We start from the raw sequence: 409,676 nt of genomic DNA, 5'->3' as shown, positions 1-409,676 counted from the left end.
CTACATAGTTGCCCTTTTGGTATTAATGGGGCGTTACAATGGTGTGGTTGCTTACCCAAGTAACTATGCCTCTGTATACGGTTCCTGTTCGTCAGTACCGAGTTTTGTAGTCTCGCTTTCTTCAGATATGACCTCGCGGTTACCACCCTTGCGACTTACTAATGCTTCCAGACGTTACTCCAGCGCATGAGGGACTTGCACCCTCTAAATTAATATCTTACTTTGCAGTAAGGTAAAGATGCCCATACTGGGCACACACACCGTGTACAAGCAATTGCTTAGGTCTGTGACCGTTTGGAAAATCCTGCGGATTTCCCACAGTCACATTTTATTTGGTTTGGTTCGTTCCATCCGTCGCAACTGCTCGTACACATAAACGTTGGAAGCACGAAAATTGGTATCGACTAATTTTCGTGCTTTTTTTATATTACCATTTTATTTAAACCGCCATGTATTCATCTTCAATCTTTTATATATTTGGCATGTGATTTGAATTCCTTTAACTTTAACCACTTAAATACCAGATTTATGAAAGCAAAACTACTTTTCACAACATTGATTTTACTTGTCGTTTCCTGTAGCGGTAAAAAGCAGATCGAGAAAGCGCTTCATTCTGGAAATTATGATTTGGCTATTGAAGATGCCTTAAGAAGACTAGAAAACAATAAAAATAAAGACCGAAAACAAGATTATGTGGTCATGCTGAAAAACGCTTTTGAAAAGGCCGTGGAGCGTGATCTAAATACGATTAAACATCTGAGAAAAGATGGTAACCCAGAACATTATAAATCTATCTATGAGATTTATCTCAACTTGAATGCGCGGCAGGAAATTGTTAAACCCGTATTGCCATTACAAATTGGTAATAAGCAACTGCACTTGGACTTTAAAGATTATTCCCATGTCATTACCCAATCCCGCAATGAAGTTTCTGCTTATATGTATGATACTGGCTTGTCACTTATAAAGTCACATAACAAACAAGACATCAAAGAAGCCTATAGTACCTTTCAATATATTGATCGTATTAACCCGAAATATAAAGACGTTCGAAATTTAATGCAAGAGGCCCATAATCTCGGATCTGATTATGTTATTGTGACTATTGAAAACCAAACCGACCAAATCATTCCAAAACGTTTGGAAGACGATCTGTTAAACTTTGACACCTATGGATTGAATCAGTTTTGGACTGTTTACCATGCCAATCCTGATGATAGAATCGACTATGATTATGCCATGTCTTTACAATTGAAACGCATTAATATTTCACCAGAACGGTTTAACGAAAAGCAGTTGCTTAGAGAGCGGCAAATTGTAGATGGATGGAAATATCAAAAAGACAGCAAAGGAAACGTGGTAAAGGACAGCTTGGGAAATGACATTAAGATTGACAATGTCATCAATGTAAGAGCACGATTTTTTGAATATCACCAATTGAAATCTACTCAGGTTCTTGCAGATGTCGTCTACGTCGATTTAAAAAACAACCAAACTTTGGATGTATTTCCCATCAACAGCGAATTCGTATTTGAAAACATCTACGCTACCGTAAAAGGTGATGAGCGCGCTCTAACCGTCCAGGACCGAGACTTATTGCGCAATAGACGTATCCATTTTCCTACGAATGCTGATATGGTTTATGATACCGGCGAAGACCTAAAACTAAAGCTAAAACAGATTATCAGTTCGTATAAAATGCGGAACTAAAAATAAAAAACTCCCAGAAGAAACTGGGAGTTTTTTGTGTTCAAAAGTATTTCCAATAATGTACTTCTAAAATTCTAAAGCCCTCTTATAGCGCTTAAAAGCTCGTCAATTCTTTCGGAGCTCAGAATGTATTTTTTAGAGGTCGTGGTAATTCTCACCATATGGTTTCTGTCTTTAACGAAACTAACAGTATCATCCATCGTATTTCCGATAAAACCAAACACACCTTTGCTCCCATAAGTCATCGTTAAGTTGGAATAGGCCAATTTATCAACCTTTACAATATCTGATTTTGGAATATATATCTGACCTATATTTTTCTTTAAAACAACGCCATCCTTTTCAACGATTATTTTGTCTAGAGAGTTGGCGTAAAAGTAAACTAAGGCACCGATGATAATTGCTCCCAAAATAAGACTGCCAATCAATCCGTATTTCTTATCGATAACCACCAAACTGAGTGACACAAAAGCTAATGCCATCACGACGCCAATCGTAACAACTTTTACTAACGTAGAGCTTTTGCTTTGGAAGATGTTCATGACTTTATTTTTAAAACGTATTTCATCTAAATATAAGGTATTATATAAACTTTTCTAAATCCATATTATTAATTCCACTATGACTTTCATGAGCCACCACTACCCCATTCTTAACCACCACTAATTGTGGCGATTGGTGCATCACCTGAAATCTTTCAGCAATCGCATTTGAAATCGGTCTATAGGCCAACAGATCCAAATAATAAAGATCGGCATCATTTTTAGAAAGTTGATAGTCTCTCTTAAGTTGACTAATAACCATTCTACTAACCCCACAGCGTGTAGAGTGTTTAAAAATAAATTGTGGCTTAGTTTTGGATTTTTCGACAATGGCATCCAATTGTTCCATAGCATTTAAATCAATCCAAGGTGTATCCTTCTCTTGAGTAGGTTTATCTGATCCAGTAGCTGAGCTTGACGAAGCACCAAAAAGTTTATTAAATAGTCCCATGTGAGTGTTGTATATTAGTTATTGTTATTCTTATTATTTATTCGTTGTTTACTAAATCAAATTCTTCAATCAACAATTGTTAATCGTTAATCTCAATCTTTAGTTTCCAGTGCGTTAAAGTTTTTCTAAATAGCCTTCTACTTCCCTAAATTCTGAATAACTTTATAGAACAGTCGAACACGATCCACATATCTTACAGACTGACGAAACGTCACGCTATTCTTGGTGTTAAGCGACATTTTGTCGTACCTTATAGCTTGGTAAGGTAATTGAAATACACAATGAAAACAACTACGAATTTAACAAAAACTCCAGCAAATTAAGGAGTCGAGAACATAAATATTAACGTACAAAATAAGATACCCGCTTTTACGGGCCAGATATTATGAACTTTAACAATTATACCATAAAATCACAAGAGGCCATTCAGCAGGCACAACAGCTCGCTCAAAGTCATGGCCATCAACAAATAGAAAATGAGCATATTTTTAAAGCCATTTCTGAAGTTGACGAAAATGTATTGCCATTCCTTCTTAAAAAACTGAATGTCAATATGAACCTATTAGAACAAACCTTAGACCGACAACTAGAAAGTTTCCCTAAGGTAACCGGTGGCGACATTATGCTCTCCAGAGAAGCTAACAAAACCTTGAATGAAGCGGCCATCATCGCAAAAAAGATGAAGGATGACTACGTTTCCATTGAACATTTACTTTTGGCCGTTTTTAAATCGGATAGTAAAATAGCGCAAATGCTCAAAGACCAAGGCGTTACTGAGAAAGCACTGACTGCCGGTATTGAAGAATTACGCCAGGGCGATCGTGTCACTTCGCAAAGTCAAGAAGACACTTATAATTCCTTGAACAAATACGCCAAAAACCTCAACCAAATGGCCAAAGACGGCAAGTTGGATCCGGTGATTGGACGTGATGAGGAAATTAGAAGAATCCTCCAAATTCTCTCGCGCCGTACCAAAAATAATCCGATTCTTGTTGGAGAGCCAGGTACTGGTAAAACGGCCATTGCTGAAGGTTTGGCACATCGTATTATAGATGGCGACGTTCCTGAGAACCTAAAAGACAAACAGGTTTTCGCTTTAGATATGGGAGCGCTCATTGCAGGTGCGAAATATAAAGGGGAATTTGAAGAACGCTTAAAAGCCGTCATTAAAGAAGTCACTTCAAGTGAAGGCGATATCGTTTTGTTCATTGACGAAATCCATACGCTTGTTGGTGCCGGTGGCGGACAAGGTGCCATGGATGCCGCCAACATTTTAAAACCAGCTTTGGCAAGAGGTGAGCTGCGAGCCATTGGAGCTACTACACTTGATGAATATCAAAAGTATTTTGAGAAAGACAAAGCCTTGGAACGTCGTTTCCAAAAAGTGATGGTGGACGAACCGGATACTGAAAGTGCGATTTCCATTCTCCGAGGCATTAAGGAAAAATATGAAACCCATCATAAAGTACGAATTAAAGACGAAGCTATTATTGGAGCGGTAGAGTTATCAGAACGTTATATCACCAACAGGTTTCTACCGGACAAAGCCATTGACCTTATGGACGAGGCAGCTTCTAAATTGCGCATGGAAATCAACTCCAAACCAGAAGAGCTGGATGTATTGGATAGAAAAGTGATGCAATTGGAAATTGAAATCGAAGCCATTAAGCGCGAAAAAGATGAAAGTAAATTACAGAATTTGCGTTCTGAACTTGCGAACATTAAAGAAGAGCGCAATGAAATGAATGCGAAATGGATGAGCGAAAAAGAAGTTGTTGACAATATTCAAATCGCTAAATCTGATATTGAAAATTTCAAATTGGAAGCAGAACGCGCAGAACGTGAAGGTGATTATGGCAAAGTAGCTGAAATCCGTTATGGAAAAATCAAGGAAGCACAAGAACAACTTGAGAAACTTCAGAAGGAATTACAAGAAAACCAGTCTGGAAGCTCTCTGATCAAAGAAGAAGTAACTTATGAAGATATCGCTGAAGTTGTAGCCAAATGGACAGGAATTCCAGTGACCAAAATGCTGCAGAGTGATAGAGAAAAACTTTTAAAACTGGAAGATCAATTGCACAAACGTGTGGTTGGACAGGATGAAGCCATCATTGCAGTGAGTGATGCCGTGAGACGAAGTCGCGCAGGATTACAAAATCCACAAAAACCGATTGGCACCTTCCTGTTTTTAGGAACAACTGGTGTTGGAAAAACCGAATTGGCAAAGGCTTTAGCAGAATACCTTTTTGACGATGAAGCTGCCATGACGCGAATTGATATGAGCGAATACCAAGAACGTCATAGCGTCAGCAGATTGATTGGTGCACCTCCAGGGTACGTAGGTTATGATGAAGGTGGCCAATTAACCGAAGCCGTGAGAAGAAAACCGTATTCAGTGGTGTTGCTCGATGAAATAGAGAAAGCGCATCCTGATACGTTCAATATTTTATTACAGGTTTTGGATGAAGGTCACTTGACAGATAATAAAGGCCGACTTGCAGATTTTAAAAACACGATCATCATCATGACTTCCAATATGGGAAGTGACATCATCCAACAGCGTTTTGAAGCGACAAAAGATATCGAAACTGCCGTTGAATCAGCAAAAATCGAAGTCTTAGGCTTATTAAAACAAAATGTACGTCCGGAGTTTTTAAATAGGATTGACGACATCATTATGTTTACACCGTTATCAAGAGAAAACATTATTGAAATAGTAGGATTACAATTGAAGGGCTTAACAAAAATGCTGGATAAACAAGGTATTACTTTTGATGCCACAGATGAGGCTACGGCATATTTAGCAGAGAAAGGTTACAATCCTGAGTATGGTGCTAGACCTGTAAAACGTGTCATACAAAAAGAAGTATTGAATGAATTGAGTAAAGAATTACTCGCAGGCAGGATTACTGCAGACAGTATCGTCCTGTTAGATTCATTCAACAATAAACTGGTCTTTAGAAACCAAGAGCAATTGGTGGACGAAGTTCAGAAATAGTAAACGTTGGCATGTTGAATGTCGGCGTTTGAAAGTCCGAGAGGATTTTTCATAATAATTGGTTGGTTAGGAACAGCACAAATCTTGAAAAAGAGGAGTGCTGTTTTTTTTCGATTGAGTCAAAGCAAATGCCATCTAAGTTGTAACTTAACAATTATAAGTAAAACGCAAACGAATGGGTATTATAAAGTATTACAATTTTGAAGATAGCGAAGTGTTTATTTTTGATGAATTCATTATCAACCAAGTTAAAGAAGCTGTAGTTATTGAACCTCATCACAATGATATTTTCAATGAGGTAGTACAAGAACATTTTAGCGGGAAAAGCATGGTGTATATTTCGAATAGGGTAAAATCCTATTCGGTAAACCCATTAATTTATCCCGAAGCCGAAAAAATTCCAAATTTGATTGCCATTGGCATCATCCCAAAAACTGCACTCATGCGAAGAAATGCCGAATATGAGCAGAAATTTTTTCATAAGCCTTATGAGATTTTTGATAATTTAAGGGATGCCATCGTCTGGGTACATAAGATAATGTCTGACACTAAAAACAATTCTGATTCAATGAAGGAAATTCCGGATAGTAACCTTCGTAAATTTTAAAGAACTAAACCATCTCATTAAATTTCGAATCTGAATGTTAAACATAATGTAAATGTAAGCCAAATATCAATTTATCGTAGTCTTTTTGCACTGTCGAAACGTAACTATAATTGGCGTAAGCTTAATTTAAAGATGTCAAAAACCTATTAATCTCAGACAAAGCCGATTAATGATTATGAACATTTTAATTCATAACCGTTCGTCTAATAAACACCAAAACACTTTAAAGGAATCACCGTTTATCGTATTTTTACAACACTTAACCCTACATAAGAATTATGACCATCAATCAATATATAGACCACACGCTATTAAAACCAAGTACAACTGAGAGGCAAATTATCGATTTATGCAACGAGGCAAAGAAATATGAATTCTATGCGGTTTGTGTGAATAGTTCTTACGTTGCCTTGGCCAAACAACTGCTTGCAAAGACAGCCGTAAAAATCGTCACCGTTGTTGGGTTCCCTTTGGGCGCTATGGCTACAGAGGCTAAAGTTTTTGAGGCTAAAAACGCCATTAACGATGGTGCAGATGAAATTGATATGGTTATCAACATAGGATTCCTCAGAAGTAAGAACTATGTTGCTGTGTTTAAGGACATTTCAGACGTTAAGACGGCCATTGGTAAAATCCCACTTAAAGTAATTCTTGAAATTAGTGAACTTTCCAAAAATGAAATCGTCAAAATCTGCGAAATCTGTTTAGACGCCAAGGTTGATTATATAAAAACATCGACTGGATTCTCTAAAAGCGGCGCTACTCTGACCGCGGTGAAGATTATTAAAAAGATTGTTAGAGATCAGGCAAAAATAAAAGCTTCTGGAGGCATAAAAGATCTTGAAACGGCCCTTAAATATATTGATGCAGGCGCAGACAGAATTGGAACTTCATCTGGAGTTGCAATGATGACTGATAAAATGGCGACACCTTAAGATTAATTTTTATCTTTAGGGATTAAACTAATCCCATGAGCGTACATATAGAAGCTAAAAAAGGAGAAATTGCAGAAACCATTCTTCTCCCTGGAGATCCATTAAGAGCGAAATGGATTGCCAACACATTTTTTGAAAACCCGAAACGTTTTAATAATGTCAGAGGTATGCTTGGTTATACCGGCACCTATCAAGGCAAACCCATCTCTACAATGGGCACGGGAATGGGCGTACCCAGTATTTCAATTTATGCCCATGAATTGATTACGGAATATGATGTCAAAAATCTTATTAGAGTAGGAAGTGCTGGTTCTTATCAAAAGGATGTTAAGTTGAGAGATATTGTTTTGGCCATGGCTGCCTCCTCCACTTCCGGTATTAATGAGTTGCGTTTTGGAGGTGCGGATTATGCACCCACGGCAGATTTTGGTCTGTTTCAAAAAGCAGTCGAAGTTGCAAAAGCTAAAAATATCCCCATAAAAGCAGGAAACGTTTTGACCAGTGATGAGTTTTATGCCGATGATTTTGAGTCCTTCAGAAAATGGTCTAAATTCAGGATTCTTTGTGTTGAAATGGAAACTGCCGGGCTTTACACTGTGGCCGCCAAGCACAATGTGAATGCGTTAAGCCTCTTAACGATATCAGATTCATTGGTTACTGGAGAACGCACTACCTCAGCGGAAAGAGAAACAACGTTTAAGGAGATGATTGAAATCGCTCTGGAATTGGCTTAATATTCACCTAAACAATCAGACTATGATACGTTATCTCATCATCATTTGTATCACTCTTTTTTCAATTAGCGCTTTTGCTCAAGAAGATAAACTTTCTGAAACCACTACGTATTATTTTATTCGTCATGCCGAGAAAGATCGTAGTAATCCTTCAGAAAAAGATGCTAGCTTAACAATAGAAGGTCAACAAAGAGCACAAAACTGGAGCATCATTTTTCAACATGTTCCTTTTGATGCCGTATATTCTACAGACTTTAACAGAACCAAAGAAACAGGTCAACCCACTGCTGCCATTAATCGTTTGGAGATCATAACTTATAATGTAAGTGCTGCCTATGATGACGCTTTTAAGAAAGCCACCAGAGGTAAAACGGTTTTAGTTGTAGGACATAGCAATACCATTCCAGATTTTGTGAATGCCGTGATTGGACAGGAAAAATACAATGATATTGAAGACTCCAATAATGGCAATCTTTATATTGTAACCATTAGCAACGGCGTTACATCAGACCTCCTGCTCACCATCAATTAAGCAGGTTCACCTCAAAATTCTTAAGCTCTATTTTTGAAAGCAACTGCAATTTATCCGCTATAAACAAATCATCTAAATTCTCAAGATTCACATCAGATGTGGTAGGTTTATAGTTGTTATAATCTGCAAAACGCAATCCGCTGCTCATTCTTATATTATAAGCTTCCCTAAATCGAAACCCCATACCACCATCTAATTCCTTAAATGAATAGGCCAAATAATCTACCGAAAACGAATCTTTAGCTATCCAATAAATAAATTCATCTTCAAAATCTTCACCGCCGCCATCTTCAGAAAAGGTGATTTTAATTTTATGATAGTCTTTGCCCTTGATTTCTTTTGAACCTAAATAGATTTTATGCACCGCCTTCCCATCCAATCCATAAGGCAATACAGAAAAATAATGCACCGAATTAACCGAATTACTGTATAAGGAAGTGAGTGAATCTGACAAGTGTACTTTTTCTTCATCCCTGAGACGTTCAAATCCAGAATTGCTCAAAACATCTTTGATTTCAGAAAGTGAATCTTTAAAATGGCGCTCCAATTGGAATCTACCATGATTGCGGATGGCTCTGTAATGCATATCACGGAAATCAAAATTAATGTCGGAGCGGTCAAATAAATCTCCTCCAGCAACTTCTATGGATTCTTTAATAATATCTTCCGCAGACTCCGTTTTACTTATTTGACTTTCTTTCTCCTTACAATTGAAAAACGATAACAATACGACCAAGATCAAAACATTCCGTAACATAATTCTATTTTAAAATGAATGGGTAAATTTAAAGATTACGGATGTGTCTGCCTCAAAAGTTATCTTAAATGTTTTACCTTTGGCTTCCTATGCAGAAACACATCAACATAAAAAACAGAAAAGCACGTTTTCAATACGAAATATTGGATAAATATGTGGCTGGTATTGTTCTTTCGGGTACAGAAATAAAATCCATTAGAAACAGTAAGGCATCTATTGCCGAAAGTTTTTGTGAATTCAATGCTAAAGGTGAACTCTTTGTCATCAACATGAACATTGAGGAATATGCATTTGGCAACTACAACAACCACAGACCCAAAGCCGAACGAAAACTTCTCCTAAACAAAAGAGAACTAAAGAAACTTCAAAAAGACGTTCAAATTAAGGGCTATTCTATTGTTCCATTACGTTTGTTTATTAATGATAGAGGCTTTGCAAAAATGGAAATTGCCTTAGGGAAAGGTAAAAAACTCTATGATAAGCGCGACACCATTAGAGACCGCGACAACAAGAGAAACCTAGATCGGATCAAGAAAATATACAGTTAAAAACATCTTTAGAGGGTTTTCGAAAATTTCAAAAGTCAAGCATCGAATTCCGCTATCATATAGCGAAAAAAATAATCTATTATTTAAGATTGTTATAACAATCATAAGCGGTTTTTATAGCTAAGTTTGAAACGTTCATAGGCAACCATTTAAATCAAGATCCTCAGGGGTATTCCACGAAGTTTGAATAAGGAAGTGGCTTTTCGATCGAGGTAATACTCGAGGTATTAAAACCCACTGGTGGGATTAAATGCGCCTATGGAAATAGAACCCAAACTTTATGACTAAAAATTTACTCGCTTTCTTAATTGTAATGATCAGCGTACAAGCCTTTTCTCAAATAAAAGGACGGATTACAGATCAAAAAAACGCAGCACTTCCTTTCGTTAACATTTATGTAGAAAATACATTTACCGGAACTACCAGTAATGATGAGGGTTACTACGAACTTAGTCTGAACAAACCTGCTACTTACACCATTGTATTTCAGTTTTTAGGTTATAAGACTGTGAAGAAAGAAATCGAGATCAAACAATTTCCATATACTTTAGATGCTACTCTTGCTGAAGAACAAATTTCATTGAACGAAGTGGTGATCAATGCTGATGAAAATCCTGCTGATATCATCATGCGAAAAGCCATTGCTTCAAGAAAAGTAAATTTAGAAAAAATCAATGCCTTTAAAGCCAATTTCTATTCCCGCGGTTTGATCCGGATAAAAAATGCTCCGGAAAAATTCTTTGGTCAGGAAATGGACGATTTTATGGTGGGATTGGATTCCACGAGAAGTGGCATTTTGTATCTGTCCGAAACCATTTCTGAGATTGAATACATGCGCCCAGATAAATTAAAGGAAAAAATTATCGCTTCAAAAGTGAGCGGTGATAATAACGGTTTTAGTTTTAATAGCGCAAGTGATGTTGATTTCAATTTTTATAATAACACGATTGAACTCGGCAATCAGATCATTTCTCCACTTGCCGATTATGCCTTTAATTACTATAGATTTAAATTGGAAGGTGTGTTTTATGACGACAAAGGCAATCTCATCAACAAAATCAAAGTCATTCCGAGACGTGAAAACGATAGGATATTTTCTGGAAGTATCTATATTGTCGATAATCAGTGGACAATTTATGCTTTAGAATTGGGCATTACCGGAATTCAGGCACAAATCCCACCAGCGGAAGTCATTACGATCAAGCAAAATTTCTCCTATTCCGACACCGATCAAATCTGGGTCATGATTTCCCAAGGCATTGAATTTAGTTATTCTCTTTTCGGATTTAAAGGCGATGGTCGCTATACTGCTGTCTATAGCAATTATGATTTCACCTCAGAAGTATCTAAAAAATCCTTTGGCAAGGAAATTTTATCATTTGGCAATGAAGCCAATAAAAAAGATTCCACCTACTGGAAAAGTTTTAGACCAGTTCCTTTAACAGATGAAGAAATAAGCGATTATTTACTAAAAGATAGCATTCAAACCCTTAGGGAATCAAAACCTTATTTAGACTCCATTGATGCCAAAAACAATACCTTTAAAATCCAAAACATTCTCTTTGGATACAGTCACAGGAATTCTTTTGAAGATTGGTCTGTAGGTTATAGCTCTCCACTCTCCGACTTTCAATTCAATACCGTTCAGGGTTACAATTCAAAATTGAGCTTTTATTATCGAAACAATCTGGATAAATACCGACGGTATTTCTCAGCGAACGCCTCTTTACAATATGGAATTTCTGATGATCGCTTAAGAGGAACAGCTTCATTTAGATATAAATTCAATAATATCAAATCGCCATTTTTGGCAGTTTCTGGAGGCGTTGAAACGCAACAGTTTAATGATGCTCAGCCTATTTCGCCATTGGTCAACTCCGTAAGTTCCTTGTTTTTCGAAAACAATTTCATGAAAATCTATGATAAAAGTTTCGCTCAAATAGGTTACTCACAAGAAATAGCGAATGGCATTACTATTTATAGCGACTTAGCTTACGAACGGCGAAAAGCCCTGATCAACACTACAGATCAAGTGTTTTTTAATGATGAGGACGATAGTTACTCAAGTAACGATCCGTTAAATCCAGATGTTTATGGCATTCCTGCTTTTGATACGCACCAACTATTAAAGTTCAATCTCAATGCACGTTTCAATTTTGGACAGGAATATATGAGTTATCCAGATAGCAAGATCAATATCCCAAACAGCAAATATCCTACCTTGTATTTTGGTTATGAAAAAGGATTTGCAGCCTCGGAAAAACACTATAATTTTGATCAGCTTAAAGCCCGATTGACCCATAGTTTCAACGTAGGCAACAAAGGCGATTTTAAATACAACCTTAAGGCTGGCACATTTTTTAATGCCGATGCAATTGGGTTTATGGATTATTACCATCCCAACGGCAACCAAACACATGTTGGCACCTCAAGCACTTACCTTAATGTGTTCAACAATTTACCGTATTATGAACTGAGCACAAACACTTCGTATCTCGAAATGCATGTGGAACATGATTTTAAAGGATTGCTCTTAAGTCGAGTGCCATTATTGAACAAGCTTAATTATAATTTAGTGATTGGTGCCCATGCTTTTGCTACCGAAAACATCAAGCCTTATCAGGAATATTCCATTGGGATTGACAATATAGGCTTTAAGAAATTTAGATTCTTACGTGTGGACTATGTGCGATCCTATCAAAATGGCTATCAAGGCGACGCGGTGATTTTTGGATTAAAGTTTTTGAATATTATCGAATAATATCTAAACAAACTGAGGTTGATTAGTTTTTATCCTCTAAAAGTGGCACAAATCTAAATTCGCCGTACTCATGTTTTTCAAAATCTTTTGGCCCATTTCTGATGAACAAGGTCATGGTTTGCACCTGATCTCCAACCGGAATTACCAATCGGCCTCCAATTTTAAGCTGACTCATCAAGGGTTTAGGAACAAATGGTGCCCCAGCCGTGACAATAATACTATCAAAAGGCGCTTCTTCTTTTAGACCTTTGTATCCATCACCAAAAATGAGTTTTTTAGGACGATAGCCGAGTTTTGGAAGAAACTTACTCGTGATTTTAAAAAGTTCCAATTGGCGCTCAATACTGTAAACTTTTGCACCCAATTCGCATAAAACAGCGGTTTGATAGCCACTTCCCGTGCCAATTTCAAGTACGTTATCTCCAGGTTTGATCTGCATCAGTTCCGTTTGGAAAGCTACAGTGTAAGGTTGCGAAATGGTTTGGTCCGCCGCAATTGGAAATGCTTTATCCTGATACGCATGATCCAGAAAGCTGGAATCCATAAATAAATGTCTCGGAATTTTACCGATGGCCTTAAGCACTTTTTCATCAGTAATTCCTTTATCCTTTATAATGTCAACAAGTTGCTGTCGCAAGCCCTTATGTTTAAATGTATCTTTCAAAGCGGTGGTAAGTTTGCAGGCTAAACTACTTCAAAAAACAGCAAAACACAAATCAAAAATTCCAAATTCCAAATTATTGAAAATTTATCCGGGTCAAATTAAAACTGCCTGCTGCTGCACCGTATATTGTTTTAAATTCCTTGTAAAAGGTCATGTACTATTAATTTTGATAGTTTATTGGTGTCTCGATTCACGTCGCTAACTTCTAACTTCCAGCTTCATACTTCAGGCTTTTTTCTCTTTCCATTTTCCTTTTTTCTGCCTTAAAAAAAAGCTATTTTTGTATAAAACGTATCGTCTATGTTAAAAGCAGGAGTTCTTGGTGCCGGTCATCTAGGAAAGATTCACTTACGCCTTCTTAAGCAATCTGAAAAATTCGACCTAATAGGATTTTATGATGCTGATGAAGCCAATGCAAAAAAAATTGAAGCCGAATTTGATTATAAATATTTTGATACTATTGAAGGTCTTATCAATGCTGTTGATGTGGTTTCTATCGTAACGCCTACCTTGTCCCATTATGAATGTGCAAGACTGGCGATTTCTAAGGGCAAGCACATTTTTATAGAAAAACCGATCACCAATACGGTTGAAGAGGCAGAAACTATAAGGGCTTTGGTAGCACAAAACAATGTGAAAGGCCAAGTGGGCCATGTAGAACGTTTCAATCCTGCGTTTAAGGCAGTCAGAGACCAAATACACAAACCCATGTTTATTGAAAGCCATAGATTGGCAGAATTCAATCCGCGAGGCACCGATGTTCCTGTGGTTTTGGATTTGATGATCCATGATATTGACATCATTTTGAGCGTGGTCAATTCTAAAGTCAAAAATATTTCGGCAAGTGGTGTTTCCGTTATTAGTGAAACGCCGGATATTGCCAATGCCCGAATTGAATTTGTAAATGGTTGTGTAGCTAATTTAACCGCCAGCAGAATTTCCTTGAAAAACATGCGTAAAACGCGGTTCTTCCAAAAAGACGCCTACATCTCGGTTGATTTTTTGGAGAAAAAATGCGAAGTGGTCAAGATGAAAGATGCGCCATTAAGTCCCGGAGATTTTGATATGATCCTTCAAAATGCCGAAGGTGTGAAGAAACAAATTTATTTTGACAATCCTGAAGTGTCCAATAATAACGCCATTTTGGACGAATTGGAATCTTTTGCAGATGCCATCAATAATAATACAAAACCAATTGTCACGCTTCACGATGGTACTGAAGCTTTGCGTGTAGCAACAATGATTATTGATCAGTTTTGATTCCTTAAGCTGTCTTCCATTAGACGCTGGAAACACGTGATTCAACATATTACATACCTACTATCTTCTGAAGACCAGTCGCATTAAGACGTTTCGGAAGTGATATAAAACAGTTTAACTAAACAAGAATAAGATGTCCTCCATGGAGGTCATACAAAAAGCATTTCAATGAAAAATATAGCCGTAATTGGAGCAGGAACCATGGGAAATGGCATTGCCCATACCTTTGCTCAGAGTGATTTTAAAGTCCGATTAATTGATATCAGTGAAGATTCACTAAAAAAAGGAGTGGATACCATCACCAAAAACCTGGATCGGATGGTGGCCAAAGAACATATTACCGAGGATCAAAAACAGCAAACCTTGAGTAATATTTCCACATTTACAGATATGGTTGAAGGTGTCAAAACCGCCAATTTAGTTGTAGAAGCCGCTACAGAAAATAGCGACTTAAAACTCAAAATATTTAAGCAATTGGACGACCTCTGTTCCAAAGACACTATTTTAGCGACCAACACGTCCTCTATTTCCATCACGCAAATTGCGGCCGCCACGTCGCGACCAAAACAAGTGATTGGGATGCATTTTATGAATCCCGTTCCTATAATGAAGTTGGTGGAAATCATTCGTGGCTATAATACCAGTGACGAGGTGACCAAAACCATCATGACCCTTTCTAAAACCTTAGGAAAAGATCCGGTTGAAGTGAATGATTATCCAGGATTCGTGGCCAACAGAATTTTGATGCCAATGCTCAATGAATCTATTGAAACGCTTTACAATGGTGTTGCAGGTGTTAAAGAAATCGATACCGTAATGAAACTCGGGATGGCGCATCCTATGGGTCCGTTGCAATTAGCCGATTTTATTGGATTGGACGTTTGTCTTTCTATATTAAATGTGATGTATGACGGATTTAAAAATCCAAAATACGCGCCGTGCCCATTATTGGTAAATATGGTGAGAGCCGGAAAACTTGGCATCAAATCAGGTGAAGGGTTTTATGATTATTCTGAAAACAGAAAAGCAGAGAAGGTAGCGGAGCAGTTTTTGTAGTCTGCAGTAGGAGAGTTGAGTGTTCAGTGTTCAGTGTTCAGTAAGTGAAAAAATACAAATAATGAGATTTCAAGACTTATTTGCTTATCGTAAATCATTTGATTTGGCAATGAAAATTTACCATCTTTCGAAAGGATTCCCAAAGGAAGAGACTTACTCATTAACTGATCAAGTAAGACGTTCTTCCAGAAGTGTTTCTGTAAATATTGCTGAAGCTTATAGAAAAAGAAGATACCCAAATCATTTTATAAGTAAACTTACCGATAGTGATACTGAAAATTCTGAAACCCAAACGTGGTTGGAATTTGCATTGGCATGCGAATATATTTCCCAAACTGATTTCAACATGCTAACAGATGAATCCGTCGAAGTCGGCAAACTTATTAACTATATGATCCAAAATCCTGACAAATTTGGTTCAAAATAACCATCAACTGTTTACTGTTCACTGACCACTGAACACTTGATTAGACTGAATGCTAAAAAACATGGCCAACATTATCCCATTCAAAGCTGTAAGACCAACACGAGACAAAGTGAGCTTGGTGGCGGCACGTTCCTATCAAAGTTATACTTTGGAACAACGTGAATCGCGGTTAAGGGATAATCCGTTTTCGTTTTTGCACATTGTCAATCCTGGTTATAAATATGACAAACAAATTTCTGGGGACGCACGTTATCATCTCGTTAGAAATAGATATTTAGAATTTAAAGAAGATGCCATCTTTGTTCAGGATGATAAACCTTGTTATTATGTCTATCAAATTACCGATAGAGATCAGCAAGTCTTTAATGGTATTATTGCCGCTGCAAGTGCTGAAGATTATGAAAAAGACATCATTAAGAAACACGAAGATACCATCGAATATAAGGAAGTCATCTTTAAAGATTATTTAAAAACCGTAGGTTTTAATGCTGAACCAGTGCTCCTGACCTACCCCGATAATGAAATCATCGCAAAAATTATTGAACAGGTTCAAAAAGATCGCGCTGAGTTTGAATTTACAACAACCTATAGAGACACTCATTTGTTGTGGAAAGTTGAAAATGATGAGCAATTGAAAAAAATTGAGCATGAGTTTCAACAGATGGAAACTATTTATATTGCCGATGGGCATCACCGATCGGCATCTTCTTACTTGCTTTATAAAGATTTAAAAGCGAATAATCAAGAGCATAATGGACACGAATCCTATAACTTTTTCATGAGTTATCTCATTCCTGAGTCCGATTTGCGAATCCATGAGTTCAACCGTGTTATTAAAGATTTGAACGGTTTGACCAAAGAAGAATTTTTAATCCAATTAGATATGGTCTATCGGATTGAAAACAGAGGACAAACCCCATACAAGCCAATAAAAACGCATCAATATAGTATGTATTTGGACGGTGACTTTTATTCGCTTCACCTACGAAAAACAGGTTATGAGATAGAGACATCTTTAGACAGCTTGGATACACAAATTTTGTATAAAACTATTTTAGAACCTATTTTAGGGATTCATGATTTAAGAAATGATGAAAGAATCGGCTATATAAATGGTAAAAAAGACATCATTTCTATGAAAAGCGCGATAGATGAAGGCAATTATAGGGTTGGATTTGGGATGGTTCCTGTCTCCATTGAAGAGATGAAAACAATTGCTGATGATGGGCTTAAAATGCCTCCAAAGAGCACCTTCATTGAGCCTAAACTGAGGAGTGGGGTTACTATTTATGAATTTTAAAACATAACTTATTTGTTGTTCAATAGATTACTATAACAACAAATATAAAAAATCAATTATAATGAATATACAAGAAAATCTTAATCATATAAAATCGACATTGCCAGAACACGTTACTTTGGTAGCGGTTACAAAAACAAAATCTGTTGATGAAATCATGGAAGCCTACAATGCCGGACACCGCATTTTTGGAGAAAACAAAATCCAGGAGATGGTTGAAAAAGAAGTGCAAATGCCAAAAGATATTGAATGGCATATGATAGGAAATGTCCAAAGAAACAAGGTGAAACATATGGCTCATTTTGTTAGTCTTATCCATGGGGTCGATAGTCTTAGATTATTACGAGAGATTGACAAGCAGGCGAAAATAAACGAGAGGACCATCAATTGTTTACTTCAGATAAAGATTGCTGAAGAAGATTCCAAATTTGGAATGAGCTCAAAAGAGGCTCAAGAAATTCTGCAATCCTCAGAAATTTCAGAACTTAAGAATGTTTGTATTGTTGGAGTTATGGGAATGGCTACATTTACCGACGATCAAAAACAAATCGAACAAGAGTTCAAGAAACTGAAGTCTACTTTTGATGAACTCAAAGCACTGAACATTGAAAACTGCAAACTTCAAACGATAAGCATGGGCATGAGTGGCGATTATGAAATGGCAATTGACTGCGGAAGTACAATGATTAGAGTTGGAAGCCGTATTTTTGGCGAACGAAATTATTAGTTTTCAGTCACAGAAAACTTAACAACACACCTTAATAACACGAATTATTTACGCAATATTAGACATAGAGACCACTGGGGGCAAATTCAATGAAGAAGGAATCACTGAAATAGCCATCTACAAATTTGATGGGCATACCGTCGTTGATCAATTCATCAGTCTCGTCAATCCAGAACGTGAAATTCAGCCTTTTGTAGTCAACTTAACCGGCATTAACAGCAACATGCTGCGTACAGCTCCCAAATTTTATGAGGTTGCAAAACGCATTGTAGAAATTACTGAAGATTGCATTATCGTTGCACATAACGCCGAATTTGATTACCGTATTTTACGCACAGAGTTTAGCCGATTGGGCTTTGAATTCAAGCGTAGAACTTTGTGCACCGTCGAATTGGCCCAAGAAATTATGCCAGAACAGGAATCTTATAGCTTGGGTAAACTCACAAGAGCTCTTGGTATTCCCGTAGCTGATAGACATCGTGCTTCAGGAGATGCCCTTGCCACAGTAAAACTGTTTAAAATGTTACTGGCTAAAGATCTCAATAAGCATATTATCCAAGATGCAGTTAAAGCAGAGCCCAAATATCAAATGGCGACAAATCTCAAATCGATTATTAATGGTTTACCATCTTCCACTGGTGTCTTTTATTTTCATGATACTTACGGTAAAATCATTTATATAGGCAAAAGCAAGAATATCAGAAATAGGGTCAATCAACATTTTACAAGTACCAATCCCAAATCTAAAAAAATGCAAAAACAAGTAGCTGCGGTCACCTATGAAGCTACCGGTAATGAATTAGTGGCTTTACTCAAGGAAAGTGCTGAAATAAAACTGAACAAACCCTCTTTCAATAGAGCTATGAGAAGATCCACTTTTACCCATGCACTTTACAGTTTTATAGATGAAAATGGATATATCAACTTAAAAATAGACAGTATAGATGGTCGTAAAACTGCGATTACTACCTTCTCAAATTACCAAAGTGGCAAACAATTTATGTTTAAGGCTATTGAGAATTATAAGCTTTGTCCAAAATTGGTTGGCTTGGACACTGCCAAAACCAGCTGTTTTAAATATCACATTAATGAATGTAAAGGCGCTTGTATAAAAGAAGAAAGTCCCACCGACTACAATCTTCGAATTCAAGAACTCATAGCCAAAAACAGTTATAAAAATAAAGACCTTCTAATTATCGACAAAGGAAGGGCACTTGAAGAACGCAGTGTATTGCTCATAGAAGATGGTACTTTTAAAGGCTTGGGCTACTACGATCTCAACTTTCAAATTACCAATAAAAAAGTTTTGGAATCTATTATTACACCAATGGAAGACAACAAGGATACCCAGCATATCATTCAAAGTTATCTTAGAAAAAACAAGCAGATCAAGATAGTTGAACTTAATAAATGAGCTGTGAATGACAAGTTGGCACTTCACGTAAATTCATTAGTTGCATTGAATAAAAAACAACCAATCTTTTAGTACTTTTGAACTTATGTACGATAAACATCCCAATACCAGTTGGAAAGCCAAGCTTCATAGAATTATTTATGAAGCCGATACCCCACAAGGGAAGCTATTTGATGTCATTCTTCTTATCGCCATTATTACAAGTATTGTTTTTGTCATGCTTGAGAGTATTAAAAGTTTTGATGCTCGCTATCACAACTTCTTGAATATTGCTGAATGGGTCATTACTATTGTTTTTACTATTGAATATGTTTTAAGGATCATCTCTGTAAAAAAGCCATTTAAATACATCTTTAGCTTCTATGGCATTGTTGATTTTTTATCCACAATTCCAAAATACATCTCTTTAATATTTTTTGGTACACAAGTGTTTATTGCCCTTCGTGCGCTTCGACTTTTAAGGGTTTTCCGAATATTAAAACTGGCCAGATATCTTGGAGCCTCCAATATGTTGGCAAATTCATTAAAGGCAAGTAGAGCAAAAATTTTGGTGTTTTTATTTGCAGTTTTTATTGTAAGCATCATTTTTGGAACCTTAATGTACCTTGTTGAAGGAGAAGCCAGTGGTTTTACAAGTATTCCTGTAAGCGTTTATTGGTGTATTGTAACCTTGACCACGGTTGGATTTGGTGATATTACTCCAGTGACACCTTTAGGACAATTTATAGCCTCCTTTATTATGATTTTGGGTTATGGTATTATTGCTGTACCTACAGGAATAGTTTCTGCCGAGTATGTCTATCAGAATAGAGATAGGCTTTCAGGAACTCCAACCCATCCGGCTATTGATTTAAATACAGAAGCATGTCCCAACTGTTCTATAGAACGCCATAAGGACAACGCTAAATACTGTTATAATTGTGGGCATTCATTGAGTGATTATTCATAGTTATCCCATATAATAAATACAAATTTGCCTTGAATCAAAATTATCTCATAAGTATTGTTGGACCAACAGCGATTGGCAAAACGGCCTTAAGCATCGCCATTGCCCAACATTTTAAGACTGAGATCATATCTGCAGATTCAAGACAGTTTTATAAAGAAATGCAAATTGGTACTGCTGCTCCTACAAAAGAAGAACTCAGTGCAGCCACACATCATTTCATCCATCACAAATCGGTTTTAGAAGATTATAATGTTGGTGCTTTTGAAAAAGATGCACTTCAAACTTTAGATAAACTTTTTAGGAATCACAACGTCATAGTTATGGTTGGTGGGTCAGGGCTTTATATTGATGCCATTACAAGAGGAATGGATGATTTCCCAAAGGTAGATCCTTCAATCAGAAAGACGCTCAATGAAACACTTGCCAGTGACGGTTTGGAGCATTTGCAAAGCCAGCTTAAAGCTTTAGATCCACAAGCATTTGAGACCATGGCTATAGAAAACCCGCATCGGGTGATAAGAGCTTTGGAAATATGTATTGGAAGTGGTAAGCCCTACTCCTCTTTTTTAAATAAACCTAAGGTCAAAAGAAATTTTAAGACCATAACTATAGGCTTGACAGCCGAAAGAGCTACTATTTATGAGCGCATCAATACACGGGTGGATAATATGATGGACGTAGGTTTACTGGAGGAAGTAAAATCACTTCAGCATCTACAACACTTAAATGCACTGAATACAGTGGGATACAGCGAATTGTTTAAGTTCTTCAATGGTGAATGGTCTCTTGACTTTGCAATATCTGAAATCAAGAAAAACTCAAGAAGATATGCCAAAAGACAGATCACCTGGTTCAGAAAAAAAGAAGATATCATTTGGTTTGATTATTTGACACCCGTACATCAGGTCCTTGAATACATTGAAAACGTCATGCGTTAACAATCTCATAATCAATACTGAAAATTTAAAAAAGTTAAAATAAAAAATTAAAAGCCCTATTTATCAATTAATTAATTCTACCTTTGCGGCTTAAATAACATTAATAATTATTATGAATAAAGGTACCGTAAAATTCTTCAATGACGCCAAAGGTTTTGGTTTCATCACTGAAGACGACAACAACAAAGAACATTTTGTACACATTTCTGGATTGATCGACGAAGTTCGTGAAGGTGATGCTGTAGAATTTGATTTAACAGAAGGAAAAAAAGGTTTGAACGCTGTAAACGTAAGAGTTATATAATTATCGTTTCAATTTTTTAAAACAAAAGCCCATCTTAACGACGGGCTTTTTTGTATTTAATAGGTAACGTAATTCAAGAATTAGTCATTCTGATTGACTACCAATCTAAATCCTTCACCATGAATGTTTAAAATTTCAACGGTATCATCAGGTCTTAAATATTTTCTCAATTTGGCAATATAGACGTCCATACTTCTTGATGTAAAATAGTTGTCATCTCTCCATATTTTAGTCAATGCCAATTCACGTGGCATTAAATCATTTTCATGTAAAGCCAATAAGCGCAACAGTTCATTCTCTTTCGGAGATAGTTTAACTGAAGGTTCATCTTTAAACTTCAAGAATCTCAACTTAGAATTCAAATCAAAATTTCCGATCTTAAATTCAAATTGCTTGCTGTCTGCAACGGTATCAGTTGCCTTACGTTGTATAATGGCCTTAATCTTCATCAATAGGACTTCACTATCAAATGGCTTGTTCAAATAGTCATCTGCACCTACTTTATAACCTTTAAGCACGTCTTCCTTCATTGCTTTTGCTGTGAGGAAAATAATCGGCACATCGGTGTTTTTCTCTCTAATTTCCTTGGCTAGGGTAAATCCATCCTTGTAGGGCATCATCACATCCAAAATACAAAGGTCAAAATCGTCCTTTTTAAATTTCTCAAAGCCTTCCATTCCATTTTTAGCATGAACAACGTCATAATCGTTCATGTTAAGGTAATCTTTCAGGACGGTTCCAAAATTTGGATCGTCTTCTACTAATAAAATCTTTTTGTTCTGTTCTTCCATAATCTATGATATTAATGGTAGTTTAATTATAAAAGTGCTACCTTTTCCTTTTTCACTTTCAACCGATACATGTCCATGGTGGTCTTCAACCATTCGTTTTACATAGGCTAAACCTAAACCATGACCTTTAACGTTGTGCACATTTCCTGTGTGCTCTCTATAAAACTTTTCAAATACTTTCTTTTGAACCTGTTTTGTCATTCCATTACCGTGATCGGCAATCTTTAATATAATACTATTTCCTACATTTTCTGTAGTGACATCAATTCTTGGAGCGTCGTCAGAATACTTGATGGCATTGTCAAGAATATTCACCAAAACATTAGTTAAGTGGGTATCATTTGCCAATACTGAAGATTTTTCAGCGTTCAAATGAGTTTTAACATAACCCTGTCTATCTTCTACTATCAATTCAACATGCATAACGGCATCTTCAATTAAGTCGTGAAGCTTCACTCTATCCTTACTAATATTAAGCTCGTTTCTTTCCAGTTTAGATATTCGCAACACGTTTTCAACCTGAGCATGCATGCGTTTGTTTTCATCCTTTATCATCTTCAAATAACGCGCTGTCTTTTCCTTATCATTAATCATTTTAGGATTTCTCATCGCATCCAAAGCCAAATTAATAGTGGCGATGGGTGTTTTGAACTCGTGGGTCATATTGTTTATGAAATCCGTTTTAATCTGTGATATCTGCCGCTGCCTTATAATTTGATAGATAGCGTTTGTATACGCTAAGATAATGATGATTGTAAACACTATGGACAACACCGTCATGGTTATAATTGATGACCATAAAAACTTTTGACGTTCTGGAAAATTAACATACAAATTGAAATTGCTTTCATTGTTATTATCCAAAAACATCGGGATACCATAAGTGTTTGACGGATCTAATTCAAAATTATCAGATTGCACTTTCGTAGCCAAATCCTTATCATAAATCGCAAATTCGAAATCAATCTCAATACCATTTTCATTAAATTGATTGGTCAAAAAAGTAGAGATATCTGCAGCAGATGCCCTTTTGTAAATCGGGTAGTTTTTAAATAAATCCCGATAGGCCGTTTCAAATATTTTTTTTCCGAGATCATCCATTTCATTATACTGCATCACCGTTCTTTCCGGAGTGATATGGACTTTATTATCTAAAGTACTCTCTTTAAATACTCTGATTTCCTTTTGATTGGTAACGCGACTAATGTTCAAACTGTCTAAACCTCCAATGTCAAAGAACAACGATGGCACTTTAAAACTCTCTTCAAGTATTCCGTTTTGATATATCGTAGTTTCATTGGAAATATCATCATAGCTATACAAGAGAATTCCTTTAATATTAGTAGTATCAGGATTTTTGCCACTACTTAACATTTCCTGAAACTTATTTCTATACAGCTTAAACTCCCTATCTTCTATAAGATTACGAACATTACTCAAAGAACGTTTGACGTTCAGTGTAAACTGCTTCTTTTCGTTAGTTAGGCTGTTATCAATAAAATATATTTGTACGAAAATTATTCCTATGAGCGATAAACTCATCAGAACAACCAACAAAATGAATAGCTTTTTGCCCATCAGTCAAATTTAACATTTTAACATTTAGAAGTAACTTGCTTTAACCTTACCTTAACAAAATAAAAAGACTATTTTTTGTCAATAGTTTTCAGCAATTGTTGATGAATTTTCAGCACTTGGACCTTAGTTTGCTCCAAATCATGATTAATAATCACAAAATCTGATTGTTTTGCTTTTTCATCATCGGAGAGTTGGTTATTGACAATGGCCAACACCTTGGCTTCAGTCGTGTTGTCTCTATTGATGACTCGTGCAATACGTTGGTCCAAATCTGCCACCACGGTTATAATAAGATCGTATTGTGAGGCCATATTATTCTCAAAAATAATGGCGGCTTCCTTTAATACATAAACGGCGGTTTGCTTTTCTTTCCAACGCAGAAAATCGGCACCAACTTTTGGATGTACAATGGCATTCATTTGTTTCAGAAGATTGGCGTTTTCGAAAATCTTAGAAGCCAAGAAAGGACGGTTCAATTCGTTGTCCTTATACGCTTCCTCTCCAAACAAGTGAATGAGTTTTCTTCTGATTATTTTAGAGGTATTCATCAACACTTTAGCTCTGTCATCCGCAATGTACAAAGGTACACCCAACTCCTGAAACATTTTCGCCACAGTGGTTTTACCGCTCCCAATCCCTCCTGTTAATCCTACAATTTTCATAAGCTATTGTGTCAAAATAAATTCAACTTTATGCTGCTTTAATCGCGCACTTTTAACAATGTCAGGCACTTTCACCAGTTTAGGAATCAAAAATGATTTTTCTGTATTATCAATATCCCTATAATTGCATTCCACCCTAAAATCAGAAGGTCGCACCAGTTTGTAATTGTTAAGGCTAACATTATAGGCTACTGGAATCGTTTTTGGAAAGTAATTAATATTAGTATCGGCCGGCAGATTGATTATCGTTACGGCCACATTAAACGTGCCTTCGGTAAACTTCTCTACGTGTCCTTTGATTGTTACACTCTTATTGGACATTTTTATATGTTTAAAAGCCTCCTCCATTTCAATATCCAATGATTTTTCAATATTAGAATTGATGTTTTTCAATTCTGTTTTTTTTGTGGTGACGTAATCTATTCCAGAAATCAATTTTTCTGAACCGATGATCCTAATAGAATCTGGAATTACTTTAAGTTTAGAGGACATATCATAACCAGAACTATATTCTATAGAAACATCTGTTCTAACCGGGACTTTTTTTATGGCCAATGTTTGGTAAGGAAAACGTAGGGTATCTGGTTGGATAGAAATAATATCAACAGAATTTTTAAAGGTTGAACTGATTACAGGAGCATTCTGCTGTGCATTCCAGATATAGGTTTTGTTTTTCAGAACCACGTCGGTTTCAAAATCAATTTGCAATTTCGGTTTGTAAAAATAATATTTGAGCAAGTTAAATCCATAGGCATTGACGGCGACATTCACTTTTTTGGTGCTGTCAATATCAACATGGTGCTGTTCTGGCACATTTTTATAGACGATTTCAAAAGATATGGTTTCAGTATAGCTCTTTGAAAGCTTGGTCAATGCCAAAAACAAAAATGAAAGCAAAAAGAACATACTGAAAACTTTTAGTTTCCCGCTCTTTAATGATTTAGAAAGTTTCGATTTTAGCTTATTGAACATGTTTGAAAAATAATTTTGGGAATTTTTTCTCAGGATTCTGTTTTAAAAACTTGATGGCAAGTGTCGATTTGATAAACCCGTAACCATAACCAAAAAACTGAACACCTATGGCGATGACAGCAAGAAAAGCAATGATTAAATTTCCTGATCCGATCAAGGCCATTAAAAATGCCACTAAGAAATAAATCATATAAATGTACAACAACCATTTTACCTGAAACAAAAACAGTATAATACTTAACACAAAACCCATAGAAAACAGGGTGGGCAGCCAATAAACAATTCGTTCAGATTGGGGATGCCAAAAGTTTAAAATGGGTCTTACCATTCCAAATTTATGGACTTGTTGATAAAATTTTGTCCAAGAAATCCGTCGTTTATGGTACACGTAAGCTTCTTTTATCAGTTTACTCTTAAAACCTAAATTGAGGAGACGCAATGAAAGATCTGGGTCTTCACCTGGATGAATGGTACCAAATCCACCGGAGGCTTCAAAAGCTTTTTTTGACAATCCCATATTAAAACTTCTGGGCTGAAAATTCTCCGAGTCCTTCCCTCCTCTTATTCCACCTGTTGTAATAAAGGAAGTCATGGCAAAGTTGATTGCCTTCTGAAGGTTTGAAAAAGATGCATGCGCCGCATCTGGGCCGCCAAAACAGTCTGTATAATGGTCAGCTAAACTTTTGCTGACTACTTGCAAATAATTTTCTGGCAACAACACATCAGAATCCAGAATGATGAAATAATTTCCCTTGGCACGAGCCATCCCATAATTTCTAGAATCCCCAGGACCCGAATTTTCCTTAAAATAATAGGAGATGTTTAATTGTTGGCCAAATTGCTCGATAACCTTTTCAGATGAAATTGACGAACCATCTTCAATAATACAGATGGAATAGTCGAAATTACCTTCAAGCTTCGTAAAGCTTTCCAAAAGCTCCCGAACCTCCTCTGGTCGGTTATAAACAGGTATTATAAATGAAAGATGCAATGGCTTCATAAAGAACAAAGGTAACGAATCAAAATACAAAAGCCACCGATTGGTGGCCTTTGAAACTATGGATAAAGTTATTTATTTTTTAAAAAAACTATTCTCTAATGAATGCCTCCATAACTTCGTTACTCACGCCCATATTACTAAATCCTCCATCATTAAAGAGGTTTTGAAGCGTCACGCGTTTAGTAAGGTCACTAAATAAAGTCACCGTATAATTAGCGCAATCCAATGCGGTGGCATTTCCTAAAGGTGACATTTTATCGGCATAGGCAATAAAGCCATCAAAGCCTTTAACCCCTTGACCAGCGGTTGTAGGTGTAGGCGATTGTGAAATGGTATTGACCCTTACTTTTTTATCCTTTCCGAAGAAATAACCAAAACTACGGGCAATACTTTCCAAATAAGCTTTGTTATCAGCCATGTCATTATAATCAGGAAACACGCGCTGTGCAGCCATATACGTTAAAGCAACAATACTTCCCCATTCATTCATGGCATCTGCTTTGTAGAGCGTTTGCATCACTTTATGGAAAGACATTGCAGAAACATCTGTTCCTTTCTGGGTCCAATCATAATTTTGGTCCGTATAATGCTTGCCTTTTCTGACATTGATAGACATCCCGATGGAATGGAGTACAAAATCCAATTTTCCTCCTAAAATTTCTACAGATTTAGCAACTAGGTTTTCTAAATCCTCAATAGAAGTTGCATCCGCAGGAATGATCTGAGAACCTGTTTTTTTGGCCAATTCATCAATTTGTCCCATTCTCATTGCTATGGGCGCATTGGTCAATACAAATGTACCACCTTCTTCGTGAACGCGTTCTGCCGTTTTCCAAGCAATTGAATTTGCATCCAAAGCTCCAAAAATAATTCCTCGTTTTCCTTTTAATAAGTTGTATGCCATGTTTTTATTTGTTTTTTGTTTTAGTGCTACTCCATTTAAAACTCAAAGTTAATAAAACTTTGAACTTATTGCTTCGTTTTAATTTCAAAATCTAATGATCAAAGAGCTTTCATCTCTAAGTATTCATAAAACCCAAGACTTTCCATAGAACTTCAAGAGGCTTTTTCAGAAGACAGTTCTAAAAGCTTCCAGAAAGAAAAATGATTCTAATTCAGCAACTGTTTTGCATGCTCTATTGCAGAACTGGACATATTGACTCCACCTAACATTTGCGCTATCTCAACAATACGCTCATCCTGATTCAAACGTTTTAATTGTGTTTGGGTCACGTCATCCACATCTTTTTTAAAGACTTTAAAATGGGTGTCGCCCTTAGCGGCAATTTGCGGTAAATGTGTAATGGTAAACACCTGCATGGTCTTGCTCATTTGCTGCATAATAGCGGCCATTTTATTGGAAATTTCACCAGAAACACCTGTATCAATCTCATCAAACATAATGGTTGGCAGTTGTGTGTAATTGGTCAGGATGGATTTTATTGCCAACATAATGCGAGAAAGCTCTCCTCCGGATGCTGCTTTTTTAAGTTCATTGAATTGACCACCTTTATTGGCGGAAAACAAGAACTTCAAATCATCTTTGCCGTTATTTAAAAAGGTATCGGATGGCATCAATTCTACGTTAAATCGTGCATTTGGCATTCCTAAGATTGCTAAAAGTGTTTCCAATTGTTTGGTCAATCCTGGAATTGATTTTGTTCTGTTTTTACTGATTTTTAAAGCAAGAACATTGAGTTCTTTTTCAATAATGGCTAATTCCGTTTCTTTTTGAGCAATAACACTATCTAAATTTTCTGTAATCGAAACTTTCTCACTCAATTCTTCCCTTATCTGAATCAATTCAGCAATATCAGAGGCAGTGTGCTTTTGCATCAAGTTATATAAGACTTGTAGTTTTAGGTTAACGGCATTCAATCGGTTTGGATCGGCTTCCAACGATTCCTGAAGATCTTCTATAACAGCGAACACATCATCTAGTTCTATCAAACTGCTCGTGATCCTTTCAAAAACCGATTTATAATTTGCGGAAAAATCAGCCAATTTAGACAGTTGGTTTTTGGCTTCTGTCAAATGCAACATCACACCTATTTCTTGACTGCTAAACAATTCATGGGACGTAGCAAGTCGTTCACTTATTTCTTCAATATTATTAAGCGTTTCGTATTCTTCCTCAAGTGATTCCATTTCGCCATCAATCAAGTTGGCTTCTTTTAATTCCTTTAAAAGAAATAAATTATAATCGAGTTCTTTAGCGGCTTCAATTTTTTGGTTCTGAAGTTTCTTAAATTCTGATTTCAGCGATTTAAATTTGTTTAATTGAAGCGTATAGTCCTGAAGTAAATTGATGTTTTCCGCCAAGGCATCAATAACCTGAAACTGGAAATCATCATTTGTTAATTGTAGGGTTTGGTGCTGCGAATGAATATCCAAAAGTCGTTCGCCCAAGGCTTGCAAACTATCCAAATTGACTGGCGTGTCATTTATAAATGCTCTCGATTTTCCAGAAGGTAGAATTTCTCTTCGGATAATGGTTTGAGGCTCATAATCCAAATCTTCTTCTTTAAAAAGTCCTTTTAGATTATAATTGGCAATGTCAAAAGTGGCCTCAATGATGCACTTTTCTGAAGGGTTTTTTACGCTGCTCAGGTCGGCTCTTTTACCAAGAATAAGAGAGAGTCCTCCCAACAAAATGGATTTCCCAGCACCTGTTTCTCCTGTAATGATCGTCAATCCATTACTAAAGTTAACCTGTAGGCTATCGATTAATGCATAATTCTTTATGGAAAGTGTGGTGAGCATTTTTTTGGATATATGGTATAAGTTTCAAGATTTAAAATTTAAACATGGTGCTTCAAGCTCCGTGCTTCAAACTTCAAACTTATTTTTTAAAAATTAATCTCACGCCATTTGGAGGCATAGGTAGGCGCAACCCTGTTAAGAATATCTTTGATTTCTGTGATATTCATTTTGGGACCATCACTAAAGACATCTAGGATTTCATCAGATTTTGCGTCAAAGAAAACGCGCATTAAAAAGGAATTCGGCCTTCTGTTGTTCATGGTTCTCAAATCTTCAAAAACCTTTGCAATAGCTTCCTTGCCCTGTTTCTCGTTATTTGCCATAACATCTAAGCCATCTCGGTGGTAGTGGTACATGACGGTTCTAAACTCTTTGAATGTTTGAGACAGGATGTTGTCTATTAAAACAAAACGTGATTGTTGTCCATCTTCCAACTTCCACCCCTTAAAATTACCTTGCTGGGAATAATTGGTGATGGTCTGTGCTTGTTGGAAATAAGGATCGCCGCTATCCAACTCAAAAGTGTCTGCGTCCAATCCTAAAATCATGAACACATGATAGGCTAAAACAGAGACCAAATTGGATTCAAATTGGTTAGGGTTATAAACTAAATTCTCAAACTCAAGATATCTAAAGGTGAAGTGTTTGTCATTAAAATTATATACAGGTGTGCTGTATGTGGAATTAAACACAGGTCTTGAAGACTGCACCTGAATGGTAGCTTGAAACACATCACTATTATAGTTACTGACATTAATAACCATGCTGCAATCAATGCGTTCCTGAGGCTTGTAACTTTTATTGGTCCATTGCGTGTTATTAACGAATTCGTTAAGCTGTCGCTCTAAGGTCTTAAAAACTTGTACATTTTCTTGACCAGTTTGTTGCGCATTCACCACCAAATTACAATTCAGCTCTTGAGAAAACCCTACCGTAGTAGTAAAGGATATAAGAAATATGAGAATATATTTACGCATGGATCTGTTTTATAATTTGGTTCATTAAATCGACGGCCACTTCTTCTTTTGACTTTAAATCATGCTGTATGATGTCTTGTCTTTCAGTTATAAAAGTAACTTTATTAGTCGAACCTCCAAAACCAGCACCTTTGTCTTTTAACGAATTTAATACAATTAAATTTAAATTCTTCGCTTTTAATTTTCCTTTTGCATTTTCCAATTCGTTGTTGGTTTCCAATGCAAAACCTACCAAAAATTGGTTTTTCTTAATCTTTCCAAGAGAGGCCAAAATATCTTTTGTTTTCTCAAGTTCAATAGTCAATGTGGTGTCCTTCTTTTTTATTTTAGTGTCTGAAACATTTTTTGGTTTATAATCGGCAACTGCAGCCGAAAGAATGGCAATATCCACGGTGTCAAAATAAGTGTGGACGGCGTCATACATTTGTGATGCGCTTACAACATTGATCACTTTTATAAGGCCATTTGATACTGTTTGATGTGTTGGTCCAGAAATTAAAATGACCTCAGCACCAAGATTGGCCGCTGCATTGGCAATTTCAAAACCCATTTTTCCGCTGGAATGATTCCCTATAAAACGTACAGGATCAATTGCCTCATAGGTTGGTCCTGCTGTAATAACAATTTTCTTTCCATATAATGGCAACTGACCTAAGACATCTTTCTCAATAAAAGTGACAATATCTTCTGGTTCTGCCATTCTACCCTCACCTACCAATCCACTTGCCAATTCACCACTTGTTGCAGGAATCATGATATTACCAAAGCCCTTCAAAATATTAAAAGAACTCAAAGTGCTTTGATGTTTGTACATATCCAAGTCCATTGCCGGGGCAAAATAAACAGGACATTTTGCTGAGAGATAAGTGGCCATCAACAAATTATCGCAAACACCATTGGCCATTTTTGCCATAGTATTTGCTGTTGCGGGCGCGATAATAAAAAGATCAGCCCATAACCCAAGCTCTACGTGATTGTTCCAAACAGCATTCTCCTGCATGTTGGTAGGCACAGTCTCATCGTCATTAAAAAATGAAGAATGAACAGGGTTTTTAGATAAGGTGGAAAGGGTTAAAGGTGTAATGAAGTCTTTAGAAGCAGGCGTCATCACGACCTTTACGTGAGCGCCTGCCTTTATAAATAACCTAACAAGGTTTGCTGTTTTATAAGCAGCAATACCAGCAGTAATGCCTACAAGTATGTTTTTGCCGCTTAAAATTGACATATTAATTATGCTTCTTTGATATCGTCTTCAGTATTTCTGAAATAAATTTTATCATCTAACCATTCCTGAACTGCAAGTGCATGCGGCTTTGGCAATCTTTCATAAAACTTAGATACTTCAATTTGCTCTTTGTTTTCAAAGATTTCTTCAAGACTGTCATTATAGGTCGCAAATTCTTCAAGCTTATCAACAAGCTCTCTACGGATGTCCGTATTGATTTGTTCAGCTCTTCTTGAAATAACAGAAATAGCCTCGTAGATATTTCCTGTTGGCTCATCAATCTCATTACGGTCGTAAGTGATAGTACTTACAGGAGCATCAGTCTTTTTTAAATTCATCATTTCTATTTAATTAACTTTTTATACTATAGTGTTGAACTGCAGTTTGCAATTCGGTATTCATTTTTGCTGCCTCAGAGCCAAATTGAGACTCTGGATAGGCTTTGTAAAATGAATTGTAAAATTTAATAGCGGTATTTAAACGGTCTTCACGTTTATATTCCACACTATTGATACCTAATTTATAGGCCGAATTAAATCTGTAATACATCGCCTCTTCCCTAAGGGTCGTCCCTGGATAATCCAAAAGGAAATTATCAAAGGCTTTAATTGACGCTTCGTAATCTTCAGATTCAAAGTTCGCTATTTTGTTATAAAGCTTAGCTATTTCAAAAGCTTTACGTTCCAATTTATAATCCAACTCCTGAATCAACTTATTTGCTTGGGGCAGATACTCTGAATCTGGAAATTTATTGATAAAGATCTGGAGTTTTTCAATAGCTGTTACCGTTTCCTTTTGCTCCTTGCTGTATACTGGCGACAACATATAAAAACTTTTAGCACCTAAAAACAGTGCCTCTTCAGCTTTTTCGCTTTTCGGATACTGGCTTTCAAAACGTTCAAATTGATAGCCCGCCAAGTAGTAATCCTTCATCATATAAAATGAATTGGAATACATGTACATCAACTTTTCTGCTTGTGGCTTCCCTCTGTACTGCGGAGCAATCTGTGCAAACAATTTGTTGGCCTTGCTGTATTTACCAGCATCATAAAGTTCTGTACCCAATTTGAATTTTGTAGCAATGTCTTCAGATTTTAATGCCTTTTGATATTCGCTACAAGAAGACAGTACTAAAGTGAGCAATAAAGTATAACAAATGTTTTTCATCCAAGAATTGTTCTTCTTTGTATTGTTTAGTTGTAATGCCTGATTAAATATGGTCATAGATTAAGGTAATGTTTTAATGGCACTTCGACATTTTTAAACAGAATGCAAAAATACACATTTATAACGTATTATAAAATAAAAATTTCAAGCTAAAATAAGTGTTGAATTTAGGCTACGAAGACGTTTAAGTAATATTTAACGTTTATTTTTTATTTGAGAAGTGCCACAGTTTTTTTAATTTTATCTTTCAATCCTTCTGATGCTACAACTAACGGTAGTCTCACTGTATCTTGCGCCAAACCAAGGGCTTCAAAAACGGCCTTAATTCCTGCTGGATTGTTTTCTTCAAAAATTTGCCCGGTGACGTCCATTAGTTTAAAATGAAGTTTATAAGCCTCCTTAGCTTTGCCTTCCAGTCCAAGACGGATCATATTGGAAAAATCTTTAGGCAAGGCTTGCCCCAATACAGAAATAACTCCAGCTCCACCTGCCAAAACCACACCTAAAGCCAAATCATCATCCCCTGAAATGATTAAAAAATCGTCAGGTTTATTTTTTAGCAACAGTAAATATTGTGCAACATTGTTTCCTGCTTCCTTTATGGCAATGATATTCTCAAAATCATGGGCGAGCCTCAAAGTAGTGGCAGGCAACATATTTGATGACGTCCTTCCTGGCACATTATAAAGTATGATCGGTTTTGGAGACGCCTCTGAAATAGCTTTAAAATGTTGATATATCCCTTCTTGAGTCGGTTTTGTATAATAAGGAGAAACTGAAAGAATAGCATCTATTTCCGCCAGGTCCGTAGTTTTGATCTCTTCAATAATCTCAGCGGTATTATTACCTCCAATACCCAAAACCAATGGCAATCTACCATCATTTGCTTTCTTTATGGTAGCAATGACTTCCTTCTTCTCCTGTTTTGTTAGGGTCACACTTTCTGCAGTGGTTCCACAAATAACCAAATACTCTGTGCCGTTGTCAATATTGTAATTGACAATGTTTGCAAGAGCATTATGATCAATACTCAAATCAGTTTTGAACGGAGTGATCAGCGCCACACCTGTTCCAAGGAATTTTGTCATTATATTTTGTTTAATATGGTTAAATACTTTTTAAGTTCAATTTTAAACACCTCGAAATCCTTAATTCCGACGTCCAATATAAAATCAAACAAGCGATCATCAATGCCTGATAATCCTATTTTAAAATTGGCCTTAGAGAGTGCGGTGGCCATTTTCAATTCTAAAGCATCTGTTTTATAAAATCCTAAAAGGGCGTCAAATTCAGTATCTAAAAACGTTTTGAGCTCTGCGTGTTTTATGCTTCCTTTCCAGCCAAAATCCTTTTTACTGAAATAGTTACCCCACAAGCGCTCCGTTTTTTTCTCATCTTCAACAAAGACAACAATCTTGATTTTGGGCAATTGAAGGCCCAATTCCTGGAAAAAACTCTTAAAGACTTCAGCATCAGAAAATTCGGTTGCATCAATGATAACGCCAATAGATTCTATCTTTTTAGTGCTTATTGCAGCGTTTTTAGAACTTAACAGCTTGTTGAGGAATTTTTGATTGGATTTTACCTTAAATGCCTTTAAAATCATTTACTTTTGTTTTGGCAAAGGTACTAAACGCAATACATTTATCTATTAACATCTTAGAAGTTATTCAATGAATTTTAAAAATCTTTTTCTGGTTTTAGGGCTGCTTTTGGGCATGTCTTGTAAAACGCCAACGGATGTTTTCAAAATTGAAGGGAAAAATATAAACATCAATGACAGTCTACAGCCTGTAGCAAGCATTGAAGATTTCGTTAAGCCTTACAGAGAAAATATTAATAAGGATTTGGACAGTGTTTTGGGCTATTCAGTAGATACCTATTCCAAATCCGACGGCAATCTAAATACGGCCATCGGCAATTTAATGGCAGACGTGATTTATGACGAAGCCGACCCTATTTTTTTCAAAAGAACTGGAGAACATATCGACTTTGTTCTTATAAATCATGGCGGGATCAGGTCCATAATTTCCAAAGGTCCAATTTCTAAAAGAACGGCGTTTGAATTAATGCCATTTGAAAACTCTATCGTTGTTTCAAAATTACCAGGAGCCAACGTCAAAGAGCTTTTAGATTACTTAGCGAAAGCCAAACGTGCCCATCCCATTTCTAAATTAAAAATAGTTCTGGACAAAGATGGCCAGGTGGTTGAAAGTTCGGTAAATCAAATCCCAATAGATTTTAATAAAACCTATTATATTGCCACAAACGATTATCTTATTAATGGTGGAGATGGGATGGACTTTTTTAAAGGAAGCGAAGAGGTGATCGTGTTGGATTATAAAATAAGAAATGCCCTTATCGATCATTTTATGAAAACGGATATCATCAACCCTGTGGCTGACGACCGATTCATTCAGTTAAAGGATTAATATTTTTTGAAGTTATCAAACGAGCATGCTAAAGATTTTATCACCCAGAGGAATTATTATTGGCGAAAAGCATGCCTGTACTGAGCCAAGTCGAAGTATGACTTTTGAAAACCAATAAACATTAACACATGAAAAGAAGAGAATTCATTCAACAAACAACAGCTGCCTCAGCATTGGTGGGACTGGGAGGATTTGGTCTGCAATCATTTTCCAGCAGTCTAAAAAAGATATCCATTTTACATACCAATGACGTCCACAGTCATATTGATCCTTTTGGTCCTCAAGACGGTAGAAATCCAAATCAAGGAGGTGTTGCCAGAAGAGCCAGCTTAATTGAAGGCATTAGAGCAAATAACCCAAATACATTATTATTGGATGCAGGTGATATTTTCCAAGGCACACCCTATTTCAATTATTACGGAGGTGAACTGGAGTTCAAACTCATGAGTATGTTAAAATACGATGCTGCAACACTTGGAAACCATGATTTCGACAATGGTCTTGAAGGTTTATATGCTCAATTGCCCCATGCTAAATTTGATTTCATCAGTGCCAACTATGATTTTTCAAACACCATCATCGATACGCATACCAAACCCTATAAAGTATTTGTAAAAAATGGGATTAAAATCGGCGTTTTTGGTCTGGGGATCGAGCTTGCCGGATTGGTGGATAAAAACATGTATAAAGAAACTGTGTATCTTAATCCTGTTGAGATTGCACAGGACATGTCACGAATATTAAAGGAAAATGAAAAATGCGATCTCATTATCTGTCTATCACATTTAGGTTACAACTATCGGAATAACCCCGAAAGACCAAGTGATCTTTCATTGGCCGCAGCTACAAAGAATATTGATTTGATAATTGGAGGCCATACACATACATTCCTTAAAAAACCCACGATTGTAAAAAACAGTATCGACCAAAATGTATTGGTCAACCAGGTGGGCTGCTTTGGGATTAACCTTGGGAAAATTGACTTCTATTTTGATAGTGCCAAAAACAAATCGTCTGAAGGTGTTTCTATTTTAGTTTAAGATTGAACAGACATTTGATTAGACCGAGAAATTGATTTGAAAACCTTTCTTCCATTAGTATTCGTTTCAGCTTGCTGATGGTTAAAAACATATATGCAAGCCAAAATTAGCCCGAGACTTTGAAATATCCTTTGAACAGCCTCAAACAACCAAAACTGGATATATGATGTGGTAATGAAACCTAATACATCAGAAAAAACAAAGCAACAGACCACTATTAAGAATATGATGGACTGCGCTGTCTCCTTGCTCAAATAAATAGCGAAAGCCAAAAATGCCATAACCAATAACGCAACGCCTTTACTTACCATCAAGGTTAATATAACATTGTCTTGAAAGCTGTCCTTTAATCCTGTAAAAAGGAGATAGAGTAGATATGTGCTTATAAAAAAAACAACCGCCAAATACCAAGACACAAAGCGCTCTAGTTTCACGTCTTTTAACTTTCCTAACAACACAAAAATCATTAACAAATAAGCGCCCGTAAAACAAGATTCCGATAATTTTGAGGAGAGACCAAGATGACCGACGGCATTAAATAGGATTCCAAAAAAATAGAGCATAAAAATGACGGAAAATATATTTGCCATTATTTTTTGCCTATAAAAATAAACCGTTAGCACTATTGGAACGATAGTTAACGCCGTGGTTTTGGTTACCACAGATAGTCCATAATAAGAGCAAAGCAAGTTGAGCGAAACAATTAGAACCAATAATAAAGTTGTTGCCCAATTTGGGGACAAGGCATGCCATCTTTCCATGATAGATTAGTATAAGTAGGTAGGGCAAATATAATAAAAAAATTGACTTTAATCCTTAATTTTACGCGCTTCATCGATTATTCCGTTAAATTTCATCGTCGCAACATGAATATCTATTTAAAAAAGCGATTACAATCTTAAACACGACAACTATTTCTATTTTATTTATTGAACATAGAACATGCCTCAGGAAGATTTAATTTTATCAAAAGTTTAGACTGTACCGATTTCTATAATTAGAATTTGGAGGATTGTCATGGGTAGCACTGCTGTTAGGAGAATTTCAGACCTCTTATCATTTAGATTCCTGAGAAATGAGGTACACTCAGCAAACAAATATTGAGGTAATTTGAGAGGTCCGTCAGAATCAATAATCGACACTAATGCCAACCTCAAAGAGGCTTGTTATAATTTTAAATTCTGTAGCAAACAAAACCATCCTCATTATGTAAATCAGGGTTAGGCCAATAAATCTTGATATAAAGATTCCTCTTGGGGTTCATAAGAAAGTCGTGATTGCAAATAGAAAAACACAAAGGCAAGAACAAGAAAGAGAGAACAAAACACATTCAGTAAGTTAATATTTGACACGTAAAAATATGCCAACTGGATCACCTCTGAAAAAAAGATACATATGGATCCAATCAATAGATTGATGGATTTTTTATCATCCTTATGGATGTAATTGATGAGTGCTACCGTCAATAAAATCATAATGACAGAGTTATAAACAAGTTCCACGAAATACTCAAAATAGTTTAATCGATCCATTGCTGTATTTGTAACCACAATAACGCAAAACACGTCAAGTATGATTAAAATAATGAGGTGGAATGGAAATTTTCTCACAATCTCAACTAATTTCATTGAGGCGAAAATCAGTAAAGTCAAGAATAGGTAAGCTAAAATGTACAAGGAATTAACAATATAGTACAGATAGTCAACACTATTGTTTGGTACTATAGGAACCAACCACCCAATAAAATTTAAAATTTCTGCAATGGCAAATGTGATCAAAAACAAAAAAAAGAGGACCTGCTTATTTTTAACTCTCACATAATAAAGCACTGTTAAAAGTATCAACAACAAAGCTCTTACTCCAGCCGCTTCAACCTCCATTCCAAAAATCTGAAAGCCCATAAACACTACTGAAAGAGCAATCAATACGCCGATTAAACTTTTCTGCATACTTAATTTAATAAATTAATAATAAGACAAATATAATCAATAAGAGCAATTAAACGAATAAAAATGCATTTAATCGATGAAATTAACTAATCTGTAAGAATTCTACTCCAAAAACCCTTTAAACTCATATTCGGAAATAATTGGAACCTGTAACTGTTCTGCTTTAATTCTTTTACTTGGTCCCATATTATCTCCAGCAATAATATAACTTGTTTTCTTAGATATCGAACCTGAAACCTTTCCGCCATTATCTTCAATCAGTTTTTTAAGTTCATCTCTTGAAACGGATTCGAATACACCAGAGACCACAAAAATCTGCCCCTCTAGTATATTGGTTTGATTGGCTAGTGTTTCAGCACAAATCTCCAACTGTACTCCAAAGTTTTTCAACCGCTCCACTATTTTTCGATTCTGTTCTGAATTAAAGAAAGCGACCACGCTTTCGGCAATTCGCGTTCCTATTTCATCAACAGTTACTAAATCCGTAGTTGTAGCTAAAGCTAAGTTATCGATACTTTTATAATGTGTAGCCAACTTTTTTGCTACGGTCTCACCAACAAATCTGATGCCAAGCGCAAACAGAACACGTTCAAAAGGCACATTTTTAGAATCCTGAATGCCCTTTATTAAATTGTCTGTACTTTTTTCTGCCATGCGTTCCAAATGAATCACTTCTACCTTTTTAAGTGCATACAAATCAGAATAATCCTGAATCAGGTTTTCCTTTACCAATAAAGCCACGGTTTCGCCACCTAAACCTTCAATATCCATCGCCTTTCTAGAGATGAAATGTTGGATGCGACCTATAATTTGTGGTTGACAGCCATTATAATTCGGACAGTAATGTTGCGCCTCACCTTCATTTCTGACGAGTTCCGTTCCACATTCCGGGCAGAGTTCAATATAGTGTGTGGGTTGAGAGTCCACAGGTCGTTTGGTCAAATCTACCGCAATGATTTTTGGAATGATCTCACCACCTTTTTCAACAAAAACGGTATCCCCCTCTCGAATATCCAGTTTTTCTATTTGATCTGCATTGTGCAAAGAAGCACGCTTAACGGTCGTTCCGGCCAACTCCACAGGCTCTAAATTTGCCACTGGAGTAATGGCTCCGGTACGCCCCACCTGATAGGTTATTTCATTCAACCGAGTAGAAACCTGCTCTGCCTTAAACTTATAAGCAATTGCCCAACGCGGCGATTTTGAAGTATAACCTAATTCTTCCTGCTGATGCAAATCGTTTATCTTAACCACAACACCGTCGGTTTCATAGGGCAAATCATGTCTATGGATATTCCAATAATCAACAAACTCCAACACTTCTGTAGTGGAATTTGCCAAGGTTGCTGCTTTAGGCACCTTAAATCCCCAAGCACGTGCCTTCTCCAAACTTTCAAACTGGGTGCTTAAGTTTAAATTATTCCCAGTGATATTGTAAAGCAAACATTCCAAAGGCCGTTTTGCAACTTCAGCACTGTCCTGAAGCTTTAAACTACCGGATGCTGTATTTCTCGGGTTTCGATAGGGTTCCTCCCCTATTTCAATGCGTTCTTCATTCATTTTATTAAACCCCTCAAAAGGCAGCACAATTTCTCCTCTGATATCAAATCTTGGCGGATAATCGCCTTTTAATCGCAATGGCACGGATCGTATGGTTTTGATATTGGCGGTTACATCATCACCTTGAACGCCATCACCTCGCGTTATGGCCTTCAACAAGGTTCCATTTTCATAGGTTAAACTTATGGACGCGCCATCATATTTTAACTCGCAAACAAATTGTACCTCTCCGTCAATCATTTTTTTGACACGAGCTTCCCAATCCAACAGATCTTCTTTAGAATAGGAGTTGTCCAAAGAATACATGCGATGATCATGCACCACCGTTTCAAAGTTTTTGGTAATTGCACCGCCTACACGTTTAGTTGGGGAATGCTCATCGGCAAATTCCGGATGTGCATCTTCCAACGCTTGCAATTCTTTCAAGCGGACGTCAAAATCATAATCAGTAATTGTGGGTTGATCAAGAACGTAATAATTGTAGTTGTGTTGATTAAGTTCGTCACGAAGCTTTATAATTTGTTGTTGAATATCCATTGGGTGTATTGAGAGGTAAATTGTCTTTTTTCCTTTATCTTTAAGGCCTCTAATATACTAAAATGCCAATCAAGAAAATAACCGCACTTATAGTTTTTATCACATTCTTATACAATTGTGATTCTCCCAAGACTGAACATCCAAAGCCTCAAATCCTTCCAATGCCTGCTCATTTGGAAAGCACTAAAGGGGAATTTATTCTGGACAATTCAGTCGGGATGTCGTATGATGACACTTTCAAGGTTTCGGCCACTTTTTTAAAGGAATTTGTTGAAAACGGCAGTTCAATTCAGTTACAACAAAACAATAGCATAAGCTTTATTCAGGATGACACCATTTTAAATGATGAGGGCTATCAATTGACCATCTCACCAAAACAGATTGAAATCAGGGCAAAGACCGATCACGGTGCTTTTTATGCAGTACAGTCTTTACGGCAACTGCTCCCCACAGATTTTGAAAATGGCACATTTTATCAAGAGAAAATTTCCATTCCATGTGTAACGATTAAGGATTCACCACAATTTAAACATAGAGGTATGCATTTGGATGTGGGCCGCCATTTCTTTTCGGTGGACTTCATCAAAAAATATATTGACGCCTTGGCCATGCTCAAGATGAACACGTTTCACTGGCATCTAACCGAAGATCAAGGTTGGCGGATTGAGATCAAAAAATATCCAAAATTACAAGAGATTGCCGCTTTTAGAGATCAAACCCTTATTGGCAGTTACAATGCCGACCCACAACAATTCGATGGCAAACGCTATGGTGGATTCTATACGCAGGAAGAAATTAAAGACGTTGTGGCCTATGCCCAAAACCGTCATGTCACCATTATTCCTGAAATAGAAATGCCAGGTCATGCACAAGCCGCTATTTCTGCGTACCCAGAATTGGGCTGTACCGGCGAACAGATTAAAGTAGCTGAAACTTGGGGTGTTTTTGACCACATCTTCTGCTCCAAAGATGAAACCTTTGAGTTTTTAGAAAATGTTTTGGATGAAGTCTTAGAACTTTTTCCTAGTAAATATTTCCATATTGGAGGTGACGAGGCGCCCAAAACACATTGGGAAAAATGCCCTAATTGTCAACAGCGCATTAAAGAGGAAGGTTTAAAAGACGAACATGAGCTTCAGAATTATTTTATCACAAGAATAGAAAAATATCTGAATAGTAAAGGCCGACAGATTATTGGTTGGGATGAAATTTTGGAAGGCGGTTTGGCACCAAACGCGACGGTCATGTCATGGCGTGGCACACAAGGCGCAATTGAAGCTGCAAAACAGCACCATAATGTGATCATGACGCCAACTTCGCATTGCTATTTTGATTACAAACAATCCGATAACGAAGATGAACCATTAGCCAATAGCGGTGGGTTTTTACCTTTGGAAAAAGTATACAGTTTTAATCCAATTCCGGAAGAGCTTACTGAAGAGGAATCTAAATATGTTTTAGGCGGACAAGGGAATATTTGGACAGAATACATCCCCAATGAAAAGCAATTGGAATATATGGCTTTCCCAAGAATCCTCGCCATGAGCGAAGTTCTTTGGTCACCAACCGATAAGAAAAACTATCCCGATTTTGTGGCGCGCGTAGACAACTTCCATCAACGCTTAGATGCTTTGGATATTAATTATGCCAACCATTTATACGAAGTGGATGGTGGCGCAGCTACTGATGGCTACGAATTGAAATCGATTTTAAAGAACAAAACCATCCGTTACACAACAGACGGCACCAAGCCTAGTGGAACGTCGGAAGTTTATTCAGGAGTCATTCCAATCAACAAGGATCTTGTCATAAAAGCGGCCATTTTCAATGCTGATAAAAAACAGGGCGCAACATTTACACAGCCTATCACCTATCATAAAGCACTGGGAAAAACAATCAGTGTCAATGTTCAGCCCAGTAAAACCTATTCAGGAAGTGGCATTGAAGGATTGATCAACGGAATTTCAGGTAGCGATACACGAGTAAACGATAAAGAATGGTTGGGTTTTGATGGCGAAGATTTGGAAATTACGATAGATTTAGGTGAAGAAATGGAGATCAGTTCAATTGAAACACGGTTTTATGAAGCACCGTGGATGTGGATTTATGCTCCAAAAATGATAGCCTATGGAATTAAACAAAACAGTCTTGATTCTGAAGCTGAAATCCCAGAGAGCAGTGACACTCATGCAATAGTGAAAATCAATCTAAACGAAACCACACGTTATATTTACTTAAGAATTCCCAATTCTGGATTAATTCCTAAAGGCAAACAAGGTGCAGGGAATAAGCCTTGGACATTTATTGACGAAATAATAATTAATTAACACCTATCCAGACCTGACGACTTTCAAAAACCTGTCAGATCTTAAAAAAGCAAACGTTGTTTTAAAGAAGTATATATGATATTAGAAATATGCGCATCCAATTACCAATCAGCAATCAATGCCCAAAACGCTGGCGCCCATCGGATAGAATTGTGTTCAGAATTGGCGGTCGGTGGCATTACGCCTTCTTATGGTTTGATAAAACAGGTCATGGAAAATTTGAGCATTCCGGTTTTTGTGCTCATTAGACCTAGGAGTGGCAATTTCACCTATTCTGAAGCGGATTTTGAAATTATGAAACAGGACATTCAAATTTGTAAAGAATTAGGCTGCGACGGCATTGTTTCGGGCGTTTTAAATTTAGATAATACCGTTGATGTTGAACGTACAAAGGAATTGATAGAACTCTCAAAACCTTTACCTTTTACCTTTCATCGTGCTTTTGATCGCACACCAAATCCCTTTGACGCCTTAAAAGTATTGATGGAACTTAAAGTGGATCGTATCCTTACCTCGGGCCAAGCAAGCTCTGCAGAAAAAGGAATATTGATTTTGAACCAATTAAATAAATTGGCGGATGGCCTGCTTACGATTCTTCCGGGATCTGGAATCAACCCTAAAAACATTTTAATCTTTAAGGGCGCTGGATTCAACGAAGCCCATTGCTCTGCAGTATTATCACCAGAAGTTAAAGCCTCAACCACTATCCCGATGAACACCCCTAGTTTTTTGAATGAAGGTCAAGAAATGGCATCCAACATAGAAGTTATTGTGGCTATGCTAAAGCTTATCAAAAATTAATGGGTTATGTTTCATCATCTCTTCCAAAAATAAATAGTCAAGAAATTTTATTTGCAGCAACCATTCGGGCATTACCAAAAATGTCCTTTTTGAGCTCAACATCTCTATAATCGAAATTTTCAAGTAATTGAACCATTTCAGCTCCTAAATATTGGTTGATTTCAAAAAAAAGTTGCCCATTCCTTTTGAGATGTGCTGTTGAAAACTCGGCTATCTTTTTATAGAAAATAAGCGGATCATCATCGGTTACAAATAATGCCAAGGATGGCTCATGTCGCAAAACATTATCGCTCATTTGGGATTTCTCCAAGGTTCTAACATACGGCGGATTGGATACAATGATGTCGAATTCCAAATTTTCAAATTCCGAATTCCAATTAAGAATATCTAATTCCATGAACTCCACATCTACCTTGTTAAGTTTCGCATTGGTTTTGGCTACCGTTAAAGCTTTTCCACTTATATCTACAGCAAAAACTGTGGCATGAGGTCTGTTTTTCGCTAAGGAAATTGCAATACAACCTGTTCCCGTTCCAATATCAAGAATGGTAAAGTTTTCCATTTTGGATGCTGAAGAATCTAAGACCCACTGTACCAATTCTTCTGTTTCTGGTCTTGGTATCAACGTACTTTCAGTAACCTTAAATGGCAATCCGTAAAACTCCGTCGATCCGATAATATATTGAATCGGTTCTTGATTCTTAAGCCGGGTGATGGCATTTTCAAACTTTTCAGTTTTCTTCCCTGAAATAGGCGCATACAGATTCATGCTCACTTCTACAGGTTTCATTTTCAAAAAACATTCGGACAATAAATTAAAAAAAGATCGAATTTCCGTTTCTGGATACTCCTCTTTCAGTGCGCTATAAAAGTGTTCTCGTAGTGTTTTTAAAAGCATTATAATGATTTTAGCATCCAAACATTACAAGAATAATGTCCCGTATCACCCATTGGTCCTTCCAAAGGTTCAAATCCAGTTCTGGAATAAAGTTTTGTGGCATCTTTCATATAAGGCAAGGTCTCGAGATAGCATTTTTCATAACCAAATGATTTGGCTTTTTTCAAACAAATTTCCATCATCTTAGCTCCGAGCCCCTTTCCTCTCGCCTCTGGTAAAAAATACATTTTTTGCAACTCACATATGCTGCCCTCAAAATTTTCTAATTGGGCTATTCCCGCGCCACCAATAATCTTCCCTTGATCTTCAACTACAAAATAAGTTGCATTATCCTTATCATAAGTAGCGGTCATTTCATCAAGAGCTTTGTCAGCATAGGCAGTCCCAACTTTTGGCACCCCCATTTCCACCAACACCGCACGAATTACTTGTGCTACTTGGGCATCATCTTCAATTTTAATTTCTCTAATAAGGATAGCGGCTTTGCTCACGATATTATGTTATTTTTGTCTCGATAATTATCGGGATGAATATACATGAAAAATATATAAAACGTTGCATTGAAATCGGCAAAAATGGGCTTGGCACTACAGCACCAAACCCCATGGTTGGATGTGTCATTGTCCATGACCAAACAATTATTGGCGAGGGCTTTACTAGTCCGTACGGTGGCGCTCATGCCGAAGTGAATGCCATAAATAGCGTAAAAAACCAGGATTTACTGCCAAAATCAACGCTTTATGTAACTTTAGAACCCTGTTCACATTTTGGAAAAACACCACCTTGTGCCGATGCCATAATCAATTATAAAATCCCAAAGGTCATTATCGGGACTATTGATACACACAGTAACGTTGCGGGGAAGGGTATTGAAAGACTAAAAGCTTCAGGATGTGAAGTTATTGTAGGTGTTTTGGAAGATGAAGTAAAAGAGCATCACAAGCGCTTTTTTACATTCCACAATAAAAAACGACCGTATATCATATTAAAATGGGCAGAAACCGCCGATGGTTTTATTGCCCCTTCCACAAGGAATGAACAAAAGCCAGTATGGATTACTAATGAACTTTCACGACAATTAGTGCATAAATGGCGCGCGGAGGAACAGGCTATTTTAGTAGGAACCAATACGGTAATTGAAGACAATCCGAGTTTGACAACCAGGGATTGGAACGGCAAGAACCCGATACGCATTGTTTTAGATAAAAATTCACGCCTCCCTAAAAATTTTACTGTTTTTGATGGCAAAGTAAAAACAATTATGATAAGTGAGAAGGACGTAGCGGGGAGCACAGATACTCAGGATGACAATTTTGAATATCCCCACCTATCCGCTAATCTCGAATTTCTGAATTGGGATTTAAAAGATAAAATCGCCCAACAAATTTGCACAATTCTTTTTAACCAAAATATCAATTCTGTCATTATTGAAGGCGGACGCCAAACGCTTCAAACGTTTATAGATGAAGGTCTTTGGGATGAAGCCCGTGTTTTTAAAGGCACTATTAACTTTACCACTGGCACAAAAGCACCTCACTTTTCAGGAAGGTTACTTTCTGAAGAAAAAATCATAAATGATACCTTAAAACTTTATACACATGATTAAAAATATAATATTCGATTTTGGAGATGTTTTTATAAATCTAGATAAAAAAGGCGCCATGGACAATGTGCTCAATCTATTCGAAATGAATGAGCTATCGGATGAAATACATGCCATAAACATCCTTTATGAACAAGGACTTATGAGTACTGATGAATTTTTGGAATTCTATTTGGATAATTTTCCGGATCACGACAGAGACGCGCTTTTAGATTCCTGGAATTATATCTTAAGGGATTTCCCCTTGCACAGATTGGAGTTTTTAGAAGAGTTGGCGGCGGACAAAAAGTATAAACTTATTTTGTTGAGCAATACAAACGAGCTACATATCAATTGGGTCAAAGAAAATGTGAATTTCTACGAAGAATTTAAAGCTCAGTTTGATGCGTTCTATCTATCTCATGAAATTCAGTTAAGAAAGCCCAACGCAAATATCTATGAATTTGTTTTAAAAGAAAACAATATAAAAGCCGAGGAGACCTTATTTATTGATGATACTGAAGAAAACATTGTTTCTGCCTCCAAATTAGGGATCCATACCTGGCATATCAATCCAGAAACTGATGACATCACTTCATTGATGTCAACCAAAAGTGATCTATTTTGATTTACCTTGTTCTCAGTATAACTGCGTCATTATTCATTTTTGTCGTATTCAAACTATTGGAGAAATTTAAGGTCAATACCTTTCAGGCGATTGTAGTCAATTATATTGTTGCTTTTAGCTTTGGCGCGTGGAATGTTAAAGAATCGGTTTCTGTCAATATTCTACTTAATTCTGAATGGTTTTTAGGCAGTGTACTTATTGGCGCCATGTTTATCGGTCTTTTCACTATGATGGCTTGGACCGCGCAAAAAAATGGGCTTTCCGTGGCTGCTGTCGCCTCAAAGATGAGTGTCATCATTCCTATCATTTTTGGTATCATTGTATTCCGTGATAGTCTTGGATATCAAAAAATCATCGGTATAGTTTTAGCCTTAATTGCGGTGTATTTGGTTTCGGCAAAGTCAAAAACCACTGTGAATTTCAAGAAAAACCTTATGCTACCCTTATTGCTTTTCTTGGGTTCAGGACTCAGTGACACCTATATCAATTATTTACAGCATACGTCCGTTTCTGAAGATGGTATACCTTTGTTTTCTGCATGTGTTTTTGGATTTGCAGGAATAATCGGCATGATCATTTTAGGTGGCAAAGCATTACGGAATCAGTTGCAGCTGGATCCAAAAAGTATTTCTGCAGGTACCGTCTTAGGTCTTGCAAATTATGCTTCACTCTATTATATCATTAAAGCACTACAATCTCCAAATATGGAAAGCTCCACGTTCTTCACCATAAATAACGTAGCCATAGTGATGATTTCCACCATCATTGGTCTTTATTTCTTTAAGGAGCATTTAACCAAAAGAAATTGGACAGGAATTGGGATGGCGCTTATTGCCATATATTTAGTAACTTTTGCATGACATGACAGAAAAAGACACTTACAAAACCATAACGAAACCCTCTGCTGAAGTCTTATTTAAAGAAAAAAATAGTAAATTTTTCGGCTACGTATTCCCAGTGAAAACAGAAGAGGATGTCAAAATTCATCTTGAAAATTTAAAAAAACAACACCATTCTGCCAGGCATTGGTGTTACGCCTATCAACTTGGAATTCTGGAAAATCAATTCCAATTTAGGGTCAATGATGATGGAGAACCAAACAATAGTGCAGGAATGCCTATTTATGGACAAATTCAATCCTTTGAGGTTACTAATGTATTGATTGTCGTGGTGAGATATTTTGGAGGGGTGAAATTGGGTGTTGGCGGACTAATAACCGCCTACAAAACAACCGCACAAATGGCATTGGAGCATTCAAAAATTGTCACAAAAACCATAAACCAGGAAATAGAACTCAAATTTGAGTACAAAGACATGAACAAAGTGATGCGTGTTATCAAAGAAAAAAACCTGAAAATAGTTCGTCAAATTTTAGAATTGACCTGCACCATCATTATTTCTGTCCGATTAAAAAACTTAAATAGTGTTTTAGAAGCTTTCGAGCCCATTTTCGGAGTAGAATTGAAAATTTTGAACGATTAATTCCGCAGTTTGTCTAAAAGATATTCTGGACATTTTGTAGGTCTATTCTTATTTACATCCATAAATACCAAAACGGTATTTCCCAGAGTCAAAATTTCCCCCGATTCGTTAGTGATTTCATAGTCAAATTCAATGCTTGCAGAAGGCAATTTTACCAACTGAGTCTTTACTTTAATGAGGTCATCGTAACGCGCTGGCTTTTTGTATTTTACACTCAAGCTTACTACGGGCAACATGAGACCTTCCTCCTCCATACTTTTATAGGAAATCCCAAAATTCCTCAACCACTCTACCCTTCCAACCTCGAAGTATTGGGCATAGTTTCCGTAATAGACAATCCCCATTTGATCGGTTTCGGCATAACGCACTCTAAGTTGGATTTCGTGGCAATATAAAGGATTTGACATCTTTGTTTGGTTTATTTTTTGTATTTTCATCGCGGATTAAACATGGGGATTTAATTCTGAATATTCAATAGCATTTGATTTTTTTTTTCAGAAATTTGTTCACATATTTGTCTCAGAATTTATTCAAGAGAATACACCAATTTCTCTTTTTTTTGCTAATCTGACTAACAACAAAAAATTAACTTATTACAATGGAAGTAACTGCGCAATCGGTTTGGAAAAATTGTCTATCTTTTATAAAAGACAACATCCAACCCCAAGCATATAAAACTTGGTTTGAACCTATTACAGCAGTAAAGCTTACTGACAATGCTCTTAGCATACAAGTGCCTAGTAAATTCTTTTACGAATGGCTTGAAGAGCATTATGTAAAAATCCTAAAAGTAGCCTTAAATAAAGAGCTTGGAGACCGGGCAAAATTAGTATATGTCATAAAGATGGAAAACACTTATGGCAATAAACAACCTTTTACTGAAAAAATACCAAGTTCCAATAGAAGTGCAGTAAGATCTCAGGATGTTGATATCCCGTTAAAGAATAAAAATCCGGAATTAAAAAACCCATTTATCATTCCTGGGATCAGAAATGTAAAAATCGAGTCGCAACTCAATCCAAATTACAATTTTGAAAATTTCCTTGAAGGAGATTCCAATCGCTTGGCAAGAAATGCAGGATTGGCAGTTGCGAATAAACCAGGAGGAACATCTTTTAACCCCTTACTTATTTTTGGTGGCGTTGGTCTTGGTAAAACCCATTTATCGCACGCCATTGGTATTGATATCAAAGATAAATATCCTGAAAAAACAGTGCTTTATATTTCTGCTGAAAAATTCACGCAGCAGTACATAGATTCCGTCAAAAAGAACAACAGGAATGATTTCATCCACTTCTATCAAATCATTGATGTTTTGATTATTGATGACGTTCAATTCTTATCAGGCAAAACAGGAACACAAGATGTGTTTTTCCATATTTTCAACCACTTACACCAAAATGGAAAGCAAGTTATTTTAACAAGTGATAAAGCACCAGTAGATATGCAGGATATTGAGCAGCGCTTGTTATCCCGATTCAAATGGGGACTTTCTGCTGAATTGCAAAGCCCTGATTTTGAAACACGTGTGTCAATTTTAAAGAACAAACTATATCGTGATGGTGTGGAAATGCCTGATGATATTATTGAATATGTTGCGAAGCATATTAAAACCAACGTCAGAGAACTTGAAGGCGCCATTATCTCTTTAATAGCCCAATCTTCTTTCAACAAAAAAGAGATAACCATTAGCCTAGCTAAGGAAATTGTTGAAAAGTTTGTCAAAAACACCAAACGTGAGGTTTCCATCGATTATATTCAAAAAGTCGTTTCAGATTACTTCCAAATGGATGTTGACACGCTACAATCCAAAACAAGAAAACGACATATTGTACAAGCGAGACAATTAGCGATGTTTTTTGCGAAGAAATATACCAAAGCATCATTGGCGAGCATTGGTTCACAAATTGGCAAACGCGACCACGCCACTGTACTCCATGCTTGTAAAACTGTTGACAACCTCTCTTCTACTGACAAACAATTCAGAAAGTACGTTGAGGACATTGCCAAGAAATTAGCCCTTTAAAATACTCTTTTAATAAGAAACTTATAAGTTCTGAGCTAAATATCGGAATGAAAGCGGTTTAATCGACATAATTATTATCCTCTGTTTATGAGGATAAATAAAATACAAAGTAAAATGACTAGAATTTTAATGGTTTGTTTGGGAAATATCTGCAGATCACCATTAGCGCATGGCATTCTTGAATCAAAACTGCCTGCTGACAAATTTCAAGTGGATTCTGCGGGGACTGGAGATTATCATATAGGTAAAGCTCCTGATCATCGATCCATTGCCACTGCGAAAGCTAAAGGTCTAGATATTTCCGATCAAAAATGCAGACAGTTTGAAATTTCAGATTTCGATAATTTCGATATTATTTACGTCATGGATCAATCCAACTATGAAAATGTTGTGAAACTGGCAAGAGATACAGAAGATATTGCCAAGGTAAAACTTATTTTACAGGATTCTCAATCTTCCAATAAAAAGGAAGTTCCGGATCCTTACTGGGGCAGCACACAAGACTTCGAAGATGTTTACACTTTATTAGACGAGGCTTGCGAAAAAATTGCTCTCGATTTAAGTAGGTGACTTTTTCATAAGGCTTATCTGTTTTCGTGAATTTAATAGCAATTTCTATGTTTCCAATCAGACGCGAGTGTATTTTGGAGATTTTCAATTTTATCTGATATACAACAACTCGAAAATCCGTTATAAACTAATGAAAAATCACTTTGGAAAACTCTACTTAATTCCTACTGATTTAGGTGATGAACCTGTTTGGGACGTTTTGCCTATTTCAATAAAAAAAGTAATAGACTTCACAGACGACTATATTGTTGAAAATGAAAAATCTGCAAGGCGCTTTATTAAAAAAACTCATCCCGAAAAATCGCAACCCTCCCTACAGCTGAAAATTCTAAATAAGTTCACTGAAGCATCCGAAAAATTATCATTTTTAAACGCTTGTAAAGAAGGGAAACCAATGGGATTACTGTCGGAGGCGGGATGTCCTGCTATTGCAGATCCAGGTTCGGACATCGTGAAATTGGCTCATGAAAACAACATCCAAGTGGTCCCTATGGTTGGCCCATCATCCATTATTATGGCATTAATGGGCTCTGGCATGAACGGACAAAGTTTTGCGTTTAATGGTTATTTACCCATCGATAAAAACGATCGAAAAACCGAATTGAAGCGCTTGGAAAAGCTATCTAATGACCATAACCAAACTCAATTATTTATCGAAACACCCTACCGAAACAATAAATTGTTGGAAGATTTGATTGTAACCCTGCATCCGCAGACTAGGCTCTGTGTGGCTTGCGACCTCACCTTACCTTCAGAGTACATAAAAACCTATAGCATTAACGATTGGAAGCACATAAAAGTAGACCTGCACAAACGTCCGGCCATTTTCATCATTCACAAGGATTGATTACAAATTGGCTTTTGCTTTTAGGTTTGGTTTTATGAAAGATGTGTCGTATCCTGAAAATTGTTTCATATAATACGAAATGGACGTACCATAAGCATCAGAAAGATTATATCCACCGCGGCTTCTTAAAAATTTCTTTACATTACCCGGACCCGCCAGATGAGCAGCTGCAAGGATACCTGATTCGGTAATCGTAGTGCCATGTATTTCCATACCTACAAAACGCGCAATATCTTTCCTTAAAATCCACTTATTGCGTTCAGAATTGGCTAAAAATGCCTTTTCTTGTAATTCCGGTGTATATAAGAAATATTCAGGATTATAAACGCCAAGTAACTTTAATGTTTCGGCTCCAAATTGATACTTACCTAAATATCCCAGATCATTGACCGTAAAATAATTCCCTCGCGATTCTTTAAAAGCCAATGCTTCTTTAAAACCTAAGTAGGACTTTCCTAAATAAGGAAAAAACCTGTTGTATGTGGTGTGCTGGGCTGTTTCTCCAAAAGTGGTAGAAAGCGCGATATCCTCCGAAACTGTGTAATTTAACTCTAATCCTTCAGTCGAAAAATTGGTCATATCTACAGTCGTTTTTGGAAAAAGCGTCGTGATTAAAATGACACAAATTGCAAAAGGGATAACAAAATAATTAGTGATCTTTTTTAACATAATTCCTAATCTTTGTAAAAGCCTTTTATGTTTTTAGCAGACTTAAATTTCAGCGTGCAAAGGTATGACTTTTTATTAAACCCTCAAAATTAATCGATTAAGGTCTCTAAAAGTAGATGCCGTGGAGCTTTATGCTATTTTTATCGGTAAACTCCAAAGCAGGAAAAGGCACCTTAATTACGTTCAAAACATCAAAAACGGATCTCAAAATATGTGATTTTGTTTCTATTCTTGATAAATCTACGTCTAAACTCAAATAGAACTGCCGTTTCCTGTTTTTGTTAGCAACAAAGTTGTTAACAGGTTCATTATAAGCAAACACCATGCCGTCTGCGCTATAGCCTACGGCAAGATTCAACCATTTAGGAATATGATCGCTATTAAAGAAGGAATTGACATTAAAACTTAACCAATAAGTCTGTCCGTTATAATCCTTCAGAACCTCTTCTAAAAATCCGTTGCCCAACTTTTCAGGACTTATTTGAGCATATTTAGTTTGATGGAAAGAAAACTTTAAAGTCATTCGCTGTTCCTGCCAAAGCAGTTCTTGACCAATATAAATACCGGTACCAACACCATTTGCCATGATATCTCCCCAAGAAAAACCCCATTCCTTACTAAAACCATCAAAAACTTCAACAGCGGTTAAAAATGTAAAGCCTAACGTGGAACCATAGATCAATTGTTCTTTTTTACTGGCACCACTCCAATTTAAAACGCTTGCTCCTAACCTACCCAATTGGTACGACGAAAAAACGTGACCCATTTTATCCATCTGTAGCCACTCATCATTGTCGTTTATGGTGTGAAAATTTGATCGTTCATAATCAGCATACCACAATTGATCTAGCGCCAGTATAGTCAATCCTCCAACAGCCACTTCTGAGATATATACAGCAGTTCTTCTATGTGTATTGAGTGTATCACTTGGTGTTAGAAACCTATCAAGTTTGGATTGGGAAAAAGAAGTCGTCGTAAGAAGTAAAATTAAAATAAATTTTAATCTTGGCATGATTTACCGGTTTACCCCTTGCTGATTAATCCAACGTATATATTCTTGCCTGTTGGCATTGTGCTGTGACAAGGTCTTAGCGAACTTGTGATAACCGAAATTTTTGACATCTGCTACAAAATATAAATAATCATGCTTTTCATAATTGAGAACAGCATCTATTGAACTGATATCTGGCATTGTGATTAACCCAGGTGGTAATCCCGAATATTTATAGGTGTTATAAGGAGAGTCAATTTCCAAATCTTTATAAAGCACACGTTTGATGATCTGGTCAAAATTTCCAGAAGTGAGCTTAATGGCATATATAACTGTTGGATCTGCCTGCAATGGCATTCCAATCTTTAAGCGATTCATATAAACGCCAGCAACTCTTTTACGTTCATCCACTTTAGCAGTTTCCTTTTGCACAATGGACGCCATAGTCATGACTTTGTCTGGAGTTAAATTGAGAGCTTTAACCTTCGCCATGCGCTCATCATTCCAAAAGCGGTTGTACTCCGTAAGCATCCGGTCTCTAAACTGTTCAGCAGAGGTATTCCAGAAAAACTGATAACTATTCGGGATATACATCCCCAAAGCTGTTTTGGACGAAAAGTCATTTGCCTTTAAAAAATCTGGTGAGGACATGACGGTATACAATTCTAGACTGTCAGCTTCAATTTGTGTCGAAACCCGACCCGCCAAACGCTTCAAGGATTCTTGATTGTTAAATGAAAGTTTCACTTGGATATTATTACTCCTGATAGAATTAATAATATCATTGTTATTCATCCCTTTCTTAATAGCGTATTTACCCGCTTTGATATTGGTTGTGTATTTTTTACGTTCTGCGAGAGCATCAAATTTGCCCATGTCTTTCAATAAAGGTTCCAATTCAGCCCTAACATCTTGATACGTAGCGTTGGTAGGGATATATACATGCGCAACATCATTATTAAATACTGTATTGGAAACAAACATGGTTTGATAAATCGTGTAAGCTATGAAGGCTGCTACTATTAAACCGATGAGTACAATGGCAACGAGAATTTTTTTTATATACATTAGGAATTGATAAGTTGGAGTAAATATTCGTTTTTATATGTTTTATTTTTGTAAACCCAGTCTTTTTTGAGACCCACTTTTTCAAAGCCTTGATTAGTAAATAATTTAAGACTGGCATCGTTGTCTTCTGAAATATTACAATAAAGTTGATGGAGGTTAAGATGTGTAAAGCTGTATTTAATCAATAACTGAAGGGCTTCCTTACCATAACCTTGCTGCCTATCCTCATGTTGATGAACTAAAATCCCAACCCCTGCACGGCTGTTTTTAAAATCAAAATCAAACAAATCGATCATTCCCAACGGTTTATTTTCATAGTTTGAAATAATCAAACGCAACTGTTTAGCCTCGAATATATCTTGATAGGAATTAGCTAAATACTGTTTTAATATATACTGTGAATATGGTGTTTGGGTATGGCTCAATTCCCATAGATTTTCATCATTCTCGATGCTACTCAAGAAACTTAAATCCTCAGGTTCCAAGGCACGTAAATAGATGTGTTTTCCTTTTAATGTTTCCATTATATCTCTCCTTTAAAAACCTGAACTGCAGGTCCAATCAACCAAATATTTTTATACCCTTGACCTTCTTTTTCGAAAGACACCTGTAGCGTTCCACCTTCAACATTTAAGGTTATTAGTTTTTTTTCTGTCTCTCCAATATAGTTCATTGCTAATGCAACTGCAGTCACTCCGGTTCCACAGGACAAAGTTTCATCTTCAACACCACGCTCATAGGTTCTTACTGAAAACAACTCGTCAGAAATCTTAGAAACAAAATTCACATTACTTCCAACTTTATTGTATGGCGCACCATATCTTATTGTAGAACCAACTTTTTTTATATCAAGCTGCGTCAAATCAGTTTCCATTTGTACATGATGTGGCGATCCCGTATTTAAAAACACGTGAGATTCAAATTTTTCCAAATATTTGACATCCTGCATTTGAAGTTTTACAGTATCGGTTTCTATCTGAGCATGATGTAAACCATCAATAGCTTCAAAGCTTGTGCTGTTATCAATAATCTCAAGAAACTTTGCAAAGGCTACAATACATCTTCCACCATTGCCACACATAGAGCTTTCATTTCCATCAGAATTAAAATACACCATTTTAAAATCTAATGTATCGTGGTTTTCCAATAGGATAAATCCGTCAGCTCCTATGCCAAAACGTCGGTCACACAAGAATTTAATGCGTTTGGTATCGTTTTTGTCGAAGGATAGGTCACGATTGTCAATCATCACAAAGTCATTACCTGTACCTTGATATTTATAGAATGTCTGCTTCATAGGTTTGGCAAATATAAGAAATCCTGACGGTTTATTGTGGTGTTAAACGAGCGTTAAAGTTCGCGTTAAAAACCGTTAAAAGACTATGTTAAATGTAATAAAAAACTATTTTTAATTGTTATGCATTAATATTTTAAACGATTAATTTCATAATTCTCAAATAAACTATATTTAAAATGAAAAAGATTTTAACCCTGATTTTAGTTTCTGCTTTGGGAGGAGTCATGACACTTTCTGCCTATAAGATTTTTATAGAAAAAGATGGCGAAATTCAGATGACCACAAGTACCGATTCCACTTTATCCTATTTTCCCACAAGCAATAAAGCAGTGGCCTCTTACGGCACCTTAAATGCACCCGATTTCACGGAGGCTGCAGCTAATGCGGTACATACCGTAGTGCACGTAAAAAACACAACCATCAGTAGAGCTCCAATGACCCTTCAGGATTTGTTCATGGGTCGAAATACCGAACGCGCCCAAATTGGGACCGGGAGTGGAGTTATCATTTCACCTGACGGTTATATTATTACCAACAACCACGTTATTACTGGTGCTCAGCAGATTTCCATAGCTTTGAACAACAACAGAATTTATACTGCAGAACTTATTGGCACCGATGAAAAAACAGACATTGCCTTACTGAAGATCGATTCAGATCAAGAATTGCCTTTTGCAACTTTTGGTGATTCTGATCAGGCAAAAGTTGGTGAGTGGGTTTTGGCAGTGGGCAATCCTTTTAATTTAACTTCTACGGTTACCGCCGGTATAATTAGTGCTAAATCCAGAGACTTATCAGGAGTAAATGCCCAATCGTTTATCCAAACCGATGCTGCCGTTAATCCTGGAAATTCAGGTGGTGCACTTGTCAATACTCGTGGTGAACTCATTGGTATTAACACAGCCATCTCCTCCCAAACGGGCTCTTATATTGGATATTCTTTTGCTGTACCTAGCAACATTGCCAGAAAAGTTGTTGAAGATATCATGGAGTTTGGTAATGTGCAAAACGGCATTTTGGGTGTTAGAGGGGGCGAACTAAACAGTAAATCAGCCGAAACCTTTGAAGTCAATACTACTCAAGGTTTTTACGTAAGTGATGTTGAAGAGCGTTCAGGTGCAGAAAAAGCTGGTATTAGAAAAGGTGATATCATCAAGAAAATTGATAATATAACGATTTCAAAATTCTCTGATTTAAGTGGTTATTTAAGCACCAAACGTCCAGATGACGTAGTCAATTTGACTTTGATCAGAAGCGGTTCTGAAAAAGTAATCCCAGTAACCCTATCTAAAAGTGAAATTTCGACGGTTGACTTTTTAGATATGCAATTGAGAAACATTCCAAGTAATCTCAAAAAAAGTGCAAATATCACTAATGGTGTGGTCGTCGTTAAGAATGACAATTATGCCCTTTACAAAAGGCTAGGTATCAATAGAGGCTATATCATTACAGAAATTAATGATCAAAAAATTAACGACGTGGATGACATCATTAAATTAAAACAAAAATATGGCGATGATCTTGAGAAAAATTTAAAGAAGTTATCAATCATTAATAGTTCAGGACAAAAAGAGAGTTTTATTTTTAAATAATAGAGCGCATTTTAACGCATTCATAACCCTATAGTATTAATCTTTACTGTAGGGTTTTTTATTTCTTTAAATGTTTACGAAAACGATTGAAATATATTACTTTTGCAGTCCGAAAGATCGGAAAAAAAAACACAACATCAACGTATCTTCATAACCTGCGGATACATAAAAATTTCAAAAAAATGAGTTTGAACGGAACTTATGAAAACGAATTGGCTTTTCAAGCAGATAGACGAAAAGCAACAGTTGAATTTATTAAAATAGTCAGCGATCTATGGTATGACAAATCCATTGAGCTTGTACTTTTTAGAAATGAATTAATTGACAGAAATGTCAGCGACATCTTGAATCTGCATGAATATGCAGGTGAATTTGTTGAAAAACCAATTTCTATTTTTGATTCTGTTGAAATCGCCCAAGCGATCAAAACCTTAGATGTGCCTCCTGCAAAATTGGATATTGGGAAATTGACTTTTGAATACCATTTAGAAGATCAAAAATATTCCAATGCGACGGCATTTGTTGTTGACAAACTTAAAGGTGCAAGAAAAAACGAATCGATAATGCCCAAAGATGTTGTTCTTTATGGCTTTGGACGGATTGGTCGATTATTGGCTAGGGAATTAATGGCGAAAACCGGTAAAGGCAGTCAAATGCGATTGAGAGCCATAGTTACTCGTGGGAAAATTGATCAGGTTGTTTTAGAAAAAAGAGCCTCCTTGCTTCGGAATGATTCTGTGCACGGCGATTTTTCCGGAACTGTAATTACAGATCTAAAAAACAGCGCCCTTATCATTAATGGTACAACGGTTAATGTCATTTCTGCCAATGCACCAGAAGATATTGATTATACCCAATACGGTATTAAAGACGCCTTGGTAATTGACAATACAGGTGCTTTTAGAGATCAAGAAGCTTTAAACAGACATCTAAAATCAAAAGGGGTTAGCAAAGTATTATTGACTGCACCAGGAAAAGGCATTCCAAATATTGTACATGGTGTCAACCATTTGGATTACGATCCGGATAAAGTTGATATTTTTTCAGCGGCTTCCTGTACCACTAATGCCATTACACCCGTATTAAAAGTTATTGAAGATACGTTGGGCGTAAAATATGGTCATATAGAAACCATCCATTCCTACACAAATGATCAGAATTTAGTTGATAATTTCCATAGCAAATACCGTCGTGGTCGTGCAGCAGCATTGAATATGGTAATCACAGAAACTGGTGCAGGCAGTGCAGTTTCCAAAGCGCTACCATCATTGGCAGGAAAATTGACTTCTAACGCCATCCGTGTTCCTGTGCCAAACGGTTCATTGGCAATATTGAATTTAGAACTTGAAAAACCTACAACTCTGGATGGAATTCATACCATTATCAAAAAATATGCTTTGGAAGGCAACCTTGTGGAGCAGATAAAGTTTGAATTGAGTGATGAACTTGTATCTAGTGATATTGTGGGCTGTTCCGCACCTGCAATTTATGATAGTAAAGCAACCATCGTAAGGGATGGTGGCAAAAACATCATTTTATATATTTGGTATGACAATGAATATGGATACAGCCATCAAGTCATAAGATTGGCTAAATATATTTCAAAGGTGAGACGTTTTACATATTATTAGTCGAGCAAAACATCTAAAATAAAACTTCAACCGTATATCAAATAGCCTCCTTAATGTGAGGCTATTTGTTTTAAATATTAGCATACATCTACATATTTTTTTATCTTGTCCAAAATTTAACCTCATCAGAAAAATCAAACCAATGCATTCTTTAAAAACTCTAACCCTTACCCTTGTCGCTTGTCTGTTTTTTGTAGTCTCCAACGCTCAAAAAACTACCACCACGGAGGAAGAGGATACTTTATCGCTCACTGAAGGCACGATAGACAACCAGTTTGAATATGTCATTCAAAAATCTTACAATTATCAAGAGTATAAAAATGTAAAAAAGACTTGGTTGTATCAATTAAAGGCACACACCTTAGATTCCTTGAAAGCACTTCAAAACGATTTGAAAACCACCCAAAGTACGGTGGACAGTTTGGCTCAAGAAATTGTAACCCTTAAAAGTAACCTTTCTGAAACCGAATCTACTTTAGCAGACACAAATGAAGAGAAGGACAATATGGCTCTGTTTGGGTTGCAAATGAGCAAAGACAATTATAACGTATTGATGTGGAGCATCATTGGTGCCCTTTTCTTCCTGTTATTAATATTCATTTATAAATTCAGAAACAGTAATTCTGTGACAAGATTAGCAAAAAAATCGTTGGTCGAAACTGAAGAGGAATTTGAAGAACATAGACGTACAGCACTCGAACGCGAACAAAAAGTAAGGCGACAACTGCAGGACGAAATCAACAAACAAAAAACACTAAAGTAAAAGCTTGAAAATCTGTAAGAAATCTTACAGATTTTTGATTAAGGGACATCAGATGTTTTCTTATTTGATTGTTAAATATAAGCTCATTCATCCCATCTAAAAATTATTGCAGATTTCTTCAGACTATGAAGACTGTGCTCTGCCAACTGAAGCCTGAAAAAACATGCGCATAGATATCATTACCGTTTTACCTGAGTTACTTAAAAGTCCTTTCGAAGCCTCTATTTTAAAACGTGCCATCGAAGCAGGTTTGGTCGAAGTCCATTTCCATAATTTAAGAGACTACACAACTGATCGTTATAAATCAATAGATGACACACAATTTGGTGGCGGTGCAGGTATGGTCATGATGATTGAACCCATTGATAAGTGCATCTCTAAATTGAAGGAGGAGCGTGATTATGATGAAGTCATCTATATGACACCTGACGGCAACACATTAAATCAAAGCATAGCGAACACACTTTCTTTAAAAGAGAATATTATAATTCTTTGCGGACATTACAAAGGCGTTGATCAACGTGTTAGAGACCTATTGATAACCAAAGAGATTTCTATTGGCGATTATGTCCTTTCAGGAGGCGAATTGGGAGCTGCAGTGTTGTGTGATGCTATCATACGACTTATTCCAGGCGTGTTAGGCAATGAAACTTCGGCTTTGACAGATTCCTTTCAAGATAATTTATTGGCACCACCTATTTACACAAAACCAAGAGAATATAAAGGCATGAAGGTGCCTGAAGTTCTATTTTCTGGGCATTTCGCGAATATAGAAAAGTGGCGCGAAGACAAAGCATACGAGCATACTTTGAAAAGAAGACCGGATTTGCTGGAGGAATAGAGTTCCCGCCAGCGCAAATGCTATTGACGGACAGGCAGGCAGTGTTCCCGCCTACGCAAATGCTACGGACGGGCAGGCAGTGTTCAATGTTCAGTGTTCAGTGTTCAGTGTTCAGTGTTCAGTGTTCAAGTTAAATTTTATCAATTGGACAAGGAATTAATTCCAAAAAACTTATCACTTATTACTATCCAACAATTATAGAATCTGGAATTCTCTATTGGTGTAAATTTTCGATTAAATCCCTCAACAAAAACTTGTGTATTCGTGGCAACTTTATCATGCCATCACATCTTCGTGCTTCAAGCTTCCTGCTTCAAACCCTAAAAAACTTTCGTGCTCCCGATAACTCCCCACTTACCCTCTACCCTCTACCCAGTCCAAAAAAATATTTACGTATTCGTGGCAAAACTTTTCAATCTAATGTATCTTCGTATTTCAAGGCACGCGCTTCAAACTTCAAACTCTTTAAAAATGAAAATATATACAAAAACAGGCGATAAAGGAACCACCGCGCTATTTGGCGGCACCAGAGTCCCAAAACATCACATCCGCATTGACAGTTACGGAACGGTGGATGAACTAAATTCGCATATTGGCTTAATCAGAGATCAAAAAATCGATCAACATTCCAAAGAAATCTTAATGATCATTCAAGATCGATTGTTCACCATTGGTTCTACTTTAGCTACGGACCCTGCAAAGGCGACACTTAAAAGTGGAAAAGCCCGATTAAACATTCCAAAAATCTCATCGGCCGATATCCAACGTTTGGAAGACGAAATAGATCTTATGAATACAACCTTACCTGAAATGACACACTTCGTGTTGCCAGGCGGACATCAAACCGTGTCATTCTGTCACATAGCCCGCTGCGTGTGCCGTAGAGCCGAACGTTTGGCCTCTGCACTTAATGACTTAGAGCCTTTCCAACCAGAAGCTTTAATGTACTTAAACCGTTTATCTGACTATCTATTTGTATTGGCACGAAAGTTGTCTCATGACTTACAAGCCGAAGAAATCCAATGGATTCCGCAAAAAGAATCCTAAAGAATTAGGCTTTTACATCTTTTTTGATTATATATTTAAAGTCGAGAAATCTTGTAAGAATTATACGTTCTTTTAATTAATGACTAAATAATTCATTTTTTACTTGATTATATCAACAAAAAAATTATTTTTGCAAAAATTTAAAACGAATAACAAATGTATTGGACATTAGAACTAGCATCTTATTTAAGTGATGCGCCTTGGCCTGCTACCAAAGACGAATTAATTGATTATGCGATCCGTACTGGTGCGCCCTTAGAAGTTGTAGAGAATTTACAAGCAATTGAAGATGAAGGAGACTCTTATGATTCAATTGAAGAAATATGGTCAGATTATCCAACCGATGAGGACTACCTCTGGAACGAGGACGAATATTAAATAAATCAAAAAGAATAGTTAAAAAGTCTCATCAAGAGACTTTTTTTGTGCGTTATTTTTTAATAAACTTAGCACAAACCGTATCTTTGTGAGCCTTAACAAGCAAACACATCGTACAAATAATTTATATTATCATAAAACGCACACTGAGCTTGTCGAAGTGTAGCTTAAACAAAAACACCTTATGAGTTTTTTAGATTCAATATTGAAGGTCTTTGTTGGCGACAAATCCAAACAGGATGTCAAAGCCATCATTCCTATTGTAGATCAGATCAAAACCTATGAAAAGGCTTTGGAAGCTTTGTCACACGACGAATTAAGGGCAAAAACGGAATTTTTTAAATCTAAGATCGCTGAAGCGCGTCAGCCATTTAACGATAAGATCGAAAAACTTCAAAAAGATGCTGAAGCCACAGAAGACATTGACGAACGTGAAGATATCTACCAAGAGATCGATCGCATCAAAGACGACATCTATAAGGCTACAGAAGAAGTGTTGAACACTATTTTGCCTGAAGCCTTTGGCGTCATTAAAGAAACTGCGAAGCGCTTTGTTCATAACACCTCCATCACCGTAACAGCAAGTACTTTTGATCGCGAAATTTCGGGAATCAAGGACTACGTCACCTTAGAACATGAAAAAGCAATTTGGGCAAACTCTTGGGATGCTGCCGGAAAACCAATTACTTGGGACATGATCCACTATGACGTCCAACTTATTGGCGGTGTGGCACTGCATCAAGGTAAAATTGCAGAGATGCAAACTGGTGAAGGTAAAACCCTTGTAGCCTCGCTTCCAATGTACTTAAATGCACTTACTGGAAACGGTGTGCACTTAGTTACGGTCAACGATTATTTGGCAAAACGTGACAGTGCGTGGATGGCGCCATTGTTTGAGTTTCATGGGATGAGCGTCGATTGTATTGACTACCATCAACCCAATTCTGCAGCGCGTAAAAAAGCGTATAATGCCGATATTACCTACGGAACCAATAACGAATTTGGTTTTGACTATCTGCGTGATAATATGGCACATTCGCCTGATGATCTAGTGCAACGCCCTCACCACTATGCTATTGTGGATGAGGTGGATTCCGTTTTAGTGGATGACGCCCGTACGCCATTGATTATTTCCGGACCAATTCCGCAAGGAGAACGTCATGAATTTAACGAATTAAAACCCAAAGTTGATGCCATCGCAGCTGCGCAACGTCATTATCTAACTGGGGTTTTGGCAGAAGCCAAGAAATTAATTGCTGAAGGCAATACCAAAGAAGGTGGCTTTAAATTGTTACGTGTGTATAGAGGAATTCCTAAAAACAAAGCCTTAATCAAATTTTTAAGTGAAGAAGGCATCAAGCAATTATTGCAAAAAACAGAGAATCATTATATGCAGGACAATAACCGCGAAATGCCTAAAGTTGATGCGGAACTGTACTATGTAATTGATGAGAAAAATAATCAGGTAGAATTATCTGATAAAGGTGTAGAATTTCTTTCAGGTGAAGATGATCCCAATTTCTTCGTCATGCCAGAAATCGGAATGGAGATTTCTAAAATCGAATCACAAAATCTTTCCAAAGAAAAAGAGGCGGAAGCTAAAGAAGAACTCTTCAGGGATTTTGGTATCAAATCAGAACGTATCCACACTTTAAGCCAACTATTAAAGGCTTATGCCTTATTTGAAAAAGACATTCAATATGTTGTTATTGACAATAAAGTAATGATTGTTGATGAACAAACCGGTCGTATTATGGATGGTCGTCGTTATAGCGACGGTTTGCACCAAGCCATTGAAGCTAAAGAGAATGTGAAAATTGAAGCGGCCACCCAAACCTTTGCTACGGTAACCCTACAGAATTACTTTAGAATGTACCGTAAGCTATCTGGTATGACTGGTACTGCTTTGACTGAAGCTGGTGAGTTCTGGGAAATTTACAAACTGGATGTTATTGAAATTCCAACCAACAGACCTATAGCTCGTGATGATCGTGATGATTTAGTTTATAAAACCAAACGTGAGAAGTACAATGCTGTTATTGACGAAGTGACTAAATTATCGGAAGCAGGTCGCCCTGTTCTGATTGGAACGACCAGTGTTGAAATCAGTGAGTTATTAGGCAAAATGTTAACCTTAAGAAAAGTACCTCACAACGTTTTGAACGCGAAGCTCCATAAGAAAGAAGCCGATATTGTTGCTGAGGCAGGACAACCGGGTCAAGTGACCATTGCTACCAATATGGCTGGTCGTGGTACGGATATTAAGTTGAGTGAAGATGTTAAAAAAGCAGGCGGATTGGCCATTGTGGGCACAGAACGTCATGATTCGCGTCGTGTGGACAGACAGTTGCGTGGTCGTGCAGGACGTCAAGGAGACCCAGGAAGCTCACAGTTTTATGCGTCTTTGGAAGATAATTTAATGCGACTTTTTGGTAGTGAGCGTATTGCTAAAATGATGGATAGAATGGGACTAAAGGAAGGTGAAGTAATTCAGCATTCCATGATCTCTAAATCCATTGAACGTGCACAGAAAAAAGTGGAAGAAAACAACTTTGGGGTACGTAAGCGTTTACTGGAATATGATGACGTTATGAACGCCCAACGTGAAGTGATCTACAAACGTCGTCGTCATGCTCTACATGGCGAACGTTTACGAGTGGATTTGGCAAATATGATATATGATACTTCAGAAATCATTTCTCAAACCAATAAAGCCGCTAACGACTTTAAGAATTTCGAATTTGAACTGATCCGTTACTTTTCTATGAGTTCGCCGATTACAGAGGTAGAATTCGGAAAAATGACCGATATCGAAATTGCAGGTAAAATTTATAAGGCAGCATTCAGCCATTATAAAGATAAAATGCAAAAGAATGCTGATTTGGCGTTTCCTGTCATCAAAAATGTTTACGAAACACAACGCGATAAATTTAAACGTATCGTCGTGCCGTTTACAGATGGGGTAAAGAGTTTACAAGTAGTTACAGATCTTGAAAAAGCTTATGAAACTCATGGAAAGCAGCTCATCAATGATTTTGAAAAGAACATTACATTGGCTATCCTCGATGATGCATGGAAAACCCATTTACGCAAGATGGACGAATTGAAACAATCGGTTCAATTGGCTGTCCATGAGCAGAAAGATCCGTTATTGATCTATAAATTTGAAGCTTTTGAATTGTTTAAGGTAATGATTGACCAAGTGAACAAAGATGTGATCTCCTTCTTGTTTAAAGGTGAGCTACCATCAGAAACTACTGATGCTATTCAGGAAGCACGTCAAACACGTTCCAAAGAAAAACTAGAAACCAATAAGGAGGAAATCCCAAATTTGGACGAACGCTCTTCCCAAAGCAGGGCTGCTGGTAACACACAACGTCATGAGGTGGTGGAAACTATTGTACGCGACAAACCAAAAATTGGGCGTAATACACAAGTGACCATCAAGCACGTAATGAGTGGTGAGAACAAAACCTTAAAATATAAACAAGCCGAACCTTTATTAATAAAAGGAGACTGGGTGTTGACTGAAGAATAATTAAATTCCTGCGAATTTAGGAATGTTTAAAAAAATCCTGATATCATTAAGATGTCAGGATTTTTGTTATTACAATCAGTGAGTTTTATAGATGTTTTTCTTTGAGTTTTGTTGAAAATATATAGATTAAAAGAACAAAATGTTCTACAAAAAGTAAAGAGAGCTGCAACACTATTCATAGTATTTCAAATCTTTTGCAAAACACGATTCTATTTTAAATTACAAAAAGTTGAAGGTCGGCAAATTTTCAATCTGGTTCTTCAAACTCTGTTGTTAAATAGGTGTATAAGGCCATACTAAATATCCCAATCGAACCAGCCACTGCACCTACTATCATAGCAACTGGAAAGTTATTATAATAACGTAGTATTAAAAAAGCTGGTATTACGACACTTACAAATCCAACTAAAAAACCAAAATTCCATGACTTTATGTTTTTGGGAACGATGCCCAAATCACAGTTAGAACATAGCGTGACATGATTTGTTTTAAACTTAAAGACTTCCATAAAAGGAACTTTTGTTTTGCACTTGGGGCATGAAAATTTATTTTCCACTTATTCCTACTGTTAGATTTTTATTTTTTTAAAAATACATATAAATAAAACATCAAAAACTTTAAAAGGGAATGCCAATATTTTTTTATAAATTCTTAAACTCCTTATAATTAGATGCTATCGTTTGGTGGGTTAGCTTGCAATAAACACGATAAACACAGAGATCAATTATATAAATTATTATTTCTAAATATTACACAATAAACATCCCATATAACACCACATTATGATTACCCTACAAAATCATTCTCCTATAAATCGAGTATTTCTAACCATTCTATTTTCAATTCAAATTTTCTCCTTACTTTTCAATAAATTTCAACTTTGAAAACCCCAAAAACCGGAATTAAAAAATCTAAAAAGCAAGTATGGCTTAAAAGAATTTTTATAAGCCTCATGGTCATTATGTTATTGCCCATAGGTCTTTTCACCATTGGTTGGCTCAATAGAGATAGTGTCATTGACGTACTCCAAGAGTGGTATGCTGAGAATACCTCAGGCACATTGACCATAGGTAAGGTCAATGCACGTTTTTTGAGCGGTTTCCCAAATGTTGTTTTTACTCTTAAAGACATCAAACACACTAATACAGATTCTATTTCTGATCAGGTATCGAGCCTTCAAATCGAGGAAGCAAAGTTGGTGATAGGCGCCGGAAAGTTATTAAAGGGCCAGATCGTCTTTAAAAATATTGCCATCAAAAATGCCGAATTCCATTCTGAAGTCATATCAACCAAACCTTTAATATATCACCAGCAACTCAAGAAAGAAAAACAACAGAACCGAATAAAAGGCTTTAACCTACCAGATTGGGTGAACTCTACGGGTGCAAAGGTTTTATTGGAAAATGTTAAATACATTACCAAGGACACTGTTTTAAACAAATATTTCAACCTTCACATTCATAACATAAAGGGAGCATTTAAAGGCGATCACAGCCTGTTAGTTGGAAACTTAGATATGAATATCACCGTCAACAACTTGGGGTTCAATACCAATAAAGGCAGTTTCTTCAACGGAGCGATTGTACAAGGCGCCTACAAATTTAGCGTAGATTTGGAAAATGACCTGATAGAAATTCCTGAATTTCCGCTCAAAATTGATGATCAGACCTTTCAATTAAGTGCAGATTTTAATCTTTCTGAAATCACCGAATACCGATTTGCATTGCAAAATCCTCATACCGATTTTAAAGCTCTTAAAGGATTACTGACGGATAGCATTTCAACCAAACTCAAAAGTTATGAGATTCGAAGGCCGCTTAAAACCAATATTAGGCTCTTGGGAAAGTTCGCTTATGGCAATAACCCTGATATTTATGCTGATTTTTCTACCACAGATAATGAGGTGACAGTTGTTGATAAATTTCATTTTAAGAACACCTCCTTTAGTGGGAACTTGACCAATGATCTTTATAAAACTGATAGTTTAAAAATAGAAAGAAAGTCGGCAAAAGATTTTAAAATAACTTTTGACACCTTAGTTGCAAAACTTGAGACGATTCACGTTGACATCTACAACTCTTATTTCCAAAGCACACCTGAAGCCCATAACTTTATAGATGCGAATGTGCGATTAAATGGTAATAATGAAGACTTGGCAGCGATTATTGAAACTGATAATTTTGACTTTATAGGCGGTAAGTTTCGTCTAGATGCACACTTTTCTGGAGACATTCAAAATCCGTATGAATTCCTAAATAAGGCTTCAGGCTTGTTTCACTTAAATGACACTCAAGTAATCCTTAAGAAAAACGGACTCCAATTACCAATACAATCCATTACAGTATCATTAGAAAGGGAAAACTCCGTTTTAAGAGAACTGACCATTAATTTACCTAATGGTGAGGATCTTGTATTTCAGGGAAACCTAAAAAACATAGCCGGAATTTTGTCCAAGACACCAACAGTGCCTACCACAAGTCAAATTTCATTGAACTCCAAAAACCTAAACGTCAATGACGTAATTGGCATGGCGAAAAAATTTGTCCCAAAGTCCAGTGCAGCTGTGGATGATAGAAGGAATCTGCATGAAACCCTTGAGGCCATCTACAGTCAATTCCATCCACAATTTAGGATCAATATAGGATCTTTAACTTATAATGATGTCGTGATAAACGAATTAAAATCGAATATGGAACTCATCAATTCTGAAACTATTTTGCTAAAGAATTTTAATTTCAAATATGATGAAGCCATAACCAATTTAAAAGGCAATGTCAGGGTTCATGGACCACAAAGTCAATTAAAAGATGCCATTTACATCAATGCGGAGGCTAGTTCAAATGGTCCGATTTCGGTTTTTAAGGAGTTGTTCAATATTGAGCTTTTTAGGATAGACTCTGGCGATTTTAGGTTCAATGGCCACGTTACGGGTAATGTCAAAGCGCTCAGTGAACTCATGGATAATGCCCGAGGTGATTTGACCTTAACCAACACTAGGCTCCACTATGAACCTGCAAAAATGGATATCACCATTGATTCCTTATCCCTATTTGTTGATAATTCTGATATACTGCTCAAGGAATTCAATTTACAGATTGATGAGCGCCATTCCATAAATTTGGATGGACGGATTAATCAATTCCCCGTTTTTCTGTTGAACAATAAAGAAGGTCCCGCTTCCATATCCATGAACCTTGATGCTCCATATATTAATGGTGACGAGTTGTTGAAAACCATAAATTCTTTTAAAAATGAAGACAAATCAGAGGTCCATAGAAGCAAAAAAGATTTGCACAGCCTATTTAAAGACCTTAATAGATTTAATCCGCAGATCCAAATAGCCGTGGATTCTTTAAAATATAATGGTTTGATTACTCAGAACATCAATGCCCAAGTGTTTTTTGAAAATGATTCCATTCTTAAATTAAACCATTTGGATTTACACTTTAAAGAGACGGTAGCTTATGCTCATGGTGAAATCAATGCACATTCAAGTCACGTAGAGTCACTTAAGGACTACCCATTTGATCTTGATTTTTCGGTTGAAGTGAAAGGGAAATCTGAGAATTTAAATGATTATCTAAAGACCACCAATTTTGTATTCAAATCAGGCGATTTTGAATTTGTCGGAAACTACAAAGCCGAATCGAAGGATTTAACGCTGTTGAATGCTGAGGGTTTTGGCGATTTAAAAATTTCCGGCACCACGGTAGAGTTCAAAGCTGCTGGGCTTCAAATTCCCATTGATAGTTTGCATGTTGAAATAAACAATGATGTGGCCAAGCTTAAAACACTAGACCTCAAATTGCCCGGAAAAAGTCAGGTCTTTTTCTCGGGGAGCATCGATAATTTTTCGGAATTCATCAATGGTCCCCAAGATTTAAACCAACACAGTTCTGATTTTTCTGTGTATTCACCCTATTTCGACAGTTCTGATATTCAGGAATTTATAAAGTCTACAAAATCAAATTCTGACCAATCCCATGTCCAACCTTTCGATTTCAAAAAGTGGCAGGAAACCCTGATGAAGATCAACGGATCCTTCTACCCTACTATAGCCATCGAAATTGACACTTTAAAACACGACAAATTTAATGTCACCAATTTTGAATCGGAATTGTTATTTGTTGACGACAATTTTCATATTGAAGACATGCAGTTTCAAAGTTTTGGTGGCACTATCGCACTGGATCTCGAATTAGGGATTGCAGATGTTGCGCAAACTCCTGTAAATTTGGAAATGAGCGTTGAAGACATTGACCTCAACGCATTTTTGAATAGTGTCAATTACTTTGATAATGTCGATTTAAAACAGGCCGACAGCATTCGTGGTCAACTAAACTACACTATAAAAGCTCAGGGCATTGTGGATGAAAGAGGTAAAATGAATATGGATTCCTTAAATGGAACTGTACATTTTGAACTTGAAGATTTAACGCTTTATAATTACAGTCTCATAATGGACAATGTGCCGTTGATGAGAGCAGAACGTTTCAAAAACCTAAGATTCCAACCTATTGTTCAAACTTTCGAAATAAGAGATGGTGAGATTATCATCCCGAGAACGGAAATCCAATCGTCCGCCCTTCATTTATTTGCTGAAGGCCGATTGAAACTGAAGGAGCATATGAATATCTGGATATCGGTACCTTGGAAAAACCTTAAAAACAATGATGGGCTATCATTACCCGAAAAAACAAGCTACAAAAATGCCGGGGCGAAGTTCTTTTTACAATTAGTACAAGATCAAAACAGTAAAAAGGCGCGAAAACAAAAGTTAAAAGTCAAATTCAAACTAGGAAATAGAAAACTTAAAAAGATGAGAAAGCGCATGAATCAGCATTAAGAATACCACTCTTAAACCAATCCTCTTTTTTTATTTTATGGCCAAGTTATAGTCCCGTTTTATCCCAACCAAAAGGATCACATAAATCCATCTGCGAAAGTTTAATTCGGGTTTCCTTTGGCTCTTGTCCATAAAAAATGGGATCTACAGAACGGAATACGAACCATCAGCAAATCACATATATAATTGACCCATAAAAAAATCAACAAATGTGATTTAAGGAATAAAATCTGTCTGAAATTGAGCATTTCCAAATAATAAATCAAATTTAGAATCATTCTAAAATATTGAGTCTGCAAAATAAAATCACCACTGGGTTTCATTTGATAACAATTATTTCGGAACTTAGGTACTCGGGCTTAAACAGTTAAATCATATGACCAAAAACATAGCTCATTCCATTTTCGTTTTTGACAGGCATTTTCAATTTAGATTCTATTAAAACTGGACTTTACATGACAAATGTCAGTTATAGTGAGCATCAATTAGGCTATTTTTAACATACAATTCACATTAGTATGAAGTTTAATTTTAAAATACTTCCAGAAAAAGGGTCCTCGTGGCGCACTTTTGCAATTTTTGCAATTGCTGTTGTAATGGGCATGGGTTTTTTCCTCATGCGTGAAGCCGAAGTGGTCTCCTACCTATCAGATAATCCGCAAGCCTGTGTCAACTGTCACGTCATGACGCCAGTTTATAACAGTTGGATGCACAGTTCTCACAGAGAATGGGTGTCTTGTAATGGCTGCCACGTGCCACAGGACAATATTTTCAACTCTTATTATTTTAAGGCTAAAGATGGATTATACCACTCGGCAGTTTTTACTGCGAGAATGGAGCCTGATGTCATCACGATGCGAGAAGCCTCAGAAGAAGTTGTCCAAAACAATTGTATCAGATGCCACATTCAACAAGTAACTGAAGTTAAATATGATGGCTGGCTCGATAATCATAGAGAAAACCGCACTGAAAGAGCCTGTTGGTCATGTCACCAAGAAGTGCCACATGGTCGTATCCACGGACTATCGACAGTAAAATATAATATCGCCCCATTACCGACGGATCAAGATGAAATGGTGATTCCGGAATGGTTGGCAAAAGAAATGGAAGCTCAATAAACCACAACAATTATGAAAAATAAAGTTCTCTTCATCGTCACAATTATAGTCGTCTTTTTGTTAGGACTACTTGCATCAAGCATTATTAATAGGAAAAGTGAGGCCAAATATAAGTACGTGCCCAGTGTGGTTATTGGCGAGAATGAGCCAAGAAATGAGGAATGGGGCAAAAACTATCCACGAGAGTATCAGTCTTATCTGCAAACGGCGGATACGACATTTCGTTCTTACCAAGGTGGATCGGCAACTGTTGATATGCTAGAAGAAGATCCTAGAATGGTTTTGCTTTGGGCGGGATATGCGTTCTCAAAAGATTACAATCAAGGCCGTGGTCACTATTATGCTATAGATGACCTTCATAACAGCTTGCGGTCTGGAGCACCTGAAAATAAAGAAGATGGTCCAATGCCAGCGACGTGCTGGGCATGTAAAGGCCCTGATGTACCACGATTGATGGACGAGCATGGCGTAGGTGAGTTCTATGCTGGAACTTGGGCAGAAAACGTATCGGAAGTAGTCAACCCAATCGGTTGTGCGGACTGCCACGACCCTAACAATATGAAATTGCGTATTACAAGACCTGCGTTGGTTGAAGCTTTTCAAGCAATGGGTAAAGATATCAACAAGGCAACGCACCAAGAAATGCGCTCCTTGGTATGTGCACAATGTCACGTGGAATATTATTTCAACAAAAACAAACCAGGTCATGAAGGTACCAGTTACCTTACTTTCCCATGGGAAAACGGATTTTCGGTTGAGGATATGGAAAAATATTACGACGATATTGGATTTTCAGATTGGACACACGCTATCAGTAAAGCGCCAATGCTTAAAGCACAACATCCAGATTATGAGATTTTCCTTACCGGAGTTCATGCCGATCGTGGGGTATCATGTGCCGACTGTCATATGCCGTACAAAAGTGAAGGCGGACAAAAATTTACTGACCACCATTTACAATCGCCTTTAAACAATGTGGCCAACTCATGTCAAGTATGTCATAGAGAAGAAACCGCTAAGCTTATTGCCAACGTATACGACAGACAACAAAAAGCTAATGAAAACAGAATTAAATTAGAAGATGTTTTGGTAAAAGCACATATTGAAGCAGGAAAAGCTTGGGAACTCGGTGCTACAGATGCGCAGATGAAAGATATTCTTATGAGTATTCGTCACGCACAATGGCGTTGGGATTATACTGCTGCTTCTCATGGAGCCTCCTTCCACTCTCCTGTAGAAATAGGACGTGTATTGGGTAGTGGCCTTGCTGAAGCACAAGAAGCACGAGTGATGCTCGTTCGTCTTTTGGCTGATTTAGGCCATAATGAACCTGTGGCAATGCCTGATATTTCAACGAAAGCAAAAGCACAAAAATATATCGGACTTGATATGGATCAACTAAGAAAGGATAAAGAGAGTTTTAAAGCCAATACTTTACCAAAATGGTTGGAAGAGGCAAAAGCCCGCGAAGCTAAAATGGGTTCAAAGAAAGTAGTAAGCGCCACCAAATAAACATCCAAAATCGGATTAAAACATTCTATTAAAGGCTTTTTTAAAGCCAGAATACTCTCTATGAAATTAATTTATCGTTTCTTTTCGTCTTCCGTTTTAGCCTTAGTTTTACTTTTAATTTTTGCGGTTGCCATGGCAGCCGCAACTTTTATTGAAAATGATTTTGGCACGGATACCGCCTGGATTAAAATCTATGATGCGTTGTGGTTTGAGTTAGTGATGGTGGGTTTAGCACTATGTTTTCTTGCCAATACTTTTAAATACAATTTATGGCGAAAGGAGAAATGGGCCATACTTCTTTTTCATCTCTCATTCATCATCATCATTATTGGTGCAGGAATTACACGATATGATTCCTACGGCGGTATCATGCGCATTAGGGAAGGCCAAAGTTCAAACATGATCATTTCAGATAAAAACTATTTGCAAGTTCATATTTCCAACGGCAACAAAACAAGACATCTTGAAAAGAAGAAAGAATTTTCTCCTCTAAATGACAACAATTTCTCAATCAAAACCGACATCGAAGATGTTCCCATTGAAATATCATTAAAAGAGTTTGTGGCAGATGCCTTACCTGAAATTGTTGATGGTTCAGAAAACGGAACACCTTTGCTTCAAATGGTAGTGACTTCTGGAAACGGAAGAGAAACTCTTTTTTTAAATAAAGGAGAAGTAGAAATTATTGGTCCAGAAAAACACAAAGTAGGTTTTGAAGCCCAAGAAGAGGGAATTATTAATATTACTGAAGAAAACGGCGATTTTAAGATTTGGGCGCCGCATCAACTCGATTTCTTTATCATGGCCGACCAAAAAGCGGGCGTCATCAAAGGAGATTCCCTACAGTCTATGTCGCTTAGAACCTTATACAGATATGGTGATCTCTCTTTTGTTCCTCTTTCCTATCATGAAAAAGCGAGTATTGAATTGATTAGCACTTCTGAAAAGCCTAAGGATAACGACCCGACTAAAGATGATGCCGTGGTCTTAAATGTGAAGGTTGGAGATAAAACCGAAGAAGTTATGCTGCTTTATAGAAAAGGCTTTTTGCCGACCACTCACGAAACGAGCATTGGAGACATTTCATTAGCTTTATCGTATGGTGCGATGCCGATTGAAATTCCGTTTTCAGTAAAGTTGAACGAATTTCAATTGGAACGTTACCCAGGCTCGGAAAGTCCATCATCATACGCCAGTGAAGTCATGGTCATAGATGGCGATACCAAAATACCATTCCGAATCTATATGAATAATGTGTTGGATTATGGCGGCTATAGATTTTACCAGGCCAGTTATGATACGGATGAAAAAGGAACCTTATTGGCGGTCAATCATGATGTTTTGGGTACGGCAACAACCTATATTGGATATTTTCTATTGATGATTGGGATGTTCTTTACGCTCTTCGGAAAAAGTACCCGTTTCACTATTATTAGTAAAAAGCTAAAGAAAATCAAACAAAACACTACGATTCTTCTGATTGCGTTATTCAGCTCTGTGATCACATTCGCCCAAGCACCTATGCAAAAGGATTCCATACCTTCTGTAACGGAATTGGTGAAAGCTCAAGAAATTGATAAACAGCATTCAGATTTCTTCGGACGTATTTTGGTTCAGGATGTCGATGGACGGATCAAACCCATTAATACTTTAGCTTCAGAGTTTCTACGTAAAATCTATGGTAAAACCACGTTTACCTATAAAACAATAGATGACAAAATAAGTTTGGATGCCAATCAGGTGTTTTTAGCGATGCATGTTTCTCCTGGAGCATGGCAGAAAATTCCAGTCATTAAAATCGAAGCCATAAAAGGAGGCGATTTTTTCAAACCCCTTAAAATTACGGAAGACGGCTATATCTCCTTTGACCATTTGATCAATCCTGAGGGCGATTATGTCCTGTCAAAAATGGCAGAAGAGGCACATGCGAAAAAACCTGCGGAGCAAAACGAGTTTGATAAGGAAGTCATTAAAGTTGATGAGCGATTTAATATTCTATTCAATATTTTCTCTGGTAATTATTTAAATATCTTCCCAAACAGTTTAGATGAAACGCATAAGTGGTTTAGTTATACCCACCATTTTAATGACTTCCCCGCAGAAGATGGAGTGTTTGTTCAAAATATCACAAGGACGTATTTTAACGATATCGCAGCCCATAATTGGGTAGGTGCTACCGATAAACTATCCTATATAGACACCTATCAAACCACCTTGGCAAAGGACATCATCCCATCAGAAGAACGCATTGAAGCCGAATTGTGGTACAACCAAATGAATCTTAATTTTTGGCTGTTCCAAACCTTTTTCACAATTGGTTTGATCATGCTGGTCTTGGCACTTTCTAGGATATTCGTACAGAAGCGATTTATAAATATCCTTTGGAATATTCTCATATTAATTTCATTGATCAGTTTCTTGATTTTTACCGGAAACATACTCCTACGTTGGTATATTGCACAACATCCGCCGTGGAGTAACGGTTATGAAATGATGGTTTTTGTAGCTTGGGTACTGATGCTCTGCGGATTAATGACGTTTAGAAAATCTGATTTTTCACTGCCATTGGCGACGTTATTTACGGGATCCCTCCTATTTGTAAGCTACCTCGATTGGCTAAATCCGGAGATCACCAATTTAATGCCGGTATTGAAATCGTCGTTTTGGCTCAAGGTGCACGTTGCCACCATTGTCAGTAGTTATGCGCCATTGGCATTATCAGCCGTATTAGGTTTTATGGCCTTAATATTAATGATTATAAGGACGAAAAGCAGTGCCTACAAAATTGATATCCGCATCAAAGAACTCACGTATATTAACGAGATTTCCATGACCATAGGCTTGTTTGTATTGACCATAGGCACTTTTTTAGGAGGTGTTTGGGCGAACGAATCTTGGGGACGTTATTGGGCGTGGGATCCAAAAGAAACTTGGGCATTGATTTCAATCATCATATATGCCATAGTATTGCACTTACGTTTGGTACCCGCACTTAAAAGTCGATTTACCTTGAACGTGGCCAGTGTATTTGCTTTCGGTTCCATTATTATGACGTCTTTTGGCGTGAACTACTATTTAACCGGATTGCATAGTTATGCAGCGGGAGATCCTATTCCGGTTCCGAAGTTTATTTATATACTAACGGCGGTTGTTATTGTTGTGGCCATCATCGCTTATATAAGAGTGCGAAAGCCTAAAAAGAAAGTTGGTTAATGTTTTTATAATTACATCAAAAAACCTCTCAGATTTTAAAAATCTGAGAGGTTTCTTTTTTACTATAAATTATCTTCTAAATATCTTCTGAAGAAATTATCTGTATGCCCAGATATTCCATCTTCTTTTTTAGCTCTTTAAATTTCTCAGGATCCAATGGCTGAGAAGCGTCTTCTATAAAAAAACAAGCAAACCCTTCTTTAAAAGCATCGTACGTAGAAAAGTAAACACAAATATCTGCTGCAAGTCCGCATAGAAAAAGTTGGGACACGCCTTTCTCTTTTAAATATCCTGCCAATCCTGTCGATTTTAAATGGTCGTTGTCATAAAAGGCACTATAACTGTCAATGTCCTTATCTGTTCCTTTTCTGAAAATAGCCTCCCATTTTTTAGTGTCAAGATCCTGATGAAATTTTGCACCTTCAGTTCCTTGCACGCAGTGATCTGGCCATAATGTTTGTGGTTTCCCATGAAGTTCGATTTCTTCAAAATGAGATTTTCCTGAATGATTAGACGCAAAACTTACATGATCTTGTGGATGCCAATCTTGTGCAGCGACGACCAAATCAAATTTATGTTGAATACTATTGATCACCGGGACTATTTTATCGCCATCAGGAACTGCAAGCGATCCGCCAGGCATAAAATCGTTCTGAACATCAATTATAAGAAGTGTTTTCATGTATCTGTAATTATAATCTTTTTCGTAAAGTTAATTAAACATTGTATTTTCTACAACCTGAAGCCGTGTAACAATGTGGGCAAACCTGATATAAGCACGTTTGTTATGGATACGAATGACATAAATAAGCAATTGGTTATGACAACTATTTTCACATAAACTGAAAATATTGATCAGTGATAATTAGAACAATCCGTGTCTTAAAATTTATGCTTGAGGACTAACTTATCGCGCTCTTTCTTAAGCTCAGTACTCAAACCTATTTTGTAAATATGCGGATTCTGAAAACGTTTATATTCTTCTGGTAGTTTTTCCAATCGGGATTTTGAATACTCTGCAATTTCACTAACCGTTCGTGCTGGCATGACTTTTTTACCATTTTTCATGACCTGTTGTAGCAATGGTTCATGCTCGAACCGGGTCAATTCTAAACTTTTATTAGAATCAAATGAATGCTCCATTCGTTCTACGTTTTCCTCGTTAAAAACCGCAACGGCATCTGCGCCATAGAACATGCCGTTTTTATCCAACATTCTGTACACTTGTTTTTTGTACGGAAGTGACACCTTAATAATATTTTCAGAAAGCTTGATGCGTGGTTCGCCATTGTATTCAGACAACTTATAAACCCCCTCTATGGCTGCATCTGGTTTTCCGGTGACCAAGTTCGTCCCCACACCAAAAATGTCAATAGGCGCACCTTGGTCTTTCAAACTTTTTATGACAAATTCATCCAATTGGTTCGAGGCTACAATTTTGACATATCCTAAATTGGCATCGTCCAACATTTTACGTGCTTTTTTAGCTAAATAGGCTAAATCCCCACTATCCAATCTAACACCCAACAACTGCTCTCCATTATCTTCCATTTCCTTGGCAACTGTAATGGCATTTGGCAATCCACTTCTAAGTGTGTTATAGGTATCTATGAGGAGTACACAGTTTTTTGGTCTTATTTTTGCAAAATCCCGAAATGCCTGTAATTCGTCCTCATAACTTTGTATAAATGAATGCGCCATAGTTCCGGAAGAAGGAATATCATAATCTTCAGCTGCTTTTACGTTGCTCGTGCTGTCGAATCCTCCAATTATTGCTGCTCGCGAGGCATAATAACCACCGGTTGCATGAGCACGACGCAATCCCATATCCAATAGCGTTTCTGATTTTGCACTATGTCGGATTCGGCTGGCTTTCGTAGCAATTAAGGTCTGGAAGTTTAAAAGATTCAACAACAGCGTTTCTATAATTTGCGCCTCAATAATATTGGCTTCAACCTGTAGAATAGGTCGATTTGGAAAAACAACATCACCTTCCATGCTTGAAAAGATATTCCCTCGAAATCTAAAATCCTTTAAATAATCCAAAAAACTCCTTTCGAATCCATGTTGCTCCAAATAGGTCACATCAGAAGATGAGAATTTTAAATTTTCAAGAATATTCAAAACATCCTCCAATCCTGCAAAAATTGAATACCCGCCATTAAAAGGATTGTTTCTAAAATAATAGTCATAGACCGCCCGTCCGTCCGGTTTGGTTCGGAAATAGACTTGGGACATGGTCAGTTGATAGAGATCAGTATAAGACGCTGTAATGTTCATGAAAGTTTGATTTTAATTGAGAAATTATATGCTGCTAAGCTATTTGAAAAAATGATTAAAGTATTAATAAAATTCTACAAAAAACAAAGGGAACAAGTTATGATAACGTTGTTCCCTTTGCAAATCATATTTCTTCTTTTGGCATTATCCCTTTGAAGTTATACGGGTTTATTCTCAGCTATTTTTAATGATTTAAGCACCCCGATATGATTGTTATATAAAGATACAAAAAAAATAGACATGATTAAATGTTAGATTAAAATTTAACAAAAATTTTTAATTCTAGTCTTTGGCCATAAGATTGACCAAGAAAAAAAGATTTTATAACATACATAATGCTTAATTATTCACACTTTTCAAGTAATGTACAAGTGCCAATCGGATATCAGATTGAGGATGATCACTGGAGGTTTCAATGGGATACAATTTGACGATTCCAGGATTGTCTTCTTTCAAAAAATCTAAATTAGACTCCATACCCGTCAACAAGAACCCCAACATAGCCACCCTATATACTTTGCTGTTATCAATTGTATCTTCTCCAATCACCCATTTATCATTCATCTTCATTACGGTTGAGTTCCGCAATAAATAACCTCCAATTCCTTTATTACTTTCTCCTACATCCAGAATCTTACTTAGAAAACTTCCCGTCATATCAACCTCTCTTATTTCGCCACCAAAAGGCATCGCTCGTAAGATATCATATTGAGAGACTGGTGCATGTAAAATATCATCAACTCGAATTGCTCCTGCATTTACAAGTACGACATCAGATAAAGGAGCAGCAGCGTGTACGCCACGCACCACAAGTTCCGTTAAATTGCTGGGCTGCGACCTGATGACAGTTTCTCTGCCTTCAAGCGGTTCGCTTTTGGCTATAACAATATCCTCAGCATCAAATCCTAAGGAATTGTAATTTTCATTGGCAATCTTTACCCATTTTTCAACAACTGTATTCGTATGATTATCAAGCGCTATGTTTTCATTAAGATATTCTAATTTAGGAAATACTTTTAAGGTGCCATTCTTCTTATCCAACCTCAAAGTGTTGACATATGCTGTTTTCGCATTGGCGTGAGCTTTGGTAATATACACATCACCAACTTTTTCAAACTGCATGTCATGCTCATGCCCTCCCATAATTAAACCTAAGGTTGGGATCTCCTGCGCAAGTTTAATATCATCCTTAATATCCAAATGCGTCAAAGCAATCACGATATCCACTGAGTCTTTTATTTCAGCATATAATCTTTTAGCGGTTGTTATAGGATCGGTATAATGCACATAGGGCACTTTATTAAAAGGCAGCGTAATTCCGATAATTCCAATTTTCGCTTTGGTTCCATCGGCATCGGTGACATTTAAAATGTAAGTTTCTGGAAAAGGCGTGGTTGAATTCATAGTGAAGGGCTGGATGGTAGATCCGCTTTTATGAAATGTATTTGAAGCCACCCAAGTAAATTCTGATTCGTCAATTCGCGACTGGAGCTCAGCTTCTTTAATATCAAATTCATGATTACCAAAAACGACGAAGTCCATCTCGGCAGCATTTAAGGCTTCTATCATTTGTTTACCTCGTATGCTTTTCCCTTCATATTTCAGACTATTATAAATAGAAGGACTCACAAAATCTCCTCCCATAACTAGAAATGTATTTGTATTTTTCTCTTTTTCCTGCTTCTTCAAACTTGCAACACGTGCGATTCCTCCTTCTTTTCCACCTCCAAGAGGTGCTATTTCATAAACATCATTGACTTGTACAAAAACAATTTCAATTTTCCCATCATCCTTAATTGAGGTGTTTTTTTGAGATACAGAACAGGAACTTCCAAACAATAAAACTGTGAGCGACAGAAGCGTAAGTGTTTTTTTCATAATGAGAGAGATTTCATGCAAAATAGGCATTTCCAATCCGAATAAAAACTTTACTTGTTCTAAAAGTGCTTAGCCTCAAGCTCCAACGGAAAAATTCCAGGTTCCTAAACTATAGAAATGAGTTCGAATCTGTCAATCCTACTAAAATCTAGACATTATTAGAAGCGTATTGATTTTGTCAAAAAATTATAAAAAAAAAGGGGAACACGATTAAATTAACCTTGTTCCCCTTGTAAATTATATGTCTATCTTCCTACTGAGCAGGTTCAAGAATTCTTTTCGACTTTCTATAGGTATAATTAGGATAAATGTTACGCTTAGCAAAACGATTGACCTTATCGCTATTGATCATTTTAATGTAGACTTGTTTTGTCACACCAAAATACTCATAAGTTGATCCATCTAAAAAAGTGATTTCCATCAATAAACCTTTGTGCATATAATCTGCGATTCCCGAATTGGTAATCGTTTCCTTATACTCATCTAAATTTGATGCAATGGTTTCTGGTGCAATACTCACTAAAAAATGGTAGCCATCAATAATTCTTCGGCTTTGCACTTCAGCTTCTTCCTGTAGGGCATCACCGTTTTGGAATTTGTCAGGGTGCCATTCCTTCACTAAATCCCGGTAACTCTTTTTTAAAGTCTTTAATTCAACTTCGTTTTCCACTCCAAAGAGTTTCTTGTATTCATTTATGCGCTTCATTTCAAAATTTTATTTGAGGGCGCAAAAGTACGAGTAAATATGACACAAATTACTATCCTATAACATTTTAGTTAGATTATAAATTTTAAATAAAAAGTTCTGCCATCTTTTTAACTGCAATTTAACCTTACCCTTTCCTTGTTTCTTGAAACCATGATCCAGTATAAGACCTGAGTAATGAGCGAAAAACTTTTAGAATTGTTTAACACTTTCAAAATAATATATGAGCTACCGAGCGTTTATCTTATATAACCTATAAATTTTAAAACAATGAATGTATTAAAAAAAATGAAATTTGGAGTTGTCGCACTCGCCCTGGCAACTGTTTTTACTGCCTGTTCATCAGATGATGATGCGACAATAGCACCCAATCAAGGCAATTTGAAAATAGCGGCTAGCGCAACCTATAACATGGCGGTTAATAGAGGTACAGATAATGTGAACCTCTCTAAGTTTCTAGTAAACTTCAAAGAAATTGAACTGGAAATTGAAGAAGGTTTTTACGATAGTGATGACGATATCGAACTAAAAGGTCCTTTTGAAATCGATTTGTTATCTGGAAACAGTATTCAATTGGTGGATATTGAAATTCCAAACGGCGTTTATGAGGAAATCGAATTTGAATTTGACAAAAGTGAAAATTCAAACTCTCCCTTATTTGGAAAAAGCATGGAATTGACCGGAGAAATCAACGGCCAAGCTTTCGTTTTTTGGCATGATTTTGAAGACGAAATTGAAATTGATTACGAAGATTCAAATCAAAAATTGGTCATCGACAATAACACCAAAGAGGTCGTTATTAACTTTGATCTTAGTGCCGTATTAGCCATGGTAGACCTTTCTACCGCTACAGATGGTGATGGTGACGGAATGATTACCATTAGTCCTAATGACATGGATGGTAATAATGATTTGGCAGAAGCGCTTAAACAAGCTCTTAAGGTTCAAATTGAATTGATGGATGATTTAGATTAAATTTTTTAATTACACTATAATTATAACTGCCCGGAAAGTTTCGCAAAGCTACTTTTCGGGCAGTTTTTTTGTTGATATAGTGAAGTTTTAGGCTTTATAACCGCATCGAGATTTATGGATATTTCCGCATAAATAGTTTAAAAAATATAAGGTCGAAACTATTTTAGCATCCTTTTTTAAAAAACAATACCAACTTTCCATAAAACAACGTTAAGTACTTTAAGGAGCAATCTTTTATAATTATATTTAACCCAAGTTTCAAATCAATGATCCATTTTTTATGAACAAGTTTTTAAAACGCCTCTTGATTATCCTTGCTATGGTAGCAGTGGGCTTATTTTTATATTCCTATTTTGTTGAAGATATTTTCTCAAAACGAGTCAGTCCAAAAGATGTCGTGAAATTTGAGTTAAATGACACAAAACTGGAAGTGCTTTACAACCGACCTTATAAAAAAGGACGGGAAGTTTTTGGTGCTTTGGTGCCTTATGATAAAGTGTGGCGTACGGGAGCTAACGAGGCTACTACATTTACGACCAATAAAACGTTAATAATTGACGGTATTTCAGTACCTAAAGGCATTTACACCCTCTGGACCGTTCCTAATGACAGCCTTTGGAAAGTCTATTTTAATACCCAACAATATGAGTGGGGAGTTGACGATCAAATGCGACCAATGCGTGAACCAAAATATGATCTTTTGGAAGTAGATGTTCCTGTCATTAACTTAGATAGTACCGTGGAACAGTTCACCATCGCTTTTGACAATACCGTGGATATTTTAAAAATGACCATGGCATGGGATCAAACCAAAATTGAAGTTCCTATGGAAATCAGTAAAGAACAAACACAATAGGCTAAATCTCAAATAATTTGACCGAAAAAGGCAAAACTTCAGCACTACAAGAAAATGAAGGTGTTTCTGAACCTGAAACGACCAACAAAAGTGCTATCGCTGCCATTAAAAACAAACGTCAGCAACAACCTTCTGCAGATGAGCTGGTCAAAGGCATATTAGCCAAAGACAGGACAGCACTTAGCAGAGCCATTACTTTGGTGGAAAGCACCAATCCGCAACATTTAAAGAAGGCCAATGACATCATCCAGCAATGCCTGCCTTATGCCAATGCATCTATCAGGATTGGTATAACCGGCGTTCCCGGGGTTGGTAAAAGTACTTTTATTGAAACTTTTGGAATGTATTTGACTTCCAAAGGAAAACAGATTGCTGTTTTAGCGGTAGATCCGAGCAGTACTTTGAGCCGCGGTTCCATTTTAGGTGATAAAACACGGATGGAAGATTTGGTCAAAAACGACAATGCTTTTATCCGTCCTTCTCCTTCTGGCAGCTCGCTTGGTGGCGTGGCTCGGAAAAGTCGGGAAACCATTATTTTATGTGAAGCTGCCGGTTTTGACACCATCCTGATTGAAACCGTGGGTGTTGGGCAAAGTGAAACGGCAGTCCACAGTATGGTCGATTTCTTTTTACTTTTGAAATTGGCAGGTGCCGGAGACGAATTGCAGGGCATTAAACGTGGCATTATGGAAATGGCTGACGCCATTGTGATCAATAAAGCCGATGGCGATAATCTTAAAAACGCCAAAATTGCCAAGGTGGAATTTAACCGAGCGCTACACCTCTACCCACCCAAAGATTCGGGATGGCAACCCAAAGTGCTGCTTGCTAGTGCACTTGAAAACACAGGAATCCCAGAAGTTTGGCAACTGATTGAAGCGTATTTAGATTTAACTAAAGAAAACCACTTTTTCGATTATTCCCGGAATGAGCAAAACAAATTCTGGCTGCTCCAAACCATTGAAGACCGGTTGAAAACCGACTTTTACAATAATCCTTCCATCAAAATAGAATTGAAACATCAATTGGAACGCATTGAAAATGGCGAAACCACACCATTCGCCGCCGCAGAACTCTTATTGGGATTAAAATAAATCTTGTTTTAAATGCATCAGTTTGTTTACTGTTTTTGCTTTTTCGCCACGAAATGACGAATATTTAACGTATTTCTCTGTGTGACTCTATTTTTTCTCCGTGAATCTCTGTGTAATCAGTCGGCAGCCTGCCCGTACCGATAAGGCACGTTCGGTGCGGGTCTTCATTTTGCAGTCATCAGTCATCAGTCAATGTATAAGTTTCAACTTATTAACCGCAAGAATCGCAATTGATCCATTTCATCTTCATTCAACTTCAGCATCAACTTCAATTTCAATTTCAATTCCCCACGTTAAATTCTTTATAAATTTCTAGACAGAACATTTAATTCTATTGAAAAGCATTAACTTTTCAACAACTAATTAAAATTCGAGTCGCACTATGAAATTATTTACTAAAATTAAGTCCATCATTAACTTGATGAAAGAAGTTGACTTTGAAGATCTAGGCAGAATTTCAGAAAAGATAGATTTACCCAAAATCATGAAAACAGTAGGCGAGCTTGATGATAAACAGCTGGATGGGCTCATGAAAATGCTCACCGAGAAAAGCAAAAAAGGACAACATCAACTGCCTCCTATTGATGGCGATTTTTATGATCTCGATTTAAAATTGACGCAAGAGCAGCGCGCCATCCAAATGAAAGTACGCAATTTCATGCAGGATGAAGTAGAACCTATTGCTAATGACTATTGGAAAAAAGCACAATTCCCAATGGAAATCATTCCCAAATTGGCAGCACTTAATATTTGTGGGGTCGCTTATAAAGGTTACGGTTGCCCTGATTTACCATTCATTATGGAAGGTATCATTGCCGAAGAGTTGGCACGCGTAGATGTTTCGGTCTCTACCTTTTTTGGTGTCCATAGCGGACTTGCCATGGGCTCAATTTATCTCTGCGGAAGCGAAGAACAAAAAGAAGAATGGCTTCCAAAAATGCAAAAGATGGAATTGATAGGTGCTTTTGGCCTAACCGAACCTAATGTTGGAAGTGCCGTGGCAGGCGGAATGGAAACCACGTGTAAACTGGAAGGGGAAGAATGGATTTTGAATGGTCAAAAAAAGTGGATCGGCAATGCCACATTTGCCGATGTGACCATTATTTGGGCAAGAGAAGAAACGAGCAACAAAGTAAAAGGGTTTTTAGTCAGAAAAGACACCCCAGGTTTCACCACGGAGAAAATGGAAGACAAAATGGCCTTGAGAACCGTACAGAATGCCATCATCACTCTAGAAAATTGTAGAATCGCTGAAAAAGACCGACTCCAAAATGCCAATTCGTTCCGAGACACTGCCAAAGTGTTGCGGATGACGCGAGCGGGTGTGGCGTGGCAAGCCGTAGGTTGCGCAAGGGGTGCTTATGAAAACGCACTCAAATACACCAAAAAACGGGAACAGTTTGGAAAACCTATTGCTTCATTTCAATTGGTTCAAAATCATTTGGTGGAAATGCTATCCAATCTAACGGCAATGAAGACCATGGTTTATAGACTCTCCGAGTTGCAGGATCAAGGTCTGCTCACAGATGAACACGCGTCTTTGGCAAAAGTGTTTTGCTCTTTGAGAACACGAGATGTGGTCAGTCAGGCACGTGAGGTCATGGGTGGTAACGGCATTTTGTTGGAGTACAATGTAGCGCGGTTTGTGGCCGATGCTGAAGCCATATATTCTTATGAAGGTACCAAGGAAATCAATACATTAATTGTGGGAAGGGCCATAACTGGGTATAGTGCATTTGTATAATCGCTATTTCGATCACTAGGTCCTATTTTATCTTATCGTATTAGTATCTGAGATCAAGAAACTCTGCAAATAAGGTTTCGCATTAATTGGTGATGGTTTATGTGGAAAGATTTATAACCTCAATTCCCTAAAATTTTGATAATTTATGTCTGTAAATTGATATCTTTCAACCGCTTTTCAGACTTTTGCGCCAAACTTCATAGTTCTACACATTTGGTTGCAAAATAGCGTTATCAGTATCTAAAAAAAAGGAATAGTATTTGAAACATATACACTTCATAGTGAATCCTGTATCCGGTTCAGGGAACCAACTGATCAATAAAAAGTTTTTAAATAAATTTTTTGATGAAGCAGACTATGTGGTCACGATAAAAAATTCCGATTATAAAAAACACGCTAAAACTTTAACCAAATTATCCATTGCCGAAGGCGCACATATCATTGTCGCCTGTGGCGGAGACGGTACTATTAACGAAGTAGCTTCATGCTTGGTCAACACCAATATTCCATTGGGCATCATCCCGTTGGGCTCTGGGAATGGCCTAGCTTCCAATTTGAAAATTCCAAAACGTGTGGAGCATGCCATAGCCCTCATCAAAACGGCACCAGTTAAGAAAATTGATGTAGGCTGTATCAACGAGCATTATTTTTTCAGCAATACAGGCATCGGTATCGACGCGCAAGTGATCAGGCATTACGAAAATTCCAACGAAAGAAAATTAATTAGTTATTTAAAATCGTCGCTGAAAGCTCTGAAGAACATAAAATATAAGAATAAAATTACGGTTGAAGTTAACGGGGAAACGATCCAAACCTATCCTTTTCTGGTATTTATTTCCAATTCCAATGAAATGGGCTATAAAATCAGTTTGACCCCAACAGCGTCATTGCAGGATGGACTTTTGGATGTTCTTATTGTTTCAAAAATGTCTAGGCTGAAATCATTATACTTCGGATTCTTGATCTTACTTAAAAAACCTCATTTGATAAAGGAAGCTAAGTATTATCAATCAAAGGAAATTCGGATCCGCCAGGAAAATAAAAGCGTGTATGAAAGTCAAATTGATGGCGAATTTTTCAATATAGCTAGTGATGCCATCACTATTTCACTTTTAGAAAAATCGCTCCATGTTATTTACTGATCCTTATAATTGGCGTTGAATTTATGTATTGCATAGATATTGAGCTTGTAAAACACTATTCCCGTCAAAAGGCCAAACAGCATCCCCAACAATACATCTAGAGGATAATGTACCCCAATATAAATACGACTATAGCCCATTAAAAACGCCCAAAAGATCAGGACATAGATCAGGTATTTGAATTGTTTTTTTAAGGTAAGACCCATAAAGATTGCTGCTGCCATGGTATTGGAAGCGTGCCCAGAAAAGAATCCGTATTGACCGCCACAATGTGATTTCACCAGTCGCATACTGTCCACCAACTCTGCCAAATGACAAGGTCTCAATCTGTGCAATCCATTTTTGAAAAGATTGGTCACTTGGTCTGTCACCAAGATCATTAAAGCAACAACTAAAAGTGTAATCAGAACGGCTTTTAAGCGCATTTGCCTGGATATCAAATACAACAGCAGGGCATATAGCGGAATCCAATTGAATTTAGACGTATAAGCCAACCAAAACGGATCCCAGGACTTTGTCCCAAGACTGTTTAAAAAGATAAAAACATCCGTATCTAACTGTAGAATTTGATCAATCATTAGGCATTGTATCTTTCAATTTCACGATCGTAAAAATCTGTAGCCTGTTGGATCAAATTTTCAGTTTCTGAAGAGATTTCCTTTTCGTCATGCTCATCAAATTCTTCCATCCACTCCACTTCATCATCTTCCAAATTTAAAATAAATCTTGGAAAGTCAGTATGTATGATATAAATGGCATCTGGAAAATCTGTGTTATCGCCGAGTATGAATTTTGGTAGTTCCATTTTTGAGTTATGAGTTATGAGTACTTAAAGCGCACTAAAGTTATGTAATAAAATAGGTTCTATAAGGGTTATAAGTATTTGAAGTGCCTAAAGTTACAAGTTGTGTAATGCCTAGAGCTGATGTTGCGTTGTTAAGATAATTATCTTTAAAGTGAAATTTTATTAGAATACAAAAGTATCGAATTTTAATTAGTATATGGCTTATAATTTGCTGGCAATTAAAGTGAAAATAGCCAAACTAATTGTTGTTTTATTTTTAAAATCTCTTGGACTTCTTGATCTATTCGCTTCTCTATAATTGGCACCAATACTTGTTCCTGATTTAGTGGGTTGGTTTCTTACAACATAACCTTCTCTGTTGACGATGGTAAGCCATAAGACAAGTTTATAATACCAATTGCAAATTGAACTGTCCGTTTTTCTAAGATAGCTGTAAATTCCTTTTTAGTCATTGTAAAATTAACTTTAAAGTTTCACTACTTCAAACTTGAAACTTTTATACTCCAAATTGCAGGAGCTCTATACTTTAGCTACTTTCCAACTTTAGACACTTTGAACTCTAGGCACCTCCAGCTTTATCAATTTCTTCGTCAAATAATTAAATCTAATAAATAGCATAATTGCAGCGCAAGTCAAACCGGCTATAAGTCCGAGCCATATTCCGACACTTCCATAAGCATCCTCTTTGCCTAAATAAAAGCTAATTGGAAATCCGATGATCCAATAAGATATGAACGTAATAATTGTAGGTATTTTAACATCCTGTAAACCTCTAAGCGCACCAAGAGCTACGACTTGTAAACTATCGCTTATCTGAAACACGGCAGAGACCAAGAGCAATGTGGAAGCAATGGCGACAACTTCTCGTGTATCAATAGCGTTAATCGGATCATCCAAATCCACATAAATGGTTGGTAGTACCTGGTGTAAAAGCACAAGTGTAAAAGCAAAAATAACGGCCAAGACGACACCTAACAAAAAAATAGATATGGCTATGCGACGCAATTCCGTGAAATTTCGAAGTCCTTTTTGATTGCCCACCCTAATCATGGCAGCAACACTTAAACCTGTGGCCACCATAAAAGTCATTGATGACAGATTCAAAGCGATTTGATTTGCTGCTTGCGGGTTTTGACCCAAGGTACCACTGAGCCATATGGCGGAGGTAAAAATACCAACTTCAAAAAACATTTGCATGGCACTTGGAAATCCAATATTAATGACCTTTTTAAGCATTGGCGACTCCAAAACAAAAATCTTAATATTGGTGACATAGGCTTTCGATTTATCCCGAGCTTTTAGAACCCACCATAAGAAAAAGACCATAACAACCCTTGATATCAAGGTTCCAATAGCTGCGCCCACAATACCCATCTCAGGAAATCCAAACTTTCCGAAAATCAAAAGATAGTTGAGCACCACATTGATGAGGTTAGCTAAAATTGTGGCGTACATTGGATATTTTGTAAGCGAAAGGCCATCACTAAATTGCTTAAAAGCCTGAAATACAATTAACGGAATTAATGAAAATGCCACCAAATCCAAATATGGAATTGCCAGTACCACCACCTCTTCCGGCTGATCCATAATATACATTAGGGGCTTGGCTAATAAAAGAAGGACGAACAAAACAATGCCCAAAGCAGTACATAAAAACAAACCGTGCTTTAGCGCCGATTTCCCTTTGGCAAAATTATTTTCAGTATCTGCCTCTGCAACCAAAGGCGTAATGGCTGTTGAAAATCCAATCCCTATAGACATGGCAATAAAAACAAAACTATTGCCCAAAGACACTGCGGCAAGTTCTGCAGCACCCAACTGACCCACCATAATGTTGTCTACAAGACTCACGAAGGTATGACCTAGCATGCCCAACATGACTGGTGCAGCCAAGTTTAAGTTGTACTTAAATTCTTTGGTATATTGAGATAAAATCACACTTAAATTTTAAAGGTGCAAAGGTAGATGGATTGACCTTCTTTACGACTCATTTTCTGCTTTTATTTCAACTGAAACACATCAACCAATTGATAGTTATCAACTTGCATTGCAACTTTGTTAATAAGTTGTTTCTATATAATTGCACAAAATCATGATATCGGTTATTTTTACAGATATCATGTGATGATTTATCATTTAGTTATCATTCATGACAAACAATATAGAACAGGAAAAGTTTTAGCTATTATTTTAGAGGGATTTAAAGATAGTATTGTTAAAACATTTCAATCACAAAGGGGAATTTCTTCCCCTTTGTGTTTATATACTATTAAACAATTTAGTTGTGTAGCATTTCTTAAAGTCTTATCAAGCTCAAATTTAATATATTAAGAAAATAATGATCTTGGAGAAATTTAGAAGTGGTTAGAAGAACATTTTCACCTGTTGCTTCGCTATTTCATATTCTGAAAGCATGTCTTCAACAATTTTTCCAACCGGTTTAATATCGTGAATCAATCCTGAAATCTGGCCAATTTCCAATTCGCCTTCTTCCAAATCGCCTTCAAACATCCCACGCTTTGCTCTTGCTCTGCCCAATAAACCTTTAAGATCCTCAACCGATGGAGATGTTTTGTACAATTCCACAATATCATTATAGAACTTGTTTTTGATCAACCGAACAGGTGCCAATTCTTTTAAAGTCAAATGCGTATCACCTTCTTGGGCGTTAATTACAACCTCTTTAAAAGCTTGGTGTGCGGAACTTTCTTCACTTGCAACAAATCTGCTGCCCACCTGAACGCCATCAGCACCCAAAACCATAACTGCCAACATGCCTTGTCCGGTTGCAATGCCACCTGCGGCAATCAGTGGAATGTTCAAGGCTTCTCTAACCATTGGAATTAAAGTTAGGGTCGTGCTTTCTTCCCGTCCGTTATGACCTCCTGCTTCAAAACCTTCCGCAACAATGGCATCAACACCAGCCTCTTGGGCTTTCAACGCAAATTTCACACTGCTCACCACATGAACCACGGTGACGCCGCGTTCTTTTAACCACGACGTCCAGGTTTTAGGATTTCCTGCGGAAGTAAAAACAATCTTCACTTCTTCTTCTACAATAATATTCATGATCTCTTCAATATTCGGATAGAGCATGGGCACATTCACCCCGAAAGGTTTATCTGTAGCTTTTTTACATTTTTGAATATGTTCACGTAAGACATCCGGATACATGGATCCTGCACCAATCAGGCCAAGGATTCCTGAATTACTGGACGCTGAAGCCAGTTTCCATCCGCTGTTCCAAATCATTCCTGCTTGTATGATCGGGTATTTTATTTTAAAAAGTTCGGTGATTTTATTCGACATTAAGATTTTATAAATTTAGAATTGACAGTTTGATTATTTGAAATGACACTAAGTATATATAAGCCTGAATTTAAATGCGATACATCTAAGCTGAAGTGGGTATTGGAATAATTCTGCTCCATAACCAATTTACCTAGAACATCATAAATCTTTAGTATTCTTCCTTCATGACTTGCCGGCATCTGAATATAAAGCTGATTTGAAACAGGATTCGGATATACTTTAAATCCTTGGACATCATTTTCCAGTAATGAAAGTCCATGAGAAAGGGCCAGTTGGAAATTTGGGATGCCATAGCCTAAAAAATAATCGGGAGCCGTGTATTGTGATGCAGACAATCTCATATATTGCTTGATCTGTTCTGCATTAGCATTCGGTAGCGCTTGCCATAAACAAGCAAGACCACCTGCCAAAATGGGCGCACTAAAAGACGTGCCATTATTAGCTACTATGGCATCCATTTCATCAATAACGATAGATCCTAATCCTTGTGCGACAACATCTGGTTTTTGGGTGGTTTGAGAAGCATCGCCTCTTGAACTAAATACGGCATATAAACCGTCAGCATTCACGGCACCAACGGTGACCACACCAGGAGCATCTGCTGGAGCAGTGACAATTCCCCATGAATTATTACCAGAATTTCCTGCCGAATTAACTACTAAAATTCCTTTTTCGGAAGCAATATTGGCGCCTCTACTGATGAAAGTGGTCGTCCCATTCATATCGGATCGCGAATAATTATAATTAGCATTATCAAACGTGTTATAACCTAACGAAGAATTTATAATATGAACGCCCAAGCTATCCGAACGTTCAGCAGCTTCTACCCAGTAACTTTCCTCAACAGGGTTTTCAATTGCCGCGTCTTCGGTACGAAACAAATAATAGGACGCATCTGGTGCCGTACCAACAAATTGATTTTCAATGTACCCAGCCATGGTGCTCAAGACTTTGGTTCCGTGCGAACTTGCCGTATACTCATCAATTGCTGAAGTTCTATTTACAAAATCATAGCCACCCAACAAACCGTTGTTTGCTCTTAATTTATTGAACGACGTCATTGTATTCACATTGGGAAAACCAGCATCAATAACTGCTATAATAATGCCTGCTCCTGTATAGTTTTCAATGTGAAGTTCGTCAACATGAATCATATTGACTTGGTTCTGGGCAGTTCCGTAATTAAAATCTTCCAAACCCGCCTCAATAGCAAACTTGTCGTTTCGAACGGTTGATCGAGATAAGACGGCTAAGTTTTTATCTGCAAACTGAATTCTGCATACAAATTCCAAATCAAAAAGCGCAGTGATAACATCTACCTCACCTCGAACGTGAACCGCATTCATCCACTTTGATTTTGCCAAAACGCTAATGCCATTAGCTGCTTTTAAAAGAGAAATATAAGATTCATTGACCGGCACATCTCTGGAATCCACAGGGATCTTATGGAGATTTTTTCTTGTGATGGCTTGTTGAGAAAGAATAGTGATTGGATTTTGAATGGAAGTTTCCACATTGTTCTTATCTGCAAAATATACCCACGCATCCTGTTGTGCAAAGGCAACATGAGAAAAGCATAGAGCTAAATACAGGAAAACAGTTACTTTCATCAGCAATAATTCAATGAAATTATTACTGCAATTTAAGAAATAACTCCCGAACCAACTAATTCGTCATTAAGGTACCACGCCACGAATTGGCCTTCGGTGATGGCTGATTGGAAGTTTTCAAAAACGACGTAAAGTCCGCTGTCCACTTGATGTAAGGTTACATTTTGAAGCGGTTGACGGTATCTGATTCGCGCTTTGACCTCCATAGTTTCATCCAACGCCAAGGTTAAATCTTCACGAATCCAATGCACTTCATCATTAGAAACAAACAAGGCTTTTTTAAGAAGTCCTGGATGTTCTTTGCCTTGACCTGTATAAATGACGTTTTCTTCAACATCGGTCTCAATTACAAAAAGAGGCTCAACAGTGCCACCTACAGCAAGTCCTTTACGCTGACCTTTTGTAAAATAATGTGCACCTTGATGTTTACCGACCACTTTTCCGTCCGTAATATGGTATTCTATTTTTCGTGTCAAATAAGCCAATTGATCTTCTTCAGTAGTAAACTCAGGTTCTAATTGGTGGTATATATTTTGCTCGGACGGAATTTCTACAATTACCCCTTCTTTAGGCTGTAATTTTTGCTGTAAAAATTCTGGAAGTCTCACTTTTCCAATAAAACAGAGACCTTGAGAGTCTTTTTTATCGGCAGTCACCAAATTCTGCTCTGTTGCAATTTTACGAACTTCAGGCTTTGTCAATTCGCCAATAGGGAATAATGCCTTTGATAGTTGCGCTTGTGATAATTGGCACAAAAAATAAGACTGATCTTTATTAGTATCGACTCCAGCAAGCAATTGATAGATCTCCTTTCCATCTTTGTCAATAGTTCCTTTACGACAATAATGTCCGGTAGCTACAAAATCAGCACCCAAATCGAGCGCAATTTTCATAAACACATCAAACTTGATCTCACGATTGCAAAGCACATCTGGATTTGGCGTTCTACCTTTCTGGTATTCGTCAAACATATAATCGACGATACGTTCTTTATATTGTTCGCTTAAATCGACTGTTTGAAACGGAATTCCCAATTTATCGGCCACCAACATGGCGTCGTTACTATCGTCCAACCAAGGGCATTCGTCAGAAATAGTCACAGAATCATCATGCCAGTTTTTCATAAACAAGCCAATAACTTCATAACCTTGCTCTTTTAACAAATACGCGGCAACGCTTGAATCAACACCTCCTGAAAGTCCTACGATTACTCTTTTCATTTTGCAAAATTACAAAGTTTATTGCAGAAAAAGTATTATGGCGAAGAAAATGAAATTGCCCGCCTAAATGACGGAGTCGGGCAGGAAGTTGGAAACCTGACGGATGACAGGTGACTGAAGACAAAGATTTGCGGAGACAAATTGAGTTTCACAGAGATACTAAACCTGCCATTACATTTACCGAGGTGGAAATACTTAAGACTGAGAACCCGCCCCAAACATGCCTTATTGCTACCGGCAGGCTGAAAACTGTCAACTAAATCCTACTGTTTCATCGGGTTTTTACTATACACTGTAAAGTCCTTTTCTTCCGTTATTACACCATTCTCATAAAACTTCCAAATACCGTGTTTTTGGTCGTCTCTATATGCGCCTTCCGCGAGCATTTTACCGTCTGAATCATAGTATTTGGACATGCCGTGAAGAATATCGTCTTTATAGGTAAATTCCTTTATGAGCACACCTTTTTCTGAAAACACTTTAGAAATACCTTCTATTTTGCCATTGGTATAATAAGATTGTTCGGCCATTTGACCATTAGGATAATAAACGAACTTTTCACCTTCAAGTTGTCCTTTATCATTATAATGTTCAACGGTCATGATGGCGTTTGTTTTATTATGATAGTACACCCATTTGCCAACAAAGAGCTTGTTGGTCATACGCCCTTCACTTATCAACTTTCCTTTAGAGGAATAGAATTTCACCAGAATATCATCACTATTAGGAATAAATTCGCGTGTTGCGCTTAGAACACTCTTAGCATTATCCAACTTATAGAATTTAAACAGTCCCACTTCCTTACCATGTTGAAAAGTACCTTCATACCGTGGTTGATCTGTCTGATCAAAATTTACCTTCCAAAACCCATGGCGTTCCCCGTCCTTATCAAATTGGTTGATAGCGTTCTGTGCGATCGCTCCTGTTAAAAATACTGTTAAAAATAAAATAAAAAATATACTTTGTTTAATCATTTTGTATTTTTGTTAAACAAAACTAACAAGCGGTTAGTTTAATGTCGAACAAATAAACTCAAAAAAATGAAGATTATTTCAAAAACTCTCAAAATTCTACCATTGTTACTATTGGTTGTCGGATTTCAATCCTGTAGTAGTGATGATGACAACAACATTGAACCTCAACCAATGAACATTGTAGAAACAGCGTTGGCTACCCCAGACCTCAGTAGTTTGGTGGCTGCGCTTAAAGCGGCTGATGGTAACTTGGTAAGCGTATTGAACGGCCAAGGGCCATTTACGGTCTTGGCGCCAACAAATGCAGCTTTTCAAAAATTCTTAACGGATAATGGATTCGCAAAATTAAGCGATGTGCCAACGGATGTACTTTCTGCAATTTTATTAAATCACGTCATTGCAGGAAATGTAAAATCTACGGATTTGGTGGATGCTGGTTCAGGCTATTCAAACACAAGTGCAACAGGTCCAGGCGGGAAAAATTTAAGTCTGTATTTTAATACTACTGATGGTGTAAAATTCAACGGGATTTCAAAAGTGACCGCTGCAGATATTTCTGCGACTAACGGAACTATTCATGTTGTAGATGCTGTTATCGGATTACCAACCGTAGTAGATTTCGCATTGGCAAATCCAGCCCTATCAAGTTTAGTAGCTGCTTTACAGGCTGCCGATTCTCAAACTGATTCTCCAAACTTGATTCCTACTTTGTCAGGAAACGGTCCATTTACGGTGTTTGCACCAACAAATGATGCTTTTGCTTCGTTATTGAACGAACTTGATCCAACAGGGAACACAGCACTAGGTGATGTAGATAAAGCGACGGTTGAAGCTATTCTAAAATATCATGTTGTAGGTGGAAATGTCACTTCAGATAAAATTCCATCTGGCGTTGTTGGAACCTTAGGAGGTGATGTTACCATAAGTGCAACTGCGCTTACCATTACTGATCCAAACGGACGCGTGAGCAATATTATTCCAGCATTGGTAGATATCCAAGCTGCAAACGGAGTGGTTCACGCCATTGACAAAGTAATCTTACCACAATTGGGACAATAGTATCAGTTTTAATTAATCCTTAATTACCTTGTTGATTAATAGCAAAAATGCCTCTGAAATTTTCAAAGGCATTTTTTATTTGGAATGGAAACAGTTTAACGTTTTCCTTGTTTTTTCTGCTCTTCGGCTTGTTCCATCATTTCTTTCATCTTCTTTTGGAACTTGCTTTCTTTTTTAGGTTTTGCCTTATTCACCTGAATTTGTGCATGGATCTTTTCTTCATCCAAAATGAAATTCTTGATGACCAACATAATACCAATACTAATTAAATTCGAAATGAAATAATACAAACTCAATCCAGAAGCATAGTTATTAAAGAAGAACAACATCATGATTGGCGAAAAGTAAATCATATACTTCATCATTTTCGCCATATCTGGCATTCCTTCTTGAGTTGGCTGCGACGCCATTTGCTGTCCTGTTGTCATTTTCATATAGAAGAAAATTGCAATAGAAGCCAAGATTGGAAATAAACTCACGTGATCGCCATAAAACGGAATCTTGAATGGTAAATCTGCAATCGTATCATAAGACGATAAATCATCAGCCCATAGGAAACTCTTCTGGCGGATATCAAACGCCGACGGGAAAAATTGGAACAGGGCATAGAACACGGGCAACTGAATCAATGCCGGCAAACAACCACTCAGCGGACTGGCGCCTGCTTTAGACTGTAATGCCATGGTTTCTTGTTGAATTTTAAGCTTATTGTCTTTATATTTTTCACGAATAGCATCCAACTCTGGCTTAATGATTTTAAGCTTCGCCTGAGAGAGAAATTGTTTGTACTGCACAAATGATAAACATATTTTGATCAAAATGGTCATCACTACAATAGCAATTCCATGAGACATATAAGACCCTAAGAAACCAAACAAAGGAATAAATAAGTAACGGTTGATCCATCCAAAGATACCCCAGCCCAATGGCAGAATTTCATCTAAATTTCTCTTGTAACCATTTAAGATTTTATAATCACTTGGACCGTAGTATAGATCCATGCTCTTATTAATCTCTCCACCTTCAAGTGCCAGTGGTAATTTTGTGCTGAACGCTTTAGTGAAAATCGTATCTATATCTTCATCCTGAACTAAATTTCTTGATGTAAAAAATCCGTTCTTAAAAGGCTGATTGGCTAAAAGAATGGACGTGAAAAAATGCTGTTTGTTGGCAACCCAAGTGACATCTTTAGCGTCATCTTCCTTAAAATCACCCTGTCCTAAATAGTCATCTTTACCTCCCCCATATTCAAAAACAAGCTCAGTATATCTGTTTTCATAAGAGATACTTTTAGCATAACGGTACGTTTTGACGTTCCAATCTAGATTGACTTCTTGTGAACTATTGATAACGTCATTTAAACCTTGCGAACGCACGTTGAACCCAAACATATAATCGTCCGGTTTCAGCTCATAACGGTATTCCAAGAACTTGCTTTCTGAAACTTTAAGCTTCATGGAAACCACTGTATTCTCACCATTTTTGGTTATGGTTGGCTCAAAATAAAGATCTTTGGTATTTAGATTTCTGTTATCAGTAGTAGAGAAAGAAATATTAAAAAGCGCGTTATTATCTTTAATAAGATAGATAGGCATTGAGTCATGGGAAACAAACTCTTTAAGTCTTACTTCTGATAAATAACCACCCTTGTTGCTGAACTTTAATTCTAACAAGTCTGTTTCCACCAAAGTTTCGTGGTCTGTAGCAGATGGTAATGTAGATGCATAGGCAAAAGCGCCCAATTTGTTTTTTAACGCTTCAAGTTTTGTGGAATCTAAAGCCGTTTTGTTGGTATAATCATCAGCAGTGGAAACGAAAGTGTCTTTTTTAACTGTTGCTTTTTTCTCCGCTTCTACTTGGGCCTGTTTTGCTTGTTCTTGTGCTGCAACTTCTTCAGGAGTTGGTTGGTTCTGCCATAGCATGAACAATAATATTCCGAAAATAAGAACGAATCCTATAATAGAATTGAGATCAAATTTTTTTTCTTCCATTTATGTGATGTTCAGACCTGACATGTTCGAATAACTTTTAGGTCTTTTTTAAGTTGGTAATTAATTCTGTTTTTGACAAGATTGGTTAACACAAAAATGCAACCAAATTTAGTTTTGTGTCATACTGACACGATTTTTATCCTTTTTAAAATTTACTGCAGCTTTTACAAAGGCCACAAATAACGGATGTGGATTGGCCACGGTACTTTTATATTCGGGATGAAATTGTACGCCTACAAACCAATTGTGCGACGGAATTTCAACAATTTCAACCAAACCAGTGTCAGGATTGAGACCAGTAGCTTTCATTCCAGCGTCTTCAATTTGCTTTTTATAAGCATTATTAAATTCATAACGGTGACGGTGACGCTCAAAAATATCAGTCGTTTGATACACATCGTGAGCAATGCTTCCTTCTTCTATCTGACAAGCCCAAGCTCCAAGTCGCATCGTTCCGCCTTTGTCTGTGACATCTTTCTGCGATGCCATTAAATCGATAACAGGATCAGATGTATGCGCATTCATTTCAGTAGAATTCGCGTTTTTCAAGCCCAATACATTCCGGGCATATTCTATAACTGCCATTTGCATGCCTAGACAAATTCCCAAAAACGGAATATTATTTTCTCTGACATACTTCACTGCCTCAATCTTTCCGTCCACACCGCGCTCTCCAAACCCTGGAGCTACCAAAACACCGTCCAAATGTGCGAGTTCTTCCGCTGCATTTTCTATAGTTAAATGTTCAGAATGGATAGGTACGACATTTACTTTTACTTCATTTTCAGCACCGGCGTGAATAAACGATTCTAAAATAGATTTGTATGAATCTTGTAGTTCAACATACTTCCCAATCAAACCAATAGTTACTTCACTCTTTGGGTTTTTTAGTCGTTTTAAGAATTGATTCCATTGCGTCAAATCTGGCGCATCACTTTGTAGGTCCAGCTTTTTAAGTACTATTTTATCCAAGCCCTGCTCCAACATTAAATTGGGAACGTCATATATAGTAGAGGCATCAATCGACTGAATGACTGCTTCTTCACGAACATTACAAAACAACGCCAATTTACGACGAAGTTCTAATGGTAATTCATGCTCTGTACGACACACCAAAATATCTGCCATGACCCCACTTTCCATCAAGGTTTTGACACTGTGTTGGGTGGGTTTAGTTTTCAATTCGCCAGCTGCGGACAGATATGGTATCAGTGTTAAATGGATCACGATAGCATTGTGCTCTCCCAAATCCCATTTTAATTGACGCACCGCTTCAATATAAGGCAAGGATTCAATATCGCCAACCGTTCCTCCTATTTCTGTAATGACAATATCATAATCGCCAGATTTTCCAAGAAGTTGAACTCTGTTTTTGATTTCATCGGTAATATGTGGAATAACCTGAACGGTTTTACCCAAAAATTCGCCGCGACGTTCCTTTTCAATAACACTTTGATAGATACGGCCGGTGGTAACGTTATTGGATTGACTTGTAGGCACATTCAAGAAACGCTCATAATGCCCCAAATCCAAATCGGTTTCTGCACCATCATCAGTAACGTAGCATTCCCCGTGTTCATAAGGATTCATGGTACCTGGATCGACGTTAATATAAGGATCTAATTTTTGGATCGTGGTTCTGTAACCTTGAGCCTGAAGTAATTTTGCCAAAGAAGCTGCAATAATGCCTTTCCCTAAAGAAGACGTTACACCCCCTGTGACGAATATGTATTTTGTAGTAGTTGTCATGTTGCGCTGTTAAACGCAGGCAAATTTACAAAATTTAAATAGTTATTAGAGCATCTAATTTTAGTTATTTATCAGGGCGGACAATCGCCAGAAACACCTCATAAAACATTCATGATCAACGAGCTGAAAGAGCTGACGTGTTTTTTTAAAATAATAAATACCGGCGGGCAGACCCCAGAGTACGGAATGGAAAAGTATTTTTAACATTCCGAAGCAAGTTTTGAGACACCTTACTGTCAGCAAATCAAAACTTAGATCCCGCTAAATCAAATGTGAGGGACGGATGAGTTCAAACAACAAAACCTAATGCGCTACGCTTTTGGGTTTGGGGTTTCAGATCCCGCCCAAAAGCGGGATTAGTTCAAACAAAAAAACCCAATGCGCTGCGCTTTTGGGTTTGGGGTTTCACTAAAAAAAACCTGCTTCAAGGTCAAAACTGATGAAGCAGGTGATTCTTTTAATTACAATTCTATTAATCTATTTTTTTATCATCTTGCTTAATTTCAAAATTATCAAAATCGCCGCCGTTCACAACAGTCCAATTTTCGAAATTCTTAAAATACTTCTTAATGACTTTGTTGACATCTTCAACGGTTAGCTTCTCTACTTGTTTTTCAACATTTTTTTGGAACATCATATCTCTGTCCAAATAGAGATTGGTGCTGATCACTCTTGCCAATTCATTATCCTTAGCTCGGGACACATTTTGTTCCTGCACCCAACCACTAACAGCGTTTTTAAGTTCTTCTTCAGTAATGCCTTCAGCGATATAGCGCGCAATTTCTTCTTTAAAACCTTGTTGAACCTTGGCTGCATTTTCTGGTGCATAAATGGCATAAATATACATGGACGAATTTTTATCATCTTTATTATTATCCACACCAACATTACCACCTGCACCATAACTCACGCCATCCTTTTGACGTAATCGGCCTGCAATACGAGAATTTAAAAAGCCACCACCAAAAATTTCTCCTGCCACTTGTAGCGCAGCATAATCATCGTCATATTCACTACCTTCAAAAGATAAAACACCTAAAGTAAATGCGTTTTTCTTGTCTGGGGTTATGATTTTTTCATTTGCAGATGTGCTGTTTTGAAACTTATTACTGATTTCTGTATAAGGTTTATCAGATTTAAAGTCGGCAAAGGATGTATCAAAATATGTCTTTACTGCTTCTTCATCCATATTACCAATAGCCACAATAGATGCACTATCATTGACGCCATAAAAGTCTTTATAATACGTATTTAAATCGGCCACATTCACTGCATTTATAGCGGCAATTTCTTCGTCCAAAGTCATACTGTATAAAGGATGACCCTTTTTATAACGGTTATTCAACAACCCGATTTGTCGTGAAACAACAGACTGTGGCTCCGATTTACTTTCTTCAAGGCTGGCCAGATCCTGAGTTTTTAGTTTCTCTAACTCTGTGGCATCAAATGCGGGATTCTTCAGCATGTCTGTCATCAAGGCCAATGTTTCCATTAAATTCTCCTCAGTACTGTTGACAGATGCCGTAACACGACCGTTGGAACCATTAAAATATACTGAAGATTTTAAAGCACTCAGCTTATCCTCAATATCTTGTCTGGATTTTGTTTTAGTGCCTTTGTTCAACATTCTCGCTGTATATCTAGCGGCCAGCCCTTTATTCATCAGCTGATCTACATTTCCAGTGCGTAAATTGAAGGTTAAATTCACCGTTTTACCACGGTTGTCTTTTTTGATCAATCCATATTCAATACTGCTATTTGGCAATTTTCCTGACTGCAAGGTGTTTTGAATATTTTCATAAGACACATCAAAAGCCTCTCCGGCGTCCATGGCTTCCCTGCCCTTATAATTAGCAACTAATTCTTCAACATTTTCTGTATGCGGAATACCAACCCGTACCGGATTTTTTGTTGGGACAAAATTTCCAACCGTTCTATTTGTAGGAATAAAGTATTTCTTGATGGCTGCGTTGACTTTATCAACCGTCATTTCTTCAATACGATCTCTAAAGATGAATGCCAATCGCCAATCTCCTGCACCAATAAATTCGCTCATATAAGTTCCCAAATAAGACGAATTTCTAAAAATTTGATCCATCCGCTTTAGCATGTTTGCCTTCGCACGATTTAATTCGGCTTCCGTAATCGGATGATCGGCCAATTTATCTAAAGTGGTTAATAAAACTGTTTCAGCTTCAGCCAAAGATTTATCCGAAGGCACATCCACATTCATATATAAAAAGGAAGGCTCTTTTGTAAATGGTGTAAAAGACCAAATACCAGATGCCATTTGAGTATCCACCAAGGCTTTATACAATCTGCCGGAAGGCTCATCAGTCAAAACTTGTTCAGCAATGGCCAGTGCAGCAGCATCTTCATGCGACCCTGCAGGCACGTGATAAAGTGCAGATACAATTTGCAAATCGCCTACCCTATTTATAGTCACGCGTTTTTCGCCATCCTGTTCAGGCTCAATGGTTGGAATATCTTTTAATTCAACCGCTGGATTTTTAAGAGGACCGAATTTTTTTTCAATCAATGCCAATGTTTTTTCGGTATCAAACTTTCCAGTCACCATTAAAATAGCATTATCTGGTCGGTAGTATTTTTTGTAAAAAGCTTGAAGGCGCTCAATTGGAACACGTTCAATATCAGATTTGTTTCCAATTGTAGATTGTCCGTAATTATGCCATAAGTAAGCCGCACTGGTAACTTCCTGCATCAGCACTCGTGATGGCGAATTCTCACCACTTTCAAACTCATTACGCACTACGGAAAACTCCGATTCCAAATCTTTTTCAGCGATATAGGAATTGACCATTCTGTCCGATTCCAAATCTAAGGCCCAGTCTAGATTTTCATCTGTGGCGTTAAAAGTTTCGAAGTAATTGGTACGGTCATACCAAGTGGTTCCGTTTGGTCTTGCACCACGGGCAGATAATTCTTCTGGAATATTGGGATGGTTTGGCGTGCCTTTAAAAACCATATGCTCGAGTAAGTGAGCCATGCCTTTTTCGCCATAACCCTCATGACGGGAGCCCACCATATAAGTGATATTGACGGTTATGGTTTGTGCGGAATTGTCAGGAAACAATAGCACTTTTAAGCCGTTGTCCAAACTGTATTCCGTAATGCCTTCTACACTCGCTACTTTTTTGATTTGTGCATTCGCAATGAGGGATAGCGAAAGACACAGCAGCATTGTCATGGCAATTCTGAATAAATGGGAATTTTTTCTCATAGTTTATGGATAATTGATTTCCCTTAAAGATATAAAAAAAATGCATGTCGGTTTTATCAAAGTAAAAAATCTATGGCATTCACTAAAAAATCAATGCTTTAAAACGCTCCATGTTCCATAGCTAGAGCTTCTATGTTTTAAGAATAATTTGACTTTTGAAAAGCACAATCGTAACATATTATCCGTATTTTTAAATTCACATAAAAAATAATATAGAATGGTTTATACACAAAAAATGCTCAGAGATGACGCTTTAAAGGGAAAAACAATAGTAGTCACTGGTGGCGGTAGCGGACTGGGCAAAGCAATGTCCAAGTATTTTTTAGAATTGGGCGCCAATGTTGCGATTACCTCCCGCAATCTTGATAGGTTAAAAACTACAGCTGAAGAACTTGAAAAGGAAACCAACGGCACGTGTTTACCATTGCAATGTGACGTCCGTAATTATGACGAGGTTGAAGCCATGTTGAAAGGCGCAGTCGATAAATTCGGCAAAGTAGATGTTTTGCTAAATAATGCGGCCGGTAATTTCATCTCTCCTACTGAACGTCTCTCTGCCAATGCTTTTGATACGATTATTGATATTGTTTTAAAAGGCACTAAAAACTGCACCTTGGCGTTTGGAAAACATTGGATAGACACCAAGCAAACCAACACGTCTGTGCTCAATATTGTGACTACTTACGCTTGGACAGGTTCCGCCTATGTGGTGCCGAGTGCTACTGCCAAAGCGGGTGTATTGGCCATGACCCGCAGTCTTGCGGTGGAATGGGCAAAATACGGGATGCGCTTCAACGCCATTGCTCCTGGACCGTTCCCTACAAAAGGTGCATGGGATAGGCTTTTGCCTGGCGATTTAAAAGACAAGTTTGATATGGCTAAAAAAGTGCCTTTAAACCGTGTGGGTGACCATCAGGAATTAGCAAATCTCGCCGCCTACTTAGTATCTGATTTTTCAGCCTATGTCAACGGCGAAGTGATCACCATTGATGGTGGCGAATGGCTCAAAGGTGCAGGGCAGTTTAATTTATTGGAAGCTATTCCTGAAGAAATGTGGGATCAGCTGGAAGCGATGATACGGGCAAAAAAAGGTAAAAATTAAAGAAAACATACGACTTTCAATATCCGATAAAGATCATTGATAACGAAGATATACTTACCAAATAAAAAGAATTAGTTGTCATTCAGGTAGATGTCCATCTTAAAGCGTTGAACACAAAGCTCAATAATTTTTTAAGTTTTTTAAGGGCGTCCCTTTTAAAACCAATGGTGCTTTGTTAACAAGTAAGATTTTTTAAACTCACAAATAATTGTATTTTTACGCTCACAAAAATCAGATCATTTAATGGGTAAAATCATTGCAATAGCCAATCAAAAAGGAGGTGTTGGTAAAACAACAACATCAGTAAATTTAGCTGCTTCCTTGGGCGCTTTAGAGAAAAAAGTATTATTGATAGATGCCGATCCGCAAGCCAATGCATCATCAGGCTTGGGCATTGATGTAGATAGCGTAGAAGTTGGTTCGTATCAACTCATTGAGCATTCTGCAATAGCAGAAGACTGCATCATTCCTACAAGTGCACCGCATGTTGATATCATCCCGGCTCATATTGATTTGGTCGCTATTGAAATTGAATTGGTTGATAAGGAAGAGCGTGAATACATGCTCAAAAAAGCCATTCACCATCTAAAAGACCAGTACGATTATATTTTAATCGACTGCGCACCTTCTTTGGGACTTTTGACGTTGAATGCGCTAACCGCTGCAGATTCGGTCATCATTCCGATACAATGTGAGTATTTTGCATTGGAAGGTTTGGGTAAATTGTTGAACACCATTAAAAGTGTGCAACGTATCCACAACCCCAATTTAGATATCGAAGGCATGTTATTGACCATGTATGACGCACGTTTACGCTTGTCAAACCAAGTTGTTGAAGAAGTGCAGAAGCATTTTAGTGATATGGTTTTTGATACGATTATTCAACGTAACGTACGTTTAGGAGAAGCTCCAAGTTTTGGAGAGAGCATCATCAATTATGATGTGAGCAGTAAAGGCGCTACCAATTATTTAAGTTTAGCGAAGGAAATTATTAAAAAGAACGGTTAATGGCGAAGGCAACACAAAAACAAGCTTTAGGAAGAGGATTATCAGCACTTTTAAAAGATCCAACAAACGATATCAAATCCGTTCAGGATAAAAATGCCGATAAAGTCATTGGTAATATCGTAGAGTTGGAATTGGAGGCCATTGAAATCAATCCGTTTCAGCCACGAACTAATTTCAACGAAGAAACGCTTAGAGAATTAGCATCATCCATCAGGGAACTTGGCGTTATTCAACCCATTACCGTTAGAAAGCTTGATTTTAACAAATACCAATTGGTTTCTGGAGAGCGTCGTTTTAGAGCTTCCAAACTTATTGGATTGCCAACCATTCCTGCATATATCAGAATTGCCAATGACCAAGAATCCTTGGAAATGGCCTTGGTTGAAAACATTCAGCGTCAAGATTTAGACCCTATTGAAATTGCTTTGTCCTACCAACGTTTGATTGACGAAATTCAATTGACACAAGAACAAATGAGCGAGCGTGTAGGGAAAAAACGTTCTACCATAGCCAACTATCTTCGACTTTTGAAGTTGGATCCTATTATCCAAACCGGCATGCGTGACGGATTTATTTCTATGGGACATGGTCGTGCCATTATCAATATTGAGGACCAATCCGAACAACTTGATATTTACGAAAAAATACTTTCCAATAAATTATCCGTTAGGGACACGGAAGCTTTGGTGAAGAATTATCATAATAAAAGCGAAACAAAAGTTTCTGAAAAACCAGAATTACCATCCTTTGTTAAAAATGGGGTAAAAGAGTTTTCAGAATACTTTGGCCACAAAATCGACGTTAAAGTGAGTAAGAACGGAAAAGGAACCATAAGTATTCCTTTCCATTCTGAAGAGGATTTTAACCGTATCAAAAAACTTGTTCAAAGTGCCAAATAATCGCCTTTATACATCTCTTTTCATTTTATTTTTTGCTTCTTTCTTCGGATTTTCGCAAACTCCTGCAGATAGCATTCCGAAAGACATTTCTAAAGACCTTCCTAAAGAAGTTGTGATTGACAGCTTGGTAAGAGAACCCATGAATATTTTAGCCCCTTCCCGGGCGGCATTCTACTCGGCTGTTCTACCAGGGTTGGGACAAGCGTATAACAAAAAGTATTGGAAAATACCCATTGTTTATGCGGCTCTTGGTACCGGTATTTATTTCTATTTAGACAATGATAAAACCTATGATCGCTATCGTGATGCTTACAAAAGCAGGTTGGCTGGCCATACGGATGATGAGTTTTATGGCGAAGGCACAACGCCTCGTGTTACCAATGACGGATTGATTCGTGCACAGAACACCTTACGACGAAATAAAGAATTGGCCTTGCTCATTACCTTTGGACTCTACGCACTCAACATTATAGACGCCAATGTCGATGCGCATTTGCTTCAATATAACTTAGATGAAAATTTGGCTTTAAAGCCTCATTTTAAATATAACGAACAGGAAAATTCCACTAATTTGGGAGTGACCTTGAATTTTAAATTTTAATCATGAAACGAGCATGCTAAAGATTTTTACACCCAAGGAAATGATTAATAGCCGACAGCATGCCAGTGCTCAGCCAAGACGAAGTAGGTCCGTTAAAAAATAAATACAAACACATGAAAATAGGTCTTTTAGGTTATGGCAAGATGGGAAAAACCATTGAACAGATTGCCCTGCATCGGCAACATGACATCACCTTAAAAGTTGAAAAAGACACCGATAGCTATGCTCTCGAAAATATAGATGTCGCCATAGATTTCAGTACACCTGACGCTGCCGTAGCTAATATTACAAAGTGTTTTAATCACAATATTCCCGTTATTTCTGGAACCACAGGTTGGCTGGATCATTATGATGACGTTGTCGCCTTATGTAAAGAAAAAAATGGCACCTTTCTTTATGCTTCCAATTTTAGTTTAGGCGTCAATATCTTTTTTGAGTTGAACAAAACACTATCAAAACTCATGAAAAATCTTCCAGAATACGACATCAGCATGGAAGAGATACATCATACTGAAAAGCTGGATGCACCAAGCGGCACAGCCATTACTTTGGCAGAGGAGATTCTTAAAAACTCAAAATACGGCTCTTGGACACTTGATGCCGCAAAACTAAATGATTTACATATTCACTCCAAACGCATTGACAAAGTTCCGGGAACCCATCAAGTGGTCTATAACTCATCTGTAGATACCATAGAAATTAAACATACCGCCCATAACCGCGACGGATTTGCGCTTGGCGCCGTCATCGCCGCCGAATGGATTGTTGGAAAAAAGGGCGTATTCTCAATGAAGGATGTGTTAAACATTGGTTAACTTATTGACAGTTTTTTAATTACGATTTATCATTTACAATATATTTGTTGAACGGGCTTTAAAATCTAACCATTAAACCCCTAATTTTTACACTAATAACTACGATCAGATGACATTTACAGAATGGTTTATTTTCTTTTTCGTGATACAGGTTGCACACGGACTTGGCACATGGAAATTATACATAAAAGCAGGCAGACAAGCTTGGGAGGCTTTGGTTCCGGTTTATAATGCCGTGGTTTTAATGAAAATCATCAATAGACCTTGGTGGTGGACAATCTTACTGTTCGTTCCTATTGTCAATTTGATCATGTTTCCTGTAGTTTGGGTGGAAACGGCCAGAAGTTTTGGAAAAAATACTACTACAGATACCGTTTTAGCGCTGATAACTTTAGGTTTTTACAATTATTACCTGAATTATGTCGCAGATGTTACTCATGTTAAAGACCGTAGTTTACATCCAAAATCGGCCGCCGGAGATTGGATCAGTTCTATTTTATTCGCCATTGTTGCGGCAACAATTGTCCATACGTATTTCATCCAACCATTTACCATTCCTACGTCCTCTTTGGAAAAAACATTGTTGGTGGGCGACTTTCTATTTGTGAGCAAATTCCATTATGGGGCGAGACTTCCAATGACCACTGTGGCAGCACCTATGGTACACGACACGATCCCATTTCTAAACGTCAAGTCTTATCTTTCAAAACCTGAACTGCCTTATATGAGGCTTCCCGGGTTTCAAAAGATCAAACGTAATGATATTGTTGTTTTCAACTGGCCGGTGGATACCATGTTAGACATGCGCCATACCGATAAATTCTACTATAAACCTATCGATAAAAAAACCAACTACGTGAAGCGTAGTGTAGGTATACCTGGCGACACACTTTCCATAAAAGATGGTTATGTATACATTAATGGCAAACAAAATGTTTTGAATGATCGTGCCAGAATCCAGTTTTCGTACGATGTGACCTTTAAAGGCCAAATCTCTTCAAATGCACAGGTTTATGAAATCTTGAAACGTTTTGACATGACCGATGGTTTAGGTTATGATCAAGAATCTGAAACATGGATCATTCCTGCAGCGACTGAAGAAGCAGTGGCCAGAGCAAAAAATCATCCCAATATTGCCTCCATAGAAATTAGAAAAGACGTTATGGGCAATCGTGATTCTGGTATTTTCCCTATGAATCCTGCCTATGACTGGAATAATGATTTTTTCGGTCCTTTATATATCCCTGAAAAAGGAAAAACCATCACGTTAACTGCTGAAAATCTTCCGTTGTACAAACGCGTCATCAGCGTTTATGAAGGTCGTGAGCTCTCTGTAAATGGTAATCAAATCAGTATTGATGGCCAGATTACCAACCAATACACCTTTTCACAGGATTATTATTGGATGATGGGAGACAACCGCCACAACTCACAAGACTCCAGAGTTTGGGGCTTTGTACCTTTTGATCACGTTGTAGGGAAACCTGTTTTGGTTTGGATGAGCTGGGATGGAAAAAGTCCGCGATGGGAACGCTTTTTCACTACCGTTGGTGGCAATGGAAAATTAGTCTCTTACTTTATTCCGTTCCTTGTCCTCTTAGGCCTTATTTTCGGATTTAATACGTGGCGCAAAAGAAAAGCTAATAAATAGTAGCTTTCTATTATGGACATTCTACTTCACCCTACCTATTTCCCCAGCATTGCACAATGTGTTGCCATGGTTCAGGCTAAAAAGGTAATTTTTGAAGTCTGCGATAATTATCAGAAGCAAACCTATAGAAACCGTATGACGATCTATGGTGCACATGGTAAAATTCCGCTGACCGTTCCTGTGGTCTATTCGCAAAAAAACAGACAGCTTTATAAAGACATTGTCATATCAAATGATGAAAAATGGCAGGATCTACATTGGAAATCGATTCAATCTGCATATAGTAGCTCTCCGTTTTTTGAATTTTACGAACATGATCTGATCCATCTTTTCACTGAAGAAGCCACGCATTTGATGGAATTTAACTTCAATTGTCTAGATGCCATTTTGGAATGTCTTCAACACGAACTAAAGTTTGAAAAGACCACTGAATTTGAGTTGAATCCTACAAAAAAGAAAGATTACCGGTATTTAGCCGACCACAGAAAAGAAACCGAACAACCACTCAAGCCCTACGTTCAGGTATTTGATGACAAACACGGATTTATTTCAAATTTGAGTATTCTCGATTTGATTTTTAACGAAGGTCCGAATGCCTTATTGTATCTTGAGAAACAACAATTACCTGTATAATGCTACAATCCTTTATACATTACGGAATTCATTTTGGTTTGCCCTTAGTGGTGGCTTTTTTGTTTTTTAGATCCAACTGGAAAATGGCTTATTTGATCATGATTGCCACCATGCTCATCGACTTAGATCATCTCTTGGCAACTCCGCTTTTCGATCCTGAACGCTGTAGTGTTAACTTCCATCCACTTCACACCTATTATGCGATGGTTGTATATGTTGGATTTTTGTTTTTTAAGAAAACTAGAATTTTAGGTATCGGATTGGTCATCCATATCATTGCAGATGCAACGGATTGCTGGATGATGACGGTATGAGATTGACGATTGACGATTAACGATTAACGATTAACGATTAACGATTAACGAAAAATAAAAAAAAGCTAGATTACAAGGCTACACAAAGAAATATCTACATATTTGGACATATTCATAACTCTGAACTCATAACTCGAAACCTTATTGCCAACTAAGACTGAAGACTACTAACCACCTATTTGCTTCACTTTCACCTTACTCATAATCGGAAAGTGGTCTGAAAGTTTGATATCAAAAGTTCTAAATCCGTTGATTTCAAAATGATCATCCACCAATATAAAATCGATTCGCACCGGAAAGAACTTAAAATCGAAAGTCCGTCCAAAACCATTTCCAGCTTCTACGAAAGCATCTTTCAGCTCGTTACCTTTTATTTCCTTATATACATAAGAATAGGCTGTATTGTTGAAATCGCCACAAACAATCGTTTTATAAGGCGATTTCGCTTTATGGTTTAAAAAAAGATCCGCTTGAGCTTGTTGCAGCCTAAAAGTACTACCAACACGTCTAAATAGGTTTTCAGCAGCTTCATTTTTCAAGGGGTCGGTATTTGCATCTACTTTTAAGGATTGTAGATGTACATTATAGATCCTAATCGTGTCCTTTCCCTTTACAATATCCGCAAAAATGGCATTGTTATAAGTATTTGGGAATTCGATGGAACCTCTATTGATAATTGGAAACTTAGAAAATATGGCTTGACCGTTTTTAATCTTTTTACCTCCAACAGCTTCAAATCTATAGTATCCTTTTAACACCAACGTCTTATCAGGTCGATATTCCTGCATGCTAATGATGTCCGGTTTTTTATCATCTATAAATTGACTGATTTCTTTGGTCGCGTCAATATCAGGAATCCACTTAAAAACATTGAACAAGCGGACATTGTAGTTCATGACGGCAATATTATCCTCATCCTCCACTTGTTTTGACGCCGATATCTTATACAAAGACGCCACATGATTAAAACCTATCAGAAGGACTATTAAGGATAATAGCAGCTGCTTTTTGACCTTTAAAAGCCAATAGATTACAAATAGGAGATTAACGATAATTAAAAAAGGAACCGTGAGGCTTAATACGGACAGAAAAGCAAAACGTTTGGGCTCCATGTACGGTAAGATATAAGCCAGCAAAAGTGTTGTTGCGGCAATTGAATTGAAGAAAAACAAAAGCTTATCAAAAAGATTTAGTTTTTTCATGGTAATTAATCTTTAGCTTTAAATAAAAAAGCTTTTTCTTCTTCCGTCAGACTTTCATAACCACTTTTACTGATCTTATCTAAAATGAGATCGATTTGCTTTTGCTTACTAAACTCTTTAAACTCCGATTTATTATGACCTGCAACCGTACCAGATTTTCTTTTATGAACTGTTTTTAAAGGCGATTTCTTTCCTCCTTTAAAAAGATTGGAAACATAGTCCATCAGTTTCTCGAACCCTTTCCCTATATCATTCCCTTTGATCAATTGCTTGGCATAAAAATACCCCAAAGCGACACCTCCCAAATGGGCAATATTGCCACCTTGGTTTGACCCAAAAAGACCAATGACGTCAAAAATCACCAGTGCAACACCTAGATGCCATAATTTTATATTGAAAGCAATCATTCGTACCTGAGTATTCGGCATGTAGGCACATAAAAAAATCAATAATGCCCTAACGCCTGCAGACGCGCCTACTAAAGCTCCAGCTGGTTTCAGAAAATTTTGCGGAAACACATTATAGGCAAAAAGAAAAAAGAGTCCGCCCATAATAATGCCTAAGAAATAAATATTCAAAGTGAGCTTAGGACTGAATAGATTGAGCATCATTTGCGAAACAAAGTACAGCACCATCATATTGAACAGGATATGCAAAAATCCGTAATGGGTAAAGCCATAGGTGATAATGCTCCAAGGTTTCAAGATAAAATCACCAGCATCCTTTGGCAATTCCAGCCAGGACAAACTTCCGCCCATCTTTACAATTATTGAAAGCAGCAGCCCAACTAAAAAGACCACCACATTTATGATGATTATCTTTTCAAGCACATTGAGGGTTCTCAACTTCTCCTGAAGATCTTGATTTAATGTTTTCATCTATCCCAACGGTTTTTATTGAACTGTGTTCTTTTCCAATACCACATGATCAAAAAGCCTGTGAGTGCCCCTCCAACGTGTGCCATATAAGCCGTATTGCTCGGGCTGAAAAATGACTGTCCAGAAATAGCAGAAATAACATCTAATAGGATAATGCCTGGAATAAAGTACTTCGCCTTGATAGGAATAGGTAAAAATATCAACATTAATTTAGCCTCAGGATTCATCATCCCAAATGCTGCCAAAACGCCCATGATACAACCGGATGCTCCAACCATACTTGCGCTGGCGGCCACATTCATTTCAAACAATGCACTGAACGTTTGGTTAGTGAGCACATTAGGATTGACATTATACTCCGCAAATAAGGGCATTAATTGATTCTGAAATAGCTGTCCCTTGATATATCCACCTTCTACCGCATTTATATTGGCGATTTTATGAACCAGGTCTGAACTTAAATTGAGATCTGCAATATGCTGATACGCATTGTAATACTCAAAATAGTTATAACCTAATTGAAATAAAACAGCGCCCAACCCTGCCGATATGTAAACAAACAAGAATTTTTTGGAACCTAATTGTTGCTCTACGGCAACACCAAACATCCAAAGCGCAAACATATTAAACAAAAGATGCATCGTATTGCCATGCATAAACATGTGCGTGATGATTTGCCAAATTTTAAAGGAATCGTTTACAGGAAAATGTAGTGAAAACCAATTGTAAAATATGCCATTTTGTATGGTAAGCGTCCCAATAAACATCAGTACATTGATGATGAGTAAATGCTTTACCGTATCTGTAATTCCTCTCATTCTTTTTAAATCTTTTCTTTAATTAAAATTACATAAATTTTCTGTCAACCTCATCAATCGACAATGTAATAAATGTGGCTCTATTGGTTGGTGAAACAGATGGTTCTTTACAAGCAAATAGGCTGTTCACCAAATGCTCTTGTTCTAAGTTTGATAGGGATTGCCCAGTTTTTATTGCTAAACTCTTCGCCATGGATTTTGCCAATAGGTCTGTGGCACTAAAATGACTGTCTGGTACTTCCTGCTCTACATCGCTAATAAGTTGCTCCAAAATCATAGAAACCTCAGTATCGGGTACATTTATGGGAAGCCCGGTAATTTCAACCTGATCCTCATCAATAGTAGAAAATACAAAACCTGTAGCTTCCAAATCGTCTTTCAATTGCTTTAAAATCGTCAATTCTGAACCTGTAAAATGTAATTGCAATGGAAACAACAATTGTTGGCTCACCGCTTCCTTGACCGTCATGCTTTTCAACAATCCTTCATATAAAATCCGTTGGTGCGCCCTATTTTGATCGATCATCAACATGCCAGATTTTATGGTGCTGATGATGTATTTATTTTGAAATTGATAGGTGCTTTGCGTGGTTTCAATTTGTGATTTGTCGTCAAACAAAGACGATTTTTCAGGTTCACTTTCAAATTCTACCTGACTAAAATCTTGAGTATCACGCGTGCCTTTTGACTCCAACCCAACGTACAAACTATCCCAATTATTTGGGGTTTGCTTTCTAAAGGCGGTGACTTGCTTGCCGGCGATGCGCTCTTCCCGAAACGGATTGTAATTTCTATCTACTTCAACGGTTGGTGTTGAAGCGCCTTTATCTTTGTAATTATAAGGCGTATCCAGATTGGTATCATATTCAAAATCTAAAACAGGCGCAATGTTGAATTGACCTAAACTATGTTTTACCGACGATCTCAAAATAGCATACAGCGTATGTTCATCATCAAATTTGATTTCGGTTTTTGTGGGATGGATATTGATATCAATCGATTTTGGATCGACCGTTAGATTTAAAAAATATATGGGATGATTTCCGTCTTTGATCAAGCCTTCAAACGCAGCGTTGATGGCATGATTGAGATAAGGACTTTTGATAAAACGATTATTAACAAAAAAGAACTGTTCTGTCCGACTCTTTTTTGCGAATTGCGGTTTGCCCACAAATCCTGAAATGGTCAAGACTTCAGTGGTTTCCTCAACAGGAACGAGTTTCTCATTAGTTTTCGTTCCGAAAATATTGACCACCCGTTGACGGTAATTACTTTCGTGCAAATTGAAAAGCTCGCTGCCATTATGGTACATAGCAAAAGCAACATTAGGATGTGCCAAAGCCACACGATGGAATTCATCAATAATATGGCGCAATTCGACCGTATTCGATTTTAAAAAATTCCGACGTGCAGGAATATTAAAAAATAAATGCTTCACGGCAATAGAGGTACCGGTTGGCGTGACCGTTATATCTTGAGTTTTGATTTCACTTCCTTCGATATTAATGAGCGTTCCAAGTTCATCTTCATCCTGTTTTGATCTCAATTCTACATGCGCAATAGCGGCAATACTCGCCAAAGCCTCACCTCTAAATCCTTTAGTGTTCAAACTGAACAAATCATCCGCAGAACGAATTTTGGAAGTGGCGTGACGTTCAAAGCTCAAACGTGCATCTGTTGCACTCATGCCTTTCCCATTATCAATCACTTGAACCAAGGTCTTGCCAGCATCCTTAATAATCAACTTGATCATAGTGGCATCAGCATCAATGGCGTTTTCCATCAATTCCTTGACCACAGAAGCGGGACGTTGCACGACCTCTCCTGCCGCAATTTGATTAGCAACATGATCTGGTAAAAGTTGAATGATATCTGACATTAGCCCTTTGGAAAGAATATTGACAAATCGAAGCCTATGATCAAAAGAAAAATGAATACTAAAATTCCAATGATTATAAGAGTTCGTTTTTTGACCGAAGCGTCAGGTGAATTTTTATAATCATCCCATGCGTTTTCGAATTTACCTTTTAGACCAACTTTTCCAACCGTTTTTCTGTGCTCTTCAAATTTATGCTTGATCTCAAAAGGGTTCTCCTCACCTTTATAGTACCGTGGGGTGTAGCTAAATTTTTTGTTTTGACGTGTTTTAAAGATGCTCATAATTTCTAAATTTCGTAGTTACTTAAAACATACCAAATAACAATTACCATACCTAAAAAAATCAGGAGCATAGGTAATGTCCGCGCTTTTTTCTTGCGCTGTGTTTTTTGACGCCATTTAGGATCTAATTCATTTGAATTGTCCTTATGATGCTCTTTGAGATGTCTTGGCGTGTAACTGAAACGTTTAGGTTGACGCTGATTAAATAAATTCACTGTTGAACGCTTTGCCTTTGTGAACTTCAAATGTACTCAAAATACGAGGAAAAACGATGCTTTTACTGCTAAAAATTGTTAAGAAAGGAGTGCGAAGCGTGAAGCGCGAAGTTGGAAGTTGGGATGACGGATGACGGGTGAGTATTCAGTTAAAGCCTAATGACTTTCCATTGTCGACAGTTTTTTAACAAATTCTCACAGAGCACGAGAGAAGGCAAAGAATTGGGTCGAAAAAAACCCATGATCCTAAGAGCTATCGAGCCAACGTCAAAAAACAAAGCAATTCACACGCTTTTCAAGACAACCTACTAAACTTTGAATACTGAAAACTGCTTACTGAAGACTGTCCTTAAGCCTGACGCAACGCCGCCATCTTGATCGCTACTACAGCAGCTTCAACACCTTTGTTGCCGTGTTTACCACCTGATCTGTCAATGGACTGTTGCATATTATTGTCGGTGAGCACACAAAAAATGACCGGCGTGTCATGCAACACATTTAAATCTTTGATTCCAAGTGAAACGGCTTCACATACAAAATCGAAATGTTTGGTTTCGCCTTGAATCACGCAACCTATGGCAATCACCGCATCAACCTTTTGGTCTTGCATCTTTTTGCTGCCATAGATCAACTCATAACTTCCAGGAACATGCCAACTGATGATGTTTTCTGCCAAGACCCCATGTCCAACCAAAGTGTCAAGAGCGCCTTTATGAAGATTATCAGTGATATTATTGTTCCATTCTGAAACAACAATCCCAAATCGAAAGTCTTTCGCATTTGGGATTGTGTTTTTATCGTAATCAGATAAATTTTGCTTTTTTGCTGTCATTGTTTTACAAACTTGCTTGTGCTTTTCCTATAAAGACATCAATATTGCCAGCCTCACTAGAGTTTGGATAGCTTTCTTTTATGGTTGTAAAGTGATCAAGTGCTTTTTTGGTTTTACCTAAATTCAGCGCCACGTTGCCTGCTTTAAATAAAAACATTGGCGTAGTGTAATCGTTTTTGTTCATGTTAGCCGCTTTTTCATAATAATTCAAAGCATCTTCAGGCTGATTCAATTGAACAAATGCATCTCCAATCCTTCCGTTGGCAATAGGTCCCAACATTTTATCTTTACTTGAAAACTTACCCAGATACTTAACCGAGTTTGTGTAATCATTTAAACTATAATAAGCCATTCCAGCATAATAGTTAGCTAAATTAGCTGCTGGTGTCCCACTATATTCATTGATAATGTCCAACATTCCATATTTTCCTTCACCTCCATTTAGAGATAAGGTATATAATGAATCTTTAGCTGCTGCGCCATTAAGTGCTTGTTCAAAATATTGTTGTGCTTTGAACATTTCGTTCATGGCCTCACTAGCCTTAGGTTCTGCTACAAATTTATTGTATGCCAAAAACCCTAAAACAACAACTACAATAGCTGCAACCGCACCAATAATATAATTTTGGTTTTTTACTGCCCATTCTTCAGTTCTTGAAGCGGACTCATCTAAAGTATTAAATACCTCAGCCGTTGTTGAGTTTTCTTCTAAAGCGTCTTGTTTCTCAGCCTTCGTTTTCGGTTTGTAACCTCTTTTCTTATAAGTTGCCATATCGTCATAATTAATGCGCCGCAAAATTAAAATTTTTATTGGTATATAAAAGGTATATTATTTGTTATTTTTCAATAATTTGCACTTCCATTCGCAATGTTGACAAACAATCTTTTTTAAAAGCGAATTTTTACATGATTTTAAACTCACTTTCCTTACTCAATTACAAGAATTTTGACAGTCAGAACTTTACCTTTGACCATAAGATCAATTGCTTTGTAGGCGCCAATGGCATTGGAAAGACCAACGTTCTTGATGCAATTTATCATCTGTCTTTCGGGAAAAGTTACTTCAATCCGATAGCGTCGCAAAACATTAAACACGGGGAGGATTTTTTTGTAGTGGAAGGCGTTTTTGAGAAAGATAATCGTGAAGAAAAGATTCTAGTTTCATTAAAAAAGTCGCAAAAAAAGATGATTAAGCGAAATTCTAAGGCTTATGAGCGATTTAGCGACCATATTGGCTTCATCCCTTTGGTCATTATTTCTCCAGCCGATAGAGATTTGATTATAGAAGGCAGCGAAACCAGACGAAAATTTATTGATAGCGTAATTTCGCAAAGCGATAAAAATTACCTCAACCAACTTATTAATTACAATAAAATTTTACAACAGCGAAATGCGCTATTGAAATACTTTGCGCTGAATAATACGTTTAACGCACAAACCTTGGATGTTTATAACGAACAGCTGCATACTTATGGCTCAGAAATATTTACCATCAGAAAAGCGTTCTTGGAAACCTTTATCCCTATTTTTAAAACGCGATACAACGCGATCAGTAATCACCAAGAACCCGTTCACCTAAGTTATAAAAGTGATTTGTTTGAAAACGATTTGAATTCGCTTTTAAAAATCAACATCAATAAGGACAAAGCGCTTCAATATACCTCGGTTGGGATTCATAAAGACGATTTAAGTTTTGAGATTGACGACTTCCCCATTAAAAGATTCGGTAGTCAGGGACAGCAAAAATCGTTCTTGATTGCCTTAAAATTGGCGCAATTTGATTTTATCAAACAGAAAAGCGGAGTTTCTCCTATTTTGCTTTTGGACGATATTTTTGATAAATTAGATGAAAATCGCGTGGCACAAATCATTGGACTGGTGAATAACGAGAATTTCGGACAACTTTTTATAAGCGATACGCATGCCGATCGTACCGAAGCGATCATAAAACAGGTACATCAATCTTATAAGATATTTAAACTGAAATAAAAAACTCCAATATTTAAAATACCCTGTCTGCCGACAGGCAGGCAAATTCCAACAGCGTTCAATATTTTTGGAATTTGATCCTTGAATTTTGGACATTGAAAACTCAACATCCTTATGAAAAAATATACAATTTTAATTTTTAGCCTTGTTTTATTAAGTTGTTCCAAAGATCCAAATTCTTTAATCAAACATTTAAACGGCTATTGGGAAATTGATGAAGTCATCATGGCAGATGGCTCTAAACGTGAATACACCTATAACGATACCGTAGACTTCCTCAGCATTTCCGACAGTTTAACTGGATATAGAAAAAAAATGAAACCAAGTTTTAACGGGACTTACACAACTTCCGACGACTCTGAGAGCCTAATTCTAAAAATAGAAAATGATAGTCTACATATCTATTACACAACCCCTTTTGCCAACTGGAAGGAAACGGTTTTAGATGCTACAGATGAAAAATTATTAATTATAAATGATCAAAAGATAAAGTATCTTTATAAGCGCTTCGAGCCAATAACCGTTGAAAAATCAAATTCAAAATAACAAATTCCCTGTCTGCCGACAGGCAGGCAAAAAAACTGAGTTCCAAAGAGCAATTAACAAATTCCAAAATGGCAAGACGTAACAAAGACAATCTATCGATCAGTGACCTTTTAAAAGAATTTGTTGACACCAACAGACTCCAACCAGGTTTGGACAAAGTGAACGTCAAGGACGCTTGGGCGCAAATGATGGGAAATGGCGTCAACAATTACACCACCGCCATTCAATTGGAACGCGACACACTTTATGTACAACTCAGTTCCAGTGTATTACGAGAAGAACTTAGTTATGGCAACCAAAAAATCATTAAAATGCTGAATGAAGCTTTAGGCAAAGAGGTAATAAAAAAATTGGTGCTCCGCTAAAACAGACATATTTCATTTATTCCAAATAAACTTATTTCTCCATTAGGTTTGTATTGACACAATAATTCTTATTTTCAAAGCCCTAACTAAATTATTTTTATGAAATATTTTAAGCTTCCGCTTACATTAGTGCTCACGTTAGTGGTTTTTTTTGGTCTAAATAGCAAATTTGGCAGCACGCCGCCTATGGGAAAATTCTTAAGTCCCAATGAAGGATTTTGGCAAAACGAATTGGACGAAAATCTTAGCTCCACAATGCATATTGATGGTTTAACGAATGAAGTCACCGTTCATTATGACGAACATTTAATTCCGCATGTCTTTGCACAAAACAACACCGACCTCTATCGGGCACAGGGTTATTTGACCGCGAAACATCGTTTGTGGCAATTGGAATTCCAAACCTTTGCCGCTGGTGGACGCTTAGCAGAAATACTTGGAGAGCAAGCCTTAGACTATGACCGTCAGGAACGCCGACGCGGGATGGTTTTTGGCGCAGAAAACGCTCTCGAAAAAATGCAGGAAGATCCTGAAACCCTTAGCTATATTGAAGCCTACCGTGATGGCGTAAATAGCTATATCAATCAATTAGAGCCCAAAGACTATCCAGTAGAATATAAATTATTGGATTATGCCCCTGAGCCATGGACCATTGATAAAACAGCGCTTTTACTGATGTATATGACCAAAATGCTGGCAGGAAGGGAAGCGGATCTGGAACATACCAATGCATTAGCAAAATTTGGAAAAGAACGCTACGATCTTTTATTCCCAGACTTCTTTGATGTTAATGATCCCGTAATCTCCAAAGAAACCGATTGGAGTTTCATAAATGTAAAAATGCCAGAAACCCCTGAACAGGATAGGTCTTTAGATTCCATTTCCATCACGGAAACATTAGACAAGCCGCACCCGCAAAACGGTAGTAATAACTGGGCGGTTTCTGGAAGAAAATCCTATTCTGGCCATCCCATTCTAGCCAACGATCCTCATTTAGGCTTAAACCTGCCTTCCATCTGGTTTGTAATGCAATTGGCAACCCCAGAACACAACAGCTATGGTGCCACACTCCCTGGAGCCTTGGGCATCATCTCTGGCTATAATAATCATATTTCTTGGGGCGAGACCAATGCGACCCGTGATGTTATTGATTGGTATAAAATTGAATTCAAGGATGACACCAGAAAAGAATACAAACATGACGATCAATGGAAAAAGACCACACAGCGTATTGAAGAAATCAAAATCCGAAATAGAGAAACCCTTTACGACACCATCATATACACACACCATGGTCCTGTCTCCTACGACCACAGCTTCAAAGGTGACAATGCCAAAGCAGGTTATGCCATGCAATGGGTTGGACATATTGGCGGAAACAACCAGCGTACGTTTTTAAAACTTAACGAAGGAAAGAACTATGACGATTACCTCGACGCGCTAAAAAATTATACGGCACCTGCCCAAAACTTTGTATTTGCTTCTATCCAAGGTGATATCGCGCTCTGGATCCAAGGTCAATTCCCAAACAAATGGAAAGGACAAGGTAAATTCTTATTGGATGGCAGCAACCCAAAACACGATTGGCAGAGTTTTATTCCTCAGAAATTCAATGCACATTCAAAAAACCCAGAGCGCGGATTTGTAAGTTCGGCAAATCAGCACCCCGTAGATCCCTCCTACCCTTTTTACGTTTATAACGATGGTTATGAAACCTACAGAAACCGGGTGATCAATGATTTTTTCAGAGCAAAGGACAAGTTTAATATTCAGGATTTCAAAAACCTACAGAACAACAACTACAATTTAAAAGCGTCAGAATTGTTGCCCTATATCTTTACCAATATGGACACATCGACCTTAACTGCAGAAGAAACAGACATTTTAAACACCATTAAATCCTGGGATTTCTATAGTGAAATTGATCAACTTGCACCAAGTATTTGGGAAAGTTGGTGGACAAAATTATACAAGATCGTATGGGATGAATTCGATGCCGATAGCCGCGCGTTGGAGAAGCCATTTACGTATCAAACCATTTATATGCTTAAAAACCATCCGCAAGACGAATTGATGGATATCCTAAGCACCTCTGAAAAAGAGACTTCCAATGATCTATTCTTGATTACTTTTAAAGAAACGGCAAAAGAGCTTACGGAATGGAAGGCAGAACACGGCGACTATAATTGGGGAGCTTACAAAGCCACTTATGTTGGTCATTTACTGCAAGCTTTACCAGCATTTTCACGATTTGATCTGCCCATTGGTGGCGATTATAACACCGTTAATGCCGCTTCAAAAAACCATGGACCTTCATGGCGGATGATTGTGGAAATGACCACGCCCCCAACCGGCTATGGCATTTATCCTGGTGGACAGTCAGGAAATCCAGGCAGTAAATATTATGACAATTTTATCGATCGATGGGCCAAAGGCGATTATATGAACCTCTTGTTTATGCAAGATCAAGAGGATACCAAAGATATTATCGCAAGTCAAATCCTAACTCCAAAACAATGAAAAAGAATCTTATCAACTTTATAGTTACCTTAATCATTGCCATTATTCTATCACAATATTTACCATGGTGGCACGTGATGGTGGCAGGATTTGTGTCAGCCTTATTCTTTAGTTTAGATCGTGCTGCTGTATTTTTTATTCCGTTTTTAGCGGTCTTTCTATTTTGGACGGTCTATGCGCTATGGTTGAGCAATGCGAACGATTTTATTTTAGCCGAAAAAATCGCCGTGTTATTGCCTTTGGGAGGCAATTGGGCTGTATTGCTTTTAGTTACAGGATGCATTGGCGGCATTGCGGCAGGAGTTTCAGCCATATTGGGAAAACAATGTAGGATGTTGGTGAAACGATAAACCTTTATCTGCCAGATATAAAAACGATGTTCCTATGAAAAAGCTTATTTTATTAATTGTTCTGGTTCCGTTTTTCGCATTTAACAATCAAAGTAACTCCAAAGACTTTGTTGGCAAATGGATTGGAGGGGATAAAAATGGTGTTGGCGCGGTTATTTTTGACAAAGAAGGATACGCCGCATTTGAAATTGGCGAACAGACCATCGGCGGAAAAGACTTTGTGATGAATGACAAAAGAGGTCAAATGACCTACAGCATTAATATGGATACAGAGCCCATCCAGATTGATTTCACACTTACAAAACTTGATTCAAGAGAGCAAAAAATATTATTGGCCATTGCCGAATTTATAGATGCAGATGCCATCAATTTCGCCGTTTCTTTTGATGATGTCAGACCAGCGTCTTTTAATGATGATGCAATAATCCTAACTCGTGTTAAGCCATATCGTCCGAAAAAATAAGGAACTGAAGATTTTCAAGGATCCATATTGTATTTATTTACAATTACTTACCGTCTATCCAATTCATTTCAGAGGATCTGGACACTAAATTCGTAAGAACTTTAGACGCTTGCCTCATCAAATTTAGCAGTTGTACACTATTATCTTGACATTCATAAAAAAAACATGCCTCAAAAAGCATTTTGTATTCTTTTTGGCACTATCTTTGAACCATTATATACAATTAATTTAATATTTTATTACAATGAGTAAAGGAACAGTAAAATTTTTCAACGATGCTAAAGGCTTCGGTTTTATCGTAGAAGAAGGAAACAACAAAGAACATTTTGTTCACATTTCAGGATTAATCGACGAAATTCGTGAAGGCGATGAAGTTGAATTCGATCTTACAGAAGGAAAAAAAGGATTAAACGCAGTTAACGTAAAAGTTATCTAATATATAAGCTTTTTTAAATGATAAAGCCCCGCAACATCAGTTGCGGGGCTTTTTGCTTTTAAATGTGTAACAAAAAAAGACTTGAAACACATCGCTTCAAGCCTTCTTTATTTAATAAGTTCTAGATTTCTTAAAACATTTCTCTTCCAGCAAAATGGAATGCGCTTTCAATAGCAGCATTTTCATCACTGTCACTTCCATGTACGGCATTTTCGCCAATAGAAGCAGCATACAATTTACGGATGGTGCCTTCCGCCGCATCAGCAGGGTTTGTTGCGCCAATCAGGGTTCTGAAATCTTCAACAGCATTGTCTTTTTCTAAAACAGCAGCCACAATTGGTCCGCGTGTCATATATTCTACCAACTCGCCATAAAAAGGTCTTTCGCTATGTATGGCATAAAATGCCTTTGCATCAGCAGTAGTCATGTGTGTTAATTTTAAAGCCACAACTTTAAAGCCTGAAGCACTTATCTTATCTAAGATTGCGCCAATATGTCCTTTCTCGACTGCATCTGGCTTAAGCATTGTAAACGTTCTGTTAGTTACCATATTTATAATTTAATTAATTCTGATTATTATTGATTTTTAGTATTTAGCCTTGTTAAATCTAAGCCCTTACTGTAATTGTCTTTTTATAAAGCACTTATAAATTTCGTGCAAAAGTACGGCATTTATCACTAAAACCATAATATGAAACTTAAAAAATTGTATCTTCGCACGCTATGACAGAACACGATATCAAAGAAATTAAGGCCTTATTAATTGCGCCAAAACACATCGTCATTGTGCCACATAAAAACCCAGATGGAGACGCCATGGGTTCCACCTTGGGATTATACCACTATCTTACTAAGAACAATCATACAGCAACGGTTATCGCTCCAAATGATTATCCGGACTTTTTGAAATGGCTCCCAGGTCAAGACAAGGTCATCATTTACGAATCTGATAGAACCAAGGCAGAAAGCCTTATAGAAAGTGCAGACCTAATATTTACCTTAGATTTTAACGCACTTCATCGCGCTGGAGAAATGGAAACGCCTTTGGACAATTCAAAAGCTATAAAAATCATGATTGACCATCATCAACAACCTGACATTTATGCCAAATATATGTTTAGTGATGTATCCATGAGTTCTACTTGCGAAATGGTGTATCGTTTTATAGACATGCTTGAGGATACGGATGCCATTGATAGTCAAATTGCGACCTGTCTTTATGCGGGTATTTTGACAGATACAGGGTCGTTTAGGTTTCCGTCGTCAACCAGCACAACGCATTTGGTAGCTGCTGATTTGATTGATAAGGGCGCAGACCATTCTGAAATATATAATTCCATTTACGATACGAATAGTTACGAACGTCTCCAATTGTTAGGCGTCGCCCTCAAAAATCTCAAGATCATTCCTGAATATAGAACAGCATATATTACCCTTTCTCAAGAAGAATTGAATGCTGCTAATTTCAGAAAAGGAGATACAGAAGGTTTTGTAAACTACGGCCTATCCATCAAAAACATTATTTTTGCAGCGATATTTATTGAGCATAAACAGGAAGGTATCATCAAGATTTCCTTGCGAAGCGAAGGTGATTTTTCCGTCAACGAATTCTCTCGACAAAATTTCAGCGGGGGTGGACACACCAACGCAGCAGGTGGTAAAAGCGACCTCAGTTTAAATGATACAGTTGAAAAATTTATTAGTATATTACCACGCTATAAAAACACCCTAAATTCATGACAAGAGCCATTCTTTTCATTCTCGTCTTAGCCCTTGGCGTCAGTAGCTGCAAGTCTCCTGAAGCTAGAAGGCCAATTTCACAAAAATCGGGTTCCTTCATAAAAACATCAGCAGAACGCAATAAAAAGTTGAATGCTGAAGAGTCTGCCCAGATTATAAACATCATCAAAAAAGACACTTCAAAAACCTATATCGCTTCAGAAAGTGGATTTTGGTACTACTATAATACAAAAGTTGAGAAAGACACCATCACCCCTACCTTTGGTGATATTGTCAATTTTGATTACGATGTCAAAGACTTCAATGGCAATGATATTTATTCTGATAATGAAATCCATCCGCGTGATTATGCCATGGATCAGGAAGAAATATTTACAGGACTGAGAGAAGGTTTAAAACTGATGAAACCGGGTGAAACCGTCACCTTTTTATTTCCATCTCAAAAAGCTTATGGTTACTATGGTGACAAAAACAAAATTGGCACCAACACTCCAGTCATCTGCGAAGTGACCGTAAATTCAATTATTCAAAACCAAAACGATTAAAACTATGCGATTGATTAAAAAGGCCATGGGCCTCGTATTATTAATGCTTCTTGTATCGGCAACGGCATGCAAGGACAAATATCCAGATTTAGAAGATGGATTGTACACTGAAATTATCACCAATAAAGGAACGATGGTCCTCCGTTTGGAATACCAGAAAGCTCCTGTAACAGTGGCAAATTTCATTTCTTTGGCCGAAGGCACAAACACGCTTGTGGACAGCGCCTACATTGGTAAAAAATTCTACAACGGATTGATTTTTCACAGAATTATTGACGAGTTTATGATTCAAGGTGGAGATCCTACTGGAACTGGAAGTGGCAGCCCAGGATACAAATTCAACAATGAAATTTCTGAAGATCTTTTGCATGATAAAGTAGGTACTTTATCTATGGCAAATTCTGGCCCTAACACTAATGGAAGTCAATTTTTCATCACTGAAAATGCGACACCTAACTTAGATGGTGGCTACAATGTTTTCGGATATTTGGTAGTAGGAGAAGATGTGTTGCACACTCTAGCCAGTGTTGAAACTTCAAAGCCTGGTGACAAACCTATAGAGGATGTGATCATGGAAGAAGTCAACATTATCAGAAAAGGCAAGGATGCTAAAAACTTTAATGCACCGGTCGTTTTCAAAGATCATTTTGCTGATGCAGAAAAAGCCGAAAAAGAGCGTTTTGCGAAAGAGGAAGAAGCACAGAAAATAAGAGCTGAAAAAAGTGCTGCTGCGGCAGCCGACATGAAACCTGCATTTGAAACTTACGAAGGCAAATCGAAAACATTAGCTTCTGGTTTAAAAATGTTCAACATTACGAAAGGGACTGGTCCTAAACCAAAAGCGGGCAATACGGTTATGCTTTATTATCAAGGTTACTTTACCGATGGAGGTCTTTTTGATAGTAATGTAAAGTCGGTTGAAGAGAATTATGGTGTGTATAACCCGGAAAAAGACCAAAGGCAGATGTACAACCCAATGCCAATGCCAATCAGTCCTGAAGCACAAATGATTCCTGGTTTTAAAGAAGCAGTAAATCACATGCAAGTTGGTGACAAATCGTTCTTCTACTTACCATCACATTTGGCTTATGGCGAACGTGGTTTTAGAATGATTCCGCCTAATACAGATTTGATTTTCATCATTGAAATGGTAGAAATTCAAGAATAAAATCTTAAAGTTTCAATCCATACCATTTGGAAAACCAAAAAGCAGCGTTGAAAATTTTCATCGCTGCTTTCTTAATTTCATACTTATCAAGTATATATATTTAACCTAGTACTTCGTGCTTAGACTATTATTTTACTTCATAATACTTTCGAATCGAAGAAAAACACCAACCCTCATACCTAATGCCTAATGCCTAATGCCTAATGCCTAATGCAAATTCTATTTCTTCGGAATATTCTTCAAAATCTCCAAAACAAATTTCCAATATTTCTGTGTTGATGAAATTTGTGCACGTTCATCTGGAGAATGCGCTCCCTTAATATTAGGACCAAAACTAATCATATCCATCTCTGGATAATTTTTTCCCAAAATACCACATTCCAATCCTGCATGACAAGCCGCCACATGAGCTTCTTTGCCATTTAATTCTTTATACAGCTGTGATAATACCTTTAAGATTGCCGAATCCATATTGGGTTTCCATCCAGGATAATCACCGTCAAAGTTCACCTCACATCCCGTTAGCTCAAAGGTAGCACGCAGCATATTGGTCAAATCCCACTTTGAACTTTCCACGGATGAACGTGTCAAGCACATAATCTTGATGTCGCCATCTTTCACAATCACTCGTGCAATATTATTTGAGGTTTCAACCAAGTCTGGAATATCAGGACTCATTCTGTAAACCCCATTACAAGCGGCATAAAGCGCTCTTGTCAAACCTTCCTGAACGCCTAAGTCCATCATCAATTCTGGAGTTTCAGTTTTGCTGATCTCTATCGTCAGATTAGGCTCCAAAGTTTTAAATTCGGTTTTGATATCGTCAATAACCTCCTCCATTTCAGTTTCAAATGCTGCCGCATTCATCGTATCTACAGCTACAATGGCATTACTTTCTCTGGGAATGGCATTGCGAAGACTTCCCCCATCAATTTCAGAAATACGCAATCCGAAGTTTTCAAATCCGTCAAAAAGCAAACGGTTCATCAGCTTATTGGCATTGCCAAATCCTTTATGGATATCCATCCCTGAATGGCCACCTTGTAATCCTTTTACGGTGATTTTATACCCTGTTTTAAACTCAGGAGTTTCCTCTTCCTTATAGGTTCTTGTGGCTGTCACATCAATGCCTCCTGCACATCCAACACCAATTTCATCATCTTCTTCAGTATCGAGATTCAAAAGGATATCGCCTTGCAATAATCCGCCTTCCAATCCCATTGCGCCCGTCATTCCTGTTTCTTCATCAATCGTAAACAAAGCTTCAAGAGCCGGATGTGGAATGTCAGAACTTTCTAAAATCGCCATAATTGTAGCAACTCCCAGTCCATTATCTGCACCAAGCGTTGTGCCCTTTGCCCTAACCCAATCGCCATCTATATACATCTCGATGCCCTGGGTATCAAAATCAAATTGTGTATCATTATTCTTCTGGTGCACCATATCCAAATGCGATTGCATCACCACCGTTTTACGGTCTTCCATTCCCGCAGTTGCCGGTTTTTTGATGATGACGTTTCCCACCTTGTCTTCAAAAGTTTCCAATCCCAATTTCTGTCCGAAATCTTTCATAAAAGCAATAACACGTTCTTCTTTTTTTGAAGGTCGTGGTACGGCATTTAAATCGGCAAACTTATTCCAAAGTACTTTAGGCTCTAATTGTCTTATATCTTTATTCATATGTAGCTATTTATTATTTTTTATGGGTCATATCTAATTCGCAAATTTCTATTCGTGTTTGTCGACGAATTTTGATCATGCTCATTTCATACGCCCATTTTTCGTTGTTGTACAAAGGTAGGGATTCATAGATGTTTTATAAAACTATTTTCTATTTTTGAGGCATGCGCAAACACATTAAACTTATTGTTGCCCTATCACTGATCTTACAGATTTTGCTCATAAAAGTTTTAGCAAATTTTCCAGATTTTGTTGAAAACTATTACAGCAACGGGATTTACAAATGGATTTCAAAAGCGATGCATTTTGTTTTTGGATGGATTCCGTTTTCGGTTGGTGACATGCTCTATACCATTGCAGGTATTTATATCATCCGATGGTTTTTCAAAAATAGAAAACGAGTGCGAACGGATACCAAAAATTATGTTTTGGATATCTTATCGGCAGTTTCTGTTGGCTACTTTGCTTTTCATATCCTTTGGGCTTTTAATTATTATAGACTCCCCTTGCACCAATCGTTAAAAATTGATAACGATTATTCCACCGCAGAATTAGTAAAATTCACCGAAGATCTCATTCTAAAAACAAACCTCATCCATGGTATTATTGAAAAGAATGACACCACCATGGTTGTGATGCCATATACCAAACGCGAACTTATTAAATTGGCGCCAAAAGGCTATGACCAACTCGCCAAAGAATATCCAAATCTGGCGTATTGGCCAAGCAGTTTGAAGCGTTCTATATACAGTTTGCCTTTAACCTATATGGGATTTAGTGGTTATTTGAATCCGTTTACCAATGAAGCGCAAATTGATGGCCTTATCCCCACCTATAAATATCCTACGACTACAAGTCATGAAATAGCACATCAATTGGGTTATGCCGCAGAAAACGAAGCCAATTTTATCGGTGCCATGGCAGCTATGAAACATGAGAATATTTACTTTAATTATTCGGGATATTCCTTTGCCCTAAGACATTGCTTAAATGATCTTTATTTGAGAGACCCCAATAAATATGAAGAACTTATTGTGAAAGTCCATATTGGGGTTTTAAAAAATTATGAGGAGATGCGCCTGTTTTGGCGATCCTATGAAAATGTTTCCGAAATTTTCTTCAAAAAGACCTACAGCGGATTTTTAATGGCCAACAATCAAAAAGGGGGAATTGAGAGTTATAGTTATGTGGTAGCACTTTTAGTCAACTACTTTGAAGAGAACCCGCTTTAAACTGTTAAAACTATCTTAATAACCCACTAAAATCTCCTAATTTTTTATCTTTAGAACTCAATTTCTAACTAATCCCAACCTTATGATTAAAACAGTTTTGACCTTCATGACGTTTGTGTGCAGCTTTTCTATGCTTGCACAGGACTATTTCCCTAAAAACGACGGTGTTGCAACGAAAAACACCAATTACACTGCTATTACAAATGCCAAAATCTATGTAACTCCCACTCAAGTTATTGAAAAGGGTACCTTGCTCATTAAAGATGGTAAAGTGGTAGCGTCAGGAACTTCGGTAAGCATCCCGAAAAACTCGACGCAAATAGATGCCTCTGGAAAAAGCATCTATCCTTCTTTTATTGATATGTATTCTGATTTTGGAGTTGAAAAACCAAAACGCCCAGCAGGCGGCAGAAGTTCTCAATACGATGCTTCACGATCAGGTTACTACTGGAATGATCATATCATGCCAGAAAACAATGCCATTGACCAATTTAAATACGATTCCAAAAAAGCTGAAGATTTAATCAAAGCGGGTTTTGGAGTGGTCAACACACATATTCAAGACGGGATCGTTCGCGGCACTGGAACATTGGTGGCCTTAAATTCAAACGACGATAATGCGATGCGGATTCTGGATGCGAAATCGGCGCAGTACCTTTCTTTCAGCAAGAGTGTCAAATCCAATCAGGCTTATCCGTCTTCAATTATGGGGAGTATGGCCTTATTGCGACAGTTATATTATGATGCCGATTGGTATGCCAAGGGCAATATCACCACAAAAGACCTTTCCATTGAAGCCTTAAACAACAACAAATCCTTGGTTCAAATCTTTGAGGCAGGCAGCAGAGCCAACAATCTACGTGCTGATAAAGTAGGCGATCTTTTCAACATCCAATATGTTATTGTGGGTGGTGGCGATGAATATGAGCGTATGGACGAGATCAAGGCCATGAACGCACCAATGATCATCCCTATCAATTTCCCTGATGCCTATGATGTTGAAAATGCATTTCTTGCTTCTACCCTTTCAGTCCATGACATGAGAGCTTGGAACCAAAAACCGACCAATCCAAAATTATTGGCGGAAAACAACATCACATTTGCATTCACAACGCACGATTTAAAATCGGCTAAAGAATTCAAATCAAATCTATTGAAAGCTATTGAAGCGGGACTTTCCAAAGAAAAAGCTTTAGAGGCTTTAACTACTATTCCAGCACAATTATTAGGAAAATCAGACAAAATAGGCTCTTTGAGAAATGGTAATTACGCTAATTTCCTGATCACTTCAGGCGATATTTTTGACAAGAAAACGACGCTTTATGAAAACTGGGTTCAAGGCTATAAGAACACCATTGAAAACAGCGGTATTGTTGATATTACCGGAAAATATGAATTTACGCTTGCTGGCGAAGCTTACGAAATGACCCTTTCGGGAGAATTGAGCAAAATGAAAGCAGAAATCACTGCCAATGACAAAAAACGCGGCTCCAAAATAGCTTACGCTGATGATTGGGTAAATCTTACTTTTACCACGCAGGATAGTACAAAACAAGAATTTGTTAGGGTTATTGCCAATGTAGATGCCAATAAAAATCTGACTGGAAGAGCCATTTTACCAACCGGGGCTGAAATGGGCTTCTACGCAAAACATTCAGAATCCAAAAAAGATGCGACTTCGAAAAAAGAGGATTCTGATGAGGACAAAAAAGATGCAGTGGCGACTGTATCTCCAATCACTTTCCCTAATAATGGCTACGGATTTGAAACATTGCCTAAGACTGAAACCTTATTGTTTACAAATGCCACCGTTTGGACCAACGAAAAAGACGGTATTTTAGAAAACACCGATGTCCTCATTAAAAATGGGAAGATTGCAAAAATCGGCAAGAATTTAACTGAGCGTGGCGCAACATCGATTGATGCCACTGGCAAACATTTGACGGCGGGTATTATTGATGAGCATTCACATATTGCTGCGGCGTCCATAAATGAAGGTGGGCAAAACTCATCGGCAGAAGTGACTATTGAAGACGTCCTTGATGACACCGATATCAACCTCTACAGAAATTTAGCTGGTGGTGTCACCTCCATTCAAATTCTTCACGGTTCGGCAAACCCAATTGGGGGCCGTTCTGCCATCATCAAACCAAAATGGGGACATGCAGCCAAAGATTTGATCATTAGCAACAGCCCAAAGTATATAAAATTCGCTTTAGGCGAAAACGTTAAACAATCCAATTGGAGCGGTGGTAGATTCCCACAGACCAGAATGGGTGTTGAGCAAGTGTATGTCGATTATTTTACACGAGCGAAAGAATATGAAGCACTTAAAAAAAGTGGCAAACCATACCGCAAGGATATCGAAATGGAAACACTTGTCGAAATCTTGAATGGCGAACGTTTTATCAGTTGCCACTCTTATGTACAAAGTGAAATCAATATGTTTATGAAAGTTGCAGACCAATTCAACTTCAGAATCAATACGTTCACACATATTTTAGAAGGTTATAAAGTAGCCGATAAAATGCTTGAGCACGGTGTAGGTGGTTCAACATTTGCCGATTGGTGGTCCTATAAATACGAGGTTAATGATGCCATTCCTTACAATGCTGCGATTATGCATGATGTAGGCATCACCGTAGCCATTAATAGTGATGATGGTGAAATGAGCCGTCGACTAAACCAAGAAGCCGCAAAAACTGTTAAGTACGGTGGCGTTAGTGAAGAAGAAGCTTGGAAGTTTGTCACGTTAAATCCTGCAAAATTGTTACATATTGATGATCGCGTAGGCAGTATCAAGGTTGGTAAAGATGCCGATGTGGTACTTTGGACCGACCATCCTTTGTCTATTTACGCTAAAGCTGAAAAAACGCTTATTGAAGGTGTCACTTATTTCGATTTAAAGCGTGATGAAATGATGAGAGCACAAATCAAACAAGAAAGAAATGAACTGATCAATGACATGTTACAGGCCAAAAACAAAGGTTTGAAGACACAGCCAATTAAAAAGAAAGAAAAGGAGATGTTCCACTGTGACTCTGAATAATTCAGAGTTCAGAGGTTTAAGATGAAAATTAAAGGTTTGAGCATTCGTGCCAAAATAAAAATTATAAAATGAAAATAAGTTTCATATGAAAAAAATAACATACATACTCATAGCAATTTTGTGCACCTCCTTTGGATTTGCACAACAAACACCAGCATCAAAGCAATCCCAACCGATAGCTATTACCGGTGCAACCGCACATTTAGGCAATGGGCAGGTCATTGAAAACAGCCTCATCATTTTTAAAGATGGGAAATTAACCACAGTGTCCAATGCGTCACAAACAGATCTTTCTGGGATGGAAGTCATCAAAGCTGATGGAAAACACGTTTATCCTGGATTTATCGTGCCGTCTTCTACTTTGGGTCTGACGGAGATTGATGCCGTAAAGGCCACTGTTGATGAAAGCGAGATTGGAGAAATGAATCCCCATATCAGAAGTATCATTGCTTATAACGCCGAATCAAAAGTGATCGAATCCATGCGCCCAAATGGGGTGTTGATGGGACAGATTGCTCCACAAGGCGGTCGTATTTCCGGAACGTCATCCGTTGTGCAATTTGATGCTTGGAACTGGGAAGATGCTACCGTTAAAGTGAACGATGGCATTTATTTGAATTGGCCAAGTAGCTTTACTCGTGGCAGATGGTGGTTAGGAGAAGATCCAGGATTGAAGAGCAACGATAAATATAAAGAACAAGTGGATGATGTCACCGCATTTTTTAATGAGACCAAAGCTTATGCGGCTGGAGAAAAAACTACGACCAATTTACCTTATGCAGCCACCCAAGGTTTATTTGATGGCTCAAAAAAGTTATATATCAATGTTGATGACGAAAAAGGGATCACAGACGCCATTCATTTTGCTAAAAACAACAAGGTGCAACATCTGGTCATTGTTGGTGGCAGTGAATCTTATAAAGTAGCCGATTTGTTAAAACAACACAACATTCCGGTCATTTTACAACGTATCCACTCACTTCCATCCAAAGAAGATGATGATTATGATTTACCGTATAAATTAGCAACCTTATTGGTAAACAAAGGCGTTTTGGTGGCTTTAAATGCCAACGGATCCATGGAGCGTATGAGTTCTAGAAATTTGCCATTTTATGCAGGAACTACGGTTGCACATGGTTTGGATAAAGAAGAAGCATTAAAACTCATTACCTCAAACACTGCCAAAATATTAGGTATCGATAAAGATTACGGCACTTTGGAAGAAGGTAAAAGCGCCACATTATTTATTAGCGAAGGAGATGCATTGGACATGCGCACCAATCAATTGACCCATGCGTTTATTGATGGTCGTTTGATAAGTTTGGAAACGCACCAAACAGAGTTGTACCATCGTTATGATAACAAGTATAAAGCTGAGAAGAAATAATGGAGTTAGAAGCTGGAAGCGCGAAGTTTGAAGTTAGCGCTTTCATTTAAAAAAGTTTTTCTATATTTTAAAAAATCTGTCATTCTTGACTTAAAGAGAGTGACAGATTTTTTTTATAATATATTGTGAATGATAACAGCGACTTGTGCTGAGCGAAGTCGAAGTAAGCGGTCTTAATTCAATTTACTGAATCATCTCAGCACCTTCCGGTCTACCATAGACTCTTGAATCCATCACAACCGTTGTTAACATCGGGCTTACAAATTTAATTTCACTTTTCACAGTAGTTGGTTTGTTGTTCTCCACGTTATACCACACCATAGTTTCAGGTAGTATTAGTCCTTCAACCTCTTGCCAATTACTGTATTTAATAAATTTAAAGTCTTTACTTTTTTCATCTTTACCAAAAGTCACGGTATAAGCTAACCACGCCATTTGATTGGTTTCTGGATCATAGTACATGACGTATTCATCATCTGGAGACTGGCCCACGCCACTTTCGTACGAAATTTGGATGCCCGGATAGGTTTTACCTTCAAAATCTAAAGGTTCAGCATCAGCATACATAATGCCATCATCGGCCAAGACAAACGGCATGGCATAAAAATAAAACATCAAGTTGTAGTAAAACTTCGGATCCCCTTCATATTTAGTGTTGTCTCTATTCTTCATCCAAAGCACTTCACCATCAAAACCAATCGTATGTTTTGGCATTTCTATCAACGCATAACGATCTTTTAAATCGGTGGTTGTAATTTCATAACCGCCAGGTTTTTCAACGGAAAACTCTAAAGTGGCCATCTCATTCCAAGTGTCAAGTCCGCCGTGGGCATCAAAAACTTTGGTGATGTTTTCAGGATAGGCGCTTGTGGTCACATCGAGTTCTTCTTCAATATAAGGTTCGCTTTCAATTTTTGTTTCAGGAGTTTTGTCTTTACAAGAGATCATTAATGCGATAAGCATCAACAAATAAAAGGTGTTTTTCATAAGAATTTCATTTTCATTCCCTGTTCGATCTGTTGGTAAACCGAAACGAGGCAATGTTATTAGTGTTTAGAATTCCCTGTAAAATGGGAATCAGTTTAGTTAAATCGTCGACAAATTAAGGATTATAAAATTAGGTAAAAACAGAAAACGAAAGGGATTATAAAATTGTTGCTAAAAAACGCATTAAAAATAAACGCAAAAGAATCAAAATCAGTGCGTATTTATGGCATTGGTGCCTAAAAACCAAGTTTCTTGAGCCAGCACTTTCGTCATTCAATTTTTCTTGAATACGAGATTTGTTCTCTCATATTCAGTAAATTTGCGACAGCAAAATACTACTAATCTGTGAATAAAGAAATAACAAGCGTTCAAAACTCCTATATCAAAGAACTCTATCAGCTCAAGGAAAAATCAAGAGATCGTAAAAAATCGGGGTTGTTTTTAATTGAAGGTGCCCGCGAAATTGGTTTGGCCATTAAAGGCGGTTATCATATGGAAACCATTTTGTATTATCCTGAGCTATGTTCTGAAACTCAGCTCAACAGTCTAAGCACCCATCAACAGACTACCATACAGATCTCGAAGGAGGTCTATCAAAAACTGGCACACCGTGACACGACTGAAGGCGTCATTGCCGTGGCTAAAACGAAATCACATGATTTAAAAAACCTCGTATTTAAGTCGGAAAATCCATTGATTTTGGTGGCAGAAGCTCCTGAAAAACCAGGTAATATTGGTGCGATCCTAAGAACGGCAGATGCTGCCAATGTTGATGCGGTAATCATTGCCAACCCAAAAACCGATTTATACAATCCCAATATCATCAGAAGTAGTGTGGGCTGTATTTTCACCAATCAGATTGCTATGGGTTCCACTTCTGAAATTATCGCCTTCTTAAAAGAAAAGCAGATTTCAATTTATTGTGCTGCCTTACAAGCCTCTCAAATCTATACCACACAAGATTTCACCAAAGCAACCGCCATTGTCATGGGCACCGAAGCCACAGGTTTGAGTGACGAATGGCTGCAACAATCCACCCAGAACATTATCATCCCCATGCACGGCGAAATTGATAGTATGAACGTGTCCGTTGCTGCAGGAATCCTTATTTTTGAGGCCAAAAGACAGCGAAATTTCTCAGAAGAAATTTCGTAATAAAATAAAACACAAATTTCAAATTCCAACTTAACTTGACATTGGAATTTTAAAGATTGGAAATCAACCCATGAACGCTACACCCCTATTCTACATCATCATCGCCATCATTGTCATAGATTTTATAGTCGATAAAATTTTAGATGCCCTAAATGCCAAACATTATAACGATCCCATTCCTGAGAAGTTGACGGATGTGTATGATCAGGTGGAATATCAAAAATCGCAGGACTATAAAACCACCAACTATAAATTTGGGCTGATTACCTCTACATTCTCACTGGTATTGACCCTGGTCTTTTTAGGGTTGGACGGTTTTGAATTTGTCGATACTATCGCGCGAAGTTATAGTGATCATCCTATCATTATTGCATTGATCTTTTTTGGGATCATCATGTTGGGAAGTGATCTCATCAATACGCCTTTTTCCTATTATCAAACCTTTGTTATTGAGGAACGCTTTGGTTTCAACAAGACTACAAAAGCCACTTTTATAATGGATAAGTTTAAAGGTCTATTGATGATGGCCCTTATTGGCGGCGGTCTTTTAGCATTGATTGTTTGGTTTTACGACGTGACCGGCACCCACTTTTGGCTGTATGCCTGGGCACTTGTAGCGGTATTCAGTATTTTTACCAATATGTTCTATGCGCGACTTATCGTGCCAATATTCAACAAGCAAACGCCTTTGGAAGCAGGCGACTTAAGAGATAAGATTTCAGCATATGCCAATTCTGTAGGTTTTAATCTTGATAAAATATTTATCATTGACGGTTCCAAACGCAGTACCAAAGCCAATGCCTATTTCTCAGGATTTGGCAGTGAGAAACGTGTCACACTTTACGATACCTTGGTAAATGATTTGGAGGACGAAGAAATTGTTGCCGTTTTGGCACATGAGGTTGGACATTATAAAAAGAAACATATCATCTTTAATCTCATCGCGTCGTTACTACTTACAGGATTGACCTTATTTATTCTCTCCATTTTTATTTCGAATCCGCTGTTGTCCAATGCGCTAGGTGTGGACATCCCAAGTTTCCATGTGGGATTGATTGCTTTCGGATTGCTCTACTCACCTATTTCTGAATTGACCGGATTTGTGATGAACCATTTTTCCCGAAAATTCGAATACCAAGCAGATGATTATGCCAAAAACACCTACAAAAGCGAACCTTTAGTAAGCTCTTTAAAAAAGCTCTCAAAAAACAGCTTGAGCAACTTAACCCCGCATCCTGCTTATGTTTGGGTGCACTATTCCCATCCGACGCTTTTGGAACGAGTGAGGAATTTGAGGAAAAACTAAAGAGGCTACATCCAATTTTAATACCTCCTAATTCATTTATACAAAAAACGATAAGAATGTTGCTACATTCACCAATCCAATCCCATGAAATTGTATATTGAGATTTTAATATTAAATTACATTCTTTTAAAGAATAATCCATTATGAAAATTGTTTTCCTAGCAAGATATCTTCCTGCCGAAGGTTCTACCACACATATTTATTCTGTTGCTAAGAATCTAATAGAGAGAGGTAATGAGGTCTATATTTTAACCAGAGGTCCTGGAGATGATCTCAGCGCAATCAAGTTATTTGAAAAAGCAAAGAAAAGTGGCGTTCGTTTTGTTAAGCTTCCCTTTCCATTATACACGACAATTAATCTTGTCTCGAAGATTAAACAATTGTTCTTTTATATTTATGCAACTCCATTTACATTATATCAATTATTTAAAATTAAGCCTGATGTGATCCATTCACATTATGCAGTTACTACATATTTGGCTGCAATTTATAGATCTTTAACCGGAAAAAAATTCATTGTAACCCATCATATTACTGGAATTCCAAAACATTTTCTAAACAGAAAGGCTGATTATGCCATTGCCATAAGTCGAGAGTTACAAGATTTTTTAATCACTTCTTACAATTACGATCCGCGTCAGGTAAAATTGATTTTTAACGGGGTCAGACCGAGCGAGGATAACATGGAAGATAGTGATGTATCAACCCTTAAAAAACAGTATAACATCCCTTTGAATAAGATTGTCTTTGGTGTTGTAGGTTCAGTAAGCCATCGAAAAGGGGTGGATGTTATTGTCGAAGCCTTTAGTAAATGTAAACATTTGAATGTTCATTTAATTATTCTGGGTGATGGTGAGATTGAGTGGCTACATCAACTTATCAATGAAAACCAGATTAATGACTTGGTCACCTTAATTCCTTTTAGAGATCCAAAGGACATTTACAGGATGATGGACGTTTTAATTCTTGCTTCGCGAAGAGAAGGCTTTCCTTTGGTTCCGCTTGAAGCGATGATGATGAAAAAACCGGTTATCAGATCAAATATCCAAGGTGCGGAGGATCAAATTATTGTTGGAAAAAATGGATATCTTTTTGAATCTGAAAACCATTTGGACCTAGCTAAGGTGATTGAGAACATCGCCCTAAACCCTAAAGTGTTAAATGAATTGGGCGAAAACGCCTATCAACATGCTATCAATAATTTTTCGGAAGACACGATGATTGATGAGATGTTAGAACTTTATCAAAGAACACTCTAATTTAAGCCTTCTCACAACAAAGATTATTTTTGGCAGTTAAATGAATTCTAAATTACAAAAGCAAACTTTACTGCATTTGCTCATAATAATTTTCATTACTTCAAATACGAACAAAGATTAAAAAGGATGTTTTTTTAAAATTTTTCACTATTCATACATTACTATGAAAAAAATTGGATTTATAATTTACTTAATAATTATGACTTCTTGTTCATCCACAAAAAATATCGGAATTATTCAAAGAGATGGAAGTTCATTTGAGAAAGCAATTATCGTAAAAAGTGTTTCGGAGGAATATGATTATGTTCGAAAGGTTTGTGCGGATTGTCAATTGCTAGGACAATCTTTAGTTTTTGAAAAAAAGAAACCTTATGACATTCTCCAATTGACAAAATCGAACGGAGAAGATATTTCTTATTATTTTGACATTTCAAAATTTTTCGGAAAAGGATTTTAATAACATTGAACTGAACGAAATAAAAAAAGACACAATTACCGTGTAAAACAATTACTTAGTACTCGCCTACTTGGTTAAAACACATTATCATGACAAAATACCTATTAATTCTACTTATTGGATTAACATCTTTAGGATGCTCATCAGATGATGATTCATCAGAAAATAACCTTGTCATATACAATCAAACGTATTGTAGCGATCCATGGGAATCTATGGAAAACAATAGAGACTTAGTAGACCAAATAATAACTTACTTCGCGACAAAAAATATTGTTATATCGAATGTGACAATTGATGATAAAGGAACTCAACAAGTTTGTTTGGCATGTTTTTGTTTAACTGGCAAGAGAATTATCTTAGAAGTCAATAAAAATGATTTAGAGGCTATAAAAGAATACGGATTTCAAGAATATAAGTAAAATAGAAGCTATAAAACTTTGGAAGACGTAGCAGTAAATTTAAAATGGCTGGAACTTAAAAAACAAACTGAAAACAGTGAGCGTTTTGGTATAACCACTTTAAATTCACTAAAAAAAATACTTTATTTAGCGAAAAGGGAATGGAAAAATGGAGACAGACTTTGAGTTCATATATGAATACAAATCTTACGGAATAACAAAACGCACAACGAAACCTTAGTCTAGATCGTCACCCAGAATTTTTAAAAATGAAACCAGAATTTAAAACCGAAATAGTTAAGACCAAAGAATATAGTAAGGTGTTTCGCATTGTTGCTACCGTACTTTTTGTGCTCACAACAACTTATCTCTTTTTAATTGACAAAGAGAACCAAAACATATATTTAAAATATGCCACATTTTTAATATACTTAATTGGAATTTATTTTTTATTGGGTCAGTCTTTTATAAAACCAAAAACCATCGGAGTTTTTAAAATATCTGATAACGTCATCCACATTGAAAAAGATGGATTGAACAAAAACGTGCCACTAAATCAATTAGAAAACATCTATTTGAAATACACCGATTACGGAAGCTGGTCTTCCCATTCCATATACGGAAATAAGAATTACATCGCCATTACTGAAACATCTGGCGAAAAATACAATTTCGAAATTCTTATAAGAAATAGAGCGTCAAAAAATGATATGGAACGGATTCTAAATAGTCCCGTATTTCATGAGAAATTTGATTTTAGACAACTAAAGAACTCCCGAACGGAATTCAAAAATTCTTAAGAATTAATGAAACACTAAATTGCTTCTGTCATAATAAGAAATTGAATCGTCATGAAAAAAGAAGTTTTAATAGTTTTAGGCAGTCCAAATTCACCTTCCGGAAAACTAAGCGATATTTCCCTAAGCAGATTAAATTATTGTGTCAATCATTATCAGCCAGGTAATCTCATACTTTGCACGGGAGGATGGGGCGCACATTTTAACACTTCGGAACATGCACATGCCTCATTGGCACGACAGTATTTAATTGAAAACGGAATTCCAGAAGCCGTTTTCTTAGATTTTGCTTTGTCAGGAAACACCGTTGAAGATGCTGTTAAAGCCAAAGAAATCCTATCTGAATTAGAGAACATTAACTTGACAATTATTACTTCCGATTACCATGTCAATAGAGTAAAACTGATTTTCAATGAAATTTTAAAAACTTATTCGATGGATGTCATTGGTGTAGAAAGTACAATGGACAAAGATGTTATGATGCATTACAACAGCATGAAAAAAAGGCAATAAATGCGATTCTTGAGAATGGACTTTATTTTTAGTAAAGTTCAGTTTGGGAATAGCTTGAAATGAGTAGTGATATCCACTTAGTCATTGTTGGTGTTTTCCGCCAACAGTTTTTAAATATCTCTGGACTTCATTCTTTGAAAGCACTCGGCAAAGATGACTCAAGAAAATCTGAATATAATGTTATATTAGTATTCCGATAAATGAATTATCAAACATTTAAGCCTATGAAAATAACATTTAACGAAAATGAAAAGTCGATTGAAATAAAAGATGGATTAAAAAAACAGTTTTTATTATTGAAAATCTCACTGGTTTTTACGCTTGCCAATTCCGTTCTTTTTCCAGTATTTGTTTTGAATAAAAAGCAATTTGAATGGATGGGTTTTATTTGGATACTTCTTGGGCTTTTTATAATCGTCTTGATTACCTATCAATTATTGAAAAAAACAGCGTCTGAAAGTCTGAACTTATCGGATATAACTTCGCTAAACGAAAAACAATTTTTTGGCAGAAAAATGTTGCGTCTAAAACTTAAAAACGGGAAGTCGAGAGATTTGATAGGCATTAAAAGCCAAAAAGATATCTCAAAAATAAAAGATTTTTTTCACACTATTGGCATTCAAACCAATTGAATAGCTTATAATCCTACGAGTTTTCCAATAGTCTACAGAACTTAAAATTTTCGCCACTTGATGTTTTCTACCTAGCCACTGTTGGTGTTTTCCACCAACAGTTCTCAAATATTTCAGACAGACCAAATTCCACATAGTCTTTACAACATACATTCTCTAGAAAAAACCCAAAACCTTAAAATCTCAGAAGCTTCTATTTTATTGAAACCTCATCAACAAACACCCAAGCATCTCCATTCCGAATATGCCAATCTGGTAATTTACCTCTGTTTTTCGCTGTGATTTTTATGAAAGAAAGATTTTGTTTCTCAAAATCAGTTTCAATTCTTTTAATGATTGGGTTTCTGTCCTTAATCGTTTCCAAGATTTCATGGTAAACTGTTTGATAGTCCTTTCCTTCTTTTGAAATGGCAATAGTGATTTCGGTTGGCAACATCACAGACGTAGAAGCAAGATGTTGAAAAAAGTTCAATCCAATATAGGACAAGGTCGTGCTTTCTCCTAAATCAATGATCACCTCAAAATCCTTCTGAGGAAGTCCTTGCCAATTTGGATCGTCACCACGCGGATTTGCATATCTATTGTCAAATAAAGCTTGATCGCCACCACCACTGTAACTTTCATTATACGGATTGGTATAGGTTACTTTCGTTTTCTCTGTAAAACTTGTAGAGAACAGCTTTTTCAATGGAAATCCAATGGCCTCACCATTTCTAAATGTTTGTGCATATACATCGATGGGATCTGAATATTGGATGGGTTTAGAATAGAGCTCCGAAGTCGTTGACGGCGTAGAACCATCCAAAGTATACCGAATGTCATAGATGCCCAGTTCATTTTGTAGTTGGAGAACATGTTTTTTGTCGTTTTTATCAAACGTAACCTCATATTCCGGAGAAAGTGCGCTCCAGGAAAAGTTGTAGCCCAAGGCTTTAAGTCTATCAAAATGAACATCGATTTTTTTAATGAATTCTTGCTCATTTTTCTGGTCTGCATTTGTCCAAAGTGCTTCTGAAAGTGCAGAAAGTCTTGGCAACATCATATATTCAATGTGGCTTAATGATTTGATCTGTTCCGTCCAAAGATTGGCTTGGCCACCAAGGATATGATGCCTTTTATCTGCTGCAATATCTTCTGGAACGGGATTGAAATGGTATACCTTAAGCAGGTTATTGTAACCACCCCATGATGGTGGTTCAAACTCGCTCGTGCCTTGATTATAATCAAAATACAGCGGTGAGGCGGGCGACATGACCACATCATGGCCCGCGTTGGCAGCTTCAATTCCGCCTTCAAAACCTCTCCACGACATCACGGCAGCTCTTTCTGGCAAACCACCTTCTAAAATCTCATCCCAGCCAATCAGTTTACGGTTTTTGGAATGCACAAATTTCTCCATACGCTTTACAAAATAGCTTTGCAATTCTTCGCCATTTTGTAAATTCTCGTCACGCATTCGTTTTTGACACCTCTTACAATTCAACCAGGCCTCCTTCCCTACTTCATCACCACCAATATGCAGATATTGGTATGGAAACAATTCCACCACTTCGTTAATAATATTCTGTAAAAACTCAAAGGACCCATCATTTCCAGCACAGTAAACGCCTGTGTTTTCAGCGTCCTCGCAAATGAATTCAGGATAACATTGTAAGGCTGCTTCCGAATGTCCAGGCATTTCAATTTCAGGAATCACATCAATATAACGTTCGGCGGCGTAGGCCACAATTTCTTTGATATCATCTTTGGTATAAAAGCCGCCGTACACTTCTCCTTCACCGTCTTCATAAGTTGACTCAAAGTCTTCCCATGGTTTTTTATGTTCTTTTACTTTTCGCCAAGCGCCTTTCTTGGTCAATTCAGGATATTTATCAATTTGAATTCGCCAACCGATTCCATCCACCAAATGCCAATGAAGTTTGTTCATTTTATGCATGGCTAAAATGTCAATCACTTTTTTAACCGAATCCTTTTCCAAAAAATGTCGCGACACGTCCAGCATCATGCCTCTCCAGCCATACTCCGGACTATCTTCAATATCGACAAAATTAAGTACAGGATTTTTTATTATGGTTTTTGGTGTCAGTAACTGCTTCAAGGTCTGTATTCCATAAAACACTCCTTGGTAGGAATTGGCGTTGATTAACACGCCTTCCTTAGAAACTTCTAAGTGATACGCTTCTTTTTCCGAGTCTTTGTCATTCACTATAAATTGGATGGCATTTGCTTGTGATTTTGCCGTAATTTTTAGATCCAGATTAAAATTTTCATTCAAAAAAGAATTTAATTCTTTCGCAATCCATTGGCCTTCTTTTGAACTATCTACTACAATAGTCGTGTTTTCTGTAATTAAAAAACTTCCTTCTTGGTAGTTTATATAATTTGGTTGTGGAATGATGCCTGTTTTTTCTACAGTCTCCTTTTTACAGGAAAACGTGATCAATAAAACACAAAAAAAGAAGGGTCTAAAAAATCTCATAGTTTTGGAAGTGTTACTTTAAGAGCGACAAGATAATTTAATTTTATAACAGATCCGATCGTTTAGAAATCTTTCAAATGTTATCGTTCTCGATAAAACACGATTCTAATTTCTGTTTTCTTTAAAAGTTTCCAATAAGTTTTGTAACTTAAGCAGTCCAATTATAAAATTCAATTATGAAAAATTTATTTCTTTTATCCGTTCTAATCTGTTTCTCCTCATCGTTTGGCCAAACAAAGATTCCTTCCGCAGAAAGTCAAATCAAAACAGCGCTATATGCCTGTCCTGAAATGTATCAAGAAGGCGCGAAAATTTTAGGTTATAACCAAGAAGGCAAGCTCATTACCATACGTGAGGGCAACAACGGCTTGGTCTGCCTGGCCGACGACCCGAACAAAGATCGCATCAGTGTGTCTTGTTACAGTGATAAGTTGGAAGCATATATGGCCAGAGGTCGCGAATTTATTGCTGAAGGCAAAACTGAGGAAGAAAAGCGTGAAATGCGTAAAAAAGAAATCGATGCTGAAGCCTTGTTGATGCCAAAAGAGCCGGCTGCCGTTTATGTGGTAAATGCGAAGCAGGAAGATCACGATTTTGAAAGTGGGGAATTGAAAAACAGTAGAATTCGCTATGTATTATACAGACCTTATATGACCGCAGAAGAAACTGGTTTGCCTACCCAACCTGGATTACCAGGCATGCCATGGCTGATGGATGCCAATACGCACCGTTCGCACGTTATGATCACACCTGCAGCCGAAAACTAAAAGATCTACTTTCCTTTGAAATTTAAATATGGAATTTTGCTATATATCAGCGAAATACTAACTAATTTTAATGCTATAAATCTCAAATAATGAAGAATCTAATTTATCCTTTAAGTTTAATAGCCTTTGCTATCTGCCTCTTTTTAATCATTCAATATCCAGATTCTGGTAGAATGAATATGATTGCTGGCGCTCTTGCCACTATAGGATTCGTGCTGAATATTATAGGCTATGCTCTAGTAAAAAGAAGACAGATTGCAGTTTAAAAAATAGACTTCAGTTTAAATATTTGCCATTGTTGGTAATTCATTTCCGCAGTGGCAAAATATTTTTATACCCTATGGATTCGCAATAAAAGCATTAGTTGACGCTGTCGAACTTAATCATTCTGCTGATATTCAGGAACTGAATTTATAATAACCACATTTTAAATAGGCGCCTTCCTTAAAAGTAACGGGATGATCGCTGTCATGGTAGGTTTGATCTTGCATTACAAATTGATGTCCAGAAGCTCTAAGGGCACTTTCATTGATCTCGAAAAAATCTTCGGCCACTACGCGCGAAGAACACGAAGCCAATACCAAAATACCTTTAGCAGATACCAACTTGGCACCTAATCGCGCCAACTGGGCATACTTATGTTTTGCCGTAGCCACTTCCTTTTGGCTTTTTGCAAATGATGGCGGGTCAATGATCACCACATCATAGGTATATCCGTCTTCAATTAATTGTTCAAGAATCAAAAATGCATCGCCAGCCAAGGTGAAATGATTGTCCACAAAACCATTTAAAGCAGCATTTGAAGTTGCCAATTGCAAAGCTTGTTTACTAATATCAACACTGGTCACTTCTTTAGCCCCACCAGCCAATGCATGAACTGAAAATCCGCCAGCATAAGAAAAAACATCCAGAACCGTTTTATTCTTGGCTAAGACGCCAACTCTCTTTCGGTTTTCGCGATGGTCTAAAAAATAACCTGTTTTATGCCCTTTAATGACATTGGCGGTGAACAAAACACCGTGTTCTACTAATTCTACTTCTTCGTTTTCTAACGTTCCGTATAAAATCATGCCATCTTTTAAGTCAAAATGATTCTGTGATTGAAGATTTCGGCTAAGACGTAAAACCACAGTTTCACATCCCGAAACCTCAATTAATAACTCTAAAATGTCTTTTAAATATGGAAACCAAATGGCTGAATATAATTTCACAACCATCACCCCTGCATACACATCTGCAATGAATCCTGGGAATCCATCATTTTCCCCAAACAATAAGCGGTAACTATTGGTGTTTGTTTCCAACAATGGTTTTCTTAAAGCAAATGCTTCTGTAATCTTCTCTAAGAAAAATGACCTATCAATATTTTTACCGCTATAATAATGCAGCATTTTAATTTGAATTGGTGACTCCGGATCATACAAACCAACGCCGTACACATCATTGGATTTTTGTCTGAATAAAATAGCGATATCTCCTGCGTTTCCAGGTTTGTTGATCTTCTCAATATTTTTCGAGAATACCCACGGATGGGCAATTTGCATGACCAACTTTTCAGCTGCAGGATTTAATTTGACAGCTAATCGTTGTACTTGAATATTCGGAAGGTTGTAGTGAAACATATTTAAAGGAAAAACATACAAATTTAGCCTTATAAATACTATTTCCTTATGGACATGGATATTATTTTCTAAATTGTGCCACCAAAAAGACGCAAAAATTCTTCGGACTTTTATATCGCTATTCTTACGAGAGACAAAATTAACATCACGAAGTAAGTTTTATTCCACAGTGATATTTCAACCAAACATTTGATAAAAAACAATGAATTCCATCAATAAAATTTTTCTCGTCTTTATAATTCACCTAGCCTTCAGCAGTTGTCAAAACAAAATAAAATCAGGAGAAAAGGCAATAGAGATCGAAACTTCTGAATCAAAAGCACATAAGCAAAAACAAGACTCCATCAGTTATGAAACTCTTAGCAACGCTTATAATTATCATTTATACTCACAAGAGTATCAATTGCAACTTGATAAAGGGTTGGCAAAGGATTCTACAATTGCTTACTTATGGCAACAAAAAGCAATGCCATTATTTAAACAAGGTAAATATGAAGCAGGCATGATCTACATTGATAATGCTGTAAATTATGACCGACGACGCTATCAAGATTATAGAGCTTTTATTAAATGCATATTTGCCAAAACTTATAGAGAAGCCATTATCGATTTTGAAGACTATAAAAAACGTTATGGAGATAGCTATGTTATGGATCATACATATGACTTCCACATTGCACTTTCCTATTTACAACTTAACGAATTCAAGAAAGCAGAAGAAATATTTGAAAAAGACTATCAGAAACAGCTCGATGAACACGGCAAAGATTGGCTGCATCCTGTAGATTTATTTTATTATGGGATTAGCAAATACGAGCAAGGGAAATACCATGACGCCATAGCATTGTTTGATTTAGCACTTGGGATTTATAATAATTTTTCGGATGTTCAATACTACAAAGCCATTTGTTTAAGTAAAATTGGCAAAATTGAAGCCTCAGATGAATTACATGAATTAGCTGAAATCAATGGCAAAAAAGGCTATACTTTTAATGAGGACAATGTTATTTATGAAAGATATCCGTATCAAGTGAGATGGCGATAAAATGCTGAGCAACGAATCTTATATTCTTCGAAATAGTTGTAGTATTCCATCAACAGGAATTTAACACGGTCTGATTCTATTTCCTCTGAAGTAATTAGATGATCAATAGCCTAATGTTTTGCTTTATTCAGTGAACCATTAATACGGTAAGCTGATAGATTCTGGATCAACAAAATCCTGGGTATATGGGTTTTCAAGAAAACTCAATCGAGGTCTTTGAGGCGGAAGGATATGATCTTTTTCAATCCCGTAAACCTGCCAGTAATTGGAGAGCAATTGGGCATAGACATCTTCATCCCAAAACCCAAATTTCGGGGGTTTTGCCGTTTCGTCAATTTCTATCGTAATGCCATCATCTCCATTTTCAATTTTGTATTGAGGTGCATATTGTAAGATATAATCTGTGTAATGAAACCTCGCGTACAACTCTTCAAACTGAACCGGATGTAAAACGTGATCTTTCATCTTTTCAAGAACTTCTTTTTGATTCTCCTTGATGACCCCATTATCTTGTAGGCATGCAATGAATCCGAAACCATCTACTCCAAAAGAAAACATTAAATTAATAGTATCATCGCGATAGCTGAAAATATCGGCAGAATATTTAAGTGGAAAGACGACAATACTCCATGGTTTTTTTCCAATGAAAGTGATCGGTTCTATTATAGATTGGAGCATGAGATGAAATTCGCTGAACCGCTTTCTGAGCAACGGCGATAATTGGAACTCCTCACCTTTCTTTAGCAACACATCTCTTTCATAACACATTTCATAATATAAAAGGCCATAGACCATTCTGCCAGTCCATTGAAAAAGCAATTCTTGATCAAGGGTGGCCATTCCTTCATATCCTTTTTCATAAGCCGATTGAATTTTTAGGTCTAGGTCGTCAAAAGCTAATTTTACTTCTGGCGAACATGGCAAGACAAGATCTTCATAATGATAAGACTTGGCTTTATCCATCATCTCTACTCTTTCATCACCAAATTTAAAATGAGCCATCAGCCACTCAGGGAAAACGGTCATTTTCTCATTGGTCAAGACTCCAGAAAGAAAGCAGAAATGTTCGTCGAAAATCAAATCCTGAAAAGGATTATAAAGCATTTGGGACATAAATAGTCGGAAAATTAAGATTTTTAAAGTCTGGCAAAGTTAGCCATAAACTATCGTTTCTATAATAGATTTTCGGATGAAATTCTGTAAAAAGTAAAGCAGAAGCAAAAATTTGAAAAACTATATGCAAGATAAAAATGGTAAGTTTTGAAGGATTGATTAATTTTACATTAAATAAAAACGGAACTGATATGAGGAGCACTTCACTCTTCAAAACTCCTTTTTTTTAAACGAAACAAATTTCAAAAACACATGAGCTTTCACACCATAATTTCAGAATTTAGAACGAAGCTTGCGAGTCCAGAAACCCAGGCTAACATCACACCTACCGATATAGACCAGTTTTATAATAAACTGAACAACCTTAACTTTCTGTTCTTTAAAAAATACTACAGAAAATACATTGATAATCTCAATCGGTTGAAACCAGATCCAGAAGATAAAAATCCTGATTGGACGCTTTTGCAAGTCGCCATAGCAGAGAATGCATACAAGCCCACCAAGCCATTGGACATTTTTATACATCGTCTTAAGTATGATTATCCACTGACTTCAAAACCTTTTGTGGCATATCAAAAAAAGCAAAATCTAAAGAAACTTAATGCCCCGGTAAAAGCTGTTAAAGAAGAGACCAAGCCCAAAGCTGAAAAGGAATGGATACGGGTACCGATTCCGCGGCATCGACCAAGACCTAAAAATTAAATGCAAGGGTTTAGAATTCAGAAACCAACAGGAAGTTTACAAAATATTCACTTGAAAATATTTAGGTGGTTTTTTCACTAAGATATTTCCAATATCTTTTGGGGACGTGTTGAATATGAAGTTTGATGTTCTTTCTTGCTACTATATTGGTAGATTGAAAATAATTCTGCCATAGGGTTTGAAATTCCATTTCCGAAGGCGTGAAATACTCACTCGCAGTTTGGGTAGGATCAAAGTTTTCCGGCAAAGTCAAGTTCATCATTTCTACCTTCTCTAAATCATAATACAATCCATACTGACGTTTCAAATCATAAATAATCCATTTCTGGTCGGCATAGCGGCTTTTAAAATGTTTTGAAATCAAAGGCAAAACATCAAAATCAGGTTCTATGTTCGCGAAATAGATATCATCCTTAGTCAGCTTAAACCGGACAAAAGCTTCCATCCTATGCTTCTCCCTTCCCACACTTTTCGCGATTTGCGAAATTTTAAGAACCATTTCGTTCCCAAAATCTGAATCAAGTGGGATCCTGCTTTTGAACGCCTGCTGAATATAAGTTAACAATAGGGATTCTATTTGAGCTTGCTCACTCAAAAAAGCATAATACAATCGTAAACTTCCTCTTGCTGTCGAGTGACTTCTGATGCCCTTCCACACCCGATCGGCCTTTTCTAAATCCGTAATGATTTCTGTATTTATCCCAAACAAAGACTCTTGTACCTGATTTTTTCTTTGAAAAGAAACCTGCTTTAATTTCGATTCGTACACCTGAAAGACGCAGGTCAGAAATCCATCAAAAGTGCTATCATAAACAAGGGTATGCTCTTCTAAAATCAACATTTATTCAAATAGGTTCAATTGTGGACTTAAAATATTTTGATATTTACTTGTACTATTTTGTAAAATAATCGATTTCAGTTGAGGCCCTGTCAAATCTCGTCTTTCAAAATCTCTGGAATCACAAACTAAAAAGTATTTGGCTCTGTTTAAAGCAACTCCCATACGCTTAAGATGCTCCCAATTCAATTTTCTAAACTGTCGAGCTTGCACTATTTTATGAGCAGATTTCATCCCTAATCCAGGAATTCGGGCGAGCATCATCTTGTCTGCTTTATTCACATCTATAGGAAAGTGTTCCAAATTTCTTAAGGCCCAACCTAATTTCGGGTCCACATCCAAATCGAGATTTTGATGTTCATTATTTAAAATTTCATGGACTTCAAAGCCATAAAACCGCATGAGCCAATCGGTTTGATACAATCTGTTTTCACGTAACATGGGAACGTCTGTCCCAAGTTGTGGCAATCGTGAATCATAACTGATTGGAATGTAACCCGAATAGTAAACGCGCTTTAAATCGAACTTCTTATAAAAATAATTTGAAGTCCACATGATTTGCTGATCACTTTCACCACTGGCGCCAATGATCATTTGCGTACTTTGACCAGCAGGTGCATATTTGGGAGTACTCTTGATAATTTTCTTTTCTGCTTGATATTGTATGATTTCATTCTGAACTTTTCGCATCGGCTTCAAAAAGTCTTCTCGGTTTTTTTCTGGTGCCAACAACTTCAATCCCTCTTTTGTGGGTATTTCAATATTAACACTCAACCGATCAGCATATAATCCAGCCTCTTTCATCAATTCATCAGAAGCTCCAGGAATAGATTTCAGATGGATATAACCGTTGAAATTCTCTTCCAATCGCAATTTTTTTGCCACCGCAACTAGGCGTTCCATAGTATAATCCGCACTTTTAAAAATACCAGAACTTAAAAACAAACCCTCAATATAATTTCGACGATAAAAATTGATGGTTAAATCCACGACTTCCTGAACCTTAAAAGCCGCCCTTTTAATATCATTACTTTTGCGGGTCACACAATAGGCACAATCAAAAATACAATGATTGGTCAGCAAAATTTTCAATAAAGACACACAACGCCCATCTTCAGTATAGGAATGGCAAATACCCATACCCGTTGCATCCCCAATTCCTTTATTGTGGTTTTTCCGATTACTTCCACTTGAAGAACAGGAAACATCATATTTGGCGGCATCTGCTAAGATTTTTAATTTTTCTTGTGTTCTTTCGAAGGACATATATGAGATTTGGGACTGTTAGAATTGACATCAAAATTAGTTTTTTTTGACGTTATTCATTGTCCTTAAACCCTCAAAATCTAACTTAAAACCCTATATATTTATTCCTATACTGGCCATTATTCGATACTTAAAAAATCTTAATATCACCTTGTGCTGATTTTTTTAAATACTTTTTTAAGCTTACTTGGCTTTTATTCAGAATTAATTTGAATCGCTTAACTATTAATTATTTTTACAAGCTTATTCCTGAGTTAATGTTTTAAAATTAAGTTGGTCTGCAAAGCTCCATAGTTCATCTGCCTTGACATTACTCCCATCAAGTCTCACATAAAAACGATCTTCATAGACATATTGCAGAGTGGATGAATTATTGTAGTTTCCTTGCATTTCAAATACGTCTATATTGTTTCTCTTGTGGATTTTAGTGTATCCGCTTTCTGAATCTTCAGCAAAATTCATTTCAATTCTTTGGATAATACTGTTCTTGATTCTTAAATCCTGAGGACTCTGACCATTAGTAATTTCCAGGGTAATGTATTTGTCATATCCTCCTTTATATTGATAATTTGCGGTGACTTGATGCAATTCCTCACTTCCAAATTCTAAACTCGAAGGTTCTTTAACGTATTCTAAAATCTTAGCAGGAAGCCAATTATTTAATTCTTCGCCTGAGTAGGTTTTAAAATTTGTTGCATTGGTCGGTTTTTCTTTAGATTGATGTGACGCTATTATTTCAGTGGAATTTTCGGAACTGGTTTCTTTCAAATCCTTATCTTCTTTGCAAGAAATAAAAACTATGGCAATGGTAATAAGAAGTAGGTGTACACGATTTTTCATGACTATTTATTTTAAAGATTGATAATAGTACGGGCTGTTCTATGCCGCTTAAGTATTTTTAACAAATTTTAAGGTGGCTGTTTTGCCTGATTCATCTATTACAGAATTGATTGAATACATAGGCACGATTAAATATATAAGTCATATTTGTAACCGCAGCAGTATTCCAATTACCACGACATTTTTTAAAGTTTTTTATTGCTCAACCACTAACAACCTCACTTCACACTAAATGAGAATATCAATGGCTTAATTTCTCCTTTTACAGACCCAAAGCTCGGAACCATCTCTTGAATGGTTGCTTCAGCCTTAAAATCATTATAAACAGCTCAATGAATTTTAATACATTCAGACCATTACCTATGGTATAGTGCCAAAAGAATTTCGAATGTTAACATAATTCATAAAAAAAATTATGAAATTCTTAAGAAATGGCTTTCACTTTCTATAGATGCGGTCATAATGCACTGAAAAAGCTATAGTATTGGATTGTTTGCCAATCATTAATAATCGCATTAATTCAAAAAACAATAAGTTTTCATATCACACTACTTATCCTATCATTTTTCAAACTATTCATAGAAAATTCGGACAATTTCCCCTTAAAAAACATTGCTCATTTCTTTTCTTTGTATTACATTTAGTTTATGACAGAAGTTGATATAGAAAAGGAAAATGCTGCTATTGCAAAAGCCTACAAACAGTTGCTTAAAGTAAGTTACCAAACGCTTACCGTTGCTGACAAAAAATTGATAAGGCAAGCTTTTGATGTGGCTGTCGATGCTCATAAAAATCAACGCCGAAAATCAGGCGAAGCTTATATCTTTCACCCCATTGCAGTGGCGAAAATTGTAGCTCAGGAAATTGGACTTGATGCCACGTGTATTGCAGCGGCGCTATTACATGATGTTGTTGAGGATAATCCAGATTATACCCTCGCTGATATAGAAGAAAAATTCGGAAAAACCGTAGCGCGAATTGTGGACGGACTGACCAAAATCTCGTCGTTGAGCAAAGAAGCCGATGTTTCAACACAAGCAGAAAACTTCAGAAAAATGTTGTTGACGCTCAACGATGATGTACGGGTAATCATTATCAAAATTGCAGACCGACTCCACAATATGCAGACCATGGATTCCATGCGTTCAGACAAACAGGAAAAAATTGCATCGGAGACCTTATACATCTATGCACCGCTGGCACACCGGATTGGACTTTATAATATCAAAAGTGATCTTGAAGATTTAGGCCTAAAATATACCGAGCCTGAAGTTTATCATGAGATTCACAATAAAATCAAAGAAAGCAAGGAAGAGCAAGATGCCTATATCAAAGCGTTTACTAAAGTGATTGAAGATTCTTTGGATAAGGAAGGCTTGACTTATGATATTAAAGGGCGTCCAAAATCCATTTATTCCATCCGAAGAAAAATGCTCAAACAAGGTGTTTCTTTTGATGAAGTCTATGATAAATTTGCGGTAAGGATCATTTATAAATCCGATTTTGCCAATGAAAAGTTTCTCGCTTGGAAAATCTATTCCATCGTAACCGATCATTTTATTCCGAACCCTATCCGATTGCGGGATTGGATTTCTTCGCCTAAATCCACAGGATACGAAGCTTTACACATCACGGTGATGGGTCCAAAAGGTCGTTGGGTAGAAGTGCAGATAAGGAGTGAGCGCATGAATGAGATTGCCGAAAAAGGATACGCAGCACACTACAAATATAAAGAAGGCCATGCTGAAGATGCTTTGGACACTTGGATTGATAAGCTTCAGGAAGCTTTGGAAAGCAATGAAACCAATGCAGTCGATTTTGTAGAACAGTTTAAACTTAATTTATATTCCAAAGAAATTTATGTGTTTTCTCCAAAAGGCGATTTAAAATCTTTGCCTAAAGGGGCAACGCCACTTGATTTTGCGTTTAGCATCCATACCGAAATTGGCATGAAAACAAGAGGTGCCAAAGTCAATGGGAAATTGGTGCCGCTAAGTCATGAGTTGCAAAGTGGCGACCAAGTAGAAATACTGACTTCAGAAAACATAAAACCGAACAGCAACTGGCTGGATTATGCCACTACGGCCAGAGCTAGGAGCAAGATCAAATCCTCATTAAAGGATGAAAAGAAAGAAGCTGCGGTTGAGGGCAAGGAAATTTTAAGACGAAAATTAAAGCAACTCAAGATTACTCTAGATGAAAAATCCATCAATGAAATGGTGGTCTTCTTCAAACTGAAAACCAGTTTGGATTTATTTTACAGAGTGGGCATTGGCTCCATTGATAATCCTATGCTTAAAGACTTCGCTTCTTCGAGGAGCGGTGTCATTATGAGCTATATCAAAAGCAAGATCCGTAAACCAACGGTGATTCAAAACATTGATAAAGATGAAATCACTGCCAAATACGATAGCTTGGTCTTTGGTAAGGAAGAAGAAAAACTAGATTATAAACTTTCGGCCTGCTGTAATCCAATCCCTGGAGATGATGTCTTCGGATTCCTGACGATTAATGAAGGAATCAAAGTCCATAAAAAGAACTGTCCAAATGCGTTGAGTCTTCAATCCAACTACGCTTACAGAATCATGCAGGCCAAATGGATTGACTCTTCCCAACAGGAATTTGCAGCACAAATAACCTTGTCTGGAATTGACAATTTAGGCTTGGTAAATAACATCACTAAAGTCATTTCTTCCAATATGCACGTTAATATGAAAAGTATTAGTTTTCAAAGTGATGACGGTGTTTTTTCGGGCAAAATCAATGTGATTGTAAAGAATAATACAATGCTTAAAAAGCTCATGGAGAATCTAAAAAAAATTAACGGGATTGATAAGGTTATAAGAGTTTAAAAGGTGTAAATTTGCCCCCGAAGTTTCGGCATGAATTATGAGTCAAAATACAAAACATAGCAACCAAGAAATAGTTAAAAATGTGTTCACCACATTTCTGGAAGGCAAAGGGCACAGAAAAACACCTGAACGCTATGCCATACTACAAGAAATTTATGATAATGAAGAACATTTTGACATAGAATCGCTCTATATCAAAATGAAAAATAAAAATTATCGCGTGAGCCGTGCCACACTTTATAACACCATCGAATTGCTATTGGAATGCGCTTTGGTACGCAAGCATCAGTTTGGTCAAAATCAGGCACACTATGAAAAGTCCTATTTTGATAAGCAACATGATCATGTCATCTTAACGGACACTGGAGAAGTTTACGAGTTTTGCGATCCGAGAATCCAGTCCATCAAAAAAACGATTGAAGAGGTTTTTGATATCTCCATCACCAACCACTCACTATACTTTTACGGAACAAAAAACGAACCACCTAAAGAATCTTAAAAATGGCAGTAGACTTACTACTAGGATTACAATGGGGTGACGAAGGCAAAGGAAAAATTGTCGACGTACTCACCTCAAAATACAATATTATTGCGCGCTTTCAAGGAGGCCCAAATGCTGGGCACACTTTGGTTTTCAACGGCAAAAAGCACGTACTGCATACCATTCCATCAGGAATATTTCATGAAGATACTGTCAATTTAGTAGGCAACGGCGTTGTGATTGATCCGGTTATTTTCAACAAAGAGTTGGACAAATTGGAAGAGCAGAATGTGGACTATAGAAAATCTTTGTTGATTTCACGTAAGGCGCATATTATTTTACCAACACACCGTTTGCTTGATGCTGCAAGTGAAGCCTCCAAAGGCAAGGCCAAAATTGGTTCTACACTTAAAGGCATTGGTCCTACCTACATGGATAAAACCGGTAGAAACGGAATGCGCGTTGGCGACCTCGAATTGACTGACTGGAAAGATAAATATCGTGCTTTGGCCGATAAGCATCAAGCCATGATTGCATTTTACAATGTGGATGTACAATACAACTTACAGGAAATGGAGCAAGAATTTTTCAAATCCATCGAAGTATTGAAAAGTTTGACTTTTATAGATTCTGAAGAATACTTACACCAAGCCCAAAAGGAAGGGAAAACAATTTTAGCTGAAGGCGCACAGGGTTCATTATTGGACATCGATTTTGGCACCTATCCATTTGTAACCTCTTCCAACACAACCGCCGCCGGTGCATGCACAGGATTAGGCATTCCACCAAACCAAATTGGTGAGGTCTTTGGTATTTTTAAGGCCTATACAACCAGGGTAGGTTCAGGACCTTTCCCAACCGAATTATTTGATGAAATTGGCGAGACCATGGGTCGTGTGGGCAATGAGTTTGGTGCCACCACCGGGCGTTCACGTCGTTGTGGCTGGTTAGACCTTGTCGCCTTACGTTATGCTTGCCAAGTGAATGGGGTAACTAAATTGATTATGATGAAAGGTGATGTGCTATCAGGATTTGAAACCCTAAAAGTATGTACCGCCTATAATTACAAAGGTGACATTATTCACCATTTTCCATACAATATTGAAGCGGAAAATGTCACTCCAATCTATACTGACTTTAAGGGTTGGAACGAAGATTTGACTGGAATGACAGATGCTGCCGACATGCCACAGGCATTGTTGGAATATATTGAGTTTTTAGAAAAAGAACTTGAAATCCCGATTACCATCGTTTCTGTTGGACCAGACAGAAAACAGACAATTATACGATAAGTTTTAGACACATACCTGCCCGTACTTTCGGGCAGGTATCTCTAATTTTCACGAATCAACACGTTCTTGAACCAGTTAAAAGCCTGTCATATCTAGACCAGCACATTCTTGAAATTCGTGCCTTAAAATGACTTATTCGTAACATTCACGTGCCTAAATTTATGTTAACGCAAAATAATGCTTAAAATAAACAGTTACTTTTGAAAATCATTTGTCACACATTGAGAGCATTACACATCTTTACTGTTTTATTCTTAGTCTTAAGTTTTTCGGCCGTATCACAAACTGAAAAACTCAAAAAAATCCGTGTTGAGTATTCAGGCTTTGTCGATTCTGACAGCCTTCGAGGTCCCGGCGTTTCCGTTTTCACAAGAGATAACACCCAACAAGTCCACTTCACCCATGAAGGTATCAATCTGTGGTGTGACCAAGCTGTATATTACGAGAAGGAAGATTTTATTGAAGCCTACAGCAATGTCGTCATGAAACAAGGAGACACCATTACCATGAGTGCCAAGTATTCGGAATATAGTGGAAAAACCCAATTGGCATATGCTAGTGGCGATGTAGTACTGACAGAACCGCAATCGGTTTTGACTACAGACAAGCTGCATTTTGACCGAATCAAACAACAAGCATTCTATCAAACCAAAGGGAAAGTTGTTCGAGACACTTCAGGCACCATTACCAGCCAGATTGGTCGCTATTACATGGATAGCAAAAAATATCAATTCGTACAGGATGTTGTTTTGGTCAATCCACAATACACGTTAAACACAGAGCATCTCGACTTTTATACAGAAACAGGCCATGCCTATCTTTATGGTCCCACTACAATTGTTGGCGAATCCAATACCATTTATGCCGAACGTGGTTTTTATGACACCAATAATGACACAGGCTATTTCGTCAAAAACTCAAAGATTGATTATGAGAATCGTGTTTTTGAAGGCGATAGCATGTATTTTGACAGAAAAATTAGTTTTGCCTCTGCCACCAACAACATCACAGTCACGGATACCATCAACAACAGCGTGGCGCGCGGACACTATGCCGAAATATGGCGTGCCAAAGATTCCGTTTTTATTACCAAACGTGCCTTAGCCATTACCGTTCAGGAAAAAGATTCCATTTACATGCATAGTGACATTTTAATGGTGACGGGAAAACCAGAACATCGCATCACGAGAGCCTATTACAATGCCAAAATATTCAAAAGTGATTTAAGTGGAAAAGCAGATTCCATTCACGCCGATCATAAGTCTGGATTGACACAACTTATTAATTTGGCACGCTTCTCCTCTACTGAGGCCTTTACTGTTAAACGCAGACCCATTCTATGGAATTTAGGCAATCAGATGACTGGAGATACCATTCATCTTATTTCAAATCCCAAAACCGAGCAATTGGATTCGCTTTTGGTTTTTGAAAACGCTTTTTTGATCAGTAAGGACACGCTTGATGCCGGATATAATCAAATAAAGGGACAGCGGCTGATCGGGTTATTTAAGGACAACGACCTTTATAACGTGGATATCATAAAAAATGCCGAAGTGATCAACTATTCAAGAGATGACAATCAGGATTTAATCGGGATCAATAAATCAAAGTCCGGGAAAATCAATCTTAAAATTGAAGACGAATTTAAAATCATCACTTTGATTGATCAAGTAGATGGCGATATTTGGCCAGAATCGCAATTTCCAGAAAATGCAAGAAAGTTGCGAGGTTTTGATTGGCGTGAAGAAGAACGACCAAAAAGCGTCGAGGATCTATTTAAAGACGATCCACCTTTAGTCTTACCTGTAATTAAAGGTTTAGACGATTATATCCCCCAGGAAGAATTCTTTGATGACGCTTTATTACAACGCGTGGAAGATGCAAAACCAAAGGACGCCCAAAAAGATGACGAACAGAAAGCATCTCGCACCATTCCTAAGGAAGTTATTAAAAAAGCAGATTCATCAAAAGTAAACACCTTACAAAAACCCAGGAAAAAAGACAATTAAAATGACGAGCGATTTTTTAGAGTACCAAGCCCAGACAACACCACATCCTTTAGCCATGGAAGTTTCACATGCTGAAGGTTGTTATGTTTACGACACCAATAACAAAGCCTATCTTGATTTTGTTGCAGGCGTTTCGGCTTGCAGTTTAGGACATCGGCATCCAAAAGTGGTCAAAGCCATCAAAGATCAATTGGACAAATACATGCACGTTATGGTGTATGGCGAATATATTCAACAACCAGCGGTAGAACTCGCAAAGTTATTGGCGCAACATTTACCAAAATCCTTAGATTGCACCTACCTCGTCAATTCTGGAACTGAGGCTATTGAAGGCGCTCTAAAATTGGCACGACGAGCCACTGGGAGAAGTCAAATTATTGCGGCGCATCATGCTTACCACGGCAATACCATGGGTTCTATGAGCGTGATGGGTTACGAAGAACGCAAACAAGCCTTCAGACCTTTAATCCCAGACGTGGATTTTATCACTTTTAATAATAAAGAAGACCTAAATCAGATTACCCCAAAAACAGCCGCTGTAATCTTAGAGACCATTCAAGGTGGCGCAGGTTTTATTGAACCGAAAGACAACTATTTGACCAAAGTGAGGACCCGGTGCGACGAGGTGGGCGCCTTGCTGATCTTGGACGAAATACAACCAGGCATTGGACGTACTGGAAAACTATTTGGCTTTGAACATTACAATTGTATCCCTGACATTTTAGTCACAGGAAAAGGTCTTGGTGGTGGTATGCCAATTGGTGCGTTTACATCATCAAAAGCCATGATGCACACTTTGCAGGACCGTCCCAAATTAGGACATATCACAACTTTTGGTGGCCATCCGGTTATTGCCGCTGCTGCTTTGGCAACGGTAAAAGAAATTACGGAAAGCAATTTAATGGCAAAAGCCCTTGAAAAAGAGCAACTTTTCAGAAAGCATTTGGTGCATCCATTGATAACTGAAATTAGAGGCCGCGGATTAATGTTGGCTGCGATAACACCCTCTGCGGATATTGCAAATCAACTGATTTTGAAGGCGCAAAACAGAGGTTTAATTCTGTTTTGGCTGCTTTTTGAACCGAAAGCGATTCGCTTAACACCCCCTTTAACGATTACAAACGCTGAAATCATTGAGGGTTGTCAGGTAATCATCTCAATATTGGATGAAATTTCATTATAATTGTTTATGTTTGCAGGCATCATAACTTACTGTTAACCAACAAACAACCCAAACTAATGATGATGTCACGTTGGCAATGTTAACTAATTTGTTGAAAACATTCGCCTTAAAAATCCCTTTTCTCTGAGGATAGCGTTACATTTATTTGAACGAACAATACAAAGTGCTTATGGAGTTTAGTCAACATGACGACGACGATAATTATTCTCTGACCAAATTTGAATCTATGTTAAAAACAAACGATGTCTTGTTTTTTGATTCAAGTGAGTTTGAAAATATCATTCAATTCTATTTTGAGAATGGCCGAATTGCACTCGCAAAGAAAGCTGTCAAATTAGGATTGGAACAGCATCCGTCATCAATAACCCTAAGACTTTTTCAAGTCGAAATTTATATCCTGGAAGACAAACTGCCACAAGCAGAAAAACTTTTGGATGCACTCCATATTTTGGAGCCTTCCAACGAGGAAATCTATATTCAAAAAGCAAGTGTTTTATCGAAACGTGATGAACACCAAAAAGCTATCGATACCTTAAAAATCGCATTAAAGTTAATAGATACAGATGAAGACGAAGCAGATTTACACGCTCTGATTGGCATGGAATATCTGTTTATGGATCAATTTGAAAATGCCAAAACCTATTTCATCAAATGTTTGGAGTTGGATATGGAAGATTATTCCGCGCTCTATAATATCATTTATTGTTTCGAATTTTTAGATCTGCACGAAGAGGCCATCGATTTCCTAAACCGCTATTTGGATAAGAATCCATATTGTGAAGTGGCTTGGCATCAATTGGGAAAACAATATTCCACTTTAAAAGAGTATAAAAAGGCTCTAGCAGCATTCGAATTCGCCATTATTTCTGACGACACTTTTATTGGTGCCTATCTTGAAAAAGGAAAAGTCTTGGAAAAGATGAAAAAATACGACGAGGCCATAGAAAATTACAACATGACCTTAGCGCTTGATGAACCAACTTCCTTTGCCCTACTTAGGATTGGAAATTGCTACGAAAAACTGGACTCTGATGATTTAGCCGTTCAGTACTACTACAAAACTGTTCATGAAGATCCATTGTTGGACAAGGGTTGGATTGCCATTACCAGATTTTACAACAAAAAGAAAGACTACCATAAAGCGCTTTATTATATCAACAAAGCCATTAATATTGATGACGATAATGTCAAATATTGGAAACTCTACGCGCAAATTAATCATCGTTTGAATTTTATTGAAGAAGCAGAACGTGGTTACAAAAAAACCTTGGATCTCGGCAATTATGAATTGGACACTTGGCTTGCAAGGACTGATGTTCTCATTAAACTAGGGGAATATGAAGCGTCTGCACTCAACCTTATTCAGGCTGCAGAGTTCTATCCCGAAACCGCAGAGATTGAATACCGATTGGCAGGAATCTATTTCACACTTTTGGAAAATGAAAAAGCGCAATACCACCTCAAAAACGGATGGCTACTCAATCCGGATTTCTCGTTTATATTAGAGGAATTGTTCCCTCTGATTGCAAATCATCAAATGGTGCTCAATATTATTTCAAATTCCAAAAAAACCTCCAAGTAAAATTATATATCTTTACGTTTCCTATATGTAAAATTAAAGATGCAAAGACGCTTTTCAGATTACCTATTCATTTCACTTAAAGGAGTAGCAATGGGAGCAGCAGATGCTGTTCCAGGAGTCTCAGGCGGTACCATAGCCTTTATTTCCGGTATTTATGAAGAATTGATAACCACCATTAGTGGCGTTAATTTAAGCTTATTGACCACGCTTAGAAAGAATGGTTTCTCTGCATTTTGGAAACAGCTCAACGGGAATTTCTTAGTAGCCTTGCTCACAGGCATCCTCATTAGCTTTGTCTCTTTTATGCGACTTGCCAAATATCTGATTGAGCAACATCCTGTGCTTATTTGGTCCTTCTTTTTTGGACTCATCGTAGCCAGCATCTTCTTTGTAGGAAAACAGATTAAAACTTGGAATTTGGGCACCATTGTCGCACTCATTCTAGGAACCTTGGCAGCGTATTACATCACTACCTTGCCTTTAATGGCCAATAATGACAGTGCTCTGTTCTTGTTTTTTGCGGGAGCGATCGCCATCTGTGCCATGATTTTACCTGGAATTTCAGGTTCTTTTATCTTGGTTATTTTGGGAGCTTATAAAACTTTAAGTGATGCCCTACACGATTTCGATTTTAAACGAATTGCTATTTTCGCAATTGGAGCGCTAATCGGGCTTTTAAGTTTTAGTCGCGTTCTTAAATGGTTATTCAATCACTACAAAAACACTACTTTAGCGGTGCTGACCGGATTTATTTTCGGTTCCTTAAACAAAATATGGCCTTGGAAAGAGACTTTGACTGTCTTGGAAAAGTCGATGGGGCAGACAGTCCCGGTTTCTCAAATCACCGATTATGGCACCATTGAAGTCTATCAGAGACAGATCAACGACTTTGACACTTTCAAAATGGTCTCAGAAAAAAGTGTTTCGCCATTTCACTATTCTGAAATCAATAACACTATCGACCCGCAAATAGCGTTGGCCGCAGGACTTATGATCGTTGGATTTTTAACGATTTTCATCCTAGAAAAAATAGGCTCCAAAACTCGATAAATGCAAAGCACTAGAACCTTTAAAGATAGACTTTTTCTGGTTATTAAGGGCTTGGCCATGGGTGCTGCCAATAAAGTCCCTGGTGTTTCGGGAGGTGTTGTTGCCTTTGTGGCAGGATTTTATGAGGAGTTTATCTATTCTTTACAAAAAGTAAATAAAACCGCATTTAAGCTCTTATTCAACGGGAGGTATAAAAGCTTCTTTCATTATATAAATGGACGCTTTTTGGGCCTTCTTTTTTTGGGAATGGTGGTAAGCTATTTCAGCGTCTCAAAACTTCTGGATTATTTTCTGGTCCATTCTGAATTGTATGTCTGGAGTTTGTTCTTTGGCATGATCATCGGTTCCATTTACTATATCAACAAAGATTTTAACGACTGGAATTACCAAACCATACTTTCTCTTGTCATCGGTATTACATTGGGCATTGCCATAAGTTTTTTGGATCCTGCCAAAGAAAACGACAATCTATTCTTTGTGTTTTTCTGCGGTATCATTAGTGTTTCGGGCATGACCTTACCCGGGTTTTCGGGATCTTTTATCCTGATTCTACTCGGAAATTACGTCTTACTACTTGTCGATTCCGTCAACGCACTTTCCGATACTTTCTATGAGATTATTGTAGGTGATTTTAGTGTGTTCAAGAATCCTGAGAGAATTAGAATGCTCAAGGTGTTGGTCGTTTTTACTTTGGGCTCAGTTGTCGGATTGGTGACCTTTTCACACATGTTAAGCTATATTCTCAAACACTATAAAAGTATAACCATCGCCTCAATTATCGGTTTTATTGTTGGCTCTTTGGGAGTGGTTTGGCCTTGGAAAAAAACGATTTATAGAATGGCGGATAATGGCGGATTCATCTATGACTCAACGGGTAAGAAAGTTGTTTTAAATTATGAACGATTTATTCCTGATCTACATAGTGAAACCTATTTGGCAATTGTATATATTGTCGTTGGAATTGCCATTGTTTTAGGATTGGAATGGTATGGAAAAAAAACAAGAAAAGTAAATGTCTAAATTCGGACTCGTTGGTAAAAATATTGCCTATTCATTTTCAAAAGACCACTTTTCGGCTAAGTTTGACAATGAAGAACTGCCGTATTCATATGTGAATTTTGATATCGAAAATATTTCTCGGTTTCCTGAAATCTTAAAAGAGAACGATGATATTGTAGGCCTTAACGTTACAATTCCTTACAAAGAACAGGTAATCCCCTATTTGGATGGCCTCCATAAAACAGCCGCAGAAATTGGAGCTGTGAACACCATTAAATTTTATCCTTCTGGAAAAATAAAAGGATTCAACACGGATTACTACGGATTTATGAAATCCATCAAACCGCTCCTGAAACCACATCATACCCATGCATTAATCTTGGGCACTGGAGGCGCTTCAAAAGCCATTGCTTATGCGTTAAAAAAACTCAATCTCAGTTTTGATTATGTGTCCAGAAATGCCGATTCTAATGCTGAGTTTTTATATGCTAACCTAACGGAGGAAAACATCAAGAATCATCAAGTTATAATCAACTGTACGCCTATTGGCACGTATCCGAACGTGAATGAATGTCCGGATATTCCCTATGATGGCATTACGAAGGAGCATTTACTTTTCGATTTGATTTATAACCCAATTTTAACCAAGTTCTTGATGTGTGGAGAAATACAAGGCGCAACTGTGTGCAACGGCTCCAAGATGTTGGAATATCAAGCGGAAAAAGCCTGGGATATTTGGACCAAATAGGCAAAATCTCCTAAAATTGGCATTCTCTTTTGTAGTCTAAGGGGTTGTTAGTATATTTACTTCCGTACAATAGCACGAAATTTAATCATTATGACAATGTCAGAGAAAGATAACCTGCAAGATGCAGATGGAAACGATATTTTAAAAAAAGAGGCCATCACCCAGGAAGAAAGAGTTACTGAAGACCTAAACGCTCCAAACGAAGAGAGCACGGCGGCAGAAGCGACAGAAATTGCTGAAACATCAGCTTCCGTAGACGATGCCAACAGTTCTGAAGAAACAACTCCCGATACACCTGAAACTGAAGGTGTAGTGGATACTCCTATTTCATCTGGACCTGAATCCGAAATTGAAAAATCAATCTCAGATGAGGCTCCAGTTAAAAAGAAAGATACCTACGTGGAAGAGATTGAAGAGTCCAACGCTGAAGATGCAGAAGATGACAGCAATGTTGAACGCCACAATTTAGAGGACAAAGATTACCATTCGATGTCAATGGAACAATTGGCGGATGAATTTGAAAGTTTACTGAAAAACAAAAAAGTTCAGACCATAAAATCTCCCGTTGAAGAGATCAAAACTGAATTCAACTCGAAGTTCTCAGAAATTCTTGAGGAAAAGAAAGAAGATTTTTTAAGTGAAGGTGGTAACGAGATTGATTTCTTTTACTCCAGTCCGCTTAAAAAACGATTCAATTCGATTTATAACGATTATAGGACCAATCTCAATGCTTATTACAAAACTTTAGAGACGAATCTTAAATCGAACTTAGAAAAAAGATTACGTATTATTGAAGACATAAAAGGTCTTTTGAATGTTGAAGAAAACATCAATACCACGTACAAACACTTTAAGGATTTACAAGAGGAATGGCGTACTGCGGGTCCAATACCAAGAGACAAATACAATAATGCCTGGAATACCTACCACCATCATGTGGAGATTTTCTATGACTTCTTACATCTTAATCGCGATTTGCGCGATATGGATTTCAAGCACAATTTGGATCAAAAATTAAAAATTATCGATCGTGCTGAAGAATTGGCAAAGGATGACAATTCAAACAGAGCGTTTAGAGAACTGCAGGTACTTCACAAAATGTGGAAAGAAGATTTAGGACCTGTTGACAAAGAACACAGAGAAGCTATTTGGGAGCGTTTTAGTAACGCCACCAAAACTATTCACGACAAACGCCAAGCTTATTACGCCGATGTAGATAAGGCTCATGAAGCCAATCTTGAGAAAAAGCAGGCAATCATTGCCAAGATTGAAGAAGTGGCCAAAGACGACGTAAGTTCTCATCAAGCGTGGCAAAATAAGATTAAGGTAATTGAAGGCTTGCGCACGGAATTTTTCAACGCAGGCAAAGTTCCCATCAAAATGAATGAGGCCACTTGGGCAAAATTTAAAGGTGCCGTAAGAACATTCAATAAAAAGAAAAATACGTTTTATAAAAGCTTAAAGAAAGACCAGTACATCAACTTACAGAAAAAACTGGACTTGATCAAGATTGCCGAGGACAACAAAGACAATGATGACTTTGAAACCGTCACGCCACTGATGAAGAAAATCCAAAATGATTGGAAACATATTGGCCATGTGCCAAGAAAAGACAGTGATAAAATCTGGAAGCGTTTTAAAGCGGCCTGTAACCATTATTTTGATAAGGTCAATGCCGAGCGTAATGCTGCCGATAAAGAGCAATTGGATGCTTTTGAGAGCAAAACAAAACTACTTGATGAGTTGAAAGACTTAAAACTAAGTGGCGTTGCAGAACAAGATTTAGAGACCATCAAACAAAAAACTGAAGAGTGGAATGCCTTAGGTCAGGTACCTCAGAACAAGCGTTTTATTGAAGGAAAATTCAATAAATCGGTAGATGCCTTATTCAATAATTTAAAATTGGATAAATCTGAAGTTGAGATGATCAAGTTTGAAAACAAATTAGAGAGTCTGTCACAACCAGATGACACCAGGCTTTTGGACAATGAGCACCATTTTATCCGTAAAAAAATTGATGAAGTTAGAGGTGAACTCAACCAACTTGAAAACAACCTACAATTTTTCTCAAACATAGATGAGAGTAATCCTTTAGTGAAGGACGTGTTGAAAAACATTGAAAATCACAAAGAAAACTTAGCGGTTTGGGAGGAGAAATTTAAAAAGTTGAAAGAGTTGTATTAACTACCGCATTATTTCATAGTTATTAAAAGTCCGATTTTTCGATTTGAAAGGTTGGACTTTTTTAATGACTTATCGGCTTGTTCAACCTATTGATTAGATCTACGATTAAAAATTAATGTGTGTGTGTGTGTGTATTTTAAGATTTGGGGTTTCCAAAAAAACCAAACTAGTCTAAAAATCAAATCCTACCTGTGAAAACAGGTAGGATTTTGACCCCTAACTAAACTAAATTTTTAATCTTAACTAATACCGCTTAAAATATAATTAAGATTACCTACTTATGATTATGAAACTATTAAGATAAGTTTCAATATAATATATATACGTCGTAGTGCCGTATTTGGATTACGAGATTGAAAAAAGATTATACTTTTTTTGCTTCCTCCCAAAAAACATCCATCTCTGATAAGGACATTTCCGATAAAGACTTGTTGATTTCTCGGGACTTAGCTTCCAAATATTGAAATCTTTTGATGAATTTTTTATTTGTACGTTCCAGTGCATTTTCTGGATTTATTTTTAAAAACCTTGCATAATTAATAATGGAGAACAAAACATCGCCGAGTTCACTTTCCATGTTATCGGTATTTCCATTGGCAACTTCAATTTTCAATTCGTTGAGCTCCTCCTCTACTTTTTCATAAACCTGCTCTGGATGTTCCCAGTCAAATCCTACACCTGCAACTTTATCCTGAATGCGGTTAGCCTTTACCATAGCTGGTAAACTTTTTGGCACACCTTGTAACACGCTGATTTTACCTTTCTCTTTCAATTTAATCTGCTCCCAATTGCGTTTGACATCTTCTTCATTTTCAACTTTCACATCACCATAAATATGTGGATGACGTTCAATCAGCTTATCACAGATACTATGACACACATCTGCAATATCAAAACTATTGGTTTCACTGCCAATGCGCGAATAGAATACGATGTGCAATAACACATCGCCCAACTCTTTCTTGACCTCCTCCAAATCCTTTTCTAAAATGGCATCACCTAACTCATAGACCTCTTCAATAGTCAAGTGCCTGAGCGTTTCCATGGTCTGTTTTTTATCCCACGGGCATTGCTCACGCAATTCATCCATAATAGTTAAAAGTCGGTCAAAGGCTTGTAATTGTTCTTGTCTACGTGTCATAAAGATTATTTTTCATCAGAAATTCAAAATTACAAAATTGAAAAAGGTAATTGCAGTTATTGTGTAGAATCTTAAAGATCGAACTAAGTATACAGTCCCAACCTGCCGGCAGTAAGGGTATTAAGAAAGTTCATCATTAAAAAACGTTGCTAGAAGTTTTAAGAATTTCGCACCAAGTTCTATCCAAAAAAAATACCCACAATATTCAAATGACATTGTGGGTATATTAAATAAAGTAGCAAGTAATTATACTTAATACTGATATCTTAATTCCTACTAGGTTTTTCTAGCACTTGTGTTTTTTGTAGAACCACCTTTTTTGGAGGAGGATGCTTTTGGAGCTACGTTTCTTACAGCTGCAGGATTAGCAGATGTTTTAGAATGCGCTTCTTCCACTTTGGCTGCAGAGGACTTATCTTCCTCTTCTTGATCTAAAGCAGATAATAGATCATTCTTTTGCAAGGCATTATACCATTGGATCACTTTTTTGATGTCACTTGGATATACACGGTCTTCATCATAATCAGGCAACACTTCAAAGAAATACTCTTCGAGTTTATCTTTAGAATCCTTATGACTGACAGACGTTTGTTTGCCGTCTTCTTTATCACGCACCTTTTTCAAAACCTCACGCAATGGAACTTCTTCAGTAAGTGTGTACATCGCAATTTCACTTAAAACACTCACATTACTATGAATATTAACCGTTATACGCTTATTGTCAAGCAACGATTCTGCAACAAAACCGCTACGTGTTTGGGTTACAATTTTGTATAGCCCCGGTTTCCCTGAAATGGATAAAATCTTGTCTAAACTCATACTCTTTATATGCTTTTTATATTTTGAAGTTGACAAATATATACTTTTGCCTTTATGATATTATAAAATTAACGTTTCTTTTTCATGGATGGAAAACGCATCTTGTAATCGACGCTAATGTTCCCTTTTGAAATATTAATCAATCTGCTTTTAATAAGACGCTTTTTTAAGGTGGATAGCTTATCGGTAAATAAGATGCCATCTATATGGTCATATTCGTGCTGAATAACTCTGGCAACCAACCCTTCGAATTCCTCAACATGGGTTTTAAAATCTTCATCCTGATATTGGATTTTGATCTTTGGCTTTCTGAATACATCTTCTCGAACATCTGGAATACTCAAACAGCCTTCATTAAAAGCCCATTCGTCACCAGTTTCCTCAAGAACTTTAGCATTGATGAAGATACGTTTAAAATCCGATAATTGCACTTGCTCATCTTTTGTCAAATCTTCATCATCAGCAAAAGGAGTCGTATCTATTACAAATAAACGAATTGGTAGCCCAACTTGTGGCGCAGCCAATCCCACACCAAACGCGTCATACATGGTGTCGTACATATTTGCAATAAGTTCCTTGAGATTAGGATACTCTTCAGAAATGGGTTCACATTCCTTTCTCAGAACAGGATCGCCATAGGCAATAACGGGTAAAATCATTATTCTTTAAATTTACGACTGCAAAAATACAATTCTTATTATAATTTTAGAGGCTTAGAATAAAATTGTTAAAGCATATTTATTGATTGTACAAATAACTTTGAAGAATGATGGTCGCGCTAATTTCATCCACTAAGGCTTTATTTTTACGTTGCCCCTTTTTGAGTCCACTATCAATCATGGTTTGAACTGCCATTTTAGAAGTGAAACGTTCATCAACACGTTTAACGGGCATATCAGGAATGGATTTGGACAGTTTAGTCAAAAAAGATTGAATGGACTCTTCACTTTCAGAGACTTCGTTGTTCATTTGTTTGGGTTCGCCAACAAGAAATAATTCTACGTTTTCTTTGGAAATATAATCCTTCAAAAAAGGTAAAAGTTCTTTTGTGGCAACTGTGGTCAGTCCGGAAGCGATGATTTGAAGTTCATCGGTTACCGCAATACCAGTGCGCTTGGTTCCGTAATCTATTGCTAAAATTCTTGCCATACCTATTCCCACAAAAGTGGGAATCTCATTTTAAAATTAGTGATCGTACAAAGTTACGTCAATAAAATGGGCGTTGGACGGTTTTTGCGGGTATTTATGGGAGTTTATTTAACAGGGATGTGCAAAAAAACAAAGGTTTTAAAAAGGAAAGTAGGTGTCTTGTTCAAGAGATTTTTATCAATAAAAACTGTTACTCACAAGGTGCACAAAGGAGACACAAAGTCGCTCAAAGATTCTTTTCCATATACATTCGAGATAATTAATGGAATATATGTCAAAAAACAGAATCATCAGCGTTGCACAATAACCAATCTATAAAGTATAACAAAGAAACTTTCCAAAATGAATTATACGTTTATCTTTGTGTGAATTTAATTTTAGACATGAAACAACTTCAACAAAATATAGAAAACGCCTGGGAAAATCGTGAATTACTCACCGATAAAGTAACTATAGAAAGTATCAGAAGTGTCATTGATCTATTGGATGAAGGCACTTTAAGAGTTGCTGAACCTACAGTGGACGGATGGCAAGTAAACGAATGGGTTAAAAAAGCGGTAGTGCTTTATTTCCCTATTCAGAAAATGGAAACTTTTGAAGTGGGAATTTTTGAATATCATGATAAAATCCCTTTAAAACGTGGGTACGCAGATAAAGGTATTCGGATTGTTCCTAATGCCGTAGCGAGACATGGCGCCTATATTAGCAAAGGCACTATTTTGATGCCAAGTTATGTGAATATTGGTGCTTTCGTAGATGAAGGTACCATGGTCGACACTTGGGCAACCGTTGGCAGCTGCGCACAAATTGGTAAAAATGTCCATTTGTCAGGTGGCGTTGGTATTGGTGGTGTGTTGGAACCTTTGCAAGCCGCTCCTGTGATTATTGAAGACAATGCTTTTATCGGCAGTAGATGTATTGTGGTAGAGGGTGTCAGAGTTGAAAAAGAAGCCGTTTTGGGTGCGAATGTGTGCCTAACAGCTTCCACACGAATAATTGATGTTACAGGTGACAAACCTGTTGAAATGAAAGGTATTGTACCCGCACGTTCTGTGGTGATTCCGGGAAGTTATGCTAAGGAATTTCCAGCAGGAACCTATCATGTCCCTTGTGCCTTGATTATCGGAAAACGTAAAGAAAGCACCAATAAGAAAACGTCTTTAAATGATGCTTTGCGTGAGTATGATGTGGCTATATAATTGAAACATCATGAATATGCACGATCCGGTAATTATGATCGCGACTTAGTGCGCATTGCCTAATGTTTCAACGCCATATCACAAAAAAACCTATTTTTGCACCTCAACTACATTTTTATTAAATCCAACCGTTCTAATGAATAAACTTACTGCTATTATTCCCACAGGCAACGAAATCCATAATATAGAAGCCGTCATAGCTTCTGTGGGTTTTGCGGATGAAATTCTCGTGGTAGATAGCTTAAGTACTGATGGCACCTTTGAAAAGGCGCAAGAATTGGCGACAAAAGTCATAAGAAGGGAATACCAATATTCTGCATCTCAAAAAAATTGGGCCATTCCGCAGGCAAAGCATGAATGGATTTTATTAGTAGACGCAGATGAACGCGTGACTCCCGAATTAAAAGCAGAAATCTTAAAAATTTTAAGACAGCCTGATCCAAAAATAGTCGCCTATTGGATTGGAAGAATCAATAATTTCATGGGAGAACGTGTCAACTATAGTGGCTGGCGCAATGACAAGGTCATCCGACTTTTTAAACGTGATTTTTGCAAGTACGAAGACAAGTATGTGCATGCGGAAATTATAGCGAATGGCAACATTGGTACTTTAAAACATAAATTTCTTCATCACAGTTATACGACATTTGATAAATACGTCGAAAAGATGAACAGATACGCCACCTGGCAAGCTAAAGATTACGATCAAAAAACAGGACGTTTAACCCCTTATCATTTTGTACTGAAACCCTTTTGGGGATTTTTCAAACACTATATTATACAAAGTGGTTTTAGAGAGGGCGTTGTAGGTTTCACCATAGGATATATGCAAGGCTATGTAGTATTTATGCGATACGTCAAATTGTGGTTGTTGAGGAGAAACCGCTTATAGACCTAGGGATTAGGGATTCGGAAAAATGAAGAAAGAAAGTTAAAGCGATCCTTTAGAAATTCAATTTCAGTTTCAACTTCAATTTCAAATTCATCTTCCTGCCCATCCGGCGGGCAACGTCAGTTACAATATATTAGTTATGCAAAAAGAAATATCAAACGCTTTACAAGTTTTAAAAGAAGGCGGACTCATACTCTACCCTACAGATACAGTTTGGGGAATAGGCTGTGACGCCACAAATCCTGAAGCTGTCAAAAAGATATTCCAATTAAAAGGTCGTGAAGATAACAAAGCACTGATTTGTTTGGTAGCTGATGATCGGATGTTGAGCAAATACGTTAAGGAGATTCCGCAGGTCGCTTTTGATATTTTTGAGATTTCTGAAGAGCCGATCACTATTATTTATGATGATGCTCAAAATTTAGCCGAAAATTTAATTGCTGAAGATAAATCGATCGCCATTAGAATACCGAATGACGATTTCTGCTTTCAACTGCTCAGACGCTTTGGCAAACCCATTGTTTCAACCTCGGCAAATGCGAGCGGTGAAACCACTCCCAAATCATATAAAGAAATCACACCCCATATTTTAAAAGGTGTGGACTATGTCGTAAATTTGCATCGCGAAAAAATTTGTACCAAACCATCCTCAATTATTAAGTTGAGTGCAAATGGGAAGGTCAAGATCATTCGGTAATTAAACTCCAAAATTCAAATTCCAAATTCCAATAATTCATTTGGCATTTGGTACTTGAAATTTGAATATTATGAAAAATAAGGCTTTATTACATCCCATTTTCCAAATTATCTCCAAATCCGCAGAAGAATTAGGAATTGATGCTTACGTCATTGGTGGTTTTGTTCGGGATTATATCTTGAAGCGAGGACAGCATAAAGACATCGATATTGTTGCTATTGGTAGTGGCATCGCCCTTGCTAAACAAGTAGCGAAAAACATTCCAAACCAACCTAAAGTTCAAGTGTTCAAAACTTATGGCACTGCTATGTTGCGTTATGAGGATATTGAAGTCGAATTTGTGGGCGCACGCAAGGAGTCCTATTCGGAAGAAAGCAGAAATCCAATCGTCGAGAACGGCACTTTGGAAGACGATCAAAACAGACGTGATTTTACGATAAATGCTATGGCATTGGATTTAAGTGCTTCCAATTTTGGCGATTTACTTGATCCGTTCAATGGCATGAAGGATTTGGACGCTAAAATTATTAGAACACCTTTAGATCCTGATATTACCTATAGTGATGACCCATTGCGAATGATGCGTGCCATCCGTTTTGCAACCCAGCTCAACTTCACGATAGAGAATGCATCACTTGCAGCGATTTCTAAAAACAAAGACCGCATCAAAATCATCACAAAAGAACGGATTGTGGTAGAGCTTAATAAAATTTTAGAAAGTGATGTGCCTTCCATCGGATTTTTACTGTTGGAACAAACAGGTCTTTTGGAATATATCCTTCCAGAATTGATTGCATTGAAAGGCATTGATGAAAAAGAAGGACAACGCCACAAAGATAATTTTTATCACACTTTGGAAGTTGTAGATAATATCGCCAAGAACACCGATGACCTTTGGTTACGATGGGCAGCACTTTTGCACGATATTGGCAAAGCTCCGACTAAAAAATTCAGTAAAAAAGTTGGCTGGACTTTTCATGGCCACGAATTTGAAGGTTCAAAAATGGTGTACAGATTGTTCAAACGCTTGAAAATGCCACTGAACGAAAAAATGAAATTTGTCCAAAAACTGGTCTTCATGAGTTCCCGACCAATCGCTTTGGCGCAAGACGTCACTGATTCTGCCGTGAGACGTTTGGTTTTTGATGCAGGTGAATATGTGGACGATTTAATGGTGCTCTGCGAAGCGGACATCACCACAAAAAACCCCAGTAAGTTCAAAAAATATCACAATAATTTCAAACTTGTCAGAGACAAGATTGTTGAAGTTGAAGAGCGAGATCAAGTTCGGAATTTTCAACCACCAGTTTCCGGTGAGGAAATTATGGAAGCCTTTGGACTGAAACCTTCCAGAGAGATTGGAACGATAAAAGAAGCTATAAAAGAAGCCATTTTGGAAGGAAAGATCCCCAATGAACACAAAGCGGCTTATGCGCTGATGATTGAAGAAGGGAAACGTTTGGGACTAACGGAAGTAGGTAGAGGATAGTGGTCAGTGGTCAGTGGTCAGTGGTCAGTTAAATAAATTAAAATTCATGTTCAATTTCGAATTCATTTTCAATTTTAAATAAAAATGGCAAAACTAAAAGATAACAAAAACGTCATTTACTGGCTCCTTACAGGCTGTGCATTGCTTTTTATCATGGTTGTGATTGGTGGGATTACCAGATTAACAGATTCTGGTCTATCCATGTCCGATTATAAACTCATTACAGGTACGATTCCGCCTTTGAATGAAGTGGAATGGCAGGAAGCCTTCGAAGTTTATCAACAATACCCAGAGTTTCAAAAGCTCCATTCGCATTTTACATTATCAGATTTTAAAGGGATTTATTTTTGGGAATGGTTGCATCGCGTTATGGGACGATTGATCGGTCTCGTCTTTATAATTCCATTTATTTATTTTTTGGCCACCAAACAACTCACCTCAAATACCATTAAAAAATGCTTGGTCTTACTATCTCTTGGTTCATTTCAAGGTTTTTTAGGATGGTACATGGTAAAAAGCGGTTTGGTAGACATGCCAAATGTGAGCCATTATAGACTATCAGCTCATTTAACAACAGCGTTTCTTACATTTGCTGCAACACTTTGGGTGGCCTTAGATTTAAAGTACCCAAAAAAGAAACCTATCGATAAAAACTTCAGAAACCTCATTGGTATTGGATATATTATTTTGGCAATTCAGATTGTCTATGGAGGATTTGTAGCGGGATTAAAAGCGGGATTATTGCATAACCACTGGCCTTTTATGAATGAAGGCAAATTTATACACGAATCAGCCTATGCCATTGAACCGTTTTATCTCAACCTCATCGAAAATCCTAGTGGCATCCAATTCGTCCACCGCACCTTTGCTTATATTGTCGTGATCATTATCGGAATCATCTGGTATCGCGCCAAACAAATGACCTTAACATCTTTGCAATCCAAAAGTATCGATAGTTTGCTCATTCTTGTTGGTCTCCAATTTTTATTGGGTGTACTGACCATCATTTATGGCGTTCCACTATGGCTGGGCGTGGCACATCAAATTGGCGCTTTTTTCCTTTTATCTGCCATGACATTTGCTTTACATCGCTTCAGTAGATAGTAGAAAAAGTTCTACCTTTGCAGATTAAATTTTTACACATGGTTTACAGATTCAGAATTATTCTTGACAACGACACCGAGGATGATGTTTTTAGGGATTTAGAAATCCGCGAAACAGATACGCTAGAAGACTTACATAATAGTATCACGCAAGCTTTTGGCTTTGATGGTATTGAAATGGCTTCATTTTATTTAAGTGATGACGAATGGAATCAAGGTGAGGAAATCCCAATGTTTGATACTGGTGACGTGCAAGGAGAAGTAAGGCTTATGTCTGCAACAGATATCAATGCTGTGGTTTCTGAATCAAAAACCAGATTGATTTATGTATATGATTTTTTCAATATGTGGACTTTTTATGTGGAATTGGCAGAAATAATTGAGGAAGTTGAAGGTGCCGATTATCCAAATTTAATGTTTGTGCATGGTCAAATCCCTACGGAAGCACCCCAAAAAACCTTTGAAGCTGAAGATGAGTTTGATGATTATAATGAGTTTGACGACGATTTTGACGTTGACGATTATGACAGCTTGGATTTTGATGAGAATTGGAACTAAGCCGATCTATTTTTTATTAGAAGATTATCTGACTTATATTTTCAATACGATGTGATTTTGTGTCTTGGTTTTTAATGCTTAATTCTTGGTACTAAAAACTTACCTCCCTCACTTCAATTGCTTCATATTCACGTTTTCGTAGTTTCGTTGTACAAAATCTAAGGCATTCTTTACAATTTCGCCCATATTTTTGCTCCGCTTGAATTTTAAATCGCGGGTATACTCATAAATGGTCATTTTAAGAAGCTTGATATGTTCAGGTTTGGAAAGTGTATCCTCAATCATACAATCCAATAATTCCTTGATCCGCTCGTGATAACTAATCAGACGTTTGGCAATAATGGAGCGCTCTTCCAGCTTATATTGATCAATGGATTCTTTTTGGAACTTTTCCTGTACCAATTGTACCATAGCTAAATTCTCCTTGAAAAATTGCGGTCGGTAGACGTTGAACTTCCCTTCATAACTTTGCTGGTCAAAATCAATCGCCCTGATTTTATAGACAACGTGATCAAAATCATGCGTGGGCACAATCACATAATTATAAGAACGCATATCTCCCAAAAGCCTGATCATACACCGTTCATTGAACTTTACAAACTCTTTTGCTATCTGTGATTTTTCTGATGGCGTACAGTTAGGCAACATGTTTTTAATAAATTCATCTCCAGGAACTCCAGCAATATGTTCCTCAATCAAGGTGTCCTGAAAGACTAAAAAATTCAGGTTATATGGCGACAGCATATGCTCAAACTCTAATCCGTAGATTCTTGAAGCGTCCGCTTTTTTTACATAAAAATACGTGTAATTATCATTGAGAATATTCCTTACTTTAATTCGGAAAGGCTTAGAATTCCCAAACGTGCAATAATCAATCGCATCCACATTTAAAAAGGGTATGGTGCGCTCGTTTCCATCGGAATGCAAGATGGTATAAACCTTCTTCAAACTTAAATCTATTTCTTGGCGTTCAAATTCATTAAAATATACCCTAACCCAAAGGGTATCATTGTCATCTTTATCGTACAAAACGACCGAGCCCTGAAAGCGTAACAAATCATCATAAAAAATAGGCAACCTAATGTTTCTGTTGTATTCAGAAAGGTAGTTATGCAACTTTTCCGTTATGGGATAAGATGGCTTTCGTAAGTATATTTTAAGATCTTCCATAGTGGTAAACTTAACTCAAATGTAAAGTTAATATATTTACCGTTGTAACAAACTTATAGATCACTCGTCATACTTGTAGCTAATCAATCAGAAAATATCGTGGAAACTATTCTCACCATCAATAACCTCACTAAGAAATTTGGCTATCTCACTGCAGTGAAAGACCTATCCTTTACCATTAAAAAAGGAAATGTTTACGGGATTTTGGGTCCAAACGGAAGTGGCAAATCGACCACTTTAGGCATTGTCCTTAATGTGGTCAATAAAACTTCTGGCGATTTTAGTTGGTTTAATGGAGAAGTTTCAACTCACAATGCTTTAAAAAAGGTAGGTGCCATTATAGAAAATCCAAATTTCTATCCTTATATGACTGCGTATCAGAATTTGAAGTTGGTCTGTAAAATCAAAGGTGTAGATTATAGCAAAATTGATGAGAAACTTGGGATTGTTGGACTTTTAGAGCGAAAGGACAGTAAATTCAGTAACTATTCGCTAGGGATGAAACAACGACTGGCCATTGCCTCTGCGCTACTGAATGATCCTGAAATTCTAATTCTGGATGAACCTACCAACGGATTGGATCCACAGGGCATTCATCAAATCCGTACCTTAATCAAACAGATTGCGAGCGAAGGCACCACCATTTTGCTGGCATCACATCTTTTGGACGAAGTTGAAAAAGTGTGTTCGCATGTCGTTGTGCTACGGAAAGGTGAGAAATTGTATTCAGGCCGCGTGGATGAAATGATTTCTAGTAATGGATTTTTTGAACTAAAATCAGTTCAGCATGAAGCATTGGTTTCCTTGCTTCAAAATAATCCCGACTTTATAAGCGTAAAAGAAGAAGGCGAACTCATCACCGCTTTTCTAAAAAAACCAATGGACGCCTCAACATTCAATACCCTCATGTTTGAAAAAGGCATCACGCTTTCACATTTAGTTAAACGCAAGGAAAGTCTAGAAGAACAATTCCTGAAATTAACTAACAACATCTAATCAATCAAAACCAAACCTATGTTACGACTAGTCAATTTAGAACTACAAAAACTACTTTTAAATAGAGCAAGTAAAGTGCTGATATTTATCTCCTTTATTCTGCCTTTTACGGTTTTGATCCTTTCATCCATAAAAATTAATTTCTTTGGATTCTTTACTTTGGAATTGGGAGAACTTGGTATTTTCAACTTCCCGATCATTTGGCATATTACCACATTTTTCGCCTCCTATTTTAAACTGTTTTTTGCCATAGTGGTGGTGAGTATGATTGGCAATGAGTACAGCAACAAAACCATAAAACAAAACTTGATTGATGGTTTGAGCAAGAAAGAATTTATTCTATCTAAATTTTATACTATTGTTTTCTTTTCTTTTCTAGCGACCGTGCTCATTGGCGTGGGTTCATTTTTAATAGGGCTTTATTATTCAAGCTATACGGAAGCCTCAATTATCTTTAAAGAAACCGAGTTTCTATTGGCATACTTTTTAAAGCTTGTAGGCTTTTTTAGTTTGTGTCTGTTCTTTGGAATGTTGGTGAAACGCTCTGCATTTGCTTTGGCATTTCTCTTTATTCTCTACATTTTTGAATGGATAGTTTTTTGGATTGTAGCAGAGGCTTCAAATACAGATATGGCATGGAAAGTCAAGAATTTTTTACCATTGGAGTCCATGTACAAGTTGATCGATCAACCGTTTCAGCGCGTCCTCATGACCAAATATCCTGAAAAAATTGATATGGCCTATGATTATGCGGTACACTGGTATGAACTTGTTATCGTTTTGGGTTGGACGGCACTATTTGTGTTTTTATCGTATAGATTACTAAAACAGCGTGATTTATAATATATTTGAAATTATTGCCATCATTGATAAAACACTATTTTAGTGCAATGCTAAACACAGGTTATTCAGAAAAGAAAGTTTGACACCAATAGCTTTATTTTTTTTAGAATATTTGAATATCGTTTGTGATACTTATGTTATTTAGGAATGGACAATAAAAAAAGTTTGAAGATTTATGGCTTTCAGAAATCCTTGACTATAAATTTTTTAAAACGTTCCCTATTCTAAAGCTCTACAATTTTTGAAAACATTTACTAAAATTCTGTCTGTATTAAGTGTACTTTTTATCAATCATATTTCTTACGCACAAGAACCAACAGATTGTATTGACTCTGTAATTATCTGTGGAAACTCCACAGTTAATTTAAATGTTAACGGAGTTGGGGTTCAAGAACTAAACAATTCGAATACCTGTGGCAGCAGTGAACATAATAGTATTTGGCTACAAGTGACCTTAGTTACCGATGGCACTTTGGGATTTACACTACGACCAAACAGCAGCGCGATTCAAGAAGATTATGATTTTTTCGTTTTCGGTCCAAACGTACTTTGCAATAATATAGGACAAGCCATCCGATGCTCTACAACCAATCCAGCTTCGGCAGGATTGCCCAATAATTTAACGGGAATGAATGCCAGTTCAGTCGATACGTCGGAAGGCCCTGGTCCACACGGCGACAGTTTCGTTCGTTGGCTGGATGTTCAGGCTGGTGACACTTATTTCATAGTCATTGATAGACCAATCGGCAACAGTGGTTTTACTTTAGAATGGACTGGAACTGCTGAGTTTTCCCCGCCACCGGTCAGTCAAGAAAATGCATTAACCCCTCTGGATTTGGAGATGTGTGATACTGTAATACCTTATGAGGATGGTTTCACTAGCTTTAATCTTGAGGTCAATACACCAATAATAGCGGGCACACAAACTAATGTTTCCCTTAGTTATCACCTTACGGATAGTGATGCCAATATCGATATCAATCCGCTTTCGAGTCCTTACACTAACATCTCCAATCCGCAGGACATTTTTGTTAGGATTACGAACACTATTACTGGCTGTTTTGAGATTACCGATTTTTCTCTCTCTGTAAATTTAGGACCTGAATATGAACCACCTAGTCCTTTTTCACTTTGCGACTCTAATGGTGATGGCAACAACAATAATGGACACACTTTTTTCGATTTAAACTCCAAAAATAGTGAGATTTTGAAGGGTCAAGATCCATCTTCAATTAATATCAGCTATCACGAATCGAAAATTTCCGCCGAAATGGGAACTGCTGCTTTATCCAGCCCTTATTACAACCTCATTCCAAATAATCAGCAAATTTTTGTTAGAATCGAAGATGCACTGAGAACCAACTGCAGGACTATTTCAACTTTAAATCTTGTAGTCAATCCTCTGCCCGAAATCTTCGAGGCCACACTCGTACAATGCGATCTAGATGGCACTATAGATGGTTTTACTATTTTTAATTTGGAGCAGGCCAAAGAAGCTCTTACTGCTGGAAGTCTTAATAGAAGTCTTAGGTATTATCTTAACACTGACGATGCTGAAAATAACAACAACGAAATTAGCGGAAGTGCGTACAAGAATATTATGAATCCACAAGTCTTGTCGGTAAGAGTAACCGATGACTTAACTGGTTGTTACTCTATGACCAAATTGAATCTAGAGATCAGTACTACTACAGTAAACAATGCACAATTGGACGCTTGTGACAATGACAGTAGTGAAGATGGGCTTTATTCATTTAATCTTTCGGATGTAGATGGTACCGTTTTGAGCAGCTTGCCCCAAGGACTTGATTTGTTTTACTATGAAACCTATGAAGATGCACTTTTGGAAAACAATCCGCTACTGAATGAGTTCACGAATACAATTCCTTATTCACAAACAATTTATGCAAGGGTCGAGAAAAGTAATGCTTGTTATGGGATTAGTGAAGTTGAGCTGAGGGTATTTGAAATGCCAAACGTTGAATTGGAAGATGAGGCGATTTACTGTCTGAACAAATTCCCTGACAAAATCACCATCACTGGAGGAGTAATTAATGACCCTCCAAATAACTATACATACGCGTGGTCAACAGGTGAAAGCACTTCTGAAATTATGGTAGATAATCCAGGAAGTTATTCCGTTAGGATTTCCAACCCAAACGGCTGTTTTAAGGACAGAACGATTAAGGTCTTGGCTTCAAATATAGCTACAATAACCCAAATTGACATTACGGATGCAACACAAAACAATACAGTTAAGTTACTACTTAACGGCGAAGGAGACTATGAATATGCCCTTGATGACATTAATGGCCCTTATCAAAACAGTGCCACTTTTGAAAAGGTATTACCTGGTTTTCATTCTGTTTTTGTTAGAGATATCAATGGCTGCGGTATTACCGTAGAAAACATTTCAGTCATTGGATTCCCAAAATATTTCACGCCAAACAACGATGGCATCAATGACCGTTGGCAAGTATCTGGGATCGATGCCCAGTTCCAATCCAAGAGTACCATTTATATATTTGATCGAATGGGCAAATTACTCAACGAACTTCATCCTTTAAGCAATGGATGGGACGGAAACTTTCTTGGAAAACCAATGCCTACAAATGATTATTGGTTTTCAGTCACGTTGCAAGACGGCAGGGTTTTTAATGGTCATTTTAGCTTAAAGCGTTAATCGATGGCAGCTTAAATTAATTTTGATTCAACTTAAGAGCCGATAAAAATCATTTAACATATCCTGTGTAAAACAACTGGTAAAAACCCCTTTGGATTACCGTTAAACTTTTCACATTCCAAGAATCTCAGTTGCCAAATATTTGAAATGGCTAACGAAAATAGTGGAAACGTATTTCTTTCTTTTGTCTCTCACGTTTTTGCATTATTAAGAGTGACACCCTAAGATTTAATGAATAATATCGCTCCACCACGGTCGCCTAGCACTTCTTCATGTAAATTTTTAGTCATAGTTCTGCACATACAGACACGAAAGTTAATGTTTTATGCAATTCATCGTATATTTTTGCATTTTGTCTAATAATTGAATACTTTTGACTCAATGAAAGTGATGCAGAAGAACTCATCCCCTTAACTGAGTTTTTTTGAATAATCCTTAACCTACGAAGAATGAGAGCGTTCCAAATATCCCTCCTTGCTTTTGCATGCATTTTGTGTAACCAAGCATTCGGTCAACAAATATCCGTAAATAGCAAAGCCACCCCACAACAACTTATTGAAAATCATTTAATTCGTGGTTGTGTAGAGATTTCTGAGGTTGGCTCACCAGTCAACGGCTCCATTAACGGCTTTTCAAGTTATGGGTATTTTGAACGCGGCAATTCAAATTTTCCCTTTGAAAATGGCATTATCCTCTCCACAGGAAACGCCAATTCAGCAGGCAATAAATTGATTGAAAAGACTTTAAATGATGGCGATGAAAAATGGCTCTCAGATCCAGATCTAGAAAAAGCCTTAGGTATTTCCAATACTTTGAATGCTACCGTAATAGAATTCAATTTTTCATCCTTATCTAATCAAATCCAATTTAATTACCTCTTGGCCTCCGAAGAATATTATGGAAATTATCCCTGTGACTATTCCGATGGTTTTGCATTTTTAATAAAACGCGCTGGAACAAATGATCCTTATCAAAATATTGCGATCATTCCTGAAACCGATATTCCTGTAAACACCAATACTATCCACAATCAAATAGTTGGTTTTTGTCCTGCTTCAAATGAAGAGTATTTTGATGGTTACGGCATTGGAGACACCAATTATGATGGTCGAACGAAAGTCATGACGGCTACCGCAATTACAGTTCCCAACGTGGTTTATCACATTAAATTGATTATAGCAGATCAGACCGATTCAAATTATGATTCCGCTGTTTTTATTGAAGGAAATAGCTTTGCTGCAGTGGTTGATTTGGGAGAGGACATTACTACTTGCGCAGATCGTATGACCCTAGATGGTAATATTGACAATCCTGAAGGTGTGTATTCATGGTTTCTGAATGATGTGCTTTTACCTAGCGAAACACAATCTACTTTAACAGCCTATGAGTCGGGGACTTATACCGTAAAAATAGACATTCCATTAGGGGATGGCACTTGCACGATCGATGATAGCGTCGCCCTTGTTTTGAGCTCCACCCAAACGGCCTCAGATATCTCTGATTTTGCCATTTGTGATGACCTCACGGCAAGTGGCATTGGAGTATTTGACCTTAGCACTAAAAATAATGAGATTTTAAAGGCAGTTCCGAAATCGGAATATAGGATATCTTATCACTATACCAATAATGACGCCGTTGACAACAACAATGCCATTTCAGAGCCTGTAACCAACACTATTAATTCTCAACCTATCTTTGTAAGAATTGAAGATACAGTTAATGGCTGCATGGCCTATTCGTCATTTAACTTGGTGGTTCATCCACTTCCTAATATTGTCACCCCAACAGACCTGATTGCTTGTGATGACGTGATCCAAAATGGGTTGTCATCTATCTACCTTAATGAAAAAGATGACGAAATAACAAATGGACAGCCGAATTTAAAAGTAGAGTATTACCATACACAATCAGACGCAGATGAAGGTATTGACCCCATTGCATCTCCGTATACCAATCAATCTAGAAGAGAAACTATTTTTGTACGAGTATCTGATTTAGAGACAAAATGTGTCATCACTACAACTCTAAATATCATTGTTCTTGACAAACCGTTTTTAAATACCGGAAATCATTTTCTTGATGCTTGTGATCCAGAGCATGATGGGTTTTCACAATTTAATCTCACTGATATTACGCCAGATATTTTAAACGGATTGACAGGAGTTTCAATTACGTTTCACGAGATTTATGATGAAGCTCTGACCGGAACCAATCCAATTCCAGATCCTGTTGCATATACCAACACCACAAAAAACTTTCAAACAATATACATTAGAGTGGTCGATGATGAATCAGGCTGTGCTTCGGTGACCTCATTTGAAATCCACGCGAACCTGCTATTGACTGGAACAAACATTAAAGACTTCTCAATATGCGACGTTAAGGATGGAGAAATCCCTTCATTTGATTTGAACAACATTGCGGAAGTGATTATAAATGACCTTCCAGATGTGACGATTATATTCTACGAAACCTTTGAAGACCAAACCAATCAAACTAATGCGTTAAACCCTGCATTTCCTTACTTACCAACATCATTTCCGAAAACGCTTTATATCACTTTAAAAAGCAGTCAATGTACTGAAACTTCAGAAATACAATTGCTGCTGAATCCTTTTATAGATTTCCCGTCCATAGAGTCAGTGACTTATTGTGACACGGATCAAGATGGGATTACAGACATTGATCTGAGTTCATTCTCAGGTGCCGTTGCGAATGGAGAAGACGGCTATATTGTACGTTATTATGAAACTCAAGATGATGCCGATAAAAACATTAATGTGCTTCCTAATTTTTATACAAACACGTCAAACCCATTAAGACTTTACACGCGAACCACGTCTCGGGCTACAGGATGTTCAGATATTAAGAGTTTTAAAATCACAGTGCTCCCTGCACCAGAAACCCATACTCCAGAAGATATTATCATTTGTGATGATGACCAGGACGGTTTTACAATTATTGATTTAAGTACAACTATCAATGAATTGGTAGCAGAAAAAAACAACAGGAGTTTCTCCTTCCATGAATCATTTGAGGATGCAGAACACAACACTGAAGCAATATCGAACATCACCAATTACAGGGCCAGTACACAAACTTTATACGCCCGTGTAGAGAATCAATTAACAGGTTGCCATTCGATAGAACCGATTAAAATAATCGTCAACACGTTACCCGTCTTTACCGCTATTAGTGATTTCATCTATTGTGAAAATTCTAGTGATGGATTTGGAGAGTTTATATTTAAAACTAAGGATTCTGAAATTTTGAATGGACAGAACGGGAAGGTCACTTCCTATTATTTAAACCAAAATGATGCCGAAAATAGAACGAATGCAATAAACAAGACGAAAGTCTACAAGAATATTAGTAATCCGCAAAGGATTTTTGTAAGAGTGGAAAACACAACGGACATGAGTTGTTATGGAACGTCATCCTTCAATATAGAAGTGGGTACAAGCCCAGACTTCAATGTAGCTTCAGATTGGTTTGTCTGTGATGATATCTCAAATGATTCCATTGAGATATTTGATCTATCAGAAAAGATTACGGAAATCTCAGCAGGAATTAATGATAATTTGCATATCACCTTTTACACAAGTTACGCCAATGCCCAAAATACAGTGAATCCTATCAATACGAAATATGCAAACACAAAAAATCCGCAGAAAATTTATGCACGTATTGAAAACGGAAGTATTTGCGCATCAATTACCGACTTTAGCTTGGGAGTGATAAAAGCTCCTGATGCGAATCCGTCAAAACCAATAATTCAATGTGATACTGACTATGATGGCCAAATGACATTCAATTTAAAGCAATCTGAAATTGATATTTTGGAGGTGCGTCAGAACAATCTCGTGGTTGCCTATTATGAAACCCAAGACGATTTGGAAGCAGAAATCAACCCTATTGTAAGACCGGAATCTTACAAGAACATTTCAAACCAGCAAACGGTTTATGTACGACTTACCAATACCATTTCAGGATGTTATTTATCAATTCCGTTGGATTTAATTGTTAATCTGCCACCAAAGTTTAATCCTATTGAAACGATTTCAATTTGTGATAATGCAGCGCATGAATACGATTTATCTGAAGTTGACGATCTTCTTGTCGGGAATACTCCAAATATAAATATTACTTATCATAAAAATAAGAAAGATGCCTTGGATGCTGCTAATGCCCTGGATAAAAACTATCGCCATAAATATGCGGTAGAAAAAATCCATGTCAGAATAGAGAATATCCTTACCCAGTGTTTCACTACCCATCAGTTCACCATGAAAGTCGACCCATTACCTATTGCACATACCGCTTCAGATCTCGAACACTGTGATGATGACTTTGATGGATTATACTTGTTCGACCTTTCTCAACAGACTGCTACGATTCTCGGAGATCAGGATCCTGACACGTTTAGAGTTTCATATTACGAAACGGGAGAAGCGGCGCATGCGGGTTCAAATGCGCTGAGTACATTTTATGCTGCATCTGATGTACAAACCATTTATGTAAGAATTGAAAATAATGCAACAGGATGTTACAGTACTACAAACTTTCAAACTTATGTGCACCGCAGACCGATAGTAGAAATTCCGGACCAAGTCATCTGTTTGGACCGAGGGCCATTGCTGGTAAGCGCGAACACCAATATGGCAGATGACGTTTATTTGTGGTCCACCAATGAAACAACCCCAGAAATAGAAATAACTGAGATAGGTGTTTATTGGGTGAAAGTGTCTACTATTTTTGGTTGTGAAACAACTCAAGTTTTTAACGTTATAGAGTCGGAAGCCGCGACGATTGAATTTACGGAAACTATCGATTTCTCTGATCCCAATAATATTACAGTGACCATAAGAGGAATTGGAAATTATCTCTATGTTTTAAATGATAAAGAACCTCAAGAATCAAATGTGTTTGAGAACGTCCCTATCGGTCTTAATGTTGTTAAAATTATTGATTTGAACGGGTGTTCCGACGTAAAGAAAGAGGTCGTGGTTATTGACACGCCAAAGTTCATGACGCCAAATGATGATGGTTATTTTGATACTTGGCATATCACGGGTGTAGAAACCCTCCCCGGAACCGTTATTTACATCTACGATCGGTATGGCAAACAATTGGCTTATTTAACTTCCTCTTCAAAAGGTTGGGATGGAACTTACAATGGTCATAAAATGCCTTCCTCAGACTATTGGTTTGTTGCTGACGTAAAAAAAGACAATCTTAACTTTCAATTTAAAGGCCACTTTACTTTAAAACGTTAAATCAAAAAAGCTGTAATTTTAAAAATAGTATTTCAACTATAAAATGTTCATCTTATCATTAAAAACCCTCAATATCGAGGGTTTTTTTGGTACTTTTAATATTCGCAATTGATTGTTAACCATAACATTGTCAATCTATATCTATTTTAAGTGTCCAGTTAATGCTAAAGAAATCTTTTCTAACGACCATTGTTTTGATTGCATGCTGTTATATGCTCTCCGCCCAACAGATTGCTACAACCCATACGATGTCATTAGAAGGCTTAATACAAAACACATTAGGCCAGGGCTGTGTTGAGATTTCAAATATTTCATCTACCGTTAATGGATCTGTAAATAATTTGTCAAGTTTTGGGCGTTTTACTAAAGAAAAATCAAGTTTCCCGTTTCAAAACGGACTCATTCTAACGACTGGAAATGTGCTTTCTGCAGGAAATGCATTAAACACAAATAATGTCAGTGAAGGAAACACATCTTGGGGCACCGATCCTCACCTGGAGGCAGCATTGGGCATTACCAGAACCATGAACGCAACGTCCATAGAATTTGATTTCATCTCTGCAGCCAATCAAATTGCGTTCAATTATCTTCTGGCTTCAGAAGAATACTTAGGCGCCAATCCATGTATTTATTCTGACGGGTTTGCATTTCTAATTAAGGAAGCAGGCTCTCCAAATCCTTATACCAATATTGCCATAATTCCCGGCACTTCCACACCTGTAAACACCACAACCATACGTCCAGAGATTGTCGGACAATGTCCAGCTGAAAACCCATCGTATTTTCATGGATATAATGATGGAGACACAAATTATAATGGAAGAACGACAGTACTGACGGCAACGGCAACTATAAAACCAAATGTCGCCTATCACATTAAATTAGTTATTGCAGATCAAAAAGATCAATATTACGATTCTGCTGTTTTTATAGAAGGCAATAGTTTTAACGCCACAGTTAACTTGGGACCAGATATTGCCACTTGCGCGACTACAACCACTTTAAACGGCAGTATCGACAATCCCTTAGCAACTTATAAATGGTTTAAAAACGGTGCGTTGATAGCCGGGGCAACGAAAGCGACACTCAACGTCGATGAATCGGGAAGTTATAAGGTTCTTGTGAGTGTTAAACTCAATAATAAGACTTGCGACATTGAAGATACCATTGTCATTACTTTAAATACACAAAAAACCTTAGCTAACATTACGGATTATAAGTTGTGTGATGACCTTTCTAATAATGGCGTGGAAATTTTTGATCTAGCCTCAAAGAACAAGGACGTATTAAAATCGCTGCCGCCATCCAATTATAACATCTCTTATCATTCTACTGCTGTTGCAGCACAATCTGGAAGCAATCCCCTTTCCAATTCTTATCAAAACGTCGAAAACCCTCAAGAGCTATTCATCAGAATTGAAGATATAGATAATGGCTGCCTTACATTTTCTGGAGTCCGTTTAATTGTTAACCCGCTTACTCAAATCTTAGCTCCGGATCCTTTGATAGTTTGCAACACAGATGGTACTTCTGACGGTATTACTGAGATCGATCTTAGACAGATGGATTCTCAGCTCACAAACAATGACCCTAATCTTTATGTGAGTTACCATCTTAATGCAAGCGATGCCAATTCAGGAGATAATCCTTTAGCGTCTCCTTTTACAAATAGCAATCAAGCCCATACATTTTTCATAAGAATTTATAATGGAAAAACGGGATGTTTCAGCACGACATCATTGGATGTTTCAGTTTTTAATACGCCCAATGTGAACATTGAAAAACCATATATTAATGCCTGTGAAGATGGAAGCATTGGATTTGAAACCTTTGACTTAGCAAGTTTAATAGCTGATCTTCTGGATGGTATGACAGGTATTACAGAGAACTTCTATGAATCTGAGGACGATGCTGAAGCAGGAACCAATCCCATAGCCAACACCTCCAATTATCAAAATATAGAGCCCAATTTTCAAATTGTTTATTTAAAAGTCATAGACCGTATTACTGGCTGCTTCACTATATTTCCCATAGAATTACATACCAATATTACACATACAGGATTTATACTCGCCGATTTTAATGGTTGTGACGATCCCTCGCTGGACGGGATTGTGGATTTTGATTTACTCTCAGTAGAATCTCAACTTCTTAATGGTTATGAAGGTTTTGAGGTTTTTTTCTACGAAACTAAAACGGATCAAGAAAATGGCACTAATGCCATAAACAAGGAGATCCTTTACACGGTAGACTCCACTATTTTGAATCCTCATATTCTCTACGCAAAACTTTCTAACGATGATTGCAGTTACCTAGAAACCATCGGACTGAGAGTTAATCCGCCAGTAATAATACCGAATCTTGATCCTGTCCCCTATTGTGACACAGATCAGGATGGCATCGCCAATATCTTACTAGAAACCTTTGATGCTTACGTAAGCCAAGGTATAAATGGCGCTAATGTTGGATATTTTGAAACAGAAGAAGACGCTTTAAACAACGAAAACACTCTCGATTTACATATTTATAATGAAAGCAGTACACTGACAATTTATGCACGTGTGACCAACTCTATAACGACATGTTATGACATCACCCCTTTAACTATACAAATTGAATTACCTCCCGTTATTATCGGGGATGCTGAGATTGTAATATGTGATGATGATCTAGATGGTTACCATCTTGTCGATCTTGAAAGCAAAATTCCTGAGCTAGTTGCCGACACTAAAGGACTGACAATTTCATTTCATCCTGATTATAATTTGGCACTTAGTGGCGACGATCCCATTCTCAATCCAGAAAATTTCAATAGTCCTACACAATATATTGCTGTCCGCGTTGAAGATAATATAACAGGGTGCTTCAGCATTGGCAACCTTAATGTTTATATCAATACGCTACCTCAATTTATCCCTATCTCTAACTTCGAAAACTGTGAAGCAGCCGGTAATCCTATTGCCGATTTTTATTTTTATGAGAAAGATGAAGAAATATTAAATGGACAGACCGGAAAAGATGTGTTCTATTTTAGAACTCTTGAAGATGCAGAAAATCGAGTTAATATCATTGATAAATTCGCTCCTTATCCAAATATTTCAAGCCCACAAACTGTTTACGTTAGAGTTGAAGCCACAACAGATTCTGGATGTTACGGAACGTCTTCCTTTGTTTTGGAAGTTGGCTCGCTTCCGCCATTCAATGCTCCAGAAGATGAATTTATCTGTGATGATCTAAGTAACGACGGAATAGTCACTTTTGATTTAAACGAAAAAAAATCAGAAATATCAAAAGATATCAACGAACCGATAGCTATTACCTTTTATACCTCGGTTGATGATGCCAATGGCTCTACTAATCCTATCAGCGATTTAACAAACTATACGAACAGCGTTAATCCGCAACCCATTTTTGCACGTATTGAAAATGGCACCTATTGCTATTCACTTACTAAATTCTCTATAAACGTGGTTCAATTACCAGCGGTAACCACCCCATCTGATTTAATTGATTGTGATACGGACTCCGATGGTTCTATTATTTTTGATTTATCGGTGGTTGAAATTGAAGTTTTGGATATACGACAGGACAATATCATGATTACCTATCATGAATCTTTAGAAGGCGCAGAAGCAGATAGTCAGATTATTTCAAATCCTGAAACCTACAAAAACACTTCAAATCCGCAGACCGTATATATTAAAATCAACAATACTGTCTCTAACTGCTATGTCAATTTGCCCATCAATTTAAAAGTCAATCTACCTCCTGCCATTAATGATTTCAAAACTCATCGCATTTGTTCAAATTCTGATAATAGCTTTGATCTCAACATTATAAATGATGTCATAACACCAGAACCAAATATTAGTGTTTCCTATTATTCATCCCAAAGTGATGCCACATACAACGTATCTGCTTTAAACACAGAATATAACTACACCACAACAAACGATCGTATTTATGCACGATTGGAAAACTCAAAAACAGAGTGCATCTCCTTTTACGATTTCCATCTGGTCGTACTCCCTTTACCTTTGGCAAATACACCAGATGATTTGGAGGCTTGTGATGATGATTTTGATGGCCTTGTTGCTTTTGACCTTTCGGAAAAAAACCCAATGATACTTGGCGGTCAAAATCCAACAAACTATGCCGTGAGTTACCATCAAACCCAAAACACGGCAAACTCAGGCTCAAATCCGTTAGAAAACCGATATGCAGCTACGGATGGGCAAATTATTTACGCAAGGGTCACCAATATCGCTACAGGCTGTTTTAGTACCACTCAATTTTCAGCCATTGTTCATCCCAGACCCATTATGACCATTACTGATCAAGTGCTTTGTATTGATGATTTGCCATTGGTTGTCAATGCCGACACCACTAATCCTACAGATACGTATTTATGGTCCACTGGTGAGACAACTCCTGAAATCGAAATTACAACCACAGGTGCTTATACTATAATAGTGACGAGCAGTTTTGGATGTCAGACAGTTCAAGAATTTCAGGTCACTCCATCTGAATCTGCAACCATTGATGCCACAGAAACCGTTGATTTTTCAGACCCAAACAATATCACCATCACCATTAGCGGGATTGGAAACTATCTTTATATTTTAGATGATGGTCCACCTCAGCAATCCAATATATTTGAAAGAGTTACATTGGGCTACCATAACATTACCATTATCGATTTGAACGGATGTGCCAAAACCACAAAAGAAGTCGTCGTGATTGATGCCCCAAAATTTGTAACACCAAACAATGACGGCTATTTTGACACGTGGCATATTAGCGGTATCGAAACCTTACCAGGAAGTGTGATTAATATTTTTGACAGATATGGTAAACTACTCACCACTTTGGCTTCAAGTTCCCAAGGATGGGATGGCACCTATAATGGACATATCATGCCCTCATCAGATTATTGGTTCGTTGGAAAAATCAAAAAAAATGACAATACATTTGAAGTGAAAGGACATTTTGCTTTGAAGCTTTAATATTAAGAAGAACCGATTTAAGGAATTTTTGGCGGAAATTTTTACTGGCAAACGATTATAGATTTGAAGTCACACTTACTGATGCTACAGTGGTATAATTTCAATTGACAATTAAATCCAAAAAAGACTTTGTTATTTATAACAAAGATTAATAAATATACTATAATTACTTAATTTCCAATAGATCAATTTCATATCATGCGAATCTGTTTCGTGAAATGCTACAATTAACACACACTGTATTTTAAATTATCGAGTGTACCAATCCACATCAGCCTAAACTATAATCCATGAAAAAACGTCCATGAAAAATTTCTCATGGACGTTCCTATTCTTTTAAATGATTCTTTTTAAATCATCAAATAACTTTAGTAAAATGCGTTATAACTAAATTTCTGACCACCCACCGAAGCACTCGCCATAAGTCCAGCTTTTGGAAGCGCAAAGGTAGCAACACCCTCATTATATTGGGTAGCTACCGCAACTCCAGACTCTACGGCAACCGCAGTGGCTTCTGCTGAAAACTTGAAGTTTCCTTCTTTAAATCGAGCTAAATCGACCGCAGTCTCAAAAAATATGACTTCAATGATGGCCTGACCTCCTGCTTGAAGACCAATATTTAATTGTTTTAAATCTGCCATTCCAACGGCAACACCATTTTCATAAACCACTCCATTTCCAGAAGCACCGCCTACTATAAATCCGCCTTTTCCAACATTTGGAAATAAAACGTATCCAGCGGCCTTTTCAAAATATTTGGTAAGACCAGCATCCGCTTTAATAAGCGCCTTTTTCGCATCCTTAGCATCAGATATTATTTTTTTATCTTTTTTGGTTTGTGAAAAAGCGCTGAAAGCTATCAGCATACAAATAACGAAAGTAAATTGTTTCAAATTTTTCATGAGTTCTAATAATTATGGATTAAGTAATCTTGACTTTTATTATCAATAGTTCATTGAGAAGAACCATCTCAATTAAGGTTTAGCAAAAATACCCTAAAAATAATTTTAAATTTAATCCTAACGCAGTATTTATTAACTCGAATACACTATAACTCAATACTAAAGGACGGAGATATCTAAATAAGAATATCAGTTATTCTTCAATAAACTTTGGTTAAATTTGTAATATGAAATTCAAGATCAAATCGGAATTCAAACCTACTGGAGATCAGCCTCAAGCAATAAAACTACTTTCCAAGGGGATTGAAAACCATGAAAAATATCAAACCTTATTAGGAGTAACAGGTTCTGGTAAGACTTTTACCGTGGCCAACGTCATTGAAGAAGTGCAACGCCCAACCTTAGTTTTGGCGCACAACAAAACCTTGGCGGCACAACTATACTCTGAGTTCAAACAGTTTTTTCCGGAAAACGCAGTGGAATACTTTGTGTCCTACTATGATTATTACCAACCGGAAGCTTATATCCCTGTTTCTGGGGTGTATATAGAAAAAGATCTCTCCATCAATGAAGAAATCGAAAAGATGCGATTGAGCACCACCTCTTCCCTACTGTCGGGCAGACGTGATGTAATTGTAGTAGCGTCCGTCTCCTGTTTATACGGAATTGGGAATCCTGTGGAATTTCAAAAAAACGTCATCACGCTTAAAAGAGACCAAGTCATTTCCAGAACAAAACTACTTCATCAATTGGTCCAAAGTCTATATTCAAGGACGGAAGCCGATTTCAATCATGGAAATTTCAGAATAAAAGGCGATACTGTCGATATTTTTCCTGGATATGCCGATTATGGTGTACGTGTCCATTTTTTTGGTGATGAAATTGAAGAAATAGAAGCCTTCAACATTCAAAATAATAAAGTCATCGAATTGTATGACCAGATCAACATCTATCCAGCAAATATGTTCGTAACGTCTCCTGAAGTACTTCAAGGTGCCATTAAGGAGATTCAGGATGATTTGGTCAAACAACATGATTATTTTAAGGAAATCGGTAAACATTTAGAAGCAAAACGCTTAAAAGAACGCACCGAATTTGATCTTGAAATGATTCGAGAATTAGGCTACTGTTCTGGAATTGAAAATTATTCACGCTATCTGGACGGACGTTTGCCTGGTACACGCCCGTTCTGTTTGTTAGACTATTTTCCAGAGGATTATTTGATGGTCATTGATGAAAGTCACGTGACAATCTCTCAAGTACATGCCATGTATGGCGGCGATAGAAGCCGAAAAGAAAATTTGGTAGAATATGGTTTTAGACTTCCGGCAGCTATGGACAACAGACCTTTAAAGTTTGAAGAGTTTGAAGCCATGCAAAACCAAGTCATCTATGTAAGTGCTACTCCCGCCGATTATGAATTGCAAAAAAGTGATGGGGTCTTTGTAGAACAATTGATACGTCCGACAGGTTTATTGGATCCGATTATTGAGGTGCGCCCAAGTTTGAACCAAATTGACGACCTGATTGACGAAATCCATCAACGTGTAGAAAAAGACGAACGTATCTTGGTGACGACCTTAACCAAACGCATGGCTGAGGAATTAACGAAATATCTGGACAGAATCCAGATTAGAGTGCGTTATATACATAGCGATGTGGATACCTTGGAGCGGGTAGAAATTATGCAAGATTTACGTAAAGGTTTGTTTGATGTTTTGGTGGGTGTTAACTTATTACGTGAAGGATTGGATTTACCAGAAGTATCTTTGGTTGCCATTTTAGATGCCGACAAAGAAGGTTTTTTAAGGTCCAATCGTTCCTTAACGCAAACAGTGGGTAGAGCTGCGAGACATTTAAATGGAAAAGCGATTATGTATGCCGACCGAATCACCAATAGCATGCAGAAAACAATTGACGACACTGATTATAGACGGGAAAAGCAAATCGCCTATAATACCAAACATGGCATTACACCAACCGCACTTAACAAAAGCTTGGATAATGTATTGGCGAGAAACTCTGTAAGCACCTATAGTTATGAATTGGAGGCGATAAGAGCAGCAGAACCAGAAAGTGAGTACTTAACAAAAGATCAGCTTGAAAAAAGAATTCGAGAAACGCGAAAACTGATGGAACAAGCTGCCAAAGCTCTCGATTTTATTATAGCCGCACAATTAAGAGATGATATTAAAGCGTATCAAGGTAAATTGGAGAAGTTGAAGGTGTGAATGAGTTGTGAGTTGTGAGTTGTGAGTTGTGAGTTGTGAGTTGTGAGTTGTGAGTTGTGAGTTGTGAGTTGTGAGTTGTGGAAAATTAAAATATTCTGCGAACATCCGCAAAATCTGTTGTAAAATTTGAATAAAACTTCCTTCCACGATCTGATAGATGTCTACTGATAACTGTTTGCTGAATACTGCCGACTGAACACTGCTGAATGAACACTAATTATACTGTACTTTAAAAATATCGATTAGAAAATCTGGTGGAACGATCTTATTTGGGAAACTTTCCATTAAATCCAGAACGCGATTTATGGATTCATGGCTCAGCCCCATTCGCAATCCGAAATTATGCAATTTCACGAGTTCCTTGGTTGTAATGGTCTGACCAAGGTTCATCAACAATACCAATCTATGAAATTGGACTATACGTTCGCTATGCGATTTTAAATGCACATAATTCACCGGAAATTCAAACAAATAATTAAAGTCTTCTTTCGATATCTCCAATTGTTTGGCCACACCCAGGAGGAATTTATATTCTATGGTCTTTATGGAAGCATCAGTTTGGGCAAAAGCAATCATTTCTGAAAGGAGGCTTAGTTTTTCTACACGATTTATCATAACAGAGGAATCTTATTATTTCTTTTATAAAGTTAAAGAAAATTGAATTTTGATAATCGTTGATTATTAGTAGCTTATCGAAAAATAAACTGTAATTCATCGTATTATTCTTACTTTCATACATTTTAGACCATCAATCATTTGATTATCAATAAATTATAAAAACTTTGCATTTCATCGGTTTTATGCAAATCAAATTTCGGTTTCGATGAACTGCAATCGTCAATTATTTATAAATTTGTCATCTAAAGTTCAATACCTGCAGCAATGAAACTCATTCATGTTCTATCTCTATTCATTCTTGCATTTAGTGGTCTTGGTCATGCCCAAAGTACCGCATCTGCGCAGGTGTCGACATTTAAAATAGACGCACCACAATTGCATGGCGAAAAAAAGATTTGGATCTATCTTCCTAAAGCCTATTCCTATTCAGATAAAGAGTATTCTGTAATTTATATGCACGATGCACAAAATCTCTTTGATGCGGAAACCTCTTATGTTGGTGAATGGTATGTGGATGAGTATCTTGATTCCATTTCAGATGCCAAATCCATTATTATAGGAATAGAACATGGCAATGAACATCGCATGGATGAATTAACACCATTTCCCAATGATAAATATGGAGGAGGAAAAGCTGAGGCATACCTCGATTTTATCATAAATACGCTTAAACCACAGATTGACACCACTTATCGCACATTAAAAGATGCTAAGCACACTACTATTTTTGGTTCTTCATTGGGAGGTCTGCTCTCTTTTTATGCCCTTATAAAATATCCTGATACTTTTGGAAACGCTGGTATATTTTCGCCATCATTCTGGTTCAGTAATCGTATTTTTGACTTTATATCTGAAACTGATATTTCTCCCAATTCAAGGTTTTATTTTTTGGCAGGTTCAGAAGAAAGTGAAGAGATGGTACTGGATCAAGAGAAAATGGTAGAACTCTTGCTAATAAAAGGAGTTCCTAAAGAGCATATTAAAAACATGATAATAGAAGGTGGACGCCATAATGAAGTATTGTGGCAGCATAATTTTCCAGAAGCCTACCAATGGTTGATTGAGAATTAAGAATTAAGAATTAAGAATTAAGAATTAAGAATTAAGAATTAAGAAAACTAAAAGTTCTGGCTTTATCATAAGAAATAAACAGAGACAACTTCTCGTTAATATATTAACAAAAAAACAAAATTAATAATGACTAACAACGATATTTTCAAAAAATTAAGAGTAGCCCTCCAACTAAGAGACGACGAAATTGTAAAAATACTAGAGCTTGTAGATTTCAGAATCTCAAGAAGTGAATTGGGTGCATTCTTTAGAAAAGAAGACCATCCTAATTATATGGAATGTGGCGATCAAGTGTTGCGTAATTTCCTAAATGGTCTGGTCATCCATTTGCGTGGACCGAAGCCTGTAAAAGGTGAAAAAGGAAAGTCTAAAAAAGAAGATTAAGGTAAAAACAATTAAAGCCCAGCCCACGAGGAGTTAAAAAGGAGTGTTTTTCACATTCCTTACCAAGCCTCAAAGGATCTGTTGCCGGAAGGTTAAACTTCAGATTCTGGTATCCAAATAACTTTCTGGACAACGAATAAAATCGCTTTAAGGTTTTGGGTATAGATCATGATCCAGACCAAAAGCAGGATTAGTTCAACCATCAAAACCCAATGCCGCTTCGCTTTGGAGTTTCGCCTGCCTGTCGGCAGACAGGGGTTCAGATCCCGCTAAAAAGCGGGATTAGTTCAACCAGCATATTCCAATGCGCCTTCGGCTTTTGGAATATGGGTTCAGATCCCGCTAAAAAGCGGGATTAGTTCAACCAGCATATCCCAATGTGCCTTCGGCTTTTGGGATATGGGTCCAGATCCCGCTAAAAAGCGGGATTAGTTCAACCAGCATATCCCAATGCGCCTTCGGCTTTTGGAATATGGGTCCAGATCCCGCTAAAAAGCGGGATTAGTTCAACCAGCATATCCCAATGCGCCTTCGGCTTTTGGAATATGGGTTTCACTAAAAAGACCTGACAAGTTTTTGAAAAACTTGTCAGGTCTGAAATTATATAAAAGAGTATCCTTTAGTTAGCTAAAACCGCCTGTACTTTATCAGCAGCTTCCTGGAATTCAGTTGCACTTAAAACGTCCAATCCTGAATCATCAAGCAATTTCTTAGCGATATCAGCATTTGTTCCTTGTAAACGCACAATAATTGGCACAGTGATATTTCCCATATTTCTGTAAGCATCAATCACACCTTGTGCTACTCTGTCACAACGTACAATGCCTCCAAAAATATTGATCAAGATTGCTTTTACACCTGGATCTTTTAGGATAATTCTGAATGCAGCCTCAACACGAGCGGCATCTGCGGTACCACCAACATCCAAGAAATTTGCTGGCTCTCCACCTGCTTGCTTGATCAAGTCCATAGTTGCCATGGCCAGACCAGCACCATTAACCATACAGCCAACGTTACCATCTAAGTCTACATAATTTAGACCCAAAGCACCAGCTTCTACTTCAATGGCATTTTCTTCACGTAAATCACGCAAATCCAAATAATCCTTATGTCTGTATAACGCGTTGTCATCAATAGTAACCTTTGCATCAACAGCAATAATTTTATCGTCACTTGTTTTCAATACTGGATTGATTTCAAATAAAGACGCATCAGATTTATCGTATGCCGTATAAAGATTGGTAATAAATTTGGTCATTTCCTTAAAGGCATTGCCTTCCAAACCAAGATTAAAAGCCACGCGTCTTGCTTGAAATGGTAAAATACCTACAGCAGGATCAATTTCTTCAGTAAAGATCAAATGAGGTGTTTCTTCAGCAACGGTTTCAATGTCCATACCTCCTTCAGTAGAATACATGATCATGTTACGTCCGGTACCTCTATTCAACAAAACTGAAACATAAAATTCTTTAGTCTCACTTGCTCCTGGATAGTACACATCTTCAGCGATCAAAACTTGATGCACCTTTTTCCCTTCTGCGGAAGTTTGAGGTGTTATCAATTGCATTCCGATGATCTTTCCGGAAATCTCTTCAACTTCCTTTAGGCTTTTGGCCAATTTAACACCACCACCTTTACCACGTCCACCTGCATGAACTTGTGCTTTGATCACATACCAGCTAGTTCCGGTTTCAGCGGTCAATTGTTTTGCTGCAGCAACAGCTTCATTGGCGTTTTTTGCGACAATACCACGTTGGATACGTACTCCAAAACTGCTTAAAATATCTTTTCCTTGATACTCGTGTAAATTCATCTTTAAATGTTTATTTTGTCAGTTCCTCAATCCAAATAAATATCGTGAGGAATATTTTAAAATTGCCTTTAATTTCTATAGAATATCTGAGAAATTAATGGTCACAAAAGTAATCAACATAAATCTTTTAACCAATAAATTTGACCATTGTTTGTAACACTTGAATTCATTCTATAAAAAGTTGAGTCACTTTAGGGGTTTTCCTTAGTTTGAATAAAAAAAAGATTTAGCTTTACCGCGATTTAAAATTAAAAATTAAAATGGAACAAAAAACTTTACTACAGATTGCAAAAGACTTTGATAGTCCAGTTTATGTCTACGATACAGAAAAAATAGCGACGCAATACAAACGCTTAACATCTGCTTTTAATAAGGTTAAAAAGTTAAAAATAAAATATGCGGTTAAGGCATTATCAAATATTTCTATCCTAAGATTCTTAAAAACATTAGGCTCTGGTTTGGATACAGTATCCATTCAGGAAGTTCAATTAGGCTTGAAAGCTGGATTTTCTCCAGACCAAATCATCTACACACCCAACGGCGTTTCTCTTGAAGAAATTGAAATGGCGGCGAAACTTGGTGTTCAGATCAATATTGACAACCTGTCCATCTTGGAACAATTTGGAACTCGATATCCAAAAACACCTGTTTGCATCAGAATCAATCCGCACGTAATGGCCGGTGGCAACACCAATATTTCCGTTGGACATATTGATAGTAAATTTGGGATTTCCATCCATCAAATTCCGCATCTGTTGCGCATTATTGAAAACACAAAAATGAACATCAATGGCATCCATATGCACACAGGCAGTGACATTCTGGATATTGATGTCTTCCTTTATGCCAGCGAAATCTTATTTGACACCGCAATGAATTTCAAAGATTTAGAATTCATCGATTTTGGATCTGGGTTTAAAGTGCCTTATAAAGAAGGGGATATAGAAACCAATATTGAAGAATTGGGACAAAAACTTACCGACCGCTTCAACAGTTTCTGTAAAAAATATGGAAGGGAATTAACCTTGACATTTGAGCCTGGAAAATTCTTGGTGAGTGAGGCTGGCGTTTTTCTAACAAAAGTGAACGTTGTCAAACAGACCACCTCTACCGTCTTTGCGCAAGTGGATTCTGGATTCAATCATTTGATAAGACCAATGTTCTACGGATCTAAACACGATATTATTAATATTTCAAATCCCAACGGCCGCGAGCGATTCTACTCGGTAGTAGGTTATATTTGTGAAACGGACACTTTCGCCAACAACATACGTATTAACGAAATTAGTGAAGGTGATATCCTTTGTTTTAAGAATGCAGGTGCCTATTGTTTTAGCATGGCCAGTAACTATAACTCCCGATACAAACCTGCTGAAGTATTATGGCACAATAAAAAAGCACATTTGATTAGAAAACGTGAAACTTTTGATGACATCCTTAAAAATCAAGTTGAAATTGATTTGAGTTAATATTTCTTCTATCTGCGATTTATTTTTCCGACGGAATAGCAGAAACTTGCTGTATATTTAAATTGAAGAGCACCTTTGTTATGGACCACCATATAAACTACTCACGATGAACCGAATACCTGCCAAATTAATCCGTCAAATCTTTGTAATCCTTCTCATTTTATTCATGGGAAGCTTGATTTTTCGGGAGATGTTGCCTTACCTTACTGGCGTCTTAGGAGCCATAACCATTTATATCCTTTTCAAAAAGTGGATGGTTTATTTGGTCAAAATCAAAAAATGGAACGCTTCCTTGGCCGCCTCCCTCATTATGTTTTTATCTTTTGTTGGCATCCTACTTCCTCTTGCAGGTATTATTTGGATGTTGAGCAATAAAATAGGCAGGGCAGCCAATAATAGTGAGCAGGTGGTAACAGCTTTTAAAGAGCAATTGAGTAGTGTTGAACATTATTTGGGGTTTGATATTGCATCAAAAATTGATACAGCTGCCATAACCGGATGGGTATCTACTAATTTGCAGAACGTGGTAGGCGGTACTTTCAATGCCTTTATTGCCATTGGACTCATGTATTTCATGTTGTATTATATGTTGACCAACCGAAAGGCGTTGCGTGAATCGCTCACGGAATATATTCCTTTGGATAAGGATAATCTAAAAGAAATAGGTGGCGAAGTCCAAGCTATGGTGCGTTCCAACGCTATCGGGATTCCATTAGTTGCTTTAGCACAAGGTATTATCGCTCTTATTGGCTTTCTGATTTTTGGCATTAGTGAACCTTTTTTCTGGTTCGTGATTGTCACCATAGGTTCCATGATTCCTTTTGTAGGAACTTTAGTGGGTATTTTACCTGTATTTTTAATTAGTCTTTCGTCTGGAGACACCTTCCAGGCATGGGGTATCTTAATCTATGGTTTTGTTGTAGTGGGTACCACAGACAATATTATACGTCTTTATGTTCTCAAAAAACTGGATGACGTCCATCCTCTTATCACTCTAATTGGTGTTATTGTTGGCGTTCCTATTTTTGGTTTCATCGGCTTGATTTTTGGACCTTTATTGATCAGTCTTTTCATGGCTTTAGTGAGTATTTATAGGAGAGAATACGGAGAACAGGAAACGGAAACAGATGCCGAACGGCTATAACCGATCACCTGAGCATTAATACGTTGTTGTTTTTAATATCCCACAACAAAGCAGAATTGGTTCAGTATTAAGACGATAATGCACTTTGCTTTTAGATTTGGATCCCTAACAAAATTCGTGATGGACAATTCACAATGGATTTTAATTATGCACTTTACATCGCTCCCGCCATTTGTGGTTGGTAAAAACTAGAGCTTGTGATCATAAGATTTTCTAATCAATTCAGCCTTACTGTTTATTTCTAAAGTTTTATAGATATTCTTTATATGGCTTCTAACGGTATCAAGTGATATAAATAAATCATCCGCTATCATTTTATAACTTTTTCCATCAACAATTCCTGTCACGATTTCTTTTTGACGAGAGGTCAACAGTTCACTTTTAGTGTTTTTTGGGGCATAATGATTGGCTATTTTTCTTGCGATTGATGGTGACATATAAGAACCTCCATCAAAAACAATCTCCACAGCTTCCTGAATTTTTTTCAAAGTTGTTTTTTTTGATAAATAGGAACAAGCGCCCGCACATAAAGCTTTAAAAATACTATCAGTATCTTCAAACGTTGTCAGCATAATGACATCTACATGTGGCAATTCTTGCTTTATTAATGGAATACCTTCAATGCCCGACATCCCCAATAAATTAATATCTAATAATATGATGTCAGGTTTCTTTTTCAAGCTCTGCAAGTCCTTAAGAAAAGACTCAATAGAAGCTGCCACCAATACACATTGCGTATGGGAAATAACGTCAAAAAAAGCACATAGGCTCTCTTGCACTAAGGCATCATCTTCTATAATAGCTAGCTTAATGTCCTTCATAATTCCATGCAGTTCTTTATTATCGTAAAGTAGTCATATTAAGATGCGTGCACAATCACATTATGATGTGGTATTACAAATGAAATGGTAGATGCAAATGAACCCCAAAGCCTTTGACTTTCTCAAAATGAATCTTGCCCTTTAATTTTCGTGCTCTCATGACCATATTAGCTAATCCAAATCCTGTCGATTTATAATTCTTTTTGAAGCTGCCATTATCCTTAATTATAATATCACAGCCTCTGGTTTGGCTAGAAATGCTAATTGCGACGTGGCTTGCGTCAGAATGTCTTAAAATATTGGTAATAGCCTCCTTGTAGATCATAAAAACATTCTGCTTTGTTTGCGCCACCAGTTTTCTATTGAGGTGCTTCACGCCTGCACTGTCAATTTGGAATGAAATATTTTTTGGCAACAGCACCTCTTCAGCCAATTCTTGCATACGTTCTATCAAATCTTTAACGGTTTCTCGTCGACTATCAATACTCCAAACCAAATCCCGCATTTGAGAAATGGCATTTCTACTGATGCTCGCAATCTTTTGGAGTTTAAATCTATCTGCTTCGCTGGCATTCATTTCCATTAACTCCGTTTGCATGGCCAACCCTGAAAGCAGGGAGCCAACATCATCATGCAAATCACTTGATATTTTAGTACGAAGTCGTTCCATAATTAGTGCTTGTTCAAATCGATATCTAAAAATCGCATACATAAATCCAATTATTGCCAACATAACAAGGAAAATAAACCACCACTTTTTATAGAATATTTGTCGTACCTCTATTGGAATCGATAATATGGTGGCGCTTTCGTTGCCACGGGAATCTTTGCCTTTTATCTTTAACACGTAACTTCCTGCTGGCAATTGATTGTAACCTAAAGACGCCACGTTACCTCGATAAAACCAATGGTTCTCAAAACCTTCTAATTTGGTGCTATAGGTGTTTTTCAGATTTTGGAAGTAACTTGGCATCGTCCAATCAATTTGAAAATACTGAACATATGGCGACACGTCAAATTCTGTAAATGCGGTTTGAATATAATCCGTCTTGAAACTTAAATTTTCTTTACTATTATAACCTGAAATACTTAATAGATGTAATTTTGGTGGTTCTGTATTTTTTAATATTTCATTGGGTTTAAATTCGTTGACCCCATTCATTCCTCCAAAATAAAAGTTGCCTCTACTATCTTTAAAAAACGACGAATAATTAAACTCAAAATGCGTCAGACCATCTTCGGTATAAAAATTCTGAAATATTTCAGACTTTTTATCAAAATGAGATAAGCCATTATACGTACTTATCCACAAGCTGTTATTCTCATCAGTTAAAATGCCCACAATATTTTTATCTGGCAACCCTTGAGTTTTGTTATAAATTTTTACACTTTTTCCATCTGCAGAAATGTGATTTAAACCTCCTCCATAAGTTCCTACCCAAAGGCTACCATTAGGTTCTTCTTCAATAACGAGAATAAAGTTTCTTGAGATATATGGCGCAGACGTTGTGTTGTATGTTTTTTCAATACGTCCGCTAAAATGCACTTTTAATAAGCCATCATTTTGTGTTCCTATCCAAAAAACACTATCAGTTTTGCTTTCTTTGAAATATCTAAAATCGGCAATATCGGTTTTCACCTCATCTTCTTTGAAAACCAAATGACTCTTTTCAGTCTTTGGATCAAATAACACCAATCGTGTCAAGCTTTGACCAAACAACAACTTTCCATTCTTGAGTTTTATCAGCGGATTTTCGCCTTTATAAGTTATTAAGGGTTTAAACTCATCATAACTTTTTGTCGTACCATCTTTTAAATTTATTTTCAATAAGCTCTCACCTATGGTAAATACATTTTGCTTTGCGGCGTCTAAAGCATAAAAATTGGCTATGTATTTTAAACCAATTAGAGACAGGCTATCCAATTGGATGTTTAGTGAATCAACATGACCGCCGATCGTTCTATAATAAAGCTGATTTTTGTTTTCGGATCTCGCATATATAGTTCCATTGGCATCTTCAAAAATACCGCGCATGGTGTTTCCCCAGCCGTCATTGTTTGATTTAAACAGCGGCTTAAACAATTCTTCTCCAATTCTGATTTTAAATAGTCCATTATCGGTCGCAACCCAAAGTAATTTATTGGCACCTAGGAAGATATCATTGATTTTCGTGTAATCAAATCGCGATTGTAATTGGGCTGTAAAGTCTGTGAATTCGCCATCATAATTCAAGCGATACAATTCTTTATTACCTGCAAACCACAGGTGTTCTTGATGATCATTAATGGCATAATAAAATTGATTTTTATTCTTAAAAAACAATTTTGAAGATAGGTCTGTTTCATTAAAACTATAGATACCACGTTCTTTCTGTGGAAAATAATAATGCGTGCCATCATCATCGTAAAAAGATACCGTAAAATTCAATTCATCACCGTGCCAAGTATAAGAAGACAATTTAAAGGTCTTCAATAAGTGACCATCCGCATCAAATTTCAAACTTTCAAAGGGCGAACTCCATAAAACATTCCCTTTGCCATCACCAGTCAATCTACAGAAGGCATATTTATTTCTGGGAATTGACGCCTTTATTTCAAATACTCCGTCAACTAATTTTTGAAGGTATTGTTTCGCATTTCCATTGTTAACAGTCAAAAAATCATCTGTAATGATCCAGATACTACCATCTATATTCTTCAGTAGGCGCAATACTTTGCCTTTAATATTATGTGAAGCGCCATAAGCAGTTACCTTATCAGTAGACAACTGCATCTTAAACAGTTTATCATTCGCCATATACCAGAGTTCGTTGGTTTTACCATCATAAACCAATTCTCCTGTAATCAATTCCTCTTCTATATAATATGGGTTGCTCTTATCCGCATTGTAGACCTTAAAATTATAGCCATCATAACGTACCAACCCAAGGTCTGTACCAAACCACATGGTTTTATTGATGTCTTGTGCAATGGAAGTTACATCTCTAAATATCAAGCCTTCCTCAGTAGTTAGAACATCTATTTGTGAAGGATTCTGTGCAATTAACACATTATTTACAGAGAGCAAATAAATAAGAGTAACAAAAGCTATTTTCTTAAAGAGAGGGTTCAAAGCTTTTAAAGTGGCGGGAATAATTAAACCACAAACAAATATACTAAAAAAACAAGAAAAAAACCACATTAATATGTGATTGACAACAGATTAAGAAAAATATACCTTAGTAATCTATTAATCTATAAGCTATAAAAAATCATGAAAACATTAACAAAACTAGCCATTGTAATTTTACTATGTATAGGACAAATTGCTTTCGCACAAGACAAAAGTTACAAAGAAGTGGTAGTAGAAAACCCTACTGCAGAACAGGACATTCAAGTGGTTTCGTCGTATTTAGATGCCATATTAAACAACAAAATGGATGTTTTGGAGAATTTATTGGCAGTTGACTATGTAGGTTCTGGACCTAGCCATGGCGACAAAGAATCAAAAAGAGAGCAGATTTCAAACTGGAAAGCCAATCACCAAAAACGTACCAATCAAACAAACGAATATGTGTATAATACTTTTAGAGTATTATCTGGAGATTTGAAAGGAGATTGGGTGTCCGTCTGGGGTACCTATTCGTTTACAGAAAACGGTAAGAATTTTGTTTTGCCTTATCAAATTACAGCCAATGTTATAGATGATAATAAAATACAAAAATCAATGATTTATTATGACAATCTCGCGATGCTTATGGCTATGGACTATACGTTATCACCACCTAAATAAAGTTAATTAGCTATCTATCAGAGTCCAAAATAACCTATTTGAAAGCGGGATTTCCATAACTGAATTCCCGCTTTTTGTATGAAGCATATTTAGAAAATTCAAAAAAACCACATGAACATGTGATTGACATTAAAAATAATGTGAAGTATTTTAGGAGTAATAAAAAATGATCGCAATAAATCGCACTTTTTCAGTTAAGCTAATCCACTTCCTCTAGAATCTAATTTGGCTTATAATAATTGATAGCATCTAAAGAACAGAATTCAAACCATCATAGCATTTGAAATTTGTACTAATCAATATAATTATTATGAAAAACAGAACGCATACAATTAATTTCAGACTGACCCAAAGCCATCTACTCGCGCTATTATCAAAAGGTTCTATTCTTCTCAAAAGTTTTGTGGTTACTATAGTTAACCGCAATCTGAAAAAATCCACCGCCCCAAACTCGTATTCATTTACATTTTTATAATGCCTTTTTAAATTGCCTTTGGGGCATCAGAGATGGATTATTCTGTCCTCAATCAAATCAACTGATGCTATAAAACGAATAAAAATATAATTAAAAAAGAGACCACCGATATTTCTAGAAAAAAAAACATCAGAATTTAGAACCGCTTGAACATTCAGAATATCTGGATATCTGGGAACTAAAACAAATGCCATTAAGTTGATTCGAATGGAAATGAAAAAATTAAAAACAACAATGCCCTACTAACCCGTTTGTCTATAGCGAACACAAAATTCAAAAAATTATGAAAAAAACAGTCCTTGTGGTAATGATGCTGTCAGCATTTATTAACTACGCCCAAAAAAAGAATGGAACCGTTTATATTGAACATCCTGCCATAGATGTTGTACACGATTTTATAAAAGCCTCGGTTGGCGGAGACCGATCGAAAATGGCGAGTTACTTAACTGATGATTTTAAAGCTTATAACGGTACATCCAACAACCCAAATGACAAGGGCATGGACAAAGAAGCATTTCTTGTCAATCAAATGGTGTATTACAACCAATTGGATTATTATGCCATAGAAGATTTTCCAGGATCTTATGCGGATGCCATTGAATACAAAAAAGATAACCCAGATGGCGAGGTTTGGGTACAAACTTGGAGTTTACTAAAAGGTGTACAAAAAAATACAGGCGTAAAAATTGATGCGGGAGCCCATAGACTATACACGCTCACCAAAGACAATAAGATCAAAATGATCATTGGCTACGGAAATGGAAGGGTCATTGATGAAATACAATCCAGTTTTACCGATAGAACCAACGGTACCATCTACAACCATCACGAAAACATCAATACCATTCGGAAAATGATGTATGCTCTGGAAAACGCCGATTTGGAAAAAATGTACGGTTTTTATGACGAAAATGCTCGCTTCTTGGATTCAAGTTCTCCTACTTTTGAAGGTATTTCCATAGCTGAACAAAAAGAAATCGATAAAAAGATTTTAGAACAATATGAAATTACCAGCATTGATGTGGTAGGCTATCCGGACTACTTACACTATGAAATGGGAGATGCCCGAGTAGTCCAGTCTTGGTGGAACATCAACCTCATCCGTAAATCCGATAAAAAAGCAATAATCCTGCCCATTCATTATATAAATGACTTCAATAAAGAAGGAAAAATAATTTCGGAAACGGCCTATTATAATCCGAAGCTATTGGAATAGAGACTTATGCCTATCGAAATAAACTTTAAAATCTTAAAGCTGAGGATCTCGGGGTATTAAAACCCATTAGTGGAAATAAAACAATCGAATTCTAATCAGTTCGTCAATGGCGAACACAAATAATAACATTATGAAATTTTTGAATAAAAAATACCGTTTGTCCCGACTTTTCGGGAAACACCAAAACAAGACTGTTTGGGCGGTGAGTAAAAACTTAATCTTTATCATGCTTTTAGTGCCATTTTTGACACTATCACAAAACAGCACAGAATACGGAGTTTTCGAAAATGCAATATTAACGCCCAACCCCGCTCAGGTCACACAGTTTGAAAAAGGCATTGCGGCACACAACAAAAAATACCACGTTAATGGACCTTATGGCGTACGTGTTTATTGGATTAACAACGGACCAAAAACTGGAAGTTATGTTTGGGTTATGGGTCCCTTTCCTTGGAGCTCTTTAGATAATAGACCTGCCCAAAAAGAAGGCCACGATGCCGATTGGAATACTAATGTTGCGCAGTACACAACCTCCGAAAGTGGCACCCAGAGCTACTGGCGTTTTCAGGCTGAACTGTCGAGATTCCCAAAAAATTTCACCATTAAAAACATGGAAGTAGATTACTGGGATGTTAAGCGAGGCAAAATGGCTGAAGCCAAAAAATTAGTTGAAAAAGTGCATAAAGTATATGTTGACAAAAGTCCCGATGAGACCTATGGTATTTATACCAATGAATTTCCAAGCACCAAGGAAGGGCGCGATTTGACGATAATTTCATTCTTTGATAAATCAGCTTGGTTAGGTGAGGATCATGGCTTTGTCACCAAATACGAAACCGTTTATGGAAAAGACAGTTGGGGGCAATTTTTAAAAGATTGGATGGCAGTTACCGACGGTGGTGAAACTGAATTGTGGATTTTCCTTCCTGAGCTTAGTGGCATAAGTGGCGCAGTTGATGTTGAAACACGCAACTAATTGTTGAATTTCTAAAATGTCAAGCCTATTCAAATGCAGTCAAGAGCTTTAAGTTTTTAGTAACAGATTGGGTTCAATTCCACTTTTTCGATAGACTTTAATATTTAACTAAAAACAAAAATCATGAAATCGGAACACACACAATGGAGTAAGGAAGAACTGAAAGTTTACATCCTTTTATGTTGTGTAACGGGGGATCAGGGTGAAACAAATGAAGAAATCGATTTAATTAAATCCAAAACCGACCCAGAGACATTTGACCGCTTGTACAATGAATTTTGTGGAGACAACGTGGATACGAGCTTTAAAAAAATTGACGATGTCATCGGGAAACATCCCTTCTTTCCATATGTCTCTCCATATGAGATTTCAGAAATCAAAAAGGTAGTTATAAAACTTTTTAATTCCGATAATAAATTTGAAATCAAAGAACGGAATCTGCGTAAAGTGTTTGATAATATGTTGTATTAAAATTATGCTAACTCACTATGTAAAGAAACAATTATATGGAAACTAAAGCGCTTCAACCAACCCCAGCAGCAATCCTTCAAATGGGCACAGGATTTTGGACCTCAAAAGTCCTTTTAACCGCCGTACAATTTGAATTATTCACACAGTTGGTAAAACAACCGAATCAGACTGCCAAGGACATCAAATCAAAATTGGACTTGAAATGCACCGACAGAAATACCTACGATTTTTTGGATTGTCTGTCAGCATTGGGATTTCTAAATCGCGAAGGGCTTTTGGAAACCTCTCGTTATTCAAATACCATAGATACCGGTGTTTTTCTTGACAAAGCCAAATTATCTTATATACGCGGACTCCTTGAAATGCAGAATGAACAAGGCTGGAATGTATGGGCAAAACTTGATCAAGGTTTAAAAACCGGATTGATTCAACATGACGTAAAAAATAATGGTTAAAACATTTTCGATTTAATAAATAATCATCCCGAAATGTTCAAAAAATTCGTAGATGGCATGACAGGAGTCCAGATGGGTAACTTTATTTCCCTGGCACAACAATTTGATTTTTTAAACTACAAAACATTGGTTGATGCTGGTGGTTCTATTGGTGTGCTGTCTGTGATGGTCGCCAAAAACAACCCTCACATGAGCTGCACCACCTTCGATCTACCTGCGTTGGAATCTATGGCCACGGAAACCATACAAAAATTTAAAATGGCAGATCACGTAAAAGTGATGAATGGTGATTTTTTAAAGATGGATTGCCAAAAGCAGACATCGTTACCATGGGAAATGTATTGCACGAATCAAGTATTGGCAACCTTGCGCTATGACGGCAAATTCAAAAACGGAAAAGCTTACAATGCCCAAGTGGCGCACTTATGGACCTTGAAAGACGGAAAAGTGGTGGTGTTCCAACAATATTTGGATACCAAGAAATTGGCTGATGCGGAGAAGAGATAAAATGAAAATGGGTAAGCTGAAAACCGAGAAGAGTAGGCATCATAAATAAAAAAAATCATGACACAAACAATCGTAACCAGACACAAAGTAGGCAATATTGGCACATGGCTCAAGGGTCACCAAGACAGACTTGATGCATTTGCACCTGCAATATCTAACCTTAAAACATTTCAAGATACTGACAATCCAAATTCTGTGGTAATGCTAATTGAAGTTACGGATATGGAAAAATTTAAAGCGATTTTGAATGATCCGTCTCTAAAAGCATTGAAAGACAAGCACACGGTTTTAGAAACAATAACGGTATCCATGCCAATAGAAGTAAAATGATTGGTTTTACCAGTAATAACGTTCAACTGAAGTGAAGAATATACACGCACATTTAAAATTTTAATTGTTGCTTGAACATATTATGCAAAAAATGAACAATGGGTAAATTGGAATGCTACCAATGATGAAGATTGGTATACATCGGTTGAGCAGGATTTTGGGTTGAACGCGAGGTAGACACTAAGAAAATGGTAATAATCGATGGAACATTCCATTATCAGATCAAGAATCTTGGGGTTGCTTTACTTTGGGTGGAGACAACTTAGAGCATAAAGGAGTAACACCGGAAATTTACGTGAAAGAGGACTTTAAAGATCGACTCATAGGCAAACAACCGCAATTGGACAAAGCCATCGCCGAAATTCTAAAGGATTTAAAATAAAAATGCAGTAATAGAAATGGGCAATATTCATCTGAAGGCAAATAATAGCTTGAAAAGCACTTCATTTTTCTTCAGATGATATGTTATTGTGTACTATCAAGTGTTTCTATTCATCTTAATAAGCAAAACTCCGATTTAATGCATTCATAGCAATGTTGCCAAATTTTACCACTAATATCTTGAAACTACTTAGAGTACTCCTACGCTAATTCTAAAAACAGTTTCAATATTCGCACTATCGTATAGGCAGACGTATTTGTGAAGGATATTGCTTTGAATGATGCACCATATTTTCCGCCACAACGCTTTCAGTTTCGTCGTAATTGTTTCCTCCTGTGTTCAGATTACGTGCAAAACGTGGAAAATTACTGCTAGAAACCTCGATTCTGATACGATGTCCTTTTTTAAAATAGTTACTTGTAGACATTGGCGTTAAATCTACTTTATAAACTTTCCCTTCTTCCATGAACACTTCTTTATCGTAACCTTCTCTATAACGCACTCGCTGAATGGTTTCATCTAGATTATAGGCCGTACCGTCAGGATAGACATCGATCAGCTTAATGGTGAAATCCGTATCTTTTGCATCAGAAGAAACATAGAGGGTGGACTCAATAAATCCAGATACCTCTACCCCTTCAGTAAGCACATCCGTGGTATAAACAAGTATATCTTGACGTTCTTCCATCTTTTGTTGATCGAATGCACCGCCTTCCACGGCATTCCCGGTGCAACATACATTGCCACCCAAAGAACTAACAGGGTTCATCGGATCATAAACAAAAGAATCTGGATTGTCTTTGGTAGCTTTCTTTTTAGTTAAAGTACCATTTCCATTAAGGGTGTTGGCTTTTCCGTTACTATTTAGGTAATAAGTCGTCATTTTAGTGTCTGCTGGTGGCCATTCCCCTGCCGATTTCCACTCGTTGCTGCCCATAGTATAATATTGTACTCGAGGGGTCTTTTCCTTGAAATCATTGGACTCTCCTTTCAGCAAAAGATCAAACCAAGCATAAATCTGTTCTTCATAATTTAAACGCGCATCGCCTACACTACGCTGGCCGACTATTGTGTTCTCGGTGACACGTGTAAATGCGCAATGCAAGGTAGGCGCAATCACCATGTATTGATTATCTCGAATTTCAGGGTCTTTTGTATTGTTGCGAACATGGTTGAACAACGCCAAATTTGGTGTGATAGAAACATCGTACCAGGAAGCAAACCAAAAACTAGGCGCACCAATTTCCATGGTATCATGATAAAGTCCACCTTCGTACCATGCTGGATCATTAGGTTTCCGTACGACCATTTTATCAAAAATTTCCTGTTTACCGTGTATGTTCTTAACGATATCCTTTATAGGTAAATGTGCAAGGGCTTTAGCCATATCTATTGGCGGATTTTTTGGGGACAGATCATAGAACCTTGAAATTCTGATTAAATCTTCCTGGGTGGCACCTTCAGGAATTCTTGGTTTAAATTTATCATGCTCTACCCCATACAGCCAAGCGAAGAACAATAGCTGCTCTGCCCCTCCTCTGTACCAATTGCCCTGCTCCTTAATGTTACCTACGGTTCCAATTCCTGCGCCAAAACCTTGTGGCACCATGGCCGCATGTGACGGATGGTCAAGAGCAGAGACAGCCATTTGCCACTCAGCAGTAGAGGAACAGCCAATCGTACCAATTTTACCGTTAGACCACGATTGATCTGACATCCATGAAAATGCATCATAGCCATCGGTGAGCGGCAATCCCAAAATATCCCATTCGCCTTCAGAAAAATAACGTCCTCGCTCATTTTGCACTACAAAAGCATAACCTCGTTTGACTGCTTCATAGGCTTGCTGGGCCGTTCGGGTCTGTTGCACACCATCAACCCAGGTATTAAAATTATAAGGAGTTCGCGAAAAGATGATAGGTACCTTTTCTGTGGTTTTAGGCCGGTAAATATCAGTAGCTAGACGAATTCCGTCTCGCATGGGCATCATGACTTTTTGTTCGACAATGGCAATTTCATCAAGTTTTTCAAAAATATCCTTTTGTTCCTGCCCATAGAATATCTGAACTGCGAAAAAAAAGAAGATAAAAAAGGGAATGCGAGAAAGTTTCATAAGAGGAGTTTTATTAAATGGTCTTTTATTACAAGACACTAATTTAGAGAAAATTAATTTAAATCTTATAAGTAATGCACTTTGAAAAAACCAACCAGAACAAAATTAAACTTGACTAATGGCTAATAAAAAGCCCGACGAGTTATCATCGGGCTTGTGTGGTATTTTTAGAATCCAAATTAGTTCATCGCCAATTCCTTGATTCTTATAATATGCTAAAGATTAATAGGTTTCCGGCAATGGAATTGGCATGGTATTAAATATCTGATCTCCAGCTCTATCTATTGGTAATGTATTGGATAGTCCATAACGTCTTAAATCGAACATTCTATGGTTTTCAGACCAAAGTGAATACCTTCTTTGTTTTAGCATCTCTGCAGTTAATGCATCTGCCGTTTTCGCACCCGAATAATTAGGCAAGTTGGCCGAATTTCTAATGACGTTTAAGGCATCTTCTGCATCCTGTAAATTAGTCGCCAAAATACTTGCTTCGGCATAAACCAAAATTAATTCCTCATTCCTAAGAAAATCTATAGGACTAGTAGCAGATTCGTATAAACGTGTTTCATGGGTGCCGTTTAGACCATCTTGGGAAGCTGGGTTTAATCTTGGCGCCGACTTCTGTGCCACTCTTGAGTCTCCAGCCTCTGCATCTGCAATCCAAGAATCATGGACGATAATCTGATCCCCATTAAGGTTAGGGACCTTAAACACCGTGTTGGCTTGATCACCACCACCTAAGCCAAAAATATGCTTTGGTCCTATCTTTAAATTTCCTGACATATCCATGTAGGAATCGGATAAAGCGGTCAATGCCGCGTTTCCATCACCGGCATAAACCGCAGCCACGCCAGCCCATGCTCTGTTAAACTCAGAAAAGGTAGAGGGCTCCTGAAATCCAATAAAACCGTTACTCAATGTAAATGCAAAACTGTTTCCGGCATTGGACAGGTGCTGTTGGCCTTCATCTAAAAGAGCTCGGACCTTCGCCATGCCCTCATTAAATTCCACTATTGGTCCCAAATTTTCAGGATCGGCAACGTCCAAACGCGCCTTTCCGTAAGATTTAAGTATTTGTATCAACTCCTCTGCCATCATCGTCTTAGCAAATCCAAGATAACCGTTTTTTTCAGTTTCATTTACGGCATCTGTGTTGGCAAGAGCCTCGATTAAAAGGTTTATGTTCTTGATACATCGGTAATTTCCGTTCCAAGACCCTACACTGTAAAAGGAGTTGTTATCTAATGGAATGCCAGCTTTCCCCAAAAGGTCTCCCGTATTACGAGGTTCCGCATTAAAAAGATATAGTTCCCTTGCCATGACACCATTGGCCGTAGCCTCATTTCCTATGCCATTTCGGGATGTAGATTCAATCCCTACCACAAGCTCGTTCAATTGGCCTTTGGAAGCGTTTTTTAAGACCCCATCCACACTTGGCCCGTTTGGATCTACGACTTCATCAAAAGTACAAGAAACCATAAGCGAGAATAGTGGGATTATGAAGGTCATAATCGCTAAAGTTTTTATATTATTTTTCATATTACTATTTTTTTAAAAATTAACGTTTAGGCTAAAGAAAAATTGTCGAGAACTAGGGTATGAACCTACTTCTATCCCGGTTGAAAGTCCAGTACCACCGTTTACGGAAACCTCCGGATCGTAGCCACTGTAATCGCTAATGGTGAAAAGGTTTTTTCCTGATACCCCAAACCTTACACCTTCCACGGCGTTGCCAAACACACTATTGACTGTATTTCTAGTTAAAGCATAGTGGATAGAAGCCTCTCTTAATCTGAAATAACCTGCAGGCTCCACAAATCGCACGGCATTTGCAGGCATGAGAAGTCGCGCCTTGCCTTCTTCGGTTTCTAGGTCAGGAGTGACCAAACCTAAATCAGAAAGAAAGGTCGTAAGGTTAAGGTTGTTCCCTCCCTTTTTCCAGTTAAAAAGAAAAGACACATCAAATTGTTTGTAGATCGTAAAATTATTGCTGAAGCCCATTTGAAAATCAGGCTCTACATCGCCAACTTTGGTTGGTTTTGTTCCTGTACCATCTAGGTTTAAATTACCGACCAACTGGGTAGCAGATTGACCCTCCTGAATATAAAATGTTCCAAGACCAAGACCAAATCCAGCGCCAGGTTGCGCAAATGCTGGCACTGCCAATCGCGTTATCTCAGAACGGTTCTTATACCATTGTATGGACGTGTTCCATTTGAAATTTTCATTATCAAACACAAAAGCCCTTAAAGCCAATTCCACCCCAGTATTTTTAAGGTCTCCAAGGTTAGTCGTTTCTTGGGTAAAACCAGAAGAGGAAGGTAATGCTCTTGTCAATATTAAGTCTTTTACTTTCTTATCATAATAGGTCGCTTCAAAGGAGAGCTTATTGTCAAAAATTCCGAGATCAAACCCAAACTCCAATTCACTGGCAGTTTCAGGTTTCACGAAAGGGTCTCCCTTGCTTCCTACTACAGATTGTCCTATATCAATACCTATAATACTGGCACCCAAACTGGTAAATGTAGATCCAAAGCTGGCAGGACTCCCTGTCTCTCCATAAGCGGCCCTTAACTTTAACTGAGAAATAGACTCTATGCTCCAAAAGTCGAAATTTGCCATATTTATCGCCAAAGATGCTTTTGGAAATCCGTGGAATTCATTAGGGTCGCCATTTCTGGAGGATTTATCCATACGATATCCTAAAGTAGCGATAATCTGATCTTTATAGTTTCCTTCTATTTGTCCAAAATATCCAAAATCCTTTTCTTCTGAGCGAAATTGATCAATAACTTGGTTTACTGATTGGTCAACACTTGTTTGGCCAGCAGCTAAAAGAGAACCACGGCTATTTACAAGATTTGATTTTTGATAGAGGTAAGCCACCCCCAATTGAGTGGTAAGGTCTAAAGCACCGTTCATTGCTTCTTTATTCCAAACACCGATAATTTGTGTATTCAATTGCGTAAAGTTGTTTTTCCCTACAGCTATAAAACCTCCAGGTCCTGGTCGAACTTGTGCTTGATGAGTTTCCGGTACATATACATAAGTCTGGTTCGCTAAATAATCCAAACCACCACTGGTCACAATTTTAACTCTATCGGTGTCGGTTCTCAACAAATTAGTATTTAGAGTCATCCCCTGTACAAGACGATCGTTCGTATCATCATTTAAGGCATGGTCTCTCACAAATATAGAGTTCCCTGCAGCATTGGGATTATCAGGATAATTACCATTTTCATCCGGGAATAGGTTGATCCATGGTCTCGTGTATGCCAAGGTGTACCCATAACTTAGGCCACCCTCATTTTCGTTTCCGGTGAAACTTCTACTGGAATTACTTCTGGTATAGCTCGTAGATGACGTAAAATCAAAAACATTAGAGATGCGATGGTCAATATTGGTTCGCAATGAGAAACGATCAAAGCCGGTATTTTTTATAATACCTTCTTCGTCTCTATAAGAACCTCCAACGTAAAATTTAGTTTTATCGTTACCACCTGTAGCACTTAAACGGGTTTCGGTTATAAAACCTGTATTACCATAAATAATATCCTCAAAATCGTAAAGCTCTCCATTTGCCGCCATTGTAGCCTCAAATAAAGCTCTCTCTCCAGGACCATCTACAGGACCAAAAGCACTCTCGACCGATTCAGCCGTCCAAGGTCTCACCCCTAAACGTTTTGCAATTTTATTCGTGCCCAAATCTTGACTAAAACTAATCTTGGTCTTGCCTGATTTACCGCGTTTGGTAGTAATTAAAACCACTCCGGCATTACCACGCTGCCCATATATCGCGGCAGCAGAAGATCCTTTTAATACTTCTATATTTTGGATGTCATTAGGGTCTAAATCTGCCAAACGGTTACTTGAGTTCTCCTCATTTCCACGGTTTGCACCAGATGCAAAACGAAGCCCAGAAGGGATTTCCACATTATTATAATAGACACCATCCACGATGATGAGCGGCTGGTTGTTTCCGTTAATAGAAGAAATTCCACGTAACCTTAAGGCAAAGCCTCCGCCCGGTGCTCCTGAAGTCGCCGTAATGTTGACGCCCGGAATTTTCCCGTACAAGGCGCCATCCACCGTAGATTGACTGGTAGTTCCTACTAATTCCTGCGCGGATACAGTAGATACGGCATTTGCAAGATTCTGACGTTTTACGGAACTGGCTAATCCTGTTACGACCACTTCGTCAAGTCCGGTTGCAGACTCTTCCATAGTGACACTTAAAACTGTAGGTTCGGTCAATTTGACTTCTGACGTGGCATATCCTAAAGAGGAAAATACCAAAGTTGAAGGAAATGAAGGCACCAAGAGTTCAAAATCACCATCAATATCGGTTATGGCACCAGTGGCGGTCCCTTTAACAATAACATTGACACCAGGAAGGGGTAGTCCAGACGACCCTTCCGTAACTTTACCTGTTACAGTTCCCTGAGCCGCTATCAGCAATGGAACTGTTAAAAAAATCAAGAAAAGAACGCTTTTCCAAAAAGTTTGTTTCATTTTCATATAATTAGTGTTAAGTTTTGAGCGTTCAAGATAATCAAGTTTTCAAATTTTAAGTTAACTTTAACGAAATAATTTTCCCGAAAAATAAAATTAGACCGATTGATTACTAATAATTCATACCTTTTAAAAGCTGTCTTTTAAATTCGAATATATCATGAACTAACCACAATTAAATGGAACATAACGGACCTGTTCAGTCTCTCACAGGTTGACAACATGAATTTCTGGTTTTCCTTCTTTTTATCAGAGGAACGCTGTCCTTTTTGAAGCTCGTAGTCAAAAACAATACGGAAATCATCGACAGAACAAAAAAAATCAATAGTTTTAACTTTGATCATCAGGCGAAGATCTTTTATATACTGGGTTTGAAAACTTGAAATTTCTAAATACTCAAATTTCTCTATTTTAAACAATTGTGCATCATGCGTCTAACTAAGATTATAATTACACCCTCCGTTTAAGTCCTTCAAATAAGTGTACAAAACAGATAAACTTTCAAAGAAATTAAAACCAATTAATTATGAAAACCACTCTTTACCTTTTATTCATTTCCGCAGCCTTACTCTTAAGCTGCGGCGAAAACCAACAAAACGTAAAAACTGAAACGGATAGCAAATCCAGTTATTTCGATTATTCCAAGAGCGATGATCAAAAAACAGGCGGTATCAAAATGATTCCTATCACAACTCCAAAAGGCACGTTTAATGTCTGGACGAAACGAATGGGTAATAATCCTAAAATGAAAGTATTGCTTCTTCATGGAGGTCCAGGAGGTACACACGAATTATTTGAGAATTTTGATGGTTATCTTCCCAAAGAAGAAATTGAATACATTTATTACGACCAATTGGATAGTTATTACAGCGACAAACCAAACGATTCCACATTATGGACCATTGAACATGCTGTAGAGCAAGTGGAACAAGTTAGAAAAGCCCTAAATCTTGATAAAGATAATTTTTACTTATTTGGACAGTCGTGGGGCGGTCTTCTGGGAATGGAATATGCACTCAAACATCAGGATCATTTAAAAGGACTTATTGTTGCGAATATGATGGCCAGTATTCCCGAATATGAAAAATACGCCGCAGAGGTATTAGGACCGCAATTACCACCCGAAATCCATAAAGAAATTAAAGATATGGAAGCCAAGGAAGATTTTAGCAATCCGCGATATTCAGAACTTGTGACCCAACATTATTACATCAAACACGTATTGCATTTACCTTTAGATGAATGGCCAGAATTCATAAATCGCTCCTTTTCCCATATGAACCCTAATATTTATATTTATATGCAAGGCTACAGTGAATTTGGCGTTACCGGTGATGCTACTCTAAAAGGTTGGGATATTTCTGATCGATTAAACGAACTAAAAGTCCCTACTTTGATGATTGGTGGTAAGCATGATACTATGGATCCAAAATATATGGAATGGATGAGTACTCAGGTACAAAACGGAAGAAGTTTGACCACGAATGGTGCGCATTTGACGCAATATGATGATGCTGACAACTTTTTTAATGGATTGATAGGATTTATAAAAGATGTGAATGACGGTAGTTTTCCAGAGAAATAAAACATGTTCAAAGAGAATCTTGCACGGTTTGGACTCAGTGCCATAGGTTTTGTCTACATCCTCATTGGTACCTTAACAGCCATGCCCACCCTCAATTGGGGTGGGCAAAAAACCGGTACAAAAGGAGCCATTGCTTATCTGGCCGACCAGCCGTTTGGCAAAATTCTTCTAGCTACAATGGCCATAGGGTTGTTTAGTTATACTTTTTGGAGGATGTATCAAACGTTTTATGATACCCGAAACTTAGGCTCAGATTTTAAAGCACTTTTTACGCGAGCTGGCTACTTTACCGGAGGTCTGTTTTATGGGGGATTAGGATTTGTAGCCGTGAAATTGCTCTTTGGTGGCGGCTATGATGATCAACAAAAACTCATAATTAGTGCTTTAAATTCACAATACGGAAGTGTATTTGCTATTATATTTGGATTGGTTCTGGCAGGGAAAGCCCTCTTTGAGATTTATTTTGTGGTCTCGAATAAATTTAAGAAGAATGTACAATCTTCAGAAATGCCACCAAAAGCTAAAGCTACCTTATTGAAATTTGGTGTTATTGGACATTCAGCTCGAGCTCTTGTATTTGGCGTCATGTCATTTTTAACCATAAGAACAGGAGTGACATTTCGAAATAAAGAAATGAGCACCTTAACGGATGCTTTTCAATTCTTGAACAATGAATTCGGTGACGTGGTTCTTGGTCTTGTCGCTCTTGGGTTTTTATCTTTCGGACTTTTTATGTTCGTAAAAGCTAAATATTTGTATATCAACATGCACTAAAACCATCTCTTCTATTCTCTTCATATTAGCGTTTTAAATTAGTAATCCGATCAATCTTTAACTGTCTTTGGCCATAAAACCACTCATAAATGCAGTGCCAGAATTTAAGTTATCTTTTCAATCAACTTGAAATTCATGCACAATATCATCCAAAGTGTTTAATTGGCCATCCGCTCCCAATGAAATCAAAATATAACTTTCTCCTGAGGAATGGCGTTCATAAAAAATTTCCCGACCCCAATAATCCTTATGGACATTTTTAAGCAAGGGATTCTTTCTAACAATAACTTCTAAGTCCTGAGGATAATAGCCTGATGTGGATTTTTCATGCTTTAAGAGCGATGCCACTTCTGTTAGCCTTTTGAGAGTTTGTTTTTCAGGATTTCCAAATAAAAAAGCAGAAAATCGTACCAAATAAAAAGTGAGTACCACTATTATTCCTACCATTGCAATCTTCTGAAACCGGTAAAACCATCTTTTTTTTGGTGATCTGTATTTCAGTTCATATTTGCGTTGCCTTCGTCTTTTAAGCCAAAATTTAAAATCCTCAAATATCAGTAGCAATTCTGCCAACAAACCAGCAATAGATTCCATGATTTATTTCTAAGCCTTGGTTATTTAGTTCCAGTTCCGTAGGTGTCAAACAAATACACCAAAGACGCCATGGTTGCAGCTCCCAACTCCAATTCTCTTTTGTTAACGGCTGAAAAAACATCTGTAGCTGCATGGTGATAGTCAAAATAACGTTGAGAATCCGGTTTTAAACCCGCTAAAACAATGGTATCAGATTTTAGCGGACCAATATCAGCGCCACTGCCGCCTTTTTCAAAATAATGGATCAAATAAGGTTTAAACAAGTCTTGCCAAGCCAATACCTTATTGAATACCTCATCACTACAATCAAATGAAAATCCTCGTGGTGTAAAGCCGCCTGAATCACTTTCCAAAGCGAAAATGTGATTTTCTTTTTTGGACTTTGCTATTTCAGCATATTTTTTTCCACCTCTGAGTCCGTTTTCTTCATTCATAAATAAAACGACCCTAATACTGCGTTTCGGTGTAATTCCACTTTCTTTTAACAGTCGGAGCACGTCCATAGATTGTACAACGCCAGCACCATCATCGTGGGAACCATCGCCCAAATCCCAGGAATCCAAATGCCCTCCAACAACAATATACTCATCTGGAAATTCTGATCCTGTAATTTGACCAATGACATTATAGGACTCCACATCTGCCAATTGCTTACAGTTTTGTTTAAAGAAGAAATTAATGCTCGGATCCAATGCCAACATCGTACTTAACAACTCCGCGTGATTGGTGCTTATTGCCGCAGATGGGATCCGTTGGGATACTGGTAAATCACCATAAGTCATGCTGCCTGTATGTGGAAAATCATCCAAACGTAAGTTTAACGAGCGAACAATAACGCCAACAGCACCCAATTTTCCAGCTTCCATAGCACCTGCGTAACGCTGGTCTGCACAACCCCCGTAAGCTTCAAAGGTATCAATCAAATCTGCCTGCATGGCACGGTTAAAGAATACGATCTTTCCTTTTACCTTATCTGGACTTAAGGCCTTCAACTCATCTATACCTTGAACTTCCACTACATGTGCACGTACGCCTCCGTCAGGCGTTTCGACTGATCCACCCAGGGCGCAAATATTGACATGGGTAGTCATTCCCGGCAAGGTTTCGATATAGGCAAACTCAGGTAAACCTCTAATCCATTTTGGCACCATAACCGGTTGCAGCCATACTTTGTCCAAACCTAATTTTTCTAATTCTTCTTTGGTATATGCCACGGCACGTTCTGCACCTAACGATCCCGAAAGTCGCGCGCCAATTTTATTGGACAAATGATCCAACCATTCATAACTTTTTCCATTGGTCAGAGAATTACTGTAGATTTTTTTGATGTTTTCAGCATCGGTTTGCGCCGAAATAGTAATGGATAGTGAAATACTTAATATTAAAAGAAGTTGCTTCATTAGGAATGGTATGATGGATTTGAAGTACTAAATATACTATTTTAGGGGAGAAATTGAGCAGATAGGACTATCGAAAGAGATATATAGATTCAAACCTACAAGGTTTTGGAAACCTTGCAGGTTAGTTTTGGAAACTTATTGATTGGTTGGAAAAGGCTTCTCACTAAAATAGTAGAGCTATTCTTTTTCCAATTGTTTTTTATACAAATCGATATTAGCTTTTATATCATCATCCAATTCAGGTTCCTTAATATCTGTATAGGTTTTTAAAGTATCATATAAAACCCGTGCTACTAAATATCTTGACGTTTTTTTGTCATCACAAGGAATAACGTACCAAGGCGCATGAGGTTTCGAGGTTTTATTTAGAAGGTCCTCATAACACGTCATATACTCATCCCAAAGTTTACGCTCATCCAAATCGCCAGGAGAAAATTTCCAGTTTTTATCCTCACGCTCCAAACGTCTCAGCAATCGGTTTTTTTGTTCTTTTTTAGAGATGTTTAAGAAGAATTTAAAAACTACGGTACCATTATCGGCGATGTGTTTCTCAAAATTATTAATGTCTTCAAAGCGTCGTTCCCAAAAAGCATCGTCAATATCCGCAACCGTGTCAATTCCTGGAATATTTTCATTTAAGATATAAGATGGGTGAACTTTGGTCACTAGGACGTTTTCATAATGGGTACGATTGAAAATACCAAACTTACCTCGTGCAGGAAGTGCAATATAATGGCGCCATAAATAGTCGTGTTTTAATTCTAAACTAGTTGGTGTTTTAAAACTATGAACGACCACCCCACGCGAATTAAAATCTTTAAAAACCTCACGGATCAAGCTGTCTTTTCCAGCAGTGTCCATCCCTTGCAAACACACCAAAACAGCATATTTGCCATGGGCGTACATTTTGTCCTGTATTTTACCAAGACCTTTTCGAACGTCCTTCAGATTATCTTTTAGGTCGCTTTTAGAAGCATCAAGGTTGTATTCCGTTTTTAAATCCTCCAACTTTATGGGACCTGAGACTTTAAAGTCTTCAATAGTGATGTTTTCCATAGTATAAATTGCGCTTTTTATCCGAACAGTAGTTTCATTATTCGGATCTAGTAAATATAATATATTATTTAGAAGCGAACAGTTTGACATCACTTTCACTCACTTCCTTTTCCCCAAGAATGATCAAACGCTCCACCACGTTGCGCAGCTCTCTAATATTTCCGGTCCAGTCATATTCCTGTAATTGTTTGATGGCTTTTGAAGAAAATGATTTTGGCGCCGTACCATTTTGTTCGGCTATTTTACTTGCAAAATGCTCTATTAATAACGGAATGTCTTCCCTTCTATCATTTAAAGGTGGTACTTGAATTAAAATAACTGCTAACCTATGGTATAAATCCTCCCTAAATCTCCCCTCTTCAATTTCTCTGTTCAGATTTTTATTTGTTGCTGCAATGACACGTACATCCACCTTTATATCCTTATCACTTCCTACACGTTGCACCTTGCTCTCCTGTAAAGCTCTCAACACCTTTGCTTGTGCTGAAAGACTCATATCGCCAATCTCATCAAGGAAAATAGTCCCACCATTGGCAGCTTCAAATCGGCCTGCCCGATCACGTACAGCACTTGTAAAAGCACCTTTAACGTGACCAAATAATTCACTTTCTATCAATTCAGATGGGATGGCTGCACAATTGACTTCTATTAGCGGTCCACTGGAACGCTCGCTCTTTTCATGAAGCCAGTGTGCCACAAGCTCTTTCCCTGTACCGTTTGGTCCTGTAATCAAAACTCTGGCATCGGTAGCTGCCACCTTTTCGATCAAGTCTTTTATGTGGGAAATGGCTTTGCTTTCGCCAATCATTTCATAATTTTTGCTCACTTTTTTCTTGAGCATTTTATTTTCCACCACCAACTCCTTACGATCTAAGGCAATTCTGACCGTATTGAGCAATCTGTTCAAATCTGGTGGTTTTGAGATATAATCGAAAGCACCTAAACGCATGGTATTTACAGCGGTATCAATATCACCATGACCAGAAATCATAACAATCGTAGTTTCTGGTTTAATTTTCTTGACAGCTTCCAAAACTTCCACTCCGTCCATTTTTGGCATTTTGATATCGCAAAGCACCAAGTCATAATCCTCTTTTTTTATTTTTTCCAAACCAATCAGGCCATCCGCTGCTTCGTCGACTTGATAGGTATCATTTTCTTCAGAAAGGATTTTCACTAAAACCCTTCTAATGCTTGCTTCGTCTTCTATGACTAATATTTTTGCCATGCTTAATGTTTAATTTTATTGTTGTACGAAAATAGAAACTATTATCGTGAACATGAGTATAAATATGTTTTCTATTTTTTTACCAAATCTATATCCGTTGTGAATACTTTAGGCAGCATAACCCTATGCAAAAGACGTTCCGTAAATTTTGTTATCAAACCTAAATCGTAAATTGGTTTTTGACAATCCAAACTAAAAAGGACGATGGGAATGAAAATTTTCGTGAAATTTCAAACTAAAGATATATGGTGTATGCGCTAACAAGATACAAATAATCAGCTCATATCAACTTTGAAATCGGAGTTAGATGCCAAACATAACCACGGATAAAACCGTCATACCAATCGTTTTTTTTAAGCCATTACAAATGGATAATTACTCGTTCATCGATTTAAATATATCAGACATAATATCCAAACACAAAGTCTGAACTCAAGATAATTAATACTTTAACCATTTAAACAGTTCTTTATAAGTAGGCTTTTTACCGTACATTAAAATACCTACCCTATAAATTTTGGCGGCAAACCACACGGTAAATATGAAGGTACACACCAATATTGCAAACGATAAAAGTTGTTGCCATATTGGGACTCCAAACGGAATTCTCATCAGCATAACTACTGGTGATGTTAATGGGATAAATGAAAATATTGTTGAAACAGTTCCGTGAGGATCTTCTATAACCGTAAACACACCTACATAAACAGCCAAAACGAGTGGCATAATAATAGGCATCATAAACTGCTGAGTATCTGTCTCATTGTCTACCGCGGCACCAATTGCAGCATAGAAAGAACTATATAAAAGATAGCCACCAATAAAGAAAAATAAGAACGCCACACATAAATTAAGGATTGGCAAATTGACAAATCCAGTAATTAAATCTTGGGCAATATTTTGAGCTTCGGAAGAAGCCATGGCCTGATTGATCATATCCTGCTGTGGCGATTGGATTTGCATCAAATCAATACCGAAAATTGCAGAAACCAAAAACAATAGCACGCTTCCAAGAATAAGCCAGATTAAGAATTGGGTGATGCCAGCCAATGAGGTTCCTATGATTTTACCTAACATCAATTGAATTGGTTTTACAGAAGAAATAATAACCTCAATAATTCGGCTTGTTTTTTCCTCAATCACACTCCGCATGATCATATTGCCATAAATGATAATGAACATAAACAGCAGATATCCCGCAGCGCCTCCAAAAGCGAGCTTTAAATAACTGTCAATTTTAGACGTTTTTTCGCCACCAAAAGTTTCCTGAGCAATATTAACCGTAGTTTTGGAAGCACGTATTTGGGCAATATCAACACCGTCATTTTGCAATTTAATATCAGACAAGCGTTTTTCAATCTTTCGCTCTAAATTGGAAATTATCGATACGGAAGGGGATTCATCTGAATAGAAATTCACAGATTCAACCAGGTTAAGTGTATCAGAACTTTTCTTGACATACAATAATCCAAAATCCTTTTTGGCTTTTACCAACTCCTTAGCGGTTTCAAATCCTGTATCGCTTATGAGTGTATATGTAGTGTTTTCAGTGTTCTCAAAAACTTCTCCCACAACTCCTGTTTCATCCAAAATTGAAATGGTACGTTTCTTATCATTATTGATCTGAGATAGATAAGCCACAACGGCCACGAGGGCAATCATGATCATGGGACTTAAAAACGTCATGACAATGAACGATTTATTCCGAACTTTATTCAAATACTCTCTTTTGATGATGAGCGGTAAATGGTTCATTTTTAGTTATTTTTTACAGTTTGAATAAAAATGTCATTGGCACTAGGAATCACTTCTACAAAGTGATGAATCTCTGCTTTTGAAGTTAAAAAGCTCAACAAATCATTGGAAGATGTATCTTCAGGCAGTTTGATATTTAATTTGATATCATCATTCAAGTTTTTGAAAGTTGCCGGAAAAACTTCAAATTTCTCCTTAATTATTCGGGTTACCTCTTCAGGATTATCAGACTGCATACCAACTTCAAAGGTGTTGGTTTTGAATTGACGTTTGACATCCGTCAATTTCCCATCCAAAACTTTGTTGGATTTGTGAATCAACGCTATATGGTCGCACAACTCTTCCACCGATTCCATACGATGGGTTGAAAAAATAACCGTTGCACCTTCATCTCTCAACTGTAATATTTCATCTTTAATGAGCGAAGCATTGATAGGGTCAAATCCAGAAAAAGGCTCGTCAAAAATCAAAAGTTTCGGTCGGTGAATTACCGTAACAATGAACTGAATTTTTTGCGCCTGTCCTTTACTGAGTTCTTGTATTTTCTTGTTCCACCAATCGCCTATTTCCAATTTCTCAAACCAGTACTTAAGACGCTCTCTCGCTTCTTGTTTTGACAAGCCTTTTAACTGTGCCAAATAGAGAACCTGCTCTCCTACTTTCATGGATTTATAAAGACCTCGTTCTTCTGGTAAATAACCAATATCACGGATGTTCATGGGCATTAAAGGCAATCCGTCCAAAAGCACCTCGCCAGAATCTGGCATGGTAATTTGATTGATAATACGAATGAGTGTGGTCTTACCTGCTCCATTTGGACCCAGAAGTCCAAAGATACTTCCTTTGGGAACTGAGATGGAGACTTCATTTAGTGCTTTAAAATCTCCAAAACTCTTGGAAACCGAATTAGCAACTAATAAGTTGTTCATAAAATAGCGATTGAATAGTTGAGTGTAAACAGGTGTAAATATATTAAATGTTAGCTTTTAGGATTGCTTTTATACTTTTATTTTATCTGAAAATTAGTAATATTCCTAGAATTTCAGAAAACAGAATGTCCTAAAAAACAAAACCCACCCTTAATAAATTAAGGATGGGAAAAAATTGCTATGAAAAAGAAAAATATCACTAAATTGAATTAGTGATATTCAAATATAGTAAATTTTCTCAATTTACCTATGGGTTATGAAAACATATCTTTAACTTTCTCAAAGAATGATTTATCCGAACTTTCAGGTTTTGGTTCAAAATGTTCGTCATTTCTCACGCTTTCAAAAAACTCTTTCTGTTCTTTATTCAGGGTTTTTGGGGTCCAAACATTGATATGCACCAATAAGTCACCTTTTCCATAACCATTGATACTTGGGATTCCCTTACCTCTCAATCTCAAAATCTTACCTGACTGTACGCCAGATTCAATCTTGATGCGTACTTTTCCTGTAACCGTATCAATTTCTTGACTGGTACCCAAAACAGCATCTGGCAAACTCACGTATAAATCATAATGTAAATTATCACCGTCGCGCTTTAAAGTGCTGTGTTCTTCCTCCTGAATGGCCACCAATAAATCTCCAGGAACCCCGTTGCCAGGCGCATCATTTCCTTTTCCAGAAACTTTCAACTGCATGCCATCAACCACACCTGCCGGAATTTTAACGGATACAGTTTCTTCTTTAAGGATCAAGCCTTGAGCATCAGCATCAGATGATTTTTTATCGATCATCTCTCCTGCACCACCACATGTAGGACATGGAGAAGATGTTTGCATACGGCCTAAAATTGTATTGGTAATTCGCATGACTTGTCCAGAGCCATTACAACTTGAACATGTTTTGTAAGTTGTACCTTCAGCCTGAACTTTACGTTTTACCTTAAGTTTTTTCTCAACACCATTGGCTATTTCTTCTAAAGTCAAGGTGATTCTAATTCTCAGATTGCTCCCTTTAACGCGTCTTTGTTGGCCGCCAAAACCGCCACCAAAACCAGAAAAACCACCACCAAAAATATCTCCAAATTGGCTAAAGATGTCATCCATATTCATGCCACCACCATTAAAGCCGCCACCGCCACCCTGGAATGCCTGATGGCCAAATTGGTCATAACGTGCTTTCTTTTCAGGATTGCTCAATACTTCATAAGCCTCAGCTGCTTTCTTGAACTTATCTTCTGCTGTCTTATCGTCCGGATTTTTATCTGGATGAAATTTTATGGCCTTCTTGCGATATGCTTTTTTAATTTCATTCGCCGTTGCACTTTTGTCAATTTTTAGTATGTCGTAATAATCTTCCTTCATGGTATGCTATTTCTAATCAATTCCTATCCTAAATCCTTACTCGCTTGTTTAAAATCCTGTAATTACTTTAGGAAAACGAATCACTTTATCACCCAACTTGTAGCCTTTTTCAATAACATCTACAATTTTTCCTTTTAAATCATCTGAAGGCGCTGGGATTTGAGTTATGGCTTCATGGTTATCTGCACTGAAAACATCACCTATTTGAACATCAATTTCTTCAAGACCCTTACTGTTTAGTGTGCTCTTGAACTTATTACGAATAAGCTCTACACCTGTCAATAGCTCATTATCTTGATCTTGAGTTTTAGAAATTTCATGGATCGCTCTGTCAAAATCGTCCATAACTGGCAAAAGTGACTGAATTACCTCCTGACCAGCAGTTCTAAACAATTCCATGCGTTCTTTTGTAGTCCGTTTTTTATAATTTTCAAACTCTGCAAATAGTCTTAAAAATTTATCTTTTTCTTTGCCCAATTCCTCTTTCAATTGGTCCTCAATACTAACTTCCTCAGTCTGAGTAGCCTCATTTATAGCCTCTTCGACATTGTTTTCAATGTCTTCAATTTTATCTTTTTTGCCCATATTCTTGAACTTCATTTTTTATCTTCATTTTTCAATTGGCAAAAGTACTGCCATTATTCAAAAAATGTCAAAATGTCACAATATATTTTCTATTACTCGCCACCTTGGAACGCTTAGCAATTGAAATGCTGACATTCTTAATATTTATCGATGGATACTTGAATGGATCTATTTTCTTAATTTATCATGGTTGAATCACATTTCACTGTAAAATATAAGGTAATGGTTTATGGTGTCTTTGGACTGTCTACCCTATTATCTTTTATGCTGTTTTTCATATCGTCGCCAGACATCGTAGAACCCGAACCTTGGAATAATCTCCATTCCATCCTTATTTTCTTATGTGCAGCAGTAAGCCTAGGTATCGGATGTCTTCTCCTTTTTAAAATGGAAACAATACGTATAAAATCTGAGTGTATTATCTTTCAGAAACATGTGTACGCTTCCAACATAAAGGAAGTGCCGTTTAAGAATTATGATTATTACAAAACGATTTACGAAGAGTCTGAAAATGGAGAATTTGAAGCCGTTTGGCTAATTAAGGACGAAAAAATGGCCAAGTCCTTTTCTTCATTTCAATACTCGAATTTCAAGGAATTGAAGGAAGCGTTAAATTTAAAGAATAGAGGGCAATTGCACTTATCGCCCATGAAGCAATTCTTGTGTAAGTGTGGCGCAAAGATTTAGATTTTCGCACGACGACTTTAATTTACTTGACATATCATGACAGTTGACAAAGATATGAGAGGAATTAAATGCTCTTACAACTGTTATTTCAGAATAGCCTCCAGAGCCGGTTGAACGTTGGAATAGGTAAAGTCAAAACCAGAATCTTCAATTTTTTTCGAACTTACCCGTTGACTTTCAAAAAGCAGAATATACATTTTACCAAGCACCAGTTCCATGAGAAACTTAGGGATGTTTGGCAGAAAAAGAGGTTTGTTAAGTGTTTTTGCGATCGCTTTTGTAAGCTCTGTATTGGTAACAGGATTTGGCGAAACACCGTTGTAAACACCTTCCAATTCATTCTGAATAATATGGACGAAAATTCTGGATAAATCATAAACATGAATCCATGATTGCCATTGTTCTCCGGAGCCAAAAGCTGATCCCAATCCAAATTTAATAGGCTTTGCCATTTGAGGTAAAGCACCTTCACTGTCATCCAACACCAAACCAATCCTAACTTTAGAAACTAGCAATCCCAATTCGGTAAACTCATCAACGGCTTTCTCCCAGGCTGAAACCACCTCGCCCAAAAAAGTTGGAGATTGTTTAGAACAGGATTCGTCATAATATTTGGTAAGAGAATCTGGATAAAAACCAATGGCGCTAGCTGAAAGAATCTGTTTGACATGGTGGTTCTCTATTTTTGAAAGCGCATTTTTCAAACACTGCAGTGATTGCACCCTACTTTCAAGAATGGTTTTTTTATAGCTTTCGGTCCAACGTTTCGCGATGACTGCGCCTGCCAAATTAATAATGGCATCTACATCTTCAAAACAGTTGCTGTCTATGATATTTTTATTGGGATCCCAATAAAACCCTTTATAATTGTCTTTAGTTTTTATTTTTTCTTTGGAAGTTGTCAAATAATGAACCGAAATATCCTGCTCATGACATCGTTTTACAATTTCCTTCCCTATTAAACCTGTTGCTCCCGTAATTAATACCTTCATCTATTTCCTCTGCTTTTTATAAAGTTAACCAATGAAAAACTTATTGTTTATCACTTTAACACAAGGTTTAACAGAATTAACAAATAATCGAATTTTTTAACGTTCAGAAATAGGTATATTTTTCTTAAAAGACGTGATTGGCTTGCATCTGTATGATAAGTGCCTTTTCCAAAAACACTAAGAGCCTTTTCTGCAAAAGAGTACATTTAGCTCGTACCTCGCTGAATGTCAAATGCCCTTTCTGCAAAAGGCGCATTTAGCTCGCAAACTCGCTGAATTCTAAAAACCTTTTCTGGCTCTTAACATTTCTCTTTTTCCGGGAGGACCTGGTAGCTTTTCAACATTAAAACCAACCGCTTGCATGGCTCGACGAACACTTCCTTTTGCGGCATAGGTCACCAAAACCCCATTTGTTTTTAAAGCAGCAAACATGATTTCAAAAATAGATTCCGTCCAAAGTTCCGGTTGTACCCGAGCTCCGAATGCATCAAAATAAATGAGATCGAATTGCTCTTTATCAGTGATATCCTTAAATAATTTTTGTTGCTTCTGAAGTGTATAATACGATGTTAGCCGTTGGTCTATTTCCCAAGGAATATGATGCATCTCTTCAAAAAGCGATGTTTTTTCAGGAACATGAAGCTCTTCTGCATAATTTAAATCGGCCATTTCATCTGCTGAAATCGGAAATGCCTCTACACCTGTATAATGTATGTCTATATTATGCTCGTCTGCCTGCAACAAGGTCAAAAACGCATTAAGACCTGTGCCAAAGCCTATTTCTAAAACTGACATCTTTTGACTTCCGTCATTTGAAGAATTTAACCGATCAAAGCAAAAAAGCAAACCATGCTTGATATACACGTGGTTTGCTTCTTGTATGGCACCATGAATTGAATGGTACTGTTCATTCCATTCTTCAATTTGGATGGTCTTAGAACCATCGGCCGTTGTAATTATTTTGCGTTGCAATTGTTATTCGCCTTTCAACAACACACCATCAGCCTCAAAAGAAAAGGTTACTTTAGGCTCAGTGATTGCTGCAATTTCCTCGGCAGATTTGCCTGCATCTTCAGCATAATGTTGCAATTCGTCAACTGGAACTTCATTTACATAAGCCTTTCCGTTAATCACAATTTCCTTTCCTGCAATATCTTTCGGCATAAAAAACCCATAATCTTTAAATTTCACCATGATTTGATTGCCGTCTTCGAGATTAACTTTCATCCAACAGCCTTTAGACTGACAAACCTCATCTACTTTACCAATCATTTTGGCGTTTATGGTATCACCAACATGCATCGATTTATAAGCTTCAGCCATATCTGATGCCGATTTTGCGGCATCGGCTGTTATCTCTTCACCGATTGATGTATAGACAACGGCTTCTTTTTCTACGTCCTGGATTTCTGTTTTTTTATCTTCGGTTTTACAGGCGATAATGGTTAACGCAATTCCAAAAACGATAAGAATTTTCTTCATAATTTGTTGATTTTCTATGAAATTAATAGTACAAATATAAGTTTTTTTTAAAACAAATATTTGATTTTTTATACTGCAAGAAATGACTAAATTTGCAGCATCAAAAAAAATATGATGACAAAACACACTTCACACGAAATCGATATCGTAAAATCAGATACTACTAAAATTGACGCTGTTGATTTTGACAATTTAATATTTGGTAGAACTTTTACTGACCACATGTTTATCTGTGACTATGAAAACGATGAATGGCAAACGCCAAAAATAATCCCTTATCAACCAATGACCATGGATCCGTCTGCACGGGTATTCCATTATGGGCAGGCAGTTTTTGAAGGCATGAAAGCCTATAAGGATGACGATGGCAAAGTATGGCTTTTTAGACCAGAAGATAATTTTAACCGAATTAACAAATCGGCAGCTCGTTTGGCTATGCCTGAATTTCCTAAAGACTACTTTATGGAGGGCTTGACCACCTTGTTGAAAATGGACAGTGCTTGGGTAAAACCTGGAAAAGGAAACTCCCTATATATCAGACCATTTATCATTGCTACAGATCCTGCAATCTCAGCTTCTCCTTCAAGCAATTACCGATTTATGATTATCTGCGCTCCGGCAAAAGCTTATTACACTGGTAAAATTCGCGTGTTGATTGCTGAAGAATATAGTAGATCTGCCAACGGAGGTGTAGGTTTTGCTAAAGCAGCCGGAAACTATGCCGCACAATTCTATCCTACAAGTTTGGCTCAAAAGAAAGGTTTCCAACAAGTTATTTGGACAGATGCCGATACCCACGAAAGATTGGAGGAAGCAGGAACCATGAACGTATTCTTTAGAATAAATGACACTTTAATCACCGCGCCTTTAAGTGATCGTATTTTAGATGGTGTTACCAGAAGAAGTATCATTCAACTCGCAGAAGATAACGGAATCGAGGTACAGGTAAGACCTATCACCGTGACCGAAATAAAGGAAGCCTCAAAAAACGGTTCCCTAAAAGAAATTTTTGGCGCAGGAACGGCAGTTGTAATCAGTCCTATCTCAGCATTCGAACATGCAGAAGAGCTTTTTGAATTGCCAACTATTGAAAACTCTTACGCTGACACTTTAAAAGACAAGATGCTTAACATTCAACATAACTTGGATGCCGATAAGCATGGATGGAGATATAAGGTTTAGTCCTCAGTAGGCAATCTTCTATTTTCAAAAATAATTTTCAAACAAAAACTCCAAATCCAATTAATAACCTATTGGAATTTGGAGTTTTTTATTTGGTGTTTTTGTCTTTTGGTCTTTTTTTTATGAATCAAGAATTTTTTCAATATTTGGCTGAAAATAATTGGGTCCTTTTAGCACTTTTCCATCTTCACGATAGATAGGTTCGCCATCGGCTCCCAACTTACTCATATTACTTCTTTGGATTTCATCAAAAATCTCTTCGATCTTATGCTGAAAACCATGTTCTATGATGGTTCCGCACAAAATATAGAGCATGTCTCCTAAGGCATCCCCTACCTCCACGAGGTCATTGTCATTCGCAGCCTCTAGATACTCTTCATTTTCCTCCCGCATCAATTTATATCTAAGCATGTTTTTCTCCATTCCTAAATCGGCTTTTGGGGTTTCCCGATGTCCGATTTTAAATGCCGTATGAAACGCTTTTACTGCATCCAGTTTTTTCTTCATAACAATAAGATTTAATAATGTTGTCTATTTTAAGTGCTGAGCAATCAGGAATGGTCACAAACTCGAAAATAAGCCATGATATTGAAGATCAACTTGCCATTTTCAGCAGAAGCTTGTTCAGATTCTAAAAGGTTTGGTTAATTTCGCATAAAAATAGCGATATGTTTACAAATGGTCAATTGATTTTCGGGATTTTATTTGCAATTGTCTTTGCCATAATCTTGATTTACACCTATCGTAAAGATTTAAAACTTCACAGAAAGCACTACAAAGGAAGTATTTGGATCCTCATAGCATTTATTGGTTTTATATTAATGATCATGGCCGTAAAGTACATGTTTACTTAATTTTCATTTTTTTATGATGACATTTTAAAAATGTCGCGATGTCATCTAAAATAACATCATGAATATCCTTATCTCACTAATTGTACTGCTTGTAATTAACTTTCTGTTGCTAATCTTTAGCATCAATAAAAAGAGCAAGCAGGACATTTAAAATATCCTGCTTGTTCCTTTATATTATAACGCTATAAAATTAGTTTTCTCCTTTCAAAAAACTATGTGTTTTACTATACTCCAGCATTTGGCTTGGAAAGGATTCTGGTTGGGTCACTTTTATTGAAGTAATCTCACCATTGTCATCCATATCTGGCACCAAAACAGGATTTACAAATCCGCTGTAAGGTGCATCTGGAAATTGTGCATTTCTTTCTAAAATTTCTTTGTGTAACGGTTGATCTACCTTAACCCCGTAAGTTTCTACCAAAGCTTCAACCGCTTTATAATCACCTTCAGATTTGATACGTTGGGTTTCACGAAGTAATTGTCCGAAAAGATCATGAAGTTTTTCATAATCGTTGATATTATAATAGGTTTTCCCATCACGAGTCACTTTTTCGATGACATTATCTTTTTTACCTTTATCAAAAACCCACGCACTCACCCATTGTCTATTTCTCATATGAGCTTGTTCAACATTATCGCCCAAATTCAATCGGATCAACTGGGTCATTAATCCGTTGCGGATATAGCTATTATATGCGGCCATCCCCACTTTTTTCCAATCATCTACCAAACCAAGCTCTTGTAATTTTGGATTGTACAGATAATAAAGACCCACTAAATCAGCACGACCTTCTTCTAAGGTTGACGCATAATTTTTAAGTGTTTCTTTGGTTTCACCTACGCCAGGATTCAATTGTCCTGAAGCATGACCAACCACTTCATGTAAAGCAGTATGCAATTTACTAGCAACTTGTCCATATTCCTGCTCCAATTGCAACTCTTCTTCGTCATTGACAAACTCCTGTAATCTGCCTGCGCTCCCTGCATTATTATAAGCTTCGATAATATTTCCAAGAGAAACCGATTTACTTCCTACCGCGGCTCTAATCCAATTGGCATTTGGTAAATTCACTCCAATTGGTGTGCTTGGAGAAGCATCTCCAGCTTCACCAGCTACGTTAACCACTTTATAAGTGACACCAACCACATTTTTCTTTTTATGTTCATCCATTAATGGAGAATTGTCTTCAAACCATTGGGCGTTATCAGACAATACTTTCATTTTCTGTGACATATCAAAATCATTGATTTGGACGATGCTCTCATAAGAACCTCTATACCCAATTGGATCGTTGTAAACTTCAATAAAACCATTGATATAATCTACGTTTCCAGCAGTGGCTGCAGTCCATGCAACATTATAATCATCCCAGGTTTGCAAATCTCCGGTTTTATAGTATTGGATTAGAAGACCCAAAGCGTCACCTTGTTCTTGATTTTCAGCTACACCTTGAGCCAATTCCAACCATTTCACAATTTCATCAATAGCGGAGCCGTATAAGCCACCAGATTTATATACCAATTCTTTTAATTCGCCGTTTTCCTTTACCAATTTAGAATTCAACCCAAAAGACAAGGGTTTATCTGGATTAGGCGATTTTTTATTCTTGTAGAATTGAACCACATCGGCAGTGGTCACATTTGGTCCATAGAAATTAACAGCAGATTTCGCTACATTGTCCGCGCCTTTGGCTTGATTGATTTTCTTCGAATCCTGGGAATTAAAAATCACATCAAAAGCCTCGCCTTCCAATTGCGTATTGGTGGCTGTCAATAAAGATTTCAAATAGTCCTGTGAAAATTCTGCTTTTAGTTTATCATTGGAATAATGGTGATGAATACCATTGCTAAACCAAACACGTTTTAAATACGTTTCAAAAGCTTTCCAGTCCTCAGAAGATGTGTCGCCGGCATAATTGCTATAGACATTTTCCAATGCTTTCCTGATTTTGAGGTTGTGACGGTAGTTTTGATCCCACATAATGTCGCGCCCCGCTAATCCGGCTTGGGTTAAATAATAGACTAATTTTTGTTCTTTTAAAGTGAGATTCTCCCATCCAGGAATTTGGTAGCGAAGAATTTTAACGTCGGCAAATTGCTCAACGGTATAATCAAACGCCTTAACATCTTTTTCTGCTTCAACAGCAACTGCTGTCGAATTTTTGTCTGTTTTTGATTCGTTTTTACAGGAGAAAGTTAAGCTCATTACTAATGCAATCCCCAATATCGATTTTAAATTCATTTCTTGATTTTTAAATTTTAATACTACAAATGTAATATTTATTAAGATACTATAAAATTGTCTATCTTTGATAAACTCTACAAAATCACCCAATGAAATTTCTAAAATACCTCTTATTTCTACTGTTAATTGCTTTTATCGGAATGGCTATTTATGTTGCTGTTCAGCCCAATGATTTTGAAGTAACGGAAAGTACCACTATAAACGCTCCAAAAGCGGTGGTTTACGATATTGTTTCAGACACCACTGATGTGGATTGGTCTTCCTTTTGGAAACTATCAGAAACCATGCAAAATGGGGAATCCACTGCTAGCGACTCCATAGTCCAGATCTTTACAAGTAAACGCATCAAAAAATCAGAATTAAAATGGACTTTTGTGTCCAATGAGGATGGCTCAACTACTGTCACAAGAACGCTTGATGCAGATAAATTAGCATTCCTGACCAAGGCTAAATTCGCATTGTTTGGTGACAACGAAGAGGAACTCTCACAGCAATTTAAAACAGATCTAGAAGGTATCGATAAAAAGGTGGCAAAAAGCATGGCCACCTATTCCATAAATATTGATGGCATTACAGAATATGGTGGAGGATTTTACATGTATAAAACTATTTCTTCCACAGGCAGCAACAAAAGTACTGCCATGAAAAAACAGTTTGAAGACATCACGATATTTATGAATGCCCATAATATCACTGCCAGCGGGATGCCTTTTACAATTTACATTGAAAGGAGCCCAGACAATGGTAATGTTATCATGACTAACGCCATTCCAGTAAGCGACATGGTCATTTGTGCAGAGGATGGCAATGTCCTTAGCGGTTTTATGGAGCGCACCAAAGCAGTTAAAGTGACTCTTAAAGGCAACTATTCCAATCTTAAAGAAGCTTGGGCAACTGCCAACAAATATCTTCAAGATCAGAATCTGGAAGCTTCAGAGATGAGTCCTTTTGAGGTTTATAAGAATGATCCTACCAACCTTCCAAACCCTGCACATTGGGTTACTGAAATCTACATTCCTATTAAAGAAATCACCGAAGCCTTGTGAAACAATTCCTGTTAGTTTTTATTGGAGGTGGATTTGGTAGTGTCTTGAGATTTATTATCGGAAAGTACCTCAATAGCCCTGCAACTGGTATTCCTTACGGTACGTTTGCTGCTAACATTTTAGGAAGTTTATTGATTGGTATCATTTTAGGTTTGGCATTAAAGAACAACACCTTATCCCAAAATCAAATTTTATTTCTTGCCACAGGTTTTTGTGGTGGCTTTACAACCTTTTCGACCTTTGCTTATGAGAATCACGTCTTTTTAAAATCGGGCGATTTCATGAGCTTTGCAATCTATACTATAGCGAGTTTTGTGGTTGGTTTTTTAGCTGTTTTCTTAGGAATGTATTTGGTAAAAAGTTGAGATTGGTTATTTCGCAGAGATTCACAGAGATGGCACGGAGGTTCACGGAGGTTTTTTAATGATGAATTAGTTACTCATATTAAAAATCTCCCGCAGATAGCGCAGATGTACGCAGAAACTACTATAGAAAACTCACACATAAAACAGCCGTCAAACTGAAGACTGCTTACTGAAGACTGAATCCATTTAGGTTATTGAGTTTTCATCTGTTTTCTTTGGAATGCATGTCGTGAAAAGTTGAGATTGGATGTTTCGTAGAGATTCATAGAGATGGCACGGAGATTCACGGAGGTATTTTAAAGATGAATTAGTTACTCATGTTAAAAATCTCCCGCAGATAGCGCAGATGCCCGCAGAAACTTCTATAGAAAACTCACACATAAATCAGCCGTCAAACTGAAGACTGCTGACTGAAGAACTGAATCCCTTTAAGTTATTAAGTTTTCATCTGATTTCTTTGGAATGCATGTCGTGGAAAGTTGAGATTGGTTGTTTCGTAGAGATTCATAGAGATGGCACGGAGATTCACGGAGGTATTTTAAAGATGAATTAGTTACTCATGTTAAAAATTTCCCGCAGATAGCGCAGATGTACGCAGAAACTACTATAGAAAACTCACACATAAATCAGCCGTCAAACCGAATACTGCTTACTGAAGACTGAAGATCTGAATCCATTTACGTTATTGAGTTTTCATCTATTTTCTTTGGAATGCATGTCGTGAAAAGTTGAGATTGGTTGTTTCGCAGAGATTCACAGAGATGGCACGGAGGTTTTTTTTAAGATGAATTAAGTTACTCATGTTAAAAATCTCCCACAGATAGCACAGATGCGCGCAGAAACTACTACAGAAAACTCACACATAAATCAGCCGTCAAACTGAATACTGCTGACTGAAGAACTGAATCCCTTTAAGTTATTAAGTTTTCATCAGTTTTCTTTGGAATGCATGTCGTGAAAAGTTTAGGCTAGTTATTTCGCAGAGATTCATAGAGATGGCACGGAGGTTCACGGAGGTTTTTTAAAAGACAGATTAGTTACTCAAGATCATAATCTACCGCAAATCTCGCAGATGTGCGCAGAAACTACTACAGAAAACTCACACATAAAACAGCTGTCAAACTGAAGACTGCTGACTGAAGCCTGAACACTACCCACTCACCCCCCTCCTTACGGCTCAAACGACTTAACTCCCGCCTTAACCTCAACATCAACATAGTTTTCACGAGGTACGATCGGACATGAGTATGCCTCGTTGTAGGCGCAATAAGGATTATATGCCGTATTGAAATCGATAGTTATGACATCGCCATCGGGAATACGCAAGTCGATGTAACGACCACCTCCATATGTTTCATCGCCATTGGTGTCATCTAAAAAGGGCAAGAACAAATAGTCTTCAAAACCATCTTCATTCATCAAATCCTGATCTTGGTAAACGCTTAAGGTGTGCGTTTCATCTTTTAAATCAAAAGAGATTTCGCCATATTTAATATATGTCAGAAGCCTATCCGTTGTGGTTTTCATTTGGAAAGGCTTTTCATCGTCAGATTTCGTAAAAGTAGCCTGAACAACATAAAGCGAGTCAACTTTAAAAAAATCCAAGGCATTAAAGGCTCTCCTGTCTTTCTTTTTTAAAGGCGATTTTGAAGCATCTTTAAACTCTGCATTCAGGTTTCTCTGAAATTCGGTTTCGCCTTGAATAGGCTGTTTATCCGTGGCACAGCTCCATAAGAAAAGGAATCCCAACAAAAATGAGTATAACGTTTTCATAAAAAAGTAATTGATTTACAAACATACAATTTAAACTTAATGAGCATCGTTTATTTCGACGATTCCGTATTTTTACAAATAAGAGGTTGATGTTTCAGAATTCCAACAATTAGAAATCATGAAAACAAATAAACAACACTCAAAAACCTCAAAAAACAAACGTAAATAAATGACAAGCACATATAAAGTATTAATTATTGGCGCAGGTCCCATTGGTATTGCCTGTGCATTGGAATGCAAAAAAAGAAATTGGGACTATGTAGTTATTGAAAAAGGTGCTCTGACCAATTCTTTGTTCAACTATCCAAAAAACATGACCTTTTTTTCAACTTCTGAAAAGCTTGAAATTGATGAGATCCCATTTATTAGCAACAATCCAAAACCCAATAGAGACGAAGCACTTGAATATTATAGACGTGTGGCTACGGCCAACGCATTGAACATTCATTTATATGAAGAAGTAATGACCGTTAAGAAATTGGAAGAGCATTTTGTGGTCACTTCCTCCAAAACAGAATATCGCGTCGAAAAAGTGATAATTGCATCTGGGTTTTATGATATTCCAACATTACTAAAGGTTCCAGGAGAAGATTTACCAAAAGTCACCCATTATTATGATGAAGCACATCCTTATGCCATGCAGAATGTGGTTGTAGTTGGGGCAAGCAATTCATCCGTAGATGCAGCCCTTGAGATATGGCGAAAAGGTGGCCATGTAACCATGGTCATCAGAGGTTCTGAAATTGGAGAGCGTGTTAAATATTGGGTAAAACCAGATATTATCAATCGAATTAAAGAAGGAAGCATAAAGGCTTACTACAATTCACAGGTCGTTAAAATTGAAGAAAAGGAAATAACCATTAATACGCCAGATGGTGAAATCACATTTCCTAATGATTTTGTTGTGGCACTAACGGGCTACATGCCTAATTTCAAATTCTTAATCGATTCAGGCATCAAACTATCCAACGATAGTGCCCGCTTACCCCAATATAATCCAGACACCATGGAAACTAATATAATAGGATTATATTTAGCTGGGGTTATTTGTGGAGGCATGGAAACCCATAAATGGTTTATTGAAAACTCTAGGATTCATGCCAAAATGATTGCTGAACATATCGAAAGCACAAACATTAAAAAAGATTAACGCATGGAACAGTGGGAAAAACTGCCTGTATTCCAAAAGGCACGCGAAATCATGGACCTTGTAGGCTCCATTATCGAGTCCGTTGAAAAAACCGATATTGAATTTGGTGACCCTATTGAGGTCGAAATGATGCAACACAATCTCAAATACATGGGCATGAACGCCTCCATCATTCCTGCTAAAATAGCTGGTGCGTCGTCTGAAGATATGCTCTACGACATTAGAATGGAAAATGCCACTATTATTAGAAAAGCAGCAATGGAGTTGATAACTGATGCGAGGGGCTTACAGATGCATGGATATCCTGATACTGAATATTTAGATATCTTAAGAAATGAGGTAGAAGAATTCAGGGTATTATTTGCTGAATGGGTTAAAACCTTTGATTGCTGGAACTATATTATTGACCGATGGGGACTTTTTAATCCTCCAGGAGTTAACTATGACGACGTGGATCCTGACGACGATATTCCTTTCAATTTTGATGATTTCGACGGATTTGACGACCTTTAAATAACAGATAAAAGCTTATTTAAAATTAAGGAACGTGTCTGTCAAATCTTACGTCAATGGATTAATTGATTGGTCGCACTTCATTGTATTTTATCACATGAGATAAAACAATCTGCGTTTTAGTTTCACCATAAACAATGAGCTGGTCAATAAAACTTTCTAAATGTTTCTGGTTCTTAAGCACCACTTCCATAACAATGTTTTCATTACCTGTTATTCTGTAGCAATTCAAAACCTCATCATAAGTTTTTACTTTTTCCAAAAACGGTTTCAGCATGCCCATAAAAGCCCTTAAGGTAATTATCGCCTTTAACTGATAACCGGCTTCAAAGGGAGAAACAAAGGCATGATAGCCCTGAATAATTCCGGCATCTTCCATCTTTCTAATACGTTCAGAGACTGCAGGAGAACTTATTCCCACCTGTCTTCCAATTTCAGCGTTAGACTGACGTGCTCCGTTTTGTAAACACTTCAGAATCTTCCAATTAAGCGAATCTATACTCATTTAAAGAAAATTAACTATAAAACTTTAATTATTAAAGCAAATATAGTGTTTTACTTTAAAATCAATTATAATACCAGTGAATTTGTCACTAAATTTGATAAAAAGCTTTTAACAAACATGTCGTACCCAATTCCATCTCACCTACCCGAAATGCCGCTTTATAAAAAGGCGATAGAAATCATTATTCTATCCAGAAGTATTTCCACATATTTGAATCAAGACTTAGCATACTTAAAACCAGACGGTTCTGAAGATACAGATATTTATTTTTCTGGTGATATTGTACAACAATCCACGTCTTTGGCTCCTGAAATTGTCAATGCAGAAATGGAACGTCATTCTGATAAAAAATACAAGCATATTGCCTCTTTGGAACGTTTGACCAATTTACTCTATAAAAATTGCAAACGATTAGAAAAAAGCCATAGTAATGGTAGGGAATATCTTCCTATATTAAGAAGAGAGTTAAGGAAATTTAGAAGATTGCAACACACTTGGATGATGACTTTGTAATATTTTAAATTCCAAACAAAACAAATTCCAAATTCCGAGTTTTCGATATACAGGCCACATTCCAATAAGAATCTTCAAGAAAAAAATAAAATTGCTTAATTGCAGATTTTACAGTTTTCCTTTTCTTGCAATTCGCCCACCAAATACCCATTATCGTTGATCTTAAAATTACAACATTCCACAAAACCTTGTGCAACGAGTTTTCTTGCACGCTGAATCTGCGATTTCACCGTTGGCAAGGGCAGGTCCAATTGCTCAGAAATTTGAGCCTGTTTCAAACCTTGTATATCTGCTAAAATTAACGGATCTCTATATTTTTTTGGTAATGATTTGATGATGCCATGCAAACAATCCTCTCTGGTATGATTAGAATTGGTGTGCTCTTCAATAATATCATTATCTTCAATTGGATAACTAAGGTTATTTTGTCTAAAATAATCCACGACCGTATAACGGGCAATCGAGAATACCCATGGTTTTAATTTACGATCATCTTTTAAAGTATCCAATTTTACGTGGACTTTGATAAACGTCTCTTGAAGCAAATCATCAGCTATAACGCCATCTTTCACCTTACTTAAAATAAAATGTTTAATGTCTTGCGCGTATAAATCCCAAACGGTTTTCGTTTTCATAAAAGCTCATTAAAAAAGAGTCCACTTTAGTATAAAATTACTAAAAACAGACTCCTATTATTAACATTTTAAACTAAGCTTAACAGTTGCAATTCTGACAGGTACAATTTTCACAGGTACATGCCGCGCAGTTTCCCATATGACAACTGTCACAATTACATGTGCATTCTTTATTATTCATGATCTATATATTTTAAGGTTCATCTAATAGACGTGAAAAGAGGGATAAAGATGCATTTTTTGATACTTTTTTATAAGCTTTGATCAATAGTTGAGCAAAACCCATTTTTAAATTGGATTTTACCTAAAATAATATCGCAACTGGAATTTTTTAAACATTCAAATAGAAACGATCCTAATGCCATTTGTCAGGATTTGCATCGATATGATTCAAAATGTTTTGAATAGATTTCTTTTGTCTAATAATATGGACATGTAATGACCTTTTCCAGACGAAATCTGCAAAACCAGCGCGATGGATCATTTTTGAAGATGTTGTTTTAAAAGCCCCGATTAAACTTGACAAAAATTTTATTCTAACCGAAAAATTGGTGGATGGATTTATTTATATCCCATTGGATTCTTTTAAGACCAAATTATCATACAGATTATTGAATATAAAAGACCTCACAGGTTTTAAAAACCTGTGAGGTCTGAATAAAATTATCTTAAAAAATTTAATTAAAAAAACTAATCAAAACCATTCCAACCCTCTATCTGGCTTTCTGCCAAATGATATTTTTCCGATTTGATAGTGTAGATCAACCATTCAAAATAGTTTTTGGATTGTCTAGTAAACTTGTAACGAAGTGTAGTTTCCATAGTTGAATCATTTTATAGGTTATACTTAAATAGGTAAATAGCGACTCTACAAAACTAGTCCTGAAAAATGATAACAGCACAATTTGGTAAGACATATTAGTTGTTTTACAAATTTAACTACCTAATAAGCACAGACTTACAAAAAAAGACGATGAATGGTGAAGACTATAATCAAAAAATCCTGAACGTTTTATGTTCAGGATGATTTTATTTGATTAAGAAATGTGAAAAAAAACGAATGTCTTAAATCCTTTAACCCTAAAACGGGATAAGCCCTTCAGCTACGCTCAGGGTAAACTTTTCACACACGTTTTCCGAAAAGGAAAATGTGGTTCAACAAGTCTCAGATTGACATTAAAAGATCCCGCTAAAAAGCGGGATAAGCCCTTCGGCTACGCTCAGGGTAAACTTTTCACACAAGTTTTCCGAAAAGGAAAATATGGTTCAGCAAGTATCAGCTAAGCATCAAAAAATCCCGCTAAAAAGCGGGATAAGCCCTTCGGCTACGCTCAGGGTAAACTTTTCACACACGTTTTCCGAAAAGGAAAACTTGGTTCAGCAAGTATCAGCTAAGCATCAAAAGATCCCGCCAAAAGCGGGATAAGCCCTTCGGCTGAGCTCAGGGTAAACTTTTCACACAAGTTTTCCGAAAAGGAAAACTTGGTTCGCTGCTTACATATTTCGTCTGTACTGCCCGCCTACTTCAAATAAGGCTTCGGTGATTTGACCCAATGAACTTACTTTACATACTTCCATCAAAGCCTCAAAAATATTCTCGTTATGAATGGCTTTGTGCTGTAAGTCTTTTAATAAGTCTTCAATATCATTTCCTTTGTGAAGATTTTCAAGTGTTTGGATTTGAAATTGCTTTTCTTCTTCCGTTGCTCTAATAACTTCCTTTGGAATAATCGTTGGTGATCCTTGACTGCTTAAAAAAGTATTCACACCAATGATCGGAAATTCGCCATTGTGTTTTAAAGTTTCGTAATACAAGCTTTCTTCCTGAATCTTACTGCGTTGGTACATGGTTTCCATAGCCCCTAGAACACCTCCTCTTTCGGTAATACGATCAAATTCCAACAACACTGCTTCTTCTACCAAATCGGTCAATTCTTCGATGATGAACGAGCCTTGGATCGGGTTTTCGTTCTTAGCCAGTCCTAATTCCTTATTGATAATCAATTGAATGGCCATGGCGCGTCTCACGGATTCTTCGGTAGGTGTCGTAATGGCTTCGTCATAGGCATTTGTGTGCAGCGAATTACAATTATCATATATCGCATACAATGCCTGAAGTGTGGTTCTTATATCATTAAAATCAATCTCCTGCGCGTGCAAACTACGCCCGGAAGTTTGAATGTGATATTTCAACATTTGTGCTCTCGGATCGGCGCCATATTTGTTTTTCATCGCCTTAGCCCAAATCTTACGGGCCACACGACCAATCACTGCATATTCAGGATCGATACCGTTGGAGAAAAAGAAGGATAAGTTTGGACCAAATTTATTGATGTCCATCCCTCGGCTTAAATAATACTCCACGTAAGTAAATCCGTTGGATAAAGTCAATGCCAATTGCGTAATAGGATTGGCTCCCGCTTCGGCAATATGATATCCTGAAATAGATACAGAATAGAAGTTGCGCACATTGTTCTCAATGAAATATTCCTGCACATCACCCATCAATCGCAATGCAAATTCTGTTGAAAAAATACAGGTATTCTGTGCTTGATCTTCTTTTAAGATATCGGCTTGAACAGTACCACGTACTTGGGCAATTGTTTTGGTTTTGATATCTTGGTAAACATCATTCGGCAATACCTGATCGCCTGTAACACCTAAAAGCATCAATCCCAATCCGTTATTACTCTCTGGCAATTCGCCTTTATAACTTGGGCGTTCCACACCTTTGTCTTTATAGATTTTGGCAATTTTGGCCTCCACTTCCTTTTCAAGTCCGTTTTCCTTGATGTACAACTCACATTGCTGATCAATGGCAGCATTCATAAAAAAGCCCAACAACATTGGCGCAGGGCCGTTGATGGTCATACTTACAGAGGTCATAGGATGCGACAGGTTAAAACCGGAATAAAGTTTTTTGGCATCATCCAAGCAACAGATGCTCACCCCGGCATTTCCAATCTTACCATAAATATCAGGTCGATGATCGGGATCATTTCCGTAAAGTGTAACGCTATCAAATGCAGTTGACAAACGTTTTGCCGGTAATCCCATGCTCACATAATGAAAGCGACGATTCGTCCGTTCAGGACCGCCTTCGCCTGCAAACATACGCGCCGGATCTTCACCTGTTCTTTTAAAAGGATACAGTCCTGAAGTAAAAGGAAATTCGCCCGGTACATTCTCCTGCAGTATCCATTTTAAAATATCACCCCAAGCTTGGTATTTCGGAAGGGCAACTTTAGGAATCTGTAAATGTGAAAGAGATTCTGTATGTGTTTCAATCTTTATTTCCTTTCCTCTAACTTTAAACGAATAGATAGGGTTTTTGTAGGTATTGACTTTTTCATCCCAACCGGTGATGACTTCCCAATTGTAGGGATCAAGATTCAATTTGACACGATCAAACTCGCCCACCAACAGTTTTATGAAATCCTTGTTTTCGTCATCGGTTGGAATGATCGATTTACTATCTATGCCAGCTTTGTCCAATTCTGGGGTTTGCCCAACAACCGATTCGAGTGTTTTATAAATCCCATAAAGCTTTTGTGCCACTTCAACTTGTTCAGTGGCCGTTTTATCATAAGCGCGATTACTTTCTGCTATTTCAGAGAGGTAGCGTGTTCTTGCCGGAGGAATCACAAAAATCTTTTCGCTCATTTCATCAGAAATCGTAAAAGTCGATTTTAAATCGGCTTTTGTTATTTCAACAATTTTATCCATGATTGCCTTATACAGCGTATTCATTCCTGGATCATTAAATTGCGAAGCAATCGTTCCAAAAACCGGCAAATCCTTTTGATCTACATCCCATAAGAGATGGTTACGTACGTATTGCTTTTTCACATCGCGCAACGCATCCAAAGAACCACGTTTATCAAATTTGTTGATGGCCACCAAATCGGCAAAATCGAGCATGTCAATCTTTTCCAATTGGGTTGCGGCACCAAATTCTGGCGTCATAACGTATAAGGACACATCAGAATGCTCAATGATTTCCGTATCCGACTGGCCTATTCCCGATGTTTCGATAATGATTAAATCATATTCTGCGGCTTTTAAAACTTGAATCGCTTCATTGACATATTTAGAAAGTGCAAGATTGGATTGACGTGTTGCCAAACTACGCATATACACGCGAGGGTTGTTGATGGCGTTCATTCGGATACGGTCTCCAAGTAAAGCCCCGCCAGTTTTTCGTTTTGAAGGATCAACAGAGACCAAAGCCACTGTTTTCTCCGGAAAATCAATTAAAAACCGACGTACCAATTCATCCACCAAAGAAGATTTTCCCGCACCTCCAGTTCCGGTAATCCCAAGAACTGGTGTTTTGGAAGTTTTATTTTTAACGTGAATCTTATCTAAAACAGCTTCTGCAACTTCAGGATAGTTTTCCGCTGAAGAGATGATTCTTGCAATAGCTTTTGGATTCTTTTTCTTTAAATCATTTAATTCAACATCCAGCACATCCCCAATAGCATAATCAGAAGTTTCCACCAAATCATTGATCATCCCTTGCAAACCCATTTCTCTACCGTCATCTGGGGCATAAATTCTAGTAATGCCATAAGCCATCAATTCCTTGATTTCTGATGGAAGAATGACACCGCCGCCACCACCAAAAATTTTGATATGTTCCGCCCCTTTTTCCTTTAACAGGTCATACATGTATTTGAAATACTCATTATGTCCACCTTGATAGGAGGTTATTGCAATGGCATTGACATCTTCTTGAATGGCCGTATTGACCACTTCCTCCACACTTCTATCATGGCCTAAATGAATGACCTCAACGCCTGTAGATTGGATGATGCGTCGCATAATATTGATAGCGGCATCATGGCCATCAAAAAGAGAAGCGGCGGTTACTATTCTAACTTTATGTTTTGGTTTGTATGGTGGTGCTTGTATCATTGTTAAAAATTGAATTTATACGTCCTGCAAATTTACAGATTTTATAAAAGAAGTCACCCAATATTGTGAATAGTTTAGATTTACATGCGCGCTTACTGACAAAGCGGAAAACTTGGTTTTTATTTCAAAAACTTGCCCGAACATTTATTATCTAAACTATTTGATATATTTTTGAACTCACTAAAATTAATTATATATGAAAAAGTCATTCGTTGTTTTACTTACGTTGTTTACACTATATTCCTGTGCAGAGTTACAGAGCGTTGTTGATTCTTTGCCACAAGGCGGAGGTGTGCTTAGCAATACTGATATTGCAGCTGGTCTAAGACAAGCTCTGGATTTAGGTATTGATAAACAAGTGACCAAACTGACCAAAACCGATGGTTTTTATGGAAATGACCTTGTTAAAATCCTTTTACCGGCTGAATTACAAAAAGTAGACAAAGGGTTGCGTGATATTGGCCTTGGAAGTCTTGCTGATGAAGGCTTAAAAGTGCTCAACAGAGCTGCGGAAGATGCCGTAAAGGAAGCCACACCAATTTTCGTGAATGCAGTTAAGGACATTACTTTTGCCGATGCACGAAATATTCTTTTGGGAACGGATGATGCTGCGACGCAATATCTTAACAATAAGACCCACACATCTTTATATGCAAAATTCCATCCTGTAATCAATAATTCGTTTTCAAAAGTTGGGGCAGATCAAATTTGGCAAAACCTGATCAACAGATATAATGCCATTCCCTTTACCAGCAATGTCAATCCGGATTTGACCGATTACGTCACCGAACAAGCCCTAAAAGGAGTGTTTACGATGATTGCGGTTGAAGAAAAAGAAATCAGAAATAAAGTAGGCGCAAGAAGCACAGATCTTTTAAGACGGGTTTTTGCACTACAAGACTCAAAATAATTTCAAAAAGACATAAAGCATGTGATTTGAACATGATTGATATGATCAAAAGTCGATGGGAATTATCCATCGACTTTTTTTATGAATATTTTTAAAAATTTAACTTGTTCGTTAAGTGTATTTTAGATATATTTAACTTTCAAACTGTGGTAGTCATGAAAACTTCATTGGAAATTAAATCGCACCAACTCAAACTACAAAAACGGTATAAGCAACTTATTGAACAAGCCTACAACGTTCGTCAAACGGATCATGCCTTAAGTGATATCTCAGAGTATAAAGCCATAAAGCTTTTACACAAACTGAATCGTTTGAAATATTTAAACAGAGAGCCCATAAAAAGGCTGAATTAAATATTATAAAAATTTTAACTTTATCTGCACGTCCTTAGCGACTTATCACTCGTATTTATAGATTAAGATCATATCCTAATAACCTATGAATACACATAATTGCAAAGTTGGAAAAGTTAAGTTTGGCCTCAACGAAGTCTTGAACTTAAAAGAAGTAGAAAAAAACTACATTAAATTTACTGAAGAAGCCTATAATCTGTTACAATCAGACGCCAGTTTGAGTGACTTTTTATACCATGAAGCTTCCAAATTGAGAAAGATCATCCTCAACTTAAAGAATTCTGAGACCACTGATGTTGATGCAGCGTTTTAAAATAATCAAACGCTTTCAATAATCGCGATCCATACCAGGAAAACATTTCACCATCCACCACAAGAATAGTGGCGTTTGGAAAGAATGGTTTGATGTGTTGGATGTGCTTTCCTTTGAATGGGAATGGCTCGCTTGAGAGCAGGACAAGTTCTGAGTTTTCCGGAAGTGTTGCGTCGAGTACAACTTCTGGATACCGACTGAACTGTACATAATAATTCTCAAACCCATTTAGGCGCAATAATTCGTCTATAAAATTATGTCTTGCCGCGACCATCCACGGTTCTTTCCAAATAAAATAAGCGGCCGTTCTTTTTGGTTTATCTTTGATAAAATCCTCAAACTCAAATTTCTTTTTAGAGATCTCTTTTATAATTTCAATAGCGGCATCTTTCTTTAAGAACAGGTGTCCATATAATTCGATTAATTCGAGGGTATCTTCTATTGTATAAATGTCACTGATATGTACAGTGGCTATTTTTTCCAATTCCTGAATCATCTCTTTAGTGTTTTCTTCTTTATTGCACAGGATAATATCAGGTTTCAAGTCTTTTATTTTATTAAAATGGACATGTTTTGTACCACCAACAACGACTTTTTCTTCTTTTAAATGAATTGGGTGCACACAGAATTTGGTAATTCCTACAATTGAAGATTCCAATCCTAAATCTACCAACAGTTCGGTTTGTGAAGGAACCAAGGAGATGATCCGCTTAGGAGTTTGATCTAATACGATATGTCTATGGAGTTGATCTTTCATTTGTTCCTCGCAGAGGCGCTAAGACGCCAAGTAAAGTTCGGTTTAAAACCTAACATATTATTGAGTTCTTAGGTGCTTCAGAACCAGAAGCTTAAAACATTAATACACGTCTAAAATAGTGGCCATTTCCTGCTGTAATTCCCTTGCTTTTTCGGCAGAAACTTCAGCAAAATCCTTTCCGTTTGATGCATAGATAATTCCTCTTGATGAGTTGATCAAAAGCCCCACTGAGTTGTTCATTCCATATTTGCAAACATCTTGAAGATTACCACCTTGCGCCCCAACACCTGGAACCAACAAAAAACTGTTTGGTATGATACTGCGGATATCGGCTAAATATTCCGCTTTTGTGGCTCCAACAACATACATAAGGTTTTCGGAATTCTTCCAGGTTTTTGAAGTTTCCAGAACGTGCTTATACACTTCTTTGCCATCGATTGTTTTTGTTTGAAAATCAAAAGCTCCTTCATTGGAAGTCAAGGCCAAAAGAATGGTATGTTTTTCCTTAAACTCCAAAAATGGCTCAACAGAATCCTTTCCCATATATGGGGCAACGGTAACACTGTCAAAGCCTAAGTCTTCAAAAAACGCTTTCGCATACATGCTGCTGGTATTTCCAATATCGCCGCGTTTGGCATCGGCAATAGTGAAAATTTCAGGATGTTTTTGATTGAGATATTGAATCGTTCTTTCCAGAGATTTCCAGCCCTTTAATCCATAAGCTTCATAAAACGCCGTATTGGGTTTGTAAGCCACACATAACTGGTGCGTGGCGTCAATGATAGCTTTGTTAAATGCAAAAATAGGATCTTCTTCTTTGAGAAGGTGTTCTGGGATTTTGCTCAAATCGACATCTAATCCAATACATAGAAAAGATTTCTTTAGTCTGATTTGCTCAATAAGTTGTGGTGTTGTCATACCATAAAAAAGCCTCAAAATGAGGCTTGTTATTAAATTACGTCTGTATTTGATTTTAACTTCTGGGTGTTTTCTGCCAATTGCAGCTCATCAATGATCCGCTGAATATCACCATTGACAATATTCCCGAGATCATAAAGTGTCAACCCAATTCTATGGTCTGTGACGCGTCCTTGCGAATAATTATAGGTTCTAATTTTCGCACTTCTATCACCCGAACTTACCATAGAGCCACGCTTTTCAGCATCTGCGGCATTTTTCTTCGCCAACTCCATTTCATAGATACGTGAACGCAGTACTTTAAATGCCTTCTCCTTATTCTTGTGCTGCGATTTCTGATCCTGACACTGTGCCACTAATCCGGTTGGAATGTGGGTTAAACGTACAGCTGAATAGGTCGTGTTTACCGATTGACCTCCTGGACCTGAAGAACAGAAAAAATCAATTCTCACATCTTTCGGATTAATCTCTACATCAAATTCTTCAGCTTCCGGAAAAACCATTACCGTTGCAGCACTCGTATGGACACGTCCTTGGGTTTCTGTTTGAGGCACGCGTTGCACACGGTGTACTCCGGCTTCAAACTTCATTGTTCCGTAGACATCTTCACCGGAAATTGCAAATTGAATTTCCTTGAAACCTCCGTTTGTGCCTTCGCTATAATCTACCACATCTACTTTCCATCCTCTGCTCTCACAATATTTACTGTACATTCTAAACAAATCGCCCGCAAAAATACTTGCCTCATCTCCACCTGTGCCGGCACGAAGTTCCATAACTGCATTTTTGACATCCTCAGGATCCTGCGGAATCAACATCATGCGGATTTCATCTTCCAGTTTTGGTATCCCGTCTTTCGCTTCGTCATATTGCATCTTGGCCATTTCCACCATTTCTGGATCACTGCCATCATTTAAAATCTCTTCGGCTTCGGCCAAATTGTTAGTCAATTCTAAATACTCCTCGCGCTTATTCATCAACTTGCGCAAGTCCTTATATTCTTTATTGAGTTCAATATAACGCTTTTGATCTGTCATGATATTTGGTTGGATAATTAAATCGCTAACCTCATCAAAGCGTTGTTTTACTATTTGTAACTTGTCTAACATAAATGGTTTAATTGTGATGCAAAAGTACAATAATTTCTTAATTGTGAATTGGGAATTTTCATTATAGCCGAAAGAAATGCCACCAGAGAGGAATGATTTGCTCCTATAAAAAAAAACGGACTTGAAATATTTTTAAAAAATAAGTTCTTGAAAAATTCGTTTACTATTTATGACACACCGCTTAGGAGCCATATTATTGTTTTACAAACCCTTCTTTTTATGGTCCATGGCCATCAATGTTTTGATTGTTATTTTCAACCCTTACATCTTACCAAGCATCATCACCAAACTACTGCTCACGTTTTTTGTTTGGTTTTTGGTACGCGAAACCAACATTAAACGCAAATTGATATTTTATAAGAATTTAGGAATATCCACTTGGCGATTATTTTCAACTCTATTTGTGATTGATGTGGCAATAACTATCAGCTTTCTAATGTTAATGAAAGCGTTTATATGACAATTGAATTGGATAGCGTTGAATTGAATTTTAACAAACGACGCATCTTGTATGGCATCTATTTAAAAGCCGAAACCAATCAGGTTGTGGGTCTTCTAGGGAGAAATGGATCGGGTAAGAGCTGCTTGCTACAAATATTATTTGGTTCGTTAAAACCAAAGTACAAATTAATAAAACTCAATGGAAAGCCAGTTACCGCACCCATTATACCTATCAAAAAGAGCATCTTATCTCCCTCAGCATGACTTTACTCCTGATGGTTTAAAGATTAAAACTTTATTCCAGCTCATGAAGTTGAGCTGGGACACCTTTCTATGCCATTTTGAAAGTTTCCGGTCTTATCAGAACATCGCAATATCTAAATTGTCTGGTGGCGAACGACGGATTATTGAAACTTATGTCATTTTAAAAAGCGAAAGCCCAATCATTTTATTGGATGAACCTTTTTCCAATATTTCACCTCTACATATTGAAAAAATCAAACAACTTATAGAAATTGAGAAGGCAGGTAAAATCATCATCGTCACAGATCATTATTACCTGGATATCATAGATATTAGTGACACTCTTTATCTTTTGAATAATGGCTGCACAAAAAAAATCGAAAAACTGGAAGAACTCGAAGATTACAAATATCTTAATCTCTAAAATTTATAATCAAGAACTTCAGGGCAAGTCCACGAGGTATGAATAACAAAATACGTTTTCGATAGACGCGAGTCTCGGCGTATTAAAACCCACTGGTGGGAATAAAAAAAGGAGGCTATCAACCTCCTTTTTCCAATTCAAATTTTATCCACATTTTGAAGACCCACAATCCTTGCAGGTCAAACAACCTTCTTGGTAGATGAGATTTTCAGATTTACAGCTGCTGCACGATTGGCCCTTTGCCTGAGTTCCATCTTCCACATAGCGTTTCAAGGCTCTCGCCACACCGTTTTTCCATGTGTTGATAGACTCGGTATCCAATTGCAAACTATTGATTAAATCCACAACTTTATCAATGGGCATCCCGTGACGTAACGTACTTGAAATCATTTTGGCATAGTTCCAATATTCTGGATCAAATTTATGTGAAAGGCCTTCAATGGTCGTTTTATAACCTCTCATGTTCTGGTATTGGAAATCATAGCGAGACGTGCCGTCTTCGTTTCTGTTTTTGATGATAAACCCTTTATTTGCCCAACGCGGAATTAAAATTCCGTCTTCATCATCAGCAAGTCCAGTGAAAATCTCATAAGGCTTACCATCTATTAAACCGATAAAGGCAATCCACTTTTCTTTGTTGTTTTGGAATCTGACCACATCAGCTTCCAAAGTTTGTGGACGCTTAGTTGGAAACGTCGTCAAGGTTTCTTGCGCCTCTTCTTTCTTTTCTTCATTTGAGATCAACACCCCAGAACGTGAGCCATCGCGATAAACAGTAACGCCTTTACAACCCTTCTCCCAAGCTTCCATGTAAAGTTGCCCTACCAACTCCTCAGTGGCGTCATTAGGCAAGTTGATGGTAACACTGATAGAATGATCCACCCATTTTTGAACCGCACCTTGCATAGAAACTTTGCTCATCCAATCTACATCATTGGACGTGGCTTTATAATATGGCGATTTTTTGATCAGGACATCCAATTCCTTTTGATCATAATTTTTACTGATATCGTAACCGTTCACCTCCATCCATTGTCGGAATCTATGGTGAAAAACCACATATTCTTCCCAAGAATCACCAACCTCATCAACAAAATCCACACGAGCCTCTTTGTCATTAGGGTTAACCTTGCGGCGTCTTTTATAGACTGGCATGAACACAGGCTCAATACCGGAAGAGGTTTGCGTCATCAAACTTGTAGTACCTGTTGGAGCAATAGTCAATAGCGCAATATTACGACGGCCAAATTCGCTCATGTCATAATATAATTTTTCATCGGCTTCTTTTAATCGTTGAATGAATGGGTTGTTCTTTTCCCGCTCCATATCAAAAAATGCAAAAGCACCGCGCTCTTTAGCTAAATCAACCGATGCACGATAAGCCGCCAACGCTAAAGTTTTATGAACTTCTACTGAAAACTTATTTCCTTTTTTGCTGCCATATTGAATTCCTAAAGCAGCCAGCATATCGCCTTCTGCTGTAATTCCGACACCGGTTCTTCTTCCTTCTTTTGCTTTAGTCCTAATATTGACCCATAAATTCCGCTCAGTAGCTTTGACTTCATCTTCTTCAGGATCTGCATCAATTTTCTGTAAAATGACATCTATTTTTTCCAATTCCAAATCGATGATATCATCCATAATACGTTGCGCTGCAGCAACATGTTTTTTGAAAAGTTCAAAATTGAATTTTGCTTCTGTTGTAAAAGGTTGCTCTACGTATGAAAATAAATTGATGGCCAACAAGCGACAGGAATCATAAGGACATAATGGAATTTCACCACATGGATTGGTAGACACTGTTTTATATCCTAAATCAGCATAACAATCTGGAAGGGATTCATTAATGATGGTATCCCAGAATAAAATTCCAGGTTCAGCCGATTTCCAAGCGTTATGGACAATTTTCTTCCAAATAGCATTCGCTTCAATGGTTTTTGAAAATTTAGGATTATCACTAAAAATTGGATATTTCTGAACGTACTTGCTGTTAGATTTCACAGCGTTCATAAATTCGTCATCGATTCTTACAGAAACGTTGGCGCCCGTAACTTTACCTTGCTCGAGTTTGGCGTCAATAAAATCTTCAGCATCCGGGTGATTGATGGAAACTGACAACATTAAGGCACCTCTACGACCATCTTGCGCCACTTCTCTTGTAGAATTGGAATAACGCTCCATAAATGGAACTATACCTGTGGAGGTCAAAGCCGAGTTTTTTACAGGAGAACTCTTTGGACGAATATGCGACAAATCATGTCCTACCCCACCACGACGTTTCATTAATTGAACCTGCTCCTGGTCAATTTTCATAATCCCTCCATACGAATCGGAGTCGCCAGAATTACCAATTACGAAACAGTTGGAAAGTGAGGCAATCTGAAATGGGTTACCAATTCCTGCCATCGGACTGCCTTGGGGGACAATGTATTTGAAATCTTTGATGATATCAAAAATCTCTTGTTCTGACATTGGGTTTTGATATTTTGACTCAACGCGTGCAATTTCTTTTGCAATCCGGTTGTGCATATCATTTGGTGTCAATTCATAAATGTGACCTTCTGAATCTTTAAGGGCATATTTATTTAACCAAACTCTTGCGGCCAAATCATCGCCTTTAAAATAGTCTAAAGCAGCATTAAAAGCTTCTTCTTGTGTGTAGGTCGGGGTTGGGGAGGTAAGCGTGTCAACTTTCATGGATTAATATACTTTTATCAATTAAAGAAATGTTTTATAAAAGTATAAAGAAACGAAAAATAATCAACTTAGTCTAAGATCGAAATCATGAAGTTTACAAACAAATGACATCAACTCATTGTCAATCAATGTGTCAGATATTTATCAACATAATAAAGTTAACAAATATTTTAAATATGTGTAGGTTCTTGAAATTTAGAAATTAATAGTCACACCGATGCCCAAGAGTTGCTTCCATTGCACTTTTGCACCCCGCTCAACATACTCTCCATCTATTCCAGTAGGTGTAGAAATTTTAATATCATCATCATATTTCAAATGGGAACTTAAAGAGGCTCTTACAAACTGGTTGACCTTAAAATCAAAAGCAACCAACCAGTCCACATCCACATTTCCAAAATTCTCAAGATAATCCGTATACAAATTGAGCTTGGTAGAAATTTTAATATTTTCAAACATTTCAGTCTCAAAAAAATGGGACACTAAAATACCAACTTCATTTCTTATTCTTTGTCCAGATCGGATCAAGTTTCCATCTAGATCATAAACCGCTGGCTCAACCCCAAAAGCCCCTTTATTGGCCAAGGCCTCATCTAAGACAAATGTGGTTTTTACCGTTAAAGGTGAAAAATAAAATGAAAACTTTTCAAAATCCTTACCGTACTCAGCACCAGCACCAATAAACATATAACCAGGAGCCATAAACTTAGAGATGGGCGTTTCTTTATTAGGGTAATTATAGCCATTGGTAAACTGCGACTTAAAATTAAGATGTCCTGAAAAGAACCAGTTGGTCAAGGAATCTTTTCTGTAGCCCATTTTAGAGTCGATCTCAAGAATATCTTCAGTTTTTCTTAAGGTCTGAGCTTCTTGTTTATTCACCCCGTAGCGAATCTTACCGCTATTTTTCCAAAAAAAGTTTTGGCGATCATAATTTAAGGATGAATTCAATCCCAAGAGTCCGGAAATAGAATTACTCCCCCCTGAACTCCAGTTGACAAAGGTCACTTCACTAATATCAAGACTGACTCGGTTTTTTTGAATCCATTTTGGCTTCTCTATAGCAGCAACTGAATCTTTATTTGTTGTTTGACCGTTTAAAAATTGACATAGCAACACTATGCTCAAAAACACAATAGTTCTCATTAAGTAGGGATTAATGGTTTAGACCAGTTTTAATAATTAAATTCTCCAAATTCACTTTTAATGGTCAACTGCTTTTTAGCGGCATTTTCCACCCTACCCACTATTTGTGCTTCTACGTTAAACGATCTTGATATTGAAATCAGATCTTCAGCGATTGAAGAAGACACATATAGTTCCATACGGTGGCCGCAGTTGAACACTTGATACATTTCCTTCCAACTGGTGTTGGATTGCTCCTGAATCAACTTAAACAACGGAGGAATTGGAAATAAATTATCTTTTATGACATGAAGGTCATTTATAAAATGAAGAATCTTAGTTTGGGCACCACCACTGCAATGCACCATCCCATGAATATCTTCTGAATTGTATTTTGATAACATCTTTTTGATGATTGGCGCATAGGTGCGGGTTGGCGACAGCACCAATTTTCCTGCATCCAAAGGAGAACCTTCCACGGCATCAGTTAATTTAACATTTCCCGAATACACTAAATGCTCAGGTACAGCCGCGTCAAAGCTTTCTGGGAATTTCTCCGCCAAATATTTATGAAACACATCATGACGTGCAGAAGTAAGTCCATTACTGCCCATCCCGCCGTTATACTCGCTTTCATAGCTTGCTTGTCCTGAAGAGGACAAACCAACAATAACATCACCAGCCTGAATGTTAGCGTTATCGATCACATCAGAACGCTTCATGCGTGCCGTAACCGTAGAGTCCACAATGATGGTACGCACTAAATCACCTACATCAGCAGTTTCACCTCCGGTAGAATGAATAGTGACTCCAAAAGATTTCAATTCTGCGATCAATTCTTCTGAACCATTTATAATGGCAGAAATCACCTCACCCGGAATTAAATTTTTATTCCTACCAATGGTAGAAGACAACATAATATTATCTGAAGCACCAACACAAAGCAAATCGTCAATATTCATGATCAATGCATCTTGCGCAATGCCTTTCCAAACTGAAATATCACCAGTCTCCTTCCAATACATATAGGCCAATGAGGATTTTGTACCTGCACCATCAGCATGCATGATCAAACAGTAATCTTCATCATTGGTGAGATAATCTGGAACAATCTTACAAAACGCCTGTGGGAACAGACCTTTATCTATGTTTTTAATGGCATTGTGCACATCCTCCTTAGAAGCGGAGACGCCTCTTTGAGCATACCGTTTACTGATATCTTGACTCATAATATAAATTGGAAACGCAAAAATAAGGATTGTATCTTAGTTTTCCTTGATAATCGGATTTGAATTCATAATAGAAGGTGAACCTTTCAAAATCTTATCTTTTTTATCGCGGCCACCAAAGTACATATTGACGCCGACCAAAATACGCCAATAGGCATCATCAGACGCTCCATAAATTCTGCCATCAAGTGTATCACTCAAAACGTAATTGTAGTCTGCCAGCATCCTTAAACCCATTCCTGGAGCCACGATAATTTCAAATCCTGCACCTCCCTGAAATTTGGCTGCGGTCTGGGTAAAATAATTAGAGGCATTTAAACCACCACCGGCAAACATAAATGGGGAAAAATTTTTATACGGAAATATGAGATATTCCAGGTTGACATCAAAAGACATAAAACCCTCGTTATAGATATCCTTAAATGCGAGATTGAATTTGTTATAGGTCAAACCAATATTGACATGTGGAGAAAGACTTCTTTTATAACCCACACGGAAGGCTAGTTCAAACATTGGATCGGGAAGATCGCCATTGATATTTGACGTTCCAATGGCCGCCTCAATAACATTGGTCCCTCTATAGTCAAAGAATAAAGATTTCCTATCCAAATTTTTACTCTCCTCTTGCTTTTCGTTTTGTGCAAGCGACTTAAAACTGAAGAGCGTCAGAATTACTAGTGTTATGGTCTTTAAAAAACAAGAATAAGTTTTCATAAATTTTTAATTTGAGTCAAAACTTGAAACCATTGATTTTAGTGTAAATCGATATACACTTTAATGACTTGTAACAAATTTTATTTAATGCTGCAGAGGGTCAAATCTGACTGATTTTAAGATAAAAAAAAGGACAGCTAATTCAAAAAGAATTAGTTGTCCTTTGCTGTTTTTACTATATGATTGAATAATGGGTTTTTCTTAATAAAAACTCAAATTAATATTTAAATTGAGCGTTCTTTTGAAATCCATCATGAACAATAACTACAGTATCTTTTTTCATAACCGGAGCATCATCATTCGAATCACCTTGAGAAAACAAATAGGTCGCAAATGCCAAAGCCGCAAGGCTGAGTATAAGTTTTTTCATTTTAATAATTATTGATTAATAGCACTACAAAGATAGGTAACGAAGAGGCTGAAAACGAGCTTTAAAGCATCTATTTTTAACGATAATCAATAATTTCGACTAGTTGCATTTTATCAAGATGAAATGCATTTTTTCAAGCGGTAATATACGTAGTGATACGTATTAAAAAGCATGTTTGAAGCTTCAATAACAAAAAAACCTCTTTAATTAGAGGTTTTTATATTATTAAATTATGAGTTAAAATTAATTTGTAAACAACAACTCACGGTATTTGGTCATTGGCCATAATTCATCATCCACCAACAATTCCAATTTATCACAATGGTAACGAATGCTATCAAACAAAGGTTTTACTTTAAAGCAATAATCGTTCGCTCTAATTTCAAAATCTTCGATAAGATTTGCCGTTCTTCTCTCATCGGTCATTCTGGTCACATCAGAGTTAATTGAAGAAATATGTCCTGAAATATCTTCGATCAGATTCAACTGTTCTTGGGCGAATTTTTTAAAGTCTTTTCCGTAAATCTCCTTCAGGCCTTTTACGTTTTTAATCAATCTATTTTGATATTGGACGGCCACTGGCACAATATGATTACGCGCGATATCACCAAGCACTCGACCTTCAATTTGAATGCGCAAAATATAATCTTCCATTTCAATCTCATAACGCGACTCAGACTCAATTCTGTTCATGACGCCCATGTCCTCAAAAAGCTTGATTGCCTTTTCGGAAACCTTCGCTTTTAATGCTTCAGGAGTCGTTCTATGATTGCTAAGACCTCGCTTTGCGGCCTCTTCTTGCCAAGCTTCACCATATCCATTTCCTTCAAATAGAATGTTTTTAGATTTTTTAATATAATCTCTCAAGACGTTGAAAATGGCATCGTCCTTTTTCATTTCTTTTTTCTTGATCAATTTATCTACCTCTAGCTTAAAATCGCGCAATTGTTTGGCGACAATCGTATTTAGAACCGTCATCGGATTGGCGCAGTTAGCAGTGGATCCCACGGCTCTGAACTCAAACTTATTTCCTGTAAAGGCAAAAGGAGATGTCCTGTTCCGATCGGTATTGTCCAATAAGACATCCGGAATTTTCCCTACGACATTCAATTTCAATTCTGTTTTTTCCTCTGGAGACAACTTACCATTGGTAACATTCTCCAATTCATTTAAGACTCCCGTCAATTGCTCCCCGATAAAAACCGACATAATTGCCGGTGGCGCTTCATTGGCACCCAAACGGTGGTCATTGCTCGCTGAGGCTATTGCAGCCCTTAAAAGCTCTTCATTATCATTGACAGCCTTGATGGTATTAATAAAAAATGTTAAGAATTGTAGATTGCTCATCGGGGTTTTACCAGGACCTAACAAGTTAATGCCAGTATCTGTAGTCAAACTCCAATTATTGTGTTTTCCAGAGCCATTAACGCCAGCAAACGGTTTTTCATGGAACAATACCCTAAAATTGTGACGTTCCGCAACTTTGTGCATGACATCCATCAATAAAGAGTTGTGGTCCACTGCAAGATTGGCCTCATCATAAATGGGCGCCAATTCAAATTGGTTGGGAGCCACTTCATTATGACGTGTCTTAACCGGAATCCCCAGCAGCATACATTCAACCTCCAAATCCCTCATATAAGCTAAAGCTCTGGCCGGAATAGATCCAAAATAATGATCATCCAATTGTTGTCCTTTTGCAGCAGAATGGCCTAATAATGTACGCCCTGTCTGAACGATATCGGGTCTAGAGGCTGCAAGCGCACTGTCAATCAAAAAATATTCTTGTTCCCAGCCCAATGAAGTATTAACCTTTTTAACATTTTTGTCGAAATATTTACAAACTGCAACTGCGGCAGTATCCATGGCAAATAAGGCTCTTAGAAGCGGTGTTTTATAATCTAAAGCTTCTCCTGTATAGGATACAAAAACGGTAGGGATACATAACGTGGTCCCGTAGATAAATGCTGGTGAAGTTGGATCCCATGCCGTGTATCCGCGAGCTTCAAAGGTATTTCTAATCCCACCATTAGGAAAGCTGGACGCATCTGGCTCTTGCTGGACTAATTGCGTGCCACCAAACTTTTCAATAGCCAATCCGTTTCCAATCGTTTCAAAAAATGCATCGTGTTTTTCAGCAGTAGAGCCGGTTAAGGGTTGAAACCAGTGTGAATAATGGGTTGCCCCTTTTGAAATGGACCATTCCTTCATTCCTGTCGAAATATGATCGGCCACAGAACGATCAATCTTCGCTCCGGTTTCAACAGCGGCCATAACGCTATTAAAAGCTTCTTTTGTTAGAAACTGCCGCATGGTTGCCTCATTAAAAACATTCGCACCAAAGATTTCTGAGCGCCTTTGTTTTTCTTCGATGTGAACTGGTTTGCGATTAAGAGTTTTTTTAATTGCGTAAAATCTTAAAGTGGACATAATTATATTTTTAATGAAAATTATATCGCAAAAATAAAAAAAACTGAACACAAATCGATGGATACCCTAAAATAAATAGGGTCAAGTAGTAAAAATTACGAGATTCGTAGCATTAGACCCTCTATTTTTCGATGTAGAATGCTAAAAAGATGAAAACAAGATAAGATGCTAACAAAATAAATCCTTTGAATCTTCCCAATTCAAATTTTTTAGGCAGGAAAATCATTGGGAGCAAAACAAAAGCAACTGCAATCATCCAAATCATGTCACTACTTAATATTTTAGGACTATTTACTGCAATTGGCTGAATCATCGCTGTTAGACCAAGTACAGAAGCTATATTAAAAATATTGGAACCAATTAAATTACCTAAAGAAATCGCTTTCTCCTTTTTCAACGCTGCGATTACCGAGGCCGCCAATTCCGGAACACTTGTACCGATGGCTACCATCGTGACCGAGATCACCCGTTCACTTACACCAAGTGACACTGCCATCTCCTTAGCTCCAAAAACCAACCACTCACTACCAAAATAAAGTGCCAGTGCACCTATAAGCAACCAAACGGTGAGTTTAAATCCAGAGGTCACCTGAAGGGTTTCATCAATAGCTCCAACCGCTATATCAGGCTCTTTTTTAGAGCGCCTGATCAGTACGACAAGAAAAATAATTAAGGAAAGCAATAAAGCAGCACCCTCCCATCGGTCTAAAACATTACCACTCTGCAACATGAAGTATAGCACAACGGACAGTAACATCATCATTGGCCAATTGAGTTTATAAAAATTCTTGTCAACCGTTAAAGGCGATATAAGTACCGTAATCCCCAAAACCAAACCGATATTGGCAATGTTGGAACCAATCACATTTCCTAATGCAAAATCAGAAGAGCCATCCAAGGCGGCCTGCAAACTCACTAGAAGTTCAGGAGCTGATGTCGCAAACGAAACGACTGTCATCCCGATGACCAGCTTGGTGATCTTGAATTTTAAAGAGAGGGCCAAAGCGGCACGCACCAAAAACTCGCCACCAACTACCAATAGAATCAATCCTAAAACCACCCAAACTATACTCATAAAAAATTTTTTTTGCGAAGATACTATATTCAAATTATGAGGAAGGCTTTGAAGTTTACGAATTTTATAAAATTTCAATGCGCATTGCCAAATCGTCATAAACCTAAAGTCGGATTAATCAGTATTCAGGAGATCCAAAGGCCGGTCTAAAACGACTAATGGAAAAAAAGCGTTGTTTTATTTAAATCCATTTAATTGATATAAGAAAGTTGATAATACTATATATCAACCCTTTTGATTAAAGATCATTTTTTCACGACATACCCAATTGATTTTCACAGTCTTTAACATTTTAAACAAAAGTTTCGTTAAACTTTTTTATCCTATTTAATTAAATAATAATTTTGAGTAAAAACGAAATAAAATGAAAACTGCTAAATTTATTAAACTCGGATTGGGCGTGATCTCTGTGGCTATTATAAGCTTTGTTTCTTTGAAAACATTCGCCCATAAACTAGCACCTTCTGCTGTTGTAAAAAGTGAGGTGTCCATTATTAAAAACACATCTCCTGATGAAAACACGTCTATTACAATTGATAGCAATACTTCAAACTCAGAATTTGAAGACATTCAAAAACTACTAAAAGAACAACAGATAACCGCATCCTTTACCCAAATAGAACGCAATGATACTGGTGAAATTACAGGTATAAAAATAGAACTGACCGATGCCAACGGAAATCAAGCGGTCAGTCAAATGTCTAGCAATGTTCCCATCCCCCAAATTGTATTCGGAAAAAAAGACGGCACTCTTTATATCACACGAAGCAGTAAAGAACAAGGTGCAATGGCATTTTTTAACCGTCCCAACATGGCGCCATTCAGTTTTAATACAGATTCTTTAGGACTGTCGGGAATGTCTCAATTTGGGAATTTCAATTTTGATGATTTTTTTAATGATGAAGATCATGCCTTCTTTTTGAATGGAAAAACCTTGAATCTGGACGAGTTAAGAGAACAGATGAAGAAACAAATGGCATCCAGCGGATTTTTGGGCAACAATCTTTCTTGGTTTTTTGACGGCCATGACAATGACGCTTTGCCTAACAAATTTATTTTCAAAGACGATCCAAACTTAAATAAGCTGATTGTAATTGACGGAGAAGAATCTGATTTTCAAACCTTGGATCACTTGTCCAAATCGAATAACTTAAAAACTGTTGATCATCTCCAACCAGATACAGCCGTTAGTATTTATGGCAAAAAAGCAAAAGACGGCGCAATTATTGCCACCACCAGGAACAACAAGTAATTTCAAATTCATGAAGAAGCAAACACACCCAAAGCGGTGTGTTTTTAGTTTAAAACAATAGCTATAAAAAAAAATTCATTAAAAACTACATTAATAGTTGTATAACTATAAAAATAGTTATATTTGAATTTCAAAAGTAATATTCTCGTTTTTGAAAATGAAAAATACAGTTTATGGAAAAGCTCACCAATAAAGAAGAAGAAATCATGCACATCATCTGGAAGCTTGAAAAAGCTTTCGTGAAAGATGTCATGGCAGAGATCACCGACGATCAACCACACTACAACACCTTATCCACTATCATTAGAAATTTGGAAGAGAAAGGTTACGTGAGTTATCAAGCCTACGGAAAGACGCATCAATACTTCCCTATTGTTAGTAAGGAAGCTTACAAAAAACGCTTTATGAGTACCGCCATCGAGAATTATTTCAATAATTCGTATAAGAATGTGGTGTCGTTTTTCGCAAAGGAAGAAAAAATAAGCATTGATGAACTCAAGGAAATCATCGCTTTAATTGAGACGAAAAATGCCGTAGGAAAAGATTCCAAAAAATCAGAAACACACTAATTATGGCCTATTTATTAAAATCGAGCGCATTGCTAGCTATTTTTTACTTGTGCTACATTTTATTTTTGCAGAGGGAAACTTTTTTTAATGCTAACCGATGGTTTTTAATCATGGGATTGGTCACTGCCATTTTATTTCCATTGATCGTGATTCCTATTTATGTGGAAATGCCAGCACCTACGTCTGGTGGCTTTAGCATGATTGCGACAACCATCCAAACTACCCCAGAACCATTCTTTGATATCAGCTCTTTAATAATTTGGTCTTATGCCCTTGGTGCGAGTTTCATTTTGGGTCGATTACTCATCCAATTCTTTTCATTAATGAAACTCATCACTAAAAATGACAAAGAGAAACTTGGAAGGTACACCTTTGTAAAGACCTCGCAGAATATCTCGCCTTTTTCATTTTTTAAATGGATTGTTTTTAATCCGAAGCTATTTAACGAGAAGGAACTGGAACTCATTCTACAGCATGAAAAAATCCACGCTTCTCAAAACCACAGCCTAGACACTGTTTTAATGGATCTTGCCACTGCTTTATTTTGGTTTAATCCCTTTATCTGGCTGTACAGAAAAGCACTCAAACAAAACTTAGAATTCATTGCGGACCATCACACCCAAAAACAATCTGAAAGCAATGAACGTTATCAAAAGCTATTGCTTAAAACCAGTTTGCCAGAACAGAAATTAATAGTCGTCAACACTTTTTATAATTCAACAATCCGTCTGAAAGTATTTGGAAAGCAAATCACGCTTTTCTCCGCTTTCGGACAAGTCAAAAAACGAATCATTATGCTACAAAAATCAAAATCAAACCTTATGAACACTTGGAAATACAGTATTATTCTGCCATTATTGGTCATTTTTGCCATGACTTTTAACACCGAAACTATCGCACAAACCTCAGCCAATGCGACAGAAACCGGGAAAGTAGATCAACAAAATATTTTAAAATTTGTGGTGACCAAAGACACCAAGGACCAACAACTCGATTTCATTAAAGAGAAGCTTGCAGATAAGGGTGCAAATATTTCTTTTAAAAATTTGACACGGAATTCAAAAAATGAAATTACCGGAATCAAGGTGGCTTATAATCATAAAAACACAAAGCTTGTTCATTCTAAAAAATTATCCGAGCCTATTAAGCCTATCGAAATTTCGATGAATCCGTCCACTGGAAGGATTGAAATGGGCGAGCAAGTGAGCACTTTGAGTCAAACCTTCGCAATTGAAATGGATGAAGACGGACAAGCAATAATTTCAGAGGCTACTACCAAGTCTAAAGAGAATTCCTTCCGGATTGCTGGAAATAAAATCAACAAAGACGCCACAAATAAGGATACGATTTTCATTGAAAACACAACTGAAAAGGTCAGCTATAAAAACACTATTGACGAAAACAATAAAGTCATAAATGTTAAAAAATCAAACAGTGAAACTGGTATTTTTAAAAACTCTGAGACCTCACCATTAGTCATTTTTGATGGAAAAGAAATTAACAACGACGAAATGGAAGACATTCATCCAAACTCTATTGCTCATATTGAGGTTTTAAAAGACAATTCTGCCACTAAAGTGTATGGAAAAAAAGGTGAGAACGGTGTGATTCTTATTACCTCCAAAAAAGATGGTTTTTCAAAAACTAAAAACGAAGAAATAATCATTATTATTGAAGATGAAAATCAAAAATCGAGCTCTACTTCTAATAATGGAATAAGACCATTATACATTTTAGATGGTAAAGAAATTTCCAAAGAAGAAATGGAAACTATAGATTCAAATAATATCGAAAGTGTGGATGTATTAAAAAATGAAGCTTCTACTAAAAAGTACGGAGAAAAAGGTAAAAACGGCGTTATCCTTATTACAACAAAAAAGCAATAACTACTATTCAAGACCATTAAGCAAGCCTAAATCAATAATTCGATTTGGGCTTAATCTATTACTTTCTTGTCTGTTACTCTACCACAATCTTTTTAATCAAAGATTTCCCTTGTGATTCCAAACGCATCAGATAAACACCTGTTGCTAATCCGAAATCTGAGTTAAGACTCAAAGAAACATCTTCAGTCGCACGATGCTGCATCACTTTACGACTATCGATGCTAAAGACCTCTATGTGCGTATCGCTCTTAATTCCTGAGATGTAAAGTCGGTCTCTAGTTGGAATGGGATGAACTCTAAGATGAAGCACCTTGTCATCTTTCAAACTCAATGCCTGATTCCAAACCTGTCCTACCCTATTGCCCCAAATATATTCCACCAATTCAGGCTGATCGATAAATGGGTTTCTATTAATTTGCCAAGTATAAATGATATTGTTTCGGTTCATTTCAAAATCGTCAGGCGGATCTTTTCGATGCCATTCCAATAAAGTTGCCAAATCTCCTAACTCGCCTTCTGTGCCTTCAGGAAATCCATTAACAATTTCAAGTCCGTTGTAACGTAATGCCAAATAAAAAACACCTCGTGCCACATCGCCTCTAAATTTACCCAAAGTCCCTTTTGGTCCAGTATACTGTCCGTAATGCAAATTACTTCTTCTGATGTTTTCGCGAGAATCTGCAGCGCGCAAGGCATGTGCATCACTGTTTCCATGCCGAAGGGAATCGGCATTGGTATTCCAGTAAATCTCCTTGCCATCGAAAATTTCATCCAAATCAATACTATAAAATCGGCCTCTACTTCGCGGATAGGTATGCTCTCGATTCCATTTACCAAGACTTTCACTCGTCGTCTGAAAATCTAATTTAGGGCGTCCAATTTCAGAATACACCAACCACACTTCATTACTGTGTTCAGGATTTTGATCGGCCTCTTTTAAAATATCAATAACATCAGCATAGGTTTGCGCCCTTACCACATCTTCCTCCGCTATGATATCTTGGATAGCTTGCTTTAAATTTGAATCCGCCAAACCATCCAAACTGTCGTAATAATCGGAAGGCTGCGTGCTTTTGACAATTCCAAACGTTGGATTGATAGGTGTGCCAAAAGTTGCCATAGTAAAATCATTATCCACAACTCTAATTTCCAAATGGTTATTCAGCAACAAAAATGTTGATGGAAACCCGGAAACAGTCACTTTCATAACCTCATCACCTTCGTCTTCATCGTCATCAATAATGGAGATCGTGGTAGTTACAGTATTCGACCCGCTCGGAATTGTCAGTACCGTATCACCTGTAAAATCAGATGAATTAAAACCATAGTTATCCAAACTTAAAGTAAATGTAACATCTGTAGTCACATTTTGTTCTGTAGTAAACGTGATATCAAAAATATCGCCTTCATTATATTGTGTTTCTTCAATACTTATCAGAATGCCATTAAGCACAATTCCAGAACCATCGTTTAATTGCCTTGGTGTAGGCGTTGTTGTGATGTAGGTGACAACACCGTCATCGTCCACAACACGCTGGATGGAGTTCGTATTGTTGTTTGGACCTTCATTGATCTGTTCGATATCCGGATCAAAGGCCCTAAAAATATCCAAAAGCCCAGTAGCATCAGGATCGTTGGTACCATATACCAGCACATCAACCAAATTGTCATCCACATAAGCCAAGGTGTGATCAGGGAAATCTTCATAATTTCCACGATAGAGCGCCACCGCATCAGGACCATTTTGAATTACGGAAATTGGTATTAAATATTGGGGTGTTGGAACCACAAACTTACTTCCAATAAGCAACAATCCGTTAATATCAGTTTCATAACCGGCCAAATCCAATGCCAAATAACTCGTATTGCCACCAGACATTGAACCGTTAAAAAACACCAGGACATAACCATCCAATGGAAAGTTTGGCGTTTCAGAGAGGAGTTCTACAAACTCCTTGTCGTCGATACTTGGCGTATCGCAATCCAATTCATAAATGACCACCTGCGCGTAGGTTATCGTTGAAAAGAACAGAAAAAGAAGAATTAAAGCTATGTGTTTCATTATGAGGTTTTTAATAAAGATACATAACAGACGCATATGAAAAACATTGCCACTCCATAAACAATGAATTTAACAATTTCTGAAATTCAAAAAAACTTGAACAAGAGGTCATCAGAAAGATGAAAACACGAAAATTGCAAGTTTTTGGGATAAATTCCCCCTGAGTTTTTGAAAATGACCGAAAAAACACTCTTCCAAACTAACAGTAAAGAATACAATCATACATTTATCATTACATAAACCAACAGGAACAAATATTACTTGTGTCCAAGTGAAATAGAAACCATTATTTTAATTACAAGTTTAAAGTCAAACACATTAATATCCAGTAAAACATTAGGAACATCATTTTCAAAACCTATATATTGAAAAGACAATTGCAATTCGAAACAAAATACTAACCTTTAAAACACTACTATTATGATCACACTTGCCAAAATTATAATCGTCATTATTTTTTCGATTAGCTAAATGTAAAAACTAAGAAAAACTCAGTCTAGAATGAGTTTTAACCTTAGTTTTAACGAAACAACTTTCATTTTAATAATTTTCAGGACTTAAATTTCTATCTTTGTTACAGATGCGTCATAAAAGCATCAACTTTACAAGCAGGGCACTATGAAAAGAAGTTTTTTTAAATTCTTGGCAAAAATCAATAAGACACTACTTCCAAGCTATTCAAAACGCCAACTTGATCTTTCAAAAGCTTCCAAACTACAAATGGCCATCATTGGTTGGCGCGTATTCGTAACAAAAAACGCAATAGATTAAAAGCACACCGACCATCCCTAAATTTCCACTGTATTTTCTGCTATCTTTGCAGAAAATAATTATAAATGTCATTTAAGGACTTACAACTCAATAAACCTATCTTAAAAGCAGTAGCCGAATCTGGTTACCAAACTCCCACCTTAGTACAGGAAAAGACCATCCCATTGGTTTTGGCCAAAAAAGATGTGATTGCCTCTGCTCAAACGGGCACGGGTAAAACTGCTGCATTTGCACTTCCAATTTTACAGCTTCTTTTTGACCATCAGGACGAAGCTAAAAAAGCAAAGAAAGTTAGAGCGCTAATCATTAGTCCAACACGAGAATTGGCCATACAAATTGCCCAAAACTTTAAGACTTACAGTGCCTATACCAATTTAAAAACAATGGTAATTTTTGGAGGAGCTTCCATTGATCCGCAAATTGACCTTCTTAAAAAAGGCGTTGACATTGTGATCGCCACTCCTGGACGGTTGCTCGATTTGCATAAACAAGATCAGATCAATTTGGATCATATCGAAATTTTAGTTTTAGATGAAGCCGATTTGATGCTGGATATGGGTTTCATAGATGAAGTTTCAAAAATTGAGCGTTTGTGCCCGGAAGAAAAGCAAACTCTGCTCTTTTCTGCTACCATGCCTTTCAAGGTAGAACAATTGGCTAACTCCATTTTAAAGTCGCCGGAACGTGTGGAAGTAACACCCACTTCATCTGTGGCAAAAAACGTGAGCCAAGTGCTATATTATGTACCAAAACAGGATAAAATAGAATTGTGCCTTCATCTATTGCGCAATACCATCAAAGGGAATATTCTTATTTTTAGACGCACCAAATTTGGGGTGGAAAAACTTGAGCAAACTCTATTAAAAAACGGATATAAAGTGGAGAGTTTTCATGGTGATAAAACCCAAAGTGATAGACAAGCTGCTTTAAGCAAATTCAAGCATGGCGAGGCCAATATTCTTATCGCCACAGACGTTGCGGCAAGAGGCATTGATATTAATGAGCTAGACGCCGTAGTTAATTTTGATATCCCAAACGTGCCTGAAACTTACGTACATCGTATTGGAAGAACGGGACGTGCAGAGCATTTTGGCAACTCGTATTCCTTATGTTCTGCGGATGAAAAAGGCTATATCAAAAGCATTCAGCAATTGATCAACATTCAAATTCCCGTTGAAGAAGATCATCCTTATCCTTTAGATCCTAAAGCGAAACCGATAATTCATACCTCTAAAAAAACAGGAAGTAAACATAAAAAAGGGCGCAAAGGACAAGGGTCAAAAAGCAATAAAAAACGTTGGTATTAAATAAAGTGTCAAGTTGGAAGCATGGAGATCCAAGTTTGAAACTATAACATTAAACGGTTAACATTTTGTTAGCCGTTTTTTTTATTAATAAATGTATCTTTAAAGTCTTGAACTTTAAAAAGCAACTCTTAAAGAAAAAAATCGAAAACAATGGTATGCAAACCGTAAGGTTAACAGCGTTTAAAAAAAACGTCATATTAAAGACAACATCCCCTATGAATTATAAATCATCACCGTTTTATTTGTTATTATTTTATGTGAGCCTAAGTTTCGCTCAAACCACCATAAAAGATGCACAAACCAATTACCCGGTGTCTTATGCTACGGTCTCCTTTAACAACGGAAATGGCTTATTTGCAAACGATGAAGGGCAATTTACCTTTACAAAAAAGCTTTATCCAGATATTGACTCGCTCTATATTTCTGCCTTAGGATTTAAAGACCTCAAGGTGGCAACAGCAAATTTACCTGAAACTCTACTGATGCATACAGAAGTAAATGCTTTGGATGAAGTATTTATTACCGCGAAAATAGATCGGAAATTTAAAGTCGAAGACATCAAACCTTATTTAGATGATGAATATCACCATTGTTGGTTGCCCACTATAGAATCTGAAATCGCCGTTTTTTTCAATAATCCGGACGAGTCATTAAAAAAAATCACCAAAGTCCACTTCCCTATTACCCTAGAGTCCAAAGATTGGGATAAACGAAAACGTTCCAATGCCGATAAAAAACCTTTTTCAACCTTGTTTAAGGTGAAATTTTACAACAATGAAAACGGTCTTCCAGGGAAAGAAATCATCCTTCGAACCATTGTTTTCCGAGCGACTGAGAAAGATGGCGACAAATTTACTTTGGACGTTTCCGATGAAGACATCTTCATTCCGAAATCGGGTGTATTCGTATCCTTACAAGTTCTTGGCTATACGGACGATAAAGGAAAACTATTGTCCAACAAAAAATACAAGGAAATCAAATCCAATTATGGCAGTATTATAAAAATTCCGACCAATTTTAGACCACTCCTACCTTTTACCGATAAAATTTCAGGGCATAAAACCTACATCAAACGCGTTTTTGTCAATGAAAATAATTGGACATTATTTGAGAGGGGCAATAATTTCCAATCGACTCTTCTCCAATCAGGATTAAACAATTACGGCATCGGACTCACTTTTAATGTATATAAAGACTGAAATTCATGATATATCCTTGGCATCTCTACTTAATGGCAGCAATCTATATTTTTGCCGGCACCATGCATTTTATCAGACCGAAAATGTATTTGCGCATCATGCCAAGATATTTACCCAATCCTAAACTCTTGGTTATCCTAAGCGGGATAGCTGAAATATTGTTAGGTATTGGCCTGTGTTTCCCGTCAACAAAAAACCTTGCCATATCAGGTATTATAGCAATGCTCGTTGTATTTCTAATCGTGCATTATTATATGTTAACAAGTAAAAAAGCAGGGGCTGGCATTCCGGTATGGATTTTACTATTGCGAATTCCTTTACAATTCGGATTAATGTATTGGGCTTTTTGGTATTTCCAACTCTAATGTCAACCAATAAAATATTATCTTAGATCACTTAATCGTATAAAATTGCCATGAACACTCCAAAATCTTTATTTTATTTAATCCTTTTTATTATGGCGGGCTGCGCACAACCTAAAGAAGAGAAAGCAATTGTTTACAGTTATGTGGAAGAGCCACACTCTTATGCCAAACCAAACAATGCGTTTATCAACCACTTAAATCTGGATATTACGGTGGATTTTGAAAACGAAATTATAAAGGGAAAAGCAACTTATGATATTGTAAACAATAACAGCACACAGATCATTTTAGATTCAAAACACTTGGATATTCAGTCTGTTATGGCCGATGGGAAAGAAACCGAATTTTCACTGGGAGCCAACGACAAAATAATGGGCCAGCCACTCACCATTACCATCGGAAAAAATACCAAGAAAATTGAAATCGTCTATAAAACCACAAAAGACACCGAAGCATTACAATGGCTAAAACCAGAACAAACGGCTAATAAAACCAAGCCTTTTCTATTCACACAAGGCCAAGCTATCTTAACGAGAACTTGGATCCCCATTCAGGATAGTCCGCAAATACGTATGACCTATGAGGCCAATGTGCAAGTGCCCAAAGGGTTGATGGCCGTAATGAGCGCAGAAAATCCTAAGGAAAAAAACGAAAATGGCTTATACCATTTCCAAATGAAACAAGCCATTCCTGCTTACCTAATTGCATTGGCAGTAGGCGATTTAAGTTATAAAGCGATTAGCGAGCGTACCGGTGTTTATGCTGAGAAATCGATGCTCAACAAAGCCTACGATGAGTTTTCTGACATGGAAAAAATGGTTTCGGCCGCAGAACACCTCTACGGTAAATATGTTTGGGAACAGTTTGACGTTATTGTTCTTCCCCCGAGTTTTCCTTTCGGTGGCATGGAAAATCCGAGATTGACTTTTGCCACGCCTACGGTCATTGCAGGCGACAAAAGCTTAACCTCATTGATTGCGCATGAGCTCGCTCATTCATGGTCTGGCAACCTGGTTACGAATACCACTTGGAATGATTTTTGGATCAACGAAGGCTTTACTGTGTATTTTGAAATGCGCATCATGGAAGCCGTTTACGGGAAAGAACGTGCCGATATGCTCGCACTGATCAGCGGACAGGATTTGGACGACGAGTTGGAGAACTTAAAAGATACTCCAAATGCCACTAAACTAAAACTCAATTTAAAAGGTAAAAATCCTGACGATGCCATGAACAGCATCGCCTATGATAAAGGCTACCTGTTTTTAAGAACTTTGGAAGAAACTGTGGGTCGTGACCAATTTGATGCTTTTCTAAAACAGTATTTTAAAGAACATGCCTTCTCAACAATGACCACAGAGAAGTTTGTGACTTACCTCAAGACGAATTTATTAGAAAAAAATAAGATTACTTTTAATACGGATGAATGGATCCATCAGCCAGGCGTTCCAAAAAATCAAGCCATCATAACTTCTGACAAGTTGAAAAATGTCGAAAATATCCTTCAAGATTTCATCGTAAACAATAATTTTGACAAAGAGGTTACTAAAGATTGGACACCTCAAGAATGGGTACATTTCATCAGAAACTTCCCTGCGACCATGACAGTGGAGCAAATGAAGAAACTGGACGATCTATTAAACCTCACCAATTCTTCAAACTCCTATATTCAAATGGTTTGGTATGAACAGGCTTTAAATCATGATTATCACGGAAAAAACGTGGATGCTAAAATTTCCGAATTCCTAAATTCCGTAGGACGTCGTTGGTATGTGGAAACAATTTTCAAAGCCTTCAAAAGAAATAATAGAATGGACGATGCTTTAAAAATTTACGAGAAATCACGACCAAAATATCATTCGGTTACTGTAAAAACTATTGATGAACTATTGGGATTTGAACCTGACGAAGAAGTGATCAAATAGGACATTAAAATAAAATGTTCTATTCCACCAAAAAATCAAAATAAGTATCTGGAAAGGGCTCCCATCTTAAGGTAAAATGCCACCATTCTTTCGGGTAATTCCTGAAATTATGTTTCAGCATTACATCTTGTAGAATTTGTCGGTTTTGCAGTTGGACTTCTGTCAGATCGGTATAATCCAACCAAGATTGTTCGCCAAAGAAATCATAGGGTCCGCCCATATCCAAAGGTTCTCCAGTATTAGCATCAAGGATGGTTAAATCTATAGTGCTACCTCTACTATGTCCGGATTTTGAAGCAATATAGCCGTCCCTGAATAAAAACTGTTTATCGACCTCAGGATAAAACTCAGGCTTCTGGATCGTATCTGACAAATCTTTTGACCATTGCACAAAATGATCCACCGCGCGCTGTGGCCGATAAGCATCATATACTTTTAAGCACAGATTTTGGTTTCGGAGATCTTCCTGTACTTTTTTCAAGGCTTTTGTGGCTTCAGTAGTAAAAATCAATTTGTTGGACTTATACCCTTCAATAGGCTTCCCTATAAAATTATTAGTAGTAAAATACCGTAACTCTACGTCCAAATCAGGAATATGATCTTTAACATATACAAACCCTTCAGGTAATTGCGCAACTGGCGATTTTACAAATGCAAAACTCAACAGAATCAGCACTAAAAGCAATCCTTTGTTTTTCCCCATAGTGATGCTAAGTTAAATAAAATAAACATTATGCGCTTATCCTCAGTTTAAAAAAGACAACGATGAGACTCAAATTCAGCGGTGATGTCGTTTCCAAAAATATAGGATTTGAAAAAGTGTCGAAATCTATTTGAAGATTAATGAAGCCAACTATTCATTCTGAATACAAACAGAAATGAAACGTTTGCTAAAATATAGAAAACAAAAAACCTCTCAAAAATGAGAGGTTTTTTCAAAGAGCCGATAGAGGGACTCGAACCCACGACCTGCTGATTACAAATCAGCTGCTCTAGCCAGCTGAGCTACATCGGCGTAAGAGACTGCAAATATAATCTTGAAAACCATATTTGCAAATCTTTTAAAATAAATTAATTTAAAGCATTGATTTTTTCAATCAACGCATGACCTTTTGTTTCCAATTCAGCATTGATAGCTTTGAAATGCGCTTTTTTGTTCTCCACTTTTTTCTCATTGACTTTTGCAATCAATTCATCAAAAGTGTTGATGGCTTCGTCAACAATAGCTTCAGTTTTCTTTGTGTCTTTGCCAGTGTGTGCATACTCCCATACATAAGCTGCTTCAATAATATCGCCTAAAACATAATTAATATCCTTTTTTAGGTCTCTAACATTTGCCATTTTTATATTTTTTAAAATTTTTACAAAAGTAAACAATTATAACAACCCATGTATCAGGGATTGTGTATATTTTAACTAAACGTAAACCTCCAATAATGTGGCGTCCTTGGAGATGATTTGGTAAGTACTAACTGCCGCTGGAAGCAAGATGGTCTCTCCTTTTTTAATAACTTCAGAATAGTTATCCGTCTTAATTTCAGCCTCTCCTTCCACGCATATATAAATAATGAAGGAATCGTAGGTGTTTTCCTTTTGAAGTGCTTGATCAACTTTTAAATAATTTGTTGTAAAATACTGACAAGTCACCATAGGATTGGAATGATTGGCGGTCTTGTTGTAAGTGACCCTGAAATTATCTTCCATATCAAATCCAATGGCATCTATGGCCAAATCTGTATGAAGCTCACGCTCATTACCGAAATCATCGGTTCGATCCCAATCATAAATACGATACGTAATATCACTGGTTTGTTGAATTTCTGCCAACAAAACCCCAGCGCCAATAGCGTGTACACGACCTACTTCAATAAAATAGGTATCTCCCGCTTTCACTTTGTCAAAATTGAGGATTTCGGTAAGTGATTTGTTATTGAGATGTTCGAGATAAAGCTCAGGCGTCATTTTCTGATTAAAATCCACAATCAAATTGGCATCTTGATCGGCTTGCATCACATACCACATTTCGGTTTTCCCGAAAGAATTGTGACGTTTTGCTGCCAATTCATCATTGGGATGCAATTGAATGGACAAATCTTCTTTGGCATCTATAAACTTGATCAATAACGGAAACTTATTTCCAAACTGTTTATAGTTCTTTTCTCCAATCAGATCACCCTTGTAAGTGCTCAACAAATGTTTTAAGGATTGGTTTTCCAAACTTCCATTTAAAACGATTGAAGTATCACCTTCCACATCACTGATTTCCCAACTCTCACCAACATTCGGTAATTGTGAATCTTTATGCAATAAGGTTTTTAATTTTTCACCTCCCCAAATTTTATCTTTCAGGATGGGTTGGAACTTTAAGGGATAGAGTGGGTTTTTCACAATGATTTATTTTTTATTAAAAACGAAAGGTTTCAAGATTTTAGGGTGAAACTTTATGATTTTCGATGAGTTATGTTCCTGAATAGGTTACAAAATTACGAGGAGTTTCGTATAAGGTAATGGTCAGATCAAGTGTAGACTTCAATCTTGGTTTTATTTTGTCGTAAATCACAACCGCAATATTTTCGGCGGTGGGATTTAAAGTTTTAAATTCTTCCACCTCAATATTCAAATTCTTATGGTCCAAATAATCTTCAATTTCTTCCTTTATGATGTCCTTCAACACTTTCAGGTCCATCACAAATCCGGTCTCATGATCAATACCACCAGTAACGCTTACGGTCAATTCATAATTATGCCCATGGTAATTGGGATTACTGCATTTACCAAAAACCTCAGCATTCTTCTCATCGCTCCAATCCTTTCTAAAAAGTCTATGTGCGGCATTAAAATGTGCTTTTCTGCTAACCGTAACAATCATGATTATCCTCTATTTATATGTTCGTAGAATTTATCGAAAATGATCTTAAACCATTCTGTATAAATCTCTGGCTGTTTTAGCATGTCGTTTTTAACATCCTCTAAAGGCATCCATTTCCAAGCGGCAACCTCATCTGGATTGATAACTGGGTCGTCTTCATAATTTCCAATCATCACATGGTCAAACTCATGTTCAGTCAAACCATTGTCAAAAGGAGCTTTATAAATAAATGAAATGGTATCTTCCAATTCCGTCACAAAACCCATTTCTTCTTGCAATCTGCGCTTACCTGCTTGAATATTGGATTCTCCATCACGTTGGTGACTACAACAGGTGTTTGCCCAAAGCAATGGCGAATGGTATTTGTGTGCCGCACGTTGCTGCAACATCAGCTCATTTTTATTATTAAAAATAAACACGGAAAAAGCGCGGTGTAAAAGTGCTTTTTCGTGCGCCTCCATCTTTGGCATTAAGCCAATTTGCTCGTCTTTTTCATTAACGAGAATTACTCTTTCTTCAGTCATAGCTTACAAAAATACCAACAAAAGTTATAAAAAGCACCAATGTTAACTTAAAATTAAAATCGGCTTAGTTCTTCTACCAAATTTGCTCTCAATAATAGTATCTTTGCATCCCATTTTAAGCAGAATATGAGTTTTAAAAAAGAAATAGAAAGACGACGCACATTTGGTATTATTGCGCATCCAGATGCTGGAAAAACAACACTTACCGAGAAATTATTATTATTTGGTGGTGCCATCCAAGAAGCTGGTGCGGTTAAGAGTAATAAAATTAAGAAAGGTGCTACGAGTGACTTTATGGAAATTGAACGTCAGCGTGGAATTTCTGTCGCAACATCGGTGTTGGCTTTTGAGTATGAAGGCATAAAAATAAATATTCTCGATACACCTGGACATAAGGATTTTGCCGAAGACACGTTCAGAACTTTAACCGCTGTAGACAGTGTGATTGTTGTGATTGACGTTGCAAAGGGTGTGGAAGAACAGACCGAAAAATTAGTAGAAGTTTGTAGAATGCGAAATATTCCGATGATTGTGTTTATTAATAAGCTAGATCGTGAAGGAAGAGATGCTTTTGATTTGTTGGATGAAGTGGAACAAAAACTTGGCTTAAGAGTTGTTCCTATGAGTTTTCCGATAGGAATGGGCTACGATTTTAAAGGTATTTATAATCTTTGGGAGAAAAACATCAATCTCTTTAGTGGCAGCAATCGAAAAAGCATTGAGGAAACTGTTGAAATATCCGATCTAGAATCTAAAGAGATAGACGCTCTGGTTGGAAAAAAAGCCGCCGACAATCTTCGTGAAGAAATTGAACTTGTAGAAGGTATTTATCCAACTTTTGATCGTGACGAATATTTAAACGGAAAACAGCAACCTGTCTTTTTTGGATCTGCCTTGAATAATTTCGGGGTTCGGGAATTATTAGACTGTTTCGTGGAAATTGCCCCAAGACCAAGACCCAAACAAAGTGAAGAGCGATTGGTATATCCGGATGAAAAGGAGTTTACTGGTTTCGTATTTAAAATTCACGCCAATATGGACCCAAATCATCGTGACCGTTTGGCATTTATAAAAATTGTTTCGGGTACTTTTGAACGCAACAAAGCGTATCTACACGTCAGAAACAATAAGAAAATGAAATTCTCCAGTCCAAATGCTTTCTTTGCAGAAAAGAAAGAAATTGTGGATATTTCCTATCCAGGTGATATTGTAGGGATCCATGATACTGGTAATTTCAAGATTGGGGATACACTTACCGAAGGTGAGAACATCAATTACAAAGGCATTCCTAGCTTTTCTCCTGAGCATTTTAGATACATCAATAATGCTGATCCATTAAAATCTAAACAGCTTTATAAAGGTATCGATCAATTAATGGACGAAGGCGTGGCGCAATTGTTCACCTTGGAACTCAATGGCAGAAAGGTTATCGGAACCGTTGGTGCTTTACAGTATGAAGTCATCCAATACCGATTGGAACATGAATATGGTGCGAAATGTACGTACGAAAACTTAAATGTATATAAAGCTTGCTGGGTAGAACCAACCGATCCAAAAAGTGACGAGTTCAAAGAGTTTTTAAGGGTAAAACATCGGTACTTAGCAAAAGACAAACAAGATCAATTGGTGTTTTTAGCGGATTCGCAGTTTTCATTGCAAATGACGCAACAAACCTATCCAACTATTAAGTTTCATTTTGTTTCGGAATACAAGTAGTTAAATTGCAAAAACTCAAGTACCAAATTCCAAAAAAAACAATCCAAAGACATGCCTCGCGCATTGTGATTTGGAATTTGGAATTTGGAATTTTTAGTCCATCATAAACATCGAACCCCGTCCACTTTCTCCCTTTGGACCTAAGCTATTGAACTTCCAACTAAAACTTAACATGAAATACTGTTCCAAGACGGTGCTTTGTGAATCTTGGATATAATTATCAGTGGCAATGCGTTGGGCATTTGTATTCTGATTCAATAAATCATAGACTTTTAAAGTAATATTTCCTTTGTCCTTTAAAACGGAATACGCTAAGGTAGCGTTCCAAAACCAGGCACTTTTCTGAAAACCTTCTGCGACATCTCTATTATAGGTGTAACTGATATCGTTGCGCCATTCCAGTTTTTTGGGCATAAATGTAGCTGTTCGAATGCCAACACTATGTCTTAAAAAATTTCGATCATCAAAATCGTCCAGATCATATCGTGTATTAGTGATTGACAATCGGTAATTAGGTCTTATTTCAAATATGTTCTTCCAGGTATAAGTCACTCCAATTGAAGGATTAAGACCGATGCTTAATGCAGCATATTCAACATTATTGTTGAAATTGACCCGATTATTCATATTGCCCGATAATCCCACGTTCATCTTTACTGTTTGAAGTGAGTCAATTTTAAAATCCTTGCTTAAACTGGAGCCGAGGTACGAACTGTAGTTACCGTTGACATTTGTATAGGTTGTAGTCCGAACAAAATTTTCGTCAACTTGCGATTTTGAAACCACCTGATCGTCAATAATATAAGCATTAGCATAAACGTAAAATCCGCTGCGCTTTTGATAATCATAATTATTGTAATCCGCACTTATTCGATGTGTTTTTGACGGACTTAAGCTGGGATTTCCTATTATGGTATTCAAGGGATCGGAAACGTCTGTGAATGGCTGTAATTGCGCTATTTCAGGTGTATTGTTTCCTAAATCATAGTAGGCATAAAATGAAGATTTCGGATTGAACTTATAATCTAAATTAGCATTCAACTCCAAGAAATCGTAGGTTTGATTCAAGCTTAATTCAGGTCTTAATCTATCAGCGTTTTCAAGTCTTGTCAAACTATATCCGGATCCCAAAATAATATTTGCCTTTTCTGAGTTAAATACTAATTGAACATTTGGAGTATGTTTATGGTTCTTATTGATAAAATCCGTACTTAACGCAGTATTGAAAATATCATAAGATTGGGATTCCTGGTCAAAGTCAAAAGTGCTTCTCTGGTCTTTACGCTTATCGATATTATAGGCATATTTAAAATCAAAAAACCATTTTTTCGCCTGCAAAGGTAATCGATAGGTAAAGCCTAAATCTAACCTATTGGAAGTTCTTTCACCATCTGTAAATTGATCTCTTAATATATCGTTGGGATCATTACCATAGATATTGGTTTCTGAATTTAGAAAATCAGAAGAATTATTTGCAGTTACATTGGCATTCATATTTACCCTAATAAAACTTCCGCCTTTGCCAAAACGTTTGGTCAAATTCAAATTGTTTCCAAAATCCTTACCTGTATTTTCTACAAAAGAGGCTGTTTTTCCTTGATTCATCAATGTGTTATTCGCATCACTTGAAGTCTCCTCCTTTTCAAAACTATTCTTTGAATTTGAGAAGCGAAAGGAAGGTCTCACATTAATTAAAAATGTAGAATCAATTTTGATATCAAAAGCGGTATTCACACTATGCGCTTCTGTATCATTTATTGAACTTGAAGAAGAATTGGTAAAATATCTGGAGTCAGGTAAAATATTTTCGCGCTCTACAATAGATGCGTTATCAGAATGACTTGAAGAATAAAAATAGTCTGCAGAAACATCATTACCCTTTCCTAATTCATCAGCATAGTTCACCCCTGCAGTTTGTGAGGATGTGATACCTTGACCACCACCAAATGATCTTCCATCAATGACAAAAGAATCACTCCCGCTGAAACTCACGCTGTTCACGGAACCAAACATTTTATGAAGTTCACCAAAACTAAACCCTGCCGAATTGATATTATTTCCGCCAGCTAGAACGCTGATGCGCTGTTCATTATCAAAAACATTGACAAGCCCAGCAAACTCATAATGATCATCAGTTCCAGCTCCCGCAGCAACACGTCCAAAAACACCTTTATTGTTTTCTTCTTTTATTGTTAAGTTGATGGATTTACTATCCTTATCCCCTTTCTCTCCACTAAATGCCTCTGCTTTGGATTTTGCATCTGTGATTTGAACTTTTTCAATAAGATCCTTGGTTAAATTCCTAGTGGTAATTGTAGGATCATTCCCGAAAAACGGTTTTCCATTTACAAGAATTTCACTCACTTCTTTCCCGTTGATTTTAATAGTTCCATCTTCATCAACCTCTACTCCAGGAAGTTCTTTTAAAAGATCTTCAACAGTAGCATCTTTTTTGGTTTTAAATGACGCGACGTTAAATTCTAAGGTGTCTTTTTTAATGGTAATTGGTGCTCTGGACCTCACCAGGACTTCATCTAGAACATTGGCTGTTTTTAGCGGAATAGTTTTCAGGTTGAGAGGATCTTTCCCGATCTTGAGAATTCGGGTATAGGTTTCAAATCCGATATAGGAAATAATCAAGTTTAGTGAGTCTTCATAAGTTCTATTGTCCAAAACAAACCCGCCGTTCTTATCAGAAATAGTGTATGTAATTAACGTAGAATCTTTAAGAGTTTCCAAATAAATGGTTGCCGATTCTAACGGTGTTTGATCTTCCCCTGAAATTAAAGTACCTGAAATTTTAAAAGGTTTACCTTGGGAAAAAGTCATACATGCACACAACAAGGTGAGCACACATAGAAATTTCTTCATGCTTTTGATTGATGATTATAGCTTTTAAAGATAGAAGAGAAATCCTACACAAGTCTTAAAAAAAACATAAATAAAACCGGAGTTTTACTTCTTCCGCATGTAAATACTGATGGGAACGCCATGAAAGTTAAATTCTTCGCGAAGTTTATTTTCTAAAAAACGCTTGTAAGGCTCCCTTACATATTGTGGTAAATTACAGAAAAAAGCAAACTGTGGTTGCGGCGTTGGCAACTGCATGATATACTTAATTTTAACGTATTTCCCCTTTAATGCAGGTGGTGGATTATTCTCAATAATTGGCAATAACACCTCATTGAGCTTACTCGTTTTTATTTTTTTAGAGCGATTGTTGAATACTTCAACCGCAGTTTCAATAGCTTTAAAAATACGTTGTTTATTGAGAACCGAAATAAAGACAATTGGAACATCAGTAAAAGGTTCAATCTCCTTACGAATTTGTTTTTCGTAATCTCGCACAGAATTGGTTTCCTTTTCCACCAAATCCCATTTATTGACTAAAATAACAATACCCTTTCTGTTGCGCTCCGCCAGCCAAAATATATTCTGTACTTGCCCGTCAAAACCACGTGTGGCATCATGTACCAAGATCACTACATCACAATGCTCAATAGCTCTAACGCTCCGCATCACTGAGTAAAACTCCAAATCTTCCTTTACCTTTGATTTACGACGGATTCCCGCAGTGTCTACCAAATTAAATTCAAATCCGAATTGGTTATATTTTGTGTCGATGGCATCTCTTGTCGTACCAGCAATATCAGTAACGATATAGCGCTCTTCACCAATAAGTGCATTGATAAAAGAAGACTTCCCTGCATTCGGACGGCCTACAACCGCAAATCTTGGCAAATCACTTTCCACCTCTTCAACATATTCAGGTAATGCTTTGACTACTGCATCAAGCAAATCTCCGGTACCGCTTCCGCTGATACTGGCAATAGTGAAATACTCTCCTAACCCTAGCGAATAAAATTCCACAGCATTTTCAGCACGTTTATTATTATCCACTTTATTAACGGCTAAAAACACGGGCTTATTGACTCGTCTCAGCAAGTTGGCAACATCCTCATCCATTCCTGTAACGCCGGTTTCGACATCTACAACAAAAATGATGACATCGGCTTCATCAATTGCAAGCTCAACCTGTTTGTCAATTTCAATTTCAAAAATATCATCACTGCCAACGACGTATCCTCCTGTATCAATTACAGAAAACTCACGGCCGTTCCATTCTGATTTTCCATAATGTCTATCTCTGGTCACACCACTTACGGCATCAACAATGGCTTCCCTCCGTTTGATTAAACGATTGAATAAGGTTGACTTTCCTACATTTGGACGACCTACTATGGCTACTATACTACTCATGACTTTTAAATTGTTTGCAAAGGTAGTGTTTCCTTTCTGAAAAAAATAGAGTATTTTTCAACGCTTTTAAATTATATGTATGTCAATATCAAACGAAATAGTGCTGAGACCGCGTTTTAAAATCGAATTAAACCACGGAAACGCGTGTATTCTCAAAACATTTGAGGATGCAAAGACCACATCCAAGATCTACAAGATAGTTAGGGTTGACGATCATGTTTTTATACGATTACCAACGCATGAACAACAGTTTTGGTCGCCACAATTGCATTTGGAGATCAATGAGGTAGACGACAAAACTTCCACTCTTCATGGGTTGTTTGGACCAAATCCGACCGTTTGGACGATGTTTATGTTTCTACATTTTTTAGTTGCTGGACTTTTTATTGCCTTTGGAATATGGACATACACCAACTGGACTTTAAAAAATCCTTATGCGTTTCCATTGGGGTTGATGTTACTGATGGTGGTGGTTTGGTTTGGACTTTATTTTGCAGGTCGGTTTGGAAGAGCGAAAGGAAAAGAGGAGATGCATGGACTTTATAATTTTATGGATACGACTCTAAAAACAAATGGATTAATATAGAAGTTATTACACGGAGTTCTATGGAGAGTTTTGTGATATATACGAATCTGCATTTGTCAGTCAGTTTTGGATTGAATCACAACTGGAAACTGGGACTGAGACTGAATACTGCCTACTTATCAAGTTATTACACAGAGTTACACAAAGGAGCACAGAGATCCACAGAGGGTTTTGTAATATATATCTGAATCTGTATTTGTAAGTCAGCTTTGGATTAAATCAAAGCTGGAAACTGGGACTGAGACTGGATACTGCCTACTTATCAAGTTATTACACAGAGTTACACAGAGGAGCACAGGGTTCCACATAGAGTTTTGTGAGGTATATCTAAATCAGTAGTTGTCAGTCAATCTGGGATTTAATCTCAACTGGAAACTGAGACTGATTACTGCTGACTGCCTACTGAAAACTACTTCTAATTATACCCAAAACGTTTCAACTGTTTCTGATCACTGCGCCAGTTTTTATTGACTTTTACGTACAATTCCAAATGGACCTGTTTTCCGAAAAACAGTTCTAAATCTTTTCTAGCCTCCACGCCTACTCTTTTTAAGGCAGCACCTTTGTGGCCAATGATGATTCCTTTTTGGGTTTCGCGTTCTACCATAATCACAGATCGCATTCTGATAATGTTTTCTTCTTCAAAAAACTCCTCAGTATCAATTTCAACGGCGTACGGAATCTCTTTTTTATAATGGATTAAGATTTTTTCCCGAATGGTTTCATTCACAAAAAAACGTTCTGGTCGATCTGTCAATTGGTCTTTCGGATAATACGCAGGCGACTCTGGCAAGAGCTCAATAATTCTGCCGAACACCTCTTTGACGTTAAAACCTTCCAAAGCTGAAATTGGATAAATCTCTGCATTTGGTACTTTTTCAGACCATAATTGTACTTGTGCTTCCAATTGCTCTTGGTCAGATTTGTCGATTTTATTCAACAATAACAACACTGGAATTTTTGAGTTGGTAATTTTTTTGAAGAAAGCTTCATCTTTAAGTTCCTGTTCTCCAATTTCTACCATATATATCAGCACATCCGCATCGTCAAAGGCAGATTTCACGAAATCCATCATGGATGCTTGAAGTTCATAAGCGGGTTTGATAATTCCTGGTGTATCGGATAAAATAACCTGAAAATCATCGCCATTGACAATCCCAAGAATACGGTGCCTTGTCGTTTGTGCTTTAGAAGTGATTATGGATAATTTTTCACCCACAAAGGCATTCATCAACGTTGATTTACCAACATTTGGATTCCCGATAATATTTACAAAACCTGCTTTATGCATCTTAATCATTATTTTTACAAAGATAAGTTTTAAATTTTAAGACGAATGATTATTCTCAGATGCGTTCTTTTCCTTTTCAATCTGTTCTAGCAATTCGGAAAGTGCATGAGAATCGTGTCCGTATTTTTTTGAAAACTCTTTGGTAAACGCTGCTCCAAAAAAGAAGATGAGACACGAATACGACACCCAAAGTAAAACTAAAACAATGCCTCCAGCAGCACCATAGGTTGATCCAGGATTAGCAGTTCCAAAATAAAGTCCCAATAAATATTTACCAAGCGTAAAGAGAATGGCGGTAATAAACGCACCTATCCACACCGTTTCCCATCTGATCTTTGCATCTGGCATATATTTGAACATCAGAGCAAAAAGGGTTGTTACAACAGCCACTGACAAGACCAAATCCAACAGATATGCGACATACAGAACAATATGTGGAAACACTTCTTTTATATAACCACTAAATACTCCTAAAATCGCCGAAACTATAAAACTAATCAACAGTAAAAACCCAATGACCAATATAAAGGCAAAACTTCTGGCCCGATCTGTAAGCAGTTTTTTTAAACTGAATTTTTCTGATTCCTCTACCTGCCAAATTTTATTGAGTGAAATTTGCAGTTGGTAAAAAACTCCTGTGGCTCCAAAAATAATACTGGCGATACCTATAATTGTAGAAATTACATTCTTGTCGGTATCGAGTGTTTCTGTAAGAATGGATTTAATGATCTCTGCTGCATCCTGTCCCAGAACTTCACTAATTTCTTGGGTTAAATGTCCTTCAACAATTGCTGGTCCCCAGATACTGCCCACAATATTGATCAGGATAACAATAAGACCAGGCAAAGACAACACCGAGTAGTAGGCCACCACAGCACTCAAACGAAATGGATCTTCATCATTCCAAGTCTTGAAGCTTTTTACAAATAAAGAAGGCAGGTGCTTTAGTTTGAAGTTTTCTTCCAAATGCTCTGACATACTAGGAGATTCTACATCCATTCAAAAACGAATTTTTTATTTTTAAAGTTAAATAATTACTTTGGATACCGCTGTTTTATGTTCCGAATTAAGTTCTCTAAACCATTTAATTTTAACTCATAAACGGTGGCAAGCATCAAACCAAGTTGCCCCTTCGGAAAACCTTTGTTATGATACCAAACCACATAATACTCAGGTAAATCAATTAAAAATCTGCCTTCATATTTGCCAAAAGGCATTTTGGTATGTGCAAGTTTAATTAGGAAATTTTTATCGGGTTCTATCACTATTTATTGATGTTTTTATAATCGCTATAGATCGTTAGGGCGTCATCTATCTTCTTCTTCCAGGCAGATTGAGCTATGACGTTTCTAGAGTAGTTTGTTTCAGTGTCATAAGTTTTCTGCATGGCTGACATGTCTTTATTGATGCGCTCATACGTATTATTCAGATCTCGTTTGATGTTTTTTGAAATGTCTAAATGAATGATTTCCTTTTTGAATTTACGAACATATAATTCCGTAATATCAAAATGTAACTGTTCATGGGCAAGAATATGGTCAGATGCTTTTTTCTTGTGTACCCAAGAACGTTTTGGATAAAAATGAGCTTTTACTTGGGTGTCAAATCCAGTGACTGTATGGTTATTCTCTTTGATGGAAAACCGGAATGAAATTCCAGAGGATGTTATTGCCACAATATCTCCTAGATCTTTGGGCTGTCCCTTAAAATCTGACCATTTGAGTTGAACATTTTCCTGCCATTCCAAAACATCTTCATTAATGGATGGTCCGCTAAGGATCAATGTCAAAACAAAAATCAGTTTAGAGATCATCACGCCCACTTAAAGGTGATGTCTTTTTCTATATCTGGATGAAGACTGTAAAGTACTGGGCAGGTTCTGCCAGTGTTTTCAAGAATCTTTTTTGTTTTATTATCTGCCACAAAAGGCAAATTCATAAGCACTTCTATTTTTGAAATTCGCCTAGGGTTGCTGGCCATTATTTTGGTCACTTCAGCGGTTGTACCGGTCATATCTACCCCCATGTCCCTGGCTTTAATGCCCATAACGGTCATCATACAACTTGCCAATCCCGTAGCAACGGTGTCTGTAGGAGAGAATGCCAAGCCTTTACCGTTATTATCTGTAGGCGCGTCGGTAATAAATGCATTTCCAGATTTGACATGGGTACATTCCGTTCTTAAATCGCCAAGGTAAACTACTTTTGATGTCATAATTTTGCTTCTTCTATGGTAAGATCACTCGTATATTTTACAATATAGATGGCTTCGTTGTAATAACCACCATTCAGTTTTTTAGAATATCTAAACTTGTTTTCAGTATATTGGGTTTCAACAGCATTGGATGATGCTTTGTAAAGATCTTCATCAGATGCCAATCGTAAAAGAACATCTAAGGTGAGATCAAATCCTCTGGCTGCAAACTTATTCGGCTCAATACCGTATTTGCTCTTGTAGGATTTAACGAAACTATTCTGCTGATCCGAACTCGAGCTTCGGTTAATGGATGGATAATGGAATTTCAAACTCGCTAAATGGTAATTGGATACATTCGCACCTTCAAAAGCATCGGTTAATTTGGTAGAGACCAAAACAATGTCCTGATTTCTATTGGTCAATCCGTTGAGCATACTTGTTACATTTGACACTAGAGCCTCGTTTGCAGTTTCTAAAAAGACATAGTTTTTACCATTTGAAAAAGCACCGCTTAAATCGGCAGCCATAATATAAAACGCATCTCGTCCGTTCTTGCTGTCTTTCCGAGAGAAGATTTGTTTCGCACTTGGGAATTCAGATTTCAATCGGTTATTGATCTCTCTGTTTGAATGATCTGAAATGATGACCACATTGACTTTCAATGCATCATCCTTCACAAATTGAATCATGGCTTTTTCAAGCATCTGCGGCTCAGGAATCGTTTGAAAAACGTTACTATACAAGTGTTCTGGCTTAATAATTGGTGAAATTACCGGAATTCTATCATTTTCCAAGGCTCGAGCCACACGGTCTAAATTATTTGCCATCAAAGGTCCAATAACGGCATCATAGTTGGAAAAGTCGTTACTGTTTAAAATTTTAGAAATTTCGGCGAGTTGATCCTCAGTGTCAAAAACTTTCAGTTTGGTAGAGATGCCCAAACGTTTTGCCGAATCTACGGCCATCAAAACCCCCGTATGAAAATCTAGGGAAACAGACAAGCGTGTATCTCTTTTAATCATTTCCTTCGCTTCCTGTACAGAATCGGTATCCACTCTACTCAAACGGAAGGGTAACATGACCGCAATTTGCTTGGTTTTTAAATTCCTTAGATTTTTAGTGAGATTTGTTTCGTCAACCTGGCCAACCACTTCGCCAACTGTGACATTATGAGGGACTTTTAAAACCATACCTTCTTTTAATCCATCGATTTTTAATTCTGGATTAAGTTTTTCCAAATCTTCTTGAGTAAGACCCAATTTGACTTTTAAACGGTAATACCCTTCACTTTTTTGGACTGTGTAATAATTAAAATTATCATCAATGGTCTTTTCCTCATCTGTGTTTGGCACATTTATTTCGTCTCCTGGCTGTAAAACTTCGTTCATGCCGGGGTTTAATGTTTCCAATTCGGCAACGGTAATTCCAAATTTATACGCCACACGCCATTTTCCTTCTTTAGGCTGCACCTTATAGGTTTTAATGGCATTACTTGGTGCTACCTTTGAAACTACTGTTTTATACTTCGGAATCCTGATCTGATCTCCTTTTCTCAAATTCTCAGAATATAAGCGCTTGTTATGTCTTTTTATATCCTCGATTTCAATATTGTATTCTTTTGAAATGCCATAGAGTGTTTCCTTACGTTTTACCTTATGGGAGGTATAACCTGTTAATTCCTTAGTTTCCGTTGTGGCATCAGAAGAAATAGCAGCAGCATTTGGAATAATCAAAACTGAATTTAGGTCCAATTTCCTCTTGGCATCGGGGTTTAAAGCATAAATATCAGATACAGAAACTTGGTATTTTTTTGCAATAGATTCCACAGTTTCTCCTTGTTTTACCGTATGCGCTTTAAACTTTTGCGCATGGGCAAACCAACTGCAAGACAAGATGATGACACAAATTAAAATGAGTTTTTTCATGTTTTATTTATATGTAATTGACTGAAAACTGCGACTGTAACTTGATAGTTCTCGTTATTCCCATTCAATAGTTGCTGGCGGCTTAGAACTAATGTCATACACTACTCTATTAACGCCTTTTACTTTATTTATTATTTCATTGGAGGTGTTTTGCAAAAATTCGTAAGGTAAATTTACCCAATCTGCAGTCATACCATCTGTACTTTCTACCGCTCTTAAAGCGACACATTTTTCGTAAGTACGCTCATCGCCCATCACTCCTACACTATTTACAGGCAATAAGATTGCTCCTGCTTGCCATACTTTATCGTATAAATTCCACACTTTAAGATTATTGATAAATATAGCATCTACTTCCTGAAGGACACGCACTTTTTCGGCGGTAATATCACCTAAAATACGAATAGCCAATCCAGGACCTGGAAAAGGATGGCGACCTAAAATGCCTTCGTCCATATCCATTGAAGCGCCCACACGTCTTACTTCATCCTTAAATAATGCTCTTAAAGGTTCCACAATTTTAAGTTTCATAAAATCAGGCAAACCTCCAACATTGTGATGGCTTTTAATTGTTGCACTTGGTCCACCCGTAGCAGAAACACTTTCTATCACGTCTGGATAAATTGTACCTTGCGCCAACCATTTTACATCTTCAATTTGATGCGCTTCATCATCAAAAACTTCAATGAACACACGACCAATAGCTTTACGCTTCAACTCCGGATCGCTTACACCCGCAAGAGCTTCCAAAAAACGTGCCGAAGCATCAACACCTTTTACATTGAGTCCCATGCCTTCGTATTGTGTAAGGACACTTTCAAATTCATTTTTACGAAGCAATCCATTGTTCACAAAAATGCAATAGAGATTTTTCCCAATGGCTTTATGAAGTAAAATAGCAGCTACCGAAGAGTCTACACCTCCAGAAAGACCTAAAACAACTTTATCGTCACCAATTTGAGCTTGTAAAGCTTCAACAGTTTCTTCTACAAAAGACTGCGGCGTCCAATCCTGTTCTATTTTTGCAATGTGCACCAAAAAGTTCTCCAACAGTTGCTTGCCATCCGTAGAATGGTAAACTTCAGGATGAAATTGAATGCCATAGGTCTGCTCTCCTTCGATGACAAAGGCAGCATTTTCAACATCTTTCGTACTGGCAATCAGCACTCCGTTGGTTGGTAAATTTTTAATGGTATCACTATGGCTCATCCATACTTGGCTGCCAGTATCAATATGATTAAATAAGGATTCCTTTACTTTGATATAAGACAAATTGGTCCTTCCATATTCACGTGAATCGGAAGGTGCTACCAATCCTCCAGAAAAATGGGACAAATACTGAGCGCCATAACAAATGCCTAGGAGCGGCATGTGACCTCTGATTTTTGACAAATCTGGATGTGGTGCAGTCTCTGCACGAACTGACGATGGTCCTCCAGATAAAATAACTGCTTTAAAGCTTTCTATTTCTGTAGGAATTTTATTGAATGGATGGATCTCACAATATATGTTGAGTTCTCTAACGCGTCTCGCAATCAGCTGGGTGTATTGCGATCCGAAATCTAAGATAAGGACTTTGTTATGTTGCATGCGCAAAAGTAGTAATTGATTTTATAATGACGAATTTGGACTCGCGATTTGTTTGATTAATTTTTTTGTAAAGATATTGAATTAGTTACAGTTTAGTTTGGTTTTCTTATATGCCGTACACTTTATATCTGTGGAAGTATAGCAAAAATAAAAGGATCTAATAAAAAAATCCCTTTGAAAATAAATTCAAAGGGACTTTTAAGTTATTGGTGGTGCACACCAACTAATTTTTATTAAGCTTGACCAGTCGGTCCAAAATTTAATGGAATCGGTGGTTGCTCGTAATCTTTGATTTCACCATGGGCGTTTTCAAAGCGCTTCACATTTTCACCCAAAGCCTTCAGCAAACGTTTTGCATGCTGTGGCGTCAAGATAATACGTGACTTCACTTTGCTCTTTGGTGTTCCAGGCATAATGCTGACAAAATCGACTACAAATTCAGAGACAGAATGATTGATGATGGCTAAGTTGGAATAAATTCCTTCTGCTATCTTTTCATCCAATTCAATATTTATTTGTCCCTGTTTTGGTGTTTCTTGGTTATCGCTCATATTCTCTTAATTCCTGCGAAAGCAGGAATCTCCTGTTTAAAAGTTAGTATCTTAAATAATTCGACGCATTTATATTAAATATTATATAATTGCACGCGCCGTTTTATTAAAAAAGATCCCCACTTTCGCGGGGATTTGTATTAGTTATAATTCAACTCTTCTTTGGCTTTCATCATTTGGTTGAACTCCTCTTTTGAACCAACGATGATATTCTCATATCGTCTTACACCGGTTCCTGCAGGAATTCTATGACCAACAATAACATTTTCTTTCAAGCCTTCTAAGTAATCAACTTTAGCGCTTACCGCAGCTTCGTTAAGTACTTTGGTCGTTTCTTGGAACGATGCCGCCGAAATAAATGATTTTGTCTGTAATGAAGCTCTTGTAATACCTTGCAAGATTGGAGTTGCTGTAGCTGGTTGTGCATCTCTTGCAGTAGCCACCTGACCATCTTCTCTTCTTACAACAGAGTTTTCGTCTCTTAATTGACGCGTCGTTACAATTTGTCCTGGTTTAAGAGTTTTAGAATCTCCAGCATCTTCAATCACTTTCATTCCAAAGATCTTATCGTTCTCCTCGATGAAATCAGATTTATGAGCCAATTGGTCTTCTAAGAAAATCGTATCACCAGAATCAATGATTCTCACCTTACGCATCATTTGTCTTACAACAACCTCAAAATGCTTGTCGTTGATTTTCACACCTTGTAAACGGTATACTTCCTGTACCTCATTTACCAAGTATTGTTGAACCGCTGCTGGACCTTTGATATTCAAGATGTCATCTGGAGTGATGGAACCATCAGATAAGGGCATACCCGCTTTAACATAATCATTTTCTTGAACAAGAATTTGATTGGATAGTTTTACCAAGTATTTCTTAACCTCACCTAATCTAGATTCGATGATTATCTCACGGTTACCTCTTTTGATTTTTCCGAAAGAAACAACACCATCAATCTCACTTACTACAGCAGGGTTAGACGGGTTACGTGCTTCAAACAACTCGGTTACTCGAGGTAAACCTCCTGTAATATCACCAGACTTAGCTGATCTACGAGGAATTTTCACCAAGACTTTACCTACATTAATCTTCTCACCGTTGTTGATCATCAAGTGAGCTCCAACTGGTAAGTTGTATGAACGGATCGCGTTCCCTTTAGCATCTTCAATATGTAAAGTTGGAATCAACTTCTTATTTCTAGATTCAGAAATAACTTTTTCCTGGAATCCAGTTTGTTCGTCAATTTCAACTTGGTACGTGACACCTTGTTCAATGTTTTCGTAAGCGATCTTACCGGCAAATTCAGAAATAATTACACCGTTATAAGGATCCCAAGAACAAATCACATCTCCTTTTTTCACTTTATCTCCTGGCTTACAGAAAATGAATGATCCATAAGGAATGTTATGTGTACTTAATGTGATACCAGTTTTAGCATCTACCAATTTGAATTCAGAAGTACGAGAAATAACAACATCAACAGCATCACCATTGTTATCGGTTCCTTTAACAACTTTTAAATCTTCAATTTCAGCAATACCATCAAACTTAACGGTCAGTTTATTTTCTTCAGAAATGTTACCTGCAATACCTCCAACGTGGAACGTACGAAGTGTTAACTGTGTTCCTGGCTCCCCAATTGATTGGGCTGCAACAACACCAACAGCTTCACCTCTTTGAACCATCTTACCGGTTGCAAGGTTACGTCCGTAACATTTAGCACAAATTCCTTTGGTAGCTTCACAAGTCAATGCAGAACGCACTTCAACAGCATCTAAAGCTGAATTCTGGATGCGTTTAGCAATAACATCACCAATATGTTCACCTGCACCAACAATGAGTTCTTCAGTCAATGGATCGTAAACATCATTTAATGACGTTCTACCTACAATTCTATCCTCAAGCTTCTCAATAATCTCCTCATTCTTCTTCAACGCGGATACTTCAATACCTCTCAATGTTCCACAATCTTCACTGTAGACAATCACATCTTGAGACACATCCACCAAACGACGGGTTAAGTAACCTGCATCTGCTGTTTTAAGAGCGGTATCTGCAAGACCTTTACGAGCACCGTGAGTAGAAATAAAGTATTCCAAAATTGAAAGACCTTCCTTAAAGTTAGAAAGAATTGGGTTTTCAATAATCTCTCCTCCACCTGCACTAGATTTTTTAGGTTTCGCCATCAATCCACGCATCCCGGTTAACTGACGGATCTGTTCTTTAGATCCACGAGCACCAGAATCAAGCATCATATATACTGAGTTAAACCCTTGCTGATCTTCACGGATACGCTTCATCGACAATTCAGTCAATTCCGCATTCGTAGAAGTCCAGATATCAATAACTTGGTTGTAACGTTCGTTATTGGTAATCAATCCCATGTTATAGTTAGCCATAATACCATCAACTTGGTTGTTGGCACTATCAATCATACTTTGTTTTTCAGCCGGAATAATAATATCTCCTAAACTGAACGACAGACCACCTTGGAACGCAAACTTATATCCTAAATCTTTGATCTCATCCAAGAACTCAGCTGTTTCAGGAACAGAAGTTACTTTTAGGATGACCGCAATAGCATCTCTCAAGGACTTTTTGGTCAATACCTGATTGATGAAACCTGCTGCTTTTGGCACAGTCTCGTTGAACAAGACACGACCAACAGTAGTTTGAATAATCTTAGTGACCAATTCACCTTCGTCATTGAAGTCTTCTGTTCTTACTTTGATTCCAGCATTTAAATCTACTTTTTTCTCATTGTAAGCAATAGTCACTTCTTCTGGAGAATAGAACGTTATGCCTTCACCTTTTACTTTTACTTCGTCCGTTGAAAAACGCTCCTTGGTCATATAGTAAAGACCAAGAACCATGTCTTGAGACGGTACAGTAACAGGAGAACCGTTTGCTGGATTCAAAATATTGTGAGAAGCCAACATTAATAATTGGGCCTCCAAAATAGCTTCTGGTCCTAATGGTAAATGCACTGCCATTTGGTCACCATCGAAATCCGCGTTGAACGCAGTACATACTAATGGGTGCAACTGGATTGCTTTACCTTCAATCAATTTAGGCTGGAAGGCTTGGATACCAAGTCTGTGTAATGTAGGAGCACGGTTTAAAAGAACGGGATGTCCTTTTAAAACATTCTCTAAAATATCCCAAACTACTGGCTCCTTTCTGTCTATAATTTTCTTTGCAGATTTTACAGTTTTCACAATCCCACGCTCAATCAGTTTTCTGATGATGAATGGTTTGTAAAGTTCTGCTGCCATGTTTTTAGGCAATCCACATTCAAATAGTTTTAATTCTGGTCCAACGACGATTACCGAACGTGCTGAATAATCCACACGTTTACCCAATAAGTTTTGACGGAAACGTCCTTGTTTTCCTTTTAAGGAATCAGATAGTGATTTTAACGGTCTGTTAGAATCTGTTTTAACTGCAGATGCTTTACGAGTGTTGTCAAATAATGAATCTACAGATTCTTGCAACATACGTTTCTCATTACGTAAAATAACTTCTGGAGCTTTGATCTCAACCAAACGCTTCAAACGGTTGTTACGAATAATTACACGACGGTACAAATCATTCAAATCTGAAGTTGCAAAACGACCACCATCTAAAGGCACCAACGGACGTAATTCTGGTGGAATTACTGGTACGGCCTTCATGATCATCCATTCTGGAAGATTTTCACGGTTATCGTTAGAATCACGGAAAGCTTCCACAACTTGAAGACGTTTTAACGCTTCAGTCTTACGTTGTTTTGAAGTTTCAGTGTTCGCTTTGTGACGCAATTCAAAAGACAAGTCGTTCAAATCAATTCTTGAAAGCAAATCAATCAAGCATTCCGCTCCCATCTTTGCAATGAACTTATTTGGATCGTTCTCATCTAGATATTGGTTATCCTGTGGAAGTGATTCAAGAATAGTTAAATATTCTTCTTCCGTCAAGAAATCCATTTTTTGCAATGGTTCTCCATCGGCGTTTTTTCCATTACCTGGTTGGATCACTACATAACGTTCGTAATATATGATCATATCCAATTTCTTGGAAGGTAATCCTAGTAAGTATCCAATTTTGTTTGGTAAAGAACGGAAATACCAAATATGAGCCACAGGAACTACCAAATTGATATGTCCAACTCTGTCTCTACGTACTTTCTTTTCAGTTACTTCAACACCACAACGGTCACAAACAATACCTTTGTAACGGATACGCTTATATTTACCACAAGCACATTCAAAATCCTTTACAGGACCAAAAATACGCTCACAGAACAAACCATCTCTTTCTGGTTTGTGTGTACGATAATTAATAGTTTCAGGTTTAAGAACCTCACCACGAGATGCTGCTAAAACAGACTCTGGAGACGCTAAACCAATGGAGATTTTGTTAAATCTCTGTACTGTATTCTTATCTTGTCTTCTTGCCATTTTTTATGGTACTAACAAATTATAATTTAATTTTCATGATTGGTGCGGTACGGACAGGCCATGGCCTGTCCCTACGCGGAATAATTTCTACGAAATTATTCCTCCAATCTAATATCCAATCCTAATCCTTTCAATTCGTGCATTAACACGTTGAACGATTCAGGAAGTCCTGGTTCTGGCATTGGCTCTCCTTTTACGATTGCTTCGTAAGTTTTAGCTCTACCTATAACATCATCAGATTTAACTGTTAAGATCTCCCGTAAGGTTGCAGATGCGCCATAAGCCTCAAGTGCCCAAACCTCCATCTCACCAAAACGCTGACCACCAAATTGAGCTTTACCACCCAATGGTTGTTGTGTAATCAATGAGTAAGGTCCAATAGAACGCGAGTGCATCTTATCATCAACCATATGTCCTAATTTCAACATATAAATCACCCCAACAGTTGCAGGTTGATCAAAACGATCTCCCGTACCACCATCATATAGATACGTATGTCCAAAACGTGGAATTCCAGCTTCATCAGTCAATTCATTAATCTGATCCAATGTGGCACCATCAAAGATTGGTGTTGCATAGGTTCGTCCTAATTTTTGACCTGCCCATCCAAGAACAGTTTCATAAATTTGTCCAATGTTCATACGAGAAGGTACACCTAGAGGATTCAATACGATATCAACCGGAGTTCCATCTTCTAAGAACGGCATATCTTCCTGACGGACAATACGTGCAACGATACCTTTGTTACCGTGACGTCCTGCCATTTTATCACCTACTTTAAGCTTACGCTTTTTAGCGATATAAACTTTAGCCAATTTGATAATACCTGCTGGCAACTCATCCCCTACAGAAATTGTAAACTTCTCACGACGCAATGAACCTTGAAGGTCATTTTCTTTAATCTTGTAGTTATGGATTAAATCCAAAACTAAACTATTTGTTTGGTCGTCAATTGTCCAAGCTCCTGAAGTTAAATGCGTATAATCATCAACAGAGTTCAACATTTTTAAGGTATATTTTTTACCTTTTGGAATGATTTCCTCTCCAAGATCATTAAAGATACCTTGAGCAGTTTTTCCGTTTACTATAGTGAATAACTTATCGACCAATACGGCTTTTAACTCATCAAACTTTCTGTAGTAAACTGATTCTAATGCATCAATATCTTCTTTATCCTTAGCTCTCTTACGTTTATCTTTTACCGCTCTTGAGAATAATTTTTTCTCAATAACAACACCGTGCAATGAAGGAGAAGCTTTCAACGAAGCATCTTTTACATCACCCGCCTTATCACCAAAGATAGCTCTTAACAATTTTTCTTCTGGTGTTGGATCAGATTCACCTTTAGGAGTAATCTTACCAATTAAGATATCCCCAGGTTTGATCTCAGCACCAATTCTAATCATCCCGTTTTCATCCAAGTCTTTTGTAGCCTCTTCAGAAACGTTAGGAATATCATTGGTCAACTCTTCATTACCTAATTTGGTATCTCTAACTTCCAATGAATACTCATCAATATGAATAGATGTGAAAATATCATCACGAACAACTTTTTCAGAAATCACAATCGCATCCTCAAAGTTGTAACCTTTCCATGGCATGAACGCCACTTTCATGTTACGACCTAGAGCAAGCTCTCCATTTTGAGTTGCATAACCCTCACAAAGTACTTGACCTTTTTTAACTTTATCTCCTTTAGTTACAATAGGTTTTAAGTTAATTGAGGTGCCTTGGTTGGTTTTTCTAAATTTCACCAACGGATAGGTTTTGGTATCACTATCAAAACTTACCATGGCTTGTTCTTCGGTACGTTCGTATTTGATCACAATTTCATTAGCGTCTACATACTCTACAGTACCAGCGCCTTCTGCATTGATCAATACTCTTGAATCTGAAGCTACTTGACGCTCTAAACCAGTTCCAACAATTGGTGCATCAACACGCAATAATGGTACTGCCTGACGCATCATGTTAGATCCCATCAAGGCTCTGTTGGCATCATCATGCTCCAAGAAAGGAATCAATGATGCTGAAATAGATGCTACTTGATTAGGAGCAACGTCGGTATAATCAGCAGTCACGCCATCAATTACCGGGAAATCACCTTCTTGACGGGCAATAATTTTGTCTTCAAGAATTTTTCCAACGCTATCAACATGAATATTAGCCTGAGCTATCAACATATCTTCCTCTTCTTCAGCGCTCAAATAGATTGGTTCATTCTTAATATCTACAACACCATCTGTAATTTTACGATATGGTGTTTCAATGAAGCCCATTCCGTTAACTTTCGCATAAACCGAAAGTGAAGAAATCAGACCAATATTTGGTCCCTCAGGGGTTTCAATTGGACATAAACGACCGTAATGTGTGTAGTGAACGTCACGAACCTCGAAACCTGCACGCTCTCTGGATAGACCTCCAGGTCCTAATGCTGATAAACGACGTTTGTGCGTAATCTCAGCTAATGGATTGGTTTGATCCATGAATTGAGATAACTGATTCGTTCCAAAGAAAGAGTTGATTACTGAAGACAAAGTCTTAGCGTTAATCAAATCTATTGGTGTAAACACCTCATTGTCACGAACGTTCATACGCTCACGAATAGTACGTGCCATACGTGCTAAACCAACACCAAACTGTTGTGATAATTGCTCCCCTACTGTACGTACACGACGGTTAGAAAGGTGGTCAATATCATCAATCTCAGCTTTAGAGTTGATCAACTCAATTAGATATTTGATAATGGTAATGATATCCAATTTGGTAAGCACTTGCTTATCCATACCGATATCAAGATTCAATTTTTTGTTCATTCTATAACGACCTACTTCACCTAAAGAGTAACGTTGGTCTGAGAAAAACAATTTGTCAATAATACCACGTGCAGTTTCCTCATCTGGCGGCTCCGCGTTTCTTAATTGACGGTAAATATGTTCAACAGCTTCTTTTTCGGAGTTTGTTGGATCCTTTTGAAGTGTGTTATGTATAATGGCGTAATCTCCTTGCTGAGCACTTTCTTTGTGTAAAAGAACAGTTTTCGCATCAGCTTCAAGGATTTCCTCAATATTATCTTTATCTAAAACAGTATCACGGTCAAGCACAATTTCATTACGCTCAATGGATACTACTTCACCTGTATCTTCATCAACAAAATCTTCGTGCCATGTGTTAAGTACACGTGCCGCCAATTTACGTCCAATGATTTTCTTAAGGCCAGACTTAGAAACTTTAACCTCTTCTGCAAGGTCAAATATCTCAAGAATGTCCTTATCACGCTCAAAACCAATGGCTCTGAACAAGGTAGTAACAGGTAATTTTTTCTTTCTATCAATATAGGCGTACATAACGCTATTGATATCAGTAGCAAATTCAATCCAAGAACCTTTAAAAGGAATTACTCTTGCTGAATATAACTTAGTTCCATTCGCATGGAAGGATTGACTGAAGAATACGCCCGGAGATCTGTGCAATTGTGAAACCACAACACGCTCAGCACCATTGATACAAAACGTACCACTTGGGGTCATGTAAGGAATTGTACCTAAATAGACATCCTGGACAATGGTTTCAAAGTCTTCGTGTTCTGGGTCTGTACAATACAATTTCAAACGCGCTTTTAAGGGCACACTGTATGTTAATCCTCTTTCAATACATTCTTCAATAGAATATCTTGGTGGGTCAATGAAATAATCCAAAAACTCCAAAACAAATTGATTGCGAGTGTCGGTAATTGGGAAATTTTCCATGAAGGTATTGTAGAGACCTTCATTCCCTCTTTCTTCAGATTTAGTCTCTAATTGGAAAAAATCCTGGAAGGATTTTATTTGGATATCCAAAAAATCAGGATACTCCGTTCTATTTACAATAGACGAGAAATTTAATCTTTCAGCTTTTTGTGCTAACATCGATGAACGAGATTTTGATTAAAATAATTGTGTGTTTTTTATGTATCTTTAATATACACAAAAGGGTTTAGGTCATTCCGAACAATTCGGAAGACCTAAACCAAAATTTGTAGTTTGGGTTAAGCTTATTTAAGCTCAACTTCTGCTCCAGCGTCTTCCAATTGACCTTTTAAAGCTTCTGCTTCATCTTTAGAAACACCTTCTTTAATGTTGCTTGGCGCATTATCAACTAATTCTTTAGATTCTTTCAAACCTAAACCAGTTAATTCTTTTACCAATTTAACAACTGCCAATTTAGAAGCACCTGCTGCTTTAAGAACTACGTCAAATTCTGACTGCTCTTCAGCCGCTTCAGCAGCACCTCCACCGCCTGCAGCAACTGCAACAGCAGCAGCAGCTGGTTCGATACCATACTCATCTTTTAATATTGTAGCTAATTCGTTAACTTCTTTTACTGTTAAATTAACTAATTTTTCTGCGAATTCTTTTAAATCTGCCATTTTCTATCGTTTTAATAATTTTAATAAAATATAATTTGTTTAAGTGCGTACTGATTTGATTATCCTTCTTTCTCGGATAATGTTTTGAGAATGCCCGCTAATTTACCACCACTTGATTTAAGCGCTGAAATAACGTTTTTAGCAGGAGACTGAAGCAATCCTACGATGTCTCCAATTAACTCTTCTCTTGACTTGATGTCGACTAATACATCTAATTGCTCATCACCAATGTAAATTGCTTCTTCAATAAAAGCTCCTTTAAGCAAAGGCTTATCAGATTTTTTACGGAATGCTTTAATTACTTTAGCTGGAGCGTTTCCAGTTTCTGAATACATTACTGAAGTGTTTCCTTTCAAGATTTTTGGAAGTTCTCCAAAATCTTTTACGGAAGCTGCCATAGCTTTCTCCAACAAGGTATTCTTTACGACCGCCATTTTAATACCTGCTTTAAAGCAAGCGCGACGTAATTCTGAAGTGTTTTTTGCGTTTAATCCAGAAATATCTGTTAAATAGATATGTGTATTATCCGCTAATTGAGCAGTCAACTCTTCAATAACTTGTGATTTTTCTTCTCTTGTCATAATATTAAAGTTTAACTACTAACCTATTTTAGTATCGATTGATATACTTGGACTCATGGTGCTTGACATATAAATACTCTTCATATACACACCCTTAGCTGCAACAGGTTTCATTTTGATTAGAGTGGTCAACAATTCGTTGGCGTTATCCAATAGTTTATCAGCAGTAAATGATGCTTTTCCAATTGGAGCGTGAACGATTCCTGTTTTATCAACTCTAAAGTCAATTTTACCAGCCTTTACTTCTGCAACCGCTTTGGCCACATCCATAGTTACTGTACCTGTTTTAGGATTTGGCATTAAGCCTCTTGGGCCTAATACTCTACCTAGAGGACCTAATTTACCCATGATTGCAGGCATGGTAACGATAACGTCAACATCTGTCCAACCACCTTTGATTTTCTCAAGGTATTCATCCAATCCTACATAATCAGCACCTGCATCCTTAGCTTCCTGCTCTTTGTCAGGTGTAACCAATGCAAGAACCTTCATGTCCTTTCCTGTTCCGTGAGGTAAAGAAACCACACCTCTTACCATTTGATTTGCTTTACGAGGATCTACTCCAAGTCTTACAGCGATATCCACTGAAGCGTCAAATTTAGTATAGGAAATTTCTTTTATTAAAGTTGTAGCCTCTTCAAGGGTATAAAGTTTAGTTTTATCAACTTTAGCTCTTGCCTCTTTTTGCTTTTTTGTTATTCTTGCCATTTCAAAAATTTTTAATTAGGTTTTTTACCAGTTACAGTAATACCCATTGATCTTGCTGTCCCGGCAACCATATCTATAGCTTTTGCTTCAGTAAATGCATTTAAATCTTGCATTTTATCTTCTGCGATTGCTTTAACTTGATCCCAGGTTACTTTTGCTACCTTCTTTCTGTTCGGTTCTCCAGATCCTTTTTTTACTTTGGCCGCTTCCATTAACTGTACTGCAGCTGGTGGGGTCTTAATAACGAAATCAAACGATTTATCCTTGAACACAGAAATAACAACCGGCAATACTTTGCCAGCCTTATCTTGAGTTCTAGCATTAAATTGCTTACAGAATTCCATGATATTAACTCCAGCAGCTCCTAAAGCGGGTCCTACCGGTGGCGATGGATTCGCTGCACCTCCCCGAACTTGTAGCTTAACTACTTTACTTAATTCTTTTGCCATTTTTTAATTTTTAGTGCACATCTTTTCATTGGAAGCCAAAAGACATACGATCTATTTGTAACAATTATTAAACTTTTTCAACTTGCATATAACTTAATTCCAATGGTGTTTTTCTTCCGAAAATTTTCACCATCACTTCAAGTTTGCGCTTTTCTTCATTTATTTTTTCGATAGTTCCATCAAATCCATTAAAAGGACCATCAATTACTTTGACGGTTTCTCCAATGGTGAAAGGAATAGCTGCGTTAGCATCTGCATCAACGGTAAGCTCATCCACTTTACCTAACATTCTGTTTACTTCAGATTGTCTTAACGGCACAGGATCACCTCCTTTTGTCTCCCCTAAAAATCCAATTACGTTAGTAATCGATTTAATAATGTGAGGAATCTCACCAGTTAGATTGGCTTGAATCATGATATAACCAGGAAAATAAACTTTCTCTTTGCTAATTTTTTTCCCGTTACGTATTTGTATTACTTTTTCAGTAGGCACCAAAACTTGATCTACATAATCTCCAAGACCCAAACGGGCGATTTCGTTATCTATATAGGTTTTGATTTTGTTTTCTTGACCACTTACAGCCCTTACAACATACCACTTTTTATTTCCACTAGTTTCAGACATTCTTTATTTGTATTTTACTTGATCCAGTCGAAATAAGCTTCGATAACTCCACTAAAAACTGTATCAACCCCCCAAATTGCCAAAGCAAATATGATAGAGAAAACAGCTACTACTATGGTTAAGCGCTGCGCTTCAGCCATTGTTGGCCAAGTTACATTGTTCTTTAATTCACCAAATGATTCTGAAATATAATTTACAAATCCTGCCATTACAGTTGTGTTTAATTTAAAATGAGAGCTTCAATTCTCTATTAACTTCATCTAAACCATTTCAAATTAAATGCTTTAAATTGCTCTGCACGGGTTGGGAGACTCGAACTCACGACACCTGGTTTTGGAGACCAGTGCTCTACCAACTGAGCTAAACCCGTATTATAAAAAGAAAATTATGATGAACATCGTTTTCTCTTTTATAATTTCCACTAATCAGCTCAAATATTGAGCTCACGTTTTAAGCGTGACAGATAAATATAAATCAAGGCATCCTGAAAAATCAAGACGCCTTAATGAATATTTAAATTATAATTAGTCTAAAATTTCAGTTACCTGACCTGCACCTACAGTACGTCCACCTTCACGAATCGCGAAACGTAAACCTACAGTCATTGCAATTGATTGGATCAATTCCACATGAATGGTAAGGTTATCTCCAGGCATTACCATCTCAACACCTTCTGGCAACGTGATCGTTCCAGTTACGTCAGTTGTACGTACGTAGAACTGAGGACGGTAGTTATTATGGAATGGCGTATGACGACCACCTTCTTCTTTTTTCAAGATATAAACCTCAGCTTTAAACTTAGCGTGTGGCTTAACAGAACCTGGCTTAACAATAACCATACCTCTTGAGATTTGAGATTTCTCAATACCTCTCAATAAGATACCTGCGTTATCTCCAGCTTCACCTCTATCAAGGATTTGACGGAACATTTCAATACCAGTTACAGTAGAAGTTAATTTCTCTGCACCCATACCGATGATTTCAACTGGATCTCCAGTTTTAGCAATACCAGTTTCGATACGACCTGTAGCAACAGTTCCACGACCAGTAATAGAGAATACATCTTCAATAGGCATTAAGAAAGGTTTATCAACTTCTCTCAATGGCTCTTCGATCCATTCGTCAACAGCTGCCATCAATTCCAATAATTTATCAACCCATTCTTGCTCACCGTTAAGTGCGCCTAAAGCTGAACCTTGAATAACCGGACCATTATCACCATCATACTGATAGAATGATAACAACTCACGGATTTCCATTTCAACTAATTCCAATAATTCTGGATCGTCTACTAAATCTACTTTATTCATAAATACAACCATTCTAGGAATACCAACCTGGCGACCTAAAAGGATATGTTCACGTGTTTGTGGCATTGGACCATCTGTTGCAGCAACCACAAGGATAGCGCCGTCCATTTGAGCAGCACCAGTAACCATGTTCTTTACGTAATCCGCGTGACCTGGACAGTCAACGTGAGCGTAATGACGATTTGCTGTTGCATATTCTACGTGTGATGTATTAATTGTAATACCTCTTTCTTTTTCTTCTGGAGCGTTATCAATTTGATCAAATGATCTTGCTTCTGAAAAACCTGCATCAGCTAATACTTTAGTAATAGCTGCAGTCGTAGTTGTTTTACCGTGATCCACGTGTCCAATAGTACCTATATTAAGGTGTGGTTTTGAACGATCGAAAGTTGCCTTTGCCATGTTTAATTTATTTTAATCTTAATTTATATTAGTGTTCAAAAATTTAATTTTGCTTATTTAAAAAGAGCCAATGACGAGAATTGAACTCGTGACCTCTTCCTTACCAAGGAAGCGCTCTACCCCTGAGCTACACCGGCGTTTGAGTTTGGTGGTTTCAGGTTCCTGATTTCAAGTTCAAAAAGTTGTAACAAGAAACTTGAAACTTATCCAGAATTGTAAATCCTATATCCTAAAACATCAGATTCACTCTTTGAGAGGGCCGGTCACGCATTGCGACGTGACAACATTTCACTCTTTTGAGCGAGACATCACATTTTTAGATGTGACGACACTCACTCTTTAAGTGGGTGATCACGCTTTTCGGCGTGACGACACTCACTCTTTGAGCGGGAGACCGGGTTCGAACCGGCGACATTCAGCTTGGAAGGCTGACGCTCTACCAACTGAGCTACTCCCGCAATTTTTATGGAAACCCTAAACGAGAATTTCCAAATTCCAATATTCAATGAACGTTTTCAAACTTTAGCTATTTAAACTTCAGTTTGAGATCCCTGCCTTCGCAGGAATGTTTTGTGGATTACCTCCCTTCGGTCGGTGATCCGTAAAGGTGATCCTTTACTAAAACTTTCAAAACACTACTTTACAAAAGCAAGCTTTTGACGGTAGCTTATTTAAAAGTTTTGTGGGGAGAGCAGGATTCGAACCTGCGAAGACGTAGTCAGCAGATTTACAGTCTGCCCTCGTTGGCCGCTTGAGTATCTCCCCAAACAATTTAAAACTCGAATTTTTAAAATCCCAATCTTAAATCTTACTTTCAATCTTTTAAAGAACAATTTCTCAAAATCCAATTACTTTGAGATTCCTGCCTTCGCAGGAATTTGGAGCCGATAGAGGGACTCGAACCCACGACCTGCTGATTACAAATCAGCTGCTCTAGCCAGCTGAGCTACATCGGCTTTTTATGAACTTTTGCTTCATTAAAAAAGCCCGCTATTTCTAACGGACTGCAAATGTAGAGATTTATTTTTTTATTCAAAACATTTTAAGAGAAATTTTTATCAAATATGTGATCTTAATTTCTCTTTTCGCCTTTTTAGCTGTCTTTCAAGGGAAGAAACTGCCATATCCACCCCTTCTTCAAATGTTTTACATTGTTTTTTCACCACAAAGCTATCTCCTGGAACGCTCACTCTGGCTTCAAATATTTTATTTTCCTTATCACTTGTGTTTTCGACTTTAAGATAGACATCTGATTGGATGACTTTATCATAAAACAAATCTAACTTATCCATTCTTTTTTGAATGAAGTCGATCAACTTCTTGTCTGCTGTAAAGTTAACTGATTGCGTGTTTACTTTCATCTGTTCGATTTTTTAATAAATTAAGAGCATAAAACCATTAAAGTTCTATGCTTTCATTTGGTTAGACACTAGTTATTATTTTTACTTCTCGGATGCGCATTGGCATACACTTTTTTTAATTCAGCTATACTATTATGTGTATAAACTTGGGTCGCCGCTAGGCTGGAATGCCCTAACAATTCTTTAACGGCATTTAAATCAGCTCCTTGGTTAAGTAAGTGAGTTGCAAATGAGTGCCTCAATATATGCGGACTCTTTTTCACTTTGCTAGAAGCCATACTAAAATACTCATTAATAACTCTGTAAACAAGTGTTTCATATATTTTTAACCCTTTTTTAGTTAAAAACAAATATTCACTGTCTTCAATTATTTCTAATTCATTTCTTAGCTGCAAATAATTATTTGCAGTGGTCACTACACTATCAATTAGCGGAACAAAACGCTCTTTATTTCTCTTGCCCAGAACCTTTAACGTTCTATTGGATAAATCCAAGTCTTTTAGTTTGATTTGAATGAGTTCTATGCGCCTAATCCCTGTAGCATAAAAAAGCTCTACGATAAGCCGATTTCTCAATCCCTCAAAGTCAGTTTCCAATTCTAGAATTTGGATAACCTCCTCCATTTCCTTTTGTGAAAATGGTATCTGTACCTTCTTAGTGGTTTTTAAAGCTTTGTGTTTGGATAAAGGGTTCGCTTTAATTGTTTCTGTTTTCATCAGAAATTTAAAATAAGAATTGAGGGATGACACCTTTCGATTTATACTTCTATTGGAGATTTCTTGTTCTACAAGAGAAACAATCCAACTTCTTATTTGCGAGTAATTGACGTTTTGAATGGTTTTAGAGTCATAGTCATCATTGACGAATACTGAAAAACTCTCAAGATCCGTGAGATAAGCCTTCACGGTCAATTTTGAATATTTTTTTTCGTGAAGGAGGTATTCCGTAAAAAACAAGAATTGTGATTTCACTTCTGACATTAATGAGCACATTTAGATTTGGTTCATTAAATATAGGACAAAAAAAATTCCTGCGGTTGCAGGAATCTCTTTTTATTTGATTTCAAAATTACAATTATACGTTTTCTCGATCTCTTAAACCTTGAATGTATTGTGCTTTTTGAAACGAAGCTCTATTTAGAACAGAAGGCTTGTCAAACTGCTTGCGCAACTGTAATTGACGTTTCGTGCCAGTTTTATCAAACTTACGTTTGTAACGCTTTAACGCTCTATCTATATTTTCTCCTTCTTTAATTGGTATTATTAACATAGTGTCTTGACCTCCTCTCTTTTAGAATTTTCAGGCTGCAAATATAAAAAGTATATTATAATTTACAATTAAAATTATAAAAATAATTAATTGGAAATTTAACAGCTCTAAAACCACTAAACCAAAGTGAAAAAAGTACTTACATTTTTAAGTTAGTCCTTATATAAAGAAGATCGCTTGGTAAGATCCTGAATCAACTTTTCATCTTCCTCACTTTCCAACAAGGTATTATAGTTTCTCCAGAAGTCCTTATTATAAGGCTTTACGGCGAAAATATCCGGGTCCCAAGGTTGTCTAAGAGCCATTTCAATTTGTTCTGGATCAAGAATGATCTCAGTGAACAACAATTCCTGGACCGTATAGTAAAAGCGCTCGTCAGTATTGGCATCCGGAGCATTCACTTCCCCTGGCTTGGTTGGCTTATAACCAACATTCACCAATTTTGGAGTTTCATAATACAGATAGTTAGGATACATCTTATCCTGATATTCCCTAAAGGTCATTATTAACTTATGGTTGATTTTCGTATCGAAAAGCGTTTTACTTCTGCTCTTTTGAGCATCTGACGCAGCAATTAATTCGTACTCCAATTTTTTGATAGCATAATTGTCATAATAAATATACAGCCAACCTTTCGCGTGATAACCATCATTATAAATCCCTTTGGTTTCAAGATTTACATACTTATGACTTTCTGAAATCTCAATTTTATAAATCTTTCTATCATCATCAACTAAAATGGTATCTAACCTAAATTGGTGTCTGTCCAAAACATCTTCTCCAAACAAAGCACGATTGTTATTAGCGTTTCTTAAAATATTCAATTTGCTTTCAAAAAGATTTTGAAGCCCATTGATTCTGGTATCGTTCCATTTAATTGCTTTTACCAAATTAGAAGTTTTTATAGTATCCCTTCTTAAATTTCTTGCCATGAGGTTTCCTCTATTGGCTTTTTCTTTAAGATATGCCGTGTAGGTGAGCAAGCTGTCTACATCACGTAAATCATAACTTTTTCTTACTTGATCTACATTTATCTTAAGATTGGATGCCGCAGATGACATATAACTGGAGTCATAAACAGTAATCGCACTTTCAATGAGCCATTTAAATTCTCGTCGGTTACGTTCTTTATGACGTAAAAACCCTTTTTGAAGATAAGGCGTTTCAGGCATATTTACTGGCAATCTTTCAAGAGCCTTCAGTACGATATCATTCGCCGTTTTTGGTCTGTTTTCTGCTATTAATACTATTTCGTCTAAAGAAGCTATATCCTCTTCCAAGTAAATTTCTTGAGTATTATCAAACTCATTTACGGGAGTTTTGAAACTTTTATATCCGATGGACGAAATAACTAAAGTGTCGTTTTCGAATTGATTAGGAACTAACAACACAAATTTTCCATCGGCATTACTTACGGTTCCGATGGTTGTGTTTTGGACATAAATGCTGGCACTCTCGATGGGCATCAAGGTGCCAAAATCAGAAATTTTATTTTTGACTTCCTTTTGAGAAAAGACTGAAAAAGAAAAAAAGCAAATTGATAACGTCAGTAGGTATTTGAAATAATTGACTTTCATGTTCAGGATGTAGATTAGTTAGATATCAGATTTACACTATTTTTAAATCATGATTAAAGCCAATTTGGGGTTTTTAGCTAAAACAATGAGCAAATTTATTAGATCACAGGTTTTTAAAAGTTTGTTAACAATCACCAATTTAGTACAATTGGGTCAAATTCTCACCAAAATGGTGATCAAAATACTTACGTTGCCAGTTTATAGCATTTTTATCAATTACCATTTTAGCGCCATTGGAATGAATTTTCGCCAAAATGATGATCAAAATACTTACGTCGCTGGTTTATAATCCTTTTTATCAATCACCATTTTGGCATAATTGGGGTGAATTTTCGCCAAAATGATGATCAAAATACTTACGTCGCTGGTTTATAATCCTTCTTATCAATCACCATTTTAGCGCCATTGGAATGAATTTTCGCCAAAATGATGATCAAAATACTTACGTCGCTGGTTTATAATCCTTCTTATCGATCACCATTTTAGCGCCATTGGAATGAATTTTCGCCAAAATGATGATCAAAATACTTACGTCGCTGGTTTATAATCCTTCTTATCGATCACCATTTTGGCGATGATTTCTCTCAAAATCTCAGAAGTACCTCCTCCGATGGGACCTAATCTACTATCCCGTAGCAAACGTGCCATTGGATAATCTTCCATATATCCATATCCACCTAAAAACTGGAGACAGCCATAAATAACCTCATCGGCCATTTTAGTGGAATGTAATTTGGACATGGTGGCTTCTTTGACCACATATTCTCCTTTGTTCAAACGATAGGCTACAGAATAATTAAATTCTTTACATATTTCCATGTCGGTATAAAAATCAGCGACCTTATGGCGTAAAGCTTGAAATTTATCTATCGTTTTACCAAAAGCGGTGCGCTCAGACATATATTGAATGGCGTACTCAAGGGCAAATTCTGCCCTAGCGTGAGAGTTGATACCCATAATCAACCTTTCTAAAGCGAAATGTTGCATGATGTATGGAAATCCTTTGCCCTCTTCTCCCATAAGTTGATCGGCAGGAATGATGACATTATCAAAAGCAATCTCTCCAGTGTCTGACGCTCTCCAACCTAATTTATCAAGTTTGGTTGCTGAGATTCCGGGAGTATCTCTATCCATAACAAAAATACTCATGCCGTTATGCCCCGCCTCAGGATCAGTTTTGGCAGCGACAACTAAATAATCGCTATAGATACCATTTGTAATGAAGGTTTTAGAACCATTAATCACATAGGTATCGCCTTTCTTTTCAGCAGTGGTACGCATACCTGCAACATCACTTCCACCAAAAGGTTCAGTAATACACAGACAGCCAATTTTATCTCCTGTAATACTTGGCGCTAAATATTTTTCTTTTATTTCATGACTGCCTTCTTTGTTGAGATGCGTCATGGCAAGATAAGCGTGTGCCCACATGGCAGCTGCAAAGCCACCAGAATTAATTTTCTGTAATTCTTCAAGAAAAATAACGGTATAAAATAAATCGAGATCCATTCCGCCATAAGCTTCAGGATAATTAATACCGAAAAAGCCCATGTCGCCAAATTTTTTCCATATAAAGCGTTCAATGGTTCCTGTTTTTTCCCATTTATCAATATGGGGAACGACTTCTTTCTTTAAAAAATCCTGTAAACTTTGTCTAAAAAGTTGATGTTCTTCTGTGAAGTACATGCTGTTCATATATTATATTTTTCAATTAATTCAGGGTCAAATATAACTTAATTATCTCGAATTTTTGGATTGGAAACTTTTTAACTTTTAATAGCTCATCGAAAGAATTGAAGCCATCTCGAAGAGTTCTTTGCTCAATAATATAATGCGCAATCTCATAATCAATATGCTGAATAGTGACCAACTGGTCTTTTGTAGCGCTGTTGAGACTTATCTTCTCCACCAATCTGGGTGTTTTTACTGCAAAATCATTAGTGATACGCTCTATCACTTCTGGCGTCAATCCGTAAATATCCTGAAGTTGGATTTCTGAGATGAAACCACCCTTAAACTTATTTCGATATTTGACAATATTTCCCGATAGCTTTTCGCCAACGCCGTTCACTTTTTGCAATTCTTGGGCTGAAGCTTTATTCAAATCGATTTTTTGCTCATAAGTTTTTGAACCATATCCTTTTTGATTTGGATGTTTGGAGTAATCCACCCAATTAGCTTTGGGTTTTGGATCCGTAACCCATTCGGGAAATTGAAATAATTGCGAAAGTGCATCCAGCAAAGAATCTGAAACTTTGGTTACCTCCTGAAATTGTTTGGCAGAATTGATCCATTGGTCTTTTTTTCTGAATTCCAATAATCGGTCTATTTCCACTGTGGACATTCCAAGAGTGTAGCCTTTGAAATCTGTGATGTAATTTGGATTGAATGGAAATACTTTTGGTTTGTTCTTATCTATCTCTACTCTTTTTAGTGAATCAACTTGTTGTCTGAATCTATCCAACGTTTTTGTATCTGGCTGTGCGCTTTCCGAAGAAAAATCTACAAAGGCATAAATGCATTGAAAAACAACGATGAGAATAGCCAATAAAAAAATCCCATTCCGTTGACTGTTAGAAAACTTGAAATGGGATTTATATGCCATGATGTTTTTTTATTTATGAGGCTCCTGCTTTTTATAAAGTAGATTAGCCTTTAGTTTTTTAACGTAAGAATCCAGGTCAATTTTGACCTCTTTTGACATAATGTACAATCCGATTATATTAGGGAAAGACATCGCAAGAATCATCATATCAGAGAAATCCAGAACAGCACCTAAACTGACTGAAGCACCTATCACCACAAAAACCAAGAATAACATTTTATAGATGAACTCAATTTTTTTGCTTTTTCCAAATAAGTATGTCCAAGCTCTCATCCCGTAATAAGACCAAGAAATCATGGTTGAGAATGCAAATAAGAAAACAGCCAATGCCAATACATAAGGGAACCAAGAGATTTGACTACCAAAAGCATCTGACGTTAATTGTGCACCTGCCATTCCTTCTACCTCGTGCATTCCTGTAAAAATCAATACCAATGCCGTTAATGTACAAACTACAACCGTGTCAATAAATGGCTCCAATAAAGCCACAAAACCTTCTGATGGAGGATTATTTGTTTTTGCGGTACTATGTGCAATCGCTGCAGAACCTACACCAGCCTCATTTGAGAATGCTGCACGTTGGAAACCAATCACCAAAACACCTATGACACCACCTTTTAAAGCCGAAGGGCTAAATGCACCATCATAGATGGCAGCGAATGCAGGCCCTACGTTTTGGATGTTCATGATAATCACTGCCAATGCTGCAACAATATATATGGAAGCCATTATTGGCACTACCTTTCCTGTAACTTTAGCAATACTACTGATACCACCTATAATAACTACCCCAACCAATACCGCTGTAACGATTCCAAACCAAAATCCGTGACCTACCAACACTGGAAATTGACCAGCTAACTGTTCAAAAGATTGGTTGGCCTGAAACATATTTCCACCTCCAAAAGAGGCACCAACAGCTAAGACTGCAAATAAGCCGGCCAGAACTTTACCCAAACCTTTCATTTGTCTTTTTTCAAGTCCATAGCGCAAATAATTCATGGGACCACCAAACACACGGCCATCTGGTAAAATATCTCTATATTTTACACCTAAAGTACATTCTACAAATTTTGTGGACATCCCCAAAATTCCGCAAACAATCATCCAAAATGTTGCTCCTGCACCACCTAATGAAATTGCTACCGCAACGCCTGCAATATTCCCCAAGCCAACGGTGCCAGAAACTGCTGTAGCCAAGGCTTGGAAATGAGTTACTTGACCAGGTGCATCAGGATCATCATATTTTCCACGAGCTAAATCAATGGCGTGTCTAAAGCCCCTGAAATTTATAAAGCCCATTCTCAAAGTAAAAAACAAAGCTCCCAAAACCAACCATATCACAATGAATGGGATCGGTTTTGTCAATGGATCGCCGTTTGGATGCGTTAAAACCAACGGTTTGTCATATACAATTTGACCAAAAAAGTGAGCGCCTTGCTCAATGATATGTTTTTTATTTTCAGAATTATAAATGGTTTCCCCTGCAGCAGTAAGATGTTTCAGTTCACCCCGAGCGGATGCGAGTATGGTAATCTCCTTTCCCTGATTGTCTGTTATAATTGCAACGGGATCATCTTTGGTCACTCGAGCACCTTCTGGCTGAAGCCATTCCTTAAGGATATATTTGTTCTCTATCTCATTTGTCCAATCTGGAACACCTATTTGTTTAACATCAGCATATACAACAGGATCATATACTCCTATTGTCGCAAATGGATCCCAAAATAAAATAGCGCCTAAAGCGGCCACTGCAGGGGTCATTGTTCCATTAAATACTTCTGTAATTGCTTGGGTTTTTACCGTATGTACCACGGTTTTTGTATCTCCAACCGCATCCGTAATGATCTCGGTATACGGCACTCCCTCAGTCAAACCGACAGCCTCACTGGAACTTAAAGGTGTACTTTGATTGCTCCATCTGTAAGTGTATGGTGGGACACCACCTGATGCGGTGATTTTAATAACCCCGTCATTTATTTTGTCTGAAGGATTAAATGCTTCTCCTTTAATATCAAAATCTTGAGCGAAAATTAAAATTGGTAATAATGTACTAAATAGGGAAAGAAGATACTTCTTCATAGGTGGATTTTAGTTAGTTATTAATAATTGGTTAAAAAACACCACAAGATGCTAAAAAAAAATGATTTTTTAAAGATTTGGTTGTTAAAATGAAAAACAGAACAATCGATGTTAAAAATTAAAATGGATATTTAAATTTAGCGGTTTTATAATTAGGCGGTTACGATATATAATAGGAATTAAATTTGTGCATCAAACTAACGGTAGCATGAAATTATATCGATGTATAGATGGTTATGAGAAAACCTATAACTCATATTATAAGTCAAAGACAGAGGAACGCTTTGTGTAGATTAAATCTTTGATACGCATCCAGAATGCAATAAACAAATACAAGGCAAATCCAAAACCAAGCGTTACGAAGGTGAGGTACATAAATGATGTCCTGACTACTTTGGCTCTAATCCCCAATCGGTCTGCAATACGCTGACATACGTAGTAACCCCGTTTTTGAAAATACAATAAGGATCTATAAAATATATTCATATTGCAAAATACTCATTATTTATTAAATAAAACCAGTTACTGTCTCGCTAAAAGCGAATTTCCAATAGCACAAGCCATGCATCTATTCTTGTCACAATATTCTGTTTTAAGCTGAATCAGGGCCTGAGATGTCAAAGCAGAATCTGAAATAGGCTTTAGCGTGTTGAAAGCTTTGATGATGGCATTTTGTTCAGAAGCAATTTTTTGCGCCATCAAAAGACAAGATTCCGAGGCTGGTTTACCTTGATGTTGCAAATAACAAAACCTTAACGGAAGGACGGTATTGATCAACAACAAATCAATGAAGCTTTTGGTCAACGATTTATTTGAATCTCGAGATGATTTTTCAAAAGTGAAATGGGTTTTCCAAAACTCAGAAGTGCCAACTTCAAACAAATCATACAAATCTTCGATAGTATCTGCAGCCATTAATTTTGTAAACAAATTAGCATGCTCGTGATAAAGCATTGCCAATTGCGACAATCTTATGGTAGGAAAATTTGGTGGCCGTAATCTAAAAAACTGAAGTGGAATGACTTCATCGTTTGACAAATTAAATTTCTGCCTTATAAATTGGTATTCTTTAGATAGGTTTTGAAAATATCCATTTTCGATAGGTGCATCCAATAATCCTGATTGACCAAAAAACAAAGCTTCCAATTGAAGTGGTTGTGATTGCATTTTTCTGACCACTGAAAAATCGAAAGAATTAGCCATACTGAAAAACGCATCCCCGTTCACTTTTAATCCGAAGTTTTTAGCCAAAAGTTTAAATAAAATCCCTTCCCAATCATTTTTTGATGACTCTAACAAGACTTCAATGGTACTTGATTTTCTCTCAAGCCGTTCAATATACAAGCGTTCTAACCAATTGGAGATCACAAAATCATCAACTTCAGCAAAGTCCATTTCGCAATTGATCCATTTGTGAGGTGACATCAACAGTCTTTGATAAATCTTGAATACATTGGCGTGGATTAAATGCTTTAATTGTAAGGTAGGAATTATGGAATTGTCCTTTCTGAAGATATCCGTGTCATGTTCATACACAACATGCAGAATGACATTGTCATACGCACAATCCACTTCATGGTTATGGACGTACCAATCACTCGACTTTATGTGGATTTCAACGTTTCCAGCCCATAATTGTCCATCTATTTCAAGTTGAGCATTAAAAAAATCCGGACCGCTATTTAAATTTGGATGTCCATTGTTATGCAAAGCAATAGCTTCACCCGCCGTTGTTTTTAAGTTGGAGGTGTCAAATTTCTTAAATTGCCACACGTAATGTAGGAAAGTCTCTTGCATATCCCTAAAAATAAGACAATTACGAATCGCTTTTACATTGGTAAACGGATATTTTTAAACAGTAAGAAGTTGAGATAAGATAAAAGAGTTACTGCTCAATACTTTCAGCATGGAAACTTTCAAGTTCACCTTCAGAAATAGACACAGTTATTTGAATAGGATTGCAGCAGACTTCACAGTCTTCTACATAACTTTGATGTGGGACAGAATAATCAATAAGCATTGAAATATCTTCCCAACAATGAGGACATTGAAAAAAATGTTCTTCCATAATGCTCCTAATTTATATGCTCAAGCTCTTCGTGTACAGACTCCCACTCTGCCATTAACTTTGAAAGCTTTTTCTTTTTCATTTCGTATTGTTCAAAAAACTTAGGATCTGCAACCGTTTTATCATAATTAGCGGCTAATGCAGCGTCCATCGTTTTAATGTCCTTTTCGTGCTGGCTTATCTTGGCTTCTACGTTGCTTAACCTATTATTCAAAGATTTTAATTTCTTTTGATCTTCATAGGTCTGTTTATTGGTTTCTTTAGGTTCAACTTTAACTACATCGCGTTTTTCGACCTCTCTTAAATTTTCAACATTCCGCTGGTCCAAATAAAAATCAATATCACCTAAATACTCCTTAATTTTTTGATCTTTAAACTCGTACACACTTTTTGTTAAGCCTTGTAGAAAATCTCTATCATGCGACACCAAAATCAAAGTGCCTTCAAATCTTTTCAACGCTTCCTTCAATACATTCTTAGATTTTATATCCAAGTGGTTGGTAGGCTCATCCATTACCAACACATTAAAAGGCTGCAATAATAATTTCGCCAAAGCCAATCGATTCCGTTCCCCTCCAGAAAGCACTCGTACGTATTTCTCGGCCTCTTCACCTCTAAAAAGAAAAGACCCCAAAATATCACGCACTTTGCTCCTGTTCTTTTCATTGGCAGCATCAATCATGGTGTCCAAAACTGTTTTGCTCCCATCCAAATATTCGGCTTGATTTTGGGCAAAATAACCGATTTGCACATTATGACCGAGTTTTAAATGGCCTTCATGTTTCAATTCTCCAACTATAATTTTAGCTAAAGTGGATTTTCCTTGACCGTTCTGACCGACAAAAGCAATCTTGCTTTCGCGTTCCACATTTAGATCAATATTTTTAAGTACTTGTAAATCGCCGTATTTTTTTGAAATTTGATGTGCTTCAACCACAACTTTTCCTGGAATGACAGATACGGGAAAATTAAGAGTCATCACGCTATTATCATCTTCATCCACCTCAATCCGATCCATACGATCCAATTTTTTAATGAGCGATTGCGCCATGGTTGCTTTGGAAGCCTTCGCTCTAAACTTTTCGATCAGTTTTTCAGTCTGCTCGATTTGTTTTTGCTGATTTTTTTGCGATGCCAATTGCTGTGTCTTCAGTTCATTCCGAAGCACTAAATATTGAGAGTATGGTTTTTTATAATCATAAATTCTTCCAAGTGAAATTTCAATGGTACGATTGGTCACATTATCCAAGAACATCTTGTCATGCGATACAATCACTACCGCACCAACATAATTCTTTAAAAAACTTTCTAGCCAAATAATCGATTCAATATCCAAGTGGTTGGTAGGCTCATCCAAAAGCAGGATGTCATTGTTTTGAAGTAGTAATTTGGCAAGTTCAATACGCATACGCCATCCACCCGAGAAAGTATCCGTAAGTTTATTAAAATCCTCACGTTTAAAACCCAAACCTTGAAGAATTTTTTCAGTTTCTCCTTGATAGTTATACCCTCCGATAATTTCGTATTGGTGCTGGATATCGCTTACATCTACCATCAGTTGATGATAAATATCACTTTCATAATCTGTGCGCTCCACTAATTGATGGTTGATATGATCAATCTTAGTCTCCAATTCCTTTATTTCCTTGAATGCCTCATAGGCCTCTTCAAGTACGGTCCTGCCTAAAACAAAATCAATATCCTGTTTCAAAAAGCCAAAGCTCAAATTTTTGTCGGCGGCAATTTGCCCCGTGTCTGGTTCCATTTCTTTAGAAAGGATCTTGAGCATGGTCGATTTTCCCGCTCCATTTTTGCCGATGAGACCGATTCTGTCGCCAGCACCGAGCATAAAGGTGAGGTCTTCAAAAAGGTATTCTCCCTGAAAAGAAATAGAAAGATTGTGTACGTTGAGCATTATTTGTAGGATTGTTTCAAAACATTGGTTTTAAAAACCTTAATTTTGTTTTTTATTTGAAAATGCAAAAGTAATCAATTACCATGATAAATAAAGGAAGTAAGTTATATAGTATTTTAACCGGTAAATGTCCAAAATGCCATGAAGAATCTATGTACGTTAATCCAAGCCCTTTCGCTTTGATGGACATCTTGAAAATTCGTGAAAGATGTAGTAACTGTAATACGAGATATCGTATGGAACCATCATTCTTCTTTGGTGCCATGTACGTTAGCTACGGTGTTGGCGTGGCTTTTTCAGTTGCGGCATTTGTAATATGTTATCTTATTTTAGGATTAACTTTAACCACTTCATTTATTGCAATTATAGTGACGCTCATTGTTTTTATGCCATTTATTATGCGTATATCAAGAAACATATGGATCAATCTCTTCATGAATTACGATGAGAGCCTAGCTAAAAAAGCTAAAAAATAATTCAATATTGAATTTTTACCTACAATCTTAATGAACTTTTGATGATTTTTAAGATTGAAAACGCTTGATATCTACTTCGGCGTCCAGAGGCACTCGGTTTTCCAAATGCAAAAACAACTGTTTCGCTACATAAGGCCCAATCATCACACCACGCGTTCCCAGTCCGTTCAGGATGGCGACGTTGTTGTACTTTGAATGCGTACCAACAAGAGGCCTTCTATCTTTAACAGTGGGTCGAATGCCCGCCACTTGATTGACCACTTCATACTTACAATTGATGAAACTTTTTAATTTGTCCAGTAATTCGATTTTAGCGTCTTCGGTGATGTCATGGGTCTTGTCTTCCCAATGGTAGGTCGCACCCACTGAATAACAATCGTCAAATTCAGGAACCACAAACACTGAAGATTTTAGAATAAACTCCATTCTTAGATCGGGTGCTTTGATGGTCAAGACTTCACCTTTCGCCACATTCAGTGGGAGCTCTCCAAAAAACGGATTTCCAACCATTCCAAATCCCTCAGCAAACACAATAAATTTAGCTTTAACATTTTTATAGCTAAGGTTATTCTCCTGAATGGATAATAAAGAATAATCAAAAGTTTCATCGCTGTAGCTATTGATTGTTTTTAAATAGAGCTTGTAATGCTTTAATAAAGTTGATGTATCAATACGGCCGGTTTCACGTACTTCGCCAAAACCATAAGGAGCATCTATTGCGGGGTTATCATTTTTGATAACCATTGGGGAGAGAAAATTTTCAAGTCCAGATTTATCCGATGCATTGAACCAATCATTCTGTTCTTCAACTGATGCAAATCGTCTATAAACAGGCAGCTTGTAATCTAATTTAACACCCAATAAATTTTCCAAATCTTCATAAAAATGGAAGGCCATTTCTAATTGCTCCTTAGCTTTCCATACTGCGGTAAAACGCTTTAATATAACCGGGTTATATAAACCCGCAGCGACTACTGAAGATTGTTGGGATTGATCATCGAACACCACAAATGATTTATCATGTGCCCTAAGTTCTTCGCAAAAAGAGATGCCTGCCAATCCGCATCCTACAATGATATAATCGACTTCTTTCATAGTATCAAAAATATAGAAGTTTTAGTGATTATGAGAAAATATTTTTAAACCTGTTATGATGCATTCCAAAAACATTTTTCATGCATTTAGTCCAACTGCCCGTAAAAAAGGGACGAAATAAAAAACGCCCACTTAAAAAAGTGAGCGTTTCATGTATATTAATGAGCATTTATTAATATGCCCACATATCTTGTTCAAAATCTCTGATCTTATCCTTGATACGATCAGACTCCAAGAGCTGCATTAGTGCATTGTCAGCAACGTATGTACTAACTTCTCTATCGCCATAAACGTTTTCTTCTTTATACATATATCCATTAAAACGTCTTGAATTCAGCAAATGGTCAAACGAAAAAGGCATCGCGCTATTTTTGTTATTAAAGGCTTTAGCTTCATGCAAGATTTGTCTTGCTTCTGGATAAAATACCCAAAATAATGCAATAGGTTCTTTATTTGCCTCATCATCAGAGTCAATAAAGTTAACATCGGCTGCAGCAGGAGCGATTCCTAAAAGTCTGTATTTCAATTCACCTTGACGTTTATCAAAATACCATAATCCTTTTATAAGGTAAGCAGTAATATCATAGGATTGAATATCTCTCTTGATGATATATTCTGGAGATACAAATCCTTCTGAATTGTACTGTGTATATCCAATATCCAAAGTGTCTGTTTTTGACATAATGGATTGAATATCTCTTGGCTGACGTTTTGTGGTAAAATAGGAATCGTCATAAACGTTTTCAATTTTTCCATCTCTTACGTTTTTCCATAAGACGTCAAATAAAGAACGTCTATTGGCGCCAATATTATTGGTGTCTATTGGATAATACAACGGGAAATTGACGCGCTCATCAAGAACAACTTTTTCCCAAGTCATTTTTGAAAACATGATATCCCTATCATCAACATAACCGTATTCAAGCGGTCTGTCATTATCCAATGCCTTTTGCGCCTCAGATTTTACACCAATTTCTTCGGGTGTCTTTGCGTTGAGCAAATTGGTTTGACCAACTGAACTCATTGCCAACCCCATACTTAAAACGGTTAATAAACAATATTTTAATTTCATCTTTTTAATTATTATTTGGGACATTAATATCTTGATGTATCCAACGTGACAATTGTTCCTAAATTATATTAGTTTGATATTTCAATAAATACTGGTGACGCAGGAAGCAATTTAATACTGCTATTTCCTTTAATCTCAGATTTAATTTCAAAGATCTGTACACCGTCACCTCTAGAGGCTTTACGCAATGCACTTCTTGCTTGATCATTCATTTTATTCCCGTTTACGGTAACCGTTGGTTGACCAGGAACTTTAATCTTGAATGACGTCACATTGATATCTAAATCGAAATCGAAATCAAATAATTTAGCGTTAACAGTTGCGATTTCCACGTTGCTCTTTGGCAAACTCACGTTATCAGCTTGACCTGCAATAGTACCAGAAGGTTTTGGAATGTCCTTGATTCTAAAGGTAGATTTATCACTCACTTTAGAGCCATCAGGAAGTGTACCTGTAACGTTGATCGTCACATCTTTCCCTGAAGTTGGTCTCATAACATACTTACCTGAACCTGATAGCTTGTTTAAACCTGGAGCTGATGCAGAAACATTATTATCTGATACTCCCGCAAATGAAATGGTCATTGGGTTGTCAACACCTCTATACACCACATTCATCTTATCTGCTGAAATAGTAGCAGAATTTGGTTTTGGAACTACAGCGTACTTACTAGTAATAGGAATCTCAACGATATCATTACCTTCTTTAAATTGCATCGTTCCAGTAATGTCACGCTCCCCTACAGCACCTGCAGGAAAATCTAACACCACTTGTCCTTGTTCGATATTATCTAATTGTCTACCATTAATAACAATCTTCTCAAAATTAAGAGTATTGTCAAAACGGCCTAAAACAACTTTTCCTTTAAAATTCTCACCACTAAAGAATGCGGTTTTATCAGGAATTACAATTGCTGAATAGTTCTTCATTGACAATTGCTTTACTTGCTCACCTGCCAACATATTTGATAACACTTCAGACTCTATTGTTTTAACATCGGCCTGCATTTGCGTTAGCTTAGTTAAAGACGCTACCATTGGAAAACCTTCAAAATGATAAGTTAACCATCCTTTTTTGATTCCCTCATTGGTCGTTTCGTCATTGGTTTCGAATTTCTTAGCGATATCATCCTGGATATCCTTATTGTCCTCGCCCAAGATCTGAATAACACCTTCTCTATACGTTTTGATGTTATCTATAAACTCCTGACCAGCTTTAGTCATTTTATCACCGTTGAACCATTGCTCATCAAGGAAATCGGTTCTATCCATTTCCTCGTAATTTTTTGGATCTTTAACGGATTTCAATAACCCAGCTTTAACGGATTCTATATAAGAATAGAAATCTGTTGAAAGTTTATCAATAGCATCTGCCTTTGCTTTTATTGGTTGGTATTTACCTGGTTGCTCTTCAGCCTTTGCCGCTAAACCATCCATAAATGCAGCGTTGCGAACCGCAGCCGATGCATTAGAATCAGTGATTCTTTCGTTCATTAACCCAAATGCTGAAAGCACTTCTTTGGACATATTAAGTGCCATCATTGCGATAAACACCAAATACATAAGGTTAATCATTTTTTGTCTTGGGGATAATTTTCCTCCTGCCATTTCTAAATAGTTTTTAGTTGTTGATTTGGTTTCGTTCTACTAATTCCTAGTTAGCTCTGTTCATTGCAGAAAGCATTCCACCATAAACACCATTTAATGATGATAGGTTAGAGGCTAAAGATTGCATTTGATCTTTTAGTTTAGTGGCATTTTCCACAGCTTCTTCGTTAATTGCAGCTTGACGACTTGCAGAATCCATCTGAACTTTATAAAGACTGTTCAAAGATTCCATTTGAGCCGCAGCCAATGACATTTCTTCACCGTACTTTCTTGTAGCAGCCATAGAATCAACCGTTGGACTGATTCCTTTTGCAGCACCTTCAAAATTTTTGATACTGTTGCCTAAACTTGCCATTAACTCGCCATCAATTTTGGCATCTTTAAGTAATTGATCCAATTTCTTAGATAAAAGACCTTCAGCATCTTTTGGTTGCTCTTTCTTTAAGTTTAAGGATTGACCCCCTGCTAATTCAGGATATACCAACGACCAATCTAAGTCGTCATCAATTGGTTCAAAAGCGGAGACTGCGAATACAATGGACTCGGTAATTAAACCTACGATAAGCATTGTGTTACCATAAGGCCAGTGCATAATTTTAAAAAGTGCACCAAGGATTACAATTGCGGCTCCTAAGCCATAAGTCATAACCATAATTCTTTTTCGTGTTCTTGATTGTGCCATAATGTTTGTTTTTAGTTGAGTTAAAATAAGTAGATTAAAATTTAGTTTTGGTTGTTAAAATTTTTAGTTAGGATTGGTAGCTGCATTAGCAGTAATATCTGTACCCATATAATCCTGTACAGTTCTGAAACCGATATAACTACGAGCCGAGTCAGCATATTCATAATCCCTGGAACTTACTTGTAAGAAATACGCAACATCTTTCCAAGAGCCACCTCTTACAACTTTACGTTGGTTGTTTGGATCATTGACGTTAGGGTTAATGGTGGACATGTACTCATAAGACGCTGGGTCATAAGATCCCTGTACCCATTCTGAAACGTTTCCAGCCATATTATAAAGGTTGTAATCATTTGGTTCGTAAGATTTTGCCTCAACAGTATATAATGCCATATCTGCAGCATAATCACCACGCAACGGTTTGAAGTTTGCTAAGAAGCAACCTCTATCGTTCTTTGCATAAGGACCACCCCAAGGGAATGTTGCACCTTGCAGACCTCCTCTAGCGGCATATTCCCACTCAGCTTCAGATGGTAACCTAAATGAGTTTACGTTTGGCTTCCCTTTGCTTTTTTGATGCGCATTTTTATACAATGTTCTCCAGTTGGTAAACGCATTGGCTTGTTTCCATGAAACACCAACAACAGGGTAAGCACCGTAAGCCTCATGCCAGAAATAATCATTGTGCATTGGTTCATTATATGAATAAGCGAAATCTCTGATCCACGTTGTAGTGTCTGGATAAATTTCAACCTCTTCTGTAATCAAGACGTCCTTACGTTTCAAGTTTCTATTCTTAGCAGCCTTTTGGATATCCATATAGGTGTATTGGAACTTGAATTTCTTAACATCCCAAGTGCGTTGACCATTGTAAGACTCCTCCAATGGCAAGTACATCGTGTCCATAACCTCAGCATAGTATTCATCTGGATACTTGTTGGTGTCAAAAATCAACTTAACGTTTTTGTTCAATGGGCGACCTTCATAACCTGTAGGGCCTAAACCACTATAGTTATCGTACATGTACTTTTCATACACGGTCATGTTATCTGGGTCTGCATCCTTAAATGCAAACTCTCCGGTACCTCCATCTCCTGGGGTCAGACCAAAATCATCTGCGATAATCGCCAATTTTGTTCTAATGGTAGAATCTCTTACCCAGTTAACAAACTGACGGTACTCACTATTTGTGATTTCAGTTTCGTCCATGTAAAAGGCTCTTACTGTAACAGTTTTGGTTGGGGCATCTTGGATTCCTGCCAAGTCATCATCAGATTTACCCATAATGAAAGATCCTCCAGGGACAAGGGCCATTCCATAAGGTTTTTCTGGATGCCATTTCTTTCCTTTAACTCCTACCAGTTCTCCTCTGTCTCCAGAATTACAACTAGCCAATAGAGCTAAAACAGCGGTTAATAAAGCGAACTTCTTCATATTCATATAAACTCGAGGTTAAATTATTTAGTCTTTAATGTTCAGTTAGATATATTTGAGGGAGTAAACATATCTATATATTTTTTAAAAAACAATTTTTTTTGCATTTTTTTTGCATTTCATCCTAAAAAGGATGCGTTTCATCGAGGAAACACCTCGTAACTTAGCCTATTAAAAACTATTCTTCCTGTAGGCCTTGTACCATCTCTCAGGTATTTTCCCTTGTGTAGCCTCTTTGTAATCCTCATGCATGCAAGGTAATAACGTATGTTTTTTTAATTTATTATTGAGTTCTGATAAAAAGGGAATTTCGATCCACCAGCGACCTGTTTTGATGCTCTTGTAAAAAATAAGCTCATCATCATCAATTAACACGTTGAATTTCTGATAGTTTATGTCATCATTTAACGGATCTTCGTTAACCCTACAATTTACCCCTTCAATAAAATACCATAATATTTGGGCGACAAGCATTGCAGTAATATGATCTTCTTTTGAATGTTGATATTCATAAACTCCAAAAGATGACACCTTATTACTGATACCTGCATATCTTGCAATGGCGCATATTTCCTTTCCGTCCAATCCGTTTGGCGAATATTTTTGTTTTGAAGATAGTTCAGAAGCCTTTACCGACTTTAAATCGACACTCACAATGTGGGCATCTCTCATGACCGGTTCTACAAGATTTATGGACTTTGACACCTCTCCTAAACGATAGGCTTCAAAATGGAGTTTCTCCATCAGGTCTATCTCCTCTTGCGAATTGAAATAAGTCTGGTAGCCAACGGTGGAATAGTTGAACAGATTATAAGGTTGTTCTAAAATGATCTTTCCCAAATAGCTATTGTTCTTTATAGGTAAGGCAGAATCTCCCAAATCAAAATTACTATCTACATTAACAATATTGACCATGGGCAAAATACCATCGTAGGCTCTATAATTAGGATAGGTCAAATCTTGACTTCCACCCAATATAACAGGAATGATCTTCTTTTCGAGCAGTATGGAAATTGTGGTACGGAGCGCAAAATAAGTATCCTCAACGCTATCGCCCTTACGAATATCACCCAAATCTGCCATAGTGGTATGCCAATTGCCTGGGAACAAATCGTAAAAGACCTTCCTTATAGTATCTAACTGCACGTCAGATCCCATATAATTGACATCGTTTCTATTTTCAAGAACACCTATAATGGCGATCTTTACATTGTCTAGATCCGGAATTCCATTCTTATTGGAATGAATCTTCAGTTTCTTACCTAATGCTTGTGGCGACAAAAGCTCATTATGAGCTAAAATCTCATCAGAAACTGGCGACAAAAAATTAAAGGTCATGCGTTACTTCTTTTTTGTGGTTGTTTTTTTCTTGGTCGCTTTTTTGGCAACTTTCTTTTTAGGTGCATTGGCTTCAATCATTGCCTGTACACTTGCCAAGGTTAATTTAGTTACATCAACAGTTTTTGCCAATTCTATTTTAGTTTTACCTTTAATGATGTTATGTCGGCCCCAACGCGCTTTTTCTACGCGAATACCTTCATCTTCCCAATTATGGATAACCTTGTCTATTTCCTTTTGAATTTTATCTTCTATCAATTGTACGATATCCTCGTCGGACAAGTTGTCCCAATCGTATTTTTTGTTGACGTTAATAAACATGTCGTTCCATTTAATAAATGGTCCAAAACGTCCTTTACCTTTCTGTACAGGTAAATCATCATACATATATATAGGAGCGTCTGCTTTTTCTTTTTCCTTAATTAAGTCAATCGCCACATCAAGTTCTACATTCAAGGCTTCCATTCCTTTAGGAAGTGAAACAAAATTATCTCCATATTTAACGTAAGGTCCATAGCGGCCATTGTTTACTTCAACCGTTTCTCCTTTATATTCACCCAAAGTTTTTGGAAGCTGGAAGAGATCCATAGCTTCTTCATAAGTGATGTTGTTCAGTTGTTGGTCAGGAGACAAACTTGCAAATAAGGGTTTATCTTCATCGTCAACGGTTCCTATTTGTACCATGGGACCAAATTTACCCAAACGCACACTTACCTGACGACCTGTTTTAGGATCTTTGCCCAAGATACGTTCACCAGATTCACGCTCAGCATTTTCTTGCACGTCTTGAACCTGCGGATGGAAGTCTTTGTAAAAATCCTTCATCATTTTAGTCCAATCTTCCTTTCCTTCGGCAATTTCGTCAAAATCGGCCTCCATTTTCGCAGTAAAGTTGTAGTCCAGGATGCTTTCAAAATGATTGACCAAAAAGTCAGTAACAATCATCCCAATATCGGTGGGTACCAATCTTCCTTTATCCGCACCGACTTTCTCCGTCAGTTCTTTATCCTTTACTTTCCCACTCTTCAGGGTCAATTGGATATAATTACGTTCGACACCATCTCCAGAACCTTTTTCAACATAATTTCTATTCTGAATGGTTGAAATAGTCGGCGCATAAGTAGATGGACGCCCAATGCCCAATTCCTCCAATTGCTTCACCAAAGACGCTTCAGTATATCTATAAGGAGGTCTTGTGTAACGCTCAGTAGCGGTAATATAAGAGTTGAGAAGGGTTTCATTGGTTTTCATTGCTGGCAACATTCCATCCTGTTCAGAATCTTCATCATCAGTCCCCTCTAAATAAACTTTCAAAAAACCATCAAAAGTGATGACTTCTCCATTGGCACTAAATATTTCCTTATGGGTTGAAGCACTTATTTTAACGTTGGTACGCTCCAATTCTGCTTCACTCATTTGCGAGGCGATGGCACGTTTCCAAATCAAATCATAAAGTCGTGCCTGATCCCTATCTATATCTACGGTATGTACTGAGAAATCTGTAGGTCTAATGGCCTCATGCGCTTCTTGTGCACCTTTTGATTTTCCTTTGTAATTACGTGGTTTACTATACTTAGACCCAAAAGCTTCCTTGATCTCTTCTTGAGCGCCTTTACGTGCCTCATCAGATAGATTGACACTATCCGTTCTCATATAAGTAATCAAACCCGCTTCGTACAATCGTTGCGCCATAGTCATGGTTTTTAAAACCGAAAAATAGAGCTTACGCGACGCCTCTTGTTGTAAGGTAGAGGTTGTAAATGGTGCGGCTGGGGATTTTTTTGCTGGTTTTTTATCTAATTCAGCTACTTTGAAAGCTGCTGATGCATTAGATTCTAAAAATTTATAGGCTTCTTCCTTAGTAGCAAAATTTTTAGGAAGCTTTGCTTTGAAGCTCTGCCCTTCTTCATTGGAAAATTCAGCATCAATTCTATAAGAGGCTTCCGGATTGAATTCTTGAATATCTCTTTCTCGTTCTACAATAAGTCTCACTGCAACAGACTGTACGCGACCGGCAGAAAGCCCGCCCTTCACTTTACGCCATAATACAGGTGATAACTCATAACCTACAATCCTATCCAATACGCGGCGTGCCTGTTGTGCATCTACCAAATTATAATCAATATCACGTGGATTTTCAATAGCTTTAAGGATGGCCGTTTTTGTGATTTCGTGAAAAACAATCCGTTTGGTTTTTGCTTTATCCAGTTTTAAGGTTTCGGCCAAATGCCAAGCAATAGCTTCACCCTCGCGATCCTCATCACTAGCCAACCACACCATCTCGGCGCCTTTTGCTAAATCCTTCAGTTTTTTTACAACTGCTTTTTTATCTTTTGAAACTTCATATCTCGGTTTAAAATCGCCATCAACATCAACGCCCAGCTCATTTGAAGGTAAATCGGCAATATGTCCAAAACTGGACTCTACCTTAAACTCCTTTCCTAAAAATTTCTCAATAGTTTTAGCCTTCGCAGGGGACTCGACAATTACTAAGTTCTTCGCCATATTAATTTTTTTGTGGCTACAAATGTATATGAAAAATAATTATTCAACCTACTTAAAAAAATTTAACCCTATTTATCTGCTGTTAAACGAGAAGTAAACGAACAAAAAAAGCCTGAAGATTCAGGCTTTTTAAAATATAACTATGCTTTCTACTTTAATGAATAGGTACTCAACAGTTGCAATTCGTTATCGGTATATTGATATTGATACATGACGCCGTTACCAATCATTAATAAACTATTATTTAAAGGAATGACATCTTTAGCGTGAACATCAGTGAAAGTCTGTATTATCTGCATTGCTAACGGGTTGGTTTTATCAAACACTTTTAATCCTGAAGTGCCATCACAAACAAACAGGCTGTTATTCTTAAAACCTAAACCATACGGATTATCCATAGCATGTCTGGCAGATAAGGTTGGCTTTGATTTATCAGAAATATCGATCACTTCAAGTACACTCTCCAATTGTCCGCAGGCATTTCCGCCTCGTAAAGTAAGATAAGCGTAATTACCATCTACAACAACAGGGTCACAGCTTTCCCAATGGGTAAATTGAGACACGTAACTCGGGCTAGCCGGATTTTCTATACTGTAGATATACATACCATTGGTACCACCTAAATAAAGGTAACCGTCTATATAAAACATGGTTTCTATGTTCCATCCAGAAGGTTGTACAGTTTCCAAAACGGGCGTAGACAACTGAGAGATGTTAAAAATTGACATATTGTATGAGCCCACTGTATATAAATAATCTTGAACAATCTGAAAACGTGCCAATGAGCCTCCTACTCCTACATTGGAACTTTCAGAGGAAGCTAAATTTGAATTTGAAAAAGCAGCATCATTAAAAACCAATTCATTGTTGCGAGTAATTTCTCGGCGTTCTTGTACAATTTTCCAGCCTACCACAATATTATTATCAAAGTCATAATTATTGAAGTCAACATATTCAGCTTCATTGGGAATTCCGTAATCATAAACTGAAAACACATCTTCTAGGCGTTCAATAAATTTAATGCTCGCAATATTTGAAAGATCAAAAACAAGTAAATCCGTGGCACTGTCAGCGTAGAGATAATTATTCTTGATGGACATATCCTCATTACCTGGAATTTTCAAATATGAAATGGTTTGAGGTGCTTTTGGATTTGAATTATCAATGACATGGATCCCGATATCTTTATCAGAAATAAAGATATAATCGTCATAGGCATAAATTTTACCCGCTTCAACTATTGGCTTTGCCGATTGTATCTCGACTGAATTTCTAAATTCAGTTTTGGACATCATCTCGGGAATGGCAACATTGATCATTTCATAGTCATTGTCATCATCTTGACATGACCAAAGACAAACAAAGGCGAAAACAAGAAGTAGCTGTTTCATAGTTGATGGTTTTTATAGAGTAGATGCAAAACCTTTAGAAAGGTTGCGTTAAAAGAACTCTCTCTCACCTATTCTATCTAACTCACTCAAATCATCAAATCCAATCGCGCCCTTATAAATAAAATAAATAGGATGAAACATGAATGGTGCTAAAAACAAACCTCCAAGTCCGCAGGTTACAAAACTTAAAACCATGATTGCGGCATAGGAAATCACAAACAAGCCAAAAGTCAACAACCACTTTTTATTTCCCAATCTAAAGCCGGAACTAACGATGTCGCCGATGGACCATTCCGGATTAAATGCAAAAATTATCGAAAAGAAGGATAGTGGCACCATCACATAAATCAAAGGTAAGTAGAAGAATAAAGCGGCAGGGATGGCTATTAAAACAACAACCAGCATTAACAACACAATTTTACCAAAATACTGGCCTTTCATGAAATAAAACAAATCAGAAGTTTTTACTTCACGACCTTCATCCAAGCTTCTTAAAATTCTATAGAAAGCAGCATTAAGTGCCATTTGAATGGCCGCGATAACCAAAACACCAACTAAAAAGAGAAGCATGTAGATCATAGAAAATCCAGCAAAAAGTCCGTCCATGGCATTCGGATCCATAGATCCCGATTCTGCTTGATTCATGACCATGAGAACAAATGGCACATATAATATGATCATAAAAGGCAAAATTAAAATAAACACAAACAATTGCATCAAAAAACCTTGAAGCCAACTCTTTTTAAACAGTTCAATAGATTGGCTGAAAATAGTTCCAAAATCCAAATCCTTTGCATTGGCTACTTTCGACTGAAATTCTGATGCTGTCATTTCTTAAATCTTTAGTTGATTAAAATCAAAGAAACCATAATTTTTTAACATAATCAAAACATTTTTATACACTGTCACTTTGTCACAATCATTAAAATAATCTTATCTTTGCAGCTGTCTTTTTACATAGACAAAAACCCAACAACAGACGTTTCAAGATACTCATGGAGAAAATAATTGACGAAAGCCTGCAAGGAAAAAGTCTTGTACTCGAACAAAAAAAAGAGAATACCCGTAAACTTTTCATTGAAAGTTATGGCTGCGCCATGAATTTTAGTGACAGTGAAATTGTTGCCGCTATCCTGCTTAAGGAAGGTTATAATACAACGCAAAAGTTAGAAGATGCTGATCTGGTTCTGGTAAACACCTGTTCTATTAGAGACAAAGCTGAACAGACGGTTCGTAAAAGACTGGAAAAATACAATGCCGTAAAGCGTATCAATCCAAAAATGAAAGTTGGTGTTTTAGGTTGTATGGCAGAACGCCTGAAAAGCAAATTACTTGAAGAAGAAAAAATTGTGGATCTGGTTGTTGGTCCTGACGCCTATAAAGACCTTCCCAACTTATTGGCAGAAGTTGAAGATGGCCGAGATGCCATCAACGTGCTTTTAAGTAAAGATGAAACCTATGGTGATATTTCACCGGTAAGATTAAATAGCAATGGTGTTTCTGCGTATGTTTCCATCACTCGTGGGTGCGATAATATGTGTACATTTTGTGTGGTGCCATTTACCCGCGGACGAGAACGCAGTCGTGATCCACAAAGTATTTTAGAAGAAGTCAATGATCTTTGGAGCAAAGGTTATAAAGAAATCACCTTGTTGGGCCAAAACGTGGATAGCTATTTATGGTATGGCGGTGGATTGAAGAAAGATTTCGAAAAAGCTAGCGACATTCAGAAAGCAACAGCTGTCAGTTTTTCTAATTTATTGGAATTATGTGCGAAAGCGCAACCCAAAATGCGCATACGCTTCTCAACATCCAACCCACAAGATCTAACCTTGGATGTGATTGAAACCATGGCGAAGTATAAAAATATTTGTGACCATATTCATTTACCAGTTCAAAGTGGCAGCAATCGGATTTTAAAGGAAATGAATCGATTGCACACCCGTGAAGAATATTTTGAGCTCATCGACAATATTAGACGCATCCTTCCTACCTGCTCAATTTCTCAAGATATGATATCAGGATTTCCTTCAGAAACCGAGGAGGATCATCAGGACACCCTAAGTTTAATGGAATATGTAAAATATAATTTCGGATATATGTTTACCTATTCAGAACGTCCAGGCACTTTAGCAGAACGCAAAATGGAAGATGATGTTCCGGAAGAGGTCAAAAAACGACGTTTGGATGATATTGTGCAATTGCAAAGACAACATAGCGAATTCAGGACCAAAGCTTATTTGAATACCACTGTGGAAGTTTTGATAGAACGCGAGTCAAAAAAATCTGATAACGAATGGTCCGGAAGGACCTCACAAAATGTTGTGGCCGTTTTCCCCAAAGAACATTATAAAATTGGCGATTTGGTAAATGTCACTATTACAGATTGTACCAGTGCCACATTGATTGGGGAAGCCATTGATTATGCGACCAACTAATAGGGTGAGCCTTTCATATGTAGCCATGCAACAAAATTTCACTTTCTTAATTCATAACTCTTAAATTTCAAATGGAATCAATTCAAGCTATAAAACAACGTTTTGGAATTATTGGGAATGACCCAAAACTCAACCGATCCATAGAAAAAGCAATTCAGGTTGCGCCAACGGATATTTCAGTGTTGGTCACTGGAGAAAGTGGCGTTGGTAAGGAGAGCATTCCTAAAATCATACATCAATTATCACATCGTAAACATGGTAAGTACATTGCAGTCAACTGTGGAGCGATACCTGAAGGCACCATAGACAGTGAGCTTTTTGGTCATGAAAAAGGTGCTTTTACAGGAGCAACAAACACCCGTGAAGGCTATTTTGAAGTGGCCGATGGCGGTACTATCTTTTTGGATGAAGTAGGCGAACTTCCATTGACCACGCAAGTCCGTTTACTCCGGGTATTAGAGAATGGCGAATTCATAAAAGTAGGCTCCAGTAAGGTTCAAAAAACAGATGTCAGGATTGTAGCTGCAACCAACGTCAATATGTTTGAAGCAATCAAAAAAGAAAAATTTCGTGAAGACCTTTACTATAGATTGAGTACCATAGACATCCATTTGCCTCCTTTACGTGAGCGAAAGGAGGACATTCATTTATTGTTTCGAAAATTCGCTAGTGATTTTGCACTTAAATATAAGATGCCAACCATTAAATTAACGGATGATGCCGTAGAGGTCCTAGTGAAACATAGATGGAATGGAAATATTAGGCAGTTGCGCAATGCGGCTGAGCAAATTTCAGTTTTAGAACATACCAGAACCATTAGTGCCGCAACCTTAAAAGGATATTTGCCTAGTCAAGGAGACAATCTTCCTGCAGTCATCAGAACCTCAAAAAGTGAGAGCGATTTCAGCAGTGAGCGCGAAATTCTCTACAAAGTATTATTTGATATGAAGAGTGATTTGAACGACTTGAAGAAACTCACTATGGAACTTATGAAAAATGAGAATGCCCATGAGGTGCAAAAGAAAAATGAGGGCTTGATTCAAAAGATTTATGGCGATGAAGAAGCAGAAGATTACGAAGACACAATTGAGGATATGGAAGTGCTTTCCATTCCTGAAAAAATGAGTCAGCTATCAGATGCCATTGATGAATCAAATGATAAGTATCATTTTGCCGAAGAAGTTGAAGAGGAAGAAACATTATCTTTACACGACAAGGAGCTGGAATTGATTAAAAAGTCATTGGAACGTCATCAAGGAAAACGTAAATTGGCAGCCGCTGAACTTGGCATTAGCGAGCGTACCTTATATAGAAAAATCAAACAATTCGATTTATAATCCAATTTTATTCAACAAAAGCATACGTGAGAAAGTTTAAAATTTTAGTCCTCATTTTTAGTATTGGCCTGTTTTCTGGCTGTGGATATTATTCATTTACGGGAATCTCATTACCCGCAGGAACCACAACCTATCAGGTTAATTATTTTCAAAATGATGCACCCTTAATAGAACCAGGGTTAGAACGCACCTTTACAAATTCATTGGCCGATTTAATTCAGAATCAAACCAGTTTACAATTGGTGACTTCTGGTGGAGACATCACTTATGAAGGTGAAATAACAGAATACCGTATTTCTCCAACAACAGCCACCGCCGATAATACCGCTGCCCAAAACCGTTTGACCATTGGTGTAAGACTGCGTTTTTACGACAAAAATAATCCTGATGATGATTTGAATCAGCAGTTTTCATTCTTTTATGATTACCCAGGGCAAGCACAACTGGTTGGCGCACAAAAAGACGCCGCGATCGCTGAGATTTTTGAAAGAATTACACAAGATATTTTAAATGCCACGCTTGGCAAATGGTAATTATATAACGTGAACAAACAGGAATTTACATATCTTCTCACCCACCCGGAGCAATTGACCGCTTCTCAAACCACAACCGTAGGTGAGATTGTTGCACATTATCCTTATTTCCAGCCTGCAAGAGCCTTGCATTTAAAAGGTTTAAAATCTAAGGAAAGTTTTAAATACAATCAAGAGCTTAGAATTACTGCAGCCTACACAACTGACCGAAGTGTTTTATTTGATTTTATAACTTCGGAGGAGTTCAACCAAAACGAAATTTCAAAACTGATCAAACAAAACACAGAACTCCTTAAAGGCATTGAAGTTAAAGATGCCGATGATATTTCTGTGAATAAAAGCGTATTGATTGATGACGCCCTAAAACAACATATTAAAGACAGTGAAGGCGTATTGGATCCTGAATTATTTCAGCAAAAAACACCGTTTCAGACCGTACCTAAATTGGAAACAACAGTTCCTATCATTGATGTGGATGTCCAGAACATTCAACCATCGCCTGAAGAGCAATTGAATATTGGTAAACCTTTAGAATTTGATAGAAGCGAAACTCATTCATTTACGCAGTGGTTAAAAATGACCAGTTTCAAGCCTATTGAAAGAACGCCTGAAGAAACAATCACAAAACCAGAAACGCAATCCCAAGCGCCTAGTAAGAAGCAAAAACCAGAATCTGCACTCGAAAGAAATTTTGATTTAATAGACAAGTTTATCACTGCCAATCCAAAGATCTCTCCTATTAAACAGGCTGCTCCTTCGATTAATCTGGCACAAACCAAGTTAGTTCAGAGTGACAGCCTGATGACAGAGACCTTGGCTCGTATTTATTTAGAACAGAAAAATTATGAGAAAGCAATTCAATCTTATAAAATTTTAATTTTGAAATATCCAGAAAAAAGTGGTTTCTTTGCAGACCAAATAAAAGCGGTAAAACAATTACAAGAAAATAATACCAAATAGCACATGAGTACTTTTACAATATTTTTAGTTCTTATCATCATCGTTTCTTTCTTATTGGTGGTTGTCATCATGGTACAAAACCCAAAAGGAGGCGGATTGTCTTCATCATTTGGTGGCGGAGGCACACAACAATTAGGTGGTGTTAAAAAAACAACAGACTTTTTAGATAAAAGCACCTGGATTTTAGCAACTGTGCTATTGGCATTGATCTTAGTATCAAATATTGCTATAGATGGTGCTACTGGTACAACAGAATCTAAAGCTTTGGACGTTGATGCAGCAACAAGTATTCCTGCACCAACAAAACCTGCTACAGATAATGCGGTTACGCCACTTGACACAACGAACAACTAAAACAGTTCAATTTCAAATAATCAAAATGCCAACAAAATTTGTTGGCATTTTTTTGTTACTGAAACTTTGTCAGTTAACTACCCGTGGCACATTTTTCGCAACTATCTAATTTCATTAAACAAATTCAATTAACCCGTCATGCTTCGGCATGACTAAAACAAAAACATACAACTATGGGATTAAACATTAAGCCATTGGCAGACCGTGTTCTTATTGAACCAGTAGAAGCTGAAACGAAAACTGCTTCAGGAATTATTATTCCAGACAACGCGAAAGAAAAACCTCAAAAAGGTAAAGTTGTTGCCGTTGGTGCAGGTACCAAAAAAAATCCAATGACTGTAAAAGTTGGTGAAACCGTTCTTTACGGAAAATATGCAGGAACGGAACTAAAACTTGAAGGCAAAGATTACTTGATCATGCGTGAAAGTGATGTTCTTGCGATCATCTAAAAATTAAGTCATTTCCGCGAAGGCGGAAATCTCATTAACATTAATCTATACAAATCCAAAGATTCCCACCTTCGTGGGAATGACAAAATAAAATTTTTCATTATGGCAAAACACATATTATTTGATATTGAAGCTCGCGACGGAATTAGACGTGGGGTGGATGCATTGGCAAACGCAGTAAAAGTAACTTTAGGGCCTAAAGGACGTAACGTTATTATTGGCAAATCTTTTGGCGCACCTCAAGTGACCAAGGATGGCGTAACCGTTGCAAAAGAAATAGAATTAGAAGACGCTCTCGAAAACATGGGTGCGCAAATGGTAAAGGAAGTTGCTTCTAGAACCAATGATTTAGCAGGTGATGGTACTACAACAGCTACCGTTTTGGCACAAGCCATCGTCAAAGAAGGATTGAGAAACGTTGCTGCAGGTGCAAATCCTATGGATTTGAAACGTGGTATTGACAAAGCGGTTGCCGCTATTGTTGCAGATCTTGAAAAACAAACCAAGCAAGTAGGCAATTCATCAGAAATGATCAAGCAAGTAGCTTCTATTTCTGCTAACAACGACGATACTATTGGCGAATTGGTAGCTAAAGCGTTCAATAAAGTTGGCAAAGAAGGCGTCATCACTGTTGAAGAAGCTAAAGGACTGGAAACTTATGTAGATGTTGTTGAAGGCATGCAGTTTGACAGAGGTTACCTCTCTCCTTATTTTGTTACGGATGCTGACAAAATGATTGCCGATTTAGAAAATCCTTATGTTTTATTATTTGATAAAAAGATTTCAAATCTTCAAGAGATCCTTCCAATTTTGGAGCCAGTAGCACAATCTGGTCGTCCATTATTGATTATTGCTGAAGACGTTGAGGGTCAAGCCTTAGCTACTTTAGTAGTAAACAAATTACGTGGTGGATTAAAAATTGCTGCCGTTAAAGCTCCAGGTTTTGGTGACAGACGTAAAGCAATGTTAGAAGATATTGCTATCTTAACTGGTGGTGTGGTGATTTCAGAAGAAAGAGGTTTCTCTCTTGAAAATGCTGACTTAACCATGTTAGGTTCTGCAGAAACCATTACTATCGATAAAGATAATACGACCATTGTAAATGGCTCAGGAAAAGCTGAAGATATTAAAGCTCGCGTTAGCCAAATAAAAGCGCAAATTGAGACGACAACGTCTGATTATGACAAAGAGAAACTTCAAGAGCGTTTGGCTAAATTAGCTGGCGGTGTTGCTGTACTTTATGTAGGTGCTGCAAGTGAAGTTGAAATGAAAGAGAAAAAAGACCGTGTTGATGATGCTTTACATGCAACGAGAGCTGCTGTTGAAGAAGGTATTGTAGCCGGTGGTGGTGTTGCCCTTGTAAGAGCAAAAGCAGTATTGGAGAAACTGACTACCGCAAACTTGGATGAAACTACAGGTGTTCAAATTGTAGCGCGTGCCATTGAAGCACCTTTACGTACCATTGTTGAAAACGCTGGTGGCGAAGGTAGTGTTGTGGTTGCAAAAGTTATGGAAGGCAAGAAAGACTTCGGTTTTGATGCTAAAACAGAAACTTATGTAGACATGCTGAAAGCTGGAATTATTGATCCTAAGAAAGTAACACGTATCGCATTGGAAAATGCAGCTTCAGTTGCTGGAATGATCCTTACTACAGAATGTGCATTGGTAGATGTCAAAGAAGAAGGTAATTCAATGCCAATGGGTGGCGGTGGAATGCCAGGAATGATGTAAAATTCAAATCCTTAAAAAGATTTCTTTAAAAAACGCCTCAAAATTTTTGAGGCGTTTTTGTTTTATCAGAATTAAGCCCTTACAAAAAACGGATTCTTTTCAAAAGTTACGCTTAAGAAGGTCTAAATAAAACGATCTCCATTTTTTATTCTGTAGTTTAAGATGCATTTATTCTAGGTCGACATATCTACAAGCTTCCAAAGATGCCACTATGGCGCATTTTTATCTTTAACATTTTAGTTCTGGAGATTTCTTATTTCATTTTCAAGGCTCTTATCACTCCAATTACAATCAAGGTATCATTTGGTGGATTAACAAAATAAAACCTGATGTGAATATTAAATCCGTTACAACGGTTATGAAATCAGAATGAGATGAGATGAGATGAGCAAAGAAGAAAAATCTGAAATAGCCAATTATATTATTGTAGTGGCAGATAGTATGACGCGTACTCGAGGATAATTTTATATCGATTTAGGTTTACACTTTTTAAACCTGGAGAGTTCTGATGAGAAAACACCTAATAAAAGCAATTTTGAGAGCACAACAATTTTAATTATAAGGTCTAATGACAAAAGCCAGATAGTTTGCTATCTGGCTTTTTTATGGCACTTTCGCACCCAAAATATATCTGCTATTTAAGGGTAAATCATTGTTTATCGTCCTTATGATCATCTCTTACAGCCTCATCCCTATACAAGCAACAGGTGTGTAATTTATGGTAAGCCTCATCTGTGGCTTTGATCTCTTTGGTGTCATGACCGGCTTCAGCAATACTTTGCTGTATGTCTTTCAAACTGGTTTTGCGTTCATCAAAGATCAATTTTAATTCGTGGGTATTGACGTCCCAATTGGCAACTTTTACTCCTTTGGCTTTAATAGCCGCTTTTTCGATACGTTCTTTACACATATTACATACACCGTCCACTTCAATGGTGGCTTTGGCATTTTTATTCTGAGCAAAGGTTACGGTTCCAACCAATAATGCTAATGCTAATACTATTTTTTTCATAATCTTTTGTTTTGCATTCCCACAAAGGTAGGAATCTGTTAGTTTTCTATTCCTTCGAAGGAAGGAATCTGTTAATTGAAATTTTGTTTCTTGTTTTTCTTTTTTGCCACGAATACACGAATAACTTTTAAAAGTGATTGGCGTGTTCTTGGGTTTTCAATTATTTAGTTTATACACGAGGTTCCTGCCTTCGCAGGAACTTGGCTATTTAATTTTAAACCGCAACCCCGCATAATACATACTTCCAAAGATTGGGCCATAAACAAATGTGGTATCAAAATTTGCTCCAAACGGATCATCTGCTCCCAAAATTGGATTGTTCTGTCTCACATTGGTCATATTTTCTCCGCCTAGATATACTTCAAATTTCTCAGAAAACACTTTGGTAATTTGAGCGTTCAAGGTACCAACTGTTGGTGTGTAATCTGGTAATTGGTATTGAATAGGGTTAGCTGCGGTTGATGAAAATCTTTGTTCACCCAACCAATTATAAGTGACATCAAATTTCCAATGCGAAAAACTTTCATTCTTTTTTGTTTCATAAGACATGTTTGCAAAAACACGGTGTTTAGGTGTTAATGGCTTTTCCAACTTTCCTGAATGATATTGCGTCTTGATATCATAGAATTTATAAGCCGTTCTAAAATCAAATCCTTCAAAAACGTTATAATTCAATTCCACCTGAAAACTGTTGGCATAACTTTCGCCCTCAAGATTATAGAAATTCAATTCCTGCGTATTTTCATAATCGACCACAATTTGATTCTGAAAATCAGTTCTATAATAATCAAATATAATGTCAGCCTTATTTCCAAAGAGATTAAAACCCTGCAAAAATGAAACACCGTAATTCCATGCAATTTCTGGATCAAGACCATAGGCTCCTTTTAAGCTGCCCAAAGGTGCAGAACCATCAATTAAGATCGTTCTTAAGGTCGCAAAAATATTCTGGTTTTCGGCAAAGATGCTAGCGCTACGCTTACCACGTCCAAAAGAAGCTCTTAATGCCGATTTTTCCCATGGTGTATAACGTGCATGTACTCTAGGCGTGACAAAGGTTCCGAGCACATTATGCCTGTCAACTCTAACACCCGCAGTTAAATTCAAATCTTCAAGATTATCAAAATTGTATTCAAAAAAAGCACCAACTGAACTTTCGGTACGTTCAAAATTTTCAGTGATGACCAACTCGTCGTAATGATCATAGGTATAACTTACGCCCGTTTTTATTTTATGTCTTGAATCACTGATGATTGAATTATATATCCCGTTGAGATACAAACTATTGTGTAAAATATCATAGGGGTTCAAACCAAAATAGGAATTCTGTTTATGACTGCTAAAAGCAGATTGAAAACCAATGCTTTGCCAAGGAATATTAGGATTTACATATCCTGATTTTACAGAAACATCAAATCTTCTGGTATCGATTTCACTTCCCCAGGCATTTGTCGTCAACTTATCTGTATCAGGATTAAAATTTAGCTGTCCGGTTTGTTTTGAATCGTCCAAATAGCTGAAGTTGATAAAACTTACAAAACCTTTTTCAGGATTTGTATATTGCCAGCGATTCATAAAATTTATTTGTTTATATATGGGCATATCCATAAAACCATCGTCATTAACATCATGTTTCTTATCGTGCATATTTCCATGGAGATATAAACCCGTGCTCCATTTCTCACTGACTTTAGTGTTTAGGTGCACGTTAGCTTCCATGCGCTCACTACTGGCACCATAAAGGTTGACGAAGAGCTTATTATCTGTTGTAGGTTTAACGAGTTCTGTATTGATTTGCCCAGCAATACTTTCAAAACCATTGACCACACTTCCAGCTCCTTTGGTAATTTGGATGCTTTCCACCCAAGTCCCTGGCGTAAAACTCAAACCATAAGCTTGAGATGCACCACGGATTGTAGGAATGTTTTCTGCCGTTATCAAAATATACGGACTGGTCAATCCCAGCATTTTTATCTGTCGGGTACCAGTCACGGCATCTGCAAAATTAACATCAATGGACGGATTGGTCTCAAAACTCTCTGAAAGGTTACAACAAGCTGCTTTCAGCAGTTCATCACTACTCACAAAAGAAACGTTAGCAGATTGCATATAGGATTTAGAAGTGGCTTGCTTGCGAGAGGTGACGGTAATTTCATCCAATTCGCTAGTGGATTTTAGTGCATGTTTGATATATTTTGGAGAACTAATGGTTAAGGTATCCGTTTTATAGCCCACGTAACTAATAACCAATTTTGTGTATTGTTTTTGGTAAGGAATACTGAATTTTCCATCTATATCTGTCGTCGCTCCAATAGTAGAGTCCAACCAGTACACATTGGCACCTGGGAGCGGGATGGTATTTTTCTGGTCAGTGATTTCAACAATAATTCCTTCAATTCTTTCTTGTGAGAACAGAAGTATTGGCAGGAACATGAAGGTATAAAGTATGTTTTTCATTTAGAAATTGATAGTATTGTTTTAATCTTAAGCCTCCTTTTTATTTGGACAAATCAACACAGTAAAAAGACACTCCGAAACAAATCTGAAAGTTCACAGAAGTTGAGAATGCAGTACGTAGCCGTAAAAATAAAAGGTTAATAAGCCTAAGATAAAATGTCATTTTTAAAATATTTGATATCACAATTCATAGAATAGTGCGTATAAGAACGCATATTACTAGATTTAAAATTGAAGAATCAAATGATAAAAACTTGGTCTAAAACCTGTATATCGGTGACCAGATTGGGTGGAGAATAACCTTTATGTGGAATGACCTGCTCGGGCAAACCTTCAAAAAGATTGAGATAAGAATAATATAGGGTTGTAAGAAAAACTTGTTGATCGAAGGACAAGTCGTCAAAAGTTGCTTTTTTGAGATTATCCTGACCTTTGACAACTGCGATTTCCTCTTTACAGCACGATTTTTTTTCAACGGCGGTTATAGCCGTAGCATCCATGTCACAACAACTATCAACTTTAGAGAAAATTGCAACATCAATCAAAGTGTCTCCACAATAATGCTTTTCCATAGTAAATGAAATAGTCGACAACAGCACCAAAAATGCCATTGCTATAGAAAAAGTTTTATGGATACTTTCTTTATTCATCGTCGCGAAATTACAAAAAATTGTGTTTATCTCAGCAAATTAGAAAAGCATTAACTCTTTTTAGATTTCAATTGGTGATAGTAGAATGCAGGCAGCAATAACAATAATAACAATGGCTGAATTAGAAACCGTCTGATATTGAAAAAGATGTAATAATCTTCTTGCTTTGGATTAACCACAAAATACAAGAAGAATGCTAATAGAATAAAGAATGAAACGGTATAGATAAGCGCAGAAAATTTGACCACACTCCTATCCTTAAAGAAAATATAAATGATTGCTAATGAAAATACTGAATTGAGAAAATATCTGAGCGCTGTAAACAAGGTGAGTTTTAAAACCTCACGGCGCGGATTATCTATATAAAGGTAATCATTCTTAAAAAAAGTCAAATAAGGATCGTAAAACAATTCGTTTTCAAAGGCGCGTATCAGGATCAACAACCCGAAAAGCACCAAAAGCCCGATCATTTTTACAACGTTACTCATCTGACGCGGTTAAATTTGAAAACCTATTGACCCAAAACATCCAGAGCAAAAAGACCATCCCATATATGATCAACGGAAAGATCACGGTATGCAACTCTTCCCTTCGCCATGGGTAATGATATAAACCTATCGATAAAATCACAATTCTAAAGAGATTCACCACATAAATAAGTACGCTACCTGCTAATATATAGAAAAATGTAGTTTTGAACTTTCCTGCAAATGCGATAATAAAAGAGATAAATAAAATAATAACGCTAATAGAATTACAACCTTCGACCACACGTGCCAAATACTTACCGTTAATGATTAGCTTCATTGAAGGCTCGTCAGGATGTTTTTCTATTTGAGAATCATAACCAAAAGCATGTAACAGCTCATCACTTTGTTTGGCCACCAAATTGGTGAAATAATCGGGATAATACTCTGAACCGTCAGAATAATCTAAATACAACATATACGCAAAAGTCAACACGCCATAAACCGCAAGAAATGTCAAGATAAATTTAATGACCGATTTATATTTTATGATCAATTCCTTCAAGAATTCAAGTTTTTGTTTAGGTTGTTAAAAATATATAAAAAGCCGAATGATGCGGCACATTTTGAATACTTTTACCAAAACTTTTGAACAATGACTTTAGACCAACTTAAACCGCAAATAATTACCATAGTTTCTGATACCAATAAAACTGTTGATGAACGTCTGCTATCCATCTGTGAAGTTCTTGAATCGAACGTCCCTTATTATAACTGGGTTGGATTTTACTTTACGAACGGTGACAAGAAAGAATTAAAACTAGGCCCTTATGTTGGTGCACCAACTGATCATACGATTATTCCTTTTGGCAAAGGGATTTGCGGACAAGTGGCGGTGAGCAATCAAAATTTTGTCGTTCCAGATGTCTCTGCACAGGATAATTATATTGCCTGTAGCATTACGGTAAAGGCAGAAATTGTAGTTCCTATTTTTGTGAATGGCAAAAACATTGGTCAGATTGACATTGATTCAAATACGATAGATCCGTTTACTGAAGCAGATGAACGCTTTTTGGAGTTTGTATGTGCTCAAGTGGCTACTGTCCTATCATAAATACCGATCTAAAAACTCCAAATACCAAATTCCAATAGATAAGGCATAATCTGTTGGAATTTGGCATTTATTTATTTATTCCATTTTGTCACCTACATTCCTGTACGAATCGCTTCAACAGGATCCAACCGTGATGCAGAAATAGCAGGAATTACGCCAGAAATCAATCCGATGATGGTAGATAGAATAAACCCTAAAAACATATTTCCTGCGGAAAGGACAAACTCGAAATCGCCCGTAAATTGCGAGGCGATCAAAGATCCAATCCATACAAAAAACAGTCCAACGAGTCCACCAATGACCGCTAAAATGACCGCTTCAAATAAAAACTGAAACAAAATAAATCGGTTTTTGGCTCCTAGCGACTTTTGTATTCCAATTAGGTTTGTACGTTCCTTCACGCTCACAAACATGATATTTGCAATCCCAAAACCACCAACCAATAAAGAAAAGCCACTGATGATCCACCCCATAATATTCATCATTCCGATAATTCCGTCAATGGCATCAGTAAAACCAGACATTTTATTTACAAAAAAGTTATCCGGCTCTCCAGCTTTTAAGCCTCTATAAACTCTAAATCGTTGCTTTAAAATCCCTTCAAAGGCACCCATATCGACGCCTTTTTCTGGTTTAATAATCACTGCTCCAGGAATACCGTCCCCCCCACCAGTTTGAAAACGTCTGACAAAGTTGGCAGGCACATAACCTTTATCATCAGGGCTTCCGCCCATACCCGCACCCATTTTCTTTATGACACCGATGACCGTTAATCTCCGACCGTAGACTCTAATTTGCTTTCCGATAGGGTTTGATTTTCCAAATAAATTTTCAGCTATGGAATGCCCCAAAACAATAACAGGAGCGCCATTAATCGATTCTGATTCTGTATAAAAGCGACCCTCTTCAATTTTTATGTTTTCAATCTCATAAATTTCATTGGATACCGGAGTGATATCAACTCCAGATATGGTTTCTGCGCCATATCTGACCGTTTGGGGACTTCCAAAAATAACATAGGCCGAAGCTGCAATGTCTGGCACATTTCGTCTAATAAAATCGAAATCGCCGTATTCCGTTTGAGGAAAATTATCGCGTTGCCACCGTGGAACATCAGTTGGCCCAAAGGAAAACTTGGTTAAATACATGGTGTTTTTATCCAATCCTGAGAGTTGATCTTGGATGTTTCTGTCTAAAGAATCCACCGCCGCCAAAACTGCAATAATGGAGAAAATGCCAATAGTGACCCCCAATAAGGATAAAAACGTGCGAAGTTTATTATTGGTAAGCGCGTTAATGGCAAATGAAAAACTCTCTTTAAATAACCGTAAGTAAAGCAGCATCTATTTTTTTGATGTTTTAAAACGATTTAAAGATAAGGTGTTTTTCTGCAAAAATATTTTTTCAATTGAAAAATAATTACGTTAAAGATATCCGTTCTCAAAATCTATTGACAAGGTATTAAAACATTTCGCAGATGGCGAAGACGCAGAGAGCATTATTATATAATAACTACTCATGTAAAAAAACCTCTATCTAAGAGAAATTGGATAAAACCCAAACTAGTTTTTCTTATCCATTGGGATTTGGAATTTATAATTCTTGAGATTTCAACTGCAATTTACATTCCCGTTCTTATAGCCTCCACCGGATCTAATTTTGATGCAGAAATAGCAGGAATCACTCCAGAGACCAACCCTATAATGGAAGATAACATAAAACCTAAGAACATATTACCAGCTGAAAGAACGAACTCGAAATCGCCTGTAAATTGAGAAGCAATCAAAGAAACTACCCACACAAAGAAAAGACCAATAAGACCACCAATAACTGCTAAAATCACAGCTTCAAACAAAAACTGAAACAAGATAAATCGGTTTTTGGCTCCTAAAGACTTTTGAATACCAATCAAATTTGTACGTTCCTTTACGCTAACGAACATGATATTTGCAATACCAAAACCACCAACTAACAGTGAAAAACCACTGATGATCCATCCCATCAGGTTCATGGAACCAATAATGGCGTCAATTTGATCAGTTTGACCAGACATTTTGTTGACAAAAAAGTTATCAGGATCTCCTGCTTTTAATCCTCTATATGCCCTGAATTTCTGTTTTAAAACACCCTCAAAAGCACCTATATCTATACCTTTTTCGGGCTTGATCATTATAGCTCCCGGAATACCATTAATGCCACCACTTTGAAAACGCCTGACAAAGTTAGCCGGCACATAAGCACTGTCATCTGAATTGCCAGCAAGACCTCCCATTTTTTTAATCACCCCAATCACTGTCAATTTGCGACCATAAGCCCTGATTTGCTTTCCTAAAGGATTGACATTCCCAAATAAATTTTCTGCAACTGAATAACCCAAAACAATTACAGGAGCACCGTTGATGGATTCGGGTTCTGTATAAAAACGCCCCTCTTCTATTTTTATATTATCAATATCATAAATTCCATTCGATGCTGGACTAATATTGACTCCAGAAATGGTTTCCGATTCATACTTGACCGTTTGGGGACTTCCAAAAATAAGATAAGCCGAGGCTGCTATGTCCGGCACATTTCGTCTTATAAAATCAAAATCATTAGAATCTGTTTGTGGAAAATTATCACGCTGCCATCTGGGAACGTCGGTTGTTAAAAATGAAAATTTTGTCAAGTACATGGTGTTTTTATCCAATCCGGAAAGTTGATCCTGGATATTTCTATCCAACGAATCTACCGCAGCCAAAACCGCAATAATGGAAAAAATGCCAATAGTAACTCCCAACAATGACAAAAACGTACGCAACTTATTGTTGGTAAGTGCATTTATGGCAAATGAAAAACTTTCTTTAAATAAACGTAAGTAAAGTAACATCTAAATTTTGTGGTTTTAGGATGATTTTAAGGATAGGACGTTTTTAACAATTTTTTGTTACAAAAAACTGAAATAAACTATCTACGGCAGCCTCAAATTGTCTTCAATAATATGTACTTTTGCGCTTTAAAAAATAGCATTTCATTAAATTTCGATTATTCCATAGCATTCATTGCCAAATGATGCCAAACCAAACACAAACACCATGCACAACAAAACCATTTCATCTGCTTTAATTTCTGTTTTCAGTAAAGACGGATTAGAACCAATTGTAAAAGAATTAAACCAGTTAGGCGTTACGATTTACTCTACTGGAGGCACTGAAAAATTCATCAAAGATTTAGGCATTAGCGTCATTGCTGTAGAAGATGTGACCTCCTACCCTTCCATCTTGGGCGGACGTGTCAAAACTTTGCATCCAAAAGTTTTTGGAGGCATTTTGAACCGTCAAAATAACACTCAAGACGTGGCGGAATTGGCTGAGTTTTCAATCCCACAAATTGATTTGGTGATTGTGGATCTATATCCCTTTGAAAAAACAGTGGCTTCTGACTCAAGCCATGAAGATATCATCGAAAAAATTGATATTGGAGGAATTTCTTTAATTAGAGCTGCAGCCAAAAACTATTCGGATGTGGTTTGTGTCTCTTCTGTTGACGATTACAGTGAGTTTTTGGAAATTTTAAAATCTAAAAAAGGTGAAACATCAGATGAAGACAGAAAACGTTTTGCTGCTAAGGCTTTCAATGTGTCTTCACATTACGACACTGCAATTTTTAATTATTTCAACAAAAATCAAGAGGAAACTGTTTTAAAAATCAGCGAAACCAACGGAAAAGTGTTGCGATATGGAGAAAACCCTCATCAAAAAGGATTTTTCTTTGGAAATTTTGAAGCCATGTTCACCCAACTTCATGGCAAGGAATTAAGTTATAACAATCTGTTAGATGTTGATGCTGCAGTTAATTTGATGAATGAATTTAAAGGCGAATCACCAACCTTTGCCATTTTGAAACATAACAATGCTTGCGGATTTGCACAAAGAGACACATTACGCCAAGCGTATGTGGATGCTTTGGCAGGCGATCCTGTATCGGCATTTGGCGGAGTTTTAATTGCAAACACTGAAATAGATAAGACAACAGCCGAAGAAATCCACAGTTTATTCTGTGAAGTGGTCATAGCGCCAAGCTTTTCTGCGGAAGCGAAAGAAATTTTAGAGGGCAAGAAAAACAGAATCCTTTTAATTCAAAAAGAGGTAGAACTTCCACAAACATCTGTGAGAACTTGCTTGAACGGCGTTTTAGTGCAGGACAAGGACAATAAAACAGATGCTTTATCAGATTTAAGCTATACCACCAACAATAAACCCTCACAAAACGAGTTAGATGATTTGATCTTTGCTTCAAAGATTTGCAAGCATACCAAATCGAACACTATTGTCTTGGCAAAAAACAAGCAATTATTTGCCAGTGGAACTGGGCAAACCAGCCGTGTGGACGCCCTCAATCAAGCCATTCATAAAGCACAGTCTTTTAATTTTGATTTGAAAGGAGCCGTTATGGCAAGTGATGCGTTTTTTCCGTTTCCCGACTGCGTGGAAATCGCAAAAGATGCAGGTATTACGGCGGTAATTCAGCCAGGAGGATCAATTAAGGATGAATTGAGCATTGATTATTGTAATGCAAATAACGTGGCTATGGTATTTACCGGGACACGTCATTTTAAGCACTAAATAAAATTGAGGCAGAAAGTTATTTTAAGCATCCGCGAATAGGATTAAATACGTATGTAATATAACCTTTGTTATTTATGAAGTTTTATTACATTTACAACAATATCAACAAACAAACTAATATCAACCTAAATAATCAACAATACGCATGGGATTTTTTGATTTCTTAACAGAAGAAATAGCCATAGATTTAGGAACCGCAAACACCTTAATTATCCACAACGATAAAGTAGTTGTAGATAGCCCCTCAATAGTTGCAAGAGACCGAATTTCAGGAAAAATAATTGCCGTTGGAAAAGAAGCCAGCATGATGCAAGGTAAAACGCATGAAAACATCAAAACAATAAGACCGTTAAAAGATGGAGTTATTGCCGATTTTGATGCGTCTGAACAAATGATCAATTTGTTTATAAAAAACATTCCTGCGTTAAAGAAGAAATTTTTCTCACCTGCTTTACGTATGGTGGTCTGTATTCCTTCAGGAATAACCGAAGTAGAGATGCGTGCCGTAAAAGAATCTTGTGAACGCGTTAACGGGAAAGAAGTTTATTTAATCCATGAGCCAATGGCAGCAGCTATTGGGATTGGTATTGACATCATGCAACCAAAAGGGAACATGATTGTGGATATAGGCGGAGGTACTACAGAAATAGCCGTGATTGCTTTAGGCGGAATTGTATGCGACAAATCAGTTAAAGTTGCTGGTGATGTGTTTACAAACGACATTGTATATTATATGCGTACACAGCACAATTTATATGTGGGTGAGCGCACCGCAGAAAAAATCAAAATACAAATTGGTGCAGCAACCGAAGATTTGGAATTACCACCAGAAGAAATGAGCGTTCAAGGACGTGACCTTTTAACTGGAAAACCTAAACAAGTTCAAATTTCTTACCGAGAGATTGCAAAAGCACTTGACAAATCCATTTTACGTATTGAAGATTCTGTCATGGAAACCTTATCTCAAACACCGCCAGAATTGGCTGCAGATATTTACAATACCGGAATTTATCTTGCTGGTGGAGGATCTATGCTTAGAGGCTTGGACAAACGTTTGTCCCAAAAAACAGATTTACCTGTGTATATTGCTGAAGATCCTTTAAGAGCAGTTGTTAGAGGAACGGGAATTGTATTAAAAAACCTTCCTAAATTCAAAAGTATATTGATAAAATAGTAAATCTAAATGCAACAAATCATAAACTTTGTCCTTAGGAACAAAACTTTTCTTGTCTTTTTGTTGCTTTTGGGACTGTCACTTTTTTTTACAATTCAATCGCACTCTTATCACAAAAGTAAGTTCATTAACTCTTCTAATGTGGTAACGGGTACCGTTTATAAAACGGCAAACGGTATTGGTCAATACTTCAACTTAATTAAGGAAAACGAGGCGTTGTTGGAAGAAAACCGCATGTTAAAATCCATAGTCCACAACTTAGATGTGGATACTATGAAAAACAACCTCAGAGACAGCCTTAGATTGAATGCGCATTTCAAGTTTAGAACTGCTGATGTTTATAAAAACAGTTATTCGCAATCCACCAACTATTTGACCATAAACAAAGGAAGAAAAGATAGCATTAAAGTTGATTACGGTGTGATAACTTCCCAAGGGATTGTTGGTATTATAGAGAACACCTCGCAGAATTTTTCTTCGGTATTGTCGATTCTAAACACGCGTAGCCGGATCAATGCACAATTAAAAAAGACCAATCATATTGGCTCTTTAGTCTGGGATACGGAATCCTCAGAATTTGCACAACTCGTTGACATTTCAAAATTTGCACCGGTAGCTATTGGCGACACCATTATTACCGGTGGTCAATCCACCATTTTCCCCAAGGGCATTTTAATTGGTACAGTTAACTCCTATAAAATTGACGGCGGTGGCGATTCGTACATTGTGAACGTCAAATTATTTAATGATATGACCAATATTGGCCATGTTTATGTGATTGAAAATTTGCAAGCCGCCGAAATAAAATCGCTACAAAAACCGAAAGATGACTAAGGTAACCCTAACATTGGCCGCAAGGTTTATCATTTTGGTTTTGGTTCAAGTATTGATCTTTAACCACATCGATTTTATGGGGTATATCAATCCGTATATTTATATCCTATTTATCATCATATTCCCGGCAAACAATAACCGGACGTTATTTGTTTTCTTGGCATTTTTACTGGGTTTTTGTGTGGACGTATTTTCTGATTCGGGAGGTGTCCATGCTGCGGCTTGCGTTACTTTGGCATATATAAGACCGGTGTTTTTGAAGTTTTCCTTTGGAACGGTTTACGACTATCAATCCATAAAGTTCAATCAAATAGATTTTGGCAGCAAATTGATCTATTTTTCGGCTCTGGTTTTCATCCATCATCTGATTATGTATTCCTTAGAAATTTTTAACATTTCTAAAGTAATTTTAATAGTTCAAAAAACGTTATTCTCAGGGATTTTCACTATTATACTTTGTTTGATTATTACAATCCTTTTTAGCCAAAAATGTAAATGAGAAAATTACTACTCCTTTCAACTATAGCTTTTGTAGGTTTGGTCTTTATTGCGCGCTTGTTTTATCTGCAAGTGTATAATGAAGATCCCTACAGCTTATTAGATGATAACGCCATCCGAAAGGTTTATGACTATCCTAAACGAGGCTATATTTATGACAGAAATGGCAAATTATTGGTAGCTAACCAACCATCCTATGATGTGATGTTTATTCCTAGGGAAGTAAAGCCATTGGATACTTTAGAACTATGCAATCTTTTAAAAATTACCAAGGAGGATTTTATTAACTTCTACGATAAGGCCTATCGTTATTCCCCACGATTGCCTTCTGTTTTTATTCCGCAACTTTCAAGAATGGAATATGCCGTTCTACAGGAAAAAATCCGGAAATATGAAGGATTTTATATTCAAAAACGCTCATTAAGAGATTACCAAACGACCATTGGAGCCAATGTTTTGGGAGATATTGGAGAAGTCAATAATTATATCATTGAAAACGATCCCTATTACAAAAGTGGTGATTTAATTGGTAAACAAGGTGTTGAATTGTCCTATGAGGAGGTCTTACGAGGTGTAAAAGGAATAAAATTCACCCAAAAAGACCGATTCAATAGAGATATTGGCGCTTATAAAGATGGTATTTATGACACTTTGCCGGAACCCGGAAAAGATATTACGATAACCATTGATTCTGAACTTCAGGAATACGGTGAACTTTTAATGCGACATAAACATGGCGGTATTATTGCCATAGAACCAAGTTCAGGTGAAATAATTGCTATGGTCTCGGCTCCTTCTTACAATCCAAATTTATTGGTTGGACGACAACGTTCTCGAAATTTCACGAAGCTTTACAACGATACCATTGCAAAACCATTATTCGATAGAAGTCTAAAAGCACAATATCCTCCTGGATCTCCTTTTAAAGTGTTAAGTGCTTTGATAGGTCTCCAGGAAAAAGTAGTGACCACTCAGGATCAATTCACCTGTAGACACGGATACTATCTTGGCAACAGACGCTTGACAGGATGTCATAGCCATGCAAGTCCCTTGTCAATGAACCAAGGTATCGCACAATCTTGCAACGCTTATTTTGTTAACGTGTATAGACGTATTATAGATAAATACCCCAAACCAGCTGAAGGAATGGATGTTTGGAGCAACCACGTTAAAAGTTTTGGACTTGGTGACTATTTAGGATATGATCTTAAGATTGGAAACAAAGGACGTATTCCAGATGGCGATTTCTATGATAAGTGGTATGGAGCAAACCGATGGTCTTCTACCTACAATATTTCTAATGCCATTGGCCAAGGTGAAGTTGAGACTACACCTATCCAATTAGCAAATATGGTGGCCGCCATCAGCAATAGAGGTTTTTATTACACACCTCATATCATAAAAAACATTGAAGGAGAAAAAATAGACGAAAAATACACCACCCCTAATTACACCACCATCGATAAAGAGAATTTTGAACCGGTGGTGCAGGGCATGTTTGACGTTTACAACGGAGGAACGGCTTATAGTCTGCGCGTACCTGGGATTGATATCTGTGGTAAAACCGGTACTGCTGAAAATTTTATGAGGATAGATGGTAAACGCACACAATTGACGGATCATTCCATTTTTGTTGCTTTTGCACCTAAGGACAATCCAAAAATTGCCATTGCTGTTTTTGTCGAAAACGGGTATTGGGGCAGTCGATTTGCAGGTCGGATTGCAAGTTTAATGATAGAAAAATATATCAAAGGAGAGGTGACAATGACCTCTATGGAGAATTGGATTCTCACACACAGTTTGGAAAACGAATACGCAAAACCGTATTCAGGAAAAGAATTTGGCATTAACAGGCAATCCGCATTGCAGGTCATTGACAAAATAACCAAAGACACGGTTGTAAATCCTTTAAGTACACGAACATCACCGTTTAAGTAAGAATAAATGCAAAGAGATTTTAGAGGATTAAATTTTGATTGGATCACCATTGCTTTGTTTTTATTGCTTGTTGGTTTTGGGTGGCTCAACATTATGTCTGCCTCCCATTCTGGCGATATTACGAGTTATTTTGATATGAACCATCCTTACGGAAAGCAATCCGTATTTATAATATTTACTTTTGGTCTCATCATTCTCATTTTGGCTTTAGATGCCAAATTTTACGAACGTTTTGCCAGTATCATCTATTTCATTTCCATATTATCTTTATTGGGCTTATTCCTTTTCGGAAAAAATGTTAATGGTGCCTTAGGGTGGTATAGCATAGGCGGCATGACCTTACAACCCAGTGAATTTGCCAAATTTGCAACCTCCTTGGCTTTGGCTAAATACATAAGTGACCTTCAAACCAATATGAAGACCTTTAAAGATCAGATTAAAGCTGCGGGCATTATTGTGCTTCCTGCTGTCTTGATCTTATTGCAAAACGATGCAGGGAGTACCGTTGTTTATGCTGCTTTCTTTTTTGTGTTTTATAGAGAAGGGTTACAGCAAATTTATCTTGTCATTGCTATTTTTCTTATTTTATTAGCGGTATTGGCACTTAAATTCAATGTGGTGGTTGCGGTGCTCGTTGCTGCAGCTCTAATCTTTGGGCATCATTTTTTTGGACAGAGGAAACGACCACAGATCATACAACCTATTGCCGTCCTTTTGGCGTGTGTCGCAGTCTCGTTTGGGATCAAATATTTCTACAACAATATTTTACAGTTTCATCAAAAGGACAGGATTAGCATATGGTTGCGCTTAGAGAGTGACCCTGACAAACTCCATGAAATGAAACAGACCATTCTTTACAATCTGAACGAATCAGAAAAGGCAATCAGTTCTGGAGGATTGACAGGAAAAGGTTTTTTGCAAGGCACAAGAACCACTGGTAAATTTGTGCCCGAACAGCATACAGATTATATTTTTAGTACTGTTGGAGAAGAATGGGGCTTTCTTGGAAGTGCGCTCGTGGTACTGCTTTTTGTTGCGTTGCTGCTTCGCATATTATATTTAGCAGAATTGCAAAAATCACAGTTTAGCAGGGTTTATGGGTATTGTGTTGCTTCCCTGTTGTTTTTTCATTTTCTAATAAATATCGGGATGGTGATGGGCTTGATTCCCACTATTGGTATTCCACTACCGTTCTTTAGTTATGGTGGTTCCGCACTTTGGGCATTTACTATTTTGCTCTTTATTTTTGTGAAATTAGATTCGAATAGGATTAATGAATGGTAAATTCTTAAAGTTTTAAATTCAAAGAACCAAATTCCAATAAGTCAGTTTGTGGTAATTCATGTCCAACAACAGCTGTTACACAGAGTTCCACAAAGTAAAACATAAAGTTTCACAAAGTTGTATTTTAGATAAAAACCCCAAATAAAACTAGTAAGAAAGGATTCAAAGAATTTCGTTTAAACTATCAAAACCCTCTGTGAAACTCTTTTATCTCAGTGCATCTCTGTGTAATAAAATCATAGAGAACAACTTTAATTCTAGGAGAATTTGAGGAAAATCTTTAGCTATGAAACAAAGGTTCACAAAGCAATCATACGTGACGATTCCAAATAAAAAATCCCAGATTAATAATTTAACCTGAGATTTTATTACTTACGAAGTTTATTAAATACTTCCTCCAAAGAAGGTCGTCAACTTAACATCTAACCTACTTCAAATTTGCCAAACTCGATTTAATCGTCTCTATTTTAGCCAAAGCATCCGCTTCCTTATTGCGTTCGTTTTGTAAAACTTGAGCCGGTGCGTTGTTCACAAATCGCTCATTGGACAATTTGTTTTGTACAGATTTTAGAAAACCTTCGGTATATTTTAATTCGTCATTCAATTTCTTGATCTCTTCTTCCACGTTGATGGCACCAGAAATAGGAATAAAATATTCATTGGAATGTACCCTAAAACTTAAAGCGCTGTCCACAGCTTCCTTAACTGATTCCATTTTTGAGATATTTCCCATCTTTTCAATAACCGAGTTGTAGCGTTCCGACAACTTTTCATTATTGATGACCGATAGTTCAATAGTATCTTTAAATGAAATATTTTTATCTTTTCGGATGGTTCTAATTCCCGAAACCACTTCTTTGACTTTTTCGAAATCGGAGATTAATTGGGCATCAAATGCTTCAAATTTTGGATATTTTGCAACGATCAATGCTTCTTCCGGAGTTCGCTCTGCAATAAAGTGCCAAATTTCTTCGGTCAGAAATGGCATGAAGGGATGTAGTATTTTTAAATTAGATTCAAAGATTTCAATCACACTTTTAAATGTTTTTGAATCGATAGGCTGATGGTATTCTGGTTTGATCATCTCCAATAGCCAAGAGCAGAAATCATCCCAAATCAACTTGTATATCCCCATTAAGGCATCAGATAATCTGTACTTGCTATAATGATCTTCTATTTCAACTAATGCTTGTTGAAATTTAGACTGATACCACTCTACTGCAATTTTTGAAGCTTCTGGTTGCTCTATTTCTGCAACTTCCCAACCTGTCACCAGTCTGAAGGCATTCCATATTTTATTGGCAAATCCTTTTCCTTGGTTGCACAATTCTTCCTCAAACATCAAGTCATTTCCAGCGGCAGAGCTTAACAACAATCCCACGCGCACGCCATCAGCACCATAATCTTCAATCAATTTTAAAGCATCAGGAGAATTCCCCAACGATTTACTCATTTTTCGACGTTGTTTGTCGCGTACCAATCCTGTCAGATAGACATTTTCAAAAGGTTTTTCATCTCTGTATTCATAACCAGCAACAATCATACGTGCCACCCAAAAGAACAGAATATCCGGACCCGTCACCAAATCATTGGTTGGATAATAATATTCAATTTCAGGGTTATCTGGATTCCGAATCCCATCAAAAACACTAATAGGCCATAACCATGATGAAAACCAAGTATCTAAAGCGTCTTTATCTTGAGTTAAATCAGCTAAAGTGAGTTGAGCGTTGTTTGTTTTTTGCTGAGCTAGCTTCAGCGCCTCATCACTATTTTCGGCCACTACAAAGTCATCTTTTCCATCACCATAGAAATAGGCAGGAATCTGTTGTCCCCAAAGTAATTGACGTGAAATATTCCAATCACGGATATTTTCCATCCAATGACGGTAGGTGTTATTAAATCGTTTTGGAAATAGCTTCACTTCTTCATCTTCCAAAACCGCTTTAATAGCTGGTTTCACAAGATCTTCCATTTTTAAAAACCATTGGTCAGAAAGTCTTGGCTCTATCACAGCCTTGGTACGCTCACTTGTTCCAACCTTATGCGTAATATCCTCAATTTTTGCAAGAATACCCAAATCTTTCAATTCTTGGGTCACATCTTTTCTAGCAACTTCTCTATCTTTTCCTTGATGGTGAAGACCGAAACTATTTAAAGTGGCATCATCATTTAGGATATCTACAACTTGTAATTGATGTCGGTCACCAATTTCCTTATCGTTGACATCGTGTGCAGGCGTGATTTTCAAACAGCCCGTACCAAATTCCATATCTACATAATCATCAGCAATTATTGGCACAATCCTATTGCATATTGGCACAATAACGTTTTTACCGATAAGGTGTTGAAAGCGTTCATCATTAGGATTCACACAAACTGCAGTATCACCCAAAATAGTTTCAGGACGCGTGGTGGCAATGGTTACAAAATCGTCTTGGTTTTCTATTTGATACTTGACATAGTACAATTTATCGGTGCGCTCTACATGGATCACTTCTTCATCAGACAACGTAGTCTTAGCTTCTGGATCCCAATTGACCATGCGATAACCGCGATAGATTAAGCCTTTGTTGTAAAGATCCACAAAGACTTTGATGACCGATTCACTCATATCATCATCCATGGTGAATTTCGTCCGATCCCAATCACAAGAACAGCCCAGTTTTTTTAACTGCTCCAAAATCACCCCACCATATTCATGAGTCCAATCCCACGCATGGCTTAAGAATTCTTCTCTAGACAATTTATTTTTGTCAATACCTTGTTCTTTCAACTTAGCTACGACTTTAGCTTCCGTAGCAATTGATGCGTGATCTGTACCCGGCACCCAACAAGCGTTTTTACCTTGTAAACGAGCGCGACGAATGAGCACATCCTGAATGGTATTATTCAACATATGTCCCATATGTAAAACCCCCGTCACATTAGGTGGCGGAATGACTATGGTATAAGGCTCTCGATCATCAGGAACGGACTTAAAATACTTGTGTTCCATCCAATAGGAATACCACTTATCTTCTACATTGGTAGCGGCGTATTTTGCTGGGATCTGCATACTTTGGTACTGTTTTTGTATCATAACAGGCAAAGTTACTTATAATTCTGTTTTGGTGAAATTATAAAAAGAAATATTAACCCAAATATGGGTACTCATTAAAACAGAATCATACCGTTCAACTAATATATTTTGTGAAATGGTGAAAAGTAAGTAATTTTGACCCCCTATCAATTTTAAAAATTAAAATGATGAAAAATTTAATAGCAATTGTATTTGTAGGAATGTTAAGCATTTCTGCTTTTGCACAAGAAAAAGTAGCCAAAATCGAATTTAAAACTGACGTAATTGACTACGGCACAATCGAGAAAGGCGCTGACGGTGTTCGTGTTTTTGAATTTACTAACACGGGTAATGCCCCATTAATTATTACAAGAGTCACATCAACATGTGGATGTACAGTGCCTAAAAAACCTGAAGGACCAATCCTACCAGGACAAACAGGTGAAATACAGGTGAAATATGATACCCAACGTGTCAATCCTATTAGAAAGACCATCACGGTCTTATCAAATGCGGACACACCAACGGTTGCCCTTAAAATTAAAGGTGAAGTTGTTGACTCAACTAAAACAAGTGTTTTAGACAAAAGAGACAGAAGCATCATGGAACAATAATTCTGTATGTTTTTTACAATTTAAAAGCTCTCATTTTTGAGGGCTTTTTTATTACCATAAACTTTCCAATCTAAAATGAAAGCTCATAATCACACCATCTCTGTCTATTTTGAGCTTAATGAGATTGCCTTCTTTATCCCTGAAAAACGAATTGACCTCTTGAAGTATAAGAGTATGTACTTCCTTATTGTTAATTCTCAGGATAATATCTCCCAACTTTAAACCCGCTGTTTCGGCCGGCGAGCCTGGTCTCAACTCCACAATCCTGAATGCTGGTTTAAGTGTGAATTTGAACGCTTCTATTACAGACAGTCTGGACGTCTGTTCATGAGACTGTTCATTTTTATATTGAGAACCCTGATCTCTTTCCTTAACTATCCTAACACCGTCCTGCTCTAATACTATACCGCTTTTATTGTACTCAAAAGGATCATTAAAATGTCTGTTCTTCTTAAAAGTAACTGTTGTGTTTTTATAATCCATAATGATATTAAAACGTTTTAATAATTCTCCAGCCATACTCCCACTCCGTTCCTTATATTTTCTTGCGAAACTAACTGCTGCGGAATCTGGATAGGCAACATTAAGATTATTGATATGAAAACCCTTTATGGAAAACCGCTTTAATTTTGATCTTTTCCCATGCACACTGCCACTTAATCCTTTGCCCAAGAAATCTACAAAGTAGTTGTCAATTTCAGGGACCAGCCCTAAGGAATCATCTTCAAAAAGCCACAAAGCATCACTCCCACCAGAGTCCATCAACAATTTTACCGGAACGTCTCCTCCTTTTACTTCCACTATGGCGTCAATAAATGGTTTATTGTTATATAGAGTTAGATCTAAGGTTTCACATTTTTTACATGTCTTATATTTAAAGGTTTCCGGATCATTCAACCTGATAAACTTTGAACCATAATTAATTTCGACAATAAAATCCCTAAATACATCATAACCAATAATGCCATGTACTGGAATGCCTAATCTGGGTGTGAAGTTTATATTTTGATCAGAGATGATGAACACATCCTGATTGATATTTACAGCATCGCCAATCTTAAAAATGTTATTTCTTGATTTTAACGCTTCAGTGGACTCTCCATCTCCCAAACCTCTTATATAAATACTTTCTATGTTTTTGAATTTCAATGAATCTGAAGAACTGATGATATTGAACAGAATTGGTTTACTAACTCCCGAATCTAAAATAAAAGAAAACTTACTGCCGTTTATTTCCACAGGAATAATAATGAGATTGTCAATAAGTTGAAATTTAACTTTTGTGCGTTCCGTTTGAACCAAACGAAAACCGCTCTGCGAAAAGGACTGTCCGCATAAGAACACGATGCAAAAAAAAGTAAAATATCTCATAATTATCTGAAACGGAGCTAGAGTCATCTCAATTTACAAATCTTTGGGTCTATATTAGTTTTTTACATGATGAATTTCAAATATCTTTGCGATAATTTTCAGAACTTTACCCCTTAAACATTAAGCTCATGCCAAAAATTTCAAAAAAGGGACAGATGATGCCATCATCGCCTATAAGAAAGTTAGTTCCTTACGCAGAACAAGCCTATAAAGAAGGCAAAACCGTATATCATTTAAACATTGGACAACCTGACATCAAAACTCCCGAAGTTGCCTTGGACGCGGTTAGAGTGCATTCTTTGGATATTTTAGCATATACAAGATCTGAAGGATCTGAAGGATATAGAAAAAAAATAGCCCAATACTACGCTAAAAATAACATCAATGTAGACCACAGTGATATTATTGTAACCACTGGTGGTAGCGAAGCTTTGTTGTTCGCTTTTGGCAGTATCATGGATTCTGACGATGAAATTATTATCCCAGAGCCATTCTACGCTAATTATAACGGATTTTCAACAGCTTCTGATATTAAAGTGGTTCCCGTAATTTCGAAAATAGAAGATAATTTTGCTTTGCCTCCCATTGAGGAATTCGAAAAACTGATTACAGATAAAACGAAAGCCATTTTAATTTGCAATCCCGGAAATCCTACAGGATACCTTTATTCCAAGGAAGAAATTAAACAATTGGCGGCTGTTGTAAAAAAACATGACCTGTTTTTGATTGCCGATGAAGTTTACAGAGAGTTCGTCTATGATGGTAATGAGTTTTATTCCATTATGCAAGAAGAAGGACTCGAGGATCATGCAATTATGATTGATTCTGTATCAAAACGCTATAGCATGTGTGGTGCGCGAATTGGTTACTTAGTTTCGAGAAACAAGGACTTTATTGCAACAGCTTTAAAGTTTGCACAGGCACGATTAAGCCCTCCTACCTTGGCACAAATTGCCAGTGAGGCAGCATTGGAAACACCTCAAAGTTATTTCGATGATGTTATTGAGGAATATGTGAAAAGAAGAAACACACTCATAAGAGAATTGAAAAAAATTGATGGAATTAAGGTTGCCGAACCAAAAGGTGCCTTCTATTGCATTGTGGAATTACCGGTTAAAAGTGCCGATCATTTTGCGCAATGGTTATTGGAAAGCTATGACTATAATAAGGAAACCGTCATGGTAGCTCCAGCAGCAGGGTTTTATTCAACCCCCAATGTAGGATTGAATCAAGTTAGAATAGCCTACGTGCTCAATGAAGAAAGCTTGATTAGAGCCGTCTTTATTTTAAAAGAAGCCTTAAAAGTTTACCCAAACTAGTGCGAATCCAAGAAAACATATCATTAAAACCCTATAATACATTTGGGCTGAATGCTCATGCAAAATATTTTGTGGAGGTTGAGAGCATTCAAGACCTAAAAGAAGTTTTAAGCTGGGATGCCTATCCTGATAAATTCATTCTGGGTGGCGGTAGCAATATGTTGCTCACAAAAGATTTAGATTGTTTGGTCATTCATTTGGCACTCAAAGGCATTGAAATTATTGATCAAGACGAAGATGAAGTCCTTGTCAAGGCATATGCAGGTGAAAATTGGCATCAATTTGTTTTATGGTGTTTGGAACATAATTTTGGAGGTATCGAAAATTTATCCCTAATTCCAGGAAATGTGGGAACCGCTCCCATCCAAAATATTGGTGCCTATGGCGTTGAGTTAAAAGACGTTTTCGAATCTTGTGAAGCGCTGAACATAAAATCAAAGACAGTTGAAACGTTTACGAAAGATGCGTGTCATTTTGGATATCGTGAATCCGTTTTCAAACAAGACAAAAAGCACAGCCACGTTATTGTAAGCACGACGTTGAGATTGAGCAAGCATCAGCATCAACTGCACACAGAATATGGTGCCATTACTAAAGAATTAGAAGCTATGGGCATCACTGACCCAACCATTCAGGACATTTCAAAAGCCGTGATCGCAATTAGGGAAAGCAAACTTCCAAATCCGAAAGAGATTGGTAATAGTGGCAGTTTCTTTAAAAATCCTGTGATTGCTAATGCCCTTTTTGAACAACTCAAAATTAACTTTCCTGATATTCCAAGTTATGTTGTATCTCCAAATGAAGTGAAAGTGCCCGCAGGCTGGCTGATTGAGAAATCAGGCTTCAAGGGCAAGACCTTTAATAACTATGGCGTTCATAAAAAACAAGCCTTGGTACTGGTCAATTATGGAGATGCCAAAGGATCAGACATACTCAACTTAGCGAAACTCATTCAAAAAACAATCCAACAGATTTTCGGAATTACTATTGAAACCGAAGTAAATATTATATAAAAAGGCTCCAACAAATATGCTGGAGCCTTGAAATAATTACTGCAGTGTCAAATGAAAAAGCTATTAATCAATATTCTTAGAAAGAAGATATTTCGACACTACCGATATAAAAACAATATTTTAATAATAAAGTAGTTTGTAATTTTACTATCTTAATATGATATACGTCCAAAAATCAAATTTGGACTTTTTAACCTTACATTAAAATAAATTTTAACTTTTTGAGCTATTCATTGGAAGAACATATTGTCGAACTTCTTGAAAAAGGAGATAAAGCTGCGATTAATTTACTTTATGAAAATTATTCTGACAGCCTCTATGGCGTCATTTTAAAAATAACACGGAACGAGGAACTTGCCCAAGATGCCTTGCAGGAAAGTTTCGTAAAAATCTGGAAAAATGCAAAAAAATACGATTCAAAAAAGGCAAAACTTTTTACATGGCTCTATAGAATTGCACGCAATACGGCTATTGATAAACTAAGAAGTTTCAACAATCGCTTTAACAGGGAAGTCCAAATTGACAAATCAGACGTATATATTCTACCAAGTACAAGTTTAAATCAGGATGTCATTGATTTAAAAGAGCACGTTACCAAACTAGAAGAGAAGTATCAAATCGTTTTAAATGCCTTATTTTTTGAAGGCATGACACAACAAGAAGCTAGTGATGAATTAGATATTCCATTAGGTACTATAAAATCTAGGTTGAAAATTGGTTTGAGAGATTTACGAAAACTCTTCAACTAAAGAACAGTATAAAGTATACAAAAAATGGAAAAAAATTTACAAATTTTTATGGATTCGGGCCTGCTGGATAACTATATCCTAGGTACCACAACTCCTAATGAAAATTTAGAAGTTGAAAGCTTTATTGCTGAATTTCCTGAAGTAAAAGCTGAGTATGAGAGACTTCAAGATAATTTAGAAATTTTAGCGAAGGCAAATACGGTAGAAGCTCCAAGATATATTTTGAATGCCGTCATTAAAGAAATCACCGAGGATGTACCTGTCATACAAATGCACGCATCTCCCACGCATAGACGCACGCCATGGTTTAGTATAGCAGCAAGTATCGCAGCTCTTATTTTTGCTGGTACCGCTTCTATGCTTTACGAACAAAATGTCTCATTAAATCACGAAAACCAAGTGGTTGTAGAAGAGATTTTTGACCTTAGAAGTGACATAGAAGACAACAACCAGAGATTAGAGAATGTGATGCTTCAGTTTATGAAATTGAACAATCCAGAAACTGAAAAGTACGTTTTAAGAGGAAATTCAAGAGCTAAGGACCTAAAGACAGTGGCATACATTAATGCGGTAGACAAAACATCTATGATTGATGTAGTCTCATTACCTAAACTTCCTGAGAATCAGACGTATCAAATTTGGGCAGAATTACAAGACAGGATGGTAAACCTCGGTATATTAGATGAGTCAGAGCGCAAATTAAAGACCATTCCTTATATGGAAGATGCACTTGGGCTGAGTATTACAATTGAACAAAAGGTGGGATCTAAGATCAACAAAGCGCACGCTGAAAATTCAGTTGCAGAAATCACACTAAAAAATAATTAGCTAAATTAAAACACAAATAACTTGATGTTTTAATTAACTCTAAATTAAAAAGAGGCTACCTGAAAAGGCAGCCTCTTTTTTTTCGTGTTATTTTATTATTTACTGAAAAGTAAATACAGCACTCTTTGAATAGCAGCCTCAATAAGGATTATCCGAAAAACTTAAGATACATTATTCAAAGTTTTTAGTTTTTGATGGTAGTCTAAGAAAACAAAGGACGTTTTAATCACTAATTTCATATGGGATTTCCTATCATCAGTGTTACATGAACGTGGTTTGGATCATCGTAAATCCTATGAGTGGAAAACAGCAACAACATGATACACTGTTCAAAGAAAAAGTGGGCATGGAAGATTAAGATTCCTGCCTGCGCAGGAATTAGGAGGCCCTCGCAGGAATTAAGCTATTTGAAAAAGGAATCTACAAATTCAAATTTATTGAAGACTTGCAAATCATCGATACCTTCTCCTACGCCAATATATTTTACTGGAATTTTAAATTGATCAGATATTCCTATGACCACGCCACCTTTGGCAGTTCCGTCCAACTTTGTAACGGCTAATGAGGTGACTTCTGTAGCAGCAGTGAACTGTTTTGCTTGTTCAAAAGCATTTTGTCCTGTAGATCCGTCCAATACCAATAACACATCGTGAGGTGCATCAGCAATGACTTTTTGCATTACGCGTTTGATTTTTGTCAACTCATTCATTAAATTGACCTTATTGTGCAAACGACCAGCGGTATCAATGATCACCACATCGGCATTTTGGTTAACAGCACTCTTTAAGGTATCAAAAGCGACAGATGCTGGATCACTACCAAAATCTTGGCGCACCATAGGCACATCTACACGGTCTGCCCAAATTTGTAACTGATCTATGGCAGCAGCTCTAAAGGTGTCTGCGGCTCCAAGGACAACTTTTAAGCCTTGTTTTTTGAACTGTGACGCCAACTTACCAATAGTTGTTGTTTTCCCCACACCGTTCACGCCTACAACCATGATGACATAAGGCTTAATCTCTTTTGGGACGGTAAATTCTGTAGCATTTCCGCTATCAACCTCGGACAACAAGCCTGCAATTTCTTCCCGTAAGATTTGATTGAGCTCTGAAGTACCTAAATATTTATCCTTAGCAACACGCTCTTCTATTCTATCAATGATTTTTAAAGTCGTGTTGACCCCGACATCACTCGACACTAAAATTTCTTCAAGATTGTCAAGAACATCTTCATCTACTTTAGATTTTCCGGCAACTGCCTTGTTTAGCTTGGTGAAAAATGAGGTTTTGGATTTTTCCAAACCTTTATCTAAAGTTTCCTTTTTTTCTGAAGTGAATATTTTTTTAAAAAAGCTCATTTGTGTTGCTGTATTAATTATTAAGCCGTTTTTATAGATCAAAAACGGAGTTGCGTTAGGGATTGCAGCGGCATCCTTTTTAATTTGGTGGCTGAGCTTGTCGAAGCCACCAAATTAAAAAGATATAGCGTAAAGCCCGACCTCTTAAACTCATAAGGCTTTTGCCTTATGAGTTTAAGAGGTAACGCCAAAATCAAACAACAAATTTCAGTCCTTAAGATTCAAACTGCTAAATTGTCAGATTTCACTCAAATATAGACATAAAAAAACTGCTTTCAAATGAAAGCAGTTTTATAAAATATAGTGAATATATTTATTTTTTATTTAAAAAGTCGTCAACAAACTCAGGTGCGATAACAGTTTCAACGAACTGATAAGCTCCTGTTTTTGGAGATTTAACCATCTTTATTGCTTTGGTTAATCTCTTAGATCCTTTTTGTAACGATGCTACTGATTTCTTTGCCATTGTATAGTTTCTTTTTATAATTCCCATATCAATGGGAATCCTACATTTATTTTATCTCTTTATGAACTGTCATTCGCTTAAGGATAGGATTAAATTTCTTAATCTCCATTCTGTCTGGCGTATTCTTTTTATTTTTTGTAGTGATGTAACGAGACGTTCCTGCTTGTCCAGACTCTTTGTGCTCAGTACACTCTAATATAACTTGTATTCTATTACCCTTTTTTGCCATTATCTTTACTTTTTAGCTTGTGGCTATTATTTTAAAAATCCTTTAGATTTCGCTTCTTTTATTGCCGCAGCAATACCAATTTTATTGATGGTTTTCAACGCAGATGTAGAAACTTTTAAAGTTACCCATTTATCCTCCTCAGGAATGTAAAAACGTTTTTTGATCAAATTTGCATCAAATTTACGCTTCGTTTTATTCATAGCGTGAGATACGTTGTTTCCAACCATCGCTTTTTTTCCAGTAAGTTCACAAACTCTTGACATTCTTTCTAACTTTAATAATGTTATTTAAAACAGTTTGCAAATTTAGTAAAACTTTACAATACCTACAAACTTAAATTGTTACTTTTTTGAAATTTCTTTCTGTAGCATTTCAAAAGCTTTGTTTGACGCTCTGTTAATGACTTTATGACGATGATCACCAAAAGTAAAGCGTTCCGATAACACTTTATCTTTAGAAGCGATGGCTATAAAGACGGTGCCAATGTCAGCATCTGCATCACCTTTAGTTGGTCCCGCGTTTCCTGTGGTGGCAATCGCATAGTCGGAATCAAATAGTTTCAAAACCGCTTTGGCCATGGCTTCTGCGACTTCTCCACTCACTACAGAAAACTCAGAAATCAATTTTGGATCTATTTTTAAAACATCTACCTTAGACTGTGTGGCATAACTGACCACGCTTCCTTTAAAATACTGAGACGCTCCAGCAATAGCTGTAAAAGATTCAGCAATTTTACCTCCTGTACAACTTTCTGCCGTGGCAACGGTTTTACCCAAAGCAATTAATTGTTGCCCAATTACGGCTTCAATAGATTCATCACGTTCAAATCCAACAAAAATGTCTTCAATTTGGGGTAACAACAATTCGATCTGATGTTTTATTTCTATCTGGATCAAATGCTTGTCCATAGATTTACCCGAAAGACGTAAACGCACCCTTCCTAAACTGGGTAAATAGGCCAACTTTATATAGGATGGCAAATGGTCTTCCCAAGCTTCGATGCGTTCTGCCAAAGCACTTTCGCCAAGACCGTAAGTCAATATCGTTTCATGTTGGATATAAGGAAACTTAAACTGCTTTGCGAGCTTAGGAATCACTGCATTATCTATGAGTCCGCGCATTTCATAAGGCACGCCTGGGAGCGAGATAAATATCTTTCCTTCCTTTTCAAGCCACATTCCCGGAGCACTCCCATGGAGATTCATTAGCACTTGTGCTTTTGACGGCACTAAAGCTTGATCTAAATTGACTTGTGTTGGTGTTGTATCAACGTTATCTCGCCAAATTCGCCAGATATTTTCTGTGACCGCATCACTTCTGACAAGCGTGTCATGAAAATATTCTGCAATGGTTCTTTTCGTGATATCATCTTTAGTTGGTCCCAAACCGCCAGTGATAATGATAATATTAGCATTCTCTTCAGCTTCCCTAAAAGACTTTAAGATGTGTTCTTTATCATCTTGCACAGAAGTAATCTGGTACACAGACACCCCAATCTTATTAAGTTGTTTGGCTATAAATGCAGAATTGGTATCGACGATCTGTCCAATAAGAATTTCGTCTCCAATAGTTATAATTTCAGCTAACATTAGAGATTGAAATCGTTTTTAATTTCTTCGGAGGTTCTTTCTATGGCTTCTAAAACTGATCTTAATTCCTTCGAAACATCCTCGTCCTTCTTTTCCAATTTACCCCAATCCTGAACGGTTATTAAATCGTCTAAGACCCCAAGTTCAAACAGATCAATAGTTGGTTTCATTTTGTGGGCCGCCTGATAGGTAGTATAATAATCAGCTTCTCCAACAGCCTTTTTAAGTCGTGCCGCATCTTCTGGAACTTCTTCCAAAAATGCCGCAGCAATCGCCATGACAAAATCCTCATCGCCATCGGCTAATTCACGAATGCGATAAAGTTTATAATTTTCTTCCATTTACTTGATTGTTAATTTAAACATTTCGTTATTTTCAATCAATCCTCTAAGTTCATCATTAGCTTCTACCTTAGCAACTCCTGATGGCGTTCCCGTAAAGATAATGTCTCCAATCTTTAAAGTAAAATATTTTGACACATATTCTATAAGTTCATCAATTTTCCAGAGCATATGACTTGTGTTGCCTTGTTGCACAAGGACTCCATTTTTTTCTAACCCAAAATTAATGGCATCTACCGATTCAAAATCGGATTTTGGCAACCATTTACCAACTACTGCAGCACCATCAAAAGCTTTGGCTTTTTCCCAGGGCAAGCCTTTCTCCTTTAATTTTTGTTGTAAATCTCGCGCAGTAAAATCGATGCCAAGCCCGATATCATCATAATATTTATGCGCGAATTTCTTATCGATATACTTACCAACCTTAGATATTTTCACTAAGACCTCCACTTCATGATGGACATCATTAGAGAAATCAGGAATATAAAACGGTTGTTTTTTTAATAAAATTGCAGAGTCAGGTTTTAAAAACACTACTGGTTCTGTTGGCTTTTCGTTGGCCAATTCCTTGATATGCTCTGTGTAGTTTCGACCTATGCAGATGATTTTCATGAACGCTTATTTTTTTATATGCTTGGAGTACTATTTAACAGAGATTCTGATGGCATCGAGACTTTAAGATATACTTTATTGATTCTAATGGATTTCTGCCTTTACGTCGACAAGCTCAGCAACCACGCAGGAATTTAGGCCAATTTGTTATTAAAAGCTCTCAATTTAATGGCAGTCAGCACTTTTTTAGTGTACAGTGGAAAATCAGCATTTAGCAACCAACCAAAATACCCTGGCTCTTCGTTCAACACATCTTCTACTCTTTTGGTTTTATGTTTCCCAAAAGAAAAACACTCTTCATTATATTTATTATAAACGATGAACCCGGCAAAATCGGCAAATTTCTTGCGCGAACTGAATTCCGCTAAAAACTTGGTGTCATTTTCCAACTCGTCATATCTTGCAATTTGAGCTTTTAAGACTTCATAGGTAGCTTCGGTATCTGCAGCTGCGCTATGTGCATCGTCCAAATTCTTATCGCAATAAAACTTATACGCTGCCGCCAAGGTGCGCTGTTCCATTTTATGGAAAATAGTTTGTACGTCAACTGCCACACGACCTTTCATATCAAAATCGATCCCAGCCCGTAGCATTTCTTCTGCTAACAATGGAATATCAAATCGGTTGGAGTTGAACCCTGCCAAATCTGAATCTTTAACCATAGTATTGATCTCATTGGCCAATTCTTTAAACGTTGGTTTATCTGCAACATCAGCATCCGAAATTCCATGAATTTCTGTCACCTCAGCTGGAATTGGCATTTCTGGATTTACCAACCATGTTTTGCGATCTTCCTTACCACCGGGAAACACTTTCAAAACTGCAATTTCCACAATGCGGTCCGAGGTGATATTAATACCGGTAGTTTCAAGATCAAAAAAGCAGATGGGTTTTGTGAGATTAAGAGTCATTTTTGTTTTGTTGTTTATTGTTTGTTATTGCTCACTTCCACCTTTCGACTAAGCGCAAGGCAGAAAAGCTCAGCGTAATGTTTGTTACTGATTTATAATTATTTAACGTAAAAATAGAAAAACCTAACTGTTTTAAGATTAGGTTTAAGATTTGTTTAGGTTTTGAATTTAATCAGACCTGACAGGTTTTTAAAACCTATCAGGTCTGATTGATATATTAAATCTCGCGATTTACATCCCAAGCTTCCAAATAGTCTTTGACGGCTTTTACAAATTGTCCACCCAATGCACCATTAACGACACGATGGTCGTAAGAATGTGATAAGAACATTCTGTAACGGATGCCGATAAAATCGCCTTCAGGAGATTCTACAACTGCAGGAACTTTTCTTATGGCGCCAAGGGCTAAAATCCCCACTTGTGGTTGATTGATAATTGGCGTCCCCATGATGCTTCCAAAAGTACCCACGTTAGTTACAGTGTAAGTACCTCCTTGAATATCGTCGGGTTTCAATTGGTTTAAACGGGCTCTGTTTGCCAAATCGTTGACACGTTTGGTCATCCCGATCAGGTTCAGTTGATCTGCATCCTTAATAACAGGTACAATAAGATTTCCATCAGGAAGTGCCGCAGCCATCCCTATATTGATATGTTTCTTTTTGATGATTTTATCATCTTGAAGCGAAATATTCATCATTGGGAATTCTCTAAGCGCTTTCGCAACAGCTTCCAAAAATATTGGTGTAAAAGTGAGATTTTCACCTTCACGTTTCGCAAAATCATTCTTGACTTTATTGCGCCAGTTCCAGATATTGGTCACATCGGCCTCAATAAAACTTTGTACGTGAGCTGATTTCTGTATGGATTCCACCATGTGATGTGCAATCAGCTTGCCCATTCTGCTCATTTCAATGATCTCATCGCCATTACTCGCAATTACAGGAGCCGCTTTCGGTTTTTCAGGAGCTTTCTCTTTAGTTGGCTGTACCGCTACTGGTTCTTGTTGAGGAGATGCTGCTGCTATATTTTCTTTCACAGGCTCTGGTGTAGACGCTTGTGGCGCCGATACTGGAGCTGATTTCTTAGCTTCAAGATATTCGAAAATGTCATTTTTAGTGACACGCCCATCTTTTCCAGTACCAGAGATACTGTCCAATTCAGATTGCGAAATGCCCTCTTCTTTAGCTATATTCTTAACCAAAGGCGAATAAAAACGATCTTCGGTAGAAGTCACAGGAGCTGCCACTGCGGTTTTAGCTGCTTCCACTGTTTGTGCTACTTGAGCAACTTCCGGAGTTTCAACCATTCGCGCTGGAGCAGAGTCTTGATTTGGTGCACCAAGTGCTTGGACAGCACTTGCATCAGTTTCAATGATTGCTATTACTTGCCCCACTTTTACAATATCATCAACATTATAAAGGATTTCGGTCAAGACGCCATCCACTTCACTGGGCACTTCGCTATCTACCTTATCGGTTGCAATTTCCAATACTGCTTCATCAGCTTCAATAGTGTCACCAACATTTTTCAACCAAGAGGTAATGGTTGCTTCTGCTACGCTTTCACCCATTTTCGGGAGTTTCAGTTCAAATTTTGCCATATTATTATTCTGATGCTAAAATTTTTATTTGCTCTTGCAAAATTAGTTAAAATTGCCATACTTCATTACATAATCCTTTATATTTTCCGAATTCATGGCGCATATATTCATTGGGGTTTTTATAACAAAACCACTTCTCCTCGATGTTCTGAGCTATCGCTTCCAATTATAAACTGGGAGTTTCTAGGTAAAATTCTAAATGTCAATTCTTTGTCCTTATCTGAAAACATTATACATTCAATAACCGACTTGTAATCAATAGTGTTGCCGTCCAATACTACTTGTGAATGTGCAGCAACCTCAGCTAAACTTTGAACAGTTGCGGTATTAAAAGGGAGATCTGTAATAAAGTCCAAACTTCTGGTCATCAACATATGAGAGGATACATTTTGCTTGATTTCCGATGGCTTTCTCAATAAAAACCGTGAAAAGAGAATTCCAGACCAGACGATAACATCAAAAACAAGATTCGATTTAAAATGTTTGTTGTAAAAAATCTGCATCGCTCCATGGAAATGTTTCGCATAGGTTTTATCTTTCAAGGTACTTTCTCCTTTATAGTGAAGGATGGCAGTTTCACCAAAATATATATTTTGATAACCTGCTTTCAGTACTTTATAAGAAAGATCTATATCTTCGCCATACATGAAGTAATCTTCATCAAAACCTTCAACTTCGTCGTAAATCTCTTTTTTGAGAAACATGAATGCACCTACAAGAATATCAACCTTGCCAGTATCAGTTGGCGATAAATGATTTGCGTAATAAGCATTGGGAAATCCCAATATTTTTTTAATGGAAACCATTGGCGTGGGGATATTCCTTTTGCTTTCTGGTAGAAATTGGCCACGTCCATCTGTAAGTTGGCATCCCAAAATCCCCATCTTTGGATTATCATTTGCATATGCCAATGACTTTGCAAAAGTATCTTCCGCAACAACGGTATCGGGATTCAGAATGCATAGATATTCGCCTTTTGCTTTGGTGACGCCGATATTATTTCCTTTTGAAAAACCAAAATTCTCCTTGTTTTCGATTAAAATGACCTCTGGAAAGAGCTCTTTCACCATCTGGCAGCTATCGTCTGACGACTGATTGTCAACAACAATAATTTCAGCATCCAAATCTGCTGTTGCAGCTTGCACACTTTTGATGCACAACTCCAAGAAGTAGCGCACATTATAGTTTAATATGACAATAGATAACTTCAAAAAACATTAGGATTTTAAAGAGGATTCAAAAGGGATTCTATTCAAAATACTTCTTCCAAGGGTGACCTCATCGGTATATTCCAATTCGTTGCCTACTGAAATACCTCTTGCAATTGTGGAGGTAATAATTTTACAATCTTGAATTTGCTTAAAGATATAAAAGTTGGTCGTATCCCCTTCCATAGTAGAGCTTAATGCGAAAATCAACTCTTTTACAGTTCCTTTGTTCACTTTTTCAACAAGCGAAGAAATATTGAGGTCATTAGGTCCAATACCATCCATAGGTGATATTTTCCCTCCCAATACGTGATACAACCCTTTAAATGAACTTGTGTTTTCAATTGCCATGACATCTCTAATATCTTCAACTACACAGATGATTTCTTCTGTCCTGCGCGGATTTGAACAAATCTCACAAAGTTCAGTATCGCTGATATTATGGCAACTTAAACAGAATTTAATATCATTCCTCATGTGTTGCAATGCCGAAGCAAGCAACATGGTTTGATCTTTTGGCTGTCTGAGTAAATGCAACACCAAGCGCAACGCTGTTCTTTTCCCAATTCCAGGGAGTTGCGACATTTCATTGACCGCTTTTTCGAGTAGTTTTGAAGAAAATTCCATGGGTGCAAATTTACGATTTTAGTACATAATTTTGAGGCTTTAACATATTCTTATTTCACATTAAGTCACGTTATTTGAAAATTGAAAACTTTAATAAGTAATTTTCCCCCTTATTTTATTATTTATGCATTCAACAACCATCATCCTACTGATCCTTTCCTATTTTGGAATTCTTATTTTGATATCCTATCTCACCGGAAAAAAATCAGATAACAACACTTTTTTTAAAGCGAACAAACAAGCGCCTTGGTATGTTGTGGCCTTTGGGATGATTGGTGCTTCACTTTCTGGAGTGACCTTTATTTCAGTTCCTGGTTGGATAGAATTCTCTCAGTTTAGCTATATGCAAATGGTATTGGGCTATATTGTGGGCTATCTCGTTATTGGCACGGTTCTACTTCCACTCTATTACAAACTAAATCTCACCTCTATTTACACCTATTTAGAAGAGCGTTTTGGAAATGCTTCCTATAAAACCGGTGCCTCATTTTTTCTCATATCCCGAATTGTGGGTTCAAGTTTCAGGTTGTTTTTAGTGGCCAATGTACTTCAAGTGCTTCTTTTTGATGATTTAGGGATCAGTTTTTGGCAAACTGTAACCATGACTGTTTTTTTAATTTGGTTGTACACCTTCAGATCTGGAATCAAAACCATTATTTGGACAGATACCCTGCAAACCCTGTTTATGCTGATATCAATTGGCGTTGCAATTTATTATGTAAGTGATGACTTAGGTATTAGTGGCGGCAATCTTTTAGGCTATGTCCTAGACAGCGATTTATCCAAAACCTTTTTCTTCGACGACTTTAAGTCGAGTGATTATTTCTGGAACCAGTTTATATCTGGAGCGTTCATTGCCATTGTAATGACCGGATTGGATCAAGATATGATGCAAAAAAACCTCACCTGTAAAAGTTTGAAGGATGCACAAAAAAACATGTTCTGGTTTACGATCATATTAACTTTAGTGAACTTTATGATTTTAAGCTTGGGCCTTCTTTTAACGGTCTACGCACAACAAAATGGCATTGATGCACATAAAGATGAGCTCTTCCCTATTTTGGCAAAAGAACATTTAGGAATTGGTGTTTTTGTATTCTTCTTATTGGGACTGATCGCTGCAGCATATAGTAGTGCCGATAGCACGTTGACATCTTTGACCACCTCCTTCAGCATTGACATTTTAGGTATTGAGAAAAAGCATGAAGCCACCAAACAAATTACAATTAGAAAACGTGTTCACGTCATGATGTCGTTTGTTTTGATCTTGGTCATTATCGCATTTAAATACGCTATCAAGGATGAAAGTGTCATTGCAAAACTCTTACTCTTTGCAGGATACACCTATGGTCCCTTACTTGGCCTCTATGCTTTTGGCCTGTTCACCAAGTGGCAGGTAAAAGATAAATGGGTGCCTGTTATTGCCATTCTGTCACCAATTTTATCGTATTTAATCAGTGTCAACAGCTTAAAATGGCTAGGATTCGAATTTGGTTTTTTTATTCTGATCCTAAATGGCCTCTTGACATTTTTAGGACTAATACTGATTCGTACCAAGCAACACTAAGGTGCAGGCCGTTTCAAACTCAATCTTCGCTTGACTTAACAATTCGAAAAACTCTGGATTTTCTGTTCCCGGATTAAAAATCACGCGATTTGGTTTTAAAGAAATGAGGTGGTCATAAAACGGCTCCTGTCTAGTCGGATTCATATACAACGTAACGGTATCAATACCATTGTAAGATATCAACTCTGTATCGATCTTGATCCCTGCAACCTCACCTTCCTTTAATCCGAAAGCCACAACGTCATGTCCGCTGGCAACTAGCCTGTGCATTGCTGTATTGGAATAACGACTCGGATTTAAAGAGGCACCGAACACCAAGGTTTTTTTCTTCGTTTGCATAATTTCAAGAGTTTTATTTTTAAAAATTGATAAATGGGCGTAACACATTGCAAAAGTAATCGTCTCTCTATTAACAATCAAATCAAATTCATCAATCAAATCAAAAAAAACAATCACCAATGAAATCATTAATTTTAATTTGCATGTTAATGTGTTCCACATTATATGCTCAGCCGTCAGTTAACTTAGTAAAAGAAGGTTCAATTTCAGGAACCATCATTGATGCCCACCTGAATGAACCATTGCCCTATGTGACAATTATTATTAAAAACAGCAAAGACGAAACCATTACCGGCTCCATTACCCAAGAAGATGGCAGCTTTAAAATCTCTAAACTTTTAGAAGGCCAATACTCCGCAACAATTCAGTACATTTCAGTACATTGGTTATAAAACCATTATACAACCGTTCTTAATTGGAAAAGGATCGTACGATGTGAATTTAGGCAAGGTTCTTTTAGAAGAAAATGTTGCCGCGTTGGATGAAGTTACTGTAATTGCAGAAGTTTCTAGCATTCAGCAAAAAGTGGATAGAAAAGTCATTACCGTAGGAAAAGATTTAACCACTTCTGGCCCGACAGCTTCTGACATTATGAATAATATTCCATCCGTAAGCGTGGATCCTCAAACGGGTAACTTGAGCTTGAGAGGCAATGATAACGTACGTGTGATGGTGGATGGCAAATTATCTAATGTTCCAGTGGACCAGTTATTAAAACAAATACCGTCCACGTCCATTAAACAGATTGAATTGATCACCAATCCATCTGCAAAATACAATCCCGAAGGTATGAGTGGCCTTATCAACATCATCCTTCATAAAAACACTAACATTGGATTTAATGGGAATATCAACCTCGGTTTGACCAAAGATATCAATGCAACTTTTAACAGTTCTGTCGATTTAAATTATAGAAACGGAAAATTCAATTTTTATGGAAATTATGGCAATAATATTGGAAAACAAACCAATTACGGCACCATCGAACGGCCTGATGATAACTCACAACAATTTTTTAATTTCTTCGATAACAACAAATCGTATCTCTATAAATTCGGGATTGATTTTTATGTAGATGACAACAATACCATTTCCGTCTTCACAAATCAAAACGCCTATGATGGGAAAGGTATAGGCACGATTAGTATATTAAGACCAAACATGTCTCCGCAAGGACAAGACTTTACGAGTAACTCGGATAATCTCTCTTCACAATACAACCTGGTCTTCAAACATGATTTTGCCAAAGAAGGCGAAAAAATCGATTTGGAAGTAGATTATAATACTTTCGAAGAAACTGAGTCTTCTGATTTTAGCTATTCAAACATTCCTTTTCCTCCAAATTATATCGATTCAGTAGATACCAATCGTGAGCAAACCACCATTAACCTTGATTATGTCAACCCATTGAGTGAAAAAGCAAAACTGGAGGTTGGTTTTGAGGTCCGCTTATATAATACCGATGTGTATTATGATTCTACTGGAAAGTCTTTTGACGCCACGGGAACGATAATTAATACCCCAAGTACAGATTTTAATTATGGTAGAGATATTTACTCAGGATATATCAATTATGGACAAACTTTTGAAAAATGGAGTTATCAATTAGGAGCTCGTGCGGAAACTGTTACAGAAAACGCAAAAGCCATGACTATTTCAGAAATCACAATTGAATCCAATCCTTTTAAAAATAATTATTTTCAAGTTTACCCTTCAGGATTCTTAACCTATGCACCTTCGGAAAAAAACTCTTATCAACTAAGTATGAGCAGACGTGTGGACCGCCCAAGTTTAAGAAAAGTCAATCCCATTAGAGAATGGAGCAGTCCGTTAATCTCTTCCTTTGGCAATACAGAATTACAGCCGCAGTTTACCAATTCCATCGAAATGAATTATACACGAACATTGGAAAAGGGTTCGATTACAGGAGGTGTTTTTTACCGAATGATTGAAGATGAAATTAATCGCGCAGTATTTATTGACCGTTTGGATTTAAATAAAGTTATCCTTTCTTATGATAATTTTGATAATACTTCCGCTTATGGAGTTGAACTATCCAGTACCTACAAACCTACAAAATGGTGGAATTTCAATGCCAGTTTTGACCTATATTCACAAACCCAAAAAGGAATCACTGAAATTTTGAATACACCTATTGGAGAGAACCCAACAGTTGATGACATCCTGATTACAGAAATAAAAGTGGACAATATTGCCTATAGTTTAAGAATGAACAACAACTTTAAGGTCACTAAGAAACTAACATTTTCAGCATTTGGAATGTACAGATCGACACAAAAAGGTTTACAATTTATAAGTAAACCCATGTACTTTGTCAATACAGGCTTAAGATATTCTCTTTTGGATGATGCGGCCACATTCAGTTTTAATTACAACGACATCTTTAATACCATGAAAGCAGGTTTTGAAAGTGAAAGGCCATATAAACAAATAGGCCAATTCAACTGGGAAAGCAACACTTGGTATATTGGAATCTCTTACCGTTTTGGCGGTGGAAAATATCGCGCCATTCAAAGAAAAAATAGAGACAAAAACGAAACATCATCTGGAGGAAGTTTTATGTAACACTAACACTCGGCGAGCTATTTAAAAGAAAGCCTTAATCCAATTCAACTGTTTTTTTACCTTAAAATAGTGTTAATTTTTTGTTAAATCTCAACATTCTCTTGAAATATAGATTTTTAAACCCTTGTTTTATAATACCTAACAAACTGTACTTAATTTTAAATTGATTTGAATTAGCCTTCTACTTTTTGAAAAAAGAAGTATTCGGGAATTAGGTATATATTAAAATCCGGAGTTTCGACTTCGGATTTTTTTTATATAATATAGTCGATTTTTGGTTCTCCAGTTTTCATAAGCTCAATTTATTCCGCCCATTAGAAAACATTTCTTTCTCTACATTAAAAGCATAGATGTTAAATTTGACAGTATCGACTTTCAAAATTAGACGCTTTTTGTTAATTGATAGTTAAAGTTTTATTTTGACAAAATAAAACAGAAGTTTCTGCGTCTAATATGTAGTGATAAGTTTTAGATTTTAATCAAAGTAAGTGTTAGTTAAAGTTGGTTAATAGTAGAAAAACCCGAGACAGAATAATGTTTCGGGTTTTTTAATTCCTGCTATTCCTGCAAAGTCAGGAATCTTTCGGGTTTTCAAAGCTAATTTTTTATTGGTTTTAAATGGTAAAATTCCACCATTTTATTTGCACTAAAATCTCAATAGACATGATTTCTCTCTTCAGTTGACAATTCCACATAAAGACATAAAGATTAGAGAATTGCTTTGTTTAATCTAGAGATTCCTGCCTGCGCAGGAATTAACTACCACTTAATGATGACGCTCCCCCAAGTAAATCCACTTCCAAAGGCAGCCAATACAACCACATCACCTTCTTTTATTTTACCTTCTTCCCAAGCTTCGGTTAATGCAATAGGAATTGACGCTGCTGTCGTATTACCGTATTTTTGAATGTTATTGAACACTTGATCGTCACTCAAATCAAATCTTTTCTGAATGAACTGAGAAATCCGCAAATTTGCTTGATGTGGAATCAATATGTCGATAGCCTCTTTTTCCAGATTATTTTTTGCCAAGCCTTCCATAATTACTTCACTGAACCTGACTACTGCATTTTTAAATACAAATTGTCCATTCATATGTGGAAAATAGCTTTCGTCATTTGGGTCATTATCTTTTAGGATGTCATTCACCCAACGTTTACCCATCCCAGGAGCAACCAAAACCAATTCTTCGGCGTGTTCTCCTTGTGAATGCAAATGTGTTGAAAGAATCCCTTTAGTATTATCTTCTTCTCGTGTCAAAATAGCAGCCCCAGCCCCATCACCAAATATTACCGACACCCCGCGACCTCGTGTGGTTTTATCCAAGCCGTGCGAATGTAACTCACTACCTATCACCAAAACATTCTTATACATTCCGGTTTTTATATACTGATCTGCAATTGAAATAGCATATACAAACCCTGAACATTGATTGCGAACATCTAACGCGCCAACAGTTTTAATATCTAAAGCATGTTGCACCTGCACACCTGGACCCGGAAAATACATATCTGGACTCAAGGTAGCAAACACAATAAAATCAATATCATCCTTATCTATTCCTGCACGCTCTATAGCAATTTTAGCGGCTTTTATACCCATTCCTGAAGTTGTGTCTTCAGAATTTTCAATGGCCCAGCGGCGTTCCTTTATACCTGTACGTTCTTGGATCCACGCGTCATTAGTATCCATCATTTTAGACAGATCGTCGTTAGTCACCACATTATCAGGAACGTAATACCCTAATCCAATTATTTTGGAGTTATACATAAGTTAATTTGTTTAGCGTTAAATAGATTTGCAATTTAAGCAATATTCGCAGTTTTCATAAAATTACCGATTTTAAATACCATATTCGGAAACACATACCTCATTTTAACATTTATTTGACGATCAACCATGCTTGTTTTGAGTATTTTTAAAGCTTTAACTAAAATTCAATCCATAATGAGAGCATTATTACTAAGTTTTACCTTTTTGTTGTCCCTATTTAGTTATGGACAAGTCAATTTATCTTATCAAAAACCTGATCCAAGCATCCTGAATCTTGCCGAAGCACCTTTGGCACCCCGTATTAGCATGGACCGCAAAGGCGAAAACATTATTTTTCTTTACAGAAGCAATTTCAAATCCATCGAGGAGCTTTCTGAGACTGAAATGCGCCTTGGCGGATTGAGAATAAATCCGGTAACAAATATTGGGAGTAGAACGACCTATTATACCGACTTTAAAATAAGAAAAGGTAGAGATGGGGATCCGCAAAACATTTCAGGAATGCCAGAAAACGGACGCTATGCTTATTTATCATGGTCTCCTAACCAAAATTACGCTGCCTTTACAAATACCACATCAAAAGGAGTTGAATTATGGTATGTAGATATCAACACTGCACAGGCAAAGAAAATAACAGAAGACAACCTCAACGCCAATATGGGGAGACCTTATACGTGGTCTAAAGACAGCAATTATTTGTTGGTACAAACACTTCCTTCGTCAAAAAAGGAATTGATTGACCCAAAAAAATCAGTGCCTGAAGGACCAACAATTTCTGTAAGTGAAGCGGGTGTAAAAGCTCAAAACAGAACCTATCAAGATTTACTAAAAAATCCAAACGACGAATATAACTTTGAACAATTGGCATTGTCTGAGATTCAAAAAGTGAATTTGGATGGATCGTCTTCCAACTGGAAATCTACAGATATTTACCAAAATCTAAATTTTTCTCCTGACGGCAAATATGTGATGATCACCACCATCAACAAACCATTTTCCTATTTGGTACCTTATAGTAGATTCCCATCAACCACGACTATATATGATGCCAATGGCACCTTAGTTAAGAAAGTATTGGAAGTACCACTTATTGAAGATTTACCACAAGGATTTATGGCAGAACGCACTGGGATGCGCAGTTTAAACTGGCGTAATGACCACCCTTCAACCTTGGTGTGGACGGAAGCTTTGGACGGAGGCGACCCTGCTAAGGATGTTCCTTTTAGAGATGAAGTATTCCAACAAAAAGCGCCGTTTACAGCAAAAAAACAATCCATTTTAAAAACTAAGGACCGTTTTGCAGGTATCCGTTGGGGTAACGAGAATACCGCCATTGCTTATGATAGATGGTGGAACAGCAGAAATACAAGAACCTATTTGTTCGACCCATCAAATGCGAGTAAGGCTCCAAAAGTTCTATCGGATAGAAATTATCAAGATGTCTATAGTGATCCTGGAAACTTCGTAACTACTCTGAATGCTTATGACGAATCAGTTTTAGACCTGAATGATGGAAAAGCTTATTTAATTGGTGATGGTTTTAGTGCTGAAGGGCAATTTCCTTTTATTGACGAAATAAATCTTAAATCGCAAAAAACAGAACGTCTTTACCAATCGAAGTTGACTGAAAAAGTGGAGAACATTGTTTCTGCTTTAGATGCCAAGGCAGGAGAATTCGTTGTTCAAATTGAATCCAAAAACGAATATCCCAACTATTATATCAGAAACATCAAAAAACGTATCGGGTTACAACCCTTGACACAATTTGAGAATCCATTCAAAAGTTTGCAAGACGTCCATAAGGAAGTCATCACCTACAAACGTGATGATGGATTGCCATTAACTGGAACTTTATACTTACCAACAGATTATAAAGAAGGAGAAAAATATCCGATGATCATGTGGGCATATCCGCGTGAGTATAAAGACAAAAACAGTGCTGGTCAAAACACTTCAAACTCCAATGAATTCACCTATCCATCTTACGGTTCACCTTTATTTTGGGTTGCCAGAGGCTACGTGGTTTTAGATGATGCAGCATTCCCAATTGTTGGAGAAGGCGATGAACAACCTAACGACACCTTTGTCAAACAATTGGTAGGCAATGCTAAAGCAGCCATTGATGCGGTTGATGCCATGGGTTATATTGATCGTGACCGTGTGGCGGTTGGCGGACATTCTTATGGAGCGTTTATGACGGCAAACTTACTATCACATTCCAATTTATTTGCTGCCGGTATCGCCAGAAGTGGCGCTTATAATAGAACTTTGACGCCTTTCGGATTTCAAAGTGAAGAGCGCAACTACTGGGAAGCTCCAGATGTTTATAACACCATGTCTCCTTTCATGAATGCCAACACCATGAAAACGCCATTATTGTTGATTCACGGTGAAGCAGATAACAATGCCGGTACTTACCCAATGCAAAGTGAGCGTTATTTCAACGCACTGAAAGGTTTGGGAGCACCTGTAAGATTAGTGATGTTGCCTAACGAAAGTCATGGCTATAGCGCTAAGGAATCCGTTATGCACATGTTATGGGAACAAGACCAATGGTTGGAAACCTATGTGAAGAATAAAAAGAAAGATAATCCTATCAAAGCGACGGAAAGTATAAAAAATTAAAAAGCTCAATCATTCTATAAAAGCCATTCTTAAACGGAATGGCTTTTTTTATGCCATCTTGTCATAAATGTTGGATTGGCATTTTTGTTGACTACTACATGGTTATAAAATTTAAGTTCAACTGTCTAAGATTCCCTCCTTCGGGGGAATGACAAAAATTATAAATTATGACAAAAGGGAATATTAATGTTTCGGTAGAGAACATCTTTCCACTGATTAAGAAGTTCTTATACAGTGATCACGAAATATTTTTACGTGAGTTAATCAGTAATGCTACAGATGCCACTTTAAAATTAAAGCACTTAACCAATATTGGTGAGGCAAAAGTAGAATATGGCAATCCAAAAATCGAAGTCAAAATCGATAAGGAAGGCAAAAAACTCCACATCATTGACCAAGGGATTGGGATGACTGCGGAAGAAGTTGAAAAGTACATTAACCAAATCGCTTTTTCAGGAGCTGAAGAGTTCTTGGACAAATATAAAGATGCTGGAAAAGATTCAGGGATCATCGGACATTTTGGTTTAGGTTTCTATTCCGCTTTTATGGTGGCAGAGAAAGTTGAAATCGTAACTAAATCTTACTTAGAAGATACAGAGGGTGCACGTTGGACTTGTGATGGCTCTCCAGAATTCACTTTAGAGAAAGACAGCAAAACAGAACGCGGGACAGAAATCATCCTTCACATTGCAGATGATTCTCTTGAGTTTTTGGAAGAATCTAAGATCCGTGAGTTATTGACCAAGTACAATAAGTTCATGCCTATTCCAATCAAATTTGGAACTAAGGAAGTCAATGATCCAGATCACAAACCTGAAACCAAAAAAGATAAGGACGGAAAAGAAACTAAGGAGCCTCAAAAGAAAATCACTGTTGACAATATTATCAACAATCCAAACCCTGCGTGGACTAAATTGCCTACCGAGTTAGAAGACAAGGACTACAACTCTTTTTACAGAGAATTGTACCCAATGCAGTTTGAGGAGCCGTTATTCCATATCCATTTAAATGTAGATTATCCGTTCAATTTGACAGGGATTTTATATTTCCCAAAAATGACGGGCGATTTGAACATTCAAAAAGATAAGATCCAATTGTACCAAAATCAGGTATTTGTTACGGATAATGTAGAGGGTATCGTTCCTGAATTCTTGACCATGTTGAGAGGGGTAATCGATTCTCCAGACATTCCATTAAACGTTTCACGTAGTTATTTGCAAGCCGATGGTGCTGTGAAGAAAATATCTTCCTACATCACCCGTAAAGTGGCAGATAAGTTGAAATCATTATTCAATGAAAACCGTGAGGATTTCGAGAAAAAATGGAATGATATCAAGATTGTAATTGAATACGGGATGCTTTCTGAAGACAAGTTCTTTGAAAAAGCAGATGCATTTGCTCTCTATCCAACGGTTGATGGCAAATATTACACGTATCAAGAATTATTTGACAAAATCAAGGATAATCAAACGGATAAAGATGGCAAATTGGTCATTTTATATGCGTCCAATGAAGATGCACAACACAGTTACACGGAAGCGGCTAAAGCCAAAGGGTATGAAGTGTTGTTATTGGATTCGCCAATCATCAGTCACTTGATGCAAAAAATGGAATCTACTAAGGAGAACATCACTTTTGCACGTGTGGATGCTGATCATATTGATAATTTGATCAAGAAAGACGATACTAAAATTTCAAAACTATCTGAGGACGAGCAAAAAGAATTAGAAACTATTTTGAAAGAAGCAATTCCTTCAGAAAAGTTCATGGTTCAATTGGAAGCTATGGATAGTGATGCGTCACCATTCATCATCACCCAACCAGAGTTTATGCGTCGTATGAAAGAGATGCAAGCAACTGGCGGTGGCGGCATGTTTGGAATGGGCAATATGCCAGACATGTACAACTTGGTAGTCAACACCAACTCTGAATTGGTGGGTGAAATATTAAGCACCAAAACCAAGAAAAAACAAGAGCGATTGATTTCTCAAAGTTTAGATCTAGCACGTCTGTCTCAAGGCTTGTTAAAAGGAAAAGAACTGAGCGAATTCATCAAACGTTCTTATGAGATGATAAAGTAAGAATCAAGAGCATTTCGCTTTTACAATTAATTCTTAAGATCAAAACCATCCTGTCAAAAGCGGGATGGTTTTTTTATTGTAACCAAATACGTCGTTAATCGTCATAATAATATCTAAAAGATGTATCCAATAAAATTCAATTATTATGACAACAAAACGAATCCTTAAAGGCTTTTTTGCCTTTGCAATGACGCTGATGAGCGTGTCTTCAACAATCGCTCAAGATTTCAAAAACGAGGTAGATGATTACCTCAAATCCGAATATCCTGTTAATGGTCCAGGCGTTTCTTTTTTAGTTTCCAAAGACGGTCAACCTATTTATCAAAAAGCGTTTGGAATGGCAAATTTGGAATTGAATGTTCCTATGACCCCAAATAACGTGTTTGAAATTGGATCCATGACCAAACAATTTACCGCAGTTTCCATTTTGATACTGGCAGAACAGGGCAAACTTAACCTTGAAGATGAGATTACAAAGTATATGCCCGATTATCCAACGCAAGGAAAAAAAATCACCATTCGTCATTTATTAAATCATACTTCAGGGATTAAGAGTTACACAGGAATGCCAAATTTCAAAACCCGTGCTAAGATTGATATGACTCCGAAGGAATTGATTGAAGTATTCAAAAATGAATCTATGGATTTTGAGCCGGGAGATCAATACAAATACAACAACTCCGGCTATGTGTTGCTGGGTTATATCATCGAAATTATTTCTGGCGACACCTACGCCAAATTTCTAGAAAATAATATTTTTAAACCACTAAAAATGAATGCCACCAACCCTGGCAGCAAAAAAGATATTATCATAAACCGCGCCTCTGGATATTCTGAAATTGAAAACGGTTACGAAAATGCTGAGTATTTGAGTTTGACAATTCCTTACTCAGCAGGCTCCATATTATCTACCACGGGAGATTTACTTAAATGGCAAAATGCGCTCACCAATCATACATTAATCAAAAGTGACAGCTACGAAATGGCAATTCACGGAAGCACATTAAATGATGGCACACATATCCCATATGGATTCGGATTGGAAGAAGGCAATATCAACGGTTCGCCCAGCATTCACCATGGCGGCGGCATTTTTGGATATACCTCAATGGGAATCTTTCTTCCTCAAGAGAATATTTTCGTTACAGGACTTACCAATTGCGATTGTAAGAACATTTCAAAATTAACAGCTAAAATCGCATCCATTGTTATTGGAAAACCATTTCCAGATAAAAAAGATGCCATAAAACTCTCTGAAAGCGAGCTTAAGAAGTGGATTGGCACTTACAAATTTGAAAATGACGTGATCCGATTTATAACCCTTGAAGGCGACCAACTTTATAGTCAACGTGAAGGCAGACCAAAATTTAAACTTTATCCATTAACGCCATCACATTATATTTTTGAGGACGGAACGCAATCCTACACGTTTTCCGATAACAATGGCGTTAAAGAGATCAATTTTATAACGGATGGCAACGCCTATCCCGGAATTATAACGGACCGAATACCACCTACTGTTAAAGTAGAAACAACCTTACCTCCTATGGCTTTAGAACAGTATGTGGGAAAATATGGACTGGCACCCACAATGGTTTTGGAAATTACCACCAAGGAAAACAGAATTTTTGGTCAACTCACAGGACAGCCTTCTTTTGAAATGTTTGCAGAAAAACCAGATGTCTTTTTTCTTAAAGTTGTTGACGCACAATTGGTGTTCAATAGAAATGAGAAGGACAAGATTATAGATTTAATTTTATTTCAAAATGGGAGAGAAATCCCAGGCAAAAAAATTGAATGACCATCTTAAAATAAATACCAATTCAATCTTCAACCTTATCGCGTTCAATTAAGATTAAAACCACCTCAAATGAAGTGGTTTTTTTTATCTCTCAGCATTAATTCTACAATTTTGCTAAATATCGCTTTAAAGTAAACCACACATTTTTCCTCTTAATGCAGAAAATAATAAGCTCAACCTCAAACCACTTCAAAATTTTATTACCTGCTATTTTTAAGCCTACTTTTTGTTTTTGAATAATTTAAAAATTATCTTCGAAGGAATCGTAGGATTCGGTGGACGAAAAGCTCAGTTCCAACAAAACAACAACTTTCCCTAAAAGCTGTTTTGGACATAATATCTGACAGCTCTACTTCAGGAAGTCTACATCCATAAAAGATCCACACATCATCATATACTATCGAAAAATGAAAATAAAAAAGGTACTTATTGCCAACAGAGGAGAAATTGCCATTCGCGTGATGCGCGCCTGTACAGAATTAAACATCGCTACAGTTGCAGTCTATACCTATGAAGATCGCTATTCACAACATCGCAATAAAGCGGATGAATCCTACCAAATTGGTGAAAATAATCAGCCTTTAAAACCGTATTTGGATATGGATGAGATCATCGCTTTGGCAAAGTCCAAGAACGTTGATGCCATTCACCCTGGTTATGGTTTTCTCTCTGAAAATTCAGAATTTGCCCGAAAATGTGCACAGAACGGCATCATTTTCATCGGACCAACACCGGAAGTCATGGATAGCTTGGGCGACAAAATTACTGCTAAGAAAATTGCCGTAAAATGTAAAGTACCAATTATTGAAAGCAATAAAAAGAAATTGACCTCATTAAAAGTTGCTTTATCAGAAGCAAAAAGCATAGGCTATCCTTTGATGCTAAAAGCTGCTTCGGGTGGTGGTGGACGCGGGATGCGCATCATCAGAAAAGATGAGGATTTAGAGCAGAATTTCGATTCTGCTCGAAATGAAGCGGAAAATGCTTTTGGTGATGACACGATGTTCCTCGAAAAGTATGTGGAAGATCCAAAACATATTGAAGTACAGATTGTAGCCGATAATCACGGTAGCATCCGCCATTTGTTTGAACGCGATTGCTCGGTACAGCGCCGACACCAAAAAGTGGTGGAGATTGCACCTTCTCATAACGTTTCTGAAAAAGTCAAACAAGAACTTTATAAGTACGCCGTAGATATTGCTACGGAAGTCAATTATAATAATATCGGAACCGTCGAGTTTTTGGTAGATAAGGAAGATAATGTCTTTTTTATTGAAGTCAATCCGCGGATTCAAGTAGAACATACCGTTACGGAGATGGTGACGGGAATTGATTTGGTAAAAACCCAGATTTTTATTGCTGGAGGCTATAAATTATCAGACCAACAAATCAAGATCTACGAACAAGAATCTTTAAAAACTTACGGTTTTGCGTTACAATGCCGACTGACCACAGAAGACCCTGGGAATAATTTTACACCAGATTACGGCACGATAACCACTTATAGAAGTGCCTCAGGAATGGGAATCCGATTGGATGCAGGAAGTATTTACCAGGGATACAACGTGAGTCCGTTTTTTGATTCGATGCTGGTTAAGGTTTCTGCTCACGGTAGAACTTTAGATGGTGCCGTTCGTAAAATGGTGCGTGCCTTAAAAGAATTCCGGATTAGAGGCGTAAACACCAACATTCACTTTTTACAAAATGTAATCCTACATGATACGTTTAAAGAAGGAAAAGTAACGGTCAATTTCATCCAGAACACGCCTTCCCTATTCCAGATCAAATTACCACAAGACAGAACAACCAAAGTCACTCAGTTTTTGGCTGAAGTAATTGTCAACGGTAATTCTGATGTAAAACATAAAGAGGATAATAAAGTTTTCAGAAATCCGAAAGTGCCAAAATTCAATCTGGCTGCACCGCATCCGAAAGGCACAAAAGATATGTTAACGGAAATGGGTCCTGAGAAATTCTGTGAGTGGATCAAAAACGATACAAAAATTCATTATACGGACACCACCATGCGCGATGCACACCAATCGCTGCTCGCTACACGTATGCGAACTTTTGATATGATGAAAGTTGCCGAAAGTTTTGCAAAAAATCATCCCAACACTTTTAGCATGGAAGTTTGGGGAGGTGCGACATTTGATGTCTGTCTTCGTTTTTTACATGAAAGTCCTTGGACACGCTTGCGCGAATTGCGAAAAGCCGTTCCAAACATTTTGTTTCAAATGTTGCTCCGTGGCAGTAATGGCGTTGGGTATAAAGCTTACCCAGATAATCTCATTGAAAAATTTGTAGAAAAATCTTGGGAAAATGGTGTCGATATTTTCAGAATCTTTGATTCCCTTAATTGGGTCAAAGCCATGGAACCAAGCATCAATTATGTGAGAAATAAAACTGGAGGGATTGCGGAAGCTGCTATCAGTTATACAGGCAATATTTTAGATGTCAACGAAACCAAATACACGCTTAAATACTATACCCAATTAGCGAAAGACCTTGAAAATGCTGGAGCACATATGATTGCCATTAAAGATATGGCGGGATTGCTGAAACCTTATGCAGCAACGGAATTGGTGGGCGCATTAAAAGATACGGTCAAGCTGCCCATCCATTTGCATACGCATGACACTTCGTCTTTACAAACCGCAACTTACCTTAAAGCCATCGAAGCTGGCGTAGATGTGGTTGATGTGGCTTTGGGAGGCTTGTCGGGATTGACTTCACAACCAAATTTTAACGCCGTTGTGGAGATGATGAAAGGTCAACCAAGGGCGCACGACTTTGATATGAATACCTTAAACCAGTTCTCAAACTTTTGGGAAGATACCCGTGAACTCTATTATCCTTTTGAATCAGGATTAAAAGCAGGAACAGCCGAAGTATTTCAACACGAGATTCCTGGCGGTCAGTATTCCAATTTACGACCACAGGCAATTGCTTTAGGTTTAGGAGATCGGTTTGACGAGGTCAAAAAAATGTACGCCAAGGTGAATACCATGTTTGGGAACTTGATAAAAGTTACCCCAAGTTCTAAAGTGGTTGGTGATATGGCGATTTTTATGGTCACCAATAACCTCACCCCAGAGGATGTGATGGAACGCGGTGGGGAAATTTCATTCCCAGAATCAGTCATCAATTTCTTTAAAGGCGATTTAGGTCAACCTACCGGTGGCTTTCCAAAGAAATTACAGAGAATCATTTTACGAAATCACAAGCCTTATACCGATAGACCGAATGCCCATTTGGAGCCCATAGATTTTGATGCGGAATATGATGCCTTCAAAAAGAAATTCCAAAAAGGCTTTACCAGAGCCATTGAAATTGAAGATTTCTTATCCTACACCTTATATCCGAAAGTCTTTGAACAGGCGCACGAGAATTATAAACTGTATGGTAATTTAAGTTTGGTGCCCACCAAGAATTTCTTCTATGGCATGAAGCAGCGTGAAGAAATTCTAATTGAGCTTGAACCTGGAAAAACGATTATTGTCAGATTACTTTCTGTAGGTATTCCGAATGAGGAAGGTGTCAGAATTGTTTTCTTTAAAGTAAATGGTGAAAACCGCTTGGTAGAAGTTTTGGACAGATCACTCAATATCAAAAAAGAAACCCATGAGAAGATTGATCCAGCAGATACCACTCAAATCGGTGCACCTTTACAAGGTTCATTATATAAAGTGTTGGTGAAAAGAGGACAAAAAGTCAAAGAAAATGATCCATTGTTCATCATTGAAGCAATGAAAATGGAAACTACAGTAACGGCATTTAAGGCAGGAAAAGTAAAATCCATCACCATTAAAGAAGGCACGATGGTGATGCAGGATGATTTGATTTTAACGGTGGAATAATTTTGGGGATTGAAAATTTAATTGGATTGCCAACTTAAAATTAATTACATATCTTGGAAGCATGAAAAAATTACTTTTTATTTTATTGGTGGTACCGTTCCATATGATGGCACAGGAGGCACCGGGATCTGTTCAATTTTGGGACACCCTTAAAACTCACTGCGGAAAATCTTATGAAGGCGAAATTATAGCTGGAGGAAAAGAAGGCGATGGTTTTACAGGAGAAAAATTAGTCATGAACGTACGTAGTTGTGAGGACAATGTACTCAGAATTCCATTTTTTGTAGGCGATGACAAATCGCGTACTTGGGTTTTGACGATGGGCGACGATAATTTAATCCTTTTAAAACACGACCATAGAAAGACTGACGGCTCTGATGATGATGTTACCCAATACGGCGGGCTCAGTCCAAACACAGGTCGAGCTGATATCCAATTCTTTCCGGCAGATCAGTTTACCGCAAATCTCTTGGCTCATGCCGCTAATAACGTGTGGTGGATAACGGTAGATGACAGTTCTCTCACCTACAATCTACGCAGGATAGGTTCCGACAGATTGTTTTCTGTAAAATTTGATCTTACCAAGGAAGTAGAATCACCAGGTGCACCATGGGGAAGCACAGATTAATCTAATTGCATTTCAATCATAATCGAAAAAAATAAACATTTATAACCACTTCCAAGCAAGAAGTGGTTTTTTCTTTGTTAGAATTCCAGAACCGATAACTTTAAAATAACTTCAGCATTGAATTAGAACAAATCAATTAGTTTACCTTTGCAGCGAATCGTACAAACCATTGAAAGCACTTCTCACAACTATAGAACTTTTTTTTAAAGGCTCCCATTTTTACAGAGGTCTAAGACTGACCTTTGCCGTGGTAACGCCTTTAGTTGTCCTATATCTTTTGGGCTATTTTGAGTTTGCACCTGCCATTGTTATGGGTGCTTTTTTAAATGCGCCTGGAGACATCCCTGGAAGTTTAAAACGGAAAGTCAATGCTATTTTAATTAGCACTGGTCTAACCATGCTCATTACAGCAACCATTCTATTCTGTAAGCCTTACCTCCCACTTATTATTGTAGCCTTGGCCGTTATTTCGTTTTTTGTTTCCTTTATTTCTGTTTATGGATTTAGGGCGTCTATGGTATCTCTTTCTGGATTATTGGCCATGGTGCTGGCTTTTGCGGTTCAAAAAGAAACGCCAATTGAAATTTTATCCCATGTGTTACTGATTGGTTGTGGCGGACTTTGGTATTTGCTCATTTCTTATCTATTCAGGAAACTATCGCCAAAAAAAGATGAAATCCAGTTTTTGTCTGACAGCCTATCTCTAATTGGGGAGTATTTAAAATTAAGAGCACGGTTGTTAACCAAAAGGACAGAACGACAAGCTTTCATTCAGCAAGCCTTTGTCCTGCAAAGCCAAATCAATGAAAAACACGAAACTTTAAGGGAACTACTTCTTTTGGAACGTAAACGTTCCGGACGTTCCCATTATGATGAAAAACATCTTTTAATCTTCATTTCTTCAGTTAATATTTTCGAGATCATTGAAGCCAAACACTTAGATTATAATGAAATAGACCGTTTATTTAGCGACAGAAAACATCTCAATTCTGCCAAAAAGCTCAATAAAGTTATGGGAAACCATTTGATCACTTTATCTGAGTTACTGATTCAAAATGACAAAATCCCTGAAAGCGACGCTTTAATAAATGCGTTGTCAAAAGCCAAAGAGGCAATTTCTGAATATGTTGAGGATATCCAATTACCAAAGGCTCGTGATGGTGCATTAGTACTTCGAAATCTGTATGATTATCAAGAAAACATCTTCGATGAAATCAACGCTATTCGAAGGGTCATGGCAAATGTTGAGGATGCATCAAAAGTGTCCTTAAAACGTCAGAATACGAGTCAATTTTTAACGCTTCAAGAGTATCGCCTGAATGTTATTTTTCAAAACTTCAGTTGGAATTCCACCTTGTTCAGGCATGCCCTCCGCTTTACAGTGGCGATTATTTTCGCCTTTATCTTGGGAACTCTTTTGGATATCAGAAACACCTATTGGATTCTCCTGACCATTATTGTGATCATGCGACCCAATTATGGCTTGACCAAAGAGCGTTCTAAAGACCGAATTATTGGGACGCTCATTGGTGCCGCCATCGCTATTGGCATCGTATTACTGACTCAAAATGTAATCGTTTATGCGATTTTAGCGATCATTTCGTTAACCTTGGCTTTTTCATTGATACAGCAGAATTTTAAATCGGCAGCAGCCCTGATTACCATCAATATCATATTTGTGTATTCGCTTATCAATCCTGATGCGTTTCAAGTGATTCAATACCGAGTGATTGACACTATCCTTGGTGCCGGTATTGCCGTTGTTGCCAATTATACTTTATGGCCAAGTTGGGAAGCCTCAAATTTAAAAAATGTACTTGTGGATGCTTTGAACAAGAATAGAAAATATCTTTTAGCCACCCAAGAATTATATTATGATAAAACTAAAAATGAACTGTCTTATAAATTAGCACGAAAGGAAGCCTTTTTGGCCATCAGTAATTTGAACGCTGCCTTCCAAAGATTGACTCAAGATCCAAAATCGAAGCAAAAAGAATTTCAACTGATCTATGGCATGGTGACCTTAAATCAAACCATGGTATCAGCTATTGCATCTATAGGCAGTTTTATCATCAACCATCAAACGACTCCGGCCTCCAAAGAGTTTGATGCCATAATTTTGAGAATAGCCAATACGCTTGAAGCTTCCTGTTCCATTTTAAATGAGGTTAAAGCCGACTGTGAAACGATCACTATCGATATTGAAGAAGCTCAAGAAAAGCTAATGGAAACCTATTATAGCTTATCCAGAATGCGTGACGAAAACATTCAAAATGGCCACACGGAATTGGACACAGAAACGCTTCACAATCTGCAGGAAGCTTATTTAATTGCCAATCAGTTGATTTGGTTAAAGACGCTTTCTGAAAATCTAAGGAAAGCAACTTCAAAATATCATGAGGTTCTATAAAAGTTAACATTCGGTTAATCATTCTGATTTGAATTTCACTAAAAAAACCACTTCATTTAAAATGAAGTGGTTTTGATATTTATATATGCATAGCAATTGATTGAAACATGAAAATCAATCTACGTTGCTGCTTTTCAAAATAACGGATTTATGCCTTATTTCTCATAGGCACCTACGCCTTCTCTCATCCACTCAAGGTATTCCTGAGCATTTGGAGTATAACCCACTGGATCATTAAGATTTTCCTCATCATGTCCTATCAACACATAGAAAGGCTGCGTGTTTGTTTTATATCTTATAGTCTGGAACTCGCTCCATTTCTGCCCGATGTACTTCAACTGTTTGCCCGGTCTCAATTGCGATTCCACGATCTCATCGTCCTCAAGCTTTCGCTTATCATCAACATATAAGGAAATCAACACCACTTCATTCTTAAGAATATTGAGCACTTGGTCATTTGGCCAAACGTTCTGTTCCATCCTTCTACAGTTTACACAGGCCCAACCTGTAAAGTCTAACATCACTGGCTTGCCGACTTCCTTGGCGTAGGCCATACCTTTATCATAATCATTGAAGGCCAAAATTTGGTGTGGTGCCAAAAGATGTCCGCCATCAGGAAGTACCTGGGCATCACCCGAACTAAACCCTCCTCCAGTTTTGGAATTACCAACACCATAAGGCGACTCAGAATAATCCAATGGTGGTGGGAAGGCACTGATCAAATTAAGAGGCGCGCCCCAAAGGCCTGGGATCATATAAATAGTAAAACTCAGTACCAACAAACCAAGGCTCAAACGTCCTACGGAAATATGGGTCAACGGCGAATCATGTGGTAATTTGATCTTTCCGAAAAGGTAAAATGCCAAGGCTCCAAAAATAGCAATCCAAATGGCGATGAAAACCTCACGCTCCAAGAAATGCAATTGTAGCACCAGATCTGCTTGGGAAAGGAACTTGAAGGCAAATGCCAGTTCCAAAAATCCTAAAACCACTTTAACCGTGTTTAACCAACCTCCAGATTTTGGAAGTGAGTTCAACCATCCTGGAAATGCTGCAAACAATCCAAACGGCAATGCCAAGGCGATTGAAAAGCCCAACATCCCAATCATTGGTGCCAATCCGCCTTTGGTAGCTGAAAGAACAATAATATTACCTACGAAAGGTCCGGTACAGGAAAATGACACGATCGCAAGCGCCAAGGCCATAAAAAATATACCTGTATATCCGCCTTTTCCAGCTTTACTGTCTATTTTATTTGCCCATGATTGTGGGAGCATGATTTCAAAAGCACCTAAAAAGGACACCGCGAATATCACAAGGATAAAAAAGAACAGTAAGTTAAAAGTGACACTTGTGGAGAACTCATTAATGGCACTCGCGCCAAAGATGGCCACAACACCAGTACCCAAAATTACATAGATGACGATGATACAAAGGCCATAGATGATGGCATTTTTCACGCCCTCAGCTTTGTTCTGACTTTGTTTGGTAAAGAAACTGACCGTCATGGGTATCAATGGGAAAACGCATGGGGTAAACAATGCGATAAGTCCAGCGCCCATTCCAAGAATGAAAATTGTCCAAAGACCACTGTTTTCTGCTTCTTTCTCCTCCCTTTCTGTAACAATGACTTCTTTATCACTATCTATCATTACAGGCTCCTGAAAATTAAATGTACTACTATTCTCAGAGGCGGCGGTGTCTGTTCCTGCGGAACTTTTAGCTTTGGTTAGATCGAAGTTCAAGTCGATATAACTTGGTGGTAAACATCGCATATCATCACAAACCATAAATTCCACCTCACCCTTAACTATTGAAAGTTCTTTGTTGAGCAATGTGATGCGTTGTCTGAATTCGGCCGCGTCATCAAAAAACTTAATACGCATATTGAATACGGGATCATGAACGGTACGTCCTTCCTCTTCGAGGGTATTACCCATAAGTTCAGCATTTGCACCGGTATCATAAGTAAACGTCGTTGGAATTGGGCCGTCCTCAGGAACATCTTGTGAGTACAGGTGCCAACCTCTGTCGATAGTGGCTCTTGAAATCAGATCAAACTCAGTATCAGATATTTTTTCAACTGAAGTGGACCATTTTACAGGTTCCAAAACTTGGGCACTGACCGTTGTCCATGTTAACGACACGAGTAAAAAGGAAAGCAAGAAAATTCTCATTTGGTAGTTTTAATTAGGGTGTTATCAATATTTATAACAGAAAAAAACATGACATGTAACTTCTCTAATAACAAGACGTTGCTAATGTGGAATGCCCTTATAATAAAATGTTAAAAATATTGAAACTTTTAAAATCAAGGTGCAAAGGTAATTAAAAGAAAAAGGAAGACATACTATTTTGACAGGTTCAGACGGAGTTTAACAAAGTCTTTAGAACCTTTGTAATCTCATAGAAAATCAAATCAAATTTATTTTAATTTAAAGACAAACTACCCGCCAGTTGTTTTAAGGTGATTTCTGATAACTTGGCTTGATAAATTGCATTCGCCATGCGCAAAGTGGCGCGTATATAGTTGAGCTGTGCGGTTCTGAACTCGATGGTTGGGATGGTCCCAATTTTATATTTGGCGAGGGTGATATCGAGGTTTTCCTTGGCAATTTCCTGGTTGCTTGTTTCCAAGTCAATTAAACTCAAATTGGTTTGATAGGTTTGAAATGCGGTATGCAATTGCGTTTTTATGGTCTGAGATTGCTGCGCGATGGCAAGCGTTGAATTTTCTATTTGAAGCTTGGCGATTTTTTCATTCCGATTTTGATTGGAACCGTTGAAAATGTCGATAGAAGCTGCGAAACCATAATTCCAACCTTGGGCATTATTTTTTGTGGTAAACCCCAAGCTCGATTCTGAATCGCTGAAATTATAGCCTGTTGATGCAGAAATTCTAGGATAGCGATTGCCTTTAAGTTGCTTTAATTCCAATTCCGAAATGCGCTTACTGATCAATTGTGCCTGCAATTCAGGATTTTGTGATGTTGCCAAACGCTCAAGTTGTGCAAGCTCCAAATTACTTTCAATCAACACTTCGTCCCTAACTTTAAAATCGGTTTCTGGATCTCGTGCCATAATTTCGTTAAGCCTAATTTTTGTATTAGCATAGACTTCGCTTTGTCGGATATGTTCGGTCTTGTCCGTATTAAGATCCACTTGCGCATTTAAGACCTCCAACTTTGAAGCTTTACCAATACTGAAACGGTTATCCGCAAGCTCTAAGCGTTGCCGCGAAATTACCAAAGTACTGTCCAATGCCGCCAATTGTTGTTGATGTTGTACCAAATCATAATAAGTGATCATGACATCACTCACCCGATTTAATATGGTGCTCTGTAATTGTGCTTTTCCCAATTTCTCAAGTTCCTTCAATTGGTCATAGCGCGCAAACATACCTAAACCATCAAAAATAGTCCAGTCCAATCCTACGCCATAACTTAGATTATTATTTTTTGCATTGTCCAATTCTATAACCTCACCACTGGAGCGCGTTTGGGAGATATTTTGAGTACTGTTATTGGTGGAGGCCTGGGCAAAAACTCTCGGGAGCATTCCTGCAAATCCCGGACTTACACCAAGAGAATCAGATTTTAAATCGTTTTTTGCCAAACGAATGTCGTAATTGTTTTCCAACGCAATTTCTACCGCCTCTTCAAGTGTCAATAGTTCTTGGGAGTGTGCGTTTAAGGAAAGGATTCCCAAACACAGACTCAGATATAGTGGCCAGAGCTTATACGGTTCCATAAGTATCAATTTTATCAAATTCTGGATGATGTTTTCTCTTTCTGGACCACATCATATAAATAGCTGGAATAACGAACAAGGTCAGAACAAGCGAAAATAGTGTGCCTCCAATAATAACGACCCCCATGCCAATTCTACTGGTAGAAGCTGCTCCAATTGATAATGCAATTGGCAACGCCCCCAAGGCAATAGTTAAACTTGTCATCAATATTGGACGGAGTCGGGATACTGAAGCCTTCTGAATGGCTTCGTATTTGGGTATGCCCTCTTCCCTAAGTTGGTTGGCAAATTCCACAATCAAAATCCCATTTTTCGTAACCAAACCAATTAGCATGATGGTACCAATTTGACTGAAAATATTCCAGGTCTGCCCAAATAACCAAAGCGAAAATAGGGCTCCAGCAACAGCCATCGGCACGGTAAGGATAATAATAAATGGATCTATGAAACTTTCAAATTGTGCGGCTAAAATTAAAAATATCAGCAGTAAAGCCAATCCAAATGCAAAAAGGGTATTTGAACTACTTTCCACGAAATCTCGTGATTCACCACCCAAATCAGTCGTGAATGTTTCGTCCAAAACCTTCGCACGAATACTCTCCATGGCATCAATACCATCACTAATACTCATTCCTGGTGCCAAACTTGCCGAAACCGTGGCCGACATGTAACGGTTGTTGTGATAAAGTTGTGGCGGACTACTATGTTCTTCAGTAGTTACTAAATTATCCATCTGTATCAATTCGCCTTTATCATTTTTCACGTACATTGAGGTGAGGTCCATCGGTTTACTGCGATCCTTCTTGTCAAACTGTCCTATCACTTGGTACTGCTTGCCATTCATCATAAAATAACCAAAACGTTGGCCACTTAATGAGAGTTGCAACGTTTGCGCAACATCCAACACGGACACGCCCAAACTTTTTGCCTTTTCACGATCAATGGTGACATAGATTTCAGGTTTGTTGAATTTCAAATTCACATCGGTGTTAGAAAAAACCGGATTATTTTCGGCCTCTTCCATAAACTCAGGAATTACCTCTCGTAATTTCTCGAAATTCTGTGCTTGGATAATGTATTGAATTGGCATCCCTCCTCGCCTATTCACAGCGATGGTTGGAGTTTCTGAAACACTCACACGGGCATTTTCATAGTTTCGGGTCCATCGGGAGAGATCTTCTGCAATTTCCTTTTGCGAACGATCACGCTCACCTGGATCCACCAATGAAATTGTAGCACGGCCACTATTCACTGAAGAAGATCCCCAACCTGGAGAAGTGATGATCAAACTCACCTTTTTCTCTGGAATGGAATCATTTATTAAATCGGTGATCTCAGTCATAAACCGATCCATATATTCATAAGAAGCACCTTCTGGCGCCGTGACGTTAAGTCCGATATAACTTCGATCATCGTAAGGTGCCGTTTCTTTTTGAAGTAAATTAAAAAACACCCCAATCATCACAATACAAATAGCCAATACCGGAAAACTCCACCATTTTTTCTTCAAGAATTTACCTAATGAATTGGCATAGGCATTATTCATTTTTACGAAAAAAGGTTCCGTGTAGAGATAAAACCGTGTTTGATTCTGCTTCCCTGGTTTCATCAAGTAAGCATTTAACATAGGCGTTAACGATAAAGAGACAAAGGCCGAAATTAAAACGGCGGCGCCTATAACAACCCCAAATTCCCTAAACAAGCGGCCTACAAAACCTTCCAAGAAAATTACAGGAAGAAAAACTGCTGCCAGGGTAACCGAAATGGAAATGACTGCAAAGAAAATCTCATTGGACCCTTTTATCGCGGCTTCAATAGGCGACATGCCTTCTTCTACTTTCTTATAGATGTTTTCTGTGACCACAATTCCGTCATCAACCACCAATCCCGTGGCCAGCACAATAGCAAGTAGGGTCAATACATTTATAGAAAACCCAAACATCCACATAATAAAGAAGGTCGCAATCAAGGACACCGGAATATCAACCAATGGCCGCATGGCAATGGACCAGTTTCTAAAAAAGAAAAAGATGACCAAGATGACCAAAACAATAGAAATTCCTAAAGTTTCAACAACTTCAGTGATGGCACGTTTGACGAATAAGGTATCATCAACCACAATATTTAATTTGAAGTCGGCGGGTAAATCTTTTTTAAGTTTTTCAAATTCTTCATAAAAAGCATCAGCGATGGCCACATAATTGGTTCCAGGTTGTGGTACAATTGCCAAAGCTACCATAGGCTGACCAGAGTCGCTCAACTTGGTTTCCATGTTTTCAGCTTCCAAGGTCGCCTTTCCAATATCACTGAAACGTACCACTTTGCCATCTTCAGAGGAGATGATAATATCGTTAAATTCTTCTTCGGTAGATAAATTACCGATGGTTTTTATGGTCAATTCGGTATTTGCACCGGATAATTTACCAGAAGGCAATTCGACGTTTTGCGACAATAATGCTCTTCTCACTTCGGCAACGGTGACGCCGTAAGACGCTAATTTTAAGGGATCGATCCATAAGCGCATGGCATACTTACGCTGTCCCCAAATTTGCACACTACTCACACCCGGAATGGTTTGCAAACGCTGTGCTAAAACATTATCCGCATAATCCGTCAGCTCCAAAATGTTTCTATTATCACTTTGAACCGTCATGGAAATAATGGCACGAGAATCGGCGTCCGCTTTTGAAACTACAGGTGCGGCATCAATATCTTGAGGCAAACTACGTATGGCTTGTGACACTTTATCACGAACATCATTGGCGGCTTCTTCAAGATCTTTATCAAGGTTGAATTCAATACTGATTCGGCTGGAGCCTTGGTTACTGGAGGAGGTTATATTTCTAATTCCATCAATACCATTGATAGCTTTTTCAAGAGGTTCTGTAATCTGGGATTCGATGATATCAGCATTGGCACCGGAATAACTCGTACTTACAGATATTTGTGCAGGATCAATAGAAGGAAATTCCCGTACTCCAAGATAGGTGAAACCAATAATCCCGAAGAGCATTATGGTCAAATTCATGACAATGGCCAATACAGGACGTTTAATGCTTAAAGTAGATAAACTCATCAGTTAGGATTAATTCTTTAAATTCACTTTTATTGGGGTGCCATTTCTGAGTGACATGACTCCAGAAGTTAATATGGTATCGCCTACCTTAATTCCTGAAAGCACACGCACATCAGTGGCTGTTCTCGCTCCAGTTTCAACCACAACTTCTTTGGCCAGTCCATGCTCCTTTACAAAAATCTTCTTTCCGTTTTGGATCGGGATTAATGCTTCGGTTGGCACCAATAAAGCGTTATTGACGGTTTCAAGTGGTAAGGTGACATTGGCAAAAGTACCTGGGTATAATTTACCTTCTTTATTCTCCGCAATAGCCCTCATTCTTAAAGTTCTTGTGGCAATATCCACTTGTGGCTCAATAGCGTAAATTTTCGCAGTATGTTCTTCTTTGGAATCGGAGGTTGTAAAGACCAATTCGGTACCAACTTTCATTCGGGAAACATATTTTTCTGGAACGGCAAAGGTGAGTTTTAGCTGACTTGTATTGACCAGATTGGCAATTGGTGTTGAAGGTGTGACATAAGAACCTTTAGATATAGAACGCAAACCGATGGTTCCTGAAAAAGGTGCACGAACGGTTGTTTTTGAAAGTTGTGCAGCTATAAGATCGGATTGGGCACGAGCAGATTCAAAATCGGCGTTGGCTACATCAAATTCCTCCTGACTTATCGCCTGTTTGTCCAATAAAAGTTTGGCTCTTCTTTGATTTTCAGAGGCCAACTGCTGAGATGTTTTTACTTGTGATAATTGAGCTCGTAGTTCAATATCATTCACTTGAAAAAGAATTTGTCCTTTTGAAACTTTCGCACCTTCATCAAAATTAATACTTTCTACGATTCCAGAAACTTCACTTCGCAGTTCAATTTCTTCATTGGCTTCCAAGGTGCCGGATAGGGTGAGATTTTCAGCAAATTTCTCAGCTTTGAGGATTTTCCCTTCTACACTCATCACAGAAACTGTTCGCGGTGCGTTTCTCGGACTACTAGCTTTAGAATTTACCGTAATTCTATTGACGATAAGCGCAATTATTCCGAGGATGATAATAGCGACAATAATGTATCTTTTTTTCATTAAAAGATGGGTTATATAAATTCAGGATAGTTCATGGTCTCACAAATCTAATTTTTTAAATTTAGAAGTATCAAAACTTAGGTTTATTTAACAGATTTTAAGAAAAAAATAGTGATGAGAAATTAATAATTTTCGGAACAGCATAACGTTTGGTCAATCCAAAGGGAAATTTCTGTTTGGTGTGAGCTATAAATTTGATTAGTTAGATTCAAATAAATACAAGAATCGCCAATTTATAACGGGGAAACCATTTCCTCAAACCATTCCTTAACTTCTCCTTCTAAATGCGGTGCCAGCTTTTCCCGAACCATTTTGTGGTAGGTATTAATCCAATCAACTTCTTCTTGGGAAAGCAGATCCTTCACCATAATACTTTTAAAAAAAGGACATAAGGTTAAGGTTTCAAATTCATAAAACGTATTCCACTCCGTTTTTTTCCAGGTTTTGACCAGGATGAGATTCTCATGACGAATCCCATAATTGTCTTCTAAATAATAGCCAGGTTCATTGGACATGACCATTCCGGCTTGCAATTCTACAGGATTAATTTCTTTACGGATGCTCTGTGGTCCTTCGTGCACATTCAAAAAGCTTCCTACACCATGCCCGGTACCATGATTATAATCTTTTCCTTCTTTCCATAACGGCATTCTGGCCAAAGCATCAAGTTGAACGCCTTTGGTGCCTTTTGGAAACTTTGCAATGGACAACTGGATCAAGCCTTGCAGAGCCCTTGTCGCATCATATTTGAATTCGTCGGAAACGTCACCTAAAGGAAACGTACGGGTAATATCAGTGGTACCCTCTAAATATTGACCTCCGGAATCCACCAAAATACTGCCATCCTTGGTCACTTTAGCACTTCCTTCTGGTTTGGCTGAATAATGCATAATCGCACCATTCGCTTTATAACCCACAATACTATCAAAACTATTGCCTATAAAATTTTTTCCTTCCGCCCGGAATTGGTGTAATTTTTCACCAATACTATATTCATCCATTTCTTCTTTTCCTACGGCGTGCGTCAGCCAGTGTAAGAATTTCACCATCGCCACTCCATCGCGAACCATTACGGTTTCAAATCCCTTCTGCTCTGCGTCATTCTTGATGGCCTTCATTAAGTTTCCAGGTACAGGTTGCTCTATGATGTCGTTGCCCTTTTGGACGGCTTCAAAAATAGCGTGATTACTATTAGGCGCCACTAAAATGGATGCCTTTTGCACGTTGGCGAGGTATTCAAAAAATTGACCATAAGGCTTAACACCAACGCCCGATTTATGGATGATATTTTCGGTTTCTTCACTCACTTTATCCTTATCCACAAAAAGAAAGCATTCTTGCATGGTCAAAATGATATAACCTAAAAACACCGGGTTGCATTTGACGTCACTCCCTCTTAGATTTAGAGTCCAAGCCACATCATCCAAGCTCGCAATAATATGCATGGTGGCGCCTTCTGAAGCCATCTTTTCACGAATCGCCGAAAGCTTATCGGCTACAGATTGGCCTGCACGTTCAATCGGATGGATAAAAACAGTGTTTTTACTTGGTGCAGGACGGTTGGTCCACACATTATTGAGTAGTGGCAAATCCTTAAGATGGCGTTTGGATTTGGTTAGTTTTTGATCCAAATCCTTCCAATTGGCATGAGAAGTGACCAAGGCGCTAACCGCAATAGTCGCACTTTCCTCAGTTTCAGAAATAATCCAATCAATATAATTTGGCGTACCTTCCATCCCATCCTTAAACAAGTCAATCCCAGAACCTTTCAACTCTTTTGGAGCCTGTGTAAAGTAACGTCCATCGGTCCATAGTCCGGCTTTATCCGCGGTCACCACCACAAATCCAGCGGACCCAGTAAACCCAGACAACCAAGTTCGTTCTTGCCATTCTGCTGGGAGATATTCTCCCATATGCGGATCGGCGGAATAGATGATGAAGGCGTCTATAGCGTTTTTCTTCATTTCCGATCTGAGGGAAGCTACTTTTTCTTTGGCTGTCATAACTATTTATTTTGAAGTGGAAAGTTACAGAAAGTCTGTCGGACTGAAAAAAAGATCAGAGTTGTTAACATCTTTTTAATACAAGTTCCGAATTGCTAACTATAAATTAAGCCATGGCATTGGCTTGTTTTAAAATTGCATGAAATCTTCCGCCATAATTTTTCTTAAATAAAAGAGCAATTCTTCGGCGTTTGCTTTCGTAAAAATAATTGGAGGTTTAATTTTTAATACATTATGATCTGGACCATCGGTACTCATTAAAATACCGTGGTCTTTCATTCTATCTGCTAAATAATCGGTTTGGGCTGCCAACGGATTCATTTCGGCATCTACTAATTCAATCCCCAGAAACAGGCCCTGTCCGCGAACATCTCCTATAATTGGAAACTCTTTTGCCAATTTATGGAGTTCCTCTTTTAAGAATGTTCCAATTTTCAAGGCATTTTCTTGTAAGTTCTCGCGCTTTACTGTGCGGATCACCTCTGCGCCAATCGCACAGGAGACTGGATTCCCGCCAAAAGTGTTGAAATATTCCATCCCATTGGCAAACTTATCGGCAATCTCACGTGTACAAGCCACCGCAGCAACGGGATGACCGTTTCCTAAGGGCTTGCCAATGGTGACAATATCCGGTACAACATCATGTAATTGAAATCCCCAAAATGTTTTCCCCATTCTGCCGCATCCTGTTTGGACTTCATCAGAAATACAAAGCCCGCCAGCGGCTCTCACTTTTTCATATGCTTTGGCTAAAAAACCTTCTGGCAACTCAACTTGTCCGCCACAGCTGATAATAGGTTCAATGATAAATGCACCAACACCACGTCCTTTTTTATGGACAACATCAATTTGCTTTTGCACCTCTTCTGCATATTTTTCTGCGCTATCCTTGCTTCTATATTTCCCTCTAAACGCATCTGGTAATGGGAAAACATGGGTGTGTTCAGGCGCTCCAGTGCCGCCCTTTCCATCAAATTTATACGAACTGATATCGATGCACATATTACTATTGCCATGATAACCTACTTCGCTGGCTATAATATCGCGTTCGCCGGTGGCCGCTTTGACCATTCTGATGGCCAACTCGTTGGCTTCACTACCCGAATTGACAAAATGCAACACGCTTAATTCTGGCGGCAAGGTTTCAATAAGTTCTTGTGCCAAGTCGTTGATATTGTCGTGAAGATAGCGCGAATTGGTATTGATCAAAGCCATTTGTTCTTGCCCAGCCTTGACCACAGCATAATTTTCATGACCTACATGGGCGACGTTATTGACCGTGTCCAAATATTTACGTCCGTATTGATCCATTAGATATTGACCCGCACCGCGAACCATCTTGATGGGTTCATTATACTGAAGGCTTAAACTTTTGCCCAAATGTTGTTTTCTGTAATGGATTAAATCGGCGTTGGGAACAGTACCGGTTTTTTGAAGTGCTTCGGATTTAAATAACAGATTAGGATTGGGACAGATCCTTTTCCATACGTCTATTTGATTATAATAAGCCACCCCAGGGAAATCAGTTTTATAATCTAAAAGTGATAACATGATTTGAAAATGAAGATGTGGCACCCAATTACCATTTTCAGTTGAATTGCCTAACTCTCCAATTTTTTCGCCTGTTTTAATACGATCACCTACGCTAGGTCTAATAGCGCTTTCAGCCGATAAATGCCCATAAAGTGTGTAGAAATTAAAACCATCAGTTTTGTGCTTTAAAACTACCAATCCCCCGTATTCTTTATTACCAGCGTCGTTTACAGCAATCACCACTTCCCCATCAAATAATGCATGAACAGCCGTACCGCTTGGCAACCAAAAGTCCACACCTAAATGAATGGTTCTACTTTCCTTTCCGGAATTTCCTATTTTATCATAAGCATCCGACGTATATAAAGCCCGAGGTTCTAAATAACCACCAGCGATAATTTTTTCAGGATGTTTCTTTTGAAATTGATCAATTTGAAATTGAAAAACATCTAAATCATTAAATTCTTCTTGGTGCCCAATCCACTTACTCGATACACTTAAATCTATGTGATGTAGGTCTTGTTTGTCAATAGTTGGAAATAAGTCGTTAAGTTCAAAACTTTGTTTTTCAGCCCAATCTTTAAATGACTTCGATTTAGGATGCGCCTCGAAACCACAGACATCTCTAAAACTAAAATGTGCAAAATCTGCACTTACATGTCGCCATTTTCTAAGAACTTCCCAAGCCGGTTTTTCACTGATTAAAAGGTATGCGTTATCCGGTTCTGCAATTTTATTGATGGCAGATTTCGTCACTGAAATCACCAGTCGCATGGCAATAGCATCATATAAATGCGCTAATTCTTCCTCTTGCAATTTAAAGGAGGAATTATAACCTTCCACAATCGGCAAGGACGCTTCCAAAGGATCGTTATGATTCATTATGGCGTAGGCACAGGCAACGGCGATATCATTAATAATTTGGGTATAAACAGCGTCGCCATAATCGATGACCGCTTCAACTTTAGGATGAACTAAATCGGAAGAGACGATCACATTATTATCGTTGGCATCATTATGAACGACTCCTTTTCTTAAAGTTGAGTAGGTGGTTTGGGAATTTTCGAATAGATTTTGAAAGTATTTGACGATGCTTTTCTCATTATCATTGAATAATTCGACATGGGCTTTTGTCCAAAGTGATTGTGCTACGTCCCAATCAAATTTACGATGGGCTTCTGGATGGTCAAACCCTTGCAAAGCTTGCGTAAGTAACCCACATTGCTCACCTAAACTATAGCGCAAATCGTCTAATTGTGGATTCACACCACTCCAAACACGTCCAGAAACCCAACTCAATAATCGCACCTGGCGTTCCTTTCCAAAATCATCAGTGATTTTTGAAATGACGTTTCCATTAATATCAGTGATGACTTTCGGCGCGATAATATTTTTACCATGATCTGCAACGAACTGTAAAAGTTGCTGTTGAAAATCGAGATAGTTTTCATTTTCGTTGGGACGTGAAATTTTCAGAATATAGCCAATTTCATTATCAACTTTAATTCTAAAATTAAAATCCAATTCGCCAGGAAGTGCTGTTGCCTTTCCCTGTATATGGAACAATTTGAAGAGGATCTCTTCCGCCTGCTGATTTGATATTTTTAAATGGTCGTAGTTCATTTAGTCGTTTGTAATAACATAATGAGATGCGCTGTAATCCAACTAAAATTTTGAGTGATTAAAGCTTCTCCCGCTAATGAATTATAGTTTTCACTAATGAATTTTCCTTTCGTAAATCGCAGTTGTCATGCTCACTTACCAATCCAACGCTGTCATTACTTAAATCATCTTAATCCGATTGAGTCCCAACATAGCATTCTAAAGTTTAAGACATTAAATTAAAGGAAATTTTAATACCCTCGATGATCATACCTGTTCCGATGATCGCAATGATCAATCCCATTATTTTACCAATTACAGAAATCACATTATACCCCACAACCTTCACGATATATTTACTGAGTCTAAAAGTTATATAAGTCAATAAACTCATCGATCCAAAAATAGCAATTACCAAAAACACTTGTATGGGCGTAACATTAGATACAAAGTTCATGGCTGTAACAATAGTTCCAGGTCCCGCTAAAATAGGAATGGCCAATGGTGAAACGGCAATATTCTCATCAATATGTACGTCTTTAATGTTTTTTACATTCGATTTTTTTGATTGTAGCATTTCAAAACCAATATAAAATATCAGGATCCCTCCAGTAATTTTAAATGCAGGAATACTAATATTGAACAATTCGAAAATATATTTTCCCAATAAAACAAAAACGACGACAATGATAAAGGCAATAATATTTGCCCTTTTATTGATGTCTCTTTTTGTTTTTTCATCTGCACCTTGGGTTAAGGATAAAAAAACAGTCATGTTTGATATCGGGTTGGTAATCGCAAAAAACCCTGTAAACACTGTAATTGAAAATGTAACTAAGTTATCCATTCGTTGATTGATTTCATTAGTGAAAGAACTTGAATTACTTCTTTAATTCCTACATATTATTGATTTTATTTTAATTAAATCTCTTAAGTTCTCAGGATTTATCTGCCCCTCTATTTTAGAGAAATTCATGAAAATAGATGACTTAATCTATTATTTAAGATCTCTTTCAGTAAAAACTTCCTTCGCGACTTTTAATGCATTGAGCACGCGCGGGAAACCGATGTAAGGCAGCAAGTGAATGATGGCTCCTACGATCTCCTTTTGGGTCAACCCAATGGTGAGGCCAATGTTGACGTGCAATTTGAGTTGCGGTTCCAAACTTTGGGTTACTAAAGAAGAAATGGTAATCAGTGTTTTTTTCTTGTCGGACAGACCTTCTCTTGAATAGATGTCACCGAAAGCAAATTCAACAATATAATTTTCTAACTCGGAATCTAAATCCATTAAACTGTCAAAAGTGATAGAGTATGCTGGAGTATCCGATGGATCTTCATATTTCTTTATAATGTCCATCCCTTGTTGATGGCGTTTTGATTTTTCCATGTTTTTATTTAATTATTTATGATTTAAATGATCTGGATGCCCACCCCACCTCGCTCAACAGCCAAACTTGTAATTTCTCGTTATGCAGACCTAAAAATATTGAGGTGGCCGATAGACTTACTATGTTTTGTGATTTTTGGATCCATGACAGAGTGATAGCCCAATTTATTGTTATTTTTCTTGGATCAGCTTTACTGAAAATAAATCGGTATCCAAACGATGAAATTAGGGCATTATCTTCGAAAACAAAAATTAGATCATGGTAAAACCTCTTCTGGTTATTAAGAAATACTGATGCTTTTTTATTGGGAATTGCCCTTATGCTTCAGGACCGTCTAAAAAACAGAAAACCCGTTTCTGCAATTACCGACTATAAATTCCATTGCCTTGGAACTTCAAAATTCCTTTTAAATTCTTCTAGGTCGTCGATTACCTACGCGTTCTTAAAAAATCCTAAGTTTGCAATATATAGGTAAGTTTCTTATGTAACCAAGGTTACTGTGGGTTGAGTGTTTTAGGTTTAATTTTGTGGGTATGAATCGGTAGGTTATTCACGCTGATTTTAAATAATTTTATCTAAACACAATTATGAATAGAGAAGAAACAATCAAAAATTGCGAAGGCACAATTATAGACGTGCGTACACCAATGGAATTTATGGGAGGCAGTGTTGCTGGCGCTATGAATATCCCCCTTAATGAAATTCCACAAAGAATAGGCGAGCTCAAAGCAATGAAAACACCATTGATTTTATGTTGCGCCTCAGGAATGCGAAGTGGCCAGGCAGAGGATTTTTTAAGCCATCACGGTGTGAACTGTCTCAACGGAGGCTCTTGGTTGGAAGTAAATAATTTAACTGCACAAAAAGTATAATATGATTTCAAAACTAAAGGCGCTTTTAGGAATAAAACCAGCGCCAAATTATAGTCAGCTTCTAAAAGAAGGCGGCATTATCGTAGACGTAAGAAGTAAAGAAGAATTCGCTGGTGGTCACATTAAAGGCTCAAAAAACATTCCTTTGCAAATATTAAGTTCGAACCTCAACTTACTGAAAAATAAAAATAAGCCAGTAATTACCTGTTGTGCTTCCGGGATGCGAAGTGCTTCAGCAAAAAACCTTTTAAAATCAAAGGGATTCACAGAGGTCTACAACGGCGGAGGCTGGAATTCACTTAATAACAAAATTTAATGACGCTATGTTAAACAGAATTTTTACCGGATGGAACTTTACACGGGCAGCCTACCTACTTATAGGAACCTGGGTCATCGTACAAAGTGCGATTGAAGGTCAGTGGATAGGGATTGTTCTTGGGGCTTGGCCCGCCGCTATGGGTCTTTTTGGATTGGCTTGTGCAGGAGGAAATTGCAGCACTGGATCTTGCGAGGTAAAAACCGATATCCATCAGAGAAAGTAAAAATGGCCTAACCTTTCATTAATAATTGGTTTGGTTATATTAAAAGAGTTTTAGGCTTCCCAAACTTTTTTTATATTATTTTTGAACCTTCAAAATAATCGCTCATCAATCTGTAATTTATGCCCTATCAAAACGTTTTCGACCTTTTCTGGAATCAAGTTAAAGCAAGTATTCAAGAGGGTAGCTTTGCAAAACTGACCATGGCAAAAACCATTGGCAAACCTAACCTGAAGAATATCTTTTTTAGACCTCTCCAATCAGAGGATAACTTTAAGGTTTTAGTAAAATCGCACTACAGGTCTAAAGAAACAGAAGATGAGGAACAAGAACTTAGCCTAGAAGAAGCCTATGCGTTTCTAAAATCGCATCTCCAAACGTCTTTTTCATCGGTGCTTTTATTTACCACAGCAAAAGACGTCACTTTCAAAATCAATAAAAAGGGAGCGGGACGAATTACAGAGAACAATCCAACATTTCGTGACGTTAAGCAAGCTAAAACTGATAAGGATTAGTTAGATCGTCAGGATTTATCGTTTCTGCATTTCAAATATTTCCTGTTAGGTTTTCTTCAGAATTATTTATTCTTGTGCGTATTGCAGATATTTCGTTTTATACAACGTATAAAGAAAACAATATCAATAATTAAACTGATTATGCAGTTAACAAAGGACAAATAGTCAACCCACAGAACAGGCCTAACACAACACTTGGGACATATTAAGTGTCAAATCTATCCATATTTAATTGTCATTAGTTTATCTTTAACACCTCCTATTTTTATGGGCAAAAGTGCGCGTAGTGAACAATTAGGCCAACCAAATTAAATACAAGAATAGCTAAAACGTATGCCATTACTACAAGATATACTTATCCTTCTAGGTTTTTCAGTCGTCATCGTTTTTGTGCTACAGCGGCTAAAGCTTCCTTCTATAATCGGTTTTCTTTTGACAGGCGTCATTATTGGTCCTTATGGATTAAGTCTGATTAAAGCTGTAGAGCAAGTAGAAACTTTATCCGAAGTTGGTGTCATTCTACTACTGTTTGTTATTGGAATGGAATTATCAATTAAGCAATTGGTCTCCATTAAAAAAACTGTCTTTATAGGTGGGTTTTTACAAGTAGGACTTACTGTAGGTGTTGCAGCCCTTGTTTATTATTTTCTAGGAAATACTTGGAACGAGTCTGTATTTGTGGGCTTTCTATTTTCTTTATCAAGTACAGCAATCGTTTTAAAAACCTTACAGGATCGACAGGAAATTTCGGCTCCGCATGCAAGAAACGCTTTGGCAATCCTGATTTTTCAAGACATTATAGTCGTTCCTATGATGCTGGTTACGCCTATGATTGCTGGAGAATCTAGCAATGTAACCATGGATATTTTAATGTTATTGGTTAAATCGGCCATTGTTGTTGTGCTCACGTATGTCAGTGCACGTTATGTTGTTCCTAGACTGATGCATGCTGTGGCAAAAACCAACAGTAAAGAACTTTTTCTCTTGGTCACGATCACCCTTTGTTTTGCCATTGCTTTTCTAACGGCAGAAATAGGATTATCGCTGGCCTTAGGTGCGTTTATTGCAGGCCTTATTATTTCAGAATCGGAATATAGCCATCAGGCCACTAGTATCATCCTTCCTTTTCGTGAGCTTTTTACCAGCTTCTTTTTCGTATCGGTTGGTATGTTAATGGATTTAAGTTTTTTCCTAAGCAATATTCCAATCATCCTGCTTTTGGTATTTATTGTACTTATATTAAAATCATCAGTTGCGGCCATTGCCGTTGCCATTCTTAAATATCCTACCAAAACTGCAATCTTAACAGGCTTGGCGCTTTTTCAAGTTGGGGAATTCGCTTTTATCCTTTCTAAGATCGGTATTAAATACAATCTTTTAACGCCACAAACCAACCAATACTTTTTGTCCGTTTCAATTGTGTCTATGATCATAACGCCATTTGTTATTATTTTTTCGGAGACTATTGCGGATAAGGTCTTGGGTGTTAAGAAAAGGTTAGGAATCAAAAGGGAACTGGATCAAAGCCACATTGAAGAAGTAGTTGCACCTAAATTAGAAAACCACTTAGTGATCATTGGCTATGGTATAAATGGCAGCAATTTAGCTAAGGCGGCTAGGGCTAGCAACATTCCATTTATAGTCATAGAGACCAATGCTGAAATAGTCAAGCGGGAAAAAGCAAAAGGTTTGCCTATCATTTTTGGTGATGCAACAAATGACCATATTCTTGAAACAGTCCATCTTTCAAGGGCAAGAGCAGCTGTAATTGCCATTTCTGAAAACACGGACACTCAAAATATCATTAAAAACATACGCGCCATCTCTGATTCATTATACTTAGTGGTAAGGACAAGATATGTTAAGGAAACTTCCGAATTATTGGCCCTAGGTGCCGATGAAGTAATTCCCGAGGAATTTGAAACATCCATACAAATATTCGAACACATCCTGCACAATTTTCTTGTACCTGAAGGCGATATTGTCCAGCTTATCCATAAGGTTAGGGCTGACAATTACCAATTATTTAAAGGAGATTTAAAAGGTCCGAAAACCTATAGGACCAGTGAGCTAGCCGATTTCAACATTAGAAGTTTGCGCATGAGATCAGATAGTAATAAATTTTTAGGGAAACCTTTAAGTGAATTGAACTTAAGAGCACTTTATGGCATCAATATCTTGGCCATTAAAAGAAAGGATAAATTGTTGGAAAGTGTACAGCCAGACGAAATAATAAAACAGGGAGACATCATTTATATTCAAGGAGATCAGAGTAAAGTAGAAGAGTTTCATAAACTTATCAACTAAAACAAAAAAGAAGTGGGCATCCATAAGTGTGGCTTTCAGCTTCATAACTATTATGTCCCCTAAAAACTTGAACAACGCCATAAAACCTTAAAAAATGAACAAACGGTTTATAGTGCTCATTGACTTTTCGGAGTATTCGAGCAATCTGATAAAGTATGCTTGCGATTGGAGCCAAGAAACAAATGCGAAAATTCTTTTGCATCATCAAACCCATGCGTTTTTACCGGCATTTGCAGAAAAAGAGGCTAGAGACTATATTGTTCGGCAAGCCAATGACCAAGCACTTGAAAAATTAAAGGCGCTTGCAAATGACCTAATTCCGCATACTATTGAGGTTGCTTATTATGTTTCTGAAATCGATTTTCACCTTACTTTACCAGAACTATTGGCAGAACCTTTTGAAAATCTAGTTTTTATTGGTTTAAAAGGTACGGGAATTCTAAAAAAATTATTTCTTGGGAGCGTCGCCCTTCGGATCATTGGAAATACTGAAAACACGGTGGTTGCAATGCCCAAAGGAATCGATTCTTTTTCGCACGAAAAAATATTTGTGGCCGTAGGCGAAAAAAAACTCTTGAATATCCAGCAACTGAACAATTTTCTTGAGTTCATGGACCACCACAACACGAGTATTACGTTTTTCCATTTGGCCAAACCAAATGAGGACACAACCCAAATAAAAGAACAGTTACAGAATCTAGCAGAAACTTATGCCGACAGATTTACTACAAACTTTGCTATTTACGAGGCCAATAATCGATTGGACGGCATAAAGTCAGTGATTAACAACAAAATTGATGAAATCCTGATTGTTCAAAAAGGCTCACGTATTTTAACCGACCAACTCTTTAGGCGATTTCTAATTAACGAATTAGTTTACGAAGGCCGAACCCCCTTAATTATATTACCATAAAATATTAGATCATCATAATTAGGAAATAAGCACAGCTGTCTACTGGGATCATGTCGATCATCGGGACGACAATTATGGTGACAAAGCCGCTTGGCTTGATTATGGCTAAAATAAACAGCTTCATCATCACGCCCTATGACTGATGAGCACCAGACATTCCCACGCATATACTTCTAAAAAATTAAGCCACATGATATGAATCATAGTCATGGTGTGGGGAGAATCGTATATTATAAGTATTATTTTAATTGCTACACGTCGTATTTGGGGTGTATAATAGCGCTTTGGTTGATCATCGTAAAAAGCGCCAGGTAAGGCATTAACATCATTTTCTTGGATGTTGATTTAATAAAGTATCTAGATTAATAACTTGTTGCAATGAATCAAAAGAAAGAAGAAAATCTGAAATATCAGAAATACCATTAAAAAATTAAATAAAACTATTACAAAATGAAAAATTTAGAAAATAAAGTAGCCATTATTACCGGAGCAGGCTCTGGGATTGGACGTGCAACAGCACTTTTGTTTGCAAAAGAAGGCGCAAAAGTTGTCGTTTCAGACATTGATGAAGAAAACGGCAAATCAGTTGTAAGCGAAATAGTCAAATCAGGAGGAGAAGGATTTTTTATTCCATCCGATTCTTCCAAGGCCGGAGGTCATCAATCACTTGTTGAGGGTACCTTGAAGAAATATGGCGGATTGGACATAGCGGTAAACAATGCTGGTATTGGAGGTCCGATTGCCGCGACGGGAGAATATCCATTAGAAGGTTGGCAAAAGGTCATCGACATCAACTTGTCAGGGGTGTTTTATG

Annotated in this window: 351 protein-coding genes and 6 tRNA genes (1 of these 357 only partly in view); 174 read left to right on the top strand and 183 right to left on the bottom strand. The window is 37.2% G+C overall.

The window, feature by feature from the left end; genetic code table 11:
* Positions 1-528 precede the first annotated feature (528 nt).
* Positions 529-1,710, top strand: coding sequence for a hypothetical protein (locus ESZ48_RS08475; RefSeq protein WP_223266395.1), 1,182 nt, complete (start codon positions 529-531; stop codon positions 1,708-1,710).
* 74 nt (positions 1,711-1,784) lie between these two features.
* Here the strand turns inward: ESZ48_RS08475 and ESZ48_RS08470 are convergent, their stop codons facing one another.
* Both ESZ48_RS08470 and ytxJ read right to left on the bottom strand, forming a co-directional pair.
* Positions 1,785-2,252, bottom strand: a complete 468-nt coding sequence (locus ESZ48_RS08470) for a PH domain-containing protein (protein WP_129016891.1) — start codon at positions 2,250-2,252, stop codon at positions 1,785-1,787.
* A 40-nt stretch (positions 2,253-2,292) separates the two neighbouring features.
* Positions 2,293-2,703, bottom strand: a complete 411-nt coding sequence (gene ytxJ, locus ESZ48_RS08465) for a bacillithiol system redox-active protein YtxJ (protein ID WP_129016890.1) — start codon at positions 2,701-2,703, stop codon at positions 2,293-2,295.
* 385 nt (positions 2,704-3,088) lie between these two features.
* Between ytxJ and clpB the strand changes: the two genes are divergently transcribed.
* The 5 genes from clpB to ESZ48_RS08440 all read left to right on the top strand — a co-directional run bounded on the left by clpB (position 3,089) and on the right by ESZ48_RS08440 (position 8,509).
* On the top strand, positions 3,089-5,701 hold the full coding sequence (gene clpB, locus ESZ48_RS08460) for an ATP-dependent chaperone ClpB (RefSeq protein WP_129016889.1): 2,613 nt from the start codon (positions 3,089-3,091) through the stop codon (positions 5,699-5,701).
* A gap of 175 nt (positions 5,702-5,876) precedes the next feature.
* Positions 5,877-6,308 (top strand): hypothetical protein, encoded by a 432-nt coding sequence (locus ESZ48_RS08455; protein WP_129016888.1) that lies wholly within the window; start codon positions 5,877-5,879, stop codon positions 6,306-6,308.
* 278 nt (positions 6,309-6,586) lie between these two features.
* On the top strand, positions 6,587-7,243 hold the full coding sequence (deoC, locus tag ESZ48_RS08450; protein ID WP_129016887.1) for a deoxyribose-phosphate aldolase: 657 nt from the start codon (positions 6,587-6,589) through the stop codon (positions 7,241-7,243).
* A gap of 35 nt (positions 7,244-7,278) precedes the next feature.
* On the top strand, positions 7,279-7,977 hold the full coding sequence (deoD, locus tag ESZ48_RS08445; protein ID WP_129016886.1) for a purine-nucleoside phosphorylase: 699 nt from the start codon (positions 7,279-7,281) through the stop codon (positions 7,975-7,977).
* Positions 7,978-7,999: 22 nt separating this feature from the next.
* Positions 8,000-8,509, top strand: a complete 510-nt coding sequence (locus ESZ48_RS08440) for a SixA phosphatase family protein (RefSeq protein ID WP_129016885.1) — start codon at positions 8,000-8,002, stop codon at positions 8,507-8,509.
* Here the strand turns inward: ESZ48_RS08440 and ESZ48_RS08435 are convergent.
* Positions 8,502-9,266 carry a DUF6503 family protein gene (locus ESZ48_RS08435; RefSeq protein WP_223266394.1) on the bottom strand — a complete coding sequence of 255 codons (765 nt, stop codon included), beginning with the start codon at positions 9,264-9,266 and terminating at the stop codon, positions 8,502-8,504. The two genes, ESZ48_RS08440 and ESZ48_RS08435, sit on opposite strands and share 8 nt — an antisense overlap.
* Positions 9,267-9,355: 89 nt before the next feature.
* Here ESZ48_RS08435 and smpB point away from each other — a divergent pair, with 89 nt between their 5' ends.
* Both smpB and ESZ48_RS08425 read left to right on the top strand, forming a co-directional pair.
* Positions 9,356-9,814: an SsrA-binding protein SmpB gene (gene smpB, locus ESZ48_RS08430; RefSeq protein WP_129016884.1), complete on the top strand. Its 459-nt coding sequence runs from the start codon at positions 9,356-9,358 to the stop codon at positions 9,812-9,814.
* Positions 9,815-10,094: 280 nt separating this feature from the next.
* Entirely contained in the window at positions 10,095-12,575 is a 2,481-nt protein-coding gene (locus tag ESZ48_RS08425) for a DUF5686 and carboxypeptidase regulatory-like domain-containing protein (protein WP_129016883.1), read from the top strand.
* Positions 12,576-12,597: 22 nt separating this feature from the next.
* On the opposite strand, the gene ESZ48_RS08420 is transcribed toward ESZ48_RS08425, so the two are convergent.
* Positions 12,598-13,239, bottom strand: coding sequence for a protein-L-isoaspartate(D-aspartate) O-methyltransferase (locus ESZ48_RS08420; RefSeq protein ID WP_129016882.1), 642 nt, complete (start codon positions 13,237-13,239; stop codon positions 12,598-12,600).
* A gap of 300 nt (positions 13,240-13,539) precedes the next feature.
* On the opposite strand from ESZ48_RS08420, the gene ESZ48_RS08415 reads away from it, so the two are divergent.
* The 9 genes from ESZ48_RS08415 to ESZ48_RS08375 all read left to right on the top strand — a co-directional run bounded on the left by ESZ48_RS08415 (position 13,540) and on the right by ESZ48_RS08375 (position 21,614).
* On the top strand, positions 13,540-14,499 hold the full coding sequence (locus tag ESZ48_RS08415; RefSeq protein ID WP_129016881.1) for a Gfo/Idh/MocA family protein: 960 nt from the start codon (positions 13,540-13,542) through the stop codon (positions 14,497-14,499).
* 168 nt (positions 14,500-14,667) lie between these two features.
* Positions 14,668-15,555 carry a 3-hydroxyacyl-CoA dehydrogenase family protein gene (locus tag ESZ48_RS08410; RefSeq protein ID WP_129016880.1) on the top strand — a complete coding sequence of 296 codons (888 nt, stop codon included), beginning with the start codon at positions 14,668-14,670 and terminating at the stop codon, positions 15,553-15,555.
* 61 nt (positions 15,556-15,616) lie between these two features.
* A complete protein-coding gene (locus tag ESZ48_RS08405; RefSeq protein WP_129016879.1) occupies positions 15,617-15,982 on the top strand; it encodes a four helix bundle protein in 366 nt (121 codons plus the stop codon).
* A 61-nt stretch (positions 15,983-16,043) separates the two neighbouring features.
* Complete coding sequence (locus ESZ48_RS08400; RefSeq protein WP_129016878.1) at positions 16,044-17,282, top strand: DUF1015 domain-containing protein; 1,239 nt, start codon at positions 16,044-16,046, stop codon at positions 17,280-17,282.
* A gap of 55 nt (positions 17,283-17,337) precedes the next feature.
* Positions 17,338-18,009 carry a YggS family pyridoxal phosphate-dependent enzyme gene (locus ESZ48_RS08395; protein WP_262707970.1) on the top strand — a complete coding sequence of 224 codons (672 nt, stop codon included), beginning with the start codon at positions 17,338-17,340 and terminating at the stop codon, positions 18,007-18,009.
* Positions 18,010-18,055: 46 nt separating this feature from the next.
* Complete coding sequence (locus tag ESZ48_RS08390; RefSeq protein ID WP_129016876.1) at positions 18,056-19,423, top strand: exonuclease domain-containing protein; 1,368 nt, start codon at positions 18,056-18,058, stop codon at positions 19,421-19,423.
* 85 nt (positions 19,424-19,508) lie between these two features.
* Entirely contained in the window at positions 19,509-20,372 is an 864-nt protein-coding gene (locus ESZ48_RS08385; RefSeq protein WP_129016875.1) for an ion transporter, read from the top strand.
* A gap of 29 nt (positions 20,373-20,401) precedes the next feature.
* Complete coding sequence (miaA, locus tag ESZ48_RS08380; protein WP_129016874.1) at positions 20,402-21,310, top strand: tRNA (adenosine(37)-N6)-dimethylallyltransferase MiaA; 909 nt, start codon at positions 20,402-20,404, stop codon at positions 21,308-21,310.
* 112 nt (positions 21,311-21,422) lie between these two features.
* The gene (locus tag ESZ48_RS08375) at positions 21,423-21,614 is read left to right on the top strand and encodes a cold-shock protein (protein ID WP_027126706.1); all 192 of its coding nucleotides are present in this window, start codon (positions 21,423-21,425) and stop codon (positions 21,612-21,614) included.
* An 80-nt stretch (positions 21,615-21,694) separates the two neighbouring features.
* On the opposite strand, the gene ESZ48_RS08370 is transcribed toward ESZ48_RS08375, so the two are convergent.
* The 13 genes from ESZ48_RS08370 to ESZ48_RS08310 all read right to left on the bottom strand — a co-directional run bounded on the left by ESZ48_RS08370 (position 21,695) and on the right by ESZ48_RS08310 (position 34,355).
* Positions 21,695-22,405: a response regulator transcription factor gene (locus tag ESZ48_RS08370; protein ID WP_129016873.1), complete on the bottom strand. Its 711-nt coding sequence runs from the start codon at positions 22,403-22,405 to the stop codon at positions 21,695-21,697.
* A 3-nt stretch (positions 22,406-22,408) separates the two neighbouring features.
* A complete protein-coding gene (locus ESZ48_RS08365; RefSeq protein ID WP_190246219.1) occupies positions 22,409-23,983 on the bottom strand; it encodes a sensor histidine kinase in 1,575 nt (524 codons plus the stop codon).
* Between the two features lie 68 nt (positions 23,984-24,051).
* Entirely contained in the window at positions 24,052-24,645 is a 594-nt protein-coding gene (gene coaE, locus ESZ48_RS08360) for a dephospho-CoA kinase (protein WP_129016872.1), read from the bottom strand.
* 3 nt (positions 24,646-24,648) lie between these two features.
* Positions 24,649-25,617: a YbbR-like domain-containing protein gene (locus tag ESZ48_RS08355; protein ID WP_129016871.1), complete on the bottom strand. Its 969-nt coding sequence runs from the start codon at positions 25,615-25,617 to the stop codon at positions 24,649-24,651.
* A complete protein-coding gene (locus tag ESZ48_RS08350; RefSeq protein WP_129016870.1) occupies positions 25,607-26,617 on the bottom strand; it encodes a glycosyltransferase in 1,011 nt (336 codons plus the stop codon). Before ESZ48_RS08350 ends, ESZ48_RS08355 begins: the two co-directional genes overlap by 11 nt.
* Positions 26,618-26,705: 88 nt before the next feature.
* Entirely contained in the window at positions 26,706-27,521 is an 816-nt protein-coding gene (locus tag ESZ48_RS08345) for an enoyl-ACP reductase FabI (protein ID WP_129016869.1), read from the bottom strand.
* A gap of 206 nt (positions 27,522-27,727) precedes the next feature.
* Positions 27,728-29,380 carry a DNA repair protein RecN gene (gene recN, locus ESZ48_RS08340; protein ID WP_129016868.1) on the bottom strand — a complete coding sequence of 551 codons (1,653 nt, stop codon included), beginning with the start codon at positions 29,378-29,380 and terminating at the stop codon, positions 27,728-27,730.
* Positions 29,381-29,466: 86 nt separating this feature from the next.
* Complete coding sequence (porD, locus tag ESZ48_RS08335) at positions 29,467-30,357, bottom strand: type IX secretion system protein PorD (protein ID WP_129016867.1); 891 nt, start codon at positions 30,355-30,357, stop codon at positions 29,467-29,469.
* Positions 30,350-31,582, bottom strand: a complete 1,233-nt coding sequence (gene coaBC / locus ESZ48_RS08330) for a bifunctional phosphopantothenoylcysteine decarboxylase/phosphopantothenate--cysteine ligase CoaBC (protein WP_129016866.1) — start codon at positions 31,580-31,582, stop codon at positions 30,350-30,352. The genes porD and coaBC overlap by 8 nt, the downstream gene beginning before the upstream one ends.
* A gap of 5 nt (positions 31,583-31,587) precedes the next feature.
* Positions 31,588-31,920 (bottom strand): DNA-directed RNA polymerase subunit omega, encoded by a 333-nt coding sequence (locus ESZ48_RS08325; protein WP_190246221.1) that lies wholly within the window; start codon positions 31,918-31,920, stop codon positions 31,588-31,590.
* 13 nt (positions 31,921-31,933) lie between these two features.
* A complete protein-coding gene (locus ESZ48_RS08320) occupies positions 31,934-32,749 on the bottom strand; it encodes an outer membrane protein assembly factor BamD (RefSeq protein ID WP_129016913.1) in 816 nt (271 codons plus the stop codon).
* A 209-nt stretch (positions 32,750-32,958) separates the two neighbouring features.
* Positions 32,959-33,837, bottom strand: a complete 879-nt coding sequence (dapA, locus tag ESZ48_RS08315; RefSeq protein ID WP_129016864.1) for a 4-hydroxy-tetrahydrodipicolinate synthase — start codon at positions 33,835-33,837, stop codon at positions 32,959-32,961.
* Positions 33,837-34,355, bottom strand: coding sequence for a DUF6913 domain-containing protein (locus ESZ48_RS08310; RefSeq protein ID WP_129016863.1), 519 nt, complete (start codon positions 34,353-34,355; stop codon positions 33,837-33,839). The genes dapA and ESZ48_RS08310 overlap by 1 nt, the downstream gene beginning before the upstream one ends.
* Positions 34,356-34,422: 67 nt before the next feature.
* On the opposite strand from ESZ48_RS08310, the gene ESZ48_RS08305 reads away from it, so the two are divergent.
* Positions 34,423-35,181: a 5'-nucleotidase C-terminal domain-containing protein gene (locus ESZ48_RS08305; RefSeq protein ID WP_129016862.1), complete on the top strand. Its 759-nt coding sequence runs from the start codon at positions 34,423-34,425 to the stop codon at positions 35,179-35,181.
* Between the two features lie 128 nt (positions 35,182-35,309).
* Positions 35,310-36,221, top strand: a complete 912-nt coding sequence (locus tag ESZ48_RS08300) for a bifunctional metallophosphatase/5'-nucleotidase (RefSeq protein WP_129016861.1) — start codon at positions 35,310-35,312, stop codon at positions 36,219-36,221.
* Here ESZ48_RS08300 and ESZ48_RS08295 read toward each other — a convergent pair.
* The 3 genes from ESZ48_RS08295 to ligA all read right to left on the bottom strand — a co-directional run bounded on the left by ESZ48_RS08295 (position 36,218) and on the right by ligA (position 40,267).
* Positions 36,218-36,811 (bottom strand): hypothetical protein, encoded by a 594-nt coding sequence (locus ESZ48_RS08295; protein WP_129016860.1) that lies wholly within the window; start codon positions 36,809-36,811, stop codon positions 36,218-36,220. The two genes, ESZ48_RS08300 and ESZ48_RS08295, sit on opposite strands and share 4 nt — an antisense overlap.
* Positions 36,812-37,441: 630 nt before the next feature.
* Entirely contained in the window at positions 37,442-38,170 is a 729-nt protein-coding gene (locus ESZ48_RS08290; protein ID WP_129016859.1) for a hypothetical protein, read from the bottom strand.
* A gap of 102 nt (positions 38,171-38,272) precedes the next feature.
* Positions 38,273-40,267, bottom strand: coding sequence for an NAD-dependent DNA ligase LigA (ligA, locus tag ESZ48_RS08285; RefSeq protein WP_129016858.1), 1,995 nt, complete (start codon positions 40,265-40,267; stop codon positions 38,273-38,275).
* Positions 40,268-40,329: 62 nt separating this feature from the next.
* Here ligA and ESZ48_RS08280 point away from each other — a divergent pair, with 62 nt between their 5' ends.
* Positions 40,330-42,594 (top strand): glycoside hydrolase family 20 protein, encoded by a 2,265-nt coding sequence (locus tag ESZ48_RS08280; RefSeq protein WP_129016857.1) that lies wholly within the window; start codon positions 40,330-40,332, stop codon positions 42,592-42,594.
* 75 nt (positions 42,595-42,669) lie between these two features.
* Positions 42,670-43,395: a copper homeostasis protein CutC gene (locus ESZ48_RS08275; protein ID WP_129016856.1), complete on the top strand. Its 726-nt coding sequence runs from the start codon at positions 42,670-42,672 to the stop codon at positions 43,393-43,395.
* A 37-nt stretch (positions 43,396-43,432) separates the two neighbouring features.
* Here the strand turns inward: ESZ48_RS08275 and prmC are convergent, their stop codons facing one another.
* The gene (prmC, locus tag ESZ48_RS08270) at positions 43,433-44,293 is read right to left on the bottom strand and encodes a peptide chain release factor N(5)-glutamine methyltransferase (protein WP_129016855.1); all 861 of its coding nucleotides are present in this window, start codon (positions 44,291-44,293) and stop codon (positions 43,433-43,435) included.
* Entirely contained in the window at positions 44,293-44,784 is a 492-nt protein-coding gene (locus ESZ48_RS08265; protein ID WP_129016854.1) for a GNAT family N-acetyltransferase, read from the bottom strand. The genes prmC and ESZ48_RS08265 overlap by 1 nt, the downstream gene beginning before the upstream one ends.
* 35 nt (positions 44,785-44,819) lie before the next feature.
* Here ESZ48_RS08265 and ribD point away from each other — a divergent pair, with 35 nt between their 5' ends.
* The 4 genes from ribD to ESZ48_RS08245 are packed head-to-tail and all read left to right on the top strand — an operon-like array spanning position 44,820 to position 47,985.
* Complete coding sequence (ribD, locus tag ESZ48_RS08260) at positions 44,820-45,899, top strand: bifunctional diaminohydroxyphosphoribosylaminopyrimidine deaminase/5-amino-6-(5-phosphoribosylamino)uracil reductase RibD (protein WP_129016853.1); 1,080 nt, start codon at positions 44,820-44,822, stop codon at positions 45,897-45,899.
* Complete coding sequence (locus ESZ48_RS08255; protein ID WP_129016852.1) at positions 45,892-46,503, top strand: HAD family hydrolase; 612 nt, start codon at positions 45,892-45,894, stop codon at positions 46,501-46,503. Before ribD ends, ESZ48_RS08255 begins: the two co-directional genes overlap by 8 nt.
* Positions 46,500-47,363: an EamA/RhaT family transporter gene (locus ESZ48_RS08250; protein ID WP_129016851.1), complete on the top strand. Its 864-nt coding sequence runs from the start codon at positions 46,500-46,502 to the stop codon at positions 47,361-47,363. The genes ESZ48_RS08255 and ESZ48_RS08250 overlap by 4 nt, the downstream gene beginning before the upstream one ends.
* Before the next feature lies 1 nt (position 47,364).
* Positions 47,365-47,985, top strand: a complete 621-nt coding sequence (locus ESZ48_RS08245) for an IMPACT family protein (protein ID WP_129016850.1) — start codon at positions 47,365-47,367, stop codon at positions 47,983-47,985.
* On the opposite strand, the gene ESZ48_RS08240 is transcribed toward ESZ48_RS08245, so the two are convergent.
* On the bottom strand, positions 47,982-48,392 hold the full coding sequence (locus tag ESZ48_RS08240) for an acyl-CoA thioesterase (protein ID WP_129016849.1): 411 nt from the start codon (positions 48,390-48,392) through the stop codon (positions 47,982-47,984). The genes ESZ48_RS08245 and ESZ48_RS08240 overlap by 4 nt on opposite strands.
* A 191-nt stretch (positions 48,393-48,583) precedes the next feature.
* Between ESZ48_RS08240 and dnaA the strand changes: the two genes are divergently transcribed.
* The 3 genes from dnaA to ESZ48_RS08225 all read left to right on the top strand — a co-directional run bounded on the left by dnaA (position 48,584) and on the right by ESZ48_RS08225 (position 51,428).
* Positions 48,584-50,011, top strand: coding sequence for a chromosomal replication initiator protein DnaA (gene dnaA / locus ESZ48_RS08235; protein ID WP_129016848.1), 1,428 nt, complete (start codon positions 48,584-48,586; stop codon positions 50,009-50,011).
* A gap of 114 nt (positions 50,012-50,125) precedes the next feature.
* A complete protein-coding gene (locus tag ESZ48_RS08230) occupies positions 50,126-50,581 on the top strand; it encodes a low molecular weight protein-tyrosine-phosphatase (RefSeq protein ID WP_129016847.1) in 456 nt (151 codons plus the stop codon).
* A gap of 130 nt (positions 50,582-50,711) precedes the next feature.
* Complete coding sequence (locus ESZ48_RS08225; RefSeq protein ID WP_129016846.1) at positions 50,712-51,428, top strand: SAM-dependent methyltransferase; 717 nt, start codon at positions 50,712-50,714, stop codon at positions 51,426-51,428.
* Here ESZ48_RS08225 and ESZ48_RS08220 read toward each other — a convergent pair whose 3' ends face one another.
* The 5 genes from ESZ48_RS08220 to dapF form a co-directional block, all read right to left on the bottom strand.
* Entirely contained in the window at positions 51,429-52,097 is a 669-nt protein-coding gene (locus ESZ48_RS08220) for a peptidoglycan-binding protein LysM (RefSeq protein ID WP_129016845.1), read from the bottom strand. It abuts the gene before it with no gap.
* Positions 52,098-52,203: 106 nt separating this feature from the next.
* Entirely contained in the window at positions 52,204-53,109 is a 906-nt protein-coding gene (locus ESZ48_RS08215) for a DUF2279 domain-containing protein (protein WP_129016844.1), read from the bottom strand.
* A gap of 3 nt (positions 53,110-53,112) precedes the next feature.
* Positions 53,113-54,156 carry an endolytic transglycosylase MltG gene (gene mltG, locus ESZ48_RS08210; RefSeq protein ID WP_129016843.1) on the bottom strand — a complete coding sequence of 348 codons (1,044 nt, stop codon included), beginning with the start codon at positions 54,154-54,156 and terminating at the stop codon, positions 53,113-53,115.
* Positions 54,156-54,680 carry a GNAT family N-acetyltransferase gene (locus tag ESZ48_RS08205; protein WP_129016842.1) on the bottom strand — a complete coding sequence of 175 codons (525 nt, stop codon included), beginning with the start codon at positions 54,678-54,680 and terminating at the stop codon, positions 54,156-54,158. Before ESZ48_RS08205 ends, mltG begins: the two co-directional genes overlap by 1 nt.
* Positions 54,680-55,453, bottom strand: a complete 774-nt coding sequence (gene dapF, locus ESZ48_RS08200) for a diaminopimelate epimerase (RefSeq protein WP_129016841.1) — start codon at positions 55,451-55,453, stop codon at positions 54,680-54,682. The genes ESZ48_RS08205 and dapF overlap by 1 nt, the downstream gene beginning before the upstream one ends.
* A 176-nt stretch (positions 55,454-55,629) precedes the next feature.
* On the opposite strand from dapF, the gene ESZ48_RS08195 reads away from it, so the two are divergent.
* From ESZ48_RS08195 to secA, 7 genes are all read left to right on the top strand, one after another.
* Positions 55,630-57,045 (top strand): trypsin-like peptidase domain-containing protein, encoded by a 1,416-nt coding sequence (locus ESZ48_RS08195; protein ID WP_129016840.1) that lies wholly within the window; start codon positions 55,630-55,632, stop codon positions 57,043-57,045.
* A 182-nt stretch (positions 57,046-57,227) separates the two neighbouring features.
* Positions 57,228-58,676: a glyceraldehyde-3-phosphate dehydrogenase gene (locus tag ESZ48_RS08190; RefSeq protein ID WP_129016839.1), complete on the top strand. Its 1,449-nt coding sequence runs from the start codon at positions 57,228-57,230 to the stop codon at positions 58,674-58,676.
* A gap of 142 nt (positions 58,677-58,818) precedes the next feature.
* Complete coding sequence (locus tag ESZ48_RS08185) at positions 58,819-59,439, top strand: tRNA (guanine-N1)-methyltransferase (protein WP_129016838.1); 621 nt, start codon at positions 58,819-58,821, stop codon at positions 59,437-59,439.
* Between the two features lie 163 nt (positions 59,440-59,602).
* Positions 59,603-60,280: a tRNA (guanosine(37)-N1)-methyltransferase TrmD gene (gene trmD, locus ESZ48_RS08180; protein ID WP_129016837.1), complete on the top strand. Its 678-nt coding sequence runs from the start codon at positions 59,603-59,605 to the stop codon at positions 60,278-60,280.
* A gap of 471 nt (positions 60,281-60,751) precedes the next feature.
* On the top strand, positions 60,752-61,327 hold the full coding sequence (locus tag ESZ48_RS08175; protein WP_129016836.1) for a cob(I)yrinic acid a,c-diamide adenosyltransferase: 576 nt from the start codon (positions 60,752-60,754) through the stop codon (positions 61,325-61,327).
* Positions 61,328-61,483: 156 nt separating this feature from the next.
* Entirely contained in the window at positions 61,484-61,705 is a 222-nt protein-coding gene (locus tag ESZ48_RS08170; protein ID WP_010177336.1) for a DUF2795 domain-containing protein, read from the top strand.
* A 184-nt stretch (positions 61,706-61,889) separates the two neighbouring features.
* Positions 61,890-65,243 carry a preprotein translocase subunit SecA gene (secA, locus tag ESZ48_RS08165; protein ID WP_129016835.1) on the top strand — a complete coding sequence of 1,118 codons (3,354 nt, stop codon included), beginning with the start codon at positions 61,890-61,892 and terminating at the stop codon, positions 65,241-65,243.
* Positions 65,244-65,490: 247 nt separating this feature from the next.
* Here secA and ESZ48_RS08160 read toward each other — a convergent pair whose 3' ends face one another.
* Entirely contained in the window at positions 65,491-65,751 is a 261-nt protein-coding gene (locus ESZ48_RS08160; RefSeq protein ID WP_129016834.1) for a hypothetical protein, read from the bottom strand.
* A 372-nt stretch (positions 65,752-66,123) separates the two neighbouring features.
* Here ESZ48_RS08160 and ESZ48_RS08155 point away from each other — a divergent pair, with 372 nt between their 5' ends.
* The 4 genes from ESZ48_RS08155 (at position 66,124) to ccsA (ending at position 75,932) form a co-directional block, all read left to right on the top strand.
* Positions 66,124-70,089 carry an AsmA family protein gene (locus tag ESZ48_RS08155; protein WP_129016833.1) on the top strand — a complete coding sequence of 1,322 codons (3,966 nt, stop codon included), beginning with the start codon at positions 66,124-66,126 and terminating at the stop codon, positions 70,087-70,089.
* Between the two features lie 518 nt (positions 70,090-70,607).
* Positions 70,608-71,207 (top strand): cytochrome c nitrite reductase small subunit, encoded by a 600-nt coding sequence (nrfH, locus tag ESZ48_RS08150; RefSeq protein ID WP_129016832.1) that lies wholly within the window; start codon positions 70,608-70,610, stop codon positions 71,205-71,207.
* A 12-nt stretch (positions 71,208-71,219) separates the two neighbouring features.
* A complete protein-coding gene (gene nrfA, locus ESZ48_RS08145) occupies positions 71,220-72,719 on the top strand; it encodes an ammonia-forming cytochrome c nitrite reductase (RefSeq protein WP_129016831.1) in 1,500 nt (499 codons plus the stop codon).
* 60 nt (positions 72,720-72,779) lie between these two features.
* Positions 72,780-75,932, top strand: a complete 3,153-nt coding sequence (ccsA, locus tag ESZ48_RS08140) for a cytochrome c biogenesis protein (protein WP_223266393.1) — start codon at positions 72,780-72,782, stop codon at positions 75,930-75,932.
* A 76-nt stretch (positions 75,933-76,008) separates the two neighbouring features.
* On the opposite strand, the gene pncA is transcribed toward ccsA, so the two are convergent.
* The 4 genes from pncA to ESZ48_RS08120 all read right to left on the bottom strand — a co-directional run bounded on the left by pncA (position 76,009) and on the right by ESZ48_RS08120 (position 80,796).
* Positions 76,009-76,614: a bifunctional nicotinamidase/pyrazinamidase gene (gene pncA / locus ESZ48_RS08135; RefSeq protein WP_129016830.1), complete on the bottom strand. Its 606-nt coding sequence runs from the start codon at positions 76,612-76,614 to the stop codon at positions 76,009-76,011.
* 200 nt (positions 76,615-76,814) lie between these two features.
* Positions 76,815-78,212 carry a nicotinate phosphoribosyltransferase gene (locus ESZ48_RS08130; protein WP_129016829.1) on the bottom strand — a complete coding sequence of 466 codons (1,398 nt, stop codon included), beginning with the start codon at positions 78,210-78,212 and terminating at the stop codon, positions 76,815-76,817.
* Positions 78,213-78,551: 339 nt separating this feature from the next.
* Positions 78,552-80,090 carry a bifunctional metallophosphatase/5'-nucleotidase gene (locus tag ESZ48_RS08125; protein ID WP_190246218.1) on the bottom strand — a complete coding sequence of 513 codons (1,539 nt, stop codon included), beginning with the start codon at positions 80,088-80,090 and terminating at the stop codon, positions 78,552-78,554.
* A gap of 253 nt (positions 80,091-80,343) precedes the next feature.
* On the bottom strand, positions 80,344-80,796 hold the full coding sequence (locus ESZ48_RS08120) for a KTSC domain-containing protein (protein ID WP_129016827.1): 453 nt from the start codon (positions 80,794-80,796) through the stop codon (positions 80,344-80,346).
* A gap of 270 nt (positions 80,797-81,066) precedes the next feature.
* On the opposite strand from ESZ48_RS08120, the gene ESZ48_RS08115 reads away from it, so the two are divergent.
* The 5 genes from ESZ48_RS08115 (at position 81,067) to ESZ48_RS08095 (ending at position 86,607) form a co-directional block, all read left to right on the top strand.
* Positions 81,067-81,771 (top strand): DUF4382 domain-containing protein, encoded by a 705-nt coding sequence (locus tag ESZ48_RS08115; protein ID WP_129016826.1) that lies wholly within the window; start codon positions 81,067-81,069, stop codon positions 81,769-81,771.
* Positions 81,772-82,051: 280 nt separating this feature from the next.
* The gene (locus ESZ48_RS08110) at positions 82,052-82,627 is read left to right on the top strand and encodes a DUF2911 domain-containing protein (protein WP_129016825.1); all 576 of its coding nucleotides are present in this window, start codon (positions 82,052-82,054) and stop codon (positions 82,625-82,627) included.
* Between the two features lie 17 nt (positions 82,628-82,644).
* Positions 82,645-83,721: a methylmalonyl Co-A mutase-associated GTPase MeaB gene (gene meaB, locus ESZ48_RS08105; protein ID WP_129016824.1), complete on the top strand. Its 1,077-nt coding sequence runs from the start codon at positions 82,645-82,647 to the stop codon at positions 83,719-83,721.
* Positions 83,722-84,103: 382 nt separating this feature from the next.
* Positions 84,104-85,465, top strand: a complete 1,362-nt coding sequence (locus ESZ48_RS08100; protein ID WP_129016823.1) for an acyl-CoA dehydrogenase family protein — start codon at positions 84,104-84,106, stop codon at positions 85,463-85,465.
* Between the two features lie 260 nt (positions 85,466-85,725).
* The gene (locus ESZ48_RS08095; RefSeq protein WP_129016822.1) at positions 85,726-86,607 is read left to right on the top strand and encodes a diacylglycerol/lipid kinase family protein; all 882 of its coding nucleotides are present in this window, start codon (positions 85,726-85,728) and stop codon (positions 86,605-86,607) included.
* On the opposite strand, the gene ESZ48_RS08090 is transcribed toward ESZ48_RS08095, so the two are convergent.
* The 8 genes from ESZ48_RS08090 to ESZ48_RS08055 all read right to left on the bottom strand — a co-directional run bounded on the left by ESZ48_RS08090 (position 86,601) and on the right by ESZ48_RS08055 (position 94,528).
* Positions 86,601-87,185 (bottom strand): phosphatase PAP2 family protein, encoded by a 585-nt coding sequence (locus tag ESZ48_RS08090; protein ID WP_129016821.1) that lies wholly within the window; start codon positions 87,183-87,185, stop codon positions 86,601-86,603. The two genes, ESZ48_RS08095 and ESZ48_RS08090, sit on opposite strands and share 7 nt — an antisense overlap.
* Positions 87,185-87,412, bottom strand: a complete 228-nt coding sequence (locus ESZ48_RS08085; RefSeq protein WP_129016820.1) for a hypothetical protein — start codon at positions 87,410-87,412, stop codon at positions 87,185-87,187. The genes ESZ48_RS08090 and ESZ48_RS08085 overlap by 1 nt, the downstream gene beginning before the upstream one ends.
* A 201-nt stretch (positions 87,413-87,613) precedes the next feature.
* Positions 87,614-87,817, bottom strand: coding sequence for a four helix bundle protein (locus ESZ48_RS19775; RefSeq protein ID WP_223266397.1), 204 nt, complete (start codon positions 87,815-87,817; stop codon positions 87,614-87,616).
* Positions 87,818-87,955: 138 nt separating this feature from the next.
* Entirely contained in the window at positions 87,956-89,350 is a 1,395-nt protein-coding gene (locus ESZ48_RS08075; protein WP_190246217.1) for an MATE family efflux transporter, read from the bottom strand.
* Positions 89,351-89,776: 426 nt separating this feature from the next.
* Entirely contained in the window at positions 89,777-90,721 is a 945-nt protein-coding gene (locus ESZ48_RS08070; protein WP_129016819.1) for an NAD(P)H-dependent flavin oxidoreductase, read from the bottom strand.
* Positions 90,721-92,334, bottom strand: a complete 1,614-nt coding sequence (locus tag ESZ48_RS08065; protein WP_129016818.1) for a S8 family serine peptidase — start codon at positions 92,332-92,334, stop codon at positions 90,721-90,723. Before ESZ48_RS08065 ends, ESZ48_RS08070 begins: the two co-directional genes overlap by 1 nt.
* Positions 92,335-92,366: 32 nt before the next feature.
* Positions 92,367-93,554, bottom strand: a complete 1,188-nt coding sequence (gene mnmA / locus ESZ48_RS08060) for a tRNA 2-thiouridine(34) synthase MnmA (RefSeq protein WP_129016817.1) — start codon at positions 93,552-93,554, stop codon at positions 92,367-92,369.
* A 263-nt stretch (positions 93,555-93,817) separates the two neighbouring features.
* Positions 93,818-94,528 (bottom strand): toxin-antitoxin system YwqK family antitoxin, encoded by a 711-nt coding sequence (locus ESZ48_RS08055; RefSeq protein WP_129016816.1) that lies wholly within the window; start codon positions 94,526-94,528, stop codon positions 93,818-93,820.
* Between the two features lie 66 nt (positions 94,529-94,594).
* Here ESZ48_RS08055 and ESZ48_RS08050 point away from each other — a divergent pair, with 66 nt between their 5' ends.
* Positions 94,595-95,587, top strand: coding sequence for a fasciclin domain-containing protein (locus ESZ48_RS08050; protein WP_129016815.1), 993 nt, complete (start codon positions 94,595-94,597; stop codon positions 95,585-95,587).
* A 95-nt stretch (positions 95,588-95,682) separates the two neighbouring features.
* On the opposite strand, the gene yidC is transcribed toward ESZ48_RS08050, so the two are convergent.
* The 3 genes from yidC to ESZ48_RS08035 form a co-directional block, all read right to left on the bottom strand.
* Positions 95,683-97,578: a membrane protein insertase YidC gene (gene yidC, locus ESZ48_RS08045; RefSeq protein WP_129016814.1), complete on the bottom strand. Its 1,896-nt coding sequence runs from the start codon at positions 97,576-97,578 to the stop codon at positions 95,683-95,685.
* Positions 97,579-97,686: 108 nt separating this feature from the next.
* The gene (locus tag ESZ48_RS08040; protein WP_129016813.1) at positions 97,687-99,327 is read right to left on the bottom strand and encodes a CTP synthase; all 1,641 of its coding nucleotides are present in this window, start codon (positions 99,325-99,327) and stop codon (positions 97,687-97,689) included.
* A gap of 472 nt (positions 99,328-99,799) precedes the next feature.
* Entirely contained in the window at positions 99,800-102,568 is a 2,769-nt protein-coding gene (locus tag ESZ48_RS08035; protein WP_129016812.1) for a M16 family metallopeptidase, read from the bottom strand.
* A gap of 217 nt (positions 102,569-102,785) precedes the next feature.
* Here ESZ48_RS08035 and ESZ48_RS08030 point away from each other — a divergent pair, with 217 nt between their 5' ends.
* The 8 genes from ESZ48_RS08030 (at position 102,786) to ESZ48_RS07995 (ending at position 109,591) form a co-directional block, all read left to right on the top strand.
* Positions 102,786-103,670: an SDR family oxidoreductase gene (locus tag ESZ48_RS08030; protein WP_129016811.1), complete on the top strand. Its 885-nt coding sequence runs from the start codon at positions 102,786-102,788 to the stop codon at positions 103,668-103,670.
* Between the two features lie 243 nt (positions 103,671-103,913).
* Positions 103,914-104,678 (top strand): ParA family protein, encoded by a 765-nt coding sequence (locus ESZ48_RS08025; protein ID WP_129016810.1) that lies wholly within the window; start codon positions 103,914-103,916, stop codon positions 104,676-104,678.
* Positions 104,678-105,577, top strand: coding sequence for a ParB/RepB/Spo0J family partition protein (locus tag ESZ48_RS08020; RefSeq protein ID WP_129016809.1), 900 nt, complete (start codon positions 104,678-104,680; stop codon positions 105,575-105,577). Before ESZ48_RS08025 ends, ESZ48_RS08020 begins: the two co-directional genes overlap by 1 nt.
* Positions 105,567-106,178 (top strand): DUF5683 domain-containing protein, encoded by a 612-nt coding sequence (locus ESZ48_RS08015; protein ID WP_190246216.1) that lies wholly within the window; start codon positions 105,567-105,569, stop codon positions 106,176-106,178. The genes ESZ48_RS08020 and ESZ48_RS08015 overlap by 11 nt, the downstream gene beginning before the upstream one ends.
* Before the next feature lie 113 nt (positions 106,179-106,291).
* Entirely contained in the window at positions 106,292-106,993 is a 702-nt protein-coding gene (gene dapB, locus ESZ48_RS08010; protein ID WP_129016908.1) for a 4-hydroxy-tetrahydrodipicolinate reductase, read from the top strand.
* A gap of 109 nt (positions 106,994-107,102) precedes the next feature.
* Positions 107,103-108,644: a signal peptidase I gene (gene lepB / locus ESZ48_RS08005; protein WP_129016808.1), complete on the top strand. Its 1,542-nt coding sequence runs from the start codon at positions 107,103-107,105 to the stop codon at positions 108,642-108,644.
* Positions 108,645-108,656: 12 nt separating this feature from the next.
* A complete protein-coding gene (locus tag ESZ48_RS08000; protein WP_129016807.1) occupies positions 108,657-109,277 on the top strand; it encodes a WbqC family protein in 621 nt (206 codons plus the stop codon).
* The gene (locus tag ESZ48_RS07995) at positions 109,277-109,591 is read left to right on the top strand and encodes a DUF6122 family protein (protein WP_129016806.1); all 315 of its coding nucleotides are present in this window, start codon (positions 109,277-109,279) and stop codon (positions 109,589-109,591) included. Before ESZ48_RS08000 ends, ESZ48_RS07995 begins: the two co-directional genes overlap by 1 nt.
* Before the next feature lie 167 nt (positions 109,592-109,758).
* Here ESZ48_RS07995 and ESZ48_RS07990 read toward each other — a convergent pair whose 3' ends face one another.
* The 7 genes from ESZ48_RS07990 to ESZ48_RS07960 all read right to left on the bottom strand — a co-directional run bounded on the left by ESZ48_RS07990 (position 109,759) and on the right by ESZ48_RS07960 (position 116,468).
* On the bottom strand, positions 109,759-110,793 hold the full coding sequence (locus ESZ48_RS07990) for an endonuclease/exonuclease/phosphatase family protein (protein WP_129016805.1): 1,035 nt from the start codon (positions 110,791-110,793) through the stop codon (positions 109,759-109,761).
* A 5-nt stretch (positions 110,794-110,798) separates the two neighbouring features.
* Positions 110,799-111,671 carry a rhomboid family protein gene (locus ESZ48_RS07985; RefSeq protein WP_129016804.1) on the bottom strand — a complete coding sequence of 291 codons (873 nt, stop codon included), beginning with the start codon at positions 111,669-111,671 and terminating at the stop codon, positions 110,799-110,801.
* Positions 111,668-112,489: a rhomboid family intramembrane serine protease gene (locus ESZ48_RS07980; RefSeq protein ID WP_129016803.1), complete on the bottom strand. Its 822-nt coding sequence runs from the start codon at positions 112,487-112,489 to the stop codon at positions 111,668-111,670. The genes ESZ48_RS07985 and ESZ48_RS07980 overlap by 4 nt, the downstream gene beginning before the upstream one ends.
* Positions 112,490-112,517: 28 nt before the next feature.
* On the bottom strand, positions 112,518-114,368 hold the full coding sequence (gene mutL, locus ESZ48_RS07975; protein ID WP_129016802.1) for a DNA mismatch repair endonuclease MutL: 1,851 nt from the start codon (positions 114,366-114,368) through the stop codon (positions 112,518-112,520).
* Positions 114,368-114,649 carry a riboflavin synthase subunit beta gene (locus tag ESZ48_RS07970; protein WP_129016801.1) on the bottom strand — a complete coding sequence of 94 codons (282 nt, stop codon included), beginning with the start codon at positions 114,647-114,649 and terminating at the stop codon, positions 114,368-114,370. The genes mutL and ESZ48_RS07970 overlap by 1 nt, the downstream gene beginning before the upstream one ends.
* A gap of 564 nt (positions 114,650-115,213) precedes the next feature.
* The gene (gene ribH, locus ESZ48_RS07965) at positions 115,214-115,696 is read right to left on the bottom strand and encodes a 6,7-dimethyl-8-ribityllumazine synthase (RefSeq protein WP_129016800.1); all 483 of its coding nucleotides are present in this window, start codon (positions 115,694-115,696) and stop codon (positions 115,214-115,216) included.
* A gap of 4 nt (positions 115,697-115,700) precedes the next feature.
* Positions 115,701-116,468 carry a tetratricopeptide repeat protein gene (locus ESZ48_RS07960; RefSeq protein ID WP_129016799.1) on the bottom strand — a complete coding sequence of 256 codons (768 nt, stop codon included), beginning with the start codon at positions 116,466-116,468 and terminating at the stop codon, positions 115,701-115,703.
* Positions 116,469-116,602: 134 nt separating this feature from the next.
* Between ESZ48_RS07960 and recF the strand changes: the two genes are divergently transcribed.
* From recF to ESZ48_RS07925, 7 genes are all read left to right on the top strand, one after another.
* Positions 116,603-117,685, top strand: coding sequence for a DNA replication/repair protein RecF (recF, locus tag ESZ48_RS07955; protein WP_129016798.1), 1,083 nt, complete (start codon positions 116,603-116,605; stop codon positions 117,683-117,685).
* 114 nt (positions 117,686-117,799) lie between these two features.
* Positions 117,800-118,231, top strand: a complete 432-nt coding sequence (locus ESZ48_RS07950; protein WP_129016797.1) for a hypothetical protein — start codon at positions 117,800-117,802, stop codon at positions 118,229-118,231.
* 68 nt (positions 118,232-118,299) lie between these two features.
* On the top strand, positions 118,300-118,596 hold the full coding sequence (locus ESZ48_RS07945; RefSeq protein WP_129016796.1) for a DUF721 domain-containing protein: 297 nt from the start codon (positions 118,300-118,302) through the stop codon (positions 118,594-118,596).
* A gap of 99 nt (positions 118,597-118,695) precedes the next feature.
* Positions 118,696-121,116: a penicillin acylase family protein gene (locus tag ESZ48_RS07940; protein ID WP_129016795.1), complete on the top strand. Its 2,421-nt coding sequence runs from the start codon at positions 118,696-118,698 to the stop codon at positions 121,114-121,116.
* Positions 121,113-121,466 carry a hypothetical protein gene (locus ESZ48_RS07935; protein ID WP_129016794.1) on the top strand — a complete coding sequence of 118 codons (354 nt, stop codon included), beginning with the start codon at positions 121,113-121,115 and terminating at the stop codon, positions 121,464-121,466. The genes ESZ48_RS07940 and ESZ48_RS07935 overlap by 4 nt, the downstream gene beginning before the upstream one ends.
* Before the next feature lie 34 nt (positions 121,467-121,500).
* Positions 121,501-121,929 carry a hypothetical protein gene (locus tag ESZ48_RS07930; RefSeq protein ID WP_129016793.1) on the top strand — a complete coding sequence of 143 codons (429 nt, stop codon included), beginning with the start codon at positions 121,501-121,503 and terminating at the stop codon, positions 121,927-121,929.
* Positions 121,930-122,173: 244 nt separating this feature from the next.
* Positions 122,174-122,365 carry a cold-shock protein gene (locus ESZ48_RS07925; protein ID WP_027125508.1) on the top strand — a complete coding sequence of 64 codons (192 nt, stop codon included), beginning with the start codon at positions 122,174-122,176 and terminating at the stop codon, positions 122,363-122,365.
* Between the two features lie 130 nt (positions 122,366-122,495).
* Here the strand turns inward: ESZ48_RS07925 and ESZ48_RS07920 are convergent, their stop codons facing one another.
* Complete coding sequence (locus ESZ48_RS07920) at positions 122,496-122,915, bottom strand: nucleoside-diphosphate kinase (RefSeq protein ID WP_129016792.1); 420 nt, start codon at positions 122,913-122,915, stop codon at positions 122,496-122,498.
* Between the two features lie 173 nt (positions 122,916-123,088).
* Here ESZ48_RS07920 and ESZ48_RS07915 point away from each other — a divergent pair, with 173 nt between their 5' ends.
* From ESZ48_RS07915 to ESZ48_RS07905, 3 genes are read left to right on the top strand one after another with little or no spacing between them, the layout of a single operon-like run.
* Entirely contained in the window at positions 123,089-124,105 is a 1,017-nt protein-coding gene (locus tag ESZ48_RS07915) for a DHH family phosphoesterase (RefSeq protein WP_129016791.1), read from the top strand.
* On the top strand, positions 124,102-124,650 hold the full coding sequence (gene gldI, locus ESZ48_RS07910) for a gliding motility-associated peptidyl-prolyl isomerase GldI (protein WP_129016790.1): 549 nt from the start codon (positions 124,102-124,104) through the stop codon (positions 124,648-124,650). The genes ESZ48_RS07915 and gldI overlap by 4 nt, the downstream gene beginning before the upstream one ends.
* 4 nt (positions 124,651-124,654) lie before the next feature.
* A complete protein-coding gene (locus ESZ48_RS07905; RefSeq protein ID WP_129016789.1) occupies positions 124,655-125,818 on the top strand; it encodes a peptidylprolyl isomerase in 1,164 nt (387 codons plus the stop codon).
* Between the two features lie 219 nt (positions 125,819-126,037).
* Here the strand turns inward: ESZ48_RS07905 and ESZ48_RS07900 are convergent, their stop codons facing one another.
* Positions 126,038-127,498, bottom strand: coding sequence for an aminoacyl-histidine dipeptidase (locus ESZ48_RS07900; RefSeq protein WP_129016788.1), 1,461 nt, complete (start codon positions 127,496-127,498; stop codon positions 126,038-126,040).
* A gap of 164 nt (positions 127,499-127,662) precedes the next feature.
* Here ESZ48_RS07900 and ESZ48_RS07895 point away from each other — a divergent pair, with 164 nt between their 5' ends.
* The 3 genes from ESZ48_RS07895 (at position 127,663) to ESZ48_RS07885 (ending at position 133,166) form a co-directional block, all read left to right on the top strand.
* Positions 127,663-128,730: a DUF3810 domain-containing protein gene (locus ESZ48_RS07895; RefSeq protein ID WP_129016787.1), complete on the top strand. Its 1,068-nt coding sequence runs from the start codon at positions 127,663-127,665 to the stop codon at positions 128,728-128,730.
* Between the two features lie 82 nt (positions 128,731-128,812).
* Positions 128,813-131,779, top strand: coding sequence for an amidohydrolase family protein (locus ESZ48_RS07890; protein ID WP_223266392.1), 2,967 nt, complete (start codon positions 128,813-128,815; stop codon positions 131,777-131,779).
* Between the two features lie 85 nt (positions 131,780-131,864).
* Positions 131,865-133,166, top strand: a complete 1,302-nt coding sequence (locus ESZ48_RS07885) for an amidohydrolase family protein (RefSeq protein ID WP_129016786.1) — start codon at positions 131,865-131,867, stop codon at positions 133,164-133,166.
* 183 nt (positions 133,167-133,349) lie between these two features.
* On the opposite strand, the gene ESZ48_RS07880 is transcribed toward ESZ48_RS07885, so the two are convergent.
* Positions 133,350-134,153, bottom strand: a complete 804-nt coding sequence (locus ESZ48_RS07880) for a DUF6503 family protein (protein ID WP_129016785.1) — start codon at positions 134,151-134,153, stop codon at positions 133,350-133,352.
* 345 nt (positions 134,154-134,498) lie between these two features.
* Between ESZ48_RS07880 and ESZ48_RS07875 the strand changes: the two genes are divergently transcribed.
* The 9 genes from ESZ48_RS07875 (at position 134,499) to ESZ48_RS07840 (ending at position 140,673) form a co-directional block, all read left to right on the top strand.
* Positions 134,499-135,308 (top strand): TrmH family RNA methyltransferase, encoded by an 810-nt coding sequence (locus ESZ48_RS07875; protein ID WP_129016784.1) that lies wholly within the window; start codon positions 134,499-134,501, stop codon positions 135,306-135,308.
* 70 nt (positions 135,309-135,378) lie between these two features.
* The gene (locus ESZ48_RS07870) at positions 135,379-136,614 is read left to right on the top strand and encodes a M48 family metallopeptidase (protein ID WP_129016783.1); all 1,236 of its coding nucleotides are present in this window, start codon (positions 135,379-135,381) and stop codon (positions 136,612-136,614) included.
* A 143-nt stretch (positions 136,615-136,757) separates the two neighbouring features.
* Positions 136,758-137,873, top strand: coding sequence for a glycosyltransferase family 4 protein (locus ESZ48_RS07865; RefSeq protein WP_129016782.1), 1,116 nt, complete (start codon positions 136,758-136,760; stop codon positions 137,871-137,873).
* A gap of 199 nt (positions 137,874-138,072) precedes the next feature.
* Complete coding sequence (locus ESZ48_RS07860) at positions 138,073-138,330, top strand: hypothetical protein (RefSeq protein ID WP_129016781.1); 258 nt, start codon at positions 138,073-138,075, stop codon at positions 138,328-138,330.
* An 89-nt stretch (positions 138,331-138,419) separates the two neighbouring features.
* Positions 138,420-138,752 carry a hypothetical protein gene (locus ESZ48_RS07855; RefSeq protein WP_129016780.1) on the top strand — a complete coding sequence of 111 codons (333 nt, stop codon included), beginning with the start codon at positions 138,420-138,422 and terminating at the stop codon, positions 138,750-138,752.
* 18 nt (positions 138,753-138,770) lie between these two features.
* The gene (locus ESZ48_RS19270) at positions 138,771-138,917 is read left to right on the top strand and encodes a hypothetical protein (protein WP_190246215.1); all 147 of its coding nucleotides are present in this window, start codon (positions 138,771-138,773) and stop codon (positions 138,915-138,917) included.
* 83 nt (positions 138,918-139,000) lie between these two features.
* A complete protein-coding gene (locus ESZ48_RS07850) occupies positions 139,001-139,531 on the top strand; it encodes a hypothetical protein (protein WP_129016779.1) in 531 nt (176 codons plus the stop codon).
* Between the two features lie 51 nt (positions 139,532-139,582).
* Entirely contained in the window at positions 139,583-140,041 is a 459-nt protein-coding gene (locus tag ESZ48_RS07845; RefSeq protein ID WP_129016778.1) for a YdcF family protein, read from the top strand.
* Between the two features lie 224 nt (positions 140,042-140,265).
* A complete protein-coding gene (locus ESZ48_RS07840; RefSeq protein ID WP_129016777.1) occupies positions 140,266-140,673 on the top strand; it encodes a hypothetical protein in 408 nt (135 codons plus the stop codon).
* A 193-nt stretch (positions 140,674-140,866) separates the two neighbouring features.
* Here ESZ48_RS07840 and ESZ48_RS07835 read toward each other — a convergent pair whose 3' ends face one another.
* Positions 140,867-143,152, bottom strand: a complete 2,286-nt coding sequence (locus ESZ48_RS07835) for a glycoside hydrolase family 20 protein (protein ID WP_129016776.1) — start codon at positions 143,150-143,152, stop codon at positions 140,867-140,869.
* Between the two features lie 176 nt (positions 143,153-143,328).
* Here ESZ48_RS07835 and ESZ48_RS07830 point away from each other — a divergent pair, with 176 nt between their 5' ends.
* Positions 143,329-143,919, top strand: coding sequence for a hypothetical protein (locus ESZ48_RS07830; protein WP_129016775.1), 591 nt, complete (start codon positions 143,329-143,331; stop codon positions 143,917-143,919).
* 89 nt (positions 143,920-144,008) lie between these two features.
* Positions 144,009-144,185, top strand: coding sequence for a hypothetical protein (locus tag ESZ48_RS19265; protein ID WP_190246214.1), 177 nt, complete (start codon positions 144,009-144,011; stop codon positions 144,183-144,185).
* Positions 144,186-144,317: 132 nt separating this feature from the next.
* Here the strand turns inward: ESZ48_RS19265 and ESZ48_RS07825 are convergent, their stop codons facing one another.
* Positions 144,318-145,541: a class I SAM-dependent rRNA methyltransferase gene (locus ESZ48_RS07825; protein WP_129016774.1), complete on the bottom strand. Its 1,224-nt coding sequence runs from the start codon at positions 145,539-145,541 to the stop codon at positions 144,318-144,320.
* Positions 145,542-145,743: 202 nt separating this feature from the next.
* On the opposite strand from ESZ48_RS07825, the gene ESZ48_RS07820 reads away from it, so the two are divergent.
* A complete protein-coding gene (locus tag ESZ48_RS07820; RefSeq protein WP_223266391.1) occupies positions 145,744-146,586 on the top strand; it encodes a tetratricopeptide repeat protein in 843 nt (280 codons plus the stop codon).
* Positions 146,587-146,724: 138 nt separating this feature from the next.
* On the opposite strand, the gene ESZ48_RS07815 is transcribed toward ESZ48_RS07820, so the two are convergent.
* Positions 146,725-147,699, bottom strand: a complete 975-nt coding sequence (locus tag ESZ48_RS07815) for a hypothetical protein (RefSeq protein WP_129016773.1) — start codon at positions 147,697-147,699, stop codon at positions 146,725-146,727.
* A 252-nt stretch (positions 147,700-147,951) separates the two neighbouring features.
* On the opposite strand from ESZ48_RS07815, the gene ESZ48_RS07810 reads away from it, so the two are divergent.
* The gene (locus ESZ48_RS07810; protein ID WP_129016772.1) at positions 147,952-148,401 is read left to right on the top strand and encodes a hypothetical protein; all 450 of its coding nucleotides are present in this window, start codon (positions 147,952-147,954) and stop codon (positions 148,399-148,401) included.
* Positions 148,402-148,462: 61 nt separating this feature from the next.
* Here ESZ48_RS07810 and ESZ48_RS07805 read toward each other — a convergent pair whose 3' ends face one another.
* The 4 genes from ESZ48_RS07805 to ESZ48_RS19770 form a co-directional block, all read right to left on the bottom strand.
* Complete coding sequence (locus tag ESZ48_RS07805) at positions 148,463-149,242, bottom strand: TIGR03915 family putative DNA repair protein (RefSeq protein ID WP_129016771.1); 780 nt, start codon at positions 149,240-149,242, stop codon at positions 148,463-148,465.
* On the bottom strand, positions 149,243-150,505 hold the full coding sequence (locus ESZ48_RS07800) for a putative DNA modification/repair radical SAM protein (protein WP_129016770.1): 1,263 nt from the start codon (positions 150,503-150,505) through the stop codon (positions 149,243-149,245).
* A gap of 243 nt (positions 150,506-150,748) precedes the next feature.
* Positions 150,749-151,345, bottom strand: coding sequence for a hypothetical protein (locus ESZ48_RS07795; protein ID WP_129016769.1), 597 nt, complete (start codon positions 151,343-151,345; stop codon positions 150,749-150,751).
* Positions 151,346-151,436: 91 nt separating this feature from the next.
* The gene (locus ESZ48_RS19770; RefSeq protein ID WP_129016905.1) at positions 151,437-151,544 is read right to left on the bottom strand and encodes a BspA family leucine-rich repeat surface protein; all 108 of its coding nucleotides are present in this window, start codon (positions 151,542-151,544) and stop codon (positions 151,437-151,439) included.
* A 448-nt stretch (positions 151,545-151,992) separates the two neighbouring features.
* Between ESZ48_RS19770 and ESZ48_RS07785 the strand changes: the two genes are divergently transcribed.
* The 10 genes from ESZ48_RS07785 (at position 151,993) to ESZ48_RS07740 (ending at position 165,725) form a co-directional block, all read left to right on the top strand.
* The gene (locus tag ESZ48_RS07785) at positions 151,993-154,197 is read left to right on the top strand and encodes a RelA/SpoT family protein (RefSeq protein ID WP_129016768.1); all 2,205 of its coding nucleotides are present in this window, start codon (positions 151,993-151,995) and stop codon (positions 154,195-154,197) included.
* Positions 154,198-154,234: 37 nt separating this feature from the next.
* Positions 154,235-154,696, top strand: a complete 462-nt coding sequence (locus ESZ48_RS07780; protein WP_129016767.1) for a Fur family transcriptional regulator — start codon at positions 154,235-154,237, stop codon at positions 154,694-154,696.
* Between the two features lie 2 nt (positions 154,697-154,698).
* The gene (locus ESZ48_RS07775; protein WP_129016766.1) at positions 154,699-155,970 is read left to right on the top strand and encodes an adenylosuccinate synthase; all 1,272 of its coding nucleotides are present in this window, start codon (positions 154,699-154,701) and stop codon (positions 155,968-155,970) included.
* A gap of 200 nt (positions 155,971-156,170) precedes the next feature.
* Entirely contained in the window at positions 156,171-157,979 is a 1,809-nt protein-coding gene (locus tag ESZ48_RS07770) for an OstA-like protein (RefSeq protein ID WP_223266390.1), read from the top strand.
* A 1-nt stretch (position 157,980) separates the two neighbouring features.
* The gene (locus ESZ48_RS07765; RefSeq protein WP_129016765.1) at positions 157,981-159,162 is read left to right on the top strand and encodes an aspartate aminotransferase family protein; all 1,182 of its coding nucleotides are present in this window, start codon (positions 157,981-157,983) and stop codon (positions 159,160-159,162) included.
* A gap of 226 nt (positions 159,163-159,388) precedes the next feature.
* Positions 159,389-160,744, top strand: coding sequence for a tetratricopeptide repeat protein (locus tag ESZ48_RS07760; RefSeq protein WP_394345723.1), 1,356 nt, complete (start codon positions 159,389-159,391; stop codon positions 160,742-160,744).
* Positions 160,745-160,783: 39 nt separating this feature from the next.
* Positions 160,784-161,794, top strand: coding sequence for a DUF368 domain-containing protein (locus ESZ48_RS07755; RefSeq protein WP_129016763.1), 1,011 nt, complete (start codon positions 160,784-160,786; stop codon positions 161,792-161,794).
* Positions 161,795-162,814: a DUF368 domain-containing protein gene (locus tag ESZ48_RS07750; protein WP_129016762.1), complete on the top strand. Its 1,020-nt coding sequence runs from the start codon at positions 161,795-161,797 to the stop codon at positions 162,812-162,814.
* Entirely contained in the window at positions 162,807-163,541 is a 735-nt protein-coding gene (locus tag ESZ48_RS07745; protein ID WP_129016761.1) for a shikimate dehydrogenase family protein, read from the top strand. Before ESZ48_RS07750 ends, ESZ48_RS07745 begins: the two co-directional genes overlap by 8 nt.
* A gap of 96 nt (positions 163,542-163,637) precedes the next feature.
* On the top strand, positions 163,638-165,725 hold the full coding sequence (locus tag ESZ48_RS07740) for a DUF349 domain-containing protein (protein ID WP_129016760.1): 2,088 nt from the start codon (positions 163,638-163,640) through the stop codon (positions 165,723-165,725).
* A gap of 364 nt (positions 165,726-166,089) precedes the next feature.
* Here the strand turns inward: ESZ48_RS07740 and mazG are convergent, their stop codons facing one another.
* The 4 genes from mazG to ruvX form a co-directional block, all read right to left on the bottom strand.
* Positions 166,090-166,866, bottom strand: a complete 777-nt coding sequence (gene mazG / locus ESZ48_RS07735; protein WP_129016759.1) for a nucleoside triphosphate pyrophosphohydrolase — start codon at positions 166,864-166,866, stop codon at positions 166,090-166,092.
* A 276-nt stretch (positions 166,867-167,142) separates the two neighbouring features.
* The gene (locus ESZ48_RS07730) at positions 167,143-167,685 is read right to left on the bottom strand and encodes a DUF5606 family protein (protein ID WP_129016758.1); all 543 of its coding nucleotides are present in this window, start codon (positions 167,683-167,685) and stop codon (positions 167,143-167,145) included.
* A 68-nt stretch (positions 167,686-167,753) separates the two neighbouring features.
* Complete coding sequence (gene def, locus ESZ48_RS07725) at positions 167,754-168,344, bottom strand: peptide deformylase (RefSeq protein ID WP_129016757.1); 591 nt, start codon at positions 168,342-168,344, stop codon at positions 167,754-167,756.
* Between the two features lie 79 nt (positions 168,345-168,423).
* Positions 168,424-168,834: a Holliday junction resolvase RuvX gene (gene ruvX, locus ESZ48_RS07720; protein ID WP_129016756.1), complete on the bottom strand. Its 411-nt coding sequence runs from the start codon at positions 168,832-168,834 to the stop codon at positions 168,424-168,426.
* 383 nt (positions 168,835-169,217) lie between these two features.
* On the opposite strand from ruvX, the gene ESZ48_RS07715 reads away from it, so the two are divergent.
* The 6 genes from ESZ48_RS07715 (at position 169,218) to ESZ48_RS07690 (ending at position 174,772) form a co-directional block, all read left to right on the top strand.
* Entirely contained in the window at positions 169,218-170,033 is an 816-nt protein-coding gene (locus ESZ48_RS07715; protein WP_129016755.1) for a 2,3,4,5-tetrahydropyridine-2,6-dicarboxylate N-succinyltransferase, read from the top strand.
* Between the two features lie 136 nt (positions 170,034-170,169).
* Positions 170,170-170,925 carry a glycosyltransferase family 2 protein gene (locus ESZ48_RS07710; protein ID WP_129016754.1) on the top strand — a complete coding sequence of 252 codons (756 nt, stop codon included), beginning with the start codon at positions 170,170-170,172 and terminating at the stop codon, positions 170,923-170,925.
* 139 nt (positions 170,926-171,064) lie between these two features.
* Positions 171,065-171,622 carry an L-threonylcarbamoyladenylate synthase gene (locus tag ESZ48_RS07705; protein WP_129016753.1) on the top strand — a complete coding sequence of 186 codons (558 nt, stop codon included), beginning with the start codon at positions 171,065-171,067 and terminating at the stop codon, positions 171,620-171,622.
* A 70-nt stretch (positions 171,623-171,692) separates the two neighbouring features.
* The gene (locus ESZ48_RS07700; protein WP_129016752.1) at positions 171,693-173,111 is read left to right on the top strand and encodes a CCA tRNA nucleotidyltransferase; all 1,419 of its coding nucleotides are present in this window, start codon (positions 171,693-171,695) and stop codon (positions 173,109-173,111) included.
* A gap of 84 nt (positions 173,112-173,195) precedes the next feature.
* Positions 173,196-174,215 carry a COX15/CtaA family protein gene (locus tag ESZ48_RS07695; RefSeq protein ID WP_129016751.1) on the top strand — a complete coding sequence of 340 codons (1,020 nt, stop codon included), beginning with the start codon at positions 173,196-173,198 and terminating at the stop codon, positions 174,213-174,215.
* A 38-nt stretch (positions 174,216-174,253) separates the two neighbouring features.
* Complete coding sequence (locus tag ESZ48_RS07690; RefSeq protein ID WP_129016750.1) at positions 174,254-174,772, top strand: IS1096 element passenger TnpR family protein; 519 nt, start codon at positions 174,254-174,256, stop codon at positions 174,770-174,772.
* Between the two features lie 108 nt (positions 174,773-174,880).
* Here ESZ48_RS07690 and ESZ48_RS07685 read toward each other — a convergent pair whose 3' ends face one another.
* Positions 174,881-175,942 carry a hypothetical protein gene (locus ESZ48_RS07685; RefSeq protein WP_129016749.1) on the bottom strand — a complete coding sequence of 354 codons (1,062 nt, stop codon included), beginning with the start codon at positions 175,940-175,942 and terminating at the stop codon, positions 174,881-174,883.
* A 99-nt stretch (positions 175,943-176,041) separates the two neighbouring features.
* Between ESZ48_RS07685 and ESZ48_RS07680 the strand changes: the two genes are divergently transcribed.
* From ESZ48_RS07680 to ESZ48_RS07660, 5 genes are all read left to right on the top strand, one after another.
* Positions 176,042-176,938, top strand: coding sequence for an ABC transporter ATP-binding protein (locus ESZ48_RS07680; RefSeq protein WP_129016748.1), 897 nt, complete (start codon positions 176,042-176,044; stop codon positions 176,936-176,938).
* Positions 176,939-176,956: 18 nt separating this feature from the next.
* Complete coding sequence (locus tag ESZ48_RS07675) at positions 176,957-177,781, top strand: ABC transporter permease (RefSeq protein WP_129016747.1); 825 nt, start codon at positions 176,957-176,959, stop codon at positions 177,779-177,781.
* Positions 177,782-178,022: 241 nt separating this feature from the next.
* Positions 178,023-180,464 carry a T9SS type B sorting domain-containing protein gene (locus tag ESZ48_RS07670; RefSeq protein WP_129016746.1) on the top strand — a complete coding sequence of 814 codons (2,442 nt, stop codon included), beginning with the start codon at positions 178,023-178,025 and terminating at the stop codon, positions 180,462-180,464.
* A 449-nt stretch (positions 180,465-180,913) separates the two neighbouring features.
* On the top strand, positions 180,914-185,740 hold the full coding sequence (locus ESZ48_RS07665; RefSeq protein WP_129016745.1) for a T9SS type B sorting domain-containing protein: 4,827 nt from the start codon (positions 180,914-180,916) through the stop codon (positions 185,738-185,740).
* A gap of 161 nt (positions 185,741-185,901) precedes the next feature.
* Positions 185,902-190,746: a T9SS type B sorting domain-containing protein gene (locus ESZ48_RS07660; RefSeq protein WP_129016744.1), complete on the top strand. Its 4,845-nt coding sequence runs from the start codon at positions 185,902-185,904 to the stop codon at positions 190,744-190,746.
* A 368-nt stretch (positions 190,747-191,114) separates the two neighbouring features.
* Here ESZ48_RS07660 and ESZ48_RS07655 read toward each other — a convergent pair whose 3' ends face one another.
* Positions 191,115-191,648, bottom strand: a complete 534-nt coding sequence (locus tag ESZ48_RS07655; protein ID WP_129016743.1) for a lipid-binding SYLF domain-containing protein — start codon at positions 191,646-191,648, stop codon at positions 191,115-191,117.
* A 227-nt stretch (positions 191,649-191,875) separates the two neighbouring features.
* Between ESZ48_RS07655 and uvrB the strand changes: the two genes are divergently transcribed.
* The gene (gene uvrB / locus ESZ48_RS07650) at positions 191,876-193,879 is read left to right on the top strand and encodes an excinuclease ABC subunit UvrB (RefSeq protein ID WP_129016742.1); all 2,004 of its coding nucleotides are present in this window, start codon (positions 191,876-191,878) and stop codon (positions 193,877-193,879) included.
* 213 nt (positions 193,880-194,092) lie between these two features.
* Here uvrB and ESZ48_RS07645 read toward each other — a convergent pair whose 3' ends face one another.
* Complete coding sequence (locus ESZ48_RS07645) at positions 194,093-194,494, bottom strand: TerB family tellurite resistance protein (protein ID WP_129016741.1); 402 nt, start codon at positions 194,492-194,494, stop codon at positions 194,093-194,095.
* A gap of 267 nt (positions 194,495-194,761) precedes the next feature.
* Here ESZ48_RS07645 and ESZ48_RS07640 point away from each other — a divergent pair, with 267 nt between their 5' ends.
* Positions 194,762-195,568 carry an alpha/beta hydrolase gene (locus ESZ48_RS07640; protein ID WP_129016740.1) on the top strand — a complete coding sequence of 269 codons (807 nt, stop codon included), beginning with the start codon at positions 194,762-194,764 and terminating at the stop codon, positions 195,566-195,568.
* 126 nt (positions 195,569-195,694) lie between these two features.
* Complete coding sequence (locus tag ESZ48_RS07635; protein WP_129016739.1) at positions 195,695-195,952, top strand: DUF1456 family protein; 258 nt, start codon at positions 195,695-195,697, stop codon at positions 195,950-195,952.
* A gap of 619 nt (positions 195,953-196,571) precedes the next feature.
* Here ESZ48_RS07635 and sucC read toward each other — a convergent pair.
* Positions 196,572-197,765 carry an ADP-forming succinate--CoA ligase subunit beta gene (gene sucC, locus ESZ48_RS07630; protein WP_129016738.1) on the bottom strand — a complete coding sequence of 398 codons (1,194 nt, stop codon included), beginning with the start codon at positions 197,763-197,765 and terminating at the stop codon, positions 196,572-196,574.
* Positions 197,766-198,025: 260 nt separating this feature from the next.
* On the opposite strand from sucC, the gene lysA reads away from it, so the two are divergent.
* Together lysA and ESZ48_RS07620 are read left to right on the top strand one after the other, a co-directional pair.
* Complete coding sequence (gene lysA / locus ESZ48_RS07625) at positions 198,026-199,234, top strand: diaminopimelate decarboxylase (protein ID WP_129016737.1); 1,209 nt, start codon at positions 198,026-198,028, stop codon at positions 199,232-199,234.
* 106 nt (positions 199,235-199,340) lie between these two features.
* On the top strand, positions 199,341-200,378 hold the full coding sequence (locus ESZ48_RS07620) for an AI-2E family transporter (protein WP_129016736.1): 1,038 nt from the start codon (positions 199,341-199,343) through the stop codon (positions 200,376-200,378).
* 188 nt (positions 200,379-200,566) lie between these two features.
* On the opposite strand, the gene ESZ48_RS07615 is transcribed toward ESZ48_RS07620, so the two are convergent.
* Entirely contained in the window at positions 200,567-201,199 is a 633-nt protein-coding gene (locus ESZ48_RS07615) for a response regulator (RefSeq protein WP_129016735.1), read from the bottom strand.
* Positions 201,200-201,272: 73 nt separating this feature from the next.
* Positions 201,273-204,311 (bottom strand): ligand-binding sensor domain-containing protein, encoded by a 3,039-nt coding sequence (locus ESZ48_RS07610; protein WP_223266389.1) that lies wholly within the window; start codon positions 204,309-204,311, stop codon positions 201,273-201,275.
* 141 nt (positions 204,312-204,452) lie between these two features.
* Between ESZ48_RS07610 and ESZ48_RS07605 the strand changes: the two genes are divergently transcribed.
* The 7 genes from ESZ48_RS07605 (at position 204,453) to ESZ48_RS07575 (ending at position 209,401) form a co-directional block, all read left to right on the top strand.
* On the top strand, positions 204,453-204,971 hold the full coding sequence (locus ESZ48_RS07605) for a nuclear transport factor 2 family protein (protein WP_129016733.1): 519 nt from the start codon (positions 204,453-204,455) through the stop codon (positions 204,969-204,971).
* Between the two features lie 758 nt (positions 204,972-205,729).
* The gene (locus tag ESZ48_RS07600; protein WP_129016732.1) at positions 205,730-206,662 is read left to right on the top strand and encodes a nuclear transport factor 2-like protein; all 933 of its coding nucleotides are present in this window, start codon (positions 205,730-205,732) and stop codon (positions 206,660-206,662) included.
* A 130-nt stretch (positions 206,663-206,792) separates the two neighbouring features.
* Positions 206,793-207,638, top strand: a complete 846-nt coding sequence (locus ESZ48_RS07595) for a hypothetical protein (RefSeq protein WP_223266388.1) — start codon at positions 206,793-206,795, stop codon at positions 207,636-207,638.
* A 123-nt stretch (positions 207,639-207,761) separates the two neighbouring features.
* A complete protein-coding gene (locus ESZ48_RS07590; protein ID WP_129016731.1) occupies positions 207,762-208,109 on the top strand; it encodes a hypothetical protein in 348 nt (115 codons plus the stop codon).
* A 35-nt stretch (positions 208,110-208,144) separates the two neighbouring features.
* Positions 208,145-208,564: a methyltransferase family protein gene (locus ESZ48_RS07585; RefSeq protein ID WP_129016730.1), complete on the top strand. Its 420-nt coding sequence runs from the start codon at positions 208,145-208,147 to the stop codon at positions 208,562-208,564.
* Between the two features lie 3 nt (positions 208,565-208,567).
* Positions 208,568-209,071 (top strand): methyltransferase, encoded by a 504-nt coding sequence (locus ESZ48_RS07580; protein WP_223266396.1) that lies wholly within the window; start codon positions 208,568-208,570, stop codon positions 209,069-209,071.
* A 57-nt stretch (positions 209,072-209,128) separates the two neighbouring features.
* Positions 209,129-209,401, top strand: a complete 273-nt coding sequence (locus ESZ48_RS07575) for a hypothetical protein (RefSeq protein ID WP_129016728.1) — start codon at positions 209,129-209,131, stop codon at positions 209,399-209,401.
* A gap of 617 nt (positions 209,402-210,018) precedes the next feature.
* Here the strand turns inward: ESZ48_RS07575 and ESZ48_RS07570 are convergent.
* The 3 genes from ESZ48_RS07570 to ESZ48_RS07560 all read right to left on the bottom strand — a co-directional run bounded on the left by ESZ48_RS07570 (position 210,019) and on the right by ESZ48_RS07560 (position 216,408).
* Positions 210,019-211,896: a CocE/NonD family hydrolase gene (locus ESZ48_RS07570; protein ID WP_129016727.1), complete on the bottom strand. Its 1,878-nt coding sequence runs from the start codon at positions 211,894-211,896 to the stop codon at positions 210,019-210,021.
* A 222-nt stretch (positions 211,897-212,118) separates the two neighbouring features.
* Positions 212,119-213,435, bottom strand: a complete 1,317-nt coding sequence (locus ESZ48_RS07565; protein ID WP_129016726.1) for a RagB/SusD family nutrient uptake outer membrane protein — start codon at positions 213,433-213,435, stop codon at positions 212,119-212,121.
* 12 nt (positions 213,436-213,447) lie between these two features.
* Positions 213,448-216,408 (bottom strand): SusC/RagA family TonB-linked outer membrane protein, encoded by a 2,961-nt coding sequence (locus ESZ48_RS07560; RefSeq protein ID WP_129016725.1) that lies wholly within the window; start codon positions 216,406-216,408, stop codon positions 213,448-213,450.
* 526 nt (positions 216,409-216,934) lie between these two features.
* On the opposite strand from ESZ48_RS07560, the gene ESZ48_RS07555 reads away from it, so the two are divergent.
* Together ESZ48_RS07555 and ESZ48_RS07550 are read left to right on the top strand one after the other, a co-directional pair.
* Positions 216,935-217,993 (top strand): proline iminopeptidase-family hydrolase, encoded by a 1,059-nt coding sequence (locus ESZ48_RS07555; RefSeq protein WP_129016724.1) that lies wholly within the window; start codon positions 216,935-216,937, stop codon positions 217,991-217,993.
* A 3-nt stretch (positions 217,994-217,996) separates the two neighbouring features.
* A complete protein-coding gene (locus ESZ48_RS07550) occupies positions 217,997-218,767 on the top strand; it encodes a DUF1206 domain-containing protein (RefSeq protein WP_129016723.1) in 771 nt (256 codons plus the stop codon).
* A 117-nt stretch (positions 218,768-218,884) separates the two neighbouring features.
* Here the strand turns inward: ESZ48_RS07550 and ESZ48_RS07545 are convergent, their stop codons facing one another.
* The 8 genes from ESZ48_RS07545 to ESZ48_RS07510 form a co-directional block, all read right to left on the bottom strand.
* The gene (locus tag ESZ48_RS07545) at positions 218,885-219,361 is read right to left on the bottom strand and encodes a type II secretion system protein GspG (RefSeq protein WP_129016722.1); all 477 of its coding nucleotides are present in this window, start codon (positions 219,359-219,361) and stop codon (positions 218,885-218,887) included.
* A gap of 20 nt (positions 219,362-219,381) precedes the next feature.
* The gene (locus ESZ48_RS07540; RefSeq protein WP_129016721.1) at positions 219,382-220,761 is read right to left on the bottom strand and encodes a M20/M25/M40 family metallo-hydrolase; all 1,380 of its coding nucleotides are present in this window, start codon (positions 220,759-220,761) and stop codon (positions 219,382-219,384) included.
* A 177-nt stretch (positions 220,762-220,938) separates the two neighbouring features.
* Complete coding sequence (locus ESZ48_RS07535; protein WP_129016720.1) at positions 220,939-221,817, bottom strand: PPK2 family polyphosphate kinase; 879 nt, start codon at positions 221,815-221,817, stop codon at positions 220,939-220,941.
* Between the two features lie 64 nt (positions 221,818-221,881).
* Positions 221,882-223,045 (bottom strand): sigma-54-dependent transcriptional regulator, encoded by a 1,164-nt coding sequence (locus ESZ48_RS07530; protein ID WP_129016719.1) that lies wholly within the window; start codon positions 223,043-223,045, stop codon positions 221,882-221,884.
* A 441-nt stretch (positions 223,046-223,486) separates the two neighbouring features.
* Complete coding sequence (locus ESZ48_RS07525; RefSeq protein WP_129016718.1) at positions 223,487-224,800, bottom strand: ABC transporter permease; 1,314 nt, start codon at positions 224,798-224,800, stop codon at positions 223,487-223,489.
* A gap of 2 nt (positions 224,801-224,802) precedes the next feature.
* Positions 224,803-225,729, bottom strand: coding sequence for an ABC transporter ATP-binding protein (locus ESZ48_RS07520; protein ID WP_129016717.1), 927 nt, complete (start codon positions 225,727-225,729; stop codon positions 224,803-224,805).
* Positions 225,730-225,983: 254 nt separating this feature from the next.
* On the bottom strand, positions 225,984-227,093 hold the full coding sequence (gene dnaJ, locus ESZ48_RS07515; protein WP_129016716.1) for a molecular chaperone DnaJ: 1,110 nt from the start codon (positions 227,091-227,093) through the stop codon (positions 225,984-225,986).
* A 48-nt stretch (positions 227,094-227,141) separates the two neighbouring features.
* Positions 227,142-227,693, bottom strand: a complete 552-nt coding sequence (locus tag ESZ48_RS07510) for a nucleotide exchange factor GrpE (RefSeq protein ID WP_394345722.1) — start codon at positions 227,691-227,693, stop codon at positions 227,142-227,144.
* A 372-nt stretch (positions 227,694-228,065) separates the two neighbouring features.
* On the opposite strand from ESZ48_RS07510, the gene ESZ48_RS07505 reads away from it, so the two are divergent.
* Positions 228,066-228,365 carry a hypothetical protein gene (locus tag ESZ48_RS07505; protein WP_129016715.1) on the top strand — a complete coding sequence of 100 codons (300 nt, stop codon included), beginning with the start codon at positions 228,066-228,068 and terminating at the stop codon, positions 228,363-228,365.
* Between the two features lie 83 nt (positions 228,366-228,448).
* Here ESZ48_RS07505 and ESZ48_RS07500 read toward each other — a convergent pair whose 3' ends face one another.
* The 3 genes from ESZ48_RS07500 to ESZ48_RS07490 all read right to left on the bottom strand — a co-directional run bounded on the left by ESZ48_RS07500 (position 228,449) and on the right by ESZ48_RS07490 (position 230,839).
* A complete protein-coding gene (locus ESZ48_RS07500) occupies positions 228,449-229,357 on the bottom strand; it encodes a TIGR01777 family oxidoreductase (RefSeq protein WP_129016714.1) in 909 nt (302 codons plus the stop codon).
* A gap of 279 nt (positions 229,358-229,636) precedes the next feature.
* A complete protein-coding gene (gene mnmD / locus ESZ48_RS07495) occupies positions 229,637-230,329 on the bottom strand; it encodes a tRNA (5-methylaminomethyl-2-thiouridine)(34)-methyltransferase MnmD (RefSeq protein ID WP_129016713.1) in 693 nt (230 codons plus the stop codon).
* 3 nt (positions 230,330-230,332) lie between these two features.
* Positions 230,333-230,839, bottom strand: coding sequence for a DUF4920 domain-containing protein (locus ESZ48_RS07490; RefSeq protein WP_129016712.1), 507 nt, complete (start codon positions 230,837-230,839; stop codon positions 230,333-230,335).
* Between the two features lie 114 nt (positions 230,840-230,953).
* On the opposite strand from ESZ48_RS07490, the gene ESZ48_RS07485 reads away from it, so the two are divergent.
* Entirely contained in the window at positions 230,954-232,021 is a 1,068-nt protein-coding gene (locus tag ESZ48_RS07485; RefSeq protein ID WP_129016901.1) for a branched-chain amino acid aminotransferase, read from the top strand.
* A gap of 120 nt (positions 232,022-232,141) precedes the next feature.
* On the opposite strand, the gene ESZ48_RS07480 is transcribed toward ESZ48_RS07485, so the two are convergent.
* Positions 232,142-232,528, bottom strand: coding sequence for a pyrophosphohydrolase domain-containing protein (locus tag ESZ48_RS07480; RefSeq protein ID WP_129016711.1), 387 nt, complete (start codon positions 232,526-232,528; stop codon positions 232,142-232,144).
* 161 nt (positions 232,529-232,689) lie between these two features.
* On the opposite strand from ESZ48_RS07480, the gene ESZ48_RS07475 reads away from it, so the two are divergent.
* Positions 232,690-232,875, top strand: coding sequence for a hypothetical protein (locus ESZ48_RS07475; RefSeq protein ID WP_129016710.1), 186 nt, complete (start codon positions 232,690-232,692; stop codon positions 232,873-232,875).
* 190 nt (positions 232,876-233,065) lie between these two features.
* Here ESZ48_RS07475 and ESZ48_RS07470 read toward each other — a convergent pair whose 3' ends face one another.
* Positions 233,066-235,117 carry a dipeptidyl-peptidase 3 family protein gene (locus ESZ48_RS07470; RefSeq protein WP_129016709.1) on the bottom strand — a complete coding sequence of 684 codons (2,052 nt, stop codon included), beginning with the start codon at positions 235,115-235,117 and terminating at the stop codon, positions 233,066-233,068.
* Between the two features lie 92 nt (positions 235,118-235,209).
* Here ESZ48_RS07470 and ESZ48_RS07465 point away from each other — a divergent pair, with 92 nt between their 5' ends.
* On the top strand, positions 235,210-236,166 hold the full coding sequence (locus ESZ48_RS07465) for an effector binding domain-containing protein (protein WP_129016708.1): 957 nt from the start codon (positions 235,210-235,212) through the stop codon (positions 236,164-236,166).
* On the top strand, positions 236,163-236,531 hold the full coding sequence (crcB, locus tag ESZ48_RS07460; protein ID WP_129016707.1) for a fluoride efflux transporter CrcB: 369 nt from the start codon (positions 236,163-236,165) through the stop codon (positions 236,529-236,531). The genes ESZ48_RS07465 and crcB overlap by 4 nt, the downstream gene beginning before the upstream one ends.
* A gap of 1,170 nt (positions 236,532-237,701) precedes the next feature.
* Here the strand turns inward: crcB and ESZ48_RS07455 are convergent.
* A complete protein-coding gene (locus tag ESZ48_RS07455; RefSeq protein WP_129016706.1) occupies positions 237,702-238,304 on the bottom strand; it encodes a DUF1684 domain-containing protein in 603 nt (200 codons plus the stop codon).
* Between the two features lie 169 nt (positions 238,305-238,473).
* On the opposite strand from ESZ48_RS07455, the gene ESZ48_RS07450 reads away from it, so the two are divergent.
* Complete coding sequence (locus ESZ48_RS07450; RefSeq protein WP_129016705.1) at positions 238,474-239,454, top strand: YpdA family putative bacillithiol disulfide reductase; 981 nt, start codon at positions 238,474-238,476, stop codon at positions 239,452-239,454.
* Between the two features lie 3 nt (positions 239,455-239,457).
* Complete coding sequence (locus tag ESZ48_RS07445) at positions 239,458-239,967, top strand: hypothetical protein (RefSeq protein WP_129016704.1); 510 nt, start codon at positions 239,458-239,460, stop codon at positions 239,965-239,967.
* Positions 239,968-240,028: 61 nt separating this feature from the next.
* Here the strand turns inward: ESZ48_RS07445 and ESZ48_RS07440 are convergent, their stop codons facing one another.
* Positions 240,029-240,472: an Lrp/AsnC family transcriptional regulator gene (locus tag ESZ48_RS07440; RefSeq protein ID WP_129016703.1), complete on the bottom strand. Its 444-nt coding sequence runs from the start codon at positions 240,470-240,472 to the stop codon at positions 240,029-240,031.
* A 117-nt stretch (positions 240,473-240,589) separates the two neighbouring features.
* Here ESZ48_RS07440 and ESZ48_RS07435 point away from each other — a divergent pair, with 117 nt between their 5' ends.
* The gene (locus ESZ48_RS07435) at positions 240,590-240,985 is read left to right on the top strand and encodes a hypothetical protein (RefSeq protein WP_129016702.1); all 396 of its coding nucleotides are present in this window, start codon (positions 240,590-240,592) and stop codon (positions 240,983-240,985) included.
* Positions 240,986-241,080: 95 nt separating this feature from the next.
* On the opposite strand, the gene ESZ48_RS07430 is transcribed toward ESZ48_RS07435, so the two are convergent.
* The 3 genes from ESZ48_RS07430 to ESZ48_RS07425 form a co-directional block, all read right to left on the bottom strand.
* Complete coding sequence (locus ESZ48_RS07430) at positions 241,081-241,620, bottom strand: sigma-70 family RNA polymerase sigma factor (protein WP_129016701.1); 540 nt, start codon at positions 241,618-241,620, stop codon at positions 241,081-241,083.
* Between the two features lie 690 nt (positions 241,621-242,310).
* The gene (locus ESZ48_RS19655; protein ID WP_262707965.1) at positions 242,311-242,442 is read right to left on the bottom strand and encodes a hypothetical protein; all 132 of its coding nucleotides are present in this window, start codon (positions 242,440-242,442) and stop codon (positions 242,311-242,313) included.
* 672 nt (positions 242,443-243,114) lie between these two features.
* The gene (locus ESZ48_RS07425) at positions 243,115-246,537 is read right to left on the bottom strand and encodes a methylmalonyl-CoA mutase family protein (RefSeq protein ID WP_129016700.1); all 3,423 of its coding nucleotides are present in this window, start codon (positions 246,535-246,537) and stop codon (positions 243,115-243,117) included.
* Between the two features lie 196 nt (positions 246,538-246,733).
* On the opposite strand from ESZ48_RS07425, the gene ESZ48_RS07420 reads away from it, so the two are divergent.
* The 3 genes from ESZ48_RS07420 to ESZ48_RS07410 all read left to right on the top strand — a co-directional run bounded on the left by ESZ48_RS07420 (position 246,734) and on the right by ESZ48_RS07410 (position 248,113).
* Positions 246,734-247,447 carry a DUF4197 domain-containing protein gene (locus tag ESZ48_RS07420; RefSeq protein WP_129016699.1) on the top strand — a complete coding sequence of 238 codons (714 nt, stop codon included), beginning with the start codon at positions 246,734-246,736 and terminating at the stop codon, positions 247,445-247,447.
* Positions 247,448-247,602: 155 nt separating this feature from the next.
* On the top strand, positions 247,603-247,800 hold the full coding sequence (locus ESZ48_RS07415) for a Lacal_2735 family protein (RefSeq protein WP_129016698.1): 198 nt from the start codon (positions 247,603-247,605) through the stop codon (positions 247,798-247,800).
* 85 nt (positions 247,801-247,885) lie between these two features.
* Complete coding sequence (locus ESZ48_RS07410) at positions 247,886-248,113, top strand: hypothetical protein (RefSeq protein WP_129016697.1); 228 nt, start codon at positions 247,886-247,888, stop codon at positions 248,111-248,113.
* On the opposite strand, the gene ESZ48_RS07405 is transcribed toward ESZ48_RS07410, so the two are convergent.
* The 3 genes from ESZ48_RS07405 to prfA all read right to left on the bottom strand — a co-directional run bounded on the left by ESZ48_RS07405 (position 248,067) and on the right by prfA (position 250,897).
* Positions 248,067-248,870 carry an ABC transporter substrate-binding protein gene (locus ESZ48_RS07405; protein WP_129016696.1) on the bottom strand — a complete coding sequence of 268 codons (804 nt, stop codon included), beginning with the start codon at positions 248,868-248,870 and terminating at the stop codon, positions 248,067-248,069. The genes ESZ48_RS07410 and ESZ48_RS07405 overlap by 47 nt on opposite strands.
* Before the next feature lie 99 nt (positions 248,871-248,969).
* Positions 248,970-249,788 carry an orotidine-5'-phosphate decarboxylase gene (gene pyrF / locus ESZ48_RS07400; protein ID WP_129016695.1) on the bottom strand — a complete coding sequence of 273 codons (819 nt, stop codon included), beginning with the start codon at positions 249,786-249,788 and terminating at the stop codon, positions 248,970-248,972.
* Positions 249,789-249,820: 32 nt separating this feature from the next.
* Positions 249,821-250,897 carry a peptide chain release factor 1 gene (gene prfA, locus ESZ48_RS07395; RefSeq protein WP_129016694.1) on the bottom strand — a complete coding sequence of 359 codons (1,077 nt, stop codon included), beginning with the start codon at positions 250,895-250,897 and terminating at the stop codon, positions 249,821-249,823.
* Between the two features lie 169 nt (positions 250,898-251,066).
* Here prfA and ESZ48_RS07390 point away from each other — a divergent pair, with 169 nt between their 5' ends.
* From ESZ48_RS07390 to ESZ48_RS07385, 3 genes are read left to right on the top strand one after another with little or no spacing between them, the layout of a single operon-like run.
* Positions 251,067-251,357, top strand: a complete 291-nt coding sequence (locus ESZ48_RS07390) for a hypothetical protein (RefSeq protein WP_129016693.1) — start codon at positions 251,067-251,069, stop codon at positions 251,355-251,357.
* Positions 251,354-251,602 (top strand): ATP-binding cassette domain-containing protein, encoded by a 249-nt coding sequence (locus ESZ48_RS19540; protein ID WP_223266387.1) that lies wholly within the window; start codon positions 251,354-251,356, stop codon positions 251,600-251,602. Before ESZ48_RS07390 ends, ESZ48_RS19540 begins: the two co-directional genes overlap by 4 nt.
* Positions 251,538-252,005 carry an AAA family ATPase gene (locus tag ESZ48_RS07385; protein WP_223266386.1) on the top strand — a complete coding sequence of 156 codons (468 nt, stop codon included), beginning with the start codon at positions 251,538-251,540 and terminating at the stop codon, positions 252,003-252,005. Before ESZ48_RS19540 ends, ESZ48_RS07385 begins: the two co-directional genes overlap by 65 nt.
* Before the next feature lie 144 nt (positions 252,006-252,149).
* Here ESZ48_RS07385 and ESZ48_RS07380 read toward each other — a convergent pair whose 3' ends face one another.
* The 7 genes from ESZ48_RS07380 to ESZ48_RS07355 all read right to left on the bottom strand — a co-directional run bounded on the left by ESZ48_RS07380 (position 252,150) and on the right by ESZ48_RS07355 (position 261,645).
* Positions 252,150-254,702: an adenosylcobalamin-dependent ribonucleoside-diphosphate reductase gene (locus tag ESZ48_RS07380; protein WP_129016692.1), complete on the bottom strand. Its 2,553-nt coding sequence runs from the start codon at positions 254,700-254,702 to the stop codon at positions 252,150-252,152.
* 195 nt (positions 254,703-254,897) lie between these two features.
* Complete coding sequence (locus ESZ48_RS07375) at positions 254,898-255,848, bottom strand: DUF3078 domain-containing protein (RefSeq protein ID WP_129016691.1); 951 nt, start codon at positions 255,846-255,848, stop codon at positions 254,898-254,900.
* Positions 255,849-255,877: 29 nt separating this feature from the next.
* Positions 255,878-257,056: an AIR synthase related protein gene (locus ESZ48_RS07370; RefSeq protein WP_129016690.1), complete on the bottom strand. Its 1,179-nt coding sequence runs from the start codon at positions 257,054-257,056 to the stop codon at positions 255,878-255,880.
* A 36-nt stretch (positions 257,057-257,092) separates the two neighbouring features.
* The gene (locus tag ESZ48_RS07365) at positions 257,093-257,770 is read right to left on the bottom strand and encodes an outer membrane beta-barrel protein (protein ID WP_129016689.1); all 678 of its coding nucleotides are present in this window, start codon (positions 257,768-257,770) and stop codon (positions 257,093-257,095) included.
* 217 nt (positions 257,771-257,987) lie between these two features.
* The gene (locus tag ESZ48_RS19260; RefSeq protein ID WP_190246213.1) at positions 257,988-258,140 is read right to left on the bottom strand and encodes a hypothetical protein; all 153 of its coding nucleotides are present in this window, start codon (positions 258,138-258,140) and stop codon (positions 257,988-257,990) included.
* A 243-nt stretch (positions 258,141-258,383) separates the two neighbouring features.
* The gene (locus tag ESZ48_RS07360) at positions 258,384-260,570 is read right to left on the bottom strand and encodes a glutamine synthetase III family protein (protein ID WP_129016688.1); all 2,187 of its coding nucleotides are present in this window, start codon (positions 260,568-260,570) and stop codon (positions 258,384-258,386) included.
* A gap of 121 nt (positions 260,571-260,691) precedes the next feature.
* Positions 260,692-261,645 carry a calcium/sodium antiporter gene (locus ESZ48_RS07355; RefSeq protein WP_129016687.1) on the bottom strand — a complete coding sequence of 318 codons (954 nt, stop codon included), beginning with the start codon at positions 261,643-261,645 and terminating at the stop codon, positions 260,692-260,694.
* A 364-nt stretch (positions 261,646-262,009) separates the two neighbouring features.
* On the opposite strand from ESZ48_RS07355, the gene ESZ48_RS07350 reads away from it, so the two are divergent.
* The 3 genes from ESZ48_RS07350 (at position 262,010) to ESZ48_RS07340 (ending at position 265,352) form a co-directional block, all read left to right on the top strand.
* Positions 262,010-262,897 (top strand): hypothetical protein, encoded by an 888-nt coding sequence (locus ESZ48_RS07350; protein WP_129016686.1) that lies wholly within the window; start codon positions 262,010-262,012, stop codon positions 262,895-262,897.
* A gap of 173 nt (positions 262,898-263,070) precedes the next feature.
* Entirely contained in the window at positions 263,071-263,466 is a 396-nt protein-coding gene (locus ESZ48_RS07345) for a BlaI/MecI/CopY family transcriptional regulator (RefSeq protein WP_129016685.1), read from the top strand.
* A gap of 110 nt (positions 263,467-263,576) precedes the next feature.
* Entirely contained in the window at positions 263,577-265,352 is a 1,776-nt protein-coding gene (locus tag ESZ48_RS07340; RefSeq protein ID WP_190246212.1) for a M56 family metallopeptidase, read from the top strand.
* Between the two features lie 73 nt (positions 265,353-265,425).
* Here ESZ48_RS07340 and ESZ48_RS07335 read toward each other — a convergent pair whose 3' ends face one another.
* Positions 265,426-267,414 carry an endonuclease gene (locus ESZ48_RS07335; protein WP_129016683.1) on the bottom strand — a complete coding sequence of 663 codons (1,989 nt, stop codon included), beginning with the start codon at positions 267,412-267,414 and terminating at the stop codon, positions 265,426-265,428.
* A 618-nt stretch (positions 267,415-268,032) separates the two neighbouring features.
* Between ESZ48_RS07335 and ESZ48_RS07330 the strand changes: the two genes are divergently transcribed.
* The 5 genes from ESZ48_RS07330 to ESZ48_RS07310 all read left to right on the top strand — a co-directional run bounded on the left by ESZ48_RS07330 (position 268,033) and on the right by ESZ48_RS07310 (position 272,981).
* Positions 268,033-268,185 carry an SsrA-binding protein gene (locus tag ESZ48_RS07330; RefSeq protein ID WP_129016682.1) on the top strand — a complete coding sequence of 51 codons (153 nt, stop codon included), beginning with the start codon at positions 268,033-268,035 and terminating at the stop codon, positions 268,183-268,185.
* Between the two features lie 65 nt (positions 268,186-268,250).
* Entirely contained in the window at positions 268,251-269,492 is a 1,242-nt protein-coding gene (locus ESZ48_RS07325) for a DEAD/DEAH box helicase (protein ID WP_129016681.1), read from the top strand.
* Between the two features lie 215 nt (positions 269,493-269,707).
* Entirely contained in the window at positions 269,708-270,691 is a 984-nt protein-coding gene (locus ESZ48_RS07320) for a hypothetical protein (protein WP_129016680.1), read from the top strand.
* Positions 270,692-270,696: 5 nt separating this feature from the next.
* Positions 270,697-271,056, top strand: a complete 360-nt coding sequence (locus ESZ48_RS07315; protein ID WP_129016679.1) for a DoxX family protein — start codon at positions 270,697-270,699, stop codon at positions 271,054-271,056.
* Positions 271,057-271,106: 50 nt separating this feature from the next.
* Complete coding sequence (locus tag ESZ48_RS07310) at positions 271,107-272,981, top strand: M1 family metallopeptidase (protein WP_129016678.1); 1,875 nt, start codon at positions 271,107-271,109, stop codon at positions 272,979-272,981.
* A gap of 19 nt (positions 272,982-273,000) precedes the next feature.
* Here the strand turns inward: ESZ48_RS07310 and ESZ48_RS07305 are convergent, their stop codons facing one another.
* The 6 genes from ESZ48_RS07305 to idi all read right to left on the bottom strand — a co-directional run bounded on the left by ESZ48_RS07305 (position 273,001) and on the right by idi (position 276,374).
* The gene (locus ESZ48_RS07305; protein ID WP_129016677.1) at positions 273,001-273,684 is read right to left on the bottom strand and encodes a M15 family metallopeptidase; all 684 of its coding nucleotides are present in this window, start codon (positions 273,682-273,684) and stop codon (positions 273,001-273,003) included.
* A gap of 238 nt (positions 273,685-273,922) precedes the next feature.
* Positions 273,923-273,996 (bottom strand) — tRNA-Thr (locus tag ESZ48_RS07300).
* A 56-nt stretch (positions 273,997-274,052) separates the two neighbouring features.
* The gene (locus ESZ48_RS07295) at positions 274,053-274,322 is read right to left on the bottom strand and encodes a hypothetical protein (RefSeq protein WP_129016676.1); all 270 of its coding nucleotides are present in this window, start codon (positions 274,320-274,322) and stop codon (positions 274,053-274,055) included.
* Between the two features lie 75 nt (positions 274,323-274,397).
* Positions 274,398-275,369 carry a type I phosphomannose isomerase catalytic subunit gene (locus ESZ48_RS07290; protein WP_129016675.1) on the bottom strand — a complete coding sequence of 324 codons (972 nt, stop codon included), beginning with the start codon at positions 275,367-275,369 and terminating at the stop codon, positions 274,398-274,400.
* A 70-nt stretch (positions 275,370-275,439) separates the two neighbouring features.
* Positions 275,440-275,850: a 6-pyruvoyl trahydropterin synthase family protein gene (locus tag ESZ48_RS07285; protein WP_129016674.1), complete on the bottom strand. Its 411-nt coding sequence runs from the start codon at positions 275,848-275,850 to the stop codon at positions 275,440-275,442.
* A 2-nt stretch (positions 275,851-275,852) separates the two neighbouring features.
* Complete coding sequence (gene idi, locus ESZ48_RS07280; protein WP_129016673.1) at positions 275,853-276,374, bottom strand: isopentenyl-diphosphate Delta-isomerase; 522 nt, start codon at positions 276,372-276,374, stop codon at positions 275,853-275,855.
* A gap of 126 nt (positions 276,375-276,500) precedes the next feature.
* Between idi and ESZ48_RS07275 the strand changes: the two genes are divergently transcribed.
* On the top strand, positions 276,501-278,090 hold the full coding sequence (locus ESZ48_RS07275) for a peptide chain release factor 3 (RefSeq protein WP_129016672.1): 1,590 nt from the start codon (positions 276,501-276,503) through the stop codon (positions 278,088-278,090).
* 93 nt (positions 278,091-278,183) lie between these two features.
* Here the strand turns inward: ESZ48_RS07275 and ESZ48_RS07270 are convergent, their stop codons facing one another.
* Together ESZ48_RS07270 and der are read right to left on the bottom strand one after the other, a co-directional pair.
* Complete coding sequence (locus ESZ48_RS07270) at positions 278,184-280,961, bottom strand: outer membrane beta-barrel protein (RefSeq protein WP_129016671.1); 2,778 nt, start codon at positions 280,959-280,961, stop codon at positions 278,184-278,186.
* A gap of 84 nt (positions 280,962-281,045) precedes the next feature.
* Entirely contained in the window at positions 281,046-282,350 is a 1,305-nt protein-coding gene (gene der, locus ESZ48_RS07265) for a ribosome biogenesis GTPase Der (protein WP_129016670.1), read from the bottom strand.
* A 79-nt stretch (positions 282,351-282,429) separates the two neighbouring features.
* On the opposite strand from der, the gene ESZ48_RS07260 reads away from it, so the two are divergent.
* Positions 282,430-282,936 (top strand): GTP-binding protein, encoded by a 507-nt coding sequence (locus ESZ48_RS07260; protein ID WP_129016669.1) that lies wholly within the window; start codon positions 282,430-282,432, stop codon positions 282,934-282,936.
* Between the two features lie 415 nt (positions 282,937-283,351).
* Here the strand turns inward: ESZ48_RS07260 and era are convergent, their stop codons facing one another.
* The 33 genes from era to ESZ48_RS07095 form a co-directional block, all read right to left on the bottom strand.
* Positions 283,352-284,227, bottom strand: coding sequence for a GTPase Era (gene era / locus ESZ48_RS07255; protein ID WP_129016900.1), 876 nt, complete (start codon positions 284,225-284,227; stop codon positions 283,352-283,354).
* Positions 284,228-284,263: 36 nt separating this feature from the next.
* A complete protein-coding gene (locus ESZ48_RS07250; RefSeq protein ID WP_223266385.1) occupies positions 284,264-285,226 on the bottom strand; it encodes a YihY/virulence factor BrkB family protein in 963 nt (320 codons plus the stop codon).
* Between the two features lie 35 nt (positions 285,227-285,261).
* Positions 285,262-285,489, bottom strand: a complete 228-nt coding sequence (locus tag ESZ48_RS07245; RefSeq protein WP_129016898.1) for a DUF3820 family protein — start codon at positions 285,487-285,489, stop codon at positions 285,262-285,264.
* Between the two features lie 2 nt (positions 285,490-285,491).
* Entirely contained in the window at positions 285,492-286,040 is a 549-nt protein-coding gene (locus ESZ48_RS07240) for a DUF922 domain-containing protein (protein WP_129016668.1), read from the bottom strand.
* Positions 286,040-286,441, bottom strand: coding sequence for an OsmC family protein (locus ESZ48_RS07235; RefSeq protein ID WP_129016667.1), 402 nt, complete (start codon positions 286,439-286,441; stop codon positions 286,040-286,042). The genes ESZ48_RS07240 and ESZ48_RS07235 overlap by 1 nt, the downstream gene beginning before the upstream one ends.
* Positions 286,438-288,348, bottom strand: coding sequence for a LysM peptidoglycan-binding domain-containing protein (locus ESZ48_RS19850; RefSeq protein WP_129016666.1), 1,911 nt, complete (start codon positions 288,346-288,348; stop codon positions 286,438-286,440). The genes ESZ48_RS07235 and ESZ48_RS19850 overlap by 4 nt, the downstream gene beginning before the upstream one ends.
* A 54-nt stretch (positions 288,349-288,402) precedes the next feature.
* Positions 288,403-289,938 (bottom strand): glutamine-hydrolyzing GMP synthase, encoded by a 1,536-nt coding sequence (guaA, locus tag ESZ48_RS07225; protein WP_129016665.1) that lies wholly within the window; start codon positions 289,936-289,938, stop codon positions 288,403-288,405.
* Positions 289,939-290,171: 233 nt separating this feature from the next.
* Positions 290,172-290,489: a DUF3467 domain-containing protein gene (locus tag ESZ48_RS07220; RefSeq protein WP_129016664.1), complete on the bottom strand. Its 318-nt coding sequence runs from the start codon at positions 290,487-290,489 to the stop codon at positions 290,172-290,174.
* A 140-nt stretch (positions 290,490-290,629) separates the two neighbouring features.
* Positions 290,630-294,931, bottom strand: coding sequence for a DNA-directed RNA polymerase subunit beta' (rpoC, locus tag ESZ48_RS07215; RefSeq protein ID WP_129016663.1), 4,302 nt, complete (start codon positions 294,929-294,931; stop codon positions 290,630-290,632).
* A gap of 95 nt (positions 294,932-295,026) precedes the next feature.
* Positions 295,027-298,839, bottom strand: a complete 3,813-nt coding sequence (rpoB, locus tag ESZ48_RS07210; RefSeq protein WP_129016662.1) for a DNA-directed RNA polymerase subunit beta — start codon at positions 298,837-298,839, stop codon at positions 295,027-295,029.
* Between the two features lie 125 nt (positions 298,840-298,964).
* Complete coding sequence (gene rplL / locus ESZ48_RS07205; protein WP_129016661.1) at positions 298,965-299,339, bottom strand: 50S ribosomal protein L7/L12; 375 nt, start codon at positions 299,337-299,339, stop codon at positions 298,965-298,967.
* Positions 299,340-299,398: 59 nt separating this feature from the next.
* On the bottom strand, positions 299,399-299,920 hold the full coding sequence (gene rplJ / locus ESZ48_RS07200) for a 50S ribosomal protein L10 (RefSeq protein ID WP_129016660.1): 522 nt from the start codon (positions 299,918-299,920) through the stop codon (positions 299,399-299,401).
* Between the two features lie 18 nt (positions 299,921-299,938).
* Positions 299,939-300,628, bottom strand: coding sequence for a 50S ribosomal protein L1 (gene rplA, locus ESZ48_RS07195; protein WP_129016659.1), 690 nt, complete (start codon positions 300,626-300,628; stop codon positions 299,939-299,941).
* Positions 300,629-300,639: 11 nt separating this feature from the next.
* On the bottom strand, positions 300,640-301,077 hold the full coding sequence (rplK, locus tag ESZ48_RS07190; protein ID WP_129016658.1) for a 50S ribosomal protein L11: 438 nt from the start codon (positions 301,075-301,077) through the stop codon (positions 300,640-300,642).
* Positions 301,078-301,144: 67 nt separating this feature from the next.
* Positions 301,145-301,702, bottom strand: a complete 558-nt coding sequence (gene nusG / locus ESZ48_RS07185) for a transcription termination/antitermination protein NusG (RefSeq protein WP_129016657.1) — start codon at positions 301,700-301,702, stop codon at positions 301,145-301,147.
* 14 nt (positions 301,703-301,716) lie between these two features.
* The gene (gene secE / locus ESZ48_RS07180; RefSeq protein ID WP_129016656.1) at positions 301,717-301,911 is read right to left on the bottom strand and encodes a preprotein translocase subunit SecE; all 195 of its coding nucleotides are present in this window, start codon (positions 301,909-301,911) and stop codon (positions 301,717-301,719) included.
* An 88-nt stretch (positions 301,912-301,999) separates the two neighbouring features.
* A tRNA-Trp gene (locus tag ESZ48_RS07175) sits at positions 302,000-302,072 on the bottom strand.
* A gap of 154 nt (positions 302,073-302,226) precedes the next feature.
* A complete protein-coding gene (gene tuf, locus ESZ48_RS07170) occupies positions 302,227-303,414 on the bottom strand; it encodes an elongation factor Tu (protein ID WP_129016655.1) in 1,188 nt (395 codons plus the stop codon).
* A 65-nt stretch (positions 303,415-303,479) separates the two neighbouring features.
* Positions 303,480-303,551: transfer RNA gene (locus tag ESZ48_RS07165), tRNA-Thr, on the bottom strand.
* A gap of 248 nt (positions 303,552-303,799) precedes the next feature.
* Positions 303,800-303,872: transfer RNA gene (locus ESZ48_RS07160), tRNA-Gly, on the bottom strand.
* Between the two features lie 225 nt (positions 303,873-304,097).
* Positions 304,098-304,179 (bottom strand) — tRNA-Tyr (locus ESZ48_RS07155).
* A gap of 114 nt (positions 304,180-304,293) precedes the next feature.
* A tRNA-Thr gene (locus ESZ48_RS07150) sits at positions 304,294-304,370 on the bottom strand.
* A gap of 102 nt (positions 304,371-304,472) precedes the next feature.
* Positions 304,473-304,775, bottom strand: a complete 303-nt coding sequence (hpf, locus tag ESZ48_RS07145) for a ribosome hibernation-promoting factor, HPF/YfiA family (RefSeq protein ID WP_129016654.1) — start codon at positions 304,773-304,775, stop codon at positions 304,473-304,475.
* Between the two features lie 68 nt (positions 304,776-304,843).
* Positions 304,844-305,755 (bottom strand): tyrosine-type recombinase/integrase, encoded by a 912-nt coding sequence (locus ESZ48_RS07140; protein WP_129016653.1) that lies wholly within the window; start codon positions 305,753-305,755, stop codon positions 304,844-304,846.
* A gap of 94 nt (positions 305,756-305,849) precedes the next feature.
* Complete coding sequence (gene rpsU / locus ESZ48_RS07135) at positions 305,850-306,044, bottom strand: 30S ribosomal protein S21 (RefSeq protein WP_129016652.1); 195 nt, start codon at positions 306,042-306,044, stop codon at positions 305,850-305,852.
* A 152-nt stretch (positions 306,045-306,196) separates the two neighbouring features.
* The gene (locus ESZ48_RS07130; RefSeq protein ID WP_129016651.1) at positions 306,197-307,621 is read right to left on the bottom strand and encodes a carboxypeptidase-like regulatory domain-containing protein; all 1,425 of its coding nucleotides are present in this window, start codon (positions 307,619-307,621) and stop codon (positions 306,197-306,199) included.
* A gap of 528 nt (positions 307,622-308,149) precedes the next feature.
* The gene (locus ESZ48_RS07125) at positions 308,150-309,316 is read right to left on the bottom strand and encodes an acyl-CoA dehydrogenase family protein (protein ID WP_129016650.1); all 1,167 of its coding nucleotides are present in this window, start codon (positions 309,314-309,316) and stop codon (positions 308,150-308,152) included.
* Positions 309,317-309,332: 16 nt separating this feature from the next.
* A complete protein-coding gene (locus tag ESZ48_RS07120) occupies positions 309,333-310,226 on the bottom strand; it encodes a ComEA family DNA-binding protein (protein ID WP_129016649.1) in 894 nt (297 codons plus the stop codon).
* A 9-nt stretch (positions 310,227-310,235) separates the two neighbouring features.
* A complete protein-coding gene (locus ESZ48_RS07115; protein ID WP_129016648.1) occupies positions 310,236-312,308 on the bottom strand; it encodes an amino acid carrier protein in 2,073 nt (690 codons plus the stop codon).
* A gap of 258 nt (positions 312,309-312,566) precedes the next feature.
* Positions 312,567-312,794: a PspC domain-containing protein gene (locus tag ESZ48_RS07110; RefSeq protein WP_129016647.1), complete on the bottom strand. Its 228-nt coding sequence runs from the start codon at positions 312,792-312,794 to the stop codon at positions 312,567-312,569.
* A 36-nt stretch (positions 312,795-312,830) separates the two neighbouring features.
* Entirely contained in the window at positions 312,831-314,105 is a 1,275-nt protein-coding gene (locus tag ESZ48_RS07105; protein ID WP_129016646.1) for a DUF2851 family protein, read from the bottom strand.
* Positions 314,106-314,193: 88 nt separating this feature from the next.
* Positions 314,194-314,376: a CPXCG motif-containing cysteine-rich protein gene (locus tag ESZ48_RS07100; RefSeq protein ID WP_129016645.1), complete on the bottom strand. Its 183-nt coding sequence runs from the start codon at positions 314,374-314,376 to the stop codon at positions 314,194-314,196.
* 7 nt (positions 314,377-314,383) lie between these two features.
* The gene (locus ESZ48_RS07095) at positions 314,384-316,291 is read right to left on the bottom strand and encodes an ABC-F family ATP-binding cassette domain-containing protein (protein WP_129016644.1); all 1,908 of its coding nucleotides are present in this window, start codon (positions 316,289-316,291) and stop codon (positions 314,384-314,386) included.
* Between the two features lie 83 nt (positions 316,292-316,374).
* Between ESZ48_RS07095 and ESZ48_RS07090 the strand changes: the two genes are divergently transcribed.
* Entirely contained in the window at positions 316,375-316,767 is a 393-nt protein-coding gene (locus ESZ48_RS07090) for a DUF983 domain-containing protein (protein ID WP_129016643.1), read from the top strand.
* A gap of 48 nt (positions 316,768-316,815) precedes the next feature.
* Here ESZ48_RS07090 and ESZ48_RS07085 read toward each other — a convergent pair whose 3' ends face one another.
* The 9 genes from ESZ48_RS07085 to ESZ48_RS07045 form a co-directional block, all read right to left on the bottom strand.
* Positions 316,816-317,862, bottom strand: a complete 1,047-nt coding sequence (locus ESZ48_RS07085; protein WP_129016642.1) for an NAD(P)/FAD-dependent oxidoreductase — start codon at positions 317,860-317,862, stop codon at positions 316,816-316,818.
* A 172-nt stretch (positions 317,863-318,034) separates the two neighbouring features.
* On the bottom strand, positions 318,035-318,934 hold the full coding sequence (gene porN, locus ESZ48_RS07080; protein ID WP_129016641.1) for a type IX secretion system ring subunit PorN/GldN: 900 nt from the start codon (positions 318,932-318,934) through the stop codon (positions 318,035-318,037).
* A 68-nt stretch (positions 318,935-319,002) separates the two neighbouring features.
* Positions 319,003-320,541 (bottom strand): type IX secretion system motor protein PorM/GldM, encoded by a 1,539-nt coding sequence (gene porM / locus ESZ48_RS07075; protein WP_129016640.1) that lies wholly within the window; start codon positions 320,539-320,541, stop codon positions 319,003-319,005.
* Positions 320,542-320,587: 46 nt separating this feature from the next.
* On the bottom strand, positions 320,588-321,223 hold the full coding sequence (porL, locus tag ESZ48_RS07070) for a type IX secretion system motor protein PorL/GldL (RefSeq protein ID WP_129016639.1): 636 nt from the start codon (positions 321,221-321,223) through the stop codon (positions 320,588-320,590).
* Positions 321,224-321,286: 63 nt separating this feature from the next.
* Positions 321,287-322,657 (bottom strand): T9SS ring complex lipoprotein PorK/GldK, encoded by a 1,371-nt coding sequence (gene porK / locus ESZ48_RS07065; RefSeq protein WP_190246220.1) that lies wholly within the window; start codon positions 322,655-322,657, stop codon positions 321,287-321,289.
* Between the two features lie 171 nt (positions 322,658-322,828).
* Positions 322,829-323,995 (bottom strand): formimidoylglutamase, encoded by a 1,167-nt coding sequence (locus ESZ48_RS07060; protein WP_129016637.1) that lies wholly within the window; start codon positions 323,993-323,995, stop codon positions 322,829-322,831.
* 3 nt (positions 323,996-323,998) lie between these two features.
* Positions 323,999-326,500, bottom strand: coding sequence for a type I DNA topoisomerase (gene topA, locus ESZ48_RS07055; RefSeq protein WP_129016636.1), 2,502 nt, complete (start codon positions 326,498-326,500; stop codon positions 323,999-324,001).
* Positions 326,501-326,649: 149 nt separating this feature from the next.
* On the bottom strand, positions 326,650-327,891 hold the full coding sequence (locus ESZ48_RS07050) for an LVIVD repeat-containing protein (RefSeq protein ID WP_129016635.1): 1,242 nt from the start codon (positions 327,889-327,891) through the stop codon (positions 326,650-326,652).
* 48 nt (positions 327,892-327,939) lie between these two features.
* Positions 327,940-328,722, bottom strand: coding sequence for a hypothetical protein (locus tag ESZ48_RS07045; RefSeq protein WP_129016634.1), 783 nt, complete (start codon positions 328,720-328,722; stop codon positions 327,940-327,942).
* 164 nt (positions 328,723-328,886) lie between these two features.
* Between ESZ48_RS07045 and miaB the strand changes: the two genes are divergently transcribed.
* The 7 genes from miaB to groL all read left to right on the top strand — a co-directional run bounded on the left by miaB (position 328,887) and on the right by groL (position 335,693).
* A complete protein-coding gene (miaB, locus tag ESZ48_RS07040; protein ID WP_129016633.1) occupies positions 328,887-330,329 on the top strand; it encodes a tRNA (N6-isopentenyl adenosine(37)-C2)-methylthiotransferase MiaB in 1,443 nt (480 codons plus the stop codon).
* Between the two features lie 71 nt (positions 330,330-330,400).
* Complete coding sequence (locus tag ESZ48_RS07035) at positions 330,401-331,666, top strand: sigma-54 interaction domain-containing protein (RefSeq protein WP_129016632.1); 1,266 nt, start codon at positions 330,401-330,403, stop codon at positions 331,664-331,666.
* 26 nt (positions 331,667-331,692) lie between these two features.
* On the top strand, positions 331,693-332,199 hold the full coding sequence (gene lptE / locus ESZ48_RS07030; protein WP_129016631.1) for an LPS assembly lipoprotein LptE: 507 nt from the start codon (positions 331,693-331,695) through the stop codon (positions 332,197-332,199).
* A 9-nt stretch (positions 332,200-332,208) separates the two neighbouring features.
* Positions 332,209-333,159: a tetratricopeptide repeat protein gene (locus ESZ48_RS07025; RefSeq protein WP_129016630.1), complete on the top strand. Its 951-nt coding sequence runs from the start codon at positions 332,209-332,211 to the stop codon at positions 333,157-333,159.
* Between the two features lie 3 nt (positions 333,160-333,162).
* Positions 333,163-333,513 (top strand): preprotein translocase subunit SecG, encoded by a 351-nt coding sequence (gene secG, locus ESZ48_RS07020; RefSeq protein ID WP_129016629.1) that lies wholly within the window; start codon positions 333,163-333,165, stop codon positions 333,511-333,513.
* A gap of 173 nt (positions 333,514-333,686) precedes the next feature.
* The gene (gene groES, locus ESZ48_RS07015; RefSeq protein WP_129016628.1) at positions 333,687-333,962 is read left to right on the top strand and encodes a co-chaperone GroES; all 276 of its coding nucleotides are present in this window, start codon (positions 333,687-333,689) and stop codon (positions 333,960-333,962) included.
* A gap of 102 nt (positions 333,963-334,064) precedes the next feature.
* Positions 334,065-335,693: a chaperonin GroEL gene (gene groL / locus ESZ48_RS07010; RefSeq protein WP_129016627.1), complete on the top strand. Its 1,629-nt coding sequence runs from the start codon at positions 334,065-334,067 to the stop codon at positions 335,691-335,693.
* A gap of 649 nt (positions 335,694-336,342) precedes the next feature.
* Here the strand turns inward: groL and ESZ48_RS07000 are convergent.
* From ESZ48_RS07000 to xrtF, 5 genes are all read right to left on the bottom strand, one after another.
* Positions 336,343-336,705, bottom strand: coding sequence for a heavy-metal-associated domain-containing protein (locus ESZ48_RS07000; RefSeq protein ID WP_129016626.1), 363 nt, complete (start codon positions 336,703-336,705; stop codon positions 336,343-336,345).
* Between the two features lie 204 nt (positions 336,706-336,909).
* The gene (locus tag ESZ48_RS06995; protein ID WP_129016625.1) at positions 336,910-339,162 is read right to left on the bottom strand and encodes a TonB-dependent receptor plug domain-containing protein; all 2,253 of its coding nucleotides are present in this window, start codon (positions 339,160-339,162) and stop codon (positions 336,910-336,912) included.
* A 239-nt stretch (positions 339,163-339,401) separates the two neighbouring features.
* Positions 339,402-339,812 (bottom strand): HYC_CC_PP family protein, encoded by a 411-nt coding sequence (locus ESZ48_RS06990; protein ID WP_223266384.1) that lies wholly within the window; start codon positions 339,810-339,812, stop codon positions 339,402-339,404.
* Between the two features lie 50 nt (positions 339,813-339,862).
* On the bottom strand, positions 339,863-340,300 hold the full coding sequence (locus ESZ48_RS06985) for an exosortase F system-associated membrane protein (RefSeq protein ID WP_129016624.1): 438 nt from the start codon (positions 340,298-340,300) through the stop codon (positions 339,863-339,865).
* Positions 340,293-340,844: an exosortase family protein XrtF gene (gene xrtF / locus ESZ48_RS06980; RefSeq protein ID WP_129016623.1), complete on the bottom strand. Its 552-nt coding sequence runs from the start codon at positions 340,842-340,844 to the stop codon at positions 340,293-340,295. Before xrtF ends, ESZ48_RS06985 begins: the two co-directional genes overlap by 8 nt.
* 90 nt (positions 340,845-340,934) lie before the next feature.
* Between xrtF and ESZ48_RS06975 the strand changes: the two genes are divergently transcribed.
* Entirely contained in the window at positions 340,935-341,393 is a 459-nt protein-coding gene (locus tag ESZ48_RS06975) for a GAF domain-containing protein (RefSeq protein ID WP_129016622.1), read from the top strand.
* Between the two features lie 92 nt (positions 341,394-341,485).
* On the opposite strand, the gene ESZ48_RS06970 is transcribed toward ESZ48_RS06975, so the two are convergent.
* Positions 341,486-342,736: an ABC transporter permease gene (locus ESZ48_RS06970; RefSeq protein WP_129016621.1), complete on the bottom strand. Its 1,251-nt coding sequence runs from the start codon at positions 342,734-342,736 to the stop codon at positions 341,486-341,488.
* A 278-nt stretch (positions 342,737-343,014) separates the two neighbouring features.
* On the bottom strand, positions 343,015-344,262 hold the full coding sequence (locus ESZ48_RS06965; protein ID WP_129016620.1) for an ABC transporter permease: 1,248 nt from the start codon (positions 344,260-344,262) through the stop codon (positions 343,015-343,017).
* A gap of 205 nt (positions 344,263-344,467) precedes the next feature.
* On the opposite strand from ESZ48_RS06965, the gene purH reads away from it, so the two are divergent.
* The 6 genes from purH to rodA all read left to right on the top strand — a co-directional run bounded on the left by purH (position 344,468) and on the right by rodA (position 351,728).
* Positions 344,468-345,997 (top strand): bifunctional phosphoribosylaminoimidazolecarboxamide formyltransferase/IMP cyclohydrolase, encoded by a 1,530-nt coding sequence (purH, locus tag ESZ48_RS06960; RefSeq protein WP_129016619.1) that lies wholly within the window; start codon positions 344,468-344,470, stop codon positions 345,995-345,997.
* A gap of 148 nt (positions 345,998-346,145) precedes the next feature.
* Positions 346,146-347,174 carry a rod shape-determining protein gene (locus ESZ48_RS06955; protein WP_129016618.1) on the top strand — a complete coding sequence of 343 codons (1,029 nt, stop codon included), beginning with the start codon at positions 346,146-346,148 and terminating at the stop codon, positions 347,172-347,174.
* Positions 347,175-347,183: 9 nt separating this feature from the next.
* Positions 347,184-348,008 (top strand): rod shape-determining protein MreC, encoded by an 825-nt coding sequence (mreC, locus tag ESZ48_RS06950; RefSeq protein WP_129016617.1) that lies wholly within the window; start codon positions 347,184-347,186, stop codon positions 348,006-348,008.
* Positions 348,001-348,507, top strand: a complete 507-nt coding sequence (locus ESZ48_RS06945) for a rod shape-determining protein MreD (protein ID WP_129016616.1) — start codon at positions 348,001-348,003, stop codon at positions 348,505-348,507. Before mreC ends, ESZ48_RS06945 begins: the two co-directional genes overlap by 8 nt.
* Positions 348,504-350,444, top strand: a complete 1,941-nt coding sequence (mrdA, locus tag ESZ48_RS06940) for a penicillin-binding protein 2 (protein WP_129016615.1) — start codon at positions 348,504-348,506, stop codon at positions 350,442-350,444. Before ESZ48_RS06945 ends, mrdA begins: the two co-directional genes overlap by 4 nt.
* 6 nt (positions 350,445-350,450) lie before the next feature.
* Positions 350,451-351,728 carry a rod shape-determining protein RodA gene (gene rodA / locus ESZ48_RS06935; protein WP_129016614.1) on the top strand — a complete coding sequence of 426 codons (1,278 nt, stop codon included), beginning with the start codon at positions 350,451-350,453 and terminating at the stop codon, positions 351,726-351,728.
* A 427-nt stretch (positions 351,729-352,155) separates the two neighbouring features.
* Here rodA and ESZ48_RS06930 read toward each other — a convergent pair whose 3' ends face one another.
* Positions 352,156-354,786, bottom strand: coding sequence for a valine--tRNA ligase (locus ESZ48_RS06930; RefSeq protein WP_129016896.1), 2,631 nt, complete (start codon positions 354,784-354,786; stop codon positions 352,156-352,158).
* Between the two features lie 191 nt (positions 354,787-354,977).
* On the opposite strand from ESZ48_RS06930, the gene ESZ48_RS06925 reads away from it, so the two are divergent.
* Positions 354,978-355,403: a DUF1573 domain-containing protein gene (locus tag ESZ48_RS06925; protein ID WP_129016895.1), complete on the top strand. Its 426-nt coding sequence runs from the start codon at positions 354,978-354,980 to the stop codon at positions 355,401-355,403.
* 51 nt (positions 355,404-355,454) lie between these two features.
* Here ESZ48_RS06925 and ESZ48_RS06920 read toward each other — a convergent pair whose 3' ends face one another.
* Positions 355,455-356,774 (bottom strand): retropepsin-like aspartic protease, encoded by a 1,320-nt coding sequence (locus tag ESZ48_RS06920; RefSeq protein ID WP_129016613.1) that lies wholly within the window; start codon positions 356,772-356,774, stop codon positions 355,455-355,457.
* A 128-nt stretch (positions 356,775-356,902) separates the two neighbouring features.
* Between ESZ48_RS06920 and ESZ48_RS06915 the strand changes: the two genes are divergently transcribed.
* The 4 genes from ESZ48_RS06915 to ESZ48_RS06900 all read left to right on the top strand — a co-directional run bounded on the left by ESZ48_RS06915 (position 356,903) and on the right by ESZ48_RS06900 (position 360,683).
* Entirely contained in the window at positions 356,903-358,093 is a 1,191-nt protein-coding gene (locus ESZ48_RS06915; protein WP_129016612.1) for a pyridoxal phosphate-dependent aminotransferase, read from the top strand.
* Positions 358,093-359,106 carry a UDP-N-acetylmuramate dehydrogenase gene (murB, locus tag ESZ48_RS06910; RefSeq protein ID WP_129016611.1) on the top strand — a complete coding sequence of 338 codons (1,014 nt, stop codon included), beginning with the start codon at positions 358,093-358,095 and terminating at the stop codon, positions 359,104-359,106. The genes ESZ48_RS06915 and murB overlap by 1 nt, the downstream gene beginning before the upstream one ends.
* 221 nt (positions 359,107-359,327) lie before the next feature.
* Positions 359,328-359,855, top strand: a complete 528-nt coding sequence (locus ESZ48_RS06905) for an RNA polymerase sigma factor (protein ID WP_129016610.1) — start codon at positions 359,328-359,330, stop codon at positions 359,853-359,855.
* A 24-nt stretch (positions 359,856-359,879) separates the two neighbouring features.
* Positions 359,880-360,683: an anti-sigma factor domain-containing protein gene (locus ESZ48_RS06900; RefSeq protein ID WP_129016609.1), complete on the top strand. Its 804-nt coding sequence runs from the start codon at positions 359,880-359,882 to the stop codon at positions 360,681-360,683.
* A gap of 403 nt (positions 360,684-361,086) precedes the next feature.
* On the opposite strand, the gene ftsY is transcribed toward ESZ48_RS06900, so the two are convergent.
* From ftsY to recR, 11 genes are all read right to left on the bottom strand, one after another.
* Complete coding sequence (gene ftsY, locus ESZ48_RS06895; RefSeq protein ID WP_129016608.1) at positions 361,087-362,040, bottom strand: signal recognition particle-docking protein FtsY; 954 nt, start codon at positions 362,038-362,040, stop codon at positions 361,087-361,089.
* A 313-nt stretch (positions 362,041-362,353) separates the two neighbouring features.
* Complete coding sequence (locus ESZ48_RS06890) at positions 362,354-362,506, bottom strand: DUF4295 domain-containing protein (protein WP_129016607.1); 153 nt, start codon at positions 362,504-362,506, stop codon at positions 362,354-362,356.
* A 46-nt stretch (positions 362,507-362,552) separates the two neighbouring features.
* Positions 362,553-362,735, bottom strand: a complete 183-nt coding sequence (gene rpmG, locus ESZ48_RS06885; protein ID WP_129016606.1) for a 50S ribosomal protein L33 — start codon at positions 362,733-362,735, stop codon at positions 362,553-362,555.
* A gap of 26 nt (positions 362,736-362,761) precedes the next feature.
* Positions 362,762-362,998 (bottom strand): 50S ribosomal protein L28, encoded by a 237-nt coding sequence (gene rpmB / locus ESZ48_RS06880; protein WP_129016605.1) that lies wholly within the window; start codon positions 362,996-362,998, stop codon positions 362,762-362,764.
* A gap of 78 nt (positions 362,999-363,076) precedes the next feature.
* Positions 363,077-364,324 (bottom strand): CinA family nicotinamide mononucleotide deamidase-related protein, encoded by a 1,248-nt coding sequence (locus ESZ48_RS06875; RefSeq protein ID WP_129016604.1) that lies wholly within the window; start codon positions 364,322-364,324, stop codon positions 363,077-363,079.
* The gene (locus tag ESZ48_RS06870) at positions 364,324-364,665 is read right to left on the bottom strand and encodes an Hpt domain-containing protein (RefSeq protein ID WP_129016603.1); all 342 of its coding nucleotides are present in this window, start codon (positions 364,663-364,665) and stop codon (positions 364,324-364,326) included. Before ESZ48_RS06870 ends, ESZ48_RS06875 begins: the two co-directional genes overlap by 1 nt.
* Complete coding sequence (locus tag ESZ48_RS06865; protein WP_129016602.1) at positions 364,666-365,277, bottom strand: fumarylacetoacetate hydrolase family protein; 612 nt, start codon at positions 365,275-365,277, stop codon at positions 364,666-364,668. It abuts the gene before it with no gap.
* A 134-nt stretch (positions 365,278-365,411) separates the two neighbouring features.
* Positions 365,412-366,188, bottom strand: coding sequence for a 3'-5' exonuclease (locus tag ESZ48_RS06860; protein WP_129016601.1), 777 nt, complete (start codon positions 366,186-366,188; stop codon positions 365,412-365,414).
* Between the two features lie 217 nt (positions 366,189-366,405).
* Positions 366,406-367,788 (bottom strand): dihydrolipoamide acetyltransferase family protein, encoded by a 1,383-nt coding sequence (locus ESZ48_RS06855; protein WP_129016600.1) that lies wholly within the window; start codon positions 367,786-367,788, stop codon positions 366,406-366,408.
* A 119-nt stretch (positions 367,789-367,907) separates the two neighbouring features.
* On the bottom strand, positions 367,908-368,999 hold the full coding sequence (locus tag ESZ48_RS06850; RefSeq protein ID WP_129016599.1) for a glycosyltransferase family 2 protein: 1,092 nt from the start codon (positions 368,997-368,999) through the stop codon (positions 367,908-367,910).
* 6 nt (positions 369,000-369,005) lie between these two features.
* A complete protein-coding gene (recR, locus tag ESZ48_RS06845; RefSeq protein ID WP_129016598.1) occupies positions 369,006-369,623 on the bottom strand; it encodes a recombination mediator RecR in 618 nt (205 codons plus the stop codon).
* Between the two features lie 124 nt (positions 369,624-369,747).
* Between recR and ESZ48_RS06840 the strand changes: the two genes are divergently transcribed.
* Positions 369,748-371,190, top strand: coding sequence for a sodium:solute symporter (locus tag ESZ48_RS06840; protein WP_129016597.1), 1,443 nt, complete (start codon positions 369,748-369,750; stop codon positions 371,188-371,190).
* On the opposite strand, the gene ESZ48_RS06835 is transcribed toward ESZ48_RS06840, so the two are convergent.
* On the bottom strand, positions 371,161-371,529 hold the full coding sequence (locus tag ESZ48_RS06835) for a CoA-binding protein (RefSeq protein ID WP_129016596.1): 369 nt from the start codon (positions 371,527-371,529) through the stop codon (positions 371,161-371,163). The genes ESZ48_RS06840 and ESZ48_RS06835 overlap by 30 nt on opposite strands.
* A 119-nt stretch (positions 371,530-371,648) precedes the next feature.
* On the opposite strand from ESZ48_RS06835, the gene ESZ48_RS19720 reads away from it, so the two are divergent.
* Together ESZ48_RS19720 and ESZ48_RS06830 are read left to right on the top strand one after the other, a co-directional pair.
* Entirely contained in the window at positions 371,649-371,921 is a 273-nt protein-coding gene (locus ESZ48_RS19720; protein ID WP_317127984.1) for a carboxypeptidase regulatory-like domain-containing protein, read from the top strand.
* A 43-nt stretch (positions 371,922-371,964) separates the two neighbouring features.
* A complete protein-coding gene (locus tag ESZ48_RS06830) occupies positions 371,965-374,115 on the top strand; it encodes an outer membrane beta-barrel family protein (RefSeq protein WP_317127983.1) in 2,151 nt (716 codons plus the stop codon).
* Between the two features lie 759 nt (positions 374,116-374,874).
* On the opposite strand, the gene ESZ48_RS06825 is transcribed toward ESZ48_RS06830, so the two are convergent.
* Entirely contained in the window at positions 374,875-375,885 is a 1,011-nt protein-coding gene (locus tag ESZ48_RS06825; protein ID WP_129016595.1) for a 3-oxoacyl-ACP synthase III family protein, read from the bottom strand.
* 177 nt (positions 375,886-376,062) lie between these two features.
* Between ESZ48_RS06825 and ESZ48_RS06820 the strand changes: the two genes are divergently transcribed.
* The 6 genes from ESZ48_RS06820 (at position 376,063) to ESZ48_RS06795 (ending at position 389,293) form a co-directional block, all read left to right on the top strand.
* Entirely contained in the window at positions 376,063-378,513 is a 2,451-nt protein-coding gene (locus ESZ48_RS06820) for an alpha/beta hydrolase family protein (protein ID WP_129016594.1), read from the top strand.
* 167 nt (positions 378,514-378,680) lie between these two features.
* A complete protein-coding gene (htpG, locus tag ESZ48_RS06815; protein WP_129016593.1) occupies positions 378,681-380,594 on the top strand; it encodes a molecular chaperone HtpG in 1,914 nt (637 codons plus the stop codon).
* 145 nt (positions 380,595-380,739) lie between these two features.
* Positions 380,740-382,395, top strand: a complete 1,656-nt coding sequence (locus tag ESZ48_RS06810; RefSeq protein WP_190246210.1) for a serine hydrolase — start codon at positions 380,740-380,742, stop codon at positions 382,393-382,395.
* A 407-nt stretch (positions 382,396-382,802) separates the two neighbouring features.
* Positions 382,803-386,255, top strand: a complete 3,453-nt coding sequence (locus ESZ48_RS06805) for a pyruvate carboxylase (protein ID WP_129016592.1) — start codon at positions 382,803-382,805, stop codon at positions 386,253-386,255.
* A gap of 61 nt (positions 386,256-386,316) precedes the next feature.
* Positions 386,317-386,883: a hypothetical protein gene (locus tag ESZ48_RS06800; protein WP_129016591.1), complete on the top strand. Its 567-nt coding sequence runs from the start codon at positions 386,317-386,319 to the stop codon at positions 386,881-386,883.
* Between the two features lie 169 nt (positions 386,884-387,052).
* Positions 387,053-389,293, top strand: a complete 2,241-nt coding sequence (locus ESZ48_RS06795; protein ID WP_223266383.1) for an FUSC family protein — start codon at positions 387,053-387,055, stop codon at positions 389,291-389,293.
* 155 nt (positions 389,294-389,448) lie between these two features.
* Here ESZ48_RS06795 and ESZ48_RS06790 read toward each other — a convergent pair whose 3' ends face one another.
* The 8 genes from ESZ48_RS06790 to ESZ48_RS06755 all read right to left on the bottom strand — a co-directional run bounded on the left by ESZ48_RS06790 (position 389,449) and on the right by ESZ48_RS06755 (position 403,715).
* Positions 389,449-391,470 (bottom strand): protein-disulfide reductase DsbD family protein, encoded by a 2,022-nt coding sequence (locus ESZ48_RS06790; protein WP_129016590.1) that lies wholly within the window; start codon positions 391,468-391,470, stop codon positions 389,449-389,451.
* Between the two features lie 253 nt (positions 391,471-391,723).
* A complete protein-coding gene (locus ESZ48_RS06785) occupies positions 391,724-393,043 on the bottom strand; it encodes a TolC family protein (RefSeq protein ID WP_129016589.1) in 1,320 nt (439 codons plus the stop codon).
* On the bottom strand, positions 393,030-396,119 hold the full coding sequence (locus tag ESZ48_RS06780) for an efflux RND transporter permease subunit (RefSeq protein ID WP_129016588.1): 3,090 nt from the start codon (positions 396,117-396,119) through the stop codon (positions 393,030-393,032). The genes ESZ48_RS06785 and ESZ48_RS06780 overlap by 14 nt, the downstream gene beginning before the upstream one ends.
* A 9-nt stretch (positions 396,120-396,128) precedes the next feature.
* Complete coding sequence (locus tag ESZ48_RS06775; RefSeq protein ID WP_129016587.1) at positions 396,129-397,187, bottom strand: efflux RND transporter periplasmic adaptor subunit; 1,059 nt, start codon at positions 397,185-397,187, stop codon at positions 396,129-396,131.
* Between the two features lie 233 nt (positions 397,188-397,420).
* Positions 397,421-399,190: an aminopeptidase P family protein gene (locus ESZ48_RS06770; RefSeq protein WP_129016586.1), complete on the bottom strand. Its 1,770-nt coding sequence runs from the start codon at positions 399,188-399,190 to the stop codon at positions 397,421-397,423.
* Positions 399,191-399,319: 129 nt separating this feature from the next.
* Entirely contained in the window at positions 399,320-402,346 is a 3,027-nt protein-coding gene (locus ESZ48_RS06765) for an aminotransferase class III-fold pyridoxal phosphate-dependent enzyme (RefSeq protein WP_129016585.1), read from the bottom strand.
* 205 nt (positions 402,347-402,551) lie between these two features.
* A complete protein-coding gene (locus ESZ48_RS06760) occupies positions 402,552-403,172 on the bottom strand; it encodes a MarC family protein (RefSeq protein ID WP_129016584.1) in 621 nt (206 codons plus the stop codon).
* Between the two features lie 150 nt (positions 403,173-403,322).
* Complete coding sequence (locus ESZ48_RS06755) at positions 403,323-403,715, bottom strand: carboxymuconolactone decarboxylase family protein (RefSeq protein WP_129016583.1); 393 nt, start codon at positions 403,713-403,715, stop codon at positions 403,323-403,325.
* 588 nt (positions 403,716-404,303) lie between these two features.
* Between ESZ48_RS06755 and ESZ48_RS06750 the strand changes: the two genes are divergently transcribed.
* From ESZ48_RS06750 to ESZ48_RS06720, 7 genes are all read left to right on the top strand, one after another.
* Positions 404,304-404,588, top strand: a complete 285-nt coding sequence (locus ESZ48_RS06750) for a rhodanese-like domain-containing protein (RefSeq protein WP_129016582.1) — start codon at positions 404,304-404,306, stop codon at positions 404,586-404,588.
* A 1-nt stretch (position 404,589) separates the two neighbouring features.
* Positions 404,590-404,904, top strand: a complete 315-nt coding sequence (locus ESZ48_RS06745; protein ID WP_129016581.1) for a rhodanese-like domain-containing protein — start codon at positions 404,590-404,592, stop codon at positions 404,902-404,904.
* A gap of 7 nt (positions 404,905-404,911) precedes the next feature.
* Positions 404,912-405,130, top strand: coding sequence for a hypothetical protein (locus tag ESZ48_RS06740; protein ID WP_129016580.1), 219 nt, complete (start codon positions 404,912-404,914; stop codon positions 405,128-405,130).
* Positions 405,131-405,249: 119 nt separating this feature from the next.
* Positions 405,250-405,642, top strand: coding sequence for a hypothetical protein (locus ESZ48_RS06735; protein WP_129016579.1), 393 nt, complete (start codon positions 405,250-405,252; stop codon positions 405,640-405,642).
* Positions 405,643-405,975: 333 nt separating this feature from the next.
* Positions 405,976-407,949, top strand: a complete 1,974-nt coding sequence (locus ESZ48_RS06730; protein ID WP_129016578.1) for a monovalent cation:proton antiporter family protein — start codon at positions 405,976-405,978, stop codon at positions 407,947-407,949.
* A gap of 94 nt (positions 407,950-408,043) precedes the next feature.
* On the top strand, positions 408,044-408,862 hold the full coding sequence (locus ESZ48_RS06725; protein WP_129016577.1) for a universal stress protein: 819 nt from the start codon (positions 408,044-408,046) through the stop codon (positions 408,860-408,862).
* Between the two features lie 450 nt (positions 408,863-409,312).
* Positions 409,313-409,676: the beginning of an SDR family NAD(P)-dependent oxidoreductase gene (locus ESZ48_RS06720; RefSeq protein ID WP_129016576.1), read on the top strand. The gene runs 386 nt beyond the window's last position; the window shows 364 of its 750 coding nt (coding positions 1-364); it begins with the start codon at positions 409,313-409,315; its stop codon lies beyond the right edge, outside the window.

Origin of the sequence: Gelidibacter gilvus (assembly GCF_004115975.1) — a bacterium.
Taxonomy (GTDB): domain Bacteria; phylum Bacteroidota; class Bacteroidia; order Flavobacteriales; family Flavobacteriaceae; genus Gelidibacter; species Gelidibacter gilvus.
This window is presented reverse-complemented; position numbering and strand designations above follow the sequence as displayed.

Excerpts from the sequence above, each read along its gene's own strand:
- ESZ48_RS08475 (WP_223266395.1), top strand. The coding sequence starts at position 529 with ATGAAAGCAAAACTACTTTTCACAACATTGATTTTACTTGTCGTTTCC.
- ESZ48_RS08470 (WP_129016891.1), bottom strand. The coding sequence starts at position 2,252 with ATGAACATCTTCCAAAGCAAAAGCTCTACGTTAGTAAAAGTTGTTACG.
- ytxJ (WP_129016890.1), bottom strand. The coding sequence starts at position 2,703 with ATGGGACTATTTAATAAACTTTTTGGTGCTTCGTCAAGCTCAGCTACT.
- clpB (WP_129016889.1), top strand. The coding sequence starts at position 3,089 with ATGAACTTTAACAATTATACCATAAAATCACAAGAGGCCATTCAGCAG.
- ESZ48_RS08455 (WP_129016888.1), top strand. The coding sequence starts at position 5,877 with ATGGGTATTATAAAGTATTACAATTTTGAAGATAGCGAAGTGTTTATT.
- deoC (WP_129016887.1), top strand. The coding sequence starts at position 6,587 with ATGACCATCAATCAATATATAGACCACACGCTATTAAAACCAAGTACA.
- deoD (WP_129016886.1), top strand. The coding sequence starts at position 7,279 with ATGAGCGTACATATAGAAGCTAAAAAAGGAGAAATTGCAGAAACCATT.
- ESZ48_RS08440 (WP_129016885.1), top strand. The coding sequence starts at position 8,000 with ATGATACGTTATCTCATCATCATTTGTATCACTCTTTTTTCAATTAGC.
- ESZ48_RS08435 (WP_223266394.1), bottom strand. The coding sequence starts at position 9,266 with ATGTTACGGAATGTTTTGATCTTGGTCGTATTGTTATCGTTTTTCAAT.
- smpB (WP_129016884.1), top strand. The coding sequence starts at position 9,356 with ATGCAGAAACACATCAACATAAAAAACAGAAAAGCACGTTTTCAATAC.
- ESZ48_RS08425 (WP_129016883.1), top strand. The coding sequence starts at position 10,095 with ATGACTAAAAATTTACTCGCTTTCTTAATTGTAATGATCAGCGTACAA.
- ESZ48_RS08415 (WP_129016881.1), top strand. The coding sequence starts at position 13,540 with ATGTTAAAAGCAGGAGTTCTTGGTGCCGGTCATCTAGGAAAGATTCAC.
- ESZ48_RS08410 (WP_129016880.1), top strand. The coding sequence starts at position 14,668 with ATGAAAAATATAGCCGTAATTGGAGCAGGAACCATGGGAAATGGCATT.
- ESZ48_RS08405 (WP_129016879.1), top strand. The coding sequence starts at position 15,617 with ATGAGATTTCAAGACTTATTTGCTTATCGTAAATCATTTGATTTGGCA.
- ESZ48_RS08400 (WP_129016878.1), top strand. The coding sequence starts at position 16,044 with ATGGCCAACATTATCCCATTCAAAGCTGTAAGACCAACACGAGACAAA.
- ESZ48_RS08385 (WP_129016875.1), top strand. The coding sequence starts at position 19,509 with ATGTACGATAAACATCCCAATACCAGTTGGAAAGCCAAGCTTCATAGA.
- ESZ48_RS08375 (WP_027126706.1), top strand. The coding sequence starts at position 21,423 with ATGAATAAAGGTACCGTAAAATTCTTCAATGACGCCAAAGGTTTTGGT.
- ESZ48_RS08370 (WP_129016873.1), bottom strand. The coding sequence starts at position 22,405 with ATGGAAGAACAGAACAAAAAGATTTTATTAGTAGAAGACGATCCAAAT.
- ESZ48_RS08365 (WP_190246219.1), bottom strand. The coding sequence starts at position 23,983 with ATGGGCAAAAAGCTATTCATTTTGTTGGTTGTTCTGATGAGTTTATCG.
- coaE (WP_129016872.1), bottom strand. The coding sequence starts at position 24,645 with ATGAAAATTGTAGGATTAACAGGAGGGATTGGGAGCGGTAAAACCACT.
- ESZ48_RS08355 (WP_129016871.1), bottom strand. The coding sequence starts at position 25,617 with ATGTTCAATAAGCTAAAATCGAAACTTTCTAAATCATTAAAGAGCGGG.
- ESZ48_RS08350 (WP_129016870.1), bottom strand. The coding sequence starts at position 26,617 with ATGAAGCCATTGCATCTTTCATTTATAATACCTGTTTATAACCGACCA.
- ESZ48_RS08345 (WP_129016869.1), bottom strand. The coding sequence starts at position 27,521 with ATGGCATACAACTTATTAAAAGGAAAACGAGGAATTATTTTTGGAGCT.
- recN (WP_129016868.1), bottom strand. The coding sequence starts at position 29,380 with ATGCTCACCACACTTTCCATAAAGAATTATGCATTAATCGATAGCCTA.
- porD (WP_129016867.1), bottom strand. The coding sequence starts at position 30,357 with ATGCGTAAATATATTCTCATATTTCTTATATCCTTTACTACTACGGTA.
- coaBC (WP_129016866.1), bottom strand. The coding sequence starts at position 31,582 with ATGTCAATTTTAAGCGGCAAAAACATACTTGTAGGCATTACTGCTGGT.
- ESZ48_RS08325 (WP_190246221.1), bottom strand. The coding sequence starts at position 31,920 with ATGAATTTAAAAAAGACTGATGCTCCTGTAAGTACTATCACTTACGAC.
- ESZ48_RS08320 (WP_129016913.1), bottom strand. The coding sequence starts at position 32,749 with ATGAAAAACATTTGTTATACTTTATTGCTCACTTTAGTACTGTCTTCT.
- dapA (WP_129016864.1), bottom strand. The coding sequence starts at position 33,837 with ATGACAAAATTCCTTGGAACAGGTGTGGCGCTGATCACTCCGTTCAAA.
- ESZ48_RS08310 (WP_129016863.1), bottom strand. The coding sequence starts at position 34,355 with ATGATTTTAAAGGCATTTAAGGTAAAATCCAATCAAAAATTCCTCAAC.
- ESZ48_RS08305 (WP_129016862.1), top strand. The coding sequence starts at position 34,423 with ATGAATTTTAAAAATCTTTTTCTGGTTTTAGGGCTGCTTTTGGGCATG.
- ESZ48_RS08300 (WP_129016861.1), top strand. The coding sequence starts at position 35,310 with ATGAAAAGAAGAGAATTCATTCAACAAACAACAGCTGCCTCAGCATTG.
- ESZ48_RS08295 (WP_129016860.1), bottom strand. The coding sequence starts at position 36,811 with ATGGCAAATATATTTTCCGTCATTTTTATGCTCTATTTTTTTGGAATC.
- ESZ48_RS08290 (WP_129016859.1), bottom strand. The coding sequence starts at position 38,170 with ATGCAGAAAAGTTTAATCGGCGTATTGATTGCTCTTTCAGTAGTGTTT.
- ligA (WP_129016858.1), bottom strand. The coding sequence starts at position 40,267 with ATGGATATTCAACAACAAATTATAAAGCTTCGTGACGAACTTAATCAA.
- ESZ48_RS08280 (WP_129016857.1), top strand. The coding sequence starts at position 40,330 with ATGCCAATCAAGAAAATAACCGCACTTATAGTTTTTATCACATTCTTA.
- ESZ48_RS08275 (WP_129016856.1), top strand. The coding sequence starts at position 42,670 with ATGATATTAGAAATATGCGCATCCAATTACCAATCAGCAATCAATGCC.
- prmC (WP_129016855.1), bottom strand. The coding sequence starts at position 44,293 with ATGCTTTTAAAAACACTACGAGAACACTTTTATAGCGCACTGAAAGAG.
- ribD (WP_129016853.1), top strand. The coding sequence starts at position 44,820 with ATGAATATACATGAAAAATATATAAAACGTTGCATTGAAATCGGCAAA.
- ESZ48_RS08255 (WP_129016852.1), top strand. The coding sequence starts at position 45,892 with ATGATTAAAAATATAATATTCGATTTTGGAGATGTTTTTATAAATCTA.
- ESZ48_RS08245 (WP_129016850.1), top strand. The coding sequence starts at position 47,365 with ATGACAGAAAAAGACACTTACAAAACCATAACGAAACCCTCTGCTGAA.
- ESZ48_RS08240 (WP_129016849.1), bottom strand. The coding sequence starts at position 48,392 with ATGTCAAATCCTTTATATTGCCACGAAATCCAACTTAGAGTGCGTTAT.
- dnaA (WP_129016848.1), top strand. The coding sequence starts at position 48,584 with ATGGAAGTAACTGCGCAATCGGTTTGGAAAAATTGTCTATCTTTTATA.
- ESZ48_RS08230 (WP_129016847.1), top strand. The coding sequence starts at position 50,126 with ATGACTAGAATTTTAATGGTTTGTTTGGGAAATATCTGCAGATCACCA.
- ESZ48_RS08225 (WP_129016846.1), top strand. The coding sequence starts at position 50,712 with ATGAAAAATCACTTTGGAAAACTCTACTTAATTCCTACTGATTTAGGT.
- ESZ48_RS08220 (WP_129016845.1), bottom strand. The coding sequence starts at position 52,097 with ATGTTAAAAAAGATCACTAATTATTTTGTTATCCCTTTTGCAATTTGT.
- ESZ48_RS08215 (WP_129016844.1), bottom strand. The coding sequence starts at position 53,109 with ATGCCAAGATTAAAATTTATTTTAATTTTACTTCTTACGACGACTTCT.
- mltG (WP_129016843.1), bottom strand. The coding sequence starts at position 54,156 with ATGTATATAAAAAAAATTCTCGTTGCCATTGTACTCATCGGTTTAATA.
- ESZ48_RS08205 (WP_129016842.1), bottom strand. The coding sequence starts at position 54,680 with ATGGAAACATTAAAAGGAAAACACATCTATTTACGTGCCTTGGAACCT.
- dapF (WP_129016841.1), bottom strand. The coding sequence starts at position 55,453 with ATGAAGCAGACATTCTATAAATATCAAGGTACAGGTAATGACTTTGTG.
- ESZ48_RS08195 (WP_129016840.1), top strand. The coding sequence starts at position 55,630 with ATGAAAAAGATTTTAACCCTGATTTTAGTTTCTGCTTTGGGAGGAGTC.
- ESZ48_RS08190 (WP_129016839.1), top strand. The coding sequence starts at position 57,228 with ATGAGTTTGAACGGAACTTATGAAAACGAATTGGCTTTTCAAGCAGAT.
- ESZ48_RS08185 (WP_129016838.1), top strand. The coding sequence starts at position 58,819 with ATGCATTCTTTAAAAACTCTAACCCTTACCCTTGTCGCTTGTCTGTTT.
- trmD (WP_129016837.1), top strand. The coding sequence starts at position 59,603 with ATGCGCATAGATATCATTACCGTTTTACCTGAGTTACTTAAAAGTCCT.
- ESZ48_RS08175 (WP_129016836.1), top strand. The coding sequence starts at position 60,752 with ATGAAAATATATACAAAAACAGGCGATAAAGGAACCACCGCGCTATTT.
- ESZ48_RS08170 (WP_010177336.1), top strand. The coding sequence starts at position 61,484 with ATGTATTGGACATTAGAACTAGCATCTTATTTAAGTGATGCGCCTTGG.
- secA (WP_129016835.1), top strand. The coding sequence starts at position 61,890 with ATGAGTTTTTTAGATTCAATATTGAAGGTCTTTGTTGGCGACAAATCC.
- ESZ48_RS08160 (WP_129016834.1), bottom strand. The coding sequence starts at position 65,751 with ATGGAAGTCTTTAAGTTTAAAACAAATCATGTCACGCTATGTTCTAAC.
- nrfH (WP_129016832.1), top strand. The coding sequence starts at position 70,608 with ATGAAGTTTAATTTTAAAATACTTCCAGAAAAAGGGTCCTCGTGGCGC.
- nrfA (WP_129016831.1), top strand. The coding sequence starts at position 71,220 with ATGAAAAATAAAGTTCTCTTCATCGTCACAATTATAGTCGTCTTTTTG.
- ccsA (WP_223266393.1), top strand. The coding sequence starts at position 72,780 with ATGAAATTAATTTATCGTTTCTTTTCGTCTTCCGTTTTAGCCTTAGTT.
- pncA (WP_129016830.1), bottom strand. The coding sequence starts at position 76,614 with ATGAAAACACTTCTTATAATTGATGTTCAGAACGATTTTATGCCTGGC.
- ESZ48_RS08130 (WP_129016829.1), bottom strand. The coding sequence starts at position 78,212 with ATGAACATTACAGCGTCTTATACTGATCTCTATCAACTGACCATGTCC.
- ESZ48_RS08125 (WP_190246218.1), bottom strand. The coding sequence starts at position 80,090 with ATGAAAAAAACACTTACGCTTCTGTCGCTCACAGTTTTATTGTTTGGA.
- ESZ48_RS08120 (WP_129016827.1), bottom strand. The coding sequence starts at position 80,796 with ATGAAGCGCATAAATGAATACAAGAAACTCTTTGGAGTGGAAAACGAA.
- ESZ48_RS08115 (WP_129016826.1), top strand. The coding sequence starts at position 81,067 with ATGAATGTATTAAAAAAAATGAAATTTGGAGTTGTCGCACTCGCCCTG.
- ESZ48_RS08110 (WP_129016825.1), top strand. The coding sequence starts at position 82,052 with ATGAACAAGTTTTTAAAACGCCTCTTGATTATCCTTGCTATGGTAGCA.
- ESZ48_RS08100 (WP_129016823.1), top strand. The coding sequence starts at position 84,104 with ATGAAATTATTTACTAAAATTAAGTCCATCATTAACTTGATGAAAGAA.
- ESZ48_RS08090 (WP_129016821.1), bottom strand. The coding sequence starts at position 87,185 with ATGATTGATCAAATTCTACAGTTAGATACGGATGTTTTTATCTTTTTA.
- ESZ48_RS08085 (WP_129016820.1), bottom strand. The coding sequence starts at position 87,412 with ATGGAACTACCAAAATTCATACTCGGCGATAACACAGATTTTCCAGAT.
- ESZ48_RS08070 (WP_129016819.1), bottom strand. The coding sequence starts at position 90,721 with ATGTCGAATAAAATCACCGAACTTTTTAAAATAAAATACCCGATCATA.
- ESZ48_RS08065 (WP_129016818.1), bottom strand. The coding sequence starts at position 92,334 with ATGAAAGTAACTGTTTTCCTGTATTTAGCTCTATGCTTTTCTCATGTT.
- mnmA (WP_129016817.1), bottom strand. The coding sequence starts at position 93,554 with ATGAAAAGAGTAATCGTAGGACTTTCAGGAGGTGTTGATTCAAGCGTT.
- ESZ48_RS08055 (WP_129016816.1), bottom strand. The coding sequence starts at position 94,528 with ATGATTAAACAAAGTATATTTTTTATTTTATTTTTAACAGTATTTTTA.
- ESZ48_RS08050 (WP_129016815.1), top strand. The coding sequence starts at position 94,595 with ATGAAGATTATTTCAAAAACTCTCAAAATTCTACCATTGTTACTATTG.
- yidC (WP_129016814.1), bottom strand. The coding sequence starts at position 97,578 with ATGGAAGAAAAAAAATTTGATCTCAATTCTATTATAGGATTCGTTCTT.
- ESZ48_RS08040 (WP_129016813.1), bottom strand. The coding sequence starts at position 99,327 with ATGACAACTACTACAAAATACATATTCGTCACAGGGGGTGTAACGTCT.
- ESZ48_RS08035 (WP_129016812.1), bottom strand. The coding sequence starts at position 102,568 with ATGAGAAAAAATTCCCATTTATTCAGAATTGCCATGACAATGCTGCTG.
- ESZ48_RS08030 (WP_129016811.1), top strand. The coding sequence starts at position 102,786 with ATGGTTTATACACAAAAAATGCTCAGAGATGACGCTTTAAAGGGAAAA.
- ESZ48_RS08025 (WP_129016810.1), top strand. The coding sequence starts at position 103,914 with ATGGGTAAAATCATTGCAATAGCCAATCAAAAAGGAGGTGTTGGTAAA.
- ESZ48_RS08020 (WP_129016809.1), top strand. The coding sequence starts at position 104,678 with ATGGCGAAGGCAACACAAAAACAAGCTTTAGGAAGAGGATTATCAGCA.
- dapB (WP_129016908.1), top strand. The coding sequence starts at position 106,292 with ATGAAAATAGGTCTTTTAGGTTATGGCAAGATGGGAAAAACCATTGAA.
- lepB (WP_129016808.1), top strand. The coding sequence starts at position 107,103 with ATGACATTTACAGAATGGTTTATTTTCTTTTTCGTGATACAGGTTGCA.
- ESZ48_RS08000 (WP_129016807.1), top strand. The coding sequence starts at position 108,657 with ATGGACATTCTACTTCACCCTACCTATTTCCCCAGCATTGCACAATGT.
- ESZ48_RS07995 (WP_129016806.1), top strand. The coding sequence starts at position 109,277 with ATGCTACAATCCTTTATACATTACGGAATTCATTTTGGTTTGCCCTTA.
- ESZ48_RS07990 (WP_129016805.1), bottom strand. The coding sequence starts at position 110,793 with ATGAAAAAACTAAATCTTTTTGATAAGCTTTTGTTTTTCTTCAATTCA.
- ESZ48_RS07985 (WP_129016804.1), bottom strand. The coding sequence starts at position 111,671 with ATGAAAACATTAAATCAAGATCTTCAGGAGAAGTTGAGAACCCTCAAT.
- ESZ48_RS07980 (WP_129016803.1), bottom strand. The coding sequence starts at position 112,489 with ATGAGAGGAATTACAGATACGGTAAAGCATTTACTCATCATCAATGTA.
- mutL (WP_129016802.1), bottom strand. The coding sequence starts at position 114,368 with ATGTCAGATATCATTCAACTTTTACCAGATCATGTTGCTAATCAAATT.
- ESZ48_RS07970 (WP_129016801.1), bottom strand. The coding sequence starts at position 114,649 with ATGAGCATCTTTAAAACACGTCAAAACAAAAAATTTAGCTACACCCCA.
- ribH (WP_129016800.1), bottom strand. The coding sequence starts at position 115,696 with ATGACAGCAAAAAAGCAAAATTTATCTGATTACGATAAAAACACAATC.
- ESZ48_RS07960 (WP_129016799.1), bottom strand. The coding sequence starts at position 116,468 with ATGGCAACTTATAAGAAAAGAGGTTACAAACCGAAAACGAAGGCTGAG.
- recF (WP_129016798.1), top strand. The coding sequence starts at position 116,603 with ATGATTTTAAACTCACTTTCCTTACTCAATTACAAGAATTTTGACAGT.
- ESZ48_RS07950 (WP_129016797.1), top strand. The coding sequence starts at position 117,800 with ATGAAAAAATATACAATTTTAATTTTTAGCCTTGTTTTATTAAGTTGT.
- ESZ48_RS07945 (WP_129016796.1), top strand. The coding sequence starts at position 118,300 with ATGGCAAGACGTAACAAAGACAATCTATCGATCAGTGACCTTTTAAAA.
- ESZ48_RS07940 (WP_129016795.1), top strand. The coding sequence starts at position 118,696 with ATGAAATATTTTAAGCTTCCGCTTACATTAGTGCTCACGTTAGTGGTT.
- ESZ48_RS07935 (WP_129016794.1), top strand. The coding sequence starts at position 121,113 with ATGAAAAAGAATCTTATCAACTTTATAGTTACCTTAATCATTGCCATT.
- ESZ48_RS07930 (WP_129016793.1), top strand. The coding sequence starts at position 121,501 with ATGAAAAAGCTTATTTTATTAATTGTTCTGGTTCCGTTTTTCGCATTT.
- ESZ48_RS07925 (WP_027125508.1), top strand. The coding sequence starts at position 122,174 with ATGAGTAAAGGAACAGTAAAATTTTTCAACGATGCTAAAGGCTTCGGT.
- ESZ48_RS07920 (WP_129016792.1), bottom strand. The coding sequence starts at position 122,915 with ATGGTAACTAACAGAACGTTTACAATGCTTAAGCCAGATGCAGTCGAG.
- ESZ48_RS07915 (WP_129016791.1), top strand. The coding sequence starts at position 123,089 with ATGACAGAACACGATATCAAAGAAATTAAGGCCTTATTAATTGCGCCA.
- gldI (WP_129016790.1), top strand. The coding sequence starts at position 124,102 with ATGACAAGAGCCATTCTTTTCATTCTCGTCTTAGCCCTTGGCGTCAGT.
- ESZ48_RS07905 (WP_129016789.1), top strand. The coding sequence starts at position 124,655 with ATGCGATTGATTAAAAAGGCCATGGGCCTCGTATTATTAATGCTTCTT.
- ESZ48_RS07900 (WP_129016788.1), bottom strand. The coding sequence starts at position 127,498 with ATGAATAAAGATATAAGACAATTAGAGCCTAAAGTACTTTGGAATAAG.
- ESZ48_RS07895 (WP_129016787.1), top strand. The coding sequence starts at position 127,663 with ATGCGCAAACACATTAAACTTATTGTTGCCCTATCACTGATCTTACAG.
- ESZ48_RS07890 (WP_223266392.1), top strand. The coding sequence starts at position 128,813 with ATGATTAAAACAGTTTTGACCTTCATGACGTTTGTGTGCAGCTTTTCT.
- ESZ48_RS07885 (WP_129016786.1), top strand. The coding sequence starts at position 131,865 with ATGAAAAAAATAACATACATACTCATAGCAATTTTGTGCACCTCCTTT.
- ESZ48_RS07880 (WP_129016785.1), bottom strand. The coding sequence starts at position 134,153 with ATGAAAAACACCTTTTATTTGTTGATGCTTATCGCATTAATGATCTCT.
- ESZ48_RS07870 (WP_129016783.1), top strand. The coding sequence starts at position 135,379 with ATGAACGCTACACCCCTATTCTACATCATCATCGCCATCATTGTCATA.
- ESZ48_RS07865 (WP_129016782.1), top strand. The coding sequence starts at position 136,758 with ATGAAAATTGTTTTCCTAGCAAGATATCTTCCTGCCGAAGGTTCTACC.
- ESZ48_RS07860 (WP_129016781.1), top strand. The coding sequence starts at position 138,073 with ATGACTTCTTGTTCATCCACAAAAAATATCGGAATTATTCAAAGAGAT.
- ESZ48_RS07855 (WP_129016780.1), top strand. The coding sequence starts at position 138,420 with ATGACAAAATACCTATTAATTCTACTTATTGGATTAACATCTTTAGGA.
- ESZ48_RS07850 (WP_129016779.1), top strand. The coding sequence starts at position 139,001 with ATGAAACCAGAATTTAAAACCGAAATAGTTAAGACCAAAGAATATAGT.
- ESZ48_RS07845 (WP_129016778.1), top strand. The coding sequence starts at position 139,583 with ATGAAAAAAGAAGTTTTAATAGTTTTAGGCAGTCCAAATTCACCTTCC.
- ESZ48_RS07840 (WP_129016777.1), top strand. The coding sequence starts at position 140,266 with ATGAAAATAACATTTAACGAAAATGAAAAGTCGATTGAAATAAAAGAT.
- ESZ48_RS07835 (WP_129016776.1), bottom strand. The coding sequence starts at position 143,152 with ATGAGATTTTTTAGACCCTTCTTTTTTTGTGTTTTATTGATCACGTTT.
- ESZ48_RS07830 (WP_129016775.1), top strand. The coding sequence starts at position 143,329 with ATGAAAAATTTATTTCTTTTATCCGTTCTAATCTGTTTCTCCTCATCG.
- ESZ48_RS19265 (WP_190246214.1), top strand. The coding sequence starts at position 144,009 with ATGAAGAATCTAATTTATCCTTTAAGTTTAATAGCCTTTGCTATCTGC.
- ESZ48_RS07825 (WP_129016774.1), bottom strand. The coding sequence starts at position 145,541 with ATGTTTCACTACAACCTTCCGAATATTCAAGTACAACGATTAGCTGTC.
- ESZ48_RS07820 (WP_223266391.1), top strand. The coding sequence starts at position 145,744 with ATGAATTCCATCAATAAAATTTTTCTCGTCTTTATAATTCACCTAGCC.
- ESZ48_RS07815 (WP_129016773.1), bottom strand. The coding sequence starts at position 147,699 with ATGTCCCAAATGCTTTATAATCCTTTTCAGGATTTGATTTTCGACGAA.
- ESZ48_RS07810 (WP_129016772.1), top strand. The coding sequence starts at position 147,952 with ATGAGCTTTCACACCATAATTTCAGAATTTAGAACGAAGCTTGCGAGT.
- ESZ48_RS07805 (WP_129016771.1), bottom strand. The coding sequence starts at position 149,242 with ATGTTGATTTTAGAAGAGCATACCCTTGTTTATGATAGCACTTTTGAT.
- ESZ48_RS07800 (WP_129016770.1), bottom strand. The coding sequence starts at position 150,505 with ATGTCCTTCGAAAGAACACAAGAAAAATTAAAAATCTTAGCAGATGCC.
- ESZ48_RS07795 (WP_129016769.1), bottom strand. The coding sequence starts at position 151,345 with ATGAAAAATCGTGTACACCTACTTCTTATTACCATTGCCATAGTTTTT.
- ESZ48_RS07785 (WP_129016768.1), top strand. The coding sequence starts at position 151,993 with ATGACAGAAGTTGATATAGAAAAGGAAAATGCTGCTATTGCAAAAGCC.
- ESZ48_RS07780 (WP_129016767.1), top strand. The coding sequence starts at position 154,235 with ATGAGTCAAAATACAAAACATAGCAACCAAGAAATAGTTAAAAATGTG.
- ESZ48_RS07775 (WP_129016766.1), top strand. The coding sequence starts at position 154,699 with ATGGCAGTAGACTTACTACTAGGATTACAATGGGGTGACGAAGGCAAA.
- ESZ48_RS07765 (WP_129016765.1), top strand. The coding sequence starts at position 157,981 with ATGACGAGCGATTTTTTAGAGTACCAAGCCCAGACAACACCACATCCT.
- ESZ48_RS07760 (WP_394345723.1), top strand. The coding sequence starts at position 159,389 with ATGTTAAAAACAAACGATGTCTTGTTTTTTGATTCAAGTGAGTTTGAA.
- ESZ48_RS07755 (WP_129016763.1), top strand. The coding sequence starts at position 160,784 with ATGCAAAGACGCTTTTCAGATTACCTATTCATTTCACTTAAAGGAGTA.
- ESZ48_RS07750 (WP_129016762.1), top strand. The coding sequence starts at position 161,795 with ATGCAAAGCACTAGAACCTTTAAAGATAGACTTTTTCTGGTTATTAAG.
- ESZ48_RS07745 (WP_129016761.1), top strand. The coding sequence starts at position 162,807 with ATGTCTAAATTCGGACTCGTTGGTAAAAATATTGCCTATTCATTTTCA.
- ESZ48_RS07740 (WP_129016760.1), top strand. The coding sequence starts at position 163,638 with ATGTCAGAGAAAGATAACCTGCAAGATGCAGATGGAAACGATATTTTA.
- mazG (WP_129016759.1), bottom strand. The coding sequence starts at position 166,866 with ATGACACGTAGACAAGAACAATTACAAGCCTTTGACCGACTTTTAACT.
- ESZ48_RS07730 (WP_129016758.1), bottom strand. The coding sequence starts at position 167,685 with ATGAGTTTAGACAAGATTTTATCCATTTCAGGGAAACCGGGGCTATAC.
- def (WP_129016757.1), bottom strand. The coding sequence starts at position 168,344 with ATGATTTTACCCGTTATTGCCTATGGCGATCCTGTTCTGAGAAAGGAA.
- ruvX (WP_129016756.1), bottom strand. The coding sequence starts at position 168,834 with ATGGCAAGAATTTTAGCAATAGATTACGGAACCAAGCGCACTGGTATT.
- ESZ48_RS07715 (WP_129016755.1), top strand. The coding sequence starts at position 169,218 with ATGAAACAACTTCAACAAAATATAGAAAACGCCTGGGAAAATCGTGAA.
- ESZ48_RS07710 (WP_129016754.1), top strand. The coding sequence starts at position 170,170 with ATGAATAAACTTACTGCTATTATTCCCACAGGCAACGAAATCCATAAT.
- ESZ48_RS07705 (WP_129016753.1), top strand. The coding sequence starts at position 171,065 with ATGCAAAAAGAAATATCAAACGCTTTACAAGTTTTAAAAGAAGGCGGA.
- ESZ48_RS07700 (WP_129016752.1), top strand. The coding sequence starts at position 171,693 with ATGAAAAATAAGGCTTTATTACATCCCATTTTCCAAATTATCTCCAAA.
- ESZ48_RS07695 (WP_129016751.1), top strand. The coding sequence starts at position 173,196 with ATGGCAAAACTAAAAGATAACAAAAACGTCATTTACTGGCTCCTTACA.
- ESZ48_RS07690 (WP_129016750.1), top strand. The coding sequence starts at position 174,254 with ATGGTTTACAGATTCAGAATTATTCTTGACAACGACACCGAGGATGAT.
- ESZ48_RS07685 (WP_129016749.1), bottom strand. The coding sequence starts at position 175,942 with ATGGAAGATCTTAAAATATACTTACGAAAGCCATCTTATCCCATAACG.
- ESZ48_RS07675 (WP_129016747.1), top strand. The coding sequence starts at position 176,957 with ATGTTACGACTAGTCAATTTAGAACTACAAAAACTACTTTTAAATAGA.
- ESZ48_RS07665 (WP_129016745.1), top strand. The coding sequence starts at position 180,914 with ATGAGAGCGTTCCAAATATCCCTCCTTGCTTTTGCATGCATTTTGTGT.
- ESZ48_RS07660 (WP_129016744.1), top strand. The coding sequence starts at position 185,902 with ATGCTAAAGAAATCTTTTCTAACGACCATTGTTTTGATTGCATGCTGT.
- ESZ48_RS07655 (WP_129016743.1), bottom strand. The coding sequence starts at position 191,648 with ATGAAAAATTTGAAACAATTTACTTTCGTTATTTGTATGCTGATAGCT.
- uvrB (WP_129016742.1), top strand. The coding sequence starts at position 191,876 with ATGAAATTCAAGATCAAATCGGAATTCAAACCTACTGGAGATCAGCCT.
- ESZ48_RS07645 (WP_129016741.1), bottom strand. The coding sequence starts at position 194,494 with ATGATAAATCGTGTAGAAAAACTAAGCCTCCTTTCAGAAATGATTGCT.
- ESZ48_RS07640 (WP_129016740.1), top strand. The coding sequence starts at position 194,762 with ATGAAACTCATTCATGTTCTATCTCTATTCATTCTTGCATTTAGTGGT.
- ESZ48_RS07635 (WP_129016739.1), top strand. The coding sequence starts at position 195,695 with ATGACTAACAACGATATTTTCAAAAAATTAAGAGTAGCCCTCCAACTA.
- sucC (WP_129016738.1), bottom strand. The coding sequence starts at position 197,765 with ATGAATTTACACGAGTATCAAGGAAAAGATATTTTAAGCAGTTTTGGA.
- lysA (WP_129016737.1), top strand. The coding sequence starts at position 198,026 with ATGGAACAAAAAACTTTACTACAGATTGCAAAAGACTTTGATAGTCCA.
- ESZ48_RS07620 (WP_129016736.1), top strand. The coding sequence starts at position 199,341 with ATGAACCGAATACCTGCCAAATTAATCCGTCAAATCTTTGTAATCCTT.
- ESZ48_RS07615 (WP_129016735.1), bottom strand. The coding sequence starts at position 201,199 with ATGAAGGACATTAAGCTAGCTATTATAGAAGATGATGCCTTAGTGCAA.
- ESZ48_RS07605 (WP_129016733.1), top strand. The coding sequence starts at position 204,453 with ATGAAAACATTAACAAAACTAGCCATTGTAATTTTACTATGTATAGGA.
- ESZ48_RS07600 (WP_129016732.1), top strand. The coding sequence starts at position 205,730 with ATGAAAAAAACAGTCCTTGTGGTAATGATGCTGTCAGCATTTATTAAC.
- ESZ48_RS07595 (WP_223266388.1), top strand. The coding sequence starts at position 206,793 with ATGAAATTTTTGAATAAAAAATACCGTTTGTCCCGACTTTTCGGGAAA.
- ESZ48_RS07590 (WP_129016731.1), top strand. The coding sequence starts at position 207,762 with ATGAAATCGGAACACACACAATGGAGTAAGGAAGAACTGAAAGTTTAC.
- ESZ48_RS07585 (WP_129016730.1), top strand. The coding sequence starts at position 208,145 with ATGGAAACTAAAGCGCTTCAACCAACCCCAGCAGCAATCCTTCAAATG.
- ESZ48_RS07575 (WP_129016728.1), top strand. The coding sequence starts at position 209,129 with ATGACACAAACAATCGTAACCAGACACAAAGTAGGCAATATTGGCACA.
- ESZ48_RS07570 (WP_129016727.1), bottom strand. The coding sequence starts at position 211,896 with ATGAAACTTTCTCGCATTCCCTTTTTTATCTTCTTTTTTTTCGCAGTT.
- ESZ48_RS07565 (WP_129016726.1), bottom strand. The coding sequence starts at position 213,435 with ATGAAAAATAATATAAAAACTTTAGCGATTATGACCTTCATAATCCCA.
- ESZ48_RS07560 (WP_129016725.1), bottom strand. The coding sequence starts at position 216,408 with ATGAAACAAACTTTTTGGAAAAGCGTTCTTTTCTTGATTTTTTTAACA.
- ESZ48_RS07555 (WP_129016724.1), top strand. The coding sequence starts at position 216,935 with ATGAAAACCACTCTTTACCTTTTATTCATTTCCGCAGCCTTACTCTTA.
- ESZ48_RS07550 (WP_129016723.1), top strand. The coding sequence starts at position 217,997 with ATGTTCAAAGAGAATCTTGCACGGTTTGGACTCAGTGCCATAGGTTTT.
- ESZ48_RS07545 (WP_129016722.1), bottom strand. The coding sequence starts at position 219,361 with ATGGAATCTATTGCTGGTTTGTTGGCAGAATTGCTACTGATATTTGAG.
- ESZ48_RS07540 (WP_129016721.1), bottom strand. The coding sequence starts at position 220,761 with ATGAAGCAACTTCTTTTAATATTAAGTATTTCACTATCCATTACTATT.
- ESZ48_RS07535 (WP_129016720.1), bottom strand. The coding sequence starts at position 221,817 with ATGGAAAACATCACTATTGAAGACTTTAAAGTCTCAGGTCCCATAAAG.
- ESZ48_RS07530 (WP_129016719.1), bottom strand. The coding sequence starts at position 223,045 with ATGGCAAAAATATTAGTCATAGAAGACGAAGCAAGCATTAGAAGGGTT.
- ESZ48_RS07525 (WP_129016718.1), bottom strand. The coding sequence starts at position 224,800 with ATGAACCATTTACCGCTCATCATCAAAAGAGAGTATTTGAATAAAGTT.
- ESZ48_RS07520 (WP_129016717.1), bottom strand. The coding sequence starts at position 225,729 with ATGAACAACTTATTAGTTGCTAATTCGGTTTCCAAGAGTTTTGGAGAT.
- dnaJ (WP_129016716.1), bottom strand. The coding sequence starts at position 227,093 with ATGAAGGAAGATTATTACGACATACTAAAAATTGACAAAAGTGCAACG.
- ESZ48_RS07510 (WP_394345722.1), bottom strand. The coding sequence starts at position 227,693 with ATGAAGTTCAAGAATATGGGCAAAAAAGATAAAATTGAAGACATTGAA.
- ESZ48_RS07505 (WP_129016715.1), top strand. The coding sequence starts at position 228,066 with ATGGAAACAATACGTATAAAATCTGAGTGTATTATCTTTCAGAAACAT.
- ESZ48_RS07500 (WP_129016714.1), bottom strand. The coding sequence starts at position 229,357 with ATGAAGGTATTAATTACGGGAGCAACAGGTTTAATAGGGAAGGAAATT.
- ESZ48_RS07490 (WP_129016712.1), bottom strand. The coding sequence starts at position 230,839 with ATGAAGAAAATTCTTATCGTTTTTGGAATTGCGTTAACCATTATCGCC.
- ESZ48_RS07485 (WP_129016901.1), top strand. The coding sequence starts at position 230,954 with ATGACAAAACACACTTCACACGAAATCGATATCGTAAAATCAGATACT.
- ESZ48_RS07480 (WP_129016711.1), bottom strand. The coding sequence starts at position 232,528 with ATGAAGAAAAAACTGGATGCAGTAAAAGCGTTTCATACGGCATTTAAA.
- ESZ48_RS07475 (WP_129016710.1), top strand. The coding sequence starts at position 232,690 with ATGTTTACAAATGGTCAATTGATTTTCGGGATTTTATTTGCAATTGTC.
- ESZ48_RS07470 (WP_129016709.1), bottom strand. The coding sequence starts at position 235,117 with ATGAATTTAAAATCGATATTGGGGATTGCATTAGTAATGAGCTTAACT.
- ESZ48_RS07465 (WP_129016708.1), top strand. The coding sequence starts at position 235,210 with ATGAAATTTCTAAAATACCTCTTATTTCTACTGTTAATTGCTTTTATC.
- ESZ48_RS07455 (WP_129016706.1), bottom strand. The coding sequence starts at position 238,304 with ATGAAAACGTTATACTCATTTTTGTTGGGATTCCTTTTCTTATGGAGC.
- ESZ48_RS07450 (WP_129016705.1), top strand. The coding sequence starts at position 238,474 with ATGACAAGCACATATAAAGTATTAATTATTGGCGCAGGTCCCATTGGT.
- ESZ48_RS07445 (WP_129016704.1), top strand. The coding sequence starts at position 239,458 with ATGGAACAGTGGGAAAAACTGCCTGTATTCCAAAAGGCACGCGAAATC.
- ESZ48_RS07440 (WP_129016703.1), bottom strand. The coding sequence starts at position 240,472 with ATGAGTATAGATTCGCTTAATTGGAAGATTCTGAAGTGTTTACAAAAC.
- ESZ48_RS07435 (WP_129016702.1), top strand. The coding sequence starts at position 240,590 with ATGTCGTACCCAATTCCATCTCACCTACCCGAAATGCCGCTTTATAAA.
- ESZ48_RS07430 (WP_129016701.1), bottom strand. The coding sequence starts at position 241,620 with ATGAAAACGAAAACCGTTTGGGATTTATACGCGCAAGACATTAAACAT.
- ESZ48_RS19655 (WP_262707965.1), bottom strand. The coding sequence starts at position 242,442 with ATGGAAACTACACTTCGTTACAAGTTTACTAGACAATCCAAAAACTAT.
- ESZ48_RS07425 (WP_129016700.1), bottom strand. The coding sequence starts at position 246,537 with ATGATACAAGCACCACCATACAAACCAAAACATAAAGTTAGAATAGTA.
- ESZ48_RS07420 (WP_129016699.1), top strand. The coding sequence starts at position 246,734 with ATGAAAAAGTCATTCGTTGTTTTACTTACGTTGTTTACACTATATTCC.
- ESZ48_RS07415 (WP_129016698.1), top strand. The coding sequence starts at position 247,603 with ATGAAAACTTCATTGGAAATTAAATCGCACCAACTCAAACTACAAAAA.
- ESZ48_RS07410 (WP_129016697.1), top strand. The coding sequence starts at position 247,886 with ATGAATACACATAATTGCAAAGTTGGAAAAGTTAAGTTTGGCCTCAAC.
- ESZ48_RS07405 (WP_129016696.1), bottom strand. The coding sequence starts at position 248,870 with ATGAAAGATCAACTCCATAGACATATCGTATTAGATCAAACTCCTAAG.
- pyrF (WP_129016695.1), bottom strand. The coding sequence starts at position 249,788 with ATGACAACACCACAACTTATTGAGCAAATCAGACTAAAGAAATCTTTT.
- prfA (WP_129016694.1), bottom strand. The coding sequence starts at position 250,897 with ATGTTAGACAAGTTACAAATAGTAAAACAACGCTTTGATGAGGTTAGC.
- ESZ48_RS07390 (WP_129016693.1), top strand. The coding sequence starts at position 251,067 with ATGACACACCGCTTAGGAGCCATATTATTGTTTTACAAACCCTTCTTT.
- ESZ48_RS19540 (WP_223266387.1), top strand. The coding sequence starts at position 251,354 with ATGACAATTGAATTGGATAGCGTTGAATTGAATTTTAACAAACGACGC.
- ESZ48_RS07385 (WP_223266386.1), top strand. The coding sequence starts at position 251,538 with ATGGAAAGCCAGTTACCGCACCCATTATACCTATCAAAAAGAGCATCT.
- ESZ48_RS07380 (WP_129016692.1), bottom strand. The coding sequence starts at position 254,702 with ATGAAAGTTGACACGCTTACCTCCCCAACCCCGACCTACACACAAGAA.
- ESZ48_RS07375 (WP_129016691.1), bottom strand. The coding sequence starts at position 255,848 with ATGAGAACTATTGTGTTTTTGAGCATAGTGTTGCTATGTCAATTTTTA.
- ESZ48_RS07370 (WP_129016690.1), bottom strand. The coding sequence starts at position 257,056 with ATGAGTCAAGATATCAGTAAACGGTATGCTCAAAGAGGCGTCTCCGCT.
- ESZ48_RS07365 (WP_129016689.1), bottom strand. The coding sequence starts at position 257,770 with ATGAAAACTTATTCTTGTTTTTTAAAGACCATAACACTAGTAATTCTG.
- ESZ48_RS19260 (WP_190246213.1), bottom strand. The coding sequence starts at position 258,140 with ATGAAAAAACTTATACTCAGCCTTGCGGCTTTGGCATTTGCGACCTAT.
- ESZ48_RS07360 (WP_129016688.1), bottom strand. The coding sequence starts at position 260,570 with ATGTCCACTTTAAGATTTTACGCAATTAAAAAAACTCTTAATCGCAAA.
- ESZ48_RS07355 (WP_129016687.1), bottom strand. The coding sequence starts at position 261,645 with ATGAGTATAGTTTGGGTGGTTTTAGGATTGATTCTATTGGTAGTTGGT.
- ESZ48_RS07350 (WP_129016686.1), top strand. The coding sequence starts at position 262,010 with ATGAAAACTGCTAAATTTATTAAACTCGGATTGGGCGTGATCTCTGTG.
- ESZ48_RS07345 (WP_129016685.1), top strand. The coding sequence starts at position 263,071 with ATGGAAAAGCTCACCAATAAAGAAGAAGAAATCATGCACATCATCTGG.
- ESZ48_RS07340 (WP_190246212.1), top strand. The coding sequence starts at position 263,577 with ATGGGATTGGTCACTGCCATTTTATTTCCATTGATCGTGATTCCTATT.
- ESZ48_RS07335 (WP_129016683.1), bottom strand. The coding sequence starts at position 267,414 with ATGAAACACATAGCTTTAATTCTTCTTTTTCTGTTCTTTTCAACGATA.
- ESZ48_RS07330 (WP_129016682.1), top strand. The coding sequence starts at position 268,033 with ATGAAAAGAAGTTTTTTTAAATTCTTGGCAAAAATCAATAAGACACTA.
- ESZ48_RS07325 (WP_129016681.1), top strand. The coding sequence starts at position 268,251 with ATGTCATTTAAGGACTTACAACTCAATAAACCTATCTTAAAAGCAGTA.
- ESZ48_RS07320 (WP_129016680.1), top strand. The coding sequence starts at position 269,708 with ATGAATTATAAATCATCACCGTTTTATTTGTTATTATTTTATGTGAGC.
- ESZ48_RS07315 (WP_129016679.1), top strand. The coding sequence starts at position 270,697 with ATGATATATCCTTGGCATCTCTACTTAATGGCAGCAATCTATATTTTT.
- ESZ48_RS07310 (WP_129016678.1), top strand. The coding sequence starts at position 271,107 with ATGAACACTCCAAAATCTTTATTTTATTTAATCCTTTTTATTATGGCG.
- ESZ48_RS07305 (WP_129016677.1), bottom strand. The coding sequence starts at position 273,684 with ATGGGGAAAAACAAAGGATTGCTTTTAGTGCTGATTCTGTTGAGTTTT.
- ESZ48_RS07295 (WP_129016676.1), bottom strand. The coding sequence starts at position 274,322 with ATGGCAAATGTTAGAGACCTAAAAAAGGATATTAATTATGTTTTAGGC.
- ESZ48_RS07285 (WP_129016674.1), bottom strand. The coding sequence starts at position 275,850 with ATGATTGTTACGGTTAGCAGAAAAGCACATTTTAATGCCGCACATAGA.
- idi (WP_129016673.1), bottom strand. The coding sequence starts at position 276,374 with ATGACTGAAGAAAGAGTAATTCTCGTTAATGAAAAAGACGAGCAAATT.
- ESZ48_RS07275 (WP_129016672.1), top strand. The coding sequence starts at position 276,501 with ATGAGTTTTAAAAAAGAAATAGAAAGACGACGCACATTTGGTATTATT.
- ESZ48_RS07270 (WP_129016671.1), bottom strand. The coding sequence starts at position 280,961 with ATGAAGAAATTTCTATGTGTGCTCACCTTGTTGTGTGCATGTATGACT.
- der (WP_129016670.1), bottom strand. The coding sequence starts at position 282,350 with ATGAGTAGTATAGTAGCCATAGTAGGTCGTCCAAATGTAGGAAAGTCA.
- ESZ48_RS07260 (WP_129016669.1), top strand. The coding sequence starts at position 282,430 with ATGTCAATATCAAACGAAATAGTGCTGAGACCGCGTTTTAAAATCGAA.
- era (WP_129016900.1), bottom strand. The coding sequence starts at position 284,227 with ATGCATAAAGCAGGTTTTGTAAATATTATCGGGAATCCAAATGTTGGT.
- ESZ48_RS07250 (WP_223266385.1), bottom strand. The coding sequence starts at position 285,226 with ATGGATGTAGAATCTCCTAGTATGTCAGAGCATTTGGAAGAAAACTTC.
- ESZ48_RS07240 (WP_129016668.1), bottom strand. The coding sequence starts at position 286,040 with ATGATCTCTAAACTGATTTTTGTTTTGACATTGATCCTTAGCGGACCA.
- ESZ48_RS07235 (WP_129016667.1), bottom strand. The coding sequence starts at position 286,441 with ATGACATCAAAAGTAGTTTACCTTGGCGATTTAAGAACGGAATGTACC.
- ESZ48_RS19850 (WP_129016666.1), bottom strand. The coding sequence starts at position 288,348 with ATGAAAAAACTCATTTTAATTTGTGTCATCATCTTGTCTTGCAGTTGG.
- guaA (WP_129016665.1), bottom strand. The coding sequence starts at position 289,938 with ATGCAACATAACAAAGTCCTTATCTTAGATTTCGGATCGCAATACACC.
- ESZ48_RS07220 (WP_129016664.1), bottom strand. The coding sequence starts at position 290,489 with ATGAGCGATAACCAAGAAACACCAAAACAGGGACAAATAAATATTGAA.
- rpoC (WP_129016663.1), bottom strand. The coding sequence starts at position 294,931 with ATGGCAAGAAGACAAGATAAGAATACAGTACAGAGATTTAACAAAATC.
- rpoB (WP_129016662.1), bottom strand. The coding sequence starts at position 298,839 with ATGTTAGCACAAAAAGCTGAAAGATTAAATTTCTCGTCTATTGTAAAT.
- rplL (WP_129016661.1), bottom strand. The coding sequence starts at position 299,339 with ATGGCAGATTTAAAAGAATTCGCAGAAAAATTAGTTAATTTAACAGTA.
- rplJ (WP_129016660.1), bottom strand. The coding sequence starts at position 299,920 with ATGACAAGAGAAGAAAAATCACAAGTTATTGAAGAGTTGACTGCTCAA.
- rplA (WP_129016659.1), bottom strand. The coding sequence starts at position 300,628 with ATGGCAAGAATAACAAAAAAGCAAAAAGAGGCAAGAGCTAAAGTTGAT.
- rplK (WP_129016658.1), bottom strand. The coding sequence starts at position 301,077 with ATGGCAAAAGAATTAAGTAAAGTAGTTAAGCTACAAGTTCGGGGAGGT.
- nusG (WP_129016657.1), bottom strand. The coding sequence starts at position 301,702 with ATGTCTGAAACTAGTGGAAATAAAAAGTGGTATGTTGTAAGGGCTGTA.
- secE (WP_129016656.1), bottom strand. The coding sequence starts at position 301,911 with ATGGCAGGATTTGTAAATTATATTTCAGAATCATTTGGTGAATTAAAG.
- tuf (WP_129016655.1), bottom strand. The coding sequence starts at position 303,414 with ATGGCAAAGGCAACTTTCGATCGTTCAAAACCACACCTTAATATAGGT.
- hpf (WP_129016654.1), bottom strand. The coding sequence starts at position 304,775 with ATGAAAGTAAACACGCAATCAGTTAACTTTACAGCAGACAAGAAGTTG.
- ESZ48_RS07140 (WP_129016653.1), bottom strand. The coding sequence starts at position 305,755 with ATGTCAGAAGTGAAATCACAATTCTTGTTTTTTACGGAATACCTCCTT.
- rpsU (WP_129016652.1), bottom strand. The coding sequence starts at position 306,044 with ATGTTAATAATACCAATTAAAGAAGGAGAAAATATAGATAGAGCGTTA.
- ESZ48_RS07130 (WP_129016651.1), bottom strand. The coding sequence starts at position 307,621 with ATGAAAGTCAATTATTTCAAATACCTACTGACGTTATCAATTTGCTTT.
- ESZ48_RS07125 (WP_129016650.1), bottom strand. The coding sequence starts at position 309,316 with ATGAACAGCATGTACTTCACAGAAGAACATCAACTTTTTAGACAAAGT.
- ESZ48_RS07120 (WP_129016649.1), bottom strand. The coding sequence starts at position 310,226 with ATGGCATATAAATCCCATTTCAAGTTTTCTAACAGTCAACGGAATGGG.
- ESZ48_RS07115 (WP_129016648.1), bottom strand. The coding sequence starts at position 312,308 with ATGAAGAAGTATCTTCTTTCCCTATTTAGTACATTATTACCAATTTTA.
- ESZ48_RS07110 (WP_129016647.1), bottom strand. The coding sequence starts at position 312,794 with ATGAATATATTTTATAGATCCTTATTGTATTTTCAAAAACGGGGTTAC.
- ESZ48_RS07105 (WP_129016646.1), bottom strand. The coding sequence starts at position 314,105 with ATGCAAGAGACTTTCCTACATTACGTGTGGCAATTTAAGAAATTTGAC.
- ESZ48_RS07100 (WP_129016645.1), bottom strand. The coding sequence starts at position 314,376 with ATGGAAGAACATTTTTTTCAATGTCCTCATTGTTGGGAAGATATTTCA.
- ESZ48_RS07095 (WP_129016644.1), bottom strand. The coding sequence starts at position 316,291 with ATGCTCAACGTACACAATCTTTCTATTTCTTTTCAGGGAGAATACCTT.
- ESZ48_RS07090 (WP_129016643.1), top strand. The coding sequence starts at position 316,375 with ATGATAAATAAAGGAAGTAAGTTATATAGTATTTTAACCGGTAAATGT.
- ESZ48_RS07085 (WP_129016642.1), bottom strand. The coding sequence starts at position 317,862 with ATGAAAGAAGTCGATTATATCATTGTAGGATGCGGATTGGCAGGCATC.
- porN (WP_129016641.1), bottom strand. The coding sequence starts at position 318,934 with ATGAAATTAAAATATTGTTTATTAACCGTTTTAAGTATGGGGTTGGCA.
- porM (WP_129016640.1), bottom strand. The coding sequence starts at position 320,541 with ATGGCAGGAGGAAAATTATCCCCAAGACAAAAAATGATTAACCTTATG.
- porL (WP_129016639.1), bottom strand. The coding sequence starts at position 321,223 with ATGGCACAATCAAGAACACGAAAAAGAATTATGGTTATGACTTATGGC.
- porK (WP_190246220.1), bottom strand. The coding sequence starts at position 322,657 with ATGAAGAAGTTCGCTTTATTAACCGCTGTTTTAGCTCTATTGGCTAGT.
- ESZ48_RS07060 (WP_129016637.1), bottom strand. The coding sequence starts at position 323,995 with ATGACCTTTAATTTTTTGTCGCCAGTTTCTGATGAGATTTTAGCTCAT.
- topA (WP_129016636.1), bottom strand. The coding sequence starts at position 326,500 with ATGGCGAAGAACTTAGTAATTGTCGAGTCCCCTGCGAAGGCTAAAACT.
- ESZ48_RS07050 (WP_129016635.1), bottom strand. The coding sequence starts at position 327,891 with ATGAAACAGCTACTTCTTGTTTTCGCCTTTGTTTGTCTTTGGTCATGT.
- ESZ48_RS07045 (WP_129016634.1), bottom strand. The coding sequence starts at position 328,722 with ATGACAGCATCAGAATTTCAGTCGAAAGTAGCCAATGCAAAGGATTTG.
- miaB (WP_129016633.1), top strand. The coding sequence starts at position 328,887 with ATGGAGAAAATAATTGACGAAAGCCTGCAAGGAAAAAGTCTTGTACTC.
- ESZ48_RS07035 (WP_129016632.1), top strand. The coding sequence starts at position 330,401 with ATGGAATCAATTCAAGCTATAAAACAACGTTTTGGAATTATTGGGAAT.
- secG (WP_129016629.1), top strand. The coding sequence starts at position 333,163 with ATGAGTACTTTTACAATATTTTTAGTTCTTATCATCATCGTTTCTTTC.
- groES (WP_129016628.1), top strand. The coding sequence starts at position 333,687 with ATGGGATTAAACATTAAGCCATTGGCAGACCGTGTTCTTATTGAACCA.
- groL (WP_129016627.1), top strand. The coding sequence starts at position 334,065 with ATGGCAAAACACATATTATTTGATATTGAAGCTCGCGACGGAATTAGA.
- ESZ48_RS07000 (WP_129016626.1), bottom strand. The coding sequence starts at position 336,705 with ATGAAAAAAATAGTATTAGCATTAGCATTATTGGTTGGAACCGTAACC.
- ESZ48_RS06995 (WP_129016625.1), bottom strand. The coding sequence starts at position 339,162 with ATGAAAAACATACTTTATACCTTCATGTTCCTGCCAATACTTCTGTTC.
- ESZ48_RS06990 (WP_223266384.1), bottom strand. The coding sequence starts at position 339,812 with ATGAATAAAGAAAGTATCCATAAAACTTTTTCTATAGCAATGGCATTT.
- ESZ48_RS06985 (WP_129016624.1), bottom strand. The coding sequence starts at position 340,300 with ATGAGTAACGTTGTAAAAATGATCGGGCTTTTGGTGCTTTTCGGGTTG.
- ESZ48_RS06975 (WP_129016622.1), top strand. The coding sequence starts at position 340,935 with ATGACTTTAGACCAACTTAAACCGCAAATAATTACCATAGTTTCTGAT.
- ESZ48_RS06970 (WP_129016621.1), bottom strand. The coding sequence starts at position 342,736 with ATGCTGCTTTACTTACGGTTATTTAAAGAGAGTTTTTCATTTGCCATT.
- ESZ48_RS06965 (WP_129016620.1), bottom strand. The coding sequence starts at position 344,262 with ATGTTACTTTACTTACGTTTATTTAAAGAAAGTTTTTCATTTGCCATA.
- purH (WP_129016619.1), top strand. The coding sequence starts at position 344,468 with ATGCACAACAAAACCATTTCATCTGCTTTAATTTCTGTTTTCAGTAAA.
- ESZ48_RS06955 (WP_129016618.1), top strand. The coding sequence starts at position 346,146 with ATGGGATTTTTTGATTTCTTAACAGAAGAAATAGCCATAGATTTAGGA.
- mreC (WP_129016617.1), top strand. The coding sequence starts at position 347,184 with ATGCAACAAATCATAAACTTTGTCCTTAGGAACAAAACTTTTCTTGTC.
- ESZ48_RS06945 (WP_129016616.1), top strand. The coding sequence starts at position 348,001 with ATGACTAAGGTAACCCTAACATTGGCCGCAAGGTTTATCATTTTGGTT.
- mrdA (WP_129016615.1), top strand. The coding sequence starts at position 348,504 with ATGAGAAAATTACTACTCCTTTCAACTATAGCTTTTGTAGGTTTGGTC.
- rodA (WP_129016614.1), top strand. The coding sequence starts at position 350,451 with ATGCAAAGAGATTTTAGAGGATTAAATTTTGATTGGATCACCATTGCT.
- ESZ48_RS06930 (WP_129016896.1), bottom strand. The coding sequence starts at position 354,786 with ATGCAGATCCCAGCAAAATACGCCGCTACCAATGTAGAAGATAAGTGG.
- ESZ48_RS06925 (WP_129016895.1), top strand. The coding sequence starts at position 354,978 with ATGAAAAATTTAATAGCAATTGTATTTGTAGGAATGTTAAGCATTTCT.
- ESZ48_RS06920 (WP_129016613.1), bottom strand. The coding sequence starts at position 356,774 with ATGAGATATTTTACTTTTTTTTGCATCGTGTTCTTATGCGGACAGTCC.
- ESZ48_RS06915 (WP_129016612.1), top strand. The coding sequence starts at position 356,903 with ATGCCAAAAATTTCAAAAAAGGGACAGATGATGCCATCATCGCCTATA.
- ESZ48_RS06900 (WP_129016609.1), top strand. The coding sequence starts at position 359,880 with ATGGAAAAAAATTTACAAATTTTTATGGATTCGGGCCTGCTGGATAAC.
- ftsY (WP_129016608.1), bottom strand. The coding sequence starts at position 362,040 with ATGAGCTTTTTTAAAAAAATATTCACTTCAGAAAAAAAGGAAACTTTA.
- ESZ48_RS06890 (WP_129016607.1), bottom strand. The coding sequence starts at position 362,506 with ATGGCAAAGAAATCAGTAGCATCGTTACAAAAAGGATCTAAGAGATTA.
- rpmG (WP_129016606.1), bottom strand. The coding sequence starts at position 362,735 with ATGGCAAAAAAGGGTAATAGAATACAAGTTATATTAGAGTGTACTGAG.
- rpmB (WP_129016605.1), bottom strand. The coding sequence starts at position 362,998 with ATGTCAAGAGTTTGTGAACTTACTGGAAAAAAAGCGATGGTTGGAAAC.
- ESZ48_RS06875 (WP_129016604.1), bottom strand. The coding sequence starts at position 364,324 with ATGTTAGCTGAAATTATAACTATTGGAGACGAAATTCTTATTGGACAG.
- ESZ48_RS06870 (WP_129016603.1), bottom strand. The coding sequence starts at position 364,665 with ATGGAAGAAAATTATAAACTTTATCGCATTCGTGAATTAGCCGATGGC.
- ESZ48_RS06865 (WP_129016602.1), bottom strand. The coding sequence starts at position 365,277 with ATGAAAATCATCTGCATAGGTCGAAACTACACAGAGCATATCAAGGAA.
- ESZ48_RS06860 (WP_129016601.1), bottom strand. The coding sequence starts at position 366,188 with ATGACTCTTAATCTCACAAAACCCATCTGCTTTTTTGATCTTGAAACT.
- ESZ48_RS06855 (WP_129016600.1), bottom strand. The coding sequence starts at position 367,788 with ATGGCAAAATTTGAACTGAAACTCCCGAAAATGGGTGAAAGCGTAGCA.
- recR (WP_129016598.1), bottom strand. The coding sequence starts at position 369,623 with ATGGAATTTTCTTCAAAACTACTCGAAAAAGCGGTCAATGAAATGTCG.
- ESZ48_RS06840 (WP_129016597.1), top strand. The coding sequence starts at position 369,748 with ATGCATTCAACAACCATCATCCTACTGATCCTTTCCTATTTTGGAATT.
- ESZ48_RS06835 (WP_129016596.1), bottom strand. The coding sequence starts at position 371,529 with ATGCAAACGAAGAAAAAAACCTTGGTGTTCGGTGCCTCTTTAAATCCG.
- ESZ48_RS19720 (WP_317127984.1), top strand. The coding sequence starts at position 371,649 with ATGAAATCATTAATTTTAATTTGCATGTTAATGTGTTCCACATTATAT.
- ESZ48_RS06825 (WP_129016595.1), bottom strand. The coding sequence starts at position 375,885 with ATGTATAACTCCAAAATAATTGGATTAGGGTATTACGTTCCTGATAAT.
- ESZ48_RS06820 (WP_129016594.1), top strand. The coding sequence starts at position 376,063 with ATGAGAGCATTATTACTAAGTTTTACCTTTTTGTTGTCCCTATTTAGT.
- htpG (WP_129016593.1), top strand. The coding sequence starts at position 378,681 with ATGACAAAAGGGAATATTAATGTTTCGGTAGAGAACATCTTTCCACTG.
- ESZ48_RS06810 (WP_190246210.1), top strand. The coding sequence starts at position 380,740 with ATGACAACAAAACGAATCCTTAAAGGCTTTTTTGCCTTTGCAATGACG.
- ESZ48_RS06805 (WP_129016592.1), top strand. The coding sequence starts at position 382,803 with ATGAAAATAAAAAAGGTACTTATTGCCAACAGAGGAGAAATTGCCATT.
- ESZ48_RS06800 (WP_129016591.1), top strand. The coding sequence starts at position 386,317 with ATGAAAAAATTACTTTTTATTTTATTGGTGGTACCGTTCCATATGATG.
- ESZ48_RS06790 (WP_129016590.1), bottom strand. The coding sequence starts at position 391,470 with ATGAGAATTTTCTTGCTTTCCTTTTTACTCGTGTCGTTAACATGGACA.
- ESZ48_RS06785 (WP_129016589.1), bottom strand. The coding sequence starts at position 393,043 with ATGGAACCGTATAAGCTCTGGCCACTATATCTGAGTCTGTGTTTGGGA.
- ESZ48_RS06780 (WP_129016588.1), bottom strand. The coding sequence starts at position 396,119 with ATGAGTTTATCTACTTTAAGCATTAAACGTCCTGTATTGGCCATTGTC.
- ESZ48_RS06775 (WP_129016587.1), bottom strand. The coding sequence starts at position 397,187 with ATGAAAAAAAGATACATTATTGTCGCTATTATCATCCTCGGAATAATT.
- ESZ48_RS06770 (WP_129016586.1), bottom strand. The coding sequence starts at position 399,190 with ATGACAGCCAAAGAAAAAGTAGCTTCCCTCAGATCGGAAATGAAGAAA.
- ESZ48_RS06765 (WP_129016585.1), bottom strand. The coding sequence starts at position 402,346 with ATGAACTACGACCATTTAAAAATATCAAATCAGCAGGCGGAAGAGATC.
- ESZ48_RS06760 (WP_129016584.1), bottom strand. The coding sequence starts at position 403,172 with ATGGATAACTTAGTTACATTTTCAATTACAGTGTTTACAGGGTTTTTT.
- ESZ48_RS06755 (WP_129016583.1), bottom strand. The coding sequence starts at position 403,715 with ATGGAAAAATCAAAACGCCATCAACAAGGGATGGACATTATAAAGAAA.
- ESZ48_RS06750 (WP_129016582.1), top strand. The coding sequence starts at position 404,304 with ATGAATAGAGAAGAAACAATCAAAAATTGCGAAGGCACAATTATAGAC.
- ESZ48_RS06745 (WP_129016581.1), top strand. The coding sequence starts at position 404,590 with ATGATTTCAAAACTAAAGGCGCTTTTAGGAATAAAACCAGCGCCAAAT.
- ESZ48_RS06740 (WP_129016580.1), top strand. The coding sequence starts at position 404,912 with ATGTTAAACAGAATTTTTACCGGATGGAACTTTACACGGGCAGCCTAC.
- ESZ48_RS06735 (WP_129016579.1), top strand. The coding sequence starts at position 405,250 with ATGCCCTATCAAAACGTTTTCGACCTTTTCTGGAATCAAGTTAAAGCA.
- ESZ48_RS06730 (WP_129016578.1), top strand. The coding sequence starts at position 405,976 with ATGCCATTACTACAAGATATACTTATCCTTCTAGGTTTTTCAGTCGTC.
- ESZ48_RS06725 (WP_129016577.1), top strand. The coding sequence starts at position 408,044 with ATGAACAAACGGTTTATAGTGCTCATTGACTTTTCGGAGTATTCGAGC.